General features: G+C 67.1%; 291 protein-coding genes, 5 pseudogenes and 3 riboswitches (1 of these 299 running past the window's edge). Of the genes and pseudogenes, 148 read left to right on the top strand and 148 right to left on the bottom strand.

Going from position 1 to position 388774, the window contains the following annotated elements:
- On the bottom strand, positions 1-984 hold the 5' portion of the coding sequence (locus tag UAA55_RS07935) for an MFS transporter (RefSeq protein ID WP_322952140.1). 315 nt of this gene lie to the left of the window's left edge; only the first 984 of its 1299 coding nucleotides appear in the window; the start codon lies at positions 982-984; its stop codon lies off the left edge, out of view.
- 197 nt (positions 985-1181) lie between these two features.
- Here UAA55_RS07935 and UAA55_RS07940 point away from each other — a divergent pair, with 197 nt between their 5' ends.
- The 5 genes from UAA55_RS07940 (at position 1182) to UAA55_RS07960 (ending at position 8293) form a co-directional block, all read left to right on the top strand.
- Positions 1182-2078 (top strand): LysR substrate-binding domain-containing protein, encoded by an 897-nt coding sequence (locus UAA55_RS07940; RefSeq protein ID WP_322952141.1) that lies wholly within the window; start codon positions 1182-1184, stop codon positions 2076-2078.
- 801 nt (positions 2079-2879) lie between these two features.
- Entirely contained in the window at positions 2880-5990 is a 3111-nt protein-coding gene (locus tag UAA55_RS07945) for a TonB-dependent receptor (protein WP_322952142.1), read from the top strand.
- A 281-nt stretch (positions 5991-6271) separates the two neighbouring features.
- Positions 6272-7345: a LacI family DNA-binding transcriptional regulator gene (locus tag UAA55_RS07950; protein ID WP_322952143.1), complete on the top strand. Its 1074-nt coding sequence runs from the start codon at positions 6272-6274 to the stop codon at positions 7343-7345.
- A 71-nt stretch (positions 7346-7416) separates the two neighbouring features.
- A complete protein-coding gene (locus UAA55_RS07955) occupies positions 7417-7803 on the top strand; it encodes an ArsR/SmtB family transcription factor (protein ID WP_322952144.1) in 387 nt (128 codons plus the stop codon).
- On the top strand, positions 7787-8293 hold the full coding sequence (locus UAA55_RS07960; RefSeq protein ID WP_322952145.1) for an SRPBCC family protein: 507 nt from the start codon (positions 7787-7789) through the stop codon (positions 8291-8293). The genes UAA55_RS07955 and UAA55_RS07960 overlap by 17 nt, the downstream gene beginning before the upstream one ends.
- On the opposite strand, the gene UAA55_RS07965 is transcribed toward UAA55_RS07960, so the two are convergent.
- Genes UAA55_RS07965 through UAA55_RS07975 form a run of 3 tightly spaced genes read right to left on the bottom strand, consistent with a single transcriptional unit; the run spans position 8290 to position 10744 of the window.
- The gene (locus UAA55_RS07965; RefSeq protein WP_322952146.1) at positions 8290-8979 is read right to left on the bottom strand and encodes an ABC transporter ATP-binding protein; all 690 of its coding nucleotides are present in this window, start codon (positions 8977-8979) and stop codon (positions 8290-8292) included. The genes UAA55_RS07960 and UAA55_RS07965 overlap by 4 nt on opposite strands.
- Positions 8976-9731 (bottom strand): ABC transporter permease, encoded by a 756-nt coding sequence (locus UAA55_RS07970; RefSeq protein WP_322952147.1) that lies wholly within the window; start codon positions 9729-9731, stop codon positions 8976-8978. Before UAA55_RS07970 ends, UAA55_RS07965 begins: the two co-directional genes overlap by 4 nt.
- 8 nt (positions 9732-9739) lie before the next feature.
- On the bottom strand, positions 9740-10744 hold the full coding sequence (locus tag UAA55_RS07975) for an ABC transporter substrate-binding protein (protein WP_322952148.1): 1005 nt from the start codon (positions 10742-10744) through the stop codon (positions 9740-9742).
- 237 nt (positions 10745-10981) lie between these two features.
- On the opposite strand from UAA55_RS07975, the gene UAA55_RS07980 reads away from it, so the two are divergent.
- The 6 genes from UAA55_RS07980 (at position 10982) to UAA55_RS08005 (ending at position 15789) form a co-directional block, all read left to right on the top strand.
- Complete coding sequence (locus tag UAA55_RS07980) at positions 10982-12256, top strand: ABC transporter substrate-binding protein (RefSeq protein WP_322952149.1); 1275 nt, start codon at positions 10982-10984, stop codon at positions 12254-12256.
- On the top strand, positions 12241-13209 hold the full coding sequence (locus tag UAA55_RS07985) for a PQQ-dependent catabolism-associated beta-propeller protein (RefSeq protein WP_322952150.1): 969 nt from the start codon (positions 12241-12243) through the stop codon (positions 13207-13209). Before UAA55_RS07980 ends, UAA55_RS07985 begins: the two co-directional genes overlap by 16 nt.
- Positions 13206-13958 carry an ABC transporter ATP-binding protein gene (locus tag UAA55_RS07990; RefSeq protein ID WP_322952151.1) on the top strand — a complete coding sequence of 251 codons (753 nt, stop codon included), beginning with the start codon at positions 13206-13208 and terminating at the stop codon, positions 13956-13958. Before UAA55_RS07985 ends, UAA55_RS07990 begins: the two co-directional genes overlap by 4 nt.
- Complete coding sequence (locus tag UAA55_RS07995) at positions 13955-14761, top strand: ABC transporter permease (protein ID WP_322952152.1); 807 nt, start codon at positions 13955-13957, stop codon at positions 14759-14761. The genes UAA55_RS07990 and UAA55_RS07995 overlap by 4 nt, the downstream gene beginning before the upstream one ends.
- Complete coding sequence (locus tag UAA55_RS08000) at positions 14758-15402, top strand: hypothetical protein (protein ID WP_322952153.1); 645 nt, start codon at positions 14758-14760, stop codon at positions 15400-15402. The genes UAA55_RS07995 and UAA55_RS08000 overlap by 4 nt, the downstream gene beginning before the upstream one ends.
- 84 nt (positions 15403-15486) lie before the next feature.
- A complete protein-coding gene (locus tag UAA55_RS08005; protein ID WP_322952154.1) occupies positions 15487-15789 on the top strand; it encodes a DUF6916 family protein in 303 nt (100 codons plus the stop codon).
- A gap of 21 nt (positions 15790-15810) precedes the next feature.
- On the opposite strand, the gene UAA55_RS08010 is transcribed toward UAA55_RS08005, so the two are convergent.
- The 6 genes from UAA55_RS08010 to UAA55_RS08035 all read right to left on the bottom strand — a co-directional run bounded on the left by UAA55_RS08010 (position 15811) and on the right by UAA55_RS08035 (position 19508).
- Positions 15811-16383, bottom strand: coding sequence for a GNAT family N-acetyltransferase (locus tag UAA55_RS08010; protein WP_322952155.1), 573 nt, complete (start codon positions 16381-16383; stop codon positions 15811-15813).
- A 12-nt stretch (positions 16384-16395) separates the two neighbouring features.
- Entirely contained in the window at positions 16396-16944 is a 549-nt protein-coding gene (locus tag UAA55_RS08015) for a phage tail protein (RefSeq protein ID WP_322952156.1), read from the bottom strand.
- A 70-nt stretch (positions 16945-17014) separates the two neighbouring features.
- Positions 17015-17563, bottom strand: coding sequence for a phage tail protein (locus UAA55_RS08020; RefSeq protein WP_322952157.1), 549 nt, complete (start codon positions 17561-17563; stop codon positions 17015-17017).
- A gap of 33 nt (positions 17564-17596) precedes the next feature.
- The gene (locus UAA55_RS08025) at positions 17597-17905 is read right to left on the bottom strand and encodes a phage tail protein (RefSeq protein WP_322952158.1); all 309 of its coding nucleotides are present in this window, start codon (positions 17903-17905) and stop codon (positions 17597-17599) included.
- Positions 17902-18144 carry a phage tail protein gene (locus UAA55_RS08030; RefSeq protein WP_322952159.1) on the bottom strand — a complete coding sequence of 81 codons (243 nt, stop codon included), beginning with the start codon at positions 18142-18144 and terminating at the stop codon, positions 17902-17904. Before UAA55_RS08030 ends, UAA55_RS08025 begins: the two co-directional genes overlap by 4 nt.
- 119 nt (positions 18145-18263) lie before the next feature.
- Positions 18264-19508 carry a TIGR03032 family protein gene (locus tag UAA55_RS08035; RefSeq protein ID WP_322952160.1) on the bottom strand — a complete coding sequence of 415 codons (1245 nt, stop codon included), beginning with the start codon at positions 19506-19508 and terminating at the stop codon, positions 18264-18266.
- Positions 19509-19952: 444 nt separating this feature from the next.
- Between UAA55_RS08035 and UAA55_RS08040 the strand changes: the two genes are divergently transcribed.
- The 9 genes from UAA55_RS08040 (at position 19953) to UAA55_RS08080 (ending at position 43002) form a co-directional block, all read left to right on the top strand.
- Positions 19953-34211: an autotransporter-associated beta strand repeat-containing protein gene (locus UAA55_RS08040; protein WP_322952161.1), complete on the top strand. Its 14259-nt coding sequence runs from the start codon at positions 19953-19955 to the stop codon at positions 34209-34211.
- 6 nt (positions 34212-34217) lie between these two features.
- Positions 34218-35813, top strand: a complete 1596-nt coding sequence (locus UAA55_RS08045) for a TolC family protein (RefSeq protein ID WP_322952162.1) — start codon at positions 34218-34220, stop codon at positions 35811-35813.
- Positions 35814-35927: 114 nt separating this feature from the next.
- The gene (locus UAA55_RS08050) at positions 35928-36686 is read left to right on the top strand and encodes an efflux RND transporter periplasmic adaptor subunit (protein ID WP_322952163.1); all 759 of its coding nucleotides are present in this window, start codon (positions 35928-35930) and stop codon (positions 36684-36686) included.
- 10 nt (positions 36687-36696) lie between these two features.
- Positions 36697-38088, top strand: a complete 1392-nt coding sequence (locus tag UAA55_RS08055) for an efflux RND transporter periplasmic adaptor subunit (protein ID WP_322952164.1) — start codon at positions 36697-36699, stop codon at positions 38086-38088.
- Positions 38088-40238 (top strand): HlyD family efflux transporter periplasmic adaptor subunit, encoded by a 2151-nt coding sequence (locus UAA55_RS08060; RefSeq protein ID WP_322952165.1) that lies wholly within the window; start codon positions 38088-38090, stop codon positions 40236-40238. Before UAA55_RS08055 ends, UAA55_RS08060 begins: the two co-directional genes overlap by 1 nt.
- Positions 40239-40279: 41 nt before the next feature.
- Positions 40280-40996: a SapC family protein gene (locus tag UAA55_RS08065; RefSeq protein ID WP_322952166.1), complete on the top strand. Its 717-nt coding sequence runs from the start codon at positions 40280-40282 to the stop codon at positions 40994-40996.
- 7 nt (positions 40997-41003) lie between these two features.
- Positions 41004-41852 (top strand): hypothetical protein, encoded by an 849-nt coding sequence (locus UAA55_RS08070; RefSeq protein ID WP_322952167.1) that lies wholly within the window; start codon positions 41004-41006, stop codon positions 41850-41852.
- 99 nt (positions 41853-41951) lie between these two features.
- Entirely contained in the window at positions 41952-42341 is a 390-nt protein-coding gene (locus UAA55_RS08075; RefSeq protein ID WP_322952169.1) for a hypothetical protein, read from the top strand.
- 79 nt (positions 42342-42420) lie between these two features.
- Positions 42421-43002, top strand: a complete 582-nt coding sequence (locus UAA55_RS08080) for a hypothetical protein (protein WP_322952170.1) — start codon at positions 42421-42423, stop codon at positions 43000-43002.
- Between the two features lie 4 nt (positions 43003-43006).
- On the opposite strand, the gene UAA55_RS08085 is transcribed toward UAA55_RS08080, so the two are convergent.
- From UAA55_RS08085 to UAA55_RS08125, 10 genes are all read right to left on the bottom strand, one after another.
- The gene (locus UAA55_RS08085; RefSeq protein ID WP_322952171.1) at positions 43007-43636 is read right to left on the bottom strand and encodes a nucleotidyl transferase AbiEii/AbiGii toxin family protein; all 630 of its coding nucleotides are present in this window, start codon (positions 43634-43636) and stop codon (positions 43007-43009) included.
- A complete protein-coding gene (locus UAA55_RS08090) occupies positions 43593-44099 on the bottom strand; it encodes a hypothetical protein (protein WP_322952172.1) in 507 nt (168 codons plus the stop codon). Before UAA55_RS08090 ends, UAA55_RS08085 begins: the two co-directional genes overlap by 44 nt.
- 56 nt (positions 44100-44155) lie before the next feature.
- Positions 44156-44956 carry a quinoprotein dehydrogenase-associated SoxYZ-like carrier gene (locus UAA55_RS08095; RefSeq protein WP_322952173.1) on the bottom strand — a complete coding sequence of 267 codons (801 nt, stop codon included), beginning with the start codon at positions 44954-44956 and terminating at the stop codon, positions 44156-44158.
- Complete coding sequence (locus tag UAA55_RS08100) at positions 44953-45912, bottom strand: quinoprotein relay system zinc metallohydrolase 2 (RefSeq protein WP_322952174.1); 960 nt, start codon at positions 45910-45912, stop codon at positions 44953-44955. The genes UAA55_RS08095 and UAA55_RS08100 overlap by 4 nt, the downstream gene beginning before the upstream one ends.
- Positions 45894-47018: a pyrroloquinoline quinone biosynthesis protein PqqE gene (gene pqqE, locus UAA55_RS08105; RefSeq protein WP_322952175.1), complete on the bottom strand. Its 1125-nt coding sequence runs from the start codon at positions 47016-47018 to the stop codon at positions 45894-45896. The genes UAA55_RS08100 and pqqE overlap by 19 nt, the downstream gene beginning before the upstream one ends.
- A gap of 47 nt (positions 47019-47065) precedes the next feature.
- Positions 47066-47362, bottom strand: a complete 297-nt coding sequence (gene pqqD / locus UAA55_RS08110; protein WP_322952176.1) for a pyrroloquinoline quinone biosynthesis peptide chaperone PqqD — start codon at positions 47360-47362, stop codon at positions 47066-47068.
- A complete protein-coding gene (gene pqqC / locus UAA55_RS08115) occupies positions 47362-48126 on the bottom strand; it encodes a pyrroloquinoline-quinone synthase PqqC (protein ID WP_322952177.1) in 765 nt (254 codons plus the stop codon). The genes pqqD and pqqC overlap by 1 nt, the downstream gene beginning before the upstream one ends.
- On the bottom strand, positions 48123-49040 hold the full coding sequence (gene pqqB / locus UAA55_RS08120; protein ID WP_322952178.1) for a pyrroloquinoline quinone biosynthesis protein PqqB: 918 nt from the start codon (positions 49038-49040) through the stop codon (positions 48123-48125). The genes pqqC and pqqB overlap by 4 nt, the downstream gene beginning before the upstream one ends.
- 96 nt (positions 49041-49136) lie before the next feature.
- Positions 49137-49331, bottom strand: coding sequence for a pyrroloquinoline quinone precursor peptide PqqA (gene pqqA, locus UAA55_RS31235; protein ID WP_416235170.1), 195 nt, complete (start codon positions 49329-49331; stop codon positions 49137-49139).
- 106 nt (positions 49332-49437) lie between these two features.
- Entirely contained in the window at positions 49438-50829 is a 1392-nt protein-coding gene (locus UAA55_RS08125; RefSeq protein ID WP_322952179.1) for a porin, read from the bottom strand.
- Positions 50830-51375: 546 nt separating this feature from the next.
- Between UAA55_RS08125 and nosP the strand changes: the two genes are divergently transcribed.
- From nosP to UAA55_RS08145, 4 genes are all read left to right on the top strand, one after another.
- Complete coding sequence (nosP, locus tag UAA55_RS08130) at positions 51376-52599, top strand: nitric oxide-sensing protein NosP (protein WP_322952180.1); 1224 nt, start codon at positions 51376-51378, stop codon at positions 52597-52599.
- Entirely contained in the window at positions 52596-55364 is a 2769-nt protein-coding gene (locus tag UAA55_RS08135; protein WP_322952181.1) for a hybrid sensor histidine kinase/response regulator, read from the top strand. The genes nosP and UAA55_RS08135 overlap by 4 nt, the downstream gene beginning before the upstream one ends.
- Positions 55365-55457: 93 nt before the next feature.
- A complete protein-coding gene (locus UAA55_RS08140) occupies positions 55458-56243 on the top strand; it encodes a 2OG-Fe(II) oxygenase (RefSeq protein WP_322952182.1) in 786 nt (261 codons plus the stop codon).
- 1 nt (position 56244) lies between these two features.
- Positions 56245-56907: a hypothetical protein gene (locus UAA55_RS08145; RefSeq protein WP_322952183.1), complete on the top strand. Its 663-nt coding sequence runs from the start codon at positions 56245-56247 to the stop codon at positions 56905-56907.
- 131 nt (positions 56908-57038) lie between these two features.
- Here UAA55_RS08145 and UAA55_RS08150 read toward each other — a convergent pair whose 3' ends face one another.
- A complete protein-coding gene (locus tag UAA55_RS08150) occupies positions 57039-57614 on the bottom strand; it encodes a cupin (protein WP_322952184.1) in 576 nt (191 codons plus the stop codon).
- 195 nt (positions 57615-57809) lie between these two features.
- On the opposite strand from UAA55_RS08150, the gene UAA55_RS08155 reads away from it, so the two are divergent.
- A complete protein-coding gene (locus UAA55_RS08155) occupies positions 57810-58202 on the top strand; it encodes a hypothetical protein (RefSeq protein WP_322952185.1) in 393 nt (130 codons plus the stop codon).
- Positions 58203-58251: 49 nt separating this feature from the next.
- On the opposite strand, the gene UAA55_RS08160 is transcribed toward UAA55_RS08155, so the two are convergent.
- The gene (locus tag UAA55_RS08160; RefSeq protein ID WP_322952186.1) at positions 58252-58923 is read right to left on the bottom strand and encodes a response regulator transcription factor; all 672 of its coding nucleotides are present in this window, start codon (positions 58921-58923) and stop codon (positions 58252-58254) included.
- A gap of 680 nt (positions 58924-59603) precedes the next feature.
- On the opposite strand from UAA55_RS08160, the gene pqqA (UAA55_RS31240) reads away from it, so the two are divergent.
- From pqqA (UAA55_RS31240) to UAA55_RS08245, 18 genes are all read left to right on the top strand, one after another.
- Positions 59604-59681 carry a pyrroloquinoline quinone precursor peptide PqqA gene (gene pqqA, locus UAA55_RS31240; protein WP_100085352.1) on the top strand — a complete coding sequence of 26 codons (78 nt, stop codon included), beginning with the start codon at positions 59604-59606 and terminating at the stop codon, positions 59679-59681.
- A 224-nt stretch (positions 59682-59905) separates the two neighbouring features.
- Entirely contained in the window at positions 59906-61705 is a 1800-nt protein-coding gene (gene xoxF5, locus UAA55_RS08165) for a lanthanide-dependent methanol dehydrogenase XoxF5 (protein ID WP_322952187.1), read from the top strand.
- 116 nt (positions 61706-61821) lie between these two features.
- The gene (locus UAA55_RS08170; protein WP_322952188.1) at positions 61822-62274 is read left to right on the top strand and encodes a c-type cytochrome; all 453 of its coding nucleotides are present in this window, start codon (positions 61822-61824) and stop codon (positions 62272-62274) included.
- Between the two features lie 19 nt (positions 62275-62293).
- Positions 62294-63148: a substrate-binding domain-containing protein gene (locus UAA55_RS08175; RefSeq protein ID WP_145612111.1), complete on the top strand. Its 855-nt coding sequence runs from the start codon at positions 62294-62296 to the stop codon at positions 63146-63148.
- Positions 63145-63732, top strand: a complete 588-nt coding sequence (locus tag UAA55_RS08180) for a PQQ-dependent catabolism-associated CXXCW motif protein (protein WP_322952190.1) — start codon at positions 63145-63147, stop codon at positions 63730-63732. Before UAA55_RS08175 ends, UAA55_RS08180 begins: the two co-directional genes overlap by 4 nt.
- A 47-nt stretch (positions 63733-63779) precedes the next feature.
- Positions 63780-64160, top strand: coding sequence for a c-type cytochrome (locus tag UAA55_RS08185; RefSeq protein WP_322952191.1), 381 nt, complete (start codon positions 63780-63782; stop codon positions 64158-64160).
- Between the two features lie 374 nt (positions 64161-64534).
- The gene (locus tag UAA55_RS08190; RefSeq protein ID WP_322952192.1) at positions 64535-68761 is read left to right on the top strand and encodes a beta strand repeat-containing protein; all 4227 of its coding nucleotides are present in this window, start codon (positions 64535-64537) and stop codon (positions 68759-68761) included.
- A gap of 157 nt (positions 68762-68918) precedes the next feature.
- Positions 68919-69401, top strand: a complete 483-nt coding sequence (locus UAA55_RS08195) for a GNAT family N-acetyltransferase (protein WP_322952193.1) — start codon at positions 68919-68921, stop codon at positions 69399-69401.
- A 267-nt stretch (positions 69402-69668) separates the two neighbouring features.
- Positions 69669-71237: an exopolysaccharide biosynthesis polyprenyl glycosylphosphotransferase gene (locus UAA55_RS08200; RefSeq protein ID WP_322952194.1), complete on the top strand. Its 1569-nt coding sequence runs from the start codon at positions 69669-69671 to the stop codon at positions 71235-71237.
- A gap of 15 nt (positions 71238-71252) precedes the next feature.
- Complete coding sequence (locus UAA55_RS08205) at positions 71253-71924, top strand: phosphatase PAP2 family protein (RefSeq protein ID WP_322952195.1); 672 nt, start codon at positions 71253-71255, stop codon at positions 71922-71924.
- Between the two features lie 451 nt (positions 71925-72375).
- Positions 72376-73029 carry a hydrolase gene (locus UAA55_RS08210; protein ID WP_322952196.1) on the top strand — a complete coding sequence of 218 codons (654 nt, stop codon included), beginning with the start codon at positions 72376-72378 and terminating at the stop codon, positions 73027-73029.
- A gap of 65 nt (positions 73030-73094) precedes the next feature.
- The gene (locus UAA55_RS08215) at positions 73095-73385 is read left to right on the top strand and encodes a XapX domain-containing protein (RefSeq protein ID WP_322952197.1); all 291 of its coding nucleotides are present in this window, start codon (positions 73095-73097) and stop codon (positions 73383-73385) included.
- Positions 73386-73388: 3 nt separating this feature from the next.
- Positions 73389-75284 carry an amidohydrolase gene (locus UAA55_RS08220; RefSeq protein ID WP_322952198.1) on the top strand — a complete coding sequence of 632 codons (1896 nt, stop codon included), beginning with the start codon at positions 73389-73391 and terminating at the stop codon, positions 75282-75284.
- Positions 75285-75286: 2 nt separating this feature from the next.
- On the top strand, positions 75287-75709 hold the full coding sequence (locus UAA55_RS08225) for a DoxX family protein (RefSeq protein ID WP_322952199.1): 423 nt from the start codon (positions 75287-75289) through the stop codon (positions 75707-75709).
- A 14-nt stretch (positions 75710-75723) separates the two neighbouring features.
- Entirely contained in the window at positions 75724-76617 is an 894-nt protein-coding gene (locus UAA55_RS08230) for a VOC family protein (RefSeq protein WP_322952200.1), read from the top strand.
- Between the two features lie 56 nt (positions 76618-76673).
- A complete protein-coding gene (locus tag UAA55_RS08235; RefSeq protein WP_322952201.1) occupies positions 76674-78098 on the top strand; it encodes an alginate export family protein in 1425 nt (474 codons plus the stop codon).
- A gap of 4 nt (positions 78099-78102) precedes the next feature.
- Positions 78103-78798 carry a DUF1275 family protein gene (locus tag UAA55_RS08240; RefSeq protein WP_322952202.1) on the top strand — a complete coding sequence of 232 codons (696 nt, stop codon included), beginning with the start codon at positions 78103-78105 and terminating at the stop codon, positions 78796-78798.
- Positions 78799-78897: 99 nt separating this feature from the next.
- Positions 78898-80001, top strand: a complete 1104-nt coding sequence (locus UAA55_RS08245; RefSeq protein ID WP_322952203.1) for an aldose epimerase family protein — start codon at positions 78898-78900, stop codon at positions 79999-80001.
- A 210-nt stretch (positions 80002-80211) separates the two neighbouring features.
- Here UAA55_RS08245 and UAA55_RS08250 read toward each other — a convergent pair whose 3' ends face one another.
- Positions 80212-81093 (bottom strand): AraC family transcriptional regulator, encoded by an 882-nt coding sequence (locus UAA55_RS08250; protein ID WP_322952204.1) that lies wholly within the window; start codon positions 81091-81093, stop codon positions 80212-80214.
- 256 nt (positions 81094-81349) lie between these two features.
- On the opposite strand from UAA55_RS08250, the gene UAA55_RS08255 reads away from it, so the two are divergent.
- Complete coding sequence (locus tag UAA55_RS08255; protein WP_322952205.1) at positions 81350-82942, top strand: Na+/H+ antiporter; 1593 nt, start codon at positions 81350-81352, stop codon at positions 82940-82942.
- Here the strand turns inward: UAA55_RS08255 and UAA55_RS08260 are convergent.
- On the bottom strand, positions 82939-83484 hold the full coding sequence (locus UAA55_RS08260) for a PadR family transcriptional regulator (RefSeq protein WP_322952206.1): 546 nt from the start codon (positions 83482-83484) through the stop codon (positions 82939-82941). The genes UAA55_RS08255 and UAA55_RS08260 overlap by 4 nt on opposite strands.
- A gap of 207 nt (positions 83485-83691) precedes the next feature.
- Here UAA55_RS08260 and UAA55_RS31245 point away from each other — a divergent pair.
- The 4 genes and pseudogenes from UAA55_RS31245 to UAA55_RS08275 form a co-directional block, all read left to right on the top strand.
- Positions 83692-84545, top strand: a pseudogene (locus tag UAA55_RS31245) (2,4-dienoyl-CoA reductase FMN-binding domain-containing protein); the annotation flags it as partial.
- Positions 84543-85655, top strand: coding sequence for an FAD-dependent oxidoreductase (locus tag UAA55_RS31250; protein ID WP_416235174.1), 1113 nt, complete (start codon positions 84543-84545; stop codon positions 85653-85655). The pseudogene UAA55_RS31245 and the gene UAA55_RS31250, both read left to right, overlap by 3 nt.
- Positions 85656-85666: 11 nt before the next feature.
- Positions 85667-86101, top strand: coding sequence for a nuclear transport factor 2 family protein (locus tag UAA55_RS08270; protein WP_322952207.1), 435 nt, complete (start codon positions 85667-85669; stop codon positions 86099-86101).
- Positions 86102-86197: 96 nt separating this feature from the next.
- The gene (locus UAA55_RS08275; protein WP_322952208.1) at positions 86198-87010 is read left to right on the top strand and encodes a crotonase/enoyl-CoA hydratase family protein; all 813 of its coding nucleotides are present in this window, start codon (positions 86198-86200) and stop codon (positions 87008-87010) included.
- 3 nt (positions 87011-87013) lie between these two features.
- Here the strand turns inward: UAA55_RS08275 and UAA55_RS08280 are convergent, their stop codons facing one another.
- The 9 genes and pseudogenes from UAA55_RS08280 to UAA55_RS08315 all read right to left on the bottom strand — a co-directional run bounded on the left by UAA55_RS08280 (position 87014) and on the right by UAA55_RS08315 (position 105041).
- Positions 87014-88120 (bottom strand): alanine racemase, encoded by a 1107-nt coding sequence (locus UAA55_RS08280; protein ID WP_322952426.1) that lies wholly within the window; start codon positions 88118-88120, stop codon positions 87014-87016.
- 334 nt (positions 88121-88454) lie between these two features.
- A complete protein-coding gene (locus tag UAA55_RS08285) occupies positions 88455-89165 on the bottom strand; it encodes a glycosyltransferase family 32 protein (RefSeq protein ID WP_322952210.1) in 711 nt (236 codons plus the stop codon).
- Between the two features lie 18 nt (positions 89166-89183).
- A complete protein-coding gene (locus UAA55_RS08290) occupies positions 89184-89978 on the bottom strand; it encodes a glycosyltransferase family 2 protein (protein WP_322952211.1) in 795 nt (264 codons plus the stop codon).
- Positions 89979-89993: 15 nt separating this feature from the next.
- A complete protein-coding gene (locus UAA55_RS31255; RefSeq protein ID WP_416235175.1) occupies positions 89994-90509 on the bottom strand; it encodes a glycosyltransferase family 9 protein in 516 nt (171 codons plus the stop codon).
- A gap of 391 nt (positions 90510-90900) precedes the next feature.
- Positions 90901-92112: pseudogene (locus tag UAA55_RS08295) on the bottom strand (tetratricopeptide repeat protein); the annotation flags it as partial.
- An 88-nt stretch (positions 92113-92200) separates the two neighbouring features.
- Positions 92201-92797 (bottom strand): hypothetical protein, encoded by a 597-nt coding sequence (locus tag UAA55_RS08300; protein ID WP_322952212.1) that lies wholly within the window; start codon positions 92795-92797, stop codon positions 92201-92203.
- Between the two features lie 47 nt (positions 92798-92844).
- Entirely contained in the window at positions 92845-94566 is a 1722-nt protein-coding gene (locus UAA55_RS08305) for an O-linked N-acetylglucosamine transferase, SPINDLY family protein (protein ID WP_322952213.1), read from the bottom strand.
- A 208-nt stretch (positions 94567-94774) separates the two neighbouring features.
- Positions 94775-95296, bottom strand: coding sequence for a hypothetical protein (locus tag UAA55_RS08310; RefSeq protein WP_322952214.1), 522 nt, complete (start codon positions 95294-95296; stop codon positions 94775-94777).
- Positions 95297-95519: 223 nt separating this feature from the next.
- The gene (locus UAA55_RS08315; protein WP_322952215.1) at positions 95520-105041 is read right to left on the bottom strand and encodes a hypothetical protein; all 9522 of its coding nucleotides are present in this window, start codon (positions 105039-105041) and stop codon (positions 95520-95522) included.
- A gap of 1005 nt (positions 105042-106046) precedes the next feature.
- Between UAA55_RS08315 and UAA55_RS08320 the strand changes: the two genes are divergently transcribed.
- Entirely contained in the window at positions 106047-106292 is a 246-nt protein-coding gene (locus UAA55_RS08320) for a phage tail protein (protein ID WP_322952216.1), read from the top strand.
- A 65-nt stretch (positions 106293-106357) separates the two neighbouring features.
- Complete coding sequence (locus tag UAA55_RS08325; protein WP_322952217.1) at positions 106358-106798, top strand: hypothetical protein; 441 nt, start codon at positions 106358-106360, stop codon at positions 106796-106798.
- A gap of 29 nt (positions 106799-106827) precedes the next feature.
- Here the strand turns inward: UAA55_RS08325 and UAA55_RS08330 are convergent, their stop codons facing one another.
- On the bottom strand, positions 106828-108084 hold the full coding sequence (locus UAA55_RS08330) for a replication initiation protein (RefSeq protein ID WP_322952218.1): 1257 nt from the start codon (positions 108082-108084) through the stop codon (positions 106828-106830).
- A gap of 864 nt (positions 108085-108948) precedes the next feature.
- Here UAA55_RS08330 and UAA55_RS08335 point away from each other — a divergent pair.
- The 10 genes from UAA55_RS08335 to UAA55_RS08375 all read left to right on the top strand — a co-directional run bounded on the left by UAA55_RS08335 (position 108949) and on the right by UAA55_RS08375 (position 122814).
- Positions 108949-109977, top strand: a complete 1029-nt coding sequence (locus UAA55_RS08335) for an AAA family ATPase (protein WP_322952219.1) — start codon at positions 108949-108951, stop codon at positions 109975-109977.
- Positions 109978-109982: 5 nt separating this feature from the next.
- The gene (locus UAA55_RS08340; RefSeq protein WP_322952220.1) at positions 109983-110852 is read left to right on the top strand and encodes a ParB/RepB/Spo0J family partition protein; all 870 of its coding nucleotides are present in this window, start codon (positions 109983-109985) and stop codon (positions 110850-110852) included.
- Positions 110853-110971: 119 nt separating this feature from the next.
- Positions 110972-111400: a pseudoazurin gene (locus tag UAA55_RS08345; RefSeq protein WP_322952221.1), complete on the top strand. Its 429-nt coding sequence runs from the start codon at positions 110972-110974 to the stop codon at positions 111398-111400.
- A 243-nt stretch (positions 111401-111643) separates the two neighbouring features.
- Positions 111644-114529, top strand: coding sequence for a glycoside hydrolase family 127 protein (locus UAA55_RS08350; protein WP_322952222.1), 2886 nt, complete (start codon positions 111644-111646; stop codon positions 114527-114529).
- 60 nt (positions 114530-114589) lie between these two features.
- The gene (locus tag UAA55_RS08355; RefSeq protein WP_416235171.1) at positions 114590-115099 is read left to right on the top strand and encodes a response regulator transcription factor; all 510 of its coding nucleotides are present in this window, start codon (positions 114590-114592) and stop codon (positions 115097-115099) included.
- Positions 115057-115290, top strand: a complete 234-nt coding sequence (locus UAA55_RS31260) for a winged helix-turn-helix domain-containing protein (RefSeq protein ID WP_416235172.1) — start codon at positions 115057-115059, stop codon at positions 115288-115290. The genes UAA55_RS08355 and UAA55_RS31260 overlap by 43 nt, the downstream gene beginning before the upstream one ends.
- Positions 115277-116671, top strand: a complete 1395-nt coding sequence (locus UAA55_RS08360; RefSeq protein WP_322952224.1) for a sensor histidine kinase — start codon at positions 115277-115279, stop codon at positions 116669-116671. Before UAA55_RS31260 ends, UAA55_RS08360 begins: the two co-directional genes overlap by 14 nt.
- A 206-nt stretch (positions 116672-116877) precedes the next feature.
- On the top strand, positions 116878-120072 hold the full coding sequence (locus tag UAA55_RS08365) for an efflux RND transporter permease subunit (protein ID WP_322952225.1): 3195 nt from the start codon (positions 116878-116880) through the stop codon (positions 120070-120072).
- Positions 120073-120136: 64 nt separating this feature from the next.
- A complete protein-coding gene (locus UAA55_RS08370) occupies positions 120137-121345 on the top strand; it encodes an efflux RND transporter periplasmic adaptor subunit (RefSeq protein ID WP_322952226.1) in 1209 nt (402 codons plus the stop codon).
- A gap of 5 nt (positions 121346-121350) precedes the next feature.
- Positions 121351-122814 (top strand): efflux transporter outer membrane subunit, encoded by a 1464-nt coding sequence (locus tag UAA55_RS08375; protein WP_322952227.1) that lies wholly within the window; start codon positions 121351-121353, stop codon positions 122812-122814.
- Between the two features lie 56 nt (positions 122815-122870).
- Here UAA55_RS08375 and UAA55_RS08380 read toward each other — a convergent pair whose 3' ends face one another.
- From UAA55_RS08380 to UAA55_RS08390, 3 genes are all read right to left on the bottom strand, one after another.
- On the bottom strand, positions 122871-124559 hold the full coding sequence (locus UAA55_RS08380) for a methyl-accepting chemotaxis protein (RefSeq protein WP_322952228.1): 1689 nt from the start codon (positions 124557-124559) through the stop codon (positions 122871-122873).
- Between the two features lie 31 nt (positions 124560-124590).
- On the bottom strand, positions 124591-125583 hold the full coding sequence (locus UAA55_RS08385) for a sulfotransferase family protein (protein ID WP_322952229.1): 993 nt from the start codon (positions 125581-125583) through the stop codon (positions 124591-124593).
- 491 nt (positions 125584-126074) lie between these two features.
- Entirely contained in the window at positions 126075-128204 is a 2130-nt protein-coding gene (locus UAA55_RS08390; protein WP_322952230.1) for a multicopper oxidase family protein, read from the bottom strand.
- A 218-nt stretch (positions 128205-128422) separates the two neighbouring features.
- On the opposite strand from UAA55_RS08390, the gene UAA55_RS08395 reads away from it, so the two are divergent.
- Entirely contained in the window at positions 128423-129436 is a 1014-nt protein-coding gene (locus tag UAA55_RS08395; protein WP_322952231.1) for an adenosine deaminase, read from the top strand.
- On the opposite strand, the gene UAA55_RS08400 is transcribed toward UAA55_RS08395, so the two are convergent.
- Positions 129433-130008 carry a manganese efflux pump MntP gene (locus tag UAA55_RS08400; protein ID WP_322952232.1) on the bottom strand — a complete coding sequence of 192 codons (576 nt, stop codon included), beginning with the start codon at positions 130006-130008 and terminating at the stop codon, positions 129433-129435. The genes UAA55_RS08395 and UAA55_RS08400 overlap by 4 nt on opposite strands.
- A 79-nt stretch (positions 130009-130087) precedes the next feature.
- Positions 130088-130241, bottom strand: a riboswitch (yybP-ykoY riboswitch).
- 128 nt (positions 130242-130369) lie between these two features.
- Entirely contained in the window at positions 130370-131113 is a 744-nt protein-coding gene (locus UAA55_RS08405; protein WP_322952233.1) for an EthD domain-containing protein, read from the bottom strand.
- A 349-nt stretch (positions 131114-131462) separates the two neighbouring features.
- Here UAA55_RS08405 and UAA55_RS08410 point away from each other — a divergent pair, with 349 nt between their 5' ends.
- Complete coding sequence (locus UAA55_RS08410) at positions 131463-133850, top strand: WD40/YVTN/BNR-like repeat-containing protein (RefSeq protein ID WP_322952234.1); 2388 nt, start codon at positions 131463-131465, stop codon at positions 133848-133850.
- A 121-nt stretch (positions 133851-133971) separates the two neighbouring features.
- Positions 133972-137013, top strand: coding sequence for a DUF748 domain-containing protein (locus UAA55_RS08415; RefSeq protein ID WP_322952235.1), 3042 nt, complete (start codon positions 133972-133974; stop codon positions 137011-137013).
- Positions 137014-137025: 12 nt separating this feature from the next.
- Here the strand turns inward: UAA55_RS08415 and UAA55_RS08420 are convergent, their stop codons facing one another.
- The 3 genes from UAA55_RS08420 to UAA55_RS08430 all read right to left on the bottom strand — a co-directional run bounded on the left by UAA55_RS08420 (position 137026) and on the right by UAA55_RS08430 (position 139927).
- The gene (locus UAA55_RS08420) at positions 137026-137703 is read right to left on the bottom strand and encodes a Fe2+-dependent dioxygenase (RefSeq protein ID WP_322952236.1); all 678 of its coding nucleotides are present in this window, start codon (positions 137701-137703) and stop codon (positions 137026-137028) included.
- Positions 137704-137841: 138 nt separating this feature from the next.
- Positions 137842-139254 (bottom strand): sensor histidine kinase, encoded by a 1413-nt coding sequence (locus UAA55_RS08425; protein WP_322952237.1) that lies wholly within the window; start codon positions 139252-139254, stop codon positions 137842-137844.
- Positions 139241-139927 carry a response regulator transcription factor gene (locus tag UAA55_RS08430; protein WP_322952238.1) on the bottom strand — a complete coding sequence of 229 codons (687 nt, stop codon included), beginning with the start codon at positions 139925-139927 and terminating at the stop codon, positions 139241-139243. Before UAA55_RS08430 ends, UAA55_RS08425 begins: the two co-directional genes overlap by 14 nt.
- Positions 139928-140524: 597 nt before the next feature.
- Here UAA55_RS08430 and UAA55_RS08435 point away from each other — a divergent pair.
- From UAA55_RS08435 to UAA55_RS08465, 7 genes are all read left to right on the top strand, one after another.
- On the top strand, positions 140525-140929 hold the full coding sequence (locus UAA55_RS08435; RefSeq protein ID WP_322952239.1) for a hypothetical protein: 405 nt from the start codon (positions 140525-140527) through the stop codon (positions 140927-140929).
- A gap of 3 nt (positions 140930-140932) precedes the next feature.
- Positions 140933-141181, top strand: a complete 249-nt coding sequence (locus UAA55_RS08440) for a hypothetical protein (RefSeq protein ID WP_322952240.1) — start codon at positions 140933-140935, stop codon at positions 141179-141181.
- Positions 141182-141575: 394 nt separating this feature from the next.
- Complete coding sequence (locus tag UAA55_RS08445) at positions 141576-143141, top strand: hypothetical protein (RefSeq protein ID WP_322952241.1); 1566 nt, start codon at positions 141576-141578, stop codon at positions 143139-143141.
- A gap of 107 nt (positions 143142-143248) precedes the next feature.
- On the top strand, positions 143249-143707 hold the full coding sequence (locus UAA55_RS08450; protein WP_322952242.1) for a hypothetical protein: 459 nt from the start codon (positions 143249-143251) through the stop codon (positions 143705-143707).
- Between the two features lie 611 nt (positions 143708-144318).
- Positions 144319-145413 carry an aromatic ring-hydroxylating dioxygenase subunit alpha gene (locus UAA55_RS08455; RefSeq protein ID WP_322952243.1) on the top strand — a complete coding sequence of 365 codons (1095 nt, stop codon included), beginning with the start codon at positions 144319-144321 and terminating at the stop codon, positions 145411-145413.
- On the top strand, positions 145410-146174 hold the full coding sequence (locus tag UAA55_RS08460; protein ID WP_322952244.1) for a GntR family transcriptional regulator: 765 nt from the start codon (positions 145410-145412) through the stop codon (positions 146172-146174). The genes UAA55_RS08455 and UAA55_RS08460 overlap by 4 nt, the downstream gene beginning before the upstream one ends.
- A gap of 41 nt (positions 146175-146215) precedes the next feature.
- The gene (locus tag UAA55_RS08465; protein ID WP_322952245.1) at positions 146216-147190 is read left to right on the top strand and encodes a PDR/VanB family oxidoreductase; all 975 of its coding nucleotides are present in this window, start codon (positions 146216-146218) and stop codon (positions 147188-147190) included.
- A gap of 7 nt (positions 147191-147197) precedes the next feature.
- Here UAA55_RS08465 and UAA55_RS08470 read toward each other — a convergent pair whose 3' ends face one another.
- On the bottom strand, positions 147198-148031 hold the full coding sequence (locus UAA55_RS08470) for a metallophosphoesterase (protein WP_322952246.1): 834 nt from the start codon (positions 148029-148031) through the stop codon (positions 147198-147200).
- 128 nt (positions 148032-148159) lie between these two features.
- Positions 148160-148624: an Rrf2 family transcriptional regulator gene (locus UAA55_RS08475; protein WP_322952247.1), complete on the bottom strand. Its 465-nt coding sequence runs from the start codon at positions 148622-148624 to the stop codon at positions 148160-148162.
- 300 nt (positions 148625-148924) lie between these two features.
- Here UAA55_RS08475 and UAA55_RS08480 point away from each other — a divergent pair, with 300 nt between their 5' ends.
- A complete protein-coding gene (locus tag UAA55_RS08480) occupies positions 148925-150361 on the top strand; it encodes a cytochrome ubiquinol oxidase subunit I (RefSeq protein WP_322952248.1) in 1437 nt (478 codons plus the stop codon).
- Between the two features lie 8 nt (positions 150362-150369).
- Positions 150370-151371 (top strand): cytochrome d ubiquinol oxidase subunit II, encoded by a 1002-nt coding sequence (cydB, locus tag UAA55_RS08485; RefSeq protein WP_322952249.1) that lies wholly within the window; start codon positions 150370-150372, stop codon positions 151369-151371.
- Positions 151372-151414: 43 nt separating this feature from the next.
- On the opposite strand, the gene UAA55_RS08490 is transcribed toward cydB, so the two are convergent.
- From UAA55_RS08490 to UAA55_RS08505, 4 genes are all read right to left on the bottom strand, one after another.
- Positions 151415-151999, bottom strand: a complete 585-nt coding sequence (locus tag UAA55_RS08490; RefSeq protein WP_322952250.1) for an RNA polymerase sigma factor — start codon at positions 151997-151999, stop codon at positions 151415-151417.
- Positions 152000-152181: 182 nt separating this feature from the next.
- A complete protein-coding gene (locus tag UAA55_RS08495) occupies positions 152182-152667 on the bottom strand; it encodes an NnrS family protein (protein WP_322952251.1) in 486 nt (161 codons plus the stop codon).
- 124 nt (positions 152668-152791) lie between these two features.
- Complete coding sequence (locus tag UAA55_RS08500; RefSeq protein ID WP_322952252.1) at positions 152792-153331, bottom strand: GAF domain-containing protein; 540 nt, start codon at positions 153329-153331, stop codon at positions 152792-152794.
- 37 nt (positions 153332-153368) lie between these two features.
- A complete protein-coding gene (locus tag UAA55_RS08505) occupies positions 153369-154079 on the bottom strand; it encodes a glutamine amidotransferase (protein ID WP_322952253.1) in 711 nt (236 codons plus the stop codon).
- 355 nt (positions 154080-154434) lie between these two features.
- Between UAA55_RS08505 and UAA55_RS08510 the strand changes: the two genes are divergently transcribed.
- A complete protein-coding gene (locus UAA55_RS08510; RefSeq protein ID WP_322952254.1) occupies positions 154435-155340 on the top strand; it encodes a ketopantoate reductase family protein in 906 nt (301 codons plus the stop codon).
- On the opposite strand, the gene UAA55_RS08515 is transcribed toward UAA55_RS08510, so the two are convergent.
- Positions 155337-156536, bottom strand: a complete 1200-nt coding sequence (locus UAA55_RS08515) for an acyltransferase family protein (RefSeq protein WP_322952255.1) — start codon at positions 156534-156536, stop codon at positions 155337-155339. The genes UAA55_RS08510 and UAA55_RS08515 overlap by 4 nt on opposite strands.
- Before the next feature lie 173 nt (positions 156537-156709).
- Between UAA55_RS08515 and UAA55_RS08520 the strand changes: the two genes are divergently transcribed.
- Positions 156710-157060 (top strand): antibiotic biosynthesis monooxygenase, encoded by a 351-nt coding sequence (locus tag UAA55_RS08520; protein ID WP_322952256.1) that lies wholly within the window; start codon positions 156710-156712, stop codon positions 157058-157060.
- An 8-nt stretch (positions 157061-157068) separates the two neighbouring features.
- On the opposite strand, the gene UAA55_RS08525 is transcribed toward UAA55_RS08520, so the two are convergent.
- Positions 157069-157653 carry a TetR/AcrR family transcriptional regulator gene (locus UAA55_RS08525; protein ID WP_322952257.1) on the bottom strand — a complete coding sequence of 195 codons (585 nt, stop codon included), beginning with the start codon at positions 157651-157653 and terminating at the stop codon, positions 157069-157071.
- Between the two features lie 225 nt (positions 157654-157878).
- Here UAA55_RS08525 and UAA55_RS08530 point away from each other — a divergent pair, with 225 nt between their 5' ends.
- Together UAA55_RS08530 and UAA55_RS08535 are read left to right on the top strand one after the other, a co-directional pair.
- Complete coding sequence (locus tag UAA55_RS08530; protein WP_322952258.1) at positions 157879-158973, top strand: HlyD family secretion protein; 1095 nt, start codon at positions 157879-157881, stop codon at positions 158971-158973.
- A 54-nt stretch (positions 158974-159027) separates the two neighbouring features.
- Positions 159028-160605 (top strand): MDR family MFS transporter, encoded by a 1578-nt coding sequence (locus UAA55_RS08535; RefSeq protein WP_322952259.1) that lies wholly within the window; start codon positions 159028-159030, stop codon positions 160603-160605.
- A 29-nt stretch (positions 160606-160634) separates the two neighbouring features.
- Here UAA55_RS08535 and UAA55_RS08540 read toward each other — a convergent pair whose 3' ends face one another.
- From UAA55_RS08540 to UAA55_RS08565, 6 genes are all read right to left on the bottom strand, one after another.
- Positions 160635-160829 (bottom strand): hypothetical protein, encoded by a 195-nt coding sequence (locus tag UAA55_RS08540; protein WP_322952260.1) that lies wholly within the window; start codon positions 160827-160829, stop codon positions 160635-160637.
- Positions 160820-161236 (bottom strand): hypothetical protein, encoded by a 417-nt coding sequence (locus UAA55_RS08545; RefSeq protein WP_322952261.1) that lies wholly within the window; start codon positions 161234-161236, stop codon positions 160820-160822. Before UAA55_RS08545 ends, UAA55_RS08540 begins: the two co-directional genes overlap by 10 nt.
- Positions 161233-161385, bottom strand: a complete 153-nt coding sequence (locus UAA55_RS08550; RefSeq protein ID WP_322952262.1) for a sigma factor-like helix-turn-helix DNA-binding protein — start codon at positions 161383-161385, stop codon at positions 161233-161235. The genes UAA55_RS08545 and UAA55_RS08550 overlap by 4 nt, the downstream gene beginning before the upstream one ends.
- A 20-nt stretch (positions 161386-161405) precedes the next feature.
- Positions 161406-161774, bottom strand: a complete 369-nt coding sequence (locus tag UAA55_RS08555; protein WP_322952263.1) for an RNA polymerase sigma factor — start codon at positions 161772-161774, stop codon at positions 161406-161408.
- 194 nt (positions 161775-161968) lie between these two features.
- The gene (locus tag UAA55_RS08560; protein ID WP_322952264.1) at positions 161969-162343 is read right to left on the bottom strand and encodes a group III truncated hemoglobin; all 375 of its coding nucleotides are present in this window, start codon (positions 162341-162343) and stop codon (positions 161969-161971) included.
- A 113-nt stretch (positions 162344-162456) separates the two neighbouring features.
- Positions 162457-162909, bottom strand: a complete 453-nt coding sequence (locus UAA55_RS08565; RefSeq protein WP_322952265.1) for a carboxymuconolactone decarboxylase family protein — start codon at positions 162907-162909, stop codon at positions 162457-162459.
- A gap of 198 nt (positions 162910-163107) precedes the next feature.
- On the opposite strand from UAA55_RS08565, the gene pdxR reads away from it, so the two are divergent.
- From pdxR to UAA55_RS08600, 7 genes are all read left to right on the top strand, one after another.
- Positions 163108-164529 carry a MocR-like pyridoxine biosynthesis transcription factor PdxR gene (pdxR, locus tag UAA55_RS08570; protein ID WP_322952266.1) on the top strand — a complete coding sequence of 474 codons (1422 nt, stop codon included), beginning with the start codon at positions 163108-163110 and terminating at the stop codon, positions 164527-164529.
- Positions 164530-164753: 224 nt separating this feature from the next.
- Positions 164754-165299: a cysteine hydrolase family protein gene (locus UAA55_RS08575; protein ID WP_322952267.1), complete on the top strand. Its 546-nt coding sequence runs from the start codon at positions 164754-164756 to the stop codon at positions 165297-165299.
- A 204-nt stretch (positions 165300-165503) separates the two neighbouring features.
- A complete protein-coding gene (locus UAA55_RS08580; protein WP_322952268.1) occupies positions 165504-170474 on the top strand; it encodes a beta strand repeat-containing protein in 4971 nt (1656 codons plus the stop codon).
- Positions 170475-170826: 352 nt separating this feature from the next.
- Entirely contained in the window at positions 170827-171435 is a 609-nt protein-coding gene (locus UAA55_RS08585; protein ID WP_322952269.1) for an invasion associated locus B family protein, read from the top strand.
- A gap of 41 nt (positions 171436-171476) precedes the next feature.
- Positions 171477-173723: a tetratricopeptide repeat-containing sulfotransferase family protein gene (locus tag UAA55_RS08590; protein WP_322952270.1), complete on the top strand. Its 2247-nt coding sequence runs from the start codon at positions 171477-171479 to the stop codon at positions 173721-173723.
- A 14-nt stretch (positions 173724-173737) separates the two neighbouring features.
- A complete protein-coding gene (locus UAA55_RS08595) occupies positions 173738-174901 on the top strand; it encodes a glycosyltransferase family 9 protein (protein WP_322952271.1) in 1164 nt (387 codons plus the stop codon).
- A 19-nt stretch (positions 174902-174920) separates the two neighbouring features.
- Positions 174921-175772 carry an alpha/beta hydrolase family protein gene (locus UAA55_RS08600; RefSeq protein WP_322952272.1) on the top strand — a complete coding sequence of 284 codons (852 nt, stop codon included), beginning with the start codon at positions 174921-174923 and terminating at the stop codon, positions 175770-175772.
- 96 nt (positions 175773-175868) lie between these two features.
- Here the strand turns inward: UAA55_RS08600 and UAA55_RS08605 are convergent, their stop codons facing one another.
- From UAA55_RS08605 to UAA55_RS08640, 8 genes are all read right to left on the bottom strand, one after another.
- Positions 175869-177098: an AGE family epimerase/isomerase gene (locus UAA55_RS08605; RefSeq protein WP_322952273.1), complete on the bottom strand. Its 1230-nt coding sequence runs from the start codon at positions 177096-177098 to the stop codon at positions 175869-175871.
- 199 nt (positions 177099-177297) lie between these two features.
- Entirely contained in the window at positions 177298-180492 is a 3195-nt protein-coding gene (locus tag UAA55_RS08610) for an efflux RND transporter permease subunit (RefSeq protein ID WP_322952274.1), read from the bottom strand.
- Positions 180493-180544: 52 nt separating this feature from the next.
- Positions 180545-181738 carry an efflux RND transporter periplasmic adaptor subunit gene (locus tag UAA55_RS08615; protein WP_088875356.1) on the bottom strand — a complete coding sequence of 398 codons (1194 nt, stop codon included), beginning with the start codon at positions 181736-181738 and terminating at the stop codon, positions 180545-180547.
- A gap of 35 nt (positions 181739-181773) precedes the next feature.
- Positions 181774-182547, bottom strand: a complete 774-nt coding sequence (locus UAA55_RS08620; RefSeq protein ID WP_322952275.1) for an alpha/beta hydrolase — start codon at positions 182545-182547, stop codon at positions 181774-181776.
- Between the two features lie 261 nt (positions 182548-182808).
- Entirely contained in the window at positions 182809-183018 is a 210-nt protein-coding gene (locus tag UAA55_RS08625) for a hypothetical protein (RefSeq protein WP_322952277.1), read from the bottom strand.
- Positions 183019-183731: 713 nt separating this feature from the next.
- Positions 183732-184724 carry a LysR family transcriptional regulator gene (locus UAA55_RS08630; protein ID WP_322952278.1) on the bottom strand — a complete coding sequence of 331 codons (993 nt, stop codon included), beginning with the start codon at positions 184722-184724 and terminating at the stop codon, positions 183732-183734.
- A 105-nt stretch (positions 184725-184829) separates the two neighbouring features.
- On the bottom strand, positions 184830-185192 hold the full coding sequence (locus UAA55_RS08635) for a hypothetical protein (RefSeq protein ID WP_322952279.1): 363 nt from the start codon (positions 185190-185192) through the stop codon (positions 184830-184832).
- 181 nt (positions 185193-185373) lie between these two features.
- Positions 185374-187719 carry a TonB-dependent receptor gene (locus UAA55_RS08640; RefSeq protein WP_322952280.1) on the bottom strand — a complete coding sequence of 782 codons (2346 nt, stop codon included), beginning with the start codon at positions 187717-187719 and terminating at the stop codon, positions 185374-185376.
- Between the two features lie 312 nt (positions 187720-188031).
- On the opposite strand from UAA55_RS08640, the gene soxR reads away from it, so the two are divergent.
- Complete coding sequence (gene soxR / locus UAA55_RS08645) at positions 188032-188514, top strand: redox-sensitive transcriptional activator SoxR (RefSeq protein ID WP_322952281.1); 483 nt, start codon at positions 188032-188034, stop codon at positions 188512-188514.
- A gap of 24 nt (positions 188515-188538) precedes the next feature.
- Here the strand turns inward: soxR and UAA55_RS08650 are convergent, their stop codons facing one another.
- Together UAA55_RS08650 and UAA55_RS08655 are read right to left on the bottom strand one after the other, a co-directional pair.
- Positions 188539-188955: a type II toxin-antitoxin system VapC family toxin gene (locus UAA55_RS08650; RefSeq protein WP_322952282.1), complete on the bottom strand. Its 417-nt coding sequence runs from the start codon at positions 188953-188955 to the stop codon at positions 188539-188541.
- A complete protein-coding gene (locus UAA55_RS08655) occupies positions 188952-189212 on the bottom strand; it encodes a type II toxin-antitoxin system Phd/YefM family antitoxin (protein WP_322952283.1) in 261 nt (86 codons plus the stop codon). The genes UAA55_RS08650 and UAA55_RS08655 overlap by 4 nt, the downstream gene beginning before the upstream one ends.
- Positions 189213-189329: 117 nt before the next feature.
- On the opposite strand from UAA55_RS08655, the gene UAA55_RS08660 reads away from it, so the two are divergent.
- Entirely contained in the window at positions 189330-190403 is a 1074-nt protein-coding gene (locus tag UAA55_RS08660) for an alpha/beta hydrolase (protein ID WP_463667846.1), read from the top strand.
- Here UAA55_RS08660 and UAA55_RS08665 read toward each other — a convergent pair whose 3' ends face one another.
- Positions 190404-191408 carry a fumarylacetoacetate hydrolase family protein gene (locus tag UAA55_RS08665; protein ID WP_322952284.1) on the bottom strand — a complete coding sequence of 335 codons (1005 nt, stop codon included), beginning with the start codon at positions 191406-191408 and terminating at the stop codon, positions 190404-190406.
- 14 nt (positions 191409-191422) lie between these two features.
- Positions 191423-192577 (bottom strand): alpha/beta hydrolase family protein, encoded by a 1155-nt coding sequence (locus tag UAA55_RS08670; RefSeq protein ID WP_322952285.1) that lies wholly within the window; start codon positions 192575-192577, stop codon positions 191423-191425.
- 336 nt (positions 192578-192913) lie between these two features.
- On the opposite strand from UAA55_RS08670, the gene UAA55_RS08675 reads away from it, so the two are divergent.
- Positions 192914-194185, top strand: coding sequence for an AAA family ATPase (locus tag UAA55_RS08675; RefSeq protein ID WP_322952286.1), 1272 nt, complete (start codon positions 192914-192916; stop codon positions 194183-194185).
- Positions 194175-194858, top strand: a complete 684-nt coding sequence (locus UAA55_RS08680) for an RloB family protein (RefSeq protein WP_322952287.1) — start codon at positions 194175-194177, stop codon at positions 194856-194858. The genes UAA55_RS08675 and UAA55_RS08680 overlap by 11 nt, the downstream gene beginning before the upstream one ends.
- 339 nt (positions 194859-195197) lie before the next feature.
- Here the strand turns inward: UAA55_RS08680 and UAA55_RS08685 are convergent, their stop codons facing one another.
- The 13 genes from UAA55_RS08685 to UAA55_RS08745 form a co-directional block, all read right to left on the bottom strand.
- A complete protein-coding gene (locus UAA55_RS08685; RefSeq protein ID WP_322952288.1) occupies positions 195198-197378 on the bottom strand; it encodes a methyl-accepting chemotaxis protein in 2181 nt (726 codons plus the stop codon).
- 462 nt (positions 197379-197840) lie between these two features.
- Complete coding sequence (locus tag UAA55_RS08690; protein WP_322952289.1) at positions 197841-200222, bottom strand: TonB-dependent receptor plug domain-containing protein; 2382 nt, start codon at positions 200220-200222, stop codon at positions 197841-197843.
- Positions 200223-200526: 304 nt separating this feature from the next.
- Positions 200527-200943 carry a Rieske (2Fe-2S) protein gene (locus UAA55_RS08695; RefSeq protein ID WP_322952290.1) on the bottom strand — a complete coding sequence of 139 codons (417 nt, stop codon included), beginning with the start codon at positions 200941-200943 and terminating at the stop codon, positions 200527-200529.
- Between the two features lies 1 nt (position 200944).
- A complete protein-coding gene (locus UAA55_RS08700) occupies positions 200945-201880 on the bottom strand; it encodes a VOC family protein (RefSeq protein WP_322952291.1) in 936 nt (311 codons plus the stop codon).
- Positions 201881-202116: 236 nt separating this feature from the next.
- Complete coding sequence (locus UAA55_RS08705) at positions 202117-203046, bottom strand: OmpA family protein (RefSeq protein ID WP_322952292.1); 930 nt, start codon at positions 203044-203046, stop codon at positions 202117-202119.
- A gap of 241 nt (positions 203047-203287) precedes the next feature.
- On the bottom strand, positions 203288-205198 hold the full coding sequence (locus tag UAA55_RS08710; protein ID WP_322952293.1) for a CopD family protein: 1911 nt from the start codon (positions 205196-205198) through the stop codon (positions 203288-203290).
- 18 nt (positions 205199-205216) lie between these two features.
- On the bottom strand, positions 205217-205588 hold the full coding sequence (locus UAA55_RS08715; RefSeq protein ID WP_322952294.1) for a copper resistance protein CopC: 372 nt from the start codon (positions 205586-205588) through the stop codon (positions 205217-205219).
- Positions 205589-205635: 47 nt separating this feature from the next.
- Positions 205636-207927 (bottom strand): TonB-dependent receptor, encoded by a 2292-nt coding sequence (locus UAA55_RS08720; RefSeq protein ID WP_322952295.1) that lies wholly within the window; start codon positions 207925-207927, stop codon positions 205636-205638.
- A gap of 172 nt (positions 207928-208099) precedes the next feature.
- Complete coding sequence (locus tag UAA55_RS08725) at positions 208100-208642, bottom strand: hypothetical protein (protein WP_322952296.1); 543 nt, start codon at positions 208640-208642, stop codon at positions 208100-208102.
- Between the two features lie 204 nt (positions 208643-208846).
- Positions 208847-211807 (bottom strand): TonB-dependent receptor domain-containing protein, encoded by a 2961-nt coding sequence (locus tag UAA55_RS08730; protein ID WP_322952297.1) that lies wholly within the window; start codon positions 211805-211807, stop codon positions 208847-208849.
- A 463-nt stretch (positions 211808-212270) separates the two neighbouring features.
- Complete coding sequence (locus UAA55_RS08735; RefSeq protein ID WP_322952298.1) at positions 212271-213191, bottom strand: ROK family protein; 921 nt, start codon at positions 213189-213191, stop codon at positions 212271-212273.
- Positions 213188-215044, bottom strand: a complete 1857-nt coding sequence (locus tag UAA55_RS08740; protein WP_322952299.1) for an alpha-amylase family glycosyl hydrolase — start codon at positions 215042-215044, stop codon at positions 213188-213190. The genes UAA55_RS08735 and UAA55_RS08740 overlap by 4 nt, the downstream gene beginning before the upstream one ends.
- 94 nt (positions 215045-215138) lie before the next feature.
- A complete protein-coding gene (locus UAA55_RS08745; protein WP_322952300.1) occupies positions 215139-217604 on the bottom strand; it encodes a TonB-dependent receptor in 2466 nt (821 codons plus the stop codon).
- Positions 217605-217944: 340 nt separating this feature from the next.
- Between UAA55_RS08745 and UAA55_RS08750 the strand changes: the two genes are divergently transcribed.
- Entirely contained in the window at positions 217945-219546 is a 1602-nt protein-coding gene (locus tag UAA55_RS08750) for a sodium:solute symporter (RefSeq protein ID WP_322952301.1), read from the top strand.
- Here UAA55_RS08750 and UAA55_RS08755 read toward each other — a convergent pair.
- The 3 genes from UAA55_RS08755 to UAA55_RS08765 form a co-directional block, all read right to left on the bottom strand.
- On the bottom strand, positions 219515-220612 hold the full coding sequence (locus UAA55_RS08755) for a LacI family DNA-binding transcriptional regulator (protein ID WP_322952302.1): 1098 nt from the start codon (positions 220610-220612) through the stop codon (positions 219515-219517). The genes UAA55_RS08750 and UAA55_RS08755 overlap by 32 nt on opposite strands.
- 60 nt (positions 220613-220672) lie before the next feature.
- Positions 220673-221593: an ROK family protein gene (locus tag UAA55_RS08760; protein WP_322952303.1), complete on the bottom strand. Its 921-nt coding sequence runs from the start codon at positions 221591-221593 to the stop codon at positions 220673-220675.
- Between the two features lie 78 nt (positions 221594-221671).
- Positions 221672-222112: a host attachment family protein gene (locus UAA55_RS08765; RefSeq protein WP_322952304.1), complete on the bottom strand. Its 441-nt coding sequence runs from the start codon at positions 222110-222112 to the stop codon at positions 221672-221674.
- Between the two features lie 286 nt (positions 222113-222398).
- Here UAA55_RS08765 and UAA55_RS08770 point away from each other — a divergent pair, with 286 nt between their 5' ends.
- From UAA55_RS08770 to UAA55_RS08780, 3 genes are all read left to right on the top strand, one after another.
- Entirely contained in the window at positions 222399-222977 is a 579-nt protein-coding gene (locus UAA55_RS08770) for a flavodoxin family protein (protein WP_322952305.1), read from the top strand.
- A gap of 70 nt (positions 222978-223047) precedes the next feature.
- On the top strand, positions 223048-223575 hold the full coding sequence (locus UAA55_RS08775; RefSeq protein ID WP_322952306.1) for a chorismate mutase: 528 nt from the start codon (positions 223048-223050) through the stop codon (positions 223573-223575).
- Positions 223576-223687: 112 nt separating this feature from the next.
- Positions 223688-224266 (top strand): NUDIX domain-containing protein, encoded by a 579-nt coding sequence (locus tag UAA55_RS08780; RefSeq protein WP_322952307.1) that lies wholly within the window; start codon positions 223688-223690, stop codon positions 224264-224266.
- Positions 224267-224273: 7 nt separating this feature from the next.
- On the opposite strand, the gene UAA55_RS08785 is transcribed toward UAA55_RS08780, so the two are convergent.
- From UAA55_RS08785 to UAA55_RS08820, 9 genes are all read right to left on the bottom strand, one after another.
- Positions 224274-224771 carry an RES family NAD+ phosphorylase gene (locus UAA55_RS08785; protein WP_322952308.1) on the bottom strand — a complete coding sequence of 166 codons (498 nt, stop codon included), beginning with the start codon at positions 224769-224771 and terminating at the stop codon, positions 224274-224276.
- Between the two features lie 9 nt (positions 224772-224780).
- Entirely contained in the window at positions 224781-225131 is a 351-nt protein-coding gene (locus tag UAA55_RS08790; protein ID WP_322952309.1) for an MbcA/ParS/Xre antitoxin family protein, read from the bottom strand.
- Positions 225132-225202: 71 nt separating this feature from the next.
- Positions 225203-226582: a serine hydrolase domain-containing protein gene (locus UAA55_RS08795; protein WP_322952310.1), complete on the bottom strand. Its 1380-nt coding sequence runs from the start codon at positions 226580-226582 to the stop codon at positions 225203-225205.
- Between the two features lie 113 nt (positions 226583-226695).
- Complete coding sequence (locus UAA55_RS08800) at positions 226696-226833, bottom strand: hypothetical protein (RefSeq protein WP_322952311.1); 138 nt, start codon at positions 226831-226833, stop codon at positions 226696-226698.
- Complete coding sequence (locus UAA55_RS31265; RefSeq protein WP_416235173.1) at positions 226773-227384, bottom strand: AidA/PixA family protein; 612 nt, start codon at positions 227382-227384, stop codon at positions 226773-226775. The genes UAA55_RS08800 and UAA55_RS31265 overlap by 61 nt, the downstream gene beginning before the upstream one ends.
- A gap of 28 nt (positions 227385-227412) precedes the next feature.
- Positions 227413-227943, bottom strand: coding sequence for an inclusion body family protein (locus tag UAA55_RS08805; protein WP_322952312.1), 531 nt, complete (start codon positions 227941-227943; stop codon positions 227413-227415).
- A gap of 322 nt (positions 227944-228265) precedes the next feature.
- Positions 228266-229732, bottom strand: a complete 1467-nt coding sequence (locus UAA55_RS08810; RefSeq protein ID WP_322952313.1) for a catalase — start codon at positions 229730-229732, stop codon at positions 228266-228268.
- 188 nt (positions 229733-229920) lie between these two features.
- A complete protein-coding gene (locus UAA55_RS08815) occupies positions 229921-230664 on the bottom strand; it encodes a 3-oxoacyl-ACP reductase family protein (RefSeq protein WP_322952314.1) in 744 nt (247 codons plus the stop codon).
- Positions 230665-230759: 95 nt separating this feature from the next.
- Positions 230760-231338 (bottom strand): TetR/AcrR family transcriptional regulator, encoded by a 579-nt coding sequence (locus UAA55_RS08820; RefSeq protein WP_322952315.1) that lies wholly within the window; start codon positions 231336-231338, stop codon positions 230760-230762.
- Positions 231339-231662: 324 nt separating this feature from the next.
- Here UAA55_RS08820 and UAA55_RS08825 point away from each other — a divergent pair, with 324 nt between their 5' ends.
- Positions 231663-232655: a LysR family transcriptional regulator gene (locus UAA55_RS08825; protein WP_322952316.1), complete on the top strand. Its 993-nt coding sequence runs from the start codon at positions 231663-231665 to the stop codon at positions 232653-232655.
- A gap of 118 nt (positions 232656-232773) precedes the next feature.
- On the opposite strand, the gene folB is transcribed toward UAA55_RS08825, so the two are convergent.
- Positions 232774-233139 carry a dihydroneopterin aldolase gene (folB, locus tag UAA55_RS08830; protein WP_322952317.1) on the bottom strand — a complete coding sequence of 122 codons (366 nt, stop codon included), beginning with the start codon at positions 233137-233139 and terminating at the stop codon, positions 232774-232776.
- A 222-nt stretch (positions 233140-233361) separates the two neighbouring features.
- On the opposite strand from folB, the gene UAA55_RS08835 reads away from it, so the two are divergent.
- Positions 233362-234468: a threonine aldolase family protein gene (locus UAA55_RS08835; protein WP_322952318.1), complete on the top strand. Its 1107-nt coding sequence runs from the start codon at positions 233362-233364 to the stop codon at positions 234466-234468.
- On the opposite strand, the gene UAA55_RS08840 is transcribed toward UAA55_RS08835, so the two are convergent.
- Positions 234465-235073: a histidine phosphatase family protein gene (locus UAA55_RS08840; RefSeq protein ID WP_322952319.1), complete on the bottom strand. Its 609-nt coding sequence runs from the start codon at positions 235071-235073 to the stop codon at positions 234465-234467. The genes UAA55_RS08835 and UAA55_RS08840 overlap by 4 nt on opposite strands.
- Position 235074: 1 nt before the next feature.
- Positions 235075-235240: riboswitch (cobalamin riboswitch) on the top strand.
- Between the two features lie 32 nt (positions 235241-235272).
- Here UAA55_RS08840 and UAA55_RS08845 point away from each other — a divergent pair.
- The 3 genes from UAA55_RS08845 (at position 235273) to UAA55_RS08855 (ending at position 237290) form a co-directional block, all read left to right on the top strand.
- Positions 235273-235491: a CbtB domain-containing protein gene (locus tag UAA55_RS08845; protein ID WP_322952320.1), complete on the top strand. Its 219-nt coding sequence runs from the start codon at positions 235273-235275 to the stop codon at positions 235489-235491.
- A gap of 21 nt (positions 235492-235512) precedes the next feature.
- On the top strand, positions 235513-236343 hold the full coding sequence (locus UAA55_RS08850; RefSeq protein WP_322952321.1) for a CbtA family protein: 831 nt from the start codon (positions 235513-235515) through the stop codon (positions 236341-236343).
- A gap of 92 nt (positions 236344-236435) precedes the next feature.
- Complete coding sequence (locus tag UAA55_RS08855; protein ID WP_322952322.1) at positions 236436-237290, top strand: EamA family transporter; 855 nt, start codon at positions 236436-236438, stop codon at positions 237288-237290.
- 6 nt (positions 237291-237296) lie between these two features.
- Here UAA55_RS08855 and UAA55_RS08860 read toward each other — a convergent pair whose 3' ends face one another.
- The 4 genes from UAA55_RS08860 to cobA all read right to left on the bottom strand — a co-directional run bounded on the left by UAA55_RS08860 (position 237297) and on the right by cobA (position 240453).
- Positions 237297-237803 (bottom strand): RES family NAD+ phosphorylase, encoded by a 507-nt coding sequence (locus UAA55_RS08860; RefSeq protein WP_322952323.1) that lies wholly within the window; start codon positions 237801-237803, stop codon positions 237297-237299.
- Complete coding sequence (gene parS, locus UAA55_RS08865) at positions 237800-238276, bottom strand: type II RES/Xre toxin-antitoxin system antitoxin (protein ID WP_322952324.1); 477 nt, start codon at positions 238274-238276, stop codon at positions 237800-237802. Before parS ends, UAA55_RS08860 begins: the two co-directional genes overlap by 4 nt.
- A gap of 64 nt (positions 238277-238340) precedes the next feature.
- The gene (locus tag UAA55_RS08870) at positions 238341-239672 is read right to left on the bottom strand and encodes a cobyrinate a,c-diamide synthase (RefSeq protein ID WP_322952325.1); all 1332 of its coding nucleotides are present in this window, start codon (positions 239670-239672) and stop codon (positions 238341-238343) included.
- Positions 239665-240453, bottom strand: coding sequence for a uroporphyrinogen-III C-methyltransferase (cobA, locus tag UAA55_RS08875; protein ID WP_322952326.1), 789 nt, complete (start codon positions 240451-240453; stop codon positions 239665-239667). Before cobA ends, UAA55_RS08870 begins: the two co-directional genes overlap by 8 nt.
- On the opposite strand from cobA, the gene UAA55_RS08880 reads away from it, so the two are divergent.
- Complete coding sequence (locus tag UAA55_RS08880; RefSeq protein ID WP_322952327.1) at positions 240452-241603, top strand: cobalt-precorrin-5B (C(1))-methyltransferase; 1152 nt, start codon at positions 240452-240454, stop codon at positions 241601-241603. The genes cobA and UAA55_RS08880 overlap by 2 nt on opposite strands.
- On the opposite strand, the gene cobM is transcribed toward UAA55_RS08880, so the two are convergent.
- From cobM to cbiE, 3 genes are read right to left on the bottom strand one after another with little or no spacing between them, the layout of a single operon-like run.
- Entirely contained in the window at positions 241582-242343 is a 762-nt protein-coding gene (gene cobM / locus UAA55_RS08885) for a precorrin-4 C(11)-methyltransferase (protein ID WP_322952328.1), read from the bottom strand. The two genes, UAA55_RS08880 and cobM, sit on opposite strands and share 22 nt — an antisense overlap.
- Positions 242340-242765 carry a cobalamin biosynthesis protein gene (locus UAA55_RS08890; RefSeq protein ID WP_322952329.1) on the bottom strand — a complete coding sequence of 142 codons (426 nt, stop codon included), beginning with the start codon at positions 242763-242765 and terminating at the stop codon, positions 242340-242342. Before UAA55_RS08890 ends, cobM begins: the two co-directional genes overlap by 4 nt.
- A complete protein-coding gene (cbiE, locus tag UAA55_RS08895) occupies positions 242762-243985 on the bottom strand; it encodes a precorrin-6y C5,15-methyltransferase (decarboxylating) subunit CbiE (RefSeq protein ID WP_322952330.1) in 1224 nt (407 codons plus the stop codon). Before cbiE ends, UAA55_RS08890 begins: the two co-directional genes overlap by 4 nt.
- Before the next feature lie 29 nt (positions 243986-244014).
- On the opposite strand from cbiE, the gene UAA55_RS08900 reads away from it, so the two are divergent.
- Positions 244015-244758: a cobalt-precorrin-6A reductase gene (locus UAA55_RS08900; protein ID WP_322952331.1), complete on the top strand. Its 744-nt coding sequence runs from the start codon at positions 244015-244017 to the stop codon at positions 244756-244758.
- On the opposite strand, the gene cobJ is transcribed toward UAA55_RS08900, so the two are convergent.
- From cobJ to cobW, 6 genes are read right to left on the bottom strand one after another with little or no spacing between them, the layout of a single operon-like run.
- Positions 244734-245507, bottom strand: a complete 774-nt coding sequence (cobJ, locus tag UAA55_RS08905) for a precorrin-3B C(17)-methyltransferase (RefSeq protein ID WP_322952332.1) — start codon at positions 245505-245507, stop codon at positions 244734-244736. The two genes, UAA55_RS08900 and cobJ, sit on opposite strands and share 25 nt — an antisense overlap.
- Complete coding sequence (locus UAA55_RS08910) at positions 245504-246298, bottom strand: precorrin-2 C(20)-methyltransferase (RefSeq protein ID WP_322952333.1); 795 nt, start codon at positions 246296-246298, stop codon at positions 245504-245506. The genes cobJ and UAA55_RS08910 overlap by 4 nt, the downstream gene beginning before the upstream one ends.
- A gap of 5 nt (positions 246299-246303) precedes the next feature.
- Positions 246304-246969 (bottom strand): precorrin-8X methylmutase, encoded by a 666-nt coding sequence (locus tag UAA55_RS08915; RefSeq protein WP_322952334.1) that lies wholly within the window; start codon positions 246967-246969, stop codon positions 246304-246306.
- A 14-nt stretch (positions 246970-246983) separates the two neighbouring features.
- A complete protein-coding gene (cobG, locus tag UAA55_RS08920; protein ID WP_322952335.1) occupies positions 246984-248324 on the bottom strand; it encodes a precorrin-3B synthase in 1341 nt (446 codons plus the stop codon).
- Positions 248321-252007: a cobaltochelatase subunit CobN gene (cobN, locus tag UAA55_RS08925; RefSeq protein ID WP_322952336.1), complete on the bottom strand. Its 3687-nt coding sequence runs from the start codon at positions 252005-252007 to the stop codon at positions 248321-248323. The genes cobG and cobN overlap by 4 nt, the downstream gene beginning before the upstream one ends.
- Before the next feature lie 15 nt (positions 252008-252022).
- Positions 252023-253072 carry a cobalamin biosynthesis protein CobW gene (cobW, locus tag UAA55_RS08930; protein ID WP_322952337.1) on the bottom strand — a complete coding sequence of 350 codons (1050 nt, stop codon included), beginning with the start codon at positions 253070-253072 and terminating at the stop codon, positions 252023-252025.
- A 217-nt stretch (positions 253073-253289) separates the two neighbouring features.
- A riboswitch (cobalamin riboswitch) is annotated at positions 253290-253548 on the bottom strand.
- Positions 253549-254045: 497 nt separating this feature from the next.
- On the opposite strand from cobW, the gene UAA55_RS08935 reads away from it, so the two are divergent.
- From UAA55_RS08935 to UAA55_RS08985, 11 genes are all read left to right on the top strand, one after another.
- Positions 254046-255797, top strand: a complete 1752-nt coding sequence (locus UAA55_RS08935) for an FkbM family methyltransferase (RefSeq protein WP_322952338.1) — start codon at positions 254046-254048, stop codon at positions 255795-255797.
- Positions 255775-257034, top strand: a complete 1260-nt coding sequence (locus UAA55_RS08940; protein WP_322952339.1) for a hypothetical protein — start codon at positions 255775-255777, stop codon at positions 257032-257034. Before UAA55_RS08935 ends, UAA55_RS08940 begins: the two co-directional genes overlap by 23 nt.
- A gap of 2 nt (positions 257035-257036) precedes the next feature.
- Positions 257037-258632 carry a glycosyltransferase family 2 protein gene (locus UAA55_RS08945; protein ID WP_322952340.1) on the top strand — a complete coding sequence of 532 codons (1596 nt, stop codon included), beginning with the start codon at positions 257037-257039 and terminating at the stop codon, positions 258630-258632.
- 7 nt (positions 258633-258639) lie between these two features.
- The gene (locus tag UAA55_RS08950) at positions 258640-259602 is read left to right on the top strand and encodes a glycosyltransferase (protein ID WP_322952341.1); all 963 of its coding nucleotides are present in this window, start codon (positions 258640-258642) and stop codon (positions 259600-259602) included.
- Between the two features lie 48 nt (positions 259603-259650).
- Positions 259651-261330, top strand: coding sequence for a glycosyltransferase family protein (locus tag UAA55_RS08955; protein WP_322952342.1), 1680 nt, complete (start codon positions 259651-259653; stop codon positions 261328-261330).
- A gap of 539 nt (positions 261331-261869) precedes the next feature.
- Positions 261870-262646, top strand: coding sequence for a glucose-1-phosphate cytidylyltransferase (gene rfbF, locus UAA55_RS08960; RefSeq protein WP_322952343.1), 777 nt, complete (start codon positions 261870-261872; stop codon positions 262644-262646).
- Positions 262640-263755 carry a CDP-glucose 4,6-dehydratase gene (gene rfbG, locus UAA55_RS08965; protein WP_322952344.1) on the top strand — a complete coding sequence of 372 codons (1116 nt, stop codon included), beginning with the start codon at positions 262640-262642 and terminating at the stop codon, positions 263753-263755. The genes rfbF and rfbG overlap by 7 nt, the downstream gene beginning before the upstream one ends.
- Positions 263739-264182, top strand: a complete 444-nt coding sequence (locus UAA55_RS08970; RefSeq protein ID WP_322952345.1) for a dTDP-4-dehydrorhamnose 3,5-epimerase — start codon at positions 263739-263741, stop codon at positions 264180-264182. The genes rfbG and UAA55_RS08970 overlap by 17 nt, the downstream gene beginning before the upstream one ends.
- Before the next feature lie 41 nt (positions 264183-264223).
- Positions 264224-265165, top strand: a complete 942-nt coding sequence (locus UAA55_RS08975) for an NAD-dependent epimerase/dehydratase family protein (RefSeq protein WP_322952346.1) — start codon at positions 264224-264226, stop codon at positions 265163-265165.
- Positions 265166-265174: 9 nt separating this feature from the next.
- A complete protein-coding gene (locus UAA55_RS08980) occupies positions 265175-266449 on the top strand; it encodes a protoporphyrinogen/coproporphyrinogen oxidase (protein WP_322952347.1) in 1275 nt (424 codons plus the stop codon).
- Positions 266450-266500: 51 nt separating this feature from the next.
- Positions 266501-267337 carry a glycosyltransferase family 2 protein gene (locus UAA55_RS08985; protein ID WP_322952348.1) on the top strand — a complete coding sequence of 279 codons (837 nt, stop codon included), beginning with the start codon at positions 266501-266503 and terminating at the stop codon, positions 267335-267337.
- Between the two features lie 562 nt (positions 267338-267899).
- On the opposite strand, the gene UAA55_RS08990 is transcribed toward UAA55_RS08985, so the two are convergent.
- Positions 267900-268349, bottom strand: a complete 450-nt coding sequence (locus UAA55_RS08990; protein WP_322952349.1) for a hypothetical protein — start codon at positions 268347-268349, stop codon at positions 267900-267902.
- A 361-nt stretch (positions 268350-268710) separates the two neighbouring features.
- Here UAA55_RS08990 and UAA55_RS08995 point away from each other — a divergent pair, with 361 nt between their 5' ends.
- Positions 268711-269682 (top strand): 2-hydroxyacid dehydrogenase, encoded by a 972-nt coding sequence (locus UAA55_RS08995; protein ID WP_322952350.1) that lies wholly within the window; start codon positions 268711-268713, stop codon positions 269680-269682.
- Between the two features lie 3 nt (positions 269683-269685).
- Here UAA55_RS08995 and UAA55_RS09000 read toward each other — a convergent pair whose 3' ends face one another.
- The 6 genes from UAA55_RS09000 to UAA55_RS09025 form a co-directional block, all read right to left on the bottom strand.
- On the bottom strand, positions 269686-270663 hold the full coding sequence (locus UAA55_RS09000) for a magnesium transporter CorA family protein (protein ID WP_322952351.1): 978 nt from the start codon (positions 270661-270663) through the stop codon (positions 269686-269688).
- A 34-nt stretch (positions 270664-270697) separates the two neighbouring features.
- Positions 270698-271699 (bottom strand): hypothetical protein, encoded by a 1002-nt coding sequence (locus UAA55_RS09005; RefSeq protein ID WP_322952352.1) that lies wholly within the window; start codon positions 271697-271699, stop codon positions 270698-270700.
- Between the two features lie 292 nt (positions 271700-271991).
- Entirely contained in the window at positions 271992-273989 is a 1998-nt protein-coding gene (locus UAA55_RS09010; RefSeq protein ID WP_322952353.1) for a response regulator, read from the bottom strand.
- Entirely contained in the window at positions 273989-274432 is a 444-nt protein-coding gene (locus tag UAA55_RS09015; RefSeq protein ID WP_322952354.1) for a response regulator, read from the bottom strand. The genes UAA55_RS09010 and UAA55_RS09015 overlap by 1 nt, the downstream gene beginning before the upstream one ends.
- Positions 274419-276671, bottom strand: a complete 2253-nt coding sequence (locus tag UAA55_RS09020) for an ATP-binding protein (protein WP_322952355.1) — start codon at positions 276669-276671, stop codon at positions 274419-274421. The genes UAA55_RS09015 and UAA55_RS09020 overlap by 14 nt, the downstream gene beginning before the upstream one ends.
- A 108-nt stretch (positions 276672-276779) precedes the next feature.
- A complete protein-coding gene (locus UAA55_RS09025) occupies positions 276780-277385 on the bottom strand; it encodes a biliverdin-producing heme oxygenase (protein WP_322952356.1) in 606 nt (201 codons plus the stop codon).
- Between the two features lie 183 nt (positions 277386-277568).
- Here UAA55_RS09025 and UAA55_RS09030 point away from each other — a divergent pair, with 183 nt between their 5' ends.
- From UAA55_RS09030 to UAA55_RS09055, 6 genes are read left to right on the top strand one after another with little or no spacing between them, the layout of a single operon-like run.
- The gene (locus UAA55_RS09030) at positions 277569-277718 is read left to right on the top strand and encodes a hypothetical protein (protein WP_157999499.1); all 150 of its coding nucleotides are present in this window, start codon (positions 277569-277571) and stop codon (positions 277716-277718) included.
- 18 nt (positions 277719-277736) lie between these two features.
- Complete coding sequence (locus tag UAA55_RS09035) at positions 277737-278627, top strand: DUF72 domain-containing protein (protein WP_322952357.1); 891 nt, start codon at positions 277737-277739, stop codon at positions 278625-278627.
- An 11-nt stretch (positions 278628-278638) separates the two neighbouring features.
- Positions 278639-280642, top strand: a complete 2004-nt coding sequence (gene ligD / locus UAA55_RS09040) for a DNA ligase D (protein ID WP_322952358.1) — start codon at positions 278639-278641, stop codon at positions 280640-280642.
- Positions 280639-280929, top strand: a complete 291-nt coding sequence (locus tag UAA55_RS09045) for a PQ-loop domain-containing transporter (protein ID WP_322952359.1) — start codon at positions 280639-280641, stop codon at positions 280927-280929. The genes ligD and UAA55_RS09045 overlap by 4 nt, the downstream gene beginning before the upstream one ends.
- A complete protein-coding gene (locus UAA55_RS09050; RefSeq protein WP_322952360.1) occupies positions 280919-281968 on the top strand; it encodes a DNA topoisomerase IB in 1050 nt (349 codons plus the stop codon). The genes UAA55_RS09045 and UAA55_RS09050 overlap by 11 nt, the downstream gene beginning before the upstream one ends.
- Before the next feature lie 55 nt (positions 281969-282023).
- Positions 282024-284225, top strand: a complete 2202-nt coding sequence (locus tag UAA55_RS09055; protein ID WP_322952361.1) for a catalase — start codon at positions 282024-282026, stop codon at positions 284223-284225.
- Between the two features lie 5 nt (positions 284226-284230).
- Here UAA55_RS09055 and UAA55_RS09060 read toward each other — a convergent pair whose 3' ends face one another.
- The 5 genes from UAA55_RS09060 to UAA55_RS09080 form a co-directional block, all read right to left on the bottom strand.
- A complete protein-coding gene (locus tag UAA55_RS09060; RefSeq protein ID WP_322952362.1) occupies positions 284231-284458 on the bottom strand; it encodes a hypothetical protein in 228 nt (75 codons plus the stop codon).
- A 36-nt stretch (positions 284459-284494) separates the two neighbouring features.
- A complete protein-coding gene (locus UAA55_RS09065; protein WP_322952363.1) occupies positions 284495-284911 on the bottom strand; it encodes an SRPBCC family protein in 417 nt (138 codons plus the stop codon).
- Between the two features lie 7 nt (positions 284912-284918).
- Complete coding sequence (locus UAA55_RS09070) at positions 284919-285251, bottom strand: ArsR/SmtB family transcription factor (RefSeq protein ID WP_322952364.1); 333 nt, start codon at positions 285249-285251, stop codon at positions 284919-284921.
- Positions 285252-285333: 82 nt separating this feature from the next.
- Positions 285334-285528 carry a NepR family anti-sigma factor gene (locus tag UAA55_RS09075; protein ID WP_322952365.1) on the bottom strand — a complete coding sequence of 65 codons (195 nt, stop codon included), beginning with the start codon at positions 285526-285528 and terminating at the stop codon, positions 285334-285336.
- Between the two features lie 165 nt (positions 285529-285693).
- Positions 285694-286248, bottom strand: coding sequence for a sigma factor-like helix-turn-helix DNA-binding protein (locus UAA55_RS09080; RefSeq protein WP_322952366.1), 555 nt, complete (start codon positions 286246-286248; stop codon positions 285694-285696).
- A gap of 480 nt (positions 286249-286728) precedes the next feature.
- Here UAA55_RS09080 and UAA55_RS09085 point away from each other — a divergent pair, with 480 nt between their 5' ends.
- From UAA55_RS09085 to UAA55_RS09095, 3 genes are all read left to right on the top strand, one after another.
- Positions 286729-287265: a sigma-70 family RNA polymerase sigma factor gene (locus UAA55_RS09085; RefSeq protein ID WP_246138793.1), complete on the top strand. Its 537-nt coding sequence runs from the start codon at positions 286729-286731 to the stop codon at positions 287263-287265.
- Positions 287266-287583: 318 nt separating this feature from the next.
- A complete protein-coding gene (locus UAA55_RS09090) occupies positions 287584-288087 on the top strand; it encodes a YciE/YciF ferroxidase family protein (RefSeq protein WP_322952367.1) in 504 nt (167 codons plus the stop codon).
- A gap of 175 nt (positions 288088-288262) precedes the next feature.
- A complete protein-coding gene (locus UAA55_RS09095; protein WP_322952368.1) occupies positions 288263-288673 on the top strand; it encodes a PRC-barrel domain-containing protein in 411 nt (136 codons plus the stop codon).
- A 65-nt stretch (positions 288674-288738) separates the two neighbouring features.
- Here the strand turns inward: UAA55_RS09095 and UAA55_RS09100 are convergent, their stop codons facing one another.
- The 5 genes from UAA55_RS09100 to ubiT form a co-directional block, all read right to left on the bottom strand.
- Complete coding sequence (locus UAA55_RS09100; protein WP_322952369.1) at positions 288739-288972, bottom strand: hypothetical protein; 234 nt, start codon at positions 288970-288972, stop codon at positions 288739-288741.
- Positions 288973-289685: 713 nt separating this feature from the next.
- Positions 289686-292907: a tetratricopeptide repeat protein gene (locus UAA55_RS09105; RefSeq protein WP_322952370.1), complete on the bottom strand. Its 3222-nt coding sequence runs from the start codon at positions 292905-292907 to the stop codon at positions 289686-289688.
- A gap of 148 nt (positions 292908-293055) precedes the next feature.
- Positions 293056-293979: a ubiquinone anaerobic biosynthesis protein UbiV gene (gene ubiV / locus UAA55_RS09110; protein WP_322952371.1), complete on the bottom strand. Its 924-nt coding sequence runs from the start codon at positions 293977-293979 to the stop codon at positions 293056-293058.
- Between the two features lie 10 nt (positions 293980-293989).
- Positions 293990-294997, bottom strand: coding sequence for a ubiquinone anaerobic biosynthesis protein UbiU (ubiU, locus tag UAA55_RS09115; protein ID WP_322952372.1), 1008 nt, complete (start codon positions 294995-294997; stop codon positions 293990-293992).
- Positions 294994-295605: a ubiquinone anaerobic biosynthesis accessory factor UbiT gene (gene ubiT / locus UAA55_RS09120; RefSeq protein ID WP_322952373.1), complete on the bottom strand. Its 612-nt coding sequence runs from the start codon at positions 295603-295605 to the stop codon at positions 294994-294996. The genes ubiU and ubiT overlap by 4 nt, the downstream gene beginning before the upstream one ends.
- Positions 295606-295768: 163 nt before the next feature.
- On the opposite strand from ubiT, the gene UAA55_RS09125 reads away from it, so the two are divergent.
- The gene (locus UAA55_RS09125) at positions 295769-296776 is read left to right on the top strand and encodes an MBL fold metallo-hydrolase (protein ID WP_322952374.1); all 1008 of its coding nucleotides are present in this window, start codon (positions 295769-295771) and stop codon (positions 296774-296776) included.
- Between the two features lie 82 nt (positions 296777-296858).
- Here the strand turns inward: UAA55_RS09125 and UAA55_RS09130 are convergent, their stop codons facing one another.
- Positions 296859-298808: a serine hydrolase domain-containing protein gene (locus UAA55_RS09130; RefSeq protein ID WP_322952375.1), complete on the bottom strand. Its 1950-nt coding sequence runs from the start codon at positions 298806-298808 to the stop codon at positions 296859-296861.
- A gap of 47 nt (positions 298809-298855) precedes the next feature.
- Entirely contained in the window at positions 298856-301069 is a 2214-nt protein-coding gene (locus UAA55_RS09135; RefSeq protein WP_322952376.1) for a TonB-dependent receptor, read from the bottom strand.
- A 230-nt stretch (positions 301070-301299) separates the two neighbouring features.
- Between UAA55_RS09135 and UAA55_RS09140 the strand changes: the two genes are divergently transcribed.
- From UAA55_RS09140 to UAA55_RS09150, 3 genes are all read left to right on the top strand, one after another.
- Positions 301300-301959: a helix-turn-helix domain-containing protein gene (locus UAA55_RS09140; protein ID WP_322952377.1), complete on the top strand. Its 660-nt coding sequence runs from the start codon at positions 301300-301302 to the stop codon at positions 301957-301959.
- A 214-nt stretch (positions 301960-302173) separates the two neighbouring features.
- Positions 302174-303382, top strand: coding sequence for an MFS transporter (locus tag UAA55_RS09145; protein ID WP_322952428.1), 1209 nt, complete (start codon positions 302174-302176; stop codon positions 303380-303382).
- Entirely contained in the window at positions 303379-304371 is a 993-nt protein-coding gene (locus UAA55_RS09150) for a dipeptide epimerase (RefSeq protein ID WP_322952378.1), read from the top strand. Before UAA55_RS09145 ends, UAA55_RS09150 begins: the two co-directional genes overlap by 4 nt.
- Before the next feature lie 2180 nt (positions 304372-306551).
- Here UAA55_RS09150 and UAA55_RS09155 read toward each other — a convergent pair.
- Entirely contained in the window at positions 306552-306959 is a 408-nt protein-coding gene (locus UAA55_RS09155) for a group II truncated hemoglobin (RefSeq protein ID WP_322952379.1), read from the bottom strand.
- 341 nt (positions 306960-307300) lie between these two features.
- Here UAA55_RS09155 and UAA55_RS09160 point away from each other — a divergent pair, with 341 nt between their 5' ends.
- Complete coding sequence (locus tag UAA55_RS09160; RefSeq protein WP_322952380.1) at positions 307301-309532, top strand: glycoside hydrolase family 3 C-terminal domain-containing protein; 2232 nt, start codon at positions 307301-307303, stop codon at positions 309530-309532.
- A gap of 63 nt (positions 309533-309595) precedes the next feature.
- On the opposite strand, the gene UAA55_RS09165 is transcribed toward UAA55_RS09160, so the two are convergent.
- From UAA55_RS09165 to UAA55_RS31270, 11 genes and pseudogenes are all read right to left on the bottom strand, one after another.
- Positions 309596-309952, bottom strand: a complete 357-nt coding sequence (locus UAA55_RS09165) for a hypothetical protein (protein WP_322952381.1) — start codon at positions 309950-309952, stop codon at positions 309596-309598.
- A 163-nt stretch (positions 309953-310115) separates the two neighbouring features.
- On the bottom strand, positions 310116-310370 hold the full coding sequence (locus UAA55_RS09170; protein WP_322952382.1) for an Imm74 family immunity protein: 255 nt from the start codon (positions 310368-310370) through the stop codon (positions 310116-310118).
- A 49-nt stretch (positions 310371-310419) separates the two neighbouring features.
- Positions 310420-310800 carry a hypothetical protein gene (locus UAA55_RS09175; RefSeq protein WP_322952383.1) on the bottom strand — a complete coding sequence of 127 codons (381 nt, stop codon included), beginning with the start codon at positions 310798-310800 and terminating at the stop codon, positions 310420-310422.
- Positions 310801-310842: 42 nt separating this feature from the next.
- Positions 310843-315231, bottom strand: coding sequence for an RHS repeat-associated core domain-containing protein (locus tag UAA55_RS09180; RefSeq protein ID WP_322952384.1), 4389 nt, complete (start codon positions 315229-315231; stop codon positions 310843-310845).
- 2 nt (positions 315232-315233) lie between these two features.
- Complete coding sequence (locus UAA55_RS09185; RefSeq protein ID WP_322952385.1) at positions 315234-315683, bottom strand: DcrB-related protein; 450 nt, start codon at positions 315681-315683, stop codon at positions 315234-315236.
- A gap of 12 nt (positions 315684-315695) precedes the next feature.
- Complete coding sequence (locus tag UAA55_RS09190; RefSeq protein ID WP_322952386.1) at positions 315696-316520, bottom strand: hypothetical protein; 825 nt, start codon at positions 316518-316520, stop codon at positions 315696-315698.
- 60 nt (positions 316521-316580) lie between these two features.
- Positions 316581-318299: a type VI secretion system Vgr family protein gene (locus tag UAA55_RS09195; protein ID WP_322952387.1), complete on the bottom strand. Its 1719-nt coding sequence runs from the start codon at positions 318297-318299 to the stop codon at positions 316581-316583.
- Between the two features lie 8 nt (positions 318300-318307).
- Positions 318308-318811, bottom strand: coding sequence for a hypothetical protein (locus tag UAA55_RS09200; RefSeq protein WP_322952388.1), 504 nt, complete (start codon positions 318809-318811; stop codon positions 318308-318310).
- On the bottom strand, positions 318787-319608 hold the full coding sequence (locus UAA55_RS09205) for an ankyrin repeat domain-containing protein (RefSeq protein WP_322952389.1): 822 nt from the start codon (positions 319606-319608) through the stop codon (positions 318787-318789). Before UAA55_RS09205 ends, UAA55_RS09200 begins: the two co-directional genes overlap by 25 nt.
- Position 319609: 1 nt before the next feature.
- Positions 319610-320533 (bottom strand): Mbeg1-like protein, encoded by a 924-nt coding sequence (locus UAA55_RS09210; RefSeq protein ID WP_416235176.1) that lies wholly within the window; start codon positions 320531-320533, stop codon positions 319610-319612.
- A 114-nt stretch (positions 320534-320647) separates the two neighbouring features.
- Positions 320648-322281: pseudogene (locus tag UAA55_RS31270) on the bottom strand (type VI secretion system Vgr family protein); the annotation flags it as partial.
- Between the two features lie 869 nt (positions 322282-323150).
- Here UAA55_RS31270 and tagH point away from each other — a divergent pair.
- From tagH to UAA55_RS09320, 20 genes and pseudogenes are all read left to right on the top strand, one after another.
- Positions 323151-324860 (top strand): type VI secretion system-associated FHA domain protein TagH, encoded by a 1710-nt coding sequence (gene tagH / locus UAA55_RS09225; RefSeq protein WP_322952391.1) that lies wholly within the window; start codon positions 323151-323153, stop codon positions 324858-324860.
- A 119-nt stretch (positions 324861-324979) separates the two neighbouring features.
- Positions 324980-325591, top strand: coding sequence for a type VI secretion system lipoprotein TssJ (tssJ, locus tag UAA55_RS09230; protein WP_322952392.1), 612 nt, complete (start codon positions 324980-324982; stop codon positions 325589-325591).
- Positions 325592-325601: 10 nt separating this feature from the next.
- On the top strand, positions 325602-326945 hold the full coding sequence (gene tssK / locus UAA55_RS09235; protein WP_322952393.1) for a type VI secretion system baseplate subunit TssK: 1344 nt from the start codon (positions 325602-325604) through the stop codon (positions 326943-326945).
- Positions 326945-328225: pseudogene (gene icmH, locus UAA55_RS09240) on the top strand (type IVB secretion system protein IcmH/DotU); the annotation flags it as partial. The gene tssK and the pseudogene icmH, both read left to right, overlap by 1 nt.
- 94 nt (positions 328226-328319) lie before the next feature.
- Entirely contained in the window at positions 328320-331913 is a 3594-nt protein-coding gene (tssM, locus tag UAA55_RS09245; protein WP_322952394.1) for a type VI secretion system membrane subunit TssM, read from the top strand.
- Positions 331895-333469 (top strand): type VI secretion system-associated protein TagF, encoded by a 1575-nt coding sequence (gene tagF / locus UAA55_RS09250; RefSeq protein ID WP_322952395.1) that lies wholly within the window; start codon positions 331895-331897, stop codon positions 333467-333469. The genes tssM and tagF overlap by 19 nt, the downstream gene beginning before the upstream one ends.
- The gene (locus tag UAA55_RS09255; RefSeq protein ID WP_322952396.1) at positions 333466-334752 is read left to right on the top strand and encodes a serine/threonine-protein kinase; all 1287 of its coding nucleotides are present in this window, start codon (positions 333466-333468) and stop codon (positions 334750-334752) included. Before tagF ends, UAA55_RS09255 begins: the two co-directional genes overlap by 4 nt.
- Complete coding sequence (gene tssA, locus UAA55_RS09260; protein ID WP_322952397.1) at positions 334752-335882, top strand: type VI secretion system protein TssA; 1131 nt, start codon at positions 334752-334754, stop codon at positions 335880-335882. Before UAA55_RS09255 ends, tssA begins: the two co-directional genes overlap by 1 nt.
- A 61-nt stretch (positions 335883-335943) precedes the next feature.
- Positions 335944-336453 carry a type VI secretion system contractile sheath small subunit gene (gene tssB, locus UAA55_RS09265; protein WP_040845788.1) on the top strand — a complete coding sequence of 170 codons (510 nt, stop codon included), beginning with the start codon at positions 335944-335946 and terminating at the stop codon, positions 336451-336453.
- The gene (tssC, locus tag UAA55_RS09270; protein WP_322952398.1) at positions 336453-337946 is read left to right on the top strand and encodes a type VI secretion system contractile sheath large subunit; all 1494 of its coding nucleotides are present in this window, start codon (positions 336453-336455) and stop codon (positions 337944-337946) included. Before tssB ends, tssC (UAA55_RS09270) begins: the two co-directional genes overlap by 1 nt.
- Positions 337946-339397 carry a type VI secretion system contractile sheath large subunit gene (tssC, locus tag UAA55_RS09275; RefSeq protein ID WP_322952399.1) on the top strand — a complete coding sequence of 484 codons (1452 nt, stop codon included), beginning with the start codon at positions 337946-337948 and terminating at the stop codon, positions 339395-339397. Before tssC (UAA55_RS09270) ends, tssC (UAA55_RS09275) begins: the two co-directional genes overlap by 1 nt.
- A gap of 14 nt (positions 339398-339411) precedes the next feature.
- The gene (locus UAA55_RS09280) at positions 339412-340236 is read left to right on the top strand and encodes a type VI secretion system accessory protein TagJ (protein ID WP_322952400.1); all 825 of its coding nucleotides are present in this window, start codon (positions 339412-339414) and stop codon (positions 340234-340236) included.
- A 3-nt stretch (positions 340237-340239) separates the two neighbouring features.
- Positions 340240-340731 carry a type VI secretion system baseplate subunit TssE gene (gene tssE / locus UAA55_RS09285; protein WP_322952401.1) on the top strand — a complete coding sequence of 164 codons (492 nt, stop codon included), beginning with the start codon at positions 340240-340242 and terminating at the stop codon, positions 340729-340731.
- Positions 340724-342558: pseudogene (tssF, locus tag UAA55_RS09290) on the top strand (type VI secretion system baseplate subunit TssF). The gene tssE and the pseudogene tssF overlap by 8 nt, the downstream one beginning before the upstream one ends.
- Positions 342555-343625: a type VI secretion system baseplate subunit TssG gene (tssG, locus tag UAA55_RS09295; RefSeq protein WP_322952402.1), complete on the top strand. Its 1071-nt coding sequence runs from the start codon at positions 342555-342557 to the stop codon at positions 343623-343625. Before tssF ends, tssG begins: the two are co-directional and overlap by 4 nt.
- Positions 343626-343843: 218 nt before the next feature.
- Positions 343844-346498: a type VI secretion system ATPase TssH gene (gene tssH, locus UAA55_RS09300; protein WP_322952403.1), complete on the top strand. Its 2655-nt coding sequence runs from the start codon at positions 343844-343846 to the stop codon at positions 346496-346498.
- A 146-nt stretch (positions 346499-346644) separates the two neighbouring features.
- A complete protein-coding gene (locus tag UAA55_RS09305) occupies positions 346645-347121 on the top strand; it encodes an Hcp family type VI secretion system effector (protein ID WP_040848882.1) in 477 nt (158 codons plus the stop codon).
- 143 nt (positions 347122-347264) lie between these two features.
- Complete coding sequence (locus UAA55_RS09310; RefSeq protein ID WP_322952404.1) at positions 347265-347756, top strand: hypothetical protein; 492 nt, start codon at positions 347265-347267, stop codon at positions 347754-347756.
- Positions 347757-347797: 41 nt separating this feature from the next.
- Entirely contained in the window at positions 347798-348748 is a 951-nt protein-coding gene (locus tag UAA55_RS09315; RefSeq protein ID WP_322952405.1) for a hypothetical protein, read from the top strand.
- Positions 348745-349182, top strand: a complete 438-nt coding sequence (locus UAA55_RS09320; protein WP_322952406.1) for a hypothetical protein — start codon at positions 348745-348747, stop codon at positions 349180-349182. Before UAA55_RS09315 ends, UAA55_RS09320 begins: the two co-directional genes overlap by 4 nt.
- On the opposite strand, the gene UAA55_RS09325 is transcribed toward UAA55_RS09320, so the two are convergent.
- A complete protein-coding gene (locus UAA55_RS09325) occupies positions 349167-349316 on the bottom strand; it encodes a hypothetical protein (protein WP_186455048.1) in 150 nt (49 codons plus the stop codon). The two genes, UAA55_RS09320 and UAA55_RS09325, sit on opposite strands and share 16 nt — an antisense overlap.
- Positions 349317-350009: 693 nt before the next feature.
- Here UAA55_RS09325 and UAA55_RS09330 point away from each other — a divergent pair.
- The 4 genes from UAA55_RS09330 (at position 350010) to UAA55_RS09345 (ending at position 379766) form a co-directional block, all read left to right on the top strand.
- Positions 350010-372632: a hypothetical protein gene (locus tag UAA55_RS09330; protein WP_322952408.1), complete on the top strand. Its 22623-nt coding sequence runs from the start codon at positions 350010-350012 to the stop codon at positions 372630-372632.
- A 59-nt stretch (positions 372633-372691) separates the two neighbouring features.
- Positions 372692-377749, top strand: coding sequence for a beta strand repeat-containing protein (locus UAA55_RS09335; protein WP_416235177.1), 5058 nt, complete (start codon positions 372692-372694; stop codon positions 377747-377749).
- A 217-nt stretch (positions 377750-377966) separates the two neighbouring features.
- Entirely contained in the window at positions 377967-378314 is a 348-nt protein-coding gene (locus UAA55_RS09340) for a RidA family protein (RefSeq protein ID WP_322952410.1), read from the top strand.
- 111 nt (positions 378315-378425) lie between these two features.
- Entirely contained in the window at positions 378426-379766 is a 1341-nt protein-coding gene (locus UAA55_RS09345) for an anti-phage deoxyguanosine triphosphatase (protein ID WP_322952411.1), read from the top strand.
- 23 nt (positions 379767-379789) lie between these two features.
- Here the strand turns inward: UAA55_RS09345 and UAA55_RS09350 are convergent, their stop codons facing one another.
- From UAA55_RS09350 to UAA55_RS09385, 8 genes are all read right to left on the bottom strand, one after another.
- Positions 379790-380971 carry a prohibitin family protein gene (locus UAA55_RS09350; protein WP_322952412.1) on the bottom strand — a complete coding sequence of 394 codons (1182 nt, stop codon included), beginning with the start codon at positions 380969-380971 and terminating at the stop codon, positions 379790-379792.
- Complete coding sequence (locus tag UAA55_RS09355) at positions 380968-381165, bottom strand: hypothetical protein (RefSeq protein ID WP_322952413.1); 198 nt, start codon at positions 381163-381165, stop codon at positions 380968-380970. The genes UAA55_RS09350 and UAA55_RS09355 overlap by 4 nt, the downstream gene beginning before the upstream one ends.
- Before the next feature lie 116 nt (positions 381166-381281).
- Complete coding sequence (locus tag UAA55_RS09360) at positions 381282-381878, bottom strand: YcjF family protein (protein ID WP_322952414.1); 597 nt, start codon at positions 381876-381878, stop codon at positions 381282-381284.
- Positions 381879-382022: 144 nt separating this feature from the next.
- Positions 382023-382790 carry a thioesterase II family protein gene (locus UAA55_RS09365; protein ID WP_322952415.1) on the bottom strand — a complete coding sequence of 256 codons (768 nt, stop codon included), beginning with the start codon at positions 382788-382790 and terminating at the stop codon, positions 382023-382025.
- On the bottom strand, positions 382787-384499 hold the full coding sequence (locus UAA55_RS09370; RefSeq protein WP_322952416.1) for a cyclic peptide export ABC transporter: 1713 nt from the start codon (positions 384497-384499) through the stop codon (positions 382787-382789). Before UAA55_RS09370 ends, UAA55_RS09365 begins: the two co-directional genes overlap by 4 nt.
- A complete protein-coding gene (locus UAA55_RS09375; RefSeq protein ID WP_322952417.1) occupies positions 384496-386160 on the bottom strand; it encodes a cyclic peptide export ABC transporter in 1665 nt (554 codons plus the stop codon). Before UAA55_RS09375 ends, UAA55_RS09370 begins: the two co-directional genes overlap by 4 nt.
- Positions 386157-387158, bottom strand: coding sequence for a TauD/TfdA family dioxygenase (locus tag UAA55_RS09380; RefSeq protein ID WP_322952418.1), 1002 nt, complete (start codon positions 387156-387158; stop codon positions 386157-386159). Before UAA55_RS09380 ends, UAA55_RS09375 begins: the two co-directional genes overlap by 4 nt.
- 49 nt (positions 387159-387207) lie before the next feature.
- A partial coding sequence (locus tag UAA55_RS09385; protein WP_322952419.1) for an SDR family oxidoreductase occupies positions 387208-388774 on the bottom strand: 1567 nt, incomplete at its 5' end.

Raw genomic sequence — 388774 nt, forward strand, 5'->3', positions numbered from 1 at the left:
CAGGGCGGCGATGGCCAACGGGGCCGATGGCATCATGGGATAGGCGGCGAAACCCGGAACCGCGATCAGCAACCCCACCAGCAGGGCGCGCAGCGTCGCGTCCTTGCGCCCCAGGCGGATCCAGCGGTTGGTCAGCCAGATCCCCAGGCCGGTGCCCAGGGGGCCGCCGGTCAGGAACAGGATGCCGGTGGCGATGCCCATGTCCCGGACGTTCCAGCCGAAACTGCGCTGGAACAGGGTGGCGTTCCAGAACGCCAGCGACCCCATGGTGACGCAGGCGGCCGAGCCGACGAACAGCACCCCGAAGGTGCGCCACCGCTTCAGGATGAAGCGCAGCGCCTGGGCGATGGACGCCTGCCCGCCTTGCAGGCCGCTGTCGGCGTCCACCGCCCGGTCCTGGCGCTCAGGCTCGGCGAAGGTGAACATCAGCAGGGCCAGCGCCAGGCCCGGCAGGCCGACGATCAGGAAACTCAGCTGCCAGGCGCGCAACTCGCCCAGCAAGGGCACGGTCATCACCGGCAGGCCGGCGATGGCATGGACCAGGGGGCCGCCCAGCAGGAAGGCGACGCCCGCCCCCAGGAAGGTGCCCGACATGAAGACGCTGAGCGCCCGGGCCCGCCGCTGGCGGGGAAACCGGTCGCTGACCAGCGACACGGCGCACGGGGCGATCGCGGCCTCCCCCAGCCCCACGCCCAGGCGGGCGGCGAACAGGGCCGGGAAACCCTGGGCCAGGCTGGCGGCGGCCGTCATGCCGCACCAGATGGTGATGCCGGCGGCCAGGATGCGGCGCCGGCTGAACCGGTCCGCCATCCAGCCCATGGGCAGGCCCATGAGCACGTAGAACACGCCGAACGCCGGCCCCAGCAGCAACCCCACCTGGAAATCGCTCAACCCCAGATCGGTCTTGATCGGGGCGATCAGCAGGCTGGGCAAAAAGCGATCAATGTAAGAGACGACCTGCCCTGCTGTGAGCAGGATTACCATGTACCAGCCCGATCGGAGCGCTGTGCGAACCTTGCCAGCACAGGACCCAACTGCCTTCCCGTTTATGAAAGCACCGTTCATTCCCCGTGCTCCCCATTTGTTAGCCCTACGGTTAAGGAAATGTCGCGTGATGACAAACGATATGATCTGACCCTATATGTGAATAGTTCTCACAATATGAGGCTGGGGCCGCGCCGATGCAGACTCTTCCGTCCATCCAGACCTTGCGGGCCCTGGACTCCGCCGCCACCCACGGCAGCTATTCCGCGGCGGCGGATGAGCTGGGCCTGACGCACGGCGCCATCAGCCACCGCATCCGGGAATTGGAGGAGCGGCTGGGCATCCCGCTGTTCCGCCGGGTCGGCCGCGGCATGGCCCCGACCCGTGAGGCCGTTACCATCATCGCCCATGTGCGCCAGGCCTTGGCGATCCTGGAGCGCGCCTTTCCCAACCGCCGTCACGTCAATGGCGGCCGGCTGGTCGTCAGCATCCATCCGGCCCTGGCCACGCGCTGGCTGCTGCCTCGGCTGCGCGGCTTCACCCAGATCATGCCCCAGGTGTCGGTGGAAATCCGCTCCACCGCCGACCTGGAGGAGTTCCTGGTGCCGGGCATCGACCTGGCCATCCGCTACGGCGCTGGCGACTGGCCCAATTCCGTCAGCCAGCGCCTGGGGGGCGAGGTGCTGTTCCCCGTCTGCTCCCCCGAGTATCGCGACCGCCTGGGCATAGAGACGCCGGAGGACCTGGCGCGCTGCACCATCCTGCGCCACGGCTGGCAGAGCTGGTCGGCCTGGCTGCGCGTGGCCGGCCTGCGCCTGCAGGAACCGACGGCGGGGCTGACCCTGTCCGACAGCTCCATGCTGATCGAGGTGGCCAGCAGCGGCCAGGGCGTGGCGCTGGCCGGCAGCCTGATGGTGCAGGAGGAGATCCGCCGGGGGCGCCTGGTGCGCCTGTTCGACATCCAGGCGGAGGACATCTACGGCTATTACCTGGTGTGGCTGGCCGGCACGGCCCTGAGCGCCAGCGCCCTCGCCTTCCGCTCCTGGGTCACCGACTGCTTCAACAACACCCAGGCGGACATCGCCGCCCTGTAAAACTACTTATCGGATCTAAAGTGGAACGGCCTCCTTTGGCTTCCCCTTGAGTTGGCGATAGACCATTGAGACCCCGAGCAGCGGCGGCGAGCCCCCGGGCTCCGGCGCCTGGGCCCCATGTCACAACCAACAGTTGGAAGATGGCGGCACCGGCAGACGCCCCAGTCGCCCTGACACGCCGAGGGCCGCGCATAAATTATCCCCGCACCCTCCCCGCACGGCCGGAAATTCCCCAGCAATTTCAACGGTTGGCCACTTTATGTGATGGAAGTTTGGCCATTTGGTGCGTTGGATGGCCACTTTATGTGTTGGGGGACATAAACATTAAGAAAAGCAAAAAATAGAAATGATTTGACAACGCTGTCAACGCAACTATTAATAACAGGACTGACATCCGGCAGGCCTCCGGATGTCGCCTGTGGTCTAGCGGCAGGCGACATGACGGGGAGATTTTATCAAGAACATCCCGCCGAATGCCGGTAAGGCTGAGCCTAAGCCTAAGTAAGAAACAAATATATCTCGGGAGGATAGAGACATGAGCGCGCAAGAAATCCGCCAACCCTGTCATGGACACACTCACTACAGTTAGCACTGGTTGACCTTCCCGGTAACGGGAGGGAAAGGGCGCGGCCGACTGTCAGATCGGCATGCCCTTATTCCAGTATCAGGTAAATCCGTCGCGACCGGACAGCAGCGCTGCGCCGTTCCCTGGCGCGCACCCTAAACCATGGGTTGCGCGAAGGGGCTGGGCCAGCGGCCGGGCCCGCGCACCCACGATTATCCCGCAGGGAGGGAACTCGCATGTACGGAGAGTTGAAGACGTTGCGGCGGCTGTTGATGGGCGCCGCCTCTTGCGCCGCCTTGGCCGCCACCCTGGCCGCGCCCGCCGCTTTCGCCCAAAGCACACAGCCGGCGGCCCCCGACCCGCAGGCCGCCACGCCCGCCGACCAGAACGGCGGCGTGCAGGAGATCATCGTCACCGGCTTCCGCAAGTCGCTGGCCGACGCGCTGGAAAACAAGCGCCAATCGAACCTGATCATCGAGTCCGTCACGGCCGAAGACATGGGCAAGATGCCCGACCAGGACATCGCGGAATCGCTGCAGCGCCTGTCGGGCGTGCAGATCGACCGCGACAACGGCCAAGGCACCCGCGTGCGCATCCGCGGCCTGAGCCAGAACGTCACGGTGCTGAACGACGAGCCCTTCCTGTCGGGCCTGGAGGCCTACGCCACCGGTGAAGGCTCGGGCGGCGGCGGCAACACCGCCACCAACTCCTTGGAAGCCATCCCATCCGACCTGATCGCCGGCGTGGACGTCTACAAGTCGCCCCAGGCCAGCCTGGTCGAAGGCGGCATGGGCGGCATCATCAACCTGAAGACCCGCTCGGCCCTGGACACCCCGCAGGGCTGGACCGTGGGCGGCAACTTCCGCATGACCACGGGCGAGCACGCCCGCATGGAAGACTGGACCCCCATCGGCGCCATCGTCGGCACCTACAATTTCAACAACAAGATCGGCGTCACGGCGGCGTTCTCCTACTCCGAGACCGACACCCACACCGACATGATGCAGGGCCAGAACCGCAGCGGCTGGGCCATCGAGCCGGCGGCCGGCACCTCATCCAACCCCATGGCGACCATCCCGCAGAAGTACATCTCGCCCGAACTCCTGTACTTCACCGATCGCGACACCGACCGCACCCGCATCAGCGGCCAGCTGGGTATCGACTACGCCGTCACCGACAGCCTGACCCTGAACGCCGACTGGCTGCATTCCACCTACGACATCCTGACCCAGGAAGCGTCGAATAAGCTGTGGTTCAATTCCAACGGCCTGGGCTTGGGCATCGACCCCAGCCAGCCCTACAGCATCGACAGCAACGGCGTCATCAAGTCCGCCACCATCCGCGCCCTGGGCGCTGAAGGCGACAGCAACGTGCAGAACGTCCACCTCACGGCGGACAACTTCCACTTCGGCGGCAAGTGGGACAATGGCGGGCCGTTCCGCGCCAAGTTCAAGGTCGCCTACGCCACCTCGGAATACAATTCCGACAGCGCGCAGCAGGACATCGAGTATTCGCAGTACAACGCCGCCCAGCCCTGCGCCACCAGCCCCAACGGCTATTGCAACGCCCCGCTGAACCCCTCGGCACCCGGCGGCAGCAGCCCCATCAGCCACGGCCCGGCCTATTCCTTCAACTACGTCAACAACGGCACCCTGCCGTCGGTATCGTACAACGCGCCCTACGCCGACCTGATCAGCAACCCCAACAACGCCGTCTTCAAGTCGGCCTGGGCGTGGAACATCCACTCCAAGGACGATTTGTGGTCCGGCCATGCCGATGGCGAGTACGACGCCGATTTCATCAAGGCGATCAAGACCACCTTCACCGCCGGCGTGCGCTACACCGACGACAAGATCAATTACAGCCTGTCCCACTATGAGCTGGACAAGTCCTCGGCCGGCCAGACCGGCTACTGCAGCAACGGCACCTGCTATGGCACCTATGGGTACTATATGGACCCGGCCATCCTGAACGAGGGCATGACCAACGCCGCCACCGGCGCCTCCGCCGGCGGCAACTTCGTGGGCGCCACCGGCGCCGTCTCGCAGACACCGCCGGTCATTCCCGCCCAGACGGCGCTGTCGGCCCCCAACCGGGCGCAGTTGGTCACCAACTTCTTCCCCACCGGCAACGCGGGCAGCAGCATCCTGGTGCAGAACCTGTCCCAGATGCAGAACCCGGTGCAGTGGCTGCAGGGCAACTTCCCGCAGTTCCCGGGCAAGATGGTGCGCGACCCCATCAACTCCTTCGTCATCGAAAGCCAGCGCGTCTCCGGCTACGCCATGGCCGACATGGGCGGCAAGGAGGACCGCTTCCACCTGAACATCGGCGCCCGCATCGTCGACACGGTGCAGAAGGTGACGGCCGGCGCCCTACCCGCCAATCCCATCTACATCTCCGACAAATCCTGGGATGGCTCCAACGCCATCACCAACCCCGACGTCATCACGGCGGAACGGCATTACACCGATGTCCTGCCCAGCATGAACCTGGTGCTGGACGTGGCGCCGGACCAGAAGGTCCGCTTCTCCGCCGCCCGCGTCATGTCGCCGCCCAGCCCTTACCAGCTGGGCACCGGCGCGCAGTACAACTTCACCCGTGAGACCAACACGGCCGGCAAGCAGGGCTTCGCCTTCGTGGGCGGCAGCGGCGGCAATCCCAACCTGGACCCCTTCCGCGCCACGCAGATCGACATCGGCTACGAATGGTATTTCGGTGAACAGGGCGCCCTGACGTTCGGCGGCTTCTACAAGTCCATCGACACCTTCATCCAGACGCAGACCACCTCCATCACCGTTATGGACGATTTCGGCGGCAGCACCGCCGGCTTCACCGCCCCCAGCAACGGCGCCGGCGGCAGCATCAAGGGCTTCGAAATCGGGGCGCAGTACGCCTTCGACTTCGGGGTGGGCTTCAACGCCAACTACACCTACTCGCTGTCCACCTCGTCCACCCACACCGACTTCGCCCAGGACCTGCCCATCCCCGGCGTGTCGCTGCACGCCCTGACGGCGCAGACCTACTATCAGAAGGGCGGCCTGGAAGCCCGCCTGTCCTACAGCTGGCGGTCCAGCGCCGTGAACGGCGACGCCATCGGCTCCACCTTCGCCATCCTGGACGCCACCACCAACAAGTCGGTGACCTACGGCGTGTTCAGCCGGCCCTACGGCCAGCTGGACGCCCAGATCGCCTATCAGTTCACGCCTGAGTTCGGCATCACCTTCGAGGCCATCAACCTGACCGATGAGTTTCAGGAGACCTACCTGCAGTTCAAGAACCAGCCCTTCACCTACGTGAACGCGGGTCGCCGCTTCATGCTGGGCGGCCGGTTCAAGTTCGGCGGCTGATGCCCATCGCCTGTGGGGGGCGGTTCGGCGGCGACGCCGGGCCGGATCCCGCAGAAATCAGGGGTCCTGTCAGTACCTGCGTTCCGAAGGGCCCCTGATACCGGGGGGCGGCCGGGTTTGGTCGTTCCCTCGGGCCTTCTTCTTGATCTCCCTTCTTCGCGCATACCCTCTCCCCGGGGACTATGCGCCCACTCCGGGCGGCATGATTGCAATCGTGCCGCCCTTTCTTTTTGTGCCATTACAGGGGTAGTGACAGCTGGTGCCGAGGGGAGCGATGCCACATGGGGAATGACGCCCGGAAACCGACGATCATCGACGTCGCCCGCAAATCCGGGGTTTCCATCAAGACCGTGTCGCGTGTGCTGAACGGCGAGCCTTACGTCAACCGTGCCACCTTGGACAAGGTGATGAAGGCCATCCATGACCTGGGCTACCACCCCAACATGTCGGCGCGCACGCTGGCCGGCAAACGATCCTATCTGCTGGGTCACCTTTACGGCGATCCCGCCGGCCCCTACACCATGGAAATCCAGGTGGGATTGCTGAACCGCTGCCGCGCGCGCGGCTACCACCTGCTGATCGAGGAGATCGACTATCGCGGGCAGGATGTGGAGCGGCGGGTGCGCGCCGTGCTGGACTGGCTGCGCCCCGACGGCGTGGTGCTGACCGCCCCCATCACCGATGAGCCGCGCGTGCTGTCCGTTCTGACGGAAAGCGGCATACCCTTGGTACGGGTGACGGCGGAAAGCGGGGGCGACACCTTCTCCTCCGTCTGGATCGATGAACGGCAGGCGGCGGCCGCCCTGACCCGCCATCTGCTGTCGCTGGGCCATCGCCGCATCGGCCTGATCAAGGGACCCGCCAACCACGGCGCCACCGACCGCCGCCACCTGGGTTATCGCGACGCGCTGGCGGAGCTGGGCATCGCCGAGGACCCGGCCCTGATCGAGCACGGCGCCTTCACCTTCCCCTCCGCCCTGCCCTGCGCCGAGCGGCTGCTGAGTTTGCCGGAGCCGCCCACCGCCATCTTCGCCTGCAATGACGAGATGGCGGCCGCCGTCATCGTCGTGGCCCAGGCGCGGGGCCTGAGTTTGCCCGACGACCTGTCAGTGGCCGGCTTCGACGATTGCCCCATCGCCAGCATGACCTGGCCGCCCTTGACGACCGTGCGCCAGCCCATGCGCAAGCTGGGGGAGGAGGCGGCGGATTTGCTGATCTCCCGCCTCATGGAACGCCCGCGCGGCGACGCCACCGTGCCCCACCGGCTGGTATCGCATGACTTGGTGGTGCGGGCCTCCACCGCCCGGCCAAAAGCGCAGAACCCGGCGCGCCGCCGCGCCAAGAAGGCGGGCTAGGACCAGCCGCGTCGGCAGCCGGCTCCACGGGTGAATGATCGTTCAGGCGATGAGGTTCGGAACGCTTGCGTATGCTGTGCGCCGGCCGTACACTGAACCATATGGTTCAGTATTTAAATCCCCCCCTCGACCTCTCATTCGCGGCGCTGTCCGATGCGACCCGCCGCGGGATCATCGATCAGCTTGGCTGCGGGGACGCGTCGATCACCAGTCTCGCCGATCAGTTCCGGATGACGCTGACCGGCATGAAGAAGCACATCCAGGTTCTGGAGCGGGCGGGGCTGGTCATCACGCGGAAGGTCGGACGGGTGAGGACCTGCGCGCTGGGGAAGCGGGGCCTCACGGCGGAGGCCGAGTGGATCGAGGCGCATCGCAAGCTCTTCGAGGCCCGCTTCGATGCCTTGGACGACATCATCAGTGAAATGAAACGGGAGGAAAGCGATGACTCAGCACGTTGACAGTGCAGGTGGTGTGCGGAATCCCACGTCCGTCGAGCGCAGGGGCGATCGCGAACTCGTCGTGACGCGGACATTCGACGCGCCACCGAGCATGGTCTTCAAGGCGTGGAGCCAGCCGGCGCTGTTCCAGCGCTGGTGGGTGCCGAAATCAGTCTCCGGCATTTCACTCGTCTCATGCGAAATGGATGTCCGTACCGGCGGAAAGTATCGGCTGGAATTCGCCGCCGGCGGTTCGGACACCATGGCCTTCCACGGCAAGTATCTCGAGGTGGTGCCGAACGACCGCATCGTCTGGACCAACGACGAGGGTGACGAGGGCGCGGTCACGACCGTGACCTTCAAGGACCTGGGCGGGAAGACGCTGCTGACTTTCCACGAAGCCTATCCATCCAAAGAGGCGCTTGAGGAAGCGCTGCAGGGCTCGGCGGCCGCATTGCCGGAGCAGCTGGAGCAGCTCGGCGAATTGCTTTCCAGCATGGGCGGGATCTAACGGGCCAAGTCGCGCAGAACCGCCACGGTCGCCGCCGCCAGGGTGGGATCGGCGCGGACCCCGGACGGCACCGCCTGGTCGAACAGCAGGCGGGCGGGACCGGGGGACAGGACCAGCACCCGGTGGGCCAGGGCCACCGCCTCCGCCAGGTCGTGGGTCACCAGCAGGGTGGGCACCGGCCGGCGCAGGAGGTATTCCGCCAGAACGGCGCGGGCCAGACGCTGGTTGCCTTCGTCCAGGGAGGCGAAGGGCTCGTCCAGCAGCAGGGCCTGGGCATCCACCGCCAGGGCGCGGGCCAGCGCCAGGCGCCGCGCCATGCCCAGGGACAGCTGCGCCGCCCAGACGTCCGCCTTGGCGGCCAGGCCCAGCCGCTCCAGCAGGCGTTCGCCCTCCGCCCCATCGGCGCCGGCCAGGGCCAGGTTCTGCCGCACGGTGCGCCAGGGCAGCAGGCGCGGCTGCTGGAAGACGACACCCAACCGGGGACCCGCCCCCTCCCCGCTCCACCGCACCGTGCCCACGACCTCGCGGTCCAGCCCGGCCGCCAGGCGCAGCAGGGTGCTCTTGCCGCAGCCGGAGGGGCCGACGACGGCCACCACCTCGCCCGCGTCCACGCTGAAGGCCAGACCGCCCAGCACCGGCCGGCCGGACAGGCGTTTTTCGCGGATGTCGACGGTCAGCCGGGTCATGACGCCTTCCACCGCGCGGCCCGCCGTTCCAGCGGTTGCAGGGCCACCCATTCGATGACCTGGACGATGAGGATGAAGGCCAGGGCGTAGGCCAGGATGCGGGCCACGTCGAACAGCTGGAAATAGACCTGGATCTGGAAACCGACGCCGTCGCTGCGGCCTAGCAGTTCCACCACCAGCACGATCTTCCAGATCAGCGCCAAACCCGACCGCGTGGCGGCGAAGAGGTAGGGCTGCAGCTGCGGCAGCACGATGTGGCGCAACGTGGCGGCACGGCCAAAGCGGAAAGCGCGTCCCATCTCCAGCAATTCCCCATCCAGGGCGCGCACACCCTCGCGTACCATGACGGCGGTGGTGGGCAGCTTGTTCAGCGCCACCGCCGTGACGGCCGCCGCCTCCGTCAGGCCGAACCAGACATAGAGCAGGACGATCAGCACCAGGGCCGGCAGGTTCAGCAGCAGCAGCAGCGCGCTGTCCAGCCACAGGTCCACCGTCCGCCACCAGCCCATGGCCAGGCCCAGCGCCGTGCCCGCCCCCATGGCCAGCAGGAAGGACACGGCCACCCGGGCCAGGGTAATGCCGACATGGTGGGGCAAGGCGCCCGACGCCGTCTCCCGCGCCATGGTGGCCAGCACGGTGGAGGCCGGGGGCGCCAGGGGGCTGGCCGCCAGCCGCCCCGCCACCTCCCACACCAGCAGCAGGACCAGGACGGACAGGGCGCGCACCAGCCAGGCCTGGCGTCCAGTCGTCAAGCCCCGACCTACCAAGATTGCGCCGCCTGCCAGAAGGTGCCAGCCGGCAGCGTGTCGCCACCGCCGCCCACCAGCGCCGGTTCGCCCACCAAGGCCAGCACCTGGTACAGCTGGGCGGCGGCCTCTTGTTCCGCCGGCCCCCAATGGCGGGGAATGCCGCGCCGGTACCAGTCGCGCAAGGCGTCGAACTCCGCATCGCTGCCCGCGTCGGCCAAGGGGCGCAGCTTGGGCCATTCCACCTCATCCTTGACCAGCAGGTCGCGCGCCTGGCGGCTGGCGGCGATGAAGCCCTCCAGCACGGCGCCATTGGCCTTGGCCCAGCGGTCGGAGAAGACATAGCCCACCATGGGCGGCGTGCCCTGGACGCCCAGCCCGGTCACCGCGTCCTCAACCGTCAGCAGGCGGCGTTGCCCGGCCGCCTGACCCTTGGCGGCGAAGGGCCAGTAGGTCAGCAGGGCGTCCAGCCGGCCGGCCGCCAGCGCATTGGCCAGCAGGGGCGGCGCGCCGAAGGTCTTCTCCGCCGCCTTGTCCAGGTCGATGCCGACCTGGCGTTGGGCATAGGCGCGCAGGATCAGCCAGTTCTTGTCCAGCGGCCCACCGGCGACGCCCAGGTGGCGGCCGGGCAGATCGGGCACCGTCGCCACCGGCCCTCGGGCCGGCGCCATCAGCGCGCCGGCGGAATTGGAAAAGGGGATGAAGGTCCAGTCCGCCCCCGATGCCCGCTGCCGCGCCACCCACAGCCAATCGACGGCGATGGTGTCCACCTGCCCCGCCTGCAACGCCACCTGCGTGGCCTGGCCGGTGGCGAATTCCTGGGGGGCGAGGGCCAAGCCATGGGCTGTGTCCAGCCCATGGCGCCGGATGACGTCCAATTCCCACGACACCGTGCCGTAACGCAGCACGCCCACCCGCAAGGCCGGCGCGCCGGCGCCATGGGCCTTGAGAGGCCGCAACCCGGCCGCGAAACCCGTGGCCACCAAGCGGCCCAGCAGGCGGCGGCGTGTCATGGTCATGGGGGGCATCCTCCGCGCCCGGCCGGGGCGCCGGACCCAGACTGGTCTCTGGGCTTGTTCCTGGTTTTACCAGCCATTATCGGGCCGCCGGCTTCGCCCCTGTCAACCCGGCCCCTCTACGACTATAGAATGAGGCAGCACGCTGATTTTTGGCCCTGATTTCCTATGGCGGCCCCGGATGGCACGGGCCATTATCGACCGGCGGTCCCTGGTCTGACACTCAAGGAGACGGCGGAGATGCCCAACCGCCGCCATGGCCTGACAGGCATGTATCTCATAGGCGTGTTCCTGTCCGGCCTGCTGGCGGCCGGACAGGTGGCGTATGCGGCGCCACCGGCCAAGGCGTCGGACGCCAAGACGCCCGCCGCCGCGCCCAAGCCGGAGGCGAAACCCGATCCGGTCGCCAACATCGCCTACCTCGCCCTGGTGCAGAAACGGGTGCTGCCCTTGAGCTTCCTGGACCAGCCGCCGGAGGATGACGGCGTGCAGGGCGCGCGGCTGGCCTTGGCGGACAACACCACCACCGGCCGCTTCATCCACCAGGCCTATCACCTGGAAGAAGCGCTGGAGCCCGACGCCGACGCCGTGGTGGCGGCCTTCAAAAGGCTGTCGGGCCAAGGCTATCGCGCCTTCGTCACCGATGTGCCCGCCGACCTGCTGCTGCGTCTGGCCGATTTGCCGGAGGCGAAGGATGCCACCCTGCTGGACGCCACCAGCACCGACGACGTCCTGCGGGGGGCGCAGTGCCGGCGCAACGTGTTGCACCTGCTGCCCAGCCGGGCCATGCTGGCCGACGCGCTGATGCAGTACCTGACCATCAAGAACTGGCGCGACATCCTGCTGGTGGCGGGCCCCAACCCCGAGGACAAGCTGTACGCCGACGCGCTGCGCAAATCGGCGCGCAAGTTCCGCCTGAGGATCGTGGCGGACAAGCCCTGGACCTACGACCCGGGCGCCCGCCGCACCGACACCGGCCATTACGCCATCGGGGCGGAGGTGGCACGCTTCACCCAAGGTCTCAAGTACGACGTGCTGGTGGTGGCGGATGAGGGCGACAATTTCGGCGACGAGCTGGGGTATCGCGCCACCGACCCCAGGCCCGTGGCCGGCACCCAGGGGCTGGTGCCCACCGCCTGGGCCCGCCCCTTCGAGCAATGGGGCGCCACCCAGCTGCAGGCCCGTTTCCTGAAACAGGCCAACCGCTGGATGACAGAGCGGGACTACGGCGCCTGGATGGCCGTGCGCGCCCTGGGCGAGGCAGCCACCCGGGGTGGCAGCGTGGACGGGGCGGCCATGACCGCCTATCTGCGCAAGCCTGAATTCGAACTGGCCGCCTTCAAGGGCGCACGGCTCAGCTTCCGCGCCTGGGACGGGCAACTACGGCAGCCGGTGCTGCTGGCCGACGCGCGGTCGCTGGTGTCCGTCTCGCCCCAGCCGGGCTTCCTGCACGAGACATCGGAACTGGACACGCTGGGTCCCGACCAGCCGGAGACGACATGCCATCCAAAGTGAAATGCGCAGCACTGCTGGCCACCCTGCTGGCCAGCACACCGGCTCTGGCGGAGCGGCTGCTGGTGTCCAATGAGAAGGACAACACCATCACGGTGGTGGACGCCGGCACCCTGGCCGTCATCAAGACGGTCAAGGTGGGCGCCCGGCCGCGCGGCATCACCCTGTCCAAGGACGGCAAGGCGCTCTACATCTGCACCAGCGACGCCGACCACATCGAGGTGCTGGACCTGGCCAGCCTCACGGTCAGCCGCACCCTGCCCAGCGGCCCCGACCCGGAGCTGTTCACCCTCAGCCCCGACGGCAAGACGCTTTACGTCTCCAACGAGAACGACAACATGGTGTCGGTGCTGGACATCGCGGCGGGCCGCATCGTCACCGAGATCCCGGTGGGTGTGGAACCGGAGGGCATGGGCATCAGCCCGGACGGCGAGATCCTGGTGAACACGTCCGAGACCACCAGCATGGCCCATTTCATCGACACGCGGAGCCATGAGGTGCTGGCCAACGTGCTGGTGGGCAGCCGGCCGCGCGTGGCGCAGTGGAGCAAGGACGGGTCGCTGGTGTGGGTGTCGGCCGAGGTGGGCGGCACCGTCAGCGTCATCGACGCCGTCCAGCGCAAGGTCATCCAGACCATCCACTTCGACATTCCGGGGGTGCCTAAGGAATCCATCCAGCCGGTGGGCATCCAGCTGACCGCCGACGGCAACACCGCCTTCGTGGCCCTGGGCCCCGCCAACCGCGTCGCCGTCATCGACACCCGCAGCTATCAGGTCAAGAAGTACCTACTGGTGGGCCAGCGGGTGTGGAACCTGGCCTTCTCCGGCGACGGCAAGCGGTTGTACACGACCAACGGCGTCAGCAACGACCTGTCGGTCATCGACGTGGACGCGCTGAAGGTGGTGAAGTCGGTGCCGGTGGGCCGCCTGCCCTGGGGCGTGGTGGTGGCGCCGTGACGCCAGCCCCCCAAGTCACCACGGCGGCGCTTGACGTCTCCGGCCTCAGCCACGCCTTCGGCCCCCGCCAGGCCTTGCGCGACGTGGGCTTCAGCCTGGACCCCGGCGACTTCACCGTGCTGCTGGGCCTGAATGGTGCCGGCAAGACCACCCTGTTCGCCCTGGTGACCCGCCTGTACCACAGCCGCCAGGGCCGCATCGCCGTCTTCGGCCATGACATCCGCCGCCAACCTTCCGCCGCCCTGGCCGCCATGGGCGTGGTGTTCCAGCAACCCACCCTGGACCTGGACCTGACGGTGCGGCAGAACCTGGCCTATCACGCCAGCCTGCATGGCCTGGCCGGTTCCCGCGCCCGCACCCGCATCGAGGAGGAGCTGGAGCGCGTAGGTTTGGCCGACCGGCGGAACGCCCGCGTGCGCCAGCTGTCCGGCGGCCAGCGGCGGCGGGTGGAGTTGGCCCGCGCCCTGGTGCACGACCCGGCCCTGCTGCTGCTGGACGAGCCCACCGTGGGCCTGGACATCGAAAGCCGCCGCTTCCTGATCGACCATGTCCGCCACCTGTGCCGCAGCCGGGACATGGCCGTGCTGTGGGCCACCCACCTGATCGATGAGGCCGACGACACCGCCAAGGTCATCGTGCTGCACCAAGGCCAGGTGCTGGACCAGGGACCCGTCCCCCAGGTGGCCGCCCGTGCCGGCGCCGCCACCCTGCGCGCCGCCTTCGACACCCTGACGGGGGCGGCGAGATGACCCCGATCCATTATGCCCGCTGCCTGGGCGGCATCGTGAAGCGCGAGGCTTTGCGCTGGACACAGCAGCGCGGCCGCTTCTTCTCGGCATTGGTGCGGCCGTTGGTGTGGCTGGCCATCTTCGCGGCCGGATTCCACTTCGTCCTGGGCGTCTCCATCATCCCGCCCTATGAAACCTACATCCCGTACGAGGTCTATATCGCCCCGGGCTTGCTGGCCATGATCCAGCTGTTCAACGGGATGCAAAGCTCGCTTTCCATGGTTTACGATCGGGAAATGGGCAGCATGAAGACCCTGCTGATCAGCCCTTTCCCCCGCTGGTTCCTGCTGACGGCCAAGCTGCTGGCCAGCGTGGTGGTGTCGGTGGTGCAGGCCTACATCTTCCTTGGCATCGCCTGGTTCTGGGAGATCGATCCGCCGCCGCTGGGCTACCTCTCGGTGCTGCCGGCCCTGATCCTGTCGGGCCTGATGCTGGGCGCCCTCGGTCTGGTGCTGTCGTCCTTCATCCGCCAGTTGGAGAACTTCGCCGGGGTGATGAACTTCGTCATCTTCCCCATGTTCTTCGCCTCCTCCGCCCTTTATCCCCTGTGGCGGGTGAAGGAAAGCAGCCTGACGCTCTACTGGATCTGCCAGGCCAACCCCTTCACCCACGCCACGGAGCTGATCCGCTTCGCGTTGTATGGGCAGATGACGCCGCTGTCCGCCGGCGTGGTGGCGGGGGCCACGCTGCTGTTCATGATCCTGGCGGTCTGGGGCTATGATCCCGGCCGCGGCCTGCTGGCCCGGCGCGGCGGCGGCGAATGAGGAAGGGTACGTCCATGCGCCTGGTGCTGAGCCTCGCCCTCATCCTGGCGGCGACCGCCGCCCTCGCCGCGCCGCCTCCGCCCGTGGGTCAAGCCACTCCCGACTGGCCCTGCCACCAGCGCCTGGTGCCGCAACTGACCGGCGCCACCTACTGGGGCGGCCCACCCCTGCCGGAGCATGTGGACTGGCGCGCCGACAAGCGGGTGGCCGCCGTCGTGCAGGCCACCGCCCCGCGCGAGGTCCCGGCGGATGAGGGCGAGAAGGCCTTGACCCGCTTCGCCGACCAGGTGCCCAGGGGGCGGCGGGCCGCCGTCTACCCCAAGGTCTTCGCCGGCATCGTCGAGGAGATCAACAGCCAGCGCGGGGGCGTCATCACCCGCATCCAGGATCTGGCGCGCCGCCAGCGCGACATGGGTGACCTGGTGTCCAAGGCCACCACCGAGCTGCAGGCCATCCCGGCCGAGACCACCGATCCGGACAAGCTGCAGCAGCGGGCCGAGATCGTGCAGCGCCGGGGTTACCTCATCCGTAATTTCGAGGAGGTGGAGCGCACCCTGCGCTACACCTGCGAGGTGCCGGTGGATCTGGAGGCGCGCCTGGGCACCTACGCCCGGGTGCTCATGGACCGCCTGCAACCCTGATGGGCTGCCCTGGCGTTTTTCCATTCCCTGCAATGATCGACATGTTATAATGGCCCAACCTCAAGTTAAGAAGATGGGCAATCCATGCTGGGCGACCTGACCGCGCAAAATTTCCTGCCGCTTATCGACCAGGAGTTTACGGTTACTTATCCGGATTACCAAGAAACTCTGATTCTGAGCAAGGTTGATCATGGCAAGAAGAGCGCCGCACCGGGCCGGTTCCGTGATCCGTTCTCTTTATTATTCAACGGAACGGATCGCAACACGATGCTGAACCAGCATATCCATCCCTTGACCCATCCCGCCTTGGGCACGCTGGAGATCTTCCTGGTGCCGCTGGGGCGTAACGAGGACGGGACCTATTTCTACCAGGCTGTCTTCAGCTGAACACACGCGGGCCGGCGGCGGTCAGGCCGCCGGCGCCGCCTGCCAGGCCATAAGGAAATAAGGGCCCACGGGCTCCACATCCTGAAAGCCCAGCCGCTGGTATAGCCGCCGGGCGCGATTGTTGCCTTCCACATGGATGGAGCACTGGGCATAGCCTTCATCACGGGCCAAATCCTGCACCCAGCCCAGCAGCGCACCACCCAGGCCATGACCGCGCCAGTCCGGCATCAGGCCGATCTCCACGATACGCAAGTCCTTCGCATTGCGGCGGAACAGGTAGAGGCGGCCGATGGCCCGGCCATCCTTCTCCACGATCATGAAATCGGCATCGTGATAATGCAGGGCGTAATGGGCCGCCTGCAGCCGCGCCTGATCCCGTAGGAAGGCCAGGCGTTCCTCATCCGTCCAAGGGGCGGCCTGCATCTCCTCCCACCGGTGGGAGACGTAGAGGTCACGCACGAAATCGGCATCCCCCTCCCGCTGGCGGCGCAGGGACAGGCCCTGGGCCGCCATGTCCGCGGGCAAGGTCAACGGTGGCAGAACCGGGGCGGCATCATCCATGGTGGGCGCCGCCCCTTCACGCAGGCGAGACATCAAACCCGTCCCTCACTGACGCGACGGAAACTCGCCGAACTGGCAGATGCAGAAGTTGACCACCAGATAGGGCTGGTCGTTGGCGCGGGGGGCGATGGCTGCCGTGCCGACAGTGCTGACCGTATTCGCCGCCAGCGTCGGGCCGCCTTGGGTGACCGCAGTGGTGGAATACAGCAGCATGTTGTTTGGACGGCTGAGGTAGGTCGTCGCCGTCGGGGTCGACACATATCCCGCGTTGCCGGTATTCGGGTTTTTGACATTCACCAAATGATTATGGGGCGGGAAATTGCCACTGGTCAGCGCCACCGTGTCCGTACCGCCTTTCTCGCCCGCGTCGCGCAGCGTCAGGCCAGGACCTGAACCGTAGGCGATGGGAATGCACCCCATCATATTGGGCAGATTGTAATAGTTCTGCAGATCGCCGCCGTAAGTGTTGCCAATGACGGCGTACAGCGTGTTGTTCTGCTGAATCAGCACTTGCTGGCCATTGCATTGCGACCAGTTGGCGGGCGGAAAGGAGAAAGCGAAGGCGCGGATTTCACCGGTGAAGGGATCAGCCATGGTGAGATTCCTTCCAAAAGGGAAACGTCATGGGAAAGCCATCGCTCATGCGACGGCGTCGGCATGAGGGTCAGTTCTGGGTCGGATAGATGCCCTGAATGGCCATGATGTAGCCCACCGCGATGAACGGCATCATGTTGTTATGCGGAACCGTTCCGCCGCCGGAACCCAGCGCCGAGGTTATGACACCCGTCTCCAACTGTACCGTCGTGGCCGTGGTGTCGGACGTGTACAGGCCCTTGATGCTGGTGGTGGCGGTATAGGAGGCGACCAAGTTACCGGAAGCGTTGAGATCGGAACCGGTCGCCGTACTGGCGCTGAAGCCGTGGGTGTGGGCGGGTGTATTGGCCTGTGTCAGCGTGACCGTTTCCGTGCCGCCGTTCTGGCCCAACACACGGCTGGTCAGGCCGAGGCCTTGCCCTTGACCGATGGGCGTGCGCCCCCGGTAGTCCGGCAGGCTGAAATTGGTAACGCCGTTCCCGCCGTAGGTCGTGCCAATCAGCGCGAACAGCGCCTGGTTCTGACTGAGGCTTTGCGTGGAACCATCGCAAGCCGCCCAGTCGACTGGCACGTAAGGGCCGGCGAAAATGCGGATTTCGCCCAGGAAGCATTCGGACATCGGTGCCCTCCCTTTCGAAGTGCGGTGGCGGGGTCAGTTGCGCGGCGGGAAAATGCCCTGCAGGGCGATGCAGTAGTTGGCGACGACCCAGGGCTGCATGTTGGCGACAGGGGCGCTGGCACCACTGGTGGCGAGGGTATCGGCGGGCAAGGTCACCGTCGCCACCGGCTGGCTGTTCACAGTCGGCGGGGTGTAGACCGGGATCGTGGCGTTCGTCGCGACCTTCGTGACCGAGGCCAGGGCATGATTTGCCAGACTTGCCGTTTGCGGAGGCGTGGCCGGGCCATTGATCACGTTCACGGAATGGGTGTGGGTCGGCAAGCTCGCCGTTGTCAGCGTCACCGTTTCGGCCCCCCCGACAGCCCCACCTGGGGCATTTGCTGACTGAGGTGCCGCGGCGTCCGCCCACGCAGATCCGGCAAATTGAAATTGCTGGTCCCGTTGCCGCCATAGTAGACACCGATAAGGGAATACAGCGCGATATTCTGCTGCAGGTTCATCAGCGCGCCGTTGCACAGCGCCCATCCCTTGGGCGCCCAGTTCCAGGTGAAAATGCGGATTTCGCCCACGAATGGTTCCATGACAACAGCCTCCCTTTTCGTTCTGAGCGAGCGCAAATAGAAGTAACTACACTTTTAGTACAAGTCCATAGTCCGATTGCAGCTATTGGCGGTATAACCCTTCGGATAGTCCTACTATTTCATACTTGAGATTTTTCCGAAGTGCCGGGCGCCTGGGTAACGAGCCGCTGCATGCCCCGATACGGATGAGGAAAACTGTTGTCCGGCAGCTGCACCCGCTGGCGGTGCAGTTCCGGTTCCCGGAAACCCGGGCAATAGGGCCGGCGGACGCTGGCGTTGAAAGCGACGTCGTACAGTTCCGTCACCGGCCCGCTGATCGTCAACCAGTGGGCGTTACGGCCCGTCCGCAAGTCGACGATCTGCAGGCCGCACCGCTGTTGGATATTCCCAGCCTGGAGTTTCGCATTCAACGCGATGCCCGAAGCGAAGCTGTTGGCGCGCAATTGCGACAGGCCGATGATGGCATAATCGCCCACGAAGCTCAGGCCACGGGCGAAACCCGGGCATTCCGCCACCGCGACGAAACCGCCCCGGTCACCGTCGACATAGCCGAATTGGCCGCCGCCTGAATTCAGTAGCCACAGCCGGTCGCGATACCAGCGGGGCGAATGCGGCATCGATAGGCCTTGAGCCAGGATCTCGCCCGTCTCCACGTCAACGGCGAAGCCGCCGCCATTCTTGGCGTCGCGCCAGCCGAAGGTGGTATCGTAACGACCGCATAAGGTGGCGTACACCACCCGGCCGTCGCGGGCGCCGATGCCGTTCAAGTGGCAGCGATCCTCCGCCGCTACGCTGGAAATGAAATCAGGCTTCCACAGTGGACGGAAGTTGAACTGATCATCCAGGGCGGCGATGCAGCTGAAATTGGTATTGGCGAACACGAGTTCGTAGCGCTCGCCTTTAAACTCGGCATCGGCGATCAGGTCATGGGTATCGCAGGGGCCGATGAAATAACCCTTCCTGGGCATGTAAAGAGCGTCGACCGCCTGCCCGTTCACGATGGCGGGCCCGGTATTGGCAAACTTCCAGATCTGCTCCTTATTGCCCAGCCAGACCTTATGCTGGTCAACGGCCAAGCCCATAGCGGTGCCAACCACCCGATCCAGGACATGGAGGCGGCCCTCCGCCGCATAGAGGAAGATCAGCCGGGCCGATTGATAGGTGGACAGCACCAGGCTACCCCCGACCTCATCCAACCACGTGGCGAAACCAGGCGAAGGCAGGAACTTCGGCGGTTCCATCCTGTCCTGCGTGGCGACCGCCGTGGAACCATCCGCGCCTTGCGCCGCCACCTCACCATCCGTGGATTCCCTTTCGGACACCATACCCCCTTCGCTATCGCTTTGGGATAGGGCGCTACGCATGTATTCCGCGCCCTACTCACCGTCCTCCACCCCGTCTCTATCAAATTTGCATCCTGGATGCCACCCGTTCCATGACACGGTTGATTAAATTCAGGTTAATATTGCGCCGCACATCAAGACGCGTCCGGGGATTACCCCGAACAGACATGAAGTACGTTCATTAGACGGTAAGAACTTCTTAACCTCCATACTTTTGAATAGGGTTAATTAGGGGACGTGGACTGTTACAGGCACCTCAGGGCGCTCTCTCACATTTAGTCACAAAAGATAGTCATCTTCAGGAGAGGACATGCCGCTTCTGATTTGGCTGGCGGGTTGTGGGAACTTGTGATTTAAGCGCTATGGGGGAGCTTTTGCAGTTATAGATGGGTTTTCTGTGTGGAGGCCCTTGCCTTTCGAATAGGCTCCCCCAAGGCCGCCTATTTCAATTGGTGAGTACACGCCATGCCCGACGGTTCACGCCCCCCGGTGAAAACGACCCAGGCCCGCAAGAACGCCCCGCGCGCCCTGCGCCTGGCCCTTGAGCCCCGCATGATGTTCGACGCCGCCGCCGCCGCCACGGCGGCGACGGTCACCAAGACGGCCACGACGGCCACGGCGGATACGCACAACGACGCGGCGGCCAGCGCCGCCCTGCTGGACGCGGCCGCCAAGGCCGCCGCGGCGACGGCCACCGACACCGGCGCCAAGGCGACGGCCGACGGCACCTCACCCTCGACCAATTCGGGGGCCAATGCGACGGCTGGCGCCACGCCCGATACGACGAAAACCACCGACACCGCGAAGACCGCCACCACCGATACCTCCAAGGTGGCCGATACCAGCACCGCCACCACGGTCGTGCCCGCTACGACCACGACCGCCGTGCATGAGGTGGTTATCGTCGACACCAGCGTGGCGGACTATCAGACCCTGATCGCCGGCATGGACCCGTCCGTGCCCGTCATCCTGCTGGGCGAAGGCCAGCGCACCGTCCACGGCATCGCCGAGGCGCTGTCCGCCTACAAGAACCTGGACACCGTCATCCTGGTGACCGAGGGCGGCGACGGCGGCCTCATCCTGGGCGGTAACCATGTCCTGACGGATGGCGACTTGGCCAGCCGCGCCACCGATTTGGCGGCCATCGGCGCCTCCCTCAAGACGGGCGGCGACTTCCTGCTGCTGGGCTGTTCCGTCGCCGAGACCGACAAGGGCAAGCAGTTCGTCAACGATTTCGCCCGCTATCTGGGCAACGACATCGACGTCGCCGCCTCCACAGACCGCACCGGCCCGGCGGCGCTGGGCGGTGACTGGGTTTTGGAATACACCACCGGCAAAGCCATCGATACCGTACTGCCGTTCACCGTCGCCGGTATGGAGAATTTGGACCATTGCCTGGGCTGTACCACGGCAGCGTATTTCGGAGTCACTCGGCTTTACAGCGTGAGTGTGTCAACCGACGCCCACGGCAGTTCCATTACCACCGGCACCCTTGTTGCGTACTATGACCCCAACACCACGGGATTCGTCTACGCATCATTGACGTATCCAAACAACGCTGTAACTCATAACGGCAAATTCGCCTATGCGGAGACGCTGGCCACTTTCCAGGCCACGAGCCCCTTCTGTGTTCCGGCCAACGCGGCACCGGTGCTGGACGCCAGCAAGTCGCCAGCCTTCAATTCCGAGCTGTCGACCAGCACCGGCAACCCCAGCGGGGCCGTCGGCACCCTGGTATCCAGCCTGGTCAACACCAGCGGCGTCAGCAATTTCAGCGACACGGACAGCGGCACCACGCCGGGCCTGGCCGTCACCCTGACGGACGCCACCAACGGCACCTGGTATTACACCACCAACGGCGGCACGAGTTGGACCGCCGTCGGCACCGTCAGCGCCACCTCCGCGCTGCTGCTGACGGCCGACGCCAATACCCGCCTCTATTTCAAGACCAACGGCACCTTCACCGGCACCATCAGCTCCGCCATCACCTTCCGCGCCTGGGACGGCAGCAGCGGCACGGCCGGCAGCAAGGTGACCACCGCCACCAACGGCGGAAGCAGCGCCTTCTCCACCGCCACGGACACCGCAAGCCTGACCATCACCGCGCCCGGCCCAACGGTCACGGACGCCAAGATCAGCATCAGCGGCGCCAGCGGCACCGGTGGCGCCTACAAGATCGGCGACACCGTCACCGCCACCTGGAACAACGGCGCCAGCGGCGATAACAACAGCGGCGTCACCGGCGTGACGATGGACTTCACCGCCTTCGGCGGTGGCAGCGCCGTGACGGCCACCGACAACGGCAGCGGCGTCTGGACCGCCACCTACACCATCGTCGCCGGCAGCATCGACGGCACCAGCAAGAACGTCTCCGTCAGCGCCACCAACGGCAGCGGCACGACCACGACCGCCGACACCACCAACGCCACCGTCGACAACGTCGCCCCCACCGTCACCGACGCCAATATCTCCATCAGCGGCGCCACCGGCACCGGTAGCGTCTACAAGATCGGCGATACCGTCACCGCCACCTGGAAAAGCACCACCGGCGGCGACCTCAACAGCGATACCATCAGCAGCGCGACGGTGGATTTCAGCGCCTTCGGCGGCGGCAGCGCCGTGACGGCCACCAACAGCAGCGGCACCTGGACCGCGACCTACACCATCGTCGCCGGTTCCATCGACGGCACCAACAAAAACGTCTCCATCACCGCCACCGACAACGCCGGCAACACCAAGACCACCGCCGACACCACCAATGCCACCGTCGACAACGTCCCCCCCACGTTCGACGTCGGCCCGGCGACCTCCAACGTCGGCAGCAGCGGCTTCACGCTGGGCGGCAGCATCGACCAAGCCGGCACGTTCTATTACATCGTGGTGGCCAGCGGCGCCGCGGCGCCCACGGCGGCCCAGGTCAAGGCCGCCGCCAACTATTCCGCCGTCACCGTGCTGAAATCCGGCAACATGGCCGCGACGGGCGCCAGCTTCGACGGCAGCTTCAGCATCACCGGCCTGACCACCAGCACGGCGTACGACGTGTACGTCGTGGCCCAGGACACCGTGGGCAACCTGCAGGCGACGGCGACGAAGGTCAGCGTCTCCACCACCGCCCCCAACGCCGCGCCGGTCATAACCAACCTGGCCGGCGACACCGCCGCCTGGGTGGACGCCAGCACCGCCATCCGGCTGGATTCCAGCACCACCGCCTCGGTCAGCGACGCGGAGAACGACACGGCCGGCTGGGCCGGCGGCAGCCTGGTGGTGCAACGCGTGACCTCCGGCTCCGCCGACGCCACCACCAACGACGTGTTCAGCTTTGACAACAGCGTCAGCGCCAGCGGCGGCACGGTCACGGTCAACAGCCACGCGCTGACCTTCACCAACACCGGCGGCGTGCTGACCATCAGCCTCACCGCCAGCGCCACCAGCGCGGACGTGGCGGCGCTGATCCACGCCATCCAGTACAGCAACGCCACCCCCTATGGCGATGCCACCATCCGCTATGCCCTGAGCGACGGCAACGGCAACACCACCAACGCCGACGTGACGGTGACCAGTTCCACCATCTACGTCACCACCGCCAGCGACCAGACCAGCGGTGCCGCCGCCGACGGCTTCAGCCTGCGCGAGGCATTGGCCCGGTCCGTCACCCAGACGGGGACGGACACCGTCGTCATCGGCGACAGCGTCACCGGCACCATCACGCTGGCCACCGGCGTCACGCTGGGTGCCGGCGACACCCTGAAATACGCGCCCACCACGGCGGGCAGCCTGACCATCGCCGCCACCAGCGGCGGCCTGGCGCTGGGCGGCGCCGGTACCCTCTCGGTGGGCAGCGGCGACACGCTGACCATTTCCGCCGGGGTTTCGGGCACCGGCAGCGCCCTGACCAAGACCGGGGCGGGCACGCTGACCCTGTCGGGCACCAACACCTACACGGGCGCCACCACGGTGGCCGGCGGCACGTTGGCGTTGGGCGCCATGGGTTCCACGGCGTCGCTGACCCTGGACGGCGGCACGCTGAAGTCCACGGCGGTGATTTCCAGCTCCATCGGCATCACGGTCAATTCCGGCGGCGGCACCATCGATTACACCAGCGGCTCCGTCACCCTGAGCGGCGCCATCAGCGGCAGCGGTGCGCTGGACGCCAAGAGCACGACCGCCGGCAACGCCATCAAGCTCACGGGCAACAGCTCGTCGTTCTCCGGCGGCATCACGGTGGATGGCGGCATCCTCGACATCTCGTCGGCCAATGCCATCGGCACCGGCACCCTGACCTTCAACAGCGGCAAGATCCGCAGCACCACCGCCGCCTACACCCTGTCCAACAACCTGGTGATCAACGGCAATCTGTTATTGGCCGGCAGCTTCGGCATGACGTTCACCGGCACCGTCGACCTGGGTGGCGGTACGCGCAGCATCAATGACCAACTGGGCGCCGGCAAGGACCTGACCTTCTCGGGCGTGGTCAGCAACGGCAGCCTGAACATCACCTCGCAGCTCACCGGCGGCACCTACGCCTCGGTGATCCTGAGCGGCACCAGCAACACCTACACCAACGCCACCGTCACCTCCGGCATCCTCAACATCGCCGGCGCCGGCAGCCTGGGCAGCGGCAGCGTCACCCTGGCCGGCGGCACCCTGCTGATCAACGGCGCCGCCAGCATCACCAACAACATCCTCGTCAGCGCCAGTTCCACCGTCCAAGTGGCCAGCGGCAATGCCGCCACCCTGTCGGGCGTCGTGTCGGGCACCGCCGGCAAGACGCTGACGCTGACCACCGGCACCACCGGCGGCAGTGGCCTGACCCTGTCCGGCACCAACACCTTCGCCGGCGCCATGACGATCTCGGCCGGCACCGTCACACTCAGCGGCGGCAGCGCCGTCGCCGACACCAGCGCCGTGACCGTGGCCTCCGGCGCCACCTTGGCCCTGGCGGCCAACGAGACCATCGGCTCGCTGACCGGCGCCGGCACCGTGACCCTCAGCACCAACACGCTGACGGTGAACGAGGCCAGCACCGACGACACCATCTTTTCCGGCGCCATCACCGGTACCGGCGGCCTGACCAAGGCCGGCGCGGGCACTCTGGAGCTGTCGGGCACCAACACCTACACCGGCGCCACCACCATCAGCGCTGGCGAGATCATGGTGTCCAGCGGCAGCGCCATCAGCGACAGCAGCGCCGTGTCGGTCGCTTCGGGCGCCACCTTGATACTGCAAGCCAGCGATGAGACCGTGGGCTCATTGAACGGCGCCGGCACGCTGACGCTGAACGGCGGTTCGCTGACGTTGGGCGGGGATAACACCTCCACCACCTTCTCCGGCGTCATCCAGGACGGCATCGCCCTGAACGGCGGCATCACCAAGGCCGGCACCGGCACGCTGACCCTGTCGGGCACCAACACCTACACCGGAACCACCACCATCAGCGCCGGCACGCTGGAGGCCGCCAGCAGCGCCGCCCTGGGCAGCAGCACCGGCTCCACCACCGTGGCCAGCAGCGCCACCCTGCAGCTGGACAACGGCGTCACCATCGCCGATGCCCTGACCATCGCCGGCGCCGGCACGTCCAGCTCGGGCGCCATCAACCTGTCCTCCGGCAGCGCGACGCTGTCGGGCAACGTGACCCTGAGCGCCGCCAGCAGCATCTACGTCGGCGACACCGCCACCCTGACCCTGGGCGGGGCGCTGGCCGGCGCGTTCACGCTCACCCACAACTTCGGCAACGGCGCGCTGGTGCTGACGGCCAACAACAGCGCCGCGGCCACCGCCCTGAATATCCAGGTCGGCACGCTGTCGATCACCGACCAGACCAACCTGACCACCGGCACGCTGACCCTGAACATGGGCAACACCGGCGTCGGCGGCCTGCTGGTCACCGGCAGCAACGTCACGATATCCAAGAACATCACGCTCGGCGCCAGCGGCGGCATCATCAGCAACGCCAACGCCCTGACCCTGTCCGGCAACATCACCGGCGGCGTCAGCAGCAACCTCAGCCATGTCATCAGCCTGACCAAGGTCGGCGCCGGCAAGCTGACCCTGTCCGGCACCAACACCTACACCAGCTCCACCGGCGCCCTGGGCGCCACCATGGTGTCCGCCGGCACCCTCAGCGTCACCAACGCCGCCAACCTGGGCAGCACCACCATCAACGGCGCCGTCATCCTGAACGGCGGCGCGCTGGAGGTGACGGGCAGCGCCGTCACCCTCGCCAACGCCATCGTCCTCAGCGCCAACGGCACCATCAGCGCCACCAACAGCGCCACCCTGTCCGGCGTCATTTCGGGTTCCAAAAACCTGACGTCGGCGGGCGCGGGCACGCTGGCCCTGTCGGGCACCAACACCTACACCGGCACCACCTCGGTGACGGCCGGCACGCTCAGCGTCACCGACAACACCAACCTCAGCACCGCCGCCCTGACCCTGAACGGCGGCACGCTGGTGGTGACCGGCGCCACCGTCACCCTGACCAACGCCGTCACCTTGGGCAGCAGCGGCGGCACCGTCAGCGACGCCAACGCCCTGATCCTGTCAGGCGTCATCAGCGGCAGCGGCAGCCTGACCAAGACCGGCGCCGGCACCTTGACCCTTAGCGGCGCCAACACCTACACGGGCACCACCTCGGTGTCGGGCGGCACCCTCAGCATCACCGACAACACCAACCTGGGCGGTGGCGGCCTGACGCTGGACACCGGCACCCTGACGGTCACCGGCACCACCGTCACCCTCAGCGGCAACCTCACCCTGGGCACCGGCGGCGGCACCATCAGCACCGCCAACACCCTGACCCTGTCGGGCGTCATCAGCGGCGCCGGCAACCTGACCACGACCGGCGGCACCATCACCCTGTCGGGTGCCAACACCTATACCGGCACGACGACCGTTTCCGCCGGCATTCTGGTGGCCGGAAGCGACGGCGCGCTGGGCACCAGCGCCGGCGGCACCACCGTCACCAGCGGCGCCACCCTGCAGCTGAGCAACGGCGTGACCATCGCCGACGACCTGTCCATCGCCGGCAACGGCGTGTCCTCCCATGGCGCGGTCTACATAACCACCGGCAGCGCCACGGTCACGGGCAACGTGACCCTGACGGCCGACAGCGGCTCTGACATCGAAAGCGGGGCCACCCTGACGCTCGGCGGCACCCTGGGCGGCGCTTTCACGCTGAGCCGCACGGTCGGCGGTGGCACCCTGGTGCTGGGCGGGAGCAACAGCGGCGGCGCCACCAACCTGAACATCGCCGAAGGCACGCTGTCGATCACCGACCAGACCAACCTGGGCGGCGGCACGTTGCGCCTGAACATGGGCAACACCGGCACCGCCGGCCTGGTGGTCACCGGCAGCAATGTGACCATCGCCAAGAACATCACCCTGGGCGCCAGCGGCGGCCGCGTCACCAATGCCAACACCCTGACCCTGTCCGGCGTCATCTCCGGCGGCGTCACCGCAGGCTCGGTCATCAGCCTGACCAAGGCCGGCGTCGGCACCCTGATCCTGTCGGGCACCAACACCTATAGCGGCTCCGCCACCGCCGTGGGCAGCACGACGGTGCTGGGCGGCACGCTCAGCATCACCAGCGGCAGCAACCTGGGCAGCGGCGCGGTCGTGCTCAACGGCGGCGCCCTGGCGGTGACCGGCACCAGCGTCACCGTCAGCAACGCCATCAAGCTGTCCAGCGCCGGTACCGTCAGCGCCACCAACGCCGCCACCCTCTCCGGCGTCATCAGCGGCAGCGGCGCCCTGACTTCGGCCGGCGCCGGCACCCTGACCCTGTCGGGCACCAACACCTATACCGGCGCCACCACCGTGACGGCCGGCACGCTGAGCATTGGCGCCAGCGGCAACCTGGGCAGCGGCGCCCTGACCCTGAACGGCGGCACGCTGGCGGTGACCGGCACCAGTGTCACCCTGTCCCAAGGCGTCAAACTGGGTGTCAACGGCGCCACCTTCGATATTGGCGTGGGTGACACGCTGGTCCTGTCGGGCGGCGCCGTCAGCGATCTGGATGGGTCGAACCCCGGTTCGCTGACCAAGATCGGCTCTGGCCAGCTGACGCTGAGCGGCACCAACACCTCCGCCGGCGGCACCACGGTCCGGGACGGCACGCTGAGCATCGACGGCGGCGACAATATCGGCGCCGGCACGCTGACCCTGAACGGCGGCACGCTGACGGTCACCGGGACCGGGGTGGGTATCGCCCAGAATGTCGCCATCGGGTCCAGCGGCGGCACGATCACCAACGATAACGCCGTCACCCTGAACGGCACCCTGAGCGGGACGAGCACCCTGGGCAAGTCCGGCACGGGCACCCTGACGCTGGCGGGTGCCGGCTCCGCTTACACCGGCGCCATCAGCACCCAGGCCGGCACCTTGACGGTGACGGGCGAGGTCGGTGGCGACGTCGTGGTGCAGGACGGCGCCACGCTGGCCGGCACCGGCGCCATCGACGGTGACGTGACGATCCGCGGTGGCGCCGTCCTGGCCCCCGGCGTCGCCGGACAGGCCAACGGCATCGGGACGCTGACCATCGGCGGCAACCTGAACCTGGGCGGCGAGCTGCAAATACAGCTGGGCGGCAGCAGCGCCGGCAACGACAAGGTCAGCGTGGGCGGCAACGTGCTGCTGAACGACGGGGCCAGCAACGCCGGCACCCTGACGTTGAGCACGGTGGGCGGCTATGCCCCGGCCGCGGGCGATAGCGCCACCATCATCGACAACACCGGCAGCGGGACCACCGATACCACAGCGTTCGACAACCTGGATGGCAGCGGCCGCGCCACGCTGGGCAGCGGTAAGGCGCTGGTGGCCAACAACGGCGGCACCGGCAACGACATCACCATCACCGTCGCCAACGTCGCCCCGACGCTGACCACAACCGCGGCGACCAACCCCAACTATGTCGAGGGCGCCAACGCCATCGCGCTGTTCAGCGGCACGAGCATCAGCACGGTCGAATCCGGCCAGACCATCCACGCCGTCACCCTGACGGTCGGCGGCCTGGCCGACGGCGCGTCGGAAACCCTGAGCATTGACGGCCAGAGCGTGGCGCTGACCAACGGCACCACCGCCACCACCACGGCCAACGGCTATTCCATCAGCGTCAGCGTGACCGGCGCCACCGCCACCGTCACCATCACCAAGTCCGGCGACTTCTCCGCCACCGACGCCCAGGCCCTGGTCAACGGCCTGGCCTACAAGAACACCAGCGACGACCCGACGGCCGGCACCGGCCGCACCGTCACCCTGACCAGCATCCAGGATAACGGCGGCACCGCCGGCGGCGGCGCGGACACCACCACGCTGACCGCCAGCGCCACCGTCACCATCACCCCGGTCAACGACGCCCCCACCCTGCCCAGCAGCGGTGCGGTCTCCACCATCCCGGCGACGCCGGTCAACACCACCAGCAACGCCGTCACCGTGTCCGGCATCCTGAGCGATGCCGGACACGGTGACCTCGACGCCCACGGTGTCTCCGGCATCGCCGTGACCGGCCTCACCGGCGCCGGCGCCTGGCAGTACTCAACCGACGGCACCAATTGGTACGGTGTCGGCACCGTCTCCACGAGCGGCGGCTTGTTGCTGGATAGCACCGCCCAACTGCGCTACGTCCCCAACGGCAGCACGGTGGAAACCGCCACGCTGTCCTTCAAGGCGTGGGACGAGACCACCGGCACCGCCAGCAGCGGCAGCACGCGGCACACGGGCGACACGACCACCAACGGCGGCACCACCGCCTATTCCACCAACAATGGCACGCTGAGCGTCGCCGCGCAGGGCGCGACCGCCACGGCTGGCGGCACCAGCAGCTACACCGAGGCCGGCACCGCCAACGCCATCGACACCACCATCACCCTGACCGACAGCGCCGCCAGCAACCTGACCAGCGCCACGGTGACCATCGGTAGCGCGGTGGCCGGCGACGTGCTGACGTTCGTCAGCACGGCCAACATCACAGGCAGCTACAACGCCAGCACCGGCGTGCTGACCCTGACCGGCAGCGACACCCTGGCCAACTACCAGGCGGCCCTGCGCAGCATCACCTTCAGCTCCACCAGCCAGGACCCGACGCTGGGCGGCACGCGTACCAGCCGTACCATCAGCTGGTCGGTGGATGACGGCATCGCCCCCTCCGCCACCGTTACCAGCACGGTCAGCATCACGGCGGTCAACGACGCGCCCGTCCTAACCGTGCCGGGCGCCCAGACCATCACCGACACCCTGGGCCATGGCCTGGGCGTCAGCGTGGCCGACGCCGACGCCGGAACCGGCATCGAGACCGTGACGCTGGACGCCGGCAAGGGCAACTTGGCGGTCACAGCCTCGGGCAGCGCCGGCGTCACCGGCAGCGGCACGGGCAGCGTGACCATCACCGGCACCCTGGCCGACGTGAACGCCACCCTGGCCACCCTGACCTACACCACCACCGCCACGGCCGACGACAGCGACACCATCACCGTCGGTGTCAGCGACGGCGGCAACACCGGCACCGGTGGCGCCCTGACCGACGCCAAGACCATCGCCGTCACCCTGACCGGCAACGCCGCCCCCACCGTCAGCGTGGCCGGCGCCCAGACCTTCACCGACACCAACGGCCATGCCATCACCGGCGTGGGCGTGACCGACAGCCTGGCCGGCGGCACCGTGACCGCCACCATCTCGGACCTGCACGGCAACCTGGGCTTCACCGCCGCAGGCGCCGCCAATGTCACCGGCGGCGGCACGGGCAGCGTCACCATCACCGGCAGCCTGGCCGACGTGAACGCCACCCTCGCCACCCTGACCTACGCCACCACGGCGACCGACACGGGCAGCGACACCATCACCGTGACCGTCAACGACGGCGGCGCCAGCCTGATCGGCGGCGCCAAGTCCGCCACCCAGACCATCGCGGTCAGCCTGACGGGCAACGACACGCCGTCCCTGGCCCTGCCGGGCGCGCAGGGCTACGTCGACCAGGCCGGCCATGCCATCAGCGGCGTCGCGATCACCGACACGTTGTCGGGCGGCACCGTCACGGCCACCGTGTCCGACCTGCACGGCAACCTCAGCTTCACCGCCGCGGGTTCCGCCGTCGTCACCGGCGGCGGCACGGGCAGCGTCACCATCACCGGCAACCTGGCCGACGTGAACGCCACGCTCGCCACCCTGACCTACGCCACCACCCTGTCGACGGCCGGCAGCGACACCATCACCGTCGCCGTCAACGACGGCGGCACGGCCCGCATCGGCGGGGCGAAGTCCGCCAGCGGCACCATCGCCGTGGCCATCGCCACCAACGACACGCCGGTCGTGACCGTGGCCGGGGCGCAGGCCTACAACGACACCAATGCCCACGCCATCGCCGGTGTCAGTGTGGCCGACACCTACGGCGGCACCATCACGGCCACCGTGTCCGACCTGCACGGCAATTTGGGCTTCACCGCCTCGGGCTCCGCTGTCGTCACCGGCGGCGGCACGGGCGGTGTCACCATCACCGGCAGCCTGGCCGACGTGAACGCCACCCTGGCCACCCTGACCTACGCCACCACCGCCACGGCCACCGGCAGCGACACCATCACCGTCACCGTCAATGACGGCGGCGGCAGCCTGATCGGCGGCGCCAAGTCCGCCACCCAGACCATCGCCGTCGCCCTGACCGGCAACGACACGCCGGTCCTGACCGTGGCCGGGGCGCAGAGCTACAACGACACCAGCGCCCACGCCATCACCGGTGTCAGCATCAGCGACGCTCTGCAGGGCGGCACCATCACGGCCACCGTGTCCGACCTGCGCGGCAATTTGGGCTTCACCGCCGCAGGTTCCGCCAGCGTCACCGGCGCCGGCACGGGCAGCGTCACCATTACCGGCAGCCTGGCCGACGTGAACGCCACCCTGGCCACCCTGACCTACGCCACCACCGCCACGGCCACCGGCAGCGACACCATCACCGTCGCCGTCAACGACGGCGGCACGGCCCGCATCGGCGGGGCCAAGTCCACCGTCCAGACCATCGCCGTCAGCCTGACCGGCAACGACACGCCGGTCCTGACCGTGGCCGGGGCGCAGAGCTATAACGACACCAACGCCCATGCCATCACCGGCGTCAGTGTCAGCGACAGCCTGCAGGGCGGCACCGTCACCGCCGCCCTGATCGCCACCCAGGGCAACATCTCCGTCACCGCCGCCGGCAGCGCCACGGTGTCCGGCAGCGGCAGCGGCGTGGTGTCCATCACGGGCAGCCTGGCCGACGTGAACGCCACCCTGGCCACGCTGGGCTACGCCACCACCGCGACATCCACGGGCACGGACGTCCTGACCGTGGCGATCAGCGACGGCGGCGGCAACCGCATCGGCGGCGCCAAGTCCACCGTCCAGACCATCACCATCAACCTGACCGGCAACGACACCCCGGTCCTGACCGTGGCGGGGTCGCAGAGCTATAACGACACCAACGCCCACGCCATCACCGGCGTCAGCATCAGCGACACCCTTACCGGCACCACGGTCACGGCCACCGTGACGGCCACCCAGGGCAACGTCGCCGCCACGGCGTCAGGCGCCGCCACCCTGGCCGGCAACGGTACCGGCAGCCTGACCATCAGCGGCAGCCTGGCCGACGTGAACGCCACCCTGGCCAGCCTGACCTACGCCACCACCGCCACGGCCACCGGCGGCGACACCATCACGGTGACCGCCAACGACGGCGGCGCCGCCCGCATCGGCGGGGCCAAGTCCACCGTCCAGACCATCGCCGTCAGCCTGACCGGCAACGACACCCCGGTGGTGACCGTGCCGGGCGCGCAGAGCTACAACGACACCAACGCCCACGCCATCACCGGCATCAGCGTCAGCGACACCCTGTCGGGCAACACGGTCACGGTGGCCCTGCTGGCCGGCAACGGCAACGTCACGGTCACCGCTTCCGGCGGCGCCACGGTGTCGGGCAACGGCAGTGGCGTGGTTTCCGTCACCGGCAGCGTGGCGGATGTGAACGCCACCCTGGCCAGCCTGACCTACGCCACCACCGCGACCAGTACCGACACCGACACCATCACGGTGGCCGTCAGCGATGGCGGCACCAACCGCATCGGCGGCGTGAAGTCCGCCGTCCGCACCATCGCCGTCGCCCTGACCGGCAACGACACCCCCATCCTGACCCTGCCCGGCGCCCAGAACCTGTCCGCCACCGGCAACCAGGCCATCACCGGCATCAGCGTCAGCGACACCCTGACGGGCGGCACCATCAGCGTCCTGGTGAAGGATGGCTTCGACGGCCAGCTGGTCATGGCCGCTTCCGGCGCCGCCACCCTGACCGGCAACGGCACGGGCACGGTCATCGTCCGGGGCAGCGTGGCCGACGTGAACGCCACCCTGGCCACCCTGAACCTGACGCCCGCCACCACCGGCAACGACATCATCACCGTGACCGTCAGCGATGGCGGCACGACCCGGGTGGGCGGCGCCAAAACGGCCAGCGGCATCATCGGCGTGACCATCAACCCGGTGGTGGTGCCACAGCCCCCCGCGACGACCACGACGACGACCACCACCACGACGACCACGACGGCGCCGACGACCACGTCGACCACCTCGCTGATCGTGACGCCCACGGTCGCCGCCACCGGCACCACGACCACTGTCGCCCTGACCCAGACGGCGGGCACGGGCAATGCCGGCGTCAGTGGCACGCCCAACGCCGGCCTGAGCGGCAACAGCGTCATCAGCACCAGCACGACGACGTCCACCAGCACCACGACGTCCTCGACCTCCACCACCAGCGTCACCACGGCGCTGACAGCCGACACCACGACGTCCAGCACCAGCCGGACGACGAGCACCCCGAGCACCCCGGCCACCAACACGGTCGCGGCCCCGACGACGGCCGGTTCCACGGCGGCTACCGCCCCGACGGCCACGACGACGCCCACGACCGCCCCCACCGTCGCGACGACCACGACCACCACCGTCATCAGCGCCAGCAGCGGCGTGGTTTCCGTCACATCGGCCACCAGCGGCACCACCACCCTCACCCTGGCCAACCAGGTCAGCAACCAAGTGGCCACCGCCGGCCAGCAGGTGACCTTCCAGCTGCCGCAGGGCACGTTCCAGAGCAGCGATCCGCAGGTGACGCTGGACGCGCGCCAAGCCAACGGCGAACCGCTGCCGGCGTGGCTGACCTTCAACCCCGCCAACGGCACCTTCAGCGGCCAGCCGCCGGCGGGCGAGAACGGCAACATCGCCATCACCGTCACGGCGCGCGACAGCAACGGCAACGTCGCCGAGGCCAAGTTCAACATGTCGGTGGGCCAGCAGCAGAACGGCACCGGCGGGCCCGGCGGCCAGGGTGGACAGCAAAGTCCGGGCAACCGCGCCCCACAGCAGCATGCCGCCAATGACCCGGCGACGGCCGTGCCGGCCGACCTGAACCCGGTGCAGCTGGCGGCCTATGGCGGCCATGACGCGACGGGCCGGGACTTGGCCGCCAAAATCGCCAACGGCCCCGGCAAGGCGCCGGCGGGCAAGCTGTCGCTGACGGCGCAGCTGCAGGCCGCCGCCCAGGCGCAGAAGGCCGTCGGCTTCGGTACCGGCACCTTCGGCGCCGCCCCGCACCACGGCGTCGTCGATGACGCCGTGTCCCTCCTCGCCAGCCTGCTGGACGTGTTCGGTGGCGACGCCCCGCAGCACGGCCCGGCCATCCCCGCCCATCACGCTTCCACCACCACGACCGCCTGAGGCTCCATGACGTCCTTGCCTTATTCCGCGCCGGTGCGGCGCACCCGTCCGCGCACCGTGGCGACGCCCATTGTCGCCGGAGCCTTGGTGGCCTTGCTGGCGGGGTGTTCCGTCGCCCCCCGCCCCCTGACCCCGGAGGAGAACCAGACCCGCGCCAATGAGGCGCTGAAGCTGGTGCGCGACCGCGTCGACCCGGTGACGGTCGCCGTGTCGCTGGACGAGGCCATCGCCCGGGCGATCAAGTACAACCTGGACCACCGGCTGGCGCTGATGGACCAGGCCATCGCCAACCGTCAGATCGACGTTTCCCGCTGGGACCTGCTGCCCAAGCTGGTGGTGGATGGCGGCCTCACGGCGCGCAGCAACGAGCTGGCCTCGTCCTCCTACTCCATCCTGACCGGCAAGCAGTCGCTGGAACCCTCCATCTCCAGCGATCGCCGGTCCGGCACCGCCGACCTGCAGCTGAGCTGGAGCGTTCTGGACTTCGGCATCAGCTACTACCAGGCCCGGCAGAACGGCGACCGCGCCCTGGCCACGGCCGAAAAGCGCCGGTCGGCGGTCAACAGCATCGTCCAGCAGGTCCGCGCCGCCTATTGGCAGGCCGTGGCGGCGGAGAAGATCGGCGATCGCATCAACCCCATCCTGGCCGATGCCCGTCTGGCGCTGGAGGACACGCGCAAGGGCGAACAGCAGCGCCTGCGCCCCCTGCTGGACGCGCTGCGGGATGAAAAGTCGACCATCGACATCATCCGCCAGCTGGAAAACCTGCAGGCCGACCTGGCATTGGCCAAGACGCAGCTGGCCGCGCTGATGGGCCTGCCGCCGGGCACCCAGTACCAGTTGGTGCTGCCGGACAACCCCAGCGCGCTGCCGGAAATGAAGACGGCGGTCGCCGAGCTGGAGCACACCGCGCTGATCAACCGTCCGGAACTGCGCGAGCAGGCGTACAACCGCCGCATCGCCACGGACGAGGTGCACAAGGCCTTCCTGAAGCTGTTCCCCAACCTGTCGATCCAGGGCGGGCTGGACTATGACAGCAACTCCTTCCTCACGAACCAGCGCTGGGCCGAGGGTGGGCTGCGCCTGTCGTGGGGTCTGCTGAACCTGCTGTCCGGCAATGACTTCATGGGTCTGGCCGAAACCCAGCGCGACCAGACCGAAGTGCGCAACCTGGCCCTGTCCATGGCGGTGATGACCCAGGTCAACGTCGCGTGGCAGCAGCTGGGCCGGGCCCGCACGCAGTATCTGGAGGCGGCCGAGCTGGACAGCATCGAGGGGCGCATCTACGACCAGGTGGTGGCGCAGTCGGAAAACAACGCCGCCAGCAAGGTGGATCGCGTGCGCGCGCAGGCCTCGCGCATCGTGGCCGAACTGACCCGGGCCCGGGCCTATGCCGACATGCAGAACGCGCTGGCGTCGTTGTATGTGTCCGTTGGCATCGATCCACTGCCGCAGTCCGTGCCGGATTACTCGCTTAAGACCCTGACCACCGCGATTTCCGCCGTGAACCGCCGCATCGAAAGCGGCATGTTCGGGGCGGAGGCGTCGGTGTCGGCCGAAGCCCCCATCCTGGATGATCCTGGCAAGGCCTTGACGCAGTAACTCCAGAGAACGATAGCCAAAACGGCGCCGGGCGGGAATCCTCCCTCCCGGCCCGTCTTGTTTCGGCGTACACCCTTCAAAAACCGGCCCCTGCAACGAACAGCGAGTGCTGCCTTGTTCCGTCCCTGGTTCCGCCCGTCCCGCTTCGGCTTGATCGTGTCCGCCGCGCTCGTTCTGGGCCTGTCCTTGACGGCTCGGGCCGCCGACACCGCGCCGGAAATCCGCGCGCAGCTGGTGCCCAAGCGCAGCACGGTGCTGTCGTCCCAGATCGCCGCGCAGATTTCCGAACTGCCGCTGCGCGAGGGCGACAGCTTCAGCGAGGGCCAGAAACTGGTGGCCTTCGACTGCGGCATCCAGCGGGCGCGCCTGGCCAAGGCCGCCGCCCAAGAGACCGCGACCCGCAAGGCCTACGAGGTCAAGAGCAAGCTGAACACCTTGAATTCCATCAGCGTGCTGGAGGTGGAAACCTCGGCGGCGGAGCACGCCATGGCCGAGGCCGAGCAGCAGATGGCGCGCGAGGTGGCGTCGCACTGCGTGGTCACCGCCCCCTTCGCCGGCCGCATGGGCCCGGTGGACGTGAAACGCTTCCAATCGGTGGCGGAAGGGCAGAAACTGCTGGAGATCCTGGACCCGACGGAACTGGAGGCGGAAATGCTGGTGCCGTCGTCTTGGCTGAAATGGTTGAAACCCGGCTTCGCGCTGGAAATCGGTATTGAGGAAACGGGCCGCAAGTACCCGGCCAAGGTCGCCCGCCTGTCGCCGCGCATCGATCCCGTGTCGCAAAGCATCCGGGTCTTCGCCGTCATCGACGGCAGGTTCCCCGATCTGCTGCCGGGCATGAGCGGCCGTGCCATCGTCGCGGCCCCCAACTGAGGATAGGGTGATGCGCGTCGTGCCCCCCACCCCGGAGGATGCGCCCCAGCGCCCGGACGCGGCCGAACTGGCCGGACGGCAGCTGTTCGGCCTGACCACGCTGCTGCAACTGCAGAAGCGTGCGCGCCATGCCCGCGGCGAGCAGGAACTGGGCTTCCTGATGGTGAACGACACCTTCAGTCTGGTGCGCTACCGGCAAGCGCTGGCTTGGCAGCGGACGGAACGGGGCGAAGGCGCGGTGTTGGCCGTGTCCGGCCTGTCCTCGGCCGACGCCGACAGCCCCTACGCCCGCTACGCCTGCCGGTTGCTGGCGGCACACGGCGACCCCGCCGCGATCAAGGAACTGACCACCGCCGACCTGGCCGACGATCTGGCGGAGGAGTGGCCGGAATACCTGCCGGCCCATGGCCTGTGGTTGCCGCTGACGGCACCCGACGAGCGGCCCCTGGGCGGGCTGCTGCTCGCGCGGGAGGAGCCGTGGACGGACGGTGAGCGTGTGTTGCTGGAAAACCTGGGCGACGCCTATGCCCACGCCTGGGGCGGCCTGGCGCGGCAGCAGCGGCGCTGGCACCGCGACACCGCGCGGCTGAAGTCCCTGCGCACCCTGGGCTATGTCGCGGCGGGCCTGCTGGCACTGTCCCTGTTCCCCGTGCGCCTGTCGGCCCTGGCCCCGGCGGAGGTCATTCCCCAGGCCCCGACCGTGGTGCGGGCGCCATTCGACGGCGTGGTCGACAAGTTCCTGGTGACGCCCAACCAGCCGGTGACCGAGGACCAGCCGCTGTTCCAGCTGGATCCGGTGCGCCTGCAGAACCGACTGAACGTGGCCCAGGCGACCCTGGAGGCGGCGGAGGCGGAGTACCGCCAGACCGCGCAGCAGGCTGTGTTCGATGAGAAGGCCAAGGGCCAGCTTGTGGTATTGCAGGGCAAGCGCGACCAGGCCATGGCCGAGGTCACCTACGTGCAGGACCTGCTGAAACGCATCGTGGTGCACGCGCCGCGCGCCGGCCTGGCCGTGTTCGCCGACGTCAACGACTGGATCGGACGGCCGGTCACCCAGGGCGAGCGCATCCTGATGGTGGCGGAGCCCAAGGATGTGGAACTGGAGATCAAGCTGCCGGTGGCCGACGCCATCGCCATGGACGCGGGCGACCCGGTGTCGCTGTTCCTGAACATCGATCCACAGCACCCACTGGACGCCACCGTACGCCTGGCGGCCTATCAGCCCGAGGTGGGCACGGACGGCGTGGCGGCCTATCGCCTGAAGGCGCGCTTCGACGACGGCCAGGCGCCGGTGCGCATCGGCCTGCAAGGTACGGCCAAGATTTACGGCCAGCGCACCACCCTGTTCTATTACCTGTTCCGCCGCCCGCTGGCGGCGCTGCGTCAGCGGCTGGGCGTCTGATGAGCGGTGAGGTCCCGAACGCCGCGCCCGCGTCGGTGGATACCCCGCCCGTGCGCCTGGCCCCCTTGCGGGAGGAACTGACCCTGCTGGCCGAACCGGCCCTGGCGGATGGGTCGCCCAGCTGGACGCTGCACGACCAAGTGGCCGGACGCTTCTATCGGCTGGGTTGGCTGGAGTTCGAGATCCTGCGCCGATGGCATTTGGAGGTGCCGCAGGCCATCGCCGCCGATGTCGCGTCCAACACCACGCTGCGCGTCACCGTCGATGATGTCATGGCCGTCTCGCAGTTTCTGGCGCTGAACAACCTGTTGCAGCGCCATGGGCCGCAGGCGGTGTCGACCCTCATGCGCCAGGCGGAGATGCGCAAGCCCGGCTTCTGGCAATGGCTGCTGAAGAACTACCTGTTCTTCCGTGTGCCGCTGGTGAAGCCCGACCGTTTCCTGACCCAGGCCCTGCCTTATGTATCCTGGATCTTCACCCGCGGTTTCTTCCTGGTGACGCTGGCCGCCGCCTTGCTCGGCATTTATCTGGTGACGCGGCAGTGGGACCAGTTCCGCACCACCTTCGTCAGCTTCCTCTCCCCGTCCGGCCTCATCACCGGCGCCGTCGGCTTGGCCGCGGCCAAGGTGGTGCACGAGCTGGGGCACGCCTTGACCGCAAAGCGCTATGGCTGCCGGGTGCAGACCATGGGCATCGCCTTCATGGTCATGTACCCACTGCTGTACACCGACGTCAGCGATGCCTGGCGCCTGCCCAACCGGCGCCAGCGTCTGGCCATCGGCGTGGCCGGCATGGGGGCGGAACTGACCTTGGCCGCCTATGCCACGCTGGCCTGGTCCTTCCTACCGGAAGGGCCGGTGAAGGCGGCCGCCTTCCTGCTGGCCACCACCAGCTGGATCATGACCGTGCTGGTCAACACCAGCCCCTTCATGCGCTTCGACGGTTACTTCCTGCTGTCGGACCTGCTGGACGTGCCCAACCTGCACGACCGCGCCTTCGCGCTGGGCCGCTGGTGGCTGCGCGAGCGGCTGTTCCATTTGGGCGAACCGGTGCCGGAGGAACTGCCGGCCAAGCGGCGCAACCTGCTGATCGCCCTGGCCTTCGCCACCTGGATCTACCGCTTCACCCTGTTCGTCGGCATCGCCGCCCTGGTCTATCACCTGTTCTTCAAGGTGCTGGGCATCATCCTGTTCCTGGTGGAGGTGTGGTGGTTCATCCTGCGCCCGCCCCTGAACGAGGTGCGGGAGTGGATACGGCGGCGCGGGACCATGACCTGGAACCGACGGTCCGCGACCACGGCGGCCCTGGCGCTGGGGCTGCTGGCCCTGGCCGTCATTCCCTGGCGCAGCACCGTGACGGCCCCGGCCATCCTGCGCGCGGCGCAGGAGATGGAGATTTTCCTGGACCAGCCGGGCCGGGTGGACGCCGTGCTGGTCAAGGCCGGTCAAGCCGTCACGGCGGGGCAAGTGCTGTTCCGCCTTAGCTCTCCCGACCTGGATTACAAACTGGCCAGCCAGCGCCAGAAGATCCAGACCCTGCAGTGGGAGTCCGCCTATCGCGGCAGCGCCGCCGTCGACCCCAGGCGCCAGCGCATCGCGGCGCAGGAATTGGAGACGGCGCAGGCCGAGCTGCGCGGGCTGGAGGCGGAAAAGGCCAAGTTGACCGTCACCGCGCCGTTCACCGGCGTCATGGCCGAGGTGATGGAACCGCTCTCGCCGGGCGAATGGCTGCCGGCGAAGGAGCGGCTGGGCCTGCTGCTGGACCCGGCGCGACCCATGATCGAAGCTTATGTGCGAGAGGCCGACCTGCACCGGGTGACGGTGGGTGACGCGGGGCGCTTCCGCCCCGACCAGACGGTGACCAGCGCCGTGGACGGCCGCATCCAGGATATCGACGACACCAGCACGCGCGTGCTGACCCGCCGTTATCTGGCCAGCACTTATGGCGGCGACATCGCGGCGCGCGAGGACAGCCAGCACCAGCTGGTGCCGGAGGAGTCGCTGTACCGCGTGCTGATCGCCCCGGCCGAGGACACCGCCCCGGCCAGCCTGGAACGGGGCCGCGTGACGCTGGAAGGCGCGCGCGAAAGCCTGCTGGGCAATCTCTGGCGCCGGACCATGGCCATCCTGCTGCGCGAGGGCAGCTTCTGAGCGCCAACCGTTGACCTCGCCCTGTTGAGAAGCCGTACGCCATGACCGACCGTCCCACGCTTCCTCTTTTCTACAAGCAGCCGCGCCTGATGCAGGCCGCCGTGGACGAGGCCATGTCCCTGCGCGTGCCCACGCATTACGGCTTCGCCGCCGGGGCGCATGCGGTTCCCCTGGTGATGGGGGAGTTCGCCGCCGCCTGCCGGTCGCTGCCCATCCTGTTCGCCGGCGAGGCCGCGGCCCCCATCGCCCTGCTGGGCCTGCGCGAGGGAAAGAACCTGTTCGTGAACGCCGACGGCGGCTGGGAGCGGGACGTCCACATCCCCGCCTATGTCCGCCGCTATCCCTTCATCTTCCTGGAGGATGCGGAGGCGGACCAGCTCACCCTATGCGTCGACGAGGCCGCGGACGCCGTGGTGGCGGGAACGGAAAATCCCTTTTTCGTCAACGGCGCGCCCACGGACCTGACCCTTCAGGCCCTGGATTTCGCCCGCCAATACCAGGCATCGCACGCGCTGACCATCAGCTTCGTCGCAGCCCTGCTGGAGGGTGGTCTGCTGATCGAGCGGCGAGCGGACATCACCCTGCCCTCCGGGGAGACGCCCAGCCTGTCCGGCTTCCGCGTCATCGACGAGGAGAAGCTGAACCGGCTGCCGGCCGAGGTGCTGGCGTATTGGCGCGACAAGGGCTGGCTGGCCGCGGCCTACGCCCATCTCATCTCCCTCAACGACTGGTCGGCGCTGATCCGGCGGGCCGGATGACGGCGGCGTGATGGACAGACTGCTGCCACAGGAGATCGAGCCGCCGACACCGGCGATGGAAAGGCTGACCGCGCGGATGGTGCTGCCCATCCAGCCGCAGCTGATGGTCTATCTGGCCGACATCCGCGCACAGGTGGATGGCGAGCTGCAGCCCATGCTGCCACCGGTCAGCCCGGTCAAGCCTTATCCCCTGGGCCGCTGTGAGGAGATCACGCGCGCGGCCATGACGATCCTGAGCCGGCGCCTGCGCAAGCCCGCCCATCCGGTGGAGTACGCCCTGGCCTCCTTCCTGCGCCAGGGGGGGCGCATCCGCACCGTCTGGGGCGCGTTGCGCAACACCTATTTCCAGAACGCCTTCCAAATCGGCAGCCTGTATGCCGACGTCGCCAACGACACGGTCGTCATCACCAAACCCAAGGTCGAGATCCTGCCGGTGCGCGAGTGCGGGCTGGCGCCCATCCGGGACATCCCCCATTTCATCGAAATCGCCGGCACGTATTGGGGCGGTGAGATCTACCCCAACCTGGTGATTCCCGACCTCGCCCCCCTGTTCCCCATGATCAGCCGCGTCCCCCACCAGTCCGCACGGCTGCAGATGGGGTGCGACTATATGATCGACCTGTTCCGCCGGGACGAGTTCCGGGGGCCGGAGGCCTTCCTGGCCGCCGCCCCGCCGCCCCCGCCCGAGGTGGTGGAGGAATTACGCGGCCTATGCCCCGAGGCGGTCCGCCATGTCGCCCCCGACAGTGGTCGGAACCTGGCCATCGCGGCCTGCCGGCGGGCCCGGGATGCGCGGGCGGACGACGCGTGGCGGGATCGCCTGGTCCTGGACCTGTTGAGCATCAAGCGGTTCTGACCCGCCCCGCCATCCCTGCCCCTTCGTACTACCAATCGGTCATGGTCGCGGCCGGGTGGCTGCGTTAGGCTTTCCTGATAATAAGATCGGGAGGAGTCCATGATGCGCGTGACGCGGTCCCTGCTGGCGATGCCGGTCCTGGTGGGACTGGCCATGGTGCCGGTGTCGGCTGGTGCCGCGGAACCCAAGGCCAAGGGGGAGCATCATCCCCGCTACGACTATCCCACCGCCGTGCGCGCCGACTACGTCATCGGCTGCCTGGCGTCCAACGGCTTCAAGCATGAACTGCTGGGCAAGTGCGCCTGCGGCATCGACACCATCGCCGACATGATGCCCTACGACGACTATGAGAAGGCCGACACCATCCTGCGCATGCAACAGGGCGGCCTGGGCGACCGGGGCGCCATGTTCCGTGACACCCCCATCGCCAAGGACGAGGTGGAAAAGCTGCGCCGCGCCCAGGCCGAGGTCAACCTGCGCTGCACATGAGGGCCACCGCCCCATCCGCCTTGCGCGGCCCCCTGGCCCACGCCACAATCTGGCCGACCATGGCGGGGGAAAATAGACCGTGAAATACCATCCGGAGGCGCTGGACCCCATCGTAGGCTTCCTGCGCGACATCGGCTTCACGGTGCGGTACGGCGCCGGAGCGCAGGGCGGCTTCCTGCCCGGCGTCAACATCGCGGCCGGCGCCCTCCATGTGGATCCCGAGACGCTGGTGGGCCCCGGCGACCTGCTGCACGAGGCCGGGCACATGGCCATCCTGCCCCGCCGCCTGCATGCCCGGATGGGACGGGATCTGGAGGCGGACATGCGCGCCGCCATCGCCGCCGAGGCCGGCCCCGGCATGCCGGCCGATCCCCTGCTGTCCGTCCCCCTGCAGCAGGGCGAACTGATGGCCCAGGCCTGGTCCTACGCCGCGGCGCTGCACCTGGGCGTGCCGCTGGACTGCGTCTTCTTCCCGGGTTCCTACCACGTCGACGCGTATGAAGGCCCGCATCCCATGCAGCGGTGGCTGGAGGCCGGCACCCACCACGGGCTGGCCGGGCTGGCGCGCGTGGGCATGACCGGCTTCACCGGCGTCTTCGCCCTGATGGACGACAACGGCCTGCCCCCCTTCCCGCACATGACCCGGTGGGTGCAGGCATAAGGGATCAAAGGGTCGCGAATTCGGATCGCAGGAAGCCCAACACCTGATCCGCAGCCGCCGAGGTGCCATAGCGCTGACCAGCCGGCGTGGGGTTCACGTCGGTGCGAACCTGCGCCTCATAGACAGGCCGCAGGAGATCTATACGGTCCATGAGACGAACAGCCCGATCCGCAACTTCCGGCAATGCCAAACGCAGTTCATCGGCGTGGTGGTCGATGACCGCCGCCGTATCAAAAATATCACGCACCTTGAAGTTGGACGGCCGGTGGAACATCTTCTTGGTTGCGATTTCCCAAGGCGTTTCCAAAGGAACTTGATGGCCTTCGAAAAGCCAATCCACCACCGGATTGTCCGTCCGGCGCCCTGCGGCGATAAAATCGATTTCGCCTTCGGCGAAGATCAGCTTCAGATAGTTGCCTGGATATTCGTATGTCCGCCCATCCAGCAGAGCTTTGGTCGTCCCATTTCGCTGCGGTGTCAGCGCCCGCACAATGTCGGAGGAGCCAACAAAGGCATCAATATCGTAGCTGATCCGGTGAGCATAGTGGACGGCCAGGGCGGTCCCGCCTCCAAAGCTCCAAACAGTCCCATCAGGCAATGTGCCTATCAGCGCCAAGGTGCGTCGCAGCAGCACGTCCCAAGCTGAGGTCCGCCATTTCGGTGATCCAGGCGGCGTTACTGGCATCGGGTACTCTCCAAGTCCGCAGGGCGCGATACAAATCCTCGAAGGTCAGCAAACCGCTGAGCACCAAATCGTGCAGCGTGCCCATGGACACCTCGTCGAAGAGGGCTTCCACATGGGCTCGCCAGTCTTCAAGAGGCGCCGGAGCCAATAGCAAGGCGACCAGGCCCGGCCCGTCCACTGGCGCGGAACGGGGCGCGTTGATGGTGGACAGGGCGCGAGCCAGCGCCGGTTCCGCCGCCGTCAACTGCTTGAACTGCTGCCGCCATCGGCTAGCGACAGCTCTCAACGCATCGGCAGCAGCCATGGGCGTCTGCACCTCCACCCGGGCGATGCCACGGGGTGTGAGGGTGGATTGGCGATAGCGGCGGACGCGGTCAGCGGCGGTGGCATCCCGTTTGGGCTTGGCGGTCATGGATATCTCCTGACAGCGCCAGCATAGCGTAACCGGATTACGCCCTCAAGCCCCCTTCACCCCTTGTCGTCACCCTGGAAGCTGTGGCTGAAGGTAGCGTCGGTGCTGTCGCGCACCGTGACGGCCAGGGGGCCCTGGGGGCGGTAGCTGAAGGTCAGGGCGGGGTCTTCGCTGAGCGAGATGTCGGCCTCAAGGGTGAAGACCAGGGCGTCGCCGCTTTTGACCGTGACGTCGCGGACGAAGCGGGCGGGCGTGTAGTTGCGGGTCACCTGGTCCATCTGCATGCCATTGTAATTGGGGTGGCTGATCAGCAGCTGGGCCGTGACCGAGCCCTTGGGCAGGCCCGCCGGGCCATCCGCCACCATCTTCAGGCGCATCTGGCCCAGGCGTTCCATGGCCAGGACGGCGTCCTTGGTGGCGGGGGCGGAACAGCCACCAGCGGCCTTGACGTAGCGCTCGGCCACGAACCAGCGACCATCCGTCGTTTCCGCCACGGCGTGCATGTGGGTGTAGGCGTCCACGCGGACGCGGGTCTTCACCTGGACCGGCACGGCCGCGGGGCCGAAATGGAAGGTGCCGACCAGGGGGGCGGGGTTGTTGTCCACCACCAGGTAAAGGGCCTTCAGCGACAGTGTGGGATCCAGGGTCAGGGTCACCGGCACCAGGGCCGCGTCCATGGCCCTGTCCGGCGCCACCAGCGCGATTTGGCCCTTGGCGGGGGTCAAGGTGTGGTTGGCGAACAGGGCCTGGCGCAGGTCCTGCCAGCGGGCGGCGTCGGCCGCCGGGTCTTCCGCCCAGGCCTGAAGCGGGACGGCCAGGACGGATAGCAACAGCGCGGCGAACAGGCGGGACTTCATGACGGATCCTCCCACTCCAGCTGCTTGAAGGCGGTGATGGCGTTGCGGCCGTTGTAGGCGTCGAACAGGCGCCAGCGGCCCTTTTCCGACCGCCCCACCGTGGCGGCGGCCGTATCGATGTCTCCACCCTTGGCCAGCAAGGCGCGCGTGTCGCGGGCCAGGGTGGTCAGGTAGCGTTCCTCATCCGCCGCCCCGGCCGGCCAGGGCAGTTGGGCGGGGCCGTGGCCGGGCACCACGCGCACCGCCGGCAAGGCCTTCAGCTGGTCCAGGACCTTCAGCCAGCCGGTCAGGTTGCCGTCCAGCGCCGGAATGCGATCCTGGAACAGCAGGTCGCCGGCCCAGAGGGTCCGTGTCTGGTCATCATAGACGGTCAAGTCGCTGTCGGTGTGGGCGGCGCCGTAGGCCGCCAAGTGCAGCGTCCGGCCGCCCAGATCGATGTCGGCGGCGGTGTCGACAGCCTGGGTGGGCGGCAAGGCGTCGCCGGCCTTGGGGCCCGCTTGGGCCGGGTCGCCGCCCAGGATGCGGGCCAGGCCCTGGCGGTAGAAGGCGCCCCGCTCCGCCCACGCGGCGGCGAAGCGGGCATGGGCCACCACCGTTGGATGGTCGGGCGCGAAGGCGACGGCGCCCAGCACATGGTCGGGATGAATATGGGTATAGATCAGATAGCGGATGGGCAGCCCGGTGATCGCCTTGACGCGCGCCCGCAACCAGGCGCCATCCCCGGCGCTGCCACCGGGATCGATGACGGCCACGGCGTCATGCCCGACGATGAAGCCGACGTTGGCGATGGCGTCGTCATTGGCGGCGGTGGCGTCCTGCACCGCGCCGGAGCGCACGTAGACGCCGGCCGCCACCTGGATGAGGGAGGCGTCTTTCGCCCATGAAGATGCCGACAGCGGCAAACCGGCCGCCGCGCACAGCAGGAAACCGGCCCGGATCAGGGTTCGGCGGGCCATGCCTCCTCCGCAGGAGCGTTGGCGGACCTTGCCAGCGCGGGCGGCGGCCCGTACTGGCGGTAAATGAACTTGGCCGGGGCGTCGCCCCGCGCCCGCACCGCCGCCAGCATGACGCCATGGTCGGGCGACAGGGCGCAGGCGGGATCGGTGCGGCCGGCATCGCCGGTCAGAGCGAAGGCCTGGCAGCGGCAGCCGCCCCAGTCCACCTCCTTGCGCTCGCAGCCCTGGCAGGGTTCCGGCATCCAGGCGGTGCCACGATAGCGGTTGAAGGCTTCGCTGTCATACCAGGCCGCCGCAAGCGAGCCGGTGGCGACCGATGGCCAGTCGAAACCGGGCAGCGTCTCCGCCGCGTGGCAGGGCAAAGCCAGGCCGGCGGGAGAGATGTTCATGAAACGCCGGGCCCAGCCGCCCATGCAGGCCTTGGGACGCGCGGCGTAATAGTCGGGCGGCACATAATCGATGACCATGCGCCCCTTCAGCCGCACCCGTGCCGCCTCCACCACCGCCGTGGCCGCGTCCAATTGCGCCCGGCTGGGCAGCAGGGCGTCGCGGTTCATCAGGCTCCAGCCATAGTACTGGACATGGGCGACCTCGATGCGGGCGGCCCCCAGTTCCAGCCCCAGGTCTATCATCCGCGGAAGCCGGTCCAGGTTCTGGCGATGGACGACGAAGTTCAACGTCAAGGGCAGGCCGGCGGCCGTGACCTGCCGGGCCAGCGCCAGTTTGCGCGCCTGGGCGCCCGGCATGCCGCCGATGCGCTCGGCACTCTCCACCTCCACATCCTGGAAGCTCAGCTGCACATGGTCCAGGCCGGCGTCGGCCAGCACGGCCAGCGACGCACCGTCCAGCAGCACGCCGGAGGTGATGAGGTTGGTGTAAAGCCCCAGGGACGCGGCATGGCGCACCAGCTCCGGCAGATCCTTGCGCGCCGTGGGCTCGCCGCCCGAGAAATGCACCTGCAGGATGCCCAGGGCCGCCGCCTCACCCAGCAGACGCTTCCAGGTGGCCGTGTCCATCTCCTCCCCCGCCCGCTGCAGCTCCACGGGATTGGAGCAATAGGGGCAGCGCAGGGGGCAGCGGTGGGTCAACTCCATCAGCAGACCCATCGGCGCCTCGACCCCAGGAGAAGCGGGCGCAGGGGAAGGGGGACGGCTCATAACAGGACCACGCCTTTCTCGGCCAGATCGCGCAACATGCCGCCCACGTCGCCCGCCATCTCACCGCGGGGAACGTCGAAGCGGGTGGCCAGATCGTCGATGATGGCGCCCAGGCTGCGCTGACCGTCCACCAGCTTCAGGATCTCGGTCGCCGCCTCATCCGGCAGGAATAGTCGTTCCGGCGCCAAAACCATCCAGCTTTGCCGGGTCTCGTCAAAGCGGAACTTCACGCCCCGGGCAAAACGCGGCACCGCCGCCTCACCCACCGCTTCCGTCGCCAGGGCTTCCGTCATCACTTCCGTCCTTCCGGCACGAAGGCCCCGGGTGGGATATAGCCAGGCTCGACATAGGCGAAGTGCAGGGCGTCCAACTGGGCCCACAGGATGTTGCACTTCTCCGTCAGGGCGGCGATGGCGCCGCGCTGCTGTTCCGCCGTGCGGGCATGTTCCTTCACATAGGCCAGCGCGAAGTCCACATCGCGTGGCGCCTGGGTCAGGCGCGGGGTGAAGTAAGCCAGGGTTTCCTGGGTGATGAAATCGTAGTTGGCCAGCATGCCCGACACGCGCTCGGCGATGATGGTGGGGGAGAACATCTCGGTGAGGGAGGAGGCCACGGCCTCCAGCACGCTGCGGTCCCGCACCAGGGAGACGTAGGCGTCGACGGCGAAGCGGGTGGCCGGCAGGATGCCGACGGTGGATTGGACATAGGCGCGGTCCAGCCCCACCCCGGTGGCCAGACGCAGCCAGCGCTCGATGCCGCCGTTGGCCGGCGTGTCGGCACCCGGGAAGCCGTCATGGTCCTCCAGCCGGCTGCGCCACAGGCGGCGCAGGTCGGGCGTCGGCAGGCGGGACAGCAGCACCGCGTCCTTGGCCGGGATGCGGCTTTGATAATAATAGCGGTTCAAGGCCCAGGCCTGGACTTGGCCCCGGTTCAGGGCCCCGCTGTGCAACAGTTTATGGAAGGGATGCAGGTTGTGGTAGCGCTCCGCCCCCACGGCGCGCAGCGCGGCCTCCAATTCCTGCGGCGATAGGACACGATCCTGCGGCTCCGTCGTCATAAGGCGATTTCCATTCCGTCAAAAGCCACTTCCCATCCCGCCCGGTCCACCACCCGGCGCTGCGGGCTGTCATCCACGAGGATGGGGTTGGAGTTGTTGATGTGGATGAAGATTCGGCGGCGCACATCCAGATCGGCGAAGGCGGCCAGTGTGGCGTCCACGCTCATGTGCCCCATGCGCAGGCCGGTCTTTTTCCCAAGGCCGGCATCGATCATTTCCGTATCGGTATAAAGCGTGCCGTCGAAAAACACCAAATCGGCACCCCGCAGGCGATCGGCCAAGGCCGGCGTCATGGCGGCGCAGCCGGGGATGAAGAAGAAGCGGCGATCGCCATCGTCCACCGCCACGCCCACCGTGTCCTCCCCCTCCACAATGGGGGGCGGGCCGTCGCCGCCTTCCAGATACAGGGGCACCTTGCCGGGAACAGGGAACAGTTCGACCCACAGACCGCTCTCAGCACCCCCGATGCCGCCGCCGGTCAACGGCACACGCTCATTCAGCGGCAACGCGCGGCGCGCCACCACGTCCCGGGCCAGCACCTCGAAGATGGGGTTCGCGTCCAGGATGCCCAGGGTGCGGGCGGTGCCGTGCAGGGTGAATGGCTGCCGTTCGCGCAGATTGAGCAAGCCGGCGATAACGTCGACGTCGCCGCCGCTCAGCACCACGCCGGCGACAGGGGTGGAACGCAGGCCATGGTTGGGGTGCAGCGCCGGGTTGGCGGCGATCTGCTGCCGCAGGTCGGGCGACGCGTTCAGCAGGAACCACTGCCGGCCGTCGCGGCTGACCGCCAGCGAGGCCTGGGTGCGGGGCCGCGCCGCCGGATCACCGGCACGCGCCCGCCGGCAAGCCTCGGCATGTGAGTTCCACTGGGGAAACCCACCGCCGGCCGCCGCGCCGAGAACAAGGATATGCATGGGCCCTTGGGCGTCAAGCCAAAGCACATGGGGCCGTCGCGGCCGGCCGGACCAGTCGCCCGGAGGACCAACGGCGGCCCCAAGTCGTTGAATCTATTATTTCACTTCCGCGCAAGCGTAGCAGTTGATTTCCATGCCCAGCGCGATCTCAACGATCTTCGGAGTCTTCCAGCTCATAACATTTCCTCCGGTTTTGAGGAACGGCCACAGGGCCGCTCCTATATTTAAAATAATTCTAAATCGTCTTTGCGTCAAGGCGACAGCCGCTGCCGCGACCACGCGCCGCCTCATCCCTTCGGCGAAGACAGGCCCGCCTCGGGCACCTACGGGGTCAAGCCTTGCGCGCCCCCGGCTGTTCCGCAAGGCGGGCCAAGCCGTTGGGGGAAGTCAGGAACCATCAGAAGAACGCGATGGCACCGGCGGCGATCGTATCCTCCTGAGCCTTGTTGCCGCCGTGGGCCGTGGCGGTGGTGTGGGCATACTCACAGATCAGGTTGACCCAACTGGTCAGCTTGTATTTGCAGCCGGCGGCCCAGGATTCGTTGGTCTTCACCAGCAAGGGGTTGACCTCGCCTGAGGCCAGGCCCAGGCGGCTCAGCCCGTAGCTGCCGGATAGGGTGAACCTCTTGAAGAAGGTGTAGCTGCCCTGGACATAGTAACCGTCCGAGCTGCGCGCCTGGCCAGCGGCGCTGACGCCGTCGAAGAACAGGCCGGTGGTGCCCAGCGCGTCGCCGGTGTAGCCATAGGCCACCAGCTCGGCATCCGCGATGTCGACCTTGGCGCCGAAGTCCCAGCCCGTGCCGCGCAGGCTGCGGCCCTGGGGCAGGGCCTCGGTGCCGGCGACGCTTTTCAGGTTTTGGGTGACGACGTTGGCCCACAGATGGGCCTTCACCAGGCTGCTGACGTCGGCCGGCAGCTCATAGTTCACGCCCGCCTGGATCTGCGGGTCATCATGGGCGGACAGGGTGCCCGACTGGCCGGAGAAGTTGAAGGCGTCCAATGGCTGGAAGATGCCGGCGGAGGCGGTGAAGCCGCTGAAGTTGGGCGTGGTGTAGGTGATCTGGGGCAACCAGTCGGCATAGACATAGCCGATGCCGATGCGCCCCAGCGAGGTGTTGGACGGCGCCACATTGCCGCCGGTGGACCCCACGCCGAACAGGGTGAAGTCGTTCAGGATGGCCTGCTGGCCGAACAGGCCGATGTCGCGCCCCACCTTGACCGTGCCCATGGTGGGCGTACCCACCGTCAGGTACTGCTGGCGGAAATCGATGCCGGAGGTCGCCAAGGCATGGGCGGCACCGGCGGAATTGGCCCCGCCCACCCCCGACACGCTGTTCAGGCCGGGATACATGCCGAAATGGGCCACGATGTCGAAGCCGTCCTGCTGGGTCTTCAGCTCCACGGCGAAGTTGCCGGGCAGCAGGCCGTTGCGCAGGGAGGAGTTCTCGCTGCTGCCCACCGCCGCCAAGCCGCCCGCCACGACGTGGTTGGGCGCCACGCTGTCCGGGCTGTCATGGACGTAGAAGCCGTTGATCTCACCCGACAGGGTGACGTCGACCGGGCCGACATGCAGACCGATGCCTTTTTCCGTCCTGCGCACGGCATAGGGATCGGGCGGCGGCACGGCGGCCACCGCCGCGGCGCTGGCGCTGGCCACGGCCGCTGGCGGGGGTGGGGGCGGCGTCTCGACCGCCTTGCGCTGTTTCAGCTGATCGTATTCCTGCTGGGACAGGATGCCTTTGGCCAACAGTTTGGCCAGAAGATCGTCGGTGGTGTCGGCTTTCGCCATGGATCCCGGCAGACATGCCAGGCCGCTGATCGCGGTTACGCCCAGAAACAATGCCATCCGCTTGGATTTCATTCTTGTTTCCTCCCGGCTTATATTTGCAGGGTGTCGGCCCGGTGGTCATGGCAATAAAACGCCATTCGGCGGAAGTTTCCGCGCGCCGATCATTTCCCTGCTGTTTGGCGGGGTCTTTCTGGGCCCCACCTTACTTCGAAACTTGAAGTCGTTTGCCTTGTCCGCGCAATAGAACTAAAGAACCGTTGCGGGTTTCCCACCGGTTGCGCACGCTGGCACAAGCCTATGAATCATGGGCGCGGTTCGTATGCGACCCTTTCCGGCCGCCGAACGGCACCCGGATGGACCCATGAAGACCAAGCCTGGCGACAGCGGCCAATCCCAAAGCGGCCAATCCCGTGGGAATCTTCCCCACCCGGGAAAACTCCTTGGTGCCAAGACCCGCCCCCCGACGGGCCCGGCACCATATCCGCACCGAAACGAAAGGCCGCGACGCGGTCAACCACGGCCCCGTCTGCGATGAACGGGCTCGGGGTGAACGGCAGGACGCCACCGTCCTCGCTGCCGCCCCTGCCCCCTTTCCCCGTCACCTCGCCGCGCGCCCCTGCGTCGGCGCGTGACGTCGACGGCCCCACCATACCCGTGCGCCGGGGCGGGTCGGACAAGACGGACGCCCGGGCGGCGGTGGCGGAGCTGCGCCGGCAGATCGGCGACGGCGGGGACGCGGCATGCGTCCTGGTCTTTTTCTCCCCCGCCTATGACCGGGGGGACATGCTGGCCGCCCTGAAGGAAGCGTTCGGATCCACGCCCGTCTTCGGCTGCACCACGGCGGGGGAGATCACGCCCTTCGGCTACATCAGCAACGGCCTCAGCGGCATCAGCTTCCCGGCGGAGGACTTCATGGTCCATTCCGCCCTGTTTGAAGGCCTGAGCCAGTTCCAGATCGCCAACACCATCGAACTCACGCACCAGCTGGTGTCCCAGCGCCACGCCCAGGCCCAGGGACGGCCCGGCTTCGGCCTGCTGCTGGTCGACGGCCTGTCGACGCGGGAGGAACAGCTGGTCAGCGCCATCGGCAACGCCCTGGCGGGCTTGCCGCTGATCGGCGGGTCGGCCGGCGACGGGCTGGATTTCAAATCCACCGTCGTGCTGCATGGGGGCCGCTGCGTCAGCGATGCCGCCATCCTGCTGCTGATGACCACGCGGCGCCGATTTTCCGTCTTCAAGACGGAGCACTTCGTGCCGACGGAGCACAAGATGGTGGTGACCGGCGCCGACCTGGAGTCCCGCCGCGTGTTCGAAATCAACGCCGAGCCCGCGGCCCTGGAATACGCCCGGCTGGTCGGTCTGTCGCACGAGGCGCTGACGCCGAAGATCTTCGCTGCCCACCCGGTGGTGGTGCGGGTGGGCGGGCAATACCATGTGCGCGCCATCCAGAAGGTGAACCCGGACAACAGCCTGACCTTCTACTGCGCCATCGACGAAGGTCTGGTGCTCACGGTGGCGCGCGGCATCGATATTGTGGAAAATCTCCATGAACTGTTCCGTCGCCTGGAGCGGGAGACCGGCCCCTTGGACGCCATCGTCGGATTCGACTGCGTGCTGCGCAATCTGGAGACAGAGCAGCGCAGCCTGAAGGCCGCCGTGTCGGACCTGTTCGTCGCCCACCGCGTCACCGGCTTCTGCACCTACGGCGAGCAATACATGTCCATGCATGTGAACCAAACCTTCACCGGCGTCGCCATCGGTGGAACATGATCGTCCGCAAGCCCCTGCCCGCCAACCAGGACGCGGCGGCGCGATCCACCCCGGAACCCGCCGACGCGGACGCGGCGCGCCGCGTCGCCGATCTGGAACAGCAGGTGGCGAAGCTGACGCGCATCAACCAGGCCCTGATGGACCGGGTGGAGCGCCATGTGGACGGCCAGGGCTCGGCCTTCTCCCTGTTCCAAACCGCCATCAGCCTGGAGGACCAGGTCCGGTCGCGCACCCAGTCACTGGAAGAGGCGCTGGTTGATCTGGAACGGTCCTATCAGGAAGCCGCCAAGGCGCGGGAGCAGGCGGAAACCGCCCGCCTGCGCCTGTTCACCGCGATCGAGGCGGTCAGCGGCGGCTTCGCGCTGTTCGATGCCGATGACCGGCTGGTGCTGTTCAATCAGGACTATCTCAGCTTCTGGCCGGGCATGGCGGGCGACGTCCATCCCGGCATGTCGTTCAGCGACATGGTGCATCTGGCGGTCCAGCGCAAAAGCGTCCTGGACGCCTATCGCGATCCCGACGGCTGGGTGCGCCGCCGCCTGCGCCAGCACGCCGAATGCCAGGGGCCCACCGTCCACGCCCTGAGCGACGGCCGTTGGATGCAGATCAACGAGAAGCGCACCAACGACGGCGGCGTGGTCGCCATCTACACCGACATCACCGCCCTGAAGCGGCGGGAGACGCTGCAATGGAAGGCGGCGCTGGCGCAGAAGACCACCCTGCTGCAGGCCACCCTGGACAACATCTTCCAGGGGGTGGCGGTGTACGACGCCCAGCTGGCGTTGGTGGCCTGGAATAACGAGTTCGTGCGCCTGCTGGACCTGACGCCCCGTTGCGTCCGGCGCGGTGCCGTCTTCGCCGATTTCCAGCGTTTCAACGACGGCCTGCTGACCCATGGCATCAGCGAGCCGCGTTTCCTGGACCCCCAGAACAATCCTTTGCCGCTGCGGCTGGAGCAGACCTGGTTCAACGGCCGGGTGCTGGACATCGAGCGCAATCCCATGCCGGATGGCGGCTTCGTCCTGACCTTCACCGACATCACGGAGCGCAAGCGCAACGAAGAGGCGCTGCGCGACAGCGAGCGGCGCATCCGCCTGGTGACCGACGCCATGCCGGCGCTGATCGCCTACGCCGACGCGGACGAGCGCTACCAGTTCGTCAACGCCCCCTACCGGCAATGGCTGCGGCGGCCGGAGACGGCCATCCTGGGCCGGCGCATGCGCAGCGTGCTGGCCCCGGCCTTCTATGAGCGCAGCCGCGCCTATATCCGCCAGGCCCTGGCCGGCCAGGTCGTGTCGTTCGAGGTGGAGCTGACGCCCACCGCGGACCCCGACCACCTGGCGGAGCCGCGCTATGCCCACGTCACCTTCGTACCCCACATCGGCCTGCCCAGCGCCGACCAGAAGCGGGTGATCCTGGGCCTGTTCACGCTGATGCAGGACGTGACGGAGCGGCGCCGCGCCGACGCCGCCATCAAGGAGGCGAACGAGACGCTGGAGCGGCGGGTGACCGAGCGCACCGCGGCGCTCACGTCCCTGAACCGCCAGCTGCAGCAGGAGATCGCCGAGCGGCGGGAGGTGGAGCGCGCCCTGCAATCCGCCAAGGTGGAGGCGGAGCAGGCCAACCTGTCCAAGACCAAGTTCCTGGCCGCCGCCAGCCACGACCTGTTGCAGCCCCTGAATTCCGCCCGCCTGTTCGTATCCGCCTTGGCGGAACTGGAGCATACGCGCAAGAACCGTTCGCTGATCGACAACATCGATGTGTCGCTGAGCGCCGTGGAGGGCTTGCTGGACGCCCTGCTGGACATCTCCAAGCTGGATGCCGGCGCGGTGTCGCCGGAGATCGTGGACTTCCCCATCGGCAGCCTGCTGGGGCCGCTGTCCACCGAGCACCAGGTGCTGGCGCAGGAGCAGGGGCTGGTCCTGCGCTACGTGCCCTCGCGGGCCGTGGTGCGCAGCGACATCCGCCTGCTGCGCAGCATCGTGCAGAACTTCCTGTCCAACGCCGTGCGCTACACCCAGCGGGGTGGCGTGCTGCTGGGCTGCCGCCGGCGGGGCGACACCCTGCGCATCGAAGTATGGGACAGCGGCCCCGGCATCCCGACCGACCAGCTGGACGAGATCTTCAAGGAATTCCATCAGCTGCATCGTGGGCCCATGCTGGGCGGCACCACCTCGGGCGAAGGGCGCACCCGCGCCGCCGGCCGGGGCATGGGCCTGGGGCTGGCCATCGTGCGCCGCGTGGCAAAGGTGCTGGACGTGACGGTGGAGACCCGGTCCATGGTCGGCCGCGGATCCATTTTCTCAGTCGCCGTGCCATTGGGCACCATGACCGCCTCGGCCGTGACCCGCCGCGTCGCCGGCGATGGCGGCGCCCGCCCCTTGGACGGCACGCTGGTCCTGGTCCTGGATGATGAGCCCAGCGCGTTGATGGGCATGCAGGCGCTGCTGTCCACCTGGGGCTGCGAGGCGGCGGTGGCGTCAACGGGCGAGGAGGCGCTGGAGGTGCTGGGACGGCTGCCCCGTCCCCCCGACGCCCTGATCGCCGACTTCCACCTGGGCGACGGCCGCACCGGCCCCGATGAGGTCAGCCGCCTGCGCCAGGCGATCGCCACCAGCGCCGGCATGGCCCCGCCCGCCATCATCGTCACCGCCGACCACACGCCGGAGGTCGAGGCCCAGGTGAAGCAGCACCAGTACTGGATGCTGAAAAAGCCGCTGAATCCGGCGCAGCTGCGGGCGCTGCTGTCCAGCATGCTGGGTTAGGGCACGGAAGCCCCCGCCGAGTTGACACGCCGCCGCAACCGGCGATATGCCTGCGGGGCCGTTTTCACGCTTGAAGCAGGGTCCCGGCCGCGCATGCGTTCCCTTCTGGCCGGCCTCGGCCCCACCGACGTCCGCACCAACCCCTTCCCCCACATCGTGGCCGATAGGCCCATGGAAGACGGGTTGTACCAGGAGCTGAGCGCCAGCTTTCCCGGTTTCGCCCGCATGGGCTGGGCCTGCGCGCCGGAGGAAGTGCCCAGCAACCGGCGCTTCGAGCTGTCGGCCGACATGATCCTGCAAGCGCCCTACCTGCCGGCCCCCTGGAAGGAATTCGTCGACCATCACGCCGGCCCCGCCTTCCTGGCGGAGGTCGCGGCCCTGTTCGACGGTTATTGGGATCCCGCCTTGCTGACGGCGCTGGATGGTCGCCTGACGGGGCACAGCACCGGGTTGCGGCGCCTGACGTCATCGGGACCGTATCGTATCCACCAGGACGCCCGCATGGAGATCAACACGCCCGTGCGCGGCCAGCCGTCCTCCTCACGCGGGCCGCATCTCGACACGCCCAACCGCCTGTTCTCCTGCCTGTTCTACATGCGGGCCCCCGACGATGACGCACCGGGCGGCGACCTGGTCCTGTACCGCTGGCGGGACGGGCCCAGGGGCCGCATCGCGGACTACGCCCTGCCCGAGACGGCGGTGGAGGCGGTGCTGACCGTGCCCTATGCCGCCAACCGGCTGGTGATCTTTCCCCAAAGCCTGCACGCGCTGCACGGCGTCAGCCCGCGCCACCCCACGCCGCACACCCGCCGCTATGTCTTCATCACCGCGGAACTGACCGAGGACTGGCTTCGCCAACCCATGCAGGAGGCGGTGTGACATGCGCTTGCTGATCCACGGCATGCAGTCCAGCGGCGCCACCGCCTTCACGCGCGCGCTGGCGGAACGGCCGGGCTGCGTGGCCCTGGCCGACATTCCCAACAACTTCGCCGCCCCGCGCGTGACCACCACGGCCGACTTCGTGGCCAAGGCGGTGGTGACCACGGCCTATCCCCTAGCGACCCACGTGGAACGCTTCCGCCCCGACAAGGTGGTGCTGTTCCTGCGCGACCCCCGCGACAATCATGCCAGCCTGGCGAAGGCGAACTACCGCCACCATTCCGGCCTGATGGATGAGAAGTTCCTGATCCTGGACCAGCTGTTCGCCGCGCGGCGCCAGCTGTTCGACGCCGTCATCCACTATGAGGATTTCGTGGCTCGCGACCCGTCGGTGTTCAAGGCCTTGACCGACCTGGGCTGGCCGTTGGACGAGACGCACTACACCTTTCGCCGCGACTACAACGACCTGCTGCGGGCGCTGTGGGAGGCGGAGCCGGCACTGCGGGAAACCATGGACGTGGTCTTCGGCCACGCCCGCGGCCCCGGCGTGACCGACCGGTGGCGCGACAAGCCGCGCGAGCCCGAGACCGACGCGCGGCTGGAAATCCTGTGCCCGCGGCTGCTACGGCATTACCAAGGCCGGGCCGTTGCGGATATCAGATGATATTTTGGTTTGTGGTGGGATTCACGATTTAGGCGATGCGACCCTGAACCGAGCGCGACGTCATCACCTTTATGACGACCAGCGCGCAGTTTCAGCGGAAGACCGATGTCTGTCACGTCGGCCGACCGTATTCACATCTGGTAGCCAGGCGTGGGCGTCCACAGCTGCGTCAATGGCCCGTTGGCCCCGGTGACGGGATCGGACGGTGGGAAGGGCAGGTTGGCGATTCGCTCCACCTCCGCCGGGGTCGGCGCCTCGCGCCGGATGTCCCAGTCCTGGTCCGGCGGGTAGCCGCCCACCACCAGAAAATCCTCGCTGGCGCTGGCGCGGCAGTGGCCCGTGCCGGCCGGCAACACAACCACGTCGCCGGCACGCACCACGACGAGGCGGCCGCTGGGGCCCCCCAACACCAGTTCCGCATGACCGCAGGCGAAGCCCAGAACCTCATGCGCCGACGAATGATAGTGGTGGTAGTCGTAGATGCCGTCCCGCCAGCGCGCGGGCCAGCCGTTGCGCTGGAATAACGCCTCGAACACCACCGCCGGTTCGCCATCGCCCACGGGCACCATGCCCCGGTAAATCAGGACATGCAGCCGCGGATTGTTTGGCACCCAGCTCAAGCCATGCAGGATGAAATTCTCCGGCCACTGGCCATGCTGCCCGGCCATGCTGCCATAGGCGTCGGCTTCGCTGTGCTGCTCGGCCACGGCGCGTCTCCTTCACGAGCGGGATGTCTCCATCTCATCAAATCGACGAACGAAACTTCTGTTCCCTTGCAACGCCGGGCCAGAGCCGACTTAAAGGCGAAACGTTGTCAGAGCCGCTATTGGCGCGTGCCATTCGGGGTCCGCTGCCCTATAGAGGGGAATGAGGTCGTCTTCTATAGGGTGGAGAACAGGGGGATGTTGGCGAGGGTTGGTAAATTTGCTTTGTCCGGTCTCCCCGTGGCGCTGGCCGTCATGATCGGCACGTCACCGGCCAAGGCCGTGGAAGGATCGGCGGTCATGACCATACAGAACATCATGACGGGCTTCACATCGACGGGCGGCGACCAATTGTGGGTTCGCGTGTCCGGGCAGCCGACGGGCGTTCCCGCCGCCTGCGTGTGGGGCCCTTATTCCTATTTCTACGTTCAAAACGGCGGGGATGTGGATCCGCAAAAGGCGCTCGCCATCTTCCTGACATCGAAGAGCACCAACCAGCCCGTCGAAGTGGGGTTCGACACATCAGGCGCCATCAGTAACTTCGGCGGCTATGGGCAGACGAGCTGCGTCATCCGGAAAATCATCTGGTAGAGCCCATCGGCCAAGACGGACGTGGATTACGCGAACCGCGCGGGATCGCCTATCCCTCGGCCACGTCGGCGAAGCTGTCCAAGTGCAGGCGGCCGGCCATGACCACGGCCTGGGTCCGGCTGTAGACACGCAGCTTGTGCAGGATGCTCGAGACGTGGGCCTTCACCGTCGTTTCGGCGATGTCCAGGTCATAGGCGATTTCCTTGTTCAGCTTGCCCGTGCCCAGCAGCTGCAGCACGCGGCGCTGCTGCGGCGTCAGCGTCAGGACCCGCTGCAGGAAATCATCATCCGCCGCCCGCCCCTTGGGATCGGGCGCGGGCTCGGCCAGCGCCAGGTCGTCGGGGCGGTAGGTGCCGCCAGCGGCCACCAGGACCAGGGCGGCCACGATCTCCGCCCGTGGCGTCGATTTGGGGATGAAGCCCATGGCGCCCAGGGCCAGGGCCTCACGCACCAGGCGCGGGTCCTCCAGGGCGGAGATCACCACCACCGGGGTGGCCGGGAATTGGCTGCGGATGCGCACCAGCCCCTCGAACCCGTCCACGCCGGGCATGCGCAAGTCCAGCAGCAGGAGGTCGGCGACGCCGATGGACTCCAGCAACTGCATGACGCCCGCGAGGTGGGCACACTCCAGGATTTCAGGCTGGTCAAACGCGGACTCCACGGCGAGGGCCAGGGCGCCCCGCACCATGGGATGGTCATCGGCAATGATTATTTGCGGCATGCGTCGCCTCGTTGGCGGGCGATTATAATTCGGCGTTTCCTCGACGGTGACGATAGTCGATCTCGATCAACCCGGCTAGTGCCTGAGAGGGTTAGGCCACCATCCGGCGGCAACCGGGCCCACGCCATCGCGTGCGTGAGCATAATTATTTGATTATTCAGCTTTATCGGGGCTGCGGGGGAGGCGCCGGCACTACCTTGGCGGGTACCGGATGGGTTTGAAATTACCCTTGTACCAAAGTACAATTGGCACCCGGGACGGGCTTCTTGAAGATGGGCAGCAAGCCGAACGGTGGCCCTTTACCTTTGAAGTTGCAAAGGGAAGGCTGAAAGGAACGGCACCCAGGAGAGGAACGGCCCGGCGGGACAGACCTGGCGGGCCAGCAAAGACGAAGAACTGGCAGAGTCGAAGTTCCCGCGTGATCATGGGCCTGCGGCGTGACCGGTGGTCGGCACCCCGTTCGCCTCTTTTGGCCGACCGCAGCCTGGTTTCAACGGTATTCCTGGCATCGCGGAATCAGGCGCGATCGACGTCCACCCACGGGCCGGCGCGCCGATGGCGGGCGGCAAGGGTGAAGACGGGATTGTCCGCGGCGGTTAGCGGCCCTGGACGGGATGGGAACAAGCGGGATGGAAACCGGTCCGAAGGGACCTATCCTTAACCTTCTGAGGAGAGCCCCCATGCGTTGGAAGAAGCCCATCGTCACCGAGATCGCGCTCGGCATGGAAATCAACTGCTACGCCTGCGCGGACGTCTGACGCCCACGCCATCACCGGCCGGACCCGGCGGGGTCTGGCCGGCCCGACGCGCATCCGCCCGGTGCGCCGTCCCTATGCGTTCCGTCACCAGGTCCCGGCCTGGACGCCTGCCGCGTCCGGCGGGCTACCTGACCATGATCAGCCTAATCGCGTCGCCCATCCGCCGGCCAGGCGGACACCAATCGAACCGGACCTACCGGCCAATCCCCAGGGAGGGAAATGAGATGAATCAGCGGAAGAAGGTGTTGTTGTCCTGGACCGCCCTCGTGGCGGCCAGCTTGCTGGCCAGCCATCCGTCGCTGGCCAACGACGAACTGTCCAAGGCGAGCAAGGACCCCAAGCAATGGGTCATGCAAGCCGGCGACTACGCCAATCAGCGCTATAGCGCCCTGAAACAGATCACCACCGCCAACGTGAAGGAACTGCGCCCGGTGTGGACCTTCTCCACCGGCGTGCTGCGCGGCCATGAAGGCGGCCCGCTGGTCGTGGGCGACGTCATGTACGTCCACACCCCCTTCCCCAACGTGGTGTACGCGCTGGACCTGAACAACGCCGGCCGCATTCTGTGGAAGTACGAGCCCAAGCAAGACCCGACCGTCATCCCCGTCATGTGCTGCGACACCGTGAACCGCGGCGTCGCCTATGGTGACGGCAAGATCATCCTGAACCAGGCCGACGCCAACGTCGTGGCCCTGGACGCCAAGACCGGCAAGGAACTGTGGAAGGTCGCCAACGGCGATCCGAAGAAGGGCGAGACCATGACGGGCGCGCCCGTCATCGTGAAGGACAAGGTGCTGGTCGGCATCAGCGGCGGCGAATTCGGCGTGCAGGGCCGCATGACGGCCTACAACCTGAAGGACGGTTCCGTCGCGTGGAAGGCCTACTCCGTCGGCCCGGACGACCAGATCCTGGTCGACCCGCAGAAGACCACCAGCCTGGGCAAGCCCATCGGCGCCAACTCGTCCCTGTCGACCTGGCAGGGCGACCAGTGGAAAACGGGCGGCGGCGCCACCTGGGGCTGGACCAGCTACGACCCCGCCCTGAACCTGATCTACTACGGCTCGGGCAACCCCTCGACTTGGAATCCCAAGCAGCGCCCCGGCGACAACAAGTGGTCCATGACCATCTTCGCCCGTGACGCCGACACGGGCATGGCCAAGTGGGTCTACCAGATGACGCCCCATGACGAGTGGGACTATGACGGCGTCAACGAGATGATCCTGGCCGACATCAAGGTGAAGGGCACGCCCGTCAAGGCGCTGGTCCACTTCGACCGCAACGGCTTCGCCTACACCATGAACCGCGAGACCGGCGAGCTGCTGGTGGCGGAGAAGTATGACCCGGCGGTCAACTGGGCCACGCATGTGGACATGAAGACCGGCCGGCCGGAAGTCGTGGCGCAGTACAGCACCGACAAGAACGGCGAGGACCACAACACCAAGGGCGTCTGCCCGGCGGCCCTGGGCAGCAAGGATCAGCAGCCGGCCTCGTACTCGCCGGACACCGGCCTGTTCTACGTGCCGACCAATCATGTCTGCATGGATTACGAGCCGTTCAAGGTGTCCTACACCGCCGGCCAGCCTTATGTCGGCGCCACCCTGTCCATGTTCCCGCCCAAGGGTGAGACCAACCTCGGCAACTTCATCGCCTGGGACGCCAGCACCGGCAAGATCGTCTGGTCCAACAAGGAAACCTTCTCCGTCTGGTCGGGCGCCCTGACCACGGCCGGCGGCGTCGCCTTCTACGGCACGCTGGAGGGCTACCTGAAGGCGGTCGACATGAAGACCGGCAAGGAACTGTACAAGTTCAAGACGCCGTCGGGGATCATCGGCAACGTCTCAACCTATGAGCATGGCGGCAAGCAGTACGTCGCCGTGCTGTCCGGTGTCGGCGGCTGGGCCGGCATCGGCATGGCCGCCGGCTTGGGCGGCGACACCGATGGCCTGGGCGCCGTCGGCGCCTACAAGCAGTTGGCCAACTACACCCAGCTGGGCGGTGTGCTCACCGTCTTCGCCCTACCGTAACCCCTCTCTCCTTCTAAAGCCCCGCCTGGGGGTCACCCCTCAGGCGGGGCTTCTTTGCCCCTTGAGCCAAAGCACCCATGCCTGGACTCCACACTCCGCGAAAAGAGGTCCGACTGATGCCGAAACGCTTGGCGCTGGCCGCTGCCGTCACCCTCCTGGCCCTGCCCTTCAGCGTCGCCGCCGGCGCCGCCGACGGCAGCGCGCCCACCGCCACCAAGGTGGCGGCCGAGGCCAAACCCTATAAGGTCGAAGGCGGCAAGGTCGATCCCGGCACCTACAACGGCTATCGCCGCTATGGCAAGTCCTGCATGCGGTGCCATGGTCCTGACGGGGCCGGCAGTTCCTACGCCCCGGATCTGACCGACAGCCTGAAGCACATGGACTACGACACCTTCGCCGAGACGGTGATCAACGGCCGCAAGAACGTGAACACCGCCAACAACAACGTCATGCCGTCCTTCGGCACGACGGAGGACGTGGCGAACTACCTGGACGACATTTACGGCTATCTGAAGGCCCGGTCCGATGGCGCCATCGGCCGCGGCCGGCCGCAGCGCATCGGGGACTGAGAACAACGGCGGCACCCTCATGAAAACGGCCTTCCGCCTGGCGCTGGCGGCGCTCCTGCCGCTGGCCCTGCCCGCATCCCAAGCCCTGGCCCAGACGGCCGAGCTGGTGTCCCGCACCGAATTGCGCGTCTGCGCCGACCCCAACGACATGCCCTATTCCAATCAGAAGGGCGAGGGGTTCGAAAACAAGATCGCCGCCATCATCGGCCAGGATCTGAAGCTGCCCGTCAGCTATGTCTGGTTCCCCCAAGTCATGGGCTTCGTGCGCAACACCCTGCGCGCCCGCCAGTGCGACCTGGTCATGGGCACGGTGGCCGGCGACCCGCTGATGGACAACACCAACGCCTATTACCATAGCGGCTACATGATCGTGACGCGGGCGGACGCCGGCATCACCGCCACCTCGGTCGGCGATCCCAGTCTGGCCGACAAGCGCTTCGGCCTGGTGGCCGCGACGCCGCCCACCGACCTGCTGCTGCGCCATAACCTGATGGCGCACACCACTTCCTACGCCCTGACGGTGGACACGCGGTATGAGTCGCCCTCGCGCGCCATGCTGCAGGATCTGGCCGACCGCAAGATCGACGTCGCCCTGCTGTGGGGCCCCATCGCCGGCTATTACATCAAGCAGGACAAGCTGCCGCTGAAGGCCGCCTTCCTGGACCCCGAGGGGGACGGCAACCGGCTGGATTTCCGCATCGCCATGGGTGTGCGCGCCAATGAGCCGGAATGGCGCCGCTCGGTGGATCAGGCCCTGCAGCGCCATCGGGCCGAGGTCGACAAGCTGCTGGCGGACTATGGCATCCCGTTGTTGGATGAGCAGAACAAGCCCATCCCCGCGTCCTTGCCGGGGGCCGCCGGCGCCAAACCATGAGGGCGCTGCTGGCGGCTGGCTTGGCGGGCCTGATGACCGCCCTGCCGACAGGCGGGACATTGGCGCAAGCGGTTCCGACAGTGCCGGAACCGCCGGGCTATCGCCTGGATGATTACCGGGCGCCGGTGCCGGCGACGGTGGCGGGCGGCCGTGTGCTGACCACCGCCGCCCTTCAGGATCTGCTGGCGCGGGAGGGGGCCCGGGTGGTGCTGGTGGACGTGCTGCCAGCCCCCCGGCGGCCAGCCGGTATGGCGCCGGGATCGCCCTGGATGCCCCTGCCCCACGGTGACCTGCCGGGCAGCGCGTGGCTGCCCGATGTCGGGCGGGGAGATTTGGCTCCGGCGCTGGAAAACTGGTTTAAGCAACAACTTGCGACTTTAAGCGGGGGCGACAAGAACCGGCCGCTGGTGTTCTATTGTCTGCCCGAGTGCTGGATGAGCTGGAATGCTACCAAGCGTGCCGCCGGTTATGGCTATACCAATGTCGCCTGGTACCCGGACGGCGTTGACGGCTGGCGTGCCGCCGGGTTGCCCCTGGCCACCGCCACGGCGCTGACACCCCCGGCATCCCCGGGGGCTCCCTGAGTTCAAAAGTTCACGACGACCAGAGACCAGGTAAAGGAGAGCGGAAGGTGCGACGTATCGGATTTTGGGCGGCGGTTGCCGCCACGATCATCGCGGGTGGAATGGCCGGAACGGCCCTGGCGGATGGTGATCCCGCCGCCGGCCAGGTGGTGTTCAAGAAGTGCGCGGTTTGTCATTCCATCGACGCCGGCGTGAACAAGGTGGGCCCCAGCCTGCATGGCATCATTGGCCGCAAGTCCGCCACCGCCCCAGGCTACGACTATTCCGCCGCCATGAAGGGCGCCAACAAGGAGTGGACGGCCAAGGAGCTGGACACCTACCTGACCGACCCGCGCGCCGTGGTACCGGGCACCAAGATGGTGTTCGTCGGCCTGAAGGACCAGAAGGACCGCGACAACGTCATCGCCTATCTGGCGACGCTGAAATAAGGCGTCCGGATATTCCGGGCCGACGTGCCTGGGGTATCTTTCCTCGTGATACGGCTCAGGCGGCTTCGCCTGGGCCGTTTTCATTTGCGGCAATGCCGCCCTGCGGTTCTGGAAGACAACTGTAAGGGGATTTTATACCTATGTAGTGCTGTTTAAGCCGAATTATGTGGCAGCATGCTCGTCAAGAGCGCTTTATTGCAACAAATCACAATATTTGATTTGCGCCCCCTCGGGCGACGCGCTAGACGCTGAAGGATAGCTCCCCGCTAGGGGTACCCCTGGCTCGACCTTTAATTTCATCCGGTTTCCCCTGCGCGACCGATGCCGGGCGCGGGCTGATTTTCTTTGTCCCCATCTTCCCCAGAGGAACCGCCATGACGCAGACGATCACGAGCAGTGGACAGACCATCACCCTGACCGACGACGCCTATGTCCTGGGGACGGGGGATACGCTCATCGCCAACGGGGGCCGGAGCATCACCTTCGCCCCCAACGTGATTGGGGCGGTCACAGGCAGTTTCAACAACATCACGCTGCAAGACCACGCCTACCTGACCGTCAACAGCACCAACAACTTCGTGACGGGAACCAACGCCACCCTGGTCTACGGCGGCACCAGCCCGATGATCGAGACCATCGCCGGCAGCGGCAGCGAGGTGTTCCTGAACCACTCGGGCAGCACCTTGTTCGCCAGCGGCACCAGCCAGCTGATCCAGGCCGTGGGTGATACCGTCAACGTCACCGCCACCCCCAGCGGCGGGGCCAGCAACGTCACCATCACCAGCACCGGCACCTTGGCGGATACCATCCACGCCGGCGGCCGCACCCTGGTGGAAAGCACTGGCACGGTGGTCATCAACGACGCCGGCAACGTCATCTCGGCCACCGGCATCACCACGCTGAGTGGCGCCAGCGCGTCCACAACCATCAGCGGCGGCGGCGCCCTGACGGTTCTGGGCACCGGCGCCAACCTCACCCTACTGGGCGTCGGCCGAACCTTGACGGCCACAGGCGCCACGGTGACGGTGACCGGCAGCGCCACCGTCGCCGGCGGTACCGATACCGTCACCGTGGCGGCGGGCGCCACCGCGTCGAACACCGGCACGGGCAACGTCCTGATCGCCAACGGCAACGCCACGCTGATCAACACCTCGGGCTCGTCCACCCTGATCGGCAGCGGCAGCGGCGCCACGCTGAAGCTCACCGCCGGGGCGGCCGCAGTGCGCTATGACACCAGCGGCATGACGGTGGACCTGACCACCGGCACGGCCGTGGGCGGCGGCGGCCTGGACATGCTGATCGGCATCCACACCTTGATCGCCACCGGCAGCAACGACACCCTGGTCGCCGGCGCCACGTCATCCCTGTCGCTGAGTGGTTCCGGTGACGTCGTCACCCTGACCGGCACGGGCAGCTCCGTCGTCAACACCACCGGCAATGGCGTGTCGATTAACGTCACGGCCGCCACCGCGACCGAGACCCTCAACGTCAACAACAGCAGCATCGACGTCCGCAACAGCGGCGGCATCCTGGTACTGAGCGGCGGCACCAGCAATTCGGTGAACAGCAGCACCGGCAACAGCGTGGCCGTCAGCCTGACCGCCAGCAGCAGCACGCAATTCATCAACGTCGCCAGTAGCAACATCGACGTGCGTGGCACGGGCGACACCATCGTGCTGAGCGCCGGCGGCAACACGGTGCGCAGCAGCAACACCATGACCGCGACGATCGACATCACCGCGTCCAGCAGTACCGAGACCATCAGCCTGACCAATAGCACCATCGATGTGCAGAACGCTGGCGACACCATCGTGCTGAGCGGTACCGGTAACACGGTGAACAGCAGCAACGGCAACGCCGTCAGCATCGGTGTCACCGCCGCCAGCGTCACGGAGACCATCAACGTCAGCAACAGCACCGTCGACGTGCGCAGCACCACCAGCACCATCGTGCTGGGCGGTGGCAACGACACGGTGAAAAGCACCACCAACAACACCGCCACGATCAACATCACGGCGGCCAACACCGTCGAGACCGTCAACCTGACCACCAGCACCATCGACGTGCGCAACAGCGGCAACACCCTGGTGCTGGGCAACGGCAGCGACACGGTGAAAAGCACGACGAACAGCAGTGTGGCCATCGTTGTCAATGCCGCCAGCAGCAGCGAAACCATCAACCTCGCCAACAGCACCGTCGACGTGCGCAACAGCGGCGATACCATCACGCTGGGCGGCGTCGGCAATACGGTCAACAGCAGCACCGGCAGCAGCGTGGCGGTCAACATCACCGCAGCCAGCAGCACCACCGCCATCAATGTCAGCAGCAGCACCGTCGACATCAAGGCGGCCGGCAACACCGTCATCGTGGCCGGCGGCGGCAACACGATAAAAAGCAGCAGCACCAGCACCGCGACGGTCAACATCACGGCAGCCAACGCCACCGAGACCATCAGCCTGACCAACAGCGCGGTGGACGTCCAGAACACCGGCGACACCGTCGTGCTGACCGCCGGCGGCAATACGGTGAAGAGCAGCACCAACAGCAGCGTGGCAGTCAACATCACCGCCGCCAGCAGCACCCACACCATCAACGTCAGCAGCAGCACTGTCGACGTCCGGGCGGCAGGCGACACCATCGTGCTGACCGGCGGCTACGACACGGTGGGCAGCAGCACGAACAGCACGGCCACGATCAGCATCACTGCGGCCAGCACTGTCGAGGCCGTCAACATCACCTCCAGCACCATCGATATCAAGGCGGCCGGCGACACCCTCATCATCGGCAACGGCGGCGACACCGTGAAGAGCAGCACCAGCAACAGCGCCTCGGTCATCATCACCGCAGCCAGCGCCACCGAGACCATCAGCTTGGCCAACAGTACGGTGGACGTCCAGAACACCGGCGACACCATCGTCCTGGCCGGCGGCAACGACACGGTGAGCAGCAGCACCAGCAGCGCCGTCGCCGTCAACATCACCGCAGCCAGCACCACGGAAACCGTCAACGTCTCCAACAGCGTCATCGACATCAAGGCGGCGGGCGAGACCCTGGTCTTGAATGGTGGCAACGACACGGTGAAAAGCAGCACCAACAACACCGCCGCCACCATCATCATCGCCGCGTCCAGCACCAGCGAGACCGTCGGCATCGCCAGCAGCACGATCGATATCCGCGGCGGCGGCGACACCGTCACCCTGACCGCCACCGGCGAGAAGGTGATCAGCAGCACAAACGCCAGCGCCAGCCTGATCGTGACCGCTGCCAGCGCGATCGAAACCATCAGCGTCAGCAACAGCACGGTGGATGTCCGCGGCGCGACCGACACCGTGACCATTTCCGGCTCCAACGACGTCGTGACCGTCAGTGGCAGCAGCAAGGACGTGGTCATCTCCACCGGCGTCAGCAACACGTTGATCGCGGTCAACGGCACCTCCACGCTGGAAAGCACGGCTGGCAGCGCCATCCTGGTGGGGACCGGCACGGGCAATCGGCTGATGTCCGCCGGCGGACAGGCCACCGCCAGCTATGCCGCCAGCAACGTGACCATCAGCTTGACCGCCGGCACCGCCAAGGCGGCCGGCGCCACCGTGTCCGACACCCTGGTGGGGATCAACAGCCTGCTGCTGACCGGCAATAATGAAATCGTGACAACCAGTAACAGCGCCACGATCACCATCGACGGGGCGGGTGGCCAGACGGAGACCATCAGCGGCAGCAATGACGCCATCTCGGTCTCGGCCAGCGCCTCAACCGATCTGCTGGTGGTCAGCGGCACCGGTCACACCATCACCCAGAGCGGCGGCTACATCAGCCTGGCAGCCAGCGCCAGCGCCACCGTCATTGGCACCGCGGAAACCGTGAGCAGCAGCGGCAGCGTCAACCTGCGCATCGGCGGCAACGGCGTCGCCAGCAGCACCATCGCCTACGCCAACGTCTCCGCGTCGGTGGTCACCGTGCTGGACAACTCACGCGTTGATGTGAACGGTTCCAACAACCAAGTGACGATGGGCGTGGCTGATTTGACGGGTGTCTACGGCAACAACAACATCGTGACGGCGACGGTGGACGGCGGCCAGCTTTGGCTGAGCGGTTCGGGCAGCACCGCGTCGATCAATGGCGGCACCCTGACCATCGTGGCCTCGACCAGCGCCACCGTCAACGGCAACAATGACACCATGACGGTCGCCCAGTCGTCGTCCATGACGCTCAACGGCACAGGCTTCGGCGTGACCGAGGGCAGCAGTAGCGGAACCCTGTCACTGAACACCGGCACCGGGGCGGCCAGTGGTGAACTGGACTTGTTCGTCACTCACGATCATGTCTGGCTGCAGCAGTCCGCCAACGACTTGGTGGTGGACGACCTGGGCACGGGGCAGAGCCTGACCCTGAAGAACTGGTTCGCCAGCACCGGCAACGAGTTCGCCACCATCAAGGCCAGTGACGGGCAGGTGCTGTCGGCCGGCGACGTCAGCGCCCTGGTCCAGGCCATGGCCGCCTTCAGCGGCAGCCACGGCGGCTTCGATCCGCTGTCGACTTCGCACACCAGCACCGCGGACACCAGCTATTATGGCATCCTGGCCAGCAGCGGCTGGCATTAAGGTCCCATCCAAGAAAGCGGGGGCATTTGACGTCGGCAGGCCGAAATGCCCCATCCACCAACCACCTCCACCCGGCCCATCCCGTCCGGCCACGCCAGGCGGAGGGCTTCGTTTGCAACCCTTGCGCGATGGCGCGCCACCAGGAACACTCGGGCCCATGGCCCTTACCCTACGCCCCGTGATCGACACCGACCTGCCGATCTTCTTCGCTCAGCAGGCCGATCCCGTGGCCAACGCCATGGCGGTGTTCGGGGCCGCGCGGCCGGACGACGCGGCGGCCTTCGGCGCCAAGTGGGCGCGCATCCGGGCCAGCCCGGATTTGCTGACGCGCACCGTGGTGGTGGAGGATGCCGTGGCGGGCTATGTCGCCCATTTCCCACTGATGGGCCAGCCTTCCATCGCCTATTGGCTGGGCCGGGCCTTTTGGGGCCGCGGTATCGCCAGCACCGCCGTGGCGCAGTTCATCGCCACCATTCCCACACGGCCGCTGTATGCCCGCGTCGCCGTGGGCAACACGGCATCGGCCCGGGTGCTGGCCCGCACCGGCTTCCGCGCCGTGGGCAGGGACCGAGGGCACGCGCCCAGCCTGGACCGGATGGTGGAGGAAGAGATCTTCCGCCTGGACGCAGGACCACTCTGAAGGGCGTCTTCCCCATCCTTGGCCGTTAACCACCGGCCACACCCACCCTCTCCCCGCCATCCTGACCGGCCACAACCGAGGTTGTGGCCGATTTCCTGAGGTTTCGCCTGGATTGACGGGGGCAAAGCCGGAACCTAACCCCATGCATAGGCCGCGATATTAACGGGCTTTTAATCCATGTTAATGGATTATTCTGCCTGCGTTTGGTCAAAAGCCTTGCTGTATCAAATCATTAGCTCCGCCGGCCGGTGAACCGATAGGCCCATCATGGACAACACCTGGCGTTCCCTGACCGGTACTGTCCGCGCCGCCGACGCGCCCATCCGCGCGCCGGCGATCTTCAACCTGGGCCTGAGCCCCCGGGTGTTCCAGGTACTGTGGTCGCTGCTGGAAGGGGGCGTGGTGCTGGCGCTGGGCGCTATGCTGTTGTCACTGGCCACCAGCCTGGACCTGATCACCGTCAATGACTTGCGCCTGGGCCTTTGCCTGGCCGCCGGTCCCGCCTACATCATCCTGGCCTGGCTGCTGGGCCGCTACGCCCGCAATCCGCATCCGGGTGACGTCCCAGTCCCGGTGCTCACAGTCCCGGTGATCCCCCAGGTGGCGGCCGCCCTGTTCGCCTGCCTGCTGGCCGTGGTGCTGGCGCAGGGTGGCGGCGTCGCCACTGCGGTCTGGGTGGGGGTGTGGTTCGCGCTGGCCACCGGAGCGCTGATCCTGGCCCACCGCGTGGAGGGCGCCGTCGCCCCCAAGGCCATCGCCCGCCGCTGGCGGGTGCGCCCCGCCGTCATCGTCGGCGCCAACCCCGCCGCCCTGCAATTGGTGAAGGACATGGCCGGCTGCATGGACCACGAGGTGGAGATCCTGGGCCTGTTCGACGATCGGACGAGCCGTACCGCCACCCTGCCCCGCCATCTGCCCTATCTAGGCGGGCTGGACGCCCTGGTCGACTTCGTGGCTGACCATGAAGAGATCGACGTGTTCATGGCCATGCCCAGAACGGCCGGCACCCGCATCTCCGCCCTGCTGGAGCGCCTGCGCTTCCTGCCCATCACCGTGTGGCTGGTGCCGGATCCGGAATTGTCGGCCCTGGCGCTGCCCCAATTGGGCCTGCAAAGCGGGTCGTCGGGCCCGGGCATCCGCATGCCGACGCTGATGACCCCGCCCTTTTCCGCCTGGGGCCGCCTGGTCAAGACCAGCTTCGATTATACCGCCGGCCTGGCCATCCTGCTGCTGATCCTGCCCATCCTGCTGGCCATATCCCTGGCCATCAAGCTGGACAGCCCCGGCCCCATCTTTTCCCGCCAACAGCGCAGCGGCCAGTTCGGGCGCACGTTCAGCATCTACACGTTTCGCTCGGCGCACGTGGCCGACGCCGGTGCCGCCACCCGCATGGGCCACTATATTCGCAAGTATTCCATCGACGAGTTGCCACGGATCCTGAACGTCCTGCGGGGCGAGATGTCGCTGGTGGGCCCACGCCCACATGCCCCCAAGGCCAAGGCCGATGGACGGCCGTATACCGATGTCATGCCCGACTACGCCCTGCGCCACCGGGTCAAACCGGGCATGACCGGCTGGGCCCAGATCAACGGCTGGCGCGCGGAAACCGACACAGAGGAAAAGCTGCGCACGCGCGTGGAACTCGACTTCGATTATATCAAGAATTGGTCGTTCGCGCTGGACATGGTGATCCTGCTCCGCACCATCCCCGCCATGCTCAAGGACGCATCCGTCCAGCCCCGGGCTTTACAGCCCCGACCTCAGCGGCCGGTTCGTCAACCAACGGCAAGCGGGCGCGCGGCGTCCCGCCGGCGAGATGGGGCGGGCCATCGGTAGGTTGCTGATCGGGACTTGCTGACCGGAACCGCCCGCCAGGCGCTGGCCGGCCCTCGCGGCTGGGAACGTGGGTCTGGTCATCAACAGACGCCGCCTGCTACTCTCCGACTTCATCTCCAGGCTCCTCTGACGGGTGGGCATGCAACTTCTCAGCACCCTTGCCACGATCGGCTTCGTCCTGCCGCTGTTCGTCGCCCTCGTGGGCATGTTGCTCGCGCGGCGCGACTATCTGGTCGCGGCGGCCTGGGGGGCGGGGTGATGATATCGCTGCTGATCGCCCTGCTGATCCGCGGGATGCTGCGCGAGGACCCGGACCTGCCGCACTTCCCCAGCGGGCATGTCACCGTGGCCGTCGCCTTTTACGGCGGGCTGCTGGTGATTTATCTGCGCGGCGGCTTGAACCACGGCCGCATGGCCCTGCCCGTCATCCTGGTGGTCTTGGCCAGCATCGCCTTGCTGGAGGGCTGGTCGCGCGTGCTGCTGACGGAACATACCTGGGTGGACGTCGTCGGTGGCTTCATCGTGGGGTCGCTGGGCCTGCTGACCACCGGCTGCCCTTGGGTGGTGCGCCGCATCCAGAACGGATCGCGCCTGTACCTGGCCGCCACACTGGCTGTGGCCGCCCCGCTGGCCTTCTTGAACGTCGGCTGGCTGGACAAGCTGATCCGGAACTTCGTGGTGTTGTAAGGAAGGGGCGCCCAGGCTTCCCGCGCTGTGGCACCATTCCGGTATCGCGATGACAGGCCACCCCTCATCGCCATCACCTTGCGCCTTGGCCCGCGATCGCTCGGCATGTGAACACGCCGGCCTTTGTTGACCTCGCCGCCGGCGAACACCCGCCGCGAGGCGTAGGCGCGGATGGCTGGCACTGACAGCAGGACAAGGCCACGGAAGAGGTTCGTTTCATGTCGGGCGGCCGCGTCGAAAATGGCCGCGCGCGGAAGTGCGCGTGCCCGGAAGCGGCCTCCAGGAAAGCTCCGATCAGCCGCACCCGTCGGTGACTGAACCGTTTCGAGCTTCAAATCTTCGACCCTTTCGACAAGACCCCTGAAGGCCGTCGGGGCCATTTTTCCCCCGTGCCGGCCATTCCGTCCGGCAGCATTTTCGAAATCCCGCCAGCCTTCGCGAGGAAAACATCATGTCCATCACGGCCACGCCCACCCCCGGCGCCAAGCTGCTGACCCCCACCGATCACACCCTGATCATGATCGACTTCCAGTCGCAGATGTCCTTCGCGACCAATTCGATCGACGCCATCATGCTGCGCAACAACGCGGCCCTGGTGGCCAACGCCGCCGCCGGCTTCAAGGTGTCGACCATCCTAACCACCGTGGCGGTGAAGAGCTTCTCCGGCCCGATGTACGCCGAGATCACCGACGCCTTCCCCGGCCAGGACCTGCTGGACCGCACGTCCATGAACACCTGGGAAGACGCCGCGGTGATCAAGCAGATCAACGCCATCGGCAAGTCGCGCATCGTGCTGTCCGGCCTGTGGACCAGCGTCTGCATCGTCGGCCCCGCCTTGTCGGCCATTGACCAGGGCTTTGAGGTCTACGTCATCACCGACGCCTGCGGCGACGTCTCGACCGAGGCGCACGAGCGCGCGGTGGAACGCATGATCCAGGCGGGCGCCCGTCCCATCACCGCCCTGCAGTACCTACTGGAGCTGCAGCGCGACTGGGCCCGGACCGAGACCTATGACATGACCACCGGCATCGCCAAGAAGTGGGGCGGCGCCTACGGCCTGGGCATCACCTACGCCAAGACCATGTTCAACGCCCACGAGGGCTGAACCGTCAGCGCGGCCGGGCATGCGCCCGGCCGCGTCCTTCTTCTGGTGGCAGGGAGAACGCCCCCATGAAAGTCTACCTCTTGTCGCTGGGCGCCGGGTTGCTGGTGGGCGTCATCTACGCCCTGATCAACGTCCGGTCCCCCGCCCCGCCCGTGGTCGCCCTGGTGGGCCTGCTGGGCATCCTGGTGGGCGAGCAGATCCCGCCCTTGCTGAAGACACTGTGGGCCAAGGAGCCGGCGGCCCTGTCCTGGGTGCAGGAACAGGTGCGTCCGCACATGTTCGGCCACCTGCCGCAGGGGGCCCCCAAGGCCGCCGCCGCGGACGCCGCCGCACCCGATACCGCTAAAGGGACCTGAGAAATGACCACCGCTGCCGATGTCCAGACGGCCGACCTGATCCTGCATCACGGCCTGTTCACCACGCTGGATCGCGCCAACCCCACCGCCACCGCCGTGGCCGTGAAGAACGGCCGCTTCCTGAAAGTCGGTGGGGAGCATGAGGTGATGGCCCATGCCGGCCCGGCCACCAAGGTGATCGACCTGAAGGGTCGCCGCGTCCTGCCCGGCCTGATCGACAACCACCTGCACATCATCCGCGGCGGCCTGAACTTCAACATGGAGCTGCGCTGGGACGGCGTGCGGTCACTGGCCGACGCCATGGCCATGCTGAAGCGCCAGGTGGCCATCACCCCCGCCCCGCAGTGGGTGCGCGTGGTCGGCGGCTTCACCGAGCACCAGTTCGTGGAAAAGCGCCTGCCCACCATCGAGGAGCTGAACGCCGTGGCGCCCGACACGCCAGTGTTCATCCTGCACCTTTATGACCGCGCGCTGCTGAATGGTGCGGCCCTGCGCGCCGTGGGCTACACCAAGGACACGCCGGAGCCGCCGGGCGGCCAGATCCTGCGCGATGCCAAGGGCAACCCCACCGGCTTGCTGCTGGCCAAACCCAACGCCGCCATCCTGTACGCCACCCTGGCCAAGGGGCCCAAGCTGCCCTTCGAGTACCAGGTGAACTCCACCCGCCATTTCATGCGGGAACTGAACCGGCTGGGCGTGACAGGCGCCATCGACGCCGGCGGCGGCTTCCAGAACTACCCTGATGACTACGAGGTCATCCAGAAGCTGGCGGATGAGGACCTGCTGACCATCCGCCTCGCCTACAACCTGTTCACGCAGAAGCCCAAGGGCGAGAAGGACGACTTCCTGAACTGGACGCGGACCTCGACCTACAAGCAGGGCACCGACTATTTCCGGCACAACGGCGCCGGCGAGATGCTGGTGTTCTCCGCTGCGGACTTCGAGGATTTCCGCCAGCCCCGCCCCGACATGGCGCCGGAGATGGAAGGCGACCTGGAAGAGGTAGTGCGCATCCTGGCGCAGAACCGCTGGCCCTGGCGCATGCACGCCACCTATGACGAGACCATCAGCCGCGCGCTGGACGTGTTCGAGAAGGTGAACCAGGACGTGCCGCTGGAGGGCCTGAACTGGTTTTTCGACCACGCCGAGACCATCTCCGACAAATCCATCGACCGCATCGCGGCCCTGGGCGGCGGCATCGCCGTGCAGCACCGCATGGCCTACCAGGGCGAATATTTCGTCGAGCGCTATGGCCTGGGGGCCGCGGCGGCCACACCGCCGGTGGCGCGCATCCTGGAAAAGGGCGTCAAGGTTTCCGCCGGCACCGACGCCACCCGCGTCGCCAGCTACAACCCCTGGGTCTCGCTGGCCTGGCTGATCACCGGCAAGACGGTGGGCGGCCTGCACCTCTACCCCCGCGCCAACTGCCTGGACCGCGAGACGGCCCTGCGCATGTGGACGGAGAACACCACCTGGTTCTCCAACGAGGAAGGCAAGAAGGGCCGCATCCAGGAAGGCCAACTGGCCGACTTGGTCGTGCCCGACCGTGATTTCTTCGCCTGTGCCGAGGATGAGATCGCCGACACCACCGCCCTGCTGACCGTGGTGGGGGGCAAGGTGGTCTATGGCGCCGGCGACTTCGCCGGCCACGACGCCGCCCCCATCCCGCCGGCCATGCCCGACTGGTCGCCGGTGCGCACCTTCGGTGGCTATGGCGCCTGGAACCTGCTGGAACCGACGAACACGAAGCTGCAGCGCCAGGCGGCCCAGTCCTGCGGCTGTGACAGCGCCTGCGGCGTGCATGGCCACAGCCATGCCACCGCCTGGTCGGCCAAGCTGCCCATCCGCGACCTGAAGTCCTTCTGGGGCGCGCTGGGCTGCGCCTGCTGGGCGGTCTGATCATGGAAGGCTTGGCCGCCCGCGTGTTGACGCCCCCCATCGTCCGGTGGGTGGCGTTGTTGGGCCTCTGCGCCGCCTATCTCCAGGGCGGCATCAACAAGGCCCTGGATTTTGGCGGCGCGGTGGCGGAGCTGGCGCACTTCGGCATGCCGCCCCTTCCCGCCTTGGCGGCGGCGGTCATCGTGCTGGAGCTGGGCGCGTCGCTGATGATCCTCAGCGGCCGCCTGCGCTGGCTGGGTGCCCTGGCCCTGGCCGGCTTCACCCTGTTCGCCACCTTCGTGGCCAACCGTTACTGGGAGATGGCGGGGCAGGAGCGCTTCATGACCGCCAACGCCTTTTACGAACATCTGGGACTGGTCGGCGGCTTCGTTCTCGTGGCTTGGCACGACCTGACATCCCGCACCCCTTCCTCTTCCGCATCCTGATGGGAGCCTTTCCGATGCGTATCCGTTCTTATGCCGCCGCCCTGCTGATGGGCGCCTGCCTGGCCCTGCCCTTGGCGGCGCAGGCGGCCACCTCCGCCAGCCCGGCCGTCGCCGTGGCGCCGCAGTACGACACCACCCATGTCTATGTGGCGGTGGAGGATGTCGACAAGTTCGTCGCCAGCTTCCTCGCCACCTTCGGCGGGCAGAGCACCAAGCAGGTGGTGGCCACCGTCACGCCGACGCCCAGCAGCACCACGTCGCAGCTGCTGCAGACCCCGGTGGGCACCGTCTCGCTGTTCGGCTTCAAGACCCCCATCCCCTACCCCTTCGGTGCGGAGCGCACGGGCTATCTGGTCACCGACATGGACGTGGCGACCAAGGCCGCCGTCGCCGCCGGCGCCGACGTGCTGGTGGAGCCCTTCCCCGACCCCATCGGCCGCGACACCGTCATCCAGTGGCCGGGCGGCGTGAACATGCAGCTGTACTGGCACACCACGACGCCCAACTACACCGCCTTCGAAACCGTGCCGGAGAACCGCGTCTACGTCTCCGCCCACAAGGTGACGGAGTTCGTGAAGGACTGGGTGGCCTTCAGCCATGGCAAGGTGGTGTCCGACGACGCCAAGGCCCCGGGCGTGGAAATCGGCCGGCCCAATGACACCTATCGCCGCGTCCGTATCGAGAGCGCCTTCGGCAAGATGACCGTCCTGGTCACCGATGGTCACCTGCCCTGGCCCTATGGCCGGGAGATGACGGGCTATGAGGTCAAGAACCTGGATGAGACCCTGGCCAAGGCCAAGGCCGCCGGCGTGACCGTGGTGGTGGAACCCTACACCGCCGACCACCGCAAGGCCGTGGTGGTGCAGTTCCCCGGCGGCTACGTCGCCGAAATCCACAGCGCGTCCTAAGACCCGTCATGATCCGCCGACGGCACCCTTCATCGCGCCCGTGCCGTCGGCACCTGATGGCATCCACACTCACCCTGGGTACCCTGGCCCTGGCCTGCACGGTTACCGCCAGCGCCAGGGCACAGGAGGATGACACGATAGAGACGCCCGCGGCCCCGGCCGCGACCCGCCCGGCCATCAAGTCCAACCGGTGGCAGGAGGACTGGTCGGCCCTGGCCAATCCGGCGCTGCGCACCGAGCCGCTGGACGGGCTGAAGTACATCCCCCTGGATGCAACCAACGCCCAGACCTACCTGTCGCTGGGCCTGACCCTGCGCGAGCGGTTTGAGGATAACGAGGCGCCACTGTTCGGCATCGGCGGGCGCAAGGGCGACAGCTACGTCATCCAGCGCCTGCAGACCCATATGGACCTGCGCATCGACGGCCACTGGCAGCTGTTCGGCCAGTTCGAGGATGCGCGCGCCTTCGACAAGACCACCCTGACGCCGGCCGACCAGAACCAGGCCGATCTGCGCCAGGCCTTCGTCGCCTACAGCGGCGACCTCACCGACGACATCACCCTGAAGGTGCGCGCCGGCCGGCAGGAGATGGGCTTCGACCGCCAGCGCTTCGTCTCCACCCGCGATGGGCCCAATGTGCGCCAGGCCTTCGATGCCGTGTGGGTCAACGTCGAGACCGCCCCTTGGCGCATCATCAGTTTCTGGAGCCACCCGGTGCAGTACCGCACGGGGGAGCCGTTCGACGACTATTCCAACACCCACCTGCAATATGGCGGCATCCGCGTGGAGCATGCCGGTGTGGGCCCCGGGGAATTGTCCGCCTACTATTCACGCTACCAGAACGACACCGCCAGATACCTGGACGCCAGCGGGCTGGAGCGGCGCGACATCTTCGACCTGCGCTATGCCGGTGCTGCGGCCGGCTTCGATTGGGATGTGGAGGGCATGGCCCAGTGGGGGTCGGTGGGCCCCAAGGCGGTGGGGTCCTGGGCGGTTGGCGCCCTGACCGGCTACACCTTGAACGACGTCGTCTGGACGCCGCGCCTGGGCCTGCAGGCGGACGCCGCCTCGGGCGACGACCGGGCCGGGGATGGGCGGCTGGGCACCTTCAACCCGCTGTTCCCCAATGGCTATTATTTTGCGCTGGCGGGCTATACCGGCTATGCCAACCTGATCCACCTGAAGCCGTCGCTGACGGTGAAGCCGATGCCAAAGCTGAGCCTGATGACGGCGGCGGGCATGCTGTGGCGGCAGACGACGGCCGACGCCGTCTATGTCCAGCCCAGCAACGCCGTACCCGGCACCGCCGGCAAGGGCACCCCCTGGACCGGCGTTTACGGCCAGCTGCGCGCGGACTATGCCGTCACGGCCAACCTGACCACGGCGGTGGAGGCGGTGCACTACGCCATCGGCGACACCTTGCGCCGCGCCGGCGGGCATGACAGCGATTATCTGGGCATTGAAGTCAAACTGGGATGGTAAGGCCATGAAACAGGGTTTGCCCGTGTTGTTGAGCGTCAACGGCGGCTATGTCGACACCGCCGGTTTCCTGGCCTTGCAGGGGCTGTTCACCGCCCATGTCACCGGCAACTTCGTCACCTTCGGCGCTTCCCTGGTGCTGGGCACGTCGGGCGCCGGGGCCAAGCTGCTGGCCTTGCCGGTGTTCTGCGTGGTGGTGATCCTGTCGCGCTTCCTCTGCGCGGGGCTGGAACGGCGGCAGATCCCCCTCCTGCGCACCCTGCTGGTGCTGAAGATGCTGCTGCTGGCCGCCGGTGCCGCCCTGGCCATCCACTTCGGCCCCTTCCACAACGGTGACGCCCTGCCCGCCATCGTCACGGGCATGGTGCTGGTCACCGCCATGGCCCTGCAGAACGGCATGCACCGCGCCCATATGAGCACGACGCCGCCCACCACCCTGATGACGGGCACCACCACCCAGATCATGATCGATCTGGCTGACCTGATGCGCGGCGTGACGGGCGAGGCGCGGACCGCCGCCAAAGGCCGGCTGGGCAAGATGTCGGCCAGCGTCATCGGCTTCGCGTTCGGTTGCGCCGCCGCCGCCGGCCTGTTCCTGGTGGTGCGCGAATGGGCCTTCGTCGTGCCGCCGGTCATCGCCTTCATCGGCGTCCTGGTGACGGGCGACATCCAGGCTAGCCCTGTGGCGCCAGCAGGACGGTGAGCGGGAGATCCAAACCGCCGTGTCAGGGCCTCGCGCTTCCTTCCGACCGCCGCTATAGTTACCGGTAACATGGCCGAGCGGCGATAAAGGGGAGGAAATATGAACGGGACCAAGCGGGCGTTCGCCCGGTGCGTGATGACGACTATCTACCTGGCGGCGCTGGCCGGAAATCCCGCACTGGCCGCCACCGTCGAACACACCACTGTCGAGCGTGCGCCCTGGGGCACCGGCCCGGGCGGGGAGACGACGGAGACGCTGACCGTCGCCAACGATATCGCCCGCCTGACGCTGTCCACCTATGGCGCGCGTATGGTGTCCCTGCAACTGCCCGACCGCGACGGCCATTGGTCGGACGTGCTGATCCTGCCCGATACGCCGGCCAAGCTGACGGATTTCTGGGTGATGGCCGGCGCCTCCATCGGCCGCTACGCCAACCGCATCGCCAATGGCGCCTTTCCCCTGGACGGCAAGACCTATCAGGTGGACCGCAACCTGGGGCCGCATACCCTGCACGGCGGGTCCAACGGCTTCGACAGCCGGGTGTGGGAGGCCAAGGCCGTGCGCGACGGCGTGGAGTTCCACTATGTCTCCGCGGATGGGGAAATGGGCTTCCCCGGCACCCTGGACGTGAGCGTGACCTATCATCTGGCCCGGCACGGCCACCAGGCCATCGTCACCATCGATTATGCCACCAAGACCGACAAGCCGACAGTGGTCAACCTCACCAACCATTCCTTCTTCAACCTGGCGGGCGCCGGCCAGCCCATGACCGGCCAAGCCGTCACCATCGCCGCCGACCGCTATACCCCCACCAGCCCCGATGCCATTCCCGACGGCAGCGTCAAACCGGTGGACGGCACCCGCTTCGACCTGCGCCACTCCACCGCGTTCAGCGCCATCCTGGGCAGCGGCGGCATGGACCAGAACTTCGTCCTGTCCGCCCCCAGCCTGAAGACCCCCGTGGCCACGGTGACCGACACGGCCTCCGGCCGCATGATGGAGGTCTACACCACCGAGCCCGGCCTGCAATTCTACCTGCCGGCCAAGCCCCCCGCCCTGAACGGCGTGCCCACCCACGGCTTTTCCCTGGAATCCCAGCACTTCCCGGATAGCCCCAACCACCCCTCCTTCCCGTCCACCACCCTGCGACCGGGCCAAACCTTCCACTCCACCACCCGTTATGTATTCACGGTGGGGCAGTAAGGGCACGCTCACGATCCGGAGCCATCAATCACGAGAACCGATGCGGCAGCGTCTGAAGAAGATCAGGCGGCCAGGCTGCAAACGCTGCACGCTTTGCTGAACGCGTCCATCACTGCGGGCGGTCACAACAGCGACGACGACTTGGCCCGGATGTTGAACGCGAAGGCGGCGGAACTGGCCAAGGCTGGCTATTGAAATCACGTGAGTCAGCTACCCCTGCCGCCGTCGCCAAGCCGCCGGGGGCATGCCGGTGGCGGCGGCGAAGACGCGGGTCAGGTGGCTTTGGTCGGCGAAGCCGCAGGCCAGCGCGATATCGGCGATGGGCTGGGGGCCGCGCAGCAGCTCGCGCGCGCGGGCCACACGATGGTCCAGCAGCCAGCGGTAGGGCGTCTGCCCCGTGGTTTCGCGGAAGGCCTTGATGAAGTGGCTGCGCGACAGGCCGCATTCGGCTGCCACCTCGGCGATGGCGACGTCGCCGCCCAGATTGGCGGTGAGGAACTCCTTGGCCCGCGCCTCCTGCCATTGTGAAAGGCCGCCCGTGCGCCGGCCGCCCGGCGGCGACAGCGGGGCCATGCCGCCATAGGTCTGAGCCACGTGGATGGTCAGCGCCAGGGTCACCTGGTCCACAAACAGGCGGTTGCCCCGGTCCGGCATGTCCAGCGCGGGCAGCAGGGCGGACACCAGGCCATAGGCCACGGGGTCCACCGTGCCCCGCGCGCGGGCGAAGCCGCTGACGGCCGGGCGCTCCAGTTCTTCGGACAGGGCATCCAGGCTGGCGCGCGGAATCTGGACGCGGACATTGTCGAAGGATGAGAGGTGACGGCAGGCCCAGCCCTCCCCCAGGTGGGTGACGGACAAGGCCATGCGGGCGTGCCCGCCGGCAAAGACTTGGCGGCCGCCGCGCCACAGCTCATGCCGGGCAAAATCGCGCAGCTGGACGATGACGGAGAACATATCCAGGCGCGGGATGTCCTGCCGGTCACGGTTGACGGGTTGCTCCTGGCGCAGGCGCAGGACCTGCATGTCGCCCGCCCGCAGGCCGGTGGCGCGCGGTTCATCCGCGTGGGCACTGGCCAACTGTGTGTCCGGCATGATCTCCCCCATCTGGCTGGCGCGATCCCGCTTCCCCCTGGTGGGGTGCGCCACTAGACTACAGCCGCCGGGGACGCGTTGTCGAAAGACAAGGGCGGGGCCGAACCGTCACCAGCACCCCCTCCGCCGTCCCACCGTTTTGGCGGGATTATCGTTCAAATTCACGCGCATCCGACAAGAACGGCCGGCCGCCGCCCCTTACCGTGGCCCGTCGTTCGCGTGGATAAATGTTTTTCTGGAAAACCGTTGGGGGACCATGAGCAGCGTCGGGCAGTTCGAATTCATCCTGCTGCTGCTGGTGGCCATCCTGGGCCTGAGGCTGCTGGCTGGCCGCCTGGGTCTGCCACCGGCGGCGGCCCTGATCATCGGTGGCATGGGCCTGGCCTTCGTGCCCGGCGTGCCGGCCTTCGACCTGGACCCCGACCTGGTGCTGGTCCTGTTCCTGCCGCCGCTGCTGATGGACGGGGCTTATTACACCGTCTGGCGGGAGTTCCGGCGCAACCTGGCCGCCATCTTGCAGCTGGCCATCGGTGCCGTGCTGTTCACCACCCTGGCCGTGGGCATCGTCACCCACATGCTGGTACCCAGCCTGCCCTGGGCCGTGTGCTTCGCCCTGGGCGCCGTGGTCTCACCCCCCGACGCGGTGGCGGCCAAGGCAGTGCTGGAGCATGTGACCCTGCCCCGCCGCCTGGTCGTGCTGCTGGAGGGGGAGAGCCTGCTGAACGACGCGGCCGGCCTGGTGCTGTTCCGCTTCGCCATCGCCGCGGCGCTGACCGGCGCCTTCAGCCTGGGCCAGGCCACCCTGGCCTTCACCGGCCTGGCGGTGGGTGGCGTCATCGTCGGCGGCCTGCTGGGCTATCTCTGGATCCGGGGTCTGCGCCTGCTGAAACATGAGCACCTGACCATCACCGCCATCTTCATGCTGCCGTGGGCCGCCTATATCCTGGGGGAGGCGGCGGGCGTTTCCGGCGTCATCGCCACGGTGGCCGCCGGCCTGGTGCTGGGCTGGCACCAGCATGAGGTGTTCACCGCCAGCGTGCGCCTGATGGGCACCGCCGCCTGGCAGGTCATGGTCTTCGTGCTGGAGGCCCTGGTCTTCATCCTGATAGGCCTGTCGCTGCGCGGCGTGATGAGCCGCCTGGGCGGCGTGGAGCATGCGCTGGGTACCCTGGCCGTGCCGGTTTTGGCCGTGCTGGGCACCGTCGTGGTCGCCCGCTTCCTCTGGGTGTTCGCGGCGGAAGGTGTTGGGCAGATCCTGGGCTTGATGGTGAAGCGCCGGCCGTTATGGTCCCCCGCCAGCGCCCTGTTGCTGAGCTGGGCCGGCATGCGCGGCGTGGTCACCCTGGCCGTGGCCCTGTCCATCCCCACCGAGGTGCCGGGGCGCGACCTGATCCTGGCCGCCGCCTTCGCCGTCATCCTGGGCACCGTGCTGATCCAGGGCAGCAGCCTGGGCCCTCTGATCCGTTGGCTGGGCCTGGACAAGTCCGCCGGGCACCAGGGCGCCGTGCTGACCGCCCCCCAGGCCATGGCCGCCGTTAGCGCCGCCCAGCTGGAGGCCGTGCGCGCCCGCGCCCACAATGCCGACGGCAGCGTGCGCCACCCCCGTCTGCTGGAGCAATACACCCACCGCGCCCGGGTGGCCGAGCGCTACTCCAAGGAGCGGGACGTGCTGAGCGCCGACCGCAGCGAGCATTACGACGTGATCTTGGCCACTATTGCCGCCGGCCGAACGGAGGTGCTGCGCCTGCACCGCACCGGCCGCATCCATGACGACGTGCTGCACGTGCTGGAGTATGAGCTGGACTTGCAGGAGATGGCAGCCAGCACGTCGCGGATGAGGTTGGGTTAAGGTTTGTTTTTATAGTCTGCCGCCAGCACGGCGATGGCCTTGCGGCAGAAGTCCACCCATAGCGTTTCCGCCATCACGCCGGCCTGTAGCACCAGATGCTGCAGCTCCCGCTGGCGGCTGTCGGCACCGTCGGGGAAGTCGCGCCGTTCGATCTCCCGATACAGCGCCAGCTTTTCCAGGTGCTGGGCCAGACGGCTTTCGATGTCGCGCACCAGGTCGGTGGGGCCGATCACCGCCTCCGCCCGCAGGCGCACCATCAGCTCATCGCGCAGGGGCTTGGGCTCCTGTGCCTCCCCCGTCCAGCGGCGTAGTTCCTCCCGCCCCGCCGGCAGCACCTGATAGGCGCGTTTGCGGCCCCGGCCGGCCTCCGGCTCCAAGGCCGTGATCCAGCCCAGTTCTTCCAGCCGTTTCAGCTCGCGGTAAATCTGCTGGTGCGTCGCCTGCCAGAAGAAGCCGATGGAGCGATCGAAACGACCGGCCAGTTCGGAGCCGGAGCAGGGGCGCTCCAACAGAGCGGTCAGCAGGGCGTGGGGCAGGGACATGAAGGCTCATCCAGTAGGGCACCTTCGACCGTACCCGTCCAGACCGCCTTTATGCAACCAGTTGCATAAACGGTCCGCCTGCCCCATTATGCAACAAGTTGCATAATAAAAGACGGGCTCCCCACCATGACCATCCCCTACCCCCATCTGCTGCAGCCGCTGGACCTGGGCTTCACCCAGTTGCGCAACCGCGTGCTGATGGGGTCCATGCATACCGGGCTGGAGGATAGCCGTCAGAACCTGCATCGCCTGGCCGCCTATCTGGGGGAGCGGGCGGCGGGTGGGGTGGGACTGATCGTCACCGGCGGTTTCGCCCCCAACATCGCCGGCTGGACCAAGCCCATGGGCGGCACCCTGGCGCTGACGTCCACCGCGCGGCGCCACCGCCCCATTCCGGAAGCCGTGCATGCGGAGGGGGGAAGATCGCGCTGCAGATCCTGCACACCGGCCGCTATGGCTACCACCCCTTCGCCGTCGCGCCATCGCGCATCAAATCGCCCATCAGCCCCTTTACCCCGCACGCGCTGAGCGCCCGGGGGATAGAGCGGCAGATCCGCGCCTTCGTCCGCTGCGCCCTGCTGGCGCGGGAGGCCGGGTACGATGGCGTGGAAATCATGGGGTCCGAGGGTTACTTCATTAACCAATTCCTGGTGACCCACACCAACAAGCGCACCGACGCCTGGGGCGGCTCTTACGAGAACCGCATGCGTCTGCCCGTCGAGATCGTGCGCCGCACGCGTGAGGCGGTGGGCCCGGACTTCATCATCATCTATCGCCTGTCCATGCTGGACCTGATCCCCGACGGCAGCACGTGGGAGGAGGTGGTGCAGTTGGCCAAGGCGGTGGAGACGGCGGGTGCCACCCTGATCAACACCGGCATCGGTTGGCATGAGGCGCGCATTCCCACCATCGCCACCTCCGTCCCCCGCGCAGCCTTCGCCTGGGTGACCAAGAAGATGAAGGGCGAGGTCGGCATCCCCCTGGTCACCACCAACCGTATCAACACGCCGGAGGTGGCGGAGCAAATCCTGGCCGATGGCTGCGCCGACGTGGTGTCCATGGCCCGGCCCCTGCTGGCGGACGCGGCGTTCGTGAACAAGGCCGCCGCCGGCAAGGCCGATGAGATCAACACCTGCATCGGCTGCAACCAGGCCTGCCTGGACCACACCTTCAAGGCGCAGATTTCCACCTGCCTGGTGAATCCCCGCGCCTGCCATGAGACGGAGCTGACCTACGCCGCCGCTGCGGTGCGGAAGCGCATCGCCGTCGTGGGTGCCGGCCCGGCCGGCCTGGCGGCCGCCACCGTGGCCGCGCAACGCGGTCACGCCGTGGAATTGTTCGAGGCGGCAGGCGAGATCGGCGGCCAGTTCAACATGGCCAAGCGCATTCCCGGCAAGGAGGAGTTCCATGAGACGCTGCGGTATTTCCGCCGTCAGATCGAACTGACGGGCGTCAGCCTGCACCTGAACCGCAAGGTCACCGCCGAACAACTGATTGGCGGCGGCTTTGACGCGGTCATCCTGGCCACGGGCGTCACCCCGCGCGACCCACGCATCCCGGGGCAAGAGGCCAGCATGGCCAGCGGCCGGGTGGTCACCTACCTCGACGTGCTGCGCCACAACAAGCCGGTGGGCCGGCGCGTGGCCGTCATCGGCGCCGGCGGCATCGGCTTCGACATCAGCGAGTATCTGGTGCAGGACGGCCCCTCCCCCACCCTGGACCTGGCGGCATGGCAGGCGGAATGGGGCGTGACCGACCCGGCCACCACGCGCGGCGGCGTCACGCGGCCGGAGATCACGGCGCCGGCGCGCGCAGTGACCCTGTTGCAGCGCAAGCCCGGCGGCCTGGGCAAGGGTCTGGGCAAGACCACCGGCTGGATCCACCGCCGCCTGCTGAAGATGAAGAACGTGCGGATGCTGGCCGGCGTGAATTACGAGCGCATCGATGAGAGCGGCCTGTTCATCACCTTCGGCGAGAAGCGGGAAAACCCGACCGTCATCGAGGCCGATACCATCGTGCTGTGCACCGGGCAGGAACCGCTGCGCGAGCTGCACGAACCGCTGAAGGCGGCGGGCGTCGCGGTCCACCTGATCGGCGGCGCCGACGTGGCGGCGGAACTGGACGCCAAGCGGGCGATCAACCAGGGCAGCCGCCTGGCCGCCATCCTCTGACGGAGATCATCATGACCGACCTGCCGCTGCATCCCGCCGTCGCCGCCAGCCTGGAGAAGTGGCACGACGGCGTCGCCCGCCGCGACCTGTCCTTCCTGCCCGCCATCGTGCATCCGGAGGCGGTGTTCCGTTCCCCCATGGCGTTCACGCCCTATGGCCCGGCGCAGGCCCTGGTCCTCATCCTGGGCACCGTCATCCAGGTGTTTCAGGATTTCGCCTATCATCGCCAGTTCGTCGACGCCGACGGCCTGAACGTGGTGCTGGAGTTCAGCGCCAAGGTAGGCGAGCGCGTGTTGAAGGGCATCGACATGATCCGCTTCGACGCGCAGGGCCGCATCGTGGAGTTCGAGGTGATGGTCCGCCCCATGAGCGGCCTGCAGGCCCTCGGCGAGGAAATGAGCCGCCGCCTGGCCCATGCCCTGCCCGCGCATAAGCAGCGGATCTGACCAACACACACCGGCGGCATGAGCAAGGGCTCATGCCGCCGCAGGATGCTCCCCCTATTTGCGAAAAAGGGGGGCCGCACGAGGGAACAGAAAGCCATGACCAATGCGGTCCCCCAGAGGATCAGCCTGGACATCCAGGGCGCCATCGCCCATGTGCGTCTGGTGCGGCCGGAGAAGCTGAACGGCATGGACTTCCCTATGCTGCGCGCCTTGGTACGCGCCGCCGGGGAGATACGCCGCCACCGCCAGGTGCGCGCCGTCATCCTGAGCGGTGAGGGTGCGGCCTTCAGCGCCGGCCTGGACTTCGCCGCCGTGACCCGGAAGCCGTGGGAGGTGGTGAAGGCCTTCGTCACCCTGGGCCGCAGCACCAACCTGTTCCAGCGCGCCTGCTGGTGCTGGCGCGAGCTGCCGGTGCCGGTCATCGCCGTGCTGCACGGCCGCTGCTATGGCGGCGCCCTGCAGGTGGCATTGGCCGCCGACTTCCGCATCGCCACGCCGGACTGCGAGCTATCGGTGATGGAGGGCAAGTGGGGCCTGATCCCCGACATGAGCGGCAGCGTGTCCTTGCGCGAGCTGGTGCCCATCGACGTGGCCAAGCGCCTGACCATGACGGCGCAGGTGATCAGCGGGACGGAGGCCAAGGCCCTGAACCTGGTGACCGAGGTGGCGGACGACCCCATGGCGGCGGCGGAAGCGTTGGCGGCCGAGCTGTGCGCCCGCTCCCCCGACGCGGTGGCCGGCGCCAAGGCCCTGTTCCAGCGCGCCTGGAGCGCCAGCATCCGGGGCGCCTTCGCGGCCGAGCGCCGCATCCAGTTCCAGATCATGCGCGGCCCCAACTGGCGCATCGCGCTCAGCGCCGGCCTGGAGAAGAAGCCGCCGCAGTTCCGTGAACGGAGCTTCAGGCGCTAAATCTCACCAGCCGTTGAACCGGCCCCAGCGCTGGAGGCCACCACCATCCTTGGGCAGGACGGTATAGGCGTCGAACTGGGCGGCGGTAGCGCAGGCGTGGTTGGGCAGGATGCGCAGCTGGGTGCCGATGGGGAACAGGGCTTCCAGGTCGGCGCCGGCCGCCCCCGTCCAGTGCAGCACGCCATGTTCCTGGTTGGCGTCGCGGAAGGCCAGATCGGCAATGGGGGTGCCGTCGGCGGCGGCGACCAGGCCGTAGCCATGGTCCTTGGCCTGGCGCTGGGTCCCCCGGTCGCGGCTCATGGCCATCCAACCCCCGTCGGTGATGACCCAGCCCGTGTCCGCCCGGTGGCCGATGACCGTGCACAGCACCGACAGGGCGATGTCGTCCACGGCGCAGACACCCACCCCGGCCATGACCAGATCGAAGAAGACATAGACGCCGGCGCGCACCTCCGTCACCCCGTCCAGGTGCCGCGCGCTGAGGGCCGTGGGGGTGGAGCCGACGCTGACCACGGGACAGGCATGGCCGGCGGCGCGCAGGCGTTCGGCCGCACGCACGCAGCCCGCCCTCTCCTGCTCCGCCATGGCCGCCAGCGCCTCGGGCGTGTTGAGGCCGTAGGAGCTGCCGGCGTGGGTCATGACGCCGCTGAGGCGGGCACCGCCGCCGCCCTCGACCGTCAGGGCCGCCGCCACGTCCAGCAACGCCGGCGCCTCCGGATGGATGCCGGAGCGGTGGCCATCGGTATCGACCTCGATCAGCACGGTGTGGACATGGCCGTTCTCCCGCCCATGGCGGGACAGGCGCTCCGCCGCCGCCACCGATTCCACCACCAAGGTCAGGCGCACGCCGGCCTTGGCCAGGCGCAGGGCGTGGTCGAACTTGGGCGGCGCGATGGCCACGGCGTAGAGGATGTCGCCGTAGCCGGCGGCGAAAAAGCACTCCGCCTCCTTCAAGGTGGAAACGGTCAGGCCCCGGGCACCGGCGGCCACCTGGCGCCGCGCCACCTCCAGGCACTTGGCCGTCTTCACATGGGGGCGGAAGCGCATGCCCAACGCGTCCATGCGCCCCTGCATGCGGGCGATGTTGGCCGCCATCCGCCCTTCGTCCATCAGCAGCACGGGCGTTTCCAGATCGGGGGAAGGACGGGACGGGTCACCAGGGCTCTCCTGCCGGCGGTCGAAAGCGGCCGAAGATAGCGCGCGGACAGCCCCGTCCCCAGAAGAAAAGCCCGGTTCGATCGGGTGAGCGAACCGGGCCTGAAGGTGGGTAGGAAGGAAGATGAAGCCCCGCGCATGCTGGGAAGACGCGCGGACACCTGGAACCCACCAGCCGGGGGCCGGTTCCAAGGTTTTCCCGCGATGTTCAAGACAAGGCCCTGGAGGGGGGTGCCGTCATGGCGCCGAATGGCTTCCGAATCGCACTACTGCGATCATTGCCAGCGGTTTAGCGATATGACGCGAAGCTGGGTTCGATGGGGGCCAGCAGCAGCTGGTGGCGCTGCTCATAGGTCAGGGGGTGGAAGATCTCCCCCAGCAGTTCCGCCCAGCGCAGAGGATAGGGCGAGGGCTGGCCGTCCGGCAGCAGCACGCCCGTCTGGTCCAGCGGATGGATGGCGGGATGGCGCCGCAGCGCTTCCAGCTTTTGATCCAACAGCGCCTCCGTCCGCGCCAGCCAGGCGGCGGTGAGCGGCGTGCCCTTCCTGAAGATGAAGGCGCAGAGGCCGATCAGCTCCTGATGCGAACGGCGCAGCAGATCCCCGAACTCCCCAGTGATGTGCGGAATGCCGTGGGCCAGCTCCTGGTAACCGAGGGCCAGCTTGTCCGACGCCGCCAGCTGGTCGAAGAACGGCCCCCATCTCTTGGATGTGCTTTTGATGTCGGTATAGCCGCCGCCGTAGTGGTGCATCAGGTAGCAGCGCAGATAGTCCGCCTTGTGGGTGGAGCTGAGATAGGGCCAGGCGGGGTGCAGGGGGAAGTCAGGCTTCACCCAATCCCCCACCGTCTCGCGCGTGATGAAGGCGACGCCGCAACCGGTATTGCGGAAAATGGTCCATAGTGCCCGCAGGCGGGCGTCCGACATGATCTCCGGCCCCGTCCACAGGCAGAAGACGATGCGGCCGGCGAAGGCGTCCAGGTCGTGCGAAGGGGCGGTCATACGGCGGCCATGACGTGGTCAGAGCATGGAAGGGGTGGCCGGTATGCCCAGGCCGTTCATGAGCGACACCCGCCGTTGCGCCACCTCCGTGTTGGGGGCCGGGTGGCGGCGGTAGACATAGAGATAATCGATGACGACGTTGTAGTCGTTGGCCGCGCGGCTGTCGCCCCGGCAGTCCGTCGTCGCGTCCTTCACCTCAAAGATGCGGGAGGCCAGTACCGGCACATGCACCGGCATCTGCCGGTTGATGACGGCCAGCATGAAGTCCCAATCCTCATAGGCCCGCATGAACACATCGAACTCCAGCCCCGTCAGCAGTGCGCGCGGAAAGGCGAAACAGGACATGTGGACCTGATTCTTGACGTAGATTTCCAGCGTCAGGCGCCCCGCCACGTCCATGAAGCCTTCGTTCAGGAACTCCGGCCCGTCCGGGCCCCGCCGTTCGGTGACGACGCTGCTGTTGGCATAGACGGGCAGTCCCTGCTGCACCGCCGGCTGGGCCAACAGGGCGGGGATGAAGTTGGCATGCCAGGCATCATCATCGTCCAGGAACAGCACGTAGCGCCCGCGGGCCAACGATAGGCCCAGGTTGCGGCTGGCCGAGGGGCCGGGGGCGCCGTTGCGGCGGATGTAAATGTCGTCCGCCGACAGCAGTGCCGCACAGGCGCGGTCCGTCTCCCCGTCCGTGGCGTCGGAGATGACGATGACCTCCACCGCCGCCGGCTGCTGCTTGATGGACTCCAGCGCCCGGCGCAGCAGATGCGCCCGTTTGTGCGTGGGGATGATGACGGTGACGTCGGGTGGGGTGGCCATAGCGGTCCCAGGGGATTAGCGTTTGCCGGCCTGGCGCTTCCGGCCGCCTTGGGCCGTCACTGTTTCCGCCAGCTTGGTGGTCACCGCCGTCATCACCGTATCCCAGTCGCCCGCCGTCGGCTGGCGGAATTCCGTCAGGGTCGGATACCAGGGATTGGCTTCCGTCCCCGCCTCCAGCCAGCGCCAGCAGCTGTCGAAGCGGTTCAGCAACCACACCGGTCGGCCCAGCGCGCCCGCCAGGTGGGCCACGGCGGAATCCACACTGATCACCAGGTCCAGGCCCTGCACCAGGGCCGCGGTGTTGGCCATGTCGGCGAAATCCGCCGTCCAGTCGACCAGGCCCAGGGCGGCGCCCTCCCCCCTTCTGCAGGGAGAAGAAGCTGGCGCCAGCCTGGCCCAGCAAGGGGGCCAGCAGCGCCGGCGCGACGGAACGGCTGCCGTTGCGGGGGTGGCTGGGGTTGCCGGCCCAGCACAAGCCGACGCGCAGGCCCGGATGCTGCGCCAGGCGCTGGTCATACGCCGACGCCTCATCCGCCAGGGGCGCCAGATAGGGCACCTCCGCCGGCACGGTCGACAGCGTGGTGCGGAAGGCGCCGATCAGGTTGTGCAGGGGCAGGCGCAGGTCAAACCCGGCGGCGAGATCGCCTATGGCCACGGCCTGGTCCACCTCGGGCATGGCGCCCACCAGGCGCAGCAGTTCCGGCTGACATTCGACGATGACGCGGGCGCCCAGGGCCTTCAGCAGGCGCGCATAGCGCACGAACTGCAGCGTGTCGCCCAGGCCGCTGTCGGCGGACAGCACGATGGTGCGGCCATCCTGGCGGATGGGCTGGCCGGCCTCGTCCACGAACAGGCCGATCTGGCTTTCCGGAATGCGGCCGTGCCAGATCCAGGCGATACCTTCCGCCCCTTTGACGAAGTCGCCCTTCCGCAGGTGCTGGCGGCCGGTATAGATGTTGGCCTCGACATGGGACGGGTTGATTCGCAACGCGTTGGCCAGATAGGCCAGAGCCTCATCCGTCCGCCCCAGATGCTCGGCATATTTGCCGAGGCGGCAGTAAACGTCGTCAAGATCGCCCAGCAACGCGCCTTTTTCCTGCAGCAGGGCCACCGCGTCCTCATGGGCCTCGAGCGTATCGTAGACCTGGGACAGGGCAGCGACGACGCGGGCGTCGTTGGGGGCGGCGGCCAGCGCGCGGCGCAGCACGTCCCGCCCTTCCTCCACCCGCTGGTTGGCCGCGAGCTGACTACCCAGGTTCAGCAAGGCGTCGACATAGCTGGGGTCGATCTCCAACGCACGGCGCAACAGGCCCTCGGCCTCGCCGAAGGGGATGATCAGCGCCAGGTTGTTCATGACCGCCAGATTGTCCGGATCGGCGCCCAGGATGGCGGTGTAGGCGGCTTGCGCCTCACCCACCCGGCCCTGCTGGTGCAGGCCGATGGCCTCGGCGAACTGCGCGTCGATTTCATGCCGGCGCGCCACCTGGGCGAAACGGGCGGCGCTGTCGTCCACCACCACCGCCGTCCGGGCCAGGCCCCAGCCCTTGGCCCGCTTGCGCAAGACGAATTCGATGGCGGACTCCGACGTGCCCTTCAGGGTCTGGTCGCGCAACGGCGCATCATACTGGAAGCCGCTGTCCAGCTTCTCCAGCTTCAGCACCTCCACCTCTTCCTTGAACAGGTCCAGCAGTTGCACGACGCTGATCGACTTGGGCGACCAGCTCTGCGGCTTCAGGATGGTGAAGGTCCATTTGTGGTCCTGGTTGAAGACCGAGGGCCAGATGCCCTGCTCGTACAGATCTTCGTCCGGGATGGTGATGATCAGATGCCCGCCGGGCTTGCAGATCCGGATCCAGTTGCCGAGCGAACGCACGGGGTCGACCAGATGTTCCAGGCAGTGGCTGGAATGGACGAAGTCATAACTGTTATCCGCCACCCCTTCCATCAGCATGGCGTCACCGTCGGGCAGGTCCCACGGCCGGGTGGATTTCATCAAGGGAAAATAATCCTTGAGATTGCCCAGCGGATCGGGACCACAGCCGATGTCTATCCCCTCGCCCACGATCCAGCGGCGGGCGAAGCGCCCATCCGAGGCGCGGCGCAGCATCTGCTTGGTCGTTTCATCCGCCATCATACCACTCCGCGTACCGGCGACACCCCGCCCAGGGGGCACCCAAGGAAAAGACTAACATGCACGCCGCCAAGACGCCCCGTGGGCCCCATTACCGCGGCGTCAGGACCAGGTATCCATCGTCGGCAAGATCGCGGACGATGGTGTGGGTGTGGCGAAACTGGCGAAAGACGAAATCGATGTTGCGGTCGTAAAAGGCCAGCTTCCGATCCGCCAAGGGCACGGTGCCGCTGGCGTAGGGTCCATCCTCGTACGAACGCAGGTCATTCACCAGGATCACGTCGCGGCTGCGCGGCCGTAGCTGGCGCAGTTGGGTCATCAGGCTTTCCAGCGGCGGGCGCAGGGTGGAATCCCCGCCCAGGCCGTATTTGGCCCGGCGGTGGTCATCACCGGGGGCATGCCCGTCCAGCCAGAACAGCATCGGCATCTGGGCCGGAACCAGCGGGACGACGGCCTTCAGCACATCCTCGCTGGTCGCGAACAGCAGCTGGACCTGGGGCACATGGGCCAGCCGTGCCCGAGCCCGGTTCAGGGCCTCATTGTCCGTCTCGGCGGAGAACAGCCGCTCAAATCCGAAGGACGCGGCATGCCGCAGATCGTCACCGGTCCCCGTGCGGGTCTCCAGATAAACCTGGCACTGGTGAGCGTCCAGCATGCCCTTCAGATCGAAATGACGCAGTCTTCCCATGCGACCCACCGTTGGATATGCAGCACCTTGACGCCCGTGTCCCAGCCTCAGCCGGGCCTGACCCGGATGGACAGCAGCCGTTCCTCCAGCTCCTGGACGAAGCGATCGGTATCGCCCAGGGTGCGCCGCCAGGCCTCACCACCCGCCAGCGCGTCACGGAAAGCCTTGTATTCCTTGGGCTTGTTGCCCAGCTTAACCGCCAGCTTGACGTAATCGTCGACGCTGCCGGTCACGCCCTGGGGCAGGCCAACGGTACGCAGCAGGCTGCCCGCCATGCGCGAGGCGAAGGTCTTGCCCGAGAGCGTGACGATGGGCAGGCCCATGCGCAGAGCGTCGCTGGCCGTGGTGCCGGAGTTGTAGGGATAGGTATCCAGGAACACGTCGGCCAGCGGCAAGCGGGCCAGGTACTGCGCGGGGCTGGCCGGGCCGGCGAACAGCAACCGGTCGGGATCGATCCCCCGGACCCGCGCCCGGTCCTGCATGTTCCGCCGCGCCCAGGGCGTGCGGGCCAGCAGCCACAGCACGGAGTTGTCCACCCCGGCCAGGATGCGCATCCAGGCGTCGAAGACCTCTTCCGTGATCTTGTAGGTGTTGGAGAAGCAGGTGTAGACGAACTTGTCCGTCGGCAGGCCCACGCTTTCGCGCGTGGGCGACGGGTCCACCAGCGCCTTGCTGTCGTTCACCTGATAGCAGACGGGCATGTACAGGGGCTTGGGGTGGAAGTCGCCGGCCAGTTCCTTCGGCACCACGAAATCGTCGACGATGGCGTAGTCCAGTTCCGGTATGGGCTGGGACCCGACGAAGCCGAGATAGGTGATCTGAACGGGCGCCGGCTTGCGCCGCACGATACCGGGACGGGACCCGTCGGTCAGGCCGTTGAGGTCGACCAGGATGTCCAGCTCATGCTGGCGCATCAGTTCCGCCACCTGGTCGTCGCTCATCTCCACGACGCGGAACCACTGGTCGAAGGCACCCAGGATGCGATGCCGCAGATAGCTGTTGTCGTCCAGGCCCATGTCATAGCCATAGACCTCGAACTTGGCCCGGTCGTGCTTCTCGATCAGCTCGACCATCAGCATGCTGACGGGGTGCAGATTGTAATCGGACGACAGGTAGCCGATGCGCACCTTGTCATGGCTGTAGCCCTGCGCCGGTGCCAGCCGCTCCGGTGTGCCGAAGCGGGAAATCCACTGTTCCACCCAGCGGTTGACCACCGCGTTCTCATCGAACAGGGACATGAGCGTCAGGCCGCCTGAACTGGCGACCATATCATCCTTGGTCAGGCCGGGGATGGGCAGGTAGACGGGCCAGGCGCACATCTTCAGGCGCAGATGTACCCAGTGGCTGATGGCGTCGGATTGCTTGGGCACGGTCAGCAGGCTACGATACAGCTCCCGCTCCGCCTCCTCGAACCGGCTCAGCCGTTCCAAAAGGCGGCCCCGCTGGTTCAGCAGGGTGGTGCGCATGTCGTCGGCCTGAATGGATCGGCGCCAAATCTCCAGCGCCTCATCATGCTTGCCCTGGCCTTCGGACATGAGGCCCAAGTTGATGGCGGCGATGAGGAAGTCGGACTTCAACGACAGGGCGGCATTGTAGGCCGCGCCGGCCGCCGCCGTGTCGCCCACGTTGGCCAGTTCCACGCCCAGGTTGAAATAGGCCGCGTGCCGCAAGGTGGCATCGGCCGGCACCTCATCCAGCCAAAGCTGGTACAGCGAGGCGGGCCGCATCCAAGGGGCGGCCTCCCGCGCCGCCTCGACCAAGCCAAGCAAGCCCGTGAAATCCAGCCGGCCCACCAGAAAACGAAATGCCGTTTCCTCGACCCCCGGCGGGATCTTCCATGCTCTGGCCGTCAGGTATTCGATAACGTCAGCGGTTTGCAGCGGTGCCTGATGTGTAATGGAAGCAGCAGAGGCCACGGTCGACATTCCATGAATAAAGCGCCTCAGGACTTCTTAGTCCCTGAAATATCAAGCGGAATCATAACACGATATTCACGGTGGAGCGATCCGCAACTTTAGCCTGCTCATCACCCGGCTGTGCCGTTTCAGCCGGGGGTACCGACGTTGGGGCGGATGCCACACCGGTGACAGGGGTTGTCGGGGTCTGCACGCCGCCATTCTGGGAGCCGGACGCCTGGGCGACGGCGGTTTGGGTCTGCACGACCTTGGCATAGGCCGTACTGCCCTGCAGCTGGCGCGAAGGCGACAGCCGGAAGGCGCCTTTGTCGGACTTTTCGTTCTTCGTCGTCACGTTGTCACCAACCCGAACCACCGGCCGCTGATATCCCGGCATCGCCGGCGATGCCTGTGCCGCCATATTATACGCCGCCACGCCCGACAGCATACTCTGCTGAGAGATTCGAACGGCATCCGCCGGAGTGCTGCCTTGGGCTGCCCTGGACGGATCCGCCACGGCACCCGTCTTGGCCAGGGTTTTCTGGAAGTCGGTATCGCCCCGGCCGGCAGGCGTGATCTTGGTGAAGGCGGTCTTGCCGACCACCCCGCCTATCGGCCGCGATGATACCGGATCATTACCCATAAACCCCAACCCCGCACGCGTCCCCACCCGTCGGGACCCATGCCTTGACCACACATACGGGGCCCTAAAAAGCACCGAGGATTGAGAGACTCAGCGCCCCTCAATCCTCTGGCACCCGCCCCTGAACGGACCGGAGAGGCTGCCCCGCATCCCCTGTCCGAACCGTCACGCCATTGCTACGCCCTTACCCCGTCAGACCCGTCAGCCAGGCGTTGACCTGGTCGGTGCTGAACGCGTGGACCTGGGCCGAGGTGAACACGCTGGCCTGGGCGGTCGTCAGGTTCGACAGCTGGTCGGTGGTCAACCCGGAAATCTGGGCCGTCGTCAGGTTCGTCACCTGGCTGGTCGTGAACTCCCGGATGTCGGCCGTCGTCAGCGCGCTGATCTGGTCCGTCGTCAGCGATTGGACCTGGGCGCTGCTGAGGGCTGCGACCTGGTTGCTGCTCAAGGCCGACAGGTTGCTGGTCGTCAGGCCGGCCACCTGGCTGGTCGTCAGCGCCTGGACCTGCGCGCTGTTCAGCGCACGGACGTCCGTGGTGCTCAAGGCCCCCAACTGGTCGGTCGACAGCGCCTTAACCTGCGCGCTGTTCAGGCCGACCACCTGGCTGCTGGCCAGGGCAGACAGCTGATCCGTGGTCAGCGCCTGGACCTGCGTCGTCGTCAGCCTGGTCACCTGGGCGCTGCTGAGGGCGTTCAGGTTATCCGTGCTGAGCGTCGAGACCTGCGCGGTGGTCAGGGCTGAAACCTGGGCCGTCGTCAGCGCCCGCACGTCCGCCGTGCTGAGGCTGTTCAGCTGATCGGAGGTCAGGGCCTGGACCAGAGTGCTGGTCAGGCTGGCCACCTGCGAGGTGCTGAGCGCCGTCACCGTGCTGGTGCTGAGCGTCGACACCTGCGCCGTCGTCAACTGGCCGATCTGGGCGGTCGTGAACTCCCGGACATCGGCGGTGGACAGGGCGTTCAGCTGGGTGCTGGTCAGCGACTGGATCTGGGCGCTGGTCAGAGCCTGGACTTGGTTGCTGGTCAGCGCCGACAGGTTGTCACTGTTGAGGCCGGAAAGCTGGGCCGACGACAGCGCCTGGACCTGGGTGCTGCTCAGCTTCGTCACCGTCGCGGTGGACAGGGCGTTCAGCTGGTCGGAGTTCAGCGCCTTCACCTGGGCCGTCGACAGGCCGGTGATCTGCGCCGTTCCCAGCGCCGACACCTGGTCGGTGGTCAGGGCGCCCACTTGGGCGGTTGTCAGACCGGCTTCCTGCGTCGTCGACAGCGCCGCCACGTTGGTGGTGCTGAGGGCCGACAGCTGGGCCGTTGTCAACTGGCCGACCTGGGTGCTGCTGAGCTCACGCAGGTCCGCGGTGGTCAGGGCGTTCAGCTGATCCGTGGTCAGGGCCTGGATCTGGCTGCTGGACAGCTTGGCCACCTGGGCGCTGGACAGCGCGTTCAGGTTGGTGGTGCTGAGACCCGCCACCTGGCTGGTCGTCAGCGCACTCACCTGGTTCGGCGTCAAGGCCTGGGCGTCCGCCGTGCTGAGGCTGTTCAGCTGATCGCTGCTCAGCGACTGGACTTCAGTCGTGGTCAGCGATGCCGTCTGGGCCGTCGTCAGGGCGCCCACGTTGGTGGTGCTAAGGGTCGACAGCTGTGCCGTGGTCAGCTGACCGATCTGGGCCGTCGTCAGTTCCTGGACGTCCGCCGTGGTCAGGCTGTTCAGCTGATCCGTGGTCAGGGCTTGGATCTGGCTGCTGGACAGCTTGGACACCTGGGCACTGCTGAGGGCGTTCAGATTATCACTGGCGAGCGTCGAGACCTGGGCCGTCGTCAGCTGGCTGACCTGAGCCGTCGTGAACTCCCGGATGTCGGAGGTCGTCAGGCTGTTCAGCTGGCTGCTGGTTAGGGCCTGGACCAGCGTGCTGGTCAGGCTGGACACCTGGGCGCTGTTCAGGGCGCTCAGATTGGCGCTGCTGAGGCCGGAAATCTGGGCCGTCGTCAGCGCCTGAACCTGGGCCGTCGTCAGCTTCTGCACCGTGTCGGTGGACAGGGCGTTCAGCTGGTCGGTCGTCAGGGCCTTCACCTGGCTGGTCGACAGGCCGCTGACCTGGGCCGTTCCCAGCGCCGCCACCTGGTCAGTGGTCAGCGCCTGGACCTGGGCCGTCGTCAGGCCGGCTTCCTGCGTCGTCGTCAGCGCCGCCACGTTGGTGGTGCTGAGGGCCGACAGCTGGGCCGTCGTCAACTGGCCAACCTGGGTGCTGGACAGTTCCCGGACGTCCGACGTGGACAGGCCGTTCAGCTGATCCGTGGTCAGGGCTTGGATCTGGCTGCTGGACAACTTGGCCACCTGGGCGCTGGACAGCGCGCTCAGATTACTGGTCGTCAGGCCGGCCACCTGGCTGGTGGTCAGCGCGCCGATCTGCGCCGTCGTCAGGGCACGGGTATCCGCCGTGCTGAGGGCTGCCAGCTGGTCGGTCGACAGCGACTGCACATCCGTCGTCGTCAGGCTGGCAACCTGCGCCGTCGTCAGCGCGGACACCGTGTCGGTGCTGAGCGTCGACACCTGGGCCGTGGTCAACGCACCGATCTGGGCCGTCGTCAGCTCACGAACGTCGGACGAGGTCAGGCTGTTCAGCTGATCCGACGTCAGCGACCTAACCTGGGCGCTGGTCAGTGCGGCAGTCTGGCTGCTGCTGAGCGCGTTCAGGTTGTCACTGCCCAGGGTGGAGACCTGCGCCGTCGTCAGCTGCCCGATCTGGGCCGTCGTCAGTTCCTGCACATCCGCCGTGGTCAGGCTGTTCAGCTGCGTGCTGGTCAGCGACTGGACCTGCGCGCTGGTCAGCTTGGACACCTGGGCGCTGTTGAGCGCGTTCAGGTTGTCGCTGCCCAGGGTGGAGACCTGGGCCGTCGTCAGCTGGCTAATCTGCGCCGTCGTCAGTTCCTGCACATCCGCCGTGGTCAGGCTGTTCAACTGGCTGCTGGTCAGCGACTGAACCTGGGCGCTGTTCAGGCTGGACACCTGGCTGCTGGTCAGCGCGTTCAGGTTATCGCTGGTCAGGCCCGAGACCTGGGCCGTCGTCAGCGCCTGCACCTGCTGCGTCGTCAGCTTCTGCACCGTGGCCGTGCCCAGCGCGCCCAACTGATCGGTCGTCAGCGCCTTCACCTGGCTGGTGGTGAGGCCGCTGACCTGGGCCGTGCCCAGCGCCGACACTTGGCTGGTGGTCAGCGACTGCACCTGGGCCGTCGTCAGGCCCGCCACCTGGCTGGAGCTCAAGGCGTTCAGCTGGTCGGTGCCCAGTTCGGACAGCTGCGTGGTGGTCAGCTGGCCGATCTGGGTGCTGCTGAGTTCACGCACGTCGGCCGTGGTCAGGCCGTTCAGCTGATCCGTGGTCAGCGACTGGATCTGGCTGCTGGACAACTTGGCCACCTGGGCGCTGGACAGCGCGTTCAGGTTGCTGGTCGTCAGGCCGGCCACCTGGCTGGTGGTCAGCGCGCCGATCTGCGCCGTCGTCAGGGCACGGGCGTCCGCCGTGCTGAGGGCGGCCAGCTGGTCGGTCGACAGCGACTGCACATCCGTCGTCGACAGGCTGGCGACCTGCGCCGTCGTCAGCGCGGACACCGTGTCGGTGCTGAGGTTCGACACCTGGGCCGTCGTCAGCTGCCCGATCTGGGCCGTCGTCAGTTCCTGCACATCCGCCGAGGTCAGGCTGTTCAGCTGCGTGCTGGTCAGCGACTGGACCTGGGCGCTGGTCAGCTTGGACACCTGGGCGCTGGTCAGCGCGTTCAGGTTGTCGCTGCTAAGGTTGGAGACCTGCGCCGTCGTCAGCTGGCTGACCTGAGCCGTCGTGAACTCCCGGATGTCGGAGGTCGTCAGGCTGTTCAGCTGGCTGCTGGTCAGGGCCTGGACCAGCGTGCTGGTCAGGCTGGACACCTGGGCGCTGTTCAGGGCGCTCAGATTGGCACTGCTGAGGCCGGAAATCTGGGCCGTCGTCAGCTGGCTGACCTGCTGCGTCGTCAGCTTCTGCACCGTGTCGGTGGTCAGGGCGTTCAGCTGGTCGGTCGTCAGGGCCTTCACCTGGCTGGTCGACAGACTGGTCACCTGCGCGGTGGTTAGGGCAGCGGCCTGGTCGGTGGTGAGCGACTGGACCTGGGCCGTCGTCAGGCCGGCGACCTGGGTGGAGCTGAGTGCCTGCAGGTTGGTGGTGCCCAGCGTCGACAGCTGGGCCGTCGTCAACTGGCCAACCTGGGTGCTGGACAGTTCCCGGACGTCCGACGTGGACAGGCCGTTCAGCTGATCCGTGGTCAGGGCTTGGATCTGGCTGCTGGACAACTTGGCCACCTGGGCGCTGGACAGCGCGCTCAGATTACTGGTCGTCAGGCCGGCCACCTGGCTGGTGGTCAGCGCGCCGATCTGCGCCGTCGTCAGGGCACGGGTATCCGCCGTGCTGAGCGCGGCCAGCTGGTCGGTCGACAGCGACTGCACATCCGTCGTCGTCAGGCTGGCGACCTGCGCCGTCGTCAGCGCGGACACCGTGTCGGTGCTGAGCGTCGACACCTGGGCCGTGGTCAACGCACCGATCTGGGCCGTCGTCAGCTCACGAACGTCGGACGAGGTCAGGCTGTTCAGCTGATCCGACGTCAGCGACCTAACCTCGGCGCTGGTCAGTGCGGCAGTCTGGCTGCTGCTGAGCGCGTTCAGGTTGTCACTGCCCAGGGTGGAGACCTGCGCCGTCGTCAGCTGGCTGATCTGCGCCGTCGTCAGTTCCTGCACATCCGCCGTGGTCAGGCTGTTCAGCTGCGTGCTGGTCAGCGACTGGACCTGCGCGCTGGTCAGCTTGGACACCTGGGCGCTGGTCAGCGCGTTCAGGTTGTCGCTGCCCAGGGTGGAGACCTGGGCCGTCGTCAGCTGGCTGACCTGCGCCGTCGTCAGTTCTTGCACGTCCGCCGTGGTCAGGCTGTTCAACTGGCTGCTGGTCAGCGACTGAACCTGGGCGCTGTTCAGGCTGGACACTTGGCTGCTGGTCAGCGCGTTCAGGTTATCGCTGGTCAGGCCCGAGACCTGGGCAGTCGTCAGCGCCTGCACCTGCTGCGTCGTCAGCTTCTGCACCGTGGCCGTGCCCAGCGCGCCCAACTGATCGGTCGTCAGCGCCTTCACCTGGCTGGTGGTGAGGCCGCTGACCTGGGCCGTGCCCAGCGCCGACACCTGGCTGGTGGTCAGCGACTGCACCTGGGCCGTCGTCAGGCCCGCCACCTGGCTGGAGCTCAAGGCGTTCAGCTGGTCGGTGCCCAGTTCGGACAGCTGCGTGGTGGTCAGCTGGCCGATCTGGGTGCTGCTGAGCTCACGCACGTCGGCCGTGGTCAGGCCGTTCAGCTGATCCGTGGTCAGCGCCTGGATCTGGCTGCTGGACAACTTGGCCACCTGGGCGCTGGACAGCGCGCTCAGATTACTGGTCGTCAGGCCGGCCACCTGGCTGGTGGTCAGCGCGCCGATCTGCGCCGTCGTCAGGGCACGGGTATCCGCCGTGCTGAGGGCTGCCAGCTGGTCGGTCGACAGCGACTGCACATCCGTCGTCGACAGGCTGGCGACCTGCGCCGTCGTCAGCGCGGACACCGTGTCGGTGCTGAGCGTCGACACCTGGGCGGTGGTCAGCTGGCTGATCTGCGCCGTCGTCAGTTCTTGCACGTCCGCCGTGGTCAGGCTGTTCAACTGGCTGCTGGTCAGCGACTGAACCTGGGCGCTGTTCAGACTGGACACTTGGCTGCTGGTCAGCGCGTTCAGGTTATCGCTGGTCAGGCCCGAGACCTGGGCCGTCGTCAGCGCCTGCACCTGCTGCGTCGTCAGCTTCTGCACCGTGGCCGTGCCCAGCGCGCCCAACTGATCGGTCGTCAGCGCCTTCACCTGGCTGGTGGTGAGGCTGCTGACCTGGGCCGTACCCAGCGCCGACACCTGGCTGGTGGTCAGCGACTGCACCTGGGCCGTCGTCAAGCCCGCCACCTGGCCGGCGCTGAGGGCGTTCAGCTGATCGGTGCCCAGTTCGGATAGCTGCGTGGTGGTCAGCTGGCCGATCTGGGTGCTGCTGAGTTCACGCACGTCGGCCGTGGTCAGGCCGTTCAGCTGATCCGTGGTCAGGGCCTGGATCTGGCTGCTGGACAACTTGGCGACCTGGGCGCTGGACAGCGCGTTCAGGTTGCTGGTCGTCAGGCCGGCCACCTGGCTGGTGGTCAGCGCGCCGATCTGAGCCGTCGTTAGGGCACGGGCGTCCGCCGTGCTGAGCGAGGCCAGCTGATCGGTCGACAAGGACTGCACGTCGGTCGTCGACAGGCTGGCGACCTGCGCCGTCGTCAGCGCGGACACCGTGTCGGTGCTGAGGTTCGACACCTGGGCCGTCGTCAGCTGCCCGATCTGGGCCGTCGTCAGTTCCTGCACATCCGCCGAGGTCAGGCTGTTCAGCTGCGTGCTGGTCAGCGACTGGACCTGGGCGCTGGAGAGCTTGGACACCTGGGCGCTGGTCAGCGCGTTCAGGTTGTCGCTGCTAAGGTTGGAGACCTGCGCCGTCGTCAGCTGGCTGACCTGAGCCGTCGTGAATTCCCGGATGTCGGAGGTCGTCAGGCTGTTCAGCTGAGCGGTCGTCAGCGACTGGACCTGGGCGCTGGACAGCGCGGCCACCTGGGTGGAACTCAGGGCGCTCAAGTTGTCGCTGCTGAGGCCGGAAACCTGGGCCGTCGTCAGGGCCTGGACCTGCGCCGTCGTCAGCTTGGCCACCGTGGCGGTGGCGAGCGCGCTCAGCTGGTCGGTCGACAGGGCCTTGACCTGCGTGGCGGACAGGCTGGTCACCTGCGCGGTGGTCAGGGCCGCGGCCTGGTCGGTGGTGAGCGACTGGACTTGGGCCGTCGTCAGACCGGCGACCTGGGTGGAGCTGAGAGCCTGCAGATTGGTGGTGCCCAGCGCCGACAGTTGGGCCGTCGTCAACTGGCCGATCTGGGCGCTGCTGAGTTCACCCACGTCGGCCGTGGTCAGGCTGTTCAGCTGATCCGTGGTCAGGGCCTGGATCTGGCTGCTGGACAACTTGGCCACCTGCGCGCTGCTCAGCGCGTTCAGGTTGGCGCTGGTGAGCCCGGAAATCTGGCTGGTGGTCAGCGCGCCGATCTGCGCCGTCGTCAGCGCCCGGGCGTCCGCCGTGCTGAGCGCGGCCAGCTGGTCGGTCGACAAGGACTGCACGTCCGCCGTCGACAGGTTGGCGACCTGCGCCGTCGTCAGCGCGGACACCGTGTCGGTGCTGAGGTTCGACACCTGGGCCGTCGTCAGCTGCCCGATCTGGGCCGTCGTCAGTTCCTGCACGTCCGCCGAGGTCAGGCTGTTCAGCTGCGTGCTGGTCAGCGACTGAACCTGGGCGCTGGTCAGCTTGGACACCTGGGCGCTGCTGAGCGCGTTCAGGTTGTCGCTGCCCAGGGTGGAAACCTGGGCCGTCGTCAGCTGGCTGATCTGCGCCGTCGTCAGCTCACGAACGTCCGAGGTCGTCAGGCTGTTCAACTGGCTGCTGGTCAGCGACTGAACCTGGGCGTTGCTCAGGCTGGCAATCTGGGTGGAGTTCAGGGCCGACAGGTTGTCCGTGGTCAGGCCGGAGACCTGGGCCGTCGTCAGCGCCTGCACCTGCGCCGTCGTCAGCTTCTGCACCGTGGTCGTGGACAAAGCGCCCAACTGGTCGGTGGACAGGGCCTTCACCTGGGCCGTCGTCAGGCTGCTGACCTGGGCCGTTCCCAGCGCCGACACCTGGTCGGTGGTCAGCGACTGCACCTGCGCCGTCGTCAAGCCCGCCACCTGGCCGGCGCTGAGGGCGTTCAGCTGATCGGTGCCCAGTTCGGATAGCTGCGTGGTGGTCAGCTGGCCGATCTGGGCGCTGCTGAGTTCACGCACGTCAGCCGTGGTCAGGCTGTTCAGCTGATCCGTGGTCAGGGCCTGAAGCTGGCTGCTGGACAGCTTAGCCACCTGCGCGCTGCTCAGCGCGTTCAGGTTGCTGGTGCTGAGGGTCGACACCTGCGCCGTGGTCAGCGCGCCCACTTGGTTGGCGGTCAGCGCCTGCACGTCGGCCGTGCTCAGGGAATTCAGCTGGTCGCTGGTCAGCGACTGAACCTGGGACGTGGTCAGACCGGCCGCCTGGCCGGTGCTGAGCGCCGAAACGACCCCGGTGCTGAGGGCGGAAACTTGCGACGTGGTCAGCTGGCTGACCTGAGCGGTCGTGAATTCACGAATGTCGGACGAGGACAGGCCATTCAGCTGGCTGCTGGTTAGCGACTGAACCTGGGCGCTGGACAGCGCGGCCACCTGGCTGGAGCTCAGCGCCGACAGATTGTCCGTGGTCAGACCGGAGACCTGCGCCGTCGTCAGGGCCTGGACCTGGGCGCTGGTCAGCTTCTGCACCGTGGCCGTGGCGAGCGCTCCCAGCTGGTCGGTGGTCAGCGCCTTCACCTGGGACGAGGTCAGACTGGTCACCTGGTTGGTGGTCAGCGCCGCGGCCTGGTCGGTCGTCAGGGTGCTGACCTGGGCCGTGCTGAGGCCCGCCACTTGGGTGGAGCTGAGTGCCTGCAGGTTGGTGGTGCCCAGGGCCGATGTCTGCGCCGTCGTAAGCTGGCCCACCTGGGCCGCACTCAACTCACGCACGTCGGCCGTGGTCAGGGTGTTCAGCTGGTCGGTGGTCAGCGCCTGGACCTGGCTGCTGGACAGCTTGGCCACCTGGCCGCTGGTCAGCGCGTTCAGGTTGGTGCTGCTGAGGCCGGCGATCTGGCTGGTGGTCAGCGCACCCACTTGGTTCAGGCTGAGCGCCTGCACGTCCGCGGTGGACAGCGCGTTCAGCTGATCCGTGGTCAGCGACTGAATCTGAGACGTCGTCAGGCCGGCCACCTGGGAGGTGGTCAGCGCGGACACATTGGTGGTGCCGATGGAGGACAGCTGGGCGGTGGTCAGTTGGCCCAGCTGGGCGGAACTCAGCTCACGCACATCGGAAGTGGTCAGGCTGTTCAACTGGTCGCTGGTCAGCGCCTGGACCTGGGCGCTGGAGAGCTTGGCCACCTGGGCGCTGCTCAGCGCGTTCAGGTTGTCGCTGCTGAGCCCGGAAATCTGGCCGGCGCTCAAGCCGCCGATCTGCGTGGCGCTGAATTCGTTGATGTCGGAGGTGCTGAGCGCGTTCAGCTGGCTGGTGGTCAGGCCCTGCAGCTGGACGGTGGAGAGCGACTGCACCTGGGCGCTGTTGAGCGCCGACAGGTTGTCACTGCTGAGTCCGGAAATCTGGGCGGAGGTCAGGCCCGAGAGCTGCGTCGTCGTGAGGGCGCGCGTGTCGGCGGTGTTGAAGGCGCCGAGCTGCGCCGTCGTCAAGAACCCGACCTGGGTCTTGCTGAATTCCTGGACGGACGAGGTGGTGAGCGCACCAAGCTGGTCCGTGGTCAGCGCCTGGATCTGATCGGAGGTCAGCGCCTGGACCTGATTGGACTTCAGCGCTTCAAAGTCATCCGTGGACAGGACACTGATGTCCGCGTCGCTGAATGCCTGAAGTTGCGAAACGCTGAAGACCATCTGGCTGGCCTGGAAGGCCGCCACCTGGGTCGTCGTTAGCGCCTGAATCTGGGTTGTCGACAGCGCGGCGACATCGGCCGTGCTGAGAGCCTGAATGTTCGCCGTGGACAGGGCGGCAATCTGAGACGGGCCCAGGAAAGTAATAGGCGAGACCATTTACAACCTCCGATCGCATCTCGTTTGAGATGCCTCATGGACGGCGCTAAACAACACCCATTTTTTGGGCGCAACCACAGCCATGTGGTTGATATGGAGAACACACCCCGGTTAACGTTTCCCTTATGGCAACGACAGCGGGGACCTCAAACGCATCCTGACGGCGTCCCTTCTGGACATCTGCCGCCTGGCACCCCGGATACCACCAAAGTGCAAACGCACCTCTGGCACACGGATAGCCTGGCGGCCACGATAATAAGATGTGAGGGCAACTTCAAGGCGTATTTTGCCCAGATGGCTAATGAAGCCCCTAAATCTTCATACCCCAAAGTGTTAACGGGACATTACCAAACGGATGATCCCACCAGTATGGGGCAAACAGAACAGGGCACCGCCCAATATCTGGGCCGCCTCTGTTCCTTCATATTCCTTCGAATAGGTCAGTCCCCGGGAACGACAACTCTGATTTGGGGCGTCGGGGACATGATAACGTTGTCCCCATCCTGGTAATGATCCGTCGATTCCCGCCCCTGATGTCCTCTGAATCGCAGTGTCTCGCGCTCCTACGGCGCGCTACTCCTGTAGCTGGACAACCCAGGCCTGCCAGACGCAAGAAATTGTCGACAAAATCGACGCGTTTTTGACCGGACTATTCCAGCGCCGGTCCCCATTCTGCGGCGCGCTTACCATAGGAAAGACATATGCGCTGTTCCAAGACCTAGGCAATTCGGCGGGGGCGATGGCGACGCGGCCGAATCCTTTGACCATCGCGATCGGAGGCTGAGCTGGCCGCCATGATGCCATCAATAGCCGGAGCGGACGATTCGCGGAGGGGGTCGCCCGGCACGGTGGCCGGCCCAGGTCCCGGCCGGCACCGGCCAAACCTTCGGCGTGGGCAGTGGATTGATCAATCCAACCCGCCGAGGCACAACATGCCAGGGCATTATCGCCCCGGACGCATCCATCTGCGGCCGAATCCAGCGCGGACCAATATCGAGGACCTTCATGGACGAACCCTATCTCGCCAGTATCATGCTGTGGCCCGGTTACTATGTGCCCGACGGCTTCCACCTGTGTGATGGAACGACGCTGCCCATTCGTGAGTACCAGGCGCTCTTCTCGCTGCTGGGCCCCAAGTTCGGCGGCGACGGCCACACCACCTTCGCGCTGCCCGATCTGCGGAAGGAAGCCCCCACGGGCTGCATATGGGTGATCGCCATGCGGGGCATTTATCTGCCGCGCGCCGACTAAGTCTCAGAAACCGTGGGAAGTTCTGACATCAGAACTTCCCACGGTCCATCCGGCACACCAGCGTCATGGCCAGCGCATCAACCACGTCCCGCGTGGTCACGATGGCGCTGGGTGTCGTTCGGCATGTTCAACTCAAGGGCCGCATGCATCATTCCGTCCGAGTAATCGGCGATGGCGTCCCGCACGATCGTGAGCACGGCTTGCGCCCCACCTCATCCCGGCAGAAGACACTGCGGGAGACGCTGGACCGGGGCTACGAGCTGCTGTCCGATGTCGAGCGCTCGGTGTTGCGGTTGGCCGCCGCTGTAACACCCGCCTTCCGCATCATGGCCTCGGTGCAAGAGGCCGCGTACGTGCCCGTGCCCGTGCCCGTGCCCGGGAAGGCCTGCACCGCGCCTTGGTGTGGCGCAAGTGATCCCGCAGGTTGGCTTTCGTTCCGACAGGAGCCCACCGCCTCTTCCGTACAAATTCGTTTTCAGCGAACCTTGAGGTCTGCCGAGCTGTAATGTCAGAACTCGGGCCTCCGCGGCCCGGGTCAGCGCAGGGCGCCCGCCGCCTCTTCCGCCACCCAGTCCACCCATTTGTGGATGTTGCTGGCGGCCGAAGCGGCACGCACTTCCGGCGCACCCAGTTCGCGGGCCCGCTTGTATAAGCGGGTGCGCACGTCCAGCGGTTCCGCAGCCAGGCGGTCGATCAGCCCCTGGTGGGTGCCACGCGGTGCCGGCAGGACCGGCGCTGGTGCGGCCACGACGACGGGTGCCGCCTCCCCCGCCAGCTTGCGCACGAAACCGGCGAAGGCCAAGTCGGCGTTACGGATCTTGCCCGTCTGGCCCGACGCCCAGCCCGCCCAGCGGTCCAGCGCCGTATCAATGTCGGTGCCTGGATATTCGGCGCGCAACTGTTCCAGCGCCGTGTCGCTGACCCGCCGCTTCAGTCCCAGTACGGACACAGGACGGTCGCGGTCGGTTTTGCCATCCTCCAGATCCACGGTGTCGGCATCGCGGGCGCCCGCCACGAAGCCGCCCTTACCCACCGGGCCCACGGGATCGATGGCGAATTCCGTGGCGCGCGCGACCGAGGTCAGAGCCGTACGTTCCTTCTTGCGAATGGTGAAGCACAGGGCCACCACCGGCCGGCCGCGCGAGGGCGACCGCATGGGGGTATAGCTGCACTCGATGGCCGACAGCTCATTGACCTCGCGCACCGCGCGCTCCAGCACCTCGCGCTGCAGGATACCGAAGTTCTTATTCGCCGAGGTGTTCTTGACGCTCAGCAATTGGCGGAAGGTGTCGATATCCACCTCCCAATCCGGTTCGCGCAGGTTGACCCGCACGCTCAGCAACTCATACAGCGCCAACGCGTATTTGGAACTGAAACTGGTGCACACCGCCAGATGGATGCGCGCCCAGGCCGACGGTTCAGCCAGGGCGGGGCGCAGTTCCGCCGGGAAGGACCATTCGGCGTAGCCTTTCCCCTTGGGCAAAGCGCGGAAACTCAGCAATGGCGCGCCACCCTCCTTCACCTCGCCATCGGAGCTGAGGTAGGGGAACTCCACCCGCACGGACATCAGCCGGTCGAAACAGCTTTTCAGGCGGGCGTTGCTGTGCTCCGTTTCTTCCCCGATGGCGCGCTTGAGATCGGCGGTGGCGGCGCGGAAGGGTGGCAGCGCCGCGGTGGCGTCAGCCAGCTTGTCCCAGCTGTGCGCCAGGATGACATTGAACAGCTTCTTGTCGGACAGGGTCAGGCCGCCACCGGTCTCGATGATCTCGATGGTGCCACGCGGCTTGGGCACGGTGGGATCCGTGTCCAGGCGGAAGGGGTCCCCCGTCGCCTCCGGGCGCCTCGCCGGCGGTTTTGCTGCGTTCCTGTTCATGCTGTGCAGTCGACCAGCAGCACCACACAGAGTCAACAGGCCCCCCACGGGTGACGACAGAACACACAGAAAGACGGCGGCGGCCCTCACAAACTGGCGACAAAGCGCATAGAGACCTGGGCAACTTCCGCCCAGGTGACGAGAAAACGCACAGAAATGGGCCCCTCCCCGGGGAAATCGGCCTTTTGTGGCCAACGACTCCGCCTCATCGTCCTCCTGGCGAGAAAACACATAGAGAGAGCGAAAAAGGGCTGGCGAGAAAACACATAGGGAAGGACGCCGCGCCGTGGCGGGGATTAGCGTAATTAACTGATATCATTATATTATTTCAGATTCATCGAAACCTTTCCCAGCATGGCGGGAAAACGCATGGAAACAACTCGGCCGACCTGAAGAGAAAACACATGGAAAAGGGTCGCGGCATCCACCACCCCGTCCAATCGGATCGCCCCCGTGAGCCTGGCGAAAAAACGCATAGGAAACAGGCCGCTGGCGACAGCTCACACATAGACGGCGGACAAAACACATGGAGAGCGGCGACAAAGCGCATCCAAACTCGGGACAAAGCGCATGGGGACGCCGATTAACATATTGAAACTGAATGAATTTACGGCTCTTGAACAAGAACAACGTGAATTTAGGAAAGAGTCAGACCAGGTCCATTCCAAGGATTGGATTGGAAAGAAGGATCAACCATCAACCATCAACGTTGTCGTTGACACTTGATGGTCCCACTGTCAGGTTCTGACGTCAGAACCGGGCTTGAGAGCGAAGGATGGGGCGATGAACGGCGATCGGATGCGTGAGCTGCGCCAGATGCTGCGGCAAAGCCAGGGCGATTTAAAGGACATGTTGAACCAGCGGCTGTCCCGCTCCTACGACAAGCCCAAAATCAGCCGGTGGGAAAACGGCAAGGAACCCATCCCCGACGATGTGGCGGCGGAGCTGGAGCAGATCGCCTCGCACAAGCCGCGCAATGCCAGGGTTTTCGTGCTGGCCAACCAGAAGGGCGGCGTGGGCAAGACCACCAGCGCCCTGAACCTGGCCTATGCCCTGGGCCAGTCGGGGAGCCGTGTGCTGCTGATCGACATGGATCCGCAGGCGACCGCCACCGTGGCCCTGCTGGCGGACGCGGCGGTGGAGGTCTATCGCCAAGGCCGTACCATGGCCCACGTCATTCTGCAGAACCGCAATATGGCCGATGCCATCCTGAAGCCGGGCATGGTGGAAACCGCCGTGCCCCTGCCCTTCGATCTGGCGGCCAGCCATATCGAGCTGTCGGAAACCGATGGCCGGCGGGAGCCGGGCTTCGACGCCGCCCTGCGGGAGGCGGTGGACACGGTGCGCGCCGGCTATGACTTCATTGTCATCGACGCCCCGCCCAACCTGGGCATGTTGACATGGATGGCCCTGGCCGCGGCGCAGGAAGTGCTGATCCCCGTGCGCACCGAGCCCTACGACACCATGGGGGTGGGCCTGATCCTGAACACCATCCATAAGGTGCAGCGCCGCCTGAACCCGGGTCTGCGCCTGTCCGGCATCCTGCCCACCCAGTTTGGCCGCCGCAAGTCGGTGGACCGCGAGGTGCTGGCCCATCTGGTGACGGCGCTGGGCGAAAAGGTGCCGGTGCTGGAAGCCGTGCCCGACAGCGCCGTGTTCGGCCACGCCGCGCGCAATGGACGCATCGCGCTGGAGGCGTCGCCCACCTCGTCCGCCACCGCGGTTTATCGTAAGCTGGCGGACTGCATCATTTCCGGCCGGCCGCTGGCCCGCGCCGATATCGACCTGATTCCTGTTGAGAGCGAGGCGTAAGCGCCATGACGGTGAAGAAACGACCCTCCCCCATCCTGGGGGCCGCATCCGCCATGATCGGCGAGGCCTCCGGCGAACTGGTGATGTCGCGCGACAGCCGCTTCCACCACAGCATCGAGTTGCAGGTCGACCACATCGCGCCCGATCCAGAACAGCCGCGCAAGCTGTTTTCGGAGGAAGAGCTGGACGGCCTGGCCGCCAGCATGGCGGAACAGGGACAGCTGCAGCCCATCCTGGTGCGGCGCAACCCAACGGATCGCGGCCATTGGGTCGTCGTGGCGGGTGAGCGCCGCTGGCGAGCGGCGCAGCGGCTGGGCTGGGGCGTCATCCTCGCCATCGAACATACCGGCGATCCGGAAGTGCTGGCGCTGATCGAGAACCTGCAGCGCGTGGATCTGACCCCGGTGGAAGAGGCGCGGGGCCTGAAGCGCCTGATCGACGGCAAGGGCTGGAGCCAGAACCAGGCGGCGGAAGCGCTGGGCAAGACCAAGGGTGAGATCAGCGCCACCTTGCGCATCCTCAGCCTGCCCGAAGACATTCTGGATGGAGTTCTGACGTCAGAACTGGGCCTGTCGCGCAACGTGCTGGTGGAACTGTCGCGGGTGGATGAGCCGGCGGTGCGTGAGCGGCTGATCCAGTCGGCGCGCAGCGGCACGCTCAGCATCCGCACCATCCGCGCCGCCAAGGCGCAGGACGCGGTCCCGGAGGTGCTGGAGGGCAAGCCGTCCACCGGCATCACCGCGCCCGGCGTGAACCTGGCGTCGGTGGAGCGGCTGGTCAGCAACCTGCGCTCCCTACGGCCCACGGCGCTGAAGGACAAGGACCGCGAGCGGCTGCGGGCCTTGCGCGCGGCCATCGACGCGCTGCTGGGCTGAGAGCCGTGAACCAAAATCATTGCGCCAGCGCAAAGACGTGAGCGCTACACCGTCGTAGGGAAGGGGCGGGACCGGGTGATGGACCTGGTCCCGCCTTATTTTCATGACGGAGAGTGCAAATGCGGTCCCTTCCCCTGGCGCTGGTGGCCCTGATGACCCTGGCGGGCCCGGCCTTTGGCGCAGAACATGTCGTCAAGATGCTGAACAAGGGCGCCGACGGCATGTTCGTGTTCGAGCCAGCGCTGGTGAAGATCGCGCCTGGTGACAAGGTGACCTTCCAGTCCGTCGACGCTGGTCATAATGTGGAAAGCATTCCCGGCATGCTGCCTGATGGCGCCCAGGCCTTCACCGGCAAGCCCAACGAGTCCGTCACCGTCACTTTCGACAAGCCGGGCGTCTACGGCTATCGCTGCAAGCCGCACTACGGCATGGGCATGGTGGGTGTGGTCGTGGTCGGTACGCCCACCAACCTTGACGCCGCCAAGGCGGTGCCGCAAACCGGCAAGGCTAAGGCCGCGTTTGAGAAACTACTGGCCGCCGCCAAGTAAGACGTTGGAAATATAGGAGAAGCGGCAGGGGATATGCTCCCCTGCCGCTCACTCGCCGGGTGCATGACCCAACCCCGCTCCCTAAAGGAGAACGTCTAGGTCGGGATGTTATCTCTTCCGAACCTCTTGCCCGGGTTGACCCACCTCGCCATATAATCATATGATAATACTATGGCAGGGAGGTACGGGGCCGCCGCTGATGATCAGCGGACAGGCCCGGACGGCCAGAGGGACAACGACAATATGACCAGCACACCTGAACAGATCTCGGTTTCCGGAACCGGGGCGCAGGCCAGCCCAATCGATGAACGCGTGATGCCGCCGGACGGGGTCGACCGGCGCCGCTTCCTGGCCGCCACAGGCGGCGGCGCTTTGGCTTTGGGGCTGGCTGGTGGCCGTACGGCCCTGGCGGCCAGTCCGTCGGCGCCCATCAACCTGGCGGTCATGGCCCGCACAAGCTGCTCCAACCGGTCCAGCGGCACGCGCCTGGCGGCCATCAACACCAACGCCGCCCCCACCAACTCCAAGGATGATACCGAGGGCGCCTTCGCGACGGAGCCGCATGCCGGTCCCGCCTGGATCGAATACAGCTGGGACGTGCCGGTGCGCACCAACGCGGTTGACGTCTATTGGTGGCTGGGCGGCTGGAAGGGGGCCTTGCCCACCGGCTGGCGGGTGTCGGCCTGGGATGGCAAGCGCTTCGTACCGGTGCGCAACGCGCAGGGGCTGGGCTTGGCGCCCGACGCCTATAACCGCACCACCTTCGATCCCATCACCACCACGCGGCTGCGCCTGGACATCGATCCGGCGGCCAAGGCCTCCGTCGGCGTGCTGCAGTGGCGGGTGTGGAGCCATGGCGCCGTACCGGTGTTCCCGCCCTTGGTCACCGCCGGTCAGGACCGAGCCGTGGTACTGGGTGGGCAAACCTACCTTGACGGCAGGGTGCGCACCCTGGACGCCGCCCCCGGCGCGGCGGCCCTGTGGCACAAGGTCAGCGGGCCGGGTGGCGTCAGCTTCGCCGACGCCACCCGCGTCGACACCACCGCGCGTTTCTCCGCCCCCGGCGAGTACGTGCTGCAACTCAGCGCCAAGGCGGACGGCAAGACCACCCAATCCACCCTGAAGGTGCGGGCGGAAACGCCGCCGCCGGACGAACGGCTGGACGTCGTCTACACCACCCCCTACGCCATCGACAGCCCCCTGTGGTCGTCCCGGGCCAAGGCCCTGATCACCCGCTGGATCCCCCACTGCATCGACTATTGCGAGCGCACGGACCTGAAGATCGGGCAGGGGGGCCTGGACAATTTCATCGAGGCGGCCAAGGCCCTGCGCGGGGAGCCGCACGCGGCCCACAAAGGCTATGTCTTTTCCAACGCCTGGGTGCACCAGACGGTGGAATCCATGTGCATCGCCCTGATGGTCGACCCGCAGGACGACAAGGAGATCATCGCGGCGCAGGACCTGATGCGCCGCAAGCTGGGGGAATGGATACCCGTCATCCTGGCGGCGCAGGAGCCGGACGGCTATCTGCAAACCGCCTACACCCTGGCCGACCGCGCCAAATGGCCGGCGCGCTGGTCGCCGGAGCAGCGGGGCAACCATGAGGGCTATGTCGCGGGGTATTTCATCGAATCCGCCATCAACCACCACACCCTGACGGGCGGCAAGGACCTGCGCCTCTATAACGCGGCCAAGAAGCTGGCGGATTGCTGGGTCGCCAACATCGGCCCGGGCAAGAAGGACTGGTTTGACGGGCACCAGGAGATGGAGCAGGCGCTGGTGCGCTTCGGCCGCTTCGTCAACGACATGGAAGGGCAGGGCCACGGCGACGCCTACATCCGGCTGGCGCGCTTCCTGCTGGACAGCCGTCGCGGCGGGTCGGAATACGACCAGAGCCATCTGCCACCCGGCCGGCAGTACGAGGCGGTGGGCCACGCCGTGCGCGCCGTCTACTTCTACTCCGGCATGGCGGACATCGCGGCCGAAACCCGCGACATCGATTACCAGAGCGCCGTGCTGTCCCTGTGGGACAACATGGTAAACAAGAAGTATTATGTCACCGGCGGCGTGGGCAGCGGTGACACGGCGGAGGGCTTCGGTGAGAATTACGCCCTGCGCAACGACGCCTACTGTAAATCCTGCTCCAGCTGCGGCCTGATCTTTTTCCAGTACAAGCTCAACATCGCCTATCACGACGCCAAGTACGCCGACCTCTATGAGGAAACGATGTACAATGCGCTGCTGGGTTCCACGGCGCTGGACGGCCAGACGTTCTGCTACACCAACCCGCTGGTGGATACCGAACGCACCACCTGGCACGTCTGCCCCTGTTGCGTCGGCAACATCCCGCGCACCCTGTTGATGGTGCCCACCTGGGCCTATGCCAAGGACAAGGCGGGCGTGAACGTGAACCTTTTCATCGGCAGCCGGGTGAACGTGGGCGATGTCGCCGGCACGGCGGTGGAGATGGTGCAGAAGACCAACTACCCCTGGGAAGGGGCGGTCGCCCTGACCGTCAACCCGGCCAAGACAACATCCTTCGCCGTGCGCATCCGCGTGCCCGATCGTGCCACCAGCGCCCTTTACACCGCCACGCCGCCGGTGCGCGGGCTGGAGAGCCTGACGGTGAACGGCAAGGCCGTGCAGTACCGCATGGAAAAGGGCTATGCGGTGGTGGAGCGGGAATGGACGGCCGGTGACCGCGTCGACTTCGTCCTGCCCCTGGCCGTGCAGCGCGTGACGGGCGACGACAAGGTGGAGGCGACCCGGGGCAAGGTCGCCCTGCGCTACGGCCCGCTGGTCTACAACGTGGAGAAGGCGGACCAGCTGTCCATTGACCAGCCGCTGGCGGCCACGCCGGTGACTGCCGAATGGCGGCCCGACCTGCTGGGCGGCGTGGTTGCCCTCAAGGGCCAGTGGCAGGATGGCACGCCTATGCTGGCCATCCCCAACTACGCCCGCATGAACCGTCTGCCATCGGCGGCCGGCGGCGTCGGCGGCACCGACTCCGGCATCAACTACGCCATCGGCGCCCAAGGCCAGGTGGTGGCCGCCGATACCACCGGGGAACCGGAGGGGCAGAGCCGCGGCCACGCCCGGCATTCGCAGGTGTGGATCGCCGTGGCCTAATTCCCAAGACGGCGGGGACGCACTAGATTAAGGGGCAGGACCGTATTGGAACTGCCCTTGATGCCTGCCTCCGACACCATCGCCCACCTCCACCTGGTTGAAGACGAGCCCGATATGGCGCGGGAGATCGTCACCAGTCTGGAAGCCCGGGGATATACCGTCAGCCATTCCGTCACCGCCGCCGCGGCGCTGGAGGTGCTGCGCGTCGATCGCAGCGTGGCGGTGGTTATCGCCGACCGCATGCTGCCCGGTGGCATGGACGGGCTGGACATGGTGCAGGGACTACGGGATGAGGGCATCGCCACCCCGATCCTGGTCTTGAGCGCGCTGGGTTCGGTCGATGACCGGGTGCGCGGCCTGAACGCCGGCGGCGACGACTACCTGACCAAGCCCTTCGCCGTGGCGGAACTGGTGGCCCGCGTCGAGGCGCTGCGCCGTCGCCCGCCGGATACCCGCGCCACCACCCTGCGGGTGGGATCGCTGGAGATGGATTTGCTCAGCCGCACCGTGCGCCGGGGGAACGGGAGGTGCCGCTGCTGCCCCGGGAATTCAAGCTGCTGGAGTACATGATGCGCCGGCCGGACCAGGTGATCACGCCGGCCATGCTGTTGACCGATGTCTGGCACTACCGTTTCGTGCCGCAGACCAACGTGGTCGACGTCCACATGGGCAAACTACGCCACAAGATCGACGAGGTGGGTGAGTTGCCCATGATCCATCGTGTGCGCGGCGCCGGGTTCATGCTCCGTGCGGCGGACTGAGCTGTTTCGCGCGGGGCCGTTCCGGTTGGCGCTGGGCTTCGCCGTGGCGCTTTCCGTCGGCATGCTGCTGATCTTCGGCTTCATCTACTGGCAGACCAGCGAGGTGGAGACGCGGCGCATGCAGCGCGACCTGGTGCGGGAGGCGGCGCTGGCCGCACAGACGCGCGACGACATCCTGCTTTACCAGCTGCAGGTCCGCATCATGTCGGACTATCACCGCGTCACCGTGGCCGCCTGGTTCGATGCCGACGGCAAGCGGCGCTACGGCAACCTGGATGCCCTGCCGCCGGACCTGCCCCTGGACGACAAGGGGCATCGCCTGGACATCCGGACCAACGATACCGACCAGCCCCAGCCGGCCATCCTAGCCGCGGCCAAGCGGGCGGATGGCGGTACCGTCGTGCTGGGCCGGGCCATGGATGAGCTGCTGGCCCTGCAGCGGGTGGTGGCACGCACCCTGATCGCCGGCCTGCTGCCCGCCGTGGCCCTGGTGCTAGCGTCCGGTGTCCTGGGCGGGGCGCGGGCCCGTCGCCGGGTGCAGACGGTGCAGCGGACCATAGGACGCATCATGGGTGGCGACTTGCGCGAGCGCCTGCCCCTGTCCGGCAACCGTGACGCGGTAGACCAGCTGTCGGCCCGGGTGAACCAGATGCTGGACCGCATCGTCCATCTGCTGGATGAGATCCGGGCGGTGGGCGACAATATAGCGCACGATCTGCGCACCCCCCTGTCGGTCATGCGCGCCAAGCTGGAGCGAGGGCTGGCCGCCGAGGAGCCGGAGGAACTGCGCCGCGGTGCGGAGGCGGCGCTGGCCGACTTGGACAAGGCGTTCGGCATGATCACGGCCCTGCTGCGCATCGCCGAGCTGGAAGACAGCCGCCGCCAGGCGGGCTTCACCACCGTGGATCTCGCGGAGGTGGCGGGCGAGGTCTTCGATCTCTACGAACCTTTGGCCGAAGCCAAGGGGGTGACCCTGGCACAGGAGGCCGGGGGACCTCTGTTCGTGACCGGCGACCGTGACCTGCTGATCGAGGCGGTGGCCAACCTCGTGGACAACGCCGTGAAGTTCACGCCCGGGGGCGGGCGCATCGTCATCCGCACTGGCATGGGCGCTATTGGCGGTGATGCCGTGCCGGTGGTGGAGGTGTCGGACACCGGGCCCGGGATTCCGGCGGCGGAACGGGCGGCCGTGGTCCGCCGCCTGTACCGCCTGGACAAGAGCCGCCACATCCAGGGCAACGGCCTGGGCCTGTCGCTGGTGCAGGCCATCGCAACCCTGCACGGTTTCAAATTGGTGATTGATGGCGATGATTCGGGCGCCGTCATCGCCCTTATCTGCGGTGCAGTAAGGCTGGAGGACGCTGAAACCCCAGCCGTTTAACCGCGACGCTTGCGCAATTTTGGGCGGCATTTTGCGCCGCAATCAAAAAAATTATTTAATCCCAATTCGTTGAGACGTCCCCTATTTCCCAAGGTGTTGGGTTCCCGAACCCGCTCTCGAGGGATCACGAGACGTGTCGCACCGCATCATGAATGACCATCGCCAGCCCCGCGCCGCCCACTTTCGTTCACAGGGGGGGCGCCGTCATGATCGAAATCGTCAAGATCGCGCTGCGCCGGCCCTACACGTTCATCGTGATGGCCATCCTGATCCTCATCTTCGGCGTATCGTCGGCCGTGAAGACGCCGACGGACATCTTCCCTGACATCGGCATCCCCGTCATCGCCGTCGTGTGGACCTATAACGGCCTGCAGCCCGACGACATGGCGGGGCGCATCATCGGCTATTACGAGCGTTCCCTGACCTCCACCGTGAACGATGTGGAGCATATCGAATCCCAATCGATGCAGGGCTTCGGCGTGGTGAAGGTGTTCTTCCAGCCCAGCGTCAACATCAACGCCGCCCAGGCCCAGGTGGTGGCGATCTCGCAGACGGTGCTGAAGCAGATGCCACCGGGCATCAACCCGCCCCAGGTCCTGACCTTCAACGCCGCCAGCGTGCCCATCCTGCAGCTGGCCCTGTCCAGCGACCATCTGTCGGAAACGCGGCTGAACGATATCGCGCAGAATTCCATCCGGCCGCAGCTGGTGACGGTGCCGGGTGCCGTGCTGCCCTCGGTCTATGGCGGCAAGGTGCGCCAGGTGCAGATCGACCTGAACCAGCAGGCCCTGCACGCCTACGGCCTGTCGGCCAACGACGTGGCCGCCGCCCTGTCGGTGCAGAACCTGATCACCCCGGCCGGCACGCAGAAGATCGGCAAGCTGGAATACCCCGTCGACCTGAACAACTCCCCGATCGACATCAGCACATTCAACGACTTGCCGATCAAGACCGTGAACGGTGCCGTCGTCTATATGCGGGATGTCGCCAATGTCCACGACGGCAGCCCGCCCCAGACCAACGTGGTGCATGTGGATGGCAAGAAGGCGGTGCTGATGTCCGTGCTGAAGGCCGGCTCCGCTTCCACCCTCGACATCATCGCCGGCGTCTACAAGCGCCTGCCAGACGTGCGGAAGACCCTGCCCGACGGCGTGACCCTGACCCCCATCGGCGACCAATCCATCTTCGTCAAGGACGCGGTCAGCGGCGTGATCCGCGAGGGTGTCATCGCCGCCGGCCTGACCGGCCTGCTGATCCTGCTGTTCCTGGGCAGCTGGCGGTCCACGCTCATCATCACCGTGTCCATTCCCCTGGCCATTCTGGCGTCCATCACCACCCTGTCCGTCCTGGGCGAGACCATCAACGTCATGACCCTGGGCGGGCTGGCGCTGGCGGTGGGCATTCTGGTGGACGATGCCACGGTGACCATCGAGAACATCAACTGGCACCTGGAACACGGCAAGCCCATCGAGACCGCCATCCTGGACGGCGCCAAGCAGATCGTGGTGCCGGCCACCGTGTCGCTCCTGTGCATCTGCATCGCCTTCGTGCCCATGTTCGGCCTGGGCGGTGTCGCCGGCTTCCTGTTCCGCCCCATGGCGGAGGCGGTGGTGTTCGCCCTGATGGCCTCGTACGTGCTGTCGCGCACCCTGGTGCCGACGCTGGCCAACTATCTGCTGCGCAACCAGGCCCACGCCGGCCATGGCCTGCACACCGATGTCCACGGTGCGCCCACGCGTAATCCCTTCGTGAAGTTCCAGCGCACCTTCGAACGCGGGTTCGAGGCGGTGCGGTCCACCTACCAGGGCCTGCTGCTGCTGGGCCTGCAGAACCGCCGCTGGATGATCGGCGGGTTCCTGGCCGTGTCGCTGGGCACGTTCGGGCTGGCGCCCTTCCTGGGGCGGAATTTCTTCCCTGCCGTCGACGGCGGCCAGATCAAGATCCACGTCCGCGGCCGCACCGGCCTGCGCATCGAGGAGATGAGCCGCCTTTGCGACCATGTCGGCGAGGCCATCCGCCATGTGATCCCATCCAAGGACCTGGGCGGGATGGTCGACAACATCGGCCTGCCGGTCAGCGGCATCAACATGGCCTACGGCAACAGCGGCACCATCGGGGTGGAGGATGCCGACATCCTGATCGCGCTGAACAAAGACCACGCGCCCACCGACGACTACGTGGACATCCTGCGCCACGACCTGCCGCGGCTGTTTCCCGGTACCACCTTCGCCTTCCTGCCGGCCGACATCACCACCCAGGTGCTGAACTTCGGCCTGCCGGCGCCGCTGGACGTGAAGATCGTCGGCAGCGACCTGGAGGCCAACCGCGCCTACACCAACAAGCTGCTGGCCAAGATCGCCCGCATTCCCGGCGTGGCCGACGCCCGGGTGGAACAGGCCTTCCAGCTGCCGTCGCTGAAGGTGGCGGTGAACCGGTCGCTGGCGGGCCTGGTCGGGCTCACCGAAAAGGATGCCGCGACCACCATGCTGGACACCCTGGCCGGCAGCACGCAAACGGCGCCGACCTTCTGGCTGAATCACAGGAACGGCATCTCCTACCCCGTGTCCATCCAAACGCCGCAGCGCGACATCGACACCCTGGCCGGCCTGCAGACCATGCCGCTGACGCCGGCCGCCGCCGGCAAGTCCAGCCAGTTGCTGGGCGGCCTGGCGCAGATCAGCCGGGGGCGGCAGGACGCTGTGGTGACCCACTATAACGTGCGTCCGACCATCGACATCTACGCCACGCCCAAAGATCGCGACCTGGGCGCCATCGCCGCCGATGTGCAGAAGGCCGTGGACAGCATGGTGGCGGACCTGCCGCGGGCCAGCCACGTGGAGATCCAGGGCCAGGTCACCACCATGACCAGCGCCTACCACCAGCTGTTCATCGGCTTGGCCTTCGCCATCGTGCTGATCTACCTGCTGATCGTGGTGAACTTCCAATCCTGGATGGACCCGTTCGTCATCGTCATGGCCCTGCCCAGCGCGCTGGCCGGCATCATCTGGATGCTGTTCGGCACGGGCACCACACTGTCGGTGCCGGCGCTGACCGGGGCCATCATGTGCATGGGCGTGGCCACGGCCAACAGCATCCTGGTCATCAGCTTCGCCCGGGAACGGCTGGCCGCCGGCGTGGACGCCCTGACCGCCGCCATGGAGGCGGGGCATACCCGTTTCCGCCCCGTGCTGATGACGGCCTTGGCCATGGTCATCGGCATGGCGCCCATGGCCATCGAGCCGGGGCAGAACGCCCCCCTGGGCCGCGCGGTCATCGGTGGGCTGGTCTTCGCCACGCTGGCCACACTGTTCCTGGTGCCGGCGCTGTTCAGCCTGGTGCACGCCCGTGACCATGAGCGGGCCCGTGAGCCCGGCGGGCAAGCCGCGCCGGCCCCCGTTTAAGCCTTCCCGATCCCACCCCTTCCTTTGAGCCGCAGCCGCCGTCCCGGATAGGAGCGACCCGATCATGTCCACCGCCCAAATCACCACCCCCAATCCCCGCCGCCTGGCCTTGCTGGGTGGGGTGGCGCTGCTTGCCGCCGGCGCCATCGTCGTCGTCGGTTTGACCGACCGTGCCCGTGCGACCCGCGAACTGGTCCAGTGGAACGCCGACCAGGCCGTTCCCACCGTGGCGCTGGCGCCGGTCAGTCGGGGGGCGGCGCAGCAGACGCTGACCTTGCCGGGTACGCTGCAGGCCTATACCCAGGCGCCGATCTACGCCCGGGTGAGCGGTTACCTCAAAAGCTGGGACAAGGATATCGGCGCCAAGGTGAAGGCGGGCGACCTGTTGGGCACCATCGCCACCCCCGACCTGGACCAGCAGCTGGAACAGGCCAAGGCCGACCTGGCCAAGGCCAAGGCGACCGCCGAGCTGGCGGACCTGACGGCCAAGCGCTGGGCGGCGCTGGTGGCCTCGCAGTCGGTGTCGCAGCAGGCGGCAGATGAGAAGGTAGGCGATAGCGCCGCCAAGCGGGCGGCGGTGGAAAGTGCCGCCGCCAACGTCCGCCGGCTGGAGGCGCTGACGGCGTTCAAACGCATCGTGGCGCCCTTCGACGGCGTCGTCACCGCCCGCACCACCGACGTGGGCGCCCTGATCAATGCTGGCGGCGGGACGGGGCAGGAACTGTTCCAGGTGTCGGACCTGCACAGCATGCGCCTGTACGTGCAGATCCCGCAGGCCTTCGCCAGCCTGCTGACCCCGGGGGTCAAGGCCACCTTCGACCTGCCGCAATATCCCGGCCGGCACTTCGACGCCACGCTGGTGACCACGGCCAACGCCGTCAGCCAGGCGTCGCGCACCATGCTGGTGGAACTTCAGGCCGACAACCCGGACGGTCTGCTGACGCCTGGCACCTTCGCCGAGGTGCATTTTCAGGTGCCCAGCGATGCCAACATGGTGAAGGTCCCGGCGACCGTCCTGGTCCCCAGCGACAAGGGGGCCGAGGTGGCCGTGCTGGGCCCCGACGGCAAGGCCCAGCTGAAGCCGGTGACCATCGGCCGCGACATGGGTGACAGCGTTGAAATCGTGGCGGGCCTGACCCCCACGGACAAGATCATCGACAACCCGCCCGAGACACTGGTGTCGGGCGATGTGGTGCGCCTGGCCGGTGCGGGTGAGGGGGCGGACAAGGTGGCGGAAGCGGCCACGGGCACCACGGCGAAGGCGGACCGGTAACAGCCATGTCTTTCACGAAGTCTCTCATGGCCGGTGGCGCGCTGCTGGCGCTGGCGGGCTGCAACCTGGCGCCGGATTATCAGCCGCCGCACCTCGACCTGCCGCCCGCCTTCAAGGAGGCCGGCGGCGCCCCGTGGCAGCCGGCCCAGCCGGCGGACCAGCAGGCGCGCGGCCCCTGGTGGACGGCCTTCAACGACCCGGTGCTGAACGGCCTTGAGGACCGGATCGAAGCGGCCAACCCCACGCTGGCCGTGGCGCTGGCCCGCTATGACGAGGCGCGCGCGGATGCCGCCGCCGTTTCCGCCGGCCTGTTGCCGCGCTTGGACGGCACTGCCAGCATCAGCACCAACCGCCAGTCCAAGGACCGCCCCCTGCGCGGCGCCGGGCAGCGCAACGTCTACGGCGCCAACACCATCGGCGCCTCCGCCTCTTATGAGCTGGACCTCTGGGGCAAGGTGCGCAACCAGGTGGCCGCCGGCCGGGCGGAAGCCCAGGCCAGCGCCGCGGACCTGGCCTCGGTGCGGCTCGGGTTGCAGGCCGAACTGGCCAGCGATTATTTCGCGCTGCGCGGCCTGGATGAACGCGCCCACATCCTGGCCGACACGGTCACGGCCTATGAGAAGCAGCTCAGCCTGACCCAAACCATGTTCCAGGGGCGCATCGTGGCCGGGCTGGACGTGTCGCGGGCGGAAACCCAGCTGGACACCGCCCGGTCCCAGGTCTCGCAGGTGGCGTCGCAGCGGGCGCAGATGGAACACGCCATCGCGGCCCTGGTGGGCCTGGCGCCGGCGGAATTCACCCTGGCGCCCGCGCGGTGGACGCCGGCCCTGCCGGCTGTGCCGACGGGGCTGCCCTCCACCTTGCTGCAGCGCCGGCCGGACGTAGCGGCGGCGGAACGCGACGTGCTGGCCGCCAACGCCGGCATCGGCGTGGCCCGCGCTGCCTACTACCCCGATCTGTCGTTGCAGGCGGTGGGCGGCTTCCAGGACACGGGCTTCAACCTGCTGAAGCTGCCCATGGCCTTCTGGTCGGTGGGACCCGGCGTCACCCTGCCGCTGTTCGAGGGCGGGCGGCTGGACGCCGGCCTGGCCAAGGCGGCGGCCCAGCATGACGAGGCCTCCGCCAAGTATCGCGAGACGGTGCTGAACGCCTTCCGCGAGGTGGAGGACAACCTGGCCGCCATCCGCTGGCTGGGGACGGCCGCCAAGGATGAGGACGCCGGCACCCTGGCGGCCCAGCGCACCCTGGACATGGCCACCAACCTCTACCGGGACGGCGCCGACAGCTACCTGGAGGTGGTGACGGCGCAGACCGCCCTGCTGGAGGCGCAGCAGAGCAGCCTGGACCTGCACACCCGTCAGGTGCAGGCCGACGTGGCCCTCATTCGGGCGCTGGGCGGGGGGTGGACCGTGGAGGCGCTGCCGTCGGAGGAGGAGACCAGCCTGCCGGAAAAGACCAAGGCGCGTTAATCGAAAGGGCGGCGCCCCGTCGCCGGCGCGCCGCCCTTCCTCCCCCGTAACTCTTCTCAGATCGCGCGCAGGCGGGCGAAGAAGCCGGTGATCTCGGCGTTCAGGGCGTCGGCGTCCTGGCGCAGGGCTTCCGACGCCGTGTGCAAGGCGTTGGCCGACTGGCTGGTCTGCTCGGCTGCGCCGGCCACGCCCACGATGTTGGTCGAGACCTGCTGGGTGCCCATGGCCGCCTGGTTGATGTTGCGGGCGATTTCCGAGGTGGTGGCGCCTTGCTGTTCCATGGCGGACGCGATGGCGGTGGCGATCGTCCGCATGTCGCCCACCACAGCGGCGATGCTGCCGATGGCTTCCACGGCGCGCGTGGTTTCCTGCTGGATACCGGTGATGTAGCCCTGGATTTCGTCCGTGGCCTTGGTCGTCTGGCTGGCCAGGGTCTTCACCTCGCTGGCCACCACGGCGAAGCCTTTGCCGGCCTCACCGGCGCGGGCCGCCTCGATGGTGGCGTTCAGGGCCAGCAGGTTGGTCTGGCCGGCGATCTCCTGAATGACCTGGATGATGTTGCCGATGCTCTGGGCCGCGTCGGCCAGGCCCTGCATGGTGACGCCCGTCTCCTCCGCCTGGGTCACCGCGCGCTGGGCGATGTCGGTGGAGCGCGTGACCTGGCTGTTGACCTCGCCCACGGCGGCGGCCAGTTCCTCGGCCGCACTGGCGATCATCTGCACATTGCCGGTCGTCTCGGTCGATGCATGGTTGGCCATCTCCACCATGCCCCGGCTCTGGGTTGCCATGTCAGCCAGGCCGGAGGAATGGTTGCGCACGTCTTCCGAGGCGTGCACCACGCTGCTCAGCACCCGGGCCGTGCGTTGCTGGAAGTCGGCCAGCGAGGCTTCCACCGCCTCCTGTCGGCGCAGCTTCTCCTGCTGCTCGGCCAACTGGGCCTGGGTCAGTTCGGCGTTGCGCAGGCCGTTGCGCTTGAACACTTCCAGCGCACGGGCCAGGCGGCCGATCTCATGGCGGTCGTCCAGCAGGGGGATGTCGACGGTCAGGTCACCGTCGGCCAGGCGTCCCATGCGCTCGGTCATCAGCTTCAGGGGCTTGGCGATGCTGCGCGCCAGCAGGTAGGCCACCAGGCCGCCGGCGACCACGACCAGGGTGGTCAGCATCAGCATATCCATCAATATATCATGATAGATATCGTCGATGTCGTCGACGTAGATGCCGGTGCCCAGCGCCCACTGCCACGGCTCGAAGCCCAGGCTGTAGGTCATCTTGGGGAAGTTCTGGGCGGGGCCGCCCTTGTTGCCCGGCCGCGGATACGTGTAGGTGAAGGACCCGCCGCCCTGCTTGGCGGCCTCGATGCCCAGGCGCACGGTTTCGACGCCATCGGCCGTCTTGAAGTCCATGCGGTTCTTGCCCTCGAACTCCTTCTTGATGTGGACGATGGTCAGGCCGTCGTACTGGTTGACGTAGACGTACTCGCCATTGCCGAAGCGCAGCTTGCGGATATCGTCCTGCGCGCCCTTCTGCGCCTGGGCGCGGGTCAGCTCTCCCGACTGCTCTCGGTCGTACCAGTTTTGCGCCACTCCGCGGGTGACCATCAGGATCTGCTTCAGCTCCTCCTTGCGGTCCTCGGTCAGGGTATGGCGCAGGGTGGTCAGGGCGAAGCCGACAGCCAGGCCCAGGGCTAGAACCAGCATGGGCATGAACAGCGCCAGCCGGTGGGAAATCTTCAGTTTGTTGAGCATGATCGGATCTCTCGCGCAGGGCGTAACGGGGTCAGGCGACGGCGGCGGCGGACGGGGCGTCGTCCTCGCGGAACAGACCGCGAGGCAGACCCAGGTCGCGGGCGCAGGCGGCGGCGTTGCGGGCGTAGACCTCATCCACGCCATGGCGGCGCAGCAGATCCAGATCCGCGTCGGTGACCGCCCCCCGGTCCCGGTCCTGATAGGCGTAGCAACCGATGCCGCCCGCCTGCTGGTGCAGGCCGGGCGCGGCGTAGACCTCGGGCTCCACCGGGAACAGGACGCGCGAGTTGCTGTCGTCCAGACTGTCCATCAGTTGCCAGCTGGTCACCGTTTCGGGCGCGAAGTAATCGGAAAGGCCCAGCCGGCGGAACAAGGCGGCGACCGACAGCACCGGCTGCCGCGCCGCCTCGTGGACGTAGTGGGTTACCGGCACGCCCTGGCGCCGGGCATAGCTCTCGACCCGCCCGGCGTTCAGCGTGGCGATGACGAAGTTCTCCAGCAGCTGGTCGCGGCTGATCCGGTGGGACCACTTGCGCAGCCAGGACGCCAGGGCGTGCACCGGTTCGCGGTCCAGCACCACCAGGTGCAGGCGGCTGGCGGGGTAGCCCGCCTCGATCAGCATCTGCAGCGGGATATACAGGCACTCCGCCTTCAGATAGGGACCGGCCACATCCTTGCAGAAGATGTGCGGCGCCTGGTCGGCCAGGGGAACGGCCCAGGGGCCAGGACTGTCGGCCGCCAGCACATGGCGCATGACCGCCTTGGTCGGCTGGTAATAGGACGGCAGGCCGGCCACGCCGAACAGGTTGGCCATGGCCGTGGAGCCGACACGGGCCCGGCCCCAGGCACAGGTCAGGTGGGGGAAGTCCTGTTCCGCCCGCCCGCAGAAGCCCGCCGCCAGATAGGTGGCCACCTGGTTTGTTAAGCCATCCAAATGGAATTCCCGGACCTGATATCGCCCATCAGAGGCCAGGCAAACCTTGCCCAGGGAGGCGTCATCCGTCTCCACCAGTTCGGCGAGCATATCTAAGTCTATGATTTGCTTATAGAAAGCGACCATTTCTTTCCCCGGCAAGGATAGTTGGCCGTTCGTCCGGATGCGGCATCCCTCCGCCTCAAGTCACGGCCCTAACCCAAAGAATAGGAAGGCAGTTATTAAGGCAATATTAAGAGGGCGAGCTGCGTAAAAATCTACTACCAACGAGTTAGAAAACGAATACAAACGTATTTACGCAGTGTTTATATTGCATTTGTATTTATTCCGTCTGGCCGCTTACGTCCGTAGGCAGACACTTGAATTTATATAAACATTCACTGGAGTGTCATGAAGGTTAACCCCAACGTGCAGGAATCGCGGGGCCCTACCAACCAATGGTGCGCGGAGGTCCTGCCACCGGGACCAGTCCGGGCCCTGCCCGACGAGGCCCTCGCGGGATGGCGCCCGTACGGCCACCGCATAAAAAACGGCCCAGCCGGTGAGGGCTGGGCCGCTGTCAGGAGAGATGGCCGGGAGAATCAGTGGTGGGCTTTGGCCAGGCCGCCGTTGCCGTCACCCACGCCGATTTCCACATTCTGCATCATGCCCTGGTCCTCATGGTCCAGGATGTGGCAGTGCAGGACGTATTCGCCGATGTACCGCTCATACCGGGTGCGGACGATCAGACGGTAATAGCCCTTGGTCTTGTCCGTCAGCGTGGCGCCGAACGGGATCTTGGTCTTGACCCACAGCGTGTCCTTCCAGGCGCCGCGCAGTCCGGCGTATTGGGTATCGCCATCCTTCTCGACATAGCCCGGGGCGCTGACATCGTTGTTGTCGGGGTCCAGGATGGCCACGATCTGGAACGGGTTCACGTGGATGTGGAAGGGGTGGTTGACACCATAGGACCGCAGTTCCCAGGTCTGGGCCTGGCCCAGGATCAGCGGCCGATCCACGCGGGCCGGATCATAGGAATGGGTTTGGGGTCGGCCATCGGGGCCCAGCTGGAAGGTGTTGCCCACGGTGAAGATGACGGGGCCACTCGGATTGTTGAGATCCTTCGGCCCCAGATAGAACAGCATTTCCTGCGTCGGATTGCCCGTCACCTCGCCTTCCTGGATGGTGGGATGGGGGACGAAGCGGGTCAGCAGGATGTTGGGCTTGCCCTTGGCGTCCCTGGTCGTCAGGTCGGCGACGATCTGATTGCGGACGTCCGCCGGCATGTTCTTCTGGGCCGAGGCCACCAGGGTGTTGACCAGGGTCTGGATGGGATCGGTGGTGCGGATGCCGCCCCGCACGGTGACCACGCCCAACAGGCTGCGCAGCGTGCCGGACCGGCTGACCGTGACGTCGGAGCCCATCGGGCTCTGGGTCACGCAGTAGTTGCCGGGCTCGGGGAAGACCACCAGCAGGTCATAGCGATAGCCGGGCTGCAGGGTGGTGTTGGTGTTGGTCAGGGTGTTGCCCATGGTCAGGCCGTCGGCGGCCACCACCTGGTAAGGCACGGCGGGGCCGGTGCACACCGTGTCGACGAATTTATCCGCGCCGCCCTTGGTGGGGCGGGCGGTGGCGGTCGTGGTGTCCGCCATCTTATGGAATTCCACGTTGATGGTCTCACGCACGCCGGCGTGGATCAGGCGCCAGCGTTCCGCCGTGCCCGCCTGGGCGTCGGTGAAGGTGGGCATGATGACGCCGTTGATGCTGGTCCAGCGCCCCGACTGGCCCCAACTGCCGGGGCTGAATTCGTCACTGGTCGGAGGGACGGTTCCAGGGGGGTTTTGAACGGCGCCGTAAGTTTCGATGATCCCCGTCTGATTGGCCTTGCAGTCCCAGGTCGGCGTCTTGTTGTCGTCCAGGCAGTAATATTGGATCTGCTGGAACACCAGGGTGCGTTCCTTGAGGGGCTTGGCGTCGGCGCCGATCAGCAGGGTGTCAAGGTCGCCGTTGATCTGGGGCGTGGGTTTGCGGTCACCGCGGATGATCAGCGCGCCGGCCATGCCGCTGCCCACCTGCAGGGCCGTCGAGCCATGGCGGTGCGGATGGTACCAGAAGGTGCCGGCCGGATGGTCGGCCGGGATGTTGTACTCATACTGGAAGCTGACGCCCGGGTTCAGCGAGATCAGCACGTTGTCGCTGTTGCCCGTGGGGCTGACCCACAAGCCGTGGGAATGCAGGTTGGTGCCGTTGAAGCAGTGCGGCGTGTCCGGCGTAATGCTGTGATCGTTGCAGCTGGGATCGGTCGGCAGATCGTTATGCAGGGTGATGCGCACGGTGTCGCCCGGCGTCACGTCGATCTCCGGCGCCACGTAGGGCGTGCCGGGCGACACGCCGGTGCCGACATAGCTGCGCAGGTGCACGCGCTGGTACCGCTGCTCACCCGGGTCATACAGGGCGGCGTCGGTGTACTGGATATGCAGGTCGAAAGCCCGCTCCTTGCCGGCATGCGCCGCCGGGCTGTCGGCCAGGCTGACGGCCGACGGCGCCTTGGGCAGGCCTGGAACGTTGGCCGAGCCCTTCACCGGCGCCGTCTGCGGCAGGCTGGGCGGGTTGGCGAAGGTGCTCTGCGCCGCGGCCGGCTGGCTGGCCCCCAGCAGCATCAGGCCCAGGGCGGCGACGCCGGTCCCCAAATTCCAATTCAGTGACGCGCCCCGCGTCGGATATCTCAGCATGCTCCACCCCCTCTTCGCGGCCTGCGCCGCCTCTGGTTGAGTTATTGGGGTGCAATCTATCAGATGCGTGGCATCAATCCACCCGTTAAACGAGTATGCACGATTGATATACCCTCCTCAGATGTAATCGGCTTTTTAACGGCGCCGCGGGAGGGCCTGTTATCAGCGGCGGTGCTGGGGCTACACTGGTCGCTCTTGCGATCATGAAAGGCCGCCCGATGACCGATCCTCTCTCCGATTTCATCCGTGGTTTGCCCAAGGCGGAGCTGCACCTGCACATCGAAGGCAGCCTGGAACCGGAGCAGATGTTCGACTTCGCCCGCCGCAACCGGGTGGACCTGCCCTTCCGAACGGTGGAGGAGGTGCGGGCGGCCTACGCCTTCACCAATCTCCAGGACTTTCTGGACATCTATTACCAGGGCGCCCAGGTCCTGCGCACGGAGGAGGATTTCCGCGACCTGGCGATGGCCTATTTCCGCCGGCTGGCGGCTGATGGCGGCGTGCACGCCGAGATTTTCTTCGACCCGCAGACCCATACCGACCGGGGCATCCCTTTCCAGGTGGTGGCCGACGGCCTTCTGGCCGGCATGGCCGAGGCGGAACGGGATCTGGGCGTCACGTCTCGGCTCATCCTCTGCTACCTGCGCCACCTGGATGAGGAGTCGGCCTTCGCCACGCTGAAGGTGGCGGAACCCTACCTGGACCGCATCGCGGGCGTTGGCCTGGATTCATCCGAGGTGGGCAACCCGCCGTCCAAGTTCGCGCGGGTGTTCCAGGCGTCGCGCGAGCGGGGCTTGAAATTGGTGGCCCACGCGGGGGAAGAGGGGCCGCCCGACTACGTCTGGCAGGCGCTGGACATCCTGGGCGTGGACCGGCTGGACCATGGCAACCGCGCGCTGGAGGACACGGCCCTCACCCGGCGGCTGGTGGACCAGGGCACGACTTTGACGGTGTGCCCGCTGTCCAACCTCAAGCTCTGCGTCGTGCCCGACCTCGAATCCCATCCCCTGCGTCGCATGCTGGACCTGGGGCTGAAGGCCACGGTCAACGCCGACGATCCGGCCTATTTCGGTGGCTATCTGCTGGACAACTACGTGGGCGTGGCGGCGGCTCTGCGCCTGGACCGCGCGCAGTTGATGCGGCTGGCCCGCAACAGCATCACCGGTTCCTTCCTGGACGAAGCGTCCCAGGCGCCTCACCTGGCCCGGCTGGAGGCGCTGGCGCCTGACTAACCGCCAAGGCCTCCCAGGGTGTGGTCGTACAGCACCTTGGCGCCGATGCCGATCAGGCCCAGGCCGCCCAGCACCTCGGCCCAGCGGCCCAGCACGGGACCGGCGGCCCGGCCCAGCATCACCCCGCCGAAGGCCATGGTGAACGTCACCAGGCCGATCAGGGCGATGGTGGTGGGCACGTCGACGTTCATATAGCCCAGGGTGATGCCCACGGCGGTGGCATCGATGCTCGTGGCGATGGCGGTCATGGCCAGCGCCAGGGGCGAATGCCGGTGGGCCTTGGGCCTGTCCTCATCGTCGTTCCTCCACGCCAGCCAGGCCATGCGGCCCCCCACGATCAGCAGCAGGCCGAAGGCGATCCAGTGGTCGTAGGCCTCGATGTAATGGGCGAAGGAAAGGCCCAGGCCCCAGCCCAGGATGGGGGCCGCCAGCTCGAACAGGCCGAAATACGCCCCCACCCGGGCCGCCTCCCGTACGCCGGGGCGGTTCAAGCTGGCGCCCTTGCCCAACGAGGCGGCGAAGGCGTCCATGGACAGGCTGAACGCCAGGGCGAAGGACGTGGCGATGGGCATGGGGAGGGACCTCGGGGACGGCAAAGCGACAAGGCCGGGCGAGCGACAGCAGCGATGCGCGTCCGGCCCGGTCCGGTCGGATGCGACATGCCACTGGTCTCGCCAGCGATCCGCGAGGTGGCGGATCGGTCGCACGCGCCATAGGCCGCACCGGTGAGGCACCGGCGGGGCCTAAGTATGTTGACGCGGCGCCCGCTCAAATAGGCGGGCGGCTACTCCCCAATGATGGGCGGTGACTAACGGCTGGCGGGGCCCCTGTCAACTCTTCGTTGGCACCTCACCCTGACCGTTTCTTCAACCCTATGGCGCGGGTGGTGGATGTTTCCGTTGTTGAGGTTCGGCGTTTCCCGAACTTGGGCGATCAAATGTTCTGACGCCCCTCCATGGGACCGTCAGTAAGGCCCGTTGGCCTGCCGCAGGCGTTCAACGGGATAGGCGTCCGCCAGAAGGAAGAAGCTGTGCTGCGCATCAAGCGTGGAGGAAAGGCGGTCCAGGGCCGGCAATACGGCGCTTCCAACGGCGGAAAGGGCTGACGCTCGGTCCGGGAACCAGAACTCGAGAACATGATCGGCGTAGGGTTCAGCCCCCCTGGACCGGGTAGGGCGACATTGACCAAGCCGGCAAGAGGTTGGGATTGGGTCCGTAGGTCGTCCATCGCGCCGGTTCGGGCGGCATTGAACACGGCGATGCTGATAGAGGGCGAGCGTTTCAGGAAAATGAACAGCTTGGCGGCGTCGGGTTTGGTAACGCCCCATTTCCCTTCTTCCCTGACCACGGATTTCAGGACGGTGTCCTGGTCGACGAAATTGTCCTCATCGGGACGCAGATGGGTCATGTAATAGGGAGTGGAGATGGAAGCGGCGAGATGGGGAAAATCGTTGAACCAGATCTCGGTCACGAAGTCCCTGTCCGCCAACCAGGAACCGGAAGATTCGGTTGATGGATGGAAGACATGATTTTGTTCGTAGCGGCTGGGCATCGCGCCGGCGTCGGCTGGCGGTGAAAAAACCATTGGGCCGTGCACTGTTCTCAGATGCGCTAACGCTTGTTCGCGGCTCTTGGTTAGGCAGCGCCGGCCCGCGATCAATAATTTAATGTCAGTCATGGCGGTTCCCTTTATGGAAAGGGAATTGTCTCATCGGGGAAATTGAAAGAAAAATCGCTTTAACCGAATAGATGTATTGATAATCACGATTAATGCAGCCGCATTGAAGGGTAATGGCGGATTCTTCTTGAAAGCTCCATCATATGTCGCGCCAGACCGTATGTGGCCGTGCGTGAAAAATGGTCCTGGTCGGCGCAGCGTTGAAACTGGCGACCGTGAGGGCGGAGCTGATGCGGTTGCCGCTGCGACACCGCGCTTCATCTTGGCTGCACCGCGCCGCTTGATGTTACCGGTAACTTAGGCAACAGTGGCGCCGAAAACGATTACAAATGGGGTTGGGAACGCTGCCATGACAGGAAATCCGCAGTTCGCGCGGGCACGATGCCTGTTGCTCGCCACCGCCGCGGCCCTGGCGCTGGCCGGCTGCCAGGCTGACGGCGGGCGGATCGCACCGCCCGTCGCCGCCGCGCCGCCGGTGTCCGCGCTGACAGGGCAGGTGCCCTATCAATGGAAAAACGTGCAGATCGTGGGCGGCGGCTTCGTCGACGGCATCATCTTCCACCCCACCGTGCCGGGCCTGCGCTACGCCCGCACCGATATGGGCGGCGCCTACCGCTGGGACGGCGATGCCAAGCGCTGGGTGCCCCTGCTGGACTGGGTGTCCTATGCCGACACCAATCTGATGGGTGTGGAAAGCATCGCGCTGGACCCGCATAACCCCGACCGTGTCTACATGGCGCTGGGCACCTACACCAACCCGCTGGCGCCCACCGGCGCCATCGTGCGCTCCGACGACCGGGGGCGGACCTTCCGCCGTGTCGACGTGCCCATCAAGTTCGGTGGTAACGAGAACGGCCGAGGCAATGGTGAGCGTCTGGCGGTCGATCCGAACGATCCGGACACCCTCTACCTGGGAACCCGCCACGACGGCCTGTGGGTCAGCCACGACGGGGCGGCCACCTGGTCGCGCGTGGCGAGCTTCCCCGACGTGACGGAGGATGTGTCCAAGGACGCGGCGGCCGGCGTGTCGCCCTGGGCGCGCGGCGGGGCCGGCCTGGTGTTCGTGATCTTCGACCCGAAGAGCGCGACGAAGGACGGCAAGGGCAGCCGCACGATCTACGTTGGCGCTTCCCTCAAAGGACGTGACAATCTGTTCCGCAGCACCGACGGCGGCAAGAGCTGGGTCCCGGTGCCGGGCCAGCCCACGGCCAACCGGCCCACGCGCGCCGCGCTGGCCGCCGATGGCACGCTCTACCTCTCCTACGGCAGCAGCCCCGGCCCCACCCGCATGACCGATGGCGCGGTGTGGAAGCTGGACACCCGGCGGGGCAAGTGGACCGACATCACGCCGGAGAAGCCGGACGCCGCCAAGGGGGCGGCCTTCGGCTATGCCGCCGTGGCGGTGGACGCGCACGACCCCAAGGTGGTCATCGCCAGCTCCTTCGACCGGCACCGCCAGCCAGGGTCCTACCCCGGCCTGGGGGAGGACATTTTCCGCAGCCTGGATGGCGGCCGGACCTGGCATACGGTGTTCGGCGGCCCCAAGGGCGACGGCAAGAACGGCGGCGTCTACGACTACAGCCTGGCGCCCTATGTGAAGCCCACGCCCATCCACTGGCTGTTCGATATCGAGATCGACCCCGCCAACCCCGACCACGCCCTATTCACCACCGGCTATGGCGGGTGGGAGACGTTTGATCTCACCGCCGTGGACAGGGGCCAGCCCAGCCACTGGCAGGTGATGAGCACGGGCATCGAGGAAACGGTGGGTATGGCCTTCAACAGCCCCACCCAGGGCGCCCCGCTGATTTCCGCCATCGGCGACTATGGCGGTTTCGTGCATTGGGATCTGGACAAGCCGGCACCGGAGGGGGCGGCCTCCTCCCCCCTGTTCGGCAACACCGACAGCGTGGTGTCCGCGCCCCTGAACCCGAACGTGGTGGTCCGCGTCGGCATCCATGACGAACGCTATCCCGCCCCCAACATCGGTTATTCCCTGGACGGCGGCCACAGCTGGCGGCCGACGAAGATGCCGGTGCCGGAGGCCAAGCGCGGCAAGGTCGCCGTCTCCGCCGATGGCGCCACCTGGGTGTGGACGCCGCAGGGCGCCAAGGAGGGGCTGGTGTCCGGCGCCTACGTCACCGTGGACCATGGCACCACCTGGACCGCCGCCCAAGGGCTGCCGGACGGCGTGCGGGTGGTCGGCGACGCCGTCGATCCCGACGCCTTCTACGCCCTGTCGCTGTTCGACGGGAAACTGTACGTCAGCACCGACCGGGCGGCGCACTTCCAGGCGCGGCCCTTCACCCTGCCGAACGGCCTGCCCACGCCGGCGGCGGTGCGCGATGGCCGGGGCGACCCACGCGGCGGCCAGGATGCCCTGTACGCCACGCCGGGCGAAAAGGGCGATTTGTGGATCGCCGCCTTCGACGGCCTCTATCACGGCACCGCCGCCGGTGGCGCCTTCACCCGCATGCCGGGCGTGGAGCAACTGCACGCCTTCGGCTTCGGCAAGGCCGCCCCCGGCGCCAGCGTCGCCGCCCTCTACCTGGTGGGCACCATCGGCCGGCAGCGGGGCATCTTCCGCTCCGACGACGCCGGGTGGCACTGGGTGCGGGTGAACGACGACCAGCACCAGTGGGGCCTGGTCCTGCAGGTGTCGGGCGATCCCAAGCGGTATGGCCGCGTCTACGTCGGCACCCATGGCCGGGGCATCGTCTACGGTGATCCGCAATAAGGGAATTGCCAGATGATCCAAAGGTTTAGTGCCTTTTGGGCCGGTCCTGGAGGCACTAAACCCATATCCCTTGCAGCTTTGCCATTATAGGATGGGGTCAACGCCGCAGGACCCTATCCCCATGCCCACCTCGCCCCGCGCCCCGTCTTCGTCCAATCCCCCCTCCAAAGGGGGATGGCGTCGTCGCGCCGGTGTTTTCTTCCGCCGGCTGCGGCTGGGCGAGCCCCGCCTGTGGTGGAACGTGCGGCGCAAGCGGTTCTGGGTGGTGCTCATCCTGGCGCTGTACACGCTGGTGGGCTTCCTCGTCGTTCCGCCCCTGCTGCGATGGGAAATCGTGGACGTGGCGCGGAAGACTTTTCAGCGCCCAGCCTCCTTGGACGACGTGCGCGTCAACCCCTATGCCCTCAGTGTGGAGTTGCGCGGCTTTCGCCTGGCGGAGGCTGACGGCGGCCCGCTGCTGGGTTTCGACCGGCTCTATGTCCGTTTGGCGCCCAGTGGTCTGCTGCGCTGGGCCTGGGGCATCAACGACATCCAGCTGGATGGTCTGAAGGCCACGCTGGCGCGCTATGGCGAGACCGACACCAACATCGGGCGCCTGATCCAGGCCGCCGCCTCCGGCGATGACCAGGCCAAGGCCGAAGCGCCCAGCCAGGGCCTGCCCCGGCTGCTGATCCGGCACCTGACCATCACGAACGCGGCGGCCGACGTGACCGACCAGGTGCCGGGCACGCCGTTCAAGACCAAGGTCGGCCCTGTCAGTGTGGAATTCAACGATCTCAGCACCCTGCCGGAACGCCAGGGGCAACAGCACCTGCAGGTGGGGTTGGAGGGCGGCGCCACCCTGGAATGGACGGGCACATCCGGCCTGAACCCCATCGTGTCCGCCGGCCATGTGGCGGCGCGCGGGCCTTACATTCCCTTGGCGGCCCGTTATTTTGGCGATGTCTTCAAGGTCACCGTGCCGACCGGCACCGTCGCGGTCGACCTCGACTATCAGGTCAGCCGCCGCGCCGACGGTGCCTATGCCCTGGCGGTCACCCATGCGGGTGTGGTGCTGCGCGACTTGGCGGTGCATGAGGCCGGGGTGGCGGCGCCTTTCCTGATCCTGCCGGAACTGCGCCTGGCCGGCGGGCGCCTGGCTTGGCCCGAACGCACCGCTGCCGCTGATAGCCTCAGCCTGGACGGCTTGACCGTGGACTTGCGGCGCCAGGCGGATGGCCGCGTCGGCCCCATGCCCTGGCTGGTGGGGGATGCCGCTCCAGCGGCCGTGCCGGCACCGAAGAGGGCCGACGCGCCGCCATGGACCGCCACACTGGGCAAGGTCCAGGTGCGCAAGGCCAAGGCGATGGTGGAGGATCGGGCGTTGCATGAACCGGCACGGCTGGAGCTGACGCCCATCGACCTTACCCTGGACAATCTCTCCAACCAGGCGGGCGCCGCATTCCCCTTCAGCCTGGCGGCGGCGCTGTCCGGTGGGGGCCAGGTGACGGCGCACGGCAAGGTCACGGCGCTGCCGACCCTGCGGCTTGAGGCGACGGCCGCCCTGACCGACCTGCCGGTCGCCGCCGCCCAGCCCTATGTGCGCGAAAGCGCCCGGGTGGACATCAACGATGGCCATCTGTCGGCGGAGGGTGACATCACCATCACACCGCCCGAGGGCAAGACGCCTGGCGGTATCACCGTGGTCGGCAAGGGCGAGGTGCGGGCGCTGGCGGTGGCGGAGCAGGGCGGCGGCATCCCGGTCGTTTCCTGGGATAGGCTGAGCATCGACCGCTTTGAATACAGCCAGGCGGCCAATGAGCTGCGTGTTTCCCAGGTCACCGTGGCGGCCCCCTATCTGCGCCTGCAGGTGGCGGCCAACCAGACCACCAACTTCAACCATCTGATAGTGCCACGGGCCAAGGCCGCCGCCGGGGCGGCCGCACAAGCTTCGGCACCGGCGCCGGAGATCAGCGCGGGCCGGGTGGTGGTCACGGGCGGGAAGGCCGATTACGGCGACGCCTCCCTGCCGCTGCCCTTCTCGGCCCACATCACCGACCTGCAGGGGGAGGTGGCGGCGCTCAGTTCCAGCGCCACGGCATCCTCGCGCCTGGCCTTGCGCGGCCAGGTGGGCGACTTCGGTCAGGTGACCATCGACGGCCGGCTGATGCCCTTCGACCCCGGCCGCGATTCCAACGTCAACATGCTGTTCCGCAACGTCGAATTCCCCGACCTGTCGCCTTACACGGTGAAGTTCGCCGGGCGGCGCATCGACCGGGGGCGCCTGGACGTCGACCTGCACTATCTGGTCAAGGGCGGCGCGCTGAACGGCGCCAACCGCGTCGTCATCCGCGACATCAAGCTGGGCGACCGGGTGGATGTGCCCGGCGCGCTGGACCTGCCCTTGGACCTCGCCATCGCGCTACTGAAGGATGATGAGGGCAAGATCAACGTCGACCTGCCGGTCAGCGGCAACATCAACGACCCGCGTTTCGACATCGGCAGCGTCATCCGTGCCGCCGCCGCCGACCTGCTGACCAATCTGGTCACCGCCCCCTTCCGCGCCCTGGCCGCGCTGTTCGACGGGGCGGACGCGGACAAGCTGGACCATATCGACTTCGCCCCCGGCCGGGCCGACCTTTCCCCGCCGGAGCAGGAGAAGGTCGTCCATCTTGCCCAGGCGCTGGGCGCCCGGCCGCAATTGGCCCTGGTGGTGCCTGGCGTCGTGGCGCCGGAGGAGGACAAGGCGCAACTGCAGGCCGATGCGCTGGATGCCCGCATGGCTCAGGCGTTGGCCGACCACTACACGCTGGAAGGCCAGCGCCAGTTCCTGGAGGCGCAGTTCAGTGAGCGCTTGGGCGCCGATCAACTGCCGCCGTTGCGCGATTCCTTCACCCATACGCCCCCAGCGGCCCCCGGCGCCAAGACCCCACCGACCCCCGTGCTGGATGAAACAGGCTATGTCGGCGCCCTGCGTGACCGTGTCGCCAAGACCGAACCGGTAGCGGAACAAGCCTTGAAAGCCCTGGCGCAAGCCCGGGCGACCGCAGTGGCCGGCGCCCTGAAGCAGCGGCTGCCCAACCTGGATCCCAAACGGGTCAACCCGCGCGGCGAGGTCCAGGCGAAGGTGGACAGGGAAGGATTGATCCCCCTGAAGCTGGACGCGGCCAGCGCTGGCGATTAGGCCGTTACGCCTTCACAGCTCCGTCCATTCGCGCATCAGGTTGGCGTAGATGCGGGCCAGGGCGTCGAATTGCGCGCTCTTGCCTTCCAGGCTGTGCAGATGGGTCCGGGCCTGGCCCAGGTCATACAGCATGGACCGGTGTTCCGGGCGGCGGATCATGCTTTGCAGCCAGCCCACGGCGGCCATGCGGGTGCCCCGCGTCACCTTGGCCACGCGGTGAATGGCGCCGGACGGATAGGCGATCAACGACCCCGCCGCCGGCTTGAATCCCTGTTCGTGCCCGCCCTGCTCGATGACCAGCTCGCCGCCGTCGTATGTGGCGGGGTCGCACAGGAACAGGGTGAAGGAGATGTCCGCCCGCACCGCCCCCCGGTCTGGCGTGAAGATCACCGGCATGTCGTTGTGGGCGCCGTACTCCATGCCCTCGTCATAGCGGTTGAAGGCCAGGGGCGCCATGAACAGAGGGAACAGGGCGCGGCGGAAATCCTCACACCGCTCGATCCCGCGCACCACCTGGCGGAAGGCGAACTCATAGCCAGGCATGCCCGCCTGCAACTGCAGGTTCTTCTTCACCTGCCGGATCTGCTCCCCCGCCGTGGCGGCGCCGTCGGCGAAGGACGTGCCGCGCAGGCCCGCCAGCAATTGGCCGATTTCCTGTTCCGTCAGGACGTTGGGGAAGATGGTGATCATGGACCCGCGGCGTCCCTGCGTTCGTATTCCTCGAGGCGGGTCACCTTGCCGGTTGGCGTGCACGGTGGCAACCGGGGAAAGCGACGCGGGGCAGGATGTCCACGGGGACCGCGGGCCGACATAATTTGGCTCAGATGGTCAGGCGCCCGCGATCCCGCCCGCCGGCACCCTGGCAACCGACGCCCCCTCCGCCACCAGCTCCACCACGCAGCCGGGATTGTTGTCGCCGACCCGGGGCGCCAGGCCGTGCAGGCGGGCGATGGCGGCCACCAGGCTCAGGCCCAGGCCGGTGCCCTCCAGGTGACGGGTGCGGTCGGAGCGGTAGAAGCGGGAGAAGACCAGGTCGCGCTCGTGCGCCGCGATGCCGGGGCCGCTGTCGGCGACGCGAATGACCGTGGCGCCGTCGTCTTCGCGCGGGCCCAGGGTCAGGCTGATCCGGCCGCCGGGGGGTGTGAACTTCAGGGCGTTGTCCACCAGGTTGCCCACGGCCTCCATCAGCAGGTCGCGATCGGCGAACATCGGCGGCACCGGCGCGATATCGACGGTGAAGACGATGTCCTTGGTCTCGGCGATGGGCTGGTACAGCTCCTCGATCAGCAGGATGATCGCGGCCGGGTCCAGGGTGGTGAAACCGCGCCGACGCTTGCTGTTCTCCAGCTCGCGGATGCGCAGCAGGGCCGTGATGACGGCCAGCGCCTGGTCCAGGCCGCCGATGGCCTTGCCCACGGTCTCGCGCGTATCTTCCGGCCCCATGTCCCCCTTCAGGGTGCGTTCCAGACGGGCGCGCACGCGGGTCAGGGGGGTGCGCAGATCATGCGCGATCTCGTCGCCCGTGGCCTTGATCTCGCCCAGCAGACGCTCCGTCTCGTCCAGGATGCCGTTGAACAGCAGGGACAGGCGGTCCAGCTCATCCCGCGGCCCCACGCCCGCGATGGGCAGGCGCTCATGCACCTGACCGCCCATGATGCGTTCCGCGGCGCGGTGCACCTCCTTCAGCCGCTGCTGGGTGCGCCAGGCCAGGAATATGCCGGCGGCCAGGGCCAGGCCCATGGCCGGGATGGCGCCCATGGTCAGGGCGCGCACCACCACCTCACGCAGGATGACCATGTATTGGCCGTTGCGGCCAATGACCAGGACGTTGCCGTTGGCGATGCGCAGGGCCGCCAGACGCACATCGATGGCGCCCATGGCCGGAATGTCGGTGCGGGCGGCGCGCACCACGTGGACTTTGCCGTCGATGGGCAGGTCGGGCGGCACCCGCTCCAGGTTGCCGGCGACGCGATGGCCGTCTGGCGTGAATAGGGCGGCGTAGCCCACGCGGTGGAAATCGCCGGTCACATGGGTGTTGATCAGGGCCAGGATGGCGTCCTGGTTCTCGCTGGCCAGGGTGCGCGCGTCCTCGGTGATCAGCGCGTCGATGCGGTTGGTCTCGAACACTGTGGCCCGCCAGTAGATGAAGGCGAACAGCAGCAGGGACGATCCGGCGAAGAAACAGGCGAACACCATGGCCAGCCGGAAACTGGTGGTGCGGGCTATCTCACTGAGGTTCACGAAGAACGAAGCCCACGTTGCGGATGTTGTAGATCATGGGGAAGTCGCCGGGCGCGTCCACCTTGCGCCGCAGCTTGCCGATGTGAACGTCCACCAGGTTGGTCTGGGGCGAGAAGCGGTAGTTCCACACGTCTTCCAGCAGCATGGCGCGGGTGATCACCTGGGCCGGGTGCCGCATCAGGTACTCCAGCAATTTGAACTCGCGTGGCAGCAGTTCCACCGGCCGGCCATCGCGGTTGGCCTCGCGGCTGATCAGGTCCAGCTCCAGCGGGCCCACGCGCAGGCGGGTGGTGCGTGGCTCCGCCGGGCGGCGCAGCAGCGCCTCCACCCGGGCGGACAGTTCCGACAGCACGAAGGGCTTGATCAGGTAATCGTCGCCCCCGGCCTTCAGCCCGCGCACACGCTCATCCACGTCGTTCAGCGCGCTCAGGAACAGCACGGGCACCCGCACGTCCTCCGCCCGCAGCTGGCCGATGATGGACAGGCCGTCCACCTCGGGCAGCATGCGGTCCAGGATCAACAGGTCGTAGTGGCCGTCGCGGGCCCGTTCCAGGCCCACGCGGCCGTTGTCGGCGTGGCTGATCATGTACCCGCGGTCGGACATGTCGCGGATGATCTCTTCGGCGGTTTCCTGATCATCCTCAATCAGCAGGATGTGAGCTTTGGAGATCACTGGGGCCATCCCTGATCGTCGAACGTTTCGATGTCCATCCGCCGGGTCCGCCGTCAGCCGTTGCGCCATGGTCCGGGCGCGCTGCCCGAATGAAACCCTGACCGCCCGCCAAGGGCGTGCCGGTGGCAACCACCCAACATGGTGAATGCGGCGATACCGCTGGGGCGGAAAACGGACGACGGCGGTCCTCTGGCGGGGACGTTACCGTGGCAACTTTCGGCTCGTTTGATTAATGCCGCCAATTAAAAATCACGAATGATTTTTAAAAAAAATTATAATTTTGTCTATTCAAGCGCTGTGATAACGCATTACCCCATGAAAGTTGGGTGTGTGACCTAATGCCGCAGTATATCATGATATCTAGTTGTAAAAAAGCCCTGAAAATTCACCATAGAGATTTTGAAAAATCCGATAAATTGCGACAAAAATGTTTCTTGTTGGCGTGAATTTACTTAGGACATGATTGGTAATTTGGTTGATTCAACTATTGAAAAACTAAAATCAGTTTTAATAAATAAACTAAGCTTTAGTTGTGACGCGAGTCCGTGACGATAATATTCGATCCATCGGTCATTCACTTGACGGTTGGAGTGGAAGATGCAGCGTATACTGAATAATGCCAAAGTCCAGAAGGCCGGTCTGGCTCTGCTGGTATGGGCCGGGGTGGCGGCTTGCGCCCATGCCGCGACGGTTCCCGCCACTCAGTTGGACACCGTGAAGCGCGTCTGTCGCGACACCATGGGCCTGACGGCACCCAACACCGACTACCTCGCCTGCGTGGACAGCTTGACTGGATCGCTGGCCGAAGCCGCCACGAACCGGGCGGAGGTTTCCGCCAACCTGGCCGGCCAGTCGACGTGCAGCCAGAAGGGCCTGACCCCGGACACGCCGGACTACGCCATGTGCGTGCTGAACTATCGCGACAAGGTCCTGGGCAACGCCACCCATGTCGCCGCCTATCACTCCACGCAGAACCCGATCGACGTCGCCGGGGGGAACTAAACCATGACCATCGCCATCAGCCGCCGCCTGATCAAGGCTCATTGGGCCGCCATCCTGGCCTGCGCCACCCTCGTCGCCGGCATTGGCGGCAGCCTGGCTGCCTGCGCCGGCCCCTCCTTCGCCACCCAGCGCCTGGCGCAGGAGAACCGCGCTTGCGCCGAAGTCGGCTTCACCCCGGGCACGGGTGAGCACGCCCGCTGCGTCGACAACCTTGACGCCGCCATGACCCAGACCCTGGTGCCCATCAACTAAGGCGGTTTCCGCTATCGACGGCTCTCCCGTCCCGCCGCCGGTCACATCCGCAGAAAATCCGGCGGCGGGACGAGATTTATAGGTGATAATATATCAATATATCATGATTTACCAAAAAAATGACGCAAGAGAGCGGCCGAGTAGCGTTGTTAAATTTTAAAAACCATTTTAATTACATGAAATATACTTTAATAGACCGCCACATTTCTTCAACCGACAACTGCTTTAAAGGGCCATCGCGCCTGTCCGGGTGCGGATAAGAAGCCAATTCAGTTGATGGGAGTGGACAACAATGTCTATTGAAGCGCGGAACGGATGGAGCCATCCGCCGCATCAGATCCGGAAAGGCCGCGGCATCGCGCGCGCCGCTTGCATGACCACGGCTTGCGTTGCCTTGCTGGGTGCCGCGACCACGGCCCGCGCGGAAGACGCCACCAGCGCCACGAAGCATAAGAAGACAGCCGCCACCGCCGCCACCCCGACCCAGGTCGTGGCGACCCAGGCGCAGATCGACGCGCTGAACAAGCAGATCCAGGCGCTGCAGTCGCAGCTCCAGGCGCTGGCGACCCAGCAGGACACCAACGCCAAGGCTGTGGTGGAATCCCGCAGCGCCGCCGAGAAGGCCGCCGCCGCCGCGACCCAGGTCGCCCAGCAGCAGAAGGTGACCGATCCCAACGACAACAGTCTGCGCCTGGGCAAGGGCGTGAAGCTGACCTTCGGCGGCTTCATCGAAGCGGCGAGCATCTACCGGTCGCGCAACATGACCGCCGACGTCGCCACCCCCTATGCCGCCATCCCGTTGAAGAACTCCTCCAACTACGACCGGGGTGAGTTCCGCGGCAGCGCCCGCCAGAGCCGCGTCTCCATGCTGGCTGAGAGCGACGTCGGCCCCGACACCCACCTGGGCGCCTACATCGAGACGGATTTCCTGGGCGTCGGCACGTCCTCCAACAGCGGGCAGAGCAACAGCTATGTTCCGCGCCTGCGCCAGGGCTACCTGACCGCCGACTGGAAGGACACCGGCTGGCACCTGCTGGCGGGCCAGTCCTTCAGCCTGGTCACCACCAACAAGTCCGGCATCGACCCCCGCACCGAGGCGCTGCCCATGGGTCCGGACGCCCAGTACGCCGCCGGCTTCGACTGGACCCGCAACTGGAGCCTGCGCGTGGTCAAGGACTGGAACCGCCATTATTGGCTGGGCGTGGCGTTGGAAAGCCCGCAGGCGTCCATCAGCGGTTCGACCGCCTTGGTGGCCAACAGCAACACCAACACCGGCGGTTCGCTGCTGAACAGCACGGCCAACTACTCCACCGACATCGCCCCCGACCTGATCGTGAAGGCCGTGGCCGAGCCCGGCTGGGGCCATTACGAGGTGTTCGGCCTGGCGCGTGAGTTCCAGAGCCGTGCCGCCGGTGAGAACTACACCGAGACCGGCTTCGGCTTCGGTGCCGCCGCCATCCTGCCGGTGGTGCCCAAGTATGTGGACATTCAGCTGAGCACCATGGCCGGCCAAGGCATCGGCCGCTACGGTTCCTCCAGCCTGCCGGACGTGACGGTCAACCCCTACGGCCGCCTGTCGCCCATCACCGAGGTCACGGCCATGGCCGGCGTCATCGGCCATCCCACGTCCGATTGGGATTTGTACGCCTACTATGGCCTGGAACAGGACGACAGCAAGGCGTTCACGGTCGGCGGCAAGGCCTACGGCTATGGCAACGCCCTGGCCGTCAACACCGGTTGTTACACCGAGAACTCGCCCCTCGCCTGCACGGGCAACACCCGTTCGGTGCGTGAGGCGACGGCCGGCTTCTGGTGGAAATTCTACCACGGCAACATGGGCACCATGCAGTTCGGCATGCAGGGCGAATACATCCGCCGCGACCTTTTCCAGGGTGTGGGCGGCAGCCCCGGCACCGACGACACGGTCGTCTACACCGCCTTCCGTTACTACCCATTCTAAATCCCACACCGGCCCGGCTCCCTCGGGGGCCGGGCCTTTTCCTGGGTTCCCTGCCATCATGAAAGCTTGATGGTCGGATCCATCCCCGAAGAGGAGATAAGACCGCCATGCCGGACAAGACCACCGCCAAGCCCAAGGACCAGCGGGTCATGACCACCTTCCGCCTGGAACCCGACCTGCTGCGGCAGATCAAGATCCGCGCGGCGCTGGACGGCACCAGCATCAACGCGTTGATGGAGCAGGGCATCCGCCACATCCTGCGCATCAACCGCGAGAACGACGAGTCCGTGCGCCGCTTCATCATCTTCGTGGCGGAGCTGAGCCCGGCGGAAATGCAACGCCTGGGCGCGGGCCTGGATGACATCGTGATGGAAGCGACCACCGGAGAGTTCTACCTGTGGGCCCACGGCTTGCGGCGCGGCGATAAAGACCGCACCGTGTTCAACAGCCACAGCCTGGCGGATACCGGCCTCAGCGGACGCCAGATCCGCCAGCACCTGCTGGACCATGCCGACGCCCTGGTGAACGCGCCCCAGGACTTGCCGGTCAAGGCGGGCCGGGCCTGATCCGGACCCGCATGGGCCACGCCCTCTCAAGCGGGGGTGGGCAAGCGGGCGCGGGCAAACGGGGCGGGAGGGCTTCTGCGCGGCGCACCTTTCCCGGGGTGCGCCGGCTGCGGTATCGTACGCGCGCATATCCCCGACGTCCTGCGGGCCCAGGCCTACCGGGCGGTTGTTTCCGGTGGGAAGGGGGTAGGCATGGGCAATGGCATTTGGGGCACAGCGCTCGACGCTCGGCTCCCCTTCGTCTGCGCCATCCCCATGGCCAGCAGGTCGCGTCGCCGCATTCCCATCCGCTCCCCCAAACAATCAGCATCCCTGTGCGCCAGGACGTCATTCCAGTGTGCCATCATTTCTTTTTTGGGGCGGAATGATGGTCGTCCGTGGGCACGCTGGCCCGCGATGCCAATGCGGCCGTTGTTTGCCGCTCTTCAGGCTCCTGAATTGCCCCCCGTCGGGGAAGATGTATGCATAATGTGGGATATCGGCCATGTTTGACCGCCAAAAAGACTTTGTTGCATGCATATTCGCGATACGATACATATGCTTCATAATAAATGTGGAGGAGCGGTGCCATGGGTCGGGATGATCTTACGCACGGTGAGGGTCCATCTTGGGTGACGGGGCGTTCGTTGGTTTCCGGGGGAGGGGCCTCTGGGCCGGATACGGCGGCGAAAGCCTGGCCGGACAACGCCTGGTACGCGGCGGCTTGGGACCATGAGGTGGGGCGGGCGCTGTTCCCGCGCACCATCTGCGGCACGCAACTGGTGTTCTACCGCCAGCTGGACCGCACCCCGGTGGCCCTGGCCGACGCCTGCTGGCACCGCCTGGTGCCCCTGTCCAAGGGCCGGCTGGTGGGCGATGGCGTGCGCTGCGGCTATCACGGCCTGGAATACGCCGCCAACGGCCGCTGCACCCACATGCCCAGCCAGGAAACGCTGAACCCGGCGGCCTGCGTGCGGTCCTATCCGGTGGTGGAACGCCACCGTTTCCTGTGGGTGTGGATGGGGGATCCGGCCCTGGCCGACCCCGCTCTGGTGCCCGACCTGCACTGGAACCATGATCCCGAGTGGGCGGGCGACGGCCGCCTGATCACGGTGAAGTGCGACTACCGCCTGGTGCTGGATAATCTGATGGACCTGACGCACGAAACCTTCGTGCACGGCTCCAGCATCGGCAACGACGCGGTGGCGGAGGCGCCGTTCCAGGTGACCCACACCGACAAGACCGCCACCGTCACCCGCTGGATGCACGGCATCGACCCGCCGCCCTTCTGGGCGGCCCAGCTGGGCAAGCCGGGCAAGGTCGACCGCTGGCAGATCATCAATTTCGAGGCGCCCTGCACCATCGCCATCGACGTGGGCGTGGCCCCCGCCGGCACCGGCGCGCCCGAGGGGGACCGCAGCCAGGGCGTCAACGGCTATGTGCTGAACACCATCACGCCCGAGGCGGACGGCAGCTGCCATTACTTCTGGGCCTTCTGCCGCAACTATCGCCTGGGTGAACAACGCCTGACCCACGAGCTGCGCGAGGGCGTGCACCGCATCTTCGGCGAGGATGAGGAGGTGCTGGAGGCGCAGCAGCGCGCCATCGAAAGCCATCCGGATCGCCGCTTCTACAATCTCAACATCGACGCCGGCGGCATGTGGGCCCGCCGCCTGATCGACCGCATGATCGCGGCCGAGCGGCCGCAGCGGGTGGCGGCGGAATGAAGGCGATGGCGGCGGAGGAAGAGGGCAGGGGCATGCAGGTGGCGCGCGCGCAGCAGGGTCTGCGCGAGCTGATCCTGGCGGGTGAGCTGCCGCCCGGCAAGCGCGTGTCCGAACCGGCCATGGTCGAGCGGCTTGGCGTGTCGCGCACGCCGGTGCGCCTGGCCCTGGAGCGGCTGGCGCAGGAAGGGCTGGTGGCGCCCGGGGCCAGCGGCGGCTTCGTCGTGCGCGCCTTCACTGCCGCGGATCTTGCCGACGCCATCGAGGTGCGCGGCACGCTGGAGGGGCTGGCCGCCCGCCTGGCGGCGGAGCGCCGGCCCACCGCCGCCGCCCTGGCACCTTTGCGCGACTGTGTGGCGGCGCTTGACCGGGTGGTGGCCCAGCCGGTGCTGAGCGAGGCGGACTTTGACGAGTACGTCCGGCTCAACGCCTTTTTCCATGAGGAACTGGTGCGCCTGGCCGGGAGCGGCGTCGTGGCGCGCGCGGTGGAGCAGGCGGCGGCACAACCCTTCGCCGGCCCTTCGGCCTTCGTGCAACTGCACGCCACCGAGGCGGCGGGCCGCGACACCCTGGTGGTGGCCCAGGAACAGCACCGCCGGTTGCTGGAAGCCATCAGCCGGGGCGAGGGGGCTCGGGCCGAGGCGCTGGCCGCCGAGCATGCCCGCGTGGCCCAGCGCCGCCTGCGCGCCGCCCTGAGCGACCGGGACCGGCTGGATGGCCTGCCTGGCGGATCGTTGCTGCGACTGGCGGCGGCGTGGCCGTGACCATGGCGCGGCGCTGAAACATAACGGGAGGAAAACGACCTATGGGATTCAAGGCGGAATGGGGGGCAGCACGCCTGCTGGCCACCCGCGACGTGGCGGATGGCATTCGCCAGTTCGACATCCAGCCGGAGGGGCCGGTGCCGGCCTACGGCCCTGGATCGCACATCCAGGTGCAGGTGCTGATCGGCGGGCAGCCGGACGTGCGCCACTATTCCCTGGTGGGGGAGCCAGGCGACGGCATCCTACGCATCGCGGTGAAGCGGCTGCCCGACAGCCGGGGCGGTTCCACTTACATGTGGGGGTTGGCGCCTGGCGCGCGCCTGACCATCAGCGCGCCCCTGAACCATTTCGAGCTCTCGGCCGGCCGGCCCGATCACCTGCTGATCGCCGGTGGCATCGGCATCACCCCCATCCTGGCCATGGCGCGCGCGCTGGCGCGCCGGGACGCTCCCGTCCGCCTGCTCTATGCGGCCCGCCGCGCCGAGGATTTGGCCTTCGCGGAGGAATTGCGGATGCTGCTGGGCCATCGGTTGGAGATCTTCCTGGACGCCGACGGCCAGGCCATCGACTTCACGGCCGAATTGGCGCGGGTGGCGCCGGGCGGTGAGGTCTACATCTGCGGCCCGGCCCCCATGATGGCGGCGGCGCGCCGGGCGTGGGCCGCCCTCGGCCGGCCGCCGGCCGACTTCCGGCTGGAGACGTTCGGCGCTGGCGGCGCCTCTCCCGCCCAGCCGTTCATCGCCCGCGTGCCGCGCCTGAACCTGACGGTGACCGTACGCTCTGACCAGACCCTGCTGTCGGCCCTGCAGGAGGCCGGCGCCGACCTGATGTACGACTGCCGCCGGGGTGAATGCGGCCTCTGTGCCCTGGACGTGGTGGATGTGGCCGGCGGCGTCCTGGACCACCGCGACGTCTTCCTCAGCGATCGGCAAAAGGCGGAAGGCCATCAGATGTGCGTCTGCGTCTCCCGCGCCACGGGCACAGTGACGCTGGATACGGGGGACCGGGCGGGATAAAGGGGACTTACAGTGGCCCCGCCCGCTGGGCGTCCAGCACGCGCACCTCAGGTCCGTGCAGGGCCACTGCGGAAAGGCGGCCGCTGCGGTAGGCGCCGGTGTCCACCGCGATGCGCTGGGGTAGGATGTCGACGTCCGGCACGATGGTGTGGCCATGGACGATGACCTTCTCGTGCGGCCCCTCGGCCAGCATGAAGGGCGCGCGGATCCACAGCATGTCTTCCGCCACCTGTTCGGCCAGGGGCCGGCCGGGTCGTATGCCGGCATGGACGAAGGCGTAGTCGCCATAGACGACCTGATAGGCCAGCCCGTCCAGGAAGCGGCGGTGTGACGGCGGTAGCTGGGCCGCCAGCGCCTCGCTCAACGCCACGGCCTGCAATACGGCCGGCCCTTCCATCACCGCGGGCAGGCCATAGCTGCGCAAGGTGGCCGGGCCCCCGAAGTCCAGCCACCGCAGGGCGGCCAGGGGATCGACCAGGAAATCCAGCATGGATTGTTCGTGGTTGCCGCGCAGGCAATGGCGGGTGAAGCCGGGCAGCATGTCGTCCAGGGTGCGGCCGGCCGGGTCGGCGCCGCCGCGCAGCAGGTCGATGACTCCGCGGCTATCCGGACCCCGGTCGACATAGTCGCCCAGCATGATCAGCACCGGCGTCAGGGGGCCGTGGCGCTCCACCATCCGGGCGTGGTCCCGGGCGATGGCGTCGAGCAAGCGGCGCAGCAACCCCAATTCACCGTGGACGTCGCCCACGGCATAGAGGATATGCCCGTCCGGCGCCCGGGGCGCCGGACGGTCGGGACGAGCCTGGGCTGGCCTGAGGGCGGCGCGCAGTCGGTTCAGCATCGCGAATGACATCCGGCAAGGATGCGGGTGGGGTGTAACCGACGGTAAGGGCTGGGCGTTCCCCTGTCACCATCGTTGCCATCAGGGCGACCCTGCGTTGATCGGGACGCCGTGGGCGTGGCGGGCGATCAGGCGGTTCCGGCCAGGCTGGCGGGCAGCGGCAGGTCCAGCAAGCCGGCCAGGGTGCGGCGGGGTTTCACCAGGTCGGCCAGGGTATAGTCGTCCAGCACGGCCAAGAAGGCCTGCAACGCTTCCTTCAGGGCGGACTTCAGCACGCAGGTGGGATTCAGGCGGCACAGCGCGGGAGAAGCGCTGGAGAAACATTCCAGGATGTCCAGCTCCTGCTCCGTGGCGCGGACGACCTCGCCCAGGCGGATATCTTCCGCCTTTCGGCCCAGGCGCAGCCCGCCGCCCCGTCCGCGCACGGCCTCGACGTATCCCAGCTGGCTCAGCTGGTGCACCACCTTCATCAGGTGGTTCTTTGAGATGTCGTAGGTCTGGGCGACGTCGTTGATGGTGGCCAGGCCGTCGGACTTCAGCGCCAGGAACACCAGCGTGCGCAACGCGTAATCCGTATAGCTCGACAGCCGCATGGGCGCCCTCAAAAACAGCACGAGGGATACATCTATACCCCATACACACGGTCGTGTTCGCCGGTTTTGTTATGAGTGTCATGCGATGCTGGTCGTGCCGACCGGAATTGGACGATGCCAACCGGTTCCGACAAGTTACCGCAAAAATCACCAATCATTCCCGGGCACAGTGCCTTAGACAATTCGACCGCTGGACGGTTCGCCCGATCAAGCGGATCTTGAGCGCACGTGAACGCCAGGGGCATTTTCAACCGCGGACAGGCTCCACCCCCGGCGGCCTTCGAGAAGGAGACCAGTCCCATGTCCACCGACCGCCTGTTGGATCCCCTGATCCTGTCCCGGTTGCAATTCGTCTGGGTGGTGGCCTGGCACATCCTGCTGCCGGCCTTCACCGTGGGGATCGCCTCTTACATTGCCATGCTGGAAGGGCTGCACGCCTGGACCAAGAATCCCGTTTACTTGAGGATTTCCAAGTTCTGGATCCGCGTGTTCGCCGTCACCTTCGGCATGGGCGTGGTCAGCGGCATCGTCATGCCCTTCCAGTTCGGCACGAACTGGAGCCGCTTCACCGACGCCGTCTCCAACGTGGTGGGGCCGCTGTTCGCCTATGAGGGCCTGACAGCGTTCTTTCTGGAGGCCGCCTTCCTGGGCGTGCTGCTGTTCGGGCGCAAGCTGGTGCCGCCCTGGGCCCATTTCGTGGCGGCGAGCATGGTGGCCCTAGGCACCCTGCTGTCCACTTTCTGGATCCTGGCGGTGAACAGCTGGATGCAGACGCCCCAGGGTTACACCGTCGTCGACGGGCGCTTCTTCCCGGCCAGCTGGGTGGATATCATCTTCAGCCCCAGCTTCCCCTACCGCCTGGCCCACGTGGTCAGCGGCTTCTATGTCACCACCGCCTTCGTCGTGCTGGCGGTGGCGGCCTACACCCTGCGCAAGGGCCGCTTCCCGGATGAGGGACGGGTGATGATGCGCATGGCGCTGGGCTTCCTCACCCTGTTCGTGCCGCTGCAGATCGTGCTGGGCGACATGCACGGCCTGAACACCCTGGAACACCAGCCGGCCAAGCTGGCCGCCATGGAAGGGCTGTGGGAGGGCGGGCGGGGCGTCCCGGCTTCGCTGTTCGGTTTCCCCGATCAGAAGGCGGAAACCAACCATTTCGAAATCACCGTGCCCAAGCTGGGCAGCCTGTACCTCACCCACCACTGGGATGGGGCGGTGAAGGGGCTGAAGGACTTCCCGGCCGATGAACGGCCGCCGGTGATCGTCGTCTACTGGGCCTTCCGCGTCATGGTGGGCGTGGGGCTGCTGATGCTGGCCATCGTCGGCGTGGGCTGGCTGCTGCGCTGGTCCGGGCGGCTTTACACGACCGGCTGGTATCTGCGCGGCCTGCAATGGGTGGGGCCCCTGGGTTTCATCGCCGTGCTGGCCGGCTGGACCACGACGGAGGTGGGGCGCCAACCTTGGACCGTCTATGGCCTGATGCGCACGGCGGACTCGGTGACGCCGTCCCTGACCGGCGGGGATGTCATCCTGTCATTGCTGATGTACATGGCGGTCTACCTGCTGATCTACCCTACGGGCCTGCTGCTCCTGCGGCGCATCGTGCGCAACGGGCCGCTGGATCACGATGCGGAGAATGACACGCCGGTGGAAAGCGGCCGGCCGGCCCAGCCGGTGGTGGCCCTGCCGCTGGCCCAACTTCCCGAGGGACCTGCTGCGGAGGGACATACGCCATGAACGGCCCCATGCTCGATCTGGTCGGCGTCTGGACGGTGATCCTGGGCGCCGGCGTCTTCTTCTACGTGCTGCTGGATGGGTTCGACCTGGGCGTGGGCATGCTTTACGGCCTGAACCCCGACAGCACGTCGCGCGGCATCATCATGAACTCCATCGCCCCCATCTGGGACGGTAACGAGACTTGGCTGATCCTCGGCGGCTTGGCCCTGCTGGCGGCCTTTCCCCTGGCCTTCGCCATCATCATCCCGGCCTTGTATTTCCCCGTGCTGCTGATGCTGCTGGCCCTCATCTTCCGTGGCGTGGCCTTTGAGTTCCGCTTCAAGGACAAGGAGCACCGGGGCTTCTGGGACAACGCCTTCGCCTACGGTTCCGCCGTCGCCACCTTCGCCCAAGGTACGGTGCTGGGCGCCTTCATCCAGGGTTTCCAGGTGGAGGGGCGGCAGTTCACCGGCGGTTCCTTCGATTGGCTGACGCCCTTTTCCGTTATGACAGGCGTGGCCCTGATGGCGGGGTACACCCTGCTGGGCGCCGGCTGGCTGATCCTGAAGACGGAAGGGGAACTGCAGGACTGGGCGCGGGTGCAGGGGCGGCGGGCGCTGATCCTGGTGCTGGTTGGCATCGGCATCGTCAGCCTGTGGACGCCGTATGCGGAACCCGACATCGCCCGGCGCTGGTTCACCTGGCCCAACATCGTCTTCCTGGCGCCGGTGCCCCTCGCCAGCGCGGTGCTGGCCTGGGCCACCTGGCGCAGCCTGGGCCGTGACCATCACGCCTGGCCCTTCGTCTACGGCGTCGGCCTGTTCATCACCGCCTACCTGGGCCTGGCCATCAGCCTGTGGCCCAACATCGTGCCCCACAGATATTCGCTATGGGACGCCGCCAGTTCGGAAAGCACCCAGGCCTTCCTGCTGGTGGGTACGCTGTTCCTGCTGCCCATCATCCTGCTGTACAGCGGCTGGTCCTATTGGGTCTTCCGCGGCAAGGTGAAGGCGGACGCGGGCTATCATTGAGGTCGGGCGTCCCGGCTGCCGTGGATGCCAGCCGGGGCGTCGCTCATTTGGCGATGTACTTCCCGCCCCGCGGTTCGTTACGCCGACTGGGAAAATAGCGGAAGATCAGCGAGTGGACGTTGCCGGTGCTGGTGCCCAGCGCGGCGGCGATGGCCTTGTAGGACTGGCCGGCGTCCAGCATTTCCCCAATTTTGCGGATCCGCTCCTTCAGGATGACGGGATTGCGCGGCTGCAGGGTGGGGAAGTACTGGCCGATGGCGTTGCGGACATAATATTCCGAAACACCGGTCACCCGGCTGATGTGGGCCGGTTTGTGGCCCTGGCCATACAGTTTGCCGATATGGGCGATGGTCTCCGGCGCCAGCTTGCTGGTTCCGCCAAATCCCCGGATATTCCTATATATGTATTGCCGGATGGTGTGCTGACTCTTGCCCAGAATGGTCGCGATCGACGGTACGCTTTCACCGGCGCGCAGCAGCGATTCGATCGTTTCGTGCTGATATATCCTCAGATCGATATTTCTGCTGGAAAGCTCGGGAAAGTACCAATTTATCAATATCGACAAATAACTTGGACTCATGTTCAAGGCATCAGCTATTCTGTAAATAGGAAATCCCTGATCAGACATCAATTTTATGAGCGCGATTGTGTCCGGATTGTGGCGTCTCGATAACTCCTCATGTCGTGTATTGTGCATGGCATTTCTTTCGAATACGGACTATGGAGTCACGCGGTCGACGCTACAGGGAATGGTAAATAATATATTGCAAAAAAGACAATAATTTAACGCCAATGCGCCGCGTCATAATGTCATATTTTGCAAACCACGCACGCATACCCATCTGATTCTTCAGGATAGTTCAGAATATACAAACGTTGAGGGGCGGAGTCTTGAAAAATGTGGTGCTGAAAGCCATTGCCGGCAAAGTCCGGAGGGGGCTGTGCCGGCAGGCTCGTGCCACGGTGGTGGTCAGTTGGCCAGTCGCGGCCGCCACCAGTTCGGCAGGTGGTGGGCGGCGAACAAGGCGAAGGCGGCGATCCACAGCAGGGCCGACAGGGCCAGCAGCGACAGTGGCAGGCCGGCCGGTCCAGTTGCAGGATGAAGCCGGCTACGCCCGCCATGACGAAGCCGAACAGCATCTCATGAATGTGCCAAGCCAGCGGATCCAGGACATGGGGCCGGCATAAGGGCGGGGCGCGGTGGCCATGGGGAAACCCTCCAGACTGGAGCGCCGAACCCGGCGGATCCTGCCCAGGATGAAGGTCCCCTGGCCCCTCATCGTTGTGCTGGCGCAAACCCTACCGCGCTAATAGCCAGCGTAAGCTGGCTAGGACGCGACGGCGTCCGCCGGAGCGAGCACCGCAGGGCGGCCGCGAGGATAGCCGAGGGCCGGACGGCCCGCTGGCGCCTGAAGCGAACTTACAAAGGCCAGTCGCTGCCGGTCACGAACAGCTTGGCCAACGCCTCGATGCCGGCCTGGTCCGCGGCGTCGAAGCGGGCGGGGCTGGGGCTGTCCAGGTCGATGACGCCCAGCACTTGGCCGTCCAGGATCAGCGGCACCACCAGTTCCGACCGGCTGGCCGCGTCGCAGGCTATATGGCCGGGGAAGGCGTGCACGTCCTCCACCAGCACGGACTGGCGCCGTTCCACGGCGGTGCCGCAGACGCCCCGGCCCACGGCGATGCGCACGCAAGCCGGCTTGCCCTGGAACGGGCCCAGCACCAGCTCCCGCGTGCCGCCGAGATTGCCCCCATTGGGGGTCTTTGGGGCGGTGTTGCGCATGAAGTAGAACCCCGCCCAGTTCAGGTCGGGCAGGGTGGTGAACAGCAGGGCCGACAGGTTGGCGGCGTTGGCGATGGCGTCGCGCTCGTCGGTCAACAGGCCGGTCAGGTCCAGCGCCAGGTCGCTGTACAGCGTGGCCTTGTCGCGCGGGGTGTCGCTGGTGCGGGCTTGGAACATGGAAGGTATCCTCAGGAAAACGGAAACGGCGCGGGCGTCAGTCCAGCCGCGCCAGCCAGGGGGTGAATATACGCTTCGCCTGGTCGGCGGCGCGGGCGGCCATCACAGATCCGGCCGCGCGCAGCTCCGGCACCGACAGGCGGGCGGCCGACAGTTCCGCCGCGTGGCCGACATACCACAGGTTCAACCGCGCCGGATCGGCCTCGATATGGAACTGCAGGGCCAGGGCGTTTGTGCCGTGGCTGTAGGCCTGGTTTGGGTATAGGCCGTTACTGGCCAGACGGACGGCGCCCTGCGGCAGGTCGAAGGTGTCGCCATGCCAGTGCAGCACCCGCGCCTCCGGTTCCCCCAGCGGCGCCAGGCAGGAGGCCCGCCCGGCCTCGGTCAGGTCCAGGGCACCCCAGCCGATCTCCTTGGCATGGCCGGCATAGACCTTCGCGCCCAGGGCGCGGGCCATCAGCTGGGCGCCCAGGCAGATGCCCAGCACCGGCCGTCCGGCCGCCAGCCGCCGCTCCAGCAGCGCGATCTCCTGGGTCAGGAAGGGGTGCTCCGCGTCCTCGTACACCCCGATAGGCCCGCCCAGCACCACCAGCAGGTCGGCGTCGGCGAGGACCGGGTCGGCCAAGTCGTCCGCCGGCGCCTCGCGGTAATCGACGGTCCAGCCGCCCTCGGCCAGAACGGGCGCCAGCAGGCCCAGATCTTCGAACGCCACATGGCGCAACGCCACGGCTTTCCTGGTGCGGGACATGGGAACGAGCCTCCGGCGCTGGGGTGGGGAGGTCCGTTATAGGGGGTGGGGATGGACGGCGGGTAGGGGATTTTGCTGCGGCCCGGGCACGTGATATTCCCGGCTTCGGTGAGGCCGCCGCTACTCCCGTCCGTCCTCCGCCACCGCCGCCGGGTCGTGCTGGGGTGTGGCGGGGAACCGTGTGGGGAAGGATATCCCGGCCGATGGATGTGGTGAAGGGCGGGCGCCCCTCCGCCCGATGCGCCAACGGCGGGGGAGGGATGAGCGATGGGCCGTTGCGCCGCCCCGCCTCCCCCCGCACCTTGACCGCAACGCCGCGTAGCGAAAGCCGCGCGCCATACGGGAGACACGCAGGATGAACATCGGTGTCATGGGGGCCGGCGCGGTCGGCTGCTTTTTCGGAGGCCTGCTGGCTCGCGCCGGTCATGCCGTCACTTTGGTGGGCCGGCCGGCCCTGGTGGACGCGGTGCGCGCGGGCGGCCTGCGGCTGCAGATGAAGGACGGCTTCGACGGGCCGGTCGCCCTGGCCGCCGCCCCAGGGCCGGAGGCGCTGGCCGAGGCCGACATTGTGCTGTTCTGCGTGAAGTCGGCGGATACCGAAGCGGCGGGCCGCGGCATGCTGCCCCACCTGAAGCCGGGTGCCGTGGTGTTGGCGATGCAGAACGGCGTCGATAACGCCGAACGGCTGGCCGCCGTGCTGGGCCGGCCGGTGGTGCCGGTGGTGGTCTATGTCGCGACCGACATGGCGGGGCCCGCCCATGTCCGCCACCACGGCCGGGGCGACCTGATCCTGGGCACCGGGCCGGACGGCGAGCGGGTGGCCAAGGTGCTGCGGGCGGCCGGCATTCCCGCCACCGTGTCGGCCGGCGTCATCGCCGCCCTGTGGGACAAGCTGATCATCAACTGCGCCTACAATGCCGTGTCGGCGGTGGCGCAGGTGAGCTACGGCACCATGGTGACGGTGCCCGAGGTGCGCGCCGTCATGGCCGACGTGGTGGCGGAGGCCGTGGCTGTGGCGCGCGCCCGCGACATCGCCGTGGCGGACGACATCCTGGACCGGGTCATGGCCCTGGCCGCGGGCATGCCCAACCAATTCTCCTCCACCGCCCAGGATCTGGCGCGGGGCAAGCGTAGCGAGATCGATTACCTGAACGGGCACGTTGTGCGCCAGGGGGCGGCCCTGGGCATCCCCACCCCCGCCAACGCCGCCCTGCTGGCCCTGGTCAAGCTGCTGGAGACCAAGAGCGCGGCGACGGCTTAAAGCCGGACATGCAGGCCCCGGCGGTGCAGGGGCAGCAGCGCCAGCACCACCAGGCCCAGGATGCCCAGCGCGCAGGCGAAGGACGCCAGGTAGGGGTCGTCGATGACCGCCTTCGCCAAGCGATCGCCCCAGGCCTGCGGGGTGATGGCCCCGTCGGCGCTGGCGATGACGGGCACGCCGCCGATGGCGCTCAGGATCTGCGACAGGGTGAAGGCCAGGATGGCGTTGCCGCCCAGCACGCGGAAGGGGAAGGTCAGCGCCCGGGGCAGGGCCGCCGGTCCCCGATCCAATAACGCCGACAGGATGGCCAGGACACCCAGGGAAAAGCCGCCGCTGAACAGGGCGAAGCTGCTGGTCCAGATTTGTTTGTTGACGACCAGCACGGGGTCCAGCGTCAGGCCCGCCCCAATCAGCAGGACGGCGGCGACCAACAGGGGCAGGCGGCTTTGCGATGCCTTCAGCGCCGTACCGGCCAGCACCCCCACCAGCACGTTGACGATGGCGGGCAGGGTGGACAGCAGACCTTCGGGATCATAAACGACGGCGCCCGTCGCGTCGGTGCCGTAGGGCCACAGGTGGGGCACGGTGAACACGCCCCGGTCGATCCAGGACGGCAGGCTGCCGCCGGGATCCAGATGCCCCGCGCCGATGCCGGGCACCGGCACCCAGGCCAGCGCGGCCCAATAGCCCAGCAGGATGACGGCGATGGCGGCCAGCAACGCCGGCTGGTTCACCATCGCGCGGCCGTCCGGGCCAATCCTGGCGGTCGCCAGGCACAGCGTGACGGCCAGGGCGTAGCACAGGGCGATGCGCTGCAGGATGCCGGGCAGGCGCAGATGCGCCAGGTCGAAATACGGCAGGGCGTTCAGCACCAGCCCCAGGGAGATCAGCGCCAGGACGCGCCGCGTGATCTTGGCCGCCGTCGCCCTCTTGTCCCGCGCCAGCGCGGTGAGGGACAGGGAAATAGCCAGGCCCACGCTGAACAGGAAGGTGGGGAACACCATATCCGCCAGGGTCCAGCCGTTCCAGGGCGCGTGCTTCAGCGGCGCATAGGCCATGTTCCAGTCCCCCGGGCTGACGACCAGGATCATGCCGGCGACGGCCAGGCCGCGCAGCACGTCCAGCGACGGCAGGCGGTTGGTTGCTCGGGCGCTTGCGGCACCGTGTGCGCCGGATGGTGTGGCGGCGATGGTCATGACGTTCCGGTGCTCCCCTATTTTCTTATGGAGCGGACTATGACACGCCATGACAACGTTGTCACATGGCATTTATCTTGAATCATGGGGCGCGATTTTTCCCGCTTGACCTCATCTTATATTGAGGTTTTAGCGTGCAGGGGCTTTTGACGATGCTTTTGGAGACAGCCCCCATGAACGCCCACGTCCCCGCGCCACAGGGTGCGGATGCCGGCCATCGTTACCGTATCGACAAGTTCACCGTGCCGGCGGCGGCGCATGACGCCTTTATCGAGCGCATCCGCTTCATCGACGGTTTCCTGCATGGCCAGCCCGGCTGCCTGCAGCATGGTCTTTATGAATGGCGGCTGGACGACGGCGACTACGGCGTCGTCACCCTGGTGCAGTGGGAGAGTGAAGCGGCGATGGCCGCCGCCAAGGCCCGCGCGGCTGAGGAATATCGGCGCCAGGACTTCAACCCCGGCACCTTCCTGGCGCAGTGGGGCATCCGGGCCGACATGGGCAGCTACATGCGCCTGGGCTGATCAACGGATCAGGCCGCCGGCTTGCCGGCGATGCCGTGCACCAGGATGTCGATGACGCCGTCCATCCACGCGTCCTCGGTGGGCACGTGCAGCAGCAACTGGTGGTAGATGGCGCCGAAGGTCATGTCCAGGATGGTGTGCGGCTTCACATCCGGCCGGATGGACCCGTCCTTGATGCCGCGCTCCAGCAAGGGGATCACCTCCGCCCGGCGGGGCGCCACCAGGTTCTCCTTGAACAGGCGCAGGGTTTCCGGGTCGCGCTGACATTCCGCCAGGATGCCGGCCATGATGGCGCCGGTGCTGCCCCGCATGGCCCTCGCCACCGACTTCAGCAGCCGTCGGTATTCCGCCAGCGCGTTGTCGCTCTTGGGTTCCAGCGACATCTCGCGATTGATGGTGTCCAGCGTCGCCTCCATGGCGATGGCGCCCCGGCTGGGCCACCAGCGATAGAGGGTGCTGCGTGAGGCGCCCGCGCGGCTGGCCACCTTGTCCAGGGTCAGGCGCGCCAGCCCCTCTTCCTGCAGCAGCTCATAGGTCGCCTTCAGGATGGCGGCGTGGCTGGCGTCGCTGCGGGGGCGACCAACGGGGGCCATGGGGATTCTCCTCGACGATAGGCCGGGCCTTCGGGTTTTTGCGGCTCTCAAACTTCACCATAGGCTCCATTTGGGGGCGGGGCGAGGGGGGTGAGACATTACGGCACGGCATGTCTCGTATTCTAAGGCGGTGCTGCTCACGAATTACAAAACGGTCCAGATTGTATCGAAATTTGAACCCAACGCTTCCCCCTCTTTGGCCCCCTGGTCCCTCAGGAGATTTCCATGGTCGACATCACTGATACCGCCGCCTCCCCCATCCTCTCCGGCCCGCGCGCCGGCGGTCTGGTCAAGCGTATCCTGCTGGCCGGTGCCGGCATCGCCGCCCTGGCCGCGGCCGGCCACTACGGTCTGGATTATTGGCGTACCGGTCGCTTCCTGGTGGAAACCGACGACGCCTATGTCGATGCCGATGCCTCCACCATCGCGCCCCACGTCTCCGGCTACATCGCCAAGGTGCTGGTGGACGACAACCAGGTGGTGAAGGCGGGGCAGCCGCTGGCCGTCATCGATGACAAGGACCTGCGCACGGCGCTGGACCAGGCCCGGGCCGCCCGCCGGACGGCGGAGGCCAAGGTGGCCAACATCCAGGCGCAGATCACCCTGCAGCAGGCGCTGATCGACCAGGCGGCCGCCCGCCGGGTTTCGGCCAAGGCGGCCGCCACCTTCGCCGACCAGGACAGTGACCGCTTCAACCAGCTGGTGGTCACCGGCGCCGGCAGCACCCAGAAGGCGCAGCAGGCCACGTCCCTGCGCCACCAGGCCGACGCGGACGTGAGCACCGCCGAGGCCGGCCTGGTCGCCGCCCGCCAGCAGGTCGACGTGCTGAAGACCCAGAAGGCCACGGCGGAGACGGAGGTGGACCAGGCCCGCGCCGTGGAACACCAGGCGGAGCTGAACCTGGGCTACGCCACCATCACCGCCCCGGTGGACGGCGTGGTTGGCGCTCGCTCCGTCCGCGTCGGCCGCTATGTCCAGGCCGGCACGCAGTTGATGGCGGTGGTGCCGCTGCACCAGGTCTATGTCGTGGCCAACCTCAAGGAAACGCAGCTGACCAACGTGAAGCCGGGCCAGCCGGTGGATATCGCCGTCGACACCTATCCCGGCGTGGTCGTCCACGGCCGGGTGGACAGCATCTCCCCCGCCAGCGGGCTGAAGTTCGCGCTGCTGCCGGCCGACAACGCCACCGGCAACTTCACCAAAATCGTCCAGCGCGTGCCGGTGAAGATCACGCTGGACGCCTACGCCGCCGCCGGCAAGGGCGCCGTGCAGCTGCGCCCCGGCATGTCGGTCGAACCCAGCATCAACACCAAGGAGTGAACGCGCCCTCGGGGCCGCCGTCGCGGCCTGGGGCTCGTATCGGAGTAAAGGGTCATGGCAAACGCAGCGCATACCGCCCCCGCCGCTGAACCGCCGGTCGGCATCAAGACCTGGTTGGCGGTGGTGGGGTCGATGATCGGCGCCTTCATGGCGGTGCTGAACATCCAGATCACCAACGCCTCCCTGCCCGACATCCAGGGCGCCATCGGCGCCGGCATTGACGATGGCGGCTGGATCTCCACGTCATACCTGGTGGCGGAGATCGTGGTCATCCCGCTGACCGGCTTCCTGGTGCCGGTTTTTTCGCTGCGCCGCTACCTGCTGGCCAACACGGCCCTGTTCCTGGTGCTGTCGGTGGCCTGCGCCTTCGCCGGCAACCTGCAGCAGATGATCCTGCTGCGCGCCCTGCAGGGCTTCTTCGGCGGCGTGCTGATCCCGCTGGCCTTCACCATCACGCTGACCATGCTGCCGCGCTCCAAGCAGCCCATCGGTCTGGCGCTTTTCGCCATATCCGCCACCTTCGCGCCGGCCATCGGCCCCACCATCGGCGGCTACCTGACCCAGACCTACGGGTGGCAGTACATCTTCTACGTCAACGTGGTGCCGGGTGCCGTCATGCTGGCGGCCCTGTTCCCCACCCTGCCGGCGGCGCCCATGAAACTGTCGCTGCTGAAGGCGGGCGACTGGCCCGGCATCGCCACCCTGGCCATCGGCCTGGCCGCCCTGCAGACGGTGCTTGAGGAAGGCAACAAGGACGACTGGTTCGGCTCCCCCTTCATCGTGAAGCTGTCGGTGGTGGCGGTGCTGTCGCTGGGCGCCTTCCTGTGGATCGAGCTGACGGTGGCCAACCCGCTCTTGAACCTGCGCCTGCTGACCCGGCGCAATTTCGGCCTGGGCAGCGTCAGCAACATCATCCTGGGCATGGCGCTCTATGGCTCCGTCTTCCTGCTGCCCAGTTACCTGTCGCAGATGCAGGGCTACAACTCGGAACAGGTGGGCGAGGTGCTGGCCTGGACCGGCTTTCCCCAGTTGCTCATCATCCCCTTCGTGCCCTTCCTGATGAAGAAGGTCGACGCCCGCATCCTGGTGGGCGTGGGCTTTGTCCTCTTCGCCGCCAGCTGCTTCCTGAACATCCATTTGTCCAAGGACTACGCCGCCGACCAGCTGATCCTGCCCAACGTGGTCCGCGCCGTCGGCCAGTCCCTGGTCATGACACCCCTGTCGGCCCTGGCCACCGGCGGCATCGAGCGGGAGAACGCCGGCTCCGCCTCCGCCCTGTTCAACATGATGCGCAACCTGGGCGGCTCCGTCGGCATCGCCGGCCTGCAGACCATTCTGACCAAGCGGGAACAGTTCCACTCCACCGTCATCACCACCCATGTGACCGGCTTCAGCGAGGCGACGGCCGACCGCATCCAGCAGCTGCAGGAGCGCTTCCTGTCGGTGGGCGGCGTCGACCCCGACCTCGCCTGGAACCAGGCGGTGCAGGCCATCGGCAAGTCGGTGAAGCTGCAATCCTTCCTGCTGGCCTACGGTGACGCCTTCTACCTCATGGGCGCGGCCCTGGTGCTGGCCCTGCTGGCGGCCCTGATGATGAGGAAGACCAGCGGCGGCGGGGCGGGCGCGCATTGAGCTGACGCTGGAATCGAAACGTCCTAATCCTACCCCCTCAGCATCCGGTCCAGGTCGTTGATCTGGTTCTGCAGGCGGGCGGCGCCCAGCAGGGAGGTCAGCACGACGATGACCAGCATCAGCAGGCCGATGACGCCACCCAGGACGATGAAGGTGTGGTCCAGGTCCAGCGGCCGCCCGCCGGTATGATCCTGCAGATAGCGGCCGGCATAAATCAGGGCCATACCCGGCAGGAACAGGGGAAGGTCGCGGCGCCAGAAGGCGGCCATCCCCTTGTGCTGGCGGACCAAGGCGTCGCGGTAGGCGTCGACCACCGTCCGGGCGTCCCCCCGGGTATCCGCGCATCGCCCCGCTGGCGCAACCGCCACATGGTCCAGCCGAGGGCCAGGATGATGAGGGCGCTGCCCAGCTTGATCATCCAGCCGGGAAACAGCCAGATGTAGAAGGCGAAGCAGGCGGCCGCGACGGCCGAGCCCAGGTATTTCCGCAGGTTGCGGCGGCGGATCTTGCGTTCAAAGGCGGCGGCCTTGGCGCGGATTTCTTCAAGGGTCACGGGTGGGATCTCCTGTTCCTGGCTCTGCCAGAGGGATTGCAGGCTGTTGGAGGGGCTTTCGGCTGGGTCGGCCGTCATTTCGGGCCTCCCTTCTGCGCGGGTGCGGGTTGGAAATGCCGGGCCAGGACGGCCTTGGCGCGGTGGATCTTGGTGGTGACGGCGCCGGGCGACAGGCCGGTGACCTCGCCGATGGCGGCCCCGTCCTCACCCTCCAGGTACAGCAGCATCACCTGCTGGTCCGGGGCCTTCAGCCGGCGGACCAGGTCGTACAGGCGGTCCAGGGTCTTTTGCCGGTCGGCCGCTTGTTCAGGATTGTCGGCGGCGGGCAGGCCGGCCAGTTCTTCCAGGCTGGCCGGCTTGTGGGGCGGGAGCGGCGCTGGCGCAGGGCATGGGTGGCGCCGGTGTTGTGGGCCACGCGAAACACCCAGGTACGCAAGGCGGCGCGCCCGTCGAAGCCGTCCAGGCTGCGCCACAGGGCCAGGTGGATATCCTGCAGCAGATCGCGCGCGAGGTCGGGGTCGCGCTCATAGGCCCGGGCCAGCCGTTCCAGCGCTGGGCCGAACTGGGCGGCCATCTGCTGATATCGCGTGTCCCGGCTGTCCCGCCCGCCGTCCATGACCCGTCCCTTGGCGCTGGTGATGACAAGGTAGTCCGGAGCGCGGAGATTTTCTTACAGGTCGGTGCGCGAAAAAGCCCCCACCCGCACGGGGACGGGATGGGGGCTGGCCGGTCGCCGATGGCGGGAAGGGGTGTCGCCGCCATCAGTTTCCTCGGGCGGGCCGAAGAAACGGGCCGAGGAAGGGGGAGGGATCAGGCCGCCGGGCGGTAGAAAAGGCCCAGCTGCAGGCTGGTGGCGATGCGGGCGGCCTTGGCCAGGGCATCGGCCGCCGCGTCGGGGGGCAGCACCTCCGCCGTGGTTTGCGACCACAGGGCCAGCCAGCGGTCGAACAGGGCGGGGGACATGCGTTCCAGATGCTTCAGGTGGGCCGCCATGGGGTTGCCCTTGTAGCGTGGGCCGGTGTGGCGCTCCGGCGACAGCAACAGCGCCGACCAAAAGGCGGTCAGCGTTTCCAGATGATGGTCCCAGTCGCTGACGGCGTGATTGAACACCGGACCCAGGTCGGCATCGCGACGCACCCGGGCATAGAACCGGGATACCAGGGTGGCGATAAGCGTTTCATCCATCAGTCGGCCTCTAAATCATGCATCATGGATGAATGTATTATATCGCCGAAAAGATGCAATGGGCGCCTCCGTTTTGCGCTGCGGGCATGCGGACGGATCGGAGGCGCCGTCGCTCAGACCTTGGCGGCGGCCGGCATGGCGCGGAAGCTGATGGCGATGCGGTTATAGGTGTTCATCAGGCCGATGGCGATGGTCAGGTCCGTCAGTTCCTTCTCGCTGAACTGGGCGCGGGCGGCTTGGAATTCCGCGTCCGGCACGGCGGTTTCGGCCACGCGGGTCACCGTTTCGGCCCAGCGCAGGGCGGCCTGCTCCTGGACCGTGAACAGCGCACCCGCCTCGTGCCAGGCCTGGACCAGCACCAGCTTCTCCACGTCCAGCCCGCCCTTCAGCAGGTCGCGGGAATGCATGTCCAGGCAGTAGGCGCAGCCGTTGATCTGTGAGACGCGCAGATAGACCAGGTCCACCAGCTGGGTGGGCAGGCCGCTTTGCGCGATGTGGCCATAGACACCGCCCAGGGCCTTCATGCCAGCGGGGGAGGCGTTGGTGTAGTCGAGGCGCATGGTCATGGTCAGGTTCCTTTTGGCTGCGGATGGTGTGGCTGGACCGCCGGAAAAGTGCCCGGGCCGCCTTCGTCCTCGCCCCGCTTGCGCGTTCCGCAACAAGGTCTGGGGGTGGTCGGTGGGACCCGATGACCAAAGGATGCGCCCGCCATGGGTCATGAAATAGAACCAAGACTTATCAAAAATACTATACCATGTTGGTCCATGGACACCGACCTCTCCATCATTCTGGACCGGGCGGCGGCGACGCCGCTGGCCATCCAGATCCATGGCGCCCTGCGCCAGGCCATCCTGGGTGGCCGGCTGGCCGCCGGCGCCCGGCTGCCGTCCTGGCGCGACCTGGCGGCCCGTCTGGGCGTGGCGCGCGGCACCGTACGGGTGGCTTATGAGCGGCTGATGGATGAACAGCTGGTGGTGGGGATGGGCGCGGCCGGTACCCGGGTGGCGCGCTGGCCCGCACCCGACGGCCCGACCGCGCCACCCCCGCCGGAAGCGCCGCCCATGCCGGGTTTCTTCCATGATTTCGAGGGCACGCCGCTGGCCTTCCAGATGGGCGTGCCGGCGCAGGACGCGTTCCCCTACACCCAATGGTCCCGCGTCCTGGCGCGCGCGGCGCGCGCGGCGGCCCAGGCGCCGGTGGGCTATCCCGACCCGCGCGGCCATCCCGAATTGCGGCGGGAAATCGCCGCCTACCTCGCCATTTCCCGCAGCATCCAGTGCGCGCCAGGCCAGGTTCTGGTGACCAACGGCTATGCCGGGGCCCTCAACCTGGCCGTCCGCGCCCTGGGATTGGAAGGCCGGACGGCGTGGATGGAGGAACCGGGCTTCCCCCTGACCCGCACCGCCCTGACGCTGGCCGGGGTGCGGCCCATGCCCGTGCCGGTGGATGGCGAGGGCCTGGACGTGGCCGCCGGCATCCGCACCGGTCCCGATGCCGCGCTGGCGGTGGTGACGCCGGGGCAGCAGGCCCCCCTGGGCATGGCGCTGTCGTTGGCCCGCCGCGTGGCCCTGCTGGACTGGGCCCGCCGCAATGGCGCCTGGGTGCTGGAAGATGATTACCTCAGCGAGCTGCAGCTGGCCGGCCGGGCGGCGCCTGCCCTGGCGGCGGTGGACCACGCGGCGGGCGGCGACGCCCGGGTGCTGCATGCCGGCACCTTCAGCAAGACCATCAGTCCGGCCTTGCGCCTGGGCTTCCTGGTGGTGCCGACATCCTTGATCGGCCGTTTCGGCGAGGTGGCGGCCTGCTTGTCGCCGGCGCCGGCGGCCCCCGTGCAGCGCGCGGTCGCCGCCTTCCTGGCGGAAGGGCACTACTTGCGCCACCTGCGCCGCATGAAGCGGCTATACGCCGCCCGGCGGGTGACGCTGCTGCGCTCCCTTGACGGCCTGTTGCCGGTGCGGACCACGGCCGGCCTATCAGTGATGGTGTCGCTGCCTTCCGGCACCAATGACATCGCCATCGCCAACCAGGCCTTGGCCTTCGGCATGGCGCCGGTGCCGCTGTCGCCCTGGCACGCGGCTCCTGGCGCGAATCAGGCCGGCCTGCTGCTGGGCGTCACCAACCTGAACGACCGGCGCCTGGGCACCGACTGTCGCCGCCTGGCGGAACTGGTGGCGCGCTTTGGATAAGGGGGCTTGACGCCGCGCCTCCGCCCCCGGCATGGTGCCTGTCATGAACGCCCTGTCTTCCATCCTCGTGGCCGCCCTGACCACTAAAACCACCGCCGCCATCGGCGGGCGGTGCGGGATGGGCTTGTCGGCGTAAAGCCAGGTCGTTCCGCAACCCCCGCCCTAACGGGACGGGGGAGATGGCCAGAGGCGCCTCCGTTCCAAGACCCGAACGGAGCCCCGTCATGAGACCCCAACACTCCCGTCGTTCCTCCTCCGCCCTCATCGTCCTCGACATGCAGGTGGGCTTGCTGCATGGCCCCGTGCCGCCCCATGGCGGCGCCGGTGTGGTCGTGCGCATCCAGGACATGGCCGATCGTGCCCGCAAGGCCGGTGGCATGGTGGTCCTGGTCCAGCATGACGGCCCGGAAGGGTCGCGCGCCGCCCCGGGTTCCGCCGACTGGCAGCTGGTCGAACAGCTGGCGCCCCAGGCCGGCGACCTGGTTGTGCGGAAGTCGCGGCCCAGCGTCTTCGCCGGCACTGAACTGGCGGCCTTGCTGCGCGACCACGGCATCGGCCGCGTGGTGCTGTCGGGCATGAAGACGGAATATTGCGTCGACGCCTCCTGCCGCGCCGCCCGCGACCTGGGGTTCGAGGCCGTGCTGGCCGGCGACGCGCACACGACGGTCGATACGCCGGCCCTGGCCGCGGGCGCCATCATCCACCACCACAACCTGACGCTGGGCGGTCCCTTCGCCCAGGTGATGGCGGCGGCGGCCGTGGGGTTCTGAAGGGGGACCGCGGGCCCTGTCCATCCGTTTCTGTCCAAAATACCCAGGTAGGCGCAAGTGATGGAAAAGACACAGATTTGTTGAGCACCCCCCGTTTTCCGCCCGCTGGTCACCGTTTGGTCACAGGCCAAGGCCAACCCCGGCACGCTTGAAAGTGGCGGCGCCCGCTCAAGGGCGCGCCTAGATCAGGGCGGGGAGGGCCAGATGGGGCTTAATTCGGGCACGGCGGCGCGGTTGCTCAAGGGCGGGTCATCCTTGCTGGCGGTGGGCATCGCGGTGGCGGCGGGACCCGCGCGGGCGCAGGACGTCACGCTCACCGGTGCCACCATCGGCTATGCCAACGCCGGAACGCTGGGCGCCGTGCTGGTCACGGGCACGGCCACCGTGGCGGGCGGCACCGTCGCGGGGATCGCCAACACCGGCGCCATCGCCACCCTGACCAATGACGGCACCCTTACCGGCACATTTGGTGTGCTGAACCAGGGCAGCATCGGCGCGCTGGTCGAGAATGGCACGATCCAGGGATCGGGAATGGCGGTGCGCAACGAGGGCACCATCGCCAGCCTGAGCATCACCGCCGGCGGTGGCCTCAGCGCCAATTCCACAGCCTTCTACAATGGCGGCAGCATCGGCACGCTGGTGAACCAGGGGCGAATCGGCGACGGCATCGGTTTCGGACAGCATGCGCTGTTGAACGTGGGCAGCATCGGCACCCTCCTCAACGGCGGGCTGATCAGCGGCTTTTCCGGCGGCGTGGTCAATATTGGCGCCATGGGCAGCCTGGGCAACACCGGCACCATCGAGGGGCCCGTCATCGCCCTGATGAACCAGGGCACTGTCGGCCGCCTGGACAATGCCGGCATCATCAACGCCGCCAGCACCGCCCTTTATGTCCACACCCTGGGCGGCGTCGGCCTGTTCAACAACAGTGGCCTGATCGCCGGCCAGGCGGGCCTGTGGAACGACGGCAGCATCACCACCCTGGTCAACACCGGCACCCTCAGCGGCGGCACCCAGGCCGGCCTGACCAACCGGGGCTGGATCGGCCAGGTGGACAATGGCGCCACGATCTACGCCCTGCTCACCGGCCTGGACAATGCCGGCACGCTGGACAGCGTCATCAACAGCGGCACCATCATCGGGCGCAGCGACGGCCTGGTGAACGCCGGCACCGTGGGCACGCTCAGCAACAGCGGCACCCTGACCAGCAGCCGGGGGGAGGCGATCTATAACGGCCAGGGAACCCTGGCCCTGCTGGACAACAGCGGCACCATTAGCGGCTACAAGGCCATCGCCAACGCCGCCAGCCTGGGCCGGGTGACCAACAGCGGCTTGATCAGCGGCACGGGGTTCGCGCTGGATCTGTCAGGCACCACGGGGACGATCAGCAACACCGGCACCATCATCGGGCCCACGGCCCTGCGGCTGAACAGCGGCGCCAGCCTGGCCGGCCTGGCCAACCAGGGCACCGTCATCGGCGACATCCTGAACCTGACGGCGAACGCCCTGACGCTGTCGGGCGGTGCCAGCCTGGGCACCTATACCGGCACAAACGGCGGCCAGGCCACGGTGTCCAGCACGCTGGCCAATGTGGTGCTGGGCGGCGGCCGTCTGCTGCTGAACGATGGCGTGGATGTCAGTGGCCATACCCTGGTCAACACCGGCGCCGCCGTGGTGCTGGACACCGTCGTCAGCGTCACCGGCGCTTATGTCCAGGCGCGGGGCGGGCTGGAACTGGCCACCTCCGCCGCCCGGCTGGTGGTCGGCGACACCGCCCTGGTCAGTGGCGGCACGGTCATGGCGTCGCCCAACGCTGTGGCCAGCTATCTGGCGGGGACCACGGTGGGTACACTGGTCCAGGGCGGGACTGGATCCCGCTATGCCGGCGTTACCGTCACCAGCGGTGTGACCGGCCTTGCCTTGGCGGGACAGACCGGTGGCACCGATCTGCTGGCGGTGGCGGCCAACGATTATATCGGCGACGTCCAGGGCACGCTGGGCAACACCGGCACGCTGGCCGCCGCCACCGCCGTCTACATCGCGGCGACGGGCAGCCTGGGCGCCCTGGTCAACAGCGGTGTAATCGCCGGTGGCATCGTCAACGCCTCGGCCAACACGCTCAACATCAGCGGCGGAGTGGGCGCCGCCATCGGCACCCTGACCGGCCTGTCCGGCGCGCAGGGACGCATCGTCAGCACTGGCGCCAACGTGGTGCTCTCTTCGGGAAACCTGCTGCTGAACGACGTGGTGGACGTGACCGGGCACACGCTGGTCAACAGCGGGGCGTCGGTGCTGTTGACCAGCATTGTGAGCGTGACGGGGAATTACACCCAAACAGGCGGCACGCTGACGGCCGGCATCGGCGGCACGGTGGCGGGCCGGTTGGTGATCAGCGGGGCGGCCAGCCTGACGGGTGGCACCGTGGCGGTGGCGGCCGTGGCGGGGTCCAACCTGCTGGTGGGCGACAGCTACACCATAGTCGCGGCGGGCAGCCTGACCGCCACGGGCCTGACGGCCGCCGTCAGCGGCTTCACCGCCACGCTGGGAACGATCAGCGGCGTGGCCGCGACCGACCTGGTGCTGACCCTGGTCAGCGATTATATCGGCGGCACCCTGGGCACCCTGACCAACAGTGGCCTGCTGTCGGCCGCCACGGCGGTGATGATCACGCCGGCCGGCAGCCTGGGCACCTTGGCCAATACCGGCACCATCCTGGGCGACGTGGTGAACGCCAGCGCCAACGACCTGGTGGTCACGGGCGGCAGCGATGGCGCCGTGGGCACGCTGGCCGGTGGCACCCTTCATAATAGTCTCAGCAACCTGGTCTTCGCGGCCGGGGACCTCAGCCTGGGCGACGCCGTCGACGCCGCCGGCCACACGGTGGTCAACGGTGGTGCCAATATCGCCTTGTCCCGCGACGTGGCCATCACCGGCGCCTACAGCCAGGCGGCCGGCACGCTGATGGCCGGCGGGCACGTGCTGAGCGTCAGCGACGCGGCCATGGTCACGGGCGGCGTGGTTTCCGCCGGGGTGAGTGCCGGTGGCAATTACCGGGTGGGCGACAGCGTCACCTTGATCCACGGCGGGGCGGGGTCCGGCTATGGCGGGGCCACCGTCATCAGCGGCGTCGCCGGCCTGTCCGCCACCGGCGCCAGCAGCGGCGCCGACCTGCTGGCCGTGGCCGGCAACGACTATGTCGGCGGCCAGCTGGACAGCCTGGTCGTCACCGGCACCTTGTCCAACACGGCGGGTGGCGCCACGGCCCTCTATATCGCGGCGTCCGGCGCGCTGGGCACCCTGGCCAACAGCGGGGTCATCGCCGGCGACATCGTGAACCAGTCGGCCAGCGCCCTGGCCATCAGCGGCGGCACGGATGACGCCCCGGGGACGCTGACGGGCGCCGGTGGCCGCCCGGGGTCCATCACCAGCCGCCTGGCTGATGTGCGCTTCATTTCCGGCACCCTGTTGCTGAACGACCATCTGGATGTGGGCGGCCATGGCGTCGTGAATAGTGGCGCCACCCTGCTGGTCAACAGCGCCATCAACATCACCGGCAGCTATAGCCAGACCGGTGGCGGGCTGGTGATCGGCGTGGCCTCCGGCGGCAGTTACGGCAGCCTGATGATCAGCGGCAACGCCAGCCTGGCAGGTGGCTCGGTGACGTTGAAGGCCACCGGCGGCGGGGCGCTGGCGGCGGGCAGCTATACCATCGTCTCGGCCGGCGGAGGGCTCAGCACCGGCACCCTGGTCCTCACCGCCGCCGGGTATACGGTGACCAGTTCCACTGTGGGCGGTGGCGGCAAGACCCAGTTGGTCCTGACCCTGAACACCGCCAGCACCGGCACCACGGGCGGCAATTCCGGCGGGAATAGCGGTGGTAATACAGGCGGTAATACCAGTGGGAACACGGGCGGGGGCACCGGCGGCGGCACGGGCACCGGTTCGGGCGGAACGGATAACGGGACTGGCGGCACGGGGAACACCGGTGGCGGCACCGTCACGCCTACGCCCCCGACCATCCGCTACGCGGCTGTGGGCTTGGCCCAGGGCGGCGCTGCCATGGGGGCGGGCGCCGCCTTGGATGCCATCGCCGCCAGTGGCGGCGGTGCGGCCGCGGCGTTCCAGGCGGCGGTGCTGACGCCCTTGTCCAGCCTGTCGGCCCTGGCGCAGCGGATGGCGGTGGCGCAACTGGCGCCCAATCAGACGACACCGCAGATGACCCCGGCCATGACCGCTCCCACCACCGGCGCCATCAGCCAGCACCAGCAGACGGTGGCCAGCCTGATGGCTGGCCCAAATGGCGGCGCCGAGGGCGCCGCCGCGGGTTCCGACGGTCGACAGGGGGCCATCTGGGGGGAAATCCTGGGTGGAGGCGCCTTGCGGGCCAACAGCGCGGACGCGGCGGGCTATCGCGCCTCCAGCGCCGGCCTGGTCCTGGGCGCCGACTGGTATGCCGACGACACCGTGATGGCGGGCCTGGCCTTCAGTTGGCTGACCAGCGCCGCCGTGGGCCAGGGGGTGGCGGCGAACAGCCTGACGCGGGCGGGCAGTTATCAGCTGACGGCCTACAGCGTCTGGCGGCCGGACATCGCCGACCAGCGGCTGTCCGTCGCCGGCCAGGTCAGTTTCGGTTACAACCATTACGATCAGCGCCGTTGGATCGACTTCCTGGGGGCCCGCGCCAATGCCAATTATGGGGGCGAGCAGTACCTGGGCAAGGTGACGGTGGGCTACGACCTGCCCTTGACGGGGACCTTCACCCTGACGCCGCAATACAGCCTGCGGGCGGTGCGGCTGACCAACCATGGCTATCAGGAACACGACGCGGGCGTGGCCAACCTGGCGGTGGACGCGCTGGTGACCAGCAACATCACCCAGGAAGTGGGGGCGACGATGGCCACGCGCCTCGACACGGGGCTGGGCGCCTTGATGCCGGAGCTGCGCGTGGCCTGGGTGCACGACTACCTGAACGGTCCCGTCGCCACCACGGGCGTGTTGGCCGGCGTGGCCTTCGCCAGCACCACGGCCCAGGTCAGCGCCGATGGCGTCGCCGTCGGCCTGGGTGCCACCCTGCGCCAGGGCGACAGTGTCAGCCTGCGCCTGGAATACAATGGGGAATACCGCCGGGATTATCAGACGCACGCCGGCATCCTGCGCGCCACTTGGACGTTCTGACGACGCCCGATGCATGTAACCCCGGTGTGAACGAATCACTTGATTGTCGTTTTGGCACAGATTTGGCTGAAGTGTGAAAAGCGGTCTGACCTTTATAGACAGCCACGCATTTTTCATCAGAATTGATCAGAGGTCCGCCGGGGATTTCCACCGGTCTACCGCAGGCGCCGCCGCCCGGCCCCTAAATGACGCAAAAAAAGCTTTTGAGAGCTTGACGTTGTTATCGCCCTGTTGGTTAGTCCCTTATCGCCCTTCCGTATAGGCTGCGGGCGATAGTTAGGACGTGGCGGGAGGCCGCCATTTCATTCTATAAGCGGATAGACCGCATACTTGCAGGGGCCGGAGTACCGAGATGAGCAGAGTGGCGAGGGCGGCGTTGGTCGGGATGGCGGCCTGCGTGTTGACGGCATTGACCGGGGCGGCCACCGCCACCGTGGCGGCGGAACCGGTGAAGGCGCCCCCGCCGGCGACGTCGGTTCCCGCGGCCGTTCCCGCCCCCGCCGGCAAGGGCCCCGAGGTGACGAAGGCGCCGGGCCCGCTGTGGTCCAAGAGCTGCGCCAAGACCGACGCCGGCGCCGAGATCTGCTACGTCGAACAGTTCGCCATCGCGACGCCGCAGAACGTCATGATGCTGCACGTCCGCGTGGGCTATCTCAGCCCCGAGGGCAAGCCGCGCCTTATCCTGGCGACGCCCCTGGGCGTGCTGCTGCAGCCGGGCATCACCCTGGTCGTGGACCAGGACAAGCCGTTGACCCTGCCGTTCGACGCCTGCCAGCAGGGCGGGTGCGTCGCCGCGGCCGACCTTGAGGACGGCAAGGTGTTGGACCACTTCACCGGCGGCAAAGTCCTGGCGGTGCGTTATATCAATGGCGACAAGGCCGCCGTCGACATCCCGGTGCAGCTGAGCGGCCTGGCCGCGGCGCTGAAGGCCCTGCCGGCACCGCCCAAGCGCACCCCGTAAGCCACCCGCCCTGACCCATTCCTGAAAAGCGCTGTGAAGCCATGAACACTCAACCGCAGACCACCATGACCGTTGAGCAGGCGCTGGGCCAGGCCCACGCCCATTGGAACGCCGGCCAGGCCGACCAGGCCGAACGGTTGTGTCAGCACGTGCTGGCGCTGTGGCCGGGGCAGTCGGACGCCCTGCACCTGATGGGCCTCATGGCGCACGCCTACGGCAACCTTGACCTGGCCATCGACCATCTGCGCCGCGCCTGCCAGGCGCCGCGGGTGCCGGCCGTCTATCTCAGCAACCTGGGCGAAATGCTGCGCCAGCGCGGTTTGCTGGCCGAGGCCGAGGTGGCCGCACGCCGCGCCGTCACCATGGACAACGCCTTGGTGGCCGGCTGGAACAACCTGGGCATCATCCTGCAGGAGGCCGGCAAGCTGGAAGACAGCCTGACCTGCCTGGAACGGGTGGTGGCGCTGCAGCCCAACTATGCCGAGGCGCACAACAACCTGGGCAACACGCTGAAGCGCATGGGCCGACTGGACCAGGCCCGCCAGCGTTACGAATACGCCCTTAACCTGGCCCCGGCCTATGCCGAGGCGCAGAGCAACCTGGCCAATCTGCTGAACGATCTGGGCCGTCCGGACGAGGCCCTGGCCGCGGCGCGCAAGGCCATCGACCTGAACCCGCGCCTGTCGGACGCCTACATCAACGCGGCGGCGGTGGAACTGGGCCGCAACCGCAATGAGGACGCGCTGCGCTGGATCGATGCGCTGCTGAGCTACGCCCCGCTGCATGCCGGCGCCCTGACCGTGCGCGCCACGGCGCTGCGCCACCTCGAACGGCTGGAGGAGGCGTTGGCCGACGCCCGCCGCGCCGTGGCCTCTCAGGCCGACAATGGTGAGGCGCAGAACGTCCTGGGTGAGGTGCTGCAGGCCTTGGGCCAGCATGACGAGGCGCTGGCCGCGTTCGACAAGGCGTCCAAGACTTTGGGCTTCGCCCCGGAAAAGGCCCTGATCAACCGCGGCGTCCTGCTGATGGAGCGCGGCAGCAAGGCCGAGGCCAAGGCCGCGTTCGAGCAGGTGGTGGCGCAGTTCCCGCGTTCCGCCTCCGCCTGGTTCAACATGTCCGACCTGCACCGCTTCCAGGCCGGCGACCCGGCCGTGACCAAGATGGAAGCGCTGCTGTACGGCCCCGATCCCGTACAGTCGCAGACCGACCGCACCGCGCTGAACTTCGCCCTGGGCAAGGCGTGGATGGATATCGGTGACGCGGATCGCGCCTTCGGCTACCTGAACGAGGGCAACCGCCAGAAGCGCGCCACCTTCGCCTATGACGCCGCCGCCACCAGCCGCTGGATGGGCGACATCGCCACCGCCTTCCCGGCCGCCGCCTTCAAGAAGGCCAAGTCCAGCCTGGCGGGCAGCGACCAGGCGGTGTTCGTGCTGGGCATGCCGCGTTCCGGCACCACCCTGATCGAGCAGATCCTGGCCAGCCATCCCCAGGTGGCCGCGGCCGGCGAGCTGTCGGCCTTCAACAACCTGGTGAACCAGCTGGGCCCGTACCCCCAGATCGCTGGCCATCTGACGCCGGAAATCACCGGCGGCCTGGGCCAGCGCTATCTTGACTTCATCCGTCCCCTGGCCGGCGGCCGTCGCAGGGTGGTGGACAAGATGCCGTCCAACTTCCTGTTCGCTGGCCTGATCAACCTGGCCCTGCCGGACGCCCGCATCATCCACGTGCGCCGCGACCCGGTGGACACCTGCCTGTCCTGCTACACCAAGCTGTTCACGCGCGAACAGCTGTTCACCTACGACTTGGCCGAACTGGGCCAGTTCTACCGGGCCTATGAACAGCTGATGGACCACTGGCGCGCCGTGCTGCCCGCCGACCGCTTCATCGAGGTGCGGTACGAGGACGTGGTGGACGATCTGGAAGGCCAGGCCCGCCGCCTGGTCGAGTTCTGCGGCCTGGCCTGGGACCCCGCCTGCCTGGACTTCCACAAGACCCAGCGCACCATCCGGACGGCCAGCTTGAACCAGGTGCGCCAGCCCATCTTCCGCAGCAGCGTGGGCCGCTGGAAGGCGTTCGCGGCCCAGCTGACGCCGTTGCTGGCGGCCCTGGGCATCGACCCCGACGCGCCGGACGCCTCGGTGGCGGCTCCCGCCGCCGCGCCGGCCAAAAAGCCCTCCGCCAAGAAGGCGCCCAAGGCCGAGGCCCCGGCGGCTGAGCCTGTCACTTCCCCCGCCGAGGATACGGCCAAGCCGGCGCGCGGGCGCCGCAAGCCGGCCGCCAGCTGACAGGGCCTGCCGTCATGGACATGAAGGAACTTGAGCAACAGGTCCGCCCCATGCTGATCGCGGGGCGGGGAGCCGAGGTCGAGGCCATGGTCCGCCCCCTGCTGGCCAGCGGTACCGGCCCGGTGACCCTGTGGGCCCTGCTGGCGCAGGCCCTGCGCGTGCAGGGGCGGGTGATGGAGGCCAAGCCCATCCAGGAGATGCTGGTGGATGCCCTGCCGGGGCACCTGTCCACCCGTTTCGACCTGGCGGAAACCCTGCTGCTGCTGGGTGAGTTCGACCGCGGCTGGCGCGAATACGCCTACCGCTATAGCCTGGCCCACACCACGCGCATCGAGCGCAAGGTGCAGCGGCCACGCTGGGACGGACGCGCCATTCCGGGCAAGACCCTGCTGATCCATGATGAGCAGGGCTACGGCGATACCTTCCAGTTCATGCGCATGGTCGCCTGGGCCAAGGAGAAGAGCCAAGCCAACGTCGTCCTGGAAATCAATCATGAAACGGCCAGCCTGGCCCGCCGCATGAAGGGCTTCGATGCGATGACCCTGCGCGGGGAATTGCCGCCCCACTTCGACGTGCATGCCGAGATGATGAGCCTGCCCATGATCATGGGCCTGCAGCTCAGCCAGCTGCCCGGCGAACCCATGCCCTACCTGTCGGCCATGCCCGACCGGCGGGAGCATTGGCGCAAGCGCCTGGGACAGTACAAGGGCCTGAAGGTGGCCTTCCTCTGGGCGGGCCGTCCGACGCACTTCAACGACGCCAACCGGTCCATGGGGCTGGAGATGCTGGCGCCGCTGGCACAGGAGGGCGTCACCCTGTTCTCCGTGCAGAAGGGCCCGAAGGAGGAGCAGGCGCTGAACCCGCCGATCGCTTTGGCCAAGCACGTCGTCAGCCTCAGCCCCGAGATCCGGGATTTCGAGGACACGGCCGCCATCCTGATGGAGGTCGACCTGCTGATCTCCATCGACAGCTCGCCGGTGCATCTGGCGGGCGCGCTCGGCCGCCCGGCCTGGGTCATGCTGCCGCTGCTGCCGGATTGGCGCTGGTTGCAGAACCGCGACGACACACCCTGGTACCCGTCCGTCCGCCTGTTCCGCCAGACGGAATGGGGGCAATGGGGCCCGGTGATCGACCGCGTGGCCAAGGCGCTGGCCGAGTTCAAGGCCAAGAAGGCGTAAGGTGGTGGGCGCGCGGGCCTTGGTCGCGCTTCTCCTGGCGGGCGGCCTGGCCGCCTGTTCCGGCATTCATGGCCGGCAGGAGCGGGGGCCCACCCTGGCCCAGGACGCGGGCTGGCGCTGGGACTATCTTTCGGCGGGCGGTTTCGACTTGGCGACGGCGGTCAAACCCTACTCCCCTGGGCCTGGCCCGGGCGGCGAGGTGCTGACCGTCTACATCGAAGGCGACGGCCTGGCCTATCTATCGGCGCGGGAGCCATCGCAGGATCCCACGCCCACCGACCCCTTGGCCCTGCGCTTGGCCATGGGCCATCCTGGTACGGGGCCGGTGGCCTATCTCGCCCGCCCCTGCCAGTACGTCATGGAAACCCGCCCCCGCGCGTGTCAGGTGGGCTACTGGACCAAGGCCCGCCTGGCGCCGGAGGTGGTGGACAGCGCCGGCCTGGCGCTGGACCGCCTGAAGGCCAACGCTCATGCCCAGCGTCTGGTCCTGGTGGGCTATTCCGGCGGCGGCGGCCTGGCGGCGGTGCTGGCGGAACGGCGCGCCGACGTGGCCGGTCTGGTCACCATATCGGGTAACCTGGATTTCGGCCTGTGGGCCAGGATTCTGGACCTGACGCCGCTGTCGCAGTCGGTCGACCCCGTCACCGACGCCGCCAAGCTGGCGGGCCGGCCCCAGGTGCATTTCGTCGGCGCCGACGACAAGGTGGTGGACGTCGCCATCGCCCAATCCTTCGTGGCCCATCAGCCGCCCGGCGCCCCCGCCATCATCATCACGGTACCCGGCCAGGACCATGGCTGCTGCTGGGCCGGCGCCTGGTCCACCCTGTCCCGGCGGCCGGAAATGAAAGCGATTCCCGGCTGGCTGCCCTGACGAGTTCTTTTCAAATCACTTACCCATACCCCGCCAGGGCTGCCCCCGCAGGGCCGGAACGCGCGGAACGTTTGTTCTGACGTCAGAACAAGGGTTTCAGCCTGGATGGCCAATGGCGGCCAGGCCTTGGTCCAGTTCCTGGATGGCGCAGACGATGTGGTAGAAGCTGCTGGCGGGTGCGGCCTCCTGGACGAAGGTTCCGTCGGGGTTCAGGCGATCGCGCCACAGGCCCTTCACGGGCGTGTCGAAATACTTCATCAGGCCGCGTCCGCCGTTGGCCGCCATGGTCCAGTAGGTGTCGCTGCGGTCGGCGTCGTCGCGGGTGGCGAGGGCCGCCAGCACGGCGCACTTGATGCGCTCCGTCTGCGGCCACAGGCGGGCGACGGGGTCGTGCGGGGTCAGGTCGTCCAGCAGGGCGTTCATGGCGACGCCGCGCGCCGGGTCCACGCCCGGCCCCTCGCCGATGGCGATCATGCGCCAGGCGGCGTCGGCGGCCGCCTTGCTGCCGGTCAGGGCGGCCCAGCGCAGCATCAGCCAGGACCATTCGAACTGGTGCCCCGGCTCGACGATGCGGCCGGGGGTGCCGGCCTGGGGCCGCCAGTCGCCGTCGAAGAACTCCTTCAGCCCGCCCATGTCGTCGTCGATGAAGCGGGTCAGGGCCAGGCCCACGATCTCTTCCGCCAGGTCGCGCCAGCCGCCGTCGCCGCCCTGCTCCATCCAGGCCAATGACGCTTCCAGCATGTGCATGTGGGGGTTGGACAGCAGGGGCAGGGTGCGGGGGTGGCTCTCCTCGAACCCGCCCTGGGCGTGGTGCAGCGTGTCCAGCAGCCGCTGGCGCAGGGCCACGGCCATCTCCTCCGCCCTGCGGTTCTCCGGCGTGGCGCTTTGCGCGGCGGCCAGCGCGAACAGGGCGAAGGCCTGGTCGTACAGCACCACGGTGTCATCCAGGGCGGTGCCGTCCGGCGCCACCTTGGTGCGGAACAGGCCGTCGGGGCGGCGGTAATGGTTGAGGAAGAACGTCAGGCCATGCTCCGCCGCCTCGCGCACCGGGCCGTTCCAGCCGGATTTGGCCGCGACGGAATAGGAATAGACCTGGCGGGCCTGCACCCGCGCCCGGCGGGCGTCGTTGGTGGGCTTGCCGTCCAGGTCCAGCTTCTCATGGAAGCCGCCGTTCACCCGGTCCGCCCCGACCTCCCACCACAGGGGATAGGCCCGCTCCACCAGCCAGGCCTTCAGTTGGCCCCGCACGGCGGCGGCGTCGGCCACCGCGCCTGTGGGGGTGGAGTTGGGGGTGGTGGAGGACAGCACAGCCGCTTGCATCATCATTCGCCTTCCGGTCGGGCGCGTCGGGAGAGTTTGGTCAAGACGATAGAAGGCGGGTGCCGCGTGGGCCAGGGGCAAGGCGGTAATAATTCGGTGACCGATACCACCATGACGTCACAAAAAACGGCCCAGGCTCCGTCAAGGAACCTGGGCCGCATCGTAACCGCCGCTTCTAGGGGGGAGAGGAAGGCGGCGGGCGCGATCACTCGGCGGCGTGCTGCGCCGCGTGGCTGCCGATGGCCGGCTGTTCCAGCTTCTCATGGGTGATCAGCTTGCCCCCCGCCAGCTTGCGCAGGACGACGTAGAACACCGGCGTCAGGCCCAAGCCGAAGAAGGTCACGCCCAGCATGCCGAAGAACACGGCGACACCCATGGCGTGGCGCATTTCGGCGCCCGGCCCCGTCGACATGACCAGGGGCACGACACCCATGATGAAGGCGATGGAGGTCATCAGGATGGGGCGCAGACGCAACCGGCTGGCCTCGATCGCCGCCTGGACGGGGGTCTTGCCGTGGATTTCCAGTTCACGGGCGAACTCCACGATCAGGATGGCGTTCTTGGCCGACAAGCCCACCAGCACCATGAAGCCGATCTGGGTGAAGATGTTGTTGTCACTGCCCGTCAGCCACAGGCCGGCCAGGGCCGACATCAGGCTCATGGGCACGATCAGCAGGATGGCCAGCGGCAGGGTCAGGCTCTCGTACTGGGCGGCCAGCACCAGGAAGACCAGCAGCACGCTGATGGGGAACACCCACAGGGCGGAGTTGCCGGCCAGGATCTGCTGGTAGGTCAGGTCCGTCCATTCCAGCTTGATGCCCCGGGGCAGGACCTCATGCGCGATCCGTTCCGCGGCCGCCTGGGCCTGGTTGGTGGAATAGCCCGGGGCCGGGCCGCTGTTGATGTCGGCGGCGGTGTAGCCGTTGTACCGCACCACCATTTCCGGACCATAGGTCGGGCTGACGCTGACCAGCGATGACAGCGGCACCATGGTGCCCTGGGCGTTGCGGGTCTTCAGCAGGCCGATGTCCTCGGCATGGGCGCGGAACGGGGCGTCCGCCTGCACCCGCACCTGGTAGACGCGGCCGAAGCTGTTGAAGTCGTTGACGTACAGCGAGCCCAGGTAAATCTGCATGGTGTCGAAGACGTCATTGACCGAAACGCCCAGCTGCTTGGCCTTCACGCGGTCCAGGTCCACGTTCAGCTGCGGAACGTTGATCTGGTAGCTGGAGAACGTCGGCCCCAGCTCCGGCGTCTTCATGGCCTTGGCGATGAAGTCGTTGGAAGCCTTGGCCATGGCCTCGTAGCCCAGGGCGCCCGTATCCTCAAGCTGCAGCTTGAAACCGCCCAGCGTGCCCAGGCCCATGACGGGCGGGGGCGGGAAGACGGCGATGTAGGCGTCCTTGATGCCCGCGTATTCCTTGCGCAGGTTGGCGGCGATCTCGGCGGCCGAGATGTGGCCGGGACGATCGTCGTAATGTTCCAGCGGGACGAAGACGATGCCGGCGCTGGAGCTGTTGGTGAAGCCGTTGACCGACAGGCCGGGGAATGAGACCGCATGGGTCACGCCCGGCTGCTTCATCGCGATCTCCGACATCTTGCGGATCACGTCTTCCGTCCGGTCAAGCGAGGCGCCGTTGGGCAGCTGGGCGAAGGTCACCAGGTATTCCTTGTCCTGGGCGGGCACGAAGCCGCCGGGCACGGTGTTGCCCAGGAAGACCGTCAAGCCCAGCAAGCCGACATAAATGCCGACCATGATGCCCTTATGCCGGATGACGCCGCCTACGCTGTTGCCATAGGCCTGGGACCCACGGTGGAAGACCTTGTTGAAGCCCCGGAAGAAGGGGCCCAGCACGGTGTTCATGCCGCGCGTCAGCCAATCCTGGCCGTCATGGTGACCCTTCAGCAGCAGGGCCGCCAGGGCGGGGGACATGGTCAACGAGTTGAAGGCGGAGATGACGGTGGAGATCGCGATGGTCATCGCGAACTGCTTGTAGAACTGGCCGGTCAAGCCGCTCATGGCCGCCAGCGGCACGAACACGGCCACCAAGGTCAGGGCGATGGCGATGATGGGGCCGCTGACCTCGCGCATGGCCTGGTAAGTCGCTTCCTTGGGCGACAACCCCGCCTCGATGTTGCGCTCGACGTTTTCCACCACGACGATGGCGTCGTCGACCACGATGCCGATGGCCAGCACCATGCCGAACAGCGATAGCGCGTTGATGGAATACCCGAAGGCCAGCAGCAGGGCGAAGGTGCCGACGATGGAGACGGGCACGGCCAGCAGCGGGATGATGGACGCCCGCCAGGTCTGCAGGAAGACGATGACCACGATCACCACCAGGGTGATGGCTTCCAGCAGGGTGTGGATCACCGCGTTGATGCTGGCGCGGACGAACTGCGTCGGGTCATAGACGATGCGGTATTCCACGCCCGGCGGCATGTCGGTGGCCAGTTCCGCCATGGTCTTGCGGACCTCGTCGGAAATGGCCAGCGAGTTGGCGCCCGGCGACTGGTTGATGGCCATGGCCACGGCCGGCTTGTTGTCCAGCAGCGCCCGCAGGCCGTATTCCGACGCCGCCAGCTCGATCCGGGCCACGTCGCGCAGATAGGTCACGCCACCGTCGGCCGTGGTCTGCAGGATGATGTCGCCGAACTCCGCCTCCGTCTTCAGACGGCCGCGGGCGTTGACCGACAACTGCAGGGGCACGCCCTTCACCGAGGGAGAGGCGCCGATAACGCCCGCCGCCACCTGGACGTTCTGGTCGCGGATGGCGTTGACCACGTCCTCGGCGGTCAGGTTGCGTTGGGCCACCTTCTGGGGGTCCAGCCAGACGCGCATGGAATAGTCGCCCGAACCCCAGACCTGCACCTGGCCCACGCCCTGGATGCGCTCCAGCCGGTCCTTCACGTTCAGGACGGCGTAGTTGCGCAGATAGGTCATGTCGTAGCGGTCGTTGGGCGAGATCAGGTGCACCACCATGGTCAGGGTGGGGGAACTCTTGATCGTCGTGACGCCCAGGCGCTGCACGTCCTCCGGCAGGCGCGGCAGCGCCTGGGACACGCGGTTCTGCACCATCTGCTGGGCCAGGTCGGGGTTGGTGCCCAGCTTGAAGGTGACCGTCACCGCCAGGTTGCCGTCGCTGTTGGCCTGCGACTGCATATACAGCATGTTCTCCACGCCGTTGATCTGCTCTTCCAACGGTGCGGCGACGGCTTCGGCGATGACCTTGGGGTTGGCGCCCGGGTATTGGGCGTGCACCACCACGGTGGCGGGGACCACCTCGGGATATTCCGAGATGGGCAGTTGGAACACGGATATCAGGCCGGCCACGAAAATGGCCACCGACAGCACGCCGGCGAAAATCGGCCTATCGATGAAGAAACGGGAGATGTTCATGGCTGTTCTCTAAGGGAACGGGCGTTCATCCAGGCACCTCGGGGGGTGCGCCTCACAGGGCGGAACCGGCGGCGGTCTGCCGGGTCTGGGTGGCGGGGTTCTCGCCCGCCATGGCGACGTTCTTGGGCTTCACCGCGTCGCCGGGGCGGGCGAACTGCACGCCGTTGACGACGATGCGCTCCCCGGCCTTCAGGCCCTTGGTGATGACGCGCAGGCCGTCCTGCATGCCGCCCAGGGCGACCTCGCGGTAGGCGACCTTGTTGTCGTCGCCGACCACCAAGACGTACTTCTTGTCCTGGTCGGTGCCGATGGCGCGGTCGTCCACCAGCAGGGCCTCATGCGGGCTGCTGCCGCCCACCTTGATGCGGGCATACAGGCCGGGAACCAGCAGGCCGTCCGCGTTGTCGAACTTGGCGCGCACGCGGATGGTGCCGGACACGGTGTCCAGGTGGTTGTCCACATGCTCCACCGAACCGGTCCGGGAATAGCCGTCCTCGGTGGCGAGGCCCAACTGCACCGGCGCGGTGCCGTCCTTCACACTGGCGATGTAGCGCAGGTAGGTCTGCTCATCCACGTCGAAGGAAGCGTAGATGGGCGAGACGGAGACCAGCGTGGTCAAGGGCACGCTGGCGGCACCGGCGGCCACGATGTTGCCCACCGTGATCTCCGCCCGGGAAACGCGGCCGTCGACGGGGGCCACCACGCGGGTGTAGCTGAGGTTCAGGCGCGCCACCTCCAGCGCCGCCTCGGCCGCCTTCACGTCGGCGGCGGCGGTGCGGGCGGTGTTCTCGCGATCATCCAGGTCACGCTGGGGGATGGCGTTGCTGGTGATCAGCTTGCGGGCGCGCTCCAGGTCGGTGGTGGCGAAACGCAGGCGCGACTGCGCCGACGCCAGCGCCGCCTCGGCGCGGTCAACCTCCGCCTGGAACGGGCGGGGGTCGATGGTGAACAGCAGGTCGCCCTTCTTCACCAGGGCGCCGTTTTTGAAGTTCACGGCCACGATGGGGCCGGAGATCTGCGGACGGATGTCCACATGCTCCACGGCCTCCAGCCGGCCGGAATAGCTCTGCCAGTCGACGACGGTGCGGGCCAGCACCGGGGCCACGTCCACCTCGGCCGCCGGCGGGGCGGCGGGGGTGGAGGCGGCCTGGGCGCCGGAGGGGCCGTGCAGGAAAAAGCCGCCGATGGCGACCAGGGCGACGCCGGCGGCCAGCGCCAGCACCAGCTTCGTGCGCGTGTTGGACATGGAATGATACTCCTTGAGACGGCGTTGGCGGGGCGTTACAGGCGACGCCCGAGAAAGTTGGCGATGGCCTCCAGGGCCGCGGGATTGGCGGCCAGGTCGGCATGGGAAACGCGGGGGAAACGGGTCACCTCGGTGGGCACGCCGGCCCCGATCAGTTGACCCGCGTACTTCTCGGCCTCGACGTGCAGCACGTCGTTCTGGGCCGTGACGATCAGCGCCGGGGGCAGGCCGGCCAGGCGCCGGGACTCCAGCGGCGCCGCATAGGGATGCAGGCGCTGCGCCGCTTCCGGCAGGTAGGCGCGGTAGCACTTGGCGCAGTCGGCGATGGTGATGTCCGAACTCAGCAGCGTCTCGTCCCCCACCCGGGTCAGGCTGGGGTCCAGCATGGGGCCGATCAGCACCTGCGCCTTCAGCGGCACGTCACCCTGGTCACGGGCGATGAAGGTCAGCGAGGCGACGATGTGCCCGCCGGCATCGTACCCGGCCACGCCCAGGCGGTTGGCGGCGCCGCCGAAGTCCTTGGCGTGTTCGGTGGCCCACAGGGCGGCGCGGTAGGCGTCGCCGGGGGCGGCGGGGAAGGGGTGGGCCGGGGCCAGGGAATAGCCCACGGAAATGACGAAGGCCGGCGTATGCGTGGCGATGAAGCGCGCCGCCGGATCGGCATCGTCCAGCCCGCCCTTGGTGAAGCCGCCGCCATGGAACACCAGCACGACCGGCAGCGAGGGCCGCAGGGTCTTGCGCGCCACGGCCGGACGGTACAGGCGCAAGGTCACCTCCTGGGCATAGCCCGGGATGCGCGTCTCGCACACGGTCACCTCATCCGGGCCGCTGGCGGTTGTTTCACAGGGATTATGGCGCGATGGCCTGGACATTTCACACGGACGCGGGCGCGTCCCTCCTGGTTTATGACAGGGTGGACTGTATGAGGGGTGTTGTGGCGAATAAATCAGTGTTTCGCTGCTACACAATTCGGATTGTCAGAACAATCATGTGCGCCGGAGACGGCAACGCGCACCGCGACTGGTGCGCCGCGGTACGCGTGCAGGCGATTTGTCAGGAACCGGCGTTGCTCAGAAACCCCGCAGCATGACGCCAATGAAGGGGAACAGGTCGCACAGCGCCAGCCCGGCGAACAGGGACAGGCCGGTGCCCATGGCCGCCAGGACGGCCAGGGTCATACGGGCGTCCAAGGTCAGCAGGTGGCTGGAGGCAGGCGCCTCCCCCACCAATGACGTGGGAAGCGTCAGGCTGTTCTGGACATCAAAGGTCGGTGCGGCCATCGGACGAACTCCTTACGAACAGGTGACGCCAGGCATACGCCGAGAACTGCGGCGGTCGCGTCCCGTTTCCCGCCGTCAAATCGGCGCGGATGCGGGCGGCGGTATCGGCCGCGGGTTCCGGCAAGGATACCGGCATCAGGCAAGGGGCGGCGGGACCGGAGACTGCCAAGACCACGGGTCACGCCAGGGACAACGCGTCCGCGCCCTTCTCCAATGGAAAAGGACGATCAGGCCGCGAGACTAGGTTGGGGCCCCGAACGGGGCGGTTTCGCGAAGGGCGGACCCCAGGAGCATCCCCCGGATCCGGGCCGCCGACCGGTCCGTGACCGGCACTGCAGCAACGGTTCCATCATAGCGAACGCCGCTCCAGGCGGAATACGCGATAATGCGAATAGTCTGTTTAGAAAAAACCGCATAATCGGCAGGACGGTGGTCCATTGTCCGCGCCGCAGTTGCGCAATGGCGTCCTGTCGGCTCAGCCATGCCTGGACTCGCTCCGAGGCGGATTCACTCGTCAAGGCCGTGACCAGTAGTGATGTGTCGAGATACAGCATCAATACCGGTCGTCATCCCGCATGGCGCGGACGAAGGCCTCAGCGGACTGTGCTTGCGGCGGCATGCTTCCGGTCAACGCCTGCATAGGGCCAGCGCGATCGGTTGTCGGGAGGCGGCCATGGGCATCAGGCGGGCGACCGGCTTGCCCAGGCGCACCCTCACGCGCAGATCAGGCACTTCTCCTCATCCTCCGCATCGACCGTGACCGGGGCGGGCGGCTTTTCCGGGCAGAGGCCGGGGGCCTGGCCGTTGAACAGCGGGCAGCTGTCGAACAGGTCGGCGATCCAATCCACGAACACCCGCACCTTGGGCGACAGGTGGCGGTTATGGGGATAGACGGCGGAGATGGGCATGGGCTCCGGCTTCCATCGGGGCAGCAGTTCCTTCAGCTGACCGGACAGCAGGTAGGGCTTGGCCATGAAATAGGGCGGCTGGATGATGCCCAGCCCCTCCAACCCACACGTGAGGTAGGCGTCGGCGTCGTTCACGGCCACGGGACCGGCGGCCTTCACCTCCTGCACCTCGCCCTCCACGATGAAGGACAGGTCCACGATCTTGCCGGTGCGGCTGTGGAAATAGTTCACGGCCTGGTGCCGCTCCAGATCCTCCAGCGTTTCCGGCACGCCGTAGGCGGCGATGTAGGCGGGGCTGGCGCAGGTGACGCCTTGGAACACGCCCACGCGCCGGGCGATCAGGCTGCTGTCCTGCAGATGACCCACGCGCACCACGCAGTCCACGCCATCCTGCACAAGGTCCACCGGCCGGTCGCCCATGCCGATCATCAGGTCGATGTCGGGATATTGCCGGCGGAACTCATGGACGCGGGGGATGACCAGCAGCCGGCCGATGGCGCCCGGCATGTCCACCCGCAGCTTGCCGCGCGGGTTCTTCTTCATGTTGGCGAAGGAGGATTCCGCCTCGTCGATGTCGGACAGGATGCGAACGGCGCGCTCGTAATAGGCCGCGCCATCGGGGGTCAGGCTCAGGCGCCGCGTCGTCCGCTGCAGCAGGCGCACGCCCAGGAAGCCCTCCAGGTTCTGGATGATGGTGGTGACGGACGCCCGGGGCAGGCCCAGCGTGTCCGCCGCCTTGGAAAAACTGTTCACTTCCACGATGCGGGTGAAGACCTGCATCGCCTGCAACTTGTCCATGGGATCCACCGGAACGAACTTGGGTCCGGAGCAATGTAGGCAGGAAGGGCGTTGTGTTCCAGGGGGAGGAAAGGCTGGTGCCTTTTGGGCCCATGTTGGGCTGGTTCAGTTGTTGGCATCGAAATAGCCCACCGTTTCAAAACCGCCCCACGTAGCGCAATCGCCGGTGCCAACAACGCTAAAGACCTTGCCCGTGGTGACTTGGGTCATGAAATAAGACATCTGAGCCTGCCCGGCGGGGGTATTGGCATTGAATACGAATCCGCCATTCGAGGCGGCAGCGCAGGCAGGCGTGTCGTTGGAATGATTCGAAACGTTGAATAGCACGTATCCATTATTCGTCACACGTATGTAGGTAATGTGGGTATTCCATGCCGTGCCAGCCGAAGCTGCCGTGGATATCATTGCCGAAACAGTGATGATCGATAAAATCTTCCGCATAATTCTCTCTTTGATGGAATGAGTCATGGCCCGTACCGGCCAATGTAGAGAATATCTATAATTCCATTTAGCTTAAATGGTATTGCGACCGTCTCACAGGAACGACGCCAGCTTGATGTTGCTGCCGCGTCATTATGGATGACCTCTAATGAAAAAGGGGACCGGACGGCCGCCGGTCCCCTTCGACACAAATAGGCAGACGACGGACTTAGAACCCGGCCTTCAGGGTGACGAAGAACTGGCGCGGGGCCAGCGGGTAGATGGCGTAGGTGCCGGAGGCCGAGCCCACGGTGATGGTGCTGGCCGCCTTCTTGTCCATCAGGTTGGTGACGTTCAGGGCGATGGAGGAGGACTTCACGCCCGGGGCGATGGCGCCCAGGTCGTAGCTGGCCTCCAGGTTGAATTGCCAGTAGGAGGGGACCCACAGGTCGTTGGTGTAGGTGGCGTAGCGCTTGCCGTAGTACTCGCCGCTGACCTTGGCCCCGAAGGCGTCGTAGTTGGTGCTGACGATGAAGCGGTTCATCCACTCCGGATCGCCGGGGATCAGCTTGCCCGCGGTCTGCACGGTGCTGGCACCGCTGACGTAGTTCTGGTCGTACTGGGAGTGGTTGTAGGACAGGGCGTCATAGACCGAGAAGTGGTCGCCCAGATGCACGGTGGCGGCCACGTCCACGCCGTCGGTGGTGACGCTGCCCACATTCTGCAGGATGCCGACGCCGCCCACGAAGCTGGTGAGGGTGGAGTTCGGGCTGATCAGCAGCTGACGGTTGCTGAAATCGACGTGGTAGTAGTTGATCTGGCCGCCGATGCCGGTGATGAAGCCCAGGTCCACCGGGTGGTCGCCGCGCCAGCCGGCCTCATACGTCCATGAGGTTTCGGGGTTGCCGGTCTTCTTGAACAGGTCGAAGGCAGCCTGGTTGCCCAGGCTCCACGGCGAGGCGCCGCCCAGGCCGTAGGTGATGTACTGGCGCAGGTTCTTCTGGATGTTGAAGAACAGCTGGTCGGTGCTGGTGATGTCCCACAGGGCGCCCACCTGCGGCAGGAAGCCTTCCTTGGTGTCGATCTGCCCCTGCGGCAGGTTCACGGTGGTGCCGCTGTAGGAACCGGACAGCGGCTGCACCGGCATCTTGCCGTCGGCGAACTGCAGGCTGGCCTTGAAGCCGGCCTGCAGCTTCACGGTCGGCAGCACCTGCCACTGGTCCTGCAGGTAGGGTTGGATCACGTCGTTGGTGATCTTGCTTTCCACCTGGGTGAACAGCGCGTTGTCGGGGACGTCATAGGGCGTCAGCGGGTTGGTCAGCGACAACTGGTACCAGCGCCGCGCCGTGGTGGTCTCGTTATGCTCCCACCACACTCCACCTTCGATCTGGTGATCGCCCAGGGTGTAGGTGGCGTTGGACCGCACGCCCTCGCGGTCGATGGTGTATTCCGTGGTGCGGACGCCATAGCCGGTGTTGCCCAGCACGGTCTTCAGGTCCTGGGTCGGGTAGTAGACCTTGAACACCGAGGCGGCGCCGCTGATCGGCAATGCTACGATGCCGCGGCCGTCGTCATGGTGATAGTAGACCTGGTTGTGCCAGACCAGATCGTCGCTGAACTGGTAGTCATAGCTGACGTAGCCCAGATAGTCGGTACGCTGCGCCGCGCTGAAGTAGTTGGAATAGTTGGCGCCCAGGGCCGCCGGGGTGTTGCCCTTGGCGTCGACGTAGGTCAGCGCCTTGGCCAGGTCCGGGTACAGGAAGGGGCGGGTGTAGGGCTGGTAGGCCTGGTTGGCGGCGATGGAGGTCGCGTCCTCATTGGGCTCGACCTTGTCCGACCAGTCGAAGAAGGCCTTCAGCGTGCCCTTGTCGCCGGCGTGGACGAACTTGCCGTTGACCTGGTAACCGCCCTGCTGGCCGTTGAAGTCCCAGGCGCGGGAGTCCTGGCGCACGAAGGAGACGTAACCGCTGTTGCCGCCGCCCAGGTCGCCGGTGTCGATGCGGGCGAAGGTGCGGAAGGTGTCGTAGCTGCCGAACACCTGTTCCACCTGCGCGCCCGCGTCCGCCTTGGGATCGTCGGAGAACACGGCCAGCGTGCCGCCCAGGTTGCTGGTGGAGGCGGTGCCCAGGTCACCGGCGCCTGATGCCAGGCTGATGCGGCCGATGTTCTCGCTGATGATGGCGCGCTGCGGCGACAGGCCGTTGTAGTTGCCGTAGGACTGGTCGCCCAGCGGCACGCCGTCCAGGGTGTAGCCCAGCTGCTGGGCGTTGAAGCCGTGGATGTAGAGCGAGGAGTTCTGCTCGTTGTTGCCCCACGGATCGGCGTTCTGGAAGATGACGCCCGGCAGCATGTTGATGGCCTTCACGGCATTCACGCCGGGCATGATGGCCTGGATCTCACGCGTTGGCAGCTCGATTTCCGACGCGGAGCGGCGGGACGAGGTGACGATGACCTCCTGCATCTGATCGGTGTCAGCCGCCGCCGCGTCGGGTGCCTGCTGGGCCGACGCGGGCAGGGTCAAGCCGGCCATCAGCGCCAGGGCGGCGGCCGATGTCAATAAATGACGGATTTGCATTTCTTTCCCCAGGGTCATGAAATTGCTGGGGTAATAGCCACGCTACCGCAGTGCGGCAAATTAAGTTTTGATTTCGGAATGGGCGCGATAATATTACAGAATTATGTAATTTATACTTACAACGAATGGTTCTTGGCCGCCGTGATTATGCCTTAAGGGCAATATTCTGCCTAATTGCCACGGTGGCGAGATGCCGCGGATGAGAAAGAGGCCCGCTGGCGGGCGGTGGCGCCGTCCTGTCGTCGCATCCTTGCACCCGTTTATCGGCGGGCCCTATAAAACCTCATCCATTATTCAGGTTCAGGTCTGCCCATGCCCGCTTCGCCAAAGCTGCCCCCCGCCAAACTGAAACGTGAACTTTCCGTGGGGGAGGTGGCGAAACGCGCCGGTGTCGCCGTTTCCACCCTGCATTTCTACGAGGCCAAGGGCCTGATAACCGCCAGCCGCAGCAGCGGCAACCAGCGCCGCTATCCGCGCGATGTGCTGCGCCGCATCGCCATCATCCGCGTGGCCCAGCGCGCCGGCATCGCCCTGGCGGACATTCATGTCGCCCTGGGCACGATACCGGACGGGCGCACCCCCACCCAGGCCGATTGGCGCCGCCTGTCAAGCGGCTGGAAGGACATGCTGCAGCGGCGCATCGACAGCCTGGTGCAACTGCGCGACCAGCTGGAAACCTGCATCGGTTGTGGCTGCCTGTCGCTGGGCGACTGCCCCTTGCGCAACCCCTACGACCGCTTGGGCGCCGACGCGACGGGCCCGGTGCTGTTGCGGCGGGTGGGGGAAGATGGCTGAGAAGGGCCCGACTGCTGGAAGTCTTCAGGGCAGCATCAGAGGAACGCCGCTCGAGGAGGCTGCCTGGCGTAGCGCCTTGTCAAAAGTGGCCAGCGGCAGACCCGACCTGAGCGCCAGTTCCAAATAGATGGCGTCATAGACGGAGAGCCCGTGACGCAAGGCGAGGTTGGAGACGGCATCCCACAGTCTGGCATTGCCATCGTCATCGAAAGCAATGGGCAAACGGCCAAGCTGTTTCAGCGCGTTTTGCCGGTCTGATGCCGAAATGCGGCCCCTGCGCTCCGCCATGGCCAAGACATTGGCAACTTCAATACGCCATAGAGGTGGCGCCAGTGCTCCATCCTGGATGATCCGTTCAAGCAGGGCCTGCGCCGCTGGGCTCGTTTCCTCCGGCAATACCCAGGCCAGGGCGGCGGAACTATCGATGACGCACAGGGTCATCGGCGACCGTCAAGGCGATACTCGTTCAACTCGGCGGCTGTGAAGGGAGCTTGGTTCTTGGCCGCGATTGAGTGGCGTAAAGCCGCCAGCGCGGCCGCCGCTGCTTGTGCGGAGGCGATGTCCTTGCCGCCGTCGATCGGGCTAAGCTTGGCGACGGGACGACCGTGGCGCGTGATAATCACCTCTTCGCCCGCTTCCACCTTATCGAGCAGAGCGGCCAAATGGGTCTTCGCTTCAAAAGCGCCTACAGTGGACATGGCCATTTCCAGACTGGTTGAAAGACTAGTTTAAATCAGGAAGAGGTGTTTGTCCCTCGGAAACTTTCCGCTTGCGCGCCCGTACCACCCCGGTAACCAGGGTTGGGAGAGGGCATCGTGATGAAGCGGGCGATGGCGCGGCGGGCCGCGCAGGGGGTGGTGCTGGCGGCCTTGCTGCCCTTGTGTGCCGGCTGCTTCTTCGCGGCGCGGCAGGGAGTGAAGGCGCTGCGGGGGGATAAGCACGCGGCGCCGGCGGCTTGCGATGGCGCGGTGCCGCCGCGGGGAATGCCGGTGGGGGTCGATGGGCCCTATGCCCTGGTCCAGCATACCGTGCCGAATGCCGCTACAGGGCGGGAGGTGCAGGTCTTCCTGCCGGCGCAGGCGCCCGGCCCCAGCCCGGTGATCCTGTTCGTCCACGGCTTTGGCGCCGACCGCTGGACCCTTTATGAAGGGCTGATCCGCCACCTGGTCAGCCGGGGGGCGGTGGTGGTCTTCGCCTCCTATCCCACCCTCGACGCGACGCGGGACCAGCGCTACGACGCCGTGTGGGACGGCTTCGCGGCGGCGGTGGCGGCGGAAGGGGTGGCCATGGACCTCAGCCGCGCGGGCATCATCGGTCATTCCTTCGGTGGCGGGGCGGTGCCCTTCCTGGCCAGCCGCGCCTTCGTGGATCGGGGGTGGGGCAGCCGGGGCGGCTTCATTCTGATGCTGGCGCCCTGGTACAGCTACGGCACCAGCGATGCAGATCTTGCCAGCCTGCCGACCGGACTCATCCGCGCTTGGCAGGTTTATGACGGCGATGCCGTGAACGACCAGCGCATGGCGGCGGACCTCTACGCCCACACGCCGGCCACGGCCGGGCGCTATTTCTTCCAGGCCAACTCCGGCACGCTGAACCTGCCCAAGGGGGCGGCCTGCCCGCTGGTGGCCGACCACCGCACGCCGGTCCAGGGCAATTCCCCGTTGCTGCAGCGCCTGGCGGTCCATCCGGTGGTGGACGCCCTGGCCGACCAGGCCTTCGCGCCCAGCGCCGATACCGCCGCGAAACTGGCGGCCCTGGGGCGTCAGGACGGCGGGGGCTATCATCCCCTGGTGCGTGAGGACGCGCCCATTCCGGCCAAGCCGCAGGACGCCTACCGCTGGCCTTGGACGCACCCCCGCAACCCCCGCCAGGGCGAGGGCACGCCCTGATCAGCGCCGCACCGGCACCACTTGCTGGTCGATGGCGCCGAAGACGCTGGCGCCGTCGGCCAGCTTCACCTCCATGCGCACCCGGTCGCCATAGCGCATGAAGGGGGTCTTGGGCTCCCCCTCGTCCAGGATCTCGATGCCCCGCCGCTCGGCGATGCAGCTGGACCCCACGGTGCGGTAGCTGTCGTTGGACACGGTGCCGGAGCCGATGACGGTGCCGGCGCACAGATCCCGCGTGCGGGCGGCGTGGGCGATCAACTCGTGGAAGCCGAAGGCCATGGCCCCGCCGTCCGCCGCGCCGAAGCGGGCGCCGTTGAACCAGACATCCAGCGGCCGGTGCACGCGGCCCTCCCGCCAGGCTTCTCCCAGCTCGTCCGGCGTCACCGCCACCGGGGCCACGCTGCAGGGCGGCTTGGCCTGCACCCAACCGAAGCCGGTCTTCATCTCGCGGGGCGCCAGCACGCGCAGCGACCAGTCGTTGATCTGCACCACCAGGCGCACATGGGCCAACGCCTGCTCCGCCGTCACGCCCAGCGGCACGGGGCCGGTGATGACACCGAATTCCCCTTCGAAATCGATGCCGTCCGCTTCCGACGGCAGGGCCACGTCGGCCGTCGCCCCCAGGAAACGGTCGGAGATACCCTGGTACATCAGGGGCTCCGCCCCCTGGACGTTCTCGATCTTGAACACCTTGGCCATCAGCTCGCCATGGCTGAGATAGGCGGAACCGTCCAGCCATTGCCAGGCGCGGGGCAGGGGCGCCAGGGCCTGGGCGGCGTCGAACGGGAAGGTGTCGCGGCCGATGTTGACGGCGTCGTAGAGGGCCTGGAGCGCCGGGGCGACCTCGTCCCAGTGTTCGATGGCATCCTGCAGGGTGGCGGCGATGCCGTCGGCATAGGCGGCGCGGCGCAGATCACGGGACACGACGGCCAAGCGGCCGTCACGGCCGCTGCTGGTCAAGGCACGGCCGTCACGCGTCCCATTGGGCAGGGTGGCGAACTTCATCGTTGCTCTCCCCTTCAACCCACCTGGCCATCAAATGTCTCGGCGATCCAGTCGGCGATGTAGTCGCGGCCGTAGGACATGTTGTCCACGCCCACGTGCTCGATGCCGCCCTCGCGCGGGGTGAAGATCTTCAGCTCCCGCTTGGGGCTGTTGACCAGCTGGTCATAGGTCTGGTGGGCGTAGTCCAGGCTGATCTGGCGGTCGTTCTGGCCATGGGTGACCAGGAAGGGCACCTTGATACGCTCCACCACGCCGTTCAGGTTCATGCCCTCGGCCTTGGCGAAGAAGTCGTCCATGTCCTTGGCGCCGAACACCCAGCTGACATGGGCCCAGTAATGGGGCACGGGGTTCTCACCCTCGCGCGCCAGGCGCTTGTGCTGCACCTCTGCCCAGTTGTGATTGGCGCCCCAGACGACGCCCAGGGCGAAGCGCGGTTCGAACGCCACGGCGCGCGGGGCGTAATAGCCGCCCAGGGAGATGCCGGTGAGGCCGATGCGCTTGGGATCAGCGTCGGGCTGGGTCTCCAACCAATCCACCACCTTGGACGCCCACTCCTCCGACTTATGGGTGGCGGGCAGGTTGTGCAGGCGCAGGGCCTCGCCGCTGCCCGGCTGGTCGATGCATAGGGTGGAGACGCCCCGGCGCAGCAGCGCCTGCGGCAGGCGGGACCAGTACAGCAGCTCCTTGCAGCTATCCAGGCCGTTGACGTAGACGACCACCGGCTTCGGCCCCGGCCCCGGCGCCCGGGTGTACAGGCCGGCGATGACGCCGCCCTGATAGGGGATCTCGATACGCTCGGCGTTCTCCTTGCCCAGCGCCATGGCGCGGCGGAAGCTGTCCTGCGCCTTGGCGTAGGTGGCGGCGCGGCCCGGGTGCCCGTGGCCCTGCATGCGCTCCGCCGTCGTATAATAGAGCGCGGCACGCTGCAGCTTGGTGCCGGCGGAGAAGTTGCGGCCCCGGGCCTCATCCTCGGCGGCCAGGTCCACCAGCTTGTCGGCCATGGCCACCCAGTGCTTCAGGAACTCCCCCGTGCCGGTATCCTCCCCCCGCGCCGCCGCGTCGCGCAGCGGCCGACACATCTCATCGATCTCACCGATCTGGGCGCCGGACTCGATGGCGATGTCCACCGACAGGTTCCAGACGTAATTCTTGGGGAAGTATTCGAACATGGGGTCCTGGCCTCTGGTCGCGATAGGGGCGCTGGGCCTGGGCACTGGGCTGGACGGTGGGATGGTGGCGGTGCCGCGCCGGCCGCCTGTGGGGCATGGCTGGTGCCCGTCCTTCGATTTCCCTCCCGCCGTCCGCCGGTGGCCTTCAGGCACCAACGATACGCACCGGGGCACCCTGACGTGGGGACAGTCATTTGGGAAATCGAAGGATGCGATGGCACGCTAACGGTTTGGGTGATAATTGGCTTTTGGAAATAGGGACAAGGCATTTTATGAGGCAATTTCGCATAGAATGTGCAAAATAGGACGCTTAATGTGGATGGGTATGGGGATAAAATGCTGATTGAGTTTTCCGTCTCTAACTACCGATCAATTTCCTCCACCCAATCCATTTCGATGGCTGCAGGTAGCTCTTCAGACGTGCGTAGACATTATAGTTTTGAGACGGGGCATCGAACCGTTCCGTATATACTAAAGGCGGTCGGGATTTACGGCGCAAACGGCACCGGAAAATCGAATATCATTAACGCGTTTAGCTTTATGCGGATGTTTGTAATTGGATCTGCAAAAGATTCTCAAAGCGGAGATGCTATCAATGTCAACAGCTTTGCTTATGATATAGATGATGGAGATGGTAGAAGTCAGTTTGAAATTGTTTTTTTATCTGACGGCATTAGGTATCAATATGGATTTGTAGTTGATAGGCATAAAGTTTGGGAAGAGTGGCTTTATGCTTCTCCAAATGAGGGGCGCTCGCAACGGTGGTTTGAGCGGTCATATGATGAATCAGTTGGAGATTATAACTGGTACATAAATCAGAATATAAAAGGTCAAAAGGAGGTGTGGAAAACCTCCACTAGGGAAAATGCATTATTTCTCTCCACTGCAATTCAGTTGAATGCGGACTACTTTCTCAATGCATTTAGCTGGTTCAAAATGAGATTACGCGTTCTGCAGGGCTCTGTAGATATGACTCTCCATACGGCTAGGCGGTGCCAATCTCCCGAGTTCTCGAAAAAGATTGTACGTTTTCTGAATGAAATTGACATAGATGTTCAGGACATAAGAGTTGATGAGAGGGAAATTCCTAAGTCATCTCTTTCTATATTCACCGAAGATTTCAAAGAAAGTCTTAAAAAATACACAAATTCTAAGATGGCAGATATTTTCTTTGGGAGAAAAAACAAGTCTGGTAAAATGGTTTATTTGCCCATCGCGGAAGAGTCTGATGGAACTCAGAGACTTTTCTCTATGGCGTCAGCAATTATTGAAACTTTAGAGAATGGATATATTCTTGTGATTGATGAACCAAGCAATAATCTTCATTCTTTGGCTTTTCAACATCTTATTTCCCTTTTCTATCGCCCTGATATAAATAGGGGATCTGGTCAGATACTCTTCACTTCTCATGAGGCAGGTATGATGATTCACCGTCTCTTGCATCACGACCAGATTTATCTTACTGAAAAGGACGAGAATTTTGCCACTCAGCTCTTTCCTTTATCCTCATTTAAAATACGAAAAAATGACGCTATACATAAAGCGTACCTAGCCGGAAGATATGGCGGAATCCCGCATATTAGGAGTGTTGAGGAATATGAAGAATAGGGGGCATATTTTATCGAGAAATCCAAAGCAGCAAAAAGAACTTTCGAGATCTTTGCCTTCGAGGGAACCTTTAGGTCGAATACTCGTGGTTTGCGAGGGCCTTAAAACTGAGCCAAATTATTTCAACGCGCTAGCGAGGCAGTATCGTGCACGTAATGTGATAATAAAAGGCTCTGGAGGAGTTTCTGGAACTGACCCATGTAGTGTGCTGCAGTTTGCGCTTGAGTGCAACAAAGACGACGGCCCGTATGAAAATATATTCTGCGTCTTTGATAAAGAAGGTACCCTAGAGCGAGAAAAAAATCTAGAAGCGGCTTGCGCAAAAATAGACGGTATTTCAAGAAAAAAACGAGGCACCTTGAAGGTGACTGCCGTTAAATCGATACCTTGCTTCGAATATTGGGTGCTTTTGCATTTTGAGTTTACGACAAAGCCTTTTGTGGCGGCGGGTGGAAAGTCATGCTGCGAATCTTTAATATCAAAGATTAAGGGATATATGCCGGAATACTCTAAGGGGAGATATGATTTGATGCCGAGAATTGTTGGAAACGTGGAGATTGCGATACAGAGATCCGAAAATGCATTATCTTTATTAAACGGGCAAAATTCCGACAATCCAAGTACTTATGTTCACCTGGTGGCGAAAAAAATTATATCTATGGCATCTAAGTAAATACTAATTGTGTAAGTTATTTTGACAAATAATATGCCCATCTCCCGCATTCTATTCGCTAATGTTGACGGCTCGATCCTCCAAAATCTTATGAATTCCCGGCATCTAAGTTCGATGCGTATTCAAAGTTCTGGCCGGGTAGGTGGTGCCGTCCGCCGGTGGCCTTCAAGCACCAACGATACGCACCGGGGCACCCTGACGTGGGGACAGTCATTTGGGAAATCGAAGGATGCGATGGCACGCTAACGGTTTGGGTGATGATGCGGCATCATCCGCAGAGACGTCACGTCCGGCCCCGGCCTGCCTTCGACAGGGTCCCCGGGCCGGACGCGCGCCATGTCAGGCCGCCCGGATCTTGGCCAGGAAGCCGTCGACGGCCTGACCCAAGCGCCCGGTTTCGTGGGAAATCTCGCCAGAGACCTTCATGACCTGGCTTGCCGCCTCCCGCGTGTCAGCGGCGGCCTGGGTGACGCCCTGGATGGTGACCGTGACCTCCTGCGTTCCGCTGGCCGCCTGTTGAACATTGCGGGCGATTTCGGCCGTGGCCGCGTTCTGCTCCTCCACCGCCGACGCGATGCCCGTGGTGATGCTGCGCATCTCCTCGATCACCCGGCCCACGCCCTGGATGCTGGTCGCCGATTCCCGCGCCACCTGCTGCATGTTGGCGATTTGCTGGGCGATCTCGTCGGTCGCCTTGGCCGTCTGGTTGGCCAGGCTTTTCACTTCCGACGCCACGACGGCGAAGCCCTTGCCGGCGTCACCCGCCCGTGCCGCCTCGATGGTGGCGTTCAGCGCCAGCAGGTTGGTCTGTCCCGCGATGGAGGAGATCAGCTCCACCACGTTGCCGATCTTCTCGGCCGCTGTGGTCAACCCCATGATCTGGACGTTGGCCGCGTCCGCCGTGCGCACCGCGTCCGTGGCGATGGTGGTGGACTTGGCCACCTGGCTGGCGATCTCCTTGATCGAGACGGACAGTTCCTCGGTGGCGGCGGCGACTGTCTGCACATTGGCGCTGGCTTCTTGCGAGCCTTCGGCGACCAGGTTGGCCTGACTGTTGGTCTGGTCCGCCGTGGCGGTCATGCTGGTGGCGGCACCGCCCATCTGTTGGGCGGCGCCGCCCAGGCTGGCCACCACCGCCTTGACGCTGGCCTCCAGCTCGCTCGCCATCCGGCCCAAGGTTTCGCGCCGTTCCGCTTCGGCGGCGGCCTGCATGGCGCCGCGTTCCTCCTCGGCCCGCTTCAGGTCGGCCGCCATCTTGTTCAGGGCCTGCGCCAGGGTTCCGGTCTCGTCCAACTGATCGACCACCAGATCCTTGTCGGCCCGGCCGGCGGCGACGTCCTCGGCGAAGTGGGCGCTGGCGCGGATGGGACGGGCGATGCCACGGGCGACGAACCACATGCCGCCAACCGCGCCGGCGGCGATGGCCAGGGCCACGACCAGCTGCAGCGCCGTGTCGCGGTTGCCGCGCCGCTGCAGCGCGCCGTCAAGGGCCGTCGCCTCCGCCATCGCCACCGCCCGCGGCACGTCCACCAGCACGGACCAGGGCGTCTTGGTCCGGCCCAGGGTGATGGGGGCGAACGCCTTGATGGAGTTGGACGCCGCGTCCATCGTCACCTGCTGCTTGCCGGCCTGGATGACCGCCAGGTCGGCCTGCCAGTTGTGGTCGAAGCGCTCGAAGGAGCTGCCGATGGCGTCCGGATGTTCGCTGGACGCGACGATCAGGCCCATATGGCTGATGATGGTGACCGACGCCTTGCCGCCGAAGACGGAGGCCTTCACCTGTTCGGCCAGTTGCTGCACGAACGACAGGTCGAAGTCGGCACCGGCGACGCCGCGGAATTTGCCGTCGATCGTGATTGGCACCGACATGGTGGCCAGATAGACGTTCTTGCCCTGCACGATGTAGGGCAGGGGATCCAGGATACTTTCGCCGCCGCCGCCCTGGGGCCCGATATACCAGCCGCCCTTCATGACGCCGTTGGGATGCAGCTCATGGCTGTCATATTCCACCAGCGGCTGGATCGCGACATGGCCCGAGGCGTCGCGTGTCCAATAGGGCAGGAAGCGTCCCGTGGCGTCGGAACCCACGTCATGCCGGTCCTTGAAGGCGGTGTCCTGGCCGTCCAGGGCATCGGGCTCCCAGGCGCTGTAGGTCCCGTTGAACCGGGGGTTGGCCTTCAGGACATTCAGCAGGACGGCGTTGAACTGCGCGCGCCGCAGGGCTGGCGCGGTGCCGACCTTGTCCTGGGCGTTGGCCAGAACCTCGAACGTGCGGGCCATGTCACGGGCGCTGTCGAACGCCCCATCGAGGGTGGAGCGGATGATGCCGGCCTGGGTGGAGGCCAGGGTCTGCAGACCCTCCCGCGTCTTGCTATCCGTCAGTTCCCCGACTTGCTCACCAACGAAGGCCTTGGTGTTGCTGGACGCGACCAGTCCATAGCCAACCAGGGCGCCCGTCGCTCCCAAGACGCACAGGGCGGAAAGTAAACTGATCTTGGTTTGTAAGGATTTGAAACGCATGGCAGCTTCCTGGATCATGGGGGCCGGCGAAGTCGGCGTCTATCCAGGGAAAAATACATAGGTAGGATCGTTATAAGGTGATCCAGATCAAGGGAGAATGGTTAATTGCCTTGATCATATACCAACGGATATGTTCTCGGTGGGATTCGATTTACAAATCGGCGCCTATTTCAAAGTAATAAACCAAAGATAATCGTTAACATTGTCTTAAGATTGGCCTCATTCAATGCCGTATCGTCGGAGGCTGGGTGCCGATCAGTCGTGGGCTGGGCGCGTTCCCTTGACGAAGGGTGGGATTCCCTTTCTCCGATGGCGCTCCCGCTATTTCTGTCACCTAAAAAAGGGCCGCCGGCGGGAAGTCCGGCGGCCCTGAGGTGCCTTCCAGGGGGCCAACCCGAGGAAGGGGACTGGGGACGAACGCCCCGCCCTGGTGGTACGCCCGGGGCGGGGCGGTTCCTGTCATCAGAAATCGTATTTCAGGCGCACATAATAATAGCCGCCGTCGTAGCCGTAGGGGCTGCTGAAGGAGTACTGCTGGCCGACGCCATAGGTGCCGAACTCCGGCCGGATCTTGGCGGGGTATTTGTCGCCCACGTTCTGGCCGCCGATGCTGGCGGTCAGGTCGTCCAGCACCTTGTATGAGACCTCGGCGTCGAAGACCCAGGCGGGGTCGAAGTTCTGGCCCAGGCAGGTGGTGCCGCAGATGCTGACGTTGTCCTGCCACGCGCCGAAATAGCTGGCGCGGCCCAGGATGCTGAACTTGCCGATGTCCCACACGCCGGTCAGCGTGGCGCGGTAGTGCGGGCTTTCGTTCTGCAGGTCCTGCACCTGGCCCAGGCCGATGACCGTGGGGTTGTACTTGGTGACGACCGTGTGGTTGATGTTCATGGCCGCCGTGGCGTGCAGCTCACCAGCCGTCTCCAGGTCGAAGGTCTTGTTGGCGACGATGTCGACACCTTGGGTGCGGGTGTCGAAGCCGTTGGCGAAGTAGTTCACCTGGCCGCCCACACCCACGGCCGCCAGCGCCGGCTGGGCCACGATGTCGGCCGCCGTCACCGAATAAGTGCTGGTGATGCCGATGCGGTCCTCGACCTTGATGTTGTAGTAGTCGACCGTCAGGTTGACCTTGTAGGGTAGGTCGAAGACCAGGCCACCGGCGATGTTGAACGATGTCTCGGGCTTCAGCGCCTGGGCGCCGTAATAGCGGGCGATGGCGCTGCCCACCGGGTAGGTGCCCTGCTCCACCGGGTTGCCGTTCTGGAAGATGGTGGTGACCTTCGACACGTTCTCCTGGCCCGGCGTCGGCGCGCGGAAACCGGTATTGACGGAGGAGCGCACGGCGACCCAGTCGGTCAGCTGGTAGCGGCCGGTGACCTTCCAGTTGGTGGTGTTGCCGAAGTCGCTGAAATCCTCGTAACGCAGGGCGAAGCCCAGGCTCAAATCCTTGATCACGTCCGCTTCGGCGTCGGCGTAGAAGGCGTAGTTGCTGCGCGGGAACTGGCCGGCGTCGGTGGGGGTGAAGCCCGGCATGCCGTTGGACCCCACCGGCACGTAGGCGGCATAGGCGCCGGAGGTGTATGAGGCCGCGTCGCCCGGGGTGATGGTATAGGTCTCGCGCCGGTATTCGGCGCCGCCGGCCAGGGTCAGGGGGCTGGCCAGCCAGCTGATGGCGACCGGGTAGGTCAGGTCCAGGTTAAGGTCCGTCTCCTCCTGCGTCTGGGTGCCCACATAGAACTGGGTGGGGCTGACGGGGCCCAGCGAGGGGTTGACCGTGTTGGTCAGGTTGTAGCGCACCTCATCCCGGCCATAGCTGGCGCTGGCGTCGATGATCAGGCCGGATTTGAGCGTGGTCTTATAGCCGCCAGTGATGCTGCTATCCAGGATGTCACGGTAGAACCAGGGGTGGTAGCCGCCGGGGTAGACGCTGGCCCAGGAGAAATTGCCGCCGCTGGTCAGGGGGAAGGTCGTGCCCAGCCAGCTGCTGACCGGGTCGCGGTAGTAGAAGCTTTCCTTCTCGTTGCTGTGGCCGAAGTTGCCGAACAGGTAGATCTTGGAATTGTCGGTCAGGTCGATGCCGCTGTTGATGAACAGCCGCTCCGCCTCCACCGCGTTGTCGCCCCAGCGCTGGTTGGGCGTCGGATAGCCCTTGGGGCCGGGGTTGTAGCCCGATGCCTTCAGGTCGGTGACGTCGCTGCGCTCCACACCCCGGTCCGTGGGGTCGTTCTTCTGGTATTCGGCGCTGATGTTGACGAAGCCCTTGTCGCCCAGGGGCAGGCCGGAATTCACCTGGATGTGGCCGGTGGCGCCGTCGCCGGCATAGTCCTGGCCCCATTGCACGATGACGCTGCCGCCATCGGCGGCATCCTTCAGGGTGAAGTTCATGACGCCCGCGATGGCGTCCGACCCGTATTGGGCGGAGGCGCCGTCGCGCAGCACCTCCAGCTGCTTGATGGCGATGGCCGGGATCTGGTTCAGATCCGCACCCTGGGAGCCCGAGGTCTGGGCGTCCCCGGCGATCTGCACCAGGGCCGAGCGGTGGAAGCGCTTGCCGTTGATCAGCACCAGGGTTTCATCCGGCGGCAGGCCGCGCAGGGTCGGCGGCCGCACGATGCCCGAGCCGTCGTCGCTGGAAAAATGGCCGACGTTGAAGGAGGGGACCAGGGTGCGGATCAGGTCCTGCGTGTCGCTGCCCGCCTGGCGCTCCAGATCCTCCGGCGTGAAGACGTCGACGGGCGAGGGGCTGTCGGCCACCGAACGGTCGATGCGGCGCGTGCCTGTGACGATGATCTCGCTGAGGTTGTCCGCGTCGGCGGGCGCCGTCGCGGCCCAGGCCCCCGACGCCATCGGAATGGAGGCCAGCGACGTGCCGGCCAGAAGAGTCAGGGCAGTAAAGACGCGCGCACGTGGTCCTTCATGCGCGGAAGCCCGCGCATCGCCGCAAAATCCCATATGAAGTCTCCCAGATTATCGTTTCGATACGCTCTGGGTCGCTTCGTGGTGATTTATCCCTATTTTTCCCGTTTCGCGCTTGCAGCACGTTTTGCTCTTGGGGAAAGCGTACGGGACGCGACTTAGGGTTGGGGATGCGACATTTCGCCTTCGGCTGAACGTCTTATGACGGTGCCGGTAACGGTGCCGGGACGCGGGATCAGCGCAGGACGGGGCTGTCGGGGGGGAGGGCCAGGTACAGCCAGCCATCCTCGACCACCAAGGGCAGGGAGGTCAATGACATGCCACGGCAGGGGCCATCGGTGCACAGGCCGCTGTCGGCATCAAAATGGGCGCCGTGGGCGTAGCAGAGGACGCGCTGGCCATCACCGGACAGGAAGCGGTCCTTGCGGTATTCCAGCGGCACGCCCTGGTGGGGGCAGTGGTTATGGTAGACCCGTATGCCATCGTTGCGGCGCAGCGCGAACACCGTATCGCGGCCGGATTTTGCCGGGTCGAACCCCCGTGCGTGGCCCACTGGCGGCAGGGCGTCCAGGGGACACAGCGGGGTGCGAGGGGGCGGGGCGGGTGCGTCCCCCGGGGTGCTTTCCCCGGGGGCTTGCGGCACGGTGGCCATCTCAGTGCGCGCCGCCCTTGGGGGGCGGGCCGCTGGGGAACCACTTCTCCCGCGCGGTGAACAGGAACAGCTGCGACGTGTCGGCGCCGATCGGGCGGTGGCGGGTCTCCCAGCTGTCGTCGTGCAGGTCCATGTCGGCGTCATACTCCACGTGGCAGCCCAGGGGACTGTTGAAGTACCAGAACCAGTTGGACCCGAAGAGGTGGCGGCCGGGACCCCAGAAGCTGGTGTAGCCCTTGGCCTGGAACTGGGTGCCGGCGAGCAGCACCTCCGTCCCGCTGCCCAGGTGGAAGGTGAAATGCTCCACCCCCTTCATGAACGGCGGGGTCTGGATCAGGAACAGGGTGTGGTGATCCTCGGTCCCGGCTGGGCGCAGGAAGGGGCCGACGCCGGTGAACTTGTCCGTCAGGCGGAAGCCCAGGCGGTTCACGTAGAAGGCTTCCGCCTCCTCCATATTGGGCACGAACAGCACGACGTGCGACAGGGTGCGTGGCTCCACCTTCATGTCGACGTCAATGCCCAGCAGGTTGGGTCCGCGCTGGGGCGGGTGGCCGGGCGCGTTGGTCAGGTCGGCGGGCGCGGTGAAGGGCCGGCGGATGGTCAGGGCGAAGCTGAGGTGGAAGCCGGAATCGTCGTCGGCGTGCACGCTGCCGCCCTCGCCGCGGCGCACCTCGCGGTCCTTGGACAGTTCGGCGGCGATGGCCTCCAGCGTCTTGGTATCCCCGACGCCGTAGACGATCTCGCGGATGGACGGGGCGGGGCCGATGGCCGGTGGCAGGCGGGGGTCGTCGACGGCGCGGATGATGACGCAGGTGCCGTCCAGCGCCTCGAACCGGCCGTCACCGGTCGGCATCAGGCCGTAATCCGTCAGGTATTGGCTGCAGGCGTCGACATCGTCGACCCCGAACACCAGGGCGTCCGGTCCGATGATATTCATGAGGCGTTCGTCTCCCGAGTAGGGTTCCGCCCTCTCTCGTGGGGCGATCCAGCCTGAAATCTAGGGGGCCGGCCGCGCCGTTAAAAACCGTTCCTATCCATTGCATGTATGGATGAAACCGATGGGTTCGGCGGGGGTGGGTGCCGGTATCTATGGGTGCCGCCAATAGCTCCACAGCGGAAATATCCATTTCCCAAAGAGGGACGAGGGCCGACACCGGCACCGCCTGATCCCAGCTACTGCTGCACCAGTTCCACCCGCCGGTTCTGCGCCCGGCCGTCGTCGCTGTCGTTGGTGGTGATGGGGGCCAGCGACGCGACGCCCTTGGCCGCCAGGCGCCCTTGCGCGATGTGGTAGGTGCCGGTCAGGGATTGCGCCACCGCGTCCGCCCGCCTCTGCGACAGGTCCAGGTTGTGGGCGAATTGCCCCTGGCTGTCGGTGTGGCCCACGATGTAGACCTTCAGGGCCGGGTTGCTGTTCAGCAGCTTGGCCATCTCATCCAGTTGGGCCTTGGATTCCGGCTTCACCTCCGCCTTGTCGGTGTCGAAGTAGATGCCGTAGAGCGCGACCTTGCCGCTGCTGGCCAGGCTGTTCTTCATGGTGCCGCTGTCCATGATCTGCACTTGGCCGGTCTGCATGGGCTGGATCTCCACCACCTCCTCATTCACCAGGGTGCGCTGGTTGGAGTTGTCTTCCATGATGTGCAGGAAGACGTAGGCGTCGCCGGTTGGCCGGGGCAGCTTTGCCAGAATGGTGCGGTGGGCGCCGCCGAAGGCGGCACTGCCCTTGCCTGGGGTCAGCACCTTGCCGGAGTTGATGACCAGGCGCTGGAAATCGTCGCCGCATTCTTCCTTGGCGCAGCGGAACATCATCTGGAAGCCGGCCTTCTGCAGCGCGTCCTGATAATTGCGCTCCACCTCCAGCGTCGATTTGCCGGCGGCGATGGTGTACCAGACGCGGGTCACCTTGCCTTCCAGGTGCAGGCCCTCGGCCTTGTCTTCGTCCTTCACCGGCCGGTCGGGCAGGAAGGCCTCATCGAAGTCCTTGTGTTCATAGGCGGTGATGGTGGCGCCGGCGAAGCGCGAGACCAGCGGATGGTCCTTGGAACCGGGCACGTCGCCGGCGGCCAGCGCCGGGGTCGCCGCCAATAACGGCAGGGCCACCATCAGTACTGCCCGGTAGTTCCTTGCCTTAATGGAATGATAACGAGAAGAGATCGTCATGATCGTTCCAAATCCGCTGTCGTTGTTCATGAAATGACGGATTCGGATAGGGTGCGGTCTGCTGTCGGGCAAGCCTCAGGGCCCGATTCCGGATTGGGTATGTCACCGGGAATACGGGTTTGGGGGTAGCGACCTGCGCGCCTGGGGGACGACAAGGCCCTTGCGCCCTTTAATCATTAACATCTCAGTGATGATGGTGCCCGCCGCCGGTGGCGAAGGGATGGCCTTCGGCTTCCTCCGCCTTGGCCACCAAAACGGCGATGGCGGCCGGCGTGGCCGGGAAGGGGCCTTGCCAGACCGTGCGCAGGGCGCCCCGGCTGTCCACCAGCACCAGCAGGGGGCCCTCCGGCGCGCCGCCGATGGTGCGGTAGGCCACGGCCGCTTCCGGACTGGTGCTGCCGCAGGCCGAGGCGGGCGGGGCCTGGTCCGGGTTGGTGCTGACGATGACCGGCACCACCGGCGTCGCTCGCACCGCCGCAAGGGCCTGGGCGGGGACGTCGCCATAGCCGATGGCCAGCAGCAGGGGATGGCCGGCCAGGTCGGCCAGGCTGCCGGCCTTGACCAGGGCGCTGTCGGCCGGGCAAGTGAGGTCCAGTTCCGGCGCCGGCATGCCCCAGGTCCACACGCCCTTGGCCTCCGCCACCGTCGTGCCGCTGTTCAGGGTGTGGATGTAGTCGATCAGGGCCCAGCGGTCATCTTCCGACAGTTGACCCTCGAAGGCCGGCATGACCGGCTTGCCGTCGGGGTCGGGCATGCCGTGGCTCAGCCACCAGAAGATGTCGCCTGGGCTGTGGTCCAGCAGATGGTGGGCCGTCAGGTCGGCGGGCGGGATGCTGAGCTTGGCCGCATCCGGTCCATCGCCGGCACCACCGGTGCCGTGGCAGCGGGCGCAATGGCTGGGGAACAGGGCTGCCCCCTGCGCCACCGAGGCGGCGGTGAACCCTGTGGGGGAGGACCAGTAGCTGGTGGGGAAGGCTTCCACCGTCAGCAGATCCAGGTCGGGCACGCCAAACCACAGGGCGGTGCCGCCGGCCACCAGGGCTGGCAGGCGCAGGGCCAAGGCGGGGCGGCGCCAAGCCCCCGGCCGGGGCGGCACGACGGCCAGGATCAGAGCCAGGGCGCCCAGGCCGGACAGCGCGATGGCTTTCCATGCCAAGCCGCCGTAATCGGGATCGGACAGGATTTCGCCGCTGAGCTTGCGGGCGAAAGGCCATAGCGGCTGGTCATGCACCCCCGGCACGATGCTGGCCAGCCAGGCCGCCAGCGCCACCACGGCCACGCCCAGGCCCAGTTCCACCAGCACACAGGTGCGCAGGATGCCCAGCGGCACCTTTCCCTGCGCCAGGCCCGGCGCGATGCGCCAGCGGTTCAGCGCCGCGCAGCCCAGCATCAGGGCGAACAGGCCGGCCTTGGCGATGGCGATGTGGCCGTAGGTGGTGCCGATCAGGCCGGCCAGATTGCCGATCAACCCCACGCCGTTCAGCAGGGCGGTGGCGGCCAGCAGGGTGACGCAGGTGACGCCCAAAGGGGAGAAACGCACGGCCAGGTCGGCCGCCAGCGCCGGACGCGACAGGGCCAGCAGCAGCCCGACCATGCCGCCCAGCCAGGCGCCGGCCGCCAGCAGGTGCAACACCTCCGCCATCAGCCCGGGCATGCTGGCGGTATCAAAGGTGACGGCGACATGGCCGACGCCGGCGTGCAGCGCCAGCGACAGGCCCAGCAGGCCGGCCAGCCTTTGCACCGACAACCGTTTTTCCAGGACCACCGCCGCGACCAGCAACGCCAGGCGGGGCAACACGATATGCCCGTAACGGGTCGCCGCCGTGGCAGCCAGCGCACCCAGCACGGCGGCGGGGTTGTCGTCACCCACGAACACGGCCGCCTGCGCGGCGAACCACAGCAGCCCGGCCGCGACGGCTGTTCCCGCCGCCCCGCGCGTCCAGCGGCGCAGGGTGGCGGTCAGGTCGTCACGGGCGGGGCCCGCGGGCGCCTTCGCCACCACCAGGGCGGCGAAGGCGGGCAGGGCCCAGGCGGCCAGCGCCAGGGCGAGATGCATTGCCCGGGCGATGGCCAGGCCGGTTTCCAACGTGTTCATAAGATGGGTTTAGACGCCTTACTTCTGAACCTCAAACGTGAAGCTGCCATTGGACTTGTGGGTGTCGACCGAGGTGACGGCCCAGGTCACCGTGTAGGTGCCGGGGGCGGCCCCGTCGATGCCGACGATCAGGTGCTTGGCGTCCGCCGGATCGGTGTGGGTGTCGCCTTTGTCCACCTTCTTGCCGTTCGGGCCGGGGCCCGTGACAGTGATGGTGCTGAACTTGGGCTCCAGATCCTCGGTGAACCAGGCCTCCACCTGGGTGGGGCCGGCGACGGTGCCGCTGGCGGTGGGGACGGAACGCTTCAGGTGGGCGTGGGCGGCCGCGGTGCCGGCCAGGCCCAGGGCGATGACGAAGGCGGCGGCGGCCGCGACGGTGCGGTAGGTCATGGGCGTATCCTTGAGATGAAAGGGGAAACGGGTGACGTGACCGGGCGTCAGAGCGACACCTTCAGGCCGCCGAAGAAGGTCCTCCCCGGGAAGGGGTGATAGAGGAAGTACTTCTCATCATTGAGATTGTCGACGCCCAGGTCCAGCGTCAAATTGTCCATCACCTTGTAGTTGATGTGGACATCGGCGACCAGGAAGCTGTCAAAGGCGCCGAATACCTTGGCCACGCTGTCGGTATTGTCCAGGGTCGAATACTGCTTTCCACTATAGCGGCCGGCAACGGTGAAGGCCCATTGTTCGTCCGGCCGGTAGGTTGCCGCCAGGGTGACGCGCCAGTCGGGGACGTAGGGCACGTGCTTGCCCGTGGCGGTGGTGCCGGCGCTGCTGGCGAAGTTGGGGTCGGACAGGATGGTGCTGTCGACATAGGTGACGCTGCCCGACAGCTCCAGCCCCTTGACCAGCACATCCTGCTGGCTGGCGGCCAGCTCGACGCCGCGGTTGCGCACCTCATCCACGTTCACGGTGTAGCTGACCGGCGTGGCCCCCGTCAGGAAGGCGGTCTGGGCGATCAGGGCATCGCGCGTGTTCTCCTGGAACAGCGACAGGCGCATACGGCCATCGATGAAAGTGTGCTCGATCGCCAATTCGCCGCTCAACACCCGTTCCGGCTTCAGGGTGGCGTTGGGCGCGGTATAGGTCGTCCCCGTCTGCACCAGCTGGTATAGCTCACTGACCGTGGGAAAGCGGTAGGCCTCCCCGAACGACGCGGTGACGTGCCAGTCGGGGGCGGCCGTCCAGGTCAGGGTCGCCTTGGGCGAGAAGGCGCCCGTCTCCGTATCCGGCTGCTCCACCCCCTTGCCGCCGCTGTAGTTATAGCCGTCGAAGGCCTGCCAGCGTTCCAGCCGCCCGCCCAGGGTGACGGTCCAGTCGGGCAGGAAGGTCCATTCGTCCTGCGCCCACAGGGCCAGGGTCTGGGTTTTGCCCCGGCCGCTGCTGTACAGGCCCTGGCCCTGGTCGCTGCCGCCTTGCCAGGTGGTGGTACCGTAGGTGGGGTTGACCAACTCATACTGGTCGGCGTGCAGGCCGGCGCTGACGGTGTTGGACGGCGTGGTGCGCCACAGGGCCTTGGCGTCCACGTTCGTCCAGTTGGTGCCGTCCATACGGGCGATGCGGCCGGCGGTGCTGAAGCCGGTGCCGCTGGCGGTCACCCCGGTGGGGGTGCGCTGAATGTCGTCCAGCATCTCGTAATGGCTGGCCGTCACCTCCGCGTCCCAGGGGCCCTTGCTATCGCTGCGCAGGGTGACGCTTTGCGCCAGATGGCTTTGCCACAGGCTGTACTTGCCGCTGGCGAAACCGGACAGGCCGGCGAAGGTGGCGGCGCCGGCGCTATCGCGCAAATAGGTCTGCACGTCCGACGTCGCGTCGTTCTGCCAATACCCCAGCGTGTAATCCAGCCGCCAGACCGGCGTCAGGTCATACCCCAGCTTCAGCTTGGCGTTGGTCATCTGGGTGTGCAGCAGGCCGCTGGCGCCCACGACGTCGGCCACGGCCCCCGTCTTGTTCTGCGCCAGGAAGGTGCCGCTGGTGCCGGTGGGCACCTTGCCGTTGGTGACGAAGCTCAACGGCTGGCTGTCGCTGTCCTGGTAGTTGGCGCTCAGCGACCAGGTGAAGGGCCCCATCCGGTCGCCGACATGGGCGCTGGTCTGCGAGGTCACCAGGTCCTTGTGCGTGCCATAAAGGCCGAAGCTCTGCACCGCTTCCGACTGGCGGGCGTCGGCCTCCAGTTTCTCGGGCGTGCGGGTGGTGATCCGCACCACCCCGCCCATGGAGTTGCCGGCATAGGCGGCGGAATAGGGGCCGTACAGCACGTCGACCCGCGCGATCTCCTCCGGCGCCACCAGGCCCCACCGCGGGGCGCCGATGGTGTTGTTGTTGGCGACCAGGGCCGAGATCAGCACGTCGTCGGCATAGACCAGGGTGCGGGCGCTGGAGTTCACGCCCCAGGTGCGGGTGGCCAGCACCGCCTGGGTGTCGCCGTTGTTACGCTTCCGCAGGAACAGGCTGGGCAGGTATTTCAGCGCGTCCTCGCTGTCCAGGACGTTCTGGGTCTCCATGACCGTGGCGCCGGTGACGCCGACGCTGGTCTGGGGGGCGGCGTATTTCTCCAGCGCCGGCCGGTCGGCGGTGATGACGATGGGGTTGGTGGCAAGGTCCGCGTCGGCCTCTGACACTGGGGCGGCCAGGGACGAGGCAGGCGGAACCATGCCCAGCAGGCCGACGCCCAAGGCGATGGCGGCGGTGAGCGGGCGGCGCGACGGGCGCCGGGATAGGCATACCATGAAGGCAATCCCTTCGGGGGCGGCCGGCGGCGGCCCGGGACGGTGCCGGGCGGCGCGGATACGGCCGTTCAGGACAGGGGTGCCGTCGCCGGTCCCGGAAAGAGGCCGGACGGCGGGCGATGTCGGGGATGCCCGGGGGTGGAAAGGCCGCTGACCGCAGGGTGCCCCAGGCTCAGGCGGCCAGGGGCGGGGCGCGGGCGCCGGGGGTGCCGGGCAGGCGCGAGATGAAACGGCGGGCCCGGGTGCTGGGCCGCCAGCTTTGCCGCGCCTGCCGCGTGGGCAGCGCCAGGATCAGCAGCAGCAGCGGGACGGCCAGCGCCGCCAGGGCGGCGAAGGCGCAGGGCCCCATATGGTCCTGGTCGCCGCCCGGCCGGTGGCCGTGATGGCCGGCATGGCCCGGTGGCATCAGCAGGCCGCCGGGCTCGGCATCCGGGTGATGGTGATGCGCCTGGGCCAGCGGCGCGGCCGGCATCGGGGCATCCTGCGGGGCCATCACCTGGTCCAGCACGTCATGCACACCAGGGCAGAGCATGAAGGGTGCCGGCCCGGAGCCGGTGTTGACCATATAGCCGACAGGGATCAGCCCGCGCAGTAGCACCGCTGCCAGCACCAGCCAAGCCCATCCGCGCGGCGCACGCCGGGCCCGTCCGAGGTCCAGGAACCTCAGCGCGGCGGCCGGCACAGCCGACAGGGGGGACAGGGGGCGAGGCGTCACGATGCTACTTTTATGCGCGTAAAGATTGTTGATCGACAACCCGAATGAGGTGCTGCCCAGCATCCTATTCCGGTTCCGATTTGTCTACCCTGAGATGGGTCAAGTTGGCCATCGCCCCGGGCTACTGAGCGCTGTGGAAAGAATATGGCCCGCCCCCCGGGTACCAGAGGCGGGCCATCTTTAAAATTCCTGACCGTCGGGAGATCAGAATTTGTAACCGGCCGTCAGGCGATAGTAGCGGCCCAGGATGGAACTGAAGTACCGGCTGGTGCTGTATCCCGCCCCCGGGGAGGGAACGTGGGAGTTCAGCACGTTGTCCACATTGAGGCGAAGGCGATAGCCGCCCTCGAACTCATAGCCGGCCGAAGCGTTGTACATCACATACGGGTCCATGACCGGGTACTGGTAGTTGGACAGTGGCGTGTTCACACTGATGCGGGTTTCGCTGTAATACTGAGTCTGCCACAGGAAATCGAATCCACCGTTCTTGTAATCGATGTTGGCGGTGAAGTTGTTGCGCGGTTCTTGTACTCCGCCCACGGTGTATTGCTTATCGCCTGTGCCCACCTTGTAATAATGACTAAAGGTGTGCAGATAATTGACGCTAAAGTCGACCGCGCCGTAATTGTCCGGTAGCCCGAATTCGCTGAGGTTGATGCCGTAATTCAACTCCGCCTGCAAGGCCTTGAAGCTTTCGATGGCCGCGTTGTAGTAGCCCTCCGACACCGACGTCACCTGGCCGGCGCTGTCGCGGGTGAAGGTGCTGCAGAAGGAATTGCCGGGGGCGCCGTCATAGCAGGCGTCCAGCAGGTCCGTCGCGCCCAGCTGCGAGATCTCGTTGGTGATGTCGATGCTGATGTAATCGGCGGACAGCGTCAGGCCCGGGATATAACGCGGACGCAGCACCGTGCCCACCGTCCAGCTGTCGGCGATCTCGTTCTGCAGATGCGGGTTGCCGGAGCTGGTGCCTGGGATGGTGAAGTCGACGATGTTGGAGGTGAAAGGCTGGGTGATGCCGGCGGCGGCGCAATTGGCGGCGCGCTGGGCCGGGTTCGGACCGCCGTTAATGTAGCGGGCGTCACAGGGATCGTTGGCGGTGTCGAAGATCTGGCCCGTGGGGCTGAAGGCCTCCGTCACGGCCGGGGCGCGGAACGACCGGGTGTAGTTGCCACGGAACTTGATGTCCGGGATGGGCTGGTAGCTGCCACCGCCGGTGTAGGACCAAAAGGTGCCCGTCAGGTTGTTGTCGACGAAACGGGCGGAGCCCTCTAGCTCCAGATTGTAGATCAGCGGTACCTTCATGTTCGGTGCCACGACCGGAATGGTCACCTCGGTGAAGCCCTCATTAGTGTGGTACTCGCCCGCCACCGGGTCGATGGGAATGCTGTTACCGAATTGGGTGCGAGTGCCGTCGCCGTTGGGCTGCCCATAATAGAAGGCGCCGGGGTCGAAAGCTGTTGTTTCCCGGCGGTATTCATAACCGGCGGAGAACTTGGCGTCGCCGGCCGGTAGGTTGATAATGGTGCCGCCAATGTCGGCCAGCACGTCGTACTGGGCGTTGTTCTGCTTGGGATGGGCGATGGCGGTGATGTAGTCCGTTGCCGCCCTGCTCGCCTGATTGATACCAAAAATGTTAAGCGGCGCGCAGGTGCTGCTCAGCGTGGCGATGGCGGCGTTGGTGTAGCCGGGGGCGCAGACGATGTTGCCGCTGCTGTCCCGCACCGCGTTGATGGCGTTGAAGAAGTTCTGGGTGACCACCTGCCGGTCGTCATTCGACGTTTCCGACTTGCCGTAGGTGCCCGTCACTTCCCAGTTGAAAGTGCGGTTGAGGGCGGAGAAGTCGCCCTCCAAGCCCGACACGACGCGATAGATGTTGGTCGTGGTGCGGAAGGCGCCGGTGGCCAAGTCGGTGTTGGCGCGTGCCATGTAAAAGGTGCTGGGGTCGGCGTCCGCGGCCACCAGGTTGTTGATGATGGTCTGGCGGTCGGCGGCGCTTAGATAGGGGTTGTCCGTGCTCAAGGCCAGGTTGCCGTTGATGTCGCCCGCGTTGCCGAACAGGGCGGTGTTGTAGAAGGGCTGGTCGCGCAGGTTGGCGGCGCGCAGGTGGCCATACCACAGTTCGGTGTTGAAGCGGATATGGTCGGTCAGGTCGTAATGGCTGAGCAGGGTGACCTGGGTCCGGTTGCTTTCCGTCAGCAGATTGCCGAAATCGCCAATGGGGAAGCCGCTGCCGCCCGCCTGATAAAGGGAGCTGCCCGTCAGCTGACCGTTAATGAAGGGCGTCAGCTGGCCGTTGGGGCCGAAGTACAGGGCCTGTCCGGTGTCATTGGTGATGGCGGACGAGGCTATACCCCGGGAAATGGGCACGCCGTCGTCCACCATGGGCATACCGGTGTTGGTGAAGACGTTGTAGTGCTCACCGCCAGAGTACAGTTGTTGGGTAAATGTATGGCCCTTGGTGGCGCTACCGAAGAAGTTGCCGGCGCCGCCGGCCGTCCCCTTGCGATCCTCGTCCGTCAGGCCATTCTGTTTGTCATACTGGACGGCGACGGTGATGTTGCCGCGGCCGTTGTTGAAGTTCCGGCCCAGTACGGCCGACGCATTGTAGTCAGCGGCGTCGCCATATTCCGACAGGCCGCTGGACACGCTGACGTCGGCGCCCTGGTAATCCTTTTTCAGGATGATGTTGACGGTGCCGGCGATGGCGTCAGAGCCGTAAGTGGGCGCACCACCCACCGCTATCACATCCACACGCTCAACCAGCGACGTGGGGATGGCCGATAGGTCCACCGGGCTGCCGGCGACGGCGCCGAAGATGGAGGAACTGTCGGAGGAGACGAAACGGCGGCCGTTGACCAGGGTCAGGGTGCGCTGGGAGCCGAGATTGTACAGGTTGACGTAGGTCTGGCCGGCGCCGAAGGAACCCTGACTGCCCACCGGGCTGTTGGCCGGCACGCTGAAGGCCGGCAGTTCTTGCAGCGCCTGACCCAGGTTGGTGAAGCCACGCTTGGCGATCTCGTCGGCGCCCAGGACTTCGGCCGGCTGCATGGTATCGAAGTTGGCGCGCTTGATGCGGGAGCCGGTGATGACGATTTCATTGAGGGAGGTCGTCTGCTGCGTGCCGGTGTCGGCGGTGTCGGCCGGCTGCTGAGCGGCCTGTGCCACCTGCGCTGGCTGGGTCGGCGCTGGAGTTGCATCCCCGCCCTGCTGAGCCCAGGCGCCGGCGGCTGTCCCCATAGCGCCGATGGCGGCACCAACCATTAAGAAGAAACGCAAGCAATTGACTTTGCGGGAAGAATGCGACGATTGGGTAGACCGGCCCATAGTTGCCCCCGATGTTTTTGATACCCGTTATGGCATCAATGGGAGGTTGACCAATCGGTCAGGGTCAATCCTGTTTTGTTGCTCCCTTGTTAGTGTTGAAAACGAACGTCGCAAGAATGCAACACAATGGATGAAATTTTATAACTTTCTGGTGCGGCGAAATGCCCGCGACCAATCCATTCGGAATAGGGCGGCTCAACCTGTTGGCGTGCCCGTTCGGGTTGTGTGATTACGACAGTAGCTTGGTTGTTTCAGCGACGTACCGATGAATGACGACGGGGGCGCGACTCAGGCAAGAGCGGTTTCAAGACGCGTCCCAACCCAGGGCCAAGGCTCCGGCGAGGCCTGAGCCGGTATCCAGGCCGGGGGGGACGATGAAACCGGTCAGGCCGTCGGCCAGGGCGGGATGGTCGATGTAGCCGCCGATATGGTGTTCTGCGTGGTGGCGCACCTTGTCCAGCAGGCCGGGGCGTCCACCCACGCCGCCGCCGATGACGATGCGCTGGGGTGACAGGGCGAACAGCAGGTTGGCCGCCATCTGGCCCAGGTAGTCGCCCACCAGGTCCCAGATGGGATGGTCGTCGGCCAGCTCCGTGGCCGGCCGGCCCACGCGCGCCTCGATGGCCGGGCCGCAGGCCAGTCCCTCCAGGCAATCGCCGTGATAAGGGCAATGGCCAGCATAGGGGTCGCGCGCCGGATCGCGGCGCACCAGCAGGTGGCCGCCCTCGGGATGCACCAGGCCATGCTGCGGCCGGCCACCCACCACCACGCCCACGCCGATGCCCGTGCCCACGGTCACGTAGACATGGCTGTCCAGGCCCTGAGCGGCACCCCAGCGGCCCTCGCCCAGGGCGGCGCCGTTGACGTCGGTGTCGATGGCGACAGGGACACCCCCCTCCTTCAAGTGTCCAAGCGCGTTGGCCAGGTGATCGCGCACCGGCGCGCCGGCCCAGCCCGGCTTGGGCGTGCGGGTGATGCTGCCGTACTCCGGGCGGTGGGGATCGAGTTGCAAGGGCCCGAAGCTGGCGACGCCGACGGCGTCCAGCCCGCCCATGCGGCCGGCCAGGTCGCGCAAAGCCACCACGCACCGCGCCAGCGTCTCCTCCGGCGTGGTGGTCGGGATGCGGATGGTGTCGATGGATCGCGGTCGCGTGGCGCCGTCCATGACGGCCGCGCCCACGATGGCCTTGGTGCCGCCCAGTTCCACCGCCCCAATGCGCTTCATGCTGAAACCTCGATCCAACGGGCCTGCCATGGCCCCAAGGGCAGGGCCGCCGGATCGATAGGGCCCTCCGCCACCGCGTCCCGCCCGGACGCGGCGGGCAGCGATATCGTGACCGTCTGGCCCGTCAGGTTGGCCAGGCACAGCAGGGGCCGGGAGCCGGTACGTCGGAAGCCCAAGACCCCCGCCGGCAAGCCAGCCAGGGGCTGCGCGGGTTCCGCGCCGTGCAGGGCGGGCAGGCCGGCGCGTGCCTTGATCAGCCGGCGCAAGGCGGTATGGAACGCGCCTGCGGCGGTGGCGTCGTCATCGCGTCCGGCGGCCCGGTCCCAGTCCATGTCCGGCCGGTGCAGCCAGCGGCCTTCGCCGGCGGGCAGACTGGACAGCGGGGCGTTGGTCAGCGCGACCTCGTCCCCCATGTACAGCACCGGCAGGCCATCCAGCGCCAGGGTCACCTGGTACAGCTGCAGCAGACGGGCCAATGCCGCGTCCGTGTCCGGTTCGCCAGGGCGCCCGCCAGGCCGCAGGCCCACCAGCGAGGCCGCCATACCGTTGGTGCTGGGGGCGCCGCCGCCGTCCGCCTGGAAGGCGGCGCCCAGGGCGTAACTGCCCGGCAGGGCGCCGGCGTAGAAGGCGGACACCCGGTGCAGCGCCTCATGCGGTATCAGGGTGGCCAGTGCGTCCCAGATGATGTCGTCATGGCAGCGGACATAGGTGATCCAGGCCGCCTGCCGGGGCCGGCCAGCCAGCCGGTCCAGCAGGGCGTGGGCGGGGTCCGCGTCGCCGGTGGCCTGGGCCAGCCACAGGGCCGTCATCATGCCGTTGTTGTAGGCCAGATGGCATTCGTTGGCGGCTGGCAGGCCGCTGGCCTCATCCCGCCCGAAGAAGGACACGACGTCGTCCGGGTCGACGATGGCCTCGCCCTTCAGCAGCACGCCCGGGGCCGCGATGGCCAGCAGCGCCCGCCAGGCCCGCACCACCCAATGGGTCTGCGGCAGCCCCCGGCAGGAGGTGCCCGGCGCCTTCCACAGGAAGGGCGTGCTGTCCAGGCGGAAGATGTCGACGCCCTGGTTGGCCAGGTGCAGCAGCACCTCCAGCATTTCCTGGAAAACCGCCGGGTTGGCGTAGTTCAGGTCCCACTGGTAGGGATAGAAGGTGGTCCACACCCAGGCTTGGCCACCGTCGCGCGCCAAGCTGGGTTCGGGCGTGAAGTTGCCCGGCGCCGTCTTGGGGAACACCTGGCCCAGGGTGGCTTCATAGGTGGCCACGGCGTCGGCGCTGTCCAGCACATGGTAATAGGCGCGGTAGTGGGGGTCCCCCGATCGCGCCGCCCGGGCCCAGGCGTGGTCGCGGGCGGTGTGGTTGCACACCACGTCCAGGCACAGGGACATGCCGGCGGCATGCGCGGCCTCGGCCAGGGCCGCCAGGTCCTCCGTGCGGCCCAGCCGGGGCTCGACCGACCGGTAGTCGGCCACGGCGAAGCCGCCATCATTGTCACCGGGCTGCATGGCAAGCAGGGGCAGCGGGTGCAGATAGGTCACGCCCAGGTCGGCCAGATAGCCCAGCCGTCGCTGGACGCCAGGCAGCGTGCCGGCGAAGCGGTCGACATAGAAGCAATAGCCCAGTTGGTCCGGGCGCTGGAACCAGTCGGGCTCCACCAGTCGCCGCGCGTCGCGTTCGGCCAGGGCCGCGGGGCGGTCCAGAGCCGCCTGGGACACGGTATCGCGCACCCCGGCCAGCCAGTCCCCCAATGCCGGGGCATCGCCGTAGAGGCGGCGCAGCAGCGCCTCCGCCGTCGGCCAGTGGCGCTCCAGGCGCGCACGCAAGTCCGTGGCCCGGCTGGGATGGGAAGAAGTCATGCCGTGAAGTCCCAGAATGATCGGAAAAAAGACCGGCTGGCGGGGATGGATTCGCCACTGGGGAGGGGGGTGGGATCCGCCAGCCGGCACAGGATCAGAAGCTGTACTTGACCCCGGTCTTGAAGGTGCGGCCATTGATGGACCGCGCCAGCAGGATGCCGTTGCTGGGCACGGCGTCGGTGGTGCCGTCCACCTCCGTCAGGCCCAGGGTGTTGAACAGGTTGTTGGCGGAGAAGGACCAGACGATGTCGTTGGTCAGGTTATAGGTCGCGAACAAGTTGACCTGCGCATAACCGGGCATCACCAGCTTGTTGGTGGTGTCGGCGTAGCTGTCGGTCGTGCCGATGATGTTCACGCCCACGCTGTAGTCGTTGCCCACATAGGACGGCGTGATCTGATAGACGAAATCGGCCTGGCGCTGGGGCACGTTGCCCACGTCGCTGGGGGTGATCTCGTCCTTGGTGATGCGGGAATGGGTATAGGTGACGCCCGCGTCCAGCTGGAAGGCGCCGTAGCGGTAACTGGCCTCCAGCTCAGCCCCCTCCGCGTCATAGACGCGGGAGATGAAGCGCTGGGTCAGCGAGGTCACGTCCTGGTTGGCTTCCTCGGTGTTGGCGTAGAAGCCGGTGAGGAAGACGCTGAGGCCGACGTCCGACCGCCATTTCACGCCGCCTTCGGCCTGTTTCACCTTGTTCACCGCGTTCTGGTAGGCGGTGGAGCCATCGGGGTTGATGGAGCCGAAGGCCAGGCGGTCGGCGTTGGCGCGCCCACCCTCGCTGTAGCGCACGAACAGCGCCAGATCGCGGTCGATGGCGTAGTTGGCGCCGATGGAATAGGAGATGTAGTGCCAGTCGTAGTTGACCGGGTTGGCCGCCGACTGGTTGACGACCGGCACCGTCAGCTCCGGCACCTGCAGCACACCGTCCTGGTTCACGTCCAGGGACGTGGTGCCCGTGGGTCCGGCGTAGCTGCCCGAGGCATGGCCATAATCGTAGCGCAGGCTGGCGTCCACCGTCAGCTTGTCCCAGGCCCAGTTCAGGGCGGCATAGGGCGCGTCGATGTCATAGTGCATGTCATAGCTGCGCACGCAGCAATTGCCCCAGTAGGGCTCGCCATAGGCGACCAGGCCGTTGGAGGTGACGGCCTTGCCACTGGCGTTCAGCACGTTCAGCAGCGCGCCGTCCTTGCCGTTGACCGTCTCAAGATAGGTGTTCCAGTGCCAGTCCATGTCGATGTTCTGGCGGGCCTTGTAATAACCGAAGGAGACAGCGCCCTTGCCCAGGGGCAAAGTGTCCAGCGTCTTGGTGACCTTCAGGTCGTTGGTGTAGGTGCCCAGGTCGTTGAGCTTGACGTTGAACAGGGCGATGCGGGATGCCAGCCCGTTGCCGCCCACGCTGGCGGCGCCGACCGTCTGGCCGGCGTTGGGACCACTGGCGTATTGCAGGGTGGCGCCGGTGCCGCCGATCTCCGTCGCCAGGACGGAGGCGCGGTCCACCTCCTGCGGGTAGGGGCCGACGAAGTCGCCGGTGTTGTCCGCCACGCGGAACTTATCGTCCAGCGTCCAGCCGGGCGCCACCTCGAACGAGGCCTCGCCGCCGAACGCGGTGCTGACGGGGTGATAGCCGTCGCCGATGTTGGTGGTCAGGCGGTTGCCGTTGGCATCTATCGCCAGGTCCTTGCGGAAGTAGGGTGATTGGAAGGCGCCGCTCAGCGCGTCGAATCCGGGCAGGGAGGAGATGTGCGGGTCGCTGCCGCTGCCGGAAATGGCCAGCGGCACCGGCAGGTAAACGGGCGACCGGTCGTTCAGGTATTTGAAGTCCAGGCGAATGAAGCCCTTTTCCATGTCGTGGGTGACGTTGGCCTTCATCTGGCCGCCGTTCATGGCGTCGTCATAGCCGACGGAACGTGGGCCCTCGCCGGTGTGGTAATAACCGCCGACATGGAAGCGCCAGCCGGGGGCGATGGGACCGCCGTAGGCGAAATCGGCCCGGGTCTCGTTGTAATCCAACCCCCGGGTCAGGCCGATGGCCCCGCCTTCCTTCTCGCCCGTGTCGCTGACGAAGTTGATGACGCCGCCCGGCGCGTTGCTGGCGAAGGTGGAGGCGGAGCCGCCGCGGATGGCCTCGACCCGCGCGATGTTGTAGTCGGCGCGCAGATAGGTGTCGGCGGTGCCGAAGGCGATGTCGCCGAACTGCATGACCGGCAGGCCATCCTCCTGCAACTGCAGGAACTTGGCACCGCCGGAGGCGACCGGCAGGCCGCGCACGGCGATGTTGGCGTTGCCTTCGCCGCCCGACGCCTCCGCCCGGAAGCCGGGGATGTTACGCAGGATGTCGGCGGCGCTGCTGGGGGCGGATTGGGCGATCTGGTCCGGGTTCAGTGTGCTGACCGAGACGCTGGTGTTGAACTTCGACTGCGGCAGGGCGGTGGCGGTGATGACGATCTCATCCAGATCCAGCCCTTGCTGGGCCGGGCCCTTGGTGGGGTCCTCGGCCGCCAGGGCGGGCGTGGCGGTGACGGCGGCGCCCAGCAGCAGGGCGCGGGCCAAATGGCGCTTCATGGCGATCTCCCTCGTTCGTTCTTTTTTTGATTGTCGTTTTGGGGACGGCCTCCCCGGCCGCCTCGACGTCGTTACCCAAACATACGCTACAACCGATTGCAATCTTCTTTTTCAGCGATTTCTCGGGCCGTGTGGCGATCGTTTGCAACAAGCGAAGGGAAGTAAAGGCAAAGACTCAACGATCTCAGGCGCATGCCCGTCAAAAAGTCGCCGGAGCCGTTGTCATTCGGCAGCTTCCAAAAATACAATCGATTGCAATTCCCCCGCGATGGCGTCAAGGTGCGTCGTTCCCGGGTTCGGGCCCGGGCCGAAAGACAAGCAAAATTCAAGGGAGGACGGGATGAACGGCGGCAGTCCGCTGGGGTCCTGGGATGTGGCGATCATCCTGGTGTATGTCGTGGCCATCATCGCCATCGGCCTGGCGGTCAGCCGCCGGCAGCGCACGGCGTCGGACTATTTCCTGGCCCATAAGTCCAAGACTTGGCCCGTCATCGGCCTGGCCCTGCTGGCGTCCAACATCTCCAGCACCACGCTGATCGGGTTGGCAGGGGCCGCCTACGACCACGGCATCGCTGTTTTCGACTACGAATGGATGGCCGGCATCGTCCTCGTGTTCTTCTGCATCTTCCTCTTGCCCTTCCTGTTGAAGACGGGGGTCTACACCACGCCGGAATTCCTGGAACGGCGCTATGACCGGCGCTCGCGCCTGCTGTTCTCAGGTCTTACTCTGTTCCTGAACATCGCTGTGGACACCGCCGGCACCCTGTACGGCGGGGCGTTGATGTTCCAGCTGGCCTTCCCGGCCGTGCCCATGGGCGTCATCGTCCTGCTGCTGGCGCTGGGTGCCGGCATCTACACCACGGCCGGCGGCTTGGCGGCGGTCATGGTGACGGAAACCATCCAGGCGGTGCTGCTGCTGACCGCTGCCGCCGTCATCGCCGTCATGGCCTTCAGCCAGGCCGGCGGCTGGGACACGGTGATGGCCGCCACCAAGCCGGAGATGTTGAGCCTTATCCGCCCGGCCGGCGACCCGGTACTACCCTGGACAGGCCTGGTCACCGGTGTGCCGCTCATCGGATTTTATTTCTGGTGCACCAACCAGTTCATGGTGCAGCGCGTGCTGTCGGCCAAGAGCATCGACCACGGCCGCTGGGGCTGCCTGTTCGCCGGCCTGCTGAAACTACCGGTGCTGTTCCTGATGGTGCTGCCCGGCACCGCCGCCCTGCTGCTGTTCCCCGGCCTACCGCGTGGCGACCTGGTCTACCCCTCGCTGGTGTTCAAGTTGCTGCCGGCTGGCGTGGTCGGCCTGGTGGTGGCGGGCTTCCTGGCGGCCATCATGTCGGCCACCGCCTCCACCTTCAATTCCGCCTCCACCCTGGTGACCATGGATTTCGTGCGCCTGCGCTGGCCCCATCTGGGCGAGAAGCGGCTGGTGACGACCGGGCGCCTGGCCACCCTGGCCTTCATGGCGCTGGCCGTGCTGTGGGCGCCGCAGATCGCCCGCTTCGGTTCGCTGTGGCAGTACCTCCAGGCCATCCTGGCCTACGCCGTGCCCCCGGTCGTGGCGCTGTTCCTGGTGGGCCTGTTCTGGGCCCGGGCCAACGCCACGGGGGCCTTCGCCGCCTTTGCCGGTGGGTTGGCCCTGGGCTTGGGCCTGTTCGTCTACTGCGTGGTGCTGGGCCACGGCGGCCCGCATTTCCTGCTGATGGCGCCCGTGCTGGTGCTGGCCTCCGCCCTCATCTTGGTGGTGGTCAGTTTGGCCACGGGTGACGGCAAGCCGGGCACCGGCCAGTCCAAAGAGGGCGCGGCGCTGGTATGGACGCCGGCCGTCTTCCGGGCGGAGACGGCTACCCTGGCGGGGCAGCCGCTGTGGATGAACTACCGGGTGCTGTCGCTGGGCTTGGTGGGCCTCACCGCGATCCTGGTGTGGTGGTTCCGCTGAGGGCGGCGCCGCAGCTGGCCCGCACCACCAGCTCGGTCGGCAGCATGACCGAGCGGGCGGTGCGGCCGGCAATCTGCGCGAACAGCAGGTCCACCAGCAGGCGGCCGCCGGTGGCGGTATCCTGGCGCACGGTGGTCAGGGCGGGGTTGTAGAAGGCCGCCATCTGGATGTCGTCATAGCCGACCACGGCCACATCCTCGGGCACCTTCATGCCCTGGTCCTGCAGGGCGCGGATGGCGCTGATGGCGATGACATCGGAACAGGCGAACACCGCGTCGAAGGACGCGCCGCCACAGATCAGGCTGCGCATTGCCGTCAGTGCTGCGGCGCTGGCGAAGCGGGTGGGCACGTCCAGTGCCGGATCGGGTTCGATGCCAGCCGCCGCCAGGGCCGCGACATACCCCTCATGGCGCAGGCGGATTTCCGGCACCGTCCGCTGGCCCAGGAACACGATGCGCCGCCGGCCCTGGGCAATCAGATGGGTCACGGCGCGCTCCGCCCCCGCCCGGTTATCGGATCCCACGGTCACATAGTGCTGGTCGGGCAGTTGGGCGCCCCAGACCACCAGCGGCATGCCACGGGCGGCCAGCCGCTCCAGCCCCAGGTGGGCGGTGCTCTGGCCGATGGCGATCAGCCCGTCCACCCGCCCGGTGTCGACCAGGTCGGCCATGCCGTTCGTCCGTCCGGGACCGATCTTGGACAGCAGAAGATCATAGCCGTGGTCGGCAACGGCGTCGGCGATATGGCCCAGCAATTCCAGGAAGAACGGGTCGGAAATGGGCTGGTCATGTTCATGCAACAGGGGGATGACCACCGCGACGGTGTGGGTTTGCCCCTTGCGCAAACCCTGCGCCCGCGTATCGACCCGGTAGGAGTGGGACTCCACCAGGGCCTGGATGCGGGCCCGCGTTTCCTCATTCACCAGCGGGCTGCCGGACAGGGCGCGTGATACGGTCGATTTGGAAACACCGGCCATGCGGGCGATGTCGTCCATCTTGACAGCGCCCATCTTGGCCCTGGCCTGGCTTTCCTGTGTCGCGGCCGTCGCGGCCGGCTTATCAGCCATGTCCTGATCCTGACAATTCAACCAACGGACCATACAACAGCGGGTCTGGATTGCCGACGGTCACGGCGCGTCCCAACCCAGGGCCAAGGCTCCGGCGAGGCCTGAGCCGGTATCCAGGCCGGGGGGGACGATGAAACCGGTCAGGCCGTCGGCCAGGGCGGGATGGTCGATGTAGCCGCCGATATGGTGTTCTGCGTGGTGGCGCACCTTGTCCAGCAGGCCGGGGCGTCCACCCACGCCGCCGCCGATGACGATGCGCTGGGGTGACAGGGCGAACAGCAGGTTGGCCGCCATCTGGCCCAGGTAGTCGCCCACCAGGTCCCAGACGGGGTGGTCGTCGGCCAGCTCCGTGGCCGGCCGGCCCACGCGCGCCTCGATGGCCGGGCCGCAGGCCAGTCCCTCCAGGCAATCGCCGTGATAAGGGCAATGGCCAGCATAGGGGTCGCGCGCCGGATCGCGGCGCACCAGCAGGTGGCCGCCCTCGGGATGCACCAGGCCGTGCTGCGGCCGGCCACCGACCACCACGCCCACGCCGATGCCCGTGCCCACGGTCACGTAGACATGGCTGTCCAGGCCCTGAGCGGCACCCCAGCGGCCCTCGCCCAGGGCGGCGCCGTTGACGTCGGTGTCGATGGCGACGGGGACGCCCCCCTCCTTCAAGTGTCCAAGCGCGTTGGCCAGGTGATCGCGCACCGGCGCGCCGGCCCAGCCCGGCTTGGGCGTGCGGGTGATGCTGCCGTACTCCGGGCGGTGGGGATCGAGTTGCAAGGGCCCGAAGCTGGCGACGCCGACGGCGTCCAGCCCGCCCATGCGGCCGGCCAGGTCGCGCAAGGCCACCACGCACCGCGCCAGCGTCTCCTCCGGCGTGGTGGTCGGGATGCGGATGGTGTCGATGGATCGCGGTCGCGTGGCGCCGTCCATGACGGCCGCGCCCACGATGGCCTTGGTGCCGCCCAGTTCCACCGCCCCAATGCGCTTCATGCCCCACCCTCCCACGTTTGAGGCGGGCATCCTGCCAAGGGCGGGGCTGTCTGACAACGTTGGCGGTCACGAAACCGATCACGCGACCAGCAATTGCTGGATGTCTGGCACCGGCAGGTTGGTCAGGTCCTTGGGAATTTCCGCGACGATGATCTCCCGCGTCGCCGGGGTCAAATGTTTGCGTAGGATGCCCAAGGCCCGCGGTGGCGCCGCCAGGACCATGCGGCCGACCGTGCCGGTCTGCACCATGCCGTCCAGGTGCTGGGCCACATGGGCCAGGAATTCCGCCTCGGCCTGGTCCTGCCAATCGGTCTCCTCCGTGGCGCTGCGCACCGTGCCCATGCCGAAGCGGCCCGGCTGGTCCGTGCCCAATTCCCGGGTGGGTGTGGTCGGGCGCACCTCCGTGTGCTGGACCGTCAGTTTCAAGGCCTGGGCGTCGCCATCGTTGCGCAGGACCAGCATCTTGGCGCCGTCGCACGTCACGATCCAGCTGTGCCGGGCAATCACAATACCGTCCATGACCTTGTCCCTCCCAGTCAGTGCTCGTTTGCCGCCCGCCGTCGCGGGCGGCGCCTCCCAGGGGAACGGTGAGCCATGGCGAAGGTTCCGCGACACCTGGTAGGAATGAAGCGGGCCAGCACCGTGCCATTCGGCGTCCCGGCTCATCGGCCGGCGGAATCGACGACGCCCGCGACAGCGGGGAAAATTTTTCGCCGAGCCTCAAGAGGTTGGGATTCCGCTTGTCTCCAGGGCCGTCCCCGCGCCAGTCTGAGGGTGGGAGAGCCGCCAGGCCGAGAAGGGAACCATGACCGTCGCGTCCAACGACCGCCGTTTCCTGTTCCTGCTGACCGGCGCCCGCCCGGACGGCAACAGCGAGACCCTGGCCCGCCGCGCCGCCGCGCGGTTGCCGGACCATATCCGGCAGGAGTGGATCAGCCTGGCCGACCATCCCCTGCCGACCTTCGTCGACGTGCGCCACAGCGGTGATGGCACCTACCCGCCGCCCGAGGGCGCGGGAGCGGTGCTGCTGCGGGCGACGCTGGCCGCCACCGATCTGGTGTTCGTGGCGCCGCTCTATTGGTACGGCCTGCCGTCCGCCGCCAAACTGTACCTGGATCATTGGAGCGGGTGGATGCGCGTGCCGGGGCTGGAGTTTCGGGCCCGCATGGCGGCGAAGACGTTTTGGGCCGTCACCGCCATCAGTGATGAGGACGCGGCGGTGGCCGGCCCGCTGTTCGATGGCCTGATCCGCACGGCGAACTATATGAAGGCGCGATGGGGCGGGGCCCTGCACGGCTACGGCATCCGGCCGGGAGATGTGCTGTCCGACCACGTGGCTTTGGCCCGCGCTGATCATTTCTTTACCGGAACGGATGGTCGCTGATGGCTCGCCGACGCCTGTTGGCCTATGTCGTCGCTGTGGGCGTGCTCGCTTCGGGCATGCTGTCCCCCTGGTGGATTCCGCCTGGGCCGCTCCGCCGGCGGATACGGCCGACAGCCTGCGGGCGGTGGTCGAGGCGTCGGCCGACCGGTTGGCGCTGGCCCATCAGGTGGCCCTGTCGAAATGGGACAGCGGGGCGGCGGTGGAGGATGGCGGACGCGAGGCGGTGGTGATCATGAGCGCCGTGTCCCAGGGCGAAGGCATGGGGTTGGAACGCATCTGGGTGGCCGGGGTCTTCCGCGCGCAGATCGAGGCCAACAAGCTGGTGCAGTATGGCCTGCTGGCGGACTGGGCCCGGGCCGGGGCGGCGCCGGACCACGCGGCCGTGGATCTCGTGCGCGACGTGCGTCCCCAACTGGACACGGCGCAGAAGGCGCTGATGGCGGCCCTGCCGGGTGTCGCCCCCCTGCGTGCCCGCAAGACTTGCCGGGCGGAGGTGGCCGCGGCCGTGAACGACTATCTCTATCGCCGCCAGTTGCCCGCCGGCACGCTGGACGCTATCGCGCTGGACCGCGCCCTGGCTGGGATATGCGGCGGCTAGCCCTGCGTGTGGGGCGCAGGTGGGGTCCGCCCCCGGGGGGATGCGGGCGGAACCGGTCTTGAGACAGAATGGTTGCCTTATTTCCGGCTTCCCGACCGAAAGCGCCGCCCCCATGAAAGATCGCATCCGCGTGCGTGAAGACCGTGTCCTGTCCAAAGGCTGGTCCGAGCTGCGCAGCGTCACCTTCGATTATCACCGCCGCGACGGCGACTGGCAGACCATGACGCGCGAGGTCTATGACCGGGGACACGGCGCCGTCATCCTGCCCTATGATCCGGTGCGCGGCACCGTCCTGCTGGTCCGCCAGTTCCGCTATGCCGCCTATGTCGCCGGCTACACCACCCCGATGATCGAAGCTGTGGCCGGCCTGCTGGATGATACCTCGCCGGAGGAAACCATCCGCCGCGAGGCGGAGGAGGAGGCCGGCTGCCGCATCGGGGAGGCGCGCAAGGTGTTCGAGGCCTTCATGAGCCCCGGCTCGGTCACCGAGCGCCTGACCTTCTTCGTCGCCCCCTACAGCGCCGCCGACCGCATCGGCGCCGGCGGCGGCCTGATGGCGGAGGGCGAGGACATCGAGGTGCTGGAACCGACCTTGGATGAGGCCCTGGCCATGGTGGCCGACGGCCGCATCGTGGACGCCAAGACCATCATGCTGCTGCAGTACGCCAAGCTGAACGGACTGGTGGGCTAACGACCCGTCAGCGGGCAAGCCGTTGCTCGTCGTTGATGAGGATCAGCTGGCACGGGGCTGCGGAACCCCATCGCCAGAGCACCAAGTTCAGGTCCATCGCCCCGGCGCCACGGGCGTAGCTGCGGACCAGCAGGCCGTGGAAGCCTTGTGCGATCAGGCGCCGGGCGAAGGCCTGGGTGGGGGCCACCCCTGTTTGGCGCATGCGCTCGCGCCAAGCCGGGTCGGCCAGGCCGTCGGTATCCATGCCTTCCGAGGCCAGCGCGGCGGTATCGCGGGTGTCGAAGACGCTGGCGATGTCTGCGTCATAGGAGACAAGGGTGGTGGGTTGCAGGGCGCCCACCTGGTTGGTCTCCCGCACCGCCGTCATGATGGAGAGGGAGCAATAGAGCGCCGGTGTGCCCTTGGCGTTGAAGCGGCCACCATGAAGCTCCGCCCCGCGTCCGGACAGCGGCTCCCGGGCATACACCGGATTCAGCGCACGATAGAGCAGGCCCCGATACTCCATAGGCGGGGGCTAGGCGTGGATGCCGGCGTCGACGGCGTCGATATAGTCCAGCACATCGTCGGCCCGGCCGTCGCGCACCAACTGCATCGCCGTTTGACCGGCGAAGCCGGGCAGGGGTTCGGATCGATACCAGGCATAGGCGATCAGGGCCGAGCCGAAACGTGGCTCGACCTTGTTGATAACCTCCACCATTTCCCGCAGCCGCCGCTGGGTCTTGGCGGATCGCAGGCGATCTTTGCGCTGGATGGCGTCGCGGCCCAAGCCGGCTGACCGGGCGATCTCCTCGCTGGTGGTGCGCAGGCTGTCGGCGATCTTGGCCGGCGCGAACAGGCCGTGTTCCGCGTATTGGGTGAGTGACACGGCTGCTATCCTAATAGCCACCATATATGACGTAATATGGCGTCATTTCTTGCGGCGATCAAGATTGGCGGTTAGTCGACATAGACCAGGAACTGCTCATACCGCCCCGCGTCCGCCCGGGCGACGATGCGGACGCCGCGGCTGGCGTAGCGGGCCTGGTAGATCTCTTCGGTGAAGCCGCCGCGCAGGCGGCGGGCCATGGGCTTCAGGTCCGTCACGGCCCCCAACGGTCCCAAGGTCGCGGCATAGTCCGCCAGCGCCGCCGGGCTGAAATAGGCGGTGCCATTGGCCGTGAGGTGGGCGGCGTCGGCGTGGCCATGGGCCAGGCCCTCCAGGAAGGCGCGCGCGGTCGCGGTTTCCTCCGCGCTGGGTTGGGTCGCCAGCGGTAACAGGGCGCTGATCTTCTGGGCGATGCCGGCCGGGTCGCCATAGTCGCTGTTGACCAGCACGACGATGGCCATGCCCAGGTCCGGCCACACCCGATTCTCCGCCAGGAAGCCGGAGACCTCGCCGCCGTGGCGCAGCAGGCGGGCGGCGCCGTCGCTGGTGACGGTCAGGCCCAGGCCATAGCGCGCGTCCTGGCCGTTGTTCAGGCGCACGCTGGTCTCCATGGCCTTCCAGCTTTCCGGCTTCAGCAGCTTCCACTGCATCAGGGTGATGTCCCAGCGCGCCAGATCCCGGGGCGTCAGGGCCAGCTGGGCCGCGCCCACCAGCCAGCCGGGCGCCTCCTTGGGCGCGGGGCGCGGCTGGCCCAGGGCGTAGCGGGTGTAGCCGGCGGCGTCCTTGGGTCCCAGCGGGCCCTGGTCGATGTCGGCGGCATCCAGGCCCAGGGGCTTCAGCACCCGGCTGGTGAGGAAGGTGAAGAAGGGCTGGCCCGACACCTTTTCCACGATGCGCGCGGCGATGGTGAAGCCGGTGTTGGAATACTGCCAGGCCTCGCCCGGCTGGAAATCCAGCGGCACCCGGGCCCAGCGGTCGAAGATGCCGTCGGTCGTGACGGGCTTTTCCATCATGGCCGGGACGTAGTCCTGCGGCCAGAAATCGCGATAGCCGGCGGTATGGCTCAGCACCTGACGGATGGTGATGCGGCTTCCGTCGGTCAGGTTGGGAATGAACTTGCCCACCGTGTCGTCCAGCGACAGCGCGCCGTCCTCCACCAGCAGCATCACCGCGGCGGCCGTGAACTGCTTGGAGACGGAGCCGATGGCGAAGCGCTGGGCCGGCGTCGCCGTCACCGCCGGTTCACGCCGCGCTTGGCCGTAGGCGTGGACGTAGGCGATGGCCCCGTCGCGCACCACGGCGATGGAGGCGCCCGGCGTGCCGCTGTCCGCCAGCGCTTGGGTCACCACCACGTCGATCTTCGCGGTCACATCGGGGGCGAGGTCCGCGCCGTGGCCAACCCCGGACATAAGAAGGCCGCCTATGAGCAGGGTGGCGAGCAGGGTGCGCATGAAGGTCCCGAAGGCTGGGGAGTGGGAGGCCATCCTGCCATTGCTGGCTGCTTTGGGAAACCGGCCTGCAGCGTGACAAGGCATCGCCCGGCGGTGAGATACCGGATGCGATCTCACAGAACCGTCAATGTCGCATTCCACTGGAAATACCCCAGCAGCGCGGGCTGCCCGTCGTCCGTATCCGTGGTGGTCAGGTAGAAGCAAATCTTGATGGGGGTGACGCCGGCATGCTCCACAGGCGTTTCCAGCACGTAGATGCTGGATGGAATCGAGGTGAAGGTGGGGGGGCGGTATTGACGCAGTCTCTCAGAAGGGGCTGCGGCATTTCCTGGGTTATGATGCGCGCAACGATGGGGCCAAGCCGGCCGGAACCCTTCCCTTTGCCAGTCCCGGCCTGCTCCAACGCGTAGATGATGACGCTTTGCCCGGTATTGCCGGACAAGGATAGTCCTTGCCAGCGCAGCACGGACTGGCGTCTGAGGGCCAGACGCAGGTCGGCTGAAGCCAAGCCGGCCCGTGCCTGGGTTGGTGGGGCGATCAGAAAGCAATGGTCGCTCATGACCAATGTGGGGCTGGTGGCGTCCTGACTGGGGAGGGGTGAGGCTGCCAGCACGCTGGCGGTATCGACAATGAAGCCGAGGCTGATGGTGCTGATCATGGGTGGGCGCTCCCTTCCGAACCCGGCTCGTTCCTCATCAAGGAATTGAACTTTGTCCGATCCGTTTTCGGGGCGATTCATCGTCGGGGTGGTCCATGAAGATAGGCCCGCGCGGCCTTTTCCGCGCGGGCCCGGGGCGGACATCCCCAACAAAAAGCCTAGGGCATGGCGTTTACGCCACGGTGATGGTCGGATCCCAGTAGAAGTAGCCGACCAGCTGGGGCTGACCAGTGCTGGGGTTGGGTTGGGTCACGTAGAAGTAGACCTGATAGTTCTCGGTGCCATGGTTGATGACCGTGGTCTGTAAGTAATAGTCCAGATCAGTCACCGTGGTGAAGGTGGGCGGGTTGGTGTTCTTCCCATCGACCAGCGTGGGCTTCGGCTCATAAGGGTTGGATTCGATGGCGGTGATGGTGCCGGTGACCTGGGTGCCGGAGAACTGGCGGATGTCGTACAGCACGACCGACTGGTCGCTGTTGCCGGACAGCGATAGCGACCGCCAACGGATGGTGTCGTTGACCAGGGCGTTGATGTTCAGGTCGCCCGTGGCCTGCCCGCTCCGCACAAAGGCGCTCTGGGCAATCATATATGAAAAGTTGTGGGCGATGCCGGTGGGGGCGTTGGCGTTCTTGCTGGGATTGGGATAGGTCGACAGCAGGGTGACCGTGTCGATGACGATCTCGATATCGATAAATTTGCTCATGTCACGTCTCCTCGGGATGGGTTGCCCTCCTTCATTAAATTGACATTAATTTATGTTTTGCACGCAAAAGGAGAGCAACGCACAAATACCATCACGGTCTAGGTGCCGCAATCTTTAAGCGGGATAATTGGTGGTAACTCTACTAAAGAGAGAAAATTCCTGCGCTGTTGCCAGGCTCTTATGGCGAAGGGCCTGGATCGCCGGCTGCAAAAAAGGGCGGCCCCCGTCCATGCCGGTGAGACCGCCCCTTGAGCTTTTGCCCACGTTATCGTACGGGCGGGAAGGCGCCCTGGTGCTCGGAAATAAATCGCGCCGGTATCGGTCAGCGCGCGGTGGCCACCGCCAAGGCGCGCAGGGCCAGAGCCACGCCCTCGCCGTAGGCCGGGTCGGCCTTGGTGCAGTTGGCGATATGGCGTTCCTGGATCGCCACCTCCGCCCCGCTCAAGGACCGGGCGGTATTCTCGAACAGCAGCTTCTGCTGTGCCGGATTCATCTTGCGGAACAGGATGCCCGGCTGCTCCCAATGGTCGTCGTCCACGCGATGGTCCCAATGGGTGGCGGTCCCTTCCAGCGGCAGGGGCGGCTCGGCGAAGTCGGGGTGGTCCGACCACTCCCCGTAGCTGTTGGGGTAGTAGTGCAGCGTCGCGCCCTCGTTTCCGTCGGTGCGCATGGCGCCGTCACGGTGATAGCTGTGGAACGGGCACTTGGGCGCGTTCACCGGGATGTGGTTGAAGTTCACGCCCAGGCGATAGCGCTGCGCGTCGCCATAGGAGAACAGACGGGCCTGCAGCATCTTGTCGGGGGAGAAGCCGATACCGGGCACGACGTTGGCGGGGGAGAAGGCCGCTTGCTCCACCTCGGCGAAGACGTTGTCCGGGTTGCGGTTCAACTCCATCACCCCGACCTCGATCAAGGGGAAGTCCGCCTTTGGCCAGGTCTTGGTCAGGTCGAAGGGATTATGCTTGTGCGCCTTGGCCTGGGCCTCTGTCATGACCTGGATGGACAGGGTCCAGCGCGGGAAATCACCGGCCTCGATGGCGCCGAACAGGTCGCGCTGGTGGCTTTCGCGGTCCTTGCCGATGACGGCCTCGGACTCCGCGTCCGTCAGGTTTTCGATGCCCTGTTGGCAGGTGAAGTGGAACTTCACCCAGTGCCGTTCGTTGGCGGCGTTGATCAGGCTGAAGGTGTGGCTGCCGAAGCCGTGCATGTGGCGATAGCTGCGGGGAATGCCGCGGTCGCTCATGACGATGGTGACCTGGTGCAGCGCTTCGGGCAGCAGGGTCCAGAAATCCCAGTTGTTGTTGGCGCTGCGCATGCCGGTGCGCGGGTCGCGCTTCACGGCGTGGTTCAGGTCGGGGAAGCGCAAGGGATCGCGGAAGAAGAAAACGGGCGTGTTGTTGCCCACGATGTCCCAGTTGCCTTCCTCGGTATAGAACTTGACGGCGAAGCCGCGGATGTCGCGTTCCGCGTCCGCCGCCCCGCGCTCACCGGCCACGGTGGAGAAGCGGACGAACAGGGGTGTTTGCTTGCCCACTTCGGAGAAGATCTTCGCCTTGGTGTAGCGGCCGATATCCCGGGTGACGGTGAAGGTGCCATGGGCGCCGGACCCCTTGGCGTGCATGCGCCGCTCGGGAATGACCTCGCGGTCGAAGTGGGCCAGCTTTTCGATCAGCCAGATGTCCTGAAGCAGGGCTGGGCCGCGCGGGCCGGCGGTCTGGATGTTCACGTTGTCCACCACCGGCGCGCCGGTGGCATGCGTCATGTGGGGCTTGGACGGGGTGTCGGACATGGGGTGCGGGCTCCATGAAGGCGTGGGGGAGGCTCCGGGGTAAGGCGCCCGGGGCTCTCGCATCGGATTGGGCCCGTAAGCGGGGGCGGGTTTCATTGACAACCCGCCCTGCCCTTGTTGCGCCGGCCGCATCACCCCGTGCCTGATCCGTCGGGTTGCGGGTGATACGGGACCTCATGCCGCCGGCATCATGCCGTGTAGCCGCCGTCGATGGTCAGGCAGGCGCCGGTGATGAAGCCCGCCTCCGATCCCGCCAGGTAGGCCACCAGGCTGGCGACCTCGCTGTCCTGGCCCAGGCGGCCGATGGGCATCAGCGTCATCAGGCGGGTCAGCACGGCCGGATCGGTGGGCACCATGTCCGTGGCGGTGGGGCCGGGCTGGACGGCGTTCACGGTGATGCCCCGGCGGGCCAGGTCGACGGCCATGCCGCGCGTCATGGCGGCCACCGCCCCCTTGGTCATGCTGTAGACCGAGGCGCCGGGGAAAGCGGTGCGATCGGCGGCCACGCTGCCGGTGGTGATGACGCGGCCACCCTCGCCCATGTGGGGCAGGGCTGCCTGCACCGCCACGAAGACGGCGCGGACGTTGACCGCCACCATGCGGTCAAAGGTCTCCAGCGGGTAATCGTCGACCAGGCCGTGGGTCAGCAGGCCGGCGTTGTTGACCAGGATGTCCAGCCGGCCCTGCAGCTGTGCCACCTCATCCACCGTCTGGCGCAGGGCGACCACGTCGGCGCTGTCGGCGCGGATGGCCAGGGCCCGGCCACCCGTGGCCTTGATCTCATCCACCAGGGCCCCGGCCGGCGCCTCGGACGAGGCATAGGTGAAGGCCACGGTGGCGCCGTCGCCGGCCAGGCGGCGGACGATGGCGGCGCCAATGCCGCGGGAGCCGCCAGTGACCAAGGCGGTCTTGCCGCTGAAGGGTAGGGTCATGGTGTCATCTCCAGTATCGTTACAGATGTAACAGTCTAAAATCAGGTGATCGAAATCCCCCGCGGGCCGGGCGGCGCCTCAAGGGGGAAAGGGGGTCACTTCAGGCTTCTCAGTGCCAGGCGGGCCACGCTCCGCAGGATCTCGGCGCCGGTGCCAGCTCGCGCGGACACCTTCAGCCCGGCCAGGGTGGCGCCGAGGAAGGCGGCGGCTGTCGGAATGTCGGTGTGGGCGTCCATCTCGCCGGCGGCTTGGGCGGCGGTCAGCTGACGCTCCAAGGCGTGGGCCAGGGTGTGGGCGGCAGCGTCACCCATGGCGGCGATCTCCGCGTCCGCCCGGCCGAACTCGCAAATGGCGCTGACGCCCAGGCAACTGGGGTGGGCCGATGCCACCGCCTTGGCGATGAAGGCCATGAAGGCGGACTCCACCCCCGTCAGCGGCGTGGGCGCCGCCGTCATCGCGCTGATGAAGTCGGCCACGTTGTCCTCGTTATATCGGCGCAGGGCGGCAAGGTAGAGCTGCCGCTTGTCGCCGAAGGTATCGTACAGGCTCTGCCGGCTGATCCTCATGGCGCGTAGCAAGGCCTCGGTCGAGGTGCCCTCGAAGCCGTGCTGGGAGAAAAGGGCGATGGCCGCGGCCATCGCCACCTCGCCGTCGAATTCCTTGGGTCTAGCCATGGCCCTTAGATGGGAATTCCAGATCGATCTGTCCAGAACTATTCGACAAAAATCCGCATGAATCTTCTAAACCACTGGATGTGAAGCGATATTGGCCGCCGCAAAAAGTGCCGGCCTGCAACATTTAACAAGGCTTAACGCCAAATCGGTGCAGGTCCGGACAATAGTGGTGCGGTTGACGCACATACACTGCAAGGCGAATGGGGGCTGAACCGCCGCCTGGTTGGGGTCCGTTTCCGGACCTCTGGCATCCCCCCGTGATCACCAGACCTGAGGCCTGCGGTTTCCCAACCGCCGACCCAGAACAGCGATGAGGGACGCGAGATGTCAGACGTTGCGATGAAATACTTCTACGCCACCGCCATCCATGGGTCGATGCGGGCGGCCAGCCAGAAGATGAACGTGGCGGTGTCCTCCGTCAGCCGGCAGATCGCCCAGCTGGAGGCGGCCATGGGCATGCCCTTGTTGGAGACCGGCCGCCGGTCGGTCAAGCTCACCACCGCCGGTCAGATGGTGTTCGATTACTATCAGGCGCAGATGGCCGACCGCGAGGCCTTCGCCGCCCGGCTCGAGGCGCTGCGCGGCATGCGCATGGGCGCGGTGGAACTGGCGGTGGGTGAGGGCTGCACCGTCCAGGCCATGCAGGGCGTGCTGGAGACCTTCCAAAGCCGCTATCCCGGCGTGGAACTGGCGCTGCATACCGTTTCCACCGCCGAGCTCGTGCGTATGGTGGTGGATGACGAAGTGCACATCGCCATCGGCGCCCAGATTCCCAGCGATCCCAAGGTGCGGGTCCGCACCTCGGCCCGCCAGCCGCTGATGGTGGTCAGCCGCCCGGACCATGCCGTGGCCAAGCGCGGCGCCGTGACCCTGCAGGATCTGTCGGGCCACGACCTCTGCCTGTCACCGCGCGATACCCGCATCCGCCAGCTGCTGTCGGCGGCGGAGATGCGTCACCAGGTTTGGCTGCGCGCCACCATCACCACCAATTCCGTCCACACCATGCGGGAAATGGTGCTGAGCGGCCGCGCCGCCACCATCCTGCCCCGCGCCGCGGTGCTGGCCGACCTGGAGGATGGCTGCCTGGTGGCAACGCCGCTGTGCGATGTCGAGGCCGACACCACCACGGTCGACCTGGTGACCCGTCTGGGTCGGCAGCTGCCCCATGCCGCCACGCTGGCCCTGTCGCTGCTGGAACAGCAGGTGCATCGCTGGGGGCAATGCGGCGGCTACCAGGCGGGCACCTCCGTCGCCGCTCCCATGGCGGCGGTCCATGGCCGGCCTGAGCGCCGCGTGGGTCTTGAGGCCGTCGCCTGAGCCTGGCGCGTCAGGTTTTGACGAAGGGGGACGGGCCGGTGGTCCGCCACCCCCGCCTTCCCGGAAAAACGCGCTTTGCCAGGCATGCCGGCCTGCTGGCGCCTGGCCTTCAGGGACGCTATGACCGGACCCGCCGGATGCGCACCGACACGCCGTCGATGATGGCGGGGACGGGCGCGGATGGCTTGTCCACCTGCACCGTGATGGTGTCGATGCGCGGAAACTCCTCCAGCAGGGTGCCGGCCACCGCCTCCGCCACCGCTTCGATGGTCATGAAGCGGCGGGCGGTGGCGACGCGGGTGGTGGCCGCCGTCAACTTGGCATAGCAGACACTCAAGTCCCAGTCGTCGGCCTTGCCCGCCACCGACAGATCCAGCGTGCAATCCAGCGAGATGTAGAAGCGCTGACCCAGCTTGGCCTCTTCCGCCGTCAGGCCGTGATGGGCGTATATCGCGATGCGGTGGACCAGGATGTGATCGGTCATGGGGCGGTGTCCTCTCAAGGCCGGAGGGCCGGGCACAGGCTGCCCTTTCCCGGGGATGCTGTCACCCCGTTCCGTCACGCCTTGTCCGGCCGGCGCTGTGGCATAAATGTGGGCGCGTTATTTTGGCCGTTGCGCCGGAGAGGGCGGCGTCGCAGGGTGGCGCCCTCCGGCCCCTGGTGGCCGTCCGCGGTTGGCCCTCAAGTGAAGCCGGATCGTACGCTCATGCCTGCCGCCCCCGCCGGGAATCTCGCCGCCCATCGCCTGCGTTTGCGCCTGGGCTGTCCCGTCATTTTCCCCGGCTTCCGCATCCTGACCCCGGCGGAGGAGTTCCGGGCCGCGGCCGACTGGTGCGACGCCAACGGCATCACCCATGACCAGTACGGCCAGGGCGATCTGCTGGCGGCGTTCGAAGGCACGGTGGCGGGCCTGCTGGGCAAGGAGGCGGCGGCCTTCATGCCCAGCGGCGTCATGGCCCAGCTGATCGCCATGCGGCTGTGGACGGAGGTCAGCGGGGTGTCTCGCTTCGGCATGCCCCACACCTCCCACCTCGCCCTGCATGAGGAAGAGGCCTACCAGGCCCTGTTCAATTTCCACGGCGTGCCCGTGGGCGACCGCCGCCGGCCCATCCTGGCCCGCGACCTGGTGGCCGTGGCCCAGCCGCTGGCCTGCCTGCTGGTGGAACTGCCCCTGCGCGAAATCGGCGGCCAGCTGCCGGATTGGGACGAACTGCAGGCCCTGAAGGATTTGGCGCGGTCCCGCCAGCTGCCGCTGCACATGGACGGTGCCCGACTGTGGGAAAGCCGCGCCTATTACGGCCGCAGCTATGCCGAGATCGCCGCCGGCTTCGCCTCCGTCTACGTCTCGGTCTACAAGGGCATCGGCGGCATCGCCGGGGCGGTGCTGGCCGGCGACATCGACTTCATCGCCAACGCCCGGCTATGGCAGCGGCGCCTGGGCGGCATCCTGGTGCGGCAAAGCCCCATGGTGGCCACCGCCGCCATGCGGTTCGAAACGCGGCTGGGCCAGATGGACGCCTGCTACCGTCGCGCGCTGGAACTGGCGGCGGACTTGGCCGGTATCCCCGGCATCCGCCTGAACCCCGCCGTGCCGCAGACCAACATGCTGCACATCTTCTTCGACCGCCCGGCGGCGGCGGTGGCGGAGACCCGCGACGCCATCGCCAGCGGCGACGGCATCTGGGTGGCCGGGGAAATCCGCCCCGCCGACGTGCCGGGGTGGAGCGTGACGGAGCTGTATGTCGGCGACACCCTGCTGGACCTGGACAACGCCCAGGTGCTGCCTTATTTCGCCCGGCTGGCCGGTGCCTAACGGTATTCCCGCACGTCGACCCCGGTGGCGCGCACGGCCCAGCGCCGGTGCCAGCGCAGGTCGGTCAGCGACAGCGGCGCGATGTCCAGCCGCCAGAAGGCCTGTAGCGGCGCCTCCAGCACCAACACCACCGCCATGCGGATGACCGCCGCGTGGGTGACGGCCAGCGTGTGCCCTTCCGCCACGGCGTGTTCCAGCCATTGCGCCACCCGTGCCCGCAGTTGCGCCAGCGACTCAGCCCCATGCGGGCGGGCCTCCGGGTCCGTCAGCCAGGCGCCCACCGCTTCCGCCTCGTTGGCGGACAGGTCGGCCAGACTGTGGCCCCGCCAGGCACCCACGTCCAGGTCGGCCAAGGCCGTGTCCTCTTGCGCCTCCACACCCAGGAGGCCGGCCAACGCGTCCGCCGTCTGCCGGGCGCGGACTTCCGGCCCTGTCCACAGGCGGTCGACCTTGCGCAAGGCCCTTACCTCCGCCAGCAGGGCGGCCTGGATCAGGCCGGCGTCCTCCGCCGCCTCATCCGTCCCGGGAAAGACGGCGTCGCGCTGGGACCGGGTGGGGGCGTGGGCCAGCAGGGTCAGGCGGCCAATGACATTGGGGGCTGTCATCGAGATAGTCCTTGAATGCGGTACGGCCCCTCCCTACCATCCACGGATCACCCGCGCATGGGGGAAGCCGGTGCAAGTCCGGCACGGTCGCGCCACTGTAACCGAACGCCTGGGCCTTTCCAGGGTCGTGCGGAAGCCAGACCCCCCGTCGCATCAGACAGACCGCATACGGGACGCGTATTCCCAGGGAGCGTTTTCTATGGCCCACGCCACCACCCATTCCGGTACCCCCGCCGTCACCCTGCCCGTGATCTCGGCCGCCGAGCTGCTGCCCTGGGCCCTGTTCGGCGGGCTGCTGCTGGTGCTGATGGTCTATTTCGTGGGGGCGGAGCAAGGTGCCACCTCCCTGATCCAGGGCCGTGAGGTGCATGAGTTCGTGCACGACGCCCGCCACCTGCTGGGCTTCCCCTGCCACTGAGGCGGGCGGACCCATCCCATCATGGTTGGAATTTATCTCGCCCGCGGGATGCTGGTCGGCATCCTGGCGGGTTTGCTTGCCTTTGGCGTGGCCACGCTGATCGGTGAGCCGTCGGTGGAACGTGCCATCGCTTTCGAGGCGGCCCATGGCCAGTCGACCGGGGGGCATGAGCATCATGACGCGGTCGCCACGCCTGACGCCGCTGAGGCCGCGCATAGCCACCGTCATCATGGCGCCGAGGCGGCGGATGAGGAGGAAGAGCTGTTCAGCCGTGGCACGCAAAGCGGCTGGGGCCTGCTGACGGGCCTGCTGGTCTATGGCGCCGCCGTGGGCGGCATGTTCGCCTTGGCCTACGCCTACGCCCAGGGACGCATGGGGGCCCTGGGGCCGCGCGGCCTGGCCGCCGTCCTGGCCCTGCTGGGCTTCCTGGCCATCGTGCTGGTGCCGGGTTTCAAGTACCCGGCCAACCCGCCAGCCGTGGGCGACGCGGACACCATCCAGCAGCGCACCGCCTTTTATTTCATGCTGCTGGTCCTGTCCCTGGCGGCCATGGCGGCGGCTGTGGGCATGGCCCGCCGGTTGACCGCCCGCTGGGGTGTCTGGAACGCCGCCCTCGCCGGCGGCGCCCTGTTCCTGGCGGTCATGGCTTTGGCCGGTGTCGCCCTGCCCGAGGTGAACGAGGTGCCGGAGACCTTCCCCGCTCAGCTGCTGTGGCGCTTCCGCATCGCCTCCTGGGGCATCCACGCCACCCTGTGGGCGGCGTTGGGGCTGGGCTTTGGCTGGCTCTGCGAACGGGCGCAAGGGCGGGATGCCCAGGCCGTGCGCCGGGGTGACCGGCCGGCGTTGTTCTGAGCCGCGCTGGGCAGCCATACGGGGGCCGGCCGGTGACAGCGGGGTGCGGCACCCCGTAAGAATGGGCGTCCCTCACCAGGATCGCCGCGCCCATGTCCGTCGCCGTCTTCGCCATCGTCCTGTTCGCGGCCCTGCTGCACGCCAGCTGGAACGCCCTGGTGAAGGGGGCGGGGGATAAGCTGATGGCGGCCATCCTGGTGGCGGGTGGCGCCGCATTCATCGCCATCGTGACGCTGCCCTTCCTGCCGCCGCCGGCGGCGGCCAGCTGGCCCTATCTGGTAACGTCCAGCATCCTACAGGTGCTTTACCTGACGCTGGTCGCGCGCGCGTACCACGTGGCGGACATGAGCCAGACCTATCCCCTGATGCGGGGGACGGCGCCCTTGCTGGTGGCGCTCGCCAGCGGGCTGTGGCTGCATGAGGCGCTGTCCGCCCACGCCCTGTTGGGGGTGGGGGTGATCTGCGCCGGCGTTCTCAGCATGGCGTGGATGGGGCGGCGGGGCGGGCCGGACCTGACAGGCGGCGGCGCCACCGGCACCCGCCTGGCCTTGCTGACCGCCATGGTGATCGCCGGCTACACCTTGGTCGATGGCCATGGCGTGCGCCTATCGGGGGCGCCGGCCTCCTACGTGCTGTGGGGCGTGCTGCTCAATGGCCTGCCGCTGGTCGCCTGGGCGTTGCTGGCGCGGCGCCGGCTCTTCCTGCAGCATGTGGCCCGCCAATGGCCGCGTGGCCTGGTGGGCGGGGCCGGCACCCTGGTGTCCTACGGGCTGGCGCTCTGGGCCATGACCGTCGCCCCCGTGGCCGTCATCGCCGCCTTGCGCGAAAGCTCCATCCTGTTCGGCACCGCCATCGCCGGCCTGGTGCTGAAGGAAAAGGTCGGTCCCCGTCGCGTGGCCGCCGCCTGCCTCATCGCCGTCGGGGCGATGGTGTTGCGGTTGGCGTGAGCGCTGTCATCCGGGCGGATGCGGGCGCGGGTCCAGGGCGAAGCGTTCCTGCAGGCGCCGCCTGTAGCCGTCGGCGGCCAAGCCAGCGAACACCAAATTCCAGCTGCGGCGGGAGACGACGCTGGGCACGACGATGACCTTGTGACGGGCCAGCAGCTCATCGCCATAGCGCTGCTGGCCGGCGCTGGGAATGCCGGGAACCAGCCAGTCGGGGTTTGGAACGGTATTGGGCATGACGACGTGTATTGACGACGGGTCCGCCATGATCACGGCCGTCAGCACATGGGGCACCAGGTCCAGGGCCCGGAAGCCCTTGTGCACCGCGACCTCCAGAATGGCCGTGGCCGGATCTAGAGCGCAATAAACGGCGCGCACGCCCCGGCTGTTCCAGCGCCCGCCGACCTGGAAGGCGCCCTCGCCGCTGTCCCAGGTCTGGGCGTGCTTGGCCTGGTCCAGGCGCCATGCGACGAGAGAGCCGGCCTCGCCGCCGAGGACGGGAGGCAGGGGTGTCACGCGTAGACGCCGTATTCCAGCCGCGTCAGGAAATCCTCGACGATGTCCAGGCCCGCCGGGGTGGACAGCAGGTCTATGGGCCGGCGCTGCTCCAGCCCCATGGCAGGCTGTTCCAGCCAGCGTTCGGCATCCGCCTGGTTGCCCAATGCGGCGCTGGCGCGGGCCAGGATTTCCGCGAACTTCCACGCCCGGCCGCTTTGCTCCTGGCTCAGTGGCTTGGCTGGGGTCTCTCGGCGTCGCTGAAAGGTGCGCAGGCTGATGCCCATGGCCTTTTCCAGGGACGGCGTGCGTCCCAGCACCTGCAGGCTGTCCACCAGATGGTTCAGCGCTGGTCCCGGCAACCCTTCGGCCAGCATCTCGTGCGCCTCCAGCGGGCTACGCACCATCCGCTTCAGCACATGGGGACCGCCCAGCAGATCCGTCACCCGGCGCAGGCGCGTGCCCTCCAGGTCACTATCCATCAATGCGACCATGGCGCCCTCACGTCATCTGTCGTTTCGACGATGACATTTGTCGCGGTGGCGTTCAAGGGCGGACCTAGCCTTCCCGCGCGATCAAATGCAGGAAAGACCCCGCCACGCTGCCCCGCAGGCTGCCCAGGGGGCCCAGGTCGGTGCCGTCGGCGGCCTCGGCGGCCAGCAGGGGGGCGTCGGTGCCGGCGACCAGGACGCTGGCGTAGTGGAACTCGTGGCCGCGGAAGCGGCTGCCGGCGGAGCCCAGGGCCATGTCGGCCAGGGTCGTGATCCGGCGATAGCCCAGGTGCAGCTTGCGCTTGGCGAAGCTGGTCTGGACGGACAGCAGGCCCAACATCTCATGCGCTTGACCCTCGGCATCCACCAGGACTTCGCCCAGGGTCATGTAACCGCCGCATTCGCCGAAGATGGCGGCACCCTGCGCGGCCAGGGCGCGCATCCCGGCCTTGAAGGTCCGCGCGGCCGACAGCCGCCCGGCGTGCAGCTCGGGATAGCCGCCGGGCAAGACCACCGCGTCAGCGCCGGCGTCGGGCGCCTGGTCGGCCAAGGGGGAGAAGGGCAGCACCTCCGCCCCCGCCGACCGCCAGCCGGCCAGCACATGCGGATAGACGAAGCTGAAGGCCGCGTCGCTGGCCAGGGCGATGCGCTGGCCCGGGGGCGGTAGGGCCGGAGCGGCACCGGTGATAACCGGGGTGTAGGGCACGGCCAAGGCCGCCAGGCGGTCCAGATCGACATGGCTTTCCACCCAGGCGCCCAGGGTGGCCAACCGCTCGGCCAGGGCATCGGTCTCGGATGCCTGCACCAGGCCCAGATGCCGTTCCGGCAGGGCATGTCCGGGGGTGCGGGGCAGGGCGCCCAGCACCGGAATGCCCAAGGCGTCGATGGCGCCCTCTATCAGGCTGCGGTGGCGGGGGCTGGCGATGTTGTTCAGCACCACGCCGGCCAGGCGCACGTCATCGCGATAGGTGGCGAAGCCCTTCACCAGGGCCGCCATCGACTGCGACGCCCCGCGCCCGTCCACCACCAGCACCACGGGCCAGCCGGTGCGGGCCGCGATGTCGGCCGTGGCGCCGTTGCCCCAGGCGCCCACCCGGCCCACACCGTCGAACAGGCCCATCAGGGCCTCGCAGATCAGCAGCTCACCCTCGGCGGCGGCTTGGGCGGCCAAGCCATCGAACAGGGCCGGTGCCATGGCCCAGCTGTCCAGGTTCAGGCTGGGGTGGCCACAGGCGGCGGCGTGGAAGGCCGGATCGATGTAGTCCGGCCCCGACTTGGCGGCGCGCACGTCCAGCCCCCGGGCGCGAAAGGCCGCCAACAGACCCAGGGTCAGGGTGGTCTTGCCGGAACCCGAGGCGGGTGAGGCGATGATGAGGCCCGGGGCAATGCGCTCAGTCATGGGATGTCACCCCCAGCCAACTAAGGGTGGCGTGCAGCTCGGCGATGGCGCCGATGACGATGATGGCGGGCGGCGCCAGGCCGCTGTCGGCCAAGTCCTGGGCACACGTGGCCAGAGTGCTGGTCATCACCTTCTGGCGCGGGGTGGTGGCGTCGCAGATGACGGCGACGGCGGTTTGGGACTCCAAGCCGCCCGCCATCAGGGCGGCGGCGATGCCGCCCAGGCCTCGCCACGCCATGTACAGGATCAAGGGGGCCTTGGTGGCGGCCAAGGCCGCCCAATCCGGCGCGTCCCCCGCCGACTGGCCGGTCACCAGGATGACGGCCTGGTTGGCGGTGCGGTGGGTGGCCGGAATGCCGGCGTAGGCGGGGCCCGCCAGGCCGGCGGTGATGCCCGGCACCACGCGGAAGGGCAGACCAGCGGCCACCAGGGCCAGCGCCTCCTCACCCCCTCGGCCGAAGACGAAGGGGTCGCCCGCCTTCAGCCGCAGGACGCGCAGGCCTTGCCGTCCCAGTTCCACCAGGCGCAGGCTGATGTCCTCCTGCGCCGGCGATGGGCGGCCGCCGCGCTTGCCGGCGAATTCCTTCACGGCGGCAGGGTTGGCCAGATCCAGGATACGCTGGTCCACCAGCGCGTCGTAGACGATATGGTCCGCCTGGCGTAGAGCATGCAGGGCCAGCAGCGTCAGCAGGCCCGGGTCGCCCGGTCCGGCACCCACCAGCCAGACGCTGCCGGGCTGGAAGTCGGGAAAGGCCAAGGTCGGTAGGGTCAGGTCAGTCATGGACGTGGACGGCGATATCGATGCGAAGGGGGCGGAAGGGACGGACGGGCGCGCATTGCGCCCCGGCTGGACCACCGGTGCCTGCGCCACGGCGGCGGCGGCGGCGGCCACGGCGGCCCTTTTCGGCGGTGACTTTCCGGATCCGGTGACCATCACCCTGCCTGGTGGGCAGCATCCGGCATTCGCCTTGGCCGTCACCAGTCGTGGCGACGGCTGGGCCGAGGCGGGGGTGATCAAGGATGCGGGTGACGATCCCGACGTGACCCATGGCGCCCTGGTGCGGGCCCGCGTCATGCCCGGGGCGGCCGGCAGTGGCATCACCTTCCGTGCCGGTCCCGGTGTCGGCACCGTGACCCTGCCCGGCCTGCCGCTGCCGGTCGGTGAGCCCGCGATCAATCCCGTGCCCCGCGCCATGATGCGCGAGGCGGTGACCGCCGCGGCGCAGGCCGCGGGCCGGGTGGCCGACCTGGTGGTGGAAATCGGCATCGACAACGGCGAGGTGCTGGCCCGTCGCACCATGAACGGGCGCCTGGGCATTATCGGCGGCCTGTCGGTGCTGGGCACCACCGGCATCGTCGTGCCCTATTCCTGCGGCGCCTGGATCGCCAGCATCCATCGCGGCGTGGATGTGGCGCGGGCCGCCGGCCTGCCCCACGTCGCCGCCTGCACCGGCCGCACGTCGGAGGCGGCGGTGACCCGCCACTACGGCCTGCCGGAACAGGCGCTGCTGGACATGGGCGATTTCGCCGGCGGCACGCTGAAATACCTGCGCCGCCATCCCGTGCCACACCTGACCATCGCCGGCGGCTTCGCCAAGCTGGGCAAGCTGGCCCAGGGCCTGATGGATTTGCATTCCAAGCGTCACGCGGTGGATCTGGACTGGCTGGCCGGCGTGTTGGCCGACTTGGGCGCCACGCCCGATCTGGTGGCCAAAGCGCGCGGCGCCAACACGGCGCTTGAGGTGCTGCAGCTGGCCGATGCCGCCGGCCTGGCCGTGGCGGACCGGGTGGCGGAGATGGCCCGCGGCGTGGCGCTGCGGGTGCTGGAGGGCGCGCCCATCACCGTCGACGTGATCGTCATCGACCGTCAGGGCGGTATCATCGGGCAGGCCGGTAGGGTAGGCCAGACTCACTCCCCCCTCCCGCGATAGCGGCGCTGATAGCCGGCGTCGTAAAGCGCGCTGGCGCGAAAATCCTCCGTCCCCAGCGTCTTGCCCACCAGGATCAGGGCCGTGCGCTCGATGGGGTTGGCGGTCACTTGGGCGCCAATGTCCGCTAGGGTACCCCGCAACACGCGCTCTTCGGGCCAGGAGGCGCGATAGACCACCGCCGCCGGGCAGTCCGCGCCGTACAGCGGCGTCAGGCGTGCCACCACCTCATCGATGACGTGGATGGACAGGTGGATGGCCAGCGTGGCGCCGGAGGCGCCCAACACTTCCAGCGTCTCGTTGGCGGGCATGGCCGACGCCCGGCCGCTGGTGCGGGTGATGACCAGGGTCTGGCTGACCTCCGGCAGGGTCAGTTCGCGGCCCAGGGCGGCGGCGGCGGCGGCGAAGGCCGGCACGCCGGGCGTGATGGTGTAGGGGATGCCCAGGTCCTTCAGCGCCCTCAACTGTTCGCCCAGGGCGCTGTAGACCGACAGGTCGCCGGAATGCAGGCGGGCGATGTCCTGGCCGGCGGCGTGCGCCGCCTGGAACTCGGTCACGATTTCCGCCAGCGACAGCGGGGCGGTATCGACGATGCGGGCATCCGCGGGGGCATGCGCCAGCACGGCGGCAGGGACCAGCGACCCGGCATAAAGGCAGACGGGACAACGGGCGATCAGGTCGCGGCCGCGCAGGGTGAGCAGGTCGGGCGCGCCGGGGCCGGCGCCGATGAAATGCACGGTCATGGGAGGATGCCTTCGGAACAGGCTACGGCGCAGGTGCTGGACGGTCCCTGAATGCGGGCCAGGATCAGGCGGGCGTTCGGATTCTGCGGGGCGCCGCAGGCGACCAGGGCCGCCGCCTCCGCCACCGGGGGCAGGCCGTGGCCAGGGGCGGCACTGGGGGTGAGCGTGGTCACGGTTTGCAAGGCGATCGGGTCCAGGCCCGTCAGCGGCACTTTCAGCGCAATCGCTGCCTGGAGCAGCGCCGGCTCCGCCACCTTGCCGGCCAAGGTGCAGAGGACCAGGCCCTCTGGCGGCGTGGTCCAGTCCAGGCGCTTGAACGCCTGGGCCAGGAGATCTTGGATCTCGGCAGCGCTGACATCTTGGCGGCAGCCGATGCCGATGGCCCAGGGCGCTGGAAGACGGGGGACGGGACGGGCGGTCATAGTGGCTTCTCTACCCGCCATAGCGTGACCGGCATCAAGGGTCGCCAGCCCCGGAAACTCCCTAGGGGCACAGCGCGCTCCACCGATAGCCGCGTCAATGACCCGCCCAGCGCGGTGTGCCATTGGGAAAGTGCGGCCTCCGTCTCCAGGGTCACGGCCGTGGCGACCAGCCGGCCACCCGGGCGCAGGGCTCGCCAGCAGGCCTCCACCACGCCGGCACCCGTCAGGCCGCCACCGATGAAGACGGCATCCGGCTGGGGCAGGTCCGCCAGCGCGTCTGGGGCGGCGCCCTCGCGAAAGTCCAGGTTGGGCACGCCGAAGGTCAGTGCGTTGGCGTGGATGGCGGCCATGCGGTCGGCCCTGTCCTCCACCGCCACGGCGCGGTTGGCCGGGTCGGCCAGCAGCCATTCGATGGCGATGGAGCCGGAGCCGGCGCCCACGTCCCACAGCATCTCCCCGCGCCCGGGGGCCAGGTGCGACAGGGCCACGGCACGCACCTCGCGCTTGGTGATCTTGCCGTCGTGCTGGAACCAGTCGTCGGGCAGTCCCGGGCTGCGCGGCAGCACCCTGGCACCGGGCGTCACGGCGCAGGTCAGGGCGATGGTGTTCAGGTCCAGGACGTCGCCATCCGGCCAGGCCTCGGCGGCGGCGACGCTGATGCGCTCGCGCGGGCCGCCCATGGCCTCCAGCACCGTGAGCGTGCTGGGGCCGAAGCCGCGCTCGCGCAGCAGCACCGCCAGCTTGGCCGGCGTGGTGCCGTCCCAGCTCAACAGCAGCAGGCGGGCCCCGGGGAACAGGTGGGGGATCACGGCCTCCAGCGGGCGGCCGTGCAGCGACAGGCAGGCGACATCCTGCAGGCCCCAGCCCAGGCGGGCGGCCGCCAGGGTGAAGGCGCCGGGCGCTGGGAACACCCGCGTCTCCGCCGGCGGCACCAGGCGGGCGAGCGTGGCGCCGATGCCGAACCACTGCGGATCGCCGCTGGCCAACACCGTCACCGCCTGGCCGCGCCGGGCCAGCAGGGTGGGGAAGGCGTCGCCGAGCGGGCTGGGCCAGGCCAGGCGCTCCTGCCCTGCCGTCTCCCGCACCAGGCCCAGGTGCCGGGCGCCGCCCACCAGCAGGCTGGCGCCGGTTACGGCGGCGCGGGCGGCAGGGGACAGGTCGTCCCAGCCATCCTCACCGATGCCGACGATGGTCAGCCAGGGGGCGCCGGTGCTAGTCATGGCCGGCACACGGCATGAGGGGTTGGGCGATGCGGGTATTGGTCCTGGGCGGCACGACGGAGGCGCGACAGCTGGCGGCCCTGCTGGCGGATGACACCCGCTTCCAGGCCACGCTGTCGCTGGCCGGCCGCACCCGTGATCCGGCACCCCAGCCGCTGCCCACCCGTGTGGGCGGCTTTGGCGGCGCCGAGGGCTTGGCGGATCACTTGCGGGCCGACGACATCCGGGCCGTCATCGATGCCACCCATCCCTTCGCCGACCGGATCAGCGCCAACGCCGAGGCGGCCTGCGCCGCCGCCGGCGTGCCCCTGGCGGTGTTGACCCGCCGCCCCTGGATGGCCGAAGCGGGCGACGACTGGCGCCTGGTGCTGACCATGGACGCGGCGGCCAAGGCGCTTTCCGGCCTGCCCGATACCATCTTCCTGACCGTGGGCCGGCAGGAGCTGGGACCCTTCCTGGCCCTGGACCGCCGTTTCCTGGTGCGGGCGGTGGATCCGCCGGACGCCTTGCCGATCGGTGCCGTCCTGGTTTTGGACCGTGGCCCCTACACGCTGGACAGAGAAATGGCGCTGATGCGCGCCCACGGCGTCGGCACCCTGGTCACCAAGAACAGCGGCGGCGACGCCACGGCGGCCAAGCTGGATGCGGCGCGCGCCTTGGGCCTGACCGTGGTCATGGTCGATCGGCCACCGGCCGGGACCGCACCCCGGCTCTACACCGCGCCCGACGCTGTCGCCTGGCTGGCCGCTCACGTGCCCTCCGCCATCGCATAGGTTCGCGGCGTGTAGACCCAGACGTCGCCGCCCTTACGCGGCAGCAGCCGGGTCTGGCTGGATCCGATCAGCACCAGGGTGCGCATATCGGCCGTGGCCGGGTCGCAGTCGGCCAGGGTGGTGACGGTCACGTCCTCGTCATGCCGGCCCACGGCGCGGGCCAGCACCACGGGGGTGGCCGCGTCCTTCATGGTGCGCAGGGTGTCCAGCGCGGCACCAAGCTGCCACGGCCGGGCCTTGGAGATGGGGTTGTACAGGGCGATGACGAAGTCGGCTTCCGCCGCCAGGCGCAGGCGCTTCAGCACCACGTCCCAGGGCTTCAGGTTGTCCGACAGGGACAGCACGCAGAAATCATGGCCCAGCGGCGCGCCCACCCGCGCGGCGGCCGCCAGCATGGCGGAGACGCCGGGGCACACCCTTACCGGCACCTCGGCCCAGGCGGGGTCGTCCCCGGACTCCAGCGCCTCGAACAGGGCCGACGCCATGGCGAAGACGCCGGGATCACCGCCCGACACCAGGGCCACCTTGCGGCCCGACACCGCCAGATCCAGCGCCAGCCGGGCGCGCGACAGCTCCACCCGGTTGTCGGAGCCGTGGCGGCGGTGGAAGCTCTGCGGGATGCGGTCGAGATAGGGGCCATAGCCCACCAGGTCGGTGGCGCCGGCCAGCACGTCCGCCACCTCCGGCGTCAGCCAGCGGTCGGGGCCGGGGCCCAAACCCACGACGGTCAGCGAACCGAAGGCGTTCATTCCGCCACCTCGGACTTGGCCGTCTGGGGGGCGGTCAGCACGTCGCCGCGCTTGCCCTGGCCTGGGATCAGAATCATGGCGAAGTAAGGGGCGACGTCGGGCGCCTCGGCCAGGGGGTGCACCCGCTGGGTCTCGGTCGTGCCGCGCTCCACATACCAGGCGCGGCCGGTCAGGCCCAGGCTTTCGATCACCCGGCGCACCTTGGGCAGGTTGCCACCCAGCTTCATGACGGTGGCGGCATCGGCGCGGCTGAGGGCAGCGGCCAGCTCCACCTCGCCCAGCGTGCCGGGGATGACCGACAGCACGTCGTCGCGGATGGTCAGGGGAATGGGCAGCTGCGCCGCACAGCCCAGGATGGAGGGCACGCCCGGCACCACCTCCACCCGGAAGCGGTGCGCCAGGCGCAGATGCAGGTGCATGTAGGACCCATAAAAGAACGGGTCGCCCTCGTTCAGCACCGCCACGGACCTGCCGGCGGCCAGCAAGGCCGCCAGCCGCTCCGCCTGCTCATCGAAGAAGCCCTCGATGGCGGCGGCGTAAGCGGGGCTGTCCGGCGGCAGCTCGGTGGTGACGGGATAGACCATGGGCACCTCCTCATGGGTGCCATCCAGATAAGCCGCCGCGATGCGCCGGGCCTGGCCCGGGCCGCCACGCTTGGCGAAATAGGCCACCACGGGGCAGGCGCGCAGCAGGCGCACCGCCTTCAGCGTCATCAGCTCGGGGTCACCAGGGCCGGTGCCGATGCCGTAGAGGGTGCCGGGCGCCAAAGTGCTGGAAGCGATGTCGGTCATGGCGCTCACTCCCGGTCCGAGGCCAGGGCGTTGACCGCCGCCGCCGCCATGGCGCTGCCGCCGCGCCGGCCGGCCACGGCCAGGTAGGGCAGGGCCCAGGGGTTGGCGGCCAGCGCCTCCTTGCTCTCGGCCGCCCCGACGAAGCCCACGGGGAAGCCCAGGATGGCGGCGGGGCGCGGCGCGCCGGCCGCGATCATCTCCAGCAGGTGGAACAGGGCGGTGGGCGCGTTGCCGATGGCCACCACCGCGCCATCCAGGTGCGGGCGCCACAGCTCAAGAGCGGCGGCGGAGCGGGTGGTGGCCAGGTCCTGCGCCAGGGTGGGCACGGCGGGATCGGTCAGGGTGCAGATGACGGCGTTGTCGGCCGGCAGGCGGGCGCGGGTGACGCCATGCGCCACCATCTGGGCGTCGCACAGGATGGGCGCGCCGGCGCGCAAGGCCGTGCGGGCGGCCGTGCCCACATCGGCGGAGAACAGCAGGTGCTCGACCGTCTCGACCAGACCCGCCGCGTGGATAATGCGCACGGCCACGGCGCGCAGATCCTCCGGCAGATGGTCCAGCCTGGCCTCTTCCCGGATGATGGCGAACGACCGGGCGTAGATGGCGGCGCCATCGCGGATGTAATCGTACTGCGGGGGCTCGCCTTGGCTATGGGGCTCGGGACTGGACACGGGCGGGCTTTCCTCTACGCGACGACAGTGGCCTCGACCAGGGCGGCCACTGCGGCCGGCCCGCCCAGGCGGGTGATTAGGGCGGCTGGATCCTCATCCGCCCGCATCCGGTGGGTATAGACAGCTTCCAGCGCCGCCACCAGCGATGTCGCACGGGCCGGCGTCACGCCGCGCCATTGCGCCGCCCCGCCAGCAGGGGCCAGCAAGCCGACATCATAGGCCTGATCACCCCGCGCCGTCAGGATGACCAGCGCCGGCGCCGGATGGGCGCAGCCCTTGGCGCAGGCCGAGACATGGATATGCCCGCCCGCCAACAGGCGGGGCGCCACCTGGGCCAGCGCCAGGGCGTCGCCGCGCGCGTCTGTCAGTCCTGAGTCACAGGCACCGCGCCCGCTGCACGCCGACAGGGCCAGGCGGGGGTCGTCGGGTGCCAGGACGCCGCCCAGCGCGTGGATGGCATCGGCATCGACGCCGTCCCCCTCCAGCAGCAGGGCGCGCCAGGGCGTCAGCCGCAGCGTGGGCGTGAGATGGGCCAAGGTGGCCAGCGTATCGGCGTGCAGCCCGCCGAAGGGAAAGGCCACGCCCGTCCAGGCGGGCTGCCGGCCCAACAGGCGATGCGGCGCCGAACCGGGCAGGGCGATGTCGGTCGGCAGGGGGGCCAGGGGCACACGTCGGGCCAGGCCGGCCGTCCCTTCCGCCGCCACCAGGGTCGCCAGGCGCTTGTGCCGGCCGGCGGATAAATCCAGAAAGGCGCGGCCGAGCGTCAGGGCCGTTTCAGCCACCGCGTCGGCCCGGCAAGCGCCCAGGGTGGCGGCATCGTCCTGGTCGCCGCCCACCGCCACCCGGAACAGGGTGGTACCGGGCAGGGCGTCGAAGCGGATGTCGCCCACGGCGTCGGCCAGGGGCGCCCGCCCGCCGCCATTCAAGACGACGCTGAACTTGGCCGGCAGGGTCCACAGGTCGGGACGATTGGCCAAGGCCTCATCCAGGGCGCGCGCCAAGGGACGCACCGGGGCACATTCTGGATCCAACCCGCAGGTGGGACTGCACAGCACGTTGCGCACCCGCTCCGCCGCTGGATCGCCATTCACCAGGCCCAGGTCGCGCAGGGCGTCCAGCAGCGGGCCCAAGAGGGCATTGGTGACACCGCGGATCTGCAGGTTGGCCCGCTGGCTTAGATCCACCAAACCGTTACCGTGGCGCCGCGTCAGGTCGGCGACGGCCCTGGCCGTGGTCGCCGGCAGCGTGCCGCCAGGGATGCGCAGGCGCACCAGCAGGCCGTCGGCGACCTCCATGGGCACCAGGGCCCCTGGGCAGGCGCCGCGCACACGCGGCGGATTGATGGCGGCGGTCATGTCAGCTCCTCCCGCAGGCGGGCCAGATCCTCGGGCGTGGAGTTGCGCCGGGGGTGCCACAGGCCGCGCCGCAAAGCCTCATCGAACCGATCCAGGATCTGACGGGCGGCGTCGGGGTTGCTGTCGGCCAGAAAGGCCCAGGTCTCGCCGTCCGCCACATAGGCATCGAACAGGCTGTCGACCTGATGGGACTGCACGGCGCCGGCCAGGGCCGCCAGGGCCACGGCGCCATCCACCGTGCGCGCCAGGTTGGCGGCCCCGCTGTGGCCGTGCCGGCGTTGGCCGTCGATCCAGCGCGGGTTGGCGGCGCGGCCGCGCACCACCCGCGCCGCTTCTTCCGCCAAGGTGCGGGGCGTGATGCGCTCCGGCTCCGCGCTATCGACGTGGTAGAGGATGGGGTCGTTGCCCAGCAGGCCGGCGGCGGCGGCGAAGCCGCCCTGGAACTGGGTCATGCCGTCGTTGTCCAGCACGTCGGTCTCGCGCTGGTCCTGGATATGGACCAGCGCGTCGGCCAAGCCCACGCGGCGGCGGAACAGGGCGGGCAGCGCCACCCCGTCCAGGCCCAGGCCATAGGCGTGGCAGCCGGTGTCGAGATAGGCGGTGCCCAGCTGGTCGCGGGCCTGCCAATCGCCGGTGGCCAACGGTTGCGCCAGGCCGGTGCCATAGCCGCCAGGGGCGGCGCCGAAGACGCGGGCGGTCGCTCGGCGGTCAGCCTCCGCCCTATCCATGCCGCCGGCCACCAGGGCGTCGCGGTCGGCGCGCACGGCGGTGGCCAGGGGATTGACCGCGTCCGGCTCGTCCAGCCCGGCGACCTTGCGCGCCGCCTGGTCGAACAGGGCCAGCTGGGCCGGGAACATGTCGCGGAACAGGCCGGAGATGCGCAGGGTCACGTCCACCCGTGGGCGGCCCAGGACGGTGGCCGGCAACACCTCCACGCCCGTCACCCGGCCGCTGCCGGCCTCCCACAGGGGGCGCACGCCCATCAGGGCCAAGGCCTGTGCCAGTTCCTCCCCGCCGGTGCGCAGGGTGGGACTGCCCCAGCAGTCGACCACCAGCTGGCGGGGCCAATCGCCCTGGTCCTGCAGATGGCGGGTCAGCACCGCGTCCGCCCCCTTCCAGCCCAGGGCCCAGGCGCTGGGTGTGGGCACGGCGCGGGGGTCGATAGCGTAGAGGTTGCGGCCGGTGGGCAGCACATCGGCCCGGCCGCGCGCCGGCGACCCACCGGGGCCTGGGGCGACGAAGCGGCCGTCCAGGCCGGCCAGCAGGGCCGCCATCTCCGCCGGGCCGCTGGCCGCCAACGGGGGCGCCACCTCGGCCCGCAGAGTGGCCAGGACGGCTACGGCCCTTTGCCATTCCGGATACGGAACGATCTGGCCTGACACCAGCTCCCGCACCAGGCCATCCAGCGCCGCCCGCACCCGCCCAACGGAGGGACCGGTGCTCGTCCGCTCCGCCAGCAGGGCCGGCAGGGGATGGGGCCAGGGCGTGGCGGCGTCGCCTGTGAACAGATCCTCCAGCGTGCCGGCCAGGCCCAGGTCGCGGGCCAACGCCTCGGTCATGGATGGCTGATCACGGCGGGGAAAGCGCGCCATGGCGGCCAGGAAGGCGGCCTGGGCACCGTCGTCCGGCGCCGCCCCGAAGACATGCAGCCCATCGCGGATCTGCATCTCCTTGATGTCGCAAAGATGGGCGTCCAGTCGGGCCAGGGCCTCGTCGGGAAGGTCCCCCGTGGCCAGATCTGCCGGCAGGTTCAGGTCGCGGGTGACTCCGGCTTCCCAAGCCAGGTCGCGGATGCGGGCCCGCAGGGTGGGCAGGCGGCGCGGGTCCAGGCTCTGCGCCTGGGCGTATTCATCCAGCGCCTGCTCCAGGGCCGCCAAATCACCGTGCAGTCCCGCCGGAACCGGCGGCGGTGGCAGGTGCCCCACCAGCACGGCACCCAGGCGGCGCCGGGCCTGCACGCCCTCGCCTGGGTTGGTGGCGATGTAGGGGTAGAGGACGGGCAGGGGGCCGGCCAGCCGCTCCGGCCAGCAGTCGGCCGACAGCGCCACGGCCTTGCCCGGCAACCATTCCAGCGTGCCATGGGCGCCCACCTGCACCAGGGCATGGATGCCGGCGACATGGCGCAGCCAGAGGTGGAAGGCGGCGTAACCGTGGCTGGGTGGCGTGTCGGGATCATGATGGGCCGCGCTGTCGATGGCGCCATGCCCCCGGCTGGGCTGGACCGCCACCAGCACGTTGCCGCAGACCAGGACACGGAAGCGCAGGGCGCCGTCATGCGCCAGCGGATCGGCCGCAGGCGGGCCCCAGCGGTCGGTGATGGCGGCCAGCGCCGATGCATCCATCAGCCGGGCGTGCTCCGCGAAGCTCAGGCCCGGCGCGACGCCGTCGGTGGGACGGCGCAGGGCGGCCATCAGGGCCGCGCCGTCGGTCGGCACGTCCGTCACCCCATAACCGGCGCTCGCCAAGGCCGCCAGCATCGCCAGGGTGCTGGCCGGCGTGTCCAGGCCCAGGGCCAGGCCGGTGCCACCGCGGGCGGGATAGTCGGACAGCACCAGGGCCACGCGGCGCCTGGCCGGCGGGGCGGCGGCCAGGCGGGTCCAGGCGGCCGCCCTGTCGGCCAGCGCCTCCACCCGGTCGGAGCGGGGGCGGCTCAATACCGGGGCGTATTCCAGGGCGGGATCCCAGTCGGCCGCCGCCTTGAAGGCGATGGCGGGGCCCTGCAGACGGCCATCCATTTCCGGCAGCACCACGTTCATGGCGAGGTCGGCCGGGCCCAGGCCCGCGCGGGCCTTTTCCCATAGCGCCTCCGTGCCCGTGGACAGCACGGCCTGCAGCACCGGTACGCCGGCGGCATCCAGGGGCGATAAATCCTCCATACCCTGGCGGGCGGAGAAGCCGGTGGCGTTCAGCACCACGGCGGGCCGCAGGGCCGCCAGTTCGGCCGCCAGCCACTGGGCGGCCGGGCCCTCCTTCAGGCTGGCCGCGTAATAAAGATGGGGGGCCAGGCCGCGCCGGGCCAGGGCGTCGGCCAAGGCGTGCAGGGCGGCCAGGTTGCCGGCCTGCAGGTGCGAGCGGTAGAAGACCAGTGCGGCCGGCATGAGGGCGGGCGCCGGTGGTCGCCAGCCCTCATGCCGGCCATAGCGGGGCAGGGGCGTGGGCTCGTCCGCCAGCAGATCGGCCGGTGGCTGGTGGCCCAGCAGGCGGGCGGCTTGGGCAATGAGGCGGGCCATGTTCTCGGGCCCGCCTTCCACGAAGCAGCGCCACAACCGGCGGGCGTCGGCCGGATCCACGGTGCAGGCGGCGTCCAGGCTGGGATCGGCCTTGGCCTCGCCGGGCAGCACGGCCAGGGCAATGTCATAGGCTCGGCAGGCCTCCGCCATCTGTTCCAGCCCATAGCGCCAGTAGGCCGCCCCGCCGTTCAGGCGCAGCACCACCAGCCGGGCCCGGGACACCACCGCCTCGACATACATGTCGACGGACAGGGGGTGGCCCAGGCGCATCAGGCTGGCCAGGCGCAAGGTCGGCCGCCAGGCGGCATCCCCCAGGGCGTGGTAGGCGGCGGCCACGGCCGACAGGTCGCTGTCGGAAAAGGACAGCAGCACGCAGTCCGCCGGCGTCTGCCCCAAATCCTCGGCTTGGGGGGACGCCAGCAGATCCTCGGCCTGGGTGGGCAGCAGATGCATGGGATGCGATCGGGCTTAGGCGGCCAGCGCCGCCTCGATGGCGGCCCGGTCCAGGCCGGTCTCGCCGATCACCACCAGGCGGCTGCGCCGCGCCTCATCCGGTGCCCACAGGCGGTCATAGCTGGCTTGGACGCGGCCGCCCACACCCTGGATCAGCAGGCGCATGGGCTTGCCCGGCACGTCGACGAAACCCTTCAGGCGCAGGATGCCGAAGCGTTGGGCCATCTCACCCAAGCGGCGGACCAGGGCCTCGGGGTCGGCCTGGGACGGCAGCTCGGCCACGAAGCTGGTGAAGTCGTCATGGTCGTGCTCTTCCTCGCCGTCATGGTGGCTGACGCGGGCGTCCAGGTCGGCCTCGGCCGCAGCCGACAGGCCCAGCAGCACGTTGGGGTCGACATCGCCATGGGCCACGCGCACCAGGGGCGGCGCGGTGGGGCGCAAAGCCTTCACCGTGTCGGCCACCGCGGCCAAGTCGGCCTCGTCCACCAGATCGGTCTTGCTGACCAGGATCAGGTCGGCGCAGAGCACCTGGTCCTCGAACACCTCCCGCACCGGGGTCTCATGCTCCACCGTGGCGTCACCGGCCTCCATGGCCGCCTTTTGGCGGGCCAGGGCCTCGGCATCCGGCGCGAAGCGACCTTCGGCCACGGCATCGGCCGCCACCACCGCCACCACGCCGTCCACGGTGACGCGCGAGCGCACGGCCGGCCAGGTGAAGGCGCGTACCAGTGGCTTGGGCAGGGCCAAGCCGCTGGTCTCAATGATGATGTGATCCGGCGGATCGGCCCGGTTCAGCAGCGTTTCCAGCGCCGGCACGAAGTCATCGGCCACGGTGCAGCACAGGCAGCCGTTGGCCAGCTCGATCACCCGATCTTCCGGGCAGGCCGCGTCGCCGCAGCCCTTGAGCACGGCGCCGTCCACACCGACATCGCCGAACTCATTGATGATGAGGGCCAGGCGACGGCCGCCCGGATTCTGCAGCAGGCCGCGGATCAACGTGGTCTTGCCGGCACCGAGGAAACCGGTGATGACGGTGGCGGGGATCTTGGGCGAAGGGGCGGGCATGGGGCGTGGCTTTCGGACATGGGAGGGTGGGGCGGCGTCCCTCGAACGGACGCCGCGCGGTCAACGGCGCCGGTGTGTCGTCAACGGTGACGATAAGGAAACGACGGACGGGGGCTGGCCGCGGATGGGACGCAGCAGGGGAACTCCAGGCCGGCGGCCGGAAATGAGGTAGGGCTTCACAATCGACTCCCTGTTTTCGCCATCCCCGGCGAACCAGAAATATACCAAGGCCACGGCAGGTTTCCTGGCTTGCGGTTCAGGGCGCGGGCCCAGCCTTCCCACCCCCGGGCCCAGCTTCCGGAGACAGTGGCGGTTCCGTCTGGCGCCCATCCACATGGGAGACCAGATGGCGGACCAACACTTACCGCGTACAGTTGCGGGGGCAGCTCCGGCCTTGAACCGGATTCCCGATTATCCCCGATCACCGGCCGGTTGCGTGGGCCAGCGAACGAGGCACCGTCGCTGTCGCCGAAAGTGTGCCGAGTGGGGATAGGGATCAATGGTTTTCTTGAGCGCCGATCTGTTTCTATAGGGCTGGCGCACGCCGCTTGGCCGGTCTCACGGTGGAACCCCCTGCCCGAAGCGGTGGCGAGTGTCATATTGGAGCCGTTTATAGTAAGATTGACCATCCTGCTGGAATGGGATGCGCGGGCGGCTCGATGACCAGGGCCTGTCGGAATCGGGCGCGTCGTGCCGTTCTTCGCCCGTCGTCATGATGCGCTTCCGGACCAAGGGGCGGGCTTTCCTGTCGATGGCCGCCGGAGCGTTTTCCGGGACTGGTTGTGCCATGGGCATGACTTATGCTATGCAATTTAAGTGATATTTATTCTGTTTTGTATATTGCCTCCATTCATGGCGTGTTGACATATGGGCGCGTGTCAAAGAAGTGAAGGTATCGCGACCGAAGGATTTTAAGGTGTGAATATAAGCTGGCGGGGAAGCAGTGTTAGTTCTCGGGTAAATGGGGCCAGTCATGAAGTTTGATTTATTGGGATCCTTCAAGCGGCCGTTGTCCGCAGCGGCCGCTCAGAAAATGGCCCAAGAGATATGGGATGAAAGCGCCCCGATCCGGCGTGCGCTGGTTGACAACAGCGCAAGTATTCTTGGTGATGTTGAGGCGCGTTGCGGCCTGATGAAGTATTTTATTCAGGACGATCCTATTGGGCGTAGTCTTGAACAATACGGGGAGTGGGCGCAGCAGGAGGTAAATCTTCTGTCCTCTCTTGTGGCGCGGGGCGCCTGTTGTGTTGATGTTGGTGCCAACATTGGCTACCATAGTAGGTCTCTCGCCCAGGCTATCGGCGTGGGGGGGCGTGTGATGGCGTTTGAGGCGAATCCCCTGACTGCGGCTGTTCTCAGAATGAACGCGCAGGGTGTGCCTGGACTGGAGGTCTACCCCTTCGCCTTGGCGGAGTCGGTGCGGAAGGTCCGTCAGCGTATCGTCATGCGTGGCTTGAAAAAATTCAACGGGGGCAGCTTCAGGATAGGGGCGGAGGTCACGCCTGAAGGCGACGCAGTGATTGACCGGGAAATGGACATTTCCCTGGTAGCTCTTGATGGTCTGTCGCTTGACCGACTTGATTTAATGAAAATTGACGCCGAAGGGATGGAAGTGCCAATTCTCCTTGGCGCTGTTAATACAATTAACAGGCTGTCTCCATATCTTTATATTGAGTGCAATACTGTAAATGATTTCTTCCAGATTTCTCCGGTGCTGAAGAAGTTGCCAGGGTATCGCTGGACACTTTGCCAATTTAAGCCATTCTCTGTGGGGAACTTCAAACGTAACGAAGACGTTCCTTTCAGCTACGCGACCGAGACGGCTTTGGTGGGGTGTCGCGAGGACCGCTGGCAAGAACTTCAGTCCAAGCTTGAGGCCCAGACCATTCCCAACGTTCCCGCAGATAACCTGAGCGCGGTCGCCGCCGGCATTCTAGCCGCCCCCCGCTACCACGATAAGTCGCCGATCCAGCGGGATCCGGCGAAGCTGATGGCGCGCCTTGAGGAACTGGAGCGGCAGTTGAAGGCGGCGCAAGGCGCGCTGGAGGCCGAGCAGGCGGTGTCGCGAAAGGCGCGTGAGGCGGGGCAGGCCGAAACGGCGCTGCGCAAGGTCTATTCCGAGCGTGTGGAGTATCTGATCGCGCAGACCTCCGCCCTGGCGGGGCAAGTGGCGAAAGCCTCTCTCCTGACCGCCGAGAGGCGTCTGCTGACCGATCGGGTGGCCGCCTTGGAGGGGGAGCGGAACACGCTGCAGGATGCGCAGGCGGCGTTGGCCGAGCGTCATGCGGCGCTTGAGCGGGCGTCCCAGGATATCTCGATCATCCAGCCCCTGTCGGAAGCGGTGGCGGGTGCCGAACAGGATGCCGGCCTTGAGCCCACCGACTCGCCCGGGATGACCTCCCTGCCGATGGCTCTTGAGGTCTTGGCCGGCCGCATGCAGGCCGTGACGCGCGCGTTCGCCTTGGCGGCTCAAGGGCAGAGCAGGCGGATTGCGGAATTGGAGCGCGATCTCGGCCGGGAAGGGGCGGAGCTGAACGCCGCCCGGATGTTGCTGCAGGACCTGTCTGCGACGATCCCAGGTGTCCAGGATGGCGCCGCGGGCGCAGGTGACACAGAAGAGGCCGCCCAAGAGAATGGATTCGATTCCCCCCTCCTGAAACGAGATCCTAGCGCTTGCGAATGCGGCCCGGGCGGCCAAGTCGATGCCGGCGGCCCCGGCCGCTGATGAGGTGGTGCATGGGACCGTCGTGGAGCAGTCCGAGCAGCCGCAACTCATGGCGCTGGAGGTCATGAAGGCCTATGGGCAGTTGCAGGAGGGACGATATCAGGAGCAGGCAGACCAGTTGACCCTTTTGGTCGAGGAGCGGGACGCGTTGCGTGCGGAGCTACGCCAAGCGCGGGAGGAGTTGGTTCGGCTTACGGCCACCAACACCAACGCGCTGCGGGCCCTGACCCAGTTCGGGCACCGCCACGGCATGGTGGAGGATGGAACGGAGGACGACCAGAGCCAGGACTTGGCCCTCCAGGAGGTTGCCGCCCTGCCGTCGCCTGAGCGCGTGTCCCTGGCGCTGTCCAAGAAGCTGACCCATTTCATGGAGTGGGCCGGTCGGCAGGCGGAGGAGAGGACGGGACTGCCGGCGGTCGCTGCGGCCAAATCCTATGCTGTCCTGCAGGAAGGCCGCTACGGAGAGTTGGCGGACCAGTTCTCGCAGATGAGGGACGATCGCGATCATTGGCGCCATCACGTCGAAGAGCTGCAGGCCACGTTGACTGAGGTTGGTGGCTTGGCGTCGATCAGTCTGGATGCTTTGACCCGGTTCGAGCAGGCGGTTCTGGTGTCGCATGGCGGGGGTGCTGGCCACGTTCCCGCGCTGGTCGAGGCGGACCTGATCGACGACGACGCCTCCGTCCAGCGGGCGATGCGCGCCTTGGCTGGCAAGGTCAACGCCCTGTTGCTGCAGGCGCATCAGTTGAAAAAAGCGGAGCCGGAGAACGAGACGCTCGCCATGTCCCTGATGGCGTCCAAGTCTTACGCCCTTATGCAGGAAACCCGTTATTCGGAGCTGCTGGACGAGTTGGCGGATATCCGGGAACGACAAGAGGCTGGGGCCCGGCAGATGAACGACCTGCAGTACGCGCTGGTGGAACTGCTTGCGATCAATCGCCTCAATGTCGATGCCGTCGTGCGGCTTGGCGACATGCTGAGTGTCGACGTGCCCGATGTGGGCTCGGGCGGCTCTCCGGATGCCTCTCAGGCAACCGTCGCGGCGTTGAGGAATTCCATGGCGGTTTTGTCCGCGTTCATTCCTCCGATTGCGCTGGCGGTGCAGCAGCTTCAGTTCAAGGCTGAAGTTGAAGCGCGCGTGGATTTCCAGCGTAAGTCAAGAGAACGGTATGCATTGGCGTGCCAGGTATTTCAAACAATGGACATTTTTACTACCGATAGTGCGTTTGGAGGTTGAGTATGCATACCTACCATCAATTGCCTGACGATTTTGATTCGTTGACTTATCTTCGGCTTAACCCCGACGTTGTTGGACAAAACCCTTCCATACACTATATCCGGCATGGACGGGCGGAGGGGCGTGTCTATATCGATGAGCTGGACAACTCGCCAACCGTGATCTCGCAAATTCGAGAAGTGTTTTCCCCAACCGACTATTTATTGATAAATAGTGATGTGAATGGCGCCGGCATTGACGCCTGGATTCATTTTGTTTCCATGGGAATTTTTGAAAAAAGAGGATTTAGTCCCTATTTGGATCCTGTCTTCTATCTGGAAAATTACAACGACGTCGCCAACGCCGGCATCAATCCCTATGTCCATTATTTCACGGCCGGCATGGGTGAGGACCGCACGCCGTCTCCGCTGTTCTCGCCGCAATGGTATCGTGACACCTATCTGCGCGATGAGCCGGAATGGCACACCAAGCCCCTGTTGCACTTCCTGAGCATTGGCCGCGCCACGGGATACCGGCCGTTCCCCTCGCTCATGCCGGTGTTGACGGCGAAGGGTGGATCGGTGGCGCTGCCCACGAAGACGCCGCGGCGCGGTGGTCGCCCCAATGTCGCGGTCGTCATACCGATTTATCGGGGGTACGAGGAAACCAAGGCCTGCATCGAGGCGGCGCTGGCGGCCCGCAACGCGGTGCCGTGCACCCTGATCCTTGTCGATGACCGGGGGGGTGACGAGCGCATCACCGCCTATCTGCAGACCATACAATCCTTGCCCAATGTCGTTTTGCTGACCAATCCGCGGAACTGGGGTTTCGTGCGCTCGGTCAATCTGGGTATGGCGGTCTCCGACCCTTATGACGTGGTGCTGCTAAACAGCGACGCCGTCGTGGGCGATGGTTGGCTGGATCAACTACAGGGGGTGGCCTACAGCCGAGAAACGATCGGCCTGGTGCATCCACTGTCCAACAACGCCTCGGTCTTCTCACTGCGATGCTGGTCTGACGAGATGGCGGCCGTCCCGCTATCGGACAAGGCGGCCAAGGTGACGGCGGTCAACCAGGCGCTGATGACGGAATTCGCGGGGCAATCCTTGCCGGCGCCAACGGGACACGGCTTTTGCCTGTACATCAAGCGTTCGGTGCTGGCGAAGGTCGGCCTGTTCGATGAGCGCGCGTTCGGCAAGGGCTATGGCGAGGAAGTGGACTTCTCCTGCCGGGCGCAGATCGCCGGCTGGGACTCGGTCGTGGCCCTCGACACCTACGTTTATCATGAGGGTAGCGTCAGCTTCGGTAATTCGGCGGAACTACGCAAACTGACGGCGTCCGGCATCATCAATAACCGCTATCCGACCTTTCACAATAATGTCCTGCGCTTCATCGAAGAGCGCATGATCGAAATCCCTGGACTTCACGCTTCAGGTCAGGTCCGGCTCGGCGGGGCTCAGCGGCACGACCCTTTTCGTCACGCACCAGCGGGGCGGTGGAATTCGGCGCTTCGTCAACGAACGGGTGGAGCTTCTGCTGGCCAACGGCGGCCGGGCGCTGGTGCTCAGTCCGCGGGTCGAGGGCTCCGGTGTCCTGGATCTCCGCATCCGGACCCATGACAAGGATGTGTCCTACACCATTCCGAGTTGCGGGGCGTCTGAGGACGGGCAGTTTCTGGCCCATCTCGCCGCCCTTGCCAATGTGACGGCCGTGGAGATCCACAGTCTGGTGGGGTTCACGCCCGAGATGTGGCGTTTGCTGTCCGGCGGTCTGGATTTGCCGCGGGCCGACTTCTATGTCCATGATTATCATACGCTGTGCCCGCGCATTAACCTGTTCAGCCAGGGGCGTTTCTGTCACGTTCCCGGCACCGACGCCTGCGACACATGCCTGGTCGCCCGCCCATTGGCGGCCACCTACGGTTTGCCGACAGAGCTTTGGCGGCAGCAGGGACATGACCTGCTCGCGCATGCGCGGGCGGTGATCGCCCCCAGTGTCGATGCCCAACGGCGCCTGCAGCAGACCTATACCGACATCACGGTCACGATGCGTGGCCACGAGGAAAGCCCCGCGCTGACGCGCCGCCGGCAGATCGTGCGTACCCGGCAGCTGGACGAACACGCGCCGCTGGTGGTGGGTGTCATCGGGGGAATCAGCCAGGAAAAGGGTGCCAACCTGCTGGATGAGATTTCCTTGCTGATCGAGAAGAGGGGCCTGCCGATCAAACTGGTGGTGATCGGCTACACGTCGAGCCGTGATCTGGCGAAGCGCTGCATCGTCACCGGCCGTTATGAGGAGGATGCGCTTCAGCAACTCATCAACGAGCATGGGATTGGGCTGGCGCTGTTCCCGGCGCTCTGGCCCGAAACCTACTCTTACACCCTGAGCGCGGCGCTGGATGCGCAATTGCCCATCCTGGCGACGGACTTGGGGGCTTTCGCCGAGCGCCTGGCGGAGCGGCCCTATTCCTGGATCATCTCGGCTGATGCCAGCGCCGACCAGTTTTTGGCCGCCATGCTGGCCATTCGTGATCTCGCGACGGGGAATGGCAACGTTTCGGCGGAGCACAACCTCGCCCTCATCGGCTAAGAAGAGGGATATGGTGCGATTGGTCGTGGACGCGAAGAACGGTGTTTCTTGATGGTTGACGGAACCGCGATCGAAGGCGGGGCAAAAGTTGTCGCCGTCCATATCGAATCCATTCAGGGTTTGGTCTGTTATGGATGGATTGGGCTGGATGGCACCGCGTTTGCGGATAGCTATGCCTTGACCTTGCGCCGTGGTGACGAGGTCCTTGGCGAGGGGTGGGCGCGGGGGCGGCGCACCGATGTCGAGCGCGCGCGCGGGTGTGGATGGGGATTGGCGTTCCAGGTGCCGCTGGACAGCCGTATCCTGGATTACCTCGATCAGCCCTTGGGCCTTGCCGTCGAGGGCGCTGGATCCATTCAGGTGGCCCTTACGCTTCCGCCGTTCGCCCTGGGGCATTTGAAGGCGGTGCGTGAGTTGGATTATTGGAATCCTGCCGCGGTCGCCCCCACCAAGCTGGGGATGCCGCGTAACGCCGAGGATGTCGCGAACCGGACCATACTCTACGTCATCCATGATGCGGAGGGGGGAGCCGTCGCCACCAGCCAGGATTTGGCCCTGATGGTCGCACGCCGGGCTCGCGTCTTCATGCTGCGCTGCGGCCGGACGCAGTGGCGGCTGGAAACGGCGGTCGTCGATGACGGTGATGACGGCATTGCCGTCTCCCGGTTGGACGAGGTCGAGACGATCGAGTTTGAGCGGCCCTGGGCCCAGCACATCCTGCCCGATGAGTCACGCGTGGCGGCCCTGCAACGGATTGTCCAGACCCTCCGACCGGATGTGGCTCATGTCCGGTCGGTTATTTATTTCTCGCCGGAATTGCTGGTGCATTTGCGCCCCTTCGTGCCGCGGCTGATCTTCTCGGCGCACGATTTTATCGCCCTTTGCCTCAACGGGTTCCTGTTTAATGGCGACAACAAGTTCTGCGGCGGTGACTGCGGTGGCGGGACCAAGCGGTGCTTGCCCGCGGACTTGGATGATTCCGCGCCCCCTTTGCGGGGGAAGTCGGTGTACCTTTGGCGCGCCCGTTGCCTCGCCGCACTGGATCACGTGGATGCCGTTGTGGTGACATCGCAGACCACGATCGACGTCTTCCAGTCCTATGTGTCAGCCGAAATCCTGGCCAAGTTCCATATCATTGAGCATGGCCGGAGTGCCGCCGACTGGCCCGACAAAGGGGCGGCCAGGCCGCCCACGCCGTTGGCGACCGAAGCGCCGTTCCGCATCGTGCTGGTCGGGGCTATTAACGAGGCCAAAGGTGCCCTTTTGGTGCAGGACCTATCCAAGGCCGTGGCGGGTGGAGGGTTTGACGCGGAAATCCATGTCGTCGGGTATATGAGCCTGCTTATAAGCCAATCGCGCAGCGTGGTTTACGGCCCCTATTCACGGGGGCGTCTGCCCTCGATCCTGGACCGGATCGCGCCTACGGTGGGTTTGGTTCCGGTCCAGTGGCCGGAAACCTATTCCCATGTCGTTACCGAGCTGGCCATGTCGAACATTCCCATGATCGCCTCGAACTTCGGCGCGGTGGGGGAGCGGGTACATGCTCATAATTTGGGGTGGGTGCTGCCCGAGATGACGGTTGAGTCCATCATCGAACTGGTAAATCGCCTCAAGGCCAATCCCGGAGAACTGGAGGCACGCCAGCAGGCTGTTCGGCGTTATCGTTGTCGCTCTGAAGAGAGAATGGCTGAAGATTATATCGATCTATACAATCCTATGTCGAAGTGACCGGCCGGGGCGCCGCAGCCTAACCGACTCTAACAGAATGCCAGGTGGCTTGATCGAGTTTCCCGGTGTCGTTCAGACCGGCAGCAGTTGACGCTATGGGCCGTGGGGGCTTACTGATTTATCCGACTCAGGAGCTTGGAACCTTGGTGTCAGTTAGCGAAGGGCAGAATTTTCTGTCGGGGGCGAGGAGGTTTAGCTTGAGATAAGGCAGTTGATCGAATATTACAATACATATTAATTCTACATAAGGTGGGCAGATCGCTAGATATGTTCTGAATTTATTACCGTTAAGTTGCCCTTCTGTGTCTAGGAGGCCCAAAAGGGCGACTTTGTGAGTATAAAACGCCAAAGTCAATTCGAGGTTCATATTATTAAATTGGGCATTTCTTAAAAGTGAAAGAAATATAAAGTCAGTATATTATAGATTTTGCACTGAAGTAAAGGGTTTGAGCGGGCAACAACTCATGGTGGAATTAAATAATTTTGGGTTTATTTTTTCAATTTGCCCAGGAAAACTGGGTTAGTCTGATGGAGCTATTATGTCTATACCGGTTGTGTTGTTGGCGGGTGGCCTGGGGACGCGACTGCGCGAAGAGACGGAGGCGAAGCCGAAGCCGATGGTAGAAGTTGGCGGGTATCCAATTCTGTGGCACATAATGAAGACTTATGCCCATTACGGATATGATGAATTCGTCGTGTGTCTCGGTTATAAAGGCCATGTGATCAAGGAATTTTTCCTAGATTACAAGGCGCGTCAAGGGGGCATGTCCATTGACCTTGCTTCGGGCGTCGTTGAGATGCACGGTAATGAGGCCGGCGAAAACTGGACTGTGCATCTTTTAGAGACGGGTCAAGATACCATGACAGGTGGGCGTATCAAGCGCGCGGCGAATTTCCTGGGGCGTCGCCGTTTCATGGCGACCTATGGCGATGGGGTGGCCAATATCGACGTCAATGCTCTGGTCAAATTCCACGAAAAACACGGTCAAAAGGCGACCCTGTCAGCCGTCCGGCCGCCCGCTCGCTTCGGTGGTCTGACCATAAAAGGCGACAAGATTGCTACCTTCAATGAAAAGCCCTTACTGGGCGAAGGCTGGATCAACGGCGGGTACATGGTTTTCGAGCCCGAAGTCGCCGATTACATCGAAAACGATGTAACAGTTCTAGAGCGGGCGCCGCTTGAGCGTCTGGCCAATGAAGGCGAACTTATGGCCTACCGTCACGACAAGTTCTGGCAATGCATGGATACAGTCCGTGACCTTACGTTCCTTAGGGAGCAATGGGATAGCGGCTCCGCTAACTGGAAAGTGTGGTAATTCTGATGATGTTTGCTGGAGCATATCAGGGAAAACGTGTTCTGGTGACAGGACATACCGGCTTCAAGGGAAGCTGGATGACTTCGTGGCTGGTCCGTATGGGCGCCGAGGTTTGTGGTTATTCTGACGGTGTCCCCACCAAGCCGTCCCTCTTCGAAGATGCATGTCTGGCCTCGCTCATTCGTCACGAAATTGGAGACGTGCGGGATGCCGAAAGAGTCCGGCAACTTATTTTGGACTTCCGCCCGGACTTTGTTTTTCACCTGGCGGCCCAGGCCATTGTTTCGAACTCTTATTCCGATCCGTTACATACAATCGGCGTCAACGTGATGGGGACAGCTTGTGTGCTGAACTCGCTCCGGGAGGTCACTTGGCCCTGCGTTGCGGTTATAATCACTAGCGATAAGGCATATTTCAACGTTGAATGGCTCTGGGGTTACAGGGAAAACGACCGTCTTGGGGGTAAGGATGTTTATAGTGCCTCCAAGGGCGCGGCAGAAGTGATTTTCTCGTCTTACTGGTATTCTTACTTCTCGAAGACAGAATGCCCGGTACGACTGGCGACTGCGAGGGCGGGCAATGTCATCGGCGGCGGCGACTGGGCTCCGGACCGCATCGTGGCGGACTGTGTCCGAGCCTGGAAAGCCAAGCAGTCCGTGCAAATTCGTAGCCCACGCGCAACGCGGCCATGGCAGCATGTGCTCGAACCCCTGAGCGGCTATCTGCAACTTGGGGCGCGCTTAGTTGCGGACGATAGATTCAACGGTGAGAGTTATAATTTCGGCCCCAAGGCCGAGCAAAATGCGACTGTGGTCGAACTTCTATCGGATCTCGCGGGCATCTGGGGCTTTGAGAGTTCGGATGATGCTTATGTCGTCACCAACGATATCCCATTCCATGAGGCGGGTCTTCTAAAGCTCAATATCGACAAGGCGATGGCTGAGTTGAAGTGGATGCCCACCCTGAACTACGAAGAATGTGTCGACTTTACCGGTTCATGGTATCGTGACGTTGTTAAGAATGGCGGTAGCGCGTCGGAAATTACGGCACGGGACATTGCTTTCTATGAGAATAAAGCTGGAGAACGCGGCTGTGTCTGGGCAAAGTGATACTGGTCTGAGCGCGATTTATCGCCCGCTGAAACGTATCCCAGTCACAACGGGAGATGTTTTGCATGGATTAAAAGCAAGTTCTGATGAGTATTTTGGATTCGGAGAAGCATATTTTTCTTGTGTTCTAGAAAAGGCCATAAAAGGCTGGAAGAAACATATGGAAATGACGCTTAACCTTATCGTAATAAAGGGAGAGGTTCGCTTTTTGGTTCACAATGAAACCGAAGGAACTTATTCCATCTTCCAGATGACCCCGGATCGTGGTGATAGTTACGGGCGGCTGACGGTGCCGCCTGGCCTATGGGTCGCTTTTGGCGGTGTGGCTCCAGGCGAAAGTATTTTATTAAATATAGCCAGTATGGAACACGATCCGGCTGAGGCAGTTACAGTTCCGTTAGACGCGTTTACATGGTCGTGGATGTAATATTAGCTTATCACCGGGTGCGATCATAACGGATGCACAGCATGAAGATTATGATTACCGGCGCAACGGGATATGTGGGTGGTAGGCTGACGCAATATTTTGCGAGGCAGGGGCATTCGGTTATTGGCACAACCCGAAGTTTACGTAACGTGCCGCTTGGCTGGCCGGAAGGCGCTAAGCTGGTCAGGTTGGATAGCCTAGCCCTCACAAAAAAGGATGCCCTCCTTTTGGAGGGGGTCGACGCCATTATCCATCTCGCAGCGGCGAACGAGGTGCGCAGCCGCGAAGATCCGGAAGCAGCGATGCTAGAGACGTGTGGTGGAACCCGGCGATTGCTTGAATTGGCAATTGCAGAGGGCGTTGGTACCTTTGCATTCATGTCGACGATTCATGTCTATGGATCGCCTTTACGAGGGCGATACGATGAAACCGCCATAACGCGGGCCGCGTATCCCTACTCAATCAGCCATAAGGCTGCCGAGGACTACGTTTTTGCTGTCCATGACGCCGGTAAAATAAGAGGCTTGTCCGTTCGCCTTTCAAATGCGATCGGTGCGCCAGCTTGGAAGGGTATCGATCGGTGGACTCTGGTCGGAAACGATCTCGCGCGTCAGGTTGTGTCCAGTGGGAAGATGAACATAAGATCTCCCAATCAATGGCGGGACTTTGTGCCCATGAAGGATGTCTGTCAGGCTATGGCATTGCTCTTGGAGGGTGATGGCGATCTTAGTGATGGCATATTTAATCTTGGGGGCGACTTGGCATTAACGATTATGGATATAGCCATGCTGATGCAAAATGCGGCAAAGACTGTGTTGGGCATGGATGTCGAGATAACTAGCCAGGAAGTGGTCGCTAGATCTGTTCAGTGTCCGTACACAATTAATGTTGAACGACTTAGAAGGTTTGGCTTCGCTCCCTCTGGACATGTGGGTCTGAGGGAAGAATTGAACCGCACCCTTGAGCTTCTCAAGGAGGCGTAGGAGGTAATCTTGCCAGAAACGATAATTATCGGTGCCGGCATCGCCGGCCTTGCAGCTGCTTATCAAGCCAAATTGCAGTCTAGGAGTGCCGAAATATATGAATCAAGGGATCGGGCGGGTGGCCTTCTCGACAATATTCTAATTGATGGCTTCTGCTTTGATACTGCGGTGCATCTTTCGTTTGCATCCGAGTTTGCTGTTCGCGAGGTTTTTGACAGGACGCCCCACATTACGCATATCCCGGTTTCGCTCAATTGGGACAATGGCTACTGGTTGAAGCATCCCGCACAGACCAATATGCACCCTCTTCCAGCCGAAGAAAAAGTTAATCTTATCAAAGGGCTGATAAATGCAGAAAGCGGAAACATCTGCAATTATCAGGATTGGCTCGTCCAGCAGTATGGGTATGAGATTGCTGAACGCTGGCCTCTGAAATACACAAGGAAGTACTGGACCATCGAAGCTGCCCGATTGGGAACAGCTTGGGTTGGTCAGAGAATGCGTAAGGCGGATATCAGCGAGGTCCTTATGGGCGCATTCGATTCCAAAACGCCTAATCAATACTATGTTAAGGAAATGCGCTATCCTGAACGGGGCGGATATAAGGCTTTTATACAACATCTTATTGATGAAGCAAATATTCATTACAATCTGAAGGCGATCTGCGTGAATTTCGCGGAAAAAAAGGTAACGTTCTCGGGTGGCTTGGAAGTAGCTTATGAACGGCTGATTTCCACCATGCCGTTGCCCGAGTTGATTTCAATAGCGAAGGATGTGCCTGACGACATCAAGCAAAAAGCGGATTCGCTATATGCAACAGAGATTGATCTGATTTCCGTAGGTTTTAGAATTCCTAACGTATCGCCCGCGCTTTGGTTCTACATTTATGATGAGGACATCCTGGCGTCGCGAGCCTACTCCCCGAACCGTAAGTCGCCAGCGAACGTGCCGGAAGGCTGCAGCGCTCTCCAATTCGAAATTTACTGGTCCCGTGAAAAGCCCCGCAATCTATCTATTGAAGAGATCAAGCAAAATACCTTGCAAGCTATTATCAAGATGGGGCTTGCGCATTCAGAAGATATCATGTTTATGCATCATACTTACGTTCCATATGCCAATGTCGTGTTTGACCTTGGGATGGAAGAGCGTCGAGATGTGGTAAGGTCCTGGGTTGAGAGGCAGGGTGTCTCGCTAGCTGGCCGATTCGGAGAATGGGAATATCTCTGGAGCAATCAGTCGATGATGAGCGGCCTGAACGCGTATATAAGAGCATGGTCAGCTTGATTGGATATCGCATCAGCTCCGTAGAGTGTCCTTAGAGGAAGATGATTTGTCATGAATATCCTATGTGTCCTGGCTCAAAAGAATGAGGCTGCATGTCTCGATCCATGGGTGCGTTATCATGCTTACATGGTCGGCATGGAGAATCTGCACATCATCGACAACGCGTCGGATGATCCGATGGTGATTGAGAAGCTGAAATTCTATGAGCAAGCAGGGATTGGCATAACCCGTATTCCACCAGGGACGGATTTCAGTCTGAGGGGTAATTACACGTCAGAGCTCATTAACGAAATTGAGTCTACGCGTAATTTCGATTTCGTATTTCCGATGGACTGCGATGAATTTCTGGCCGTATTTACGGCTGATGGTCGGCCTTCTTGTCGGCGGGAAGATATTCACAATTATCTGGCGCGCCTGAAGTCGCGAGAAGGCATTTACGAGATGCCGGGCTGTTTTGAAAATATTAACGCCGTCCCTGGCGTTTTCAGGTGGCGAAGTGATGGGCAATATACCAAAGTTTATTTCAGTGGTCATCAGTGTGTGCGTCTTGACATCGGCTATCATAATGGAGTCGCCCGCAATGGACTGCCGCGGATAAAGGGAGATATTTTTTATGTACATTATCAGGTAAAGCCTTATAGCATGTTTCGGAAGCTGGGCCGTCAGAAGCTGGAGCCTTTTGTCAATCCCGATGATCGCGAAGCTTTGCAGCGCCTAAAGGATAGCAGAGGTATTAATTTCCATGTCGCATCAATGTATTTACTCACCGAGGAAGAATACAATAATACGCTTCAATGGCAGCGCGTCAAAGAAAATGAGCGGATGTTTGTAGAATTTAACAATTTGCTCAAAGTTCTTGGTTTGAATCCTAATATCTTTGATGTCTAACCGGTGCGGACCCAAGCAGTGATTCTGACTGAAAACGTACTGGCGAGTTCGATTGAGAACACCAGCATACGATATAGATCCCGCTAATCCCAGCGAGATAGAGGAAGCTGACGCTGTCTGTACGGAGATGGTTATCCCCTGACAGTCGCCCCCTCTGGTGAGGTTATCAGGCGGCGGGTTTGAGGGTAAGCATGCGGCGTGGGCCGCAGGATGCTAACGGCCTCGTCGCCTGGGCCTTAGAGCGTTCTGCTTGAAACCGGAATCGATGGATTCCCTTTGAAGGCTGGATGTGATTCATCTTTATCGGAGGTGGATCATGGGCAAGCCGTATTCAGAAGACCTTCGGGAACGTGTTGAGGCGTACCCCTCCGCCGAGGGCCGCCTCCCATCTGTGATGCTGTTCGCTGATGCTGGAAGGAGAACTGGCGTGTGAGGGTGGGAAGTGTCCACGACCGGGATAATGGACACGATGGGCGGCAAGCGCCGGCGTCGGAGTTGGAGTGAGGCGCTGAAGCGTGAGATCGTGGCGGCAATGCGCGCACGCTCCGATAACAGGCGCGGTTTAGGCGCTCAGTGCCTCACGCTCACAAGTCGTGGGCAGCTGCGATGCGGGCGGCGTCAGGGTCAGGCGGTTGTGCCCTAGGGCGAAGGCCAGGGCCCGCGCCGTCATCGCCAAGGCGGGGCGGTCCTCGTCCGTGGCCAGCCAGCGCAGTTGGGCGTCGAATTGCGCCTCCTTGCCGTTCTGGGCGGCCGCGACCAAGTGCAGCACTTGCCGCTCGTCCCCCGTCAGGCTGGGGCAACCGGGATGCCCAATGGACAGTTCCCGCCGGCAGGTGTGAATCAGGGCCAGCAGGAACGTGTGCAGGGTGGCCAGCACCTCGCGCCCATCCTCGCCACAGGTGTCGGCGAACTCCCGCCCCACCAGGGGGCCATAGTCCTTGCCCTTGACCATGCGGCGCAGGGCCCACACCAGCAAATGCTCGCCGGGCCCGAACTCCGGTGTGTGATCCATCGTTCCGGCAATGGCATCCATCAACGACATCGTCATGTCCCCCGGCGGCTTCCGCCCCGTCGCGGACGGGGCCAAGCACCGTAGATGCAAATCATTCTCAAACCATAACGCATGTACGGACCAATGGCAAAGGGCGCTGTCACAGGCTCGCGACTAAACCCGTCAACGGTTCCGCCAATCAGGCACACTATACCCGCCCGCGGCTCGCCGCCACCACGCGAACCGGCCCAAAGCCACGAACGCCCCCAATCACCAGGGGCGGGCCATGGCAGACAAGCACCCAAGGGGCGTCCTATGCTGGCGGCAACCCCCCTCAGGAAATTGGGGCTCGCCCCCAGAACGGCAAGAGGACCTTGGCAGAATGGCGTCCCACTTCGATATCGACCTACTCATGCCCGCCCCCATGATGCCCTTCGTGATGGAGCGGTTGGACCAAGCCTTCCGCGTGCACAAGCTGTGGCTGGCGGCGGATGGGGATGCCCTGCTGGCGGAGGTGTCCTCCCGCATCCGCGCCATCGCCGCCGGCGGCGGGGCGGCCGTCACCGCCGACCTGATGAGGCGTTTGCCCCGGTTGGAATGTGTCGCGGGCTTCGGTGTGGGCTACGACAGCATCGACGTCCAATGGGCGGGGGCCCATGGCATCACGGTCACCAATACACCGGACGTGCTGACGGAGGAGGTGGCGGATACGGCGTTGGCCCTGACCCTGATGGCCGTCCGGCGGTTGCCCCAGGCGGAACGCTATTTGCGCGCGGGTAACTGGCTGGAGAGGCCCTTCGCCCTGACACCCACGCTACGCGGCCGCACGGCGGGCATCCTGGGTCTGGGCCGCATCGGCAAGGCCATCGCCCGGCGCCTGGCCGCTTGCGGCGTGCCCGTGCACTATCATGGTCGCCACCGGCAGGAGGATGTGGATCTGCCCTATCACGCCACCCCCGTCGATCTGGCCAGGGCCGTGGACGTGCTGGTGGTGGTGACCCCGGGCGGGGTGGAGACGCGGGGCATGGTGGACGCGGCGGTGTTGAAGGCCCTGGGCCCCAACGGCGTTCTCATCAACATCGCCCGCGGCACGGTGGTGGACGAGGATGCGCTGATCGCGGCCTTGCGGGACGGCACCATCCTAGGTGCCGGCCTGGACGTGTTCGCGCACGAGCCCCAGGTGCCCCAGGCGCTGTTGGACCTCGACAACGCGGTGCTGCTGCCACACGTCGGATCCGCCACCACCTACACCCGCCAGGCGATGGGCCAGTTGGTGGTGGACAATCTGGTGGCCTGGGCCCAGGGTCGGCCAGTGCTGACGCCTGTGCCGGAAACGCCTATTAAGGTCGCCTGATCCTCACAGCCAGCCACGGCGGCGGAAGTACCAATAGGGCAGGATGGCGGAGACGACCATCAGGCACAGCGCGCCGGGGTAGCCGAAGACGAGGTCCAGTTCCGGCATGTGCTTGAAATTCATGCCGTAGATGGAGGCGATCAGCGTCGGCGGCAGGAAGATGACGGCCGCCACGCTGAAGATCTTGATGATGGCGTTCTGCTGGATGTTGATCAGGCCCAGGGTTGAATCCAACAGGAATTGCGTCGTCTGCGCCAGGTACAGGTTGTAGTCCAGCAAGGATTGGATGTCGCCGTTCAGCGTGTTCAGGATCAGCTTGATTTCCGGGGCGATGGGCGTGGCCTTCTCCGCCGCCTTGAGGAAAGAGACGGTACGGGCCAAGCTGTGCAGGCTTTCCCGCACGCGCGACGCCAGGTCGCCGCTGCGGCCGATACGCTTCAGGGCGTTCTGCAGGTCGGCGTCGATGATGCTGGGCGATTGTTCCCCGCCCTGGCTGAAGACGGAGCGTGACAGAGTGTCCAGCCCGTCCTTCACCTCTTCCAATACGTCCGCGACGCGGCCGACGATGGCGGTCAGGATGCCCAGCAGAATGGCCTCGGGGTCGGTGGGCACGTTGGTGCCCTGGTCCACCCGGGCGGCGAAGGTGCGGAAGGGGGTGCTGTCCAGATACCGCACCGTCACCAGGTGCCGCGGCGTCAGGATGAAGGTGGCGTCGGCCAGCGCGGGTCCCAATGGGGCCTGGCGGGTCAGCACCCGTACGGTCATGACCAGGGCGTCGCCGGATTTGTACACTTGGGCGCTGGTCTCGATCTCCCGCATCTCTTCCCGGGTGGGAATCTCCACCCCCAGCGCCGCCTCGACCGCCGTCTCCTCCTCCTTGGTGGGGGCGATCATGTCGATCCAGAGGTCGTCGGTAACGCAATCGGCACCTGGAGCCCGCCGCTTCAGGGCGCCATCCTCCAGCCGGTACAGGGTGAGCATGCGATCGTCTTTCCGGTCGTCACAGGCATATCGGTTATGGACTGCCGCCTTGCGCCTTGGGGCTGGCGATCAGCCGCGCGGTGGTCCATTCGCTCTCTAGCGTAATGTCGCCCCAGATGTGCTGGCCATTGTAATAGTGTCCGACGCGCCAGTTTTCCGGTCGCCGGTCCATGCCGGCCGGCGCCTCCGCGATGAGTTTCAGGAGACGGGGCAGGATGTCGACCCGCACGTCGCGACGTTCGCCGGATTTCAGGAACGGCTGTCCCAACAGGGGCAGGAAATCATCCACGCCGAAAGGGTCCTTGATGAAGAAATAATCGGTTCTCGGCTTGGTCACCATGTCATTGCAGAAGCGCTGACGGTCTTCGGGCTGGGGGCCGCAGATCATGCCCAGCGCCAATTGATAGAAAAGCGTCTGATGCGACGTCGGGTTGTTCAGGACGACGGAAATCAGTGGCCCGCCCTGACTGACCGCGCAGCCCTTGGTCGTCTTCAGGTTCCCATACTTGATACGAACGTCGGTATCGCTGAACAAATGATCCAGGTCGGTCAGGGCGTACTTGCCATCGGCCATCATGCCGATCGACTCGTGGGGTGGCTTCACCTTGTCGTTGGGGCTGGCGAACAGGTCGGATTCACGCGGCTGTCCATCCGGTCCCTGACATGGCAGGACCGTGCCGTCCTGGGTCAACTTGTACGTGGCGTAGGTGGCCCCCTTCACCTGGGTGACGGTCACCGACGCTTCCCTGGCGGTTGAGGAAAACACCGTCTTGGTGCCCGAGGTCTGGCGTGTGAAGGGGGAAAGGTCGCCGCCTGGAATATTCCAGGCGACGAAATTCCAGGTGGCCCCTGGCACGGTGGAGGCGTAGGCGGCGGGGCCCTGTGGTGCGGGCGGGTCGGGCGACTCGCGCAGGCTGAAGTCCCAGTGTGGGGCCAGCAGGTCCACATCCTTCGCCTGGGCGATATGGGCTCCGCCCAGGGCCAACCCTGCCAACAAGGCGCCCGTCACCAAGGGAAGAGCGTGGGCTTGGATCATGGTCTTGGTCCTTTTGCCGTTCAGGTCCACAAAAATGGGGCGGATATATCCGGCCGGTGCGGCGCGCGAGAAAGAAAAAGGGCGATCCGCTTGTTCGGCAAGCGCGGCGGCTTGTCCCACCGGCCCGGCTTCTTCCCTGATCTCGCCGCGTCGAGCCCTTCACCGCCCTGCGACGGAACCGGGCCTGCGTCCGCGTTCCCGACCGCATCAACGAATAGCGGCACCGCCACCATGATCGCGCGGGCACCGTTCCAGCCGGTTTCCCGCCAAGGACTGGTGACCAGCCCCGGGCCTATACCTTCGTCAGCGCCCGGATCTTCCGCCCCAATTCGTCCAGGTCGAAGGGCTTGGCGATATAGTCCATGCCATCGCCCACAAAGGCGGAGCGCTGGCTGGCGCCCTCGGCGTAGCCGGTGGCGAACAGGACCTTGAGGCCGGGCCGCAGGCGCCGAGCCTCATGCGCCAGCGCGCGCCCGTTCATGCCGGGCAGGCCGACATCGGTCAACAGCAGGTCAATGGTCCCGGTCCCTTCCAGGTGGGGCAGGGCGTCGGCCGCGGTTTCGGCCTCGATGACGCCGTAGCCGTGCTCTTCCAGGATGTCGACGACGACCATGCGCACCACCAGTTCGTCCTCCACCACCAGCACGGTGCCCCGTCCCTTGGGCGGGGCTTCCGGTGGGGCCGGTTTGGGCGCCTCCGCGGTCGCTTGGGCGCTACGGTCGCGGGGCATGTAAAGGCAGATGGTGGTCCCCTGGCCCGGAGTGGAGGCGAGCGTGACATGCCCTCCCACCTGGCGGGCGAAGCCATAGATCATGGAGAGTCCCAGGCCCGTGCCATGGCCGATGGGCTTGGTGGTGAAGAAGGGGTCGAACGCCTTCTCAAGCACCTCCGGGGGCATGCCGATGCCGGTGTCCGTGACACAAGTCAGGACGTAGTCGCCGGGCTGCAGGTCGGCGGACGCCCGCTCGTCCCCTTCGCCGATGGTGACGTTGCTGGTCTGGATGGTCAGTCGCCCGCCCGCCGTCATCGCGTCGCGGGCGTTGATGGCCAGGTTCAGGACGGCGCTCTCGAACTGGTTGGCGTCCGTGATGGCCGGCCACACCTCGGGCGCCAGGGAGATCCGCAGGTCGATGCCCTGGCCCAGGGTCCGGCGCAGCAGGTCGTCCAGCGAGCTTACCAGCTGGTTGATGTCGGCGGACTTCAGATCCAGCGTCTGGCGGCGGGCGAAGGCCAGCAGCCGGTGGGTCAGGCCGGCCGCCCGGTGCGCCGAGGACAGGATGTTGTCGACATAGCGGCCGATGCTGTCGAAGCGCGCGTCGCGCACCCGCTTCTGGATCAGGTCGGCGGCACCGACGATACCGGCCAGCATGTTGTTGAAATCGTGGGCGATGCCGCCGGTCAGCTGGCCGATGGCCTCCATCTTGTGCGATTGGCGCAGCGCCTCTTCCTTGATGCGTAGCTCCTCCGTGCGCGCTACCACCTCCGCCTCCAGCGCGTCGCGGGCCAGCTTGGTCTCTGTGATGTCGATGGCGCAGCCCAGGAAGCCCAGGAAGGTGCCGGCGTCGTCGAACCGCGGGCTGCTTTCACAGCGCAGCCAGCGCACCTCGCCCGTGGCCTTGCGCACGCGCATGTCGTCCAGGAAGGGGGTGCGCCCGACGAACAGCGCCCGGCGCACGGCGCTCAGCGTGGGCCAGTCGTCTTCATGGATCAGGGCGGCCCAACCCTCCGCCTCCATGCGCGCCGGCGGAATGCCGAATTCCGTTTCAAAGCGGCGGTTGGCGAAGATGATGCGGCCCTCGGCGTCGGACGACCAGATCAGGGCCGGCGTGTTGTCCGCCATGGACCGGAAGCGCTGCTCGCTTTCCCGCAGCGCCTGGGCCGACCGCCGCGCCTGGCGGCGGTCTTCCGCTTCGCGCAGGGCGCGGGTCACCACCATGGGAATGCGGGCCAAGTTGCGCTTGGTCACATAGTCGGTGGCGCCGGCGCGCAGGGCTTCGGTCGCGAACTCCTCACCGATGACGCCGGAGATGAAGATGAAGGGCACCGCCGGGTCGCGGGCGCGGGCCAGTTCCAGCGCCGCCAGGCCGTTGAAGCCGGGCAGGGAATAATCGGACAGGATGATGTCGAAGTCGCCCCCCGCCAGCGCGGCCTCGTATTCCGCCCGCACGGCCACGCGCGTGAGGATCAAGGGCTGATCGATCTTGCGGAACTGGTGGGCGATCAGTTCCGCATCGATGTCGCTGTCTTCCACCAACAGCAGGGCTACAGGCTTTTCCGCGGGTAGCGACACTAAAAATCTCCAGGCACGGGCTCGTTCAGCACCGCCCAGAAGATACCTAGGTCGCGGATGGCCTCGAAAAAGGCCTTGAAGTCCACCGGCTTCACCACGAAGGAGTTGACCCCGTAGTGATAGCTGCGCACCACGTCGCTCTCCTCGCGGGAGGACGTCAGCATGACGATGGGGGTGGCGCGATGCCGGGGGTGGGACTTCACCTTCTCCAGCACTTCCAGCCCATCGACCTTGGGCAGCTTCAGGTCCAGCAGCACGACGGCTGGGGCGCCGGGCTCGCGGTTCGTGAATTGGCCCTCGCTGAAGATGTACTCCAGGGCCTCCACGCCGTCGCGGACGACCACGATTTCGTTGGCCAGCTGGGTTTTCCTCAGAGCGGCCAGGGTCAGTTCCACGTCGGCGGGATTGTCCTCGACGAGAAGGATGGGTCTAAGCGTGGCCACGGTTTCCTCCTGTCTGTCGCTTAGGTAGGGTGAAGCTGAAGGTGGCGCCCTGGCCGACGGCGCCCTTGGCTTCCAGCGTGCCGCCGTGCCGGTCGATGATGCGTTTCGTCAACGCCAGGCCGATGCCGGTGCCCTCGAAATCCTCTTGCCGATGCAGGCGCTGGAACACCTGGAACAGCTTGCCGGCATAGTTCATGTCGAAGCCGACGCCATTGTCCTCCACGCAGTACAGCACCTCGTCGGGCCGGTCCTGGCCCCACACCTTGATGCGGGGCGGGGTGGCGTCCCGGCTGTATTTCAAGGCGTTGTCGACCAGGTTGAACAGGGCTTGGCGCACCAGGGTGGTGTCGCCCCAGGCGGGGGGCAGGACGCCGATCTCCCACTCCACCGGTCGCTGTCCTTCGGTGATGGCCAGGCTGCGCCGGATTTCCGCCATCACCTTGGCCATGTCGATGCGGGTCATCTTCAGGCTGGTGCGGCCCAGTTGCGAGAAGTGCAGCAGGTCGTCCACCAGCTCCCCGGCCGACAGGGCCGCGGCGATGATGCCGTCCAGGTAGTGGCGCGACAGGGCCTTCAGGTTCGGCTCCTCCTCGCCCAGCAGCTCGGCATAGCCCGCGATGTGGCGGAAAGGGGCCCGCAGATCGTGGGAGATGGAATAGGAGAACGCCTCCAGCTCCTTGTTCGAGCGTTGCAGCTCCTCCGTCAGCTGGGCGCGCTCCTCCGCCCGCTGCAGGACGAAGTTGATGATGGCGCCGCGGAAGTCGGTGGCGCTCAGCAGCTCGGCCGGCCGCCAGGGCCGCGCCCGTTCCCGCACCTCCTGCTTCCACGCCTCGAACGACTGGCGGGGATGCAGGCGGCCGGCGGTGTCCATGGCCTTGGCCGCGCGGGGATCGCCGCCCCAGCGCACGGTCTGCACCACCTCCGGCCGGAACCACAGGATGAAGCTGGCATGGACGCGGGAGATGGGCACGGCGATGACGCCGCTGGCGACACCGGCGATATCCTTGCCCGGCGGCCAGTCCGCGCTCAGGTTGCTCGTGGCGTAGACTTGCTCGACATTCCTGGCCCTTAGCCATTCGACCAGGGCCAGGATGCTGTCGATGGGCGGCGCCTTGCCGGCGGCCAGGACGATACCGTCGGTGACGACGGCGGCACCGGCGCTGTTGGTCAGGGCCAGCCACTGGCCGGCGCAATCCACCAGGCCGGCCTGGAAACCGGGCGCCCGCGCCAGATGGGCCACCAGCTCCGTCTCGATGTTTTTCAGCTGCAAGCGCTCGTCGATCTCGGCCGTCCGCTCCCGGGCCGCGATCTGCTGCGCCACGATGCGGCCTAGAAAGTCGCAAGCCGCCCGGATCTGAGGCCCGACATAGCGCGGCTGGGCGTGATGGCAGGAGATCAGGCCCCACAGCCGCCCATCGATGACGATGGAGATGGACAGCGAGGCCGCCGTGCCCATGTTGCGCATGTATTCCAAATGCACGGGCGAGACGCTGCGCAACGCCACGAAACTCATGTCCAGCGGCGCCCCGTCCGTCGGGCACAGGGCGGGCACCAGGGGCTCTGGCGTGTATGTCGCGGTGGGGATCAGGCGTAGGCGGTTCAGGCGGTACAGGTCACGCGCCTGGGCCGGGATGTCGGACGCGGGAAAGCGCAGATCGAGGTAGGAGGGCAGGGTGCCGTCGCCCTTTTCCGCGATGACGGTTCCGTTCCATTCCTCATCGAAGCGATAGATCAGGACACGGTTGAAGCCGGTCAGGGCCTGCACTTCCGCCGCGACGCCGGCGCTGAGATCAGCCACGGTCTTCAGCGCGTCTGAATTGTCCAGGAAGTCACGCAGCAGCTGGTAGAGGCTGGCGCTGTGGCCTCGCTCGGCCTCATCGAACGCCTCGAACTCCAGGATCAAGCCCTGGGACGCGCGGTGGCCGCTGACGTGGAAGGCGCGGCCGTCGATCTGGTGCTGCTCCAGGAAGGCGGTGTCCGTGCCCCCGGCCCAAAGGCGGACGTCGTTTTCCAGCGCGGACCGCGGGCCCACCAGGTCGCCCAGCGTCTGGCTGCCGTCGAAGGCGACCGGGCGATCCAAGACGGCGCCCAGGTTGGCGCTGGCCTGGATAAGGACCAAGTCGTCCGGCCGCAGCACCGCCAACGCGCCATGGGGCTGGATGCCGCCGGGAATGCGGATGGGTTCCCGCGCGCATTGGTCCAGCAGATCCCGCGGCACGGGTGGCACGTCCGAGGCCATATCGCGATGTCCTGGGCTATGTGACGCGACCACGGGGAAACCCCATTTGTCCAAAAGACCGTGAAGCAGCCATTTGCCGGAAATTTAAGGCGAATCTGGGGCCGTGGCTCATTTTTTTGCCGCCCGCCTGCGGTCGTGGCCAACCAGATAATGGCTCAGGATCTGCTCCGCCACCTTTTGGAATAGACCGAAGGAGGCGACAGCCGCCGTCACAGCCTCGGCCTTGAAGGCACCGTCCGCCCGCTCCGTGTTCAACAGGTCCACGAAGTCGCGCCAAAAGGGACGGCCGCGACCATGGGCCAGGAAGCGGGTCGCCTGGGAGAGGCGGGGATCGTCGGACGCCAGCACCCGGCGCAGCAACACCTCGGCCCCGAGACGTGATCCTTCCAGCACATATAGATGGCCCAGGGCCTGCGCCCGACCGCGGATGAGCGGCGCTTCCACCAGCACGCCGGACAGGCGGCTGGCCGCGTCCAGTGCCGCCAGATCCGCCTCCAGCGCGTGGCGGCGGCGGCGCTGCGGCCAGTCGGGCAGGATCGAGTCCACCCCCGCCGCCTCCAGGCTCAATTCAATGGCGCGCAACGCCGGATGCTGGGCTTTCAGCAGCTGGATGTAGTCCGGCAGGTGGCGTACATCCAACGCGGCGAACTGCTGGTCCAGGGTGGCGTGGCAGGCGGCCGTGCCCGCGCGCAGCGCTGATCTCAGTAGCGTCACACTTGCTCCATCTTCCGAGGTCGCACCTTGGACAATCACTTACTGCGGGTAACGCGAAAATCAATGGCCGCCCGACAGGGCGCAACAGTGGCCCCGGCGTCCGAGGCCGGCGGCCACGGAACCGCGCGCACCACCCGGCGGTTGCTTTGACCATGACCTGGCAGTGAAGCGAGGGCCCCGAAGATGGAACGCAAGAAAGACCATGTCGTCCTGACCGCGCGTGAAGCCCGGGGCGCCACCCTGGGCCGGCCCGTGCTGGCCGTCCTGCTGGTCAGCCTGGCCCTCGTGATCGTGGCCTTCGCGCTGGCCTGGTGGCTGGGCAAGTGGTGGTAAGGAAGGGCCCGCGGCATCATGGCGCCCCAGGCGGACGTCCGTATCGGCATTTCCGGCTGGACCTACGCCCCGTGGCGTGGGGCCTTCTATCCCGAGGGCCTGCCGCAGCGCCGCGCCCTGGAATACGCCAGCGGCGTCTTCCGCAGCATCGAGATCAACGGCACCTTCTACGGCCTGCAGACGCCGGATGTTTTCGCCCGGTGGAATGAGGAAACACCGGATGGCTTCGTCTTCGCGGTCAAGGCGCCGCGTTACATCACCCACATACGCCGGCTGAAGGATCCCGTGGTGCCGCTGGCCAACTTCCTGGCTTCCGGCCTGCTTCGGCTTGGGAGCAAGCTCGGCCCGCTGCTGTGGCAGTTCCCGCCCAGCTTCAAATTCGACGCCCAGTTGCTGGGCGACTTCCTGGCCCTGCTGCCCCACGATACCGAGCAGGCGGCCGCCCTTGCCCACCGCCATGACGACAACCTGAAGGCCCGGGCCTGGATGCGGCCCGGGCCCCATCGGCGCCTGCGCCACGCCGTGGAAATCCGCCACGACAGTTTCCGTGATCCGGCCTTCACCGACCTGTTGCGTCGGCACGGTGTGGCCCTGGTCTGCGCCGACACGGTGGAATGGCCGCGCCTGATGGATTTGACGGCGGATTTCGTCTATTGCCGCCTGCACGGCTCCAGTGAGCTGTACCGGAGCGGCTACGGCACCGACGAACTGGACCGCTGGGCGCGGCGCGTGGCCGCCTGGGCCGAGGGTCGGCCGCTGGATGTCGGCGACTATGGGCGCGACGATTATGTCGAGCCGCCCACGGACCCGCACCCCGCGCCGCGGGACGTCTTCCTCTACTTCGACAACACCGACAAGCTGCGGGCGCCCGATGACGCCCGCGCCCTGGTCGGTCGCCTGGATCATTGAGGAAGGGCGCCATGGGTCGTGACATCCCCGATGACGAGGTGCTGGACCATCCTTCCAGGGAGCCGCCCGGGCCGGCCACGGTATCGCCGTCGCGGATGCGGGTTCCGCCGCCGGCCTTCGTCGAGCCGGCGCTGGCCACCCTGGTCGACGTTCCGCCCGAAGGGGCGGACTGGCTGTTCGAAGCCAAGTTCGACGGCTATCGCGCGGTGGTGGCGGTGTCCGGCGATGAGGTGCGCATCCACACCCGCTCCGGCCTGGATTGGACCGACCGCTTTCCCACCATCGTGCGGGCGCTGGCGGCGTTGGCTCTGCCGCCGGTGCTGCTGGACGGGGAGATCGTGGCTTTGGATCCCCGGGGACTCAGCAGTTTCAATACCCTGCAGCGCGCCATGAAGGACGATCAGGCCGCGCTCAGCTATTACGTCTTCGACCTGTTGGCGGAGGCCGGGCGCGACTGGGCCTCCCGTCCGCTGGTGGCGCGCAAGGCGCGTCTGGCCGCCCTGCTGGGGGAATCCGGCAAGACCGGCCCGGTCTTCTACACCGATCATGTGATGGGCGGTGGCGCCGGTCTGCTGGCCACGCTGTGTGAACAGGGCTTCGAGGGCATCATCGCCAAGCGGGTCAGCGCCCCCTACCACCCCGGGCGGGGCCATGATTGGCTGAAGGTGAAATGCGGCAACCGCCAGGAATTCATCATCGTCGGCTGGTCGCCCTCCACGCACGGCCGGGCCTTCGCCTCCCTGTTGCTGGGCCTGCGCGAGGACGGCGCCTTGCGCTATGCCGGCCGGGTGGGCAGTGGCTTCGACGCCGACACCCAGGCGGGCCTGGAGGCACGGCTGCGCGCGCTGGCGCGCAAGACCCCGACGGTGGCGGCGGACAGCGTACCCCCCGCCGTCGCCCGGGAGGCGCGCTGGGTGAAGCCCGAGCTGGTGGCGGAAATCGCCTTCGCCGGCTTCACCGCCGACCGGCTGGTGCGCCAGGGTCGCTTCCTGGGCTTGCGCGGCGACAAGCCGGCCAAGGCCGTGACGCTGGAGACGGCGGAACCCCTTGACCAAGCGGTGAAGGAAGGGGGAACACGCATGGACCAGGTCGCCCTGACCCATCCGGAGCGGGTGCTGGACCCCGTCTCCGGCCTGACCAAGCAGGACTTGGCCGACTATTTGGAGACGGTGGCCCCGCGCATGCTGCCCTATGCCGCCGGCCGGCTGTTAAGCCTGCTGCGCTGCCCCGAGGGGACGGGGCAGGCCTGCTTTTTCCAGCGCCATGCCGGGTCCGGCACGCCATCGCCGTGGCGGCGCAAGGCGGTGAGGGAGAAGGACGGGCGGCGGATCGACTATTTCTACCTCACGGACGTGGAGGGCTTGCGGGCGGCGGCCCAAATGGGCGTGCTGGAACTGCACCTGTGGGGCAGCCTGGTGCGCAAGCTTGAATCGCCCGACCGGCTGGTGTTCGACCTGGACCCCGACGCCGGTCTGCCCTTCGCCAAGGTCAAGGCGGCGGCAGTGGCCATGCGCGATGTGCTGGCGGCGCTGGACCTGGCCAGCTTCCCCCTGCTGACGGGCGGCAAGGGCGTGCATGTCGTGGCCCCGCTGGGTCCTGGCGCCGGCGGCGGGCGGCGGCAGTGGCCGGTGGTGGCCGCCTTCGCCAAGGCCGTGGCGGAACAGCTGGTGGAGGCCAATCCTGAGGCCTACGTCGCCACCATGAGCAAGGCGCGGCGCCAGGGACGCCTTTTCATCGACCATTTCCGCAATACGCGGGGTTCTTCGGCCGTCGCCCCCTATTCCACCCGTGCCAAACCCGCGCGGGCGGGCGGCGGCACCCCCATCGCCTGCCCGGTCAGCTGGGAGGAATTGGCCAAGGTGGAACGGGCGGACAGCTGCACCACCGCCGACGCCACGGCCCTGATGCGCCGTGGCGATCCTTGGGCCCGCTATTTCGAGCTGGAGCAGGATTTGGGCGCCGCCGCCTGTCGTGTGCTGGGCGTCAAGGTCGGGGCGGGAGCCTACGGCGGATGATGGCGGACCTCATCGGCTGGCTGGCGGCGTCGCTGCTGTTCCTGACGCTGGCTTGCCAAGTCCGGACGCAATGGCGCGAGCGGTCGACCAAGGGGGTGTCGCCTTGGCTGTTCACCGGCCAGATCGCCACGTCCATCGGCTTCGTCATCTATTCCTGGTTGCTCGGCAATTGGGTGTTCGTCACCACCAACGCCTTGGTCCTGGCCACCGCCGTGGTGGGGCAATGGCTTTATCTCACCCAGTCCCGCGCCGCTGCGGGGCGTCCGGGGCCGACGCATGGGCGATGACGCGGGCCTGGTCTATGTCAGCGACAGCGATCCCGGCATCCGGCGGCGGAAGTCCGGGTCGGGATTCCGCTACTGTCTGCCTGATGGCGCCACGGTACGCGACCCGGCATTGCGGGCCCGCGTCAAGGCCCTGGTCATCCCCCCGGCGTGGACGGACGTCTGGATTTGCGCGGATGAGAACGGCCACCTGCAGGTCACCGGCCGTGACGCCAAAGGGCGCAAGCAGTACATGTACCATCCCGCCTTCCGCCAGGCGCGGGAAGGGGCCAAGTTCCACCACCTCATCGATTTCGCCCGGTGCCTGCCGCGCATCCGCGAACGTGTGGCCCAGGATCTGACGCTGCCCGGCCTGCCGCGTGACAAGGTGCTGGCCACCATCGTCCATCTGCTGGGCACGACCCTGATCCGCGTGGGCAACGCCGACTACGCCCGCGACAACCAGAGCTATGGCCTGACCACCCTGCGCGCCGCCCACGTCAGCGTGGAGAAGTCGTCCCTGCGCTTCGATTTCAAGGGCAAGAGCGGCAAGCTCTGGCGGCTGAAGGTGACCGACCGGCGGGTGGCGCGGATCGTCAAGGCCTGCCAGGAACTGCCGGGCCAGCCCCTTTTCCAATATCTGGACGGTGACGGCCATCGGCGGGAAGTCAGCTCCGCCGATGTGAACGCCTACTTGCGCCGCGCGACGGAAGGAACGGGCCTCAGGGGCGAAGACGGGGTCACCGCCAAGGATTTCCGCACCTGGGCGGGCACGGTCATGATGGCTCTGGCGCTGGACGACAGCCCGGCACCAACCAGCCCCACCCACGGCCGGCGCATGGTCACCGCCGCGTTGAAGCGGGTGGCGGCGCGGCTGGGCAACACCGTCACCGTCTGCCGCCAATGTTACGTCCATCCGGCGATCATGGAGGATTACCTGGCGGGCCGCTTCCGTTTGCGCCTGCGCCATGACGGCCCGTCGGGCCTATCCCCGGCGGAGGCCGCGGTGCTGACCATGCTGCGCCGGGCGGAAAAGCGCCAGGATACCGGGAACTTGAGCTGAGCCGGGCGGTTTGTGCGTGGACCGCCGTCAGTCTCGCCCGCCAAAGGGGAAGCCAATGTCCGACACCCGTTACGATGACACGCCCGTGCGCCCGGTGCCGCCCACGCCCAGCCCCACTCCGGACGCGCCCATCCCGGACGCGGTGGCCCAGCCATTGGCCAAGCCCACCATGCCCAGCGTGCCTTTCGTCGGCGGCGACACGGCCAAGCAGCGGGATCTCGCGCCGGACAGCCAGGAGGCGGGGTCGGCGTTGACCACCAACCAGGGCCTGAAGATCAGCGACGACCAGAACTCCCTGCGCGCCGGGCCGCGCGGGCCGACGCTGATGGAGGATTTCCATCTGCGGGAAAAGATCACCCATTTCGATCATGAGCGCATTCCGGAACGGGTGGTGCACGCCCGCGGCGCCGCGGCCCACGGCGTCTTCCAGGTCTATGAGCCGCTGACGGACCTCACCACCGCCGCGCCCTTCCAGGACCCGGGCAAGGAGACGCCGGTGTTCGTGCGCTTCTCCACCGTGGCGGGGTCGCGCGGGTCGGCCGACACGGTGCGTGACGTGCGGGGGTTCGCTGTCAAATTCTACACCGAGGAAGGCGTGTGGGACCTGGTGGGCAACAATATGCCCGTTTTCTTCATCCAGGACGCGGTCAAGTTTCCTGACCTGATCCACGCGGTGAAGCCGGAACCGCACAACGAGATCCCACAGGCGCAGTCGGCGCACGACACCTTCTGGGACTTCGTGTCGCTGACCCCGGAATCCGCCCACATGCTGATGTGGGTGATGAGCGACCGCGCCATCCCCCGCAGCTACGCCACCATGGAGGGCTTCGGCGTCCATACTTTCCGCCTGGTCAACGCCGACGGGAAGGCGCGCTTCGTCAAGTTCCACTGGAAACCGCTGAAGGGCATCTTCAGCCAGGTGTGGGACGAGGCGCAGAAGACCGCCGGCAAGGACCCGGACTTCCACCGCCGCGACCTGTTCGACGCCATCGAGCGCGGCGACTTCCCGCAATGGGAGCTGGGCCTGCAGGTCATCGAGGAAGAGGATGAGTTCAAATACGGTGTCGACATCCTCGACCCCACCAAGATCGTTCCGGAGGAGGTGGTGCCGGTCCGCCGGGTGGGTCTGATGACCCTGACGGCCAACCCGGGCAACTTCTTCGCCGAGACCGAACAGGTGGCCTTCCATGTCGGCCATGTGGTGCCGGGCATCGACTTCACCAACGATCCGCTGCTGCAGGGGCGCCTGTTCTCTTACCTCGACACCCAGCTGCGCCGCGTGGGCCCGAACTTCGCGGAACTGCCCATCAATCGGCCGCTGCAGCGGGTGGACAACAATCAGCGCGACGGCATGGGCCGCCGGCAGATCAACCGGGGCCGCGTGGCCTATTTCCCCAACGGCTTGGCCCACGGCTGCCCCATGCATTCGCCGGAGGCCGCCGACGCCTTCCGCAGCTATGCCGAGAAGGTGGACGGCGCCAAGATCCGCGTGCGTAGCGACAGCTTCGGGGACCATTTCAGCCAGGCCACCCTGTTCTGGAACAGCATGGCGGGGTGGGAGAAGGACCACATCGTCGCCGCCTTCTCCTTCGAGCTGAACCAATGCACCGACATGGTGGTGCGCCAGCGGGTGATGGATGTGATCCTGAGCAACATCGCGCTGGAACTGGCGCAGGGCGTCGCCGCCCGGACGGGCATACCGCTGCCGGAGGCCAGGGTGCATCCACCGGTCGCCGATCTGAAGGTCGGGCGCTCGCCCGCGCTGAGCATGGACAGGGTGGCGGAGGACATCCGCGGCCGCAAGGTGGCGGTGCTGGTGGACAACGGGGTCAGCGTCGAACAACTGACCATCATCCAGGAAACCTTGATGGATGAGGAGGCGGTGGTGGAGGTGGTGGCCCCCACCGCCGGGACGGTGCCGGGCGGCGACGGCGGCTTCGTGCCCGTCACGCGCGCCGCGCCCAACGCCCCGTCGGTGGTTTATGACGGGGTGATCGTGCCGGGTGGGGCGGACACCAGCGTCCTGGAGGCCAGCGGCCTGTTCCGCCATTTCCTCAACGAGGCCTTTCTGCACGGCAAGCCTATCGCCGCCATCGGCACGGGCGAAAGGGTATTGGCGGCCGCCAACCTGCCCGTCCTGCCGAAGGAGGAAGGGGTGATCACCGGCGAGACGCTGGAGGACATGCTGGCCCTTTTCGTCGAGGCCATGCGCCGCCACCGCTTCCCTCAGCGCAACGTCGGGCCAGTGCCTGCCTGAGGCGCCTAGCCGGGGGCGCGCTGCCCGCCGGCGCGGCCCCGCCCGACATAGGGCAGCGCGAACAGGTAGAGGCCCGAGGCCAACAGCAGGATCAGCGGGACCAGGGCCAGCAGCCCAACCCAGGCGGCGGGTTGCTGGCCCTGGCTCATGACCGCCATATAGGTGATGACGCCGCCGGTGAAGGCGATGGATAGCCAGCGGTGAAGCTGGCGGATGCCTTTGGCCCAATTCATGGGGTGACCTCCGTTTTCCATGGTCTCGCGTGGGTCTCAGGCGGTGGCGCCGGCCAGGACCTGTTCCAGTTTGCCCAGGAACTGTGTCCAGCCGTATTGGGCGCCGCGGTAGGCCTGTTCCTGGTCTGGGCGGAAGCCGGCCTGTTCCATGCGCAGGCGGGTGCCCGTGGCGGACGGCGTCAGCGTCCAGGTGACGACACTGTCCAGGCCCATGGCCGCCCAGCTGTAGGACAGGATCCGGTGCGGTTCCACCTCCAGCACCTGGCAGTCGACGGAACCCCAGTCGCCCCGGAAATCGAAGCGGTGGCCCACGGTCGCCTGGAAGTCGTTCTTCATCAGCCATTCCGCCAGCAGGTGGGGCTGGGTCAGGGCGCGCCAGATCTTTTCCGGCGGGTAGGGCACCTCGCGCTCGATGACGACGGAGCGGGTTTCGGACGCGACGGCTTCAGTCACGGGGGGATCATTGGTCCATCCTTTTCAGCAAGTCTTCCAGGGCGTCGAACCGGCCTTCCCAGAAGCTGGCCATCTGGATCGTCCAGTCGGTCAGCGGGGCCAGGGCCTTGGGCTGGGCGCTGTAATGGGTTTGGCGGCCTTCCGGCCGGTCGCGCACCAGGCCGGCCTGCTTCAAGGCGGCCAGATGTTTGGACACGGCGGGCTGGGAGACGCCGGCGTGCGCGGTCAACGTCGCCACGGTCTGTTCCCCCCGGCGGCATAATTGCTCAAAAATCCCTCGGCGGGTGGGGTCGGCCAGCGTTCGGAACAACAGGTCGGGATCGTGGGGCATCGGATACATAACCAATCAGCTATGAGAAAATTCATAACCAATCGGTTATGAATGAGTCAAGGATAAACCGTGGGCCGGCATCACCGCCCCTTCAATGCTTGCGGCTTTTCTGATGCAGTTTGTCCACCAGGTCCAACAGGTGCTGCGGCACCGGTTCCGCCTCCTCATCCTCGAACATCTCGCGTAGGCCACGGTCCAGCACGGTGTGTGGGCCCGGGGGCATGGGGCGGGTGCCGGCCGTCAGCAGCGATCGCTTGCCGTTGGTGGGCTTCGGCTGCTTGGTCATGACGGATCCCCTGGATGCGGCCCCGGTAGGCAGGCCTTGTTTGGGCGGTAGCCTGGCGCCCGCGTGTCCCCCGGCAGGTTGAAGCGACATCTTGGGCCTAGGGCGCGCCGCCGGCTCAGCCAGCTTAAATGAGCGACCGGCGGCCAACCACCCTTAAGAAGACGCTTAGTGAAGACCGGCGCCCGCACCGCTGGCAGGATGGTCGACGGGCGGAGGGGCGGCACGCGGCGGCATCTCTCCCGCTTGAGGAATCCGGATGGCCATGTCGTCCTCCAGCATCAGCACGCCGGAGCGCAGGCGATCACGGAAAGCTTGGCGGGCCAGGTGGATCTGGCGCTCGACCTCGTCCAGCGGCAAACCCAGGATCCAGGCGGCCTCGTCGGCCGAAAAGCCCTCCACCGCCGTCAGCAGCAAGGCTTCCCGCCGTTCACAGGGCAGGGTGCGCAGCAAGGCGCCGGGGCCCATGGTTTCAGGCACGGGACCCTCATCCTCCAGTTCCAGGTGTCCGCCGGCATAGATGCGGTGGAACAGGCGGAACAGCGTGCCACGGTCGGCGTCCTGCCCCAGCACGCCCACACCGTCCTGCACCAGTGTTTCCAGCACCATGCGAACGTAAGCGTCGCCGCTGATGGCGCGGCCGGTCAGGGCCCGGGCGTAGCGCCGCAGGCAGGGCAATTGTTCGGTGACGAGGTCGGCGGGGGCGCTGCGGGGTGCCGGCATGATCTGCGTCGCTCCTCTTGTCTGGTCATCGGGCCTTCGGGATGCGGGTCTTGGGGGTGATTAGGCCCGGGCTGGTGATCTGTTTTCCCAACCCGCCGACCGCCGTGAAAGTTTCGTTGACCCCTGGAACTTTACGCCGGACGTTTTCGCGTTAGGGCACACGCCATAATGAATTCGTTTGGTATAGGCGGTTCCGCCTACGACAGATACGTGTTTATGGAAAAATAGAGACGTCGCCCCCCTCCCAGAAAATCCAGAGACGCCTCAGTTTTAGGGGGTTATGATTTTACTGAACGCCGCAAAACGCGCCATGATAATCTCAAATAAACCCGAATACCTCATCCATCCGATTCTCGAGGATCCAGTTTCCCTTGGGAGAATCTCGATACGGGGCACATTATGCCATCTGATTTACTGTCGACCGACCTAGCAGCAGGTCCGCTGAATGCGGGTTCGCGGGATCCGGAATTCCGTGATGAGGTGTTGCGCCTGTTGCCCGCGTTGCGCGCCTTCGCCCGGTCCTTGACCAGCAACGCCGCCGATACCGACGACTTGGTCCAGGACTGTGTGGTGCGCGCCTGGTCGCATGCCGATCAGTTCACGCCCGGCACCAACCTGCGCGCCTGGCTGTTCACCATCTTGCGTAACCGCCACTATTCCATCGCCAAGCGCCGCCAGCGCGAGGTGGCCGATCCGGATGGCTTCCACACCGGCCGCCTGATGATGGAGCCGGCCCAGGAGTGGGGCATCACCGGGCGTGAGCTGAAGGTGGCCCTGGCCGCCTTGCCGGAGGACCAGCGCGAGGCGCTGATCCTGGTGGGTGGCGCCGGCGTCAGTTATGAGGAGGCGGCGGAGATCTGTGGCTGCGCGCTGGGCACCATCAAAAGCCGCGTGAATCGGGCGCGCACCAAGCTGGCCGGCCTGATGGGCCTGCCCAATCGCGTCGTCGCCCTGGGGGCCACCACCCTGCCGGCCGGCGCCGATGCGACATCCACGACGCAGTGGACGCGGCACTAGGGGGCCACGCCCTCGAAGGTTGGGAACCAGGGCGCGTTCCGCCCGTTACCCCGGCGGCCCCACCCGGCCGGGACGCCGCCCGACGTCTGACCGCAGCGGGCTGACGGGCGACATGATCTGGGCTCGGGGGTCGGCCTGCCCCAGGCGAGGGAAATCGATCCGCGCCACCACGCCACCGGCCGGCCCCCTCGACATCCCCATCCGCCGGGACAAACCGCTTCAGTTGCAGCAGCCCTTAACTTTCGGAACAAAAACGTGCAGATCCGCGTTTAAAGCCGACGGACGGGGACTCCCGCCCCGCTTGCGGAGGATACGGTCATGGGCATGTTCACCAAGGACATCGAGACGCTGCACGATTTGTTCCTGTACCAGTTGAAGGACATTTATTACGCCGAGCGCCGTATCGCCAAGGCGCTGCCCAAGATGGCCCTGCGCGCGGCCGACCATGAGCTGAGGCACGGCTTCGAGGCGCACGCACGCGAAACCCAGGAGCAGATCGCCCGGCTGGAGCAAGTGTTCCAGACGCATGGCGCGGTGCCGGAGGCGGCGAAGTGTCCTTCCATCGACGGCATCATCGACGAGACCGACGACGTGGTGGGGGAGGTCGCGGACAAGGGCGTTCTGGACGCCGCCCTGGTCGCCGCCGCCCAGTCGGTGGAGCATTACGAGATCGCGCGCTACGGCACCCTGGTCGCCTGGGCCCGGATGCTGGGCCGGGAGGACAGCGCCCAGCTGCTGCGCCTCAGCCTGGATGAGGAAAAGGCGACGGACGAGTGGCTGACCATGCTGGCCAAGACGCGACTGAACCGTACCGCCGCCTGAAGGTCCGTTAACGCCTGGGGCATTTGTGGGGCGGCCGGCCCGGCCCGGGAACTGTCGGCGGCTTTCGGTTGTTGTTCAACTGGTTAGCAAAACCGACTTCCAACAACCGGGCGGCCCGCCCAAGCGTCTCGGCGCCTTCTGGGAAAAGCGGCCCGCCCCAACCGGAGGAGTTACCATGAAACGCGCCAACCTGTACCTGGCCGCGGCCCTGGGCGTGTCCGCCCTGGGCACCGCCGTCGTCCTGCCCGCCACCCCGATCCTGGCCCAGGGCACCACCCAGCGCATCGCCACCACCAAGGTGGATGTGGCCACTGTGGCCACCGGCCATCGCTCGTCCAAGATCGTGGGCGCCAAGGTGGTGAACGACCAGAACGACACCGTCGGCACCGTTGACGACCTGATCATCTCGCCCAAGGACAGTGTGCCCTACGCCATCCTGTCGGTGGGCGGCTTCCTGGGTGTGGGCGACCGCCTGGTGGCGGTGCCTTATAGCGCGCTGCAGATCACCGACGACAGGATCGAACTGCCTGGCGGCAACAAGGACGCACTGAAGAACCAGCCCGCGTTCCACTACGCCAAGAGTTGAAAGCTCTGAACGGCCGAAGCCAAGAAGGCCCGGGGGAGCATGATCTCCCCCGGGCCTTTCCGCGTTCAGCGCCGGCTGCTGCCGAAGATGAAGCCCAACACCACGCCAAAGGCGGTGTAGGCCACGGGGGCGCTGGTCAGGACGTCGGTCAGCTTGGTGCCCAGCGGGCGGCGGGCGTGTTCGGGAACGGGTGGGGCTTCGCCCGTTCCGTGATAGGCGCCGTGGGCCAACTGCTCCAGCTTGGTGCGGGGCCGGGGACGAGATGGTTCAGGAGAGGGGGGCGGCGCGAAAGAAGCCATGGGGATTCCTCCTTGGTCACGGGATCGAGGGGCGTTTTCCACCCGTCTTGCGTTGAGGGAACCGCCGCCCCATCCGCCCTGTTCCGCCTTGCCCGCTTTTGGACGGAACCAATCGCGGGCTGGGGCATTGGCTTGGGACTGCAGGCCTGGCTGCCAGCTCAGTTGAATGGCGGAGAAGACGCATGGAGACGAAACTCAGCCGGTGCGGCCTGTTGGGAGCCGGGCTCCAGGCGCGCCCGAGCGGTCCGCCTGGGGCGGCGCCCCGACGCGGACATCCAGGGGACATGCCTTGGCTGGAGGGTGCGGCCGACGCGCCGTTCATGACCCTAGCGGAGGTATATCGCTCCGCCATCCGCGCCATCGACGACTTGGCATCACCGGCCGGCCCGGCCGGACCCGCGCGATGAGGACGGCCAGCCCAGGGAAGTGGGGACCAAGACCCGTGTCTGAGAAACTGCCCTTCGTTGACGTGCTGGTGGTGGGGTTCGGCTGGACCGGCGCCATTGCCGCCCGGGAATTGACCGAGGCCGGCCTGAATGTCCTGGCGGTGGAGCGGGGCAGGTGGAGGGGACATGCCCACCGACATGCGCCATCCCAACCCGGAAACCATCTCCAGCCCTCACATCGACAGCCGGCGGAAGCCGGCAGAACTGACCTGACCGGGCGGGGATGGCGGCGCTAGGGCAGCCGGGGCCCCATCGGGCGGGTGGTAGTCAGGGTTGGATGCCGTACTTGGCGTATTGCGTGGCGACTTCCGCGTCCTTCGCCTTAGCCTGGTTAATGTCGGCCGTGCCCGCCACCGTTTCCCCTTTATGCAGGTGGGCGATGCCCCGTCCGAAAAGCGACATGGCGCTGTCGGGTCGCAGCTTAAGGGCTCCGTCATAGCTGGCAATGGCTTCGTCGTACCGGCGCAGCCGCAACAGGACGAAGCCACGACTATCCAGGGCGGCAGAGGTGGGGTCGTCAGCCTGCTTTTGGACCAGCGCCGCGTCGCAATCGGCTAAAGCCCCCTCAAGATCGACGTTGGCTTCGGCCTTGGCCCAGCACATGTTGTTCAACACCATAGGATTGGTCACCAGGGCCCGCGCGGCGGCGAAGTCCTTGGCAGCCAAGTCGTTTTTATCTTGCTTAGCATAGGCTATACCGCGCTGCAAAAGGGCGTTGGGATCCTTGGGGTTGATGTCCGACGCGGCCGTGTATGCCGTCACCGCCGTTTCCCAATCTCCGGCGTCCATGGCCAGTCGTCCCTGCATCTGGTGGGCGGCTGCATAACGCGGATCCAGCTTCAACGCGGCATCCAGATCCGCCTGCCGCGCCGCCGGGTCGGTGGCTGGCCGGATACTGGCCCGCAGCGTGTAAGCCGCTGGGGTCGATTGGATTTCCAGGGACCGGGTCAGCGCGCGGAAGGCGTCGTCCTTGTGGTTGAGTTGATTGTAGATATTGCCGGCGACGAGGTACGCCGCCGCGGTGTTCGGATTGGCGTCAATGACGCGGCGCGCTTCCGGCAGCGCCTTTTCCGGCGTGCCCGTGATGCCAAAGAGCTGTGCGCGGTAACCGTAGCCGTCCAGCCAATCTGGACGCTTGTGCAGTACAGCGTCGAGGTCGGCCAAGGCGTGGTCATAATCCTTCATCTGGGCATAGACCTGAGCCCGTTGTTTCAGGGTGAATTCGTTGCCGGCGTCGATTTCCAGCGAGGTTGAGAAGGCTGCCACGGCGTCCTTCAGCTGACCGTGACGCCAGGCTATCAAGCCCCTCCCTTGGAACACATAAGCGTTGCGGGGATCGACGCCGCTCGCCTTATCGAAATCCTGTTCCGCTTGATCCAGTTCACCCAGCCAGTAATGAGCAAGGCCTCGGTCAGCGATTGCGGTCGCCGTCTTAGGGTCCAACGCTTCCGCCTTGTTGAAGTCCGCGATGGCTTCTTTATATTTTTTCGCACCCATCAGGCTATAACCCCGATTGATATATTCATCGGCGGTGGTGAGTTGTTGTCCCAGCAGGAATTCGATGTCTTTGGATGTGGCCCCGTAGTCGCGCGGCATGTAGACGTAAACTGTACTGTTGTTGATCTCACGTAGCGCCTGTTGCACTTCTGGGGCATCTTTGGCTGGGAACTCGGGGGCGATACTGCGCCGGGTAGCCTCGACGGTTAAGGTTCCGCCTGCCAGCGTGGCTTTGCGGCGATATTGCGTAGCTCCAATGGTGCGATCGACATTGGCGCCATCGCTGACGCGGAATCCCCCGCCGTCGTTGGGCACCAAGATGGTTTCCACATTCCGCGTGTAGGTCGGGAAAGCCACGGCGTAGGGCGCGTCGTCATGGGGGCCGGGGCTACGTTTCAGGTCGGCTTTGTACCCCATGCCAACCCCGTCGATTTCATATCGGTTATACTCCCAATCCATGCGGGCCATGCCGTCCATGGTCAGCGTTTCCGTTTCCGCCGCGTCGTCATAGGTGGCGGATACCGAGGTCACGTCGACGAAGTCGTATTGCTTGCGCCAATATTCCTTGAGGCCGCGCTGCAGATCGGCTGGCATGAGATTGGCCAGCTGTTGTTTCAAGCCTATCGCCGCGATGCCGGTGAAAACGCTTTCGACATGCATAGGCGCAGGGGGACGGATCCCGGCGGACGCGTCGATGCGTACCGTGGTGCTGACGCTGGGGCGATCCAGTGGGCCGGGCATGATGGGGATCAACGTTGCCCCTTTCTCGGCCAGCGGCAATCCCCAATGAAAACTGGGAATGGGCAGACGATCCAGGGTGCGGTCCCCCGTCCGGGTGCCGTCCAGCCAATAGTCCTTGCCGTCCACCGTGGCACGGACCAATACATGGTTGAAATGCTGAAGGGCCGGCAGGCGCACGTCCATGCCGTCACCGTCCACGGTGTTGACCAACACGGCGTTCGCGGTGATGCCCAGCTCATGCAGCAAGGCGAGCAACATGGCTGTTTTGGCCTTGCAGTCGCCGAATTGGCGGCTCCAGGTTTCATCGGCCGTGGCTGGCACCAGCGTCCCGTCATTCAGACCCAGGAAGACGTAGCGGATTTGATCCTGCACCAGGGTCAGCGCCGCCGCCGCCTGGACCTTGGGATCGGGCGACAGGGCGCGCAAGCGCGCCACCTCAACCTTCAACGGTGATTGCTCGGTCAAGGTGGCCGCACGAACGAACAGTGGGTGCATAAGGCTGGAGACGGCCGCCCAGGAGGCGAAGTCGCTGATCTGGATCTCGCGACGCTGGACGAAGCGCGTCGGCGCGCCTGCCGGTTGTATCAGCGGCTGCGTGTCATCCTGCGCCAGCGTCAGCTCCACAGTTTCGCCGTCCCGGCTTTCCTTGGCGCCGGTCAGCGCCTCGCTGGCTTTCCAGTGGGACGGCTGCCTACGGGGCCACAGGGCGCGCAACGACAGATGGCCAGTGGGCAGGTCCGCGAGGGCGGTTAGCGTCCAGTCCACCGCCCCTTTCAGCACGGGGTCGTTGCGTTTCAGGGTGTAGGCGAGGTTCAAGATGTCGCCCACACGCAGATCCTCGGGCTGCAACGCCGCGGTCAGCACGCCGTCGAGCGCCGCATACTCCAGGTTCTGTTCGCGGCGCAGGACAGTGAAGGACTGTCTGGCCAGCACATCGATGACCTCACCGTCACGGATGATGTGGAGCTTATGTATGGTCAGGGTGTCGGTGGACGGCTTCCATGGCAGGCTCAACGTCCCAAGGGCGGTCAGGCCCTGCGGCGTCTGAATTCGGGTCGCCGTCTCAAGGAAGAACTCCGTGCCGTTCGGCGTGAAATTCAGTTGCTCATCTTGCAGCAACAGCTGAATGGCGGCCTCACCCTTCGGGCCCATCTTCGAGGGGAGGGCGGGTTGCTTTACCCAAGCGGCGGCGGGTCCCCGCATGGGCGCATCGGTGGCCATCGCCTCGCCCGATTGAATGCCCCAAGCCAAGGAGAATATAATCCACGCCCACGTACGCCGCATCGGTTACCCCCAAAGATCAACACGCTTGAGGATAGCGGTCTGGCCGGCATTTGCAATTCGGTGGCATTGCGGTGCGGATGCATCTTTCGCGCAATTTTTGTGCAGATACCCTTTTCTAAAAGCTGCCCGCCGCCGCCCGGTAGGCCATGCCTTCCGCTCCGTGCAGGAAGCCATTGCTGAAGCGTCGGCCGGGGCAGAGGTCGCGCAGGCGGTCGCGGGCCGGGGCCACCGGCACGCCACCAACCAGCACGGCGCGGAAGGTTTCGGCCACCGCCACCATGTCGCAGTCCTGCGGCGACAGGCGGAAGCGGCTGACACCCAGGGATCGTAGCCGGCCCAGATCGCCCAGCAGGTCGAGGTAACTGCCCGACAGGGTCTGCACCCCGTTCACCGACAGGAAGGGCGTGCCGTCCAGGGTGTCCAGGTCCATGCCGTCGGGATGCTTTTCGCAGACGTAGCGGCAGCCGTCCTTGTGCAGACCATGGGCGCGGGCGTGATAGCAGCGGGCGGAGATCGCCAGGGGCAGGCGGCCGAAGGCTTGGACCTCCAGGCTGACGCCGCTGATTACGGCCGCCCGCGCCAATGCCGCGATGGCGTCGGCTGTCAGTTCGCCGGGCAGGCAGACGCGGACCGCACCCTGGCGGGCCATCAGTTCCAGGGTGCTGGGATTGTAGACGGCGACCAGGGGGCCGATGGCGTGCGGCCGGCCGGCGCAGGCGGCGACGGCGGTCAGGTCGTTGGCCTCAACCAGGAAATCGTTGTCGGCCGCCAGGTCCATGACCCCTTGCCGCTCGCGCGCCTGCATGACCAGCGCCAGGCTGGCCAGCACCACCTCCTTGCCGGCGCGCCGCAGGCGCTCCGCCACCTCGGGGATGTGGCTGTCGAAGAAGGGGGCGCGTTTGGAACAGACCACCTCGCCCAGGATGACGGTGTCCACCGGCGCCTCGTCCGCGATGCGGGCGTAGAAATCGCGCCGCCGGGCGGCCGGCCAGTGGAAGTGCAGCGGGCCCAGGGTCAGCTTGGGACGTTCGATAGTCATGATCCCCCCCTCAGCGCCAGCGCCGGTCATAGGCGCCGGCGGTGGCGCGGCCGCCTTCCATTTCACTGGCCAATCCCCGGGCCAGGTCCGGTACGGTGAAGCCGCCGGCCACGGCGCCGTCGATGACGCGGCGGAATTCCCCGACCACGCGGGCGACATAGGCGCGGCCCCGTTGCCGCCCTTCGATCTTCAGCGCCCGCACCCCGGCCTTGATCAGGCCGGGAATGTGGTCGGCGGCGTTCAGCGAGGTCGGCTCCTCGAACAGGTAGCCAGTGGTGGCGTTGGCGCGGAACCGGCCCTTGCACAAGGTGGGATAGCCGGCCGGCGATCCAGCGGAGTGGCGGTCGATGGTGACGCTGCCCAGCCGGGCGGTGACGTCGCCGCCGGGCTCCCGCCGGAATTGCACCGCGCCGGCGGGCGAACAGACGCCATGGGTGTTGGGCGACTGGCCGGTGACGTAGCTGGACAGCTGGCAGCGCCCCTCCGCCATCACGCACATGCCGCCGAAGGCGAAGACCTCCGTTTCCACCGGCGCCACCGCCGCCGTCAGCTCCGTCACCTCCGCCAGGGTCAGCACGCGGGGCAGCACCACGCGCTGCACCCCGAAGGCCTGCGCCAGATAGCGGATGGCCTCGGGCGTGGAGGCGGCGGCCTGGACCGACAGGTGCAGGCGCAGGGAGGGGTGCATGGCTTGGGCATAGGCCAGCAAGCCCAGGTCGGCCAGGATGACCGCGTCGGCCCCGGCCTCGGCTGCGTTGCCCACGGCGCGGTGCCAGGTGGCCTCCTCCCCCGCCCGGGGGAAGGTGTTGATGGCGATGTAGAGCGACCGGCCGGCCCTGTGGGTGCGGGTGACGGCGGCGCGCATCTCCACCGGGCTGAAATTCAGGCCGGGGAAGTTGCGGGCGTTGGTGGCGTCGGCGAAGCCGCAATAGACGGCGTCGGCGCCGGCTTCCACCGCCGCGTCCAATGCCGCCGGCGTTCCGGCGGGGCAGACGAGGGCCAGGGATGGGGCCGTCATGGCCGCGCCTCCAGCGCCGGCACCACCGCGGGCTGCAGCGCGGCGCGGGCCGTCAGATGCAGCAGGCCGTCGACCTCGCCATACCAGCGCCGGCCCAGGATGAGGAGGCGCCGGGGCAGGCGGGCCGCCAAGTCGCGTTCCAAGGCGATGCCGGCGCCATCCACGGCGTTGCGCAGGATCAGCACCGCTTCCATATCGCCCTCGATCATCAGCTGTCGGCTGAAGAACAGGGAGTCGCCATCGACGCGCCCTTCCAGCAAGGCCAGCAGCGCCGCCAGGGGCGCCCGCAGCGTGGCGGCCGCGGGCGCCGCCGCGCTGCCATCGGCGATGGGCCACAGGCCGGGCCGCGCGCCCGCCGGCCGCAGCAGGAAGCGCACCGGCAGGTCGCTGGGATCGATCAGGAAGGTACGCTCCCCCAGCACCGCCAGGCGCTGGAACACCGCTTCATGGCGCCGCCGCAGGCGGTCGAAGGCCGTCTGTGACAGGCGCGCGGCCACAGGCCCGGCCAGCGGGCGGCCCAGCAGCGGCAGGGGTGGCAGGACACGCGCCGCCAGTCCCGCAAGCAGCACGGGCGACAAGGGGGGCGGATCGGTCGGGTCGAGACTCACGGGTGGGCATCCCATTAGGGCGGCAGGTCGTGCGACTGTGGGCGCCGCCGGCCAGGGATGTCGTTGACATGGCACAATAATGGAAGGGTGCCCGCCCTTGAAACGGCGCCGCCCCGTGCCGATACAAGGGAAGGTTCTTGCCACACAACGATGCGGACGCCGAATGCCTGGGAATCCCTATTACACTGGTCCTGTGACGGACCATTTCGACGGTGTCCGCTTCTTCAATCCCGGCCAAGCCCCGACCGACCGCAGCCTAGGGGAGATACTGCGCTGGCGCTGGGGTGGGAAGCGGCCGGTGTGGCCTACGGCGGTGGCGGGGCGGCAGGTGCGCCCGGCGGCGCGTGTGCATGGCCTGGCGGTCACCATGATCGGCCACGCCAGCGTGCTGATCCAGGTGGCGGGGCTGAACCTGCTGGTGGATCCGGTCTGGTCGGAACGGGTCAGCCCCTTTCAATGGCTGGGGCCGCGCCGCGTCAACCGGCCGGGCGTGGCTTTCGAGGATCTGCCGCCTATCGATGCGGTGCTACTGACCCACAACCATTACGACCATCTGGACGTGGGCACCCTGCGGCGGCTGTGGGCCACCCACCGTCCCCGCATCGTAGCACCCCTGGGCAATGATCGTGTGGTGGCGCGCGAGGTGGGGCCCCTGCCGATGGAAACCGGCGATTGGGGCGACACGGTCGCGCTGGGCCCTGCCGTCACCGCCTGCTTTCATCCCGCCTATCACTGGTCGGCCCGCCGCCTGGGCGATCGGCGCATGGCGCTGTGGTGCGGCTTCGTGCTGCGCACACCGGCGGGCCCGGTCTATGTGGCGGGCGACACCGGCTATGGCGACGGCGCTATTTTTCGCCAGGTGAGACAGCACCATGGCGAGCCTACCGTCGCCATCCTGCCCATCGGCGCCTACGCCCCCCGCTGGTTCATGAAGCAGCAGCACTGCGATCCGGCGGAGGCCGTGCGCATCCTGGCCGACTGCGGCGCCCGCCAGGGGTTGGCCGTGCATTGGGGCACCTTTCCCCTATCGGATGAGGAACGGCTGGCCCCGCCGCAGGAACTGTCCCAGGCGCTGGCATTGGAAGGCGTGGCGGCCCATCGCTTTCGCGCGCTGGAACCGGGGGACGTCTGGATCGGCCCAGGCCAGGACTCCCCGGACCAGGACGATTGATTTTCCATTTCCGCCCCACGTCTTGAAAAAAAGAAGCCGGCCGGGACCATGATCCCGGCCGACCTTCAGTGCCCTGACGAATTCAGAAGTTCAGCGTGGCCGTCAGCAGCTTGACGTTGATGGCGGCCCAGACGAAGAAGACCAGCGACAGGGCCACCAGCGCGGCCCAGGCGGTGCCCCAGGGGCGGCGGCCGCCCCCGGTGGCGATGCCGTAGGCGTTCCAGATGGCGGCCACGGTGCCGGCGATGGTGGCCAGCAGCACCAGCTGCATCAGGCGCATCCAGATGTCCAACCGGCCATCCAGTGCGTCCACGCCGTTGTTGATGACCGACAGCATGATCCCCCAGCCCAGGACGAAGACCAGGGCGCCCCAGGCCGCGGCCCGGGTGGTGCGGTGCAGGACCAGCGCCCGCCCGGCGATGCCGGGGTTGTAGCGGTAGCGGCGGCGCACCAGGGCGACGACGGGCCAGGACAGGGCGGTCAGGGCCAGCACGCCCAGGGCCACCGCCATCACCGGCGTGATCCAGCCGGCGTTCAGCGAGCCCGGCGCCGGCACGAACTCGATGATGGGGGCGTAGGCGCCAATGGAGAACATGACCACCCTGCCGTCCTTCACCACGGCGGCCAGGCGCTCCTTGCCTTCCGTGTCCTGCCACAGCCAGGGGCCGACCTCGCGCCAGCGCTTCGGCACCCGGGCGGCGTCCAGCAGGGCGGAGACGGTGATGGTGTCGTCATCGTTCGCCACGATCTGGGCCTCGCCCAGCAGGCTGAACAGGCGCATGAAGTTGGTCTCGGAACCACGGCTGCTGACATAGTGCCCGGCCATGGCCTGGGCGTGCTCCTTGGCGGTGGGGGCCGTGGGCAGCTCGGGCTTGGCCTGCGGGAAATAGCGGTCCGTGAAGTCGACGAAGACATGCTCCCGCAGCACATGGGCGGCGGCCTCGCGCCCGGCGCTGTTGAAGGACATGTAGAGGCCGACGCCGTCGTCGATGAACAGGTGCAGGTCGGAATGGAAGACGTCGGTATCGCCGCCATGGCCCACGATGCGGTGGCCGTTGCGGTCCTCATGATAAAAGCCCAGCCCCATGGCGGGCAGGCCGGGGTAGGGGGTGTTGGCGTTGGCGTACATCTGCTCGGCCGTCGCCTTGTCCAGCAGCGGCCCACCGTGGGCCAGGTGCGCGATCATGAACTGCGCCATGTCGGCCCCGGTGGCGGACAGGGCGCCCGCCGGCGACATGTCGATGATCTCGAACGGCTGCGGGTCCTTGGACGCCTGCTGATAGCCCTTGGACATGCCCCCGGCCAGGTTGGCCGGCAGCGGCTGGACAAAGGTGGAATGCTGCATGCCCAGAGGCGTGAAGATATGGTTCTGGATGTATTGGGCGAAGGGTTCGCCCGACACCCGCTCCACGATATAGCCCGCCATCGAGGCGCCGTAGTTGGAATAGGCCGGGATTTGTCCCGGGGCGTAGATGCGCGTCGGCACCCAGCGCTTCATGGCCTCCCCCAGGGGCTTGGCCAGTTTGGGGTCGTTGAGCAGCAGGTACTTGGCCGTCTCCTCGAACCCGGGGGTGTGCGTCATGATGTGGCGCAGCGTGATGGGTTTGCCGAAGGCCGGCGGGATCTTGTAGTCCAGGTAGTCGTTGACGTCGCGGTCCAGATCCAGCTTGCCCGCCTGCACCTGCTGCATCACCGCCGTCCAGGTGAACAGCTTGGAGATGGAGCCGGGGCGGAACAGCGTGCCGGCGGGGTCCACGGGCTTCTTCTCCTTCACGTCGGCATAGCCGAAGCCGCGCTGGGTCAGCACCTGGCCGTCCTTCACCACCACCACCACCGCGCCGGCGATGTCGCCGGTCTGCAGGGCGTAGGGCATGTAACCGTCCAGCCAGGTGTCCACATCCGCCTTGGTCAGCGTGGACGCGGGCGCCGGGGCCGAGGCCGGCGCCTCGCTGGCCGCCGGCACCTGGGCGGGTGGGGTCGGCTTGAGGTCGGCGGGCGACTGCGCCGCGGCCGGCAGGGCCAGGGCGGTCATGAGAAGCGCTAAGAGGCGAACCTTCCACATCGTGTTCTGTCCTTGCCTTAGAAACGATAGCCGAGCGTGGCCCCGAAGGAACGAGGGCGCACGATGGCCGCGGTGACATTGCCATCCAGGGCCGACCCGGCCGCGCCCACATCCAGGATGCCACGGCTGTCGGTCAGGTTGCGCACGAAGGCATCGATCCGGTACCCGCCGAAGGTGACGCCGGCATGGGCGTCCACCTGGCTGTAGGCGCTGAGGTGCCGCTGGCCGTAGCTGGTGTCGAAGGCCGACAGCCGATCGCCGGTGTAGCGCCAGCTGAAACCGGCGATGCCGTCCACCGTCTCGCTCAGCGGCCGCTGGTATTCCACCGCCAGGGTGGAGGAGAAGCGGGCGGTGTAGGGCAGGCGGTCGCCTTTCAGCCCGCCCACCAGGGGGGGCGCATCGCTGGTGAGGGTGGCGTCGACGAAGGCGCCGTTCAGCGACACGGTTAGGCCGGTCAGGGGCCGCATCGTAACCGAGGCCTCGATACCCTGGCTGCGCGCGGTGCCGCCGTTGATGTTGACGCCGTAGTCGTCGACCGAGCTGAACAGCTGGATGTTGTCCCAGTCGATGTAGAAGCCGGTCAGTTCCAGCGACAGTTTGCGGTTCAGCAGTTCCGACTTCACCCCGATCTCATAATTGGTGGTGGTGTCGGCGCCGAACTGGTGGGGGACGGCGTCCGGCGCCCCAGGCGGCAGCACGTTGGGGCCGCCGGGGCGATAGCCCTTGGCCACCCGTACATAGATCGTGGTGTCCTCATTGGGCTTGAACGACGGCGCCACGGAATAGGTGAACACCCCGTCCGAGGAATGGGCGGTGTAGTCGGAATCGCCGGCCAGGGGGCCGCTGCTGATCTGCACCGCGTCCTGTTCGTTATGGCTGTAGCGGCCGCCGAAGGTCAGGTCGAACTGGTCGTTGAGGTGGACGGTGCCGCTGGCGAAGCCGGCATATTCCTCGTACCGCGAAGCCAGGTTGGCCAGCGCCAGGCCGGAGAAGTCGGCGATGCGGGCGCCGCTGGCGCCGTCCACACCGTCGATGATCTGATTGATGGCATTACGTTCACGCGTGTAGAAGCCGCCCACCGTCCATTCCAGCCAGCCGGTGTCGGTGGAGGCCAGGCGCACCTCCTCCGTCAGGCGTCGCTGCTGCACCTGCTGCACCTGCGAGGCGCCCAGCGGCACGCCAAAGGCGCCGGTCAGCAGCCCGCCATAGAGGCCGCTCGCATCCTCCAAAGCGTTTTGATAGAGCGAGCTGTAACTGGTGGAGGAAAGCAGCTGCACCGGCCCGAAATCATAGCTGCCGGTCAGGTTGTAGACCCGGTATTGCATGTCGCTGGGCTGGGCGACCACGCGGGCCTGCCTATAGTCGCCCAGCACCGGTTTCAGGGTGAGGGGGTCGACGTCGACCTGGTTGGTGCCGTTGCTTTCCAGGTTCTGCAATACCACCGAGGCCCGCAGGCTCAGCGCGTCGGTGGGCTTGAACAGCGCGGAGACGCGGCCGCCGTAGGTGCGGCCGTCATTGATGTCCTTCTCATGCTGGTCGTCGATGAAGCCCGGGTCGCGGCGGTAGAAGCCGGTGGCCCGCACGGCCAGGGTATCGGCCAGCGGCACGTTGACCGAAGCCCGGCCGGACCAGCCGGTGTCGCCATGGGCCACGTCCTCGGTGCTCAGCTCCGCAGCCGCGTGCACCGCGTCCGTGCTGGGCGCCACCGTCACGTACTTGACCAGGCCGCCCAGGGAATTGGCGCCGTAGAGGGTGCCTTGAGGACCGCGCAGCACCTCCACCCGTTCCAGGTCCGATGGGTCCAGATCGGGGGTCAGGATGGCACCGTTGGCCAGGGAGGTGGCGGAGCCGTAGGGCGTCTCGTCCACATACGTCGCCACAGTGGCGCCCACGCCGCCGGTGTTGATGCCGCGCAGGATCAGCCGCGCCTGGCCTGCCTGGGTTTCCACCAGGGCCGCGCTGGGCACCCGGGTGAAAAAGTCATCCAGCCGTTCGGCATGGGCTTGCTGCAGCGCCTCCGCCGACACGGCGGAGACGGATTGCGGCACGTCGATCAGACGCTCCGTCCGTTTCTGCGCCGTGACGACGATCTCCGCCAACATATCGGCCGTGTCCGCCGGCGCCGCCGCGGCTGTCGATGCCGCATCCGGTGCCTGTTGCGCCCGCGCGCCGGCGCTGACCGCCAAGGCCGCCACGCCCGCGCAGAGGAATGCCCTGGTTCCCCGCTTCATTTCCCGATCTCCCTGATCGTTATGTTGGGCCCATGATGGCATGTGTTTCATATTTGGCAACAGTGTTTCTGCAGCGCGAATGCATCTGCGCCGCGGCGCTGGTTTTCTCCAGGCGGCTGGTGCACCTTGGGTGGTGAAACGCCTGGAAACGCGGATGGGAAACGGGAAACGTGGTGCCTGGACCACCACGCCCTGGGATCGCCACGCTTGGGGAACGAAGGAGGGGACGCATGGCCAAATCCGCACAGGACCGGGCGCATCCGGCGCTGGCCCTGCGGGCGGCGCGGATCAAGCAGGGGCTGACGCTCCGGGCTTTGGCGGCCCGCATCGGCATGCCCTTCTCCACCCTGTCCAAGCTCGAGAACGGCAAGATGGAGATGACCTACGACAAGCTGCTGCGCCTGGCGCAGGGGCTGGGCGTGGACATCGGCACCCTGGTCAGCGGCACGGGCCCGGAAGCCGAGGCGCCGCCGGCCGGCGGCCGCCGCAGCGTTTCCCGCGCCGGCCGGTCGCCCGGCGCCACCTCCGACGTGCATGCCCATCAGTATCCGGCGGCCGATCTGCTGGGAAAGCTGATGGTCCCCATCATCATCGAGGTGCGGGCCCGCAGCGTGGCGGAGATGGGCGGCATGGTGCGCCATTCGGGGGAGGAGTACCTGTACGTCCTGTCCGGCGCCATGGAACTGCACACCGACCTTTACGCGCCCTTGCGGCTGGAGGCGGGCGATTCGGTCTATTTCGACAGCGGCATGAGCCACGTCTATGTGCGCGTGAGCGAGGAGACGTGCCGCGTGCTGTCGGTTTGCGCCGGGCCTGGAATCCAGCGGCTGGCCCAGTCCGCCGCCAAGGCGTGGAAGCTGTCCCCGGCCACGGATGGGGAAACGGTTTGACACACTGTTTCCGATATTGAAACAACCGCCGGCCTGTGTGATGCTGACCCCATCATGCAGATCGCACCCCCCGAGAACGAAATTCCCAATGGGGGAATCCCCGACAGGGACATAACGAACAGGGACCTTCAACCGTGGCCGCGGCCTGTCGCGGCATGGTCGGCGGTGGCCCTGTTCTGCGTGGCGGCCGTCCTGTCCTACACGGAACCGGCAGATCCTCAGCCTCCTGGTCGACCCCATCCGGGCCGACCTGGACATCAGCGACACCCAGGTGGGGGTGCTGCAGGGGGTGGCCTTCGCGCTCATCTACTCCATCGCCGGATTGCCGCTCGGCCGCTTGGCCGACATGCTGCCCCGCCGCGCCGTCATCTGCGCCGGCGTGGGGCTGTGGAGCGTCGGCACGCTGCTGTGCGGCTACGCCCCGTCCTTCTGGGTGCTGTTCGCCGGCCGCCTGGTCGTGGGGGTGGGGGAGGCGGCGCTGGCCCCCGCCGCCATGTCCATGATCGCCGACATGTTCCCGGCCGAGCGCCGGGGCCTGGCCACCGGCGTCTTCGTCATGGGCATGACCATCGGCGGCGGTGTCGCCATCGCCATCGGCGGGGCCGTGCTGGGCTTGGCGGCCGCCGGCGGCTTCCAGGGCATACCCCTGCTCGACGGCCTGGCCGCCTGGCGCGCCGTCCTGGTCCTGCTGGGCCTGGCCGGCCTGCCGCTGCTGCTGGCCCTGCTGCCCATCCGCGAGCCCGCGCGCCGCAGCGAGGCGCTGGCCGGCGGGAAAGAGGCGACATCGTTGCGCGAGATCTTCGCCCAGCTGGCGGCCGTGCGCACCGTCCTGGTCCCGGTCATCGTCTGCTGCGCCTTCCTGTCGGTGGGCGACTTCGCCCTGATCGCCTGGGCGCCCGCCCTGCTCAGCCGCCGCTACGCCATGGCGCCGGACACGGTGGGCTTGGCTCTGGGCTCCCTGGTCGTCGTCGCCGGCGTGGTGGCGACCGTGGCGGGCGGCGTCATCAGCGACGTGGCGGTCAAGCGCTACGGCCCCTCCGGCCGCATCTGGGTCGCCACCCTGTGCGCCGTTCTGGCCTTCCCCTTCGCCCTGGTGGCGCTGGCCTCCTCCTCCAACCAGGTATTGGCCGCCGTCACCCTGTGGACCCTGTTCTCCAGCGCCGCCGGCACCATCGGCATCACGGCGGTGCAGGAAATCGTGCCCAACCGGGCGCGGGGGCTCAGCGTCTCCTTCGTCGCGTTTGGCAACATCATGCTGGGCCTGGGTGGCGGCGCCACCTTGACCGGCTACGTCACCGACCACGTCTTCGCCGACCCCCTGGCCATCGGGCAGTCGCTGACGCTGGTCATCGCCCCCCTGGCCGGGGCCGCCATCCTGCTCTTTCTCCATGCCTCCCGAACCGCCCGGAGTGTCAGTCGGTGAGCCTGTCCGTCACCTATCGCCGGGACGCCATGCGCATGCGTGAGCCGTTCCGCATCTCTGGCTATTTGCTGCACGCCATGCCCGCCACCGTCGTCACCATCGGCGACGGTACCCACTTCGGCCGGGGCGAGGCCGCAGGCGTTTACTATCTGAACGACGACCCGCCGCACATGGAGCGGGAGATCGAGCGGGTGCGCGACGCCCTTGAGGCCGGCGTGGACCGCCAGGGCCTGCAGTCCCTGCTGCCACCCGGCGGCGCCCGCAACGCGCTGGACTGCGCCCTGTGGGAGCTGGAGTCCTTCCAGAAGGCCACGCCCGTGTGGCGGCTGGTCGGGGTGCCCGAGCCCAAGCCCCAGGTCACCACCTTCACCCTGCCAGCCGACGACCCGGCGGAGATCCTGCGACGGCTGGAGGCCTTCACCAACGCCACCTCCATCAAGCTGAAGCTGGAGGGCGACTTGGCGGCGGACACGGAACGGGTGCGCGCCGTGCGCCGAGCCCGGCCGGACGTCTGGCTGTCGGTCGACGCCAACCAGGGTTTCGGCGCGAAGGATCTGGAACCGCTGGCCGCCATGCTGGTGGACCAGGACGTGGCGCTGCTGGAACAGCCGGTGCGCCGGGGTGCCGAGCATCTGCTGGACAGCTGGGACGCGCCCCTGCCCGTGGCGGCGGACGAGAGCATCCTGGACTTGAAGGAACTGCGCGAACAGTACCGCCGCTTCGACATCGTCAACATCAAGCTGGACAAGTGCGGCGGCCTGACAGAGGCGCTGGCCATGGCGGCGGAGGCCCGGCGCCTGGGCCTGGGCGTCATGGTTGGCAACATGGCGGGATCGGTCCTGGCCGCCGCGCCCGGCTTCGTCCTGGCGCAACTGTGTGACGTGGTCGACCTGGACGGGCCCTATTTCTTGGCCGAACCGGGAGCCGACCGGGGCATTTTCGATGCCGGGAAAGTAATGATTCCGGCCGATTTCTGGGGCCGGGGGTAACCCTTCCTCCGCTTGAGGGGCCTGCAAGGGGTATGTCGCCCGAGGCCTGTCCTGCCAGGGCGCGCATCCTCGACGGACCCGGTTCCCGGACTATCTACCTTCCGCCGCCGTTCCCGACGCCTGAAGGTGCCGCCCGCCATGCCGCGTTTCGCCCGCCTGTTCGCCCCCATCGCCTTGGCCCTGTCCCTGGTGGTGGCGCCTGCCGCGTTCGCTGACGCGGGCGCGCTGTCCTATGGGCGCATCGAAGGGCGTAACATCAACCACTTCGTGCGCGATGGCGACGTGGCGGCCCACCTGCTGCTGCGCTCCGGCGCCGACCCACGCATCATCGTCGCCTTTCCCGCCGGCAACAGCGGCGCCGGCCTGTGGCTGGACATCCCGCAGGGCCAGGGTTCCGGGGACTGGACCCTGACCACCCCGCCCATGCCGGTGACGGAGGGCGATGGCCAGGGACGGCCCCTGCGCGGCATCACCTTCCAGGCCAGCCTAGCGGCCGGCACTGTCGGCATCCGCCAGGCGGTGCTGTCCAGCGTCCGCGTCCTGCGCGACTATGACGCCGTGCGCACCGTGCCCGACAGCATCAGCCCGGACCTGGTGCGGGACGGCGCCCGTTTCGTCTGGGCGCGCGACCGGCTGGACGGCAAGCCCGGGTACCGCCTGACGATGGAGGTGGTGCACGGCCAGGCGACTGGGACGGGCCTGAAGGCCGATCCGGACGGCACCATCGGCCTGCGCGTCACAGCCTTGACGGGAGAGACGCCGCTGACCCCCCTGCCGGCGGACGCCTTGCTGAACACCCAGGCGGCTAATGACGTGGCGACCCGCGACACCCTGACCTTCCTGAGCTATCGCGAGAAGTTCCTGGCCGGGTCCTGGCGCTTCGACACCTATTTCGGCCGCGACACCCTGATGTCCCTCATGTTGCTGATGCCGGCCCTGCAAGGGGACGCCGTGGAGGCGGGCCTGCGCTCCGTCTTCGCGCGCCTGTCGCTGATCGGCGAGGTGGCGCATGAGGAGGATGTGGGTGAATTCGCCGTCCTGGACCATCTGAAGCGGGAGGCCACCGCGTCGGATGACCCCGTTTACGATTACAAGATGGTGGACGGCGACTTCATGCTGCCGGCGATCACGCGGGCTTGGCTGCTGGATGATGCGCGCGGCCGGGCGCGGGCGGGGGCCTTCCTGGCCAGCGGCGACGGCCGCACCGACCAGGTGGGGCCGGTGGGTCGCGATCTGGTGCAGAACCTGCGCTATGTCGTGCTGCACGCCGCCGCCTTCGCGCGTGAGCCGCGCTATTCCAACATGATCCGCCTGAAGCACGGACTGCCCGTGGGCCAGTGGCGTGACAGCGGTGACGGCCTGGGCGGCGGCCTCTACGCCTACGACGTCAACGCCATCCTGGTGCCGGCCGCGCTGGACGCCTGTGGCGCCCTGCTGCAAAGCGGCCTACTGGACCCCTATATGGACCCCGGCGACCGCCCCCTGCTGTCGCGCGCCGCCGACATGGCGGCGGTGTGGCGGGCCAAGGCGCCGCCGCTGTTCACCGTCACGATCCCAGAACGCCGCGCGAAGGCGGAGGTGGTGGCCTACGCCCACGGTCTGGGCGTGCCGGACGCGGCTGCCGCGCTGGGTCGTGGCGCTGTGAGCTTCCACGCCCTGTCGCTGAACCGCGACGGCACGCCGGTGCGGGTGATGCATTCCGACGAGGGCTTCGGCCTGCTGTTCGGACGGCCCGATGCCCACACCCTGGACCAGGTGGCGCAGGGCCTGTTGCGTCCCTTCCCGGCGGGCCTGATGACAGACGCGGGCATGGTGGTGGCCAACCCCGTCTTCGCCCCGGCGGAGGTCCAGGCCCGCTTCACCCGCAACGCCTATCACGGCAGCGTCGTCTGGTCCTGGCAGCAGGCGATGATGGCGACAGGCTTGGAACGGCAGGCGCGCCGTCCGGATCTGCCCCACGCCACCAAGGCGCGGCTACGCCAGGCCCAGGTGTCGCTGTGGCGGGCCATCGAGGCCACGCGCGGTCTTCAGAGTTCGGAACTCTGGTCGTGGACCTACCAGGACGGCCGCTACCAGCCGGTGGCCTTCGGCGCCAGTGGCGCCGACGCCGACGAGGCCAACGCCGCCCAGCTGTGGAGCACGGTCTACCTGGCCGTGCGGCCGCCCGCGACCGCTGAGCGTCAGCCTGCCGGCTGCTGGTTGCGCATCCAGTCGGCCAGCGGGGCCAGGGCGCCCAGGATGGCCTGGCGGCCGCGCGGATCGGAAATGGTCTCATCCAGCGCCCGCTTCATGCACAGCAGCCAGGCGTCCCGTTCCGCCTCGCCCACCGAAAAGCCCATGTGGCGGGCGCGCAGGCGGGGGTGGCCGCGCTCGGCGGAATAATCGCCGGGCCCGCCCATCCACTGGGCCAGGTACAGCGTCAGCACGCGCTTGGTTTCGGTCAGGTCCGGCGGGTGGATGGCGCGCAACTCCCGCGCCTCCGGCAGGGTGTCCATATTGGCGTAGAAGGCCTCCACCAGGCGGGCGACGGGTTCCATCCCGCCGATCCATTGGTAAAGGGTGGTCTTCTGGTCACTGTCGGCGGTCATGCTTCGGGCCCTGGTGGGAACGCGGGGTCCCCAATGTGGGATGCCCCTATGCGGGGTGTGGGGCGTTCTACCGCAAAGCCGGTCCCACCGGAAGCGCGGGCGAACCGGGGAGGGGTGCGTAACGGCAACGGCAATAGTCATGGGATATCCGATATCCGGGAATTATCGCCTTCGCCCATCCGGCCAGGGCTGGTATGAAGGGGGCTGCGCACCCGCCCGGGTACGCCAGGGAGGTCCGCGCCAGCGGTGTCGCCACCGGCGATGTCGCCTTGACGACTAAACGAAAATTGGAAACGTCCATGTCGGTTAAACATCACCTGTTGCTCTCGACTGCGTTGCTTATGACAACGCTTACCCATGCCGGATTCAGGTCTGCGCTGGCCGCCGATGCGCCGGCCGCCACAGTCGCGCCGGTCACTGGTGCCTGGCAGGACGCCGCGCAGTCGCCCGAGGCGCGCACCAGCGCCCTGCTGAAGGTGATGACGCGGGAAGAGAAGCTGCAGCTGGTGTTCGGTTACTTCTCCACCGATTTCAAGCCCAAGGCCTACACCCGCGTCGAGGGCGGCATGGCCAATTCCGCCGGCTACGTCCCCGGCATCGCCCGCCTGGGCATCCCCGCCCAGTCGCAGACCGACGCCGGCGTGGGCGTGGCCACGCAGGCCAGCCCCACCCCGCGCCTGCGCACAGCACTGCCGTCCGGCCTGGCCACCGCCGCCACCTGGAACCCGGAGATGGCTTTCGCCGGCGGCGCCATGATCGGTGACGAGGCCCGCCGCTCCGGCTTCAACGTGCAGTTGGCCGGCGGCACCAACCTGATGCGTGAGCCGCGCAACGGCCGCAACTTCGAATACGGCGGTGAGGATCCCTTGCTGGCCGGCACCATCGTCGGCCATGCCATCAAGGGCATCCAGTCCAACAACATCATCTCCACGCTGAAGCACTATGCCTTCAACGACCAGGAAACCAGCCGCAACTTCATCGATGTGAAGGTCGATGAGGCGGCCGGCCGCCAGTCCGACCTGCTGGCCTTCGAGATCGCGCTGGAGACGGGCAAGCCCGGCTCCGTCATGTGCTCCTACAACCGCGTCAACGGCGCCTATGCCTGCGAGAACGACTGGCTGCTGAACCAGGTTCTGAAGAAGGACTGGGGCTTCAAGGGCTTCGTCATGTCCGACTGGGGCGCCACCCACTCCACCGCACCGGCCGCCAACGCCGGCCTGGACCAGCAGTCGGGATACCCCTTCGACAAGTCGCCCTATTTCAAGGACGCGCTGGATGAGGCGGTGAACAACGGCCATGTCAGCGCCGCCCGCCTGGACGACATGGCCGGCCGGGTGCTGCACGCCATGTTCGCCAACGGCCTGTTCGAGCATCCGCTGAACGGCGATCAGGCGGCCACCATCGACTATGCCGCCCATGCCAAGGTCACCCAGGCCGACGCGGAGGAGGCCATCGTCCTGCTGAAGAACCAGGGAGACGTGCTGCCCCTGGCCAAGACGGTGAAGACCATCGCCATCATCGGCGGCCACGCCGACGTGGGCGTGCTGTCCGGCGGCGGTTCGGCCCAGGTCTACCCTTATGGCGCCCCGACCAACGGCCTGATCATCCCCAACGAGGGTCCCGCCTCCTTCCCCGGCCCCGTGGTCTACGACCCGTCTTCGCCCCTGAAGGCGCTGGAAGGCCTGACCCAGGCCAAGATCACCTATATCGACGGCAAGGACGCCAAGGCCGCCGCCAAGCTGGCCGCCGGGAGCGATGTCGCCATCGTGTTCGCCACGCAGTGGACGGGTGAGAGCCAGGACGCCATCGATTTGAACCTGCCGGGCGACCAGGACGCCCTGATCAATGCCGTGGCCGGCGCCAACAAGAAGACGGTGGTGGTGCTGGAGAACGGCGGCCCAGTGGTGATGCCTTGGCTGGACCAGGTGGCCGGCGTGGTCAATGCCTGGTACCCCGGCACCAGCGGCGGCGAGGCCATCGCCCGCGTGCTGGCCGGCGAGGTCAACCCCTCCGGCCACCTGCCGGTCAGTTTCCCGGCCTCGGTCGACCAGCTGCCGCGCAAGGTGGTGGATGGCGACCGCAAGGACAAGGCGGAGCATCCGCACGTCGATTACACCATCGACGGCGCCGCCATCGGCTATAAATGGTATGAGAAGAAGGGCCTGAAGCCGCTGTTCCCCTTCGGCTACGGCCTCAGCTACACCACCTTCGCCACGTCCGACCTGGCGGCCGCCCCCGAGGGCAAGGGCCTGAAGGTCAGCCTGGCCCTGCGCAACACCGGTGCGCGCGATGGCAAGGCCGTGGCCCAGGTCTACGTGGCCCCGGCCGCCGGCGGCTGGGAAGCGCCGAAGCGCCTGGGCGCCTTCCACAAGGTGGCGCTGAAGGCCGGCGAAAGCCAGAGCGTGACCTTGACCGTGGACCCGCGCCTGCTGGCAACCTACGACGCCGCGGCGCAAGCCTGGAAGATCAAGGGCGGCGACTACAAGGTCATGACCGGCACGTCATACCAGGACATCACGTCCACGGTGACCGTGCACCTGGCCGACGCCACCCTGCCGGCGGCGGCCCAGTAAGCAACTGATTTACGTTCAAGTTGAGGGGAGGTGCCCCACCGGCGCCTCCCTTTCCTTTGGGGCTCAGCCGGCCAGGCCGGCCTCGCTGCGGCAGATGGCGGCGATGGGCTTGGCTTTGTCCATCAGCAGGGCCGGCGGGGCGGTCACGCCCTTGCGTTCCTGCTCCGCCAGCACTTTCACGTCGGCATCGCTCAGGGCCGTGTTAACCCGGGTGGCGGTGCAGTTACAGAAGCTGTGCAGCTTGGCGTCGGCCACCTCGGCGGGCGATGATGTCCGAGCCGCTTGGAAGCACTGGGCGGCGAAGTTGGCCGTCATGGTGGCGCGGAAATCCGCCACTTCCGACGACGGCTGCGATGACGACCGCATGAAGGCGACCCCGAAACCGACCGCGCCGCAAACGGCGACTATGGCGGCGGTCATCCAGGTCCTGTTCATGGGCATCGGCGGCTCTCCGTACTAAGTATCCCAAGTGTACAGGGATTCTGGACGGATGGGGCGGGTTTGTCGGGTGGGCTTGAGCTAAATGTTTTGAATCAATACGGTTCCGGCTCCAAGTACTCTGGAGGCTGGCGGTATCGCTGACTTATTCGAAATCGACAAGTGTACCGCGGATGTCGAAATGGCCTTGGATGGCCCGTACGATGTTTTCCTTTTCCACCCCTGTGGCTGGCCGCCGTGCGCCACGCGCATCCAGCGTGAAGATGGCGCTGAGATAGACCACATACCCGGGTAGGGATCGATCGCTGGGCACCAGGCCCTCGCCCTCGGCCACGGCCTTGCCGGCCGTGCTCTCCAGATACACGCCTCCACGGGACACGGTGGTCACGGTGTAGTCCATTCCCGGCCTCTTGCGGAACGATCAGGGGGAGGACGATCAAGGGAAGGCGTCAATACGCCGGCCCCAGGCGAACCAGGGCCTTTTTTCCGCTGTTATAGGCGAAATGCCAGTCCTGCCAGCCGTTGATAGGGGTATCGGTGACGCAGACGATGGACACGCCGGCATCGGGGTGAGGGGTCAGGTAATAGAAGGAAAACCCTGGCTCCGGGTTCAACACCCCCAGCTCCGACCCGTCCTGGGCGATGAGCACCAGCCGCGTCGGCAGCTTGGCGCCGCCGTCCTTCACCAGCACGTACAGGACGCCCTTGGCGGCCATGGCGCTGTCCGCGCCGGGAACTTTCAGGGAAAGCCGCTGGCCGCCAGGGAGCGTCCAGGTGACCTCTTGCCCGGTGATGACAGATACGTCACCGTCTTGCACTGCTGCACCCATGGGGTCATTCCTTAACGTAGGGGCCTTAACGTATTGGTGTCCTTAGAATATCGGATTTTCGCCGACGACCTTCAGATAATCCATCCTGTCCGCTGGCGGCACGTTCATTTGCAGCTGTGAACCGCCGCCGGGCAGGTAGCTGCTGGTCGCCTCATCGATCTGCGGTCCGACGGGGCCGACCTTGACGGGCAGGGGCTTGGTTACCTCGTACGTCACCACGCGATCCACATCCGGCTTCCACGCCTGTTTCACCGCCAGGTCGTTGCGCACGTAGTTCACGTCGGGAATGTCGTCATAGGTGCCGAAGGCGCCAGGCCGGGTGCTGGCCTGGCCGGGACTCATGGCCATGTTGAAGCGTGTGCCCGGTGTCAGCGTGGCGTCCGCCGGGACGTACCCTTCCGGCCAGGGCGACTGGTTGGCGACTAGGTTCTTGTACGATGTCGCCGCCTCGGTGGAATTGGCGAAATTGCCCTTCTGCGCTTTCTGGAACTCATTCCAGGTGTTGCAGGCCAGGCCCAGCGGGTCAATCCACTGCACCGGATTGGGCGCATAGGCGGCGATGTTGCTGCCACCCTTCAGCCGAATGGGGTCCTGGTTCAGGAAGCAGCCTTCCGCTGGCGCATAATAGCGGTGGCGGTTGTAGTGCAGGCCAGTTTCGGTGTCGTGGTACTGGCCCTGGAAGCGCAGGGGATTGGGCACGGCGGCGACGCGCACGCGCGCCAAGCCGCCCCAGGCCTTGTAGTCGGCCGCCCACACCACCTCGCCATTGTCGTTGGTCAGCTCCTGCGGCGTGCCCAGATGGTCCAGGTGATAATGGTAGGCCTGCGTCGGCTGGCCCGGCTCCGCCCGGCGCAGCTGCGCCAGGGGGCGGAAGGTGCCAGGCTCATAGATATAGACCGTGGCCAACAGATCCGCCGGTGTGCTCTCGGCCAGCAGGCTGTCGCCATCCCACAGGAAGGCGGTGCGCTGCGCCGCCGTCGGCACGATCTCCTGGCCTCCGGTATCATTCGCCGGCAGCGGGACCGTGCGCGTGCTTTCCTTCCACACCCGGCGGCCCAGGGCGTCATAGCCGAAACGGGTGAGGCTGCTGCCCAGACGGCTGGATTCCGCGACCTCCACCAGGCGGTTGCCGGCATCATAGCGGTAGTCGATCGTCACGGCCCCACCAGCGGCCCGCCATTCCTTCACCCGGTTGCCCCAGGCGTCGTACTCGAACTTGGCGTCGCCATGCACCAGCAGGCGGTCGCCCCGTGCCTCACCGCCCCAGAACTGGGCGTCGGGGCCGGAGGCCAGGATGTTGCCGGCGGGGTCGGTGACGAAGTTTTCCGGGTCGGTGCCGTCCACCGCCAGCAGCCGGTCGCAGGCGTCGTAGCGGTAGCGGCGCACGCCGCGCCGCGCATCTTCGATGGCGGTGACGGCATCGGCGCCATCATAGTCGTATGAGCGGGCGTAGACGGCCTCGCCGCCGCCGAGCCGCCGGCCCTCCTGGCGCGTCAGTCGGCCTTGCGGATCGAAAGACTGCGCCTGATGGATGCCTCCGGCTAGGCGCTCCACCTCCCGGCCGGAGGCGTCGTGGCTGAAGCGGGCCAGGGCCTTGCCGTCCAGGCCCACCGCCGCAGGCAGGCCGTCGGGGCCCCAGGCCTGGTCGATGCGCCGCCCATCGGGCAGCAGGGTGGCCACCCGCCGGCCACGGGCGTCGCGCTGGAAGCGGATCTCCAAGCTGCCCTGTCGCTCCGATACCGGCTGCCCGGCCGCGTCATAGGCGAAGGCCAACTGGGTGTCCGGCGTGTCGGCCGTCAACAGGCGGCCCAGCACGTCATAGCTGTAGCGGCGGGTGCCGCCGTCGGCATAATGGGTCTCCAGCAGGCGGCCCACGGGATCGCGGACGAAGCGCGTCACCCGGCCCTGATCGGTGGCCGCCACCACGAAGCCCACGGCGTCGCGGTAATAGTCCAGCCGCCGCCCGTCGAAGCCCGTCTCGCCCACCAGGCGCCCGGCCAAGTCATAATCCAGCCGGTACTGTTCCCCCTTCGGGTTCAGCAGGGCTACTAGGTTCAGCTCGCTATCGTAATGATAGCTGAAGACGGTGCCGTCCGCCGCCGTCCGTTCCAGGGGATAGGGCAGGCCGTCATAGCGCCAGCGGGTGACGTGGCCCAGCGGGTCGCGGTGCAGCGTCACATGGTCTTCGGCATCGTATTCCAGGGCCACAGTGCCGCCGTCCGGGCGGAGAACGGTGGTGATGTTGCCGTTGGCGTCCCGCTCCAGCCGCAGGGGCGCGTCGCGGCCCGCTTGCACCGCCACCACCCTGCCCAGCGCGTCGTGGGTGTAGCGGCGGCGGTCAGCCTTGCCCGTGCCCTCTGCCAACAGGTCGCCCTCCGGCGACCAGGTGAAGCGCGCCGCCAGGCCCAGCGCGTCCTGGATGGCCAGCGGCAGGCCGCGCGTGTCGCGGGTGTAGCGGGTGGCGCTGCCCAGCGGGTTGATATAGCTGGCCAGGTTGCCGCGCCGGTCGTAGGTGAACTGCTCCACAGCGCCGTCGGCGCGCACCACTTGGGCCAGGTGGCCCAGGAAGGGGCTGGTCAGGTCGGCATGGCCGGCGTCCTGCACGTAGGCCAGGGCAGTAATCGCACCATCGGGCGCCGACTGGTTGCCCAGGCGCCCCAGGCTGTCGTAGGTGAAGCGCAGCGCGCCGCCGTCCGGCCCGATGACGGCCACCAACCGGCCGGCCTCGTCATAGCGGCGGCGGGTGACGCCCCCTACCGGGTTCACCTCCTCCTCCACCAGGCCCAGGCTGTTCCAGCGATAGCGGGTGACGGCGCCGCGCCCGGTGGTCACCACCGTGGTGTGGGCCTGGACGTCGTAGGCCATGCGGGCGCGGTACAGGCCGGCCTCGCCGGAGAGGTGCACGCCCCAGGTATCGATGCAGCGGGCGCGGCGACCCAGCGCGACGTCGTCCCAGACGAACTGGAAGCGCAGGCCGCCGCGCCGCGTCTCTTCCACCAGCAGATGGTTGTCGTAGCGGTAATGCCAGGCGTTGCCCCGGGCGTCGCGCGCCTCCACCAGGTCGCCGGCCGCGTCATAGGTGTAGCTGACCAGACGCAAGGGCTGGTCGCCGCCGGTGGGGTCGGGGCCATCGACGGCGGTGATGCGGCCGGCCTCGTCGGTGGTCACGACGAAGGCGCGGCCGGCGCTGTCCTGGATGCCGGTCAGACGGCCGCCCGGCCCGCGTTGCAGGAGGATGGCGTTGTCGTTGGGGTCGACGACGTGCGCCAAATGGCGCAAGCCGCTCTGATCGTCCCGGTCAGCGAACACATAGGCCAAGCCGCCATAGGTGGCCAGCCAGTAGCGCTGGCCGTCGGTGTGCAGCACCAGCCGTTCCACCACGTTCAGGCTGGGGCGGCCCGGTGCGGGGTCGGTGAAGAAGGCCAGGCGCCCGTCCGCCAGGCGTGCCGCCCAGCCGCCGCCGTTGATCCAGCGGTACAGCACCATGTCGTGCGGATGGTGCCAGCCGGAGCCCAGCTCGCCCACCAGGGTGGAGCTGGACATCCAGGTGCGCGACCAGACCAGGGGCAGGGGCCCCGCCACCTCGAAATCCATGGCCTGGGTGAACAGCTCGCCCGTGGCCACGTCCACCGGGTGGCCGGCGGTGTAGCGGGTGGCCAGCTTGCCGCCGGCGAAGCCCCCGGCGGCCCCGCCCAGGGCCTCGCCGATGATGCGTCCCCGCTCTCCGCCCACCGCCTGGCCGATGGCGCCGCCCACCTTGGAGCCGGCGTAGCCGCCCGCCATGCCGATGACCGTGGTCTCGCCGAAGGTCGCCAGGCCGCACAGCCCCTCCGCCATGAAGGCGCCGGCGGCACCGGCCCCCAGCGCCAGAAGCGAGCCGCCGATCATCAGATACTCGGCCGCCGTGTTGGCCCAGTCCGGCACCTCGCCATGGATGGACATGTAGGTGCCGGGGTCGCGGCCGATGAAGACATCGTGCGAGCCGTCCATGATGGACCCGTCGCACTCCAGCTTGTCGCCGATGCGGGCGGCCGGCTTGCCGTTGATGAAGACGGTCTTGCTGCCTTGGGCGATGTGCTGGTCCGGTGGCCCGTCGCGCGAGCAGGCGGCCGCGTCCTGGATGGCGCGGGCGGCCGGCTTGTCGTTGATCAGCACGGTGTCGGAGCAGTCGGGTGAGATCACGCCGGTCTGGTCGGTGAAGGTGCTGCCCAGCGCCTCGCCCAGAAGGGCGCCGCCGCCGGTCGCCGCCATGGCGCCGCCCACCGCCGCGATGACGCCCAGCGCCGCACCGCCCGTGCCCACCACGGCGATGACCGCCAGGGCGGCACCCAGGCCGATGGCCGCGCCGGCGATGAAGCCGGACAGCGCACTGGTGTGCTGGATGGGATCCCCCAGTCGGGCGGCCCCGTATTGCGGCGCGCCGCCGTCCATCGTCAGGCTCCGGTGCCGGCCGGGCTCGGCCAGGCGAAACTGTTCAGGATCTGCAGGAACTGCGCGTCGGCGTCCGCGAACTCCGTCAAGCGGGCGGTGTTGACGATGGTGATGCAGCGGCCGTCGGGCAGCAGGCTGTAGATCTGGCGCTGTTTGATGGGACCGGCGCCGCCGTCCCATTGGAACAGGAGCTCCACCGCCGGCCGGCCGGCCAGCGTGACGTCCTGCCGGGTGATCAGCTGGAAGCTGCGCGCCCGGGCGATCAGGTCCTTCAGTTGCCGGTTGACGTAGGCGCCCAGGCCTTCTTCCGCCTGCGGCCGGTCATAGGCGATCATGATGTTGGGCACCACGGGGCTGCCGCTGGGCGGGGCGGACCACGCCACCATGGAGCGGTCGATCCAGCTGTCCGGCAGCTGGATGCTGAAGTCGAGCGTGCGGCAGGTTTGCGGCATGGCGGGTTTCCTTTAGATCTGGCCCAGGATGCGGGCGACCGCGACGGCGCTGTCGGCGTCCGCGTTGCCGGTGCTGGGCAGGGCCGAGGCGGTCTGGCCCAGGGTCGGCGTCTGGCTCGGCAGGGGTGACTGCACCGCGCCCGGTGTCTGGAAGGCGGGTGCCTGATAGCTTGGCGCCTGGTACCCGGGCACCTGATACCCGGGCGTCTGATAGCTGGAGGCCTGGACACCCGGCAGGACGCCGCCTTGGTTCCACGATCCAGCCTGCGGCCCGGCGGTGTAAGGCGAAAGGGGCGGCGTTGCGGAAGAGGTCGCGACCACCGGCGGCGGGGCGTAGGACGGCTGCGAGGGCGCGGCCATGGTGGGTGCCGGGAGGGATGGGGCGGCAACCGAGGGCGCCTGGGGCAAGGACGGCAGCCCGGTGTTCACGCCGGCGGCCGACGCCAGGTTGGACAGGCCTGACGCCGTCGATGCCCCGGGAATGCTGGAGGCACCGGGGATGGCTGGGCTGGCCAGGGAAGGAGCGCCGAGAGCGGGTGCGCCCAAAGAGGGGGTGGCCAAGCCGGAACCGCCGCCCAACAGGCCGGGCGCCGCCTGGCCCAGGCCTCCGGCCGACGTGCCGCCGCCCCCCAGCAGCTGGGCCGCCTGGGCCGCGTTGCCCAGGGGGCCGCCGACGGAGGAGGGCAGGGCGGGCGCCGCGGCGTTGGCCAGGGCGCCCAGGTTGCTGGCGGAGCCGAAGCCGGCCGGCGCCGCCGACAGGGACACCGGCGTGTAGGGCTGTATGCCGAGGCTGGCGCCGATGGCGCCGGGCTGGATCAGGGCGGGAAGGTCGACCATCCGGAAATCTCCCGGGAAATGAAGGTGTTGGGCCTGGGATTGAGCGCGGGAGAGGGGGGATCAGCCGCCGCAGTTCAGCCAAATCTTTTGGCCGTCCTGGCTGATGCCGTCCTTGTCCAGCACCACGGTGCTGCCGTTGCTGATCAGGATGATGTGGTCGGTGGTCATCTGCAGGGAGCTTTTGCCCACCTGCAGCACCACCATCTCGCCGGCGGTGTTGACCATGGACTTGCCGACGCTTTCGAACATGTTGTTCTGGACGACCATGGAGAGGTCTTTTTGCGAGTGGAAGGCGATCTCTTCGGCACCGGCCTTGTCTTCCAGGGTGAAGAGGTTGAAGCCGCCGCCGCCTGGGCTGCTGGCGGTTCGGAAGGTGGTCTGGGTTTTCTGGGCGGGCAGGCCGAGGGGGGCGGTGGTCTCGGAATTGGGGACGGAACCCAGGATGACGGGGCGGTCGGGGTTGCCCTCCAGGAAGGCGACGACGACCTCCATGCCCATGCGGGGGATGGTCTGGGCGCCGAAGCCACGGCCGGCCCAGCCTTGGGCGACGCGGACCCAGCAGGAGCTGGCCTCGTTGGACTGGCCGCGCCGGTCCCAGAAGAACTGCACCTTCACCCGGCCGTGCTTGTCGGTGTGGATCTCCTGGCCCTTGGGGCCGACCACGACGGCGGTCTGCAGTCCGGAGATGGTGGGGCGGGGGGTGACGCGGCGGGGCACGAAGGGGGTGGCGGCCGGCAGGCAGGTGAAGTGGTTGGCGTAGCCGGAGTGGCTGGCGCCGCCGCCCTCATAGCTGAGGTCGCTGGCCCGGTGGCTGGCGGAGAGCACGACATAGGCGCCGTTCTCGGCGGCGACGGGATGGTCGGTCAGCTGGAAGCGGCCGCAGGGGATCATGGAGCGGGAGTCGCTGGCGGCCTGCACCGTCTCGCGCTCCACCTCCTCCGCCTGCATGGCCAGCTTGGCGCGGCGCTCGCCGTCGCCGGCGCTGTCGTGCAGGCCGGGATAGTCGAAATGCTCGTGCTGGGGGTCCTGGGTGTAGCTGGAGACGGTGGGGACGGTCGGCTTCAGGTCCAGCTTGCTGGTCTGGAAGTTGTAGTCGGTCATGGCCCAGGCGCTGGCCTGGTAGGCGTGGCTGCGGTGCCATTCGGTGATGTGGTTGGAGCGGGATGAGGTGGCGCTGAAGGGGATCAGGGGCTCATCGCCCGTCTGGTAGGCGGAGGTCTGTGAGCCCAGGACCAGGGTGTGCTTCCCGGCCTCGTGACGGAAGAAGTAATAGAGGCCGTCCTCCTCCATCAGGCGGGAGACGAAGGCGAAGTCGGTCTCGCGGTACTGCACGCAATACTCGCGGGGCGGCGGGGCGCCGACGCCGGAGAAATCGTACTGGGTGACGCCCAGCTCCGCGAAGATGGTTTCCAGGATGTCGAGCGTGGTCTTGTTCTGGAAGATGCGGCAGTCGCTGGTGCGGGTCAGGAACCACAGGCGGGGGACGACGCGCAGGACGTAGTGCCGCTGGCCGCGCGAGGCGGCGTGGCCGCCGGTGAGCGAGGCGACGACGCCGTTGAAGACGCGGTAGGTCCCCTCATCCAGGCGCAGCTTGAGGTCCACGCTCTGCGCCACCAGGCTGGCGGGGTCGACGTTGTCGTCCATGGCGCGCACGGTCGCGCGGAACTCGAAGGGCGTCGAAATACCCTCCGTCCCCTCCAGCGCCTCCAGCAACAGCTGGTCGGGCCCCAAGGGACTCTCGATCCCCAGCAACCGTTCCGCTTGCGTGTAACCGTCCATGGTCTACCTCACAAATCCGGGGCGCTGTAGCCTTGCGGTTCCAGAACCGCGCCCAGCAACAGGCCAAACGCCATCATCAACATCATCGATAGGGTCATCAGGTCAGCCAGCCGGCCCGCGGCGACCAGGCGGCTGGTGTCCTCTGGACGATAGGGCAGCAGGAACAAACGCCATGTCAGGGGAACATCATGGAGGGCCAAGGGCATGGGGCGGGCCGCCGCGAGCCTGTTGGCCAGGACGCGCCATTGCGCCAGCATCACCAGGCCCAGCATGAGAAAGCCGGCCAGGGCCAACACCCCGATCACCATGACGGTGACGACGGTGCCGGGGGTCTTGCCCACTCCGGCGGCGACGCTGGCGGTGCCCGCGATCGCCACGGCAAGCGCCAGGAAGGCGCGTCCCATGTGCCCCGGCGCCGGCAACAGCAGGGCCAGCGAGGCCAAGGTGCCGAAGGGGGCTTCCAGCGGCTCTGGCGATGTCGCGGGCGTCAGCGCTTGCCGGGGGGCGGCCATTTGCCTTCCTCCTTCAATGCGCGCACCTGGGCCACATTGGGCGGCGGCCAGGGATAGCCCGCTGCCCGAAACCGCTCGATAACCCGGGGTAGGGCTTCGCCATTCGGATTATTAGGCAGAATGCGGGAGTTTTGGGCGAATTGGGCTACGGTCATACCATCCGCGTCCGCCCATAGGGAGACGTCGTGGTCCAACAGGAAGGCCACCGTTTGCCAGTTGTCGGCGGCGGCGGCGGCCAATATGGGCGTCTTGCCCACTTCGTCCGCCTTGTTGATATCGGCACCGGCGTCCAAAAGGGCTTGTGCCGCAGGGATCTCGCCCATTACCCCAGCCATGTACAGCGGCGTTTCCGTCCCCATGGTCGCATTGGGATCGGCATGGGCTGCCAGTAGGCGTTTGACCATCGTCAAGTCGCGCACGCTGACGGCGAGGTGCAGCGGTGCCCGATCTGGTGCGCCATCGGGATTGGCGCCGGCCTTGAGCAAGGCATCGACCATGGCCAAGTTGTGCCGTTCCACTGCCATAAGCAGGCCCGTCGCGCCGTCTCTGCCAACCGTATTGACGCCACCAGGGGCGTCATGGGCGGCGGCAAGCGCGGCATCAACCTTGCCGGCGGCCACGGCTTCGGCAAAGCGGCGGGCGGATGGGTCGGTGAAACGGTCGGGAAAGAAGACCAGAGTATTCGTCGCCATCGTCCCACCGTTTGAGGGCTGAAGGAAAAAGGAATAGGCGCCACGGGCCACGAAGCCCGCTACAAGCAAACACGCCACCCAGACGGGCCAAGAAAATCGTTTCATGTCACGGGCAGCCACATTCCTGTCGTTTCGCATCAATGCCCCGGATGACGTAATCCATGCCGTGCATCGCTACCGGGTTGTGCCGAGCCAGGAAGCCGGCGCCGGCGGGGTGGACCTTAGGCAGTTCATGCCGGGTTCCATAGGCTTGGGGCAGGACGGGTTGTCCCTTCGACTCCCGATCAAGGATGAAACCACCCAGTCCAGCGCCGGCAACGGGATCCGCTACGGTGGCCGCCCCGGTCATGCCGCCCAGGACCGTCTCCCGATTATCCTGAAGTCCGGACAATGGATCGCCATCGTTGTAGTAGGCATTTACCGGGGCGGGCGTCGCAGGGTATTCGCCTACTGTACGGGCGTTGAGGCCGGCGGCGTTGAAAGTTGTTGCCGGCTTCCCCGTGGCGACCGATGCGGCGGACGCCATGCCGCCTCCCAAGGAATGCCCTGTGAAAGATACTTTTCCGCCGGAACTATTGTCGACGGTGTGGGCCAAGGTGATCGCCTGCTTGTATTCGGCTGAGGGCTCACCCAACCCTTGCTGCAAATTGTTTTTCCAATCTTCGCCCGTCTGCGTCCCGCGATAGGCCACCACATAGTGGGTGCCATCGGTCTCGTCCTTGGCGAAAATCTGGGCGCGGAACGAAGTGCCTGGCGGCTCCAGGTCATTCTTTTTGACCTTGAGCTTCGCCAACTCCGCCTTGCCCGGCGGTGTGTCGGGATCCAGCATGCGGTAGCCCGGCGGCAGGGTCGGGTCGCCGCCATAGGTATGGTTGGCCAGGACGGCGTTGTCCCGGGCGTCGGCCAGCGCGGCGCAGTTCGCCATGCGGGCCGCCGTCTCGGGATTGGATACACCGGCGTCGCTGTCCGCCGGCTCCTTCATGTTAAGCCAGATCTTGCCGCCCTTGTGGCGGATGCCATCCTTGTCCATCACCACGGTGCTGCCGTTGCTGGACAGGATGATGTTGTCCGGCGTGAACTGGATGGAGCTGTTGCCCACCTTGAAGGCCAGCAGCTGCCCCGCCTGGCGGACGGAAGCCTTGGTCACCGTCTCGAAGGCGTTGTTCTGGACGACCATGGAGAGGTCTTTTTGGGAGTGGAAGGCGATCTCTTCGGCACCGGCCTTGTCTTCCAGGGTGAAGAGGTTGAAGCCGCCGCCGCCTGGGCTGCTGGCGGTTCGGAAGGTGGTCTGGGTTTTCTGGGCGGGCAGGCCGAGGGGGGCGGTGGTCTCGGAATTGGGGACGGAACCCAGGATGACGGGGCGGTCGGGGTTGCCCTCCAGGAAGGCGACGACGACCTCCATGCCCATGCGGGGGATGGTCTGGGCGCCGAAGCCGCGGCCGGCCCAGCCCTGGGCGACGCGGACCCAGCAGGAGCTGGCCTCGTTGGACTGGCCGCGCCGGTCCCAGAAGAACTGCACCTTCACCCGGCCGTGCTTGTCGGTGTGGATCTCCTGGCCCTTGGGGCCGACCACGACGGCGGTCTGCAGTCCGGAGATGGTGGGGCGGGGGGTGACGCGGCGGGGCACGAAGGGGGTGGCGGCCGGCAGGCAGGTGAAGTGGTTGGCGTAGCCGGAGTGGCTGGCGCCGCCGCCCTCATAGCTGAGGTCGCTGGCCCGGTGGCTGGCGGAGAGCACGACATAGGCGCCGTTCTCGGCGGCGACGGGATGGTCGGTCAGCTGGAAGCGGCCGCAGGGGATCATGGAGCGGGAGTCGCTGGCGGCCTGCACCGTCTCGCGCTCCACCTCCTCCGCCTGCATGGCCAGCTTGGCGCGGCGCTCGCCGTCGCCGGCGCTGTCGTGCAGGCCGGGATAGTCGAAATGCTCGTGCTGGGGGTCCTGGGTGTAGCTGGAGACGGTGGGGACGGTCGCTTCAGGTCCAGCTTGCTGGTCTGGAAGTTGTAGTCGGTCATGGCCCAGGCGCTGGCCTGGTAGGCGTGGCTGCGGTGCCATTCGGTGATGTGGTTGGAGCGGGATGAGGTGGCGCTGAAGGGGATCAGGGGCTCATCGCCCGTCTGGTAGGCGGAGGTCTGTGAGCCCAGGACCAGGGTGTGCTTCCCGGCCTCGTGACGGAAGAAGTAATAGAGGCCGTCCTCCTCCATCAGGCGGGAGACGAAGGCGAAGTCGGTCTCGCGGTACTGCACGCAATACTCGCGGGGCGGCGGGGCGCCGACGCCGGAGAAATCGTACTGGGTGACGCCCAGCTCCGCGAAGATGGTTTCCAGGATGTCGAGCGTGGTCTTGTTCTGGAAGATGCGGCAGTCGCTGGTGCGGGTCAGGAACCACAGGCGGGGGACGACGCGCAGGACGTAGTGCCGCTGGCCGCGCGAGGCGGCGTGGCCGCCGGTGAGCGAGGCGACGACGCCGTTGAAGACGCGGTAGGTCCCCTCATCCAGGCGCAGCTTGAGGTCCACGCTCTGCGCCACCAGGCTGGCGGGGTCGACGTTGTCGTCCATGGCGCGCACGGTCGCGCGGAACTCGAAGGGCGTCGAAATACCCTCCGTCCCCTCCAGCGCCTCCAGCAACAGCTGGTCGGGCCCCAAGGGACTCTCGATCCCCAGCAACCGTTCCGCTTGCGTGTAACCGTCCATCAGATCCTCGTATGCTCGGCGGACGGGTGCGCGCCGAACGACTTCAGTCACCGCGGGTTCCGGCACCAAGCTCTGACCGCCGCCGCTCATTAACGTCCCATTCACACGGCGTACTTTTGAACTTTCCCACCGTTCCTGTAACCCTGACGCGACAGAGAACTATGGGCCGGTGGCGGGGCGTCAAGGGTGCGCCATGCCTGCCGTACATCCTATGCCGTCACGAATCCGGCAAGAAAGTGACGCATTTTATTCTTTAATCACAGATGAACGGACGGCGCTCTCATGTTGATCTGGCTTTAAAAATCGGCTGTTACTGAAGAAATTCATCCCCGTTCTTCGATGCTGACTTGATATCAGGCCCCCGGCCATCCAACGAAGGGTTTACGCTCTTCCGGTATAGGGTGCGCGTCCCCGCATATCCTGATGGCAGGCCCTGGCTGTCGGCGGGATGTCGACATCCCGGGGTCCGGCCAAGGGAAACTCAAGGGATTCCGCGCCATTCACGGGCATAAGCACCTTCGTATTAACGCGTTATTGGGCTGGACCATTGGGTGGAAAGCTGGTTCCAAGGGGCGATGGATCGCACGTTTCGGGGGTCATAGAACCTCTGTTTTGCAGGTATATACCCATTTTATCCAAGTGGTCGTAGAGCCAGGGGATAAGTAATAGGACAGCCCAATTTATTCAGTAATTACAAGGGTGATTGCTTTAAATATCGATTAAAATTGTGTTCAAAATATACTTTGAAGCTATGCCCTATGACTGGGGGCCAATGCCACCTTCCCACATCTCTACCTCTATCTGGATAAGCCGCCGGGAACCGTTTCTGGGGGGTCGACGGAACTATCTTCCGAATTATATCAGCGTGCATTGCTTGGTAAATTTATCGTTAAAAGATTGGACACATTGTCGACCTCTCGGGTGACGTCGACAGCGTCGTCCTTGCCAGCGAGGATCAGATGGCCCTTGTCTTACGGGTTCTTGTGGCCGGGGACTGCTCCATTTCCGAAGGTGAGACCCGCGTCTGCGAGGGCGGCAGTTTCACTATCGGCCGTGGCGCTGAAAACGATTGGGTGGTCAATGACCCCCAGCGTCACCTGTCCAAGCAGCACTGCCGGATAGAGCTGCGCGGCCAGACCTATTTTGTCACCGATACCAGCACCAACGGCGTCTACGTCGGTGGGGCGGCCTCCCCCTTGGGCCGGGGCAACAGCCAGCCGGTGAACGATGGCGACGTCATCAACCTGGGCCCCTGCACCCTGCGCCTGGAAATCAGCGACCAGCCGACGGCCTCGGCGCCCCCCATGGCGGCAATGAACGGCGCGGGCCGGGTCGCCGGCATCGGCCATTCCCTGTCCGGGACGGGCATGAGCGGCGCCACCATGGCCGATCCGGAGATGGATTACGGCCTGGAGGGCCTGAACAGCGGCCGCACCGGTTATGTCCCCTCGCTGACCCAGGTGCTGGCCGGTGATCGTGTCGCCGAGATGCAGCTGACCGACATGCTTGGGGAAGGGGAGGCGGAGGTGGAGGCGCCGTTCGGTGGCGCGCTGGCCCCGTCGCTGGCCGCCCACTCCGGTACCGGCGCCTATTTCGAGGCGCCGGAGGTCAAGCACCCCGTCATCCCCATGGACTGGCAGGCCGAGGGCGTCGATGGCGCCGGCGCGCAGGATGAGCTGGAGTCCGTCAGCGCCGCCGCCCAGGTGATGGCGGAGGCCTTCGCCGGAACCCGTAACGGCCAGGCCACGGCCCGCATGGCCAGCCCGGCCGTTTCCAACCCCGCCCCGGTGGGTCCGGTCAATGGCGCCGGCGCCACCATCCTGCCCATCAACCCCGCCGCCGCCCCTATGCGGCCCCAGCCGGTGGCCGCCCCCGTGACGCCGGTTCCTCCCGTTTCCCCCGCCCTCGCTCCCGTCGTGGGGCTGGGCACCATGAACCCGGCGGCGCTCGCTACGCCGGCCATGGCCCCGGTGGCGCACCCGGTGGCGCAGCCCGTCCCGGTCGCCCCGCCGCAGCCGGCGGCGCCGGTCGCGCCGATTGCCCAGGCTCAAACCCAGTCGGCGACCGCCACCCAGAACTCGGGCCCCCAAAATCCGGGCCCCCAGATTCCGGACGACGTGTTCGAGGCCTTTCTGGCCGGCGTCGGCCTGCCGCTGGACGCGGTGGACGCGTCCGACGCCCCGGCGCTGATGCACAAGATGGGTGTCGCCCTGCGCGAGGCGGTCAACGGCCTGCGTGAGCTGCTGGAACTGCGCGCCTTCCTGAAGTCCGAATTCCGCATCGAGCACACGCTGCTGCGCGCCAAGGAGAACAACCCTCTGAAGTTCTCCGCCAACCTGGATGGCACGCTGTCCGTGCTGATCGGCCGGCGGGTCATGGGCTTCATGGACGCGCCCGAGGCCATCCGCGAGAGCCTGCGCGACATCAAGGCCCACGAGGTGGCCCTGATCGCCGGCATGAAGACGGTGGTGGGCGACGTGCTGGAACAGCTGTCGCCCGAGACCATCAAGAACGACGTTAGCGCCTCCATGCTGCCGCAGGTGCACAAGGCCCGCTGCTGGGAACGGTACGAGCAGGTCCACCAGCGCATGATGGGCGAGCAGTCGTCGGGACCGCCGCTCGGCAGCAAGTTCTCCTCCGCCTACACCCAGCAGTTCAGAAGCCTCTGAACCGTCCGGCCCGCGCCTTTGTCCCCCGCCTGGCACCCGCCTCACCTCCACCCGTCCGCCAGCCGCCCTGGGGATAGCCCCAGCCCCGAGACCGCCCAGACCACAGGGTCCTCCAGACGATGCCTTTCGCCACGACCACCGCCCGCCGCCCCACCCAGCACCCCATGGGCCAGCCCCCCATGGGCCGTGTGGCCCTCGCCATCGTGCTCGCCGGCGCTGCCCTGCAGCTGGCGGCGTGCTCGCATGAGCCGCCACCCCCGCCGCCGGTGCGCACCACCGTGCCGGTGTCCATCAACGTCGGCCCCGACGCCAATCCGGACACGCTGGGCCGGCCGTCGCCCATCGTCACGCGCGTCTACCAGCTGGCGTCCAAGGACAAGTTCACCATCGCCGCCCCCATCCAGCTGATCCAGCATGACGCCCAGGCCCTGGGCGCCGACCAGCTGGGCCGGGACGAGTTCGTGCTGCAGCCGGGCGACAAGAAGCAGATGACCTTGCCGCAGAACGACAAGGTGCATTACGTCGGCATCGTCGCCGCCTACCGCGCCATCGACCAGGCCAACTGGCGCGAGGTCGTGGCCCTGCCGGACACCGGCCCGGTGACGCTGAACGTCACCGTCGGCGCCAACGGCCTGGTGGTGAAGCGCGACACGGCCGACGCGGCCATGCCGCCCGGCACCGCGCGCACCGGGGCGCAGACCGACGCGTCCAAGCGCACCCCCACCAAGTGAGGCCCCGGTCATGATGTCCGCCAACCGCGTGGTCTGGACCGAGGGCATGTTCCTGCGGGTCCAACATTTCCAGCAGGCCGACCGCCATGTGGAACGGCTGCTGCACGCGCGCACCGAGCCGCTGACCCCCTTCGCCTGGGGCCTGAGCGAGCTGACCATCAACCGGGAACTGCTGGGCATCGGCAAGTTCGCCATCGTCTCGGCCCGCGGCATCCTGCCCGACGGCACCCCCTTCTCCATCCCGGACGAGGCCGATCATCCGCCGCCGCTGGAACTGTTCGACACCACCAAGAACTGCGTCATCTACCTGACGCTGCCCGTGCGCCAGCCGGGCGGGGCCGAGGTGGGGCTGGCCAATTCCGAGGACGCCATCACCCGCTTCGTGCCGGCGCGGTATGAGGCGGAGGACGCCAACCTGGGCAGCGACCAGGCGGCCGCCATGGACGTGGCGCGCCTGCGCCTGCGCTTGGCGCCGGAGACGCAGCCGCTGGCCGGCTACGAGAAGATCGCCATCGCCCGGGTGGTGGAGGTGCGGTCCGACCGCGCCATCGTCCTGGACGAGCAGTTCATCGCCCCGGTCACGTCGGTGGCGGCCCAGGCGCCCCTGGCCGCCTTCCTGACCGAGCTGCAGGCCCTGATCCAGCACCGGGCCGAGGCCCTGGCCGGCCGTCTGTCAGGCCCTTCGGCCAAGGGGGCGGCGGAGATCGCGGACTTCCTGCTGCTGCAAACGGTCAACCGGTATGAGCCGCTGCTGCGCCACTACGCCGCCACGGCCCCCATGCTGCATCCGGAACGGCTCTACCGGCTATGCGTGGAGGTGGCGGGCGAGCTGGCCACCTTCACCACCGAGGCCAAGCGGGCCGCCGTCTTCCCCGAATACCGGCACGAGGATCTGCAGAACACCTTCCGGCCCGTTTTCTCCGATCTGCGCGCGTCCTTGAGCGCCGTGCTGGAGCAGACCGCCGTGTCCATTCCGCTGCAGGCGCGCCGCCATGGCATCAAGGTCGGCGTCATCGTCGACCGGTCGCTGCTGTTCAACGCCACCTTCGTGCTGGCGGTGAACGCGGACATGCCGGTGGAGCACCTGCGCCGCGTCTTCCCCAACCAGGTGAAGATCGGCCCGGTGGAACAAATCGCCCAGCTGGTGAACGTGGCGTTGCCCGGCATCAATGTCCGGCCCTTGCCGGTGGCGCCCCGCCAGCTTCCGTATCGCAGCGGCCAGGTCTTCTTCGAACTGGACCGCAGCAGCCAGCATTTCAAGCAGCTTCAGAAGTCCGGCGGCATCGCCCTGCATCTGGCGGGTGACTTCGCGCAGATCGAGATGGAGCTGTGGGCCATCAAGGGGGGTGCGTGATGTCCTATCCCAGCTACGGCCAGACGGCGCACGAGCCGACCATCATCAAGCCGACGCCCGGCGGCCGCCGTCCGGCGCCGGTGCAACTGGTGGCGCCGCCCACCGATTACGCGCCTGAGGACACGGTCGATCTCACTCTGGGCGGCCTCAATCCGCTGGTGGCCGCCGCCGGCCCCATCCTGACGCTGGCCCGCCGCCTGCGCATATCCGCCGCCCAATCCAATATCGAGGAACTGCGCGAGCGCGTCGCCGACGAGATCAAGACCTTCGAAAAGCGCGCCCAAGGTACCGGGGTCACCAACGAGGCCGCGCGCGCGGCCCACTACGCCCTGTGCGCCACCATCGACGACATCGTGCTGAACACGCCCTGGGGCGCCAGCAGCACCTGGGCGCGGGCCGGCATGGTCATCACCTTCCACATCGACGTGACGGGGGGTGAGCGCTTTTACGACCTGCTGAACCACCTGCTGAAGGATCCGGCCGCCAACTTCCAGGTGCTGGAGCTGATGTACCTCTGCCTGTCGTTGGGCTTCGAGGGCCGGCTGCGCATCCTGCCGCAGGGCGCGCTGGAACACGCCCGCATCCGCGACAACCTCTACCGCATCCTGACCCAGCGGCGCGGCGAGGCCGAGCGCGAACTGTCGGTGCACTGGCGCGGGGTGGAGGCGCCCTTCCGCCCGCTGCTGCCCAGCATCGAGTTCTGGACCGTCATGGCCGCCACCCTGATCCTCATCACGGTGATGGCCACGGGCTTCAGCTTCGCCCTGAACGGCAGTTCCGACGCCACCTTGGAAAGGATGGCCACCCTGCCGCCGGTGGGCCAGCCCAGCGTCGCCCTGGCCCAGCCGACGGCGCCGGTGCAGCCCAAGTCCAAGGATTTGGACCAGTTCCGCGCCTTCCTGGCGCCAGAGATCGCGCAGGGCCTGGTGACCGTGGTGCCCCAGGGCACCGACACCGTCGTGCGCATCCGCAACGCCGGCATGTTCGCGTCCGGCAGCAGCGAGGTGAACGACAGCTACACCGCGCTGCTGAACCGCATCGGTCAGGCCCTGAACACCCGGCCGGGAACTGTGCTGATCACGGGACATACCGACAATATTCCCATCCGCACCATCCGGTTCCCATCGAACTGGCATCTGTCGCAGGCCCGCGCCGACGCGGTCGCCGCCGTCATCGCCACCCACCTGACCGACAAGTCCCGTCTGAAGGCCCAGGGCATGGCCGATACCCAGCCCATCGCCACCAACGACCAGGACGCCGGCCGGGAAGCCAACCGCCGCATCGACGTGATCCTGAGCGCCCCCCGGCCGCCGCCCCGGCGCCGTCGGCCGCTTCGGAAGCCCCCGTCGCGACGCCCAACCAGGGAACGGCCCAATGAACGTCCCCAGCAGCGTTTACTTCGCGCAGCCGCTGATTTCCGCCCTGGCGCAGCCCTTCCGCGCCCGTTGGGCCTGGTCCCTGGTGTGGGCCATCGGCTTCGCCCTGGTCATCTGGTTCTTCGGCGCCCTGGTGGCGGTGGGCAGCCACCGCCCGCTGGAAGGCGATTTGGTGCGCCTGATCGCCTGCTGCGCCGTGTTCGCCACCTGGGCCGCCTTCAACCTTCAGGTCAACCTGAAGGCCCGGCAGACCGACCGGCGCATGGTCCACGACCTGACCGATCCCAGCGAGGAGGAGAAGCGCCGGGGCGCCGACGCCGCCTCCGCCGAGGAACTGCGCCTGCTGCGCGACCGCCTGCAGGAGGCGCTGAGCCAGCTGCGCAAGAAGGCCGGCCGCAAGGGCATGGGCCGGGGCTACCTCTACCAGCTGCCCTGGTACATCATGATCGGGCCGCCGGGCTCCGGCAAAACCTCGGCCCTACTGACCTCGGGCCTGAACTTCCCGCTGTCCACCACCATCGGCCGCGACCCCTTGAAGGGCATCGGCGGCACCCGCAACTGCGACTGGTGGTTCACGGACGAGGCCATCCTGCTGGACACGGCCGGCCGCTACACCACGCAGGACAGCGACCCGCACCAGGACCAGGCGGCCTGGCTGGGCTTCCTGGATCTGCTGAAGAGCTATCGCCCGCGCCAGCCGGTGAACGGCGCCATCGTGGTGATGAGCCTGGCCGATCTGATGGCCCCCGACCCCACGGAGCGCCTGAACCACGCCCGGGCCATCCGCCTGCGCCTGAATGAGCTGTACGACCGTTTCGGCCTGCGCTTCCCGGTCTACATGCTGTTCACCAAGGTCGATCTGGTCCCGGGCTTCGTCGAGTACTTCGACAATCTCGGCAAGTCGGAGCGCGAGCAGGTCTGGGGCATGACCTTCCCCCTGGACGACGGCGCCGCCGACAGCCCCGGCGTGGTCGAGCAGTTCCCGCAGGAGCTGGAGGGTCTGGTCATCCGCCTGAACGAGCGGCTGCTGGAGCGGGTGCAGCAGGAGGCGGACATCGAGCGCCGCGGCCTGGTGTTCAACTTCCCCAACCAGGTGGCCAGCCTCAGCGACGCGCTGCTGGAGATCCTGACGGAAATCTTCCGCGCCAGCCCGTATGAGACGCGTCCCCTGCTGCGCGGCAGCTATTTCACCAGCAGCGTGCAGGTGGGCATGCCCATCGACCGCACCATGGCCACCATCGCCGCCACCTTCGGGCTGGACCCGGTGCGCATGCCGGCCAACAACCGGCAGGGCCGCAGCTATTTCCTGACCCGGCTGTTCAACGAGGTGATCTTCGCCGAGGCCGCCGTCGTCAGCCTGAACCCCAAGGTGGAGCAGCGCCGCCGCCGCCTGCGTATCGCGACCTACGCCACCGCCGCCATCATCCTGGCCGTGCTGGCCTACGCCTGGAGCACGGGCTACCAGGAGAACAAGCGCCAGGTGGCCCTGATCGACGACGGCCTGCAAGCCTATGATAAGGCGGCCGCCGGCATCCCCAGCCAGGGCGTGACGGATGCCGACCTGGCCCGCGTGGTCAAGCCGCTGAACATCCTGCGCAACCTGCCCACGGGCCTGGAGAACAACGAGGGCGTCGCCAGCCAGTGGCTGACCTTCGGCCTCTACCAGGGCGACAAGCTGAAGACGGTGCATGCCGCCGTGTACCACCGGGCGCTGAACGGCCTGATGCTGCCCCGCCTGCTGGTGCGGCTGCAGGACCAGATCCGGGCGCACGAGGATGATGACGACTTCGTGGCCGATGCCCTCAAGATCTACCTGATGCTGGGCAGCCGCGGCCCCCTGGATGCCAACGCCGTGCGCCAGTGGATGGTCGCCGACTGGGCCGCCACGTGGCCGGGCGAGGCCAACAAGGGTCTGCGCGACGACTTGGCCCGCCACCTGGACAGCCTGCTGACCCGGGGCAGCCTGACGCCCATCCCCTTGGACGCCAACCTGATCACCCAGTCGCGTCGCAGCCTGGAAAAGCTGTCGCCGGCCGAGCGGGTCTACGCCCTGGTGCGCCAGCACGAAGGCATCAGCCAGCTGCCGCAGTGGCGCCCCGTCGACCATGCCGGCGCCACGGCCGATCACGTCTTCACCCGCATCTCCGGCAAGCCGCTGACCGAGGGCATCCCCGGGCTGTACACGCCTGAAGGCTACAAGGCCTTCCAGCCGACGCTGTCCGCCGTCATCGCCGAGGTCCAGGGGCAGAGCTGGGTGCTGGGCGACAAGCCCGCCGGCGCCAACGCCCAGGCGCAGCAGGCGGCCCAGGCGGACGACCTGCGCGAGCGGGTGTCCCAGCTGTACTACGCCGATTACATCCAGCAGTGGGACACCATGCTGAGTGACCTGCGCATCGTGCCGCTGGCCGACATGCAGCAGACCATCGCCGTGCTGAACCTGGTGTCCAGCCCCGACATGCCGATGCTGAAGCTGCTGAAGGACGTGGCGGCCGAGACGCAGATCGTCCCCGTACCGGGCCTGCCCAAGGCCGTGCCGGTTCCCGGCGGGGTCGCCGCCCCGGCGGCGCTGCCCACGCCGGACGCCCCGGTCGGCGCCGTGGCGGTGGCCCAGCACTTCCAGCCCATCGCCGACTTCGTCACGCCCAACAATGGGGCGCCGGCGCGGGCGGAGGATCTGGTGCGCCTGCTGGGTGAGGCCTATCAGGAGCTGAGCAACGTCGCCAGCGGGCCCGGCAACGGCCGCATGGCCATGTACACCCGCGCCTCCCACGGCGGTGCCGGCGGCCCGATCCAGATGCTGAACAGCCAGGCGGCGCAGATGCCGCGCCCGGTCAACGGCTGGATCGCCACCATCACCGGCAGCGCGTCGGAACAGTCGGTGGGTGGCGCCCGCGCCCAGCTGAGCAACATGTGGGGCGGCGAGGTCGGTGGCTTCTGCACCCGCGCCGTCAACGGCCGCTACCCCTTCGCCAAGGACGGCACCAAGGAAATCTCGGTGGGTGACTTCACCCGGCTGTTCGCCCCCAACGGCATGTTGGACAACTTTTTCAACAACCACCTGAAGACGCTGGTCGACACCTCGGGCGCGAAGTGGCGGTGGACCAAGGTGGGCGACACCGGCCTGGGGATCCCCGACAGCGTGCTGGCCTCGTTCCAGTATGCCGCCCAGATCCGCGACGCCTTCTTCCCCGACGGCGGTCAGCAGCCCCGCATCGCCCTGCAGGTGACGCCGGTGACCCTGGATCCGAAGTCCACCGGCGTGCTGTTCGCCAGCGGCGGCCAGCAGATCGAATACCAGCATGGGCCGCAGTGGCCGGCCTCGCTCCAGTGGCCGGACAACGACCCCAACGGCGTCAGCCGCGTGGTGTTCGAGGTGACCGACGGCCTGCCGCAGAGCGTGCTGAAAAGCGGTCCGTGGTCGCTGTTCCACCTGGTGGACCAGGGCACGGTCACGCCGCTGGGCAGCGACAACTTCCGCGTCAACTTCACCTCCGGCACCCACAACGCCGGCTTCGAGGTGAAGTCCAGCACCTCGCTCAACCCCTTCATCCTCAAAGAACTGAGGGCGTTCCGTTGTCCAGTCTCTTTCTGAATGGCGCCGTCTCGGCCCACGAGCCGGGTTTCTTCGGCAAGATCCCGGCGCGCGGGGACTTCGTCTCCCGGCGGCTGGACCCCGCAATCGTCCGCCCGCTGGACGAATGGCTGCAGGCGTCGCTCGCCACCAGCCAGCGACAGATGGGCGAGGCGTGGCTGCCCAGCTACCTGGACACGCCGGTCTGGCGCTTCGTCCTGGGGCCGGGGGTTTGCGGCGACACGGCCATGGCCGGCGTGCTGATGCCCAGCGTCGACCGGGTGGGGCGCTACTTCCCCCTGGTGCTGGCGACGCCGCTGCCCGGATGCGTCGCCCCCATTCGCCTGATCGAAAGCGGCCGCGCCTGGTTCGACAAGGTGGAGGACCTGGCGCTGACCTCGCTGGACGACGACTTCAACTTCGACAGCTTCGACCAGGCCGCCCGCGTGCTGGGCGCGCCGCCTTACGACACCACGCGCGGGCCTGCCGAAAGCAGCGCCTTCCGGGTCGGGCTGGCCAACAACGGCGGTGCCAACGGCCGGGGTGCCCTGGGCAGCGCCTATGCCGAACTGCTGGACCAGGTGCTGATCGGCTTCAACAACCGCTTCAGCCTGTGGTGGACCACCGGGTCGGACAAGGTGGCGTCCTCGCTGCTGATCTCCCCGGGCCTGCCGGCGCCGCAGAACTACGCCGCTTTCCTGGACGGCCGCTGGGAGCGCTGGGGCTGGGAACGCCCGGCCGACACGGCGCTGCACCTGGCGGACGAGGAGCTGCCCATCCTGCTGTTGCGGCCGGTGGTGGCCCTGCCCAGCCATGGCCGCACCCATCCCGGCACCCGCCGCACCATCAACCAGGACGCCCTGCTGCTGCGGCCCGACCTCGGCCTGTGGTGCGTCGCCGACGGCCTGGGGGGGCATTCGGCGGGCGAGGTGGCCAGCGCCCTGACCGTGAAGGCGCTGGACGCCGTGATGCCGCCCCTGTCCTATGGTGGCTTCGTGGAAGAGGTGCGCGAGGCCCTGGTCGAGGCCAACGACAAGCTGCGGGCCCAGGCCGCCACCCTGGGCGACCAGGCGTTGATCGCCTCCACCGCCGTGGTGCTGCTGATCTACGCCAACCGCTTCAACTGCCTGTGGGTGGGCGACAGCCGCATCTACCTGCTGCGCGACGGCCGGCTGCGCCAGCTGACCACCGATCATGTGGCCGCCGGCATCAACCAGCAGCAGCGGGCCACCATGCTGGTCACCCGCGCCGTCGGCGCCGCCGACACGCTGGAAATCGACATGGTGCAGGACGTCATCCAGCCCGGCGACCGCTTCCTGCTGTGCAGCGATGGCGTCACCAAGGTGCTGAACGAGACGGAAATCGCCACGCTGATGCGCGGCATGCCCCCGCGCGAGACGGTGGACGCGCTGGTGGAGAACATCCTGGTCAGTGGTGCGCCGGACAACCTGACGGCCGTCATCGTCGACGTTCCGGAAAGTGATCACCCGGTGGCCGAGGCCGCCCTGCAAGCCGCCGCCGTGCCCGTGCCGCAGCAGCCGGCGCTTGAGGATGCGCGCCAGGGGGGTGCGGAATGAGCCAAGCCGCCGTTCTGACCAATCCCGGCACCACCGTGGCTAACGAGGGGCCGCAGCAGCCCGACGAGATGACCTCGCTGCTGCTGAGCCCCGAGGTGCCGGATGAGCTGACCCGCTTCGCCCCGGCCGAACTGACCGAGGTCATGGTGGCGCCGGACCTCGCCCCGCCCAACGCCGCTCCGGTGGTGCCGACGCGTGAGGTGGTGGAAAGCCAGGTTGCCGGCTTCATCGCCGGCGTCCGGGCGCAGGCGCATCGCGCCGGCCTGGACGAGGTGGCGTCCCTGGATCTGCTGAGCGGCGCCCGCGCGGCGCTGGATCGGCACATCCAGGCCGCCCAGCGCCCCTGGGAGGATGGACCGGAGCCTGCGGGGAGTGCCGCGCCGGCGGCCAAGGCCGATCCCACCGGCTGGTCGGTGGCGCCGGGCAGCACCATGCTGAACACCTTCATCGTGCGCACCCTGCTGGCGCGCGGTGGCATGGGTGAGATCTACCGGGTGCGCCATCGTGACCTGAAGACCGACCAGGCCATCAAGGTCATCATTCCGGAATACCGCGACGACGCCAAGATCGTGGGCCTGTTCCACGAGGAAGGCCGCCTGCTGCAGCGCATCCGCCACGACGCCGTGGTGAACTGCGCGGGCCTGTACCGCGATGGCGACGGCCGGTCCATGCTGGTGCTGGAGTATATCGACGGCCAGTCGCTGTCCTACTTCCTGCGGCGCGGGCCTTTGGGCCTGACCGCGCTGGAGGCGCTGCTGCGCCGCTTGGCGGCGGGCCTGACGGCGGTGCACGCCGTCGGCATCGTCCACCGCGACGTCAGCCCTGACAACATCCTGCTGCCCGGCGACAATCCGGCGGCGGCCAAGCTGATCGATTTCGGCGTGGCGCGGGAGATGCGCAACGGCGTCACCCCGCGCGACGGGCTGGACTTCGCCGGCAAGTTCTCCTTCGCCTCGCCCGAGCAACTGGGTATGCACGGTGGCGCCATCGGTGTCGCGTCCGATATCTACAGCCTGGGCCTGGTCATCGTCGCCGCCGCGCGGGGCGAGAAGCTGGCCATGGGCCAGACGGTGGAGGAGGCAACGGCCGCCCGCCGCCAGGTCCCCGACATCGGCGCCGTGCCCGACCGCCTGCGCCGCCTGGTGGAGGCCATGCTGCAGCCCGATCCCAAGCGTCGCCCCACGGACTTGGCCGCCTTGTTGCGGGCGCTGGACGCCAACAGCGGTTCCTCGGCCAAGGGCGGCTTCTGGAGCCGGCTGTGGCCGGCGCGGGGAGGTGCGTGATGGACAACGGCGCTATCCTGTCCCCCGGCGTCCTGGATTTGCCGACCCTGCTGGTCCCCATCCCGGGCGACCAGCCCTGCGGTCCGGACCTGCGCGTGCACAACGGCGGCGACGCCGCCTATTTTCAGCTGAAGGACTTGCGCGCCACGGCCCGCGCCATCGAGCGGCGGGCGGATTCGGAGGACGAGGCCCAGTCCTCGCTGGCCGAGTGGCAACGCATCCAGGACCTGGCGCGCAGCGTCCTGGCCCAGCGCACCAAGGACATCGAGGTCGCCGTCTGGCTGACCGAGGCCGCCGTTCGGCTGGAGGGCTTCGCCGGTCTGGCCGACGGCTTCCGCCTGCTGGCCGGCCTGGTGGAGCGGTATTGGGACGGCGTCCATCCCCAGCCGGACGAGGAGGGCATCGCCGTGCGCCTGGCGCCCATCGGCGGGCTGAACGGTCTGGGGGCGGAGGGCACGCTGATCCAGCCCATCCGCAAGGTGCCCTTGCTGCGCGAGGACCAGCCCATCGCCTATTGGCACTACGCGTTGGCCCAGCGCGCCAGCCAGACGCCGGACGCGCGCAGCCGTCCCGGCCGCACCCCGCCGCCCACGCTGGACGCCCTTTCCCAGCGCATGAGCCACGTGCCGGCGGCGCGCAACCGGGCGCTGCTGGCCGACATCCGCGCCTGCCGCCAGGCCTTCCGCGACCTGGACCGGCTGCTGACCGAGCGGGCGGGCCCCGACGCCCCGCCCACCTCCACCATCACCCACATCCTGGAGGAGGTGGAGGACGCGGTGGTGTTCCTGACCGGCCTGTCAGCCAAGGAAGAGGTGGAGGAGGCCGCCGTGCCCGACGTCATTCTGCATTCCGCCACCGGCGCCCCCGTCGTGGAAGAGGCGGCGGCGCCCCAGCGCCCGGCCAAGGGCATCACCAGCCGGGAAGAGGCGCTGACCCTGCTGGCGGAGATCGGCCAGTACTTCCGCCGCACCGAACCCCATTCGCCCCTGTCCTACACCATCGAGGACCTGGTCCGGCGCGGCCGCATGCCGCTGCCCGAACTGCTGGCCGAACTGCTGGCGGACGCCGGGGCGCGCAACACCCTTTTGACCACCGCCGGCATCCGGCCGGTCCAGCACAACGGGCAATAAGCCCTTGATGATCAACCGTTCCTGTTTCGACAGGCGGCAACCCGTGGGTAGGAGACATTAGATGGCCAGCGTTCATGACAAGCTCGAGCGGGTTCGCAAGCCGCGCGTGCACATCAAATACGAGGTCGAAACCGATGGGGCGATGGTCGAGAAGGAGCTGCCCTTCGTGGTCGGCGTGCTCGGCGATTTCTCCGGCGACCCGACGGACGACCTGAAGCCGCTGAAGGACCGCAAGTTCATCCAGATCGACCGCGACAACTTCAACGAAATCCTGGCGCGCATGAAGCCGTCGCTGTCGTTGCGCGTGCGGAACGAGCTGGAGGACGACGGCAGCGAGATGGCCGTGGAGCTGAAGTTCTCCTCGCTGGAGGACATGGAGCCCGGCCAGATCGTCCGCCAGGTGCCGGCGCTGCGCAAGCTCTTGGAGACGCGCAACCAGCTGCGCGACCTGCTGACCAAGGCCGACCGTTCGACCCAGCTGGAAGACCTGCTGGAATCCATTCTTCAGGACGACACCCAGCTGCGCAAGCTGTCGCAGCAGCTGGGCGCCACCGCCGAGGAGGTGAAGTGATGACCGACACCCTGACCGTATCCCGCGAAGAAGCCAAGGCGGGCACCGTCGAAGGCCTCTCCCTGCTGGACCAGGCCATCGGCGCCACCAAGCAGACCGAGCCGGCCCGTGTGCAGGAGCTGTTGCGCACCCTGACGGAAGAGGCGCTGGGCGGCACCGTCACCTATAGCCGCAACCTGACCCAGACGCTGACCGCGGCGGTGAAGGCCATCGACGCCAAGCTGTCCAAGCAGCTGGCGGCCATCATGCACCACCCGGAATTCCTGAAGCTGGAAGGCAGCTGGCGCGGCCTGCACCACCTGGTCATGAACACCGAGACCAGCGCCAACCTGAAGATCCGCGTGCTGAACGTGCGCAAGCGCGAACTGGCGAAGGATCTGGCCAAGGCGGTGGAGTTCGACCAGAGCGAGCTGTTCAAGAAGCTTTATGAGAACGAGTTCGGCACGCCCGGCGGCGAGCCCTACGGCATGCTGATCGGTGACTATGAGTTCACCAACCACCCCGAGGATGTGCAGATGCTGTCCAGCATCTCCAGCATCGCGGCGGCGGCCTTCGCCCCCTTCATTTCCGCCGCCAGCCCCAAGCTGTTCGGCTTCCAGGATTATCAGGAGCTGGCCAAGCCCCGCGACCTGGAGAAGATCTTCGAGACGGCGGAATACGCGCAGTGGCGCAGCTTCCGCGACAGCGAGGACAGCCGCTTCACCACGCTGACCCTGCCGCGCGTGCTGGCGCGCCTGCCGTACGGCGCCGCCACCCTCAGCGTCGACGACTTCAATTTCGAGGAAGCGCCCCTGGATCCCACCGGCAAGTCGCTGGCGCTGGAGCACAACGAGTACTGCTGGATGAACGCGTCCTACGTGCTGGGTTCGCGCGCCACCGAGGCCTTCGCCAAGTACGGCTGGTGCACGGCCATCCGCGGCGCCGAGGGCGGCGGCAAGGTGGAAACCCTGCCCACCCACGTCTTCGTCAGCGATGACGGCGACCCCGACCAGAAGTGCCCGACGGAGATCGGCATCACCGACCGCCGCGACGCCGAGCTGGGCAAGCTCGGTTTCCTGCCGCTCTGCCACTACAAGAACACCGACTACGCCGTGTTCTTCGGCGCCCAGACGGTGCAGAAGCCCAAGAAGTACGACCGCCCGGACGCCACGGCCAACGCCGCCATCTCCGCGCGCCTGCCCTACATGATGGCCACGTCCCGCTTCGCCCATTACCTGAAGGTGATGGCGCGCGACAAGATCGGTTCCTTCCTGGAGGTCGAGGACTGCGAGGCCTGGCTGAACCGCTGGATCAACAACTACGTCAACGCCAACGAGGGCGCCGGCCAGGAAATGAAGGCCGCCTACCCGTTGCGCGAGGCCAAGATCACGGTGAAGGAAATCCCGGGCAAACCCGGCTCCTATAACGCCATCGCCTGGTTGCGGCCCTGGTTGCAGATGGAGGAACTGACGACCTCGCTGCGCATGGTGGCACGGATACCGAGCAAGCTCTGATGCAACAGACCCTTGAGGCGGCAGCCCCGGGGGTGGAACGACGCATCGACACGACGGAAGGCCGGCCCCCCCGGCCCGACGCGCCCCCGGCTTGGCGGCTGGACCTCAGCCGCCATCCCGACAAGCGCCTGGTCATCGACCAGCTGATCGCGGCGATCGACGCTCTGCTCACGGCCCAGGTCAACGCCATCCTGCACAATCCCCGCTTCCAGCAGCTGGAGGCGTCGTGGCGCGGGCTGCTTCAGCTCGTGGAGGCCTCGGCCTCCACCCGCGCCATCAAGATCCGCGTGCTGGACGTGTCCTGGCGCGAACTGTGCCGCGACTTCGAACGCGCCATCGAGTTCGACCAGAGCCAGCTGTTCGCCAAGGTGTACAGCGATGAGTTCGGCACGCCCGGCGGGGAGCCCTTCGGCCTGCTGATCGGCGACTACGCCGTGCAACACCAGCGCGACGCCGACCACCCCACCGACGACGTGGGCACGCTGAAGGCCATCGCCGCCGTGGCGGCCGCGGCCTTCTGCCCCTTCGTCACCAGCTGCTCCCCGGCGCTGTTCGGGCTGGACAGCTTCGGCGACATGGCCAGCGACGTGGACCTCGCCCGCTCCTTCGAGGGGCATGAGTTCATCCGCTGGCGGGCCCTGCGTGAGGCGGACGACGCCCGCTTCATCGGTATCGCCCTGCCCCGGGTGATGATGCGGCCGCCTTACCGCCACGACCCCAACCGCATCGACGGCTTCCGCTTCATGGAACGCACCGGCCGGCCGGGGGCGGGGGACTACCTGTGGGGCAACGCCGCCTTCGCCTTCGCCACCGTGGTCATGCGCGCCTTCCACCAGTACGGCTGGTTCGCCGACATCCGGGGCGCGCCGGATGACCTGAACGGCGGCGGCCTGGTGGACCGTTTCCCCGGCCACACCTTCCCGACCCTGGGCGGGGCGGCGGCCCCGGCCGCCCCCCTGGACGTCTATCTGTCCGACCGGCAGGAGAAGCAGTTGAGCGACCTGGGCATCGTCCCCCTGTCGCGGGTCAGCTACGTCGACGCCTGCGTCTTCTACAGCTGCCAGTCGCTGCATCAGCCCAAGGTCTATGACCGGGCGACGGCCACCTCCAACGCCCGGCTGTCGGCCATGCTGCAGTACGTGCTCTGCGCCTCGCGCTTCGCGCACTACATCAAGATGATCGGCCGGGACAAGATCGGCTCCTTCGCCACCGCGCACGATTTCGAGGAGCATCTGCGTGACTGGCTGCGCGGCTACTGCTTGGCCAACGACGACGCCAGCACCTCGTTCAAGGCGCGCTATCCCCTGCGCGAGGCCGAGGTGCAGGTCCGCGACATCGCCGGCCGGCCGGGTGCCTTCGGCTGCGTCATCCACCTGAAACCGCATTTCCAGCTCGACGACGTCCAGACCAGCTTCCGCCTGGTCACGGAACTCGTCGGCCCGCAGGCCTGACGGGAGAGGACCCCATGAGCCAAACCGCCATCACCAACGCCCTGGAGGCCGGCGACCTGTTCGGCGCCTTGTCCGCCGCCACCGCGCATGTGCAGAAGGCGCCCACCGACACCGGCGCCCGCTATCTGCTGGCGGAGATCCTGTGCGTGGCGGGACAGCTGGAGCGGGCGGACAATCAGCTGTCCGTCGTGCTGAACCAGGACCCCGGCTCCATGGTCCCGGTCTCGCTGCTGCGCCAGCTGATCCGGGCGGAGACGGCGCGCCAGGATTGGTACCGCGAAGGCCGTCCGCCGGAATTCCTGACCGACATCACCGCCGCCGCCCGCCTGCATCTGGAAGCGGGGGTGAAGGCCCGCGCCGGGGACGCGCAGGGGGCCGCCGCCACGCTGGCGGAGGCGGAGACGCTGCGCCGCGCCCCCGCCGGCCAGCACAAGGGCGCGGCCTTTGCCGACTTCCGCGATCTGGACGACACCTGCGGCGGCCTGCTGGAGATGCTGAGCGCCGATGGCAAGTACTTCTGGGTAGGCGTGGATGAGGTGCTGGGCCTGGACTTCGCCCAGCCCAAGCGCCTGTCGGACCTGATCTGGCGCCCCGCGCGCCTGACCCTGCGCGACGGCACGGCCGGCAGCCTGTACATGCCCATGATTTACGCCAGCGCCGGGGCCGACGGCCTGACCGACCAGCACCGGCTGGGCCGCCTGACGGATTGGGTGGATCGGCACGGCGCCATCCTGGGGCGGGGCCAGCGCTGCTTCCTGCTTGGCGACGACGCCGTGGGTGCCGCCGACCTCACCACGCTGCGCTTCGATGAAACCCAGGCCGATGTGGAGGCGGCGTAAGCCATGCCGGCGCAACAGCCCGCCACCATCGTGCCCTCCGTCCTCGACCGGCTGATCCAGCCGGTGGAAGGGCCGACCGCGCGGGCGGTTGGCTGGAACGCGGCCCTGTCGCAGCTCAAGAACTCCATTCGCCGGGATTTGGAGGCCATGCTGAACACGCGGCGGCGGCCGGGCAAGCTGGGTAATGATGTTGGCGAGCTGCACCGGTCCCCTCTGCAGTACGGCATCCCCGACTTCACGGCCATGAGCATGGCCGCGCCTGAGCGCCAGGCCGCCTTCGGCCGCGCGCTGGAGGTGGCCATCCGCGAGTTCGAGCCGCGCCTGTCTTCGGTGGCGGTCACCCTGCTGAACGGCGGCCGCAACCTGGACCGCACCCTGCGCTTCCGGGTGGAGGCGGTGATCCGCCTGGACCCGTCGCCCGAGCCCATCGTCTTCGAATCCGTGCTGGACCCCGTCAGCCAGACCTTCCTGATCAAGGGCGACCCCCATGCCTGACACCTTCCTGTCCTTCTACAACCAGGAACTGGCGGCCATCCGGCGGGCGGCGACCCGCTTCGCGGGTGAGCACCCCAAGGTGGCGGGCAACCTGCGCATCAGCCCGACAACGGTGGACGATCCCCACGTCGCCCGCCTGATCGAATCCTTCGCCTACCTGACTGCCCGTGTTCGGCAGAAGCTGGACGACGATTTCCCGGAACTGACCGATGCGCTCCTGGGCGTGCTCTATCCCCACTACGTGACGCCGCTGCCGTCGATGGCCATCGTGCAGATGAAGGCGGCGCCGGAACTGACGGGCAGCTTCACCGTGCCGCGCGGCGCCCAAGTGGAGACGGAGGCGGTTCGGGGCGAGGCCTGCCGCTTCCAGACCACCATGCCGGCCGAGATCTGGCCGGTGGAGGTGACGGCCGCCAGCCTGGCGGCCCTGCCGGCGGCGGCCCCCCTGGTGGCGGCCACCCGCGAGGCCAAGTCGGTGCTGCGGCTGAAGATCAGCTCCACCGCGCAAGGGCAGGGCCTGACCGACCTGGGCGTGGATCGCCTGCGCCTGTTCCTCTCCGGCCCGCCGGAGGTGGCGTTCACCCTGCATGAGCTGCTGCTGAACAATGTCGTCGGTATGGCGGTGGTGGAGGATGTGAACGACCCCAGCCCCGTGGAACTGGGTCCCGACCATTTGACCCCGGTGGGCTTCGAGCCCGAGGACGGCATGGTGCCCTATGGCGCCCAGTCCTTCCTAGGCTACCGCCTGCTGAGCGAGCTGTTCGCCTTCCCGGAGAAGTTCCTGTTCGTGGACCTGCACGGCCTCAGCGCGCGCTCCCTGCGCGGGGTGGGCCAGCATATGGAGGTCTACCTCTACCTTGACCGCGTGTGGACGGAGGGGGAGCGGCTGGTGCGGCCCCAGGTGTTCGCCCTGGGCTGCGCCCCGGTGGTCAACCTGTTCCGCCAGTCGGCGGAGCCCATCATCCTGGGCCACGACGCCACCGAATACCTGGTGCAGGCCGACGCCCGCCGGCCGGAGGCGCGCGAGATCTACGCCATCGAGCGCGTGCGCGCCTCATCCCCCCGGGGGAGAAGGCGGAGTTCCTGCCCCTCTACGGCAACCACCACGGCACCGACCCGTCGCGCCACCAGCATTTCTGGCACGCCATGCGCCGCCCCCGGGGCGGGCGCGACGCCAGCAGCGAGATGTACCTGTCGCTGGTCGATCTGGGCCTGAACCCCAACGCCCCGCCCGACTGGACGGTCAGCGTGGAAACGCTGTGCTTCAATCGCGACCTGCCGGCGCAGCTGCCCTTCGGCGGCGGCCATCCGCGCATGCACCTGACCGAAGGCGGGCCCATCGCCGGCGTCACCTGCCTGACGCCGCCCACGGCGGTGGTGCGGCCGCAAACGGGCGACGGCGCCCGCTGGCGCCTGGTCTCCCATCTCAACCTCAACCACCTGTCGCTCGTGGATGGCCAAGGGGGAGGGGATGGCCAGGGCGGGGCGGCGGCGTTGCGGGAGCTGCTGAAGCTTTACGATTTGAAGGACACGCCGGAGACGCGGGCCATCATCGACAGCGTCACCGGCATCGGCTACCGCCGCGCCACGGCCCGGGCGCCCCACGCCGACTTCGCCGCCCTATGCCGGGGCGTGGACATCGATCTGGTGATGGACCCGGAACGGGCGGGCGCCATGGGCGTCTACCTGCCCTCGGCGGTGCTGGAGCGTTTCTTCGCCCTCTACACCTCCATCAATTCCTTCACCCGGCTGACCGTGCGGGCCAAGGGCCGGAAGGAGGCGCTGGTGCGCTGGGGGGCCCGCATCGGCGCCAAGGTGACGGCATGAACGCCATCGTGCCCCTGCCGCCACTCAGCGGGTCGCCCGCACTGCTGGACATGCTGCGGCATGAGCCCTTCCGCTTCGACCTGTTCCGCGCCATCCAGCTGCTGGAACGGCAGTTCGGCGCCTCGGCCGAAGAGGACGAGCTGCCCATCCGTTTCGCTGCCCATCAGTCGCTGTGTTTTCCGGCGCACGAGATCCAACGCCTGACCCTGCCGCACCTGGCCGAGGGCGCGGCGGAGGGCGAGCCTGTGGAGCCCGCCCGGCTGGACCTGAACGTCATGACCCTGACGGGGCCTGTCTCGGCCCTGCCGCAGGCCTATACCGAGACGGCCATCCGCAGCCTGCGTGACCGCACGCCCGGTTTCGCCGCCTTCCTCGATCTGTTCAACGACCGTATCGCCACCCTGCTGTTCCGCGCCTGGCGGCGCTATCGCCTGCCGGCCTTGTACGAGCATCGCGGGCTGGAGGGAGGTGACGCCGCCACCGCCGCCCTGTTCGGCATCGCCGGCTTCGGCACCGGCCACTTGCGCGGGCGCCTGTCCGTGCGCGACGAGGTGGCGGTCTATTACGCCGGCCTGTTCAGCCAGCAGCCGCGCGCCGCCATCTCGCTGGAGCGCATGCTGGCTGACGCCTGCGGCCTGCCCGTCAAGGTGCAGCAGTTCGCCGGCCGCTGGATCGCCATCCCGGCGGAGGAACAGACCTGCCTGCGCCTGGGTGGAAAGGCGCCCGCCTACAACCGCCTGGGGGTGGATGCCGTGGCCGGCGCCCGCATGTGGGACGTGCAGGGCCAGTTCCGCATCATCCTGGGTCCCCTGACGCGCCGCCAGTTCATGGACCATCTGCCGGGCCGGCCGGGGCTGAGGCGCCTGGTGGAACTGGCGCGCCTTTATGCCGGGCCCGAACTGGGCTTCGACGTGCAATTGGTGCTGCACCGGGAGGAAGTGCCGCCCTGCCAGCTGGACGGGCGGGACGGCGCGGGCCCGCGCCTGGGCTACGACAGCTGGCTGGCGTCGCTGCCCATGCTGCACGACCCGGACGATGCCATCATCAGTATCAATGACACCGATTAGTATAACCTGGAGCATATATCGGAAGTAATGCCGTTCTATTAATGTAATGTTACATGAACGACATAATAACGGATGGAAAATTCGATACTATAACCATCGGGTAAGTTCCAATCGTCGTTCGAGTTTTATTTTTGCAGTCGTGCCATCGGCGGACCTGGGTCGGACGATGGGGGTAGGGGAATACGTCAACCAAAAGCGCGGGTCTTGAAATGGATTCGATGGATCTAAGGACGCTGGTCGATGGGCTGGATGCCGCGGCCCGCCGGGCGCTTGAAGCCGCCGCCGGCGGCGCCATGGCCAAAACCCACTATGAGATCGAGATAGAGCACTGGCTGCATGCCCTGCTCGACCGGCCGGACACCGGCTTGCGCCAGGCGCTGCCCAAGGTGGGCCTGGGGCCGGAGGCGTTGGAGCGCGCGCTTGACCGTGGGCTTGCCCGCTGCCGCACCGGCAGCAGCCGCGCCCCGGCCTTCTCGCCGCGCGTCGTGTCGCTGATGCGCGAGGCCTGGTTCCTGGCCACCTTGCGCTTCAAGGCCGGGGCGGTGTCGCCCCTGCATCTGCTGGCGGCCCTGGTGGCCGATGACAAGGGCGCCTTGGCCTTTGGCGATCTGGCCGCCGCGCTGGAGGCCATCGACCCCCAGGCGCTGGACACCCTGATCGAGGCCGAGGTTCCCGAGGACGCCGCCGCCGATGGCCAGGCCCCGCGCAAGCCCGGCGGGCGCACGCCCAACCTGGACGCTTATACGATCGACCTGACGGCGGAGGCGGCCCAGGGCCGCATCGACCCCATCACCGGCCGCGATGCCGAGGTACGGCAGGTGATCGATATCCTGACCCGCCGCCGCCAGAACAATCCCATCCTGGTGGGCGAGGCCGGCGTGGGCAAGACCGCCGTTGTGGAAAGCCTGGCCCTGCGCATCGCTGCGGGCGAGGTGCCGGCGGCCCTGCGCGAGGTCAGCATCCGCACGCTGGACCTCGGCCTTCTGCAGGCCGGTGCCGGCGTGAAGGGTGAGTTCGAGAACCGCCTGAAGGGCGTGATCGACGAGGTCAAGGGCTCGATCAAGCCCATCATCCTGTTCGTGGACGAGGCGCACACCCTGATCGGCGCCGGCGGCCAGGCGGGGCAGGGGGACGCCGCCAACCTGTTGAAGCCCGACTTGGCGCGCGGCGCGCTGCGTATGGTGGCCGCCACCACCTGGGCGGAATACAAGCGCTATATCGAGCGCGACGCCGCCCTGGTCCGCCGCTTCCAGCCGGTGAAGGTGGACGAGCCGGACGAGGAGACCGCCATCGCCATGATGCGCGGCCTGGTCCCGACGCTGGAGAAGCACCACGGCGTGCGCATCCTGGACGCGGCGGTGCGGGCGGCGGTGCACCTGTCCCACCGCTACATCACGGGACGCCAACTGCCCGACAAGTGCGTCAGCGTGCTGGACACCGCGTCCGCCATGGTGGCCATGAGCCAGGCCGGCCGGCCGGAGGCGCTGGACGCCGTGGCGCGGGAGACGGAAGGGCTGGAGGCGGAAAAGGCCTCCCTGCTGCGGGAGGTGGCGCTGGGTGCCGACCATGGCGACGCCATCGCCGCCCTGGACGAGCGGCTGGCCGACGCCCAAGTGCGCCAGGCCGACCTGCACCGGCGCTGGACGGAGGAACGCCGCCTGATCGACGAAATCGTCGGCGTCCGGGGAGCCCTGGAAGAGAGGATGGCGGAAACGGCGCAGGGCGGCACGGAGGCGGCCGCCCTGCGCGGCCGCCACGCCCGCCTGCACCAGGACCTGACGGACTATCAGGGCGAGCGGCCCCTGATGCACCACGATGTCACCGCGCAGGCGGTGGCCGAGGTGGTGGCGCGGTGGACCGGCATCCCCGTGGGCCGCATGCTGTCCAGCGAGATCGAGACGGTGCTGGGCCTGGAAGGACGCCTGGGCCAGCGGGTGGTGGGCCAGGACGACGCCCTGCACCTGATCGCCGACGTGTTGCACACCGCCCGGGCCGGCATCGCCGACCCGCGCAAGCCGCCGGCCATCTTCCTTCTGGCCGGCCCCAGCGGCGTGGGCAAGACCGAGACCGCCCTGGCGCTGGCCGACATGATGTATGGCGGGGAACAGAGCCTGACCGTCATCAATATGTCGGAGTTCAAGGAGGAGCATAAGGTCTCCCTCCTCATGGGGTCGCCCCCCGGCTACGTCGGCTATGGCGAGGGCGGCATCCTGACCGAGGCGGTGCGCCGCCGGCCCTACGGCGTGCTGCTGCTGGATGAGATGGAAAAGGCGCACCCCGGCGTGCAGGACATCTTCTACCAGGTGTTCGACAAGGGCGTGCTGCGCGACGGCGAAGGTCGCGACATCGACTTCCGCAACACCACCATCCTGATGGCGTCCAACGCCGGGTCCGACCTGCTGACGGCCCTGGCCGCCGACCGCGAGACCCTACCGGATTTGGCGGGCCTGACGGCCGCGCTGCATCCGGAACTGCTGAAGCATTACAAGGCGGCCTTTCTGGGCCGGGTCACGGTGGTGCCCTACCTGCCGCTGACGGCGGAACGCCTGCGCGACATCGTCGGCCTGCAGCTGGGCCGCCTGTGCCAGCGGGTGGAGCGGACCTATGGCGCCGTCCTGTCCGTGTCGCCGGCGGTGATCGAACGGCTGGTGGCCCGGTGCGGCGAAAGCGACGTCGGGGCCCGCGCCATCGACCACGTGCTGTCGCGCAGCCTGATGCCGGCGCTGTCCAAGCGCCTTCTGGAAACCCTGGCCGCCCGGCGCACCGTCGCCGCCGCGGCCGTGGATTGGGATGACGAGGCCGGGGATTTCCGGATCGACATCCAAACGGTGCCACTGGCCGAAAGGCCGATGGTGGAGTCCGCGGCGGAATGAAGCCGCCAAGGCGACGCCCGGACCCGAGCCGCTTGGGGTCACCCGGCGCACCGTAACGTCCGCGCCGGCGCCTGGCCACCCGGCCAGCCCGGCGCACAACGCAAGCCCGCGTTCAACCAAAGTCCATGAAGTGAGGAGAACTACGAATGCCTATTTATCTGCAGATCGACGGTATTTCCGGCGACGCCACCCAACAGAACCACCAGCAGTGGACCGACATCAAGACCCTGCAGTGGGGCGTGACCCGGTCCATGAACACCCTGGCCGGCGCCACCGCCAACCGCGAAGGTTCTGAGCCGTCGGTGCGTGAAGTCGTGCTGACCAAGACCAGCGACAGCTCCTCCGTGAAGCTGTTCTCCCAGGCCTGCAGCGGCCGTTCGGGCGTGACCGCCAAGATCCACATCGTCACCAGCGGCAACCCGGGCGACACCTACATCGAGTTCACCCTGACCAACACCCTGATCTCGTCCTACAACATCTCGGCCTCCAGCGACCGGCCGGAAGAGCAGATCGTGCTGAACTTCACCAAGGTGGAGATGAAGTACACCCCGTACGACAGCCAGCATAACCCGCAGTCCCCGATCATCGCCTCCTACGACCTGGCCACCACCAAGTCGGCTTGATCGATCGCTTGAGCGACCACGCGGGCGGGCAGCCGCCCGCGTGGTTCCAAGCTCCTGATAAGCGCCTGGGATCGCTCGCGTCGTAACACGGATGGTGAAGCCGCCGTTTCGGCTCTCGCCCAGAGTCGTGGGCGGAGAATGAGATGATGTCTGCCTTGGGTGTTCATCGTCGGGGGCGGGATCGAGGGCAAGCGACGCTAAGCACTTGGCATTTTTACTTTCTCGATATCTTGTTTGTAGTCTGCATCTGGTTGATCTGGGCGTCCTATCCAGATCTTTTGGTGTTTGACGGTGGCGCCGACCACGTCCTCTTTAGCAGATATATGTTTTGTTTCTTTGCTGGGCCGTTTTTGTATGGCATCCGAATTGCGATGTATGTCGCGATCTTTAGAAAATATAAGAAGCCGATGACTATGGAAATTCGGATCATCCAGATTTCCATCGGCGCTTTTATAACGATCATGGTTCTTGGGATATTTGCCGGAGATCTATGGGCTTCGGCTCACGGATATAAGAAGTGCTTCAAGGTGGCCGATCGTTCCAACGATTATTTATATGTATTGCAAGGAACAGAATGCCCGCCGGAGCCTAGCCTCGGCGAATACCTGCACCCGGAAGACAGTAGGCGGCAGTAGAAGCCGCTTTCGGCGAAAATAGGAGAGTGGGAGAGAACGCTATGGCAGTCGTCCTGAACAGTGATTGGGGACCGTTCCGCAATGAGACCGAGGCCACGGCCTGCCTGTGCGCCTATGTCGACAAGGTGTGCGGTCCCGGGGTCGGCATTTCCTGGGCCACCAACGGCTATGTCTACCCCCTGCGTGGCCCTACGCGCGATGCCGGCGGCTTTGGCGACATCTTCGTTTTCCAGTGGAGCCACATTCCCGCTCCGCCGCCCAAGCATCAGCCGCCGCCCGACTTCTGGCATCGGGTGAAGGCCTTCATAGAGAGCTGCATGGAAGCGCAGGGCAAGGCCGCCATCGCGCAGAGCGAGGCCGACCTGGCCATGAGCCAGGCCGTGGGACGCGTCTTCAACCGCATGTTCACCTCGCACGGCGATGACGCCCTGGGCGTGGCGCTGGACGTGCTGTGCGTCGCGGCCTCCATCGCGCTCATCCCCACCGGGCTGGGCGTGCTGGGCGTGGCCGGCCTGGTGGGCGGCGCCTTCCTGCTGGTGGCCGACGGTACCGCCTACGGCATGGAGCTGGCCGGCAACGATGAAGGGGCCGAGGCCTTCAAGCAGCACACCGAGAAATACCGCATTATCGCGACGGTCATGACCCTGCCTGACATCGTCGTCGGTGGTCCCAAGGCCATCAAGGAACTGGCGGAGGCGCGGGAACTGTTGCAGGCGGACTTGACGACGGCCCGTTCGGCGGAGACCCTGGCCGCGCGCACCGCCAATGCCTCCCGCGCGGAGCGGTACGCGCAGATTGCGGAGCGTGCTCATTTGCGGTCCCAACTTCGTGCCAAGCAGATCCACGCCGGTATGACGCTGGAGGTCGCCCCCCGCGCCGCTGGCGTCGGCTCCGGCTTCCTTATGATCCGGGAAGAGATTCTGGGCGATAAATCGGCCCTGCATGAAATAGCCCGCCGTCTTCAGGTTCACAGCGTCGCGGTGCACAAATGATGACAGACACCCACTCCGCCCCGGTCTGGCGGCGCCCCTCTCCCGGATATCTCTTCCACCTGGCGCTCGCGGTGGTGGGCATCACCTTCCTGGCCATCGGCCTGGACGGTTCGATCAAGCTGCGGGCGCAGCTTGATCCGGTGGAAGCGCTGGATGGGGCGGGGCTGGTGGGTTTCCTGTTCAGCTGGGCGCTGGTCTTCGGCTTTCGCCTGATCTTCTGGGGCCGCGTGCCCAGCCAGACCCAGGGCCTGGTTCGCCTGTTGCTCAGCGCCATCTTCGCCGTCGAGGTCGTGGCTACAATCGTGGCCTTGGGCCTGCTGTTCACCCAGCCCGGCGGTGTTGGCGGCAGCGTCCTGGTGACCGTCTTCACCCTGGCGGCCGCCCTCTGCCAGATTTCCACCATCATCTGGCTGCTGCGCTACCGCAAGGAATAGCCCGTCACAGCGGGGGCGTTCTCCCGCGCCAGTGGGTGGTACAGGGTCGCGCGATTCACGCCGTCTTCGTTGCGGAAGCGGGCGTCGCTGAAGCAGCGGCGCACCAGGGAGAAGCTGCGGCCAGACAGGGCCACGGCGTGGGCATGCGGCCCGCCCCGTCTTACCCTTTTGGGTAGGTGGGCCCGAGTAGCGTCCGATCACCAATGGGTTTCGCTTATGTAAAAGGGAATGGGCACTTCTGCCGTCCCGCGACCCACGCAGCGGTCTTTTCGGAACGTGCGCGGGAGCGGAAGCCTATCGGCTGGGTGCTTGCGTGGCGCTGGAAACCAAGGCGTGGCGCCACTTTGAGAACAGGCCTGCAGGCCACGCATGGCAAGAGGACGCCCCCTCTCGCCCCACATCCCCCCTTATGTCTATGCAAGGCCTCCCCTTGCTGAACCGCATTGCGCTAAGCGTGTGCGATGGCGTCTTGAATAAATTATTCCTCATATTGTTAAAGAATTTATTGAAGAATTCTGCCATAAACTGCTGCACATATATCGGAAAACTGTGCATTTCGTGAAAATATCACCAGAGCGTTCATGTTTTACGTCATCGGTATGACGGCAGTAACAACGCTATATTTTCCCACATTTGCCGTTTATGTTCCGTAAACAAAGCCCAAAAATATGCCTGATGATTATGCATCTACTATCTTGATGCAAATCTCCAACGAAGGAGTTACTCGGGTATTCAGATGTGCTGGGACCGCTGTCCCCGGCGCGCGTCCCGGCGCGTGGGGGTGGCAACCGGCGTAACGCCGGTTTCTGATCTGGGGGAGTGGGCTTATGGGCAAGATGCTGCCGGACGTGCGCAGGGACCTGGATACGCAGGGCCAGGACACGCGGACGCGGCCGTCGCGCGCACGGCCATCGCGCACGCTGCTGCTGGCGGGCACCTCCCTCCTGGCCATGGGCACGGCCCTGACGGCCCCCCGGGCAACGGCGGCGGATACCACCATCACCGGCGGCAGCACGTCGTTCGTGGCGACGCAGTCATCAGGCAACCTGACCCTCACCAACAGCGGCACCCTCAGCGGCGCCACCGCCCTCAAGTACACCGACGGCACCAGCTTCCTGATCAACCAGGGCCTGATCCAGGGCAGCATCCGCGGGGCGTATCTGGCCGGCACCCAGGCCGCCGGCTATGTCACGCTGACCACGCTGGTGAACACCGGCAGCATCGTCTCCGCCGGCAACGCCATCGAAATCGGCCTGGGCAACACCCTGGTCTCGCTGGTCAACAGCGGCATGATCCAGGGCAACCTGCTGCTGGGCGGCGACAGCGCCGTCACCATCTTCGGCGGCACGGGCGGTGTCACCGGCACCTTCACCGGCGTGGACGGCACCACCCAGGGTATAATCACCAGCGGCGCCGACCTGACGCTGGCCAGTGGCAGCCTGCTGCTGAACGACGCCGTGACCGTGGGCGGCAACACGCTGGTGAACAGCGGGGCGAGCGTCATCCTGTCCAGCATCGTCAGCGTCACCGGCAATTATCGCCAGTCGGCCGGTGAGCTGGCCCTGGGCGGTGGTGGTGAACTGGTGGTCAGTGGCGCCGCCACCGTCACCGGCGGCACCGTCTCCGCCTTCCTGGGCAACCTGTCGACGTCGGGCAACTACGTGGCGGGCGACACCCTGGCCACGCTGATCGCGGCCGGCAGCGGCAGCTACAGCGGCATCACCGCCAACCTGGGCAACGGTCTTCCCCTCCTGTTCACGGGGCAGGGGTCGGACGGGTCCAACCTGCTGGCCGTCGCTAACAGTGATTACATCGGCGGCATGCTGGGCAGCGTCACCAATACCGGCAGCATCAGCGCCCTGTACGTGGCCGCCACGGGCAGCCTGGGCGGCTTCCGGAATGAGACCACCGGCACCATCAGCGCCGACGCCGGCGTCACCATCCTGGGCACTGTCGGCACCCTGGACAATGCCGGCCACATCTTCATCACCGGCAGCAGCGGCTTCCTCGCTAACGGCAGCATCGGCACGCTGATCAACAGCGGCGTCATTTATAGTGCAGACACCTTCTCCGGTGTCGGCCTGGCGATCCGCGGGACCATCGGCCAGCTGGTGAACCAGGCGGGCGGCAGCATCAACAGCGGCCTTGTGGGCGTTATCGTCATCGGCCCCAGCTCCAACCACGGCACCGCCGCCACCATAAGTACGCTCAGCAATAGTGGCTTCATCGGTGGCGCCATCGGGGCGGTCTATGTTAACGGGACCATCGGCCTGTTGGAAAACCAGGCCGGCGGCACCATTACGGGCGGCAACACCGCCGGCATCCTGGTCTATGGCGGCATCAGCACCCTGACCAACACCGGCCTGATCCAGAGCAACAATTACGCCATCGATATCGGCGCCGCCCAGTTCATTGGCGGGACCATCGGCCTGCTGGACAATCAGGCCGGCGGCACCATCGTCGGCTCCCAGGTTGGTGTCGCCAACACCGTCATCGTCCATACCCTGGTGAACAGCGGCATCATCGCCGGCGGCAACCAGGGCGTCTTCAACCAGGTCATCATCGGCACCCTGGAAAACCTGGCTGGCGGGACCATCACCGCATCGGGCGGCGGCACCTCGACGGCTATCCGCAACGTCGGCATCATGGGCACGCTGACCAACGCCGGCCTGATCGCCGGCAACTATGGCCTGTACGTGGGCGCCGGGGGCACGCTGGACGCCTTTAGCAACAGCGGCACCCTGACCGGCCGCCATCTCGTCGCCGCCATCGGCAACAGCGGCGCGCTGGCCGCCATCGGCGGCATTGCCAACAGCGGCACCATGGTGGTGGGCGCCTCATACCCGACAGGCACCGCCATCCAACTGAGCTACGCCACCATTGGGCAGATCAGCAACAGCGGCACGGTGGTCGCGGCCGGCAGCAGCGTCAACAGCTACATCGTCAATGCCGACAACAGCACGATCGGCGGCATCGCCAACAGTGGCCTGGTGTCGATCCAGAACGGCGCCTTCGTCGCCAACAGCAATGGCAGCATCGGCACCGTCAGCAACAACGGCGTGATCAACGGCGGAGGCGGCGCCGCACTATCCAATGGCGGGTACGGTGGGCAATACGGCACGGTTGGACTCTTCGCCAACAGCGGCACCATCACCACCGCCAACGCCGCCATCAGGAACTGGTCCTCCGGCGTCCTCGGCACCCTCGTGAACAGCGGTACCATCAGTGCCCGCACTGCCTTCTACACCTCCGGTGACTTCGGCACCTTGGTGAACAGCGGCTTGATCGAAGGCGGCATCACCAGCGAAAACGGCACTGACCTGACCATCCAGGGCGGCGCCGGCGGCACGTTGGGCACCTTCACCGGCCAGGACGGGGTGGCCAAGGGGCTGATCGTCAACCAGATGGGCGACCTGACCTTCAGCGCCGGCGCGTTGCTGCTGAACGACGATATCAATGCCACCGGCCATACGGTCGCCAACGCCGGCGCCAGCCTGCAGGTCGCCACCCTGCTCACCATCACCGGCGTCTATGACCAGGCGGCGGGCACCCTGGTGCTGGGCGCGGCCGGCGGCCTGTCGGTCACGGGCGCGGCCATGGTGGGCGGTCTGGTGCAGGCCGACCTCGCCGGCATGGCCACCGCCAACTTCCTTGTGGGCGATACCGTTGCCACGCTGGTGCATGCGGATGGCGGTCTGGTGTGGAGCGGCAGCCTGGGCCCCAGCGCGCTGGGCGGCCACCTGGCCGTCGGCGATGCCACCACCGGCACCGATTTGATGGCTCTGGCCGCCAGTGATTATATCGGCGGCACCTACGGCACCCTCAGCATTGGTGGCGGCACGCTGCTGTCGGCCCCCACCGCGCTCTACATTGCCGGCACGGGCACCCTGGGCGCACTGGCCAACAGCGGCACCATCGCCGGCGACATCACCAACGACAGCGCCCGCGACCTGACGATCCTGGGCGGCGCCGGTCTAACCATCGGCACCCTGACGGGCAGCAGCCTGACCAACCAGGGCACCATCGCCAGCACGCTGGCCAACGTGGTGCTGGGCGGTGGCAACCTGGCATTGAACGACGCCGTCCATGTCGGCACCGGCACCCTGATCAACAATGGCGCCAATCTGACGCTGTCCACCATGGTCAATGTCAGCGGCAATTACAACCAGGCGACCGGCGGCCTGGAACTGGGCGGCAGCGGCACGCTGGCGGTCAGCGGGGCCGCCAGCATCACCGGCGGCAGCCTGGTGTCGGGGCGTCCGCTGTCCGCCACCGGCAACTACCTGGCCGGCACCATCCTGGACACCCTGGTGACGGGTGGCGCAGGGTCCAGCTATGACGGGGTGACGGTTACCAACAACAGTCCTGTGGTGGGGGGCATCGGCGGCATCGTTTCCGGTGACGACCTGCTGCTGGGCGCCACCGGCAACTATATCGGCGGCACCTATGGCAGTTTGGCCAACACCGGCACCCTGTCCGGCGCCTTTGGCTTGGTCGTGGGCAACTTCGGCACCCTGGACACCTTCAGCAATAGCGGCCTGATCTCCGTCACGGGCACGACCCGTATCGGCATCTACGACCGCGGCGGCTCTCTCGGCCAGCTCGACAACAGCGGCACCATCATCGCCCATAGGGGCGTCCAGCTCGACACTGGCGCGACCGTGGGCACGATCGCCAACAGCGGCAGCATCGGCGCCTCTGCCTCCGCCATCGAGCTGTATAACGCCCGGGCCGGGCTGATCAACAACACCGGCACCATCGCCGGCACCGCTACGTTCGGCGACGGCATCATCCTGCTGCAAGGCGCCAATGCCGAAACCGTCGACAACACCGGAGTGATCAGTGAGACCGGCTACGGCGGCAACGGTATCGTCAACTATGCGTCCAGCACCATCGGCACCGTGCTCAACAGCGGCACCATCATCGCCGGCGGCCTTGGGATCGGGAACTTCAGCAGCAGCGCCAGCATCGGCACCCTGGTCAACAGCGGCCTGATCAGCGGCGGCACGGGCGCCATCCTGAACGGTGACACCGCCACCATCGGCACGCTGATCAACACCGGCACCCTGCGCGCCGCCAACGGCAACGGCTACGCGCTGGCCAACCACAACGGCGCCGTCATAGGCACGCTGATCAACGCCGGTGTCATCGCGGGCACAGTGACGGGTGCCCTCTACAGCTCCGACACCATCGGCGCCGATTTCACCATCCAGGGCGGCGACACCGGCACGGTGGGCACCTTCACCGCCTGGGACATGTCTGCCAAGGGCATGATCTACAACACGCTGGGCAACGTCACCTTCGCCTCCGGCGCCCTGCTGTTGCACGACGACATCTACGTTCCCGGCTATTCCGTCACCAACATCGCCGCCGCCCTGGCCCTGGATACGCTGGTCACCATCACCGGCGCCTACAGCCAGTTGGGCGGCACCCTGTCCATGGGCACCGCCGGCGGGCTGTCGGTCACCGGCAGCGCCGGGCTGGCGGGCCTGTACCAGGTCACGCTCAGCGGCAATACCGGCGCCAACTATGTGGTGGGTGACGCCGTCGGGACCGTGGTGCAGGCCGATGGCGGCGTGTCCTACAGCGGCAGCCTGACGGGCACGGCGCTGGACGGCCACGTGGTCCTGGTCAACGGCACCACCAGCAACCAGCTGCTGGCCCTGGCGATCAACGACTATATCGGTGGCAGCTATGGCACGATCAGCGTCACCGGCCTGCTGACGGCACCCACCGCCCTGTACATCGCGGGCACGGGCAGCCTGGGCGCCCTGGCCAACAGCGGCACCATCGCCGGCGACATCGTCAATCTCGGCACGGCCGACCTCACCATCAGCGGCGGCACGGGCGGCGTGGTCGGCACCTTGAGGGGCGCCAGCCTGACCAGCCAGGGCACCATCACCAGCACTCTCGCCAACGTCGTCCTGGCCGGCGGCAGCCTGCTGTTGAACGACGCCGTGAACGTCGGCACGGGCACGCTGGCCAATGCCGGGGCTGCCGTCGCCCTGTCCACCATCGTCAGCGTCACCGGCAACTACAGCCAGACGGGCGGCACGTTGGCCCTGGCCACGGGGGCGGAACTGGTGGTCAGCGGCGCCGCCAGCATCAGCGGCGCCACTGTCACCATCGCGCGCCCGTCCACCCTGGGCAACTATTTGGCCGGCGGCGTCTACGCCACCCTGGTGGCTGGCGGCGGCGGGTCCAGCTACACCAACGTCGCCGTCACCACCGGCAGCCACGCGCTGGGCTTGGCCGGCACCGTGTCCAGCAACGGCCTGCTGTTGGGCGCCACCGGCGACTATATCGGCGGCAGCCTGGGCAGCCTGGCCAACAGCGGCACGCTGGCGGGCCATGTCGGCCTCAGCATCGCCCAGGGCGGCCAGCTCGGCACCTTCACCAACGACGGCCTGATCAGCATCGGCGGCGGCAGGGCCGTCAATAACAGCGGCAGCATCGGCCTGCTGGAAAACACCAGCATCGGCACCATCACCGGCACGATGGGCCTCTACAGCGGCAATAACAGCACCCTCAGCACCCTGGCCAACGCCGGCCTGATCAGCGGTACCTACGCCGTCAGCCTGGAATACGCCCAGGTCACGCTGCTGGCCAACAGCGGCACGCTGGAGGCCTTGGCCGGCGCCGGCGTGCCGGCCGCGCTGAACCTGTCCAACAGCACCATCAACACCCTGGTGAACAGCGGCCTGGTCAGCACCGACGCGTATGGCTATGGCGTCAACCTCAACTTCGCCACCATCAATACGCTGGTCAACCAGGGCACCATCGCCGCGGGCATCGGCATCAGGATGGCCTACGCCGGCCTCACCGCGCTGGAGAACAGCGGCACCATCAGCGGCACCACCGCCATCCAGAACAGCTACGGCGTCGGCATCGGGACCCTGGTCAACAGCGGCACCATCATGGGCGTCAGGGCCTATTTGGGTTTTGCGAACGCCAGCCTGGGCACCCTGGTGAACAGCGGCCTGATCCGGGGCGGCATCTACAACGGCAGCACCGACTATAACGACACCGTCGCTGGCGATCTGACCATCCAGGGCGGTGTCGGCGGCACGGTGGGCACCTTCACCGGCCAGGATGGTGTCTCCACGGGCCTGATCTTCAACAGCCTGAGCAACCTGGTGTTCGCCAGCGGCGCCCTGCTGCTGAACGATGACGTCCGGGCCAACGCCCATACCGTGTCCAACACCGGTGCGGCCCTCACCCTGGTCAACACCATCAACCTGACGGGTGCCTACAGCCAGTCCGCCGGCACCCTGGTGCTGGATGGGGCGGCGCAGCTGAACGTCATCGGCGTGGCTAGCATCGCCGGCCAGGTGGAGGCCTCGGTCGCCGGCGACAGCACCGCCAATTACCTGGTGGGTGACACGGTGGGCACCCTGGTGCAGGCCTCAGGCGGCCTGGCTTATGCCGGCACCTTCGTCAACGACGGTGCATTGGGCGGCCATGCGCAACTGACGGTGGGCACCAGCGGCAGCCAGCTGCTGGCGCTCGCCACCACCGACTATATCGGCGGCAGCTACGGCACCCTCAGCATCGGCGGCCTGCTGACCGGTCCCACCGCCCTGTACATCGCCGGCACGGGTAGCCTGGGTGCCCTGGCCAACTCCGGCACCATCGCCGGTAACATCATCAACGCCGGCGCCAACACCCTCAGCATCACGGGTGGCACCAGCGGCACGGTGGGCACCCTGACGGGCGGCAGCCTGACCAACCAGGGCACCATCACCAGCACGCTCGCCAGCGTGGTGCTGGCCGGCGGCAGCCTGCTGCTGAACGACGCCGTCAATGTCGGCACGGGCACGTTGGCTAACGCCGGGGCCGCCGTATCCCTGTCCACCATCGTCAGCGTCACCGGCAACTACAGCCAGGCGACCGGCACCCTGGCCCTGGGTACGGGGGCGGGACTGGTCGTCAGCGGGGCCGCCAGCATCAGCGGCGGCACCGTCGCGGCGGCCGCCCTCTCCGACACCGGCAACTATCTGGCCGGCAGCATCTACGGCACCTTGGTGGCCGGCGGTGCGGGGTCCGACTTCAGCGGCGCCACGGTGATCGGCAGCAACATCCCCGGTATGGGCAGCACGGTGACCGGCAACAACCTGGCGCTGTTCGCCACCGGCAACTACATCGGCGCCAGCTACGGCAGCCTGTCCAATAGCGGCACGCTGGCGGGGGCTGTGGCCCTGCAGGTCGGGGGCACTGGCAGCCTGGGCACCTTCAGCAACAGTGGCCTGGTCACGGGGGCCTACCGTCCCATCCTGAACTACAACACCCTGGGCCTGCTGGAAAACCAGGCCGGTGGCACCATCACCGCCGCCGCCGCCGGCACCCTGCACCAGGATACAGCGGCCATCTTCAATAGCCGGGATGGATCTATCGGCACGATCACCAACGCCGGTGTGATCGCCGTGCCCAGCGACCCCGGCGACAACAGCGTCTACGGCATCTACGCCATCTACAACGCCGGCGGCACCATCGGCCGGATCACCAACACCGGCACCATCACCGGCCGCACCGGTATCCTCAGCACCAACCCCGGCGTGGTCGCGGACTATGTCGGCACCATCGACAACCAGGGGCTGATCAGCGGTCAGACCGACATCAGCCTGCGGTTCGCGCGCGTCACCCTGGTGACCAACAGCGGCACCCTGACCGGTGTGGGCACCGCCAGCGCCGGCCTGGTGGGGGCTTCCTACAGCACCATCGCCACCATCGCCAACAGCGGCCTGATGGCGGCGGACCATGGCGGCAACGCCGTCAACAACTACTTCAGCACCATCGGCATGGTGGTCAATCAGGGCATTATCCGCGTCAGCGGCTCCGGCACGGCCATCTCCGGCTATGGCGACCGGTCGCGTCTGGGCACCATCGTCAACTCCGGCACCATTCTGGCCGACAATGTGGCGATCCAGGAGGCCTACGGCGCTGCCTTGGGCACCGTGATCAACACCGGCACCATCGCCGCCAGCGTCGCCGTCCGTTCCTACGCCAATTCCACCCTGGGTACCATGGCCAACAGCGGCCTGATCCGGGGCGACATCATGAACGGGGACGCCACGGGGCAGTGGTCGGGCCAGGTGGATACCTTCACCAGCGACCTGACCTTGCTGGGCGGCACCGGCGCCACGGTGGGCACTTTCACCGGCCTGACCGGCAAGGGCCGGATCGACAACAGGTTAAGCGACCTTTACATCACCGGCGGCAACCTGCTGCTGAACGACGACATCCTGGCCACCGGCCACAGCGTCACCAACAGTGGCGCCGCCCTGACCCTGGGCAGCGCCATCACCGTCAGCGGCACCTATGTGCAGAGCGCCGGCACGCTGGTGGTGAGCAGCGCCAACACCCTGCAGGCCGACAGCGCCACGGTGACCGGTGGCCAGGTCCGCCTGGACGGCTCGGGCAACTATGTCGTCGGCCAGGCGCGGACCGTGATCGGCGCCGCCACCGGCACCTACAGCGGCGTCGCGCTGAACGGCACCATCGGCACGGGCAGCGCCATCGTCCTGGGCACCCTGGTCCAGAGCGGCGGCGCGCTGGTGGCGCAGTTCAGCAGCGATTACGTCGGCGGCAGCCTGGTGACCCTGACCAACAGCGGCACCATCACCACCGCCTTCCCCGGCATCGTCGTCGCCAGCACCGGCAGCGTCGGCACCCTGACCAACGACGGCGCGGTCATCGGGACACAACAAGGCGTGGCCCTCGGTGGTGTCGTCGACACCCTGGTCAACAACGGGACCATCAGCGCCGTCTCCGCCATCGGGTTGGCCGGCACCGTGGGCAGCGTGCTCAACACCGGCGTCGTCCGGGGGGCAGTCGCCCTGATTGGCGACAGCACCATGCGCTTCGCCAACGCCGGCACCATCACCGGCGCCTACAATTCCTTCGCCGGCATTTCCTACGCCGGCCTGATGGCGGCCTCCAGCATCGGCACGCTGGTCAACAGCGGCACCATCAACGCCCAGTATGCCCTGCTGATGGTGGGTGGCCAGGGCGGCGCCAGCAGCATCGGCACGCTGATCAACAGCGGCGTCATCGCCGGCAATATCGTGAACGGCAACGGCGGCGTCCTGGGTTTCCTGCCCAATGACACCGTCGCCGGCGACCTGACCATCCAGAGCGGCACCGGCGGGACGGTCGGCACCTTCACCGGCCAGTCCGGCACCGGCCTGATCCAGAACAGGCTGAGCAACCTGGTGTTCAGCGGCGGCAGCCTGCTGCTGAACGATGACGTTGACGTCACCGGCCACACCGCGCTCAACAGCGGCGCCAGCCTGACCCTGGCCAACACCATCACTGTCACCGGCACCTACGCCCAGGGCAGCGCCGGCACGCTGGTGGTGGGCAAGGGTGGCCAGATGGCCATCGCTGGCCAGGCCACCATCGCCGGCCAGCTGCGCGCGGGCCTGGCCACCGACAATTTCCTGCCGGGCCAGCAGGCCACCCTGGTGACCGGCGGCGTGGGGTCGGACTACAGCGCCGCGACCATCGCCAGCAACCTGGCGCACCTGACGCTAAGCAACACCGTCACGAACAACGCCGTGGTGGTCACGGCGCACAACTATTACATCGGCGGCAGCCTGGGTGCTGACATCACCAACACCGGCACCGTCAGCGCCGCCACGGCCGTCTACATCGCCGGTGGCGCCACGGCCGTGGGCACGCTGGTCAACAGCGGCGTGATCACCGGCGATATCATCGACGACCGTGCCGGCGCCAGCCTGCTGCTGGCCGGCGGCGCCGGCGTTGGCACCTTCACCGGCGGCACCATCACCCACACCTTGGGCGATATCCACGTCACCCAAGGCACCATCCGGTTGAACGATTCCGTCAACGCCGGCACCGGCGCGCTGTTCATCGACAGCCCGGCCTTCGTGACATTGGGCGGCACCGTCGCCGTGACCGGCATCCTGCGCATGGCCGGCGGCCTGCTGATCGGCACCACCACCGGCCTGCTGACGGCCGACAGCGCCACCGTCACCGGCCGGGTGCTGACCGACGCCCTGGGCAACTACGGGGCTGGCGACACGGCCACTGTGATCCAGGCCGCCACCGCCGACTATGGCGCCGCCACCCTGGCCAGCCTGTTCGGCCTCAGCGGCAGCGTGGCGCAGGACGGTGGCAACCTGGTCGTCCATTACCTGAACGACTACGTCGGCGGCGGTCTGGCCACCCTCAACAACACCGGCACCCTCACCAGCGGCGGCTATGGCGTGTACGTGGCCGCCACCGGCAGCATCGGCATGCTCAGCAACAGTGGTGTGCTGGGGGGCGTGACGGCGGGCGTGGTCGGCAACGGCGGCACCATCGCCACCCTGATCAACACCGGCACCATCAATGCCGCCTACGCCCTGGGCCTGGGCGGCGGGGCCACCCTCGGCACCTTGGTCAACAGCGGCGTGATCGCCGGCACCCTCGTCAACGGCGACGCCAACCTGGTCGGCCTGGGCGTCGACACGGTGGCGGCCAACCTGTCCATCCAGGGCGGCGGCGGTGGCCTGGTCGGCACCTTCACCGGCCGGAACCTGACCGGCAAAGGCAGCATCCTCAACCGCCTGAGCGACCTGCTCTTCACCGGCGGGAACCTGTGGCTGAACGACGACATCGATGCCACCGGCCACACGGTCGGCAACCTGGGCGCCGACGTCACTCTGACCAGCGCGATCACCGTCACCGGCGCCTACCGCCAGGCTGCCGGCGGCACGCTGGTGGTGGGCACGGCCGGCCGGCTGTCCGTCACCGACGCCGCCACCGTGGCCGGCACCGTCGTGGCCGGCCTGGCGACCGAGAACGCCACCCTGGGCCAGATCTCCACCCTGGTCGCCGGCGGCGTGGGCAGTGACTATGGCGCGGCGCATGTCGCCGCCGTCACCGGTATGGGCGTCACCGCCAGCATCAGCGGCGCCAACCTGCTGGGCATCCATACCAACTACTACGTCGGCGGCAGCCTGGGCAGCCTGGCCAACAGCGGCAGCATCAGCGCCGCCACCATCCTGTACATCGCCGGCACCGGCACGCTGGATACGCTGACCAACAGCGGCACCATCGCCGGCAACATCATCAACCGCAGCGCCCGTACCCTGTCCATCAGCGGCGGCACCGGTGGCGCCGTCGGCACCTTCACCGGCGGCACCATCACCAATACCGCCAGCGATCTGGCCTTGGTGTCCGGTGACCTGTCGCTGGCCGACGCCGTCAACGTGACCGGTCATACCCTCGTCAACAGCGGCGCCAACGTCACGGTGGCCGGTGCCGTCAGCGTCACGGGCGACTATGGCCAGTCCGCCGGCACCCTGCTGCTGCGGCCCGGCACCGACAGCCTGAACGTCAGCGGCAACGCCCGCCTGACGGGCGGCACCGTGGCCATGGCGGGCTTCAGCGTCACCGGCAACTATTTCGCCGGCACCCTGGGCACCCTGGTGCATGCCGGCGGCACCCTGGCCACCGGCGCCACCATCGTCGCCGACGGCGTGGGCAACCTGAACATCGCCAGCAGCGTCGGCGGCGGCGACCTGCTGGCCCTCATCGGCAACGACTATATCGGCGGCACCCTGGGCAGCCTGGTCAACACCGACGCCATCGGCAGCCGCACCGCCCTGTACGTGGCCACCAGCGGCAGCGTCGGCAGCCTGGCCAACAATGGCACGCTGACGGGCCAGTACGCCGGCCTCAGCAACGATGGCAGCATCGGCGCCCTGGTGAACACCAGCACCATCAACCAGGGCGGCGGCACCTTCAGCAGCGCCATCGGCGCCTCCGTCGGCATCCGGAACACGGGTGTCGTCGGCCGCCTCAGCAACAGCGGCCTGATCAGCGCCGCCAACACCGGCCTGAACAGCCAGGGCAGCATCGCCACCCTGTCCAACAGCGGCACCATCACCGCCACCCACTTCGGCCTGCGCAATCACAACGCCGGCGGCAATATCGGCGTCATCGACACCCTGACCAACAGCGGCTGGATCAACGGCCGCGTCGGCGGTGTGGTGCAGAATGGCGGCGGCGTGGGCCTGCTGGACAACAGCGGCTCCATTTCCGGCAACAACTTCGCCGTCGCCGTGAACGGCGGCACCATCGGCACCCTGCTGAACAGCGGCACGCTGTCCAGCAGCAGTGCCGGCGTGGCGCTCACCAACCGGGGCAGCATTGCCATCCTGGCCAACAGCGGCCTGATCGGCGGCGGTGGCAATGCCATCACCTTTGACAGCAATTCCGCCCTGGGTCTGCTGATCAACAGCGGTGTCATCGCCGGTGCCATCCGGAACGACGCGGCCCGCGACCTGACCATCCAGGGCGGCGACACCCCCACGGGCACCTTCACCGGCGCCACCGGCCACGGCCTGATCAGCAACACCGCCAGCAACGTCGTGTTCTCGGCCGGGCGCCTGCTGCTGGATGACGACATCGACGCCACCGGCCATGCCGTGCGGAACACCGGCGCCACCGTCACCCTGGCGGCATCCACCAGGATCACCGGCGACTATGGGCAGAGCGGCGGCACGCTGTCGCTGAACACCACCAACACCCTGGGCGCCAGCGGCACCATCGGCATCGGTGGCGGCTATGTACAGGTGAACAACCTGACGGCCACGGCCAATTACATCCATCCGACCCTGGGCGTGCTGGCCACCGGCGACGTCGCGTCCGACTACAGCGGTGCCCGCTACCTCAGCAACGTCGATGGCGTGGCGGTGGGTGGCGTGACGGCCAACGGCACCCTGACCGGCGTGGTGCTGAACGACTATATCGGCACCACCTACGCCACACTGGTGAACAGCGCTGACATCCAGGCGACGGTGGGGGCGGCACAGCTCTACGTGGCGGCCTCGGGTAGCCTGGGCGGCTACACCAATACCGGCACCCTCCACGGCGGCGGCACGGATCTGCTGCATGTCGGCGGTACCGTCGGCACGATCAGCAATAGTGGCGTCCTCAACGCCTTCAGCCGGGCGGTCCAGGTGGCCGGGGGCAGCGTCGGCACCCTGTCCAACACCGGCACGGTCTTCGCCAGCACGGGCGTGTCGGTGGACTCGGCCGGCACCATCGGCACGCTGAGCAACGCCGGCACGATCTGGAGCCAGCACACCGCCCTCTACAACCTCGGCAGCATCGGCAGCCTGGCCAACACCGGGTCGATCACCACCGTGGTCAGTGGCGGCACCATCGGCCTGCTGGACAATTCCGGTTCCGTCACCGCCCTCCAACTGGGTGTCAACATCAACGGCACCAGCCCCACGGCATGGATCGGCACTGTGCTGAACAGTGGCACGGTGGGCGGCGGCTATATCGGCTTGGCCGTGTCCAACGGCGGCACCATCGGCCACCTGTCGATCACCAGTGGTGGCCTGATCACCGGCAACGGCTATGGCATCTACAGCAGCCAATCCATCGGCACCCTGGCCAACGACGGCAGCGTCCAAGCCCAGTCCGGGAAAGGTATCGGCAACGCCGGGTCCATCGACACGCTGGTGAACACCGGGCTGATCAGCGCCGCCACGGCCGGCGTCGGCAACATTGGCGGCACGATCGCGACCCTGGTGAACAGCGGCGTCATTCGTGCCGATGCCCCGTCGGGCATGGCCATCAGTGGCGGCAGCATCGGCGTGCTGTCCATCACCGGCGGCGGCCAGGTCATCGGCGCCAACGGCGTCTTTGCCACAATCATGAACACCCTGGCGAACAGCGGCCTTATCGAGGGCGGCACCGTCGGCGTCTATGTCGATGGCAGCCTGGACACGCTGGTGAACGCCGGCACCATTCAGGGCGGCACGCTCGCCGCCGGCCAGGGCGTCTACTACAACAATAGCATCAGCCTGCTGCGCAACAGCGGCACCATCAGCGGCGGCTCAGCCGGCGTCCAGGCCTACGGCGCCGGCGGCACGATCCTCAACAGCGGCAGCATCCTCGGCCGCTTCGCGGCCGTGGGCGTCGGCGGCCTGGATCTGCTGGACAACAGCGGCCTCATCAACGGCGGCACCGGCATCTCCAGCAACGGCGGCATCGGCAGCTTGGTCAACACCGGCACCGTGGCGGGCGACACCATCGCCCTATCGGGCGCCTTTGGCACCGTCAACAACGCCGGCCTGATCCGGGGGCCGGTGGCGGCCCAGTTCAGTAACCAGGTGGCGGATTTCGGCAACAGCGGCGTCGTGGCCGGCGACATCATCGCCACCATTGGCGACCTCAGCATCACCGGTGGCAGCGGCACCCGCGTCGGCACCTTCACCGGCTATGCCGCCAACACCATGGGCACCATCACCGTCACGGGCGGCAACCTGGTGTTCGCTGGTGGCAACGCCGCCCTGAACGACCAGATGCAGGCCAGTGTCGTCAACAGCGGTGCCACCCTCACCATCGCGACCCCCGTCAGCATCACGGGCGCCTACACCCAGTCCGCCGGCGCGCTGCTGGTGGCGGGCGGCAGCCCACTGCAGGTCGGCGACCAGGCCACCATCGCTGGTGCCGTGGTGACGGGCCAGTCCACGGCCAACTTCACCATCAACCAGACCACCACCCTGGTCAGCGCCGCGGCGGGCTCCGATTACAGCGCCGCCACTGTCGGCGGCCTGGCGGGCATGAACGTCACCGGCGCGGTGGACGGCGCCGGCCGCCTGATCGCCGCCTTCCGCAACGACTATATCGGCGGCACCCTGCTGACCCTGACCAACAACGGCAGTGTCAGCATCAGCGCCAACACGGCCGTCTACGTGGCCGGCACGGGCAGCCTGGGCACCCTGGTCAATGCCGGGCGCCTGGCCGGTACCCTGGCCGCCGTGTCCATCACCGCCGGCGGCGTCCTGGACGTGCTGGACAACGAACAGACGGTGGACGGCAACATCATCAACGACGGCAGCCACGTGCTGACCATCATCGGCAATACTGGCCAAGCCAGTTCCTTCCAGAACGGCACCCTGCGCAGCCGCAACGCCGATGTGGTCCTTGCCGCCGGCCAACTGTCCATGGGCGACACCGTTGACGTGGGCACCCTGACGCTGCGCAACACCGGCGCCACCGTCACCTCCGGCGCGCAGCTGAACCTGCTGGGCAACTACCGCCAGACGGCGGGTGAGCTGGACGTCATCGCCACCAGCGGTGCGTTGCGGGCCAGCGGCAACATCGACTTGGCTGGCCAGGTCCTGGTTTACGCCGGCAACGCCAACATCCTGGCGGGTGACGTCAGCACCATCGCCCGGGCGGGTGGCACGCTGGGCGTCAACGGCGCCACCATCCAGGCCTGGAATCTGTCCATCACCAGCGCCGTCAGCGGCGGCCTGCTGCTGGCCACCGCCCATACCGACTACCTGGGAGCCTCGGCGACCAGCGTGATCAGCACCGCCGACATCGACGGCACCTCGGTCGCGGCCTATGTGGCCACCTCCGCCACCATCGGCACCGTCACCAACCAGGGCACGTTGTCCGCCCGGTCCAACACGGCGGTGCGGCTGAACGGCACCATCGGCACCCTGGCGAACACCGGCCTCATCGCCGGCCAGAACCGCGCGCTGTCCATCAGCGGCAATCTCTCCACCCTGGCCAACGCCGGCCTCATCGCCGGCGACGTCATCAATGCCACCAGCCGGACGCTGGTCCTCGCCGGCGGCGGCGGCACCGCCGTCGGCACCTTCACCGGCTATGCCAACGGCACCCGGGGCACCATCACCAACACGCTGGCCGGCCTGACCTTCGCCGCCGGCAACGTGTCGATGAACGACGACATCAATGTCGCCGGCCAAACGGTGGTCAACAGCGGCGCCAACTTGACGCTGGGCAACGGCGCCGTCACCGGCGCCTTCGTCCAGACGGGCGGCACCCTGTCGATCATGAGCCTGTCGGTCAGCGACGCCGTGAGCCTGACAGGCGGCACGCTGGTGGCCCAAGGCGTCACCGCCACGGGGAACTACCTGGCCAGCACGCTGGGCACCCTGGTGTCGGCCGGCGCCGCCTCCAACTATGCCGGCGTCGTCTTCGCCGCCGACCTGACCGGCCTGAACGTGGTGGGCCGGACGGTGGGCAACGACTTGCTGCTGATCGCCAACAACGACTACGTCGGCGGTACCCTGGCGACACTGACCAACAGCGGCGCCATCAGCTCCGCCACCGCCGTCTATGTCGCCGCCACCGGCAGCTTGGGCACCCTGGTCAACAGCGGCACGCTGGGGGGCAACATCATCAACGTCTCGGCCAACGCGCTGGCCATCGCCGGCGACACGGGCGGCGGCGTGGGCGTGCTGACCGGCGGCACCATCCGAAACACCCGGGCGGATTTGACCTTCACCCAGGGCGCCCTGTTGCTGGCCGATGCCATCGACGTGGGCAGCCACACGGTGGTGAACAGCGGCGCCACCCTGACCATAGGCGGCACCGTCGCCGTGGCCGGCAACTTCAGCCAAGCGGGCGGCAGCCTCCTGCTAGACCTGCATAGCAGCGAACTGGTGGTCGGCGGCACGGCGTCCCTGACCGCCGGCGATCTGTCCATCACCGGCGCCAGCGACCTGGCCAACTACACCGTGGGTTCGGCCCTCTCCACCCTGGTGGCGGGCGGCGCCGGGTCCAGCTACGACGGCCTGACCATCACCACCCAGCTGACCGGCTTCAGCATCGGCAGCAGCATCAACGGCAACGCCCTGGTGGCCGTGGCCCTCAACGACTACGTCGGCGGCACGCTGGCCAGCCTGTCCAACACCGGGACCGTCGGCGGCGGCACCATCGGCACCGCGCTCCACATCGCCGGCAGCGGCAGCCTGGGCACCTTCTCCAACAGCGGCAGCATGTCCGGCAGCCTCTACGGCGTGCTGGCCGTCGGCCAGCTGGACACCCTGGTCAACGCGGGCACGATCACCAGCGCCGCTGTCGGTGTGCAACTGACGACCGGCCGCACCCTGGATCTGCTGGACAACAGCGGCACGATCATCAGCACCTCCATCTTCGGCTACGGCGTGCTGAACGCCGGTGGCACCATCGGCCGCCTGGACAACAGTGGCACCATCACCGGCACCCGCAACGGCATCTGGGCCGTCGCCAACCAGGGCGGCAGCATAGGCACGGTCAGCAACACCGGCGCGCTGCAGAACATCCTTAACACCGGCCGCATCAACCTGGTCAGCATCGGGGCCGGCGGTATCCTGGGCCTTGGGCCGAATGGCGTCGTGGGCGGCGGGCTGCTGAACGACCAGCAGGGCACCATCGCCGCGGTCGTCAACGACGGGCTGATCACGGCCGGCACCGCGGCTGTCCAGAACCGGGGCGGCATCGGCACCCTGGTCAACAACGGCACCGTGTCCGCCCAGAGCTGGGGCGTGGGGAACACCCTCGCCGGTGTCATCGGCCTGATCCGGAACAACGGCCTCATCACCGTCGCCAGCGGCACAGCCATCACCAACAGCGCCACCATCGGCACGGTGGAAAACGGCGGCACCCTCCAGGCCGACATCGGCATCAGCAATGCCGGTGTGATCGCCACCCTGAGCAACAGCGGCCTGCTGGCCGGGCAGTTGGGTGTTCTGACCATCGGCACCGCCGGCGCCCTGGGCTATTTCGAGAACAGCGGCCTGGTCGCCGGCGACATCGCCAACCTGGGCATCCAGGATCTGACCATCGGCAACGCCGGCGGCATCGGCACCTTCACAGGCTACGCCGCGGGCGGCCAGGGCACCATCAGCAATACCGGCAGCAACCTGGTGCTGGCGTCGGGCACCATCGCCCTCAACGACACCATCGACGTGGGCGGCCACACGGTGGTGAACAGCGGCGTCGACCTCACCCTGGTCCACAGCGTCAGCATCACCGGCAACTACAGCCAGGCCGCCGGCGGCCTGGCGATGTCCGCCGGCGATCAGCTGGCGGTCAGCGGCAGCGCCAGCATCAGCGGCATCACCGTGTCCCTGCTGGGCCAGTCGGCCACCGGCAACTACCTGGCCGGCACCATGGGCACGGTGGTCGCGGGCGGCGTGGGCTCCAGCTACACCAACGTGTCGCTTACCGCCGGGTATCAGGGCGTGGACGGGCGCACGGTGGGTGGCAACCTGGTGGCCGTGGCGGTCAGCGACTACATCGGCGGCAGCCTGGCTTCCGCCAGCAACAGCGACACCATCGTCAGCAGCCTGGTCTCCAGCTTCCTGATGGTGGCCAGCACCGGCCGCCTGGGCAGCTTCACCAACAGCGGCACGCTCACCGGCGGCCACTACCAGGTGTCCGTGGCCGGCGTCATCGGCACTTTCGTCAACACCGGCAGCCTCAGCGGCAGCAGCCTGGCATTCCATGTCGACACCATCGGCAGCGTCGGCACCCTTTCCAACAGCGGCGTGATCGATTTCAACAGCACCCAGGTGGGCGTCGACGGCACCCTGGGCCTGCTGTCCAACACGGGCACCATGGGTGGTGTGCTCGTGGGGGCGACGGGCACCCTGGGCACCGTGGCCAACAGCGGCTGGATCAGCGGGCTGACGGACAACGGCACCATCGCCCGCGTGGACAACGGCGGCTCCATCACCGAGGTCGACATGTTCGGCCGGTTGGGCACCCTGGTGAACAGCGGGTCCATCGGCGGCAACGCCAATGGCATCTACCTGGCTCAAGGCGGCACCATCGACACCCTGTCGATCGCCAGCGGCGGCGTGCTGGCCGGCACCCGGCTGGGCATCCAGAGTGAGGAATGGATCGGCACACTGATCAACGATGGCCTGATCCAGGGTGCGGATGCGGGCCTCAACAACCGCCGCAACACCAGCACCGTCGACCTGCTGGACAACCGGGGCACCATCTGGGCCACGGGCAGCACCGGTTTCGCCATCAACAACGCCGGGACCATCGGCACCCTGCTGAACAGCGGCCTGATCCGGGCTGAGGCCCCCCTCGGCACGGGCATCGGTGGCAACGGCAGCATCGGCCTGCTGTCCATCACCGGCGACGGCCGGGTCATCGGCGCCCGCGGCGTTGTTGCGGAGCTGATGGGCACGCTGGTCAACAGCGGCCTTGTCCAGGGCGGTACGGTCGGCGTCAATGTTGACGGCAGCCTGGACACGTTGGTGAACGCCGGCGTCATCCAAGGCGGAACGCTCGCCGCCGGCATGACCGCCGGCCAGGGTGTCGTCTACAACAACGCCGTCGGCCTGTTGCGCAACAGCGGCACCATCAGCGGCGGCTATGCCGGCGTCAGCGCCGGCGGCACGACCGGCACCATCATCAACAGCGGCAGCATCCTCAGCCGGTTCGCGGCCGTGGGCGCCAACGGCCTGGATCTGCTGGACAACAGCGGCCTCATCAGCGGCGGCACCGGCATCTTCAGCAACAGTGGCATCGGCAGCCTGGTCAACACCGGCACCGTGGCGGGCGGTACCGTGGCCCTATCCGGCGCCTTCGGGGTCATCGACAACGCCGGCCTGATCCAGGGCCCGGTCGCGGCCCGGTTCGGCAACCAGGTGGCCGGCTTCGCCAACAGCGGCATTGTCGCGGGCGACATCATCGCCACCATCGGCGATCTCAGCATCACCGGCGGCAGCGGCACGAATGTGGGCACCTTCACCGGCTATGCCGCCAACACGCAGGGCACCATCACCGTCACCGGCAACCTGGTGGTCGCCGGCGGCAACGTCGCCCTGAACGATCAGGTGGCGGGCAGCGTGGTCAACGCCGGTTCCGACCTGATCCTGACCAGCATCGTCAGCATCAGCGGGGCCTACAGACAGGCCAGCGGTACGCTGGATCTCAGCCGTGGCGCCGGCCATCTGGTGGTGGCGGACGCCGCCAGCATCACCGGCGGCAGCATCCTGGCCAGCGCCAGCGCCGGGGCCAACTACCTGGCCGGCACCCTGGGCACCCTGGTGGCCGGCGGCGCCGGGTCCAGCTACACCGGCGCCACCATCGTCACCTCCGTTGTCGGTTTGGCGTCCAGCGGTGTCACCGCCGGTGGCGACCTACTGCTGACGATCAATAACGACTACATCGGCGGCACCTTGGCCACGCTGACCAACAGCGGCGCCGTCACCTCCGCCACCGCCCTCTACATCGCCACCAGCGGCAATCTGGGCACGTTGGTCAACAGCGGCACCCTGACGGGCAACATCCGCAACCTGACGGCCCATGACCTGGTGATCGTGGGTGGCCCGGGGGGCGGAAATGGGGGTGGCGCGGTGGGCACGCTGACCGGCGGCACCATCGTCAACAGCCTGTCGGGCGTGTCCTTCATCGCCGGCGACCTGTTGCTGGCCGATGCCATCCTGGTGGGCGGCAACACGGTGGTGAACAGCGGCGCCAACCTCACCATCGGCGGCACGGTCGCCATCGCCGGCAACTACAGCCAGATCGGCGGCGGCCTGATGCTGTCGCTGGGCGGCAGCCAGCTGGCGGTCAGCGGCAGCGCCGCCCTGACCGGTGGCGTGGTGACCATCACCGGTGCCAACAACCTGGCGAATTACACCGTGGGCGCCGCCCTGGCCACCCTGGTGTCCGGTGGCGCCGGATCCCGCTATACCCTGTCCATCATCAACGACCTGACCGGCTTCGACATCGGCAGCACGGTGGTGGGCAACGCCCTGCTGGCCGTGGCCCACAGCGACTATATCGGCGGCTCCTTGGGCAGCCTGTCCAACACCGGCACGGTCAGCGCCGCCACCGCGTTGCGCATCGCCGGCACCGGCTCGTTGGGCAGCTTCAGCAACAGCGGCCTACTGCTGGGCGGCGTCGACGCCGTGTCCAACGCCGGTACCCTCGGCACGCTGTACAACGCCGGCCTGATCACCGGCACTACCTCCGGGGTAGTCAACACCGGCGTGCTGGGCCTGCTGCTCAACGACACGGCCGGCACCGTGGCGGGCGGCGTCGTCAACCAGGGTGTCCTGGGCCGCGTGTCCAACGCCGGCCTCGTCACCGGCGCCACGGCCATCGCCAACGGCGGCGCCAGCGGCATCGCCACCATCGCCAACACCGGCCTGATCCAGGGTGGCCAAGTGGGGCTGGTGAACGCTGCCACCATCGGTGTGCTGGACAACAGCGGCACGCTGGCGGGCATCACCGCCCTGCGCAACGTATCCGGCGGCACCTTCGGCGCCATCGTCAACAGCGGCCTGATCCAGGGTGACATCGTCAACCTGGCGGCCGGCGGCCTGACCATCAGCGGCGGCAGCGGCACCCTGGTGGGCACGCTGGCGGGTGGCACCATCACCAGCGGCGGCGCGGACGTGGCGTTCAACGCCGGCACCTTGCTGCTGGCCGACGCCGTCAACGTCGCCGGCCACACCCTGGTCAACAGCGGCGCCACCCTGGTGCTCAACAGCGTCGTCACCGTCACCGGCAGCTATAACCAAACGGGTGGTGTCCTGGGCCTGGCGACGGGCAGCAGCGGCCTGGCGGTCAGTGGTGCCGCCACCCTGTCGGGCGGCGTGGTGGCCGCCGCCTATGACGCGGGCGCCAACTACTTCGGTGGTTCCATCGCCACCCTGGTGTCGGCGGCGGGCGGCCTGAGCGTCTCGGCTTCCGTGTCCAACACCGTGATGGGCCTTGCCATGGCGACCCAGCTGTCCGGGACCGAGCTGACGGCCAGCATCGCCAACGACTATATCGGTGGCACGCTGGGCAGCCTGACCAACACCGCCACCCTGGGTGGGGCGACCGCCTTCTATGTGGCGGCGGCGGGCGGTGTCGGCACCTTGGTCAACACCGGCACCCTGGCTGGCACCAGCAGCGGCCTGGCCGTGGCCGGTGGCCAGATGGGCCAGGTCGCCAACGCCAGCCTGATCCGGGGCTTCTCCACCGCCGGCGTGCAGGTGGGCACGGGTGGGCGCCTCGGCCTGCTCAGCAACAGCGGCACCGTCGCCTCCGCCTTGGGGGCGGGCGCGCTGGTGCGGGGCAGCCTGGGCAGCCTGGCCAACAGCGGCCAAGTGACCGGCGCCACCGCAGCCGTGGAGGTCGTGGTCGGCGGCACCGTGGGATCGGTCAGCAACCTCGCCGGCGGCACGCTGGCCGCGGGCGCTGCCGCCGTCCTGGTGGCGCTGGGCGGCACCCTGGGTGGCTTCAGCAATGCGGGCGTCCTGACCGGCGCCCATTTGGTCGGCATCGCCGGCCATGCCGGGTCGGTGGGCAACAGCGGTACGCTGACCGGCGGTGCCTCCACCGCCTTCCTGGACAGCGGCACCCTGGGCACGCTGTCCAACGGCGGCCTGATCACCGCCACCCACGGCGTGCTCAGCATCACCAGCACCGGCGTGCTGGGCTTGCTGGCCAACAGCGGCACCATCGTCGGCGACATCACCAACGCCGGCGCCCAGGATCTGACCATCACCGGTGGCGGCACCGTGGTCGGTACCTTCACCGGCGGCACCCTCACCAACCTGGCCAGCAACGTGGTGCTGGTGGGGGGAGCCTGGCCTTCAGCGATGCCATCGACGTCACCGGCCACACCCTGGTCAACAGCGGCGCCAACGTCCTGCTGTCCAACAGCCTGACCGTCACCGGCAACTACAGCCAGACCGCCGGCACCCTAGTCCTGGCGGGCAACCAGTTGGTGGTCAGCGGTGCCGCCACTCTTGGCGGCGGCACGGTCAGCACCAGCATTTCGGCGGCGACCAACGTCAACCATCTCCAGGGTGATCTCCTGGGCACTCTGGTGGTCGGCGGCGCCGGCTCCAGCTACACCGGCGTCTTCACCCAGGTGAACGTGACGGGCTTGGGGGCCGCCGCCAGCGCCGTGACCATCGGCGCCAACACCGACCTGGTGGCCACCGTCTCCAACAACTACATCGGCGCCACCCTGCCCGCGCTGGGCAACAGCGGCACCATCGTGGCCGTCACCGCCCTCTATGTCGGCAGCAGCGGCAGCGTGGGCAGCGTCAGCAACACGGGCGCGCTATCCGGCAGCGTGGTGGGCGTGATCAACAACGGCACCGTGGGTACCCTGACCAACAGCGGCACCGTCACCGGCTCCATCGCCGGTGTCGCCAATGCCGGTTCCGTGGGCAGCTTCAGCAACGACGGTTCGGTCAGCGGCTCCATCGCCGGTGTCAGCAACAGCGGCACCATCGGTACCCTGGGCAATACCGGCACCGTCACCGGTAGTGTCACCGGCCTGGGCAACCAGGCGGGCGCCAGCATCGGCACGCTCAGCAACAGCGGCACCGTGGCCGGGCAGATGGCCCTTTACAACGCCGGCACCATCGAGGTCGTCGTCAATGACGGCGCCTTGATCGACGCCGGCGCGCCCACCGCCGCCGGCCTGTACAACACCGGCAACATCGCCACGGTGCTGAACAGCGGCACCATCCTGGGCGCCACCTACGGCGTCTATAACGCGGGCACCATCGGCACCTTGGCCAACAGCGGCCTGATCACGGCGCCCACGGCCCTCTACATCGACACGGGCGCACGCTTGGGTGTGCTGGCCAACAGCGGCACCGTCACCGGCAATATCCTGAACCTGTCGGCCAACACGCTCAGCATCACCGGCGGCAGCGGGACGGTGGTGGGCACCCTGACCGGCCACGCCGCCGGCAGCCAGGGCAGTATCATCAACACCTTCGGCAACGTGGTTCTCGCCTCCGGCAACCTGTTGCTGAACGATGCCGTGAACGTGGCCGGCCATACCTTGGTCAACAGCGGTGCCTCGGTAATTCTGGACAGCCTGGTCAGCGTCACCGGCGCCTACAGCCAGACGGGCGGCACCCTGACCGTGGACATCGCCGGTGGTGGCGGCCTGGCCGTCAGCGGTGCCGCCAGCCTGGGCGGCGGCACGGTCCTGGCCCAGTACAACGCCACGGGCAACTACCTGGCCGGCGTGGATACACTGGTCACCGGCGGTGCCGGCTCCAGCTACACCGGCGTGGTGGTCCAGGGCAGCCTGACCGGCCTGGCCGTGACGGAAAGCGTGGTGGGCACCAACCTGGTGGCGGTGGTCGGCAACGATTATGTCGGGGGCAGCCTGGCCAGCCTGGGCAATACCGGCACGCTGACGGCCGCCACGGCGGTGTACATCGCGGCCAGCGGCAGCCTGGGCAGCTTGGCCAACAGCGGCACGATCACCGGCAACGTGGTGAACCTGTCGGCCAACACCCTGACCATCACCGGGGGTGTGGGGACGACGGTCGGTACCCTGACGGGCGGCACCATCACCAGCACTGGCGCCAATGTGGTGTTGGCGGCGGGCAATGTGGCCCTGAAGGACGCGGTCAATGTCGGTGCGGGCACGCTGGTGAACAGTGGCGCCAGCGTCCTCATGACCAGCGTGGTCAGCGTGACGGGCGATTACAGCCAGACGGGCGGCACGTTGACGGCCGGCATCGGCGCCGGCACGGCGGGGGAACTGCAAGTCAGCGGCAACGCCGGCCTGACCGGCGGAACCGTGGCGGTCACGGCCATGGATGGCGCCAACCTGCTGGCGGGCGACCGTTACACCATCGTCGAGGCGGGCGGCAGCCTGGTGGCCAGCGGCTTGACGGCGGCCGCCAGCGGCTTCACGGCCACGCTGGGTACCAGCCTGAATGGTACCGACACCGACTTGGTCCTGACCCTGGTCAGTGATTACATCGGCGGCACCCTGGGCACGTTGACCAACACCGGCACGCTGAACGCCCCCACGGCGGTCAACATCACGGCCGCCGGCAGCCTGGGCACCCTGGCGAACAGCGGCACCATCATCGGCAATGTGGTCAATGCCAGTGCCAACGACCTGGTCATCGTCGGCGGCAGCGGCGCGGTGGTGGGCGGCTTCAGCGGCGGCACCATCCGTAACAGCTTGAGCAACCTGGCCTTCGTCTCTGGCAATGTCAGCCTGGCGGACAGCATCGATGTGACTGGCCACACGGTGGCGAACACGGGCGCCAGCCTAATCCTGGCCAGCGACATCAGCATCTCTGGCGCCTTTGGCCAGACGGCCGGCACGTTGTCTGTCGCCGGCCATGTGCTGAGCGTCAGCGGCCCGGCGCTGGTCAGCGGCGGCACGGTCAGCGCCGGGGTGTCCGGCGTGGGCAACTACTTCGTGGGCGACAGCGTGACGATGATCCAGGGTGGGACGGGCTCGTCCTACACCGGGGCCGTGGTCACCAGCGGTCTGGCGGGCCTGGACGCCAATGGCTCGGTCAGCGGCAACAATTTACTGGCGGTGGCGGGCAACGACTACATCGGGGCCAGCCTGAACGTCCTGAACGTCACGGGCACGCTCGTGAACACGGCGGGCGGGGCCACGGCGCTGTACATCGCCAGCACCGGTACCCTGGGCAACCTGGCCAACAGCGGCACCATCAGCGGCAACGTGGTCAACCAGTCGGCCCGGGATCTCACCATCAACGGTGGGGGTAACGGCGCGGTGGGCCGCTTCAGCGGCGGCACCATCACCAGCACGGGCGCCAACGTGGTGTTCGCGTCCGGTGCGGTCAGCCTGGGCGACGCCATCAACGTGGCGACCCACACGGTCAGCAACGCCGGCGCCAGCCTCAGCCTGGCCGGCAACGTCGGCATCACGGGCAACTTCGCGCAGAGCGGCGGCACGCTGACCACGGGCGGTCGTGTGCTGACGGTCAGCGGGGCGGCCAACATGACGGGCGGCGTGGTCAACGCCGGGGTCAGCGCCGTGGGCAACTACCTGGTGGGCGACAGCGTCACCCTGATCCAGGGCGGCACGGGGTCCAACTACGCCGGCGCCACGGTCACCAGCGGCATCGCCGGCCTCAGTGCCACGGGCACCACCAGCGGGACCAACCTGCTGGCCGTGGCGGGCAACGACTATGTCGGCGGCAGCCTGAACGCCCTGAGCGTCACCGGCACCTTGGCCAACACGGCCGGCGGCGCCACGGCGCTGTACATCGCCGCCACGGGCACGCTGGGCACCCTGGCCAACGGCGGCACCATCACGGGCAACGTGGTGAACCTGTCGGCCAGCGACTTGGTGGTGAGTGGCGCCTCTGGGGGCGGCACCGATGCCGCGCCGGGCGTGTTCACCGGCGGCACCATCACCAATACCCGGTCCGATCTGCGCTTCGTGCGCGGCGTCATGATGCTGAACGACCGGGTCAACGTCGGCAGCCACAGCGTGGTCAACAGCGGGGCCACCCTGCTGGTGAACAGCGCCGTGAACATCACCGGCAGCTACAGCCAGACCGCCGGCGGCCTGGTGATCGGCGTGTCGTCCACCACCAGCTACGGCACCCTGGTGATCAGCGGCGGCGCCAGCCTGACGGGCGGGTCGGTGACCCTGACGGCGGTCAAGGGTGGCCAGCTGTCGGCGGGCAGCTACACCATCGCGTCGGCCGGGTCGACGCTGACGACCAGCAACCTGACCCTGACGGCCGCCGGCTACACGGTCACCAGTTCCACCATCACGGCCAACGGCGCCACGGACCTGGTCCTGACGCTCAGTGGCGGCAGCGGCGGGACCACCGGCCCCACGGGCCCGACCGGCCCGACCAATCCCACCACGCCCAGCACCCGGTACACGGCGGTGGGCCTGGCGGCGGGCGGCCCGGCGGTGGGCACCGGCCGCGCGCTGGATGTGATCGCCAACAGCGACGGCGCCGCGGCCCAGGCCTTCCAAGCGGCGGTGCTGACCCGCCTGTCCAAGTTGCCGGGGGCGGAACAGCAGCTGGCGGTGACCCAGCTGTCGCCCAGCCAGTTGACGCCGCAGATCAACACCTTCTCGGCCACCCCCTCCACCAACGCCATCAGCCAGCACCAGCAGCATGCCGCGGCCCATATGGACGGAAGCGGGAAGGGGGCGGCGGCCGGCTCCGACGGCCAGCAGGGGGCGGTCTGGGGCGAGATCCTGGGCGGCGGCGTGCTGCGCGGCAACAGCGCCGACGCCGCGGGCTATAGCGGCACCACCGCCGGCCTGGTCATCGGCGCGGACTGGTACGCCAACGACACGGTGATGGCGGGCCTGGCCTTCAGCTGGCTGAACGGCTCGGTCGACGGCCAGGGCACCGCCGCCGGCAGCCAGACCAAGGCGGCCAGCTACCAGCTGACGGCCTACAGCGTCTGGCGCCCGGATTGGGCGGACCAGCGGCTGTCGGTCGAGGGCCAGGCCAGCTTCGGCTACAACCACTACGACCAGCGCCGCTGGATCGGCTTCCTGGGCGCCCGGGCCAACGCCAACTATGGCGGGGAGCAGTACCTGGGCAAGGTGACGGTGGGCTACGACCTGCCGGTCTCCGCCAGCTTCACGCTGACGCCGCAGGCCAGCCTGCGGGCGGTGCGCCTGACCAACCACGCCTATGACGAGCGCGACGCCGGCGTGGCCAACATGGCGGTGGGCGCCTTGAAGGTGGACAGTCTGACGCAGGAGCTGGGCGCCAAGCTGTCTGGTAAGATGGACACCGGGCTGGGCCGGCTGCTGCCGGACCTGCGCTTGTCCTGGGTGCACGATTATCTGAATGGACCCATCGCCACCACCAGTGTCCTGGCCGGCACCAGCTTTGTCAGCAGCACCGGCCGCACCGCCGCCGACGGCCTGGGCATCGGCGTGGGCGCCACCCTGGACCAGGGCGACGGCTTCAAGCTGCGGCTGGAGTATTCCGGCGAACTGCGCCGCGATTACCAGAGCCACGCCGGCCTGTTGCGTGCCACCTTCGACTTCTGAGGGGGCGACTTCTAACCGGTTCCCTGCAAGTCCCGCCAGCCGCCAGCGGCGGGGCAGGGGGCCGCCGGCCGGGGGTATGTGGGGGCTTAATTCCCGCTAGCTCCTACCACACCCCCGGCCGGGTCTGGCCGGCGGGCGGCCGGGCCGCGATTGTTCCCCATCTGGCCCGGGTGCGGCTATAACCCACGAGACACGCGTGCAAGAGGGGAGTTTTCGAATGATCGAACGCATCGGCAAGGCGCAACGCTGGAGCGATGCCGTCGCCGTGAACGGCCTGGTGTTCCTGGCCGGCCATGTCGCGGATAAGACTCGTGGCCAGTCCGTCGCGGCGCAGACCGGGGACGTGCTGGCCCAGATGGATGAGACCCTGGCCAAGGCCGGCATCACCAAGGCCAACCTGGTCAGCGTCACCATCTACCTCGCCGATATGGCCGGCTTCGATGAGATGAATTCGGTCTGGGACCGTTGGGTGGATTCCGACAATCCGCCAGCCCGGGCGACGGTTGAATCGCGCCTAGCCTACCCCGATTTCGCGATCGAGATGACCGCCATCGCCGCCCGGTAATTCGACGGGCGCTCGGCCGGGGATCACGAAGGGGATTAGCTGCGGCATTTCCCGGCCGTGCCCGTTACACTCCCGCCCGATTTGGATCTGTGGCGGTGCTAGAGGGTGCCTATGGTATGGGATGAACGGCGGGGCGATCGGCGAGGGCAGGCCAGCGACACCCGCCAGCCGGCGGATATCGACTACGCCCGGGTGATTCATTCCGCCTCGTTCCGGCGGCTGCAGGGCAAGACCCAGATCCTGAACTTGGGTGACAGCGACTTCTACCGCACCCGCCTGACCCATTCGCTGGAGGTGGCGCAGATCGCTGGCGGCATCGTGCGCCAGTTCCAGCACCAGTTCCCGGATCACCCCGCCCATCCCCACCTGCCGGACATCGCCCGCATCCAGGCCATCGGTTGCACCCACGATCTGGGCCATCCGCCCTTCGGCCATGGTGGAGAGGTGGCGCTGAACTATTGCATGCGCGACCACGGTGGTTTCGAAGGCAACGGCCAGACGCTGCGCGTCCTGTCCCGGCTGGAGAGGTTCCCCGAGGGGGCGGGCGCCAACCTGACGCGCCGTACCCTGCTGGGCGTCCTGAAATATCCGGTGCCCTACCGTGAGGCCGCCAACGCCCTGGTGCGGCCCGGCCTGGATGCCAAGGCCACCACCCTGCGCATCATCGACCGCAAGGCGTCCAAACCGCCCAAATGCTATATGGACAGCGAGGCGGACGTGGTCGACTGGATCCTGGCGCCCTTGGGCGCGGCGGATCGGCATGCCTTCTGCGCCTACACCCGCCAGGAGGGAAGGCATCACAAGCCGCTGCACAAATCCTTCGACTGCAGCATCATGGACCTGGCCGACGACATCGGCTTCGGCGTCCATGATCTTGAGGACGCGCTGGCCTTGCGGCTGATGGACCGGGACGACTTCACCACCCGCGTGCCGCGCGAACGGTGCGCCGCTTTCCTGGACACGCTGCGCGGCCGCTATTCCGAGGAATTCGGCGGCGATGCCTACGCGGCCTTCGTCGATCGCCTGTTCGGGGAGGAAGGCCAGCGCAAGCTGTTCATCGGCCGCATGGTCCATTACCTGATCGCCAGCTGCCGCATCGACACGCGGGAAGCGTTCCAGGAACCCCTGATCCGCTACCGCGCCGCCATGGATGACCGCGCACGGGGTTTCCTGGATACGCTGAAGCAGGCGGTGATGGACATCGTCATCCTCAGCCCGGCTGTGCAGCAGCTGGAATTCAAGGGCCAGAAGATGGTGGTGTCGGTGTTCGAGGCCATGGCGTCGGAACCCCGAGCCTTTCTGCCGCGCGAGGTCCATGCCCGCTACCGGCAGGAAGGCGACAGCCTGCGGGTCATCTGCGACCACATCTCGGGCATGACCGACAACTTCCTGATGAAGACCTACGACCGGCTGTTCAGCCCACACATGGGGTCCGTCTTCGATCAGTTGTAAGGCCCCCGAAGGAGCTTCACAGGTCAGCGGCGCGGCGGGTCCGCCTGCGGCCCGGCAGGCTCGCTGGGGAGGGGCGGAGCCTCCGCTGGCCCGGTCGGCGCATTCGCTGGTCCTGGCGCCGCCTCGCGGGCCACCGTCGGTTCCAGTCGCTTGGCGACCGGGGCGGCGCCTGGCGCCGGCTTGGCCGCCTCGGCCCGGGGGGCGGCGGCGCGGCCATGATCCTCCGGCTGGGGTTTGGGCGCTTCCTGTGGGTGGGCGTCGTCGCCCGTGTTCAGGATGACGGGCAGGCCGTCGCGGCCGCCGATGATGATGGTCTTGGCGTTGGGGGAGGTGGCGAAGGCGCTGGTCGCCTCGATGCCGCGCAGGCGCAGGTATTCCGGCGTGATGGTGTTGGCCACCGTCGCCTGGAAGTCGCGGATGCCCTCCGCCTCGATGCGCTTGCGGTCGCGTTCCTTGGCCTCGCGGGCCAGGCGGAAGTCGTACTCCTGCATGATCTGCTGCTGTTCGGCCTTGCGCTCGATGGCGGCGCGCACGCTGTCCGGCAGGGTGACGCTGGAGATCAGGATGTCCTCCACCCGCACCAGGGCCGGGCCGCGGCCGCTGGCCATCTGCTCTTCCAGTGTCAGGGTGTCGGGCGCGGTCTCCCGCGTGGGCAGAGGGAATTCCTCTCGGTCGCGCTTCAGCAGATAGGCCTGAATCTCCGCGCGGTTCAGGGAGTAGAACTCCTCCGGGCTGTGCTGAGAGACGAATTCGTAGAGCAGCGAGGCGATCTTGGGACGCACCAGGGTGTCGGCGTAGTCCGGACCAGCCAGCTTGTGCACCAGGCCGGCGGCGTGGGGATTGATGCGGAAGCGCACCGACATCTCCACCTCCATGGTCAGGCCATTGGCCGCCACGGCGGGATAGGTGCGCGTCAGGGTCTGCAGCCGGCTATCATAAATGTAGATCTGATCCCAGGGGGCGATGACGTGCGTCCCTTCCTCCAGCACATGGTCGGTGACGGTGCCGCCGCTGAAGCGGTGCCACAGCACGCCGACGGAGCCGGCGGGCACGGCGACGACCACGGCCGGGGCGAGCGCCAGGGCGGTCAGCAGCAAAAGCAGGCCGGCAGCATAAAGCGACAGGCTGTTGGCGTCGGCCCAGTGTTTCAGGCGCCGCATGAGGGGGCGCGGGGCGGTCTTGGCCCCGGTTTCGGCCATGGTCATCGTTCGGTCGGCGCCCGCAGATGGTCACGCACCCGTGAACTCTGCCGGCCCACCGCCTGGATCAGGAAGTTCAGCAGGGGCGTCAGGATCAAGGCCAGCAGGAAATGGCCCATGAAGCCGATGGTGGTGTTTCGGCCCATGACACCACAGAGGATGCAGGCCAGCAGGTAGATGACGATGACGGTCAAGGGCATGAGGTGCGCATTCCCGTGCGAGTGGGCCCGTATGTATCGGGCCCGTGCAAGTGGCGGGCCTTGGGGTGGGAGGCTGCGAGCGACCCCACCCCAAGGTTACCACAATTCAAACGCGATCAGGCGGCCGCGGCGGTCGCCTGGGCCGACTTGCCCCGCACCTCGTCGAACTTCTCCTTGAAGAAGGTCGTGACCTTGGACGGATCGAAGGTCAGGAAGGTGCCGCCGGAGGCGAAGTGCTGCGCGAACACCTTGCCCAGGGCGTAGGTGAAGGCCGCGTTGAACGCCGGCTGGGTCAGCAGGCCCAGGACCGGGCCGACCAGCGGGATGGCCTTCAGCGTGTGGCGGAAAGCGAAGGAGCCCAGCAGGCTGCCGCCCAGCGCCGCCGGGGCGACGGTGGCCAGCAGGGTGCCGATGGCGGCCTTGCCGATGTCACCGCGGAAATCCACGGTGTAGTGCTTGGCCAGTTCGCGCAGCAGGTTCAGCTGCACGCCGGCCAGCACCGCGTCATCCAGCAGCACGACCGGGATGACGGCCGAGCCGGCCGCCAGCAGGACGTGGGTACGGATGATGTGGCGCACGGCGACGTCGTCCGCCACGGCCGCGTGGGTGGTCGTCTCGGCCGGGGCGGCAGGGGGCTCGGCGGCCGTGGGGGACACGGCCTCGGGGCCGGCCGCCGCGGCCTCTTCAGGGGTTAGTTCTTTCTTCGTGACCATGATCTCACGCTCCAAAGAAGACGTTGAGGGGTGACCGTTCCGAACCACGGGTCCGGCTTGTTCCATCCCCGGGGGGACGGCCCGATGTGACTGGCCGCCGACAAGGGCCGGCAGCCCGACGATATGGGCTAACCAATAACGGGCTCATGAGCGCGGTTCCCCAGCTGAGGGTGCCGCCAATGCGTTCCTTGAAAATAAATTATGAATAAGGCGGATGTAATCGTCCGGATTTTCCTGAATGAAAAAATGTCCTCCTTTCATCGTCCGCAGGTGGAAGCTGTGGGCCCTGACCGTTTCCCAGGCCGCGACCTCATCCACGGTGACAGTCGTGTCCGCGTCACCGGCCAGGGCCACCAGATCCAGGGGCAAGGGTGCGGGCGCGGCCACCCGATAGCTGTCGGACAAAGTGAAGTCCGCGCGCAGCAGGGGGCGCATCAGGTCCATGAGATCCCGGTCCGCCAGCACCTCGGGCGGGGTGCCGCCCAGGCGCCGCAGCTCCTGGTCCAGGCCGGCGTCGTCCAGCTCCCACACCGGCGGGCGGTCGGGGGGCAGGTGGGGCGCGCGGCGGCCGGAGACCACCAGGCCCTGGGGTGGCCGGCCCTCGCGCACTAGCGCCTCGGTCACCGCGTGGGCGATGGCGGCTCCCAGGGAATGGCCGGCCAGAACCAGGGGGTGCCGCGGCAGGGCCTTCAGCGCCGCCACCAGGGGTGGCACCACCTGATCCATGCGGGTGGCGGCCGGTTCCTGCCATCGGCCGGGCCGTCCGGGCAGCAGCACCCCCCAGACGTCCAGGCCCGGCGGCGCGCCCTTGGCCAGGAAGTTCAGCGCGTTCAAGCCGCCGCCGCCATGGGGGAAGGCGACGATGGTGCCGGTGGGGTTGCTATCTCGGATCAGGGGATACAGCCAACTCATGTCTGGGCCTCCGCCGGTTCGGCCGGGGTGGTTCCGGGCGGCAGGGGGTGCACCAGGCGCAGGCGCCCTTCGGACATCTGGTAGACGCGGTCGGCCAGATCGAACCAGCGCTCGTCGTGCGTTACGCAGATGACCACCTTGCCCCGCGCCCTCAGTTCCGGCAGCAGCTGCTCGTAGAAGACGGCGCGGAAGTGCGGGTCCTGGTCGGCCGCCCATTCGTCCAGCACGATGACCGGCTTGTCCTCCAGCTGCGCCAGCACCAGGGCAAGGCGCTTGCGCTGTCCGGTTGACAGGCGGACGGTGGTAAAGGCGCCGTCGGCCACGGCCACCTTGTCCTGCATCTCCAGCCGGGTCAGCAGTTCCCGGACACGCGCCGGGTCGGGCCCCGCCACGCCATAGAGCCGGCGCGACAGATGGTAGTCGGAGAAGATGGCGGAGATCTGGTCGCGATAGTCCTGCAGCGAGGCCACCGGCACGGGCGCGCCGTTGATCAGCAACGAGCCGTGGTCCAAGGGCATGAGGCCGGTCAGCAGGCGCAGCATGGTGGACTTGCCGGAACCGTTGCCGCCGGTGATGAAGGTGACCTCGCCGCCGTGGAATTCCGCCGTCAGCGGCCCCACGGCGAAACTGGGGGTGCCGTCGTCGTTGCGGTAGGCGAAGCCGGCCTCGGCCAGGGCGATGGAGCGCGGTGCGGATAGCACCTCCATGCCTTCCGTTGGCTCCTCGTCCAGCGGTGCGCGGCCGGCCGGGACGGGGGCGTCGGCGGTGACGGCCCAGCGATCGGCGGCCTCGGCCAGGCGTTGTTCCATGGCCTCGATGTTGGTCAGCGCCCGCTCGGCCATGGACACCATGGGCGTCACGAAGGACACGGTGCTGATCGGTCCGACGATGAACAGGGCGGCCGTCGTCACCGGCACCACCACCTTGTAGTATTCCGCCGACACCAGGGGGACGACGAAGACCATCAGGCCGATCAGGGCATAGAACATGGCCTCAATCAGGGAGAAGTTGCGCACCCACTGGGTCTTGGTCTCGACATTCACCCGCCGTGCGCGGGCGGAGGCCGCGCCCACGGCCCCCACCAGAGCGTCGGCCCGGCGGCGGCTCATGCGGGCCTCCTTGAAGCCCTGGGTCAGGTCGGTCAGCCCGTCGAAGACGTCGGCCTCCGCCTGGCCGGATTCCGCCAGCATTTCCTTGAACGAGCGGGTGCGGCGATAGCGGATCGACACCGCCAGGCCAGCGAAGGCGAAGGCCAGCACGCACGCCAGGGGTGACAGATAGGCCAAGTAATAGGCCAGGAAGACCAGCATCACCGCCTGCTGCGCGCCCACCGCCAGGATGGGCAGCACGCGGGCCAGGATCTGGGTATCCTGGATCAGCACGCCGTGCAGGGCGGCGCGGCCGATGCGCTCCACCGTCACCAGGTCGGCCCGCCGCACCGCGTCGAATACCCGCATGCGGAAGGTGTGGATCAGCCGCTCCGCATCCCGCGACGCCGTCACCAGGATGGCGTTGTGCGACACGCAGAACAAGGTGATGGTCACCGCGTACATCAGGACCAGGCGCGCATCGACCTTGTCCGCCTCCTGGCTGGCCGCCGCCACGAGCCCCAAGAGGGCGGTGGTGGCGATGGCCGACACCAGGTTCATGAAGGTCAGCATCTTCAGGTTCTGCGGGATCTCCCGCAGGACGACCTTGGCCAGTCTCATGCCGGCACCTCCCGCCCATGCCAGGCGGTATCCAGCGGCACCTCGCGCAGGCGGCCTTCCTCCATGTGCAGGCGCCGGTCGGCCACGTCGAAATACTGGTCGTCGTGGGTCACGGCGATCAGGGTCAGGCCCCGTTCCTTCAGCGCCGGCACCACCTCGCGGTAGAATTTGCGGCGGAAGTGGGGGTCCTGGTCCGCCGCCCATTCGTCCAGGATCAGCACGGGCTTGTGCTCCAGCAGCGCCGCCACCAGGCCCAGGCGCTTGCGTTGCCCGGCCGACAGGTCGCGGCGGGCGAAGCGGTCGTCCTCCACCCGGGTCACGCGCTGCATCTCCATCCAGCGCATCAGCTCGTCCACCTCGGCCGTGTCCAGCGCCGGCACGCCGTAGAGGCGTGCGAACAGGTGGAAGTCGGCGAAGACGGTGGCCATCTGCTCGCGATAGGGGTCCAGCCGCTGCGGCCCGATGGCCAAATCGTCCACCATCAGCCGGCCGCGCATGGGCTGGTATAGGCCGGTCAGCAGCTTGATGAAGGTGGACTTGCCGGAGCCGTTGCCGCCGGTGATGAACACCACCTCGCCCCGCCGCAGGGTCAGGTCGAAGGGGCCGACGGCGAACGCTGCCTCGCCCGCCGGGGCGGGGAAGGTGAACTCCACCCCATCCAGGCGGATCTCGCGGAAATCGGCCGGCAGGTCCAGGGGCGGCGCGTCCTGCCCCGGTTCGGCCAGGGCGGCCAGATCCTTCTCCAGATCCAGCATGCGGCCGGCGGCACCATCGGCCGCGGTCATGACCGCCAAGGATTGCATCAGGCCAAAGATGGGCGTGGACAGGAAGATCACCGCCGCCGCGACCTTCACCATCTGCTGTGAAAAGCTGCTGGAATAATGGGGCAGTACGAAGACCAGGATGCCCAGCATCAGGTTGAAGACCATCTCGCCGAAGATGAACTGCTGCCAGGTGTGCATGTGCACACGGCCGCGCTGCGCCATGGTGCGGTCGGACGTGGTGACGAAGATGCGGTTGAGGTCGTCGCTGCGGGCACTGCTCAGCCGCTGCTCCTTGAAGCCGTCGAACAGGTCCGACACGCTTTCGAACAGCGCCTCCTCCTCCGCCATCAGCAGTTCCTGCTGTTCCTCCAAGGCTTTGCTCAGGCGGATGTAGAACCAGGCCCCGCCCACCAGCACGGCGGAGATGACGAAGAAGGCCAGCGGCGACAGCACCGCCATGTAGACCAGGACGGCGATGACCGACAGGACGGAGCGCAGGGTGATGGCCATGAACTCGGAGTTCTGCGAGATCAACTGCCCCGCCTGGGTCACGCTTTCGAACAGGCGGGCCTGGCCAAACCGCTCCAGCTTCAGCAGGTCGGACCGGCGCACCTGGTCCACCAGGCGCATGCGCACCGTGTCGACCACCTCTTCCAGATAGGCGGCCATCTGGGTGACCATCCAGCCTTCCGTCGCCATGTAGGCGGCAAGGCTGGCCAGGAAGGCGCCGGCCAGGACGAAGTTGACCCCCGCGCACTGCTGCTCCGCGATTTCGGAGGCGGCGGCGTTGACGATGACCAGGATCAGGGTGCTGGACAATGCCGATCCCGCCGCCGCCAACAACAGGCGCCGGATGCGGGCGGGACCGATGAGCTTGATCAGGCGAAGAAGGTTCACGCGGCCCGTCCTACGCTGGGGGCGTCCGCGCCGCCATGGGCGGACAGCGGCACGTCATCGTCGACGCGGATGCGCCAGACGTGGCGCTCATGATCCTCGAACGCGGTGCGACCGTGCAAGGCCATGTGATTGTTGACGAAATGGATGCTGTCCGCCGGCATGGAGATCCGCAGCAGGGCCTCGGGCCGCCGCGCCTCCGTCAGCAGCAGGTCCAGCGCCCGGCGCACGTCCGGTGTGTCGGCGGCCGGGTGCAGGGCCAGTCCCTTCATCAGCGTGTCGGCGCGGAAGCGGATGCCGGGCCGTTCGGCGAAGATGGTGGCGAAGGTCACCTCCACCGTGTCCGTGCCGCCGTTGGCGGTGAAGACGCCGGGAATGCGGAACGGCAGCACCTTGCGCGACAGCAGGTCAATGGCCCAGCGCCCCTCCTCGGTCGCGGACAGGGACCGCTTCAGGCATTGCAGGTCGCGCACCAGCGAGATGCCGCCGCCGCAGGCCGCCGGGCGGATGTAGTACAGCATCATGTACCGCTCCGGCCGGGCGAAGTACTGCGTGTCGGTGTGCAGGTCGGCCTCGTCGGCATGCTCGGAAAAGGTGGTGGCCGCCTTCTGCTGCCGTACCTTCACGTCCCAGATGACGCGGCGGTTCACCTGGTCCGTCGCCGTCGGCCGACCCATGCACGCGGCCAGCGCGAACAGCACCTGGGCCCGATCCTCCAGCTCCAGGTGCGCGAGGCCGGCCTGGCGCACGGCGATGCCGCTGTAGTCGGTCTCCAGGATATGGCACAGCGCCTCGGCCGTGGCGGCCAGGGTGGGGCTGGCCGCGGTAAGGGCGGCGCGCAGCTCCACGGGTGCGGCAGGCGGCACCAGCCGCTCGATCCGGAGGTCGGGGCCGTATAAGTCCCGCAATGCCGCCTTTACGCACAGGCGTTCCCGCTCGGGCATGGGCGACAGGGCGAAGTCGCCGATGCGGAGGCCTAGGTCTTCAAGATGGGTCAACATGGCTCGTCACCGTCTTGGAAACAGGAGGGGCTGAGGGTTCGGAGAATGGTCAGTAGGCGTCACGGGCGGCCTCCATCATCGCGGCCAGCCCGTCGGCGGGCAGCCCGTCCGGCCAGCGGAAGCCCAAGCGGGCCAGCAAGGCCTGGGTCTTGGCCGTCGCCAACTCGGTGCGGCGGTCCCGCTCGTGCGGCGATTCCTGGCGATAGACGCCGAAGGTGGGCAGCAGCTCGGCCAGCGGTTTTTCCATCGCCGGGTCGTTCAGGGCGGTCTCGATCCGCTCCAGCAATTGGTTGTAGCTGCCGGTGTCCAGATGGCTGGCCATGCCGGGGGCCGCCCGCATGACCTGGGCCAGGAAATCGCGGCGGGCGTGGTCGACGTGATGGGTGTGGTGGGCCAGATCCGGCGCCTGCGCCAGGGTCACCACCGCCTCCGCCACCTTGTCGACATGGCACAGCCAGGCGTGCATGTCCTCGGGCAGGAAGCGCAGGCGGGTCAGCGCCGCCGTCAGGCGGAAGAAGGCGTTCTGCCGGATGTTGCGCTGCAGGGCGGCGCCTTCCGACGCGAAGACGATGTTGCCCACGCGGTGGATGCTGGCGTTGGCGATCTCGCCCCGCGCCGCCACCACCAGGTGCTCCGCCTCCTGCTTGCTGCGGACGTAGTAGTTGTCGTCCAGCGCCGCGTGGTGCTCGTCATACTCGGTATACAGGCGGTAGCCGTCCTCGGGCGATCGGCCGCACACCGACAGGGTGGAGATAAAGTGCATGTCGGCCGTGTGGCCGGTGCGCCGGCCCCGCTCCACCGCCAGGTTCAGCAGGTGGCGGGTGGCCTGGACGTTGTCGGCGTGGCTGTCGCGGTAATGGCCGTAGTGGCTGACGTTGGCGGCGCAGTGCAGGATGGCGTCGGCGTCCATCGCCAGGGCCTCATGCCGACCCTCGGCCAAGCCCAGATCCGGCGCTCGCAGGTTGCCGGCCCAAGCTCGCACCCGGTCGGATGCCAGCAGATCGGACGCCGTCTCGGCGCCGAAATAATGCCGCAGCACCTCGGTAAGGCGCGCATGCGCCTCCGCATCGTCGTGGCCGCGGATCAGGGCGGTGACGCGCCGCGCCGGATCCGCCGCCAGGTGGCGCAACAGATAGGCGCCGAGATAGCCGGTGGCGCCGGTCAGCAGGACATGGCCATAAGGGCGCGCCGCCACCGGGGCCGAGGCCGCCAGGGTTTCGTAGCGCTGGCGATATGCGGCCAGCAGCGGTTCCAGCGTGGCTTCGCGCGCCGCCTCGAATGCGGCCTCGCGGGCCTTGAATGCTTGCCAGTGCGCACGGGCACCGGCAATCAGGCCGGTCAGCTGGCCCGCCTGCGGCCGGCAGCGGCGGGCGAAGTCCTCCAGGCGGGGATTCTCATACAGGTCATTGACCGTGCAGGCGAATTCCCGACGCACGCGGTTCACCATGGCTGTCGCCCGCAGACTGTCGCCGCCCAGCTGGAAGAAATCATCCTCCCGCCGCAGGCTGTCGACCTTCAGCACGGCGGCCCAGATGGCGGCCACGCGTTCCTCCACCGGACCCTGCGGCGGGGTTCCGGCGCGATGGTCGCCGTCGATGGATTGGTGCAATCGATAA

Source organism: Nitrospirillum guanabarense (assembly GCF_034653355.1).
Lineage (GTDB): Bacteria > Pseudomonadota > Alphaproteobacteria > Azospirillales > Azospirillaceae > Nitrospirillum.

Bases quoted from the DNA above. Each gene is read 5' to 3' on its own strand.
- UAA55_RS09190 (WP_322952386.1), bottom strand. From the start codon at position 316,520: ATGGTCGACCTTCCCGCCCTGATCCAGCCCGGCGCCATCGGCGCCAGC.
- UAA55_RS08175 (WP_145612111.1), top strand. From the start codon at position 62,294: ATGAAAACGGCCTTCCGCCTGGCGCTGGCGGCGCTCCTGCCGCTGGCC.
- UAA55_RS08160 (WP_322952186.1), bottom strand. From the start codon at position 58,923: ATGCCGCAAATAATCATTGCCGATGACCATCCCATGGTGCGGGGCGCC.
- UAA55_RS08125 (WP_322952179.1), bottom strand. From the start codon at position 50,829: ATGGCGAAAGCCGACACCACCGACGATCTTCTGGCCAAACTGTTGGCC.
- UAA55_RS08075 (WP_322952169.1), top strand. From the start codon at position 41,952: ATGATGCGCGTGACGCGGTCCCTGCTGGCGATGCCGGTCCTGGTGGGA.
- UAA55_RS08945 (WP_322952340.1), top strand. From the start codon at position 257,037: ATGCATACCTACCATCAATTGCCTGACGATTTTGATTCGTTGACTTAT.
- UAA55_RS09050 (WP_322952360.1), top strand. From the start codon at position 280,919: ATGGGCGATGACGCGGGCCTGGTCTATGTCAGCGACAGCGATCCCGGC.
- UAA55_RS09095 (WP_322952368.1), top strand. From the start codon at position 288,263: ATGAAACGCGCCAACCTGTACCTGGCCGCGGCCCTGGGCGTGTCCGCC.
- UAA55_RS08015 (WP_322952156.1), bottom strand. From the start codon at position 16,944: ATGGCTGATCCCTTCACCGGTGAAATCCGCGCCTTCGCTTTCTCCTTT.
- UAA55_RS08155 (WP_322952185.1), top strand. From the start codon at position 57,810: ATGTTGGCGAGGGTTGGTAAATTTGCTTTGTCCGGTCTCCCCGTGGCG.
- tssG (WP_322952402.1), top strand. From the start codon at position 342,555: ATGAACGCCATCGTGCCCCTGCCGCCACTCAGCGGGTCGCCCGCACTG.
- UAA55_RS09080 (WP_322952366.1), bottom strand. From the start codon at position 286,248: ATGCCGGCACCCCGCAGCGCCCCCGCCGACCTCGTCACCGAACAATTG.
- UAA55_RS31250 (WP_416235174.1), top strand. From the start codon at position 84,543: ATGGCCCGGCCCCTGCTGGCGGACGCGGCGTTCGTGAACAAGGCCGCC.
- UAA55_RS31265 (WP_416235173.1), bottom strand. From the start codon at position 227,384: ATGTCCGCCCCGGGCCCGCGCGGAAAAGGCCGCGCGGGCCTATCTTCA.
- UAA55_RS09355 (WP_322952413.1), bottom strand. From the start codon at position 381,165: ATGCCCTTGACCGTCATCGTCATCTACCTGCTGGCCTGCATCCTCTGT.
- UAA55_RS08975 (WP_322952346.1), top strand. From the start codon at position 264,224: ATGAAGATTATGATTACCGGCGCAACGGGATATGTGGGTGGTAGGCTG.
- UAA55_RS08670 (WP_322952285.1), bottom strand. From the start codon at position 192,577: ATGTTCGAATACTTCCCCAAGAATTACGTCTGGAACCTGTCGGTGGAC.
- UAA55_RS08695 (WP_322952290.1), bottom strand. From the start codon at position 200,943: ATGGCCACCGTGCCGCAAGCCCCCGGGGAAAGCACCCCGGGGGACGCA.
- UAA55_RS08910 (WP_322952333.1), bottom strand. From the start codon at position 246,298: ATGACCGACATCGCTTCCAGCACTTTGGCGCCCGGCACCCTCTACGGC.
- UAA55_RS09125 (WP_322952374.1), top strand. From the start codon at position 295,769: ATGCCTGGGAATCCCTATTACACTGGTCCTGTGACGGACCATTTCGAC.
- UAA55_RS08140 (WP_322952182.1), top strand. From the start codon at position 55,458: ATGCGTTCCCTTCTGGCCGGCCTCGGCCCCACCGACGTCCGCACCAAC.
- UAA55_RS09185 (WP_322952385.1), bottom strand. From the start codon at position 315,683: ATGCCGCAAACCTGCCGCACGCTCGACTTCAGCATCCAGCTGCCGGAC.
- UAA55_RS08900 (WP_322952331.1), top strand. From the start codon at position 244,015: ATGCGGGTATTGGTCCTGGGCGGCACGACGGAGGCGCGACAGCTGGCG.
- UAA55_RS08805 (WP_322952312.1), bottom strand. From the start codon at position 227,943: ATGAGCAAATTTATCGATATCGAGATCGTCATCGACACGGTCACCCTG.
- UAA55_RS08135 (WP_322952181.1), top strand. From the start codon at position 52,596: ATGATCGTCCGCAAGCCCCTGCCCGCCAACCAGGACGCGGCGGCGCGA.
- UAA55_RS09135 (WP_322952376.1), bottom strand. From the start codon at position 301,069: ATGAAGCGGGGAACCAGGGCATTCCTCTGCGCGGGCGTGGCGGCCTTG.
- UAA55_RS08690 (WP_322952289.1), bottom strand. From the start codon at position 200,222: ATGGCGTCGGGGGCCTGGGCCGCGACGGCGCCCGCCGACGCGGACAAC.
- UAA55_RS08740 (WP_322952299.1), bottom strand. From the start codon at position 215,044: ATGACTTCTTCCCATCCCAGCCGGGCCACGGACTTGCGTGCGCGCCTG.
- xoxF5 (WP_322952187.1), top strand. From the start codon at position 59,906: ATGAATCAGCGGAAGAAGGTGTTGTTGTCCTGGACCGCCCTCGTGGCG.
- UAA55_RS08270 (WP_322952207.1), top strand. From the start codon at position 85,667: ATGACCGACCTGCCGCTGCATCCCGCCGTCGCCGCCAGCCTGGAGAAG.
- UAA55_RS08400 (WP_322952232.1), bottom strand. From the start codon at position 130,008: ATGCCCATCGCCACGTCCTTCGCCCTGGCGTTCAGCCTGTCCATGGAC.
- UAA55_RS09340 (WP_322952410.1), top strand. From the start codon at position 377,967: ATGATCGAACGCATCGGCAAGGCGCAACGCTGGAGCGATGCCGTCGCC.
- UAA55_RS09160 (WP_322952380.1), top strand. From the start codon at position 307,301: ATGACAACGCTTACCCATGCCGGATTCAGGTCTGCGCTGGCCGCCGAT.
- UAA55_RS08280 (WP_322952426.1), bottom strand. From the start codon at position 88,120: ATGGACGAAGGGCGGATGGCGGCCAACATCGCCCGCATGCAGGGGCGC.
- UAA55_RS08780 (WP_322952307.1), top strand. From the start codon at position 223,688: ATGAAAGATCGCATCCGCGTGCGTGAAGACCGTGTCCTGTCCAAAGGC.
- UAA55_RS08825 (WP_322952316.1), top strand. From the start codon at position 231,663: ATGTCAGACGTTGCGATGAAATACTTCTACGCCACCGCCATCCATGGG.
- UAA55_RS08940 (WP_322952339.1), top strand. From the start codon at position 255,775: ATGCCGGCGGCCCCGGCCGCTGATGAGGTGGTGCATGGGACCGTCGTG.
- UAA55_RS08065 (WP_322952166.1), top strand. From the start codon at position 40,280: ATGACCGACCGTCCCACGCTTCCTCTTTTCTACAAGCAGCCGCGCCTG.
- UAA55_RS08560 (WP_322952264.1), bottom strand. From the start codon at position 162,343: ATGGATGAAACGCTTATCGCCACCCTGGTATCCCGGTTCTATGCCCGG.
- UAA55_RS08180 (WP_322952190.1), top strand. From the start codon at position 63,145: ATGAGGGCGCTGCTGGCGGCTGGCTTGGCGGGCCTGATGACCGCCCTG.
- UAA55_RS08505 (WP_322952253.1), bottom strand. From the start codon at position 154,079: ATGTCCCGCACCAGGAAAGCCGTGGCGTTGCGCCATGTGGCGTTCGAA.
- UAA55_RS08195 (WP_322952193.1), top strand. From the start codon at position 68,919: ATGGCCCTTACCCTACGCCCCGTGATCGACACCGACCTGCCGATCTTC.
- UAA55_RS09175 (WP_322952383.1), bottom strand. From the start codon at position 310,800: ATGGGTGCAGCAGTGCAAGACGGTGACGTATCTGTCATCACCGGGCAA.
- UAA55_RS08785 (WP_322952308.1), bottom strand. From the start codon at position 224,771: ATGGAGTATCGGGGCCTGCTCTATCGTGCGCTGAATCCGGTGTATGCC.
- tssC (WP_322952398.1), top strand. From the start codon at position 336,453: ATGACCGACACCCTGACCGTATCCCGCGAAGAAGCCAAGGCGGGCACC.
- UAA55_RS08995 (WP_322952350.1), top strand. From the start codon at position 268,711: ATGGCGTCCCACTTCGATATCGACCTACTCATGCCCGCCCCCATGATG.
- UAA55_RS08870 (WP_322952325.1), bottom strand. From the start codon at position 239,672: ATGACTGAGCGCATTGCCCCGGGCCTCATCATCGCCTCACCCGCCTCG.
- UAA55_RS08525 (WP_322952257.1), bottom strand. From the start codon at position 157,653: ATGGCCCCCGTTGGTCGCCCCCGCAGCGACGCCAGCCACGCCGCCATC.
- cobW (WP_322952337.1), bottom strand. From the start codon at position 253,072: ATGCCCGCCCCTTCGCCCAAGATCCCCGCCACCGTCATCACCGGTTTC.
- UAA55_RS09305 (WP_040848882.1), top strand. From the start codon at position 346,645: ATGCCTATTTATCTGCAGATCGACGGTATTTCCGGCGACGCCACCCAA.
- ligD (WP_322952358.1), top strand. From the start codon at position 278,639: ATGGGTCGTGACATCCCCGATGACGAGGTGCTGGACCATCCTTCCAGG.
- UAA55_RS08815 (WP_322952314.1), bottom strand. From the start codon at position 230,664: ATGACCCTACCCTTCAGCGGCAAGACCGCCTTGGTCACTGGCGGCTCC.
- UAA55_RS08200 (WP_322952194.1), top strand. From the start codon at position 69,669: ATGGACAACACCTGGCGTTCCCTGACCGGTACTGTCCGCGCCGCCGAC.
- UAA55_RS08225 (WP_322952199.1), top strand. From the start codon at position 75,287: ATGGAAGGCTTGGCCGCCCGCGTGTTGACGCCCCCCATCGTCCGGTGG.
- parS (WP_322952324.1), bottom strand. From the start codon at position 238,276: ATGGTCGCATTGATGGATAGTGACCTGGAGGGCACGCGCCTGCGCCGG.
- UAA55_RS09330 (WP_322952408.1), top strand. From the start codon at position 350,010: ATGGGCAAGATGCTGCCGGACGTGCGCAGGGACCTGGATACGCAGGGC.
- UAA55_RS08170 (WP_322952188.1), top strand. From the start codon at position 61,822: ATGCCGAAACGCTTGGCGCTGGCCGCTGCCGTCACCCTCCTGGCCCTG.
- UAA55_RS08735 (WP_322952298.1), bottom strand. From the start codon at position 213,191: ATGAAGCGCATTGGGGCGGTGGAACTGGGCGGCACCAAGGCCATCGTG.
- UAA55_RS08545 (WP_322952261.1), bottom strand. From the start codon at position 161,236: ATGACGGCCGACCCAGCCGAAAGCCCCTCCAACAGCCTGCAATCCCTC.
- UAA55_RS07965 (WP_322952146.1), bottom strand. From the start codon at position 8,979: ATGACCCGGCTGACCGTCGACATCCGCGAAAAACGCCTGTCCGGCCGG.
- tssA (WP_322952397.1), top strand. From the start codon at position 334,752: ATGGACAACGGCGCTATCCTGTCCCCCGGCGTCCTGGATTTGCCGACC.
- UAA55_RS08035 (WP_322952160.1), bottom strand. From the start codon at position 19,508: ATGCGTAGCGCCCTATCCCAAAGCGATAGCGAAGGGGGTATGGTGTCC.
- UAA55_RS09165 (WP_322952381.1), bottom strand. From the start codon at position 309,952: ATGACCGCCGCCATAGTCGCCGTTTGCGGCGCGGTCGGTTTCGGGGTC.
- UAA55_RS08340 (WP_322952220.1), top strand. From the start codon at position 109,983: ATGACGGTGAAGAAACGACCCTCCCCCATCCTGGGGGCCGCATCCGCC.
- UAA55_RS08635 (WP_322952279.1), bottom strand. From the start codon at position 185,192: ATGACTCATTCCATCAAAGAGAGAATTATGCGGAAGATTTTATCGATC.
- UAA55_RS08760 (WP_322952303.1), bottom strand. From the start codon at position 221,593: ATGAAGCGCATTGGGGCGGTGGAACTGGGCGGCACCAAGGCCATCGTG.
- UAA55_RS08680 (WP_322952287.1), top strand. From the start codon at position 194,175: ATGAAGAATAGGGGGCATATTTTATCGAGAAATCCAAAGCAGCAAAAA.
- UAA55_RS08410 (WP_322952234.1), top strand. From the start codon at position 131,463: ATGACAGGAAATCCGCAGTTCGCGCGGGCACGATGCCTGTTGCTCGCC.
- UAA55_RS08435 (WP_322952239.1), top strand. From the start codon at position 140,525: ATGCAGCGTATACTGAATAATGCCAAAGTCCAGAAGGCCGGTCTGGCT.
- UAA55_RS08615 (WP_088875356.1), bottom strand. From the start codon at position 181,738: ATGTCCAACACGCGCACGAAGCTGGTGCTGGCGCTGGCCGCCGGCGTC.
- UAA55_RS08650 (WP_322952282.1), bottom strand. From the start codon at position 188,955: ATGACCCTGTGCGTCATCGATAGTTCCGCCGCCCTGGCCTGGGTATTG.
- UAA55_RS09100 (WP_322952369.1), bottom strand. From the start codon at position 288,972: ATGGCTTCTTTCGCGCCGCCCCCCTCTCCTGAACCATCTCGTCCCCGG.
- UAA55_RS08415 (WP_322952235.1), top strand. From the start codon at position 133,972: ATGCCCACCTCGCCCCGCGCCCCGTCTTCGTCCAATCCCCCCTCCAAA.
- UAA55_RS08440 (WP_322952240.1), top strand. From the start codon at position 140,933: ATGACCATCGCCATCAGCCGCCGCCTGATCAAGGCTCATTGGGCCGCC.
- UAA55_RS08390 (WP_322952230.1), bottom strand. From the start codon at position 128,204: ATGCTGAGATATCCGACGCGGGGCGCGTCACTGAATTGGAATTTGGGG.
- UAA55_RS08215 (WP_322952197.1), top strand. From the start codon at position 73,095: ATGAAAGTCTACCTCTTGTCGCTGGGCGCCGGGTTGCTGGTGGGCGTC.
- UAA55_RS09210 (WP_416235176.1), bottom strand. From the start codon at position 320,533: ATGGACAAGGATGGCATCCGCCACAAGGGCGGCAAGATCTGGCTTAAC.
- UAA55_RS08100 (WP_322952174.1), bottom strand. From the start codon at position 45,912: ATGGCCCGCCGAACCCTGATCCGGGCCGGTTTCCTGCTGTGCGCGGCG.
- UAA55_RS08675 (WP_322952286.1), top strand. From the start codon at position 192,914: ATGCTGATTGAGTTTTCCGTCTCTAACTACCGATCAATTTCCTCCACC.
- UAA55_RS07945 (WP_322952142.1), top strand. From the start codon at position 2,880: ATGTACGGAGAGTTGAAGACGTTGCGGCGGCTGTTGATGGGCGCCGCC.
- UAA55_RS08240 (WP_322952202.1), top strand. From the start codon at position 78,103: ATGAAACAGGGTTTGCCCGTGTTGTTGAGCGTCAACGGCGGCTATGTC.
- pqqB (WP_322952178.1), bottom strand. From the start codon at position 49,040: ATGCATATCCTTGTTCTCGGCGCGGCGGCCGGCGGTGGGTTTCCCCAG.
- UAA55_RS09070 (WP_322952364.1), bottom strand. From the start codon at position 285,251: ATGTATCCGATGCCCCACGATCCCGACCTGTTGTTCCGAACGCTGGCC.
- cbiE (WP_322952330.1), bottom strand. From the start codon at position 243,985: ATGACTAGCACCGGCGCCCCCTGGCTGACCATCGTCGGCATCGGTGAG.
- UAA55_RS08420 (WP_322952236.1), bottom strand. From the start codon at position 137,703: ATGATCACCATCTTCCCCAACGTCCTGACGGAACAGGAAATCGGCCAA.
- UAA55_RS08095 (WP_322952173.1), bottom strand. From the start codon at position 44,956: ATGAAGTCCCGCCTGTTCGCCGCGCTGTTGCTATCCGTCCTGGCCGTC.
- UAA55_RS08700 (WP_322952291.1), bottom strand. From the start codon at position 201,880: ATGAATATCATCGGACCGGACGCCCTGGTGTTCGGGGTCGACGATGTC.
- UAA55_RS08540 (WP_322952260.1), bottom strand. From the start codon at position 160,829: ATGGCCCTGATTTATGCCGGCCGCTATCTGCAGGATCATACCGGCGGG.
- pqqC (WP_322952177.1), bottom strand. From the start codon at position 48,126: ATGACGACGGAGCCGCAGGATCGTGTCCTATCGCCGCAGGAATTGGAG.
- UAA55_RS08365 (WP_322952225.1), top strand. From the start codon at position 116,878: ATGATCGAAATCGTCAAGATCGCGCTGCGCCGGCCCTACACGTTCATC.
- UAA55_RS08985 (WP_322952348.1), top strand. From the start codon at position 266,501: ATGAATATCCTATGTGTCCTGGCTCAAAAGAATGAGGCTGCATGTCTC.
- UAA55_RS08745 (WP_322952300.1), bottom strand. From the start codon at position 217,604: ATGAAGCGCCATTTGGCCCGCGCCCTGCTGCTGGGCGCCGCCGTCACC.
- UAA55_RS08625 (WP_322952277.1), bottom strand. From the start codon at position 183,018: ATGGCCGCACCGACCTTTGATGTCCAGAACAGCCTGACGCTTCCCACG.
- UAA55_RS09060 (WP_322952362.1), bottom strand. From the start codon at position 284,458: ATGAATTGGGCCAAAGGCATCCGCCAGCTTCACCGCTGGCTATCCATC.
- ubiU (WP_322952372.1), bottom strand. From the start codon at position 294,997: ATGACGGCCCCATCCCTGGCCCTCGTCTGCCCCGCCGGAACGCCGGCG.
- UAA55_RS08490 (WP_322952250.1), bottom strand. From the start codon at position 151,999: ATGTCTGATCAGGGATTTCCTATTTACAGAATAGCTGATGCCTTGAAC.
- cobM (WP_322952328.1), bottom strand. From the start codon at position 242,343: ATGACCGTGCATTTCATCGGCGCCGGCCCCGGCGCGCCCGACCTGCTC.
- UAA55_RS09045 (WP_322952359.1), top strand. From the start codon at position 280,639: ATGATGGCGGACCTCATCGGCTGGCTGGCGGCGTCGCTGCTGTTCCTG.
- UAA55_RS08820 (WP_322952315.1), bottom strand. From the start codon at position 231,338: ATGGCTAGACCCAAGGAATTCGACGGCGAGGTGGCGATGGCCGCGGCC.
- UAA55_RS09255 (WP_322952396.1), top strand. From the start codon at position 333,466: ATGAGCCAAGCCGCCGTTCTGACCAATCCCGGCACCACCGTGGCTAAC.
- UAA55_RS08285 (WP_322952210.1), bottom strand. From the start codon at position 89,165: ATGACCGCCCCTTCGCACGACCTGGACGCCTTCGCCGGCCGCATCGTC.
- UAA55_RS08990 (WP_322952349.1), bottom strand. From the start codon at position 268,349: ATGGATCACACACCGGAGTTCGGGCCCGGCGAGCATTTGCTGGTGTGG.
- ubiV (WP_322952371.1), bottom strand. From the start codon at position 293,979: ATGACTATCGAACGTCCCAAGCTGACCCTGGGCCCGCTGCACTTCCAC.
- UAA55_RS09030 (WP_157999499.1), top strand. From the start codon at position 277,569: ATGGAACGCAAGAAAGACCATGTCGTCCTGACCGCGCGTGAAGCCCGG.
- UAA55_RS08345 (WP_322952221.1), top strand. From the start codon at position 110,972: ATGCGGTCCCTTCCCCTGGCGCTGGTGGCCCTGATGACCCTGGCGGGC.
- UAA55_RS08685 (WP_322952288.1), bottom strand. From the start codon at position 197,378: ATGCGTTTCAAATCCTTACAAACCAAGATCAGTTTACTTTCCGCCCTG.
- cobG (WP_322952335.1), bottom strand. From the start codon at position 248,324: ATGACCGCCGCCATCAATCCGCCGCGTGTGCGCGGCGCCTGCCCAGGG.
- UAA55_RS08720 (WP_322952295.1), bottom strand. From the start codon at position 207,927: ATGGTATGCCTATCCCGGCGCCCGTCGCGCCGCCCGCTCACCGCCGCC.
- UAA55_RS09075 (WP_322952365.1), bottom strand. From the start codon at position 285,528: ATGACCAAGCAGCCGAAGCCCACCAACGGCAAGCGATCGCTGCTGACG.
- cydB (WP_322952249.1), top strand. From the start codon at position 150,370: ATGCTCGATCTGGTCGGCGTCTGGACGGTGATCCTGGGCGCCGGCGTC.
- UAA55_RS09310 (WP_322952404.1), top strand. From the start codon at position 347,265: ATGATGTCTGCCTTGGGTGTTCATCGTCGGGGGCGGGATCGAGGGCAA.
- UAA55_RS07995 (WP_322952152.1), top strand. From the start codon at position 13,955: ATGACCCCGATCCATTATGCCCGCTGCCTGGGCGGCATCGTGAAGCGC.
- pqqA (WP_416235170.1), bottom strand. From the start codon at position 49,331: ATGAGGCGGCGCGTGGTCGCGGCAGCGGCTGTCGCCTTGACGCAAAGA.
- UAA55_RS08460 (WP_322952244.1), top strand. From the start codon at position 145,410: ATGAAGGCGATGGCGGCGGAGGAAGAGGGCAGGGGCATGCAGGTGGCG.
- tssM (WP_322952394.1), top strand. From the start codon at position 328,320: ATGAACGTCCCCAGCAGCGTTTACTTCGCGCAGCCGCTGATTTCCGCC.
- rfbF (WP_322952343.1), top strand. From the start codon at position 261,870: ATGTCTATACCGGTTGTGTTGTTGGCGGGTGGCCTGGGGACGCGACTG.
- UAA55_RS08575 (WP_322952267.1), top strand. From the start codon at position 164,754: ATGAGACCCCAACACTCCCGTCGTTCCTCCTCCGCCCTCATCGTCCTC.
- pdxR (WP_322952266.1), top strand. From the start codon at position 163,108: ATGGACACCGACCTCTCCATCATTCTGGACCGGGCGGCGGCGACGCCG.
- UAA55_RS08610 (WP_322952274.1), bottom strand. From the start codon at position 180,492: ATGAACATCTCCCGTTTCTTCATCGATAGGCCGATTTTCGCCGGCGTG.
- UAA55_RS09140 (WP_322952377.1), top strand. From the start codon at position 301,300: ATGGCCAAATCCGCACAGGACCGGGCGCATCCGGCGCTGGCCCTGCGG.
- UAA55_RS09370 (WP_322952416.1), bottom strand. From the start codon at position 384,499: ATGAGACTGGCCAAGGTCGTCCTGCGGGAGATCCCGCAGAACCTGAAG.
- UAA55_RS08630 (WP_322952278.1), bottom strand. From the start codon at position 184,724: ATGGACAAGTTGCAGGCGATGCAGGTCTTCACCCGCATCGTGGAAGTG.
- UAA55_RS09000 (WP_322952351.1), bottom strand. From the start codon at position 270,663: ATGCTCACCCTGTACCGGCTGGAGGATGGCGCCCTGAAGCGGCGGGCT.
- UAA55_RS08530 (WP_322952258.1), top strand. From the start codon at position 157,879: ATGGTCGACATCACTGATACCGCCGCCTCCCCCATCCTCTCCGGCCCG.
- folB (WP_322952317.1), bottom strand. From the start codon at position 233,139: ATGACCGATCACATCCTGGTCCACCGCATCGCGATATACGCCCATCAC.
- UAA55_RS08840 (WP_322952319.1), bottom strand. From the start codon at position 235,073: ATGACAGCCCCCAATGTCATTGGCCGCCTGACCCTGCTGGCCCACGCC.
- UAA55_RS09055 (WP_322952361.1), top strand. From the start codon at position 282,024: ATGTCCGACACCCGTTACGATGACACGCCCGTGCGCCCGGTGCCGCCC.
- pqqE (WP_322952175.1), bottom strand. From the start codon at position 47,018: ATGGGTCTGCTGATGGAGTTGACCCACCGCTGCCCCCTGCGCTGCCCC.
- UAA55_RS09005 (WP_322952352.1), bottom strand. From the start codon at position 271,699: ATGATCCAAGCCCACGCTCTTCCCTTGGTGACGGGCGCCTTGTTGGCA.
- UAA55_RS08145 (WP_322952183.1), top strand. From the start codon at position 56,245: ATGCGCTTGCTGATCCACGGCATGCAGTCCAGCGGCGCCACCGCCTTC.
- UAA55_RS08450 (WP_322952242.1), top strand. From the start codon at position 143,249: ATGCCGGACAAGACCACCGCCAAGCCCAAGGACCAGCGGGTCATGACC.
- UAA55_RS08040 (WP_322952161.1), top strand. From the start codon at position 19,953: ATGCCCGACGGTTCACGCCCCCCGGTGAAAACGACCCAGGCCCGCAAG.
- UAA55_RS08055 (WP_322952164.1), top strand. From the start codon at position 36,697: ATGCGCGTCGTGCCCCCCACCCCGGAGGATGCGCCCCAGCGCCCGGAC.
- UAA55_RS08565 (WP_322952265.1), bottom strand. From the start codon at position 162,909: ATGACCATGCGCCTCGACTACACCAACGCCTCCCCCGCTGGCATGAAG.
- UAA55_RS31255 (WP_416235175.1), bottom strand. From the start codon at position 90,509: ATGAGGCGTCGGCGTATGACCAGCGCCTGGCGCAGCATCCGGGCCTGC.
- UAA55_RS09365 (WP_322952415.1), bottom strand. From the start codon at position 382,790: ATGAGTTGGCTGTATCCCCTGATCCGAGATAGCAACCCCACCGGCACC.
- UAA55_RS08810 (WP_322952313.1), bottom strand. From the start codon at position 229,732: ATGTCCGACACCCCGTCCAAGCCCCACATGACGCATGCCACCGGCGCG.
- UAA55_RS08380 (WP_322952228.1), bottom strand. From the start codon at position 124,559: ATGCTCAACAAACTGAAGATTTCCCACCGGCTGGCGCTGTTCATGCCC.
- UAA55_RS08510 (WP_322952254.1), top strand. From the start codon at position 154,435: ATGAACATCGGTGTCATGGGGGCCGGCGCGGTCGGCTGCTTTTTCGGA.
- UAA55_RS09180 (WP_322952384.1), bottom strand. From the start codon at position 315,231: ATGGACGGCGGCGCGCCGCAATACGGGGCCGCCCGACTGGGGGATCCC.
- cobA (WP_322952326.1), bottom strand. From the start codon at position 240,453: ATGACTGACCTGACCCTACCGACCTTGGCCTTTCCCGACTTCCAGCCC.
- UAA55_RS08020 (WP_322952157.1), bottom strand. From the start codon at position 17,563: ATGTCCGAATGCTTCCTGGGCGAAATCCGCATTTTCGCCGGCCCTTAC.
- UAA55_RS08290 (WP_322952211.1), bottom strand. From the start codon at position 89,978: ATGGCCACCCCACCCGACGTCACCGTCATCATCCCCACGCACAAACGG.
- UAA55_RS08605 (WP_322952273.1), bottom strand. From the start codon at position 177,098: ATGATGATGCAAGCGGCTGTGCTGTCCTCCACCACCCCCAACTCCACC.
- UAA55_RS08355 (WP_416235171.1), top strand. From the start codon at position 114,590: ATGCCTGCCTCCGACACCATCGCCCACCTCCACCTGGTTGAAGACGAG.
- UAA55_RS08710 (WP_322952293.1), bottom strand. From the start codon at position 205,198: ATGAACACGTTGGAAACCGGCCTGGCCATCGCCCGGGCAATGCATCTC.
- UAA55_RS09170 (WP_322952382.1), bottom strand. From the start codon at position 310,370: ATGGACTACACCGTGACCACCGTGTCCCGTGGAGGCGTGTATCTGGAG.
- UAA55_RS09090 (WP_322952367.1), top strand. From the start codon at position 287,584: ATGGGCATGTTCACCAAGGACATCGAGACGCTGCACGATTTGTTCCTG.
- UAA55_RS08325 (WP_322952217.1), top strand. From the start codon at position 106,358: ATGGCCAGCGCATCAACCACGTCCCGCGTGGTCACGATGGCGCTGGGT.
- UAA55_RS09380 (WP_322952418.1), bottom strand. From the start codon at position 387,158: ATGTTGACCCATCTTGAAGACCTAGGCCTCCGCATCGGCGACTTCGCC.
- UAA55_RS07940 (WP_322952141.1), top strand. From the start codon at position 1,182: ATGCAGACTCTTCCGTCCATCCAGACCTTGCGGGCCCTGGACTCCGCC.
- UAA55_RS08500 (WP_322952252.1), bottom strand. From the start codon at position 153,331: ATGTTCCAAGCCCGCACCAGCGACACCCCGCGCGACAAGGCCACGCTG.
- tssB (WP_040845788.1), top strand. From the start codon at position 335,944: ATGGCCAGCGTTCATGACAAGCTCGAGCGGGTTCGCAAGCCGCGCGTG.
- UAA55_RS08235 (WP_322952201.1), top strand. From the start codon at position 76,674: ATGGCATCCACACTCACCCTGGGTACCCTGGCCCTGGCCTGCACGGTT.
- cobN (WP_322952336.1), bottom strand. From the start codon at position 252,007: ATGCATCTGCTGCCCACCCAGGCCGAGGATCTGCTGGCGTCCCCCCAA.
- UAA55_RS08405 (WP_322952233.1), bottom strand. From the start codon at position 131,113: ATGACTGACATTAAATTATTGATCGCGGGCCGGCGCTGCCTAACCAAG.
- UAA55_RS07955 (WP_322952144.1), top strand. From the start codon at position 7,417: ATGCTGTGCGCCGGCCGTACACTGAACCATATGGTTCAGTATTTAAAT.
- UAA55_RS09345 (WP_322952411.1), top strand. From the start codon at position 378,426: ATGGTATGGGATGAACGGCGGGGCGATCGGCGAGGGCAGGCCAGCGAC.
- UAA55_RS08475 (WP_322952247.1), bottom strand. From the start codon at position 148,624: ATGCGGCTGTCGAGCTATACGGATTACGCGTTGCGCACGCTGGTGTTC.
- UAA55_RS08480 (WP_322952248.1), top strand. From the start codon at position 148,925: ATGTCCACCGACCGCCTGTTGGATCCCCTGATCCTGTCCCGGTTGCAA.
- UAA55_RS08765 (WP_322952304.1), bottom strand. From the start codon at position 222,112: ATGGACGGTATTGTGATTGCCCGGCACAGCTGGATCGTGACGTGCGAC.
- UAA55_RS08320 (WP_322952216.1), top strand. From the start codon at position 106,047: ATGGACGAACCCTATCTCGCCAGTATCATGCTGTGGCCCGGTTACTAT.
- UAA55_RS08335 (WP_322952219.1), top strand. From the start codon at position 108,949: ATGAACGGCGATCGGATGCGTGAGCTGCGCCAGATGCTGCGGCAAAGC.
- UAA55_RS08550 (WP_322952262.1), bottom strand. From the start codon at position 161,385: ATGCTGCTGTACCTGGAGGGTGAGGACGGGGCCGCCATCGGCGAGGTC.
- UAA55_RS09350 (WP_322952412.1), bottom strand. From the start codon at position 380,971: ATGACCATGGCCGAAACCGGGGCCAAGACCGCCCCGCGCCCCCTCATG.
- UAA55_RS09315 (WP_322952405.1), top strand. From the start codon at position 347,798: ATGGCAGTCGTCCTGAACAGTGATTGGGGACCGTTCCGCAATGAGACC.
- UAA55_RS08045 (WP_322952162.1), top strand. From the start codon at position 34,218: ATGACGTCCTTGCCTTATTCCGCGCCGGTGCGGCGCACCCGTCCGCGC.
- UAA55_RS08580 (WP_322952268.1), top strand. From the start codon at position 165,504: ATGGGGCTTAATTCGGGCACGGCGGCGCGGTTGCTCAAGGGCGGGTCA.
- tssE (WP_322952401.1), top strand. From the start codon at position 340,240: ATGCCGGCGCAACAGCCCGCCACCATCGTGCCCTCCGTCCTCGACCGG.
- UAA55_RS08260 (WP_322952206.1), bottom strand. From the start codon at position 83,484: ATGTCCCTGCCCCACGCCCTGCTGACCGCTCTGTTGGAGCGCCCCTGC.
- UAA55_RS07975 (WP_322952148.1), bottom strand. From the start codon at position 10,744: ATGACCATGACACGCCGCCGCCTGCTGGGCCGCTTGGTGGCCACGGGT.
- pqqD (WP_322952176.1), bottom strand. From the start codon at position 47,362: ATGACGGAAGCCCTGGCGACGGAAGCGGTGGGTGAGGCGGCGGTGCCG.
- UAA55_RS08315 (WP_322952215.1), bottom strand. From the start codon at position 105,041: ATGGTCTCGCCTATTACTTTCCTGGGCCCGTCTCAGATTGCCGCCCTG.
- UAA55_RS08350 (WP_322952222.1), top strand. From the start codon at position 111,644: ATGACCAGCACACCTGAACAGATCTCGGTTTCCGGAACCGGGGCGCAG.
- UAA55_RS08060 (WP_322952165.1), top strand. From the start codon at position 38,088: ATGAGCGGTGAGGTCCCGAACGCCGCGCCCGCGTCGGTGGATACCCCG.
- tagH (WP_322952391.1), top strand. From the start codon at position 323,151: ATGGCCCTTGTCTTACGGGTTCTTGTGGCCGGGGACTGCTCCATTTCC.
- UAA55_RS08245 (WP_322952203.1), top strand. From the start codon at position 78,898: ATGAACGGGACCAAGCGGGCGTTCGCCCGGTGCGTGATGACGACTATC.
- UAA55_RS08595 (WP_322952271.1), top strand. From the start codon at position 173,738: ATGGACATGAAGGAACTTGAGCAACAGGTCCGCCCCATGCTGATCGCG.
- UAA55_RS08715 (WP_322952294.1), bottom strand. From the start codon at position 205,588: ATGACCTACCGCACCGTCGCGGCCGCCGCCGCCTTCGTCATCGCCCTG.
- UAA55_RS08535 (WP_322952259.1), top strand. From the start codon at position 159,028: ATGGCAAACGCAGCGCATACCGCCCCCGCCGCTGAACCGCCGGTCGGC.
- soxR (WP_322952281.1), top strand. From the start codon at position 188,032: ATGCCCGCTTCGCCAAAGCTGCCCCCCGCCAAACTGAAACGTGAACTT.
- UAA55_RS08465 (WP_322952245.1), top strand. From the start codon at position 146,216: ATGGGATTCAAGGCGGAATGGGGGGCAGCACGCCTGCTGGCCACCCGC.
- UAA55_RS08770 (WP_322952305.1), top strand. From the start codon at position 222,399: ATGACCGTCGCGTCCAACGACCGCCGTTTCCTGTTCCTGCTGACCGGC.
- UAA55_RS07950 (WP_322952143.1), top strand. From the start codon at position 6,272: ATGGGGAATGACGCCCGGAAACCGACGATCATCGACGTCGCCCGCAAA.
- UAA55_RS08275 (WP_322952208.1), top strand. From the start codon at position 86,198: ATGACCAATGCGGTCCCCCAGAGGATCAGCCTGGACATCCAGGGCGCC.
- UAA55_RS09035 (WP_322952357.1), top strand. From the start codon at position 277,737: ATGGCGCCCCAGGCGGACGTCCGTATCGGCATTTCCGGCTGGACCTAC.
- UAA55_RS08750 (WP_322952301.1), top strand. From the start codon at position 217,945: ATGAACGGCGGCAGTCCGCTGGGGTCCTGGGATGTGGCGATCATCCTG.
- tssC (WP_322952399.1), top strand. From the start codon at position 337,946: ATGCAACAGACCCTTGAGGCGGCAGCCCCGGGGGTGGAACGACGCATC.
- UAA55_RS08855 (WP_322952322.1), top strand. From the start codon at position 236,436: ATGTCCGTCGCCGTCTTCGCCATCGTCCTGTTCGCGGCCCTGCTGCAC.
- UAA55_RS08880 (WP_322952327.1), top strand. From the start codon at position 240,452: ATGGACGTGGACGGCGATATCGATGCGAAGGGGGCGGAAGGGACGGAC.
- UAA55_RS08665 (WP_322952284.1), bottom strand. From the start codon at position 191,408: ATGAAGTTCGCCACCCTGCCCAATGGGACGCGTGACGGCCGTGCCTTG.
- UAA55_RS08835 (WP_322952318.1), top strand. From the start codon at position 233,362: ATGCCTGCCGCCCCCGCCGGGAATCTCGCCGCCCATCGCCTGCGTTTG.
- UAA55_RS09020 (WP_322952355.1), bottom strand. From the start codon at position 276,671: ATGGCCTCGGACGTGCCACCCGTGCCGCGGGATCTGCTGGACCAATGC.
- UAA55_RS08210 (WP_322952196.1), top strand. From the start codon at position 72,376: ATGTCCATCACGGCCACGCCCACCCCCGGCGCCAAGCTGCTGACCCCC.
- UAA55_RS08230 (WP_322952200.1), top strand. From the start codon at position 75,724: ATGCGTATCCGTTCTTATGCCGCCGCCCTGCTGATGGGCGCCTGCCTG.
- UAA55_RS09155 (WP_322952379.1), bottom strand. From the start codon at position 306,959: ATGACCGCCGACAGTGACCAGAAGACCACCCTTTACCAATGGATCGGC.
- UAA55_RS08845 (WP_322952320.1), top strand. From the start codon at position 235,273: ATGGCCCACGCCACCACCCATTCCGGTACCCCCGCCGTCACCCTGCCC.
- UAA55_RS08375 (WP_322952227.1), top strand. From the start codon at position 121,351: ATGTCTTTCACGAAGTCTCTCATGGCCGGTGGCGCGCTGCTGGCGCTG.
- UAA55_RS08395 (WP_322952231.1), top strand. From the start codon at position 128,423: ATGACCGATCCTCTCTCCGATTTCATCCGTGGTTTGCCCAAGGCGGAG.
- UAA55_RS08795 (WP_322952310.1), bottom strand. From the start codon at position 226,582: ATGCGCACCCTGCTCGCCACCCTGCTCATAGGCGGCCTTCTTATGTCC.
- tssH (WP_322952403.1), top strand. From the start codon at position 343,844: ATGGATCTAAGGACGCTGGTCGATGGGCTGGATGCCGCGGCCCGCCGG.
- UAA55_RS08300 (WP_322952212.1), bottom strand. From the start codon at position 92,797: ATGGGAAGACTGCGTCATTTCGATCTGAAGGGCATGCTGGACGCTCAC.
- UAA55_RS09360 (WP_322952414.1), bottom strand. From the start codon at position 381,878: ATGGTCACGAAGAAAGAACTAACCCCTGAAGAGGCCGCGGCGGCCGGC.
- tssJ (WP_322952392.1), top strand. From the start codon at position 324,980: ATGCCTTTCGCCACGACCACCGCCCGCCGCCCCACCCAGCACCCCATG.
- UAA55_RS09195 (WP_322952387.1), bottom strand. From the start codon at position 318,299: ATGGACGGTTACACGCAAGCGGAACGGTTGCTGGGGATCGAGAGTCCC.
- UAA55_RS08255 (WP_322952205.1), top strand. From the start codon at position 81,350: ATGAGCAGCGTCGGGCAGTTCGAATTCATCCTGCTGCTGCTGGTGGCC.
- UAA55_RS08030 (WP_322952159.1), bottom strand. From the start codon at position 18,144: ATGGAACCATTCGTGGGCGAAATCCGCATTTTCACCTGGAACTGGGCG.
- UAA55_RS08370 (WP_322952226.1), top strand. From the start codon at position 120,137: ATGTCCACCGCCCAAATCACCACCCCCAATCCCCGCCGCCTGGCCTTG.
- cobJ (WP_322952332.1), bottom strand. From the start codon at position 245,507: ATGAACGCCTTCGGTTCGCTGACCGTCGTGGGTTTGGGCCCCGGCCCC.
- UAA55_RS08470 (WP_322952246.1), bottom strand. From the start codon at position 148,031: ATGCTGAACCGACTGCGCGCCGCCCTCAGGCCAGCCCAGGCTCGTCCC.
- UAA55_RS08385 (WP_322952229.1), bottom strand. From the start codon at position 125,583: ATGCTCGCCGAACTGGTGGAGACGGATGACGCCTCCCTGGGCAAGGTT.
- tssK (WP_322952393.1), top strand. From the start codon at position 325,602: ATGATGTCCGCCAACCGCGTGGTCTGGACCGAGGGCATGTTCCTGCGG.
- UAA55_RS08005 (WP_322952154.1), top strand. From the start codon at position 15,487: ATGCTGGGCGACCTGACCGCGCAAAATTTCCTGCCGCTTATCGACCAG.
- UAA55_RS08520 (WP_322952256.1), top strand. From the start codon at position 156,710: ATGAACGCCCACGTCCCCGCGCCACAGGGTGCGGATGCCGGCCATCGT.
- UAA55_RS08705 (WP_322952292.1), bottom strand. From the start codon at position 203,046: ATGGTGGCCCTGCCGTTATTGGCGGCGACCCCGGCGCTGGCCGCCGGC.
- UAA55_RS09320 (WP_322952406.1), top strand. From the start codon at position 348,745: ATGATGACAGACACCCACTCCGCCCCGGTCTGGCGGCGCCCCTCTCCC.
- UAA55_RS08000 (WP_322952153.1), top strand. From the start codon at position 14,758: ATGAGGAAGGGTACGTCCATGCGCCTGGTGCTGAGCCTCGCCCTCATC.
- UAA55_RS07985 (WP_322952150.1), top strand. From the start codon at position 12,241: ATGCCATCCAAAGTGAAATGCGCAGCACTGCTGGCCACCCTGCTGGCC.
- UAA55_RS09280 (WP_322952400.1), top strand. From the start codon at position 339,412: ATGAGCCAAACCGCCATCACCAACGCCCTGGAGGCCGGCGACCTGTTC.
- UAA55_RS09130 (WP_322952375.1), bottom strand. From the start codon at position 298,808: ATGACCGCCCTGGCCCTGCCGGCCGCGGCGCAGTCGCCCGCCGACCTC.
- UAA55_RS08190 (WP_322952192.1), top strand. From the start codon at position 64,535: ATGACGCAGACGATCACGAGCAGTGGACAGACCATCACCCTGACCGAC.
- UAA55_RS08640 (WP_322952280.1), bottom strand. From the start codon at position 187,719: ATGCAAATCCGTCATTTATTGACATCGGCCGCCGCCCTGGCGCTGATG.
- UAA55_RS08090 (WP_322952172.1), bottom strand. From the start codon at position 44,099: ATGACCGCCAAGCCCAAACGGGATGCCACCGCCGCTGACCGCGTCCGC.
- UAA55_RS07960 (WP_322952145.1), top strand. From the start codon at position 7,787: ATGACTCAGCACGTTGACAGTGCAGGTGGTGTGCGGAATCCCACGTCC.
- UAA55_RS08555 (WP_322952263.1), bottom strand. From the start codon at position 161,774: ATGGACGGCGGGCGGGACAGCCGGGACACGCGATATCAGCAGATGGCC.
- UAA55_RS08250 (WP_322952204.1), bottom strand. From the start codon at position 81,093: ATGCCGGACACACAGTTGGCCAGTGCCCACGCGGATGAACCGCGCGCC.
- UAA55_RS09205 (WP_322952389.1), bottom strand. From the start codon at position 319,608: ATGAAACGATTTTCTTGGCCCGTCTGGGTGGCGTGTTTGCTTGTAGCG.
- UAA55_RS08515 (WP_322952255.1), bottom strand. From the start codon at position 156,536: ATGACCATCGCCGCCACACCATCCGGCGCACACGGTGCCGCAAGCGCC.
- UAA55_RS08220 (WP_322952198.1), top strand. From the start codon at position 73,389: ATGACCACCGCTGCCGATGTCCAGACGGCCGACCTGATCCTGCATCAC.
- UAA55_RS08935 (WP_322952338.1), top strand. From the start codon at position 254,046: ATGAAGTTTGATTTATTGGGATCCTTCAAGCGGCCGTTGTCCGCAGCG.
- UAA55_RS08655 (WP_322952283.1), bottom strand. From the start codon at position 189,212: ATGTCCACTGTAGGCGCTTTTGAAGCGAAGACCCATTTGGCCGCTCTG.
- UAA55_RS08585 (WP_322952269.1), top strand. From the start codon at position 170,827: ATGAGCAGAGTGGCGAGGGCGGCGTTGGTCGGGATGGCGGCCTGCGTG.
- UAA55_RS08010 (WP_322952155.1), bottom strand. From the start codon at position 16,383: ATGTCTCGCCTGCGTGAAGGGGCGGCGCCCACCATGGATGATGCCGCC.
- UAA55_RS08850 (WP_322952321.1), top strand. From the start codon at position 235,513: ATGGTTGGAATTTATCTCGCCCGCGGGATGCTGGTCGGCATCCTGGCG.
- UAA55_RS07980 (WP_322952149.1), top strand. From the start codon at position 10,982: ATGCCCAACCGCCGCCATGGCCTGACAGGCATGTATCTCATAGGCGTG.
- UAA55_RS08590 (WP_322952270.1), top strand. From the start codon at position 171,477: ATGAACACTCAACCGCAGACCACCATGACCGTTGAGCAGGCGCTGGGC.
- UAA55_RS08755 (WP_322952302.1), bottom strand. From the start codon at position 220,612: ATGGCTGATAAGCCGGCCGCGACGGCCGCGACACAGGAAAGCCAGGCC.
- pqqA (WP_100085352.1), top strand. From the start codon at position 59,604: ATGCGTTGGAAGAAGCCCATCGTCACCGAGATCGCGCTCGGCATGGAA.
- UAA55_RS08890 (WP_322952329.1), bottom strand. From the start codon at position 242,765: ATGACCGCCCGTCCCGTCCCCCGTCTTCCAGCGCCCTGGGCCATCGGC.
- UAA55_RS09200 (WP_322952388.1), bottom strand. From the start codon at position 318,811: ATGGCCGCCCCCCGGCAAGCGCTGACGCCCGCGACATCGCCAGAGCCG.